This is a genomic window from Steroidobacter denitrificans (genome assembly GCF_001579945.1).
Classification (GTDB): Bacteria; Pseudomonadota; Gammaproteobacteria; order Steroidobacterales; family Steroidobacteraceae; genus Steroidobacter; species Steroidobacter denitrificans.
Map to the genome: position 1 here is coordinate 1,116,029 of NZ_CP011971.1, position 461,373 is coordinate 1,577,401.

Annotated in this window: 426 protein-coding genes, 13 tRNA genes, 2 other RNA genes, 10 pseudogenes and 2 riboswitches (2 of these 453 only partly in view); of the genes and pseudogenes, 329 read left to right on the top strand and 122 right to left on the bottom strand. The window is 62.2% G+C overall.

Annotated elements, in window-relative coordinates; all coding sequences use genetic code 11:
• The 17 genes from ACG33_RS04845 to ACG33_RS04925 form a co-directional block, all read left to right on the top strand.
• Positions 1-36 carry the final stretch of a UDP-glucose dehydrogenase family protein gene (locus ACG33_RS04845; RefSeq protein WP_066919188.1) on the top strand. Its footprint begins 1,299 nt before the window's first position, so only the last 36 of its 1,335 coding nucleotides appear in the window; its start codon lies off the left edge, out of view; its stop codon occupies positions 34-36.
• Complete coding sequence (locus tag ACG33_RS04850) at positions 30-1,559, top strand: mannose-1-phosphate guanylyltransferase/mannose-6-phosphate isomerase (protein WP_066919190.1); 1,530 nt, start codon at positions 30-32, stop codon at positions 1,557-1,559. The genes ACG33_RS04845 and ACG33_RS04850 overlap by 7 nt, the downstream gene beginning before the upstream one ends.
• Before the next feature lie 69 nt (positions 1,560-1,628).
• Positions 1,629-3,002 carry a phosphohexomutase domain-containing protein gene (locus ACG33_RS04855; RefSeq protein ID WP_066919192.1) on the top strand — a complete coding sequence of 458 codons (1,374 nt, stop codon included), beginning with the start codon at positions 1,629-1,631 and terminating at the stop codon, positions 3,000-3,002.
• Positions 3,003-3,244: 242 nt separating this feature from the next.
• Positions 3,245-4,213 carry a DUF4351 domain-containing protein gene (locus ACG33_RS04860; protein WP_157071673.1) on the top strand — a complete coding sequence of 323 codons (969 nt, stop codon included), beginning with the start codon at positions 3,245-3,247 and terminating at the stop codon, positions 4,211-4,213.
• Positions 4,214-4,403: 190 nt separating this feature from the next.
• Positions 4,404-4,478 (top strand) — tRNA-Val (locus tag ACG33_RS04865).
• Between the two features lie 212 nt (positions 4,479-4,690).
• Entirely contained in the window at positions 4,691-6,091 is a 1,401-nt protein-coding gene (gene gltX, locus ACG33_RS04870) for a glutamate--tRNA ligase (RefSeq protein WP_066919195.1), read from the top strand.
• 302 nt (positions 6,092-6,393) lie between these two features.
• Positions 6,394-6,469: transfer RNA gene (locus ACG33_RS04875), tRNA-Lys, on the top strand.
• A gap of 267 nt (positions 6,470-6,736) precedes the next feature.
• Positions 6,737-7,009 carry a toxin-antitoxin system TumE family protein gene (locus ACG33_RS15645; protein ID WP_210399180.1) on the top strand — a complete coding sequence of 91 codons (273 nt, stop codon included), beginning with the start codon at positions 6,737-6,739 and terminating at the stop codon, positions 7,007-7,009.
• Positions 7,006-7,374 carry an HVO_A0114 family putative DNA-binding protein gene (locus tag ACG33_RS04885; RefSeq protein ID WP_066919199.1) on the top strand — a complete coding sequence of 123 codons (369 nt, stop codon included), beginning with the start codon at positions 7,006-7,008 and terminating at the stop codon, positions 7,372-7,374. The genes ACG33_RS15645 and ACG33_RS04885 overlap by 4 nt, the downstream gene beginning before the upstream one ends.
• Positions 7,375-7,686: 312 nt before the next feature.
• A tRNA-Leu gene (locus tag ACG33_RS04890) sits at positions 7,687-7,772 on the top strand.
• Between the two features lie 459 nt (positions 7,773-8,231).
• Positions 8,232-9,530 (top strand): trigger factor, encoded by a 1,299-nt coding sequence (gene tig, locus ACG33_RS04895; RefSeq protein ID WP_066919201.1) that lies wholly within the window; start codon positions 8,232-8,234, stop codon positions 9,528-9,530.
• 230 nt (positions 9,531-9,760) lie between these two features.
• Positions 9,761-10,384: an ATP-dependent Clp endopeptidase proteolytic subunit ClpP gene (gene clpP, locus ACG33_RS04900; RefSeq protein WP_066919203.1), complete on the top strand. Its 624-nt coding sequence runs from the start codon at positions 9,761-9,763 to the stop codon at positions 10,382-10,384.
• 225 nt (positions 10,385-10,609) lie between these two features.
• Positions 10,610-11,926: an ATP-dependent Clp protease ATP-binding subunit ClpX gene (gene clpX, locus ACG33_RS04905; protein WP_066919205.1), complete on the top strand. Its 1,317-nt coding sequence runs from the start codon at positions 10,610-10,612 to the stop codon at positions 11,924-11,926.
• Positions 11,927-12,207: 281 nt separating this feature from the next.
• On the top strand, positions 12,208-14,676 hold the full coding sequence (lon, locus tag ACG33_RS04910; protein WP_157071841.1) for an endopeptidase La: 2,469 nt from the start codon (positions 12,208-12,210) through the stop codon (positions 14,674-14,676).
• 86 nt (positions 14,677-14,762) lie between these two features.
• Entirely contained in the window at positions 14,763-15,035 is a 273-nt protein-coding gene (locus ACG33_RS04915; protein WP_066919207.1) for an HU family DNA-binding protein, read from the top strand.
• Between the two features lie 109 nt (positions 15,036-15,144).
• A tRNA-Val gene (locus ACG33_RS04920) sits at positions 15,145-15,219 on the top strand.
• A gap of 49 nt (positions 15,220-15,268) precedes the next feature.
• Positions 15,269-15,345, top strand: a tRNA-Asp gene (locus ACG33_RS04925).
• Between the two features lie 136 nt (positions 15,346-15,481).
• On the opposite strand, the gene ACG33_RS04930 is transcribed toward ACG33_RS04925, so the two are convergent.
• From ACG33_RS04930 to ACG33_RS16885, 3 genes are all read right to left on the bottom strand, one after another.
• Entirely contained in the window at positions 15,482-15,931 is a 450-nt protein-coding gene (locus ACG33_RS04930) for a DUF6036 family nucleotidyltransferase (protein WP_157071674.1), read from the bottom strand.
• A 91-nt stretch (positions 15,932-16,022) separates the two neighbouring features.
• Positions 16,023-16,727 (bottom strand): helix-turn-helix domain-containing protein, encoded by a 705-nt coding sequence (locus ACG33_RS04935; protein WP_210399181.1) that lies wholly within the window; start codon positions 16,725-16,727, stop codon positions 16,023-16,025.
• A 52-nt stretch (positions 16,728-16,779) separates the two neighbouring features.
• Positions 16,780-16,902, bottom strand: coding sequence for a hypothetical protein (locus ACG33_RS16885; protein WP_257721744.1), 123 nt, complete (start codon positions 16,900-16,902; stop codon positions 16,780-16,782).
• Positions 16,903-16,995: 93 nt separating this feature from the next.
• Here ACG33_RS16885 and ACG33_RS16450 point away from each other — a divergent pair.
• The 6 genes and pseudogenes from ACG33_RS16450 to ACG33_RS04965 all read left to right on the top strand — a co-directional run.
• A pseudogene (locus ACG33_RS16450) lies at positions 16,996-17,151 on the top strand (helix-turn-helix domain-containing protein); the annotation flags it as partial.
• A 445-nt stretch (positions 17,152-17,596) separates the two neighbouring features.
• A complete protein-coding gene (locus tag ACG33_RS04945) occupies positions 17,597-18,259 on the top strand; it encodes a helix-turn-helix domain-containing protein (RefSeq protein WP_066919215.1) in 663 nt (220 codons plus the stop codon).
• A 92-nt stretch (positions 18,260-18,351) separates the two neighbouring features.
• Positions 18,352-18,858 (top strand): RES family NAD+ phosphorylase, encoded by a 507-nt coding sequence (locus ACG33_RS04950; RefSeq protein WP_168160022.1) that lies wholly within the window; start codon positions 18,352-18,354, stop codon positions 18,856-18,858.
• 277 nt (positions 18,859-19,135) lie between these two features.
• Positions 19,136-20,842 (top strand): IS1634 family transposase, encoded by a 1,707-nt coding sequence (locus ACG33_RS04955; protein ID WP_066918020.1) that lies wholly within the window; start codon positions 19,136-19,138, stop codon positions 20,840-20,842.
• Positions 20,843-21,038: 196 nt separating this feature from the next.
• A complete protein-coding gene (locus ACG33_RS04960; RefSeq protein ID WP_066919218.1) occupies positions 21,039-21,356 on the top strand; it encodes a type II toxin-antitoxin system TacA family antitoxin in 318 nt (105 codons plus the stop codon).
• 12 nt (positions 21,357-21,368) lie between these two features.
• A complete protein-coding gene (locus ACG33_RS04965; protein ID WP_066919220.1) occupies positions 21,369-21,878 on the top strand; it encodes a GNAT family N-acetyltransferase in 510 nt (169 codons plus the stop codon).
• Between the two features lie 70 nt (positions 21,879-21,948).
• Here the strand turns inward: ACG33_RS04965 and ACG33_RS04970 are convergent.
• The 8 genes and pseudogenes from ACG33_RS04970 to ACG33_RS05005 form a co-directional block, all read right to left on the bottom strand.
• Positions 21,949-22,245, bottom strand: a pseudogene (locus tag ACG33_RS04970) (DDE-type integrase/transposase/recombinase); the annotation flags it as partial.
• 293 nt (positions 22,246-22,538) lie between these two features.
• Positions 22,539-23,459, bottom strand: a complete 921-nt coding sequence (locus ACG33_RS04975) for a polysaccharide deacetylase family protein (RefSeq protein ID WP_066919222.1) — start codon at positions 23,457-23,459, stop codon at positions 22,539-22,541.
• Between the two features lies 1 nt (position 23,460).
• A complete protein-coding gene (locus tag ACG33_RS04980) occupies positions 23,461-24,393 on the bottom strand; it encodes a formyltransferase (RefSeq protein WP_210399182.1) in 933 nt (310 codons plus the stop codon).
• Positions 24,390-25,358, bottom strand: coding sequence for a glycosyltransferase (locus ACG33_RS04985; RefSeq protein WP_066919224.1), 969 nt, complete (start codon positions 25,356-25,358; stop codon positions 24,390-24,392). Before ACG33_RS04985 ends, ACG33_RS04980 begins: the two co-directional genes overlap by 4 nt.
• Positions 25,348-26,484: a DegT/DnrJ/EryC1/StrS family aminotransferase gene (locus ACG33_RS04990; RefSeq protein ID WP_066919226.1), complete on the bottom strand. Its 1,137-nt coding sequence runs from the start codon at positions 26,482-26,484 to the stop codon at positions 25,348-25,350. The genes ACG33_RS04985 and ACG33_RS04990 overlap by 11 nt, the downstream gene beginning before the upstream one ends.
• Positions 26,485-26,513: 29 nt before the next feature.
• Entirely contained in the window at positions 26,514-26,885 is a 372-nt protein-coding gene (locus ACG33_RS04995) for an EamA family transporter (protein ID WP_066919228.1), read from the bottom strand.
• Positions 26,882-28,525, bottom strand: a complete 1,644-nt coding sequence (locus ACG33_RS05000; protein WP_168160023.1) for a glycosyltransferase family 39 protein — start codon at positions 28,523-28,525, stop codon at positions 26,882-26,884. The genes ACG33_RS04995 and ACG33_RS05000 overlap by 4 nt, the downstream gene beginning before the upstream one ends.
• Positions 28,522-29,586 (bottom strand): bifunctional UDP-4-keto-pentose/UDP-xylose synthase, encoded by a 1,065-nt coding sequence (locus ACG33_RS05005; protein ID WP_083537167.1) that lies wholly within the window; start codon positions 29,584-29,586, stop codon positions 28,522-28,524. Before ACG33_RS05005 ends, ACG33_RS05000 begins: the two co-directional genes overlap by 4 nt.
• A gap of 391 nt (positions 29,587-29,977) precedes the next feature.
• On the opposite strand from ACG33_RS05005, the gene ACG33_RS05010 reads away from it, so the two are divergent.
• From ACG33_RS05010 to ACG33_RS05040, 7 genes and pseudogenes are all read left to right on the top strand, one after another.
• Positions 29,978-31,738, top strand: a complete 1,761-nt coding sequence (locus ACG33_RS05010) for an ArnT family glycosyltransferase (RefSeq protein ID WP_066919234.1) — start codon at positions 29,978-29,980, stop codon at positions 31,736-31,738.
• The gene (locus tag ACG33_RS05015; protein WP_066919236.1) at positions 31,735-32,457 is read left to right on the top strand and encodes a glycosyltransferase family 2 protein; all 723 of its coding nucleotides are present in this window, start codon (positions 31,735-31,737) and stop codon (positions 32,455-32,457) included. Before ACG33_RS05010 ends, ACG33_RS05015 begins: the two co-directional genes overlap by 4 nt.
• 5 nt (positions 32,458-32,462) lie before the next feature.
• Positions 32,463-32,777, top strand: coding sequence for a lipid-A-disaccharide synthase N-terminal domain-containing protein (locus tag ACG33_RS05020; protein WP_066919238.1), 315 nt, complete (start codon positions 32,463-32,465; stop codon positions 32,775-32,777).
• 548 nt (positions 32,778-33,325) lie between these two features.
• Positions 33,326-33,949, top strand: a complete 624-nt coding sequence (locus tag ACG33_RS05025; protein WP_066919240.1) for an RNA polymerase sigma factor — start codon at positions 33,326-33,328, stop codon at positions 33,947-33,949.
• A gap of 95 nt (positions 33,950-34,044) precedes the next feature.
• Positions 34,045-34,980 (top strand): FecR family protein, encoded by a 936-nt coding sequence (locus ACG33_RS05030; RefSeq protein ID WP_168160024.1) that lies wholly within the window; start codon positions 34,045-34,047, stop codon positions 34,978-34,980.
• Between the two features lie 450 nt (positions 34,981-35,430).
• Positions 35,431-37,740 (top strand): TonB-dependent receptor plug domain-containing protein, encoded by a 2,310-nt coding sequence (locus ACG33_RS05035; protein WP_083536466.1) that lies wholly within the window; start codon positions 35,431-35,433, stop codon positions 37,738-37,740.
• Positions 37,741-37,982: 242 nt separating this feature from the next.
• Positions 37,983-39,179, top strand: a pseudogene (locus ACG33_RS05040) (MFS transporter); the annotation flags it as partial.
• Positions 39,180-39,553: 374 nt separating this feature from the next.
• On the opposite strand, the gene ACG33_RS05045 reads toward ACG33_RS05040, so the two are convergent.
• A protein-coding gene (locus ACG33_RS05045) for an IS3 family transposase (protein WP_157071676.1) occupies positions 39,554-40,725 on the bottom strand; the annotation gives its coding sequence in 2 pieces (ribosomal slippage) (positions 39,554-40,443 and positions 40,443-40,725; 1,173 coding nt in all).
• Between the two features lie 65 nt (positions 40,726-40,790).
• On the opposite strand from ACG33_RS05045, the pseudogene ACG33_RS05055 reads away from it, so the two are divergent.
• From ACG33_RS05055 to ACG33_RS05075, 5 genes and pseudogenes are all read left to right on the top strand, one after another.
• A pseudogene (locus ACG33_RS05055) lies at positions 40,791-40,952 on the top strand (helix-turn-helix domain-containing protein); the annotation flags it as partial.
• A 730-nt stretch (positions 40,953-41,682) separates the two neighbouring features.
• On the top strand, positions 41,683-42,492 hold the full coding sequence (locus tag ACG33_RS05060) for a phosphatase PAP2 family protein (protein ID WP_083536469.1): 810 nt from the start codon (positions 41,683-41,685) through the stop codon (positions 42,490-42,492).
• A gap of 123 nt (positions 42,493-42,615) precedes the next feature.
• Positions 42,616-43,782 (top strand): pyridoxal-phosphate-dependent aminotransferase family protein, encoded by a 1,167-nt coding sequence (locus ACG33_RS05065; protein ID WP_066919251.1) that lies wholly within the window; start codon positions 42,616-42,618, stop codon positions 43,780-43,782.
• Positions 43,783-43,816: 34 nt separating this feature from the next.
• Positions 43,817-44,971 (top strand): AI-2E family transporter, encoded by a 1,155-nt coding sequence (locus ACG33_RS05070; protein WP_083536470.1) that lies wholly within the window; start codon positions 43,817-43,819, stop codon positions 44,969-44,971.
• Positions 44,972-45,058: 87 nt separating this feature from the next.
• Positions 45,059-45,394 (top strand): SMR family transporter, encoded by a 336-nt coding sequence (locus ACG33_RS05075; RefSeq protein WP_066919253.1) that lies wholly within the window; start codon positions 45,059-45,061, stop codon positions 45,392-45,394.
• Positions 45,395-45,709: 315 nt separating this feature from the next.
• Here the strand turns inward: ACG33_RS05075 and ACG33_RS05080 are convergent, their stop codons facing one another.
• Positions 45,710-46,606, bottom strand: coding sequence for a transporter associated domain-containing protein (locus ACG33_RS05080; protein WP_066919255.1), 897 nt, complete (start codon positions 46,604-46,606; stop codon positions 45,710-45,712).
• A gap of 46 nt (positions 46,607-46,652) precedes the next feature.
• Positions 46,653-47,462 carry a cytochrome C assembly family protein gene (locus tag ACG33_RS05085; protein WP_066919257.1) on the bottom strand — a complete coding sequence of 270 codons (810 nt, stop codon included), beginning with the start codon at positions 47,460-47,462 and terminating at the stop codon, positions 46,653-46,655.
• 403 nt (positions 47,463-47,865) lie between these two features.
• On the opposite strand from ACG33_RS05085, the gene ffh reads away from it, so the two are divergent.
• The 7 genes from ffh (at position 47,866) to sppA (ending at position 54,632) form a co-directional block, all read left to right on the top strand.
• A complete protein-coding gene (ffh, locus tag ACG33_RS05090; RefSeq protein WP_066919259.1) occupies positions 47,866-49,221 on the top strand; it encodes a signal recognition particle protein in 1,356 nt (451 codons plus the stop codon).
• A 127-nt stretch (positions 49,222-49,348) separates the two neighbouring features.
• Positions 49,349-49,606: a 30S ribosomal protein S16 gene (gene rpsP, locus ACG33_RS05095; protein WP_066919261.1), complete on the top strand. Its 258-nt coding sequence runs from the start codon at positions 49,349-49,351 to the stop codon at positions 49,604-49,606.
• A 46-nt stretch (positions 49,607-49,652) separates the two neighbouring features.
• Positions 49,653-50,303, top strand: coding sequence for a ribosome maturation factor RimM (rimM, locus tag ACG33_RS05100; RefSeq protein WP_066919263.1), 651 nt, complete (start codon positions 49,653-49,655; stop codon positions 50,301-50,303).
• 83 nt (positions 50,304-50,386) lie between these two features.
• Positions 50,387-51,148, top strand: a complete 762-nt coding sequence (trmD, locus tag ACG33_RS05105) for a tRNA (guanosine(37)-N1)-methyltransferase TrmD (protein WP_066919265.1) — start codon at positions 50,387-50,389, stop codon at positions 51,146-51,148.
• 16 nt (positions 51,149-51,164) lie between these two features.
• Positions 51,165-51,509, top strand: a complete 345-nt coding sequence (rplS, locus tag ACG33_RS05110) for a 50S ribosomal protein L19 (protein ID WP_066922832.1) — start codon at positions 51,165-51,167, stop codon at positions 51,507-51,509.
• A 58-nt stretch (positions 51,510-51,567) separates the two neighbouring features.
• Positions 51,568-52,716 (top strand): PQQ-dependent sugar dehydrogenase, encoded by a 1,149-nt coding sequence (locus tag ACG33_RS05115; protein WP_083536472.1) that lies wholly within the window; start codon positions 51,568-51,570, stop codon positions 52,714-52,716.
• A 77-nt stretch (positions 52,717-52,793) separates the two neighbouring features.
• On the top strand, positions 52,794-54,632 hold the full coding sequence (gene sppA, locus ACG33_RS05120; protein WP_066919267.1) for a signal peptide peptidase SppA: 1,839 nt from the start codon (positions 52,794-52,796) through the stop codon (positions 54,630-54,632).
• 204 nt (positions 54,633-54,836) lie between these two features.
• On the opposite strand, the gene glpD is transcribed toward sppA, so the two are convergent.
• A complete protein-coding gene (gene glpD / locus ACG33_RS05125) occupies positions 54,837-56,495 on the bottom strand; it encodes a glycerol-3-phosphate dehydrogenase (protein ID WP_066919269.1) in 1,659 nt (552 codons plus the stop codon).
• A gap of 106 nt (positions 56,496-56,601) precedes the next feature.
• Between glpD and ACG33_RS05130 the strand changes: the two genes are divergently transcribed.
• Positions 56,602-57,003 (top strand): RNA-binding S4 domain-containing protein, encoded by a 402-nt coding sequence (locus ACG33_RS05130; RefSeq protein ID WP_066922836.1) that lies wholly within the window; start codon positions 56,602-56,604, stop codon positions 57,001-57,003.
• Between the two features lie 131 nt (positions 57,004-57,134).
• Here the strand turns inward: ACG33_RS05130 and recQ are convergent, their stop codons facing one another.
• Both recQ and ACG33_RS05140 read right to left on the bottom strand, forming a co-directional pair.
• Positions 57,135-58,994, bottom strand: coding sequence for a DNA helicase RecQ (gene recQ / locus ACG33_RS05135; RefSeq protein WP_066919272.1), 1,860 nt, complete (start codon positions 58,992-58,994; stop codon positions 57,135-57,137).
• A gap of 262 nt (positions 58,995-59,256) precedes the next feature.
• The gene (locus tag ACG33_RS05140; protein WP_066919274.1) at positions 59,257-59,535 is read right to left on the bottom strand and encodes a PilZ domain-containing protein; all 279 of its coding nucleotides are present in this window, start codon (positions 59,533-59,535) and stop codon (positions 59,257-59,259) included.
• Positions 59,536-59,782: 247 nt separating this feature from the next.
• Here ACG33_RS05140 and murI point away from each other — a divergent pair, with 247 nt between their 5' ends.
• The gene (gene murI, locus ACG33_RS05145; RefSeq protein WP_083537171.1) at positions 59,783-60,721 is read left to right on the top strand and encodes a glutamate racemase; all 939 of its coding nucleotides are present in this window, start codon (positions 59,783-59,785) and stop codon (positions 60,719-60,721) included.
• Positions 60,722-60,840: 119 nt separating this feature from the next.
• Here murI and ACG33_RS05150 read toward each other — a convergent pair whose 3' ends face one another.
• On the bottom strand, positions 60,841-62,379 hold the full coding sequence (locus tag ACG33_RS05150; protein WP_066919277.1) for a sensor domain-containing diguanylate cyclase: 1,539 nt from the start codon (positions 62,377-62,379) through the stop codon (positions 60,841-60,843).
• A 263-nt stretch (positions 62,380-62,642) separates the two neighbouring features.
• Here ACG33_RS05150 and ACG33_RS05155 point away from each other — a divergent pair.
• The 46 genes and pseudogenes from ACG33_RS05155 (at position 62,643) to ACG33_RS05375 (ending at position 98,617) form a co-directional block, all read left to right on the top strand.
• Positions 62,643-62,728, top strand: a tRNA-Tyr gene (locus ACG33_RS05155).
• Between the two features lie 5 nt (positions 62,729-62,733).
• Positions 62,734-62,807 (top strand) — tRNA-Gly (locus tag ACG33_RS05160).
• 96 nt (positions 62,808-62,903) lie between these two features.
• A tRNA-Thr gene (locus tag ACG33_RS05165) sits at positions 62,904-62,979 on the top strand.
• 30 nt (positions 62,980-63,009) lie between these two features.
• Entirely contained in the window at positions 63,010-64,200 is a 1,191-nt protein-coding gene (tuf, locus tag ACG33_RS05170; RefSeq protein WP_066919279.1) for an elongation factor Tu, read from the top strand.
• 210 nt (positions 64,201-64,410) lie between these two features.
• A tRNA-Trp gene (locus ACG33_RS05175) sits at positions 64,411-64,486 on the top strand.
• Between the two features lie 60 nt (positions 64,487-64,546).
• Positions 64,547-64,924 carry a preprotein translocase subunit SecE gene (gene secE / locus ACG33_RS05180; RefSeq protein ID WP_066919281.1) on the top strand — a complete coding sequence of 126 codons (378 nt, stop codon included), beginning with the start codon at positions 64,547-64,549 and terminating at the stop codon, positions 64,922-64,924.
• A gap of 2 nt (positions 64,925-64,926) precedes the next feature.
• Positions 64,927-65,460 (top strand): transcription termination/antitermination protein NusG, encoded by a 534-nt coding sequence (nusG, locus tag ACG33_RS05185; RefSeq protein WP_066919284.1) that lies wholly within the window; start codon positions 64,927-64,929, stop codon positions 65,458-65,460.
• Between the two features lie 147 nt (positions 65,461-65,607).
• Positions 65,608-66,039 (top strand): 50S ribosomal protein L11, encoded by a 432-nt coding sequence (gene rplK, locus ACG33_RS05190; RefSeq protein WP_066919286.1) that lies wholly within the window; start codon positions 65,608-65,610, stop codon positions 66,037-66,039.
• Position 66,040: 1 nt separating this feature from the next.
• Positions 66,041-66,736 (top strand): 50S ribosomal protein L1, encoded by a 696-nt coding sequence (rplA, locus tag ACG33_RS05195; RefSeq protein WP_066919288.1) that lies wholly within the window; start codon positions 66,041-66,043, stop codon positions 66,734-66,736.
• 319 nt (positions 66,737-67,055) lie between these two features.
• Positions 67,056-67,586: a 50S ribosomal protein L10 gene (rplJ, locus tag ACG33_RS05200; RefSeq protein ID WP_066919290.1), complete on the top strand. Its 531-nt coding sequence runs from the start codon at positions 67,056-67,058 to the stop codon at positions 67,584-67,586.
• 95 nt (positions 67,587-67,681) lie between these two features.
• On the top strand, positions 67,682-68,062 hold the full coding sequence (gene rplL, locus ACG33_RS05205) for a 50S ribosomal protein L7/L12 (protein WP_066919292.1): 381 nt from the start codon (positions 67,682-67,684) through the stop codon (positions 68,060-68,062).
• A gap of 216 nt (positions 68,063-68,278) precedes the next feature.
• Positions 68,279-72,451 (top strand): DNA-directed RNA polymerase subunit beta, encoded by a 4,173-nt coding sequence (gene rpoB, locus ACG33_RS05210; protein WP_066919294.1) that lies wholly within the window; start codon positions 68,279-68,281, stop codon positions 72,449-72,451.
• A gap of 102 nt (positions 72,452-72,553) precedes the next feature.
• Positions 72,554-76,762 (top strand): DNA-directed RNA polymerase subunit beta', encoded by a 4,209-nt coding sequence (rpoC, locus tag ACG33_RS05215; RefSeq protein WP_066919296.1) that lies wholly within the window; start codon positions 72,554-72,556, stop codon positions 76,760-76,762.
• 200 nt (positions 76,763-76,962) lie between these two features.
• Positions 76,963-77,337 (top strand): 30S ribosomal protein S12, encoded by a 375-nt coding sequence (gene rpsL / locus ACG33_RS05220; RefSeq protein WP_066919298.1) that lies wholly within the window; start codon positions 76,963-76,965, stop codon positions 77,335-77,337.
• A gap of 42 nt (positions 77,338-77,379) precedes the next feature.
• Positions 77,380-77,859, top strand: a complete 480-nt coding sequence (gene rpsG / locus ACG33_RS05225) for a 30S ribosomal protein S7 (protein ID WP_066919300.1) — start codon at positions 77,380-77,382, stop codon at positions 77,857-77,859.
• Positions 77,860-77,966: 107 nt separating this feature from the next.
• A complete protein-coding gene (gene fusA, locus ACG33_RS05230) occupies positions 77,967-80,057 on the top strand; it encodes an elongation factor G (protein WP_066919302.1) in 2,091 nt (696 codons plus the stop codon).
• A 116-nt stretch (positions 80,058-80,173) separates the two neighbouring features.
• Complete coding sequence (tuf, locus tag ACG33_RS05235) at positions 80,174-81,364, top strand: elongation factor Tu (protein ID WP_066919279.1); 1,191 nt, start codon at positions 80,174-80,176, stop codon at positions 81,362-81,364.
• A 163-nt stretch (positions 81,365-81,527) separates the two neighbouring features.
• Positions 81,528-81,842 (top strand): 30S ribosomal protein S10, encoded by a 315-nt coding sequence (gene rpsJ, locus ACG33_RS05240; RefSeq protein ID WP_066919304.1) that lies wholly within the window; start codon positions 81,528-81,530, stop codon positions 81,840-81,842.
• 487 nt (positions 81,843-82,329) lie between these two features.
• Positions 82,330-83,034: a 50S ribosomal protein L3 gene (gene rplC / locus ACG33_RS05245; RefSeq protein WP_066919306.1), complete on the top strand. Its 705-nt coding sequence runs from the start codon at positions 82,330-82,332 to the stop codon at positions 83,032-83,034.
• Positions 83,035-83,056: 22 nt separating this feature from the next.
• Positions 83,057-83,674: a 50S ribosomal protein L4 gene (gene rplD / locus ACG33_RS05250; RefSeq protein WP_066919307.1), complete on the top strand. Its 618-nt coding sequence runs from the start codon at positions 83,057-83,059 to the stop codon at positions 83,672-83,674.
• A complete protein-coding gene (gene rplW, locus ACG33_RS05255; protein WP_066919309.1) occupies positions 83,671-83,970 on the top strand; it encodes a 50S ribosomal protein L23 in 300 nt (99 codons plus the stop codon). The genes rplD and rplW overlap by 4 nt, the downstream gene beginning before the upstream one ends.
• Positions 83,971-84,001: 31 nt before the next feature.
• Positions 84,002-84,826: a 50S ribosomal protein L2 gene (rplB, locus tag ACG33_RS05260; protein WP_066919311.1), complete on the top strand. Its 825-nt coding sequence runs from the start codon at positions 84,002-84,004 to the stop codon at positions 84,824-84,826.
• Between the two features lie 16 nt (positions 84,827-84,842).
• Complete coding sequence (rpsS, locus tag ACG33_RS05265; RefSeq protein WP_066919313.1) at positions 84,843-85,112, top strand: 30S ribosomal protein S19; 270 nt, start codon at positions 84,843-84,845, stop codon at positions 85,110-85,112.
• A 2-nt stretch (positions 85,113-85,114) separates the two neighbouring features.
• Positions 85,115-85,456, top strand: a complete 342-nt coding sequence (rplV, locus tag ACG33_RS05270; protein WP_066919315.1) for a 50S ribosomal protein L22 — start codon at positions 85,115-85,117, stop codon at positions 85,454-85,456.
• 24 nt (positions 85,457-85,480) lie between these two features.
• Positions 85,481-86,176: a 30S ribosomal protein S3 gene (gene rpsC / locus ACG33_RS05275; protein ID WP_066919317.1), complete on the top strand. Its 696-nt coding sequence runs from the start codon at positions 85,481-85,483 to the stop codon at positions 86,174-86,176.
• A gap of 25 nt (positions 86,177-86,201) precedes the next feature.
• Entirely contained in the window at positions 86,202-86,615 is a 414-nt protein-coding gene (gene rplP / locus ACG33_RS05280) for a 50S ribosomal protein L16 (RefSeq protein WP_066919319.1), read from the top strand.
• The gene (rpmC, locus tag ACG33_RS05285) at positions 86,615-86,824 is read left to right on the top strand and encodes a 50S ribosomal protein L29 (protein WP_066922838.1); all 210 of its coding nucleotides are present in this window, start codon (positions 86,615-86,617) and stop codon (positions 86,822-86,824) included. Before rplP ends, rpmC begins: the two co-directional genes overlap by 1 nt.
• A 2-nt stretch (positions 86,825-86,826) precedes the next feature.
• On the top strand, positions 86,827-87,156 hold the full coding sequence (gene rpsQ, locus ACG33_RS05290) for a 30S ribosomal protein S17 (RefSeq protein WP_066919321.1): 330 nt from the start codon (positions 86,827-86,829) through the stop codon (positions 87,154-87,156).
• A complete protein-coding gene (rplN, locus tag ACG33_RS05295; RefSeq protein WP_066919323.1) occupies positions 87,153-87,521 on the top strand; it encodes a 50S ribosomal protein L14 in 369 nt (122 codons plus the stop codon). The genes rpsQ and rplN overlap by 4 nt, the downstream gene beginning before the upstream one ends.
• A gap of 7 nt (positions 87,522-87,528) precedes the next feature.
• Positions 87,529-87,843, top strand: a complete 315-nt coding sequence (gene rplX, locus ACG33_RS05300) for a 50S ribosomal protein L24 (protein WP_066919325.1) — start codon at positions 87,529-87,531, stop codon at positions 87,841-87,843.
• A gap of 62 nt (positions 87,844-87,905) precedes the next feature.
• Positions 87,906-88,451: a 50S ribosomal protein L5 gene (gene rplE, locus ACG33_RS05305; protein WP_066922840.1), complete on the top strand. Its 546-nt coding sequence runs from the start codon at positions 87,906-87,908 to the stop codon at positions 88,449-88,451.
• 32 nt (positions 88,452-88,483) lie between these two features.
• Positions 88,484-88,789, top strand: coding sequence for a 30S ribosomal protein S14 (gene rpsN, locus ACG33_RS05310; protein WP_066919327.1), 306 nt, complete (start codon positions 88,484-88,486; stop codon positions 88,787-88,789).
• Between the two features lie 35 nt (positions 88,790-88,824).
• The gene (gene rpsH / locus ACG33_RS05315; protein WP_066919329.1) at positions 88,825-89,220 is read left to right on the top strand and encodes a 30S ribosomal protein S8; all 396 of its coding nucleotides are present in this window, start codon (positions 88,825-88,827) and stop codon (positions 89,218-89,220) included.
• 33 nt (positions 89,221-89,253) lie between these two features.
• A complete protein-coding gene (gene rplF, locus ACG33_RS05320; RefSeq protein ID WP_066919331.1) occupies positions 89,254-89,790 on the top strand; it encodes a 50S ribosomal protein L6 in 537 nt (178 codons plus the stop codon).
• A gap of 186 nt (positions 89,791-89,976) precedes the next feature.
• Complete coding sequence (gene rplR, locus ACG33_RS05325; protein WP_066919333.1) at positions 89,977-90,327, top strand: 50S ribosomal protein L18; 351 nt, start codon at positions 89,977-89,979, stop codon at positions 90,325-90,327.
• A 73-nt stretch (positions 90,328-90,400) separates the two neighbouring features.
• Positions 90,401-90,907 carry a 30S ribosomal protein S5 gene (gene rpsE, locus ACG33_RS05330; RefSeq protein WP_066919336.1) on the top strand — a complete coding sequence of 169 codons (507 nt, stop codon included), beginning with the start codon at positions 90,401-90,403 and terminating at the stop codon, positions 90,905-90,907.
• Between the two features lie 13 nt (positions 90,908-90,920).
• Positions 90,921-91,109, top strand: a complete 189-nt coding sequence (rpmD, locus tag ACG33_RS05335) for a 50S ribosomal protein L30 (protein WP_157071842.1) — start codon at positions 90,921-90,923, stop codon at positions 91,107-91,109.
• Between the two features lie 25 nt (positions 91,110-91,134).
• Positions 91,135-91,569: a 50S ribosomal protein L15 gene (gene rplO / locus ACG33_RS05340; protein WP_066919340.1), complete on the top strand. Its 435-nt coding sequence runs from the start codon at positions 91,135-91,137 to the stop codon at positions 91,567-91,569.
• A 124-nt stretch (positions 91,570-91,693) separates the two neighbouring features.
• A complete protein-coding gene (gene secY / locus ACG33_RS05345; RefSeq protein WP_066922842.1) occupies positions 91,694-92,998 on the top strand; it encodes a preprotein translocase subunit SecY in 1,305 nt (434 codons plus the stop codon).
• A gap of 156 nt (positions 92,999-93,154) precedes the next feature.
• Entirely contained in the window at positions 93,155-93,268 is a 114-nt protein-coding gene (gene rpmJ, locus ACG33_RS15650; protein ID WP_083536477.1) for a 50S ribosomal protein L36, read from the top strand.
• Between the two features lie 75 nt (positions 93,269-93,343).
• Positions 93,344-93,721 carry a 30S ribosomal protein S13 gene (gene rpsM / locus ACG33_RS05350; RefSeq protein WP_066919342.1) on the top strand — a complete coding sequence of 126 codons (378 nt, stop codon included), beginning with the start codon at positions 93,344-93,346 and terminating at the stop codon, positions 93,719-93,721.
• Between the two features lie 86 nt (positions 93,722-93,807).
• Positions 93,808-94,209, top strand: a complete 402-nt coding sequence (gene rpsK / locus ACG33_RS05355; protein ID WP_066919344.1) for a 30S ribosomal protein S11 — start codon at positions 93,808-93,810, stop codon at positions 94,207-94,209.
• Positions 94,210-94,230: 21 nt separating this feature from the next.
• Entirely contained in the window at positions 94,231-94,854 is a 624-nt protein-coding gene (gene rpsD / locus ACG33_RS05360; protein WP_066919346.1) for a 30S ribosomal protein S4, read from the top strand.
• Positions 94,855-94,929: 75 nt separating this feature from the next.
• Positions 94,930-95,934 carry a DNA-directed RNA polymerase subunit alpha gene (locus tag ACG33_RS05365; protein WP_066919348.1) on the top strand — a complete coding sequence of 335 codons (1,005 nt, stop codon included), beginning with the start codon at positions 94,930-94,932 and terminating at the stop codon, positions 95,932-95,934.
• A gap of 18 nt (positions 95,935-95,952) precedes the next feature.
• A pseudogene (rplQ, locus tag ACG33_RS16650) lies at positions 95,953-96,336 on the top strand (50S ribosomal protein L17); the annotation flags it as partial.
• A 364-nt stretch (positions 96,337-96,700) separates the two neighbouring features.
• Positions 96,701-98,617, top strand: coding sequence for a L,D-transpeptidase family protein (locus ACG33_RS05375; protein ID WP_066919350.1), 1,917 nt, complete (start codon positions 96,701-96,703; stop codon positions 98,615-98,617).
• 239 nt (positions 98,618-98,856) lie between these two features.
• Here ACG33_RS05375 and ACG33_RS05380 read toward each other — a convergent pair whose 3' ends face one another.
• From ACG33_RS05380 to imuA, 4 genes are all read right to left on the bottom strand, one after another.
• Entirely contained in the window at positions 98,857-101,406 is a 2,550-nt protein-coding gene (locus ACG33_RS05380) for a TonB-dependent receptor (protein WP_083536479.1), read from the bottom strand.
• 316 nt (positions 101,407-101,722) lie between these two features.
• The gene (locus ACG33_RS05385; RefSeq protein ID WP_066919352.1) at positions 101,723-104,794 is read right to left on the bottom strand and encodes an error-prone DNA polymerase; all 3,072 of its coding nucleotides are present in this window, start codon (positions 104,792-104,794) and stop codon (positions 101,723-101,725) included.
• A gap of 60 nt (positions 104,795-104,854) precedes the next feature.
• Entirely contained in the window at positions 104,855-106,447 is a 1,593-nt protein-coding gene (locus ACG33_RS05390) for a Y-family DNA polymerase (protein ID WP_066919353.1), read from the bottom strand.
• On the bottom strand, positions 106,444-107,079 hold the full coding sequence (gene imuA, locus ACG33_RS05395) for a translesion DNA synthesis-associated protein ImuA (protein WP_066919355.1): 636 nt from the start codon (positions 107,077-107,079) through the stop codon (positions 106,444-106,446). The genes ACG33_RS05390 and imuA overlap by 4 nt, the downstream gene beginning before the upstream one ends.
• A gap of 281 nt (positions 107,080-107,360) precedes the next feature.
• On the opposite strand from imuA, the gene mscL reads away from it, so the two are divergent.
• On the top strand, positions 107,361-107,762 hold the full coding sequence (gene mscL, locus ACG33_RS05400; protein ID WP_066919357.1) for a large-conductance mechanosensitive channel protein MscL: 402 nt from the start codon (positions 107,361-107,363) through the stop codon (positions 107,760-107,762).
• Positions 107,763-107,970: 208 nt separating this feature from the next.
• Here the strand turns inward: mscL and pepQ are convergent, their stop codons facing one another.
• A complete protein-coding gene (gene pepQ / locus ACG33_RS05405; RefSeq protein WP_066922847.1) occupies positions 107,971-109,296 on the bottom strand; it encodes a Xaa-Pro dipeptidase in 1,326 nt (441 codons plus the stop codon).
• Positions 109,297-109,585: 289 nt separating this feature from the next.
• Here pepQ and ACG33_RS05410 point away from each other — a divergent pair, with 289 nt between their 5' ends.
• Both ACG33_RS05410 and ACG33_RS05415 read left to right on the top strand, forming a co-directional pair.
• Entirely contained in the window at positions 109,586-109,858 is a 273-nt protein-coding gene (locus ACG33_RS05410; RefSeq protein WP_066919360.1) for a hypothetical protein, read from the top strand.
• Positions 109,859-110,069: 211 nt separating this feature from the next.
• Positions 110,070-110,594 carry a GNAT family N-acetyltransferase gene (locus ACG33_RS05415; RefSeq protein WP_157071678.1) on the top strand — a complete coding sequence of 175 codons (525 nt, stop codon included), beginning with the start codon at positions 110,070-110,072 and terminating at the stop codon, positions 110,592-110,594.
• 20 nt (positions 110,595-110,614) lie between these two features.
• On the opposite strand, the gene uvrA is transcribed toward ACG33_RS05415, so the two are convergent.
• On the bottom strand, positions 110,615-113,479 hold the full coding sequence (gene uvrA / locus ACG33_RS05420; protein WP_066922848.1) for an excinuclease ABC subunit UvrA: 2,865 nt from the start codon (positions 113,477-113,479) through the stop codon (positions 110,615-110,617).
• Between the two features lie 226 nt (positions 113,480-113,705).
• On the opposite strand from uvrA, the gene ssb reads away from it, so the two are divergent.
• From ssb to ACG33_RS05455, 7 genes are all read left to right on the top strand, one after another.
• Entirely contained in the window at positions 113,706-114,161 is a 456-nt protein-coding gene (ssb, locus tag ACG33_RS05425) for a single-stranded DNA-binding protein (RefSeq protein WP_066919364.1), read from the top strand.
• A gap of 119 nt (positions 114,162-114,280) precedes the next feature.
• Positions 114,281-115,654: a tRNA (N6-isopentenyl adenosine(37)-C2)-methylthiotransferase MiaB gene (miaB, locus tag ACG33_RS05430; RefSeq protein ID WP_083536480.1), complete on the top strand. Its 1,374-nt coding sequence runs from the start codon at positions 114,281-114,283 to the stop codon at positions 115,652-115,654.
• A complete protein-coding gene (locus ACG33_RS05435) occupies positions 115,651-116,679 on the top strand; it encodes a PhoH family protein (protein ID WP_066919368.1) in 1,029 nt (342 codons plus the stop codon). The genes miaB and ACG33_RS05435 overlap by 4 nt, the downstream gene beginning before the upstream one ends.
• Positions 116,676-117,143 (top strand): rRNA maturation RNase YbeY, encoded by a 468-nt coding sequence (ybeY, locus tag ACG33_RS05440; protein WP_066919370.1) that lies wholly within the window; start codon positions 116,676-116,678, stop codon positions 117,141-117,143. The genes ACG33_RS05435 and ybeY overlap by 4 nt, the downstream gene beginning before the upstream one ends.
• Positions 117,136-117,990: an HlyC/CorC family transporter gene (locus ACG33_RS05445; protein ID WP_066919372.1), complete on the top strand. Its 855-nt coding sequence runs from the start codon at positions 117,136-117,138 to the stop codon at positions 117,988-117,990. The genes ybeY and ACG33_RS05445 overlap by 8 nt, the downstream gene beginning before the upstream one ends.
• A gap of 15 nt (positions 117,991-118,005) precedes the next feature.
• Positions 118,006-119,619, top strand: coding sequence for an apolipoprotein N-acyltransferase (lnt, locus tag ACG33_RS05450; RefSeq protein ID WP_066919375.1), 1,614 nt, complete (start codon positions 118,006-118,008; stop codon positions 119,617-119,619).
• 13 nt (positions 119,620-119,632) lie between these two features.
• Positions 119,633-120,418, top strand: a complete 786-nt coding sequence (locus ACG33_RS05455) for an undecaprenyl-diphosphate phosphatase (protein WP_066919377.1) — start codon at positions 119,633-119,635, stop codon at positions 120,416-120,418.
• Between the two features lie 74 nt (positions 120,419-120,492).
• Here the strand turns inward: ACG33_RS05455 and cofD are convergent, their stop codons facing one another.
• Together cofD and cofE are read right to left on the bottom strand one after the other, a co-directional pair.
• A complete protein-coding gene (cofD, locus tag ACG33_RS05460) occupies positions 120,493-121,479 on the bottom strand; it encodes a 2-phospho-L-lactate transferase (protein ID WP_066919379.1) in 987 nt (328 codons plus the stop codon).
• Positions 121,476-122,255: a coenzyme F420-0:L-glutamate ligase gene (gene cofE / locus ACG33_RS05465; RefSeq protein ID WP_066919381.1), complete on the bottom strand. Its 780-nt coding sequence runs from the start codon at positions 122,253-122,255 to the stop codon at positions 121,476-121,478. The genes cofD and cofE overlap by 4 nt, the downstream gene beginning before the upstream one ends.
• 171 nt (positions 122,256-122,426) lie before the next feature.
• On the opposite strand from cofE, the gene ACG33_RS05470 reads away from it, so the two are divergent.
• Positions 122,427-124,799: a Tex family protein gene (locus ACG33_RS05470; protein ID WP_066919383.1), complete on the top strand. Its 2,373-nt coding sequence runs from the start codon at positions 122,427-122,429 to the stop codon at positions 124,797-124,799.
• Between the two features lie 92 nt (positions 124,800-124,891).
• On the opposite strand, the gene sugE is transcribed toward ACG33_RS05470, so the two are convergent.
• Positions 124,892-125,206, bottom strand: a complete 315-nt coding sequence (sugE, locus tag ACG33_RS05475; RefSeq protein ID WP_066922851.1) for a quaternary ammonium compound efflux SMR transporter SugE — start codon at positions 125,204-125,206, stop codon at positions 124,892-124,894.
• Between the two features lie 211 nt (positions 125,207-125,417).
• Positions 125,418-127,154, bottom strand: a complete 1,737-nt coding sequence (locus ACG33_RS05480; protein ID WP_066919385.1) for a DUF6600 domain-containing protein — start codon at positions 127,152-127,154, stop codon at positions 125,418-125,420.
• A gap of 215 nt (positions 127,155-127,369) precedes the next feature.
• Between ACG33_RS05480 and ACG33_RS05485 the strand changes: the two genes are divergently transcribed.
• Entirely contained in the window at positions 127,370-128,422 is a 1,053-nt protein-coding gene (locus tag ACG33_RS05485) for a cyclic nucleotide-binding domain-containing protein (RefSeq protein WP_168160026.1), read from the top strand.
• A 24-nt stretch (positions 128,423-128,446) separates the two neighbouring features.
• Positions 128,447-128,755 carry a hypothetical protein gene (locus ACG33_RS05490; RefSeq protein ID WP_157071679.1) on the top strand — a complete coding sequence of 103 codons (309 nt, stop codon included), beginning with the start codon at positions 128,447-128,449 and terminating at the stop codon, positions 128,753-128,755.
• A 21-nt stretch (positions 128,756-128,776) separates the two neighbouring features.
• Here the strand turns inward: ACG33_RS05490 and gnd are convergent, their stop codons facing one another.
• Positions 128,777-129,772 (bottom strand): phosphogluconate dehydrogenase (NAD(+)-dependent, decarboxylating), encoded by a 996-nt coding sequence (gene gnd / locus ACG33_RS05495; RefSeq protein WP_066919391.1) that lies wholly within the window; start codon positions 129,770-129,772, stop codon positions 128,777-128,779.
• 108 nt (positions 129,773-129,880) lie between these two features.
• Here gnd and tal point away from each other — a divergent pair, with 108 nt between their 5' ends.
• On the top strand, positions 129,881-131,035 hold the full coding sequence (tal, locus tag ACG33_RS05500; protein ID WP_066922852.1) for a transaldolase: 1,155 nt from the start codon (positions 129,881-129,883) through the stop codon (positions 131,033-131,035).
• A gap of 143 nt (positions 131,036-131,178) precedes the next feature.
• Here the strand turns inward: tal and ACG33_RS05505 are convergent, their stop codons facing one another.
• A complete protein-coding gene (locus tag ACG33_RS05505) occupies positions 131,179-133,680 on the bottom strand; it encodes a TonB-dependent receptor domain-containing protein (RefSeq protein WP_083537173.1) in 2,502 nt (833 codons plus the stop codon).
• A 433-nt stretch (positions 133,681-134,113) separates the two neighbouring features.
• On the opposite strand from ACG33_RS05505, the gene ACG33_RS05510 reads away from it, so the two are divergent.
• The 4 genes from ACG33_RS05510 (at position 134,114) to ACG33_RS05525 (ending at position 136,759) form a co-directional block, all read left to right on the top strand.
• Positions 134,114-134,656 (top strand): asparaginase domain-containing protein, encoded by a 543-nt coding sequence (locus ACG33_RS05510; RefSeq protein ID WP_066919393.1) that lies wholly within the window; start codon positions 134,114-134,116, stop codon positions 134,654-134,656.
• Positions 134,653-135,798 (top strand): molybdopterin-synthase adenylyltransferase MoeB, encoded by a 1,146-nt coding sequence (gene moeB / locus ACG33_RS05515; protein WP_210399184.1) that lies wholly within the window; start codon positions 134,653-134,655, stop codon positions 135,796-135,798. Before ACG33_RS05510 ends, moeB begins: the two co-directional genes overlap by 4 nt.
• A gap of 83 nt (positions 135,799-135,881) precedes the next feature.
• Positions 135,882-136,355 carry a GIY-YIG nuclease family protein gene (locus ACG33_RS05520; RefSeq protein WP_083536482.1) on the top strand — a complete coding sequence of 158 codons (474 nt, stop codon included), beginning with the start codon at positions 135,882-135,884 and terminating at the stop codon, positions 136,353-136,355.
• Between the two features lie 53 nt (positions 136,356-136,408).
• Entirely contained in the window at positions 136,409-136,759 is a 351-nt protein-coding gene (locus ACG33_RS05525; RefSeq protein WP_066919397.1) for a DUF4870 family protein, read from the top strand.
• A 104-nt stretch (positions 136,760-136,863) separates the two neighbouring features.
• Here ACG33_RS05525 and ACG33_RS17025 read toward each other — a convergent pair.
• The 4 genes and pseudogenes from ACG33_RS17025 to ACG33_RS05545 form a co-directional block, all read right to left on the bottom strand.
• Positions 136,864-138,252: pseudogene (locus ACG33_RS17025) on the bottom strand (sulfite reductase subunit alpha).
• 41 nt (positions 138,253-138,293) lie between these two features.
• A complete protein-coding gene (locus ACG33_RS05535) occupies positions 138,294-139,142 on the bottom strand; it encodes a DUF4198 domain-containing protein (protein ID WP_066922856.1) in 849 nt (282 codons plus the stop codon).
• A 68-nt stretch (positions 139,143-139,210) separates the two neighbouring features.
• Positions 139,211-139,684, bottom strand: a complete 474-nt coding sequence (locus ACG33_RS05540) for a DUF2271 domain-containing protein (RefSeq protein ID WP_066922858.1) — start codon at positions 139,682-139,684, stop codon at positions 139,211-139,213.
• Positions 139,685-139,785: 101 nt separating this feature from the next.
• Positions 139,786-140,451 carry a PepSY-associated TM helix domain-containing protein gene (locus ACG33_RS05545; protein WP_066919400.1) on the bottom strand — a complete coding sequence of 222 codons (666 nt, stop codon included), beginning with the start codon at positions 140,449-140,451 and terminating at the stop codon, positions 139,786-139,788.
• A gap of 210 nt (positions 140,452-140,661) precedes the next feature.
• Here ACG33_RS05545 and ACG33_RS15660 point away from each other — a divergent pair, with 210 nt between their 5' ends.
• Positions 140,662-141,024, top strand: coding sequence for a hypothetical protein (locus ACG33_RS15660; protein WP_083536484.1), 363 nt, complete (start codon positions 140,662-140,664; stop codon positions 141,022-141,024).
• On the opposite strand, the gene ACG33_RS05555 is transcribed toward ACG33_RS15660, so the two are convergent.
• The 3 genes from ACG33_RS05555 to flgA all read right to left on the bottom strand — a co-directional run bounded on the left by ACG33_RS05555 (position 140,961) and on the right by flgA (position 142,624).
• Entirely contained in the window at positions 140,961-141,446 is a 486-nt protein-coding gene (locus tag ACG33_RS05555) for a flagella synthesis protein FlgN (protein WP_066919404.1), read from the bottom strand. The two genes, ACG33_RS15660 and ACG33_RS05555, sit on opposite strands and share 64 nt — an antisense overlap.
• A gap of 3 nt (positions 141,447-141,449) precedes the next feature.
• Complete coding sequence (gene flgM / locus ACG33_RS05560) at positions 141,450-141,764, bottom strand: flagellar biosynthesis anti-sigma factor FlgM (RefSeq protein WP_066919406.1); 315 nt, start codon at positions 141,762-141,764, stop codon at positions 141,450-141,452.
• A gap of 158 nt (positions 141,765-141,922) precedes the next feature.
• Positions 141,923-142,624 carry a flagellar basal body P-ring formation chaperone FlgA gene (gene flgA, locus ACG33_RS16325; protein WP_168160027.1) on the bottom strand — a complete coding sequence of 234 codons (702 nt, stop codon included), beginning with the start codon at positions 142,622-142,624 and terminating at the stop codon, positions 141,923-141,925.
• 628 nt (positions 142,625-143,252) lie between these two features.
• On the opposite strand from flgA, the gene flgB reads away from it, so the two are divergent.
• From flgB to ACG33_RS05655, 18 genes are all read left to right on the top strand, one after another.
• Positions 143,253-143,666, top strand: coding sequence for a flagellar basal body rod protein FlgB (gene flgB, locus ACG33_RS05575; protein ID WP_066919412.1), 414 nt, complete (start codon positions 143,253-143,255; stop codon positions 143,664-143,666).
• A 137-nt stretch (positions 143,667-143,803) separates the two neighbouring features.
• Complete coding sequence (gene flgC / locus ACG33_RS05580) at positions 143,804-144,217, top strand: flagellar basal body rod protein FlgC (RefSeq protein WP_066919414.1); 414 nt, start codon at positions 143,804-143,806, stop codon at positions 144,215-144,217.
• Positions 144,218-144,350: 133 nt separating this feature from the next.
• A complete protein-coding gene (locus tag ACG33_RS05585; protein ID WP_066919416.1) occupies positions 144,351-145,028 on the top strand; it encodes a flagellar hook assembly protein FlgD in 678 nt (225 codons plus the stop codon).
• A 49-nt stretch (positions 145,029-145,077) separates the two neighbouring features.
• Positions 145,078-146,301 carry a flagellar hook protein FlgE gene (flgE, locus tag ACG33_RS05590; RefSeq protein ID WP_066919418.1) on the top strand — a complete coding sequence of 408 codons (1,224 nt, stop codon included), beginning with the start codon at positions 145,078-145,080 and terminating at the stop codon, positions 146,299-146,301.
• 98 nt (positions 146,302-146,399) lie between these two features.
• The gene (gene flgF / locus ACG33_RS05595; RefSeq protein WP_066919419.1) at positions 146,400-147,137 is read left to right on the top strand and encodes a flagellar basal-body rod protein FlgF; all 738 of its coding nucleotides are present in this window, start codon (positions 146,400-146,402) and stop codon (positions 147,135-147,137) included.
• An 82-nt stretch (positions 147,138-147,219) separates the two neighbouring features.
• The gene (gene flgG / locus ACG33_RS05600) at positions 147,220-148,005 is read left to right on the top strand and encodes a flagellar basal-body rod protein FlgG (RefSeq protein ID WP_066919420.1); all 786 of its coding nucleotides are present in this window, start codon (positions 147,220-147,222) and stop codon (positions 148,003-148,005) included.
• 177 nt (positions 148,006-148,182) lie between these two features.
• Complete coding sequence (gene flgH, locus ACG33_RS05605) at positions 148,183-148,815, top strand: flagellar basal body L-ring protein FlgH (RefSeq protein WP_066922860.1); 633 nt, start codon at positions 148,183-148,185, stop codon at positions 148,813-148,815.
• 134 nt (positions 148,816-148,949) lie between these two features.
• On the top strand, positions 148,950-150,026 hold the full coding sequence (locus ACG33_RS05610; protein ID WP_066919422.1) for a flagellar basal body P-ring protein FlgI: 1,077 nt from the start codon (positions 148,950-148,952) through the stop codon (positions 150,024-150,026).
• A 157-nt stretch (positions 150,027-150,183) separates the two neighbouring features.
• Positions 150,184-150,447: a hypothetical protein gene (locus tag ACG33_RS05615; RefSeq protein WP_157071681.1), complete on the top strand. Its 264-nt coding sequence runs from the start codon at positions 150,184-150,186 to the stop codon at positions 150,445-150,447.
• A gap of 6 nt (positions 150,448-150,453) precedes the next feature.
• Positions 150,454-151,437 carry a flagellar assembly peptidoglycan hydrolase FlgJ gene (gene flgJ, locus ACG33_RS05620; RefSeq protein ID WP_083536487.1) on the top strand — a complete coding sequence of 328 codons (984 nt, stop codon included), beginning with the start codon at positions 150,454-150,456 and terminating at the stop codon, positions 151,435-151,437.
• 51 nt (positions 151,438-151,488) lie between these two features.
• Positions 151,489-153,381 carry a flagellar hook-associated protein FlgK gene (flgK, locus tag ACG33_RS05625; RefSeq protein WP_066919428.1) on the top strand — a complete coding sequence of 631 codons (1,893 nt, stop codon included), beginning with the start codon at positions 151,489-151,491 and terminating at the stop codon, positions 153,379-153,381.
• A 44-nt stretch (positions 153,382-153,425) separates the two neighbouring features.
• Positions 153,426-154,634: a flagellar hook-associated protein FlgL gene (gene flgL, locus ACG33_RS05630; RefSeq protein ID WP_066919430.1), complete on the top strand. Its 1,209-nt coding sequence runs from the start codon at positions 153,426-153,428 to the stop codon at positions 154,632-154,634.
• 49 nt (positions 154,635-154,683) lie between these two features.
• Positions 154,684-154,830, top strand: coding sequence for a hypothetical protein (locus tag ACG33_RS16330; protein WP_168160028.1), 147 nt, complete (start codon positions 154,684-154,686; stop codon positions 154,828-154,830).
• Between the two features lie 174 nt (positions 154,831-155,004).
• Positions 155,005-157,431, top strand: a complete 2,427-nt coding sequence (locus tag ACG33_RS16930; protein ID WP_083536488.1) for a flagellin N-terminal helical domain-containing protein — start codon at positions 155,005-155,007, stop codon at positions 157,429-157,431.
• Positions 157,432-157,611: 180 nt separating this feature from the next.
• Complete coding sequence (gene fliD / locus ACG33_RS05640) at positions 157,612-159,003, top strand: flagellar filament capping protein FliD (RefSeq protein WP_066919434.1); 1,392 nt, start codon at positions 157,612-157,614, stop codon at positions 159,001-159,003.
• A gap of 133 nt (positions 159,004-159,136) precedes the next feature.
• The gene (gene fliS, locus ACG33_RS05645; protein ID WP_066919435.1) at positions 159,137-159,541 is read left to right on the top strand and encodes a flagellar export chaperone FliS; all 405 of its coding nucleotides are present in this window, start codon (positions 159,137-159,139) and stop codon (positions 159,539-159,541) included.
• Between the two features lie 10 nt (positions 159,542-159,551).
• Positions 159,552-159,797: a hypothetical protein gene (locus ACG33_RS05650; RefSeq protein WP_066919437.1), complete on the top strand. Its 246-nt coding sequence runs from the start codon at positions 159,552-159,554 to the stop codon at positions 159,795-159,797.
• A complete protein-coding gene (locus tag ACG33_RS05655) occupies positions 159,782-160,345 on the top strand; it encodes a PilZ domain-containing protein (protein WP_066919439.1) in 564 nt (187 codons plus the stop codon). The genes ACG33_RS05650 and ACG33_RS05655 overlap by 16 nt, the downstream gene beginning before the upstream one ends.
• 122 nt (positions 160,346-160,467) lie before the next feature.
• Here the strand turns inward: ACG33_RS05655 and ACG33_RS05660 are convergent, their stop codons facing one another.
• Together ACG33_RS05660 and ACG33_RS05665 are read right to left on the bottom strand one after the other, a co-directional pair.
• Entirely contained in the window at positions 160,468-161,760 is a 1,293-nt protein-coding gene (locus tag ACG33_RS05660) for a HipA domain-containing protein (RefSeq protein ID WP_066919441.1), read from the bottom strand.
• A complete protein-coding gene (locus tag ACG33_RS05665; protein ID WP_066919443.1) occupies positions 161,757-162,038 on the bottom strand; it encodes a helix-turn-helix domain-containing protein in 282 nt (93 codons plus the stop codon). The genes ACG33_RS05660 and ACG33_RS05665 overlap by 4 nt, the downstream gene beginning before the upstream one ends.
• Positions 162,039-162,681: 643 nt before the next feature.
• Between ACG33_RS05665 and ACG33_RS16670 the strand changes: the two genes are divergently transcribed.
• The 28 genes and pseudogenes from ACG33_RS16670 to ACG33_RS05805 all read left to right on the top strand — a co-directional run bounded on the left by ACG33_RS16670 (position 162,682) and on the right by ACG33_RS05805 (position 188,669).
• Positions 162,682-164,310, top strand: a complete 1,629-nt coding sequence (locus ACG33_RS16670; protein ID WP_066919445.1) for a sigma-54 interaction domain-containing protein — start codon at positions 162,682-162,684, stop codon at positions 164,308-164,310.
• Positions 164,311-164,524: 214 nt separating this feature from the next.
• Positions 164,525-165,724: a sigma-54 interaction domain-containing protein gene (locus tag ACG33_RS16935; protein ID WP_066919447.1), complete on the top strand. Its 1,200-nt coding sequence runs from the start codon at positions 164,525-164,527 to the stop codon at positions 165,722-165,724.
• A 6-nt stretch (positions 165,725-165,730) separates the two neighbouring features.
• A complete protein-coding gene (gene fliE / locus ACG33_RS05680) occupies positions 165,731-166,090 on the top strand; it encodes a flagellar hook-basal body complex protein FliE (RefSeq protein WP_083536489.1) in 360 nt (119 codons plus the stop codon).
• A gap of 186 nt (positions 166,091-166,276) precedes the next feature.
• Positions 166,277-167,923, top strand: a complete 1,647-nt coding sequence (fliF, locus tag ACG33_RS05685; RefSeq protein ID WP_066919451.1) for a flagellar basal-body MS-ring/collar protein FliF — start codon at positions 166,277-166,279, stop codon at positions 167,921-167,923.
• Between the two features lies 1 nt (position 167,924).
• Positions 167,925-168,938: a flagellar motor switch protein FliG gene (fliG, locus tag ACG33_RS05690; protein WP_066919453.1), complete on the top strand. Its 1,014-nt coding sequence runs from the start codon at positions 167,925-167,927 to the stop codon at positions 168,936-168,938.
• Entirely contained in the window at positions 168,935-169,672 is a 738-nt protein-coding gene (locus tag ACG33_RS05695; RefSeq protein WP_066919455.1) for a FliH/SctL family protein, read from the top strand. Before fliG ends, ACG33_RS05695 begins: the two co-directional genes overlap by 4 nt.
• Positions 169,669-171,084: a flagellar protein export ATPase FliI gene (gene fliI / locus ACG33_RS05700; protein WP_083536490.1), complete on the top strand. Its 1,416-nt coding sequence runs from the start codon at positions 169,669-169,671 to the stop codon at positions 171,082-171,084. Before ACG33_RS05695 ends, fliI begins: the two co-directional genes overlap by 4 nt.
• A 37-nt stretch (positions 171,085-171,121) precedes the next feature.
• On the top strand, positions 171,122-171,559 hold the full coding sequence (fliJ, locus tag ACG33_RS05705) for a flagellar export protein FliJ (protein ID WP_066919457.1): 438 nt from the start codon (positions 171,122-171,124) through the stop codon (positions 171,557-171,559).
• On the top strand, positions 171,556-172,548 hold the full coding sequence (locus ACG33_RS16470; protein ID WP_066919459.1) for a flagellar hook-length control protein FliK: 993 nt from the start codon (positions 171,556-171,558) through the stop codon (positions 172,546-172,548). The genes fliJ and ACG33_RS16470 overlap by 4 nt, the downstream gene beginning before the upstream one ends.
• Before the next feature lie 256 nt (positions 172,549-172,804).
• A complete protein-coding gene (locus ACG33_RS05715; protein ID WP_066919461.1) occupies positions 172,805-173,302 on the top strand; it encodes a flagellar basal body-associated FliL family protein in 498 nt (165 codons plus the stop codon).
• 5 nt (positions 173,303-173,307) lie between these two features.
• Positions 173,308-174,315 (top strand): flagellar motor switch protein FliM, encoded by a 1,008-nt coding sequence (fliM, locus tag ACG33_RS05720; protein ID WP_066919463.1) that lies wholly within the window; start codon positions 173,308-173,310, stop codon positions 174,313-174,315.
• 201 nt (positions 174,316-174,516) lie between these two features.
• Positions 174,517-174,777 (top strand): annotated as a pseudogene (gene fliN, locus ACG33_RS05725) (flagellar motor switch protein FliN); the annotation flags it as partial.
• Positions 174,778-174,785: 8 nt separating this feature from the next.
• Positions 174,786-175,346 (top strand): flagellar biosynthetic protein FliO, encoded by a 561-nt coding sequence (gene fliO, locus ACG33_RS05730; RefSeq protein WP_066919467.1) that lies wholly within the window; start codon positions 174,786-174,788, stop codon positions 175,344-175,346.
• 170 nt (positions 175,347-175,516) lie between these two features.
• Positions 175,517-176,245 (top strand): flagellar type III secretion system pore protein FliP, encoded by a 729-nt coding sequence (gene fliP / locus ACG33_RS05735; RefSeq protein WP_066919469.1) that lies wholly within the window; start codon positions 175,517-175,519, stop codon positions 176,243-176,245.
• A gap of 10 nt (positions 176,246-176,255) precedes the next feature.
• A complete protein-coding gene (fliQ, locus tag ACG33_RS05740) occupies positions 176,256-176,525 on the top strand; it encodes a flagellar biosynthesis protein FliQ (protein ID WP_066919471.1) in 270 nt (89 codons plus the stop codon).
• Positions 176,525-177,301, top strand: a complete 777-nt coding sequence (gene fliR / locus ACG33_RS05745) for a flagellar biosynthetic protein FliR (RefSeq protein WP_066919473.1) — start codon at positions 176,525-176,527, stop codon at positions 177,299-177,301. The genes fliQ and fliR overlap by 1 nt, the downstream gene beginning before the upstream one ends.
• Positions 177,302-177,305: 4 nt before the next feature.
• The gene (gene flhB, locus ACG33_RS05750; protein ID WP_066919475.1) at positions 177,306-178,418 is read left to right on the top strand and encodes a flagellar biosynthesis protein FlhB; all 1,113 of its coding nucleotides are present in this window, start codon (positions 177,306-177,308) and stop codon (positions 178,416-178,418) included.
• Between the two features lie 341 nt (positions 178,419-178,759).
• Complete coding sequence (gene flhA, locus ACG33_RS05755) at positions 178,760-180,841, top strand: flagellar biosynthesis protein FlhA (protein ID WP_066922864.1); 2,082 nt, start codon at positions 178,760-178,762, stop codon at positions 180,839-180,841.
• Between the two features lie 10 nt (positions 180,842-180,851).
• On the top strand, positions 180,852-182,150 hold the full coding sequence (gene flhF, locus ACG33_RS05760; RefSeq protein WP_157071682.1) for a flagellar biosynthesis protein FlhF: 1,299 nt from the start codon (positions 180,852-180,854) through the stop codon (positions 182,148-182,150).
• Positions 182,151-182,183: 33 nt separating this feature from the next.
• Entirely contained in the window at positions 182,184-183,056 is an 873-nt protein-coding gene (locus ACG33_RS05765) for a MinD/ParA family ATP-binding protein (protein WP_066919479.1), read from the top strand.
• Positions 183,053-183,802, top strand: coding sequence for an RNA polymerase sigma factor FliA (locus tag ACG33_RS05770; protein ID WP_066919481.1), 750 nt, complete (start codon positions 183,053-183,055; stop codon positions 183,800-183,802). The genes ACG33_RS05765 and ACG33_RS05770 overlap by 4 nt, the downstream gene beginning before the upstream one ends.
• Positions 183,803-183,908: 106 nt before the next feature.
• Positions 183,909-184,283, top strand: a complete 375-nt coding sequence (gene cheY / locus ACG33_RS05775; protein ID WP_066919484.1) for a chemotaxis response regulator CheY — start codon at positions 183,909-183,911, stop codon at positions 184,281-184,283.
• Between the two features lie 136 nt (positions 184,284-184,419).
• On the top strand, positions 184,420-185,175 hold the full coding sequence (locus tag ACG33_RS05780) for a protein phosphatase CheZ (RefSeq protein WP_066919486.1): 756 nt from the start codon (positions 184,420-184,422) through the stop codon (positions 185,173-185,175).
• Between the two features lie 6 nt (positions 185,176-185,181).
• Positions 185,182-185,922, top strand: a complete 741-nt coding sequence (locus tag ACG33_RS05785) for a flagellar motor protein (RefSeq protein ID WP_066919488.1) — start codon at positions 185,182-185,184, stop codon at positions 185,920-185,922.
• Positions 185,923-185,935: 13 nt separating this feature from the next.
• Positions 185,936-187,000, top strand: a complete 1,065-nt coding sequence (gene motD, locus ACG33_RS05790; RefSeq protein ID WP_066919490.1) for a flagellar motor protein MotD — start codon at positions 185,936-185,938, stop codon at positions 186,998-187,000.
• 70 nt (positions 187,001-187,070) lie between these two features.
• Positions 187,071-187,196 carry a hypothetical protein gene (locus tag ACG33_RS16475; RefSeq protein ID WP_210399188.1) on the top strand — a complete coding sequence of 42 codons (126 nt, stop codon included), beginning with the start codon at positions 187,071-187,073 and terminating at the stop codon, positions 187,194-187,196.
• Between the two features lie 209 nt (positions 187,197-187,405).
• Entirely contained in the window at positions 187,406-187,996 is a 591-nt protein-coding gene (locus ACG33_RS05800) for a hypothetical protein (protein ID WP_066919493.1), read from the top strand.
• Positions 187,997-188,147: 151 nt separating this feature from the next.
• On the top strand, positions 188,148-188,669 hold the full coding sequence (locus tag ACG33_RS05805; protein ID WP_066919495.1) for a DUF2802 domain-containing protein: 522 nt from the start codon (positions 188,148-188,150) through the stop codon (positions 188,667-188,669).
• Positions 188,670-188,711: 42 nt separating this feature from the next.
• On the opposite strand, the gene ACG33_RS05810 is transcribed toward ACG33_RS05805, so the two are convergent.
• Both ACG33_RS05810 and fliK read right to left on the bottom strand, forming a co-directional pair.
• Entirely contained in the window at positions 188,712-188,984 is a 273-nt protein-coding gene (locus ACG33_RS05810; protein WP_066919497.1) for an EscU/YscU/HrcU family type III secretion system export apparatus switch protein, read from the bottom strand.
• A complete protein-coding gene (gene fliK, locus ACG33_RS05815) occupies positions 188,981-190,222 on the bottom strand; it encodes a flagellar hook-length control protein FliK (RefSeq protein ID WP_066919499.1) in 1,242 nt (413 codons plus the stop codon). Before fliK ends, ACG33_RS05810 begins: the two co-directional genes overlap by 4 nt.
• Before the next feature lie 159 nt (positions 190,223-190,381).
• Between fliK and ACG33_RS05820 the strand changes: the two genes are divergently transcribed.
• The 12 genes from ACG33_RS05820 (at position 190,382) to ACG33_RS05875 (ending at position 203,102) form a co-directional block, all read left to right on the top strand.
• Positions 190,382-190,807 (top strand): STAS domain-containing protein, encoded by a 426-nt coding sequence (locus ACG33_RS05820; RefSeq protein ID WP_066919501.1) that lies wholly within the window; start codon positions 190,382-190,384, stop codon positions 190,805-190,807.
• A 10-nt stretch (positions 190,808-190,817) separates the two neighbouring features.
• Positions 190,818-191,180 (top strand): response regulator, encoded by a 363-nt coding sequence (locus ACG33_RS05825; protein ID WP_066919503.1) that lies wholly within the window; start codon positions 190,818-190,820, stop codon positions 191,178-191,180.
• 2 nt (positions 191,181-191,182) lie between these two features.
• Positions 191,183-193,381, top strand: a complete 2,199-nt coding sequence (locus ACG33_RS05830) for a chemotaxis protein CheA (protein ID WP_066919505.1) — start codon at positions 191,183-191,185, stop codon at positions 193,379-193,381.
• A 57-nt stretch (positions 193,382-193,438) separates the two neighbouring features.
• Positions 193,439-195,163, top strand: coding sequence for a methyl-accepting chemotaxis protein (locus ACG33_RS16940; protein WP_066919507.1), 1,725 nt, complete (start codon positions 193,439-193,441; stop codon positions 195,161-195,163).
• Positions 195,164-195,184: 21 nt separating this feature from the next.
• Entirely contained in the window at positions 195,185-195,679 is a 495-nt protein-coding gene (locus ACG33_RS05840) for a chemotaxis protein CheW (protein WP_066919509.1), read from the top strand.
• 7 nt (positions 195,680-195,686) lie between these two features.
• Entirely contained in the window at positions 195,687-196,592 is a 906-nt protein-coding gene (locus tag ACG33_RS05845; RefSeq protein WP_210399189.1) for a CheR family methyltransferase, read from the top strand.
• Complete coding sequence (locus ACG33_RS05850; protein WP_066919511.1) at positions 196,585-197,211, top strand: chemotaxis protein CheD; 627 nt, start codon at positions 196,585-196,587, stop codon at positions 197,209-197,211. The genes ACG33_RS05845 and ACG33_RS05850 overlap by 8 nt, the downstream gene beginning before the upstream one ends.
• Positions 197,212-197,223: 12 nt before the next feature.
• Entirely contained in the window at positions 197,224-198,333 is a 1,110-nt protein-coding gene (locus ACG33_RS05855) for a protein-glutamate methylesterase/protein-glutamine glutaminase (protein ID WP_066919513.1), read from the top strand.
• Positions 198,334-198,398: 65 nt separating this feature from the next.
• Entirely contained in the window at positions 198,399-199,289 is an 891-nt protein-coding gene (locus tag ACG33_RS05860) for an HDOD domain-containing protein (RefSeq protein WP_066919515.1), read from the top strand.
• Positions 199,290-199,431: 142 nt separating this feature from the next.
• Positions 199,432-202,038: a leucine--tRNA ligase gene (gene leuS, locus ACG33_RS05865; RefSeq protein WP_066919517.1), complete on the top strand. Its 2,607-nt coding sequence runs from the start codon at positions 199,432-199,434 to the stop codon at positions 202,036-202,038.
• A gap of 124 nt (positions 202,039-202,162) precedes the next feature.
• Positions 202,163-202,711 carry an LPS-assembly lipoprotein LptE gene (locus ACG33_RS05870; RefSeq protein ID WP_168160029.1) on the top strand — a complete coding sequence of 183 codons (549 nt, stop codon included), beginning with the start codon at positions 202,163-202,165 and terminating at the stop codon, positions 202,709-202,711.
• Between the two features lie 103 nt (positions 202,712-202,814).
• Entirely contained in the window at positions 202,815-203,102 is a 288-nt protein-coding gene (locus tag ACG33_RS05875) for a DMT family transporter (RefSeq protein WP_168160030.1), read from the top strand.
• A gap of 222 nt (positions 203,103-203,324) precedes the next feature.
• Here ACG33_RS05875 and ACG33_RS05880 read toward each other — a convergent pair whose 3' ends face one another.
• Positions 203,325-205,031, bottom strand: coding sequence for an IS1634 family transposase (locus tag ACG33_RS05880; RefSeq protein ID WP_066918020.1), 1,707 nt, complete (start codon positions 205,029-205,031; stop codon positions 203,325-203,327).
• 159 nt (positions 205,032-205,190) lie between these two features.
• Between ACG33_RS05880 and ACG33_RS05885 the strand changes: the two genes are divergently transcribed.
• Positions 205,191-205,886 (top strand): DMT family transporter, encoded by a 696-nt coding sequence (locus ACG33_RS05885; RefSeq protein WP_066919523.1) that lies wholly within the window; start codon positions 205,191-205,193, stop codon positions 205,884-205,886.
• Between the two features lie 23 nt (positions 205,887-205,909).
• Here ACG33_RS05885 and ACG33_RS05890 read toward each other — a convergent pair whose 3' ends face one another.
• The gene (locus ACG33_RS05890; RefSeq protein ID WP_066922867.1) at positions 205,910-206,803 is read right to left on the bottom strand and encodes a LysR substrate-binding domain-containing protein; all 894 of its coding nucleotides are present in this window, start codon (positions 206,801-206,803) and stop codon (positions 205,910-205,912) included.
• 208 nt (positions 206,804-207,011) lie between these two features.
• On the opposite strand from ACG33_RS05890, the gene holA reads away from it, so the two are divergent.
• Together holA and nadD are read left to right on the top strand one after the other, a co-directional pair.
• On the top strand, positions 207,012-208,040 hold the full coding sequence (holA, locus tag ACG33_RS05895; protein ID WP_066919525.1) for a DNA polymerase III subunit delta: 1,029 nt from the start codon (positions 207,012-207,014) through the stop codon (positions 208,038-208,040).
• 28 nt (positions 208,041-208,068) lie between these two features.
• On the top strand, positions 208,069-208,710 hold the full coding sequence (gene nadD / locus ACG33_RS05900) for a nicotinate-nucleotide adenylyltransferase (protein ID WP_066919527.1): 642 nt from the start codon (positions 208,069-208,071) through the stop codon (positions 208,708-208,710).
• Between the two features lie 69 nt (positions 208,711-208,779).
• On the opposite strand, the gene ACG33_RS16695 is transcribed toward nadD, so the two are convergent.
• The gene (locus ACG33_RS16695) at positions 208,780-209,376 is read right to left on the bottom strand and encodes a hypothetical protein (RefSeq protein ID WP_237392735.1); all 597 of its coding nucleotides are present in this window, start codon (positions 209,374-209,376) and stop codon (positions 208,780-208,782) included.
• On the opposite strand from ACG33_RS16695, the gene rsfS reads away from it, so the two are divergent.
• The 8 genes from rsfS to ACG33_RS05945 all read left to right on the top strand — a co-directional run bounded on the left by rsfS (position 209,315) and on the right by ACG33_RS05945 (position 219,502).
• Positions 209,315-209,623, top strand: coding sequence for a ribosome silencing factor (gene rsfS / locus ACG33_RS16700; RefSeq protein ID WP_066919531.1), 309 nt, complete (start codon positions 209,315-209,317; stop codon positions 209,621-209,623). The genes ACG33_RS16695 and rsfS overlap by 62 nt on opposite strands.
• A gap of 124 nt (positions 209,624-209,747) precedes the next feature.
• Positions 209,748-210,215: a 23S rRNA (pseudouridine(1915)-N(3))-methyltransferase RlmH gene (rlmH, locus tag ACG33_RS05915; protein ID WP_066919533.1), complete on the top strand. Its 468-nt coding sequence runs from the start codon at positions 209,748-209,750 to the stop codon at positions 210,213-210,215.
• Positions 210,216-210,428: 213 nt separating this feature from the next.
• Positions 210,429-211,127 carry a Maf family protein gene (locus ACG33_RS05920; RefSeq protein ID WP_083536495.1) on the top strand — a complete coding sequence of 233 codons (699 nt, stop codon included), beginning with the start codon at positions 210,429-210,431 and terminating at the stop codon, positions 211,125-211,127.
• Positions 211,124-212,608 carry a ribonuclease G gene (gene rng / locus ACG33_RS05925; RefSeq protein WP_066919535.1) on the top strand — a complete coding sequence of 495 codons (1,485 nt, stop codon included), beginning with the start codon at positions 211,124-211,126 and terminating at the stop codon, positions 212,606-212,608. The genes ACG33_RS05920 and rng overlap by 4 nt, the downstream gene beginning before the upstream one ends.
• A 12-nt stretch (positions 212,609-212,620) precedes the next feature.
• Positions 212,621-216,724 (top strand): YhdP family protein, encoded by a 4,104-nt coding sequence (locus tag ACG33_RS05930; protein ID WP_066919537.1) that lies wholly within the window; start codon positions 212,621-212,623, stop codon positions 216,722-216,724.
• Positions 216,725-216,727: 3 nt separating this feature from the next.
• Positions 216,728-217,567: a carbon-nitrogen hydrolase family protein gene (locus ACG33_RS05935; RefSeq protein WP_066919539.1), complete on the top strand. Its 840-nt coding sequence runs from the start codon at positions 216,728-216,730 to the stop codon at positions 217,565-217,567.
• A 132-nt stretch (positions 217,568-217,699) separates the two neighbouring features.
• Positions 217,700-219,229: a metalloprotease TldD gene (tldD, locus tag ACG33_RS05940; RefSeq protein ID WP_083536496.1), complete on the top strand. Its 1,530-nt coding sequence runs from the start codon at positions 217,700-217,702 to the stop codon at positions 219,227-219,229.
• 51 nt (positions 219,230-219,280) lie between these two features.
• Positions 219,281-219,502: a hypothetical protein gene (locus ACG33_RS05945; protein ID WP_066919541.1), complete on the top strand. Its 222-nt coding sequence runs from the start codon at positions 219,281-219,283 to the stop codon at positions 219,500-219,502.
• A gap of 110 nt (positions 219,503-219,612) precedes the next feature.
• Here ACG33_RS05945 and ACG33_RS05950 read toward each other — a convergent pair whose 3' ends face one another.
• From ACG33_RS05950 to yjgA, 4 genes are all read right to left on the bottom strand, one after another.
• The gene (locus ACG33_RS05950; RefSeq protein WP_066919543.1) at positions 219,613-220,965 is read right to left on the bottom strand and encodes an AAA family ATPase; all 1,353 of its coding nucleotides are present in this window, start codon (positions 220,963-220,965) and stop codon (positions 219,613-219,615) included.
• A 126-nt stretch (positions 220,966-221,091) separates the two neighbouring features.
• Positions 221,092-222,174: a 5-(carboxyamino)imidazole ribonucleotide synthase gene (locus tag ACG33_RS05955; protein WP_066919545.1), complete on the bottom strand. Its 1,083-nt coding sequence runs from the start codon at positions 222,172-222,174 to the stop codon at positions 221,092-221,094.
• Positions 222,171-222,686: a 5-(carboxyamino)imidazole ribonucleotide mutase gene (gene purE, locus ACG33_RS05960; RefSeq protein ID WP_066919547.1), complete on the bottom strand. Its 516-nt coding sequence runs from the start codon at positions 222,684-222,686 to the stop codon at positions 222,171-222,173. The genes ACG33_RS05955 and purE overlap by 4 nt, the downstream gene beginning before the upstream one ends.
• Complete coding sequence (gene yjgA, locus ACG33_RS05965) at positions 222,683-223,195, bottom strand: ribosome biogenesis factor YjgA (protein ID WP_066919549.1); 513 nt, start codon at positions 223,193-223,195, stop codon at positions 222,683-222,685. The genes purE and yjgA overlap by 4 nt, the downstream gene beginning before the upstream one ends.
• A gap of 269 nt (positions 223,196-223,464) precedes the next feature.
• Between yjgA and pmbA the strand changes: the two genes are divergently transcribed.
• A complete protein-coding gene (pmbA, locus tag ACG33_RS05970; RefSeq protein ID WP_066919551.1) occupies positions 223,465-224,832 on the top strand; it encodes a metalloprotease PmbA in 1,368 nt (455 codons plus the stop codon).
• A 39-nt stretch (positions 224,833-224,871) separates the two neighbouring features.
• Here the strand turns inward: pmbA and ACG33_RS05975 are convergent, their stop codons facing one another.
• The 3 genes from ACG33_RS05975 to ACG33_RS05985 form a co-directional block, all read right to left on the bottom strand.
• Complete coding sequence (locus tag ACG33_RS05975; protein ID WP_066919553.1) at positions 224,872-226,188, bottom strand: YihY/virulence factor BrkB family protein; 1,317 nt, start codon at positions 226,186-226,188, stop codon at positions 224,872-224,874.
• A 150-nt stretch (positions 226,189-226,338) separates the two neighbouring features.
• A complete protein-coding gene (locus ACG33_RS05980; protein WP_066919555.1) occupies positions 226,339-227,292 on the bottom strand; it encodes a sensor histidine kinase in 954 nt (317 codons plus the stop codon).
• Positions 227,293-227,507: 215 nt separating this feature from the next.
• The gene (locus tag ACG33_RS05985) at positions 227,508-228,434 is read right to left on the bottom strand and encodes a phosphoribosylaminoimidazolesuccinocarboxamide synthase (RefSeq protein WP_066919557.1); all 927 of its coding nucleotides are present in this window, start codon (positions 228,432-228,434) and stop codon (positions 227,508-227,510) included.
• 192 nt (positions 228,435-228,626) lie between these two features.
• On the opposite strand from ACG33_RS05985, the gene djlA reads away from it, so the two are divergent.
• The gene (gene djlA, locus ACG33_RS05990; RefSeq protein ID WP_210399191.1) at positions 228,627-229,412 is read left to right on the top strand and encodes a co-chaperone DjlA; all 786 of its coding nucleotides are present in this window, start codon (positions 228,627-228,629) and stop codon (positions 229,410-229,412) included.
• A gap of 64 nt (positions 229,413-229,476) precedes the next feature.
• On the top strand, positions 229,477-230,166 hold the full coding sequence (gene rpe, locus ACG33_RS05995; protein ID WP_066919561.1) for a ribulose-phosphate 3-epimerase: 690 nt from the start codon (positions 229,477-229,479) through the stop codon (positions 230,164-230,166).
• Between the two features lie 30 nt (positions 230,167-230,196).
• Here rpe and crp read toward each other — a convergent pair whose 3' ends face one another.
• Together crp and coq7 are read right to left on the bottom strand one after the other, a co-directional pair.
• Positions 230,197-230,904 (bottom strand): cAMP-activated global transcriptional regulator CRP, encoded by a 708-nt coding sequence (crp, locus tag ACG33_RS06000; RefSeq protein ID WP_407696482.1) that lies wholly within the window; start codon positions 230,902-230,904, stop codon positions 230,197-230,199.
• Positions 230,905-231,068: 164 nt separating this feature from the next.
• Positions 231,069-231,740: a 2-polyprenyl-3-methyl-6-methoxy-1,4-benzoquinone monooxygenase gene (coq7, locus tag ACG33_RS06005; RefSeq protein WP_083536498.1), complete on the bottom strand. Its 672-nt coding sequence runs from the start codon at positions 231,738-231,740 to the stop codon at positions 231,069-231,071.
• A gap of 375 nt (positions 231,741-232,115) precedes the next feature.
• On the opposite strand from coq7, the gene rplM reads away from it, so the two are divergent.
• From rplM to ACG33_RS06030, 5 genes are all read left to right on the top strand, one after another.
• Positions 232,116-232,544 (top strand): 50S ribosomal protein L13, encoded by a 429-nt coding sequence (rplM, locus tag ACG33_RS06010; protein WP_066919563.1) that lies wholly within the window; start codon positions 232,116-232,118, stop codon positions 232,542-232,544.
• 65 nt (positions 232,545-232,609) lie between these two features.
• Complete coding sequence (gene rpsI, locus ACG33_RS06015) at positions 232,610-233,002, top strand: 30S ribosomal protein S9 (protein ID WP_066919565.1); 393 nt, start codon at positions 232,610-232,612, stop codon at positions 233,000-233,002.
• A gap of 32 nt (positions 233,003-233,034) precedes the next feature.
• Positions 233,035-233,108 (top strand) — tRNA-Gln (locus tag ACG33_RS06020).
• A gap of 458 nt (positions 233,109-233,566) precedes the next feature.
• Entirely contained in the window at positions 233,567-234,925 is a 1,359-nt protein-coding gene (locus tag ACG33_RS06025; RefSeq protein ID WP_083536499.1) for a DNA cytosine methyltransferase, read from the top strand.
• A gap of 10 nt (positions 234,926-234,935) precedes the next feature.
• The gene (locus tag ACG33_RS06030) at positions 234,936-236,027 is read left to right on the top strand and encodes a PmeII family type II restriction endonuclease (RefSeq protein WP_066919567.1); all 1,092 of its coding nucleotides are present in this window, start codon (positions 234,936-234,938) and stop codon (positions 236,025-236,027) included.
• Positions 236,028-236,491: 464 nt separating this feature from the next.
• On the opposite strand, the gene ACG33_RS17030 is transcribed toward ACG33_RS06030, so the two are convergent.
• On the bottom strand, positions 236,492-236,731 hold the full coding sequence (locus tag ACG33_RS17030; RefSeq protein ID WP_066919569.1) for a helix-turn-helix domain-containing protein: 240 nt from the start codon (positions 236,729-236,731) through the stop codon (positions 236,492-236,494).
• Between the two features lie 116 nt (positions 236,732-236,847).
• Here ACG33_RS17030 and ACG33_RS06040 point away from each other — a divergent pair, with 116 nt between their 5' ends.
• Positions 236,848-237,483 carry a hypothetical protein gene (locus ACG33_RS06040; RefSeq protein WP_157071685.1) on the top strand — a complete coding sequence of 212 codons (636 nt, stop codon included), beginning with the start codon at positions 236,848-236,850 and terminating at the stop codon, positions 237,481-237,483.
• A gap of 69 nt (positions 237,484-237,552) precedes the next feature.
• Here ACG33_RS06040 and ACG33_RS06045 read toward each other — a convergent pair whose 3' ends face one another.
• The 11 genes from ACG33_RS06045 to ACG33_RS06100 form a co-directional block, all read right to left on the bottom strand.
• Positions 237,553-237,897 (bottom strand): hypothetical protein, encoded by a 345-nt coding sequence (locus ACG33_RS06045; protein ID WP_157071686.1) that lies wholly within the window; start codon positions 237,895-237,897, stop codon positions 237,553-237,555.
• Positions 237,894-238,364 (bottom strand): DUF5681 domain-containing protein, encoded by a 471-nt coding sequence (locus tag ACG33_RS06050; RefSeq protein WP_157071687.1) that lies wholly within the window; start codon positions 238,362-238,364, stop codon positions 237,894-237,896. Before ACG33_RS06050 ends, ACG33_RS06045 begins: the two co-directional genes overlap by 4 nt.
• Positions 238,365-239,024: 660 nt before the next feature.
• Positions 239,025-241,394 carry a phage NrS-1 polymerase family protein gene (locus ACG33_RS06055; protein ID WP_157071688.1) on the bottom strand — a complete coding sequence of 790 codons (2,370 nt, stop codon included), beginning with the start codon at positions 241,392-241,394 and terminating at the stop codon, positions 239,025-239,027.
• A gap of 121 nt (positions 241,395-241,515) precedes the next feature.
• Positions 241,516-241,812, bottom strand: a complete 297-nt coding sequence (locus ACG33_RS06060) for a hypothetical protein (RefSeq protein ID WP_066919579.1) — start codon at positions 241,810-241,812, stop codon at positions 241,516-241,518.
• A 325-nt stretch (positions 241,813-242,137) separates the two neighbouring features.
• Entirely contained in the window at positions 242,138-243,505 is a 1,368-nt protein-coding gene (locus ACG33_RS06065) for a tyrosine-type recombinase/integrase (RefSeq protein ID WP_066919580.1), read from the bottom strand.
• 381 nt (positions 243,506-243,886) lie between these two features.
• Entirely contained in the window at positions 243,887-244,546 is a 660-nt protein-coding gene (gene rpiA / locus ACG33_RS06070; RefSeq protein ID WP_066919582.1) for a ribose-5-phosphate isomerase RpiA, read from the bottom strand.
• Positions 244,547-244,858: 312 nt separating this feature from the next.
• On the bottom strand, positions 244,859-245,320 hold the full coding sequence (locus ACG33_RS06080; RefSeq protein ID WP_066922874.1) for an EVE domain-containing protein: 462 nt from the start codon (positions 245,318-245,320) through the stop codon (positions 244,859-244,861).
• Positions 245,321-245,330: 10 nt separating this feature from the next.
• Positions 245,331-245,963: a 5-formyltetrahydrofolate cyclo-ligase gene (locus tag ACG33_RS06085; protein ID WP_066919586.1), complete on the bottom strand. Its 633-nt coding sequence runs from the start codon at positions 245,961-245,963 to the stop codon at positions 245,331-245,333.
• Positions 245,964-245,973: 10 nt separating this feature from the next.
• A non-coding RNA gene (gene ssrS, locus ACG33_RS06090) (6S RNA) lies at positions 245,974-246,160 on the bottom strand.
• 237 nt (positions 246,161-246,397) lie between these two features.
• The gene (locus tag ACG33_RS06095) at positions 246,398-246,721 is read right to left on the bottom strand and encodes a cell division protein ZapA (protein WP_066919588.1); all 324 of its coding nucleotides are present in this window, start codon (positions 246,719-246,721) and stop codon (positions 246,398-246,400) included.
• Positions 246,718-246,951 (bottom strand): TIGR02449 family protein, encoded by a 234-nt coding sequence (locus ACG33_RS06100; protein ID WP_066922876.1) that lies wholly within the window; start codon positions 246,949-246,951, stop codon positions 246,718-246,720. Before ACG33_RS06100 ends, ACG33_RS06095 begins: the two co-directional genes overlap by 4 nt.
• A gap of 280 nt (positions 246,952-247,231) precedes the next feature.
• Between ACG33_RS06100 and ACG33_RS06105 the strand changes: the two genes are divergently transcribed.
• The 6 genes from ACG33_RS06105 (at position 247,232) to ACG33_RS06130 (ending at position 254,462) form a co-directional block, all read left to right on the top strand.
• Positions 247,232-247,855, top strand: a complete 624-nt coding sequence (locus ACG33_RS06105) for a UPF0149 family protein (protein WP_066919590.1) — start codon at positions 247,232-247,234, stop codon at positions 247,853-247,855.
• A 126-nt stretch (positions 247,856-247,981) separates the two neighbouring features.
• Complete coding sequence (pepP, locus tag ACG33_RS06110; protein WP_066919591.1) at positions 247,982-249,286, top strand: Xaa-Pro aminopeptidase; 1,305 nt, start codon at positions 247,982-247,984, stop codon at positions 249,284-249,286.
• Entirely contained in the window at positions 249,283-250,599 is a 1,317-nt protein-coding gene (gene ubiH / locus ACG33_RS06115; RefSeq protein WP_066919594.1) for a 2-octaprenyl-6-methoxyphenyl hydroxylase, read from the top strand. The genes pepP and ubiH overlap by 4 nt, the downstream gene beginning before the upstream one ends.
• Complete coding sequence (locus ACG33_RS06120; RefSeq protein ID WP_066919595.1) at positions 250,596-251,861, top strand: UbiH/UbiF/VisC/COQ6 family ubiquinone biosynthesis hydroxylase; 1,266 nt, start codon at positions 250,596-250,598, stop codon at positions 251,859-251,861. The genes ubiH and ACG33_RS06120 overlap by 4 nt, the downstream gene beginning before the upstream one ends.
• An 82-nt stretch (positions 251,862-251,943) precedes the next feature.
• On the top strand, positions 251,944-253,470 hold the full coding sequence (locus tag ACG33_RS06125; protein ID WP_066919597.1) for a UUP1 family membrane protein: 1,527 nt from the start codon (positions 251,944-251,946) through the stop codon (positions 253,468-253,470).
• Positions 253,471-253,472: 2 nt separating this feature from the next.
• Entirely contained in the window at positions 253,473-254,462 is a 990-nt protein-coding gene (locus tag ACG33_RS06130) for an alpha-L-glutamate ligase-like protein (RefSeq protein WP_066922883.1), read from the top strand.
• Between the two features lie 190 nt (positions 254,463-254,652).
• Here the strand turns inward: ACG33_RS06130 and ACG33_RS06135 are convergent, their stop codons facing one another.
• Positions 254,653-254,994, bottom strand: coding sequence for a 4a-hydroxytetrahydrobiopterin dehydratase (locus tag ACG33_RS06135; RefSeq protein ID WP_066922886.1), 342 nt, complete (start codon positions 254,992-254,994; stop codon positions 254,653-254,655).
• Positions 254,995-255,053: 59 nt separating this feature from the next.
• A complete protein-coding gene (ispG, locus tag ACG33_RS06140) occupies positions 255,054-256,283 on the bottom strand; it encodes a flavodoxin-dependent (E)-4-hydroxy-3-methylbut-2-enyl-diphosphate synthase (protein WP_066919599.1) in 1,230 nt (409 codons plus the stop codon).
• Positions 256,284-256,466: 183 nt separating this feature from the next.
• Positions 256,467-256,603, top strand: a riboswitch (glycine riboswitch).
• 24 nt (positions 256,604-256,627) lie between these two features.
• A riboswitch (glycine riboswitch) is annotated at positions 256,628-256,766 on the top strand.
• 67 nt (positions 256,767-256,833) lie between these two features.
• Between ispG and gcvT the strand changes: the two genes are divergently transcribed.
• The 11 genes from gcvT to ACG33_RS06195 all read left to right on the top strand — a co-directional run bounded on the left by gcvT (position 256,834) and on the right by ACG33_RS06195 (position 269,475).
• Positions 256,834-257,916 (top strand): glycine cleavage system aminomethyltransferase GcvT, encoded by a 1,083-nt coding sequence (gene gcvT, locus ACG33_RS06145; RefSeq protein ID WP_066919601.1) that lies wholly within the window; start codon positions 256,834-256,836, stop codon positions 257,914-257,916.
• 311 nt (positions 257,917-258,227) lie between these two features.
• The gene (gene gcvH, locus ACG33_RS06150; protein WP_066919602.1) at positions 258,228-258,623 is read left to right on the top strand and encodes a glycine cleavage system protein GcvH; all 396 of its coding nucleotides are present in this window, start codon (positions 258,228-258,230) and stop codon (positions 258,621-258,623) included.
• Between the two features lies 1 nt (position 258,624).
• On the top strand, positions 258,625-259,983 hold the full coding sequence (gene gcvPA / locus ACG33_RS06155; RefSeq protein WP_066919604.1) for an aminomethyl-transferring glycine dehydrogenase subunit GcvPA: 1,359 nt from the start codon (positions 258,625-258,627) through the stop codon (positions 259,981-259,983).
• Positions 259,984-259,988: 5 nt separating this feature from the next.
• Entirely contained in the window at positions 259,989-261,473 is a 1,485-nt protein-coding gene (gene gcvPB / locus ACG33_RS06160) for an aminomethyl-transferring glycine dehydrogenase subunit GcvPB (RefSeq protein WP_066922888.1), read from the top strand.
• Positions 261,474-261,481: 8 nt separating this feature from the next.
• A complete protein-coding gene (locus ACG33_RS06165) occupies positions 261,482-261,898 on the top strand; it encodes a diacylglycerol kinase (protein ID WP_237392695.1) in 417 nt (138 codons plus the stop codon).
• 77 nt (positions 261,899-261,975) lie between these two features.
• Positions 261,976-264,933, top strand: a complete 2,958-nt coding sequence (locus ACG33_RS06170) for a trypsin-like peptidase domain-containing protein (protein ID WP_066919606.1) — start codon at positions 261,976-261,978, stop codon at positions 264,931-264,933.
• Between the two features lie 154 nt (positions 264,934-265,087).
• Positions 265,088-266,131, top strand: coding sequence for an L-threonylcarbamoyladenylate synthase (locus tag ACG33_RS06175; RefSeq protein WP_066919608.1), 1,044 nt, complete (start codon positions 265,088-265,090; stop codon positions 266,129-266,131).
• A gap of 523 nt (positions 266,132-266,654) precedes the next feature.
• Positions 266,655-267,836 carry a type III PLP-dependent enzyme gene (locus tag ACG33_RS06180; protein ID WP_066922892.1) on the top strand — a complete coding sequence of 394 codons (1,182 nt, stop codon included), beginning with the start codon at positions 266,655-266,657 and terminating at the stop codon, positions 267,834-267,836.
• Positions 267,837-267,948: 112 nt separating this feature from the next.
• The gene (locus ACG33_RS06185) at positions 267,949-268,299 is read left to right on the top strand and encodes a DMT family protein (protein ID WP_066919610.1); all 351 of its coding nucleotides are present in this window, start codon (positions 267,949-267,951) and stop codon (positions 268,297-268,299) included.
• Positions 268,300-268,327: 28 nt separating this feature from the next.
• Positions 268,328-268,759 (top strand): HIT family protein, encoded by a 432-nt coding sequence (locus ACG33_RS06190; protein ID WP_066919612.1) that lies wholly within the window; start codon positions 268,328-268,330, stop codon positions 268,757-268,759.
• Positions 268,760-269,067: 308 nt separating this feature from the next.
• Positions 269,068-269,475 (top strand): TfoX/Sxy family protein, encoded by a 408-nt coding sequence (locus ACG33_RS06195; protein WP_083536500.1) that lies wholly within the window; start codon positions 269,068-269,070, stop codon positions 269,473-269,475.
• Between the two features lie 66 nt (positions 269,476-269,541).
• Here the strand turns inward: ACG33_RS06195 and ACG33_RS06200 are convergent, their stop codons facing one another.
• On the bottom strand, positions 269,542-271,614 hold the full coding sequence (locus ACG33_RS06200) for a thioredoxin domain-containing protein (protein WP_066919616.1): 2,073 nt from the start codon (positions 271,612-271,614) through the stop codon (positions 269,542-269,544).
• Positions 271,615-271,653: 39 nt separating this feature from the next.
• Between ACG33_RS06200 and ACG33_RS06205 the strand changes: the two genes are divergently transcribed.
• From ACG33_RS06205 to ACG33_RS06240, 8 genes and pseudogenes are all read left to right on the top strand, one after another.
• Positions 271,654-272,862 carry a class I SAM-dependent rRNA methyltransferase gene (locus ACG33_RS06205; protein WP_066919618.1) on the top strand — a complete coding sequence of 403 codons (1,209 nt, stop codon included), beginning with the start codon at positions 271,654-271,656 and terminating at the stop codon, positions 272,860-272,862.
• Positions 272,863-272,864: 2 nt separating this feature from the next.
• Positions 272,865-273,734, top strand: a complete 870-nt coding sequence (gene lgt, locus ACG33_RS06210) for a prolipoprotein diacylglyceryl transferase (protein WP_066919620.1) — start codon at positions 272,865-272,867, stop codon at positions 273,732-273,734.
• A 12-nt stretch (positions 273,735-273,746) separates the two neighbouring features.
• On the top strand, positions 273,747-274,541 hold the full coding sequence (locus ACG33_RS06215) for a thymidylate synthase (RefSeq protein ID WP_066919622.1): 795 nt from the start codon (positions 273,747-273,749) through the stop codon (positions 274,539-274,541).
• A gap of 278 nt (positions 274,542-274,819) precedes the next feature.
• Complete coding sequence (locus ACG33_RS15675; RefSeq protein ID WP_210399195.1) at positions 274,820-275,389, top strand: SET domain-containing protein; 570 nt, start codon at positions 274,820-274,822, stop codon at positions 275,387-275,389.
• A 6-nt stretch (positions 275,390-275,395) separates the two neighbouring features.
• Complete coding sequence (locus tag ACG33_RS06225) at positions 275,396-275,899, top strand: dihydrofolate reductase (protein WP_066919624.1); 504 nt, start codon at positions 275,396-275,398, stop codon at positions 275,897-275,899.
• On the top strand, positions 275,896-276,264 hold the full coding sequence (locus ACG33_RS06230) for a YkgJ family cysteine cluster protein (RefSeq protein WP_066919626.1): 369 nt from the start codon (positions 275,896-275,898) through the stop codon (positions 276,262-276,264). Before ACG33_RS06225 ends, ACG33_RS06230 begins: the two co-directional genes overlap by 4 nt.
• Before the next feature lie 71 nt (positions 276,265-276,335).
• Positions 276,336-277,010 (top strand): annotated as a pseudogene (gene rluF, locus ACG33_RS06235) (23S rRNA pseudouridine(2604) synthase RluF); the annotation flags it as partial.
• 288 nt (positions 277,011-277,298) lie between these two features.
• Complete coding sequence (locus ACG33_RS06240) at positions 277,299-278,195, top strand: hypothetical protein (protein ID WP_210399196.1); 897 nt, start codon at positions 277,299-277,301, stop codon at positions 278,193-278,195.
• A gap of 134 nt (positions 278,196-278,329) precedes the next feature.
• Here ACG33_RS06240 and ACG33_RS06245 read toward each other — a convergent pair whose 3' ends face one another.
• The 7 genes from ACG33_RS06245 to ACG33_RS06275 all read right to left on the bottom strand — a co-directional run bounded on the left by ACG33_RS06245 (position 278,330) and on the right by ACG33_RS06275 (position 285,842).
• Complete coding sequence (locus ACG33_RS06245) at positions 278,330-279,172, bottom strand: symmetrical bis(5'-nucleosyl)-tetraphosphatase (protein ID WP_066919630.1); 843 nt, start codon at positions 279,170-279,172, stop codon at positions 278,330-278,332.
• Between the two features lie 21 nt (positions 279,173-279,193).
• A complete protein-coding gene (gene apaG / locus ACG33_RS06250) occupies positions 279,194-279,568 on the bottom strand; it encodes a Co2+/Mg2+ efflux protein ApaG (RefSeq protein ID WP_083537185.1) in 375 nt (124 codons plus the stop codon).
• 85 nt (positions 279,569-279,653) lie between these two features.
• Complete coding sequence (locus tag ACG33_RS06255) at positions 279,654-280,088, bottom strand: universal stress protein (protein ID WP_066919635.1); 435 nt, start codon at positions 280,086-280,088, stop codon at positions 279,654-279,656.
• Between the two features lie 102 nt (positions 280,089-280,190).
• Entirely contained in the window at positions 280,191-281,042 is an 852-nt protein-coding gene (rsmA, locus tag ACG33_RS06260) for a 16S rRNA (adenine(1518)-N(6)/adenine(1519)-N(6))-dimethyltransferase RsmA (protein ID WP_066922896.1), read from the bottom strand.
• A gap of 57 nt (positions 281,043-281,099) precedes the next feature.
• Positions 281,100-282,128, bottom strand: coding sequence for a 4-hydroxythreonine-4-phosphate dehydrogenase PdxA (gene pdxA, locus ACG33_RS06265; protein ID WP_066919637.1), 1,029 nt, complete (start codon positions 282,126-282,128; stop codon positions 281,100-281,102).
• Positions 282,128-283,543, bottom strand: coding sequence for a peptidylprolyl isomerase (locus ACG33_RS06270; protein WP_210399198.1), 1,416 nt, complete (start codon positions 283,541-283,543; stop codon positions 282,128-282,130). The genes pdxA and ACG33_RS06270 overlap by 1 nt, the downstream gene beginning before the upstream one ends.
• 16 nt (positions 283,544-283,559) lie before the next feature.
• Positions 283,560-285,842, bottom strand: coding sequence for an LPS-assembly protein LptD (locus tag ACG33_RS06275; protein WP_210399199.1), 2,283 nt, complete (start codon positions 285,840-285,842; stop codon positions 283,560-283,562).
• Between the two features lie 149 nt (positions 285,843-285,991).
• On the opposite strand from ACG33_RS06275, the gene ACG33_RS06280 reads away from it, so the two are divergent.
• From ACG33_RS06280 to ACG33_RS06310, 7 genes are all read left to right on the top strand, one after another.
• The gene (locus ACG33_RS06280) at positions 285,992-287,107 is read left to right on the top strand and encodes an aminoglycoside phosphotransferase family protein (RefSeq protein WP_210399200.1); all 1,116 of its coding nucleotides are present in this window, start codon (positions 285,992-285,994) and stop codon (positions 287,105-287,107) included.
• Positions 287,108-287,138: 31 nt separating this feature from the next.
• Positions 287,139-287,828, top strand: a complete 690-nt coding sequence (gene murU / locus ACG33_RS06285; RefSeq protein WP_066919642.1) for an N-acetylmuramate alpha-1-phosphate uridylyltransferase MurU — start codon at positions 287,139-287,141, stop codon at positions 287,826-287,828.
• Between the two features lie 727 nt (positions 287,829-288,555).
• Complete coding sequence (locus ACG33_RS06290; RefSeq protein ID WP_066919644.1) at positions 288,556-289,194, top strand: energy transducer TonB; 639 nt, start codon at positions 288,556-288,558, stop codon at positions 289,192-289,194.
• Between the two features lie 75 nt (positions 289,195-289,269).
• Complete coding sequence (locus ACG33_RS06295) at positions 289,270-290,019, top strand: MotA/TolQ/ExbB proton channel family protein (RefSeq protein WP_066919647.1); 750 nt, start codon at positions 289,270-289,272, stop codon at positions 290,017-290,019.
• 38 nt (positions 290,020-290,057) lie between these two features.
• Positions 290,058-290,498, top strand: a complete 441-nt coding sequence (locus tag ACG33_RS06300; protein WP_066919649.1) for an ExbD/TolR family protein — start codon at positions 290,058-290,060, stop codon at positions 290,496-290,498.
• A 20-nt stretch (positions 290,499-290,518) separates the two neighbouring features.
• Positions 290,519-290,947 carry an ExbD/TolR family protein gene (locus ACG33_RS06305; protein ID WP_066919651.1) on the top strand — a complete coding sequence of 143 codons (429 nt, stop codon included), beginning with the start codon at positions 290,519-290,521 and terminating at the stop codon, positions 290,945-290,947.
• A 226-nt stretch (positions 290,948-291,173) separates the two neighbouring features.
• Positions 291,174-292,445: a tetratricopeptide repeat protein gene (locus ACG33_RS06310; protein WP_066919653.1), complete on the top strand. Its 1,272-nt coding sequence runs from the start codon at positions 291,174-291,176 to the stop codon at positions 292,443-292,445.
• An 81-nt stretch (positions 292,446-292,526) separates the two neighbouring features.
• On the opposite strand, the gene ACG33_RS06315 is transcribed toward ACG33_RS06310, so the two are convergent.
• Genes ACG33_RS06315 through ACG33_RS06325 form a run of 3 tightly spaced genes read right to left on the bottom strand, consistent with a single transcriptional unit; the run spans position 292,527 to position 294,138 of the window.
• The gene (locus tag ACG33_RS06315) at positions 292,527-293,126 is read right to left on the bottom strand and encodes a nucleotidyltransferase family protein (protein ID WP_066919655.1); all 600 of its coding nucleotides are present in this window, start codon (positions 293,124-293,126) and stop codon (positions 292,527-292,529) included.
• A complete protein-coding gene (locus tag ACG33_RS06320; protein WP_066919657.1) occupies positions 293,123-293,818 on the bottom strand; it encodes an XdhC family protein in 696 nt (231 codons plus the stop codon). Before ACG33_RS06320 ends, ACG33_RS06315 begins: the two co-directional genes overlap by 4 nt.
• Complete coding sequence (locus tag ACG33_RS06325) at positions 293,815-294,138, bottom strand: XdhC family protein (RefSeq protein WP_066919659.1); 324 nt, start codon at positions 294,136-294,138, stop codon at positions 293,815-293,817. Before ACG33_RS06325 ends, ACG33_RS06320 begins: the two co-directional genes overlap by 4 nt.
• Before the next feature lie 354 nt (positions 294,139-294,492).
• On the opposite strand from ACG33_RS06325, the gene lipA reads away from it, so the two are divergent.
• Positions 294,493-295,524: a lipoyl synthase gene (gene lipA, locus ACG33_RS06330; RefSeq protein ID WP_066919661.1), complete on the top strand. Its 1,032-nt coding sequence runs from the start codon at positions 294,493-294,495 to the stop codon at positions 295,522-295,524.
• A gap of 74 nt (positions 295,525-295,598) precedes the next feature.
• Positions 295,599-296,189 (top strand): lipoyl(octanoyl) transferase LipB, encoded by a 591-nt coding sequence (lipB, locus tag ACG33_RS06335; protein ID WP_407696492.1) that lies wholly within the window; start codon positions 295,599-295,601, stop codon positions 296,187-296,189.
• Here lipB and ACG33_RS06340 read toward each other — a convergent pair.
• The 9 genes from ACG33_RS06340 to ACG33_RS06380 form a co-directional block, all read right to left on the bottom strand.
• The gene (locus tag ACG33_RS06340; protein ID WP_066922900.1) at positions 296,173-296,433 is read right to left on the bottom strand and encodes a YbeD family protein; all 261 of its coding nucleotides are present in this window, start codon (positions 296,431-296,433) and stop codon (positions 296,173-296,175) included. The two genes, lipB and ACG33_RS06340, sit on opposite strands and share 17 nt — an antisense overlap.
• A 73-nt stretch (positions 296,434-296,506) precedes the next feature.
• Positions 296,507-297,769: a D-alanyl-D-alanine carboxypeptidase family protein gene (locus ACG33_RS06345; protein WP_083536507.1), complete on the bottom strand. Its 1,263-nt coding sequence runs from the start codon at positions 297,767-297,769 to the stop codon at positions 296,507-296,509.
• 177 nt (positions 297,770-297,946) lie between these two features.
• A complete protein-coding gene (locus ACG33_RS16945; protein WP_066919665.1) occupies positions 297,947-298,783 on the bottom strand; it encodes a septal ring lytic transglycosylase RlpA family protein in 837 nt (278 codons plus the stop codon).
• Positions 298,780-299,790: a lytic murein transglycosylase B gene (mltB, locus tag ACG33_RS06355; RefSeq protein WP_210399201.1), complete on the bottom strand. Its 1,011-nt coding sequence runs from the start codon at positions 299,788-299,790 to the stop codon at positions 298,780-298,782. The genes ACG33_RS16945 and mltB overlap by 4 nt, the downstream gene beginning before the upstream one ends.
• Before the next feature lie 37 nt (positions 299,791-299,827).
• A complete protein-coding gene (rodA, locus tag ACG33_RS06360; RefSeq protein WP_066919667.1) occupies positions 299,828-300,967 on the bottom strand; it encodes a rod shape-determining protein RodA in 1,140 nt (379 codons plus the stop codon).
• Entirely contained in the window at positions 300,964-302,928 is a 1,965-nt protein-coding gene (gene mrdA / locus ACG33_RS06365) for a penicillin-binding protein 2 (protein WP_066919669.1), read from the bottom strand. The genes rodA and mrdA overlap by 4 nt, the downstream gene beginning before the upstream one ends.
• Positions 302,929-302,934: 6 nt before the next feature.
• A complete protein-coding gene (mreD, locus tag ACG33_RS06370) occupies positions 302,935-303,420 on the bottom strand; it encodes a rod shape-determining protein MreD (RefSeq protein ID WP_066919670.1) in 486 nt (161 codons plus the stop codon).
• The gene (mreC, locus tag ACG33_RS06375) at positions 303,417-304,262 is read right to left on the bottom strand and encodes a rod shape-determining protein MreC (RefSeq protein WP_237392696.1); all 846 of its coding nucleotides are present in this window, start codon (positions 304,260-304,262) and stop codon (positions 303,417-303,419) included. Before mreC ends, mreD begins: the two co-directional genes overlap by 4 nt.
• Positions 304,263-304,466: 204 nt before the next feature.
• Positions 304,467-305,510: a rod shape-determining protein gene (locus ACG33_RS06380; RefSeq protein ID WP_066919675.1), complete on the bottom strand. Its 1,044-nt coding sequence runs from the start codon at positions 305,508-305,510 to the stop codon at positions 304,467-304,469.
• 180 nt (positions 305,511-305,690) lie between these two features.
• On the opposite strand from ACG33_RS06380, the gene gatC reads away from it, so the two are divergent.
• From gatC to metH, 7 genes are all read left to right on the top strand, one after another.
• Positions 305,691-305,981, top strand: coding sequence for an Asp-tRNA(Asn)/Glu-tRNA(Gln) amidotransferase subunit GatC (gene gatC / locus ACG33_RS06385; protein WP_066919677.1), 291 nt, complete (start codon positions 305,691-305,693; stop codon positions 305,979-305,981).
• A 127-nt stretch (positions 305,982-306,108) separates the two neighbouring features.
• Positions 306,109-307,563 (top strand): Asp-tRNA(Asn)/Glu-tRNA(Gln) amidotransferase subunit GatA, encoded by a 1,455-nt coding sequence (gene gatA, locus ACG33_RS06390; RefSeq protein WP_066922914.1) that lies wholly within the window; start codon positions 306,109-306,111, stop codon positions 307,561-307,563.
• Complete coding sequence (gene gatB / locus ACG33_RS06395; protein WP_066919679.1) at positions 307,563-309,014, top strand: Asp-tRNA(Asn)/Glu-tRNA(Gln) amidotransferase subunit GatB; 1,452 nt, start codon at positions 307,563-307,565, stop codon at positions 309,012-309,014. The genes gatA and gatB overlap by 1 nt, the downstream gene beginning before the upstream one ends.
• Positions 309,015-309,027: 13 nt before the next feature.
• Positions 309,028-310,086 carry an Hsp33 family molecular chaperone HslO gene (gene hslO, locus ACG33_RS06400; protein WP_066919681.1) on the top strand — a complete coding sequence of 353 codons (1,059 nt, stop codon included), beginning with the start codon at positions 309,028-309,030 and terminating at the stop codon, positions 310,084-310,086.
• A gap of 253 nt (positions 310,087-310,339) precedes the next feature.
• The gene (locus tag ACG33_RS06405; protein ID WP_066919683.1) at positions 310,340-311,269 is read left to right on the top strand and encodes an ArsR/SmtB family transcription factor; all 930 of its coding nucleotides are present in this window, start codon (positions 310,340-310,342) and stop codon (positions 311,267-311,269) included.
• A gap of 55 nt (positions 311,270-311,324) precedes the next feature.
• On the top strand, positions 311,325-312,245 hold the full coding sequence (gene metF, locus ACG33_RS06410) for a methylenetetrahydrofolate reductase (RefSeq protein ID WP_066919685.1): 921 nt from the start codon (positions 311,325-311,327) through the stop codon (positions 312,243-312,245).
• A 78-nt stretch (positions 312,246-312,323) separates the two neighbouring features.
• Positions 312,324-316,058, top strand: coding sequence for a methionine synthase (metH, locus tag ACG33_RS06415; protein ID WP_066919687.1), 3,735 nt, complete (start codon positions 312,324-312,326; stop codon positions 316,056-316,058).
• 124 nt (positions 316,059-316,182) lie between these two features.
• On the opposite strand, the gene zapE is transcribed toward metH, so the two are convergent.
• The 4 genes from zapE to ACG33_RS06435 all read right to left on the bottom strand — a co-directional run bounded on the left by zapE (position 316,183) and on the right by ACG33_RS06435 (position 321,080).
• Positions 316,183-317,277: a cell division protein ZapE gene (zapE, locus tag ACG33_RS06420; RefSeq protein WP_066919689.1), complete on the bottom strand. Its 1,095-nt coding sequence runs from the start codon at positions 317,275-317,277 to the stop codon at positions 316,183-316,185.
• A 72-nt stretch (positions 317,278-317,349) separates the two neighbouring features.
• The gene (locus ACG33_RS06425) at positions 317,350-318,960 is read right to left on the bottom strand and encodes an electron transfer flavoprotein-ubiquinone oxidoreductase (RefSeq protein ID WP_066919691.1); all 1,611 of its coding nucleotides are present in this window, start codon (positions 318,958-318,960) and stop codon (positions 317,350-317,352) included.
• An 87-nt stretch (positions 318,961-319,047) separates the two neighbouring features.
• A complete protein-coding gene (locus ACG33_RS06430) occupies positions 319,048-319,815 on the bottom strand; it encodes an SDR family NAD(P)-dependent oxidoreductase (RefSeq protein ID WP_066919693.1) in 768 nt (255 codons plus the stop codon).
• A gap of 77 nt (positions 319,816-319,892) precedes the next feature.
• A complete protein-coding gene (locus ACG33_RS06435) occupies positions 319,893-321,080 on the bottom strand; it encodes a thiolase family protein (RefSeq protein WP_066919695.1) in 1,188 nt (395 codons plus the stop codon).
• Positions 321,081-321,546: 466 nt separating this feature from the next.
• On the opposite strand from ACG33_RS06435, the gene xerD reads away from it, so the two are divergent.
• Together xerD and ACG33_RS06445 are read left to right on the top strand one after the other, a co-directional pair.
• The gene (gene xerD / locus ACG33_RS06440) at positions 321,547-322,494 is read left to right on the top strand and encodes a site-specific tyrosine recombinase XerD (protein ID WP_083536509.1); all 948 of its coding nucleotides are present in this window, start codon (positions 321,547-321,549) and stop codon (positions 322,492-322,494) included.
• Positions 322,495-322,699: 205 nt separating this feature from the next.
• Positions 322,700-323,443 (top strand): disulfide isomerase DsbC N-terminal domain-containing protein, encoded by a 744-nt coding sequence (locus tag ACG33_RS06445; RefSeq protein ID WP_066919697.1) that lies wholly within the window; start codon positions 322,700-322,702, stop codon positions 323,441-323,443.
• 3 nt (positions 323,444-323,446) lie between these two features.
• Here the strand turns inward: ACG33_RS06445 and fdxA are convergent, their stop codons facing one another.
• From fdxA to ACG33_RS16890, 3 genes are all read right to left on the bottom strand, one after another.
• Positions 323,447-323,770: a ferredoxin FdxA gene (gene fdxA / locus ACG33_RS06450; RefSeq protein WP_066919699.1), complete on the bottom strand. Its 324-nt coding sequence runs from the start codon at positions 323,768-323,770 to the stop codon at positions 323,447-323,449.
• A gap of 60 nt (positions 323,771-323,830) precedes the next feature.
• Positions 323,831-324,391 (bottom strand): NUDIX hydrolase, encoded by a 561-nt coding sequence (locus tag ACG33_RS06455; protein WP_066922919.1) that lies wholly within the window; start codon positions 324,389-324,391, stop codon positions 323,831-323,833.
• A 216-nt stretch (positions 324,392-324,607) separates the two neighbouring features.
• Positions 324,608-324,742: a hypothetical protein gene (locus ACG33_RS16890; RefSeq protein WP_257721747.1), complete on the bottom strand. Its 135-nt coding sequence runs from the start codon at positions 324,740-324,742 to the stop codon at positions 324,608-324,610.
• Between the two features lie 13 nt (positions 324,743-324,755).
• On the opposite strand from ACG33_RS16890, the gene ACG33_RS06460 reads away from it, so the two are divergent.
• Positions 324,756-325,826 (top strand): ornithine cyclodeaminase, encoded by a 1,071-nt coding sequence (locus tag ACG33_RS06460; RefSeq protein WP_066922921.1) that lies wholly within the window; start codon positions 324,756-324,758, stop codon positions 325,824-325,826.
• Between the two features lie 123 nt (positions 325,827-325,949).
• Here ACG33_RS06460 and ACG33_RS06465 read toward each other — a convergent pair whose 3' ends face one another.
• The gene (locus tag ACG33_RS06465) at positions 325,950-326,870 is read right to left on the bottom strand and encodes a LysR family transcriptional regulator (RefSeq protein WP_066919701.1); all 921 of its coding nucleotides are present in this window, start codon (positions 326,868-326,870) and stop codon (positions 325,950-325,952) included.
• Between the two features lie 112 nt (positions 326,871-326,982).
• On the opposite strand from ACG33_RS06465, the gene ACG33_RS06470 reads away from it, so the two are divergent.
• The 12 genes from ACG33_RS06470 (at position 326,983) to ACG33_RS06525 (ending at position 339,842) form a co-directional block, all read left to right on the top strand.
• A complete protein-coding gene (locus ACG33_RS06470) occupies positions 326,983-329,109 on the top strand; it encodes a TonB-dependent receptor (RefSeq protein ID WP_066919703.1) in 2,127 nt (708 codons plus the stop codon).
• A gap of 41 nt (positions 329,110-329,150) precedes the next feature.
• Positions 329,151-330,713, top strand: a complete 1,563-nt coding sequence (locus ACG33_RS06475; RefSeq protein ID WP_066919705.1) for a class I adenylate-forming enzyme family protein — start codon at positions 329,151-329,153, stop codon at positions 330,711-330,713.
• Positions 330,714-330,732: 19 nt separating this feature from the next.
• Positions 330,733-331,914 (top strand): lipid-transfer protein, encoded by a 1,182-nt coding sequence (locus ACG33_RS06480; RefSeq protein ID WP_066919707.1) that lies wholly within the window; start codon positions 330,733-330,735, stop codon positions 331,912-331,914.
• A 50-nt stretch (positions 331,915-331,964) separates the two neighbouring features.
• Positions 331,965-332,387, top strand: a complete 423-nt coding sequence (locus ACG33_RS06485) for an FAS1-like dehydratase domain-containing protein (protein ID WP_168160031.1) — start codon at positions 331,965-331,967, stop codon at positions 332,385-332,387.
• Complete coding sequence (locus ACG33_RS06490) at positions 332,384-332,818, top strand: MaoC/PaaZ C-terminal domain-containing protein (RefSeq protein WP_066919710.1); 435 nt, start codon at positions 332,384-332,386, stop codon at positions 332,816-332,818. Before ACG33_RS06485 ends, ACG33_RS06490 begins: the two co-directional genes overlap by 4 nt.
• Positions 332,815-333,642: an SDR family NAD(P)-dependent oxidoreductase gene (locus ACG33_RS06495; RefSeq protein ID WP_066919712.1), complete on the top strand. Its 828-nt coding sequence runs from the start codon at positions 332,815-332,817 to the stop codon at positions 333,640-333,642. Before ACG33_RS06490 ends, ACG33_RS06495 begins: the two co-directional genes overlap by 4 nt.
• 20 nt (positions 333,643-333,662) lie before the next feature.
• Positions 333,663-334,805 (top strand): acyl-CoA dehydrogenase family protein, encoded by a 1,143-nt coding sequence (locus tag ACG33_RS06500; protein ID WP_066919714.1) that lies wholly within the window; start codon positions 333,663-333,665, stop codon positions 334,803-334,805.
• 58 nt (positions 334,806-334,863) lie between these two features.
• Positions 334,864-336,039, top strand: coding sequence for a CaiB/BaiF CoA transferase family protein (locus tag ACG33_RS06505; RefSeq protein WP_066919716.1), 1,176 nt, complete (start codon positions 334,864-334,866; stop codon positions 336,037-336,039).
• Between the two features lie 240 nt (positions 336,040-336,279).
• Positions 336,280-336,366, top strand: a tRNA-Leu gene (locus ACG33_RS06510).
• 85 nt (positions 336,367-336,451) lie between these two features.
• Positions 336,452-337,558, top strand: a complete 1,107-nt coding sequence (queA, locus tag ACG33_RS06515) for a tRNA preQ1(34) S-adenosylmethionine ribosyltransferase-isomerase QueA (protein ID WP_066919718.1) — start codon at positions 336,452-336,454, stop codon at positions 337,556-337,558.
• 2 nt (positions 337,559-337,560) lie between these two features.
• Positions 337,561-338,679 (top strand): tRNA guanosine(34) transglycosylase Tgt, encoded by a 1,119-nt coding sequence (gene tgt, locus ACG33_RS06520; RefSeq protein ID WP_066922924.1) that lies wholly within the window; start codon positions 337,561-337,563, stop codon positions 338,677-338,679.
• Positions 338,676-339,842: an AI-2E family transporter gene (locus ACG33_RS06525; protein ID WP_210399204.1), complete on the top strand. Its 1,167-nt coding sequence runs from the start codon at positions 338,676-338,678 to the stop codon at positions 339,840-339,842. The genes tgt and ACG33_RS06525 overlap by 4 nt, the downstream gene beginning before the upstream one ends.
• Before the next feature lie 187 nt (positions 339,843-340,029).
• Here the strand turns inward: ACG33_RS06525 and ACG33_RS06530 are convergent, their stop codons facing one another.
• Positions 340,030-341,334, bottom strand: coding sequence for a hemolysin family protein (locus ACG33_RS06530; protein WP_066919720.1), 1,305 nt, complete (start codon positions 341,332-341,334; stop codon positions 340,030-340,032).
• A 189-nt stretch (positions 341,335-341,523) separates the two neighbouring features.
• Between ACG33_RS06530 and yajC the strand changes: the two genes are divergently transcribed.
• The 4 genes from yajC (at position 341,524) to ACG33_RS06550 (ending at position 345,813) form a co-directional block, all read left to right on the top strand.
• Positions 341,524-341,856 (top strand): preprotein translocase subunit YajC, encoded by a 333-nt coding sequence (yajC, locus tag ACG33_RS06535; RefSeq protein WP_066919722.1) that lies wholly within the window; start codon positions 341,524-341,526, stop codon positions 341,854-341,856.
• A gap of 16 nt (positions 341,857-341,872) precedes the next feature.
• Positions 341,873-343,729, top strand: coding sequence for a protein translocase subunit SecD (gene secD, locus ACG33_RS06540; RefSeq protein ID WP_066919724.1), 1,857 nt, complete (start codon positions 341,873-341,875; stop codon positions 343,727-343,729).
• A 38-nt stretch (positions 343,730-343,767) separates the two neighbouring features.
• Positions 343,768-344,703, top strand: a complete 936-nt coding sequence (gene secF / locus ACG33_RS06545) for a protein translocase subunit SecF (RefSeq protein ID WP_066919726.1) — start codon at positions 343,768-343,770, stop codon at positions 344,701-344,703.
• Positions 344,704-344,835: 132 nt separating this feature from the next.
• Positions 344,836-345,813, top strand: coding sequence for a TerC family protein (locus ACG33_RS06550; protein WP_210399205.1), 978 nt, complete (start codon positions 344,836-344,838; stop codon positions 345,811-345,813).
• Between the two features lie 161 nt (positions 345,814-345,974).
• Here the strand turns inward: ACG33_RS06550 and ACG33_RS06555 are convergent, their stop codons facing one another.
• Both ACG33_RS06555 and ACG33_RS06560 read right to left on the bottom strand, forming a co-directional pair.
• Complete coding sequence (locus ACG33_RS06555; protein ID WP_157071690.1) at positions 345,975-347,462, bottom strand: amino acid permease; 1,488 nt, start codon at positions 347,460-347,462, stop codon at positions 345,975-345,977.
• A 103-nt stretch (positions 347,463-347,565) separates the two neighbouring features.
• Entirely contained in the window at positions 347,566-348,387 is an 822-nt protein-coding gene (locus ACG33_RS06560; RefSeq protein WP_066919731.1) for an inositol monophosphatase family protein, read from the bottom strand.
• A 153-nt stretch (positions 348,388-348,540) separates the two neighbouring features.
• Here ACG33_RS06560 and ACG33_RS06565 point away from each other — a divergent pair, with 153 nt between their 5' ends.
• The 16 genes from ACG33_RS06565 (at position 348,541) to bioD (ending at position 364,380) form a co-directional block, all read left to right on the top strand.
• Positions 348,541-349,311, top strand: coding sequence for an RNA methyltransferase (locus ACG33_RS06565; protein ID WP_066919732.1), 771 nt, complete (start codon positions 348,541-348,543; stop codon positions 349,309-349,311).
• On the top strand, positions 349,308-350,477 hold the full coding sequence (locus tag ACG33_RS06570) for an IscS subfamily cysteine desulfurase (protein ID WP_066919734.1): 1,170 nt from the start codon (positions 349,308-349,310) through the stop codon (positions 350,475-350,477). The genes ACG33_RS06565 and ACG33_RS06570 overlap by 4 nt, the downstream gene beginning before the upstream one ends.
• Positions 350,474-350,944, top strand: a complete 471-nt coding sequence (locus ACG33_RS06575) for an iron-sulfur cluster assembly scaffold protein (protein WP_066919737.1) — start codon at positions 350,474-350,476, stop codon at positions 350,942-350,944. The genes ACG33_RS06570 and ACG33_RS06575 overlap by 4 nt, the downstream gene beginning before the upstream one ends.
• A 251-nt stretch (positions 350,945-351,195) precedes the next feature.
• The gene (gene iscA / locus ACG33_RS06580; protein WP_066919739.1) at positions 351,196-351,525 is read left to right on the top strand and encodes an iron-sulfur cluster assembly protein IscA; all 330 of its coding nucleotides are present in this window, start codon (positions 351,196-351,198) and stop codon (positions 351,523-351,525) included.
• A 255-nt stretch (positions 351,526-351,780) separates the two neighbouring features.
• Entirely contained in the window at positions 351,781-352,212 is a 432-nt protein-coding gene (ndk, locus tag ACG33_RS06585) for a nucleoside-diphosphate kinase (protein ID WP_066922930.1), read from the top strand.
• Positions 352,213-352,293: 81 nt separating this feature from the next.
• Positions 352,294-353,403: a 23S rRNA (adenine(2503)-C(2))-methyltransferase RlmN gene (gene rlmN, locus ACG33_RS06590; protein ID WP_066922932.1), complete on the top strand. Its 1,110-nt coding sequence runs from the start codon at positions 352,294-352,296 to the stop codon at positions 353,401-353,403.
• Positions 353,400-354,257 carry a type IV pilus biogenesis/stability protein PilW gene (gene pilW / locus ACG33_RS06595; RefSeq protein WP_066919741.1) on the top strand — a complete coding sequence of 286 codons (858 nt, stop codon included), beginning with the start codon at positions 353,400-353,402 and terminating at the stop codon, positions 354,255-354,257. The genes rlmN and pilW overlap by 4 nt, the downstream gene beginning before the upstream one ends.
• Positions 354,254-355,288 (top strand): helix-turn-helix domain-containing protein, encoded by a 1,035-nt coding sequence (locus ACG33_RS06600; RefSeq protein WP_083536513.1) that lies wholly within the window; start codon positions 354,254-354,256, stop codon positions 355,286-355,288. Before pilW ends, ACG33_RS06600 begins: the two co-directional genes overlap by 4 nt.
• 34 nt (positions 355,289-355,322) lie before the next feature.
• Positions 355,323-356,597, top strand: coding sequence for a histidine--tRNA ligase (gene hisS / locus ACG33_RS06605; RefSeq protein ID WP_066919746.1), 1,275 nt, complete (start codon positions 355,323-355,325; stop codon positions 356,595-356,597).
• Between the two features lie 3 nt (positions 356,598-356,600).
• On the top strand, positions 356,601-357,281 hold the full coding sequence (locus tag ACG33_RS06610; RefSeq protein ID WP_066919748.1) for a YfgM family protein: 681 nt from the start codon (positions 356,601-356,603) through the stop codon (positions 357,279-357,281).
• Entirely contained in the window at positions 357,278-358,483 is a 1,206-nt protein-coding gene (gene bamB, locus ACG33_RS06615) for an outer membrane protein assembly factor BamB (RefSeq protein ID WP_083536514.1), read from the top strand. The genes ACG33_RS06610 and bamB overlap by 4 nt, the downstream gene beginning before the upstream one ends.
• A 194-nt stretch (positions 358,484-358,677) precedes the next feature.
• Positions 358,678-360,063: a ribosome biogenesis GTPase Der gene (der, locus tag ACG33_RS06620; RefSeq protein ID WP_066922934.1), complete on the top strand. Its 1,386-nt coding sequence runs from the start codon at positions 358,678-358,680 to the stop codon at positions 360,061-360,063.
• Between the two features lie 8 nt (positions 360,064-360,071).
• Positions 360,072-361,169, top strand: coding sequence for a homoserine O-acetyltransferase MetX (gene metX / locus ACG33_RS06625; RefSeq protein WP_066919752.1), 1,098 nt, complete (start codon positions 360,072-360,074; stop codon positions 361,167-361,169).
• A gap of 72 nt (positions 361,170-361,241) precedes the next feature.
• Positions 361,242-362,594 carry an adenosylmethionine--8-amino-7-oxononanoate transaminase gene (gene bioA / locus ACG33_RS06630; RefSeq protein ID WP_066919755.1) on the top strand — a complete coding sequence of 451 codons (1,353 nt, stop codon included), beginning with the start codon at positions 361,242-361,244 and terminating at the stop codon, positions 362,592-362,594.
• 14 nt (positions 362,595-362,608) lie between these two features.
• The gene (locus ACG33_RS06635; RefSeq protein WP_168160033.1) at positions 362,609-363,730 is read left to right on the top strand and encodes an aminotransferase class I/II-fold pyridoxal phosphate-dependent enzyme; all 1,122 of its coding nucleotides are present in this window, start codon (positions 362,609-362,611) and stop codon (positions 363,728-363,730) included.
• Positions 363,727-364,380, top strand: a complete 654-nt coding sequence (bioD, locus tag ACG33_RS06640; RefSeq protein WP_066919759.1) for an ATP-dependent dethiobiotin synthetase BioD — start codon at positions 363,727-363,729, stop codon at positions 364,378-364,380. Before ACG33_RS06635 ends, bioD begins: the two co-directional genes overlap by 4 nt.
• Before the next feature lie 48 nt (positions 364,381-364,428).
• Here the strand turns inward: bioD and ACG33_RS06645 are convergent, their stop codons facing one another.
• Together ACG33_RS06645 and xseA are read right to left on the bottom strand one after the other, a co-directional pair.
• On the bottom strand, positions 364,429-365,313 hold the full coding sequence (locus tag ACG33_RS06645) for a M23 family metallopeptidase (protein WP_066919761.1): 885 nt from the start codon (positions 365,311-365,313) through the stop codon (positions 364,429-364,431).
• Between the two features lie 74 nt (positions 365,314-365,387).
• A complete protein-coding gene (gene xseA, locus ACG33_RS06650; protein ID WP_083536515.1) occupies positions 365,388-366,983 on the bottom strand; it encodes an exodeoxyribonuclease VII large subunit in 1,596 nt (531 codons plus the stop codon).
• A gap of 254 nt (positions 366,984-367,237) precedes the next feature.
• On the opposite strand from xseA, the gene guaB reads away from it, so the two are divergent.
• Positions 367,238-368,704 carry an IMP dehydrogenase gene (gene guaB / locus ACG33_RS06655; protein ID WP_066922936.1) on the top strand — a complete coding sequence of 489 codons (1,467 nt, stop codon included), beginning with the start codon at positions 367,238-367,240 and terminating at the stop codon, positions 368,702-368,704.
• On the opposite strand, the gene ACG33_RS06660 is transcribed toward guaB, so the two are convergent.
• The gene (locus ACG33_RS06660) at positions 368,697-368,924 is read right to left on the bottom strand and encodes a hypothetical protein (RefSeq protein ID WP_066919763.1); all 228 of its coding nucleotides are present in this window, start codon (positions 368,922-368,924) and stop codon (positions 368,697-368,699) included. The two genes, guaB and ACG33_RS06660, sit on opposite strands and share 8 nt — an antisense overlap.
• 110 nt (positions 368,925-369,034) lie before the next feature.
• On the opposite strand from ACG33_RS06660, the gene guaA reads away from it, so the two are divergent.
• The 3 genes from guaA to ACG33_RS06675 all read left to right on the top strand — a co-directional run bounded on the left by guaA (position 369,035) and on the right by ACG33_RS06675 (position 371,633).
• A complete protein-coding gene (gene guaA, locus ACG33_RS06665) occupies positions 369,035-370,639 on the top strand; it encodes a glutamine-hydrolyzing GMP synthase (protein WP_066922939.1) in 1,605 nt (534 codons plus the stop codon).
• Positions 370,640-371,037: 398 nt separating this feature from the next.
• A complete protein-coding gene (locus tag ACG33_RS06670) occupies positions 371,038-371,316 on the top strand; it encodes a type II toxin-antitoxin system RelE/ParE family toxin (protein WP_066919765.1) in 279 nt (92 codons plus the stop codon).
• Positions 371,317-371,327: 11 nt separating this feature from the next.
• Entirely contained in the window at positions 371,328-371,633 is a 306-nt protein-coding gene (locus ACG33_RS06675; RefSeq protein ID WP_066919767.1) for a HigA family addiction module antitoxin, read from the top strand.
• Between the two features lie 695 nt (positions 371,634-372,328).
• Here ACG33_RS06675 and ACG33_RS06685 read toward each other — a convergent pair.
• Positions 372,329-372,649, bottom strand: a complete 321-nt coding sequence (locus ACG33_RS06685; RefSeq protein WP_066919771.1) for a type II toxin-antitoxin system RelE/ParE family toxin — start codon at positions 372,647-372,649, stop codon at positions 372,329-372,331.
• A gap of 4 nt (positions 372,650-372,653) precedes the next feature.
• A complete protein-coding gene (locus ACG33_RS06690) occupies positions 372,654-372,914 on the bottom strand; it encodes a ribbon-helix-helix domain-containing protein (protein ID WP_066919773.1) in 261 nt (86 codons plus the stop codon).
• Positions 372,915-373,158: 244 nt separating this feature from the next.
• Here ACG33_RS06690 and ACG33_RS06695 point away from each other — a divergent pair, with 244 nt between their 5' ends.
• From ACG33_RS06695 to ACG33_RS06705, 3 genes are all read left to right on the top strand, one after another.
• Positions 373,159-373,410, top strand: a complete 252-nt coding sequence (locus ACG33_RS06695; protein WP_066919775.1) for a helix-turn-helix domain-containing protein — start codon at positions 373,159-373,161, stop codon at positions 373,408-373,410.
• Position 373,411: 1 nt separating this feature from the next.
• Positions 373,412-374,752, top strand: coding sequence for a type II toxin-antitoxin system HipA family toxin (locus ACG33_RS06700; protein ID WP_066919777.1), 1,341 nt, complete (start codon positions 373,412-373,414; stop codon positions 374,750-374,752).
• Positions 374,753-374,871: 119 nt separating this feature from the next.
• A complete protein-coding gene (locus ACG33_RS06705) occupies positions 374,872-375,171 on the top strand; it encodes a hypothetical protein (RefSeq protein ID WP_066919780.1) in 300 nt (99 codons plus the stop codon).
• 139 nt (positions 375,172-375,310) lie between these two features.
• On the opposite strand, the gene ACG33_RS06710 is transcribed toward ACG33_RS06705, so the two are convergent.
• Positions 375,311-376,600, bottom strand: a complete 1,290-nt coding sequence (locus tag ACG33_RS06710; protein WP_066919782.1) for an NAD(P)/FAD-dependent oxidoreductase — start codon at positions 376,598-376,600, stop codon at positions 375,311-375,313.
• A 125-nt stretch (positions 376,601-376,725) separates the two neighbouring features.
• Positions 376,726-377,118, bottom strand: coding sequence for a DUF302 domain-containing protein (locus ACG33_RS06715; protein WP_083536516.1), 393 nt, complete (start codon positions 377,116-377,118; stop codon positions 376,726-376,728).
• Positions 377,119-377,695: 577 nt separating this feature from the next.
• Between ACG33_RS06715 and ACG33_RS06720 the strand changes: the two genes are divergently transcribed.
• The 7 genes from ACG33_RS06720 to ACG33_RS06750 all read left to right on the top strand — a co-directional run bounded on the left by ACG33_RS06720 (position 377,696) and on the right by ACG33_RS06750 (position 385,491).
• Positions 377,696-378,769: a DUF3617 domain-containing protein gene (locus ACG33_RS06720; protein ID WP_168160034.1), complete on the top strand. Its 1,074-nt coding sequence runs from the start codon at positions 377,696-377,698 to the stop codon at positions 378,767-378,769.
• A gap of 161 nt (positions 378,770-378,930) precedes the next feature.
• The gene (locus tag ACG33_RS06725; protein ID WP_168160035.1) at positions 378,931-379,644 is read left to right on the top strand and encodes a D-alanyl-D-alanine carboxypeptidase family protein; all 714 of its coding nucleotides are present in this window, start codon (positions 378,931-378,933) and stop codon (positions 379,642-379,644) included.
• The gene (locus ACG33_RS06730) at positions 379,641-381,128 is read left to right on the top strand and encodes a tetratricopeptide repeat protein (protein ID WP_066919790.1); all 1,488 of its coding nucleotides are present in this window, start codon (positions 379,641-379,643) and stop codon (positions 381,126-381,128) included. Before ACG33_RS06725 ends, ACG33_RS06730 begins: the two co-directional genes overlap by 4 nt.
• A gap of 110 nt (positions 381,129-381,238) precedes the next feature.
• Positions 381,239-382,960 carry a Na+/H+ antiporter gene (locus tag ACG33_RS06735; RefSeq protein WP_066919792.1) on the top strand — a complete coding sequence of 574 codons (1,722 nt, stop codon included), beginning with the start codon at positions 381,239-381,241 and terminating at the stop codon, positions 382,958-382,960.
• A gap of 24 nt (positions 382,961-382,984) precedes the next feature.
• Positions 382,985-383,746, top strand: coding sequence for an SDR family oxidoreductase (locus tag ACG33_RS06740; protein ID WP_066919794.1), 762 nt, complete (start codon positions 382,985-382,987; stop codon positions 383,744-383,746).
• A gap of 256 nt (positions 383,747-384,002) precedes the next feature.
• Positions 384,003-384,728 (top strand): aquaporin Z, encoded by a 726-nt coding sequence (gene aqpZ, locus ACG33_RS06745; protein ID WP_066919796.1) that lies wholly within the window; start codon positions 384,003-384,005, stop codon positions 384,726-384,728.
• A 193-nt stretch (positions 384,729-384,921) separates the two neighbouring features.
• Complete coding sequence (locus ACG33_RS06750) at positions 384,922-385,491, top strand: DUF488 domain-containing protein (RefSeq protein WP_407696493.1); 570 nt, start codon at positions 384,922-384,924, stop codon at positions 385,489-385,491.
• A gap of 559 nt (positions 385,492-386,050) precedes the next feature.
• Here the strand turns inward: ACG33_RS06750 and ssrA are convergent.
• Both ssrA and smpB read right to left on the bottom strand, forming a co-directional pair.
• Positions 386,051-386,404: a transfer-messenger RNA gene (gene ssrA, locus ACG33_RS06755) on the bottom strand.
• 89 nt (positions 386,405-386,493) lie between these two features.
• On the bottom strand, positions 386,494-386,973 hold the full coding sequence (smpB, locus tag ACG33_RS06760; protein ID WP_066919802.1) for an SsrA-binding protein SmpB: 480 nt from the start codon (positions 386,971-386,973) through the stop codon (positions 386,494-386,496).
• Positions 386,974-387,031: 58 nt separating this feature from the next.
• On the opposite strand from smpB, the gene ACG33_RS06765 reads away from it, so the two are divergent.
• Positions 387,032-387,469 (top strand): type II toxin-antitoxin system RatA family toxin, encoded by a 438-nt coding sequence (locus ACG33_RS06765; protein ID WP_066919804.1) that lies wholly within the window; start codon positions 387,032-387,034, stop codon positions 387,467-387,469.
• Between the two features lie 3 nt (positions 387,470-387,472).
• Positions 387,473-387,817, top strand: a complete 345-nt coding sequence (locus ACG33_RS06770) for an RnfH family protein (RefSeq protein ID WP_066919806.1) — start codon at positions 387,473-387,475, stop codon at positions 387,815-387,817.
• 46 nt (positions 387,818-387,863) lie between these two features.
• On the opposite strand, the gene ACG33_RS06775 is transcribed toward ACG33_RS06770, so the two are convergent.
• Positions 387,864-388,355, bottom strand: coding sequence for an outer membrane protein assembly factor BamE (locus ACG33_RS06775; protein ID WP_066919808.1), 492 nt, complete (start codon positions 388,353-388,355; stop codon positions 387,864-387,866).
• Between the two features lie 111 nt (positions 388,356-388,466).
• On the opposite strand from ACG33_RS06775, the gene fur reads away from it, so the two are divergent.
• A complete protein-coding gene (fur, locus tag ACG33_RS06780) occupies positions 388,467-388,904 on the top strand; it encodes a ferric iron uptake transcriptional regulator (protein ID WP_066922945.1) in 438 nt (145 codons plus the stop codon).
• Positions 388,905-389,006: 102 nt separating this feature from the next.
• Here the strand turns inward: fur and recN are convergent, their stop codons facing one another.
• Positions 389,007-390,719, bottom strand: coding sequence for a DNA repair protein RecN (gene recN / locus ACG33_RS06785; protein ID WP_066919810.1), 1,713 nt, complete (start codon positions 390,717-390,719; stop codon positions 389,007-389,009).
• A 45-nt stretch (positions 390,720-390,764) separates the two neighbouring features.
• The gene (locus ACG33_RS06790; RefSeq protein WP_066919812.1) at positions 390,765-391,706 is read right to left on the bottom strand and encodes an NAD(+)/NADH kinase; all 942 of its coding nucleotides are present in this window, start codon (positions 391,704-391,706) and stop codon (positions 390,765-390,767) included.
• A gap of 130 nt (positions 391,707-391,836) precedes the next feature.
• On the opposite strand from ACG33_RS06790, the gene hrcA reads away from it, so the two are divergent.
• The 8 genes and pseudogenes from hrcA to greA all read left to right on the top strand — a co-directional run bounded on the left by hrcA (position 391,837) and on the right by greA (position 403,439).
• The gene (hrcA, locus tag ACG33_RS06795) at positions 391,837-392,898 is read left to right on the top strand and encodes a heat-inducible transcriptional repressor HrcA (protein WP_066922947.1); all 1,062 of its coding nucleotides are present in this window, start codon (positions 391,837-391,839) and stop codon (positions 392,896-392,898) included.
• Between the two features lie 110 nt (positions 392,899-393,008).
• A complete protein-coding gene (grpE, locus tag ACG33_RS06800) occupies positions 393,009-393,548 on the top strand; it encodes a nucleotide exchange factor GrpE (protein ID WP_066919814.1) in 540 nt (179 codons plus the stop codon).
• A gap of 485 nt (positions 393,549-394,033) precedes the next feature.
• Positions 394,034-395,968, top strand: a complete 1,935-nt coding sequence (gene dnaK, locus ACG33_RS06805; RefSeq protein ID WP_066919816.1) for a molecular chaperone DnaK — start codon at positions 394,034-394,036, stop codon at positions 395,966-395,968.
• 389 nt (positions 395,969-396,357) lie between these two features.
• The gene (gene dnaJ, locus ACG33_RS06810; RefSeq protein ID WP_066919818.1) at positions 396,358-397,485 is read left to right on the top strand and encodes a molecular chaperone DnaJ; all 1,128 of its coding nucleotides are present in this window, start codon (positions 396,358-396,360) and stop codon (positions 397,483-397,485) included.
• A gap of 59 nt (positions 397,486-397,544) precedes the next feature.
• A complete protein-coding gene (dapB, locus tag ACG33_RS06815; RefSeq protein ID WP_237392700.1) occupies positions 397,545-398,390 on the top strand; it encodes a 4-hydroxy-tetrahydrodipicolinate reductase in 846 nt (281 codons plus the stop codon).
• Between the two features lie 136 nt (positions 398,391-398,526).
• Positions 398,527-399,648: pseudogene (carA, locus tag ACG33_RS06820) on the top strand (glutamine-hydrolyzing carbamoyl-phosphate synthase small subunit); the annotation flags it as partial.
• 93 nt (positions 399,649-399,741) lie between these two features.
• Complete coding sequence (gene carB / locus ACG33_RS06825; protein WP_066919820.1) at positions 399,742-402,966, top strand: carbamoyl-phosphate synthase large subunit; 3,225 nt, start codon at positions 399,742-399,744, stop codon at positions 402,964-402,966.
• The gene (gene greA, locus ACG33_RS06830; protein ID WP_066919822.1) at positions 402,963-403,439 is read left to right on the top strand and encodes a transcription elongation factor GreA; all 477 of its coding nucleotides are present in this window, start codon (positions 402,963-402,965) and stop codon (positions 403,437-403,439) included. Before carB ends, greA begins: the two co-directional genes overlap by 4 nt.
• 106 nt (positions 403,440-403,545) lie before the next feature.
• Here the strand turns inward: greA and ACG33_RS06835 are convergent, their stop codons facing one another.
• Complete coding sequence (locus tag ACG33_RS06835) at positions 403,546-403,878, bottom strand: YhbY family RNA-binding protein (RefSeq protein WP_066919824.1); 333 nt, start codon at positions 403,876-403,878, stop codon at positions 403,546-403,548.
• A 41-nt stretch (positions 403,879-403,919) separates the two neighbouring features.
• Here ACG33_RS06835 and rlmE point away from each other — a divergent pair, with 41 nt between their 5' ends.
• The 29 genes from rlmE (at position 403,920) to pnp (ending at position 435,258) form a co-directional block, all read left to right on the top strand.
• On the top strand, positions 403,920-404,558 hold the full coding sequence (rlmE, locus tag ACG33_RS06840; RefSeq protein ID WP_066919827.1) for a 23S rRNA (uridine(2552)-2'-O)-methyltransferase RlmE: 639 nt from the start codon (positions 403,920-403,922) through the stop codon (positions 404,556-404,558).
• Positions 404,559-404,891: 333 nt separating this feature from the next.
• A complete protein-coding gene (gene ftsH, locus ACG33_RS06845) occupies positions 404,892-406,814 on the top strand; it encodes an ATP-dependent zinc metalloprotease FtsH (protein ID WP_066919829.1) in 1,923 nt (640 codons plus the stop codon).
• A 205-nt stretch (positions 406,815-407,019) separates the two neighbouring features.
• Positions 407,020-407,898 (top strand): dihydropteroate synthase, encoded by an 879-nt coding sequence (gene folP, locus ACG33_RS06850; RefSeq protein ID WP_066922954.1) that lies wholly within the window; start codon positions 407,020-407,022, stop codon positions 407,896-407,898.
• A gap of 1 nt (position 407,899) precedes the next feature.
• Positions 407,900-409,240, top strand: coding sequence for a phosphoglucosamine mutase (glmM, locus tag ACG33_RS06855; RefSeq protein WP_066919831.1), 1,341 nt, complete (start codon positions 407,900-407,902; stop codon positions 409,238-409,240).
• Between the two features lie 179 nt (positions 409,241-409,419).
• Positions 409,420-410,178: a triose-phosphate isomerase gene (gene tpiA, locus ACG33_RS06860; RefSeq protein ID WP_066922957.1), complete on the top strand. Its 759-nt coding sequence runs from the start codon at positions 409,420-409,422 to the stop codon at positions 410,176-410,178.
• 50 nt (positions 410,179-410,228) lie between these two features.
• Positions 410,229-410,630, top strand: coding sequence for a preprotein translocase subunit SecG (gene secG, locus ACG33_RS06865; protein ID WP_066919833.1), 402 nt, complete (start codon positions 410,229-410,231; stop codon positions 410,628-410,630).
• A 121-nt stretch (positions 410,631-410,751) separates the two neighbouring features.
• Positions 410,752-410,836, top strand: a tRNA-Leu gene (locus tag ACG33_RS06870).
• Between the two features lie 248 nt (positions 410,837-411,084).
• Complete coding sequence (locus tag ACG33_RS06875) at positions 411,085-411,441, top strand: NADH-quinone oxidoreductase subunit A (RefSeq protein WP_066922960.1); 357 nt, start codon at positions 411,085-411,087, stop codon at positions 411,439-411,441.
• The gene (locus tag ACG33_RS06880) at positions 411,432-411,935 is read left to right on the top strand and encodes a NuoB/complex I 20 kDa subunit family protein (protein ID WP_066919835.1); all 504 of its coding nucleotides are present in this window, start codon (positions 411,432-411,434) and stop codon (positions 411,933-411,935) included. The genes ACG33_RS06875 and ACG33_RS06880 overlap by 10 nt, the downstream gene beginning before the upstream one ends.
• 10 nt (positions 411,936-411,945) lie before the next feature.
• A complete protein-coding gene (locus ACG33_RS06885) occupies positions 411,946-412,665 on the top strand; it encodes an NADH-quinone oxidoreductase subunit C (protein ID WP_066919837.1) in 720 nt (239 codons plus the stop codon).
• The gene (locus tag ACG33_RS16715; RefSeq protein ID WP_066919839.1) at positions 412,658-413,911 is read left to right on the top strand and encodes an NADH-quinone oxidoreductase subunit D; all 1,254 of its coding nucleotides are present in this window, start codon (positions 412,658-412,660) and stop codon (positions 413,909-413,911) included. The genes ACG33_RS06885 and ACG33_RS16715 overlap by 8 nt, the downstream gene beginning before the upstream one ends.
• Positions 413,912-413,940: 29 nt before the next feature.
• Positions 413,941-414,480 (top strand): NADH-quinone oxidoreductase subunit NuoE, encoded by a 540-nt coding sequence (nuoE, locus tag ACG33_RS06895; RefSeq protein WP_066922963.1) that lies wholly within the window; start codon positions 413,941-413,943, stop codon positions 414,478-414,480.
• A gap of 92 nt (positions 414,481-414,572) precedes the next feature.
• Positions 414,573-415,880 carry an NADH-quinone oxidoreductase subunit NuoF gene (nuoF, locus tag ACG33_RS06900; RefSeq protein ID WP_083536518.1) on the top strand — a complete coding sequence of 436 codons (1,308 nt, stop codon included), beginning with the start codon at positions 414,573-414,575 and terminating at the stop codon, positions 415,878-415,880.
• 81 nt (positions 415,881-415,961) lie between these two features.
• The gene (gene nuoG, locus ACG33_RS06905; protein WP_066919841.1) at positions 415,962-418,205 is read left to right on the top strand and encodes an NADH-quinone oxidoreductase subunit NuoG; all 2,244 of its coding nucleotides are present in this window, start codon (positions 415,962-415,964) and stop codon (positions 418,203-418,205) included.
• 5 nt (positions 418,206-418,210) lie between these two features.
• Positions 418,211-419,263: an NADH-quinone oxidoreductase subunit NuoH gene (gene nuoH / locus ACG33_RS06910; protein ID WP_066919843.1), complete on the top strand. Its 1,053-nt coding sequence runs from the start codon at positions 418,211-418,213 to the stop codon at positions 419,261-419,263.
• 93 nt (positions 419,264-419,356) lie between these two features.
• Complete coding sequence (gene nuoI / locus ACG33_RS06915) at positions 419,357-419,791, top strand: NADH-quinone oxidoreductase subunit NuoI (RefSeq protein WP_066922971.1); 435 nt, start codon at positions 419,357-419,359, stop codon at positions 419,789-419,791.
• Between the two features lie 7 nt (positions 419,792-419,798).
• Positions 419,799-420,443 carry an NADH-quinone oxidoreductase subunit J gene (locus ACG33_RS06920; RefSeq protein ID WP_066922968.1) on the top strand — a complete coding sequence of 215 codons (645 nt, stop codon included), beginning with the start codon at positions 419,799-419,801 and terminating at the stop codon, positions 420,441-420,443.
• Positions 420,440-420,745 carry an NADH-quinone oxidoreductase subunit NuoK gene (gene nuoK / locus ACG33_RS06925; protein ID WP_066919845.1) on the top strand — a complete coding sequence of 102 codons (306 nt, stop codon included), beginning with the start codon at positions 420,440-420,442 and terminating at the stop codon, positions 420,743-420,745. The genes ACG33_RS06920 and nuoK overlap by 4 nt, the downstream gene beginning before the upstream one ends.
• A gap of 80 nt (positions 420,746-420,825) precedes the next feature.
• Positions 420,826-422,841: an NADH-quinone oxidoreductase subunit L gene (gene nuoL, locus ACG33_RS06930; RefSeq protein ID WP_066919847.1), complete on the top strand. Its 2,016-nt coding sequence runs from the start codon at positions 420,826-420,828 to the stop codon at positions 422,839-422,841.
• A gap of 26 nt (positions 422,842-422,867) precedes the next feature.
• Positions 422,868-424,397, top strand: coding sequence for an NADH-quinone oxidoreductase subunit M (locus tag ACG33_RS06935; RefSeq protein WP_066919850.1), 1,530 nt, complete (start codon positions 422,868-422,870; stop codon positions 424,395-424,397).
• Positions 424,398-424,439: 42 nt separating this feature from the next.
• Positions 424,440-425,909: an NADH-quinone oxidoreductase subunit NuoN gene (nuoN, locus tag ACG33_RS06940; protein ID WP_083536520.1), complete on the top strand. Its 1,470-nt coding sequence runs from the start codon at positions 424,440-424,442 to the stop codon at positions 425,907-425,909.
• A 65-nt stretch (positions 425,910-425,974) separates the two neighbouring features.
• Positions 425,975-426,051 (top strand) — tRNA-Met (locus ACG33_RS06945).
• A gap of 189 nt (positions 426,052-426,240) precedes the next feature.
• A complete protein-coding gene (locus ACG33_RS06950; RefSeq protein ID WP_066919852.1) occupies positions 426,241-426,702 on the top strand; it encodes a ribosome maturation factor RimP in 462 nt (153 codons plus the stop codon).
• Positions 426,703-426,726: 24 nt separating this feature from the next.
• On the top strand, positions 426,727-428,229 hold the full coding sequence (gene nusA / locus ACG33_RS06955; RefSeq protein WP_066919854.1) for a transcription termination factor NusA: 1,503 nt from the start codon (positions 426,727-426,729) through the stop codon (positions 428,227-428,229).
• Positions 428,230-428,250: 21 nt separating this feature from the next.
• A complete protein-coding gene (gene infB, locus ACG33_RS06960; protein WP_066919856.1) occupies positions 428,251-430,932 on the top strand; it encodes a translation initiation factor IF-2 in 2,682 nt (893 codons plus the stop codon).
• Between the two features lie 84 nt (positions 430,933-431,016).
• On the top strand, positions 431,017-431,475 hold the full coding sequence (gene rbfA, locus ACG33_RS06965; protein WP_083536521.1) for a 30S ribosome-binding factor RbfA: 459 nt from the start codon (positions 431,017-431,019) through the stop codon (positions 431,473-431,475).
• A 65-nt stretch (positions 431,476-431,540) separates the two neighbouring features.
• Positions 431,541-432,548, top strand: a complete 1,008-nt coding sequence (gene truB, locus ACG33_RS06970) for a tRNA pseudouridine(55) synthase TruB (protein WP_083536522.1) — start codon at positions 431,541-431,543, stop codon at positions 432,546-432,548.
• A gap of 142 nt (positions 432,549-432,690) precedes the next feature.
• Complete coding sequence (rpsO, locus tag ACG33_RS06975) at positions 432,691-432,960, top strand: 30S ribosomal protein S15 (RefSeq protein WP_066919858.1); 270 nt, start codon at positions 432,691-432,693, stop codon at positions 432,958-432,960.
• A 210-nt stretch (positions 432,961-433,170) separates the two neighbouring features.
• Complete coding sequence (gene pnp, locus ACG33_RS06980; protein WP_083537195.1) at positions 433,171-435,258, top strand: polyribonucleotide nucleotidyltransferase; 2,088 nt, start codon at positions 433,171-433,173, stop codon at positions 435,256-435,258.
• 117 nt (positions 435,259-435,375) lie between these two features.
• Here the strand turns inward: pnp and phaR are convergent, their stop codons facing one another.
• The 4 genes from phaR to dksA all read right to left on the bottom strand — a co-directional run bounded on the left by phaR (position 435,376) and on the right by dksA (position 437,479).
• A complete protein-coding gene (gene phaR, locus ACG33_RS06985; protein WP_066919860.1) occupies positions 435,376-435,873 on the bottom strand; it encodes a polyhydroxyalkanoate synthesis repressor PhaR in 498 nt (165 codons plus the stop codon).
• Between the two features lie 95 nt (positions 435,874-435,968).
• Complete coding sequence (locus ACG33_RS16480) at positions 435,969-436,217, bottom strand: hypothetical protein (RefSeq protein WP_210399210.1); 249 nt, start codon at positions 436,215-436,217, stop codon at positions 435,969-435,971.
• Positions 436,218-436,250: 33 nt separating this feature from the next.
• A complete protein-coding gene (gene gluQRS / locus ACG33_RS06990; RefSeq protein ID WP_210399211.1) occupies positions 436,251-436,892 on the bottom strand; it encodes a tRNA glutamyl-Q(34) synthetase GluQRS in 642 nt (213 codons plus the stop codon).
• A 50-nt stretch (positions 436,893-436,942) separates the two neighbouring features.
• Positions 436,943-437,479, bottom strand: a complete 537-nt coding sequence (gene dksA, locus ACG33_RS06995; RefSeq protein WP_322109322.1) for an RNA polymerase-binding protein DksA — start codon at positions 437,477-437,479, stop codon at positions 436,943-436,945.
• A gap of 584 nt (positions 437,480-438,063) precedes the next feature.
• Between dksA and smc the strand changes: the two genes are divergently transcribed.
• The 3 genes from smc (at position 438,064) to ligA (ending at position 444,637) form a co-directional block, all read left to right on the top strand.
• On the top strand, positions 438,064-441,567 hold the full coding sequence (gene smc / locus ACG33_RS07005) for a chromosome segregation protein SMC (protein ID WP_066919864.1): 3,504 nt from the start codon (positions 438,064-438,066) through the stop codon (positions 441,565-441,567).
• 4 nt (positions 441,568-441,571) lie between these two features.
• Positions 441,572-442,537, top strand: a complete 966-nt coding sequence (locus ACG33_RS07010) for a cell division protein ZipA (RefSeq protein ID WP_066919866.1) — start codon at positions 441,572-441,574, stop codon at positions 442,535-442,537.
• Positions 442,538-442,609: 72 nt separating this feature from the next.
• On the top strand, positions 442,610-444,637 hold the full coding sequence (gene ligA, locus ACG33_RS07015; protein WP_157071852.1) for an NAD-dependent DNA ligase LigA: 2,028 nt from the start codon (positions 442,610-442,612) through the stop codon (positions 444,635-444,637).
• A 166-nt stretch (positions 444,638-444,803) separates the two neighbouring features.
• Here ligA and ACG33_RS07020 read toward each other — a convergent pair whose 3' ends face one another.
• The 3 genes from ACG33_RS07020 to ACG33_RS07030 form a co-directional block, all read right to left on the bottom strand.
• Complete coding sequence (locus ACG33_RS07020; protein ID WP_066919870.1) at positions 444,804-445,619, bottom strand: peptidylprolyl isomerase; 816 nt, start codon at positions 445,617-445,619, stop codon at positions 444,804-444,806.
• Positions 445,620-445,685: 66 nt separating this feature from the next.
• Entirely contained in the window at positions 445,686-445,991 is a 306-nt protein-coding gene (locus tag ACG33_RS07025; RefSeq protein ID WP_066919872.1) for a BolA family protein, read from the bottom strand.
• Positions 445,988-446,638, bottom strand: a complete 651-nt coding sequence (locus tag ACG33_RS07030) for a septation protein A (RefSeq protein WP_083536525.1) — start codon at positions 446,636-446,638, stop codon at positions 445,988-445,990. The genes ACG33_RS07025 and ACG33_RS07030 overlap by 4 nt, the downstream gene beginning before the upstream one ends.
• A 38-nt stretch (positions 446,639-446,676) precedes the next feature.
• Here ACG33_RS07030 and ACG33_RS07035 point away from each other — a divergent pair, with 38 nt between their 5' ends.
• The 5 genes and pseudogenes from ACG33_RS07035 to ACG33_RS07055 all read left to right on the top strand — a co-directional run bounded on the left by ACG33_RS07035 (position 446,677) and on the right by ACG33_RS07055 (position 451,756).
• Positions 446,677-447,300, top strand: coding sequence for an L-threonylcarbamoyladenylate synthase (locus ACG33_RS07035; protein WP_066919874.1), 624 nt, complete (start codon positions 446,677-446,679; stop codon positions 447,298-447,300).
• Positions 447,301-447,571: 271 nt separating this feature from the next.
• A complete protein-coding gene (locus ACG33_RS07040; protein WP_083536526.1) occupies positions 447,572-448,789 on the top strand; it encodes a tryptophan--tRNA ligase in 1,218 nt (405 codons plus the stop codon).
• A 91-nt stretch (positions 448,790-448,880) separates the two neighbouring features.
• A pseudogene (locus ACG33_RS07045) lies at positions 448,881-449,678 on the top strand (segregation and condensation protein A); the annotation flags it as partial.
• Positions 449,679-449,914: 236 nt separating this feature from the next.
• Entirely contained in the window at positions 449,915-450,655 is a 741-nt protein-coding gene (gene scpB / locus ACG33_RS07050; RefSeq protein ID WP_083536529.1) for an SMC-Scp complex subunit ScpB, read from the top strand.
• Positions 450,656-450,658: 3 nt separating this feature from the next.
• The gene (locus tag ACG33_RS07055; protein WP_066919876.1) at positions 450,659-451,756 is read left to right on the top strand and encodes a S4 domain-containing protein; all 1,098 of its coding nucleotides are present in this window, start codon (positions 450,659-450,661) and stop codon (positions 451,754-451,756) included.
• Here ACG33_RS07055 and ACG33_RS07060 read toward each other — a convergent pair.
• The 4 genes from ACG33_RS07060 to ubiG form a co-directional block, all read right to left on the bottom strand.
• A complete protein-coding gene (locus ACG33_RS07060) occupies positions 451,728-452,477 on the bottom strand; it encodes a YciK family oxidoreductase (RefSeq protein ID WP_066919877.1) in 750 nt (249 codons plus the stop codon). The two genes, ACG33_RS07055 and ACG33_RS07060, sit on opposite strands and share 29 nt — an antisense overlap.
• A 104-nt stretch (positions 452,478-452,581) precedes the next feature.
• On the bottom strand, positions 452,582-453,436 hold the full coding sequence (locus ACG33_RS07065) for a phytoene/squalene synthase family protein (RefSeq protein WP_066919879.1): 855 nt from the start codon (positions 453,434-453,436) through the stop codon (positions 452,582-452,584).
• A gap of 10 nt (positions 453,437-453,446) precedes the next feature.
• Positions 453,447-454,787 carry a DNA recombination protein RmuC gene (locus ACG33_RS07070; RefSeq protein ID WP_066919881.1) on the bottom strand — a complete coding sequence of 447 codons (1,341 nt, stop codon included), beginning with the start codon at positions 454,785-454,787 and terminating at the stop codon, positions 453,447-453,449.
• A complete protein-coding gene (gene ubiG, locus ACG33_RS07075; protein WP_066919884.1) occupies positions 454,784-455,527 on the bottom strand; it encodes a bifunctional 2-polyprenyl-6-hydroxyphenol methylase/3-demethylubiquinol 3-O-methyltransferase UbiG in 744 nt (247 codons plus the stop codon). Before ubiG ends, ACG33_RS07070 begins: the two co-directional genes overlap by 4 nt.
• Before the next feature lie 250 nt (positions 455,528-455,777).
• Here ubiG and gyrA point away from each other — a divergent pair, with 250 nt between their 5' ends.
• The 4 genes from gyrA to pheA all read left to right on the top strand — a co-directional run.
• Complete coding sequence (gene gyrA, locus ACG33_RS07080) at positions 455,778-458,378, top strand: DNA gyrase subunit A (RefSeq protein ID WP_066919886.1); 2,601 nt, start codon at positions 455,778-455,780, stop codon at positions 458,376-458,378.
• Between the two features lie 89 nt (positions 458,379-458,467).
• A complete protein-coding gene (gene serC, locus ACG33_RS07085) occupies positions 458,468-459,550 on the top strand; it encodes a 3-phosphoserine/phosphohydroxythreonine transaminase (protein WP_066919888.1) in 1,083 nt (360 codons plus the stop codon).
• Positions 459,547-460,806, top strand: coding sequence for a phosphoglycerate dehydrogenase (locus ACG33_RS07090; RefSeq protein WP_083536532.1), 1,260 nt, complete (start codon positions 459,547-459,549; stop codon positions 460,804-460,806). Before serC ends, ACG33_RS07090 begins: the two co-directional genes overlap by 4 nt.
• Positions 460,803-461,373 carry the 5' portion of a prephenate dehydratase gene (gene pheA / locus ACG33_RS07095; protein WP_083536533.1) on the top strand. Its footprint extends 674 nt past the window's final position, so only the first 571 of its 1,245 coding nucleotides appear in the window; its start codon is at positions 460,803-460,805; its stop codon lies beyond the right edge, outside the window. The genes ACG33_RS07090 and pheA overlap by 4 nt, the downstream gene beginning before the upstream one ends.

Genomic DNA, 461,373 nt, shown 5'->3' on the forward strand with positions numbered 1-461,373 from the left:
TATTACGCCATCGGCCGAGGCGACAATCCATGCTGATACCCGTCATCCTCTCGGGGGGCTCGGGCACGCGCCTGTGGCCGCTGTCACGCGAGCTTTATCCCAAGCAGCTGTTGCCGCTGGTGGGCAAGGGCACCATGCTGCAGGAGACGCTGGCGCGTGTCTCGGGCGTGGAGGATGTGACCGCGCCCATCGTGGTCTGTAATGAAAGCCACCGCTTTCTGGTCGCCGAGCAATTGCTGCAGGCCGGCGTGCAGCCGCAGGCCATCCTGCTGGAGCCGGTCGGACGCAACACGGCACCGGCGGTGGCGGTGGCGGCGATGGCGGCGCTGGCACAGCTGCCGGAAGACACCCAGCGCGGCAACGATCCGCTGTTGTTGATCCTGCCTGCCGATCATGTGATCCGCGACGTGGCCGCGTTCCAGGCGGCGCTGGCCGTCGGCCGTGCGCAGGCGCAGCAGGGCCGGCTGGTCACCTTCGGCGTGGTACCCACGCAGCCGGAGACCGGCTACGGTTATATTCGCCGCGGTGGCGGTGAGGGAGCAGGTTCCGATGAGCGGCCGGGTTCCGGCGGGGGGCCGGCGTTTGCTGAGGACCTGGCTGCCGGTAAGGGCCTGGTTTCCAGCCAGGGGTCGGCATTCGATATTGCCGAGTTTGTCGAAAAGCCGGATCTGGCGACCGCGCGGGGCTATCTGGCATCGGGCGAGTATTACTGGAACAGCGGCATGTTCATGTTCCGGGCCTCCAAGGTGCTCGAGGAGCTGCGGGCACTGGCGCCGCAGATCTACCAGGCCTGTACGCAGGCCTACACGGGCGCCTGTCAGGACCTGGATTTCACGCGGCTGCCTGCCCGGGAATTCGGCGCCTGTCCCAGCGATTCCTTCGACTATGCCGTGATGGAGAAAACCGCCCACGGCGTGGTCGTGCCGCTGGATGCCGGCTGGAGCGATGTGGGCTCCTGGTCGGCCTTGCACGCGGCGATCCCGGCCGATGCGGAGGGCAATGTGCGCCTGGGTGATGTACTCACGGCCGACACCTCGGGCTGTTACCTGCACTCCACCAGCCGGCTGGTGGCCACCGTGGGCCTGCAGGATCATGTCGTGGTGGAAACCAAGGATGCCGTGCTGGTGGCGCCCAAGGCGCGGGTGCAGGATGTGAAGGAATTGGTGAATCAGCTGAAAAAGCAGGATCGCCATGAAACATCCCTGCACCGTGAAGTGTTCCGCCCCTGGGGCAGCTACGACAGCATCGATCACGGTGATCGCTTCCAGGTCAAGCGCCTGGTGGTGAAGCCGGGCGCGACCTTGTCGCTGCAGCTGCATCATCATCGTGCGGAGCACTGGATCGTGGTGGCGGGCACGGCGCGCATCACACGCGGGGAGGAGACCTTCCTGCTCGAGGAAAATCAGTCGACCTATATCCCTTTGGGAACGAGACACCGTATCGAAAACCCGGGCCGGATTCCATTGCACATCATCGAAGTGCAGTCCGGCACCTATCTGGGGGAAGATGACATCGTGCGCTTCGAGGATCGCTACGGGCGCGAGGGTCAGAGCGGCTGAGCAGCGCCGGGCTGACTCGAGGCGGCGGCTGCCGCGTCGGGCCCGCGCATCGATCGAGGACGAAGGTTCATGAGCAGCATCATCGGCTTCAAGGCTTACGATTATCGTGCCCGCATTCCGGGGGAACTCAACGAAGAGGTCGCCTATCGCATCGGTAGAGCCTATGCCGAGTTCCTGCGGCCCGACGCCGGTCGGCTGCGGATCGTCGTGGGGCGCGACATCCGGCTGTCGAGCGAGACCTTGTGCGCGGCGCTGACGCGGGGACTGCTGGACTCCGGGGTCGATGTCCATGACATCGGGCTGTGCGGTACCGAAGTGGTGTATTTCGCGACCTTCAGCGAGCGGATGGACGGCGGCATCATGGTGACGGCCAGTCACAATCCGCCCGACTACAACGGCATGAAGTTCGTGCGCGAGCAGTCGCGACCGATCAGCGGCGATACGGGTTTGAAGGATATTCAGCGTATTGCCGAGGCGCAGGCTTATACTTCGCCGGATCGCCGGGGCGAGCGCTTCGAACTGGATATTCAGCAAAAGTATATCGAGCATCTGTTGTCCTACCTGGATCACGCCAAGCTCAAGAAGCTCAAGATCGTCGTCAATGCCGGCAACGGTGGCGCCGGACTGGTGGTGGATCAGCTGCAATCCCACCTGCCCTTCGAGTTCATCAAACTCAACCATACCCCCGACGGCCATTTCCCCAACGGTGTACCCAATCCCATGCTGGAGGACAATCGGCGCTCGACCATCGAGGCGATTCGCGCGCATGGCGCGGACTGCGGGGTGGCCTGGGACGGGGACTATGATCGCTGCTTCCTGTTCGATGAGACCGGCGCGTTCATCGAGGGGTATTACATCGTCGGCCTGCTGGCCTCGGTGTTTCTGCAGCGCGAACCCGGCGCGCGCATCGTGCACGATCCTCGTCTGACCTGGGCGACCTTGGATATGGTCGATTCCCTGGGTGGCCAGGCGGTGATGTCCAAGTCCGGTCATGCCTTCATGAAGGATGTGATGCGCCAGGCCGATGCCGCCTATGGCGGCGAAATGAGTGCGCATCATTATTTCCGGCGCTTCGGCTACTGCGACAGCGGCCAGATTCCCTGGCTGCTGGTGACGCAGTTGATGTGCGAGTCAGGCCAGCCGCTCAGTGCCCTGGTCGGCGAGCGGATCCGCAAGTTTCCCGCCAGCGGCGAGATCAATCGCCGGGTGGCGGACGCACCGGCCACGATCCGCAGGGTGCAGGCGCACTATGAAAAGGGTGCCCGTTCGGTGGATTTCACCGACGGTTTATCGGTCGAGTTCGATGCCTGGCGATTCAACCTGCGCTCCTCCAACACCGAGCCGCTCATTCGCCTCAACGTGGAAAGCCGCGGTGATGAGGCATTGATGCGTTCGCGTACCACGGAGCTGCTGGCCATGATCGGCGGGGAGGCGGCGGGCTGAGGAAAGCCGGCGTCCCGCCCAAAGCCGTTGTGGGGTTGAGGTTCGCTCATGATCCAGCGCCAGCCATGCATCCCGGGTAAATGTATGGCTGGAGCTGGATCATGAGCGGACTTGTCCAATCGCTTGATGGTCGGAACGCTTGATGGGCAGAATGTCGCGGGACGCATTTTTACGCTGCATTTCTGCACAAATTCGCAGTTAATCGCTCTGGTCTTCGGCAGTAAAACGCCTAGGCTTTGGCGATGCCCTCGCAACTGCATGAGGCCTTGCTGTTGTTGTTTCGCAATCGTCCCGAGCTGGCGCCGGAACTGTTGCGCGGGGCCATGCGTATGGATCTGCCGCGCTACACCCGGGCGCGCATCGATTGTGCGGAGCTGAATGAGGTCCAGCCCACCGAGTATCGGGCTGATCTGGTGGTGCTGCTGCTGGATGAAAAGCCGGTGCTGGGCATCGTGGTGGAGGCGCAGCTGTCCGCCGATCCGCGCAAGCGCTTCGTGTGGCCGGTCTATGTCACCAGCTTGCGAGCGCGATTGAAATGTCCGGTGTGCCTGCTGGTGGTGACGGCCAATGAATCGGTGGCACGCTGGGCGGCGCAGCCGGTGGACCTGGGAGGTGGCAACGGCTTCGTGCCCCTGGTGCTGCGGCCCTCTGGTGTACCGCAGATCACCGAAGAAGTTCAGGCGCGAGCGGATCCAGAGCTGGCCGTGTTGTCGGCGATGGCTCATGGCCGGGGCCAGGATACGGCCAAATCCGTGCAGATCGCGCTGGCGGCGCAACTGGCCAGCGAGGGACTCGACGCGGATCGGTCCAGGTTGTATTTTGATCTTGTTCTGGCCTCACTGAGCGAGGCCGTCCGACGGGAGCTGCAAGCCATGGATCCAGCCAAGTACGAATACCAGAGCGAGTTCGCCCGGCGCTACTTCGCCCAGGGCATTGCCCAAGGCATCGAGCAGGGGATCGAACAAGGTATCGAACAAGGGATCGAACAAGGGATCGAACAGGGCATTGAAAAAGGTATCCAGCGGGGCATGGCCTTGGGCGTCACCGAAGGCCGTGCGGCCCTGGTGTTACGACAGCTCACCGTTCGCTTCGGCGCGCTCGATGAGGGCATTCAGACGCGCGTGCGCCAAGCCTCCATCGAGGAGCTCGACGCGATCGGCGAGCGTCTCCTTTCGGCAGGCAGTGCGCTTGAGGCAGTGCTGTTCGATTAGAGTTTGATCAGTAAGACCGTGCCAGCCGCGGCGAGATCCTCCCGAGAGTCGCGAGCCGGCGATCTCGGCTGGCGGCGCCTCGAAGCGGGAAAATACCGAGTGACGATGCCCGATTGACCGTGGGTGCGGCCATCCTTACACTACGCGGCCCTTGAGGCCGTCACGGCTCCAGGAACAGCATTCGATGCTTGGGCGGTTAGCTCAGCGGTAGAGCACTGCCTTCACACGGCAGGGGTCACTGGTTCGATCCCAGTACCGCCCACCATTAAAATCAGTAAGTTATGGTCTATCCAGGAATCGGCTTTCCACGCAAAGCGCGGTTCTCACGCGATCGACTTCGAACTTCCTGCGCGCAGCCTCCTGCATCGTGCGCATCAGTTCTCGGCGGGCATCTTCGCGGTGATAGCATTCGCGGCTGCGCTGGTGATTCTGCCGGCCCATGAATAATCTACATCGTTTCGTCCCATTATTTTCCCCATGACCATCCGTACCCGCTTCGCGCCCAGTCCCACCGGCATGCTGCATATTGGCGGCGTGCGTACTGCGCTGTTCTCCTGGCTGTATGCACGACGCGCACACGGCGTGTTCATCCTGCGCGTGGAAGACACCGACCGGGAGCGCTCGACCGAAGAGGCTACGCAGGTCATTCTGGACGGCATGCGTTGGCTGGGCCTGGATGCCGATGAAGGTCCCTTCTATCAATCCCGTCGCATGGATCGGTACCGGGAGGTCATCACACAGTTCCTGCAGGCCGGTCATGCCTATCGCTGCTATTGCACGAAGGAAGAACTGGAAGCGATGCGTGCCGAACAACTCGCTGCAAAGCAGAAGCCGCGCTATGACGGTACTTGCCGGCATCGCAACGAACCGCGTGCCGGTGTCGATCCAGTCATCCGCTTTCGCAATCCAAGCGAGGGCGCGGTCATCGTCGAGGATGCGATCCATGGTCGCGTGGCATTCGCAAATTCAGAACTCGATGATTTGATCATCGCTCGTTCGGATGGTTCGCCGACCTATAATTTCTGCGTGGTCGTGGACGATATGGATATGCGGGTAACTCATGTCATTCGCGGCGATGATCATCTGAACAACACGCCGCGGCAGATCAACATGCTCAAGGCCTTGGGTGCGCCGCCGCCGATGTATGCGCACGTGCCCATGATTCTGGGCGCCGACGGTGCCAAGCTGTCCAAGCGTCACGGTGCGGTCAGCGTGTTGCAATACCGGGAGGAGGGTTACCTGCCGGAGGCGCTGCTGAATTATCTGGTCCGTCTGGGATGGTCGCATGGCGATCAGGAAATTTTCTCCATGCAGGAAATGATCGATTTGTTCGATATCGAGGATGTGAACAAATCGGCTTCGGCCTTCAACCCCGACAAGCTGCTGTGGTTGAACCAGCAACATATCATGCGTTCGACGCCGGAGCACCTTGCCGTCCACCTCAAGCCCCAACTGGCCGCGCTGGGCGTAACCGTCTCGGACGATGCCAAGCTCGCGGCCGTGGCCGGGGCTCAGCAAGAGCGTGCCAAGACGCTCAAGGAGATGGCGCAGAACAGCGTCTTCTTTTTCCGGGAGCCGCAGGGTTATGATGAGAAGGCAGCGAAAAAGAACCTCACGCCCGACAGCGGAGCTACGCTGGAGGCTCTGCATGCAAAACTGTCTGGGATCACTGAATGGACCGCCGCCGCCGCGCATGAGGCGGTCAATGAGGTGGCGTCGCAGCTCGGCGTCGGGATGGGGAAAGTAGCGCAGCCGCTGCGGGTTGCCGTCTCCGGTACGTCCGTCTCGCCGCCGATCGACGTGACCCTGGAGGTGCTGGGGCGTGAAGCAGTGCTTTCCAGGATCGAGCGGGCATTGGAATACGTGCGCGCACTGTAAGTTACTGGTGCCCGCGGTCGCGGCCTCATGGCGGATCGATGCTGCGGATCAGGTGCCGATCGCGACACTGTGGCCCGTGCTTTAGCGGTGTGGCCAGTGCGGAAACCGCCGGCCGTTACGCGATTCCGGAACGGTCGGACAGAGTGTTTTACATTGCCACCGTCGATCTGCTACGCTGCGCGCCCTCACGGACGGCAGGCCCTTGAGTGTCGCTACGTAAGTGGCCGAAATCAATGAGCTTTTTGGTTGGAGGAGAGAATTCCGCCAACCATTGCAGGGCAGGCAAGGGAAGTGCCACGGATGGGCTGTTAGCTCAATTGGTAGAGCAGCTGACTCTTAATCAGTTGGTTATAGGTTCGAGTCCTATACGGCCCACCAACTTTCTAGAATAAAAATAACAACTTAAGAGCCATCGTCTTGATGGTTGAAAATCGACAGAGATCACGGAGCTACGTTGGTGCTACGGCCTCACTGGGTCGTTTGCGCAATCCCCGGTTTTTACCCGCACACGATGAGCAGCTTCCCGTGACGTCGGTTTGGATCCAGCCCGTACTTTCACATGGAGACACTGCCGCTCTGTTGGCATCGTTGACAACAGCGTGAGACGTTGGCACAATAGCCAACACGAAGCCCAGGGCCGAACTATTGCAGCGAGAGCGTTTCGAGTTCGATGACGGCGCTGTCGTGGAAATGGTCGTGTGGCTTGTTCCCAGCTCCGTTCCGGGAAGCGCTCATCACTTCAAGTACCGTCTGTACTACGGTGTGAGCGGAAAGCGCGTCATCGGATATGACAATGAGCGCCCGAAAGGCGATCACAGACACGAGGACGGACGGGAAGAAGCCTATGAGTTCCGGGGGCTGGAACAATTGGTGGCGGATTTTTTGGCGGATGTGGAGCGAAAGAGGGCGGGATCATGAAGAAGCTCACTATCAGTATTCAGAGAGATTCTGCGGCCGCCCTGCGCGAGATGGGGAAACGCTTCATTGATGCTGCCAAGACCCGGCACAGCAAAGGCGATGCGCTGATGTTCGAAAGTCCTGCGGCAATGTTTCGCGTGCTCTCGCCCAAGCGATGGGATCTGATTGAAAAGTTGCAGTCTGTCGGACCCTGCAGCGTACGTGGTCTTGCCAGGACTCTGGATCGAGACGTGAAGCGTGTGCATACCGATCTAGTGGAATTGATCGATCGCGGCCTCGTGGAGCGAACGCAGGACGGAAAGGTTCGCGTTCCCTACGATGTTATCCATGCGGACTTTGACCTTCGGGCGCATCGAGCGGCGTAGTTCTCATCTCCGCCGATAGTCATCCAGCCGCACGACGTTAATATCTGGCCCGCAAAAACCAGCAAGCCACCCGGCGCAATGTGATCGAGGTTTTTCGGGAGAGCCTGCCTGAGCGCGATGAACTGTACCGGTCGCTTGCGAAATGAAGGCGTACGTCACGACGGCTGACGCGCTCTTTTTTACCAATTCCTGATCGAGCAATATGGTGGTGCTCCCGGCCTGCGCGATGCGGATGCGCTCGAATTTCCAGCCGCTCAGGTATACTCCGCCGCCCCGCGCGATCGCCCGTTGCTCGCGGGCGATCCTTGAGCTGCGAAAGTGGCGGAACTGGTAGACGCGCTGGATTTAGGTTCCAGTGGGTAACCCCCGTGAGGGTTCGAGTCCCTCCTTTCGCACCATTTTTTCTTATAAAACATATCGTTATAGTTGAAGGGCGTGACGTGCGAACTGGATTTCCTCCCGTGCCGTGATCGTCGCGTGACAGTAGGTCGTTCCGGCATGGGAAGCATCGGTCACGACGGCCCCCATGGGCTCAGCGCACCGGAGGGCGCGTCCGAGGGGCGGACCCCGCGGCGCGGCTAGCCCCGTCCTGCGTCTCCGCCCGTCCCGCAGAGTACAAATAACAGGCTTCGCGCTGCGGCGGCGCGTGCCAGCCTGCTTTGCATGTGGCACAATCGCGCCCCTTTTGCCGGTACGGATGCATCAAGCCATTGATCGGCAGGGCGGGTGCACGTCCGCAATCCCTTTTCCGCAGTCTGCCGAAGAGGCGGTTGAGATGCACGCAGCTCATTGAATGACAAGAGCTTTAAGCATCGAAGACAGATCAGACGAGTTTAATTACTGAGGTTGGTGAGCCCATGCAGGTTTCGGTAGAGTCGATCGGCACCCTCGAGCGCCGGATGGAAGTGCAGGTTCCCGCTGCGCGCATCGAACAGGCGGTGGACGAGCGGTTGCAAAGAATGAGCCGCACCGTGCGCTTGAAGGGCTTTCGCCCGGGCAAGGTGCCCGTGAAGGTCGTGCGTCAGCAGTTCGGTCAGCAGGTGCGCCAGGAAGTTCTGGGCGACGTCATGCAGTCCAGCTTTGCCGAAGCGGTCGTCCAAGAGAAGCTGATACCCGCGGCGGGTCCCCGTATCGAGCCGATCGACCTGGCTGGCGGGGGCGGGGACCTGAAGTATCGCGCCGTGTTCGAGATCGTGCCGACCATCGAACTTGCACCCGCCGAGCAGTTGCAGGTGGAGCGCCTCACGGCCGAGGTAACCGATGCGGATGTCGATGCCATGATCCAGAATCTGCGCGAGCAGCGTCCCAACTATGTGTCGGTCGAGCGTGAGGCGCGCGACACCGATCGGGTCACGGTTGATTTCGAAGGTTCGATCGACGGCGTTGCGTTCGAGGGCGGCAAAGGTGAGAACGTTCCGGTCGTGCTGGGTGCCGGCCGTATGATTGCCGACTTCGAGGCCGGCTTGCAGGGTGTGCGCAGCGGAGAGGTCAAGACGATCGAAGTCACTTTTCCGGAAAACTATCAGGCCGCGGATCTGGCCGGCAAGAAGGCGCAATTTGCCTTGACGGTGAAGAGCGTCGAGGAGCGCCAGTTACCCGAACTCGACGATGAATTCTGCAAAAGTTACGGCATTGCCGCGGGTGGTATCGAGCGTCTGCGCGAGGAAGTCACGGACAATATGAAGCGCGAATTGACGAATGCGCTCGCCGCCCGTCTGAAACAACAGGTCATGGACGGACTGCTGGCCGCCAATCCGCTGGAACTGCCGAAATCCATGGTCGAAATTCAGGTGCGCGATCTGCAACTCGATGCAGGCCGGCGCATGGGCGCCCAGGATGCTTCGCAGCTCCCGCCCGCCGACGGCTTTCAGGAGCCGGCGCGCCGGCGCGTGGCGCTGACCTTGCTGCTGGGTGAGATTATCCGCAAGGCTGAACTGCAGGTGGACCAGGCCAAGGTGCAGGAGCGCTTGCAGGAGCTGACTCGGCAGTACCCGGACAGCGACCAGGCCATGCAGCAGTTCCGCGGTAATCCTCAGGTGCTGCGTCAGCTGGAGGCGATGGTGCTGGAAGGCCAGGTCGTGGACTGGGTGCTCGAGCGTGCCCAGGTCTCGGACAAGGCATCGAGCTTCAAGGAGTTGATGAGCTTCGGCACCTAAGGCTCTATGCTGGCGGCCTGACGACCGGTGCGATCCGGCAAGGACGCCGCTGGAGCACCGGTCCTGAAGACGGGTGGAGCGGCGGTGGCCCTTGTGAAGTGGCCCCGGCGACCCGATAGAGCGGTGCAGGCGAGCCGATCGAGCCTGACATCGGGGCCGCGATGCGGACGATGTGCCGCTCGGCAAAATCCCGCGTGGCAGGTTCCTTGTGTGACAAGCCCTTTGATTATATGAGCCGTGCAATCATGAATCTCGTCCCCATGGTCGTTGAGCAGACCGCTCGCGGCGAACGTGCTTATGACATCTATTCGCGCCTGCTGAAGGAGCGGGTGATTTTTATCGTGGGGCCGATCGAGGACCACATGGCCAATCTAGTGGTCGCGCAATTGTTGTTCCTGGAATCCGAAAATCCCGAGAAGGATATTGCACTGTACATCAATTCCCCGGGCGGCTCGGTCAGCGCAGGACTATCGATCTACGACACCATGCAGTTCATCAAGCCGGATGTCAGCACCATGTGCATCGGCCAGGCGGCCAGCATGGGAGCTGTGCTGCTGGCGGGCGGGACGAAAGGCAAGCGTCTGTCATTGCCGCATTCGCGCATGATGATTCATCAGCCGCTGGCCGGATTTCAGGGCCAGGCCTCAGACATCGATATTCATGCGCGCGAAGTGCTGCTGACACGCGACCGGTTGAACCGGATCCTTTCCAAGCACACCGGCCAGTCGATCGAAAAGATCCAGCAGGATACCGATCGCGACAACTTCATGGGTGGAGAAGCCGCGATGGCCTACGGGCTGATCGACCGCGTCATCGAGCGCCGCGGCGAATCACTGGTGACCCTGGGCAGTTGATAAGGATTCATCAGAGATAAGTGGTTCTGATTGATAGGCTTTTTTAATTTCGGTGCGGCAGGCTCCATTCTTGGGCGATGCGTCTTTGCAGCCTGGTGGCGCTGCATGCTATATAGCCCTGACGACGGCTGGTCGTGCGCCCTATCTACACGCAGGGTCTATGCCGGACCCCGCACCAGGATGGGGCACCGAATGCCGGTGCGCGCCGATTCTTGAGGGTGATTCATGTCCGAAGATTCCCGCGGTAAACACGACGACGGCAAGCTGTTGTACTGCTCCTTCTGCGGCAAGAGCCAGCACGAAGTACGCAAGCTGATTGCCGGTCCGTCGGTGTTCGTCTGCGACGAATGTGTCGAGCTGTGCAACGATATCATTCGCGAAGAACTCGAGGAGCGTGCCGAGCGGACACGCGACAAGCTGCCGCGTCCGCACGAAATCAAAAAAGTCCTCGACGAATATGTCATCGGGCAGCCTCGCGCCAAGAAGGTTCTGTCGGTGGCGGTATACAATCATTACAAGCGCCTGCAGACCAAGACCGGGGAGGCGCGCGCGAAGGATGAAGTCGAGCTTGCCAAGAGCAATATCCTGCTGATCGGTCCCACCGGCTGCGGCAAGACACTGCTGGCCGAGACTCTTGCACGCCTGCTCAATGTGCCCTTCACGATCGCAGACGCCACGACGCTCACCGAAGCCGGCTATGTCGGCGAGGATGTCGAGAACATCATTCAGAAGCTGCTGCAGAAATGCGATTACGATGTGGAGAAGGCTCAGACGGGTATCGTCTACATCGATGAAATCGACAAGATTTCGCGCAAATCCGATAACCCGTCGATTACCCGTGATGTTTCCGGTGAAGGTGTTCAGCAGGCGTTGCTGAAGCTGATCGAGGGTACGATCGCCTCGGTGCCGCCACAGGGCGGACGCAAACATCCGCAGCAGGAGTTTCTGCAGGTCGATACGTCCAACATCCTGTTCATCTGCGGCGGCGCGTTCGCGGGCCTGGAGAAGATCATTCTCAACCGGACCCAAAAGACCGGCATCGGCTTTACCGCCGAAGTGCGTGAGCACGGCGAACGGGCTCACGGCAGCGATGTGTTCCACGAGGTGGAGCCGGAAGATTTGATCAAGTTCGGCCTGATCCCGGAATTCGTCGGACGTCTGCCGGTCGTCGCCACGCTGGATGAACTGGATGAGTCCGCCCTGGTCTCGATTCTTCTCGAACCCAAGAATGCGCTCAGCAAGCAGTATCGCAAGCTGTTCGACATGGAAGGCGTGGAACTGGAATTTCGCCCGGAGGCGCTCAAAGCGGTCGCCAAGAAGGCAATGCAGCGCCGCACGGGTGCGCGTGGGTTGCGCACGATCCTGGAGAACGTGCTGCTGGACACCATGTACGATTTACCTGCGCTGCGTGACGTACAGAAGATCGTGGTGGATGAATCGGTCATTCTGGGCGAGAGCAAGCCGTATATCGTATACGCCTCACCCGAAGAAGCACGACGCACTGCGGTGGAAGAACATCGCCCGACCGGCAGCGATCATTGAGACATACCGCCGCGTGCATCCCGGCAGCCCGCGGTTGGGTTGCCGGCTGCATCCCGGGCGGACCTCCGGGAGTTCGCTTGGCGATGGCGGATGTATTCCCAAGTAGCATGTTTACGCTGGCAGGGTCGCGCTGCTTGCGGTATTTTGACGGCGATGCCGGCCTCGCCGAGTCCCGCCCCACGATCTTTTTGTTTGTTGATGGAATTCCTGCCGATTGACCCCAGGTATTGCGCGTGAGCACTGACATACCCGAATCCAAGTCCGATCCAGAACGCGCCGCTGTGGAACGTGCCGGGTTGGGCGCCTTGCCGGTACTACCTCTGCGCGACGTCGTCGTGTATCCGCATATGGTGATTCCGCTGTTCGTCGGGCGCGAGAAATCTATTCTCGCACTCGATCAGGCGATGCGCGCCGACAAGCAGATTCTGTTGGTCGCGCAAAAACAGGCGGATGTCGATGACCCGGGCGCCCAGGATCTCTATCGGCTCGGTACGGTTGCCTCGATCCTGCAATTGCTGAAACTCCCCGACGGCACGGTGAAGGTACTGGTGGAAGGCACCGAGCGCGTCCGCATCGAGAAGCTGCACACCGATGTCTATTTTTCCGCCGAGACATCGCCGTTCAAGGATATCGAACAGTACGACGAACGCGAAATGGATGTGCTGGCTCGCTCCGTGACCTCGCAGTTCGAGCAGTATGTGAAGCTCAATCGCAAGGTGCCGCCGGAAGTGCTGACGGCGCTTGCCGGCATCGAACAGCCTGGGCGGCTGGCGGACAATGTCGCCGCCCACATGTCGCTGAAGCTGGATGCGAAGCAGAAGGTCCTGGAGATCCAGGATGTGCGCAAGCGTCTGGAACATATCCTCGCCCTGATCGAAGGGGAGATGGATGTGCTGCAGATCGAAAAGCGCATTCGCGGACGCGTCAAGCAGCAGATGGAGAAGAGTCAGCGCGAGTATTATCTGAACGAACAGATGAAGGCGATCCAGAAGGAACTGGGCGAAATCGAGGATGCGCCCAACGAGTTGGCGGAACTCGAACAGCGCATCCACAAGGCAGGCATGCCCAAGGAGGCGCGCGATAAGGCCTTGTCCGAAATCAACAAGCTCAAGCTGATGTCACCGATGTCCGCCGAAGCGACGGTGGTACGCAACTACGTCGACTGGCTGGTGAAGTGTCCCTGGAAAAAGAAAAGCAAGGTCCACACCGATATCACCGTGGCGGAGAAGGTGCTGGATGAGGATCACTACGGGCTGGAGAAGGTCAAGGAACGCATCATCGAGTATCTTGCCGTACAGCAGCGGGTGAAGACGCTCAAAGGACCGATCCTGTGCCTGGTCGGACCGCCGGGGGTGGGCAAGACCTCTCTGGGCCAGTCTATCGCGCGTTCCACGAATCGTAAGTTCGTGCGCATGTCTTTGGGAGGTGTGCGCGACGAGGCGGAGATTCGCGGGCATCGCCGTACCTATATCGGCTCCATGCCGGGCAAGATCATCCAGAATATGGTCAAGACCGGTGTGCACAATCCGTTGTTCCTGCTCGATGAAGTCGACAAGATGGCCATGGACTTTCGGGGGGATCCGTCCTCGGCGCTGCTGGAGGTGCTCGACCCGGAACAGAACTCCACATTCAACGACCATTACCTGGAGGTCGATTTCGATCTTTCCGAGGTGATGTTCGTCTGTACTGCCAACAGCCTGAATATCCCCGCGCCCTTGTTGGATCGCATGGAAGTGATTCGGTTGCCCGGCTATACCGAGGATGAAAAGAGCGCCATCGCCCAGCGCTATCTGCTGCCCAAGCAGATCAAGCAGAACGGGCTGCGCGAGGGAGAGTTGAAGATATCCGAGCAGTCGCTGCTGGATATCATCCGGTACTACACGCGCGAGGCGGGTGTTCGCAATCTCGAGCGCGAAATATCCAAGATCTGCCGCAAGGCCGTGAAACAACTGCTGGCCGACTCCAAAGCAGATGTGGCCAAAGACGATTCGGCCAAGGCCGGTTCCGTCAAGTCCGAGGCGAAAACCGTGACGGTGACGCCCAAGAATCTGAACAAGTACCTGGGGGTGCGCCGTTTTCGCTATGGCCGCGCCGAGGAACAGGATCACATCGGGCAAGTGACAGGACTGGCCTGGACTGAAGTAGGCGGCGAACTGCTCACGATCGAGTCGGCGGTTGTTGCCGGCAAGGGCAAGCTGACTCATACCGGCCAGCTTGGCGAGGTGATGCAGGAGTCGATTCAGGCCGCCATGACGGTGGTGCGCAGCCGGGCCGGCCTATTGGGGCTGGACGCGGATTTCTATCAGAAAACCGATGTGCATATCCATGTTCCCGAGGGCGCGACGCCCAAGGACGGACCGAGTGCCGGTATCGGTATGTGTACGGCATTGGTGTCCGCGCTGACGCGCGTGCCGGTGCGCTCGGATGTGGCGATGACGGGCGAAATTACGCTGCGCGGCCAGGTGCTGCCGATCGGTGGATTGAAGGAAAAATTGCTGGCGGCGCATCGCGGCGGTATCCGCACGGTACTGATCCCGGATGAGAACGCCAAGGATCTCGTCGAGATTCCCCAGAACATCAAGGATAGTCTGGAGATCAAGCCGGTCAAATGGATCGACGAAGTGCTGCAGATGGCATTGACACATATGCCGGCCCCCTTGCAGCAGAACGTCCCGGCGGCACAGGCGAACGATAAGCCGCGTGCGCGGCGTGCGGCCAAGCGCACCAACAAGCAAGTGCGCGCGCATTGATAGGGTTGCCCTTTCCTCGGGCACTGTAATAACGCGCCGCTGTGACCGCAGCGGTGCATTTAATTTCATGACGAAGGAAGCCGGAAATGAATAAAGCCGAATTGATCGATGCTGTCAGCGAGAAGGCGGGGCTGCAGAAGGTCGAGGCGAGCCGCGCAGTGGATGCCGTGTTCGACACGATTGCCGCTGCGCTCAAAGCAGGGGATTCAGTGGCGCTGCTGGGATTTGGAACGTTCAACGTCAAGGCTCGTGCCGCCCGTTCCGGACGTAATCCGCGCACCGGAGACATCATCGAAATTCCCGCCAGCAATGTTCCGGGTTTCAAGGCTGGTAAGGTGCTGAAGGATGCTGTAAATTAGCGCGCCTTCGGTCGGGGGGAATCACCGAGAGGCGGCGGCGGCCGGGGTTGTTGCCTCGGATGCTGAACCGAAGGTGAACAGCATGCAGCGTGAGGTGAATATGACAACAGGGTGCTTAGCTCAGCGGTAGAGCGTCGCCCTTACAAGGCGAATGTCGTGGGTTCGATCCCCTCAGCACCCACCACGCCTTACGGCCATTGCTTCGGCAAGCCGTATCGACAAGTTACAAGCGCGGAGCGGTAGTTCAGCTGGTTAGAATACCGGCCTGTCACGCCGGGGGTCGCGGGTTCGAGTCCCGTCCGCTCCGCCATTCTTGGGCAAGATCCGCTGAACGTTTTGCCTGTACTTTCGCCAATTTAGCCGACCCCATTCCCGGGGCTCGGCTTCCCGGCCACCGTCTGGTGGCAAATTCTGAGGGCACAGGGAATGCGCCGGGCGCGTTGCGTCTACGCGGTTGGCCACGCCATCTCCAGCCACAGCTCCAGTGTCTTGTCGTGCCACGAGATTCTGCTGAGCAGGTATGGCCGCAGCTCTTTGTAATATCGGTCCTTCAAAACCTGACGATCGATATATCCGGCGCGGGCGAGACGAAGAAAGTCTTCACGGTCGCGCTCTGCGTTGCGCTCCAACTTGGAAAGCGCAAGGTCGGTGGCATCCAGCGCAAGTAATTGCAGCCGCTTCCACGCAGCTGCAGGGAACATGCGAGTCAATCGCTTCTCGTAGTCGGCGGGCGGCGTTGCGACTCCGGCATGCTGCATGTAGAGACGGTACTTGCGATACAGTTTCGACCCCAGACCAGCAAGCGCTTCGACATCATCCTCGGGCGACTGAGCGACGATGGTGAGGAAATCGATATCGGAGGTTTCGCGACCGATCCCATACTGCTGCGTGACCACAAAGCCTCCCAGGCAACGGAGCTCGACCGGGCCTTTGAGAAGCCCGTCCAGGTCTCGCAGGAGCGACCGCCACGGTTCGATCGGCTCTGCCTCAGGGCGCATAGGACAGTTGGTCTGCAGTCAAGCCGGTCAGCAGGTTCCAGTACCGCGCAAGCGCGGAGCGGTGCGTCTTGAGCCAGCGGCGCTCGGCGGTTGGCATCGACTCGCGACAGAGCGTATCTTCCCGTGCAAGGCGGGCGCGATCCAACTGCCGCTCAACGGCGGAGAGCTGTCTGAATGCAGACTCGAACTCCGGCCGATCAGTTGCGAGAGCCTTCGAGACCGCAATCAGAAACCCCAAGCGATTCTGCACATCCAGCAGTTTTGCGTGGCGAACGAGCCAGGACCAGTCCAGGTCCGGATACTTCAGCAGCACCCAGGGGAGTGCTTCCGTCAGTCGGGTTTCAAGATCCTTCTGTAGAAGCGCTTCGAGGACGACGGCCGCCGGATTCGTGCTACGAGGTCGCAGGTGTGCAAATCCTGGGTAGCCAAGACCGGAAAGTTGGCGCGCTAGCTGGGTGGCGTCTGCAACGTTTCCTTCGGTCAGCGGCTCGGGCAACGGGAGTGCGGTAGCAGGAACGCGATACAAGCGAACCGCAGCACGGGCCAGCTCCGGTGTCACAGGGCGCTGACCTTTCTCCAGTTGGGACAGGTAGGGCTGAGACACGCCGAGGGCTTCGGCAGCCTGCTTCTGCGTGAGCCTGGCGCTCAATCGACCCGCCTTGAACTGCTCGTTCCTCATGACTGTCGTCGACAATATTGCAGTTTCTGTAATATTGCAACCGTATCGTTGGGTGCTGCACTCCAGCTCAGGCGGCCGGCAGTCCTTCGACATCCTCGCAAGCGGTGAGGATCAGTGCGGCCGTCTGCTCGCAGAATTTGGCGAAACTCGCGGCGAATTGACTACCGCCCTCGGCGGCGAGACTTCCCATGGCCAACTGTTAGCACCGATGTAAAACTGACCCACCCCACCGAAGTAAAAGTGACCCGCCTGGGTAAGGATGGCGGCTTTTTGAGCCGCCGAGATGTTGACCCAGGAGCAAGTAGTGGAGATTCAGGTTCTCGGACGGCAGGGGCGATCGATTCGACAGATCGCCCGACAGACAGGCCTATCGCGCAACACCGTGCGGCGGTACCGCGCGCGCACCAAGGGGAAGGTCGAGCGCTTCAATGGCTACCTCAAGGGCAGCTTCATCGTGCCGCTGGCCGCCACCCTGCGGGCCGGCGGACTGATGCTCGATGTGGCTACCGCCAACCGCGAGGTACTGCGCTGGCTATCAGGTCGCGTCCACGCTGGAATTTGGCGGGCAGCATGGCTTGGCGGACGACGTTCGGCGGTTCGTTGCAGGTATGGCATCGCCACGTACCGATCGAGACCTCATTGCCGCTGAACTGGTTCGAAGTGTTCGTACTGACCCCGAGCGGGGTAGGGGTCGGTCGCGGTAGGCCGTAAGTTCGGGCGTACCGGACATCATCGGGATCTAGCGGGTGCGCCTAAGTAATGCAGGGGAGGGTAACGCAGCGCTCTCTGGCGAGCAGGTTGACAATATTGACAAAGTTTACAAAGTTGACAAAATTTACGAGGTTGTCTAACCTATGCAAGCCGCTCTAATGGGATTTACGCCAATGCCGAGTGCATCCGGGACTATTGCCACTCCCTCCAGCCAGAAGGCGATCGGCCTTGCGCTGAAAGGCACCATCGACAAGCTTCTGAAACTGCTGCCCAGCGGTCTGGATCGGCAGTTGCAGTCACTGGTCGGATTGCCGGAACAGACGCTGCTCGATGGTGCGTTCCGCCTCGCTCCCAGCCTGCGGATTGATGCCGCGGAGGCAGAGCGGTTGCAGAAGTTGCGGGTGCTGCTGGAGGGTATCGAAGCTGCGCTGGTGAAGTCGCAGAACCAGAGCGCACTGGACAGCGCCCGGCAGCGGGGCAGAACGATCAAGCATGAGCTGGTGGCCAAGGGCGAGTTGGTGTCCGCTGCGGCCTTGGCGGATGCGTTGGGCATCAGCCGACAGGCCGTTCACAAGGCCGCCAAGGCGAGCCGGCTGTTCTCGCTGGAAGCTGGTGGCCGGGAGCACTACTTCCCGGCCTTCCAGGCGGATCCGGATGTGCGCGCCGGCGGTCTGGAGGATGTGCTGGCAATCCTGCGCAGCGAAAGCGACTGGAGCAAGTGGGTGTTTTTCACGACGCCGAGCGGCTCCCTGGGTGGGATAACGCCCGTGCAGGGTCTGAGTCAGGGACGGAAAGAGGCGGTGCTGGCTGCTGCACGCGCCTACATCGAGCGGTAGGTCGCGCCGCCGTTATGCTGGGGCCGCCACCGGAGAATTTCTCCAGCCTCAAGCTGGATACCGTTTCGATCAAGCCGGAAGATTGTGTCCGCGTGACCCGAAGTCCGGCTACCGAGCCGTACTTCGGCAAGACGGGTGGCAATCGCTTCGATGATCCGTTGCGCGCATTTGGTGTGTGCTATGCCGGCGATCACCTGACGGTCGCCTTTGCCGAAACGATCCTGCACGACGCGCTACCGGCCTCGGGAGGGTTCACGGTCGCCGAATCGAAGCTGGCGGATCGTCATGTGACCAATTTTCACGGCAGTCCGCTGGTGCTGGTGGACCTGACCGGCGCGTCGCTCAAGCGCTTGGGTGGCACGAACGAGATTTCATCTGAACATCCCTACGCCACGACGCAGCAGTGGGCACGGGCCGTGTATGAGCATCCGCAGAAGGTGGACGGGATCTACTACGTCTCCCGGCACATGAATACGCGGTTTGCCTATGCATTGTTCGATGGGTCAATGACCAAGATCAGCGCGGGTGTGCCTGCAACCTTGATGGCGCATCGTGACTACGCGGATGTGCTGAAGGTGTTCAACGTCCAGGTGCTCTGATCCGGTGGTCGGCGCGGCGCTTGCTCCCGGATGACAACTGGTGTGAAGCCGTCTTTGCGCCCATTGCAGTGCCTGCTGGATGCGCTGGAGCAACCGCAGTCCTGCGTGGTGCTGGGCGCTGGCGCGTCCTAATCCGAAGTTCTTTCTGAATTCCCCCGTTGGGTAATTAGTTAGCCGTTGCGGATCAGTGGCTTGCGAGTCTTGTGTGGTCTTTCTGCGCAAAATATGTACCCATGTAAATAGTTGCAACGGGGCCAATTTAGCGTAGAATACGCGCATGCATATCGATGTTGTACCCAACCGTAAGTCCCGCCCCGCCTACCTGCTGCGCGAGACGTTCCGCGAGGGAAACACGGTCAGGAAGCGCACGATCGCGAACTTGTCCAGCCTCACCGATGAGCAGATCCATGCCTTGCGCGCGATTCTCAAGGGTGAGCCCCTGTACCCACTCCAGACGCTGTTCAACGTCGTGGGATCGCAGGCACACGGCCACGTCGAGGCGGTGCGCCTGGCCATGACCAAGCTGCGCCTGAGTTCACTGCTGGGCACGAAGCCCTCACGCGAACGCGATCTGGTGCTGGCCATGCTGGCCGCCCGGGTGCTCTGCCCGCGCACCAAGCTCGCCACCACCCGCTGGTGGCACACCACCACCCTCGCGCAGGACTTCGGCGTGGCGGATGCGAGCGAGACGGAACTCTACGCCGCCATGGACTGGCTGCTCGAGCGCCAGGGCGCGATCCAGAAAAAGCTGGCCCAGCGGCATCTGGGTCCCGACAGCGTAGTGCTCTACGACCTGTCGTCGAGCTATTTCGAGGGAACCACCTGCCCGCTGGCGAAACTCGGCTACAGCCGCGACGGTAAGCGGGGGATGCTGCAGGTCAACTACGGCTTGCTCACCGACCGCCGGGGCTGTCCGGTCGCTGTATCGGTCTACGAGGGCAACACCTCAGACCCGCAAACGCTGATGCCGGAAATCGCGCGGCTGAAGCAGGAGTTTGGGGTCGAGCAGCTGGTGATGGTGGGTGATCGCGGCATGATCTCCCAGAAAGCCATCCATACGTTGACGAATGAACAAGGCGTACGCTGGATCACCGCGCTCAAGAGCACCTCCATCCGCACGCTGGTGAACCAGGGACATGTGCAGTTGGATCTGTTCGACGAGCGCAATCTGTTCGAGCTTGAGCACCCCGATTATCCCGGTGAACGCCTGGTTGCCTGCCGTAACCCGGCGCTCGCGCAACTGCGCGCACACAAGCGCGAAGAGCTGTTGTGCGCCACCGAAAAGCAGCTCGAGAAGATCCGCGCGTCCGTGGCCAAGGGGCGCTTGCGAGGCCAAGATAACATCGGTGTGCGGGTTGGCCGCATAGTCAATCAATACAAGATGGCCAAGCACTTCGCACTCGATATCCGCGAGGATCTCTTCGGCTTCGAGCGCAAGACCGACGGTATCGAAACCGAAGCCCGCCTCGATGGGCTCTATGTCATCCGCACCAGCGTCCCGGCCCAGATCATGGACGCGGCCGAATGCGTGCGCCAATACAAATCGTTGGCTCAAGTAGAGCGCGCGTTCCGAACGCTGAAGAGCGTGGATCTGCGCATCCGGCCGATCCATCATCGGCTCGCCGAGCGAGTACGCGCACATATCCTGCTGTGCGTACTGGCCTACTACATCGAATGGCACATGCGCGAAGCCTGGCGCGAGCTGCTGTTTGCGGACGAAGACCAGGCCGCCAAAGCCACGCGCGATCCGGTGGCGCCGGCGAAGCGCTCTGAGGCCGCGAAACGCAAAGCCCTGACGGGTCGGCTTCCCGACGCAACGCCCGCCCACAGCTTCTCAACGCTCCTGGCGGAGTTGTCCACGATCGTGCGAAATACCTGCCGCGCCGCGCTGCCCGGCGAGTCGACATCCACGTTCGCCGCGGTGACCACCGCGAACTCGAAACAACAGCGCGCACTGGAGTTGTTGCAGAAGATCACCGTGTAGCCAGGCGCGAGCACCCCAGGCTCAGGTTAAGTATCTGAGCCTGCGAATAAATTTACTCTTTCTTCACAAGAACTTCAGCCTAATCGATCGTCTGCCCATCGCTTAGCTCCGTCAGTTGCATCGCAGCATACCGAATTTCGTATTGCAAAAAGCACTACATCGGACTACAGTGAGCTCCAATCCTAGGAGATCACAGATGACAACCCGTTCGGCAACTAGGAAGTCGGCAACTAGGAAGAAGGAGCACCCGCTGTCTATGCGGCTGCCCGACGCGGACATCGCAATGATCGACCGTGCAGCTGGCCTGCGAGGCCGGTCGCGCACGGATTTCGTCCGGGAAGCCGCCGTACGAGCGGCCGAGGAGGTTCTCATGGAAAGCAGCCTGATCCGGATGAGTTCTACCGGGTTCAGTGCGTTCCTGGAGGCGCTCGCTGCACCTGCGGCCCCGGTCCCTGAAATGATGGAGATCCTGAAGCGTCCTGCGCCGTGGGAGACTGGTGGTTTGCGGAAGTGAAGGGGCGGTGTCTTGGCACTGTCCCTTCTTGAGCCGCTGACTGCCGCACATGATGTTTCGCAGTTCTCCTGCGGCAAGCCCGCCCTCGATCACTGGCTGAAGACGCGCGCGCTGTCGAACCAGGAGAAGGGGTTCACGGCGGTGATTGTTGTCCATGAGGACAGCCGCGTCGTCGGTTACTACGGCCTGGCGCCTACGGCCGTTGTACCTGCGGTTCTGTCCCGTTCGATTCGTACAGGGCAGCCGCCGGACCCGATTCCCTGTCTGTTGCTCGGGCAGTTGGCAACAGACTTGGCTTGGAAAGGGAAGGGGGTTGGCACCGGTCTGCTGAAGCACGCGCTGGAGCGCTGCGTTACGGCAGCTCGCCTGATTGGCGGCCGGGCGCTGGTCGTCAACGCGGTGGACCCGGATGCAGCTGATTTCTGGCGCCGGTGCGGCTTTTTGCCTTCCAAAGATGATCCTTTGGTGCTGTTCCGCTCGATGGCGGACATTGCAGCGTCGATCGAAGGGGCTGTGATGTAGGCAGTGCGTACTCGTAGGTTAGTGGAGCCACCGAAAAGCAATCGATTCAAAACGTGCTGATCCATACGCTGGCGAGACCTCGCGTTCGGTAGATGCGTTTTCTGATGCGCTCCTTCTTCAAGCTGCTGAAGAACGACTCCGCCACTGCGTTGTCCCAGCAGTTGCCGCGACGGCTCATGCTCGGATTCAGGTTGTTCGATCGACAGAAGCGAAGCCAGTCGTCACTGCCACCCTGGGATCCTTGGTCGGAGTGTACCAACACCTGTTGCAGGGGTCGCCGCCGCCACACTGCCATCAGCAACGCATCAAGCACTAACTCGCGGGCCAACGTCGGCTTCATCGACCACCCCACGATGTTGCGTGCGTAGGAACGTAGAGCAAGGATGGTTCGGACTTGCTAAGCGGCTCACCTATGAGGGACACGGGGAACTGGCAAGTGAGTTGCTGCGATTCGTCAACGCGATGCCATCGCTACGAACGGATCGGGAATGGATTGCCGAACAGCTTCGACGAAATCTACAGGTGACTCGAAATGTGGAGATTCAGCCTGTTCGATAAGAAGATGGATGTGGCCTAATAGAAGTTGCTGAGAGCATTGTCAGTGATCGACGTTTGGGCGCTCAAACTACTACTACTACTACGCAATGGACCTGGGCAAGTTCAAGAACTTGATCCTGTTCGTTTCTGGTGTCGTGACGGTCTCGCGATGGCGACCACACCGGCTCGTCCGGGCACCGTGCCTTGCCTCAGTTCGCAGCGCGCCAACTCGGTCTTTTCCAGGCTGTCGCCAAGCATGCCGAGTGTTACGAAACGATATTCCTGCTGTCGCCAGCCTTGTAGAAGGCGCTCGAACTCTCCCAAGTAGGCGCCGCCCTCGATTTCTGCGTGCAGCGTGTAGACGTGTCCGTACAGTGGCGATGTTCGTGTGAGTCTCAACAACGTATCGATTGGTGACGGCTCCGGCAGATCATCCCGGCCGATCAATTCATCCAGCGTAGGCAGTGTCGTCGGCAACTGCACAATTCCGCCAGGCGGTATGAATGGCATGTCGCCGCGAGTATCGGAAGCAAGTTTGAAGCCCAGCTCGCGCTGCAATGATGGAACATAACGATTCATTTGCCAACCTGCTGAACCGTGCAGCGTGGGGGGATATCCAAAGATATCGGCAAAGACGTCACGTGCGGCGATCAGCTCGGCGCGCGTCCAGTCGAGGGATGCTCCAGCTACGCCGTCCTGCCACTTGACGTGATCATAAGCGTGAACACCCACTTCGAAGCCCTTCCGCATCACCGCCCGCATCTGTGCAGCGCACTGATTACCGATGTGGGGACCAGGCAGGAACGTGCCATAAAGCAAGGTTCGCAATCCGTAGTGGGATACCACAGAAGTTCTGCGTAGCTTGCCGACGAAACCTCGTCTGAGAATTCGGCGTACGGCGCGTCCCGTATGGTCGGGTCCCAGGCTGAACAGAAAGCTTGCCTGCACCTGTAGCCGTTCAAGCAATGCCATCAGGCGCGGTACACCCTCACACGTGCCTCGCAGGGTGTCCACATCGACTTTAAGCGCGATGGTACTAAGCATGCTAGCAGGGCAGATCGATGGACGCGAGCGCGAGCGCGGCAGTCAGTCTCGCGAGGTCGAGTGCGCCGTCGGCAGACCGGGCGCCCAGAATCTGCAGCAGGCCGCCGTCCGTACAGTGCGCCACACAACGGCCCGCGGCATCGACCACCAGTTGGGGAGAAACGCGCCCCTGTATGTGCATTCCTTCCAGTAGTCGCGTGCGCGTGATGGTCCAGCGCTGTCCGTTTATTTCGGTGAAGGCACCGGGATAGGGTGGCGCCACGGCTCGCACCAGATTGTGGATTTCCTGGGCCGGGCGCCGCCAATCGATACGACCGTCTTCCGGCCGACGGCGGCCGAAATACTCTCCCGGCATCACCGGCTGCGGCCTGGCAAGGATGGATCCGGCGATTAGTTCCGGCAGACAGCGCGCCAGCACGATTTCCGCCGCGACGGTAATCTTCCTGTGCACGTCGTAGCCGGTATCGTCCTTGAGAATGGGCACCGCCAGCTGATCCACGATGTCACCGGCGTCGGCGCGTGAGGTCATGTAATGCAGCGTAGCGCCCGTCTGGGTCGCACCCCGCAGCACAGCCCAATTGATCGGCGCTCTGCCACGAAAGCGAGGCAGAAGCGACCCATGCATGTTCAGTGCGCCGCGCCGTGCCTGACGCAGTAACGACATGGGAAGCAGATGCCGATAGTAGAAGGAGAAAATGAAATCAGGCTGCAACGACTCGATTTCTTTCTGCAGTGCCTGACTGGATGCATCGTCCGGTCTGATACAGTGCAGCTCTTCTTCGGCAGCGAGCTCCGCCACGCTATCGAACCAGCGATTCTCCGCCGGATCGTCGGCGTGCGTGACTACAAGCGTCACGTGCACACCCGCTGACAGGAGGGTTTTCAGACACCTGACTCCGACATCCCCATAGGCGAAGACGGCAGAGGTGCTCACGCACTGATTTCTTTCTGGCATGACGGTACAAACTGCGAATCGCCCAATATATGGGCAACGACATAGCGAGGGCGGTTTTGCGTCTGCTCGAAGATCCGGCCGACGTATTCCCCGACGATACCGATGCCGAACAGCACACAGCCCAGCAGAAAGAACGCGATACCGAACAGTGTGAAAACGCCCTCGACTTCCGGACCGAGCACCAGCCGGCGGATGGCCAGATAGATGACGAAGAAAATGGAACCGATCGCGATGGCGATTCCGGACACCGAAAATAGCTGCAGCGGAACCAGCGAATATCCGGTCATCAAATCGAAGTTCAAACGTATCAGGCGTAGCAACGAATACTTGGATTTGCCCGCGGCGCGCGGCTCATGACTCACCTTGATCTCTACCGGCCGCCGCGCAAACACATACGCCAGAGCGGGGACGAATGGCGTTACATCGCGGCAGCGGTTGATGCTGTCGACGACGTGGCGATCGAAGCCGCGCAACATGCACCCCTGATCCGTAATGCGGATACGTGTCGTGTGTTCCCGTATGCGATTTAATAGCCGCGAGGCGGTGCGTCGCCACCAGTCATCCTGGCGAATCCCCCGGATGGTGCCGACATAATCGGCGCCGTCTTCCAATGCCTGCAGCACGGCGCCGATTTCCTCTGGTGGATTTTGCAGATCCGCATCGAGCGTCACGACCGATCGTCCGCGGACCTGTTTGAAGGCGGCCATGATCGCCAGATGTTGACCGACATTGTGCGCGAGGAGGATCGCCCGGACGGCGCGCGACCGCGCTTCGACGAGCAATTGCAGCTGCTCGACCGTGCGGTCCGAACTGCCATCGTCGACGAATACCACCTCATAGCTGCGTCCCAGAGCATCCAGCGCGGGGAAAAGCCGCCTGACCAGCAGCGGTAGCGACTGCTCTTCGTTGAACAGTGGGATGACCACCGACAGATCAGGCTGCATGCGCAATCTCTGCCAGCACGGCATGCACCGTATCGATCACTCGGTCGACATCCTGCAAAGCCATGGCAGGAAACAATGGCAACGTGATGGTTTCCCGGCCGACGCGTTCGGCATTCGGGAACTGACCCTCGCGCCAGCCCAAGCCGCGATAGGCGCTGAGCAGGTGGATAGCCGGGTAATGGATGCCGACCCCGATGCCGTGCTGTTTCATTCGGGCGATGAAATCCGCCCGCGATAACCCCAGGCGATCGACCGGCAGGAGCGGCGCGAACATGTGCCAGCTGTGATCCTCGTCCCCGCGCGCTGGCAGTCGCAACGGACAATTCGATGCCCAGCGGGCGTAGTAGTGCGCCGCGAGTTCGCGCCGCCGGGCATTGAACGTCTCCAACCGTACCAGCTGTCCCAGCCCGATCTGGGCGGCGATATCCGAAAGATTCGCCTTCATACCGGCAAAAGAAACGTCGAATTCACCCGGTGCGCGGTGCATGACGCCATTGAAACGGTAGGTCTCGATGAATTCCACCTCCTGCGGCGTGCTGGCTACGATGGCCCCGCCTTCGCCGGTGGTCATGTTCTTGTTGGGATGGAAGCTGAAACACACGAGGTCGCCGTGGCTGCCGATGCGCCGGCCCTTCCAGGCCGAGCCGATCGCATGCGCGGCATCCTCGATGATGCGCAGCCCGTGCTGCCGTCCCAGACGGTAGAGCCGGTCCTGGTCGATCGGCAGGCCGGAAAAATGCACTGGAAGGATTGCGCGGGTTCGTGGCGTGATGGCGGCTTCCACGGCGTCCAGATCCAGATTGCGGCTGTCCAGGTCGACGTCGACGAAGACTGGTCGCGCGCCTCGTCGTAGGATGACGTTCGAGGTAGCACACCAGCTCATAGGCGTGGTGATGACCTCATCGCCTGGTCCGATGTCCGCAACGGCTAAGGCGATTTCCAGCGCGGCAGTACCGGACGTGACCGCCCGTACGGATCGACCGCCAAGATACGCAGAGAGGGCGGCTTCGAATTCAAGAACTTTTGACCCGCTGGCGAGCCAACCGGAGCGCAGCACTTCGGCCACGGCATCCATGGTTGTTGCATCGATGCTCGGGCGGGTGAAGGGTAGGAAGTCCTGAGGCATGGTCGCTGCTGCTCTCCTGGATGATTCTGTTAAGTTCTGACGACGATCCATACGCCCAACACAATGACCAGAATGCCGGCGAAACGCTGTAGTGGCACCATCTCTCCCAACAGGGGCCACGCCAATGCAGCGGTGAGCACATACCCCAGCGACAGGATGGGATAGGCCTGGCTCACGGGTACCCGGGACAGGCCAATGACCCAGACCAGAACGGACAGCCCGTAGGCGCACAGCGCCAGCCAGAAGCAGGGTGCCTGCGTGAGGCTCGTCGTAGCTACCGACCAGGAAGCGCCGGTTGTGCCAATGGGACCGGTGACCCGTGTCGCCGTCTTCAACGACATCTGCGCTCCGGTGTTCAGTACGACGCCTGAAAACAGCCAGACGAAGTCCGTGAGTTTCATTGACGTGCCACCGCAATGCTGCGGCCATCGCTGCCCAGAACGCGGGCGGGCATGCCTGCAGCTTTGAACTCGTCGAACAGGCGAGGATGGATGAAGGCGATGGCGTCGTGTGAATCGCGCCACTGTTGCAGGAAGTCCTGGATGCCTGGTCTTGGCAGATCGCCGATCTGTTGCAGGCCGAACTCCAGCTCGCCGGTATAGCCATAAAGTTGCAGGGTACGTTGCAGATAGAAGGGTAGCGTATGGCGGAATTGCCCGACCGAATAGAGTTGGGTCTGCGCACTGAGGTGTTCTGCGACGAGGTCCGCCAGTGATCGCCCTGATCGCTGCGGGGGTAGTTGCGCATAGGCTGCGATGAGACAGGGATATACAGCCGCCGCTGTCAGCGCCGCCAGCTTCCAGCCTGTTGGCTCATCGGCAGCGGGTTTCCGGTATCGAGACGCAAGCCATCCGGCCAGCGCGATCACCATCGCGAGCGTGACCCATAGCGCCAGCGCCCGCGGCAGCTCGGGCTGCCGGTACCAGCAGGACGTCGCCAGACCGATTCCCATTACCGCCACGATGACCAATAGCGTCAATTGCGCGCGTGTCGTCGTGAGCCGATCTGCGGCGACCGGTCGTGCCAGGAGCACCGCTAAAACCGGCATCATCGGCAGGATATAAGGCGCGAGTTTGGATCGCGAAGCGGAGAAAAAGACCAGCACCACCGTACACCACAGAACGAGGAACAAGTTTGCATCGAATGCGTCGGTCGGCTGCTTACGCCGCTGCCATGCACCGATCCAGCGCGGCACGCTCAGTGCTACAGGAAGCAATGCGATGCACACCAGCGCCGGGAAGAACCACAGAGGCTGCGTCCGCTGATGGACGGTAGTGAGGAATCGCGCGAAATGTTCATGGAGAAAGAAAAAGCTCGCGAATTCCGGATTGCGGTACTGGACCAGCGCGAACCACGGCAGGCAGATGAGCGCGAAGAGAGCGAAGCCTGTGCCCAGGTGCAGTCGCTTGAGCGGCGACAGGTCGCGCTTGAATAGCATGTACAGTCCGAGTGTCGCTCCCGGCAGTACCAGAGCCGCGATGCCCTTGCTGAGCACGGCGAGCGCGAGCATAGCCCAGCACAGCAGCATCCAGTGATGGCGCCGGCGTCGGCCTTCTGGCAGGTGTTCAGTGTGCCGCTGCGCCAGCAGGTAGGCAAATACCGCGCCGACCAGGAAAAACGAGAACCCCTGATCCAGCAGATTGATCTGTCCGATCAGACCGAAGAAAGGACTCACGGCCAGTATTCCCGTACCCGACCAGGCGACGGCGGTGGATTCCCCGCTGGATCGCAAGAACCCGTACACCAAGGGCAGGCATAGAAAACTCGTCAGCATCGCCCATAGCCGGGAGGAGATCTCGTTAACGCCGAAAAGTCGGTATGACGCCGCCGTCATCCAATACTGCAGCGGCGGTTTCTCAAAATACTTCACACCATTCAGGTGCGGTGTCACCCAATCACCGCTGTCGAGCATCTCTCGCGGGATTTCCGCGTATCGGCCCTCATCGGGATCCATGAGCGATCTCGACGGCAGAGCGGCCAGCCACAGCAGGCTCAGTACTCCCCACACGCTCCACTGTCGGAGCTGTAGCAGGTCCATCATGCGATATTCTTCAGCTCGACGGCCGAACATCGGTATCGAGACTCGCTGCGCACGTAGTATTCGATGGTCTTTCGTATCGCCGCTTGTAGATCGGCCGTCGGTGCCCAGCCCAATCTTTCAACGGTCTTTCTGATTGAAGGCACACGGGTTTGAATGTCCTGGTAGTACTGTCCGTAGTAGTCTGCAGAGGGCACTGACGTGATGGAGGTTGTCCTGGCGCGCTCACTCCACTGGGGAAACTCCTGCGCCGTCTCGACCATCAGGTGCGCGAGGTCCTTCACGGACATGCAGTTGGCTGGATTGCCGATATTGAAAATCTCCCGAGAGGCCACGCCATTCTTGTTGTCGATAATCCGCAGAAGACACTCCACCGCGTCATCGATGTAGGTGAAGGAACGTTTCTGCTCGCCGCCGTCCACGAGACGTATCGGATGGCGATGCATAATGTTCGACAGGAACTGGGTAAAGACGCGTGAACTACCCTCCTTGGCTTCATAGATATCGTCAAGATTAGGGCCGATGAAATTGAAGGGGCGAAACAGGGTGTAGTCGAACTGATCCCGTACGCCATAGGCGTAGATCACTCGATCCAGAAGTTGCTTCGAGGCTGCATAGATCCAGCGCTGTTTGTTCACTGGGCCGTAGACCAAGGCACTGCTCTCCTCATCCAGTTCCGCATCCGGCGACATACCGTAGATCTCGGAGGTCGAGGGGAAAATCAAGCGCTTGCGATAATTCACGCAGTCACGAATGACTTCGAGATTGGCCTCGAAGTCCAGCTCGAACACTCTTAACGGATCCTTTACGTACTGTGCGGGATTGGCGATCGCTACCAGAGGCAGGATCGCATCCGCTTTCTTGATGTGATATTTGACCCATTCCCGGTTGATCGTAATGTCGCCCTCGATGAATTTGAAACGGGGGTTGGAAGTCAATTCTCCGAGCTTATGGTCGGAAAGATCGATCCCGAAAACCTCCCAGTCCCGCTCGCGAAGGATCGCTGCGGTAAGAGCACTGCCGATGAAACCATTTGCACCGAGGATCAAAACACGATAGGACACTACATCTTCCTTCAACGACGTTAATGTCGAACGACACAATGCCCCGGTAAAACCAGATGCGTGGGTTAGACGCGCGCATAACGAAGAATCAATCGTGATATCAGGATTTGTCCGTCATTCGGCAAGAATGTCCGGCGGCGCGACATGCTAGAGCGCCTTCAAAGTGTCAGTAATCGGTCGTGACTCGATCGTCGATTCCACAGTGAGTGACCGCTATTGAGGCCGCGCCGCAGGCCCAATCTTTAAAGTATCCGGCGATAGCTTCCTCTTGAGAACTCCCGGCGTCATCGACGATCGCCTGTATCGGCCGGCTGGAATCCTCCGTGCCAGGTTGCGATTGGTTTTGCCAGGATGGCACGTCTAACTGTATTTAGGCATTTAGGGACCGCCGTTGAAGACAGTCTCCTGGATCGACGCGCTTTACCGTGCAGGTAGCAATACCGAACGTGACGTGCAACTGGACTATCTATGGCTGGCTGGTTTCATCCTGCTTCTGGTAGCCACCGGCATCGGCCTGAGGGATCCCTGGCCCGCAGACGAACCGCGTTTCGCGCTCGTTGCCCGGGACATGGTAGCCTCCGGCGAGTGGCTGCTGCCGCGGATCGGTGGCGAGCTATACGCCGACAAACCCCCGCTGTTTTTCTGGTTGATAGCGCTGGGGATGGAAGCTACCGGTTCACTACGCATTGCCTTTCTGCTGCCTTCGCTGCTGTCTGCGCTCGGTTGTGTACTGCTCATCTATGACCTGGGTCGCCGGTTGTGGAATCGCGAGACCGGACTGGCCGCCGGCATGGCCCTGCTTTTCACCGTACAGTTCGTCTGGCAGGCGCGGCAGGCGCAGATCGATGCGACGCTGTGTTTTTTCACGACGTTGAGTCTTTATGGCCTGCTGCGCCATCTTCTGCAAGGTCCCGCCTGGCATTGGTATGGGATCGGCTGGGCCGCTGCGGGGCTGGGAGTGATCACCAAGGGCGTCGGCTTTCTGCCGCTTCTGGTCTTGATTCCCTATGCCATGCTGCGCTCGCCCGCATGGATGCCGCGTTTTCGAGGGCCGCCCTCGGTACGCTGGCTGATCGGACCGCCAGCGTTGTTGCTGGCGGCTGGCGTTTGGCTCGTACCCATGCTGCTCACCGCCTACACCGATCCTGCCGTCGCAGCCTATCGCGACGAAATCCTGTTCCAGCAGACATTGACCCGCTACGCGAACGCCTGGCATCACCACAAGCCGTTCTGGTACTTCCTCGTCGATGTCATCCCGGCGCTGTGGCTGCCGCTTACGGTGTTCCTGCCCTGGCTGGCACCTCGATGGCGCAATGCGTGGCGTGAGTGCGATCTAAGAGTGGCTCTGCCGCTGTGCTGGATCTCGATGGTCGTGCTCTTTTTCAGCTTCAGTTCCGGCAAGCGCGGTGTCTATGTACTGCCGGCGGTGCCCGCCATGGCATTGGTGTGTGCGCCCTATCTTGTGCAGTTGCTTACCAAAAAAATTGTCCAACGAATATTGTGGGCGATTGCCGCGGCAGGCGCGATCAGTATGATTTTCGGTTTCGCAGTTGCAGCTTTCTTGATTCCTCATGGCAAGCGTATGGACGTCCTGTCGACGTATGGAATCGACCCAGTCGGACCTCTAATACTCATCGCACTGTTGACGGCGTTGCTGTGCGCATGGGCCGGTCCCCGCAGAGGAGCACTAGCCTTTTGCGGGATGTTAATCGTGATATTGTTGACCGTCAGTTTCTGGATCAATCCATCCATGAACGCTGCTCGTTCCGGTGTGGATTTCGTTAATAGAATTGAGCAACTAGCACATGAGAACGCCGAACTCGGCTTCGTCGCCTTCAAGGAACAATATCTTCTCAACATACGCCGTCCGATCGTGCACTTCGGCCATGCTCGATGGCGTGAAGCCGATCAAGAAATGGCGGATGCGGCGCGTTGGCTTAACGGCGATAAAATGCGCCAACTCGTTGTGAGCGAGGAAGTACGCCTGCGTTGTTTCGAGGATGCACAGGCGATTTCATTGGGTGTGGCCAATCGTACGCATTGGTACCTGGTGAGCGGGACTGCTGACCCGCAATGCGCTGCGCGCGGGCAACCGAACGTGGCTCGATACTATATTCCGCCGGTCCAAGCATCTTATACCGCCATCCTATGAACGTCGCTTTATCTGTCGTCATTCCTGTTTTCAATGAAGCGGAGAATATTCGTCCGCTTCTCGCCGAGATCGTTGCCGCACTCGAAACGGTTTGGCATTTCGAAATTGTGTGTGTAGATGATCATTCTCAGGATGGCACTCTGGAGGTATTGCGCGCCGCACAGGCCGAACTTGGTTTGTTGCGCATCCTGCATCATGCAGCTCGGGCGGGACAGAGTGCAGCCATACGCAACGGGGTTAAGGCGGCACACGGCGCATGGATTGCAACACTTGACGGAGACGGCCAGAACGATCCTGTAGATATCCCCAAATTACTGAAAATCCGCGATGCCGCCGATCCAGCGATCAAACTGTTTGCGGGCTGGCGCATCGACCGGCAGGACGGTACCAGCAAGCGCTGGGGATCGCGCTGGGCCAACCGCATTCGCACCGGCATCCTGCACGACGATACTCCGGATACCGGCTGCGGGATCAAACTGTTCGAACGAGACGCCTTTCTAGATCTGCCGTATTTTGATCATATGCATCGCTATTTGCCTGCTTTGATGCAGCGAGCGGGCTGGAAAACCATCAGTGTTCCCGTCAGCCATCGGCGCCGCATTGCGGGCGAGTCCAAATACAACAACATCACGCGCGCCGTAGCCGGCATCAGCGATCTGCGCGGTGTGGCCTGGCTCATCCGGCGCAGCAATCCGGTAGACGTAAGGGAAATTCCGTAACCCCCATGGGCACGATGAATCAAGAAATCATCTGGTTCAGCTGGACCGGCATATATGTCACGCCATGGAAACTCATTGGTCTGACGGGCGCCTCGATGTTTGGAGGGCGTTGGTTGGTGCAGTTTCTTGCTTCCCGACGGGCACGTAGGCCGGTGATTCCACGGGCGTTTTGGTATATGAGCCTGGCTGGTAGTCTGATGACGCTGAGCTATTTTTGCCTTTCTGATAAGCAGGATGCGGTAGGCATCTTGCAGAACCTGTTTCCCGCGTTCACGGCTGCTTACAACTTATATCTGGATATTCGTAGTCGCAGCGGTTAACGGTCCGGCAATTGATTCCGGCTGCCACGAGGTCTAATCGGGTATGGCGAGGCAATAGTGGTCCAGCGTCGCATCATGCATGCAATCGACTTCGCACCGATATAAATCAATCCCAATAAAAGCTGAGAATGGCCTTTTCCTCATGCAACGACAGATCCGAAGTTGAGTTTCCATCCGAAATGTATGCAGATGCGCATTATGGGATCGATGTCGATACCTCCTGATGTACTCTGACTGGATTTGGTCATGCGAGTATAGATCTTGCTCAGTATCTACAGGAATCATTCTCTGTCTTAGATCATCAGTGATGATTGCTCTAGGACGGTTAGCTAGCGTTCTGCATATGAATGTTGTCGTCTATGTTAATGCCAGCGATTGATTCTCAGGCATAGATACGTCTAACAGTGGCGACATTGATGAGCTCGTACACCTCTTTTGCTGATAGCAAGTATCAGTATTGGAGGTAGTAAAAGGCCAATATACCAGAAAAATTCTGGAAAATCCGACACTTAGGATGTACACGAGATGCCGTAGGCGTATCGTTCACCATGACTCTGAACATCACTGACCGGGAACTGGTGTCCGCCATGCTGGCAGGCCATGAGGCGGCCTTCCAGAGTTTTTTTGATACCTATTTTCCGCGCATCTATCGTTTCGCCGTGCCAAGGCTCGGCGGAGATGCGGAAGCCGGCAAGGAGGTTGTGCAGAGTACTTTGGTCAACGCCATGCGCAATCTGGCCGGCTATCGCGGCGAAGCGGCCCTGTTTAGCTGGCTATGCCAGATTTGCCGACGGCAGATCGTGGATTACGTTCGCGTCAACAGGCGGCATGCACAGATCCTTGTGGCCTTCGATGACAGCCCGGAGTTGCGAGCGGCACTTGAATCCATCGAGGCGCCGGACGAGGATGGCCCGGCGCAACATTACGACCGGCAGCAGACACGCAAGATCGTGCAGTCGGTATTGGATCGGCTGCCCTTACGGTATGGTGACATTCTCGAATGGAAATATATCGAGGGCCATAGCGTTGAGGAAATCGGTACTCGGCTTGGGGTGACCCACACGGCCGCGCAATCGCTCCTGGCGCGAGCCAGGGTGGCTTTTCGCGAAGCCGTGGAAACGGTGTTCGGTCGAACTGCTGATGAAGTCCTGGCGGATATGCAGGGTAGATGACCATGAAGCATCGAGAGCCGCATCTTCGGGGGGAGGATGAGAGTATCGAAGACCTGCTGCATCAGGTTGGAGCGCGCGAGGAGCCGTCCGAGGCGGTGGCGCGCGAGGTCTACACAGCTGTACATGCCACCTGGCAGTTGGTCGTTGCCGAGCGCACTCGCCGCCACCGCGTGACATGGAGTGTTGCAGCCAGCGTGGCCGCCGTGGTAGCGATCGCCGGTACCCTCATGTTGAAGATATCGTCGACTCTGCCGCCGTCGGAGCCGGTGGCCGTGGCGTCGATCGTGCGGATTGAAGGATCTCTGGAAGTATCGCGCACGCCTGGTGTAAACAAGACAATTGATACCACCGGATCCGTTATCACGGTTGGAGACACAATAATCACCACTGCAAATGCTCGCGCTGCCCTGGATTTCGGGACCGGTTTGTCGGTGCGGCTCGACCACGATACGGATGTCGAGATGGCGGCCGAAGATCGATTGCGACTGCATGCGGGTGCCCTGTATATCGATGCGAATCCGACTCACAGCAATCCGTTGATCGTGGAGACTTCGACGGCGTCCATCCGGCACGTCGGGACTCAATATCTGGCGCGTATACAGGACGGTGGCATCGACGTCAGCGTGCGGGAGGGCCGTGTGCTCATTGCCGACAATGGAACGATTCACACGGGCCTGCCGGGTGAGAAAGTCTCAGTCAGCGCCAACGGGGAGATCGCCCGTACAGCCCTGCCGCTGCAGCATCTGGATTGGCAATGGACCAGCGAGATTGCTCCGCCCTTCGATATTGACGGAAAGATGCTGGCGTCATTCCTTGAGTGGGCGGCTCGGGAAACCGGTCGCAGGCTGGTCTACGCTTCCGCGGCAGCGCGCGCGGCAGCGGCACAGGTGGAATTGCGTGGTTCGATCGCCAATCTTGATATCGATACAGCCCTGGAGGTCGTTCTGTCGAGCACGCAGTTACGCCGTTATCCAACATCGAATGAAGTCATCGGCATCACCTTTAACGCTACTACTGCTGCACCGGACTAACATCTTTAGAGGCCACTTTGTAGTGGTAGGATGCGTGATTGTTTCTCTCTGCATTGTTGATTATTAATATTTATTACCCTGAAGATTTATCGATCGATAGTGTTTTTATTTAAGAAATACCTGTTCATGATCTGATGGGTATCATAGTAAACAGAATAATACTTTCCCTCCCGACTATGCCGGCTATGGCTGTATATAGCAGATATTCTATTTTTACTTTTTCCGCTTATAAATTTATAAAATATCAGTCAGGACGGATCTCAGTTGTCGTATGTTGGGAATTTGTCAGCCTGATAGGTCGAGTTCCTGACGATTCCATCGCCATGTGCTACGCATTGCACGCTGAGAAATGTATCGAACTCATTTTTTTTCGGCTGGCCTTACTGACGGTCGATGTATTCGCGTTCATGACAACTGCTAGGCATCCACGTCATCAGGAAAGCACAAACAATGGGAGAGTCTTTACGCCAGATACTCTGGCTACTGACAGGATTTCTGGCATGTCAGGCGGCGTTGGCCGATTTTCAGGGCCGCCGTGTCGGTGAAGTTCTGGATGAACTGAGAGTTCAGGGGCTGACTTTCATTTATAGTACGCAGAGCGTACCAGCAGGGCTGCGCGTGGAAAGCGAGCCTGTTGCCAGGCAGGGCGTTGAGCTTGCCGAGGAGATTCTCGCCCAACACGGTCGGCGACTCTCCCAGGCGGCACCACGCGTGTATGCCGTCGTTTTCGGCCCATCAACAATCGGTATGAGTGTTGCAGGACGAATGCCGTCAACTTCTCCGCGGCTCGAGGAGATCGTCGTGCAATCGAGCCGCTATACACTCGTTACCGAAACGACTTCCAGTCATGTCTTGCTGACTCAGGAACAGATCAAGAATACTCCCCGGCTTGCCGATGAGACTTTGCGGGCTACACAGCGTCTGCCTGGAACTGCAGCCGATGGTTTTTCCAGCTTGGGTTATGTACGCGGAGGCGATATTAACGAGACAGCCATCGTGCTCGATGGCTTGCGGCTTTATGAACCGTTTCATCTGAAGGATTTTCTAAGTCCTGTCAGTCTGCTGGATTCACGGCTGATCGAAGGCATCGAGTTTTATTCCGGCGGATTTCCCGCACCCTATGGCGATCGCATGAGCGCCGTCATCGACGCAACGACGGTGCGCCCGGGCCAGCCGCGCTACTACGAACTCGGGCTCAGCCTATTTCACTTGAGCGCAATGGCCGCTCACGAATTCGCCGACGGGCGCGGTCACGTACTGCTGTCCGGCAGACGTGGCAATGCTGGGGATCTTGCTCAGTTCAGCGAGAAAGATTTCGGCCGGCCGCATTACTCGGATGGTTTCGGGCGGGTCGACTATCAGTTCAACGACCGTACGCGGGGTACGGCACAAATGCTGGTGTCGAGCGATTCAATCACCGCGTTCAAGGGTAGTGGCGCTCAGCGAGCCGTTGCGGAATATCGCAATGTATATGCCTGGGGTACGCTGCAGCACGAGTGGTCCGACAGCACTGCGACTCGGCTCATCGTCTCGTACACCGATCTCTCCAACGAGCGCTACGGTACCGTCGATGAGCCTGGCCACCGCTTTGGCGAGGTAATTGACGACCGCCTGTTTCATGTGATCGGCGTGAAGCTCGATACCAGCATCAGTATGTCGGCACTAAAGCATCGATGGGGTGTGGAGGTGCAGCGGCTGTGGGGTCGGTACGACTACGCGCTGGATCTTGATGTCGAGCCGGACTTCCCCTTTCCTGGATCACCCGGCTTTCAACAATTCCGGGCTCTAGCGCCTCAGCCCAAGGGCTATGAAACGTCCGCGTATTGGGACGCGCGATTCGACCTTGACAAGCGTTGGACCGTACAGGCCGGAATACGCGTCGATCGACAGACTTACGACGACTGGGAGCACTGGGAAGGTAGTGACGAGAACTGGAGTCCGCGGCTCGCAGTGCTGTATCGGCTCGATTCGCATACCCAGTTGCGCGCCAGTTGGGGCCGCTTCTTTCAACCACAGGGTATCAACGAGCTTCAAGTCGAGGACGGCATCGATCGTTTCTATCCGGCTCAGCGAGCCGACCATATGATCGTCAGTTTGGACCGCGAGCTTGAGTGGGGTGCCGACCTGCGTATCGAACTATACCGTAAGCGATATACACGACTTCATCCGCGTTTCGAGAATCTGTTCGATCCGCTGGTGCTATTTCCCGAGGCGGAGTTTGACCGGGTGAGCGTCGCTTCCGGAGCTGCACGAGCGGAAGGTATCGAACTGTTCTTGAATTTCCACCAACAGGATTCATGGAGCGGCTGGCTGGGCTACACATGGGCGCGTGTGGAAGACCACGTGGAGGGAATGAATGTGCCGCGAAGCTGGGATCAGAGACACACCGTGAATCTGGGGTTGGTGTGGTCGAAAGGTCCTTGGTCGGCGACGCTAGCGTACCTCTATCACACCGGTTGGCCTGCTACACAGTTTTCACTCAGCGATGGGGTAGACGGTCCCAGCCTGGTCACCGACAAGCGTAATCGTGACCGCCTGCAGTTCTATTCGACGCTGGATTTCCGATTGACTCGCACGTTTGGGCTGCCGCGAGGGGCCTTGGACGTATTCGTCGAGGCGACCAATGCGCTGTCGAGGAAGAATCCCTGCTGTATTCAGTACACGATTGCCGAGGCGGCGGACGGTTCGCTCGAATACTCGAGAAAGGTCGACTCCTGGCTGCCGCTGGTTCCTTCTCTGGGCGTGCTATGGAGATATTGATTAGATGCCATGCGTCGGGGTCGCGGCATAAATTCTACAATGTCCGCAATCCTCGGCATCATTCGCGGAGCAATATGCGTTTCTGCTTTAAAGGTTCAGTCGGCGCTATTGGTGCACGCTATGAAGCCGTGCCTGTATCGTTAATTTGGTGCCCCAGCGCGCTCCGGATGACGGAGCTGGATGGGTATCTGCCATGACTGAGATGTGTGGCACCGTGGTCCGCTATGGGGTGCAGAGATGATATGACGAATGTCGTTGAGTCCTATCCTTCGGCGCGTACCGGGCTGCGCGCCATTCCAGGCGGCATCTGGGCGCTGGGCTTCGTATCAATGCTGATGGACGTCTCGTCCGAGATGATCCATGCATTGCTGCCGATTTACATGGTCACGGTTCTCAGTACCTCGGTGCTGGCCGTAGGCCTGATCGAAGGCATCGCCGAAGCCACTGCCTCGATCGTGAAAGTGTTCGCCGGTTCGCTCAGCGATCCCCTGGGAAAGCGCAAGCTCCTGACCGTACTCGGCTACGGCCTGGCGGCCGTCACCAAGCCGGTGTTTCCGCTCGCAGGTACCGTGGAGTGGCTGATCGGTGCCAGATTCGTGGATCGCATCGGTAAGGGTATCCGTAGCGCACCGAGGGACGCGCTAATTGCCGACATCACGCCGCCCGAACTTCGCGGAGCCGCGTATGGTCTTCGCCAGGCGCTGGACACCGTCGGCGCTTTCATGGGGCCCTTGCTGGCCATTGGCCTCATGTGGTTCACGGCCAATCACTTCCAGAGCGTATTCTGGATCGCCGTCGTGCCGGCCTTTCTCGCTGTGGCGGTGCTCGTAGTCTTCGTCCGCGAGCCTGAGCGGTCGGCCGCCGCACGATCTCGCAACACGCTGAACCGGGCTGCGATGGTGCGGCTGGGCCGGATGTACTGGCTGGTCGTCGGCGTGGGTATGGTGTTCATGTTGGCGCGCTTCAGCGAAGCCTTCCTGATCCTGCGGGCAGGGGAGGCCGGGCTGTCGGCGATGTGGGCACCGGTAGTGATGGTGGTGATGAGCATGGCGTTCTCGCTATCAGCGTACCCTGCCGGAGCACTGTCGGACCGGGTCAGCCGCGTAACGGTGCTTGCTGTCGGCATCGGACTCTTGATCGCCGCTGACCTAGCGCTAGCCTTCGTTCTGGGGCTCACCGGGCTGGGGCTGGGGGTCTTGCTGTGGGGGCTGCATATGGGGTTCACCCAGGGGCTTTTCGGTGCACTGATAGCAGACAGCGCACCGGCCGAACTGCGAGGCACGGCCTTCGGCCTGTTCCATCTGCTCACCGGGCTAGTTTTGTTGCTTGCCAGTGTGATTGCCGGTGCGCTGTGGGATGCCTGGGGCTATCGAGGCACCTTCGTTGCTGGAGCGGTCGTCGCTATGTTGGCGCTACTGGCCTTAGTCGCTTTGCAGCGATACCTCACGCGTCGGCGTGTGTTTGACACCGGTACATCCTTGAGCCGGAACGAGCGGTCACGTTCAAACGGAATCAGCGGTCAAATTGGCCCGGAATACGCATTTTGGAACCGGATTTGCAATTCGGGCCATTTGCGCGTATTTCATGGCCAAGTGGCGCAAATTGAGGGGCTGGCAATGGGAACCGCACGCAACTCAAGGGCGGCAGGCGAGGAGTCGGGTAAGCCCTACGGTCCCGAGACCCTGATCAGCCAGATTGCCCACATGCTGGGGCTGGTCCCGGTCCTCTCGGACCTGGAACTGGCGCGCCGGGTTGAACGGGGACTTCCGGTGTCCTCGATCGACTGATCTTGCCTCGATTCGACGTACACCACCTATGCAGCCCTGAGACTGGATTCAGCAGCAGCCGGCGTCTGATAGCCGATCGATGAATGCATTCGTTGCAGATTGTAGAAGCCTTCTATCCAGTTGACGAGGTCGAGTCGAGCTTGGGCTCGCGTTTCGTAACGCAGTTGATAGACGCGCTCAACTTTCAACGTCTTGAAGAAACTTTCAATTGGGGAGTTGTCCCAGCAGTTCGCACGCCGACTCATCGACTGAACCATTCGGAAGTCCTTGATCATGTTGCGATATCGGTCGCTTGCGTACGGGCTGCCGCGATCGGTATGCATGATCAGATCCCCCGCCGGTTTGCGACGCCAATACGCCGAGCGCAGAGCGCTGCACACCAGGTCGGCATTGATGCGATCGCTCATTGAGCAGCCCACGATGCGCCGGCTGCTCAGATCCATCACCGCAGCCAAGTACAGCCAGCCCTCGCCGGTCGCAACGAACGTGATGTCGGCCACCCACGCCTGGTTGACCGACCAGCCATCGAATCGACGCTCCAGAACGTTGGCCGCGATCGGCTTGCGATGATTCGAGTCGGTCGTTACACGGTAGGCACGCTTGTAGACCGGCCGTAGACCCTGGCGGTGCAGGCTCTTGCGCACCCGTTCGTGGCCAACCGTGAGCCCCTGGCTGCGCAGGCCTTCTACGATCCGCGGACGCCCGTAGCTGCGTCCGCTAGCCGCATGCATCGCCGCCACTCGTGCGTCGAGCGCCGCATTGGCCAGTGTACGTTCGCTCGGCGGGCGGCCACGCCATTGGCAGTAGCCCGAGCGCGAGACGGCGAGCAGCCGGCACAATCGGCTCACACTGTACTGGTCGCGATGTGCTTCGATCCAGGCGTACCTCACCGCGATTCCCTTGCGAAATACGCCGCCGCTTTTTTTACGATCTCAAGATCTAACTTGGCGTTCGCCAGTTCGCGACGCAACCGGGTGTTCTCAATCTCCAACTCCGACACGGGCCGCTTTACCGGCGCTGCCCCAGGCTCGCCAAGCGTCCCCGCCTTGCTGCGGCGAACCCAGTTCGTTACCGTGGACTGCGGAATCCCTAAGCGCTTGGCTGCAGGATTACCTCCGATCGACGCCGCAAGTCGCACCGCTTCGATCTTGAACTCATCCGTATACTGCCGGTTCGGCGTGTACTCTTTCTTGCCCATTTCGTTCTCCCGTTCATCAGAAAATACCAATAATCTGATGTACGTGAAACCGAGGCAGCGTCAACATGAATCTGTCCCGCGGACTGTTCGCTGGCTACTTGCGAACCAATGTACGCACGCTTGAGAACTGGGAGCAGGGACGCGCCAAGCCGAATGCTCAAGCGGCTCTGCTCATTCGCTTGGTACAGCGCTATCCCGATACTGTACGCCGTCTGGCTGAAATCTAGAGTTGCGTCGGCTTGTTTTCTTCCAGCCGTCGAATTGATCGACTGCAATGGCTTCCGAGCTTTCTTTTGAATACGTCCTTCTTGATGTGCGCTCGTCAGCCGATCATGCTTCGGCGTTAGCTGACGTTGTAAAGTTATCGAGCCCCGAATACGCGGCGCATTTGCAACTGAACTTGTGGCAGATCTCGCCCAACAAGCCGCTGCAGGCGATGCGCGAAACGCGCACGACTGAGCGCGGCGTTAGACGGAGAGGTAGTCCAAGGACATGACTCGACAGCCTCGTACGTTCTACAGATATCGCTCCTTTGACACCAATACAGTGGAATCGCTCTGCAGCGACACTTTGTATTTCGCGCGCCCGGCCCCCCGTGTCAGACTAGTTGTCGCCTCTAATTTGGAATGAAGCGATGAACTTGACGCAGTACAGCCCGGCTTTCAAGGAAGAAGCGGTGCGCAAGATGTTGAGGCGAGGCAAGCGCACGATTGCGGAGATGGCCGCAGAGCTCAACGTTCCGTAGGCCCGTCTGACCCTCCCGACACTCTTTCGCTTGGGCATGGCTGTCTCCCACGACCGTGGAATCCACAATTTTCATGTATCCACTAAAGCCTGGGAACTCCACACAGCCTTTGGTTGAGGCCTGACGCCGGTATTGCTATGGTTCGGCGCTTTTGGCCATTGTGCTTGCGGTTCTGTCCCGCAACGCATTGCCCATGCAGGATATAGAATCAGATGCCATCGCTTGCCGATCTTTCCAAGGCCTCGACCACCTTTCCCATTACATGGCGATTCACGGGCTTGCTGCTGTGGAATGCCATCGCCATCGCGCTGCTGCTGAGTTGGCTGTGGGCGCCGACCCGCATGCTGTGGGATCTGTTCGATGATGTGCTTTTCGTCGATCTCAATTTTCGCCTTGCCGATACCAGCGGCTGGGCATGGTTCTGGGCGATCATGAATCTCAGACCGATGGATATCGTCAGCGGGCTGGCGATGTTGGCATTCGTGATGCGGGCCGATTTTATTTTTCCCGCAGCGAAAGTGCGCCCGGCGCTGCTGACGTTCATTGCGCTTATGTTGCTTGCCGTGGTGCTGCGCATCTCGTTCGACCTCGGTGTCGTGAGACCGCTGGAGATGTCTCGACCCAGTCCATCGCTGAGCGTCGAAGGTGCAATACGTCTATCGGAACTCTTTCCCGATTGGACGCTACCGACCAAGGATTCCTCCTCGAAAAGCTTTCCGGGAGACCACGCGGCCCTCACCCTCGCATGGGCTCTGTTACTGAGTCTCTACGCCAGAGGCTGGCGGCTGGTGGCCGTGTGGGGCGTAAGTACCATATTGCTGCTGCCTCGCCTTATCGCCGGCGCGCATTGGGGATCGGATGATTTCGTGGGTGGGCTCTTTATCGCCTGTCTCAGCATCGGCTGGGGCTGCTACACACCCTACGCGGCCTGGATGCAGCAACGTCTGGAACGGCTGACGACTCCATTTCGCGAACGCCTGTCTCGGCTACCCGGCATCAGGCGTCTCACGGTACTGCAATAGACGACCCACCTCCGTTGCCTGCGGTGGCGACGGCTCTCATGGGCATGGACTGTCGCGGGCAGTACAATGTCGGCGGTGCCGGCGCGAATTCGGCGCCGAATAGATCCTTGCACGGAGAAAACGATGCCCGGTCTGCTGCCCGACGTCGATCCCGACGGCCTGCTCGAGTTCTCGGTCGTCTATACCGATCGTTCGCTCAATCATATGTCGAAGCGATTCGTCGCGGCGATGCAGGACATTCTGAAGACCCTCAAGGATGTCTATGGTGCAAGTACCGCAGTGATCGTGCCCGGCAGCGGGACGTTCGGCATGGAGGCCGTCGCCCGTCAGTTCGCGAATGCCCGGAAGGTCCTGATCGTGCGTAACGGCTGGTTCAGCTATCGCTGGAGCCAGATTTTCGATGCGGGTGCATTGGGCGGCGCTGCGATCGTCTGCCAGGCACGCAAGCAGGGCGATGGTCCGCAGTCCCCGTGGACGCCGTGTCCGGCCGAGGAAGTTGCCGCGGCGATCCGCAGTGAGCGTCCCAAGGTCGTATTCGCCCCCCATGTGGAGACTGCCAGCGGCATCCTGTTGAGCGATGAATACCTGCGCACGATCGGTGCTGCGGCGCGCGAAGTCGGCGCTCTGTTCGTGCTGGATTGCATTGCTTCCGGGGCGCTCTGGGTCGATATGCGGGCGACCGGCGTCGATGTGCTGATCTCGGCGCCGCAGAAAGGCTGGAGCAGTACGCCATGCTGCGCGATGGTCATGCTTGGCGAGCGGGCACGCGCGGCGATCGAGGACACTCGCAGCTCGAGCTTCGCCTGCGATCTCAAGAAATGGATGCAGATTTCGGCGGGCTATGAGCAAGGTCAGCATGCCTACCACGCAACCATGCCCACCGATGCACTGATGCAACTGCGCGATGTCATGCTGGAAACCCGTGTATACGGCTTCGAGAAAGTGCGCGCGGAACAGCTCGAACTAGGCGTTAAGGTGCGCGCTCTGCTTGAATCCCGCGGCTTTCCGAGCGTCGCTGCGGAAGGTTGGCAGGCACCAGGAGTGGTGGTCGGTTACACCACCGATCCGGACATCCAAAGCGGTAGAAAATTTATCGAGGCGGGCCTGCAGACCGCTGCCGGGGTACCGCTGCAATGCGGGGAAGGCACGGATTTCCGGACGTTCCGTATCGGTTTGTTCGGCTTGGATAAGTGGCACGATGTGGATGGTACGGTGGGCCGGCTGGCGGCGGCGCTGGATACAATGGGCATTCCGGCAATCGATGCCGGGGACACGCGCGCCTGCCTATAAGATCGCAACCGCTCGGTCAGGAGGGGCAAGCTTGATGCCGGCCACCGTTCAGGGAATCAGCTTCGCCGCTCTGGTCGTTCTCGTGACAGCGGCTTTCGCCTGGCTGCTGCTGCCCTTCTACGGCGCAGTGTTGTGGGCGGTCATTCTGGCGATCCTGTTCAATCCTCTGCAACGCGGGTTGGTCCGCCGGCTGGGTGGCCGACGCACCGCTGCGGCGGCTGTCAGCGTGCTGGCCAGCGTCTGCGTCGTGGTCATCCCGGCATCGCTGATTCTCGCCTCGCTCGCCCGGGAAGCGGCTGGTTTTTATCATCGCATCAGCACGCGGGAATTCGATCCTGCGGCGATCGTGGCGCAGATTCATGCCGCCTTGCCTGCTTTCCTCCTGGAAGCACTCTCGGCCATCGGACTGGGAGATTTTGCCGCTATCCAGTCCCGCCTCACGTCGTTTCTTGCCCAGGCCGCCGAGTTCATCGCCACCAGAGCGGTGAGCATCGGACAAAGTACAGCACAGCTTCTCATCAGCCTTGGCGTCATGTTGTATGTGCTCTTTTTCCTGTTCCGCGACGGCGCTGGATTGGCGATCACGATCCGCAAGGCCAGCCCGCTCAGCGAGCGTCATACGGAACATCTCATGAGAAAGTTCGCCGAGGTCGTGAAAGCGGCGGTCAAGGGCAATGTCATCATCGCGGTGATGCAGGGCGCGATCGGCGGCGTGACATTCTGGCTGCTCAGTATCCAGGCCGCGCTCCTGTGGGGCGTGGTGATGGCGGTACTATCGCTCCTGCCGGCGGTCGGCGCCTTTCTAGTCTGGGCACCCGTTGCTTTCTATCTGCTGCTGTCGGGCGACTATCTGCGCGGCGTGACTTTGCTGGCGGTCGGGATACTCGTCATCAGCATGATCGACAATCTGCTGCGGCCGTCCTTGGTAGGTAAGGGCATTCGCTTGCCGGACTATGTGGTTCTCGTCTCTACGCTCGGCGGCCTGTCGCTGTTCGGCATGAACGGATTCGTCATCGGTCCGCTGATCGCGGCGCTGTTCGTCGCCGTCTGGTCCTTGTTCACGGACGAGCGGTTGCATGATCGCGACAGCGACACGCTGCAGGTTGAAGAGTCTGCGCAGCCGCGTCCCGCTCATGGTGTTCCGCAGCGATGCATAAAAAGGAAAATGCATCGCGAGATAGGGCCATGAGCGGGGTTGTCTGCATATGACGCTGCCGCCGGTGATGTATCGCAAACGCTTCGGTCAAGCAGCGGTTCGGATATCAGGGATCATGCAATGCAGCAGTGGATTTTTCTTTCGGCAGCCATCCTCAGCGAACTCATCGCGACATTGAACCTGAAGGCCTCCGCGGGCTTCTCCCGCTTATGGCCGTCGCTCATCGTCATTGCCGGGTATGCGACCGCCTTTTATTTCTTGTCGCTTACCTTGAAGACCATACCGGTTGGCGTGGCCTATGCCATCTGGTCCGGCGCCGGAGTCGCTCTGATCGCTTTGGCAGCCTGGATCTTTTTTGGGCAGGCCCTGGATGTTCCGGCAGTCATCGGACTGTCGCTCATCGTTGCCGGCGTCATCGTTCTCAACGTATTTTCCAAGGTGACTTCTCATTCATGAACTGTCCGGTGCCCTCGTTAAACCCCGCGTTGAGCGCGAGGATTCGAGGAAATCGCGAATTTCTCATGCATGAATCACCGCCTCCCGTGCCAGCGGACACAGACGCCAGGGACATAGGTATCAGAGGCTAGGTTCCAGAGGTATAGACGCCGGCGTATCCCGCTCATGAATCCTCTACAGCATTGCATCAAAAAAATGCATTGCTGTAGAGGATTCATGAGCGGGATTGTCCGTATATGACGCTGTGCGGTATCCAAGGATTTCGCGTCTGCAGCGAGCCTATACCCGAAATTGCGTTCGAGCCTATACCCGAACCTATGCCATGGCGTCTTCTATTTTCCGCGTCTCGCCGGTTTGTCCGCACGGGCGGATGCGTGCGATCTTGACGCTGTTGTCGGAGGTCTGCAGGATCTCTACGGACAGATCTCCCAGTATCAGGCTTGTGCCGGGTTCGGGAATCGTTTCCAGATATTCCAGGATCAGTCCGTTCAAGGTGCGCGGACCGTTCGTCGGCAGACTCCAGCCCAGCGTGCGATTGAGGACGCGCGTATGCACGGCTGCGTTGACCACATAACTGCCATCGCTGTCGCGGTGGACGTCCTGGTGCAGAGTCGTCGGTGCGCTGGTGAATTCCCCGACGATCTCCTCGAAGATGTCTTCCAGAGTGACCAGGCCCTGGATGTCGCCGTATTCGTCCACGACCAGGGCGATGCGTCGCCGATCGCGTTGAAAATTCAGCAATTGTACGTTCAGGGCGGTGGCCTCGGGAACGAAATAGGCTTCTCGCTCGCGCGCCAGGGTCGCGAGGGCTTCGCGGCCGAAATCTCCACGCACCAGGGCATGTGCGACTTTTTTCATGTGCAGTATGCCGAGCACCTGGTCGATGTCGCCGTTGCATACCGGTAGACGCGTATGCGGCGTCGTACGCAATTGATCGAGTATCGTATCCCAGTCGTCGCTGATGTCGATCCACGCGATTTCGCTGCGGGGAATCATGATGTCGTTGACGCTGATGCTCTCCAGATCCTGCAGGCGGCCGGCCAGCCCTTCACGGTGCTTCTGCGCCAACGCAGGATCGTGAAAGCGCCGCTGTGGTCCGGCCGTGCGCGCCTGCCGCGTTCCCAGCGAGTAGCCGGCATACGCAGCGGCCCCCGTGACGATGACCATGAGTGCCGCGGCGAGCGGAAACTCAACTGAAATGAACGTGTTCAATAACCCGCACTCAATCCACGTGATCCCATGCGCTCGATCCGGCGGCCTAGGTCCAATGGCGGCCCAGGATGGATTCCAGTACGATTTTAGAGCCGAAATAGGCCAATCCCAGCAGCGCGAATCCCCCCAAGGTCCAACTCGTCGCGACACGTCCGCGCCAGCCGAAACGCCAGCGTCCGAACAGCACTACGGCAAAGATGATCCACGCCACGCAGGACAGCACTGTTTTATGGAACAGATGCTGCGCAAACAAGTCGCTGACGAAAATGAAGCCGCTGAACAACGCCAGAGTAAGCACCGCAAAGCCTGCTCCGAGCGCCTGAAACGTGCCGCCCTCGAGCGCCTCCAGGGAGGGTACCGCCCGCAGCCATCCCAGCGGGCGGCGATGGCGCAGGCGCCGGTCCAGCAGAGCCAGGGTGACCGCCAGCACAGCGGCGATCATGATGAGTGCGTAAGCCACTGTGGACAGCGCGATATGCGCGGCGATTTCCCAGTTTTGGCGTGTCAGCGCATAACCGCCCGAACCTTCGGTGGTGGCCATCGCGACGACGCCGGTCACGGCCATGAGTACCGCGCCGATACTGGCGAAGCGCGGCCTCAGCCAGGAGAGCACCAGGGCAATGAGACCCATGGGCCAGCCGATCAGTGAGGCGGTTTCGGTCGTGGTGAACGATATCGCCGGTTTGGCGAACAGCCCCTGGCGCAGCAATACGGCATGTAGAATCAGCGCCGTTGCGCCCAGTGCCAGTCCGGCGACACGCCGCCCGCCCGCCCGCGGTGCATCGGGATGAAAGGCACTCGACACCAGCCACGCTGCGCAAGCCAGGTAGCAGGCGAGAACGACGATGGACAGCACGGACAAATCAGTGCTCGCTCGCGGGACTAAAGACCAAAGGCTACCTGATTTATGCTACAGCGGTTAGCCGGTGGTTGAAATATCGCGAACCAGGACCAGGTCCGGGACGGAGGCCAGTGCCGGCGCCGGGACCCGGCGGCGCCTGCGTTGGGACGAGTCAGGACCAGAACGAGGCGGTCCTTGCCCGGGACGAGACCGGAGCATGAGCGTCCGGCAGATCGTACACTAGGGGGTCGGAGCCGGCGTTCGCGGTATCGATAGTCTGCAGTCAGCGGCTAAGGCCAGGGAGCAAGACTGGCCAGCCGCCGGATCGGTACCGGTGTTTTATTCGCTTTGCGGAGACCTCGCGGCAGAGGGCCTCCCGACTGGTTTCCGCGGTCACGGGAAACCTTTGGAGATCGCCATGTTCGACAAACTCAGCGAGCGCCTGCAAGGCGTGATGGAAAGCCTGCGCGGGCGCGGGCGCCTGACGGATGAAAATATCAGCGATACCTTGCGCCAGGTGCGCATGGCGTTGCTGGAGGCGGATGTCGCCCTGCCGGTGGTGAAGACATTCGTCGAGTCGATCCGGACCAAGGTGGTCGGCCAGGAGATCGACAAGAGCCTGACGCCGGGGCAGACCCTGATTCGCATCATCAACGACGAGTTGATTGCCCTGATGGGGGCAGGGGTGCGGCCCTTGAATCTTCGGGCGCAGCCGCCGGTCGTCATTCTGCTGGCGGGTCTGCAGGGTGCGGGCAAGACCACCTCCGCAGCGAAACTGGCGAAATGGCTCAAGGACCACGAGCGCAAGCGGGTGCTGCTGGCCAGTACCGATGTCTACCGGCCTGCTGCGATCCTGCAACTGGAGCGGCTGGCGACGCAGTTGGGGATCGGCTTTTATCCCTCGGACCCGTCCAAGCCGGCACTGACCCTGGCGCGCGAGGCGCTGCAGGAAGCACGCCGCTCGCTGTACGAGGTCCTGATCGTGGATACCGCGGGCCGGTTGCACGTCGATGCGGAAATGATGGCCGAAATTCGCGCGATCAGTGCTGAAGTCATGCCCACCGAGACCTTGTTCGTCGTGGACAGCATGGCCGGCCAGGATGCGGTCAACGCGGCGCGCGCCTTCGGCGAGGCGCTGAGCCTGACGGGCGTGGTGTTGACCAAGACCGATGGCGATGCCCGCGGCGGGGCTGCCTTGTCGGTGCGCCAGATCACCGGCCAGCCGATTCTGTTCATGGGTACGGGCGAAAAGACCGATGCCCTGGAGCCGTTCCACGCTGAACGGGTCGTCTCGCGCATGCTGGGCATGGGCGACGTGCTGTCGCTGGTGGAGAGCGTGAGCCGCAATGTGGATCGCGAACAGGCGGAAAAACTGGCGCGCAAGCTCAAAAAAGGCAAGGGATTCGACCTGGAGGATCTGCACGAGCAATTGTTGCAGGTACAGAAAATGGGCGGCCTGAGCGCCCTGATGGACAAGCTGCCGGCGCAATTTGCCGGCAAGGCCGCCGCGGCGCCGCAGGCGAACGACAAGGAAGTCCGGCGCCAGGTTGCCGTCATTCGCTCCATGACCCCGGGCGAGCGCCGCTATCCGAAAACCATCGATGCATCGCGCAAGCGCCGTATCGCAGCCGGCTCGGGGGTGCCGGTATCGGAGGTCAACCGGTTGCTCAAGAGCCACATGCAGATGCAAAAAATGATGAAAATGATGGGCAAGGGCGGTGGACTGGGCAAAATGATGCGGGCCTTCGGCGGCGGCCGCTTTCCCATGGGTTGAGTCTGCCGCGGGTCATCGACCGAGCCTGTAGCGGGACGGCTCGTTTTTGAGTAATATTCGCGCCCTTTTCCGGGAGATGGCTTCCCGGGCTATCCGGCTACCCGGCATTTTCGAGGCTTCCAGTTCTATGGTTACGATTCGACTTACCCGTCGCGGCGCGAAGAAGGCTCCGTTCTATCACGTCGTGGTCACGGACAGCCGCAAGCGCCAGGGCGGCGCCACACTGGAGCAGGTGGGTTTTTTCAATCCTCTGCCGGCCGGCAAGGAGCGCCGCCTGGAACTGAAGTTGGACCGCATCGATTATTGGCTGGGTCTGGGTGCCAAGCCCTCCGAGCGTGTGGCGGAACTGGTCAGGAAGCATCGTCGCGAAGCGATCGCGGCCTGAGCGCGGCGCGCGACGGCGGGCGCCGGCTGTCCGCGCAGAGGTTGGAGTGACTCCGGCCGGCAAGGCTTGTTCCAGCGAGATCCTTTACGGCAAGGACGGGCCGGGCAGGGATGATTCAGGCAAGGATGATTCAGGCAAGGACGGGCCGGGTCATGAGAACTTGGATCGGGACTCGGAGCGGATCGTCGTTCCGGATCCGGAGCGGATCGTGGTGCTGGGCAGCATCGGCGCGCCTTTCGGCGTGCAGGGCTGGGTGAAGGTTCGTTCCTATACCGAGCCGCTGGAGAATATCCTGAATTACGGCGTGTGGCAGCTGGGGCGCGCCGGGCAATGGCAGTCGTGCCGGCTCGAGGACGGCCGGATCACGGGCAAGGGGGTGCTTGCCAAGCTGGCCCGGGTCGATACCCCCGAGGCGGCGAGGCTGCATACCGGGGCGGACATCGGCGTGGCTCGCAGCGAACTGCCGCCGCCGCCGCCGGGCGAGCATTACTGGAGCGATCTGGAGGGGCTGGAGGCGCTGGGCAGTGACGGCTCCCGGCTGGGGCGGGTGGATCATTTCCGCGCCACGCCGGCGGGTCATGTGGTCGTGATCAAGGGCGCGCGGGAGCATTGGATCCCGTTCACGAAGGATCGGATCCTGAAAGTCGAACTGGATGCGGGGCGCATCGTGTTCGACTGGGCTGCCGACTGGTCGTGATGGCGGGACGGTGCCGGGCGCGGTGGAAAGCTCCGGAGCCGGCTCGACCGGGTATGAGAACTGAATCGGGCGCGAGGGCTGACATGCGCATCGAAGTGGTGACGCTGTTCCCCGAGTTCGTCGCCGAGGCAGTCCGGGTCGGCGTACTGGGACGCGCGATCGAACGCGGCAGGGTGATGGTCCATGCCGCGACGCCGCGCGAGTTCGCGATGGATCCGCACCGCACGGTCGATGATCGGTCCTACGGGGGCGGCCCGGGCATGGTGCTGAAGGTCGAGCCGGCACGCAGTGCGATTCGTGCCGCCAAGGCCAGGCTCCCGCAGGGCAGCCGTAGCGTGTATCTCGGCGCCGATGGAACGCCGCTGTCGCAGGCGAAAGCGCTGGAATTGGCGCGGCGGCCGGGACTGCTGCTGCTGGCGGGCCGGTACGAAGGGGTCGATGAGCGTCTCCTGGAGATGGAGATCGACGAGAGTATCTCGATCGGCGACTACGTGCTGTCGGGCGGCGAGTTGCCGGCGCTGGTGCTGATCGATGCGATCGTACGCTTGCTGCCCGGTGTGCTGGGTGACGAGGCATCGGCTGAACAGGACTCCTTCATGGACGGCCTGTTGGACTGGCCGCATTACACGCGCCCGGAGGTGATCGATGGCCGTAAGGTGCCGGAGATATTGATGAGCGGCAATCATGCCGCGATCCGGCGCTGGCGCACCAAGCAGGCGCTGGGGCGCACCTGGTTGCGGCGGCGGGATTTGATCGACAAGCAGATGCTGACTGCCGAGCAGCGGCAATTGCTGGATGAATTCATGACGGAGCAGCGCGCGAGCGGGCGATCGTCGCAAGTCTGAACGGATGGGTGGAACCATGAGCAATATCATTGCCAAGCTCGAAAGCGAAGCACAAAACAGCAAGATTCCCGATTTCTCGCCGGGCGACACGGTTGTCGTGCAGGTGAAGGTCAAGGAAGGCGAGCGCGAGCGTGTCCAGGCCTATGAGGGCATCGTCATCGCACGCCGCAACCGCGGCCTGAATTCCTCGTTCACGGTTCGCAAGATTTCGCACGGCGAGGGCGTGGAGCGCGTGTTCCAATCCTACAGCCCGGCGATCGGCTCGATCACTGTCAAGCGCCGCGGCAATGTGCGTCGGGCAAAACTGTATTACCTGCGCGATCGTACGGGCAAGGCAGCCCGCATCGAAGAAAAGATCTGATCGCGTCCGCAAACCCGCGCATGCCGCAGGAACGCCTTCGGCATGCACTCGTGAGCACATGATGGCCGCGTTGCCGCGAAAGTTCGCTGCCGCCGTCTTGATGGCGCTGACCCTGACAGTGGTCCTGCCCCTGGCACCGGCGTTGACGACACGGAGCGCGCAGGCGAGCCCGGCCACCGACGAGGTGTTGAAGCATGTGCGCCTGCCGCCGGGCTTCGAGATCGAGGTGCTTGTGGACAATATCCCGGGCGCACGCTCCATGGCCCTGGGGGATCGCGGCACCTTGTTCGTCGGCACGCGCGGCGACAAGGTCTATGCGGTCAGCGGCGCGGACTCGCCGTCTGCACCCACGGTGCATGTCATCGCCCGGCGCTTGATCATGCCGAACGGCGTCGCGTTCCGTGACGGGGCGCTGTACGTGGCCGAGATCAGCCGTATCCTGCGCTTCGATGGCATCGAAAACGCGCTGACCGAGCCGCCGGCGCCCAAGATCGTGCGTGACGACTTCCCCAAAGACCGGCATCACGGCTGGAAATACCTTGCCTTCGGACCGGACGGCAAGCTTTATGTGCCGATCGGCGCACCCTGCAACGTCTGCAATGAGCCCCGCTACGCGACCATCATGCGCATGAATCCGGACGGCACTCGACTAGAGGTCTTTGCCCGAGGCGTTCGCAACACCGTCGGCTTCACCTGGCATCCGAAAACGCAGGAATTCTGGTTCACGGACAACGGCCGCGATTATCTGGGAGAGGATGTTCCGCCTTGCGAACTGAATGTCGCGCCTCGCTCGGGACTGGATTTCGGCTTTCCCTATTGCCACGGCAAGGACATTCCCGATCCGCAGTTCGCCTCATTGGGTGACTGCCGCAAGATGACTCCGCCGGTACTGGCCCTGGATGCGCATGTTGCGCCGCTGGGCGTGAAATTCTATACCGCGACGGCCTTCCCGCCGGAATATCATGGCCAGCTGTTGATCGCCGAACATGGTTCCTGGAATCGCAAGCGCAAGAGCGGCTATCGCATCGTGCTGGTCAGGCTGGAAGGCCGCGAGGCGCTGAGCTATGAACCTTTCGCCAGCGGCTTCCATGAAGGCAACAAGGTGTTCGGCCGGCCCGTCGATCTGCTGGTGCTCCAGGACGGTTCGATACTGGTTTCCGATGATGCCGCGGGAGCGATCTACCGGATTCGCTATACACTGCACTGATGTCCAGGATCCGCGGCGCTCACTCCGCTCACCCCATGATTAGACACCCATGATCAGACAGCCATGAACAGGTACTCATGAAAAGGATTGCGGGCTTCCTTGGTGTCGTTTGGCGGGCCCTGGACGGTCTGCGCAAGTTCATGCATCTGGTCGTGCTGCTGGTGCTGTTCGTCGCTGTGGCCGCACTGTTGGCGCCCGGCATCCCGATCGTTCCTTCCAAAGCGGCACTGGTGCTGGCGCCCCAGGGCGCATTGGTGGAACAGTTGGCCGGTGATCCCTTCGAGCGGGCGCTGGCGGAATTTTATGGACAGCGGCGGGCGGAGACCTTGGTGCGTGACCTGACGGACGCCATTGGCGCGGCGAAGGATGACCGGCGCATCGAGTTGCTGGTGCTGGAACTGGAGAACATGACCGGCGGCGGCATCACCAAGCTGCAGGAGGTCGCGGCGGCACTGGCGGATTTCCGTGCCAGCGGTAAAAAAATCATCGCCTATGCCGACGGATACGATCAGTCGCAGTATTACCTCGCTGCGCAGGCCGACGAGGTGTATCTGGATCCGCAGGGCCTGGTGCTCATCGAAGGCTACGGCTATTACCGCAGGTTCCTGAAGGGCGTCATCGATAAACTGGCGATCGACGTCAACGTGTTCCGCGCCGGGAAGTTCAAGTCCTTCACCGACCAGTTCAGCCGCAGCGATATGTCGGCCCAGGAGCAGGAGGAAAGTCTCGCCTGGCTGAAAGTCTTGTGGACGCAATACCAGCAAGGGGTGACCCAGGCGCGTTCCCTGGAGCCCGGTGCGATTGCCGTCTATGCGAACGAGTTTGCGCAGATTGCCAAGACACATGGCGGCGACCTTGCCGCCGCGGCCCTGGAGCAGGGCCTGGTCACAGAATTGAAGAGCCGCCGTGAAGTCGAAGAACAACTCAAGACCCTCGTCGGCGAGGATGAACGCGAGCATGGCTATCGCAGCATCATGCATTGGGATTACCTGGCTGCGCGGCGGCCGGTGCGGCGGCTGCACTCGGAGGGCGATCGGATCGGTGTCATAGTCGCCTCGGGCGAGATTCTCGACGGCGACCAGCCGCCGGGCAGCGTGGGTTCCGATTCGACGAGCCGCCTGCTGCGCGACGCCTTGAACGATGACGCGATCAAGGCGGTGGTACTGAGGATCGACAGCCCGGGCGGCAGCATGTTCGCTTCCGAAGTCATCCGGCGCGAGATCGACGCGCTGCGCCGGGCCGGCAAGCCGGTGATCGCCTCGATGAGCAGTACGGCGGCCTCGGGCGGGTATTACATCGCCATGGATGCCGATGAGATCTGGGCCAGTCCGACAACATTGACGGGCTCGATCGGCGTATTCGCCGTATTCCCGACCCTGGAGCGCAGCCTGGACAAGCTGGGAATAACGATCGACGGCGTGGGCACTACGCCTCTGGCGGGGGCGCTGCGGCTGGATCGCAGCCTGGAGCCGGCGGCGCGCGATGTGCTGCAAGCCTCGGTCGAACATGCCTACAGCGTATTTGTCGGACAGGCGGCGGCGGCTCGTGCGAAATCGTTCGAGGAGATCGATCGGGTCGCCCAGGGTCGCGTGTGGGCCGGTAGCGATGCATTGCGCAACGGACTGGTCGACCGGTTGGGTTCCTATCGCGATGCGTTGGATGCCGCCGCCGAGCGCGCCGGGCTGGGCAAGGATTATCGCGTCGAGTACATCGAGCCCCCCATGGGTTGGCGCGAAGCGCTGGCCTTGCGTACTCAGGTGCTGGCGGCGCGCATCGTGCGTGCGCTGGTGCCGATACCGCAGTTGCTGGGTGACGCCCGCCGCTGGCTGGCGCCGCTGGACGCCGAACTGCGCCGTATCGTGCGCTTCGGCGACTCCGGACAACTGTATTACTACTGTCCCTGCAGTGTGGAGTGAGGCACGGCGCGCAAGCTGTTTGGACCTGCGGCACACCGCTCGAAGCCAGCGCCCTCCGTGCCTTCGGATTTTGAGGCACGGCGCGCAAGCTGTTTGGACCTGCGGCACACCGCTCGAAGCCTGCACCCTCCGTGCCTTCGGATTTGAGGCACGGAGGGTGCAGGCTTCGAGCGGTGCCGCAACCATCGTCTACGGAAGCCGGCTTCAAGGCTTCGCTGATGACTCTGTCGCTGCGTGGCTCGCCGCTGCCGGTCCATGCGCTGCCGCCATGACCTCGGCGAGACGCTCCACCTGGCGGGGCGATAGATACAGCCCCAGCTTGGATCTGCGCCACAAAACATCGTCCGTGGTGCGTGCCCACTCGTGGGCGATCAGATAATCGACCTCGGCGCGCGTCAGCCCGGCGCCGAAGGATTCTCCCAACTCGGCTGGAGAGCGGGCCCGGCCCAGAAATATTTCCGCGCGGGTGCCGTAGGCATGCGCCAGCCGGTGCGCTACGCCGGTGGGCAGAAACGGCCAGCGCTGCTGGAATGCCGACAGGAAGGCAGCGAAATCCCCGTCCGGCAAATCCCCGCCGGGCAGGGCGGCGGTGGCGGTCCAGGCGGGTCCGATGTCGCCGCTCCGGCATGTGCTGGCATCGATCGGTCCGCCGTCGCGGCGGCCGGCGGATACCGCTGCAGGGGCGTTGTGCCGGGCGTGCCCAGCCCGAGCCGCCGGGTCCAGCCGGGGTATCAACCGCGCCAGCGCCGCTTCGGCCAGCCGCCGATAAGTGGTGATCTTGCCGCCGTAGACCAGCAGCACCGGGGGATGCGAGTCTGCCTCGGTGAGTTCCAGGCGATAGTCACGGGTGACCTTGGAGACATTCGCGGCTTCGTCATCCGATAGCGGACGCACGCCGGCGTAACTCCAGCGCACATCCTTGGGTGCCGCGGCATGCCGGAAATAACGGTTCACCGTCGTGCATAAATACTCGATTTCCTCGGTACCGATGCGCACATCCGCCGGGTCTCCCTGGAAGGGTACGTCGGTCGTGCCGACCAGGGTGAACTCGTGCTCATAGGGAATGGCGAACACGATGCGGCCATCGGGATTCTGCAGCATGAAGGCGTGATCGCCGGCGAACAGGCGAGGCAGGAGGATATGGCTGCCCTTGACAAGGCGGGCCGTGACTTGGTCGCGGGCGATCGGCAGGCACTGCTCGACCCGGTCCACCCAGGGTCCTGCGGCATTGACGATGGCACGTGCGCGCAGTTGCAGCTGTGCGCCGTGAGCGGTTTCGCAAAGAACCTGCCAGCAGCGTCGGCCGGCATCGCCGGTTTGCACCGTGGCGGACATGAAACGGGTGCGGGTATGGATGGCGGCGCCGCGTTCGGCGGCATCCAGGGCATTGAGTACGACCAGGCGGCTGTCATCCACCCGGCAGTCGGCATAGGCAAAGCCGTGTTCCAGCCCGGCACGCAAGGGCGCATACCGGTCGGCGCCGATGCGCACGGCGCGCGAGGCCGGCAATCGCTTGCGCCCGCCCAGGTGATCGTACAGAAACAGCCCCAGGCGAATCTGCCAGCGTGGCCGCAAGCCCGGCACATGCGGCAGGATGAATTGCATCGGACGAATCAGGTGCGGGGCGATGGCCAGCAGACATTCGCGTTCGATCAAGGCTTCCCGTACCAGCCGGAACTCGAAAAACTCCAGGTAGCGCAGACCGCCGTGGATCAGCTTGGTGCTGGCCGAGGAGGTGGCCGCGGCCAGGTCCGCCTGCTCCACCAGCGCGACCTTGAGCCCTCGGCCTGCCGCGTCGCGAGCGATGCCCACACCGTTGATACCGCCGCCGATGATCAGCAGATCGACGCACTCGTCCGCCACGCCAGGTCCTCGATAAACTGTCGCCGGACATATTACCCGCTGCATCCCTTACCTGGAGCATCGCTGAATGTTCGCGGCTCGACAGGCTGGCCCGCATGCTGGTGAAATGGCTGCCGGCATGAGCGAACAGCAACGTGGCGCAGGCCTGCGCATCGACAAGTGGCTATGGTGCGCGCGTTTTTTTAAGAGCCGGGCGCAAGCGACCCAGGCCGTGATCGGGGGGCGGGTGCATGTCGACGCCGAGCGGGTCAAGCCTTCACGCATGGTCTATGTAGGCGATCGATTGGAGATCACCCGCGAGGCGCTACGCTTCGAGGTCGTGGTGACCGCCATTCCCGTGCGCCGCGGTCCGGCTGCCGAGGCGCAGGGCTGCTATGCGGAAACACCCGCCAGCATCGCGGCGCGTGAACGCCACCAGGCGCAGTCCCGCATGGCCGCACACGCAGCGCCTTCCGGACGGCCCGACAAGCATGCACGCCGGGTGTTGCGCGATCTGCGCCGTGGTTGAGGCATCCGGCAGCCTCCGCCGAAGAAACCCGGAAAAACCTGTCACGACCTGTCTGCCGCGGTCTGCGCCGCAACGGTCTGCTGCGAGCTGTTTTTCCCGAGCCGTTTTCCGCGGCTGCCTGGCCGCGCAGCCTATCGGGGCGTGGCTTGATCCGCGCCGATGTGGTGCTGGATTTGCGCCAGAAAGGATTCGCCGTAGCGTGTCAGCTTCGCCTGCCCGATGCCCGGGATGGCCGATAGCTGCGCGAGTGTCGTGGGCAGGCGTCGAGCCATTTCCCGCAAGGTTGCGTCGTGAAAAATGACGTAGGGCGGCACGCCGTGCAGATCGGCGGTACGTTTGCGCAACGCACGGAGTTTCTCGAACAAAGCCTCATCGGCCGCCGCCGCGCCTGCCGTCGAGGTTGCAGACGCGCGTACCGGGTGCGCGGCACGGGCGATTCGGACCTGGCGCCGGCCGCGCAGGATTTCCCGGCTCGCATCGTTCAGCGACAACACCGAATACCCGTCCTGGGACTGATTCACCAGGCCTTGGTGCAGCAGGGCGCGCACGATGCCACGCCAGGCTTCGGCGCTGAGCTTCCTGCCGATACCGTGGACGCTGAGGTCGGCATGGCCGTTGTCGAGCAGCCGCTGGGAACGTCCGCCGCGCAGGATCTCGATCAGATAGGAGGCGCCGTAACGCTCGCCGCGCTGTACAAGGCGGGCGATGCAGGACAGGAACTGTTGCGCCTCGATCGTGCGGTCCTCCAACTCGCGCGGTTCGCGGCAGTTGTCGCATTGCGCACAGGGCCCCGCGAATGTTTCGCCGAAGTAGCGCAGCTGCACTGCGCGGCGGCACTCGGTGGATTCCACGTAATCCAGTACCTGGCGCAATTGCTGGCGAGCCATGCGCTGCTCGTCTTCCAGCGCACCGCCCGTGGCCGGATCGACTTTTTGCTGGATCAGGAATTCGGCGGTGCGTATGTCGCCGGCACCGAAATACAGTATGCATTCGGCGGGATCGCCATCGCGCCCGGCGCGGCCGGATTCCTGGTAATAGCTTTCCAGGGTGCGCGGCAGATCGTAATGCACGACCCAGCGCACATCAGGCTTGTTGATGCCCATGCCGAAGGCGATCGTCGCGATCATGAGCTGCGCGTCATCGCGGATGAAGGCTTCCTGATGCAGGCGGCGCTGGTCCGGATCCAGCCCGGCATGGTAGGGCAGGGCGCGAATGCCGTCCGCCTGGAGCATCGCGGCCAACTCATCCACCCGGCGGCGGGACAGGCAATACACGATACCGGCATCCTGCGGTGCCCGGCGCGCACGCGCGAGCAGCTCCGCATAGGTGCGCTTGTTCTTGAGCCGCACTGCATAGAACAGATTCGGGCGGTTGAAGCTTGCCGTATGAACGGCTGGTTGGCGCAGCGCCAGTTGCCGGACGATGTCTGCGCGTACCCGGGGCGTGGCAGTGGCGGTGAAGGCCAGCATGGGTACGTCGGCGCAGCGCTGACGCAGCATCGCCAGCTGGCGGTACTCGGGGCGGAAGTCGTGGCCCCACTCCGATACGCAGTGCGCTTCGTCGATGACGATCGCGGAGACGCCGGGTGCCTGCAGCAGGCGCGGCAGCGCACCGGATAGAAAGTCCGGATGCAGCAGGCGTTCGGGAGCCAGGTACAGTAGTTTGAACTCGCCGTTGAACGAGCGGCGCATGCGTGCGCCGATTTCGCCGGGCTCCAGGCTCGAATTGACGAAGGTGGCGGCGATGCCGTCGTCCTGTAGCAGCCGCACCTGGTCCTGCATCAGGGCGATCAATGGCGAGACGACCAGGCAGATGCCGGGCAGCAGAACGGCAGGAAGCTGGAAGCAGAGCGACTTGCCGCCGCCGGTGGGCATGATCGCCAGCAGATCGCGTCCCTGCAGGACATCGCGAACGATGGCTTCCTGGCCCGGGCGGAACGACTCGAAACCGAAGCGGCTTTTCAGGGCGGCAAAAAGATCCGGACTCGACATCCGTGCTGAGCCGCTGGCTTGCTGGATCACTGGAAGATCGACTGAAAGATCGGCGGGGCAATCAACTGGAAAACCATCTGGGAGATCATCGGCGGCGGGGGGGTGATCGGCGGCCGCGACTCTAGCAAATTCATCCGCCCCCGGCAGATCCCGTACCGATCGGTTCTGGAATCATCGGGCGGATTTTACCATGCCGCGATGCGGCCTGCCGGCGCGGTCGCGCGGCTGCCGGCACCGATCATGGCATCGATCACGGTGCCGATCAGCGTGTGCCCGTGAGGCTTTCCATCATCAGGCCGGTGCCGCCCTTGGATACGTGCGCGACAATGGCGGTGCGCCGATGGATCTTGGTGACGACGCCGAGGTTGATGGCGAACGCAAGGTGCACGGTCGCGCCTTTCTTGAGGCCCAGATTCAGGGTCTCGATGAATACGCCGCTCGCACTCAGATTGCGTGCGCGGCATAACTTGCCGGGGCGGCCCGGCACGGTCACGAAGACGGCGGTGCGCGCACGATGGCGCGTATGAAGACGTCGTTCCACGCTCAGTTCCCCGGGGCGCCGATACCGCTGCTCTGAATGCCGAGGCAAGGGCCTTCGATCACCATGACAGGGGCATTCGGGTATTGCGTCATGAGTGCATTATGCCGCGTACGAATGCCGCTGCGAAGCCTGTAATACGGGCGTTATGTTGCAACCGGCATGTTTTCGTGCTGCGGCACGCGACTTTGCCGGCTGTGCTGCGGGGCGCGACTTTGCCGGCAAGGTTCTCCTCGGCATAGGATACGCCATGCCAAACGCGCCACTGCAACCATCGCCCGATACGCCTCGCATCCATGCCCGCCTTCCGCTGGGAGTCTTCGATTCCGGCGTCGGCGGTTTGACCGTACTGCGCGCATTGCGCCGCGAGTTGCCGCAGGAATCATTTCTTTATCTGGGTGATACGGCGCGCCTGCCGTATGGCACCAAGAGTCCGGCGTCGGTGCTGCGCTATTCGATCCAGGCGGCGCAGTTCCTGATTCGCAGCGGCATCAAATGTCTGGTCGTCGCCTGCAACACCGCTTCTTCCTTCGCGGTGGATGAATTGCGCCGGCGCTTTGCCCCGGTGATCGTCGTCGGTGTCCTCGAACCCGGCGCGGCGGCCGGTTGTGCTGCCACCCGCAGCGGGCGTATCGCGGTACTGGCGACGGAGGCCACCGTCAGCGGCGGCGCCTACCAGGCGGCGATCGCGCGGCTGGCGCCGCAGGTCCGCGTCACCGCCCAGGCCTGCTCGCTGTTCGTGGCGCTGGCGGAGGAGGGATGGACCCGGGGAGAGATCGCGACGGCGATCGCCCGGCGTTATCTGGATGCGGTGCTCGCCCGGGATCCGCTGATCGATACGTTGCTGCTGGGATGTACCCATTTCCCGGTACTCGTCGAGACACTGCGGGAGGTGGTCGGTCCCTCGGTCTGTATCGTCGATTCGGCGCAAACGACTGCCGCCGTGGTGCGCGCACGGCTGAGCGAGCGCGGGCTGCTGGCGCCCGGCGGCGACAATGAGCTGCGATTGCTGGCGACCGATGGTGCGGAGCGTTTCGCACGAATCGGCAGCCGGTTCCTGGCCGAGCCGTTCGCTGCGCGGCAGGTCGAACTGGTGGATCTGGCGCCGGCCGGCGGGATCGGTTCGACGGGTGAGACCGATGCGGTCACCGGATGCATGGGTATAGCGGCATTGAATGAGCGCGGCTGAATCAGCGCTCGTAGTGAGCAGGGTTGAATGACCGGGTGCATGACCGGCTTCCCTGGCCGGCATTCTGGCCGGTGTTTTTTTTTGGGGGGGGCGAGGTGCCGGCTGGAGTGCGGCGGCGTTCAGCCGCGGGCGGCGGCCGGACTGTGCTGCGTGCTCGACAGCTCCTCGAAACACTCGACGCGGTTTCGACCGCAAAGCTTGGCTGCGTACAGCGCGTGATCGGCGGCTTCCAGCAGGGCAAGCGCGCTGGGAAATCGCTGCCGCAGGCTGTAGGTCGCAACGCCGATGGAGGCGGTGATCTGCAGTTCCCGGTTGTCCGGATCATGCGCCGAGCCTGCCAGCGCGGCGAGCATGCGCTGGGCGACCTGGCGGGCGATCTCCCGGTCCGCGCCCGGCAACACGACCATGAATTCCTCACCGCTGTAGCGTGCGACCAGGTCGGAGCCGCGCACGCAGGATAGCAGCGCCTGGGCGCAACTGCGCAGCACCTTGTCGCCGGTCTGGGTGCCGTAGCGTTCGTTGACGCTCTTGAAACGGTCCAAATCGATGTGCGCGATGCTCAGATCGCGTCCGAATACCACGGCCTGGGTGAATTCGCGATCCAGCATACGGTCCAGCCAGGGGCGGTTCAGGACGCCGGTCAAGGGGTCGCGGCGGCTGGAGTCCTCAGCTTCTTCGGTACGCGTCAACAGCACGCTGGTGGTCGCTTGCAGCGCACTCACCTCCTGCAACGCATGCAGATTGCGCACCGCGAGCAGTTCGCGCGCCTCCGCCAGCAGGTTGTCGGCATCATCCTGCTGCAGAATGCTGGTTTCATACAGCGATTCCGTTTCCGGGATCAGGCTCAGGATACGCGTCACGACCTCGTTGAACTGCTCATGGCTCATGCCCAGCAGATGATGCGCACGCCGTGCCAGTGCGGGGACCATGCGGCTGTGATCCTCCTGCAGGACCGCCTCGGCCAGATCGCTCCCCAGGGCGATGCAACGGGCGCAGCGGCCTTCCTCGGTGTTGGCGCTCAGTGTCTTGGGAGCGTGGCTGGCCTCGACCGCCTTGCACAGCCGCTCGGGCAGATTCCAGGCGCGCAACAACAGGGCGGAATAGCCGGCGTGGTCCTTGCCGATACGTTCGGTCTCATAGGCGATCCATTCGGCGTGACCGGAGGGTTGAGGCAGTTTGGCATAGAAATCCCGTTCCACCCGGTCCAGCGCCAGCACGGCGATGTCCTGCAGCAGCGCGGCCAGAAAAATATCCTCGGGACTGCCGGTTTTGGCGGATTCGCTGAATGCCCGGGCGGCGGTTGCCGCCAGCAGCGCCCGGCGCCAGAAGCGAGGATAGTCGATGCCCCGCGGATGCAGCGCGCGCATCGAGGAGACCAGGGAAAAACTGAGCGCCAGGGTGAGGGCGGCGTTCAACCCGATGATGACCAGTGCCTGGCGCAGATTCTGGCTGGGACGGCGCTGGGCGTAGAATGCGGAATTCGCGATCCGCAGGATCTTGGCCGTCATGGCCGGATCGCGGCTGACTGCCTGGGCCACCTTGGCCATTTCGATCTCTGGATCGCGCGCCAGCGCAATGATTTCCATGGCGACCTTCGAGGGGCTCGGGAAATCCACTTGCGCCTTGAGGCGATTTTGTAGGTCCTGTTGGGGCAACATGCGATTCTTATAGAAACGTCGGCGGGCGCCATGCAGAATAGCGCCTCTCGCAGGTTTTATCGGCACCATGCCGGTGGACTTGAATCGAACATTGCCGCACCGCAGCGGTGATGTCGAGTCTCCGGAATCCCGGATCCGGTGCCAGGCACCGGATCCGGGATTCGCGCTGGAGGCTCGGAGCCCGGGGACAGGGATTGGAAGTCAATTTTACGGTTGACAGCCGAAAGTCCGCCAAAGAGAATAACCGGCTCTTGCGTGTCTGCGGAGGGGTACCCAAGCGGCCAACGGGGGCAGACTGTAAATCTGCTGGCTCATGCCTTCGTAGGTTCGAATCCTACCCCCTCCACCACCTCTGCGGGTGTAGTTCAATGGTAGAACCTCAGCCTTCCAAGCTGATGGTGTGGGTTCGATTCCCATCACCCGCTCCATTGCCGCCGTAGTTGCCGCGACCGTGAGCGAGCGATGTCGAGAGTTTGAGATCCGAAAGATTTAGCGATCATCGAGTGCCGGTATTTTGCAGGAGTGCCCACGTAGCTCAGTCGGTAGAGCACGTCCTTGGTAAGGACGAGGTCACCGGTTCGATTCCGGTCGTGGGCTCCATAACAAGCTTTCTGATAGAGGACCGCCGTTGTGGCCAAAGAGAAGTTTGAACGTACGAAGCCGCATATCAACGTAGGCACGATAGGTCATGTAGACCATGGCAAGACGACGCTGACGGCGGCGTTGACGAAGGTGATGGCGGAGAAGCACGGCGGGGAGTTCAAGGCGTACGATCAGATAGACAAGGCGCCTGAGGAGAAGGCGCGAGGGATCACGATCGCGACCTCGCATGTGGAGTACAGCTCTGATGAGCGTCACTATGCGCATGTGGACTGTCCTGGGCATGCGGATTACGTGAAGAACATGATCACGGGCGCGGCGCAGATGGACGGGGCGATATTGGTGTGTTCGGCGGCGGACGGACCGATGCCGCAGACTCGCGAGCATATTCTGCTGGCCCGTCAGGTTGGCGTTCCGTACATTCTGGTTTACCTGAACAAGGCGGACATGGTGGATGATGCGGAGTTGCTGGAGCTGGTGGAGATGGAGGTTCGCGAGCTGTTGTCGAAGTATGATTTTCCGGGCGATGACACGCCGATCGTGACGGGTTCGGCGCTCAAGGCGCTGGAGGGCGATCAGAGCGAGATCGGGGTACCCTCGGTGCTGCGTTTGGTGGCGGAGATGGACAAGTACATACCGGTGCCGGAGCGGGCGATTGACGGTGCGTTTTTGATGCCGGTGGAGGATGTGTTCTCGATTTCCGGGCGCGGCACGGTGGTGACGGGTCGAATCGAGCGTGGCATCGTGAAGGTGAACGACGAGGTTGAGATCGTCGGGATCAAGGAGACGACCAAGACGACGTGCACGGGCGTGGAGATGTTCCGCAAGTTGCTGGAGCAGGGTCAGGCGGGCGACAACGTGGGTGTGTTGCTGCGCGGCACGAAGCGCGAGGACGTTGAGCGTGGTCAGGTGCTGTGCAAGCCTGGGAGCATCAAGCCGCACACGAATTTCGAGGCGGAGGTTTACGTTTTGACCAAGGAGGAGGGTGGTCGTCACACGCCGTTCTTCAAGGGGTATCGTCCGCAGTTTTACTTTCGCACCACGGATGTGACGGGGGCGGTGGAGCTGCCGGCTGGGGTGGAGATGGTGATGCCTGGTGACAACATCAAGATGGTGGTTGAGCTGATCAATCCGATTGCGATGGAGGAAGGGCTTCGCTTTGCGATTCGCGAGGGCGGTCGCACGGTGGGGGCGGGGGTCGTGGCGAAGATCCTGAAGTAGGCGGGTATCTGGCGTATGGGCGGTGATGGGCGCTGGGAATCAGGCGCTCGCTGGGTAGCCGCCCGGCGCGAGGAATCCGAGTTTCTCCGGTCCAGCAGGGCCGGATGGGCCTCGGCTCGGAGCCGCTCAGCGGATGGACCCCGGATAGGCCGTAGTGGCCTTCCGGAACTTTATTGTGTAATAATGCACGGCTTCTTGTAACGATATCCTAGGCCAGTAGCTCAATTGGCAGAGCGGCGGTCTCCAAAACCGCAGGTTGGGGGTTCGATTCCCTCCTGGCCTGCCATGGATTCACGGGCGGTATTTGCTGATCGGATGGACTTCCGGCCGCGCGCATAAGTGATACATGACCGAACAGGCACAACATGGCGCCACGGCGCTGGACACCGTGAAGCTTGCCGCCGGCGCGGCGATCGCGGCGGCCGGCATCGCGGCGTTTTATCTGCTCTCCGCGCAGCCGATCTGGCTGCGCTGGATTCTTGTGCTCGCCGCTCTGGCGGCCGGTACCCTGACGGGATTGCAGTCCCATCAGGGTAAGGAATTTTCGATTTTTGTACAAAGCTCGCGTGTCGAGCTGCGCAAGATCGTCTGGCCCAATCGCCAGGAGACGGCGCAGGTCACGCTCGTCGTGCTGGTGATGATCGCGACGCTGGGTCTGTTCTTCTGGGGGCTGGATTCGCTGCTCGGGTTCCTGACTCGCTGGCTGCTCGGGCGCGGAGGTTGACGATGGCTTTGCGATGGTACGTGGTGCATGCCTATTCGAACTTCGAGCACCGGGTTGCCGAGGCGCTGAAGGACCGCATCAAGCTGCAGGGATTACAGGACAAGTTCGGTGAAATCCTGGTTCCGACGGAAGAAGTCGTCGAGATGCGCGATGGTCAGAAACGCAAGAGCGATCGCAAGTTTTTCCCCGGCTATGTGCTGGTGCAGATGGAGATGGACGAGGATAGCTGGCACTTGGTGAAGGAAGTGCCGAAGGTTCTGGGTTTCATCGGCGGCACCCCGGAGAAGCCGGCACCGATCACGGACAAGGAGGCCATGAGCATCCTGCGCCGTGTCGAGGAAGGTGTCGACAAGCCCAAGCCCAAGGTGCTGTTCGAGCCCGGTGAGGTCGTACGGGTGACGGATGGTCCGTTCAACGACTTCAACGGGGTCGTCGAGTCGGTGAATTATGAAAAAAACCGCCTGCAGGTGGCGGTGCAGATCCTGGGGCGATCCACGCCCGTGGAGTTGGATTTCGGTCAAGTAGAGAAGGCTTGACGGGTACCGGCCTGCGCCGGGACCGGCCGGCACGATCGTCGATACGATCGTTTGCCGGCGGCCCCGATCGGCCGGCAGCGCTTTTTCGCTTCTCGAACTGATGGGGAGCCGCCGTGAGGCGGCGTTTGCACCCGGAGAATCATTCATATGGCCAAGAAAGTTTCCGGCTACATCAAGCTGCAGATCCCTGCAGGCCAGGCGAATCCGAGTCCGCCCGTCGGTCCGGCGCTGGGTCAGCAGGGCGTCAACATCATGGAATTCTGCAAGGCGTTCAACGCGCAGACCCAGAGCCTGGAGAAGGGGCTGCCGACACCGGTGGTGATTACGGTCTACAGCGACCGCAGCTTCACGTTCATCCTGAAGACGCCGCCGGCGGCGGTGTTGATCCGCAAGGCCATCGGCATTCCCAAAGGCAGCAGTGCGCCCAATACCAGCAAGGTGGGGCGCATCAACCTCCAGCAGTTGCAGGAGATCGCCAAGCTCAAGCAGCCCGATCTGACGGCTGCGGGCCTGGATGCGGCGGTGCGTACCATCGCCGGCAGCGCGCGCAGCATGGGTGTCGACGTGGAGGGCGTGTGACATGGCGTTCACAGCAAAGCGTATGAAGGCCTGGAGCGAGAAAATCCAGCCAGGCAGGCAATATCCGATCGACGAAGCGATCGGCATCGTCAAGGAATTCGCCAAGGCGAAGTTCCGCGAATCCGTGGACGTGTCCGTCAATCTCGGCATCGATGCCACCAAGTCCGATCAGCAGGTGCGCGGTTCCACCGTCATGCCCAACGGTATCGGCAAGGCTGTTCGTGTGGCGGTTTTCACCTCCGGCAAGAATCAGGATGCGGCGCGCGAAGCCGGTGCCGACATCGTCGGACTGGAGGATCTGGCCGAGACGGTGAAGGCCGGTGAAATGAATTTCGATGTCGTGATCGCGAGCCCGGATGCCATGCGTGTCGTCGGCCAACTCGGCCAGATACTGGGTCCCCGCGGGCTGATGCCCAATCCCAAGGTGGGGACCGTGACGCCGAACGTCGCCGATGCGGTCAAGAACGCCAAAGCCGGTCAGGTGCGCTATCGCTCGGATAAGGGCGGGGTCATCCATTGCACGATCGGCAAGGCCGATTTCGAGGCGAACCTGCTCAAGGAGAATCTGCGTGCATTGCTGCAGGATCTGCAAAAGGCCAAGCCGGCAAGCGCGAAGGGTGTCTACCTGAGGAGAATCAGCCTGTCCTCGACCATGGGGCCCGGCGTTCCGGTGGAGCAGGCGAGCCTGTCCCTGTAGAACCGCGTGGCAAGACCGCATCGACGAGCGTACTCGTCGAATGTTTTTTGATTGATGCAGGGCGGATCGACGAATCCTGCCGGCAACAGGCCGGCGGATTCCGAAGTCCGCCATCATCGAAGACCGCAGGCGGACGCAAGTCCTTAATGCATGCCTGCGCAGATGGTGTTACCCGAATCGGAATCCCCGGCGTCGACGGCGCGAAGGGGTTCGGCTGAAGGGCGCCGTCACAGGCCGGCGACGTCGATGCGCCGCCGGCCGGGACGAACGTGCTGGATGTGCGTTCGAGTGTTCAATGCTCTTCACGCCAGGAGGAATCATGGCGCTCAGACTCGATGACAAGAAGGCGTTGGTCGCCGAGGTCAACGCGGTTGCGGCAACGGCGCATTCCGTGATCGCCGCGGAGTACCGCGGCTTGACGGTGACGCAGATGACGGATCTGCGTGCCAAGGCGCGCTCTTCGGGGGTCTACCTGCGAGTCGTGAAGAATTCGCTGGCCCGCAGGGCGATCGCCGGCACTCCATTCGAGTGCGTCGGCGACAGCCTGAAAGGTCCGCTGGTTCTCGCGTTCTCCAGGGAAGATCCCGGCTCGGCCGCCCGCCTTGTCAGGGACTTTTCCAAGAGCAACGACAAGCTCGTACCGATCGCGGTATCGATCGGCGGGGTGTCGTTGCCCGGGAAGGATCTGGACAAGGTTGCCAGCCTGCCTACCTTGGATGCGGCTCGTGCCACTTTGCTGGGGACGCTGCAGGCGCCCGCCGGCCAGCTGGTACGTCTGGTTGCCGAACCGCACACCAGGCTGGTTCGCGCGCTCGCCGCCGTCAAGGACAAGTTGGAAGCTTCCGCATGACGCCCGGCCGCCGCACGGCGGCCGGCGGCCTGCCAAGCTGATGACCATGCTGAATACGATTTTTGGGTAATGCACAGTTTCGGGAGTTCAATGTAATGGCTGTTACGAAAGAAGAACTGATCGACGCCCTGTCCAACCTCAAGGTGCTGGATGTGGTCGACCTCATCAAGGCCCTCGAGGAGAAGTGGGGCGTGAGCGCGGCGGCACCAGTCGCCGTGGCGGCGGTGGGCGCGGCTGCGGCTGCGGCACCGGCTGCCGAGGAACAGACCGAGTTCAACGTCACCATGACCAGCTTCGGCGCCAACAAGGTCGGCGTCATCAAGGTCATCCGCGAGATCACGGGCCTGGGTCTGAAGGAAGCGAAGGATCTGGTCGAAGGCGTGCCGTCGTCCGTCAAGGAAGGCGTGCCGAAGGCCGATGCCGAGGCCATCAAGAAGAAACTGGAAGAAGCGGGCGCCGTCGCGGAAATCAAGTAAGGGGATCGTGCGGGACGATACTTCACGGGTGCCGTCCCGCACGCCTGGCTTGCGCAGATCGATTGAATTGACGGGAACCGGCCGCGGAGCAGCGGCTCCGCCGGCCGTGTTCCCTATTGGTTTTCATGGAGCCGGCCGGCACCGCAGCGGCCGGCTGTACGCAGTTCGAGTTCGATGCCGGATATTGCATCCGGCATCGCATAGAGGGTGATCCAGATGGCCTATTCGTTCACCGAGAAAAAGCGCATCCGCAAGGGTTTCGGCAAGCAGGGCAGTATCCTCGACGTGCCCTATCTGCTGGCGATCCAACTGGATTCGTACCGCAAATTCCTGCAAGCGGAGGTGCCGGAGGCGCGCCGCAGCGAAGCCGGACTGCACGCTGCATTCAAAAGCGTGTTTCCGATCGTCAGCTATTCCGGCAATGCGCTGCTCGAGTATGTGAGCTATCGGCTGGGAATTCCGGTGTTCGACGTCAAGGAATGCCAGATGCGCGGTCTGACGTACGCCGCGCCGCTGCGCGTCAAGGTGCGCCTGATCGTTTACGACAAGGAAACGTCGACTCCGACCAAGAAGACGGTCAAGGATATCCGCGAGCAGGAAGTCTATCTGGGTGAAATGCCGCTCATGACCGATAACGGCACGTTCGTCGTGAACGGTACCGAGCGGGTCATCGTCTCCCAGCTGCATCGCAGCCCCGGTGTATTTTTCGATCACGACCGCGGCAAGACCCACAGTTCGGGCAAGCTGCTGTTTTCAGCGCGCATCATTCCGTATCGCGGTTCCTGGCTGGACTTCGAGTTCGACCCGAAGGACTGCGTGTATGCGCGTATCGATCGGCGCCGCAAGCTGCCGGTCACGATCATCCTGCGGGCGCTCGGCTACACCGAGGAGCAGATGCTCGACATCTTTTTCGAAAAGAACACCTACTACCTGACCAAGGACAGGATCGAGTTCGAGCTCATTCCCGCGCGTCTGCGCGGCGAGACCGCGACGTTTCCGATCCGCATCGGCGAGGAGGTCATCGTCGAGGAAGGCCGCCGCGTCACCGCCCGTCATGTGCGCGCCCTGGAGCAAAAGGGCGTGTCGCGCCTGGAAGTGCCGAAGGAATACCTGATCGGCAAGGTACTCGCGCACGACGTGTTCGACACCGGTACAGGCGAGATCCTGGCGAAGGCCAACGAGATTCTGACGCTGGCCATCGTCGATAAGCTGATCGAGGCGGACATCGAACAAGTGCACGCGCTGTACGTGAACGATCTGGATCGCGGTCCGTATATCTCCGACACCCTGCGCATCGATCCGACCCGCACCCGCCTGGAGGCGCTGGTCGAGATCTATCGCATGATGCGTCCCGGCGAACCGCCCACCAAGGATGCGGCCGAGAATCTGTTTCAGAACCTGTTCTTCAATCCGGAACGCTATGATCTGTCGGCCGTGGGCCGCATGAAGTTCAATCGCCGCGTGCATCGCGAAGCGATCACCGGCAGCGGCGTTCTGTATGACCATGCGCACTTTTCCAAGCGTACCGACGATTTCTCGAAAGGACTCGTGGAGCAGTACGGAGAGACATCCGACATCATCGATGTCATCAAGGAACTGTGCGACATCCGCAACGGCAATGGTCTGGTCGACGACATCGATCATCTCGGCAACCGCCGCGTCCGTTCCGTGGGTGAAATGGCGGAGAATGCCTTCCGCATCGGTCTGGTGCGTGTCGAGCGGGCCGTCAAGGAACGCCTGACCCTGGCGGAGTCCGAGGGCCTGATGCCTCAGGAAATGATCAACGCCAAGCCGGTCGCGGCGGCGGTGAAGGAGTTTTTCGGCTCCTCGCAGCTGTCGCAGTTCATGGATCAGAACAATCCGCTCTCGGAAGTCACCCATAAACGCCGCGTTTCCGCGCTCGGCCCAGGCGGGCTGACGCGCGAGCGGGCGGGCTTCGAGGTTCGTGACGTGCATCCGACGCACTATGGCCGCGTGTGCCCGATCGAAACGCCGGAAGGCCCGAACATCGGCCTGATCAATTCCCTGTCGGTCTACGCGCGCACCAACGACTACGGCTTTCTGGAGACGCCGTATCGCAAGGTCGTGGACGGCAAGGTGACCGACGAAATTGACTATCTGTCGGCAATCGAGGAAAGCCAGTACGTCATCGCCCAGGCGAACGCAGTACTGAACGAGGCGTCCGAATTCGCCGATGACCTGGTGTCCTGCCGGCACTTGAACGAGTTCATGCTGTCGAGTCCCGACAGGATCCAGTACATGGATGTATCGCCCAAGCAGATCGTCTCGGTGGCGGCTTCGCTGATCCCGTTCCTGGAGCACGACGACGCCAATCGCGCCTTGATGGGCTCGAACATGCAGCGCCAGGCAGTGCCGACCTTGCGCGCCGAGACGCCGCTGGTGGGTACCGGCATGGAGCGCGCGGTCGCCATCGATTCGGGCGTGACGGTCGTGGCGCGGCGCGGCGGCGTCGTCGACTCCGTCGATGCCTCGCGTATCGTGGTGCGCGTGCACGATGCCGAGACCTCGGCCGACGAGGCCGGCGTGGACATCTATTCGCTGACCAAGTACACCCGTTCCAACCAGAACACCTGCATCAACCAGCGCCCGCTGGTGAAGGCGGGCGATGTGATCGCGCGCGGCGATGTGCTCGCGGACGGCCCCTCGACGAATCTCGGCGAGCTGGCCCTGGGGCAGAATCTGCTGGTGGCCTTCATGCCCTGGAACGGCTACAACTTCGAGGACTCGATTCTGATTTCCGAGCGTGTCGTTCACGACGACCGCTTCACGACGATCCATATCGAGGAACTCACCTGCGTCGCCCGCGACACCAAGTTGGGGCCGGAGGAGATCACCGCCGATATCCCCAACGTAGGCGATGTCGCGCTGGCGAAGCTCGATGAAGCCGGCATTGCCTTCATCGGTGCGGAAGTGAAGGCCGGCGATATCCTGGTCGGCAAGGTCACGCCCAAGGGTGAAACCCAGCTGACGCCGGAGGAGAAGCTGCTGCGGGCGATTTTCGGCGAAAAGGCCTCCGACGTGAAAGACACCTCCCTGCGCGTTCCGCCGGGCATGGACGGCACCGTCATCGACGTGCGGGTGTTCACCCGCGACGGCGTCGAGAAGGACTCGCGCGCCCTGTCGATCGAGAAGTTCGAGCTGGAGAAGGTTCGCAAGGATCTGGAGGATCAGCGGCGCATCCTGGAAGACGATCTGTTCCAGCGTGTGCGCGCCGTATTGCTGGGCAAGGCGGCCGAGGCGGGTCCGAAGAAATTCAAGCCGGGCTCGCTGGTGGATGAAGCCTACTTGTCGGAGCTGCCGCGTGAGCAGTGGCTGGAAATCCGGCTGCGGGACGAGGATGACAATGCGGCGGTCGAGCGTACCGCGGAGCGCCTGAAGCTGCAGCGCAAGGAGTTCGAGAAGCGTTACGAGGAAAAGCGCGCCAAGATCACGGCCGGCGACGATCTGGCTCCGGGCGTGCTCAAGATGGTGAAGGTATACCTGGCCGTGAAGCGCCGCGTGCAGCCCGGCGACAAGATGGCCGGCCGTCACGGCAACAAGGGTGTGGTGTCGACCATCATTCCGGTCGAGGACATGCCCTACACGGAGGACGGCACGCCGGTCGACATCGTGCTCAATCCGCTGGGTGTGCCGTCCCGCATGAATATCGGCCAGATTCTCGAGACGCACCTTGGCTGGGCGGCAAAGGGCATCGGCCTGAAGATCGGCCGCATGCTCGATGCCATGTCCGATGGGCCGGGACACGGCGTGGGCAGGCTCCGGGAGTTCCTTGACGAGGTCTATAACAAGACCGGCGGTCAGAAGGAAAACCTGGAGGCTCTCGACGATGCGGAAATCCTCTCGCTGGCCGACAATCTGCGCCACGGCGTGCCGATGGCGACGCCGGTGTTCGACGGCGCTTCCGAGCAGGAAATCAAGCATATGCTGGCGCTCGCCGACCTGCCTTCCAGCGGCCAGACGACGCTGTTCGACGGCCGTACGGGCGAGCGTTTCGAGCGATCGGTAACGGTCGGTTACATGTACATGCTGAAGCTGAACCACCTGGTCGATGACAAGATGCATGCACGTTCCACCGGTCCGTACTCCCTGGTGACCCAGCAGCCGCTGGGCGGCAAGGCGCAGTTCGGCGGCCAGCGCTTCGGCGAAATGGAGGTATGGGCGCTGGAGGCCTACGGTGCCTCGTACACGCTGCAGGAAATGTTGACCGTCAAGTCCGACGACGTGACCGGCCGCACGCAGATGTACAAGGCGATCGTCGACGGCAATCACGAAATGAAGGCCGGTATGCCCGAATCCTTCAACGTGCTGGTCAAGGAAATCCGCTCGCTGGGCATCAACATGGAACTGGAGCAGGAGAGCGAGAAGTGATGCCGTGACGGACCGCGCCCGGGCGCTTTGCGTGCGCCCGGCGAGATCCTGATGGGACGCACGTCATTGACTGAATTGCTACACCTTACCTAGGTGACACAGATGAAAGACTTACTGAAGTTGTTCAAGCAGCATACGCCGGTCGAGAATTTCGACTCGATCCGAATCGGGCTGGCATCGCCGGAAATGATCCGTTCCTGGTCGTTCGGCGAAGTCAAGAAACCCGAGACGATCAATTACCGCACGTTCAAGCCGGAACGCGATGGCCTGTTCTGCGCGAAGATCTTCGGACCGGTGAAGGACTACGAGTGCCTTTGCGGCAAGTACAAGCGCTTGAAGCATCGCGGCGTGGTCTGCGAGAAGTGCGGCGTCGAAGTGACGCAATCCAAGGTCCGCCGCGAGCGCATGGGGCATATCGAGCTTGCCAGCCCCACCGCGCACATCTGGTTCCTCAAATCCCTGCCCTCGCGCATCGGTCTGATGTTGGACATGACCCTGCGCGAGATCGAACGCGTTCTGTATTTCGAAGCATTCGTGGTCATCGAACCCGGCATGACCCAGCTGCAGCGTGGTCAGCTGCTGACCGATGAGATGTATCTCGAGGCGATCGAGGAGCACGGCGACGAGTTTGACGCGCGCATGGGCGCGGAGGCCGTGTTCGAGCTGCTGAAGTCGCTGGATCTGCCGGCGGAGGTGCTCAAGGTTCGCGAGGAGATCCTGGGAACGAATTCGGAGACCAAGATCAAGCGCTTGACCAAGCGGCTGAAGTTGCTGGAGTCGTTCATCCATTCCGGCAACAAGCCTGAGTGGATGGTGCTGACGGTGCTGCCGGTGCTGCCGCCCGATCTGCGTCCGCTGGTGCCCCTGGACGGCGGCCGCTTCGCAACCTCCGATCTGAACGACCTGTATCGCCGCGTCATCAACCGCAACAATCGCCTGCGGCGCCTGCTGGAGCTCAACGCGCCCGACATCATCGTGCGCAACGAAAAGCGCATGCTGCAGGAAGCGGTGGATGCGCTGCTCGACAACGGCCGCCGCGGCCGGGCGATCACCGGCACGAACAAGCGTCCGCTGAAGTCGCTGGCCGACATGATCAAGGGCAAGCAGGGGCGGTTTCGCCAGAACCTGCTGGGCAAGCGCGTGGACTATTCCGGCCGCTCGGTCATCGTGGTCGGTCCGACCCTGCGCCTGCATCAATGCGGCCTGCCCAAGAAGATGGCGCTGGAGCTGTTCAAGCCGTTCATTTTCTCCAAGCTGCAGCTGCGCGGCGAAGCCTCCACCATCAAGGCGGCCAAGCGCATGGTGGAACGCGAGGGCCCGGAGGTCTGGGACATCCTGGAAGAAGTCATTCGCGAACATCCGGTCATGCTCAATCGAGCGCCGACGCTGCACCGCCTCGGCATCCAGGCGTTCGAGCCCGTGCTGATCGAAGGCAAGGCCATCCAACTGCATCCGCTGGTGTGCACGGCGTTCAACGCCGACTTCGACGGTGACCAGATGGCGGTCCATGTGCCGCTGTCGCTGGAGGCGCAGTTGGAGGCCCGTGCGCTGATGATGTCGTCCAACAACATCCTCTCACCCGCCAACGGCGATCCGATCATCGTGCCCTCCCAGGACGTCGTGCTGGGCTTGTACTACATGACCCGCGAGCGCGTGAATGCCCGTGGCGAGGGGATGTTGTTCGCTGATGTGCAGGAGGTCCACCGGGCCTACGAGACCCGCACGGCCGAACTGCAGGCGAAGGTGAAGGTGCGCGTGCAGGAATACGTACTGCAGGCGGACGGCAGTCACGAGCAGCGCTGCCGTGTGGTGGATACGACGGTGGGCCGCGCGCTGCTGTCGGAAATTCTGCCCAAGGGCCTGTCCTTCGACGCGGTCAACCGCGACATGACCAAGAAGGCGATCTCCGCCGCCATCAACCTGTGTTACCGCAGCGTCGGTCTGAAGGAGACCGTCGTCTTCGCCGATCAGCTCATGTACACGGGATTTGCTTATGCCACGCGCGCCGGCGTGTCGATCGGTGTGGACGACATGGTCGTTCCGCAGCAGAAAGGCAAGATCCTGAGCGGCGCGGAACGCGAAGTGAAGGAGATCCAGGAGCAGTACGCTTCCGGCCTGGTCACCAACGGCGAACGCTACAACAAGGTTGTCGATATCTGGTCACGAACCAATGATCAGGTGGCCAAGGCGATGATGGACAAGCTCGGCGTGGAGGAATCGCTCGACGCCAAAGGGCAGACCGTCGTCCAGAAGTCCTTCAACTCGATCTATATGATGGCCGATTCAGGCGCCCGAGGTTCGGCGGCGCAGATTCGCCAGCTTGCCGGCATGCGCGGCCTGATGGCCAAACCGGACGGATCCATCATCGAAACGCCGATCACGGCCAACTTCCGTGAAGGCCTGAACGCGATGCAGTACTTCATCTCCACCCACGGCGCGCGCAAGGGTCTGGCCGATACCGCCCTGAAGACCGCGAACTCCGGCTATTTGACGCGTCGCCTGGTCGATGTGGCGCAGGATCTGGTGGCGACCGAGCTGGATTGCGGTACGACCAACGGGCTGATGATGACTCCCATCGTCGAGGGCGGCGATGTCGTCGAGGGGCTCGGGGAGCGCGTGCTGGGTCGGGTCGCTGCCGAGGACGTCTACCGGCCGAGCGGTGATGCGGTTGTCATCGAAGCCGGCACCCTGATCGATGAAAAACTCGTGAAGGTGCTCGAGCACGAAGGCGTGGACCAGGTGAAGGTGCGTTCGCCGATCAGCTGTGAGACGCGCTACGGCGTCTGCGCCCAGTGTTACGGACGCGATCTGGCCCGCGGTCATCGCATCAACCTCGGCGAGGCGGTCGGCGTGATCGCCGCCCAGTCGATCGGCGAGCCGGGTACGCAGCTGACCATGCGCACCTTCCATATCGGCGGTGCCGCCTCGCGCGCGGCCGCGGCCAACTCGGTCGAAGCGAAGGGCAAGGGCGCCGCGCGTCTGCACAATATCAAGACGGTGCATCATGAAAAGGGGCACTGGGTAGCCATCTCCCGCTCGGGCGAACTCGGCATCATCGACGAGTTCGGCCGCGAGCGTGAGCGCTACAAGATTCCGTACGGCGCAACCATTATGGTGGCCGACGGCGATCCGATCGAGTCCGGACAGATTCTCGCCACCTGGGATCCGCACACTCACCCGGTCGTCACCGAAGTGGCGGGCTTCATCAAGTTCCAGGACTTCGTCGACGGCGTGACGGCCCAGAGCCAGGTGGACGAAGTGACCGGCCTGAGCAGCACGGTCGTGACCGATCCCAAGCAGCGCAGTTCCAGCGGCAAGGACTTGCGTCCGGTCGTGAAGCTGGTGAATGCCAAGGGCAAGGAAGTGACCTTCGCGAATACCGACATCCCGGCGGTCTATGCGCTGCCCAGCGGGGCCATCGTCAACCTCGAGGATGGCGCCAAGGTGTCGGTGGGCGACGTCATTGCCCGTATCCCGCAGGAATCTTCCAAGACCCGTGACATCACCGGCGGTCTGCCTCGCGTCGCGGATCTGTTCGAAGCGCGCAAGCCGAAGGACTCGGCCATTCTGGCCGAGTACACCGGCACGGTGAGCTTCGGTAAGGAAACCAAGGGTAAGCGGCGCCTGATCATCACGGATGAACAAGGCGAGAAACACGAGGAGCTGATTCCGAAATGGCGCCGCTTGAACGTGTTCGAAGGTGAAATGATCGAGCGCGGTGAAGTGATTGCCGACGGCGAACCCAATCCGCACGACATCCTGCGTCTGCAGGGGGTCTCCTCGCTGGCGAACTACCTGGTTCGGGAGATCCAGGATGTCTATCGCCTGCAGGGCGTGAAAATCAACGACAAGCACATCGAGGTGATCATTCGCCAGATGCTTCGCAAGGTCGAGATCGCACATGCCGGCGATACGAATCTGCTGCGCGGCGAGCAGTTGGACCGTGCCCGCGTCACCGATATCAACGAGCGCGCCCTGGAGGAAGGCAAGATCGAGGCGCGCATCGAGCCGGTGCTGCTGGGTATCACCAAGGCGTCGCTGGCGACCGAGTCGTTCATTTCCGCCGCCTCCTTCCAGGAGACCACCCGCGTGCTGACCGAAGCGGCGGTGCGCGGCCTGAAGGACGATCTGCGCGGTTTGAAGGAGAACGTCATTGTCGGCCGGCTTATCCCGGCGGGTACGGGCTCGTTCTATCATCAGCGGCGCAGGCGTGAGGCCGCCGGTTCCGCCGCCGGCTTCATGGATGTCGGCGCCACGGCTACCGATACCGAGGAACCGGTAGCGGACGAGGCGGGGGCCACGGCGGAGTGATGCGGCAAAGGCGTCGGCATACTACGGTTGACACCTTGGAGACCGGTTTCTACAATCGCGGCCCTTTGATCGGCCGGCGCCAAGTCATCCGCTCGTCCGTCAGGCATTTTTTTACTGGGCCGCCCCCTGAAACAAGGGGTGCGGCCTCGTGTTTCTTCACGGAAACATCGGTTTTTCTTCCGAAATTCTTCTGAGCAACTATGGCCAGTATCACTCAGCTCGTTCGCAAGCCGCGGCGCACGCCCCAGTACAAGACCAAGGTTCCGGCGCTGGCGTCCTGCCCCCAGAAGCGCGGGGTATGCACACGTGTGTATACCACCACGCCGAAAAAGCCGAATTCGGCGCTGCGCAAGGTGGCCAAGGTGCGCTTGACCAACGGTTTCGAGGTGATCAGCTACATCGGCGGCGAAGGCCATAATCTGCAGGAACACTCCGTCGTCATGATCCGTGGCGGCCGTGTCAAGGATCTGCCCGGTGTGCGCTACCACACCGTGCGCGGCACCCTGGACTGCGCCGGCGTGACCGATCGGCGCCAGGGACGTTCCAAGTACGGCGCCAAGCGCCCGAAGAAATGACCGCTCGCGTCCGTCATCCACTTTCATATTGCGGTAATCCCAATGTCCCGTAGAGCCTCTGCCCCGACCCGTACGATTCTTCCCGACCCGCGCTTCAACAGCCTGCTGCTGGCGAAGTTCGTCAATATGGTCATGGAGCGCGGCAAGAAATCGGTCGCCGAGAGGATTGTCTACGGTGCCGTGGACCGCATCACCGAGAAAACCGGGAAAGCAGACGAGGAATCCATCGAATTGCTGACGGCGGCGCTGGACAACGTCAAGCCGACCGTCGAAGTGAAGAGCCGCCGTGTCGGCGGCGCCACTTATCAAGTTCCCGTCGAAGTGCGAGCCACCCGCCGGCAGACCCTGGCGATGCGCTGGGTCATCGAGGCGGCCCAGGCGCGCAGTGAAAAGTCGATGGCGCAGCGCCTTGCCGGCGAGTTGCTCGATGCCTCGGAGAATCGCGGTGCGGCAGTGCGCAAGCGTGAGGATACGCATCGCATGGCCGAGGCCAACAAGGCCTTTGCACACTATCGCTGGTAATGACCATCCCGCTGGTAATGACCATCCGCGGGCGGAGCCGCGCAACCTGCGGGACGTTGGTGTCCGAGCCGCGATCCGCTGCCTGAGCGTCCATAGAGAAGACTATAGTGCCACGTACTACTCCCATCGACCGATATCGGAATATCGGCATTTCCGCGCACATCGACGCGGGTAAGACCACGACGACCGAGCGCATCCTGTTTTATACCGGTGTGTCGCACAAGATCGGTGAAACGCACGACGGCGCAGCGACCATGGACTTCATGGAGCAGGAGCAGGAACGCGGTATCACCATCATGTCGGCGGCGACCACGTGCTTCTGGAAAGGCATGGATGGCCGATTCCCGGAGCATCGCATCAATATCATCGATACGCCGGGCCACGTCGACTTCACGATCGAAGTCGAGCGCAGCTTGCGGGTGCTGGACAGCGCCGTCGCGGTATTTTGCGCGGTTGCCGGCGTGCAGCCGCAGTCCGAGACGGTCTGGCGCCAGATGAACAAATACCAGGTGCCGCGTATCGCGTTCGTCAACAAGATGGACCGTGCGGGCGCCAATTTTTTGCGCTGCGTCGAGCAGATCAAGACGCGTCTGCGCGGTGTGCCCGTGCCGATCCAGCTGCCGATCGGCGCCGAGGATACCTTCGAGGGCGTCGTGGACCTGATCCAGATGAAGGAAATCTGGTGGGATCCCGCCGTGCAGGGTATCCGTTTCGAATATCGTGATATTCCCGCGGACATGATGGATCAGTGCCAGGAGTGGCGCGCGAAGCTGGTCGAGGCGGCTGCCGAGGCCAACGAGGAACTGCTCAACAAGTATCTCGAAGGCGAGGAATTGAGCATCGAGGAGATCAAGCAAGGCCTGCGCGAACGCTCGATCCGCAACGAGATCGTCCTGTGCGTATGCGGCTCGGCATTCAAGAACAAGGGCGTACAGGCCATGCTGGATGCCGTGGTCGAATACATGCCTTCGCCGATCGAGATGCCGCCGGTCAAGGGCCTGCTCTCCGACGGTACCGAGGGCACCCGCAAGGCCGGTGACGAGGAAAAGTTTGCGGCCCTGGCGTTCAAGATCCTCAATGATCCATTCGTGGGCAGCTTGACGTTCTTCCGTGTTTATTCCGGAGTGCTGAACTCCGGCGATACGGTGATGAATGCCGGCAAGGACAAGAAAGAGCGTATCGGCCGGCTGTTGCAGATCCACGCCAGCGATCGCAGCGAAATCAAGGAAGTGCGTGCCGGCGATATCGCCGCCGCCGTCGGCCTGAAGGACGTGATCACGGGCGACACGCTATGCGATCCGGAGCATGTGATCCAGCTGGAAAAGATGGACTTTCCCGAGCCGGTCATTTCGGTCGCGGTCGAGCCGAAGACGAAGGCCGACCAGGAGAAGATGGGCATCGCGCTGCAGCGCCTGACGAAGGAGGATCCATCCTTCCGCATGTCCACCGATCAGGAATCCGGCCAGACGATCATCGCCGGCATGGGTGAATTGCACCTGGAAATCATCGTCGATCGCTTGAAGCGTGAGTTCAAGGTCGAGGCGAACGTCGGCAAGCCGATGGTGGCCTATCGCGAGACGATCCGCAGCAAGGTGGAGCAGGAAGGCAAGTTCGTGCGCCAGTCGGGCGGTCGGGGTCAGTACGGCCATGTCTGGATCACGCTCGAGCCCGCCGAGGAAGGCAAGGGTTACGAGTTCGTCAATGCCATCGTCGGCGGCACGGTGCCGCGTGAATACATTCCCGCAGTGGACAAGGGCATCAAGGAAGCGACCGAGAACGGCGTACTGGCCGGCTATCCGGTCGTGGACGTAAAGATCACCCTGTTCGATGGCTCCTACCACGATGTCGACTCCAATGAAATGGCGTTCAAGATCGCCGGCTCCATGGCCTTCAAGGAAGCCATGGCCAAGGCCAAGCCGGTGATCCTCGAACCCATCATGAAGGTGGAAGTCGTGACGCCGGAAGATTATTACGGCGATATCGTCGGCGACCTCAATCGTCGCCGCGGCCAGATCATCGGTATGGAAGATTCGATTTCCGGCAAGGTGGTGACCGCCGAGGTGCCGCTGGCGGAAATGTTCCAGTACTCCACGTCCATGCGCTCCATGAGCCAGGGCCGTGCGACTTACACCATGGAATTCGCCAAGTACCTGGAAGTGCCGGCGAACGTCGCCGCCGCGATCACCAAGAAGACTTGATTCCCGTAATTCGAGACAATCGCCGATACCCTGCATGACCGGCCGCGGGTCGCGAACGACCCGGCAGCCGACGCTGAAACCGCAAACAGAAGCTCAATATTCAGAGGACCGCCGTTGTGGCCAAAGAGAAGTTTGAACGTACGAAGCCGCATATCAACGTAGGCACGATAGGTCATGTAGACCATGGCAAGACGACGCTGACGGCGGCGTTGACGAAGGTGATGGCGGAGAAGCACGGCGGGGAGTTCAAGGCGTACGATCAGATAGACAAGGCGCCTGAGGAGAAGGCGCGAGGGATCACGATCGCGACCTCGCATGTGGAGTACAGCTCTGATGAGCGTCACTATGCGCATGTGGACTGTCCTGGGCATGCGGATTACGTGAAGAACATGATCACGGGCGCGGCGCAGATGGACGGGGCGATATTGGTGTGTTCGGCGGCGGACGGACCGATGCCGCAGACTCGCGAGCATATTCTGCTGGCCCGTCAGGTTGGCGTTCCGTACATTCTGGTTTACCTGAACAAGGCGGACATGGTGGATGATGCGGAGTTGCTGGAGCTGGTGGAGATGGAGGTTCGCGAGCTGTTGTCGAAGTATGATTTTCCGGGCGATGACACGCCGATCGTGACGGGTTCGGCGCTCAAGGCGCTGGAGGGCGATCAGAGCGAGATCGGGGTACCCTCGGTGCTGCGTTTGGTGGCGGAGATGGACAAGTACATACCGGTGCCGGAGCGGGCGATTGACGGTGCGTTTTTGATGCCGGTGGAGGATGTGTTCTCGATTTCCGGGCGCGGCACGGTGGTGACGGGTCGAATCGAGCGTGGCATCGTGAAGGTGAACGACGAGGTTGAGATCGTCGGGATCAAGGAGACGACCAAGACGACGTGCACGGGCGTGGAGATGTTCCGCAAGTTGCTGGAGCAGGGTCAGGCGGGCGACAACGTGGGTGTGTTGCTGCGCGGCACGAAGCGCGAGGACGTTGAGCGTGGTCAGGTGCTGTGCAAGCCTGGGAGCATCAAGCCGCACACGAATTTCGAGGCGGAGGTTTACGTTTTGACCAAGGAGGAGGGTGGTCGTCACACGCCGTTCTTCAAGGGGTATCGTCCGCAGTTTTACTTTCGCACCACGGATGTGACGGGGGCGGTGGAGCTGCCGGCTGGGGTGGAGATGGTGATGCCTGGTGACAACATCAAGATGGTGGTTGAGCTGATCAATCCGATTGCGATGGAGGAAGGGCTTCGCTTTGCGATTCGCGAGGGCGGTCGCACGGTGGGGGCGGGGGTCGTGGCGAAGATCCTGAAGTAGGCGGGTATCTGGCGTATGGGCGGTGATGGGCGCTGGGAATCAGGCGCTCGCTGGGTAGCCGCCCGGCGCGAGGAATCCGAGTTTCTCCGGTCCAGCAGGGCCGGATGGGCCTCTTCCGGCCCTGAATGATGAATGACCGGCTCTGTGCCCGCGAGACAAGTTTATGGCAACCAATCAGAATATCCGCATCCGCCTGAAGGCCTTCGACCATCGGCTGATCGACAATTCCGCACGTGAAATCGTCGAGACGGCGAAGCGTACGGGGGCGACCGTGCGGGGTCCCGTGCCGCTGCCCACGAAGATGGAGCGCTTCACCTTGCTGGTTTCTCCGCATGGCGACAAGGATGCCCGTGACCAGTACGAGATCCGTACTCACAAGCGTTTGATGGATATCCTGAATCCCACCGATAAGACGGTGGATGCGCTCATGAAGCTGGAGTTGCCGGCGGGCGTGGACGTACAGATCAAGCTGAATTGATTCGAGCTGAAGGATGCGCTGAATTTCCTATCGGACTGGAGGCTTCGCTTTGCGGAGCCGCACGGTACGGAAGCGAAAAATTTCTTTAGACCACCCCTTGCAAACCTGGCTGGTCTGCTTATAATTCTCGGCTCTTTGCGCCGAGGCCTGGCCCAGACGGGTACCGCTCGAGCGGCACGACCGACGATCCCGTCGGTCGGCCTCTCATTCGGAATCCCCCTTCGACAGCGACGATCCACCGGCCGACAGCGGCCGCTTTCGGTCTTGAGCGGTTGCCGATGCACTCGGGGCATTCGGTACGGCAGGATGTACTTGGCGTAAGTGATTGTTTACTAGGGTGCGGCTGCCAATCGCAGCGGCTGCGCCACAGGCGAGTGCGGCATCTACGATTTATCGGGGCGCCAGCCGTAGCCTGCAAATACAAGATATTGCGGAGCATGACGACCGGTCGGCCGGGCATGCCCGCACAGTTGCAAGAGGACATACGATGAGCGCTACCAGGACCATCGGTCTGGTCGGTCGTAAAGCGGGAATGACGCGTGTCTTCACCGAGGCGGGTGAATCCGTACCGGTGACCGTCATCGAAGCGCTTCCGAACCGCGTCACCCAGGTTCGGACCAAGGAAACGGACGGCTATCGTGCGCTGCAGGTGGCGTTCGGCGATCGCAAGGCCTCGCGGTTGAATAAGCCGCTGACCGGCCACTATGCCAAGGTCAAGGTTGCCCCCGGACAGTCGCTGGTCGAGTTTCGTCTCTCGGACGAACAAGGCACGGATGTGGCGGAAGGTGCCGAACTGAAGGTCGACCTGTTTCAGGAAGGCCAGATCGTCGATGTCACGGGCACCACGATCGGCAAGGGCTTCGCCGGTGTCATGAAGCGCCATAATTTCGGTGGCTTGCCCGCCTCGCACGGCGTTTCGGTCTCGCATCGTTCGCCGGGCTCCATCGGTCAGCGTCAGACCCCTGGCCGCGTGTTTCCAGGCAAGCGCATGGCGGGTCATATGGGCAATGTCCGGCGCACGATAGAGAACCTGCAGGTGGTCCGCGTGGATGCCGAGCGCAATTTTCTGCTGATCCGCGGTGCGGTTCCCGGTGCGCCGGGCGGCCAGGTGATCGTACGCCCGTCGGTCAAGGCCGCTGGCCGTGCCGCGAGAAAAAAACTCGCGCCTGCCAAGACGTCCGCCAAAAAGTAAGCCGCAACGACAGTAGAGCGTCATGAAACTCAAGCTGGTTACTAAAGGTGCGCCGTCGCAGGAAGTCCAGGTATCGGACGCGACATTTGCGCGCGAGTACAACGAAGCCCTGGTGCATCAAGTCGTAGTGGCCTACATGGCCGCCGGCCGCGCGGGTACCAAAGCCCAGAAAACCAAGGCCGAAGTGCGGGGCGGCGGCATCAAGCCGTGGCGCCAGAAGGGCACGGGTCAGGCGCGCGCCGGTTCCCGCCGCAGCCCGATATGGGTCGGCGGCGGACGGGCGTTCGCGGCGCGTCCCAGGAATTTTGCGCAGAAAGTCAATCGCAAGATGTATCGCGCAGCGATTCAGGCGATGTTGTCCGAGCTGGCGCGCCAGGAGCGGCTGCTGGTGGTGAACGACCTGGAAATCGAGGCGCCCAAGACGCGGCTGTTGCTGCAGCGCCTGCAGGAACTCCAGCTTGGCAGTAACGTGCTGGTGCTGGTGGAAGCCTATGACGAGAAGCTGGAGCTCGCGGCACGTAATCTGCCGTATATCGATGTGCTTCCCGTCGGTGCGCTCGATCCGCTCAGCCTGGCCCGTCATGATCAAATTCTGGCGACCGTTGCGGCGGTGCGCCTGCTCGAAGAGAGGCTCGCATGAGTCAGGAAAGATTGATGAATGTGCTGCTTGCGCCGCATATTTCCGAAAAGAGCGCGCGTATTTCCGAGAGCGACAATCAGCTGGTGTTTCGCGTGCGCCGCGATGCCAGCGCGCCGGACGTCAAGGCCGCTGTCGAATTGATGTTCGAAGTGAAGGTTGCCAAGGTCAATGTGGTCAACGTCGCCGGCAAGGTCAAGCGCTTCGGACAGCGCCTGGGCCGGCGTCAGGACTATAAAAAGGCATATGTAAGCCTGGCACCGGGACAGAGCATCGATCTGAGCGGCGCGGAAGCCTAGCGCGGCAGGAAGGAGCTCGAGGAATACAGCCATGGCATTGATCAAGTCCAAACCGACATCACCCGGCCGGCGCTTCCAGGTCAAGATCTCCCGTTCGCACCTGCACAAGGGTGAGCCGGAGGCTTCACTGGTCGTGCACAAGCACGGTACCGGAGCGCGCAATCATTCCGGCCGTCAGACGGTTCGCCATCAAGGCGGCGGTCATAAACAGAAGTATCGCCTGATCGATTTTCGGCGCGATAAGGACGGCATTCCGGGTAAGACCGAACGGATCGAATACGATCCGAACCGCACCGCACATCTCGCGCTGGTGTTGTACAAGGACGGCGAGCGCCGCTACATCATTGCGCCCAAGGGGCTGAATCCGGGCGATCCGGTGCTTTCAGGCCAGGAAGCACCGATCAAGCCGGGCAACAGCATGCAACTGCGCCATATCCCCATCGGCACCACCATCCATTGCGTGGAGATGAAGCCGGGCAAGGGTGCGCAGATCGCCCGCAGCGCCGGCAGCTCGGCGCAGCTCGCCGCGCGCGAGGGAGCCTATGCGACCTTGCGTCTGCGTTCGGGGGAGATGCGCAAGATCCACGTCGACTGCCGCGCCACGATCGGCGAAGTCAGCAACGAGGAACACAGCCTGCGCAGCTACGGCAAGGCCGGTGCAATCCGCTGGCGCGGCGTTCGCCCGACCGTGCGCGGCGTCGTCATGAATCCGGTCGACCACCCGCACGGCGGCGGTGAGGGCAAGTCCGGTCAGGGCAACCCGCATCCGGTCAGCCCCTGGGGCTGGAACACCAAGGGCAAGAAGACACGTCGAAACAAGCGCACGGCGAACATGATCGTCCGCCGTCGCAAGTAAGTCCTAGGAGCAGACAGTGCCTCGTTCGATCAAGAAGGGTCCGTTTATCGACCTGCACCTCGCCAAGAAGGTGCGCGTCGCTGCCGAGAAGAACGACCGTCGCCCGATCAAGACCTGGTCGCGTCGCTCGATGATCCTGCCGGACATGGTGGGACTCACGATCGCGGTCCATAACGGCCGCCAGCACGTTCCGGTACTGGTGTCCGAAAACATGGTTGGACACAAGCTGGGTGAATTCGCGCCGACGCGGACGTTCAAGTCCCACTCCGGCGACAAGCGGGGTTGATCATGCAGGTCGCAGCGAAACTCAAGAACGCGCGCATTTCTCCGCAGAAATGCCGGCTGGTCGCCGACATGGTTCGCGGTCAGCCTGTCGGCCTGGCGCTCAATACCCTGCGCTTCACGCCCAAGAAGGGCGCGCGGCTGGTGCGCAAGGTTCTGGAATCCGCGATCGCCAATGCCGAGAACAATCTCAGCGCGGACGTCGATGAACTCAAGGTGCAGACGATCACGGTCGACGAGGCACCGGTACTGAAGCGATTCCGGGCGCGCGCGAAGGGGCGTGGCAGCCGTATCTGGAAGCGCAACAGCCACATCATTGTGACGGTCGGCGACGGCAAGAGCGAGTAAGCCCGAGGCTAGCGAGAGAACGTTATGGGTCAAAAAGTTAATCCGGTCGGCATTCGCCTCGGCATCACCCGTGACTGGGATTCCAAGTGGTATGCATCCACCAGGAATTTCCCGGCCTATGTCTATACCGACTTCCAGGTGCGGGAATTTCTGAAAAAGAAGCTCAGCGACGCTTCGGTCAGCCGCATCCAGATCGAACGCGCGGCACGCAAGGTGAATATCACCATCTATACGGCGCGTCCCGGAATCGTCATCGGCAAGAAGGGCGAGGACATCGAGAAGCTGCGGGGCCTGGTGTCGAAGATGATGAAGATGCCCACGACCGATGTGCGCATCAACATTTCGGAAATTCGCAAGCCCGAACTCGACGCCACGCTGGTCGCCGAAGGTATTGCCCAGCAGCTCGAACGTCGCGTGATGTTCCGCCGTGCGATGAAGCGTGCGGTGACCAACACGATGCGCATCGGTGCCCTGGGTATCAAGGTACGAGTGTCCGGCCGTCTAAACGGCGCGGAAATCGCCCGGACGGAGTGGTATCGGGAAGGACGCATCCCGCTGCATACGTTCCGCGCCGATATCGACTACGGCCTGGCCGAAGCCAGCACCACCTACGGAATCATCGGCGTGAAGGTGTGGATCTTCAAGGGCGAAGTATTCAATCAGCACGAACAGGCGGAATCGGCCGACGGCCCGGTAGCGCCTGCGGAAGCGACGGCCTGAGGCCGGACTTCCGGAGACTACGAACATGATGCAACCCAAGCGCACTAAATTTCGCAAGCAGTTCAAGGGCCGCAACGCGGGCCTGGCGCAGAGCGGCAATACCGTCGCCTTCGGCGAGTACGGGTTGAAGGCGACCAGCCGCGCCCGCATGACGGCGCGGGAGCTGGAGGCGGCGCGGCGTGCCATGACGCGGTATGTGAAGCGCGGCGGACAAGTGTGGATCCGCGTGTTTCCCGATGTGCCGATTACCTCCAAGCCGCTCGAGGTCAGGATGGGCAGCGGCAAGGGCAACGTCGAGTATTACGTTGCCAAGATCAAGCCCGGCAAGGTGTTGTTCGAAATGGAAGGTGTCACCGAGAGCATCGCTCGGGAAGCCTTTCGTCTTGCGGCATCCAAGCTATCGGTGGACACCCAGTTCGTGGCGCGGCAGGTGCGATGATGAGCGCGAAAGAATTGCGACAAAAGTCGACAGGCGAGTTGCAGAAGGAGCTTCTGGACCTGCGCCGCGAGCAGTTCAATCTGCGCATGGCGCTGGCGAGCGGTCAGAATGCCAAGCCGGATCAGTTCGGCAAGGTTCGGCGCAGCATCGCCCGCGTCAAGACCATCATGGCTGAGCAGCGTCGCACCGCTGCCGAAAAAGGTGAGTGAGCATGAGCAAGCCAGAGAATACGGCTGAGGCCGCCGCCGAGCGGGGCGCAGACAAACGCATTCGCAAGACGCTGACCGGCAAGGTGGTCAGCAACAGGATGAACAAGACTATCCTGGTGTCCGTCGAGCGATTCGTGCCGCATCCGGTCTACGGCAAGTATCTGCGTCGCAGCACCAATTTCATGGCGCACGACGAGAACGGCGACAGCCGCGAGGGAGACGTCGTGGCCATCGAGGAGTGCCGCCCGCTGTCACGCCACAAATCGTGGCGCCTGGTGAAGATCGTTACGCGTGCGAATCAGGTTGGTAATCCAGTAGAGGCCACGCCATGATCCAGATGCGCACGTTGTTGAATGCCGCTGACAACAGCGGCGCCCGCAGCCTGATGTGCATCAAGGTGCTGGGCGGATCGAAGCGCCGGTATGCGACCGTCGGTGACGTCATCAAGGTCAGCATCCGCGAAGCCATCCCGCGCGGGAAGGTCAAGAAGGGCGAGGTCTACGATGCTGTCGTGGTGCGGACGAAATTCGGCGTTCGCCGTCCGGACGGATCGCTGATCCGCTTCGACGGCAATGCCGCCGTACTGCTGACGGCGAAACTCGAGCCCGTCGGCACCCGTATTTTCGGACCGGTGACCCGCGAGCTGCGCACCGCGCAGTTCATGAAAATCATTTCACTCGCGCCCGAAGTGTTGTGAGACTGGTATGAATAAGATTCGTAAAGGCGACGAAGTCGTCGTGATTACCGGCCGTGACAAGGGCCGCCGCGGGCATGTGGTCAAGGTGCTTCCCGGCCAGGTAGTCGTCGAGAACATCAACATGGTGAAGCGGCACACCAAGCCCAACCCGCAGTTCCAGGTCCAGGGCGGCATCATCGAGAAGGAAGCCGCTATCGATCTGTCGAATGTGATGTTGTGGAACGCAGCGGAGAAGAAGGGTGATCGTGTCGGATTCCGCACGCTTGCCGACGGCCGCAAGGTGCGCTTTTTCAAGTCCAACAAGGAAGTTGTGGACATCTGAGCACGGCAGAGCGACCGCCGATTGATGACCCTGAGCTAGATGCTCTCACCGGGTGAATGAAGATGGCTAAGGCAAGACTCGAACAGTTGTATCACGACAAGGTGGCCCCGGAGCTCAAGCAGTCTCTGGGGCTGGCCAACACCATGCAGGTGCCGAAGATCGCCAAGATCACGGTCAATATGGGTGTGGGCGAGGCGGTCGCGGACAAGAAGATCATGGACAATGCCGTGGCGGATCTGACCAGGATCACCGGGCAAAAGCCGCTGGTGACGCGCGCGCGCAAGTCGATCGCGACCTTCAAGGTGCGTGACGGCTTGCCGATCGGCGCGAAGGTCACCCTGCGCGGCAGGCGCATGTATGAGTTTCTGGATCGGCTGGTGAGCATTGCCATGCCGCGCATCCGGGATTTCCGCGGCGTGAGCGCGCGGTCTTTCGACGGGCAGGGCAACTATAACTTCGGCGTGAAGGAACAGATCATTTTCCCCGAGATCGCTTACGACCAGATCGACGCCATCCGGGGCATGGACATCACCATCACGACGACAGCGCGCAACGACGATGAGGGGCGTGCGCTGCTGGAAGCATTCAATTTTCCGTTCCGCAAGTAATTGCGGAACCCGTAAGGCGACAGGGCGAGGTTATGGCCAAGACATCGATGGTCAATCGCGAAGAAAAGCGCGCAAAACTGGTAAAGCGCTATGCGGCTAAGCGTGCGCGGCTCAAGGAAATCATCCGTAAGCCGACCTCGACGCCGGCAGAGCGAGAGGCTGCGGTGGCGCAGCTGCAGGCTCTGCCGCGTGATTCGAGCAAGAGCCGTTTGCGCAATCGTTGCGCGATCACCGGCCGGCCGCGCGGCGTATACCGCAAGTTCGGTCTAGGTCGAACCAAGCTGCGCGAAGCGACCATGCGCGGTGAAATCCCGGGCCTCGGCAAGGCCAGCTGGTAGCAGCTGGTACCACTGGAGCACCACTGGAGCACCCTATGAGCATGACGGATCCGATCGCCGATTTTCTGACCCGCATTCGCAACGCGCAGTCCTCGGGCAAAAGCCAGGTCAACGCACCGGCTTCCAAGGTGAAGCTGGCAATTGCGAAAGTATTGAAGGACGAAGGCTATATTGAAGACTTCTCATCGGTGGAAAGCGACGGCAAACCCGCGCTGGCCGTACAGTTGAAGTATTACCAGGGACGTCCGGTCATCGATCGGCTGGAGCGTATCAGCCGGCCCGGGCTGCGCGTCTACAAGGGTAAGGATGAGCTGCCTTCGGTATTGGGCGGTCTGGGTGTCGCCATCGTCTCCACCTCCAAGGGAGTGATGACGGACCGGGAAGCGCGCGCTTCGGGCCACGGCGGCGAAGTGCTCTGCATCGTTTCCTGATGCGGTCGGCGGCAACAGACGGAAAGTACAGATATGTCTCGAGTATCCAAACAGCCGGTATCCCTGCCCAAGGGCGTCACCGCGATCATCACCGCCGACAACGTCACCGTCCAGGGCGGCAAGGGCACCATGAGCCTTGGGATCGACGCGCGGCGGGTGAAGGTCGTCCAGGATGAAGGCGAGCTGAGGGTGGAGAAGCTCGATGGTAGCCGGGAGGCCAATATGGTCGCCGGTACGGTCCGCTCCCACCTGGCCAATATCGTGCACGGCGTCAGCACCGGTTACGAGCGCAAGCTCGAACTGGTGGGTGTGGGCTATCGCGCCCAGGCTCAGGGCAAGAACCTGAATCTGACCCTGGGATTCTCTCATCCGGTCGTCTATGAGGCGCCGGAGGGGATCACGGTCGAAACCCCCAGCCAGACGGAAATTCTGGTAAAGGGCTCGGATATCCAGCGAGTGGGCCAAGCAGCCGCCGATATCCGCCGTTTCCGTCCGCCGGAGCCGTACAAGGGCAAGGGGGTACGTTACTCAGGCGAGAAGATCGAGCTCAAGGAAGCGAAAAAGAAGTAGCCGGCAGATCCGCCGCGCAGAATCGAGAGTCTCTGCATGCGTGTTGCCGCGCTGCCGGGACGGAAGTTGCGATGCCGGGCCCGGATGAGGCCGGCGACGCTGAGACAGACGCAGAGAATAGAGTGACCGCGGTGCGGCGCACCTGTATCGACAGGCGCACGTTGCCGCACTTCCAGAGTAGCAGTGATGAACAAGAATGCCCAACGTCTGCGCCGCGCCACGCGCGCGCGCGCAAAGATTCGCGAGCTGAAGGCTCTGCGGCTGTCGGTGCATCGTACGCCGCAGCATATCTACGCCCAGATCTTCGATACGGATTCGAAGGTGCTGGCGGCCGCCTCGACCTTGCAGAAGGACGTGCGCGAGGGGCTGAAGGGCACGGGTAATGCAGCCGCGGCCGCAGCGGTGGGCAAGGCGATTGCCGAACGGGCGAAGGCCGCGGGCATCACGCAGGTTGCGTTCGACCGCTCGGGATTCAAGTTCCACGGCCGCATCAAGGCCCTGGCCGATGCGGCACGTGAAAACGGATTGGAGTTCTGAAGTAATTCCGCATCGCCCGCCGTCACGATCGATCGGCGGGATGAAGCAAGATGAATGTTGCTGAGGAAGCACAATGGCCAGAGTTGAAAGATCCGCCGGGAGCGACGAGTACATCGAGAAGCTCGTCGCCGTCAATCGCGTAGCCAAGGTCGTGAAGGGCGGACGTCAGTTCGGTTTTACGGCCCTGACCGTGGTGGGCGACGGACGCGGCAAGGTGGGGATCGGTTACGGCAAGGCTCGTGAAGTGCCCGTGGCGATCCAGAAGGCGATGCAGGCAGCCAGGAAAAATCTGGCCACCGTGTCCTTGAAGAAGGATACCTTGCATTATGCGGTACAGGGCCGGCATGGCACCTCCCGCGTCTACATGCAGCCGGCGGCCGACGGCACCGGTTTGATCGCCGGCGGCGGCATGCGCGCGGTGTTCGAATGCGCCGGTGTACGCAACGTTCTGGCGAAGAGCTATGGCTCGCGAAATCCCATCAACGTGGTGCGTGCGACCATGAACGCGCTGACCGGCGTACAGTCGCCGGAGGATATCGCGGCGAAGCGCGGCAAGCGTATCGAAGAGATTGTGAGCTGAGATCATGACCAGCGTGAATCCCAAGTCGATCAAGGTGACGCTTGTGAAAAGCGTCAATGGCCAGATCCAGCGGCATCGCGCCACCGTGCGCGGGCTGGGGCTGCGGCGTATTCGGGATACGGTCACCGTGGCGGATACGCCGGAAATTCGCGGCATGATCCGTTCGTCGATCCACTTGCTGAAGGTTGAGGAACAGAAGTGACGTTTCACTTCCAGGACGATCCAAGATGCGACTGAACAATATTTCCCCGGCGCCCGGCAGCAAGAAGCCCCGGTTGCGTGTGGGCCGCGGTGCTTCCGCCGGCCAGGGTAAGACCTGCGGCCGCGGCGTCAAGGGCCAGCGCGCCCGCAAGGGCGGCTATCACAAGGTCGGTTTCGAGGGCGGCCAGATGCCGCTGCAGCGCCGGCTGCCCAAGAGTGGTTTTCGTTCCAAGATCTCCCCGACCGTGGCGGAAGTCCGTCTATCCGAGTTGGCGAAGCTCGGTGATATCGTGGATCTGGCCGCACTCAAGGCGGCGAACATCGTACCGGCCCTGGCCGAACGTGCCCGCATCGTTGCCTCCGGTGCGATTGCCACGGCGGTGACCGTCAAGGGTGTGCATGTGACCAAGGGCGCACGTGCCGCGATCGAAGCGGCCGGCGGCAAGGTCGAGGCCGTCTGAGGCGCGGTTCAGGGGCCTGATTTGCACCAGAAACCCGATTCGAAGCGCTCCAGACAAGCATCACCAGGACTGTAAACCCGTGGCTACCAAATCCGCCACCGCATCGCTGTCCGCATTCGGCGAAATGACCCGTTTCGCAGAACTGCGGCAGCGGTTGTTTTTCCTGCTGGGCGCACTGATCGTATATCGCGTCGGTACGTTCATACCGGCACCCGGAATCGATCCGGTGGCGCTGGCCCGCTTTTTCCAGGAGCAGCAGGGCACGATTTTGGACATGTTCAACATGTTCTCGGGCGGTGCGCTGGAGCGGTTGTCGATTTTTGCATTGGGTGTAATGCCCTATATCTCGGCTTCGATCATTATCCAGATGATGGCCGTGGTGATGCCTTCGCTGGTCGCCATCAAGAAGGAGGGCGAGGCGGGACGGCGCAAGCTGACCCAGTACACGCGCTACGGTACGGTTCTGCTGGCGGCGATACAGGGGGCTTCCGCGGCGGTCGCGTTCCAGAATCAGGGAGTGGTCATCGCTCCCGGGCCACAGTTCGTTTTTGTCGCCACGGTGACCTTGGTGGCAGGCTCGGTATTCCTGATGTGGTTGGGTGAGCAGATGACCGAACGCGGCCTGGGCAACGGCATCTCGATGCTCATCCTGGCCGGTATCGTGGCGGGACTGCCCGCGGCGATCGGCGGTTCGCTGGAATTGGTGCGCACCGGGGAAATGAATGCGGCAATGGCCTTGATTCTGTTCGGCATGGTGATCGGGGTTACGGCCTTCGTTGTATTCGTGGAGCGCGGCCAGCGGCGTATCCAGGTGAACTACGCCAAGCGCCAGCAAGGCCGCAAGATGTTTGCGGGACAGAGCACCCACCTGCCGTTCAAGCTGAACATGTCGGGCGTGATCCCGCCGATCTTCGCCTCCAGCATCTTGCTGTTTCCGGGGACGATCGCCAGCTGGTCGGGGGCCTCCGGTGGCGCGATGAGCTGGCTGCAGAACGTCGCAGCTGCGATGACGCCGGGGCAGCCGGCCCACATGATACTGTATGGTGGATTGATCATTTTTTTCTGTTTCTTTTATACGGCGCTGGTCTTCAATTCGCGCGAGACGGCGGACAATCTCAAGAAATCCGGTGCTTTCATTCCGGGTATCCGGCCCGGGCAGCAGACCGGCGAGTACATCGACAAGGTGCTGACGCGGCTGACAGTCTGGGGAGCGATCTACGTCGCTGCCGTGTGTCTTTTACCGGAGTTCCTGATGACCCGGTTCAGCGTGCCATTCTACTTCGGGGGTACGTCGCTGATGATCATGGTGGTGGTGATCATGGATTTTCAGGCTCAAGTCGCGGCCCATCTGATGTCGCACCAGTATGAGGGCCTGATGAAGAAGGCGAACCTGCGCGGCTACGGTCGTTCGGGACCTGGTGCATCGTAGATAAGGATGGCCTGAGCGGATCAGGCCGAGGGGCAGAACGCCCCGATCGAGATTCGAGATCGTTGCCGGCCGGCTGGCCAGGGTACCGATCGGTATGAACAGGGCGCTTTTGCGGCGATTGACGCAAGGGACGCGGGATACGAGTGGAGAACGGTTATGAAGGTTCGTGCTTCCGTCAAGAAGATCTGCAAGAACTGCAAGATCGTGCGTCGCCGCCGGGTGGTGTACGTGATCTGCTCCGACGCTCGCCACAAGCAACGTCAGGGCTGATTACGTTAAGGCATTGAGCTACTAAGTCTTTCAGGTTATAGTTCCGCGTTTTTCAGCGCGGGGGAGAGCAAGTCCATGGCCCGCATCGCCGGCGTCAACATACCGATGAACAAGCATGTGTGGGTGGGACTCACTCACATCTACGGGGTCGGCAATACCCAGGCCAAGGCTGCCTGCAAGGCGGCAGGTGTCAGTTTCGATACCCTGGTGAAGGATCTGACCGACGCGGAAGTAACCGCCCTGCGCTCTCAGATCGGAAAGCTTACGGTGGAGGGTGACCTGCGCCGGGAAGTGTCCATGAACGTCAAGCGGCTGATGGATCTGGGCTGCTACCGCGGTATCCGCCACCGCCGCGGGCTGCCGTTGCGCGGCCAGCGTACCCGGACCAATGCCCGCACCCGCAAGGGACCGCGCAAGGCCGCGGTAAAAATGAAGAGTCCGGCCGGCAAGTAAGAGTCGGTCCGCCGATAGCGAACCGGTGATACCGGCTCCGAAAACGCCGGTGTACACCGGTACAGACGAGAATTTGATGAGGCATTATGGCTGAGCAGAAGCAACAGGGCGGGAAGGGCGGCCGCAAGAAGGTCAAGAAGAATGTGACCGATGCGATTGCTCATATCCACGCGTCGTTCAACAACACCATCATCACGATCACCGATCGCCAGGGTAACGCCCTGTCCTGGGCCACCTCGGGCGGCTGCGGATTCCGCGGCTCGCGCAAGAGCACGCCGTTCGCCGCGCAGGTCGCAGCCGAGAAGGCAGGTGTGGCCGCCCAGGAGCATGGCGTGAAAATGGTCGAGGTGCGCGTCAAGGGTCCGGGACCGGGGCGCGAATCAGCGGTACGCGCCTTGAACGGCTGCGGCCTGAAGATCACCAATATTTCCGACGTCACGCCGATCCCGCATAACGGCTGCCGTCCGCCCAAGAAGCGTCGCGTATAAGGCACGCCCGAGGATTTCTGCATGGCTCGATATCTAGGTCCAAAGTGCAAGCTGTCGCGCCGGGTCGGCACAGACTTGTTTCTCAAGAGCGGTGTGAAGTCGCTGGACTCCAAGTGCAAACTCGAAGTGCCGCCGGGCGGTATCAAGGGCGAACGCCGCAGCCGCGTCTCGGAGTATGGGCTGCAGTTGCGTGAGAAACAGAAGCTGCGGCGCATGTACGGTGTGCTGGAGCGCCAGTTCCATAATTATTATGTGCGCGCGACGGCACGCTCGGGTTCGACCGGTTCGAATCTGCTGCAGATGCTGGAAGGCCGGCTGGATAACGTGGTGTACCGGATGGGTTTTGCCGCAACGCGCAACGAGGCTCGCCAACTGGTCACCCATAAGGCGATTCACGTGAACGGCGAACTCGTGAACATCCCTTCGTACCAGTGCAAAGGCGGCGATGTAGTGTCCGTGCGCGAGAAGGCACAGAAACAGCTGCGCATCCAGACTGCGCTGCAGATCAAGGGACAGGTGGGATTCCCTGCCTGGGTCGAGGTCGATGAGAAGAAGTTCAGCGGTGTTTTCAAGCAGCTGCCTGACCGCGAAGAGATTCTGCCTGAGATCAACGAGAATCTCGTGGTCGAGTTGTATTCGAAGTAATCGGTTCTATTTTGCGTGAGTTCTGCCGCCCACGAGGCGTGCAGCCCGAACGGCACACAAGCAGGTGAATGGTCTATGCAGGCATCCGTTGGCGAATTCCTGAAGCCGCGCGTCGTTAAAGTTACTCCTACGACATCCCGGCAAGCGAAGGTCGTAATCGAGCCTTTCGAGCGTGGTTTCGGCCACACCCTGGGCAATGCGCTGCGCCGCGTGCTGTTGTCATCGATGCCCGGTTGCGCCATTACCGAGGCGGAGATCGACGGTGTCCTGCACGAATACACCAGTATCGAGGGTGTACAGGAAGACGTGGTCGATATCCTGCTGAATTTGAAGCAGGTCGCGATCCGCTTGAATACGCGTGAGGAAACCGAGCTGCGGCTTCACAAGAAGGGTCCGGGTCCGGTAACCGCCGGCGATATCCAGCTCGATCATGATGTGGAAGTGCTGAATGCCGACCTGGTGATTGCCAATCTGACCAAGGCCGGCGAGTTGAACATGACCTTGAAGGTCGAGCGCGGCCGCGGTTATCGCCCTGCCATCCAGCGAGCGACATTCGAAGAAGCCAGCGGTCCGATCGGGCGCCTGCAGCTGGATGCCTCGTTCAGCCCGATCCGGCGCGTAACCTACATCGTCGAGAGCGCTCGCGTCGAGCAGCGCACCAATCTGGATAAGCTGATTCTGGATATCGAAACCAACGGTACGATCGATGCTGAGGAGGCGATTCGCCGCGCCGGATCGATCCTGAAGGACCAGCTATCGGTATTCGTGGATCTGCAGGGGCAGGATGAGGGCGCCTCCAAGACCGCGGAGCAGCAATTCGACCCGATCCTGCTGCGTCCGGTCGATGAGCTCGAGCTCACGGTGCGTAGCGCCAACTGCCTCAAGGCGGAAAACATTCATTACATCGGCGATCTCGTGCAGCGCACCGAGGTGGAGTTGCTGCGCACGCCGAATCTGGGCAAGAAATCACTTACCGAGATCAAGGAAGTCCTGGAAAGCCACGGACTGTCGCTCGGCATGCGCCTGGATAACTGGCCGCCCGTCAGTCTCAAGCGCGACGACGAGCGGGAAATCATCTGACAAAGCGATTGAACAACCATGCGTCATCAACTTTCCGGCAGACAGCTCAGCCGTAACGCACCGCATCGCGCCGCGATGTTTCGCAATATGGCTGCTTCCCTGTTACGCCACGAAACGATTCGCACCACGGTGCCAAAGGCGAAGGAATTGCGCCGGGTCGTGGAACCGCTCATTACGCTCGGCAAGCAGGACAACGACGCCAATCGGCGCCGGGCCTTTGCTCAACTCCGCGATGTGGAAGCCGTCATCAAGCTGTTCGAGGATCTGGGACCGCGCTTCATGGCCCGTCCCGGCGGGTATACCCGTATCCTGCGCATGAATCCCCGTGCCGGCGATGCCGCACCCATGGCGCTCATGCAGCTGCTGGATCAGCCGGCCCTGCCGGAAGAAGATGCCGCCGAAGCGGCTGACGCCGCCGCGCAGGGCAAGGCGCCTTCGAAGCGCACTTCTCCGAAAAAGCGGGTGGTGAGGACCGAGGAAGAAAAGGCAGCGAGGAAGGCAAGGAGCCAGGCCAAGGCGGAAGCCAAGGAAAAAAAGAAGGCCGAGTCGGCGGGCCAGAAAAGAGTGGTCGCGGCACCGAAAAAGAAGGCAGCCGCCAAGAAGGCCGCGCTCAAAAAGTCGATCGCGAAACGAAAGGCGGCGAAGGCTGGCGGTAGATAGGCCGTCATCGTATTCCCGCGCCGATCCTTGTGATCGGACGGGACATGGCAAAGCCACGCTTTCACTCGGGCCGGTACCGCTGTGCCGGCCCGTTGTATTTTCCCTGATGGCGATGCGTGGCGGTATTACCTGGGTCTTGCTCACGCTGCTCTGCGCGGTCTGTATGCCCGATCGAGCGGCTTTCGGACAACCGGTATTGCCGGCCGCGACGGCGCAACTCGCGGCCCCAGGGATCCCGGGCCATGCAGCCTTACCCGGCTCATCCCGACCCGGCAGACAGGAAAGCGGACCGCCGTTTCGAGTCGAGGCGGTAGCGGATGCGCTGCGTCTTATCGTGCGCTCTTTGGCGAACGCCGGTACGCTGGAGTTGAGCGGCCTCGACGAGACCAGGGGCTCTCAGGCACGCATCGCCTGGGCGGCTTGGATCCGCGATTTTTATGCGCAACGCGCCTTCCAGCCCGCCTGGACGAATCCGCATACTTCGTTCGAATTGCTGCGCTCCATCCAGGAAAGCGAATTGGATGGGCTGGACCCCGGCGACTATCATCTGGCGCCGCTCCAGCATCTGCAGGCCGCGCTGAGTTCCTCCGGCGCAGCCGATCCTGCCAGGATCGACCTGTTGCGGGCACAATATGATGTGCTGCAGACGGATGCCCTGCTGCGCCTGGGATACCATTTGTCGTTCGGCAAGGTGGATCCGGAGTCCTTCGATGCCCAATGGAACTATGGGCGCATGCTGCCGAGGCCGGATACCGCGAGGCGGATCGAAGCTGCATTGGCGGCGGACGATATTCATGCCCGCATCGAGGCGTTGAAACCCACCCATCGGTTGTATGCGGCCTTGAAGGCCGAATTGCGTCGGTATCGGCTGCTGGCCGCGGCCGATGTCTCCGGCATGTCGTCCGCGGCGCTGCTGTCCGCGGGCAAGACACTCAGGCCCGGGGATGTCGATCCGCGTGTCTTGCAGCTGCGCGAGCGACTGCGAATCCACGGTGATCTGGATGCTGGTCTGAATGCGGATGCACGCCCGGATGAGACGTTCCGAGCCCGGGAACGGCAGGATGAAACGGCGGATGAAGCCTCGGATGATGCCCTGGCCGGGGCGGCGTACGACGCACGGCTCGAAGCAGCAGTGCGTCGTTTTCAGGCGCGCATGGGGTTGGTCGTCGATGCCGCCGTCGGCACGCGCACCCGCGAGGAACTCAACGTGTCGGTCGCGGAGCGGATCTTGCAGTTACGCATCAACCTGGACCGTGGACGCATCCTGTTGCAGGAGCTTCCGTCGCAGTTCGTCGTTGTCAATATCGCCGGCTACATGATCTACATGGTTCGCGATGATGAAGTCATCTGGCGTTCGCGAGTGCAGGTCGGTCGGACCTACCGTCGTACACCGATCTTTCGCTCCGCCATCAGCTATCTGGTGTGGAATCCATCCTGGACGGTTCCACCGGGAATCATCCGGAGCGACATTCTCCCCGGCGCGCGCCGTGATCCACGCTCGATCACACGACGCGGCTTGACGGTACTGGATCGCGAGGGAAAGGTCATCGATCCTGAAACGATCGACTGGTCGAGCTTTCGCAGCGGACATATTCCGTACACGCTGCGCCAGGAACCCGGGCCCGATAACGCCATGGGCCGCGTGAAATTCATGTTTCCCAATAACTACGACGTCTATTTGCACGATACGCCTTCGAAGTCCTTGTTCGAGGCATCGGATCGAACCTTCAGTTCGGGCTGTGTGCGGGTGGAACGGCCGCTGGAGCTGGCACTGTTGCTGTTGAACGATCCCGAGTGGAATGCTGAGGCGATCGCGCATACGCTTGAATCCAGGCGTCTGCTTAATGTGACGCTGCGGGACAAGATGCCGGTGCTGCTGACGTATTGGACCGCCTGGGCGGGCGCGCAGGGTGAGATCAATTTCCGGCGCGACGTGTACGGCCAGGATGCGCAATGGGCAGCGGGTCTGGATGCTCCATTCAATATTCGGCGCCGCCCGCTGGTCGAGACTTCACGGCCGTAGGGTTCCGCTCGATGTCCTTGCCGGCATGAATCCCGAAGGCATGCCGGCAAGGACATCGAGCGGGACGACGACCCAGCGAACGGGTTTGAACCGGATTCCTGATGTCCGGAATCGATTGAACCGGAGTCGATTGAAACTGTGAGGGTCGAGCGAGGCCGCTCATCCGCGCCGGGCTACGGCCCGTTCCAAGGCATGGTGATCCGCCCCCGCCGCGTGTGATGCAGCGGGGGCGGGAACCGTCAAAACTTGAATCGCATCGTCAAACCGTAGGTTCTCGGCGCGCCCAGGAAGGCGTTGACGGTGCTCGTGGGTATCTGCGCCAGCCCGGCCGGCGGATTCGCCGAGGAGCCCTGCAAAGTACCGTCGAAGGCGACCTGGTAATACTCCTCGTCGGTCAGGTTCTGCGCCCAGGCCTCCACCATCCAGCGCTCGTCCTGTGCGCCAAAGCCGAGGCGGGCATTCACGATGGTCATGGCATCCTGCTTCTTGCGCGGGTCGAGGTTCGAGCCGGTGTTGTACTCCGAGGTGTACTTGCCGCCGAGGTTCGCGCGCCACACCAGGTTCCCGTTGACGGGTTGCTGGAATGTCGCTGACAGGCTGCCCGACCATTTCGGGGCGAATGACAGCCGGTCGTTGGCACGTTCCGGGCGGAATGTGGCGAGCGCACTACCGAAATCCTTGATTTCGGTTTCGGCGTAGGTGATGCCGGCCTGCACCGAGAGTTGCTCCACCGGCGAGCGCCAGATCAAATCCAGATCCACGCCCTGGGAGACCACCTGGGGCAGGGAGGTGACCACGAATTGGATGCCGGTGAAGGTGTTGAGCTGGAAGTCCGTGTAGTCCTGGTAAAACAGGGCACCGTTCAGGAGCACGGCGCCGTTCGCCCATTCGGTTTTCAGGCCTACTTCGTAGGAATCCACCGTTTCCTTTGCGAAGCTGGTATCCAGATCGACAGCGATGCCGTCGGGCTGACCGGGATTCAGGGCAGGATTGCCGGTGCGCTCCCGATCCAGATTGTAGCCGCCGGCCTTGTAGCCACGAGCATAGGACAGATAGCCCATCACCTGGTCGTTGAAGCGATAGGCGAGTTTGGCAGTGCCGCTCCATTCGCCCTCGTCGATCGAGCTCTGCGAGGTCGCCAGGTCGTTGAACAGCGGATCGGCATAGGGCGCGCAGCCGATCCCATAGATGGTTTGCAGCGCCTGTGCCTGCTCGGGGGCTGAAATCGGCAGGCTGCCGATCTGGGCGGTAATGCCGGCCAACTGATCGCGCAGTATCTGGCAGCCAACGCCGCCCAGGGCGCCCAGGCTGTTGGCATAGTGGGAATCCAGATCCTTGGCTTCGTTGGTGTAGCGCAGGCCCAGGGTCAGTTCGAGCGCCTCCGTCAGGCGGATGCTGTTGTTGGTGAACAGGGCCCAGGACTTGGATTCCTGCTCATAGGTGTCGAGTTGTCCGTGGCCCGCCGCCCAGGCGATGCCAGGCAGGCTGTTGATGAGCGCAATCCCTGGGGCACCGAGCAGGCCGCCGAAATAGGCGCGGAAATCATTGCCCATGAGCAACGGGTTGTGTGAGTCCAGGTCCTCGTTCGCGTAGAACGCACCGACCAGCCAGCTGACTCGGTCGGTTTCGCCGGCGAGGCGCAACTCCTGGCTGAGTTGCTTGAATTTGTTGGCGTAGCTGCCGTCGGCATTGCGATACAGGATGTCGACCGTGGTGAAATCGGAATCCTGACCGTTGACGGATTCCCAATCGCGCCATGCGGACACGGAGGTCAGTGTGGCACCGCCCAGTGCATCCAGGTTCCAGTTGAGTTCCAGGGAAACGCCCTTGTCTTCGATCGACTGCTCGCTGCTGCGGTTGGCCTCCACGCGGCGTGCGAAAGGATCGACGCCCAGGAAGGAGCCCGGCCGCAGCGCCTGCAGCACGCCTAGCACGGCGGGGCTGGGGCTCAGCGCCACGTGAGGCGCTGCGCAGCAATTCTCATCGCGCTCGGTATAGTCCACCACCAGGCGGGCATCGAAGGATTCGCCGGGCTGCGCCAGCAGCTGACCGCGCAGAGTGTAGAAATCCCTGTCGGCATCCCTGGTTTCCACTCGTGGCCCGGGACCGCGATCGACATCGTAGAAGCCGTCGCGTTCGCGTGCCGCCGCATACAGGCGGCCGGCCAGGACATTGCCGGCCAATGGCCCGTTGAGCGAGAACGAACCTTCCCTTGCACCGTAGTTGCCCACGGTCAATTCGACATCGGCGCCGAAATCGAAGGTGGGTTTCTTGGAGACCACGTTGATGACGCCCGCAGAAGTGTTCTTTCCGAACAGGGTTCCCTGCGGACCCTTCAGTACTTCGATGCGCTCCAATTCCCCCAGGTCGCCGAAACTGACGCCGTTGCGGGGGCGATAGACGCCGTCGATGACGACACCGACGGAAGATTCCAGCCCGGGGTTGTCTCCGACGGTGCCGATACCACGGATACGCGCGGTCGTGACGGTTTCACTGGTCGTGGAGGTCACGATCAGGCCAGGTGTCAGCAAGGTGAGGTCCTTGATATCCCGCACCCCGGAGTCTTGCAACAACTGCCCGGAGATCGCGGTCACCACGATCGGCACGTCCTGCAGGCTTTGTTCGCGTTTCTGTGCCGTTACGATGATGGTTTCGATCGTGCGTACTTCGTTGTCACCGCCCATGTCCTGGGCGGCGGCGGGCCACACTGACAATGCCAGTGCGCCAAGGACCGCCTGGCGCAGCAGCGAGCTTCGTGCAATATGGTAATCGTTTCCGAGCGTGATCATGAGCACCCCTTGCTTATTCGTTCATTCGATTCGGACCATCCGGTATGGACCATTCCAGCTCCGACTCATGCTAGTCAGTATTGAAAAGTTCCCTCCATACCTTCCCCATACAGGTTCTGTTGTTTCTGGTCCCTTCAACCCGGGTATCCCGGCGAAGCGTACTGAGTTCCGGATCGTGACGGAAGCACAATGGTAAAAAGGCAACAGTGGAGGCCATGCGTACTTATGCGTAGCCGGCGCTTCCTGCCGAGCGCTCAGTACCGGCCCTGTGATGAGCGCTCCAGGTTTGTCCCAAACGACATTACTCTTACCCCATTCAGCGAAAATCCCGCGATTTGATCCGTAGCCGTCCCAGCCAGCGACTGCGGTCATGAAGCGACCCGGCAATCAAGTGCATCACGCCGCCGTCGCGCTGCAGTTCGCCATGGACCTCCAGCAGCTGCGCCGAGAGGAATGCAGTACGATATTTCCGTGCGATGCTCGGCCAAACGATCACATTGACTTCTCCTGTCTCGTCTTCGAGCGTCATGAAGGTCGTGTCGTTGGCCGTTGCGGGGCTTTGTCTGACGGTGACGATACCGGCATGGCGTACGGGATGGCCGCCAGGAGTCGTTGTCAGCTGCTCTGCGGACAGGACGCCTCGCTCCAGCAACCGATCCCGAAGCAGCGCGACGGGATGCCGGCGCAGCGTCAGACCGAGACTGCGATAATCTGCGGCAATGTTCTGACCCTCCGTCGGGATGGGCAGCAGAGGCGTAGCTTCCGGGATCGGCGCGTTCTCGATCAGCGGCAGTCCGACATCCACACCGGCCAGCGCCCACGAGGCATGATGACGCGAGCCTGCAAGTGTCACCAGCGCGTCGGCAGCGGCGAGAGATTCCAGATCGGCCCGATTCAGCTGCGCACGCAGTACCAGATCCTGGAGATCGCGAAAAACCCGTATCTGCCGGGTGCGCACCAGGCGTTCGGCGCCGCGCCGGGAGAGACCTTCCACCAGGCGTAGCCCGAGCCGCAGTTCCGCCGCGTCGGGATCGGAGCCCTCCAGCGTACAATCCCAGTCGCTGAGCATCACGTCCACGGGATGTACGCATACGCCGTGGCTGCGTGCATCGCGTACCAGACGGGCTGGCGAATAGAAGCCCATCGGCTGACTGTTGAGCAGTGCCGCGGTGTATTCCGCCGGCGCATGACGCTTCAGCCAACTGGTTGCATAGGCAATGAGTGCAAAACTGACGGCATGCGATTCCGGGAAGCCGTAGTCGCCGAAACCCTGTATCTGACGATACAATCGCTCGGCGAATTCCCGCGGATAACCGCGTTCGCGCAAACCCTCGAGCAGCTTGCGGCGAAAGCCGCCGAGATCGCCGCTGCGTTTCCAGGCGGCCATTGCCCGGCGCAGCTGGTCGGCCTCGCCGGGAGTGAAGCCGGCGGCGAGCACCGCGAGACGCATGACTTGTTCCTGGAAAATCGGCACGCCCAGTGTGCGTTCGAGCACGCCGCGAATCGTCTCGTTGAGATAGTCGACGGGTTCGAGGCCTGCACGGCGGCGCAGGTATGGATGCACCATGTCACCCTGGATGGGACCGGGGCGTACGATTGCCACTTCGATGACCAGGTCATAAAAGCAGCGGGGTTTCAGACGCGGCAGCATGCTTATTTGGGCGCGCGATTCGATCTGGAAGACGCCGATCGTGTCGGCTTGCCGGATCATTTCGTAGGTCGCCGGATCTTCGGCGGGAATGGCTGAGAAGGTGAGCCGTGTGCCACGCCGCGCGTTGTATGCAGTGAGCGTCTTGCGAATCGCGGTCAGGATTCCCAGGCCCAGCACATCCACCTTCAACAGCCCCAGGGACTCCAGGTCGTCCTTGTCCCATTGGATGACCGTACGGTTCGCCATGCCGGCGTTCTCGATCGGAACCAGCGAATCGAGCCGCTCGGCGGCAATCACGAAGCCGCCGACGTGCTGAGAGAGGTGTCGTGGAAATCCGCACAACTCCTGCGCGAACAGCAGCAACCGCCGCACCAGCGGGCTGTCCGCATCGAAGCCGGCCGCGCGCAGCTGTTGGCGCACGTCTTCCCGGGCGCTGCGGCGCGAGAGCGTCATGATGAGCCGCTCGATCTGTGTTGTGTCGAATCCCAGTGCCTTGCCGACATCGCGCAGCGCCTGGCGTCGTCGATAGGTAACGACCGTGGCGGCGAGGCCCGCTCGATGGCGGCCGTATTTCTCGTACATGTACTGGATGATTTCCTCGCGCCGCTCATGCTCGAAGTCGACATCGATGTCGGGCGGCTCGAGGCGTTCCCTGGAGATGAAACGTTCGAACAGCATCTCCTGGCGCGAGGGATCGACAGCCGTTATTCCGAGACAAAAGCACACCGTGGAGTTGGCGGCTGAACCGCGGCCCTGGCAAAGGATATTGCGTTCGCGAGCCTCACGCACCAGATCGTATACGGTCAGGAAGAACGGCTCATAGCGAAGCCCTGCAATCACCGCCAGTTCATGCTCCACCAGACCGCGGACCTTGCCGGGAACCTGCCTCGGCCAGCGCTCGCGCAGGCCTTGCTCGGTCAGTTCACGCAGCCAGGTGGTGGGAGTATGCCCCTCGGGCACGATCTCGCGCGGGTACTCGTAACGCAGTTCATCCAGGGAGAACGTGCATTCCTCTGCAATGCGTATGCTCTCGGCCAGCAGATCCGGTGGATAGAGCTTCTGCAGTCTCGAGATGGATCTCAGATGTCGCTCGGCGCTGGCTTCCAGTGCATAGCCGCATTCCTGCACCGGCTTGATCAAGCGGATGGCGGTCAGGACATCGTGCAGCGGCTTGCGCTCGGGAACATGCATCAATACGCCGCCGCAGGCGACGCAGGGCATCGCGAATCTTCTCGATAGCTGTCGCAGTGTGTGTCGGCGCACGGTATCGCGGCCGGTGCAGAGCCGCTCGACGCCGATCCATACATGGGTCTCGAAAGTTTGGCGCAGCCAGGCGCCCTGCAGGCGGGCGGCTTCCGGATCCTCGGCAGGCAGCCAGATCAGGCTGCACTCGGGCAGGGCGCCGACGAGCATGGATTCATCGAGCCGGTAGCTGCCTTTGCCGGCTGCGCGCCGCGCGCAGGTGATGAGCCTCGACAATGCGCCGTAGCCGTGCCGGGTGCGCGCCAGGGCAATGAGGGTGAGGCCCGAGACACAGCGCAGCTCGCTGCCGATGATCAAATGCAGCCCCTGCTTCCTGGCCTCGTCATGAGCGCGAACGACGCCGGCGAGCGAGCATTCGTCGGTGAGCGCCATGGCGCGATAACCGAGCGCTGTTGCGCGTGCGACGAGTTCCCGAGGATGCGAGGCGCCGCTCAGGAAGGAGAAATTCGAGCGTGCATGCAGTTCGGCATACATGAAGGAGGCGCCATGAAGAAGACGACTATAGAGAAGACAACTATGAGAAGACGGTCCTGATCAGGCGAACAGGCCCTGTAGAAACCAGCGACCCTGTTGCCGGCGATCACAATAGACCCAGCCCACGGCGCCGGAGGCGGAGTGCAGCACGAAGTAGTCGCGGTCCGTGAATGCCTCATCCCACCAGCCTGTCTGAATCCGCTCGGGATCATCGCCCAATCCCTGTGGACGTGCTCCGGCTACGCGCATCGATCTGGGTTGTGCAAGCAGCCAGAGCGGGCGCGGAGGAAGCGCAGGAATCACTGCGCACGAGGGAGGCGGGTCCGGTTGCGCGGCGGCGTGCTGCTGGGTCCTTGCGGGACGCCGCTCGGCATACACCTCGATCGTCCGGATGCGCTCGGTGCCCAGGCGCGCACGTAATTGTTCGAGCAGGCGGCTGCGGGCGGTATCCGGATCCTGGTCGTGAGACGGCGTCGGCTCGAAACACAAAGCGGCGGTCAACGCGACGGCTCTGGAACATCGCGGCGCATGGATCCGCATTTCACGGATCGGTGCCGGCAGCTGCAGCCTCTTCAAGCGTTCGTGCAGTAATCGAATCAGGTGTGCGGTATCGTCGCAAGGTGCCGCCAGTTTCAGAGGAATGAGGGTTGCCGGCAGATCACGATGCAGCAGCGAGACCGTGAGTTCGTCGATCGCGGCGTCGTGTCGTCTGAGAAAGCGCCGCAGCCGGCCAAGACGGTGCGCCAGGACCGATTCGGCGAGCGTCGTCGTTTCGATGTCGAAATCGAGCAGAATACGATCGCGATACCGAGCGGGCGGCAGATGAGCGGGACGCAGATCGGGCTCGCGTTCCAGCGCCTGATCGAGCTGGCGCAGATAGTCACGGCCGATGCGTCGCGCCAGTCCCTGGCGCGGCAGGCGCATGAGTTCTCCTACGGTACTCACCCCGAAACGCAGCAACCGCTGCTGGATATCCTGCGGCCATTCAAGAACGTGCAGCGGCAGCTCGGCGAGCGCCTCGGCGCGATGATCGAGTGCCACGACACGGCGGATCGAACTGCGCGCAAACCATTGAGCGCTGCGCGGGGTGGTACTGATGGCGAGGTTGGCGGCGATGCCGGCGGCCTCGAGATCCCGGATGAGCGCCTCCATCAAGGTCTCGATACCGCCGAAAAGCTTGAGGCTGCCACGAACCTCCAGCAGCAGCTCGCTCGGCGGCTCGATGACGATCATAGGCGTGAAGCGTCGGCAGAGCAGAGCCAGGGACTCGAGCAATCGTACCTCCGCGGATCGCGAGCGCGCCAGGCAATCGAGTTGTGCATACAACGTAATGGCGGTATTCAGGCGCTGGCCGGGCCGCACGCCGCGAGCATGGGCGAGGTCATTGCAGCACAGCACGCTGCGGTAGCGGTCGTCGTCGAGGATGGCCAGTGGACGCTGCTGCGCAGTCGATGCTTCGGCCGTCATGCAGCGCATGACGGCAGCCAGAGGCAGGTTCGTCATCCGTACGGCGAGCCAGGCTTGCCGGCGGCGCGGGCCGGTACCGGATCGCGAAGGCCCGGCCGTGAGGATGCGGCGCAGCGGTGCGCGGCCTGCCTCGAGCGGCTCGATATGCGGCAGCGGCAGCGTGAGCGATGCCGGTGCCGCTTTCATGGCGTACTCCCCTGTTCGATGCGGCTTCGCAGATCCAGGCGCAGTTTCGCCGGCGCTCGTCCCTGGATCTTGAGAAGGTGTACGGCAAGACAGGGAGGCTGCGCTGTCAGCAGCAACCGCGCCGCGGCGGGCGAGGGTGCGTCGGCTGCGCTGCCTGGACGAAACAGCACCGCAGTGGTACGGCCGGTGCCGGCAGCAAGCTTCAGACGACGCAGGATCGCGATGCCGGGATGCGACAGCCAGCCGATCACGATGCTGCAGGCTCCCGAGCGCAGGCTCGCTTCGAATGTCCAAGCGGCATCATGCTCGTGCAGATCGCTGGCGATCCATTGCCCTGCGGGATCGAGGCCGTGCTGGATGAGCGCCAGGGCATGCAGCTCATAAGGTGGATTGATCCATACGGCCGCCGCCCCTGGTCGGGCGGCGATGAGTGATTTGACGAGCGGCAGTATCAGCGTCAATTCTCCGATGCCGTAATGATCGGTCAGCAGCTCGAGGAGCGCGGGTGATGGCCAGCCGCCGCCCAGAACCGCATCGAGCTGCGCATCACCGGAGGGAATCGACGGCCCGAAAGCATGCGTGAGTGACTCGGCGGGCCATACGCCCGGCAGAGCGTGCAGGTCGATGGCCATGGCGCTACCGGCCGCTACCCGCCACGAACATGCACCTCCTCCGGCAGGGCGTGTGCCTGTCAGGGCGGCGGCGGAAATTACCGGGTGAGTTGTTCATGAGGAATACTGTATATTCATACATGAGCAAATTCCAGCCGGGATGGCCTGCATGGAAGCGGGAATTTTTCTGGCTGTCCGGGTACGCTGGAGATTGCGGTCCCGGGGCATCCTTATGTTATATGGTGAGTTCAGCCGCGAGGCCGTCTTCAATAACTCCAATAGGTCCGAATCGGGAGATCGTCATGAGTATCTTGAAAGAATTCCGGGAATTTGCCGTCAAGGGCAATGTGGTCGACATGGCTGTCGGCATCATCATCGGCGCGGCATTCGGCAAGATCGTCAGTTCTTTGGTGGCCGACGTAGTGACGCCGCCGTTGGGTTATCTCATCGGCGGCGTGGATTTCACCGATCTAGCCGCCACCTTGCCCGCGCTGCACGAAGGCGCCGAAGCCGTCACGATCAACTACGGAACATTTCTTCAGACCGTGTTCGATTTTGTGATCGTTGCTTTCGCGATTTTCCTGTTGATCAAGCTCATCAACAAGGTTCGTCGCGTCGAGGAAGCCAAGCCTGCCGAACCCGCGCCGCCGCCTCGTCAGGAAGTCCTGCTGGAGGAAATCCGCGACCTGCTGAAACAAAAATAGGCCACCGTCGGCGGCCGGCGGAATCAATCCGATCCGGCTGCGAATGCGAGGAATACGACCATCAATGCCGGCTCGTATCGCTGCCTGGTAGCCATCCCGCATGTAAGCATTTCACTGGCGGATGCTTGATCGCTATTTGGCCGATACTCGGCCGGTATTTCACCGGCCGTGATTTCATGGCTCGGCAGGAGCGCGAACAGCCTTGCTCTCAATGAGCGGCCGGCGTGGCCTCGAAGGCCTGTCGCGTCAGATTTTCGGGCTCGCCCGTGGTGCAGGCGATGTTGTCCTCTATTCGGATACCTCCGAAAGACCGGAACTGCTCGACCCGCGGCCAGTTGATATCCCGTCCTCGAGCGCCGGCACGCGCTTCTTTCAGCAGCAGTTCGATGAAATACAGTCCCGGCTCGATCGTGACGACGAAACCGGGTTCCAGGATGCGGGTGAGGCGCAGGTATGGATGAGCGTCGGGCGGCGGTTTCCGCCGGCCCTCGGCGCTGATCTGCAAGCCGGCGACATCATGCACCTGCAGTCCAAGCAGGTGCCCTGCGCCATGCGGTATGAACACCGATGACAGGCCGCTTTCGACCGCCTGGGTCGCAGATACGCTGATCAGATCGGCCTCGCGCAGCAGGCCGGCGATGCGCAGATGCATGTCCAGATGGATATCGGTGTAGTCTGCGCCGGCACGTACCTGGGCACATAGTGCCCGCTGCAGCACATGCATCGAGTCGATCAACTGCGCGAAATCATCCTGCTGCCCGGAATAGGTGCGCGTGACGTCCGCTGCATACCCATGGACTTGTGCGCCCGCATCCAGCAGGAACGAATGCAGGCTCGCGGGCCTCTGCCGCTCCTGATTCTGATAGTGCAGGATCGATGCATTGCCGTTGAGCGCGACGATATTCGGATATGGCAGCTCGGAGTCGGTGTGTGCCGTCGCTTGCAGATAGCTTATATGGATGTCGTACTCGGAGCCGCCCGCGCGAAACCTCGCTTCAGCGGCACGATGTCCGCACGCCGCCCGTAAGGAGGCCCGCCGCAGGCATTCCAGTTCATAGGCGGTCTTGATTGCCCTGGGATAATGCAGACGATCCAGGAGATCATCGGGGTTGACGGCCGTAAACCCCCATGCGGCGAATTCCATGCGCCACTCGCCGATGAAGGCACAGTGCCTGATGCCCGCGAAATGATCCTTCGCCTGCGTGCGCGTACGTATCACCTCGAAGTCGAAGTGCCCGGTCCAGTGTCCCTGCGGCATGGCGGGCGGCTGGTGCCAATAGTCCAGCGGCTGCAGGAAGATCAGGCGCAGAGGCCGTGCCGGCCGATAAATGATCCAGCAGTCCTCGGCATCCGCCAGCGGTGCCCAAAGCTTGAAATGAGGGTTCGGCTGGAACGGGTAGGGTTGATCGTCCAGGAATCTCATGTGGGGGCCGCCCGCGTAGATGGCCAGCGCCTCGAAGCCGCAGGCCGCCAGCGCAGCGTCGGTGCGCCGGCGCTGTATGCGGATATGATCGTCGAAAAGAGAGGAGAGCATATCGGTACCCTCGTATCGGCTCGAATGATAGAATGAAAAAGGCGAGCAGGCGGCGTGCGGATGCTCAATTGTCAATGTTTCGTCAACATGATCGAATGAATGGAAGGCCGGAAAATACAGGGATTCCTGTCCTGTCTTCGAAGAGCGACGCATGCCGGATGCATCAGTGATTTTTGTTTCCATGCTTAAAAAAACACACTAGAATCCTGCGCCGCATATTGAGAGAGACCGTTCTCTTGCGTTGTTGTTCTGATCCACGCGTCAATCCTCATCGAGGTTATACATACCCATGAATATGAAAATGATCCTTGCCGCTCTCGCCCTGTCCCTGACGCTCGCGGCCTGCGCGAAACAGGAAGCGCCGGTCGAAACAGCTCAGGAAGCCGCCGCCGCCGGTATGGACGCTGCCGATGACGCCGCGGCCGCCGCCGCCGATGCCGGTGAGGCTGCCGGCGAAGCCGTCGAAGCTGCCGGCGATGCCGCTGCCGAAGCCGCCGGTGATGCCGCCACCGCCGCCGGTGAAGCTGCCGATGACGTTGCCGAGGCCGTCAATCCTCAGTAATAGACCGGTTATCGACGAGGGTCGAGCCATAAGCGGTTGGACCACCGGTACCGGGCGGCTATGACGCCCGGTACCGGCCGCTCCGGTCCGCGTTCACCGATCCGTTCCCTGATTCACCTTTCCCGTCCTGTGTTGTCGTTCCTGAATCGGACGATCCTGTATCGTCTTGGTTGAACCGGTCCATCCGGAGGCGGCCGCAGCCGAACCTCACGTGTCAGTCAGTATTCGCGACGCTCGTCATTCCGCGCAGGATCGCCGCTGGATACAGTCGCGGTATCCCGAATATCTGGAGGATCTTTCGCGCTCGAGCCTGAATACCGGCATGTTTCCGGCCATCGATGCTCATGGTGAGCGTCAGGACGAATCGATGGCGCGCTGGTTCGCCGACGACAGTTCACATCCCCTGGTCATCCTGAAGGACGGCAGGCGCGTCGGTTTTGCGCTCATCGGCCGGCCGCTGCGTCATCAGCGCGATCAGGTCGATTTTCGTATGGCGGAGTTTTTTGTGGTCTTGGAAGCCCGCCGCCTGGGAATCGGGCGCGAGGCCGCATCGCTCATTTTCAATCGTTTCGCCGGCACCTGGGAGATTGTGGAATTCATATACAACAAGCCGGCGCTCGAGTTCTGGCGCTCGATACTCGATGAATACACCGGCGGGCGTTACCACGAGTCCTCCACGTACAGCGAGGTGCGCCAGCGGTTCGAGTCGGCCGGGCTGCGTGATCCGCGTTCCTGAATTCGTGTTGCGGCAGGCCTTCACCGCTCCAGCAGCGCAAGCAGATAGCGTCCCGTATGTGATTCGGCAACGGCCGCGACATCCTCGGGCGTGCCCGCCGCGATGATCGTGCCGCCGCCATCGCCGCCCTCCGGGCCTAAATCGATGATCCAGTCGGCTGTTTTGATCACGTCAAGATTGTGTTCGATGACGATGACCGTATTGCCTTCGTCACGCAGCCGATGCAGCACGCCGAGCAGCTGCTCGATGTCGAAGAAGTGCAGGCCGGTCGTGGGCTCATCCAGGATGTACAGGGTGCGGCCGGTGGCGCGTTTGGACAGCTCCCTGGCCAACTTGACGCGTTGCGCCTCGCCCCCCGACAGGGTCGTGGCGTTTTGTCCCAGGCGGATGTACGACAGGCCCACATCAGCCAGCGCCTGCAATTTCGAGCCGACGGCAGGCACATGGCGAAAAAAGACCAGCGCATCCTCGACCGTCATTTCCAATACTTCGTGGATATTCCGGCCCTTGTAGCGGATCTCCAGAGTCTCGCGGTTGTAGCGCTGTCCCCTGCACATATCGCAGGGGACATATACATCCGGCAGGAAGTGCATCTCCACCTTGATGACGCCATCCCCCTGGCAGGTCTCGCAGCGGCCGCCCCTGATGTTGAAGCTGAAGCGCCCAGGCTCGTAGCCGCGCATACGCGCTTCGGGAACCGCCGAAAAAATCTCGCGGATCGGCGTGAACAGTCCCGTGTAGGTCGCAGGATTGGAACGTGGCGTGCGGCCGATCGGGCTTTGATCGATATCGATCACCCGGTCGATGTGCTCGAGTCCCTCGATGCCGTCGCTGGGCGCGGGTTCGGTGGCGGCGTCGTTGAGCCGGCGCGCCACGAGACGATAGAGCGTCTCGTTGATCAAGGTCGATTTGCCCGAGCCGGATACGCCAGTGACGCAGGTCATGAGACCCAGCGGGAGATCGACCGTGACGTGGCGCAGATTGTTGCCGCGTGCGTTGCGGATGCGCAGCATGCGTTCATGCTGCCGCGGCGTGCGCAGCGCCGGCACGGCTATCCGGCGCCGGCCCGACAGATACTGGCCGGTGATGGAGTCAGGATGTGCCGCCACTTCCTCCGGTGTGCCCTGGGCGATGATCCTGCCGCCGTGCGTGCCGGCGCCCGGACCCAGGTCGACCACGTGATCGGCATGACGAATCGCCTCCTCGTCGTGTTCCACGACAATGACGGTGTTGCCTAGATCGCGCAGCCGGTCCAGGGTGCGAAGCAGACGATCGTTGTCGCGCTGATGCAGGCCGATCGAGGGTTCGTCGAGGATGTACATGACGCCCACCAATCCCGAGCCGATCTGGCTCGCCAGGCGGATGCGCTGCGCCTCGCCGCCCGACAAGGTGTCGGCGCTGCGATCGAGCGTCAGATAGTCCAGGCCGACATCGCTCAGAAAACGCAGCCGCTCGCCGATTTCCTTGAGGATCTTCGCGGCGATTTCCGCGCGCCACCCCGCCAGGGCAAGTGTTGTGCCGAATGCCAGCGCATCCTTGACCGACAGGCGGGTCAGGTCCGGCAGGGCTCGTCCGCCGATGAAAACATTGCGGGCGGCGCGATTCAGCCGCGTACCGCCGCAGTCCGGACAGGGCTGGTTGCTCAGGTATTTCGCCAGTTCCTCGCGCACCGCGTCTGAGTCGGTTTCGCGATAGCGGCGCTCCAGATTGGGGATCACGCCTTCCCAGCGATGCCTCCGCCGCCTCGTACCGCCCTTCGTGTCGACGTAGAGAAAATCGATCAATTCCTCATCCCCGCCATACAGCACGATATGCCGGATTTTTTCCGGCAGCGCCTGCCAGGGCGTTTCCAAGTCGAATGCATAGTGCCGGGCCAGGGAGCTTATCAGGGAGAAGTAATAGCCGTTGCGCCGGTCCCAGCCGCGTATCGCTCCGTCTCCCAGACTCAGGTGCGCATGATGCACGACGCGCGCGGGATCGAAGAACGGCTGTATGCCCAGGCCGGAGCAGGCGGAACAGGCACCGGCCGGATTGTTGAAGGAGAACAGCCGGGGCTCGAGCTCGGCGAGGCTGTAGCCGCAGGTCGTACAGGCGAACTTGTTCGAGAACACGATTTCCTCGCGTTCCTCGCCTGCGGCCGCGACCCCGTCCGGCCGGACCGCGGGAGTGCTTCCCATGAAGGCGATGCGTGCGACGCCATCGGCCAGCTGCAGTGCGGTCTCGAAGGATTCGGCCAGGCGCTGCGCGATATCGGGCCGCACCTTGAAACGATCCACGACTGCTTCGATCGTATGTTTTTTTCTCGGAGCGAGCGTCGGCGGATCCTCCAAGTCGACGACCGTTCCGTCGATGCGCGCACGCACGAAACCCTGGCCGCGCAATTGCTCCAGCACCTGGATATGCTCGCCTTTACGGGCCTCGACCAACGGCGCCAGCAGCAGCAGGGCGGTGCCTTCCGGCAGACGCAGGACCTGGTCGACCATCTGGCTCACGGTCTGCGCGACCAGATCCTGGCCGTGATCGGGACAGCGCGGGATGCCTACGCGCGCGAACAGCAAGCGCAGGTAGTCGTAAATCTCGGTCACCGTGCCGACCGTCGAGCGAGGATTGTGCGAGGTCGACCTTTGTTCGATGGCGATGGCGGGCGACAGGCCGTCGATGGAGTCCACGTCGGGTTTTTGCATTATCGACAAAAACTGGCGGGCGTAGGCGGACAGCGATTCGACGTAGCGCCGCTGACCTTCCGCATAGATCGTATCGAACGCCAGCGAGGATTTTCCCGAGCCGGACAGGCCGGTGAACACGATCAGCCGCTCGCGCGGCAGCGCCAGGTCGATATTGCGCAGATTGTGCATGCGTGCGCCGCGAATGAGAATGGAGGACATCGATGGAAACAGGGAGCGTGAAATGGAGATGAGGTCCGGGAGCAGCGCCGGCTTTGTCCGCATCGGCCAGATCCGGCCATTCTGGCGCAGCGCCGGCCGCCAAGTCGACCCTATCGGGACATGAGCGGCGAAGGGTCCGGCAAACGGAGCGTATCGCAATCCTGTCCGGCTACCCGTGGCCGGCGGGGCCGACTACAATCGTGCCTTGTCTGGATGAGGATGGAACATGGCACGCGGCATCAATAAGGTCATACTGGTCGGTAATCTGGGTGCAGATCCGGATACTCGTTACATGCCCAGCGGCAAGGCCGTGTGCAATATCCGGATCGCGACCAGCGAAACCTGGAAGGACCGCCAGTCCGGTGACCAGCAGGAACGCACCGAATGGCATAGCGTCGTCATGTACGACAAACTCGGCGAGATTGCCGCGGAATACCTGCGCAAGGGCTCGCAGGTCTACATCGAAGGCAAGCTGCGCACGCGCAAGTGGCAGGACAAGGAAGGCAAGGATCGCTACAGCACCGAGATCATCGCCGACCAGATGCAGATGCTGGGCGGCCGTGGCGGCGGCGGCGGCGGCGAATACCGCCCGCGGCCCGCGGCCGCGGAAGGCCAGTCGTCTCCCGAAAGCCGCCAGGCGCCGCCGGATGATGGCGGTTTCGATGATGATATTCCGTTCTGACGGTCACGCCACCCTGAATATAATCAATATTTTCATTAACTTGATGCTGTAGGAGGCGCCATATCCTGACGCCGTTCCTGATCTCGCGGTATCCTTGGACTTCATTTGCCGAGCCCGCCATGCCTCTCGTATATATCCGCACTTTCGGCTGCCAGATGAACGAATACGATTCCGCCAGGATGGTGGACGTGCTGCGTGAGTCGGCGGGCTATGAATTGACCGACGATCCCGCCCGGGCCGATCTATTGCTGCTCAATACCTGCTCGGTGCGCGAGAAGGCGCAGGAGAAGGTGTTTTCGCAGCTTGGCAGCTGGCGGCAGTTCAAGAAATCCAAGCCGCAACTTCTTATCGGCGTGGGCGGCTGTGTCGCCAGCCAGGAGGGCGAGGGCATTACACGGCGCGCGCCTTATGTGGACCTGGTGTTCGGTCCGCAGACTTTGCATCGATTGCCGGACATGATTCGGGAGATCAAGTCGCAGGGGCGATCGGTCGTCGATATCAGCTTTCCGGAGATCGAGAAATTCGATGCGTTGCCGCCGCCGCGTGCCGAAGGCGCCACGGCATTCGTTTCCATCATGGAGGGCTGCAGCAAGTATTGCAGTTTCTGTGTCGTGCCTTATACGCGCGGCGACGAGGTGAGCCGTCCGTTCGAGCAAGTCATGGAGGAAGTGCGCCAGTTGGCGCAACAGGGCGTGCGCGAAGTCAATCTGCTTGGGCAGAACGTCAATGCGTATCGCGGCGAGATGGAGGATGGTACGTCCTGCGATCTCGGCACCTTGATCTACTGTGTTGCCGAGGTGCCCGGGATCGAACGCATCCGCTTCACGACCTCTCACCCGGTGGAATTCAATGATTCGCTGATCGAGGCGTACCGCGACGTTCCCCAGCTTGCCAATTACCTGCATTTACCGGTGCAGGCCGGCTCGGATCGTATCCTGGCGGCCATGAAGCGAGGCTACACCGCGCTCGAATACAAGCAGAAGATCCGCAAGCTGCGCGCCGTGCGACCCGACATCAGTATTTCCTCTGACTTCATCGTGGGATTTCCGGGAGAGACCGCCCGCGATTTCGAGGCGACCATGAATCTGATCGCCGAAGTGGGATTCGACCAGTCATTCAGCTTCATCTACAGCCGCCGTCCCGGCACGCCTGCCGCTTCCCTGCCGGATGAGATTTCTCATGATGAGAAGCAGCGCCGGCTGGCGATGCTGCAGGCGCGCATCAACCAGCAGGCCATGAGCATCAGCCAGGCCATGGTGGGCACGATACAACGTGTACTGGTGGAACGGCCGTCGAAAAAGGATGCGCGCCAACTCGCCGGCCGCACCGAGAACATGCGCTGGGTGAATTTCGATGGGCCGGCGACGCTCATCGACCGGTTCGTCGATGTATTGATCACGCAAGCCTTGCCGAACTCGCTGCGCGGCCGCTTGGCCGAATCGGCCCGGCCTGAGGCGAGTGAGACGGCACCGGCGAGCCTGTCTGCGGTATGAGCGTTCCCCTTGCCACGCGCGACCTGGCGTTCGAACCGGTCGACAATGCGCGGCTCGCGAACTTCGTCGGTCCGATGGATGAAAATCTACGCCATGTGGAACAGCGCCTCGATGTGCAGATCAGCCGCCGCGGCGGCTGGGTCGAGATTTCCGGTGCGCCGGAAGCGACCGCGGCCGCCGAGCATGTCCTGCGGCATTTGTTCGAACTGTCGGCCACTGAAGCGCTGACGCCCGATCGGGTCCATCTGGCGGTACAGGAGGCCGGCATGGAGCCGGAACCGGATGCCGCGACGCGGGGGAAATCCCGGCCCGCGGATGATGCTTCCATCCATACGCAACGCGGCGGCATTCGCGGGCGCGGCCCGAATCAACGCCAATACCTGCACAATATCCGCAACTGCGATCTGACCTTCGGTATCGGCCCGGCCGGTACCGGCAAGACCTACCTGGCCGTGGCCTGTGCGGTGGAGGCGCTGCAGACCGACCGGGTGCGGCGCATCGTGCTGGTGCGTCCCGCCGTCGAAGCCGGCGAACGTCTCGGATTCCTGCCTGGAGACATCGGCCAGAAGGTCGATCCCTATCTGCGGCCCATGTATGACGCGCTCTACGACATGATGGGTTTCGATCGCGTCGCCCGCGCCATCGAAAGACAGATCATCGAAATTGCGCCGCTGGCGTTCATGCGCGGACGTTCGCTCAACGATGCGTTCATTATCCTGGATGAGGCTCAGAACACCTCGATCGAGCAGATGAAGATGTTCCTGACGCGCATGGGCTTCGGCTCCAAGGCGGTGGTGACCGGCGATATCACGCAGACCGATCTGCCCAGGCAGCAGCTGTCGGGCCTGCGCCATGTGATGAACGTCCTGCCGGGCGTGGAGGGCGTGGCGTTCACTTATTTCAATTCCCGCGATGTGGTGCGTCATCCGCTGGTACAGCGGATCGTCCAGGCCTATGAACGCAAGCAGGCCGATGCACGCCAGATCGAACCTGGAGGCGGTGAGCCTGGAGGCGGTGAGATTTGACGCTGCATGTGACCGTGCAATTGGCGGCTGCTCGTCGCGGCGTGCCGCATGCACGCAGCCTGCGCCGCTGGGCGCAGGCTGCTTTTACCCAATACGCCTCGTCCCGTGCCGGGACCGCCTGCACCCTGACGATACGCGTGGTCGGCTCTGCCGAAAGCCGTCGTCTCAATCGCACCTGGCGCGGCAAGGACCGCGCGACGAACGTGTTGTCGTTTCCCGCCGGATCCGCGCCTGCGCCGCTGCCGCTGCCGGAATTAGGCGACATCGCGATTTGTGCGCCGGTGGTGGCACGCGAGGCACGCCAACAGCGCAAGACACCGCGGGCCCACTGGGCGCACATGGTCGTGCATGGCGTGCTCCATCTGTTGGGCTACGATCATGTGAAGGATCGTGACGCCGCGGCGATGGAAGCGTGCGAAGCAAAGATTCTGAAGCAGTTCGGATACTTGAACCCCTATGCCTGAAGAGCACAGTACGAGCGGAGGCTGGCTGCGGCGGATCACCCATACGTTCAGTGGTGAGCCGCGCGATCTCGAGGAACTGAACGATGTGATCCAACATGCCAGGGATCGCGGCATCATCAACCTGGATGCCTGCCGGATGCTCGAAGGCGTACTGGAGGTGGCGGAGCTGCAGGTGCGCGACATCATGGTGCCGCGCTCGCAGATGATCACCGTCAATCGCGAGGATCCGCCCGCCGACATCCTCCCCGTGGTCACCGATTCCGGACATTCGCGTTTTCCGGTCGTCGGTGAGGATCGCGATCAGATCGTCGGTATCCTGCTGGCGAAGGATCTGCTGCGTTATTTCGCCGAGGGCGGCCGCGAGGATTTCGATATCAAGGAGTGCCTGCGTCCGGCGGTTTTTATTCCGGAGAGCAAGCGTTTGAATGTGCTGCTCAAGGAATTTCGCGACAGCCATCATCATATGGCGATCGTCGTGGACGAGTATGGCGGGGTTTCCGGGCTGGTGACGATCGAGGATGTCCTGGAGCAGATCGTCGGCGATATCGACGACGAGTACGATACCGATGACGACGATCTGGATATTCGCAAGGAAGGCGAGCGGCAGTTTTCGGTCAAGGCGCAGACGCGCATCGACGAGTTCAACGACTATTTCGGCACGAATTTCAGCGACGAGGAATTCGATACCATCGGCGGGGTCGCCATCAGCCATCTGGGACGCTTGCCGCGCCGCGGCGAGTCGTTCGTGCTCGATGGCCTCGAGTTCAAGGTTCTGCGCGCCGACCGGCGTCGCCTGGACACGCTGCGCGTCATCACCGTGCAGGATATCGTGCCCCGGGACGATTGAGCGGATACGCGCCGGATGCATGCTTTTTTCCGGACCCGAACGGCGTTGTGGCTGGCGCTGCCCGTGGGTGCCCTGCTATCGCTGGCATTCGCTCCATTCGACCTGTGGCCGCTTGCCTGGCTGTGCCCGGCCTATCTGTTCCTGATGTGGCACAACGCCTGCCCGCGGCGGGCGGCGCAGGCAGGTTTCATATTCACGGCCGGCACCTATCTGGCCGGCACTTACTGGCTTTATCACAGCATCCACGAGATCGGGCACGCACCCTTCTTGCTGACCTTGCTGGTGATGTGCGCCTTGGTGACGATCATGGCGGCGTATAGCGCATGCATCGGCTATGCCCTGACACGCTGGTTCGGTGTCGGCGCTGCACCAGATGACTCCGGCGCCGCCGTACGCAGCGATGCCCGTGACCCGCCGATCTTCGCGGCGGCGGCCTCTCCCCGGCAGGGATGGCTGCCGGGACTGCATTTCATGTTGTTGCTGCCGGCCGCCTGGACTGTATTGGAGTGGTTTCGCGGTTGGTTTCTCAGCGGCTTTCCCTGGCTGGCGCTGGGATACACCCACATCGATACCGCGCTGGCGGGCTTCGCGCCCGTGGGCGGGGTCTATTCCATGAGCTTCCTGATCGCCCTATGCGCCGGCGCGCTGGCGGCAGCGTGGCGCGGCGGTACGGGTATCCGTCTAGTGGCCTTGGGTACGATCGCGTCGGTCTGGCTGGCGGGCTTGGCGTTGACGAAACAAACCTGGACGCAGCCGCTGGGCGGCACGGTGTCCGTAGCGATCGTACAGGGTGCCGTGCCCCAGGAAATGAAATGGAGTCCCGAGATGCGCGATGCGACCATCGATCTGTATCGGGATTTGACCCGCCCCAGTTTGGGCGCCGACATCATCGTCTGGCCGGAAGCCGCCTTGCCGGCTCTCGCCCATGACCTGATCGATGTCCTGAGCGAGCAGTGGACGCAGGCAAGCGACAAGGGTTCCGCCCTGGTGCTGGGTCAGCTTCGCTACGATAGCGACAGCCGCTCCTACTACAATGCGGTGCTGGCGCTGGATGAGGAGCCGCAATGGTATGCCAAGCGCCGCCTGGTGCCGTTCAGTGAATTCTTTCCGGTCCCGGAATGGGTGCGTGGCTGGCTGCGCGGCATGGATCTGCCTTACAGCGGATTCCAGGCCGGCGGCCGCGATCAGCGGGCGCTCGATGCCGGCGGGCAGAAACTGGCGGCATCGATTTGTTACGAGGATTCCTACGGCTCGGACCAGTTGTCGATGCTCGAGGAGGCGACGCTGCTGGTCAATGTGACGAATGATGCCTGGTTCGGCGACTCCACGGCGGCGTATCAGCATCTACAGATCAGCCGCACCCGCGCACTCGAAGCCGGCCGGATGCTGCTGCGCGCGGCGAATGACGGCATTTCGGCGATCATCGCCGCGGACGGCCGGATCGTTGCCAGCCTGCCGCGATTCGTTCCAGGCGTGCTCAGCGGCAATGTCCAGCCGCGTACCGGTCTGACGCCGTATGCGCGCGGCGGCAATTGGCCGATCGTCTCGCTTTGTATGGCGATATTGTTGACTGGGTTGTATCGCGGCCGCCGGCAGTCGCTAAAATCGGCGGGACTCACTTCAGAATAACCATGGACAACGAGTGGAAAATTTTCTTCAGGTCGTCCTTCTCGGGATCATAGAAGGAATCACCGAGTTCCTGCCGATTTCCAGCACCGGCCATCTGCTGATTGCGCAGCAGTGGCTGGGGCGACGCTCCGACCTGTTTACGATCGCGATCCAGGCGGGCGCCATACTGGCCGTGGTGGTGATCTACTGGCAGCGCCTGTGCGCCATGGTGACCCACTTCAACCAGCCTGAACAGCGCGACTACCTGTACAAGCTGACCGTGGCCTTTCTGATCACCGTCGCCGGCGGACTCATCGCCAAACAGATGGGATTGTCACTGCCCCAAACCGTGGCGCCAGTGGCCTGGGCATTGATCCTGGGCGGATTCGTGATCTTCATGGTGGAGGCGTATGCCCGCCGTCAGCCCGATCGCAGTCTGCTGACCTGGAATGTGGCGTTCTGGGTGGGGCTGGCGCAGATCCTGGCTGCGGTCTTTCCGGGTACCTCGCGTTCGGCCGCCACCATATTCGCGGCCATGCTGGCGGGCATGACATCGCGGCCTGCGGCCGCTGAATTCGCCTTCCTGGTCGGCATCCCGACCATGTTCGCCGCCACGGCCTATGAAACCTATGCTCTGTATGAGGACGGCGACATGGCGCGCGAGCATTGGGGCGATCTGTTGATCGGTTTCGTCGTATCGGCGATCGTGGCCTTCATCGCCGTGAAGTGGCTGCTGCATTACATCCAGTCGCATCGCTTCACGCCATTTGCGTGGTACCGTCTTGCCTTGGGCGCGCTGTTGATCTTCACGGCCGTATAGCTGCTCGTCACGGCCGTATCGGCGGAAGTCTGGATCGGGCACCCACGCTGCGCGGTGCGCAGAACGCCGCGGATCTATTGTCCTGCCGCACTCAGCGTTTGCACGAATGCCAGCACTTCACCGGCGAGGCGCAGCTGATCCGCGGCGTTGCGCATCAGCGTATCGGTGACCAGCACCGGGATGCGGCGCTCGCCGCCATCAAAAGCGGCATGCTCGGCATCGGCGCGATCGATGATCAGCGCGTCGAGCAATCCTTCGTAACACTGCAACAGGCCGGCCGGCGTCGCGGGCAAGCCGATTTCCTGCAGCATCTTGGCCGCCGGTCCTTTGACCGCCTGGCCGCCGATGAAGGGTGATACGGCGAGCACCGGCGCGGGATGTTGCCGCAGGCGCTCCTCGATGCCGGGAAGGGCAAGAATCGGCCGGATGCTCAGCAGCGGATTCGAGGGACAGATGATGATCGCCTCGAGTGCGGGATCCTCCAGCGCGGCCAGAAAGGCCGGGCCTGGCCGGGCCGAGGCGCTGCCCGCGAAGTCGAGGCCGAGGAAACGCGGCTGACAGCGCCTGCGCACGAAATAGTCCTGGAATGCGAGCCGGCCTGCGTCGGTATCGACCATGGTGCGGACCGGATCGTCGCTCATGGGCACGATACGATGGCGAATGCCGAGTCGGTGCGCGAAATCGCTGGTGATGTCGGACAGGGACTCGCTGCGCAGACGCAGGCTGCGCAGCAGGTGTGTCGCCATGTCCTGGTCGCCCAGTGCGAACCAGTCCTCGCCGCCCAGACGCTTGAGGGCGGCCATGGCGGCCCAACTTTCGCCGCGGATGCCCCAGCCCTGTGCCGGATCGTTGATCCCGGCCAGGGTGTAGGTCATCGTATCCAGGTCGGGTGAAATGTGCAGTCCCAGATGCTCGAAGTCGTCGGCCGTATTGACGACGATCGTCAGGCGCGAAGGTTCGAGCTGGGCCGCGAGACCGTATGCAAGGCGCGCACCGCCGACTCCGCCGGCCAGCGCCAGCACCGTGCCTGTCGTCGGTGCCGGAGAGCGGCCGGCGCTCATGGAAACAGATCCAGATGCTGCGACCGTATTAGTTCCGCCGCCGAGCCGTCGCGCCGTGCCAGCTGCAGGCCCCGAAGCAGTACCACCGGCCGGCCTTCATCCGCCTGCCCCATGAGCAGTGATGCCGCCGCGGCTACTTCGTCCGCGAATCCGAGCTCGGAGGTTTCCAGGCGGCGGCCGAACAAATCCTTGCGGCCACGCAGATCGAGACACCCGGGCAGTCCCGCGGCGCCGATCGCGATGCCGACGGTGCCGTTGCGCCAGGCCCTGCCGAGGCTGTCGATGATCACGACGGCCGGTGCGACGCCGATGCGTTCCTGTATCGCCGTGCGCAAGCGGCGGCAGGAAAGATCCGGGTCTTCGGGCAGCAGCAGGGCGGCGCCGTCACCCTGATGCCGGATGTTCGACTGGTCGATGCCGGCGTTTGCCAGTACCAGGCCCAGCCGATGCCGGACAACGATCACGCCGGGGCGAACGCGCATGACCTCCTGGGATTCGGACAGGATCAGTTCCACCAGCCGCGGATCTTTGTCGCATTGCTGTGCCAGTTCGCGCGCGCGCGCCGAGGGCTGCACGTCGGACAGCAGGATGGTGCGGCCTTCGGCCTTGGAGACGATTTTTTGCGCCAGCACGATCACGTCGTCGCTTCGCGGGGCGATGCCCTCGGCCTGCAGCGAGTCGTGGATCAGGCTGGCAAGATCATCGCCCGCGGCTATGGCCGGCAGGCCGCCGAGGGCCAACAGGGATAATTCGATCGATTGGACTTGCTGATGCATCGACTCACTCCGCCCCGGCGGACGCTTCCGGATCCCTACTTACCATAGGCCGCGCCCGGTGACGAGCGGGCGGATGCGCTGCTCGCTGCATCCAGCCCTGATACAGCCTTGTCGCGCGCGCGCAGCTTGTTCATAGTTCGCGTCCTTTTTCGCGACCCCCGGATATTTCTCATGGCCGCTTCGATCGAGTTCCGTATTGCCGCCGAGCTGTCCGTCAACCCCCGGCAGGTCGTCGCGGCGGTTGGCTTGCTCGATGACGGCGCGACGGTGCCGTTCATTGCTCGCTACCGCAAGGAAGCCACCGGCGGCCTGGATGACACCCAATTGCGCACGCTGGAAGAACGGCTGGGCTATCTGCGTGAACTGGAAGAGCGCCGCGCGGCCATCCTGGCGAGCATCCAGGAGCAAAACAAGCTGACGCCGGAACTGCGGGCCAGCATCGAGGCGGCGCAGACCAAGCAGCGCCTGGAGGATCTGTACCTGCCCTACAAGCCCAAGCGCCGGACCAAGGCGCAGATCGCCAGGGAGGCGGGGCTGGACGAACTAGCGGCTGCGCTCCTGGCCGATCATCGTCTGGATCCGCAGACGGAGGCGCAGCGATACCTGAAGCCGGCGTTCAAGACGGAGCAGGGCGATGACAATCCCGGCGTACCGGATGTGAAGTCCGCCCTGGACGGCGCCCGGGCCATCCTGGTCGAGCAATTCGCCGAGGATGCGGAGTTGCTCGCCGGGCTGCGGACACATCTGCAGGATCATGGTGTGCTGGTTTCCGCGGTGATCGAAGGCAAGGAGGATGCGGCGGCGAAATTTCGTGATTACTTCGCATACAGCGAACCGCTGAAGAACGTGCCGTCGCATCGGGCGCTGGCGCTGTTTCGCGGCCGCAAGGAAGAGTTGCTGCGGGTGTCGCTGAAGCTTCCACAGGACCCGGAAGCCTCGGTCATGCCGGCACCGCAGTCCGTGAACGATGCGATGAACGGCTGTGAGCTGAAAATCGCCGCCCGCCACTCGATCGGCGAGCGTGGCCAGGCCGCGGACGCCTGGCTGCTGCAGACGGTGCGTTGGGCCTGGCAGGTCAAGCTGTCCTGGCAGCTGGAAGCGGAGCTGCTGACACAGTTGCGCGAGCGTGCGGAAGAGGAGGCGATCCGTGTGTTCGCGCGCAACTTGCATGATCTGTTGCTGGCGGCGCCTGCCGGGCCGCGCGCCACCATGGGTCTGGATCCGGGCCTGCGCACCGGCGTGAAAGTGGCGGTCGTGGACCGCACCGGCAAATTGCTGGACACGGCGACGGTCTATCCGCATGTGCCGCGCAACGAATGGGACCGTACCATCGCCGCGCTGGCGCTGCTGGCGCGGAAACATGGTGTCGATCTGATCAGCATCGGCAACGGTACGGCCTCGCGCGAGACCGACAAGCTCGTTGCCGAACTGATTCGCAAGCATCCGGAACTGAAGCTGACCAAGATCGTGGTCTCCGAGGCGGGCGCGTCGGTGTACTCGGCCTCGGCGCTGGCATCGAAGGAATTTCCGCAACTCGATGTAAGCCTGCGCGGGGCGGTGTCGATCGCGCGGCGCTTGCAGGATCCGCTGGCGGAATTGGTGAAAATCGAACCCAAGGCGATCGGCGTCGGCCAGTATCAGCACGATGTCAGTCAGACGAAACTGGCGCGCAGCCTGGATGCCGTGGTCGAGGATTGCGTCAATGCCGTAGGCGTGGATGTGAACACCGCCTCTGCAGCCTTGCTCGCCCGTATTTCGGGCCTGTCCGCAACTTTGGCGGAGAACATCGTGAAGTATCGCGATGAGCATGGTGCATTTCCGTCACGCGCCGCGCTGAAGAAAGTGCCGCGCCTGGGCGAGAAAACATTCGAGCAGGCGGCCGGATTTCTGCGCATCATGAATGCCGCGGATCCGCTCGATGCCTCGGCGGTTCACCCGGAGGCCTATCCGGTCGTGCAGCGCATCCTGGCGGATCTGAAACGTCCGGCACGGGAAATACTCGGTGACGGACCCACGCTCAGGAAGCTGGATCCGGCCAAGTACACCGATGAGCGCTTCGGTCTGCCGACGGTGCGCGACATCCTGCGCGAGCTGGAAAAGCCGGGGCGCGATCCGCGACCGGAATTCAGGACCGCCGAGTTCAAGGAAGGCGTGGAGGAACTCAAGGATTTGCAGGCCGGCATGATTCTCGAGGGTACCGTCACCAACGTGACGAACTTCGGCGCGTTCGTCGATATCGGGGTACATCAGGACGGGCTGGTCCATATCTCGATGATGTCGAATACCTTCGTGAAGGATCCTCACGAGGTGGTCAGGGCGGGCGAGGTGGTGAAAGTGAAGGTGCTGGAGGTGGATGAGAAGCGCCGCCGCATCGCGTTGAGCATGCGCTTGGATGAAGCCGCACCGCGGCCGCGGGCGGGCGCCGGAGCCGATGGCCGGCGCGAGCTCGATTCGCGTCCGGCGAAGCCTTTCAAGCGCCCGCCTGAGCCGCAGGGCGGCGGCGCGATGGCCGATGCGCTGGCTCGGGCCTTGAAGCGCTCCTGATCCAGGGACGCTGTCCTCTAAGCCGACATCCGGCAGCGGCTACGGGAGTGGGGCAGCCCGCCCGGCCAGGCGGCAGCGGCTACGGGCGGTCTTCAGCCGGCGAACTTCAGGCCGATCACGCCCAGCACGATCAACCCGATGCAGATCAGGCGCAGCACCGAGGTGGATTCATGGAACAACACGATACCCAGCAGCGCGGTGCCCACGGCGCCGATGCCCACCCAGACGGCGTAGGCGCTGCCCACGGGCAGCTGCCTGAGCGCCCAACCCAGCAATGTGACGCTGATGGCCATGGCCAGCACCGTGATGGCGCTGGGCAGAAATCGAGAGAAACCCTCGGAATACTTCAGGCCGATCGCCCAGACGATTTCGAACAGGCCGGCCAGCAGCAGCACGGTCCAGGACAGGGGGGATGACATAGGAGACTTTCGCGGGGCCGTCCCCGGTACAAGGCACAAACGGCCGAGGTCGTCCTCGTCCGGGATCCTCCGACGAGGATCAGGCAGTACGGCGGATGTACCTCGACAGTATAGCCGCTCCTGCCTGGCCGAATGGGCAACAACAGGCCGATGTCGAAGCGCCCAACAGTATACGCCCCTGCCTGAACCGAATACCCGCCTAGGAGCGGGGACGGCGCGGGCCGCGATCCTGATCCAGGTGCCGGGACGGTGGCGAATGCAGCTGCGGGCGGGACGATGAGGACGGTGGTGGTGGCGAGCGAGGCGGCGATGAACGGGCCGATGCCGCGTGAGACGGCGGCGACGCATGAGACGGCGGCGTATGGGACGGTAGCGCATGGGGCGGCGGCGATATCGGCTGTTGCCGTGCGGCGGCCTGAATTGTTGAGAGAGTTGCACGACGGGGTACGGCGATCGTCGCGGGTGTGCGGGCGCCCGACGTGCCGAAATGTCGGATCGCCGGCGCGCCGCCGCTTGCGGATCCGATCCTCGTGTGTTCCTGAGGCAGGCGCGGAGGTTGCGCACGCTTCGTCGCATTGCCATTGCGCGGCGCAATCCGCGACGCGCCGGCCGGGTGAGCGGAAAATCCTGTGCGTGGGGCGGCGGTCAGCGCTCCCGGCGTATGCCCGTACCGGTAGGGGTGCGGCGGTTGACGCCGCGTATAAAGATCGCCCCTGCGGCTGCGATCGATGAAGGTATTCGCGTGATTCACGCGACGCAGATGGCGCGGCGTATGACGATACCAGGGACGATAGATCTCATGGGGGGCGAGGGGAAACCAGCCCACACCGCCGCCCACACCGCCCCTCAGGCCGATCACCACGCTCAGCGAGTTTCCACCGCTCCAGCCGACCAGTGCCGGAGCATATACCGGCCGCAGATACCGCGGTCCCGGCACCCAGCACCAGCGGTTGCGTATTTGCGCCCAGCGGCCGTAGTGGAAGGGGGCGAATCCCCAACGCGCTTCGTCCATCCAGGTCCAGCCCCACGGTGCGATCCAGGCCCACTGGCCATAGCGATAGGGCGCCCAGTCCGAGGCGATATGCAAGGGACGCCACACCGCTCCGTATCCCGGTTCGTCGAGCCACTCGCCATGCTCGTCCAGATCCTCGTAGCCGATGACTTCGCTGGAGACATGGCGGGCGGAGCGTGACTGCTCGCCGCGCTGGTCGCGCTCATTGGCCCAGGTCTCGAAGGCGTCGCGGGGCGCCAGCGTCGCGAGGCTGCCGGGAGGGCCGTCCGGCCCGCTGAACGCACCCATCTGTCCGCTGCCGAGCGTGTACGAGCGCCGACCATCGTCGACCTGCGCTTCGCCGCTGCGTGTCTTGACGATCGTACGATCGTCCGCGGCGATCACCAGGTGATATTCCCCCGGACGGCGCAGCACGACGCCTGCATGGGGCGTTTCCACCTGGATCGTTTCGCGCTCCGCCAGGCGCCGTACCCGGATCGTTGCCGCGCCCTCGGTCAGGCTCATCTGCATGACATCGTAGTCCAACAGGATGAAGCCGAAGCCGGTGTCGTGATCGAGATAGATGTCGGAGGATCCGGTCTGTAATTGCGCGCGTCCGTCGCTGCCCACCCACAGCGTGTCGCCGCTGGTGAGCGGGCGGTTGAGCACGGCTTCCATCCAGCCGTCCGCCGAGGGCTCGGGCAAGACCGGGGGCTCGGACAAGACCGGAGGCGGGGCCGCCGGCCCGGCAGACATCCCGGCGGATGGGTCGCCGGACATCATGGACACCTCACCTTCGATGTAGCCCAGCCGCGCGACGCGGCCGGGGGGATCGATGGCGATGGTTTGCGCCAGTTCCTGAGACAGCGCGTAAGAACCCGCTGCCATGAACAGCAGAATGCCCAGCCAGGATCGCAGGCGCCAAGTCATCACGGCCGTATTCATGATGGTCACAGCATTACAACGGTGGCGAATATGATCCCTTGCCGAGGGTGAATCCACTGTGAACGAAACCTCCCTCCTCGGCGGCTTTCCCGGCGGCCTCCCCGATGGCTTGTGAGCTGGATCGTGTTTTGCCTCGAGGGGCTGCCTATACTGCCGCGTACCCATCGAAAGTGTGCCGCGCCATGGTGTTGTCAGGGACTTCTAAGGATCTTGCCTTGCTCAGGCGCTTCACGCCATTGAACGGCATGCGGCCCGAGGCCCTCGTCGCGCTGGCTCGCCGTACCCGCCGCCTGCAGGCGCCCAAGGGGCGGCTGCTGTTTTCCGAAGGCGAAGAGCACAAGCGAACCTATTACCTTCTCAGCGGCACCGTCGAACTGCTCGCCGAGGGCGAGGTCGTCACGCTGGTGGGCAGCGGTACGCCCAAGTCGAAGGTGCCGCTCGCACATGCCTTGCCACGGCCTTATTCGGCGGTCGTCGTCTCCGATCGTATCGAATACCTGCTGATCGACAGTGAATTCCTGGACGTGGTCGTGACCTGGGATCAGACGGGCAGCTACAAGGTCACGGAACTGCAGGGCATAGAGGAAGATGCCGCCGGCGCGGATGACTGGATGACGGCATTGCTGCGGACCCGGGCCTTCCACAAGGTGCCGCCTGCCAACATCCAGGCCGTGTTCATGCGCCTGGAGCGTGTGGAACATCGTGCCGGCGATATCGTGATCAAACAGGGTGAGGAAGGCGAGTATTTTTATGTGGTGGCCAACGGCAGATGCGCCGTCACGCGCGAGACGCCGCTTACTCGCAGCGGTGTCCGGCTGGCCGAACTCACCATGGGGGATACCTTCGGTGAGGAGGCGTTGATCTCGGACGCGCCGCGCAATGCCACGGTGTCGATGCTGACGGATGGCAGTCTCATGCGGCTGTCCAAGAAGGATTTTCGCCAATTGCTGCATGAACCGTTACTGAACTGGATCGATTATGCGCAGGCTCGGCAGGTGACAAGCTCCGGCGGACAATGGATCGATGTGCGTCTGCCCGCGGAATTCGAGCATTACCATGCGGACGATGCGCTCAACATTCCCGCGCATTCCTTGCGACTCAAGATGAAATCCCTGGATCGCAACCGGCGGTATGTGGTGTGCTGCGACACCGGGCGGCGCAGTTCTGCATGTGCCTATCTATTGTCGGAACGCGGATTCGATGTCAGCGTGCTGCGCGATGGCCTGGGTACCACCGAGATTGCATTGAAGGCGCTCGCGCCGCAATAGCAGGTCTTCTACGAGGGTTGTGCCGTGCCTGAGCGATCGTCGAAATGGTTCTCGCTGGCGGCCGGTGACGGTGTATTGTCGATGCCGGTGTGCGCCCAGATCGAGACTCGCTTTGCATCCCTGCACCAGGCGGCGGGCCGTCCCGCCGACATGGCGGTGTTCAAGCGCCATGATTTCGAGACGTCGATGCATTGCGAGGTGACGGTGTATTTTTCGCCGGCTGCCGAGCCGCTGGCACGCGCCTTCGGTGCCAAGCCCTGCGCGAAGCCGCCGCGCACCGGACTGGAGCGGCTCGCGGGTGGGGCGGGCTGCTGGCAGGTGTTGTTCACCTGAGTTCGTTCGGCCGGTCCTGTTTCAGTCTCCGGGCCGGATATCGTGCGCGGCGGGATCCACGGGCTTTTCTCCGTGGCCGCCGAAACCCTTGCGCATGGCCGACAACAGTTTGTTGGCGTAGACGTTCTGGCCCTGGGAGCCGAAACGTTCGAACAGTGCCGAGGCAAGCACGGGCATCGGCACGCCCAGATCGATCGCGGCCCGCATCGTCCAGCGGCCTTCGCCGGAGTCCGCCACGTGGCCTGAATACCCAGCCAGCGTCGGATTCTCGTGCAATGCCTGCGCAGTCAGATCCAGCAGCCAGGATCGAACCACGCTGCCGTGGCGCCAAAGTTCGGCAATCGCTGCCACGTCCAGGGTAAACGGATAGTTCTCGGGCTGCGCCAGCGGGGCCGTCTCGGCATCCGCGGGCCGCGCCGCCAGGCCGCGGTCGGCCTGTGCCAGCAGATTGAACCCCTCGGCATAGGCAGCCATCAGCCCGTATTCGATGCCGTTGTGGACCATCTTGACGAAATGTCCGGCGCCCGCGGGACCGCAATGCAGCCAGCCTCCTGCCGGCGCCAGCGCCGTGAAGACCGGCGTCAGAGACTGTACCGCCTGCGGATCACCGCCGATCATCAGGCAATAACCATCGTCCAGGCCATGGATGCCGCCGCTGGTTCCCGCGTCGATGAAATGCAGCTTTTGCCGCCGTAGTTCGCGTGCCTGGGCAATGGCGTCACGATAGTCGGAATTTCCGCCATCGATGATGATGTCGCCGGGTTCGAGCAGCGCCCGCAGCGCCGTCACCGTCTTGCCAACCAGGGCAGCCGGCAGCATGATCCATACGGCGCGCGGAGGATTCAGCTGCGCCACCAGATCCTCCAGCAGGGTAGCGCCGCGGGCGCCTTCGCCGGCCAGCTCGGCAATGGCTTCGGCGCGGATGTCATGAACGACGCAGTCGTGCCCGGCGCGCAGCAGGCGGCGCACCATGTTAGCCCCCATGCGGCCCAATCCGATCATGCCTATTTGTTTCATGAAGCAACTATCCTTGCGAGCGGTACCTTGCAGAACAGGGGGCGGCGTGCCGCGGGCGATGCGCCCGGTGCGCGCCCGTCGTACATCATCGATCTTGCGGAGAATGCCATGAATCCATTGCTCGCATTGAATCAACAGGGCCAAAGCTACTGGATGGACGATTTAAGGCGGGAAATGTTCCAGGACGGCTCGCTGCAGCGGCGCGTGAGCCAGGAGGGGCTGAGCGGCATCACTTCCAACCCTGCCATATTCAAGCTCGCCATCGCCGGTAACGATGTCTATGACGAGCAGCTGCGCAGCGGGGCTCTTGCCGGCCGCTCGAGCGAGGAAATCTACCTGCTGCTGGTATCCACGGATGTGCGCGATGCCTGCGATCTGCTGCGTCCGGTCCATGATGCCACCGAGGGCGCCGATGGCTATGTAAGCCTGGAGGTCTCTCCCCACCTGGCGCACGACAGCGAGGCCTCGATCGCGGAAGCCAAGCGCCTGTGGGCGGTCGTGGACCGGCCGAATCTGATGATCAAGATTCCGGGAACGACCGCCTGCCTGCCCGCCATCGAGCAGTTGCTGTACGAAGGCATCAACGTGAACATCACCTTGCTGTTTTCGGTGGCACGCTATCAGGCGGTCGTACAGGCCTGGTTGCGGGCATTGGAGCGCCGCGCGAGGGAAGGCCGGCCGCTGCACAAGGCAGCCTCGGTGGCCAGTTTTTTTCTCAGCCGCATCGATGTGCTGGTCGATGAACTGCTGGATCAACGTATCGGACCGCAAGGACATTCGCCGTTCACGCCGCATCCTTCCACCTTGCAGGGCAAGATCGCCATCGCCAATGCCAAGCTCGCCTACGCAAGCCTGGCCAGGCTGTTGAAGAGTGAACGTTGGCAGGCGCTGGCTGGCGCCGGTGCCCGGCCGCAGCGGCTGCTCTGGGCCAGCACCAGTACCAAGAATCCGCAGTATGACGAGCTGATGTATGTCGAGCCGTTGATCGGGCCTCACACGGTAAATACCATGCCGCTGAGCACGAGCGCCGCCTTTGCCGATCATGGCAAGGTGGCGCGCACCGTGAACAAGCAGGTTCGTGCCGCCTCGCAGGTGTTGCGCAACTTGCGCCCGCTCGGCATCCATCTGGATCAGGTCACGGGGCAGCTGGAGAACGAGGGTATCCGCAAGTTCATCGATTCCTACGATGCACTGTTGCAGGCGATCGGGCAAAAGCGCGAACTGTTCACGGCGCAGGAGGCCGCCTTGCCGACGCCGCCCTGATCCTCGGTCAAGTCCTCGGGCGGGTTCCCGGGCCAGCCGCCCTTTCGTCGGCGGGAAGGGCGGCGCCGGATCGATCAGACCCCGGCCGGCCGGGAACCCGGAACGGCCGGAATCGCCCGGCCGATCAGAAGCGCCCGGACCGGTCAGAAGCGCATATTGGCGGAGACCCACAGGCTGCGGCGCTTGTCCTTGACCTGGTAATCGTCGAGACAGTCGTACGCATCCTGGGTTTCGGCCAGCTCGCAGCTCATCGAAATGAAGTTCTTGTCGAGCAGATTGTTGATGCGGCTGTTGATGGTCAGCCAGGGCGTCGCCTGCCAGGAGGCACCCAGGTGATAGATCGTATAGTCGGAGAAATAGCGTTCCTGTCCGGTAAGCGCATTGAAATCCCGATAGCGCTCATAACGGCCTTCCGCGTTGAGCATGACATGGATCGTCTCCGTGGCCTGCCAGGTCAAGGAGATGTTGGCCATGTGCTTGGCGGGATTGCCGGAGATCGGCCGGCCGCTTTGCGCTCCGCTCTTTTGCTCCGATTCCGTCAGTGTGTAATTGCCGCGTAGACCGAACCCGGCCGGCAGCTGGACATGTCCGGCCAGCTCCAGGCCACGGGTTTCCGCCTTGTCGATATTGATGCTCTGGCCGAAGGTGCGATAGCCGAGTTCCGCCCAGCCCGGACCGATGTCCACGCAATAGCCGGCACCCGCCGGTGCCACTTCGCAATTCGGGAAGATACCGCCGCTGGCGATCTTGTCAGCGAATTTGTTGAGGAACACGGTGGCGTTGAAACCGTAGGCGGTCTGATCGAAGTAGACCGCCAGCTCGTAATTCGTGCTGGTCTCCGGCTCCAGGTCGGGGGTGCCGACCAGGGGCAGAACGCCCTGGCCGCCGAAGCCGGTGATGCCCGGGAACAGTTGATCGGGACGCGGCGCCTTGTAGCCGGTGCTGATGCCGCCCTTGAACGTCCAGCTTGCCGCGGGCTGCCACACCAGATAGCCGCGCGGACTGACCTGCTCGCCGAATATATTGTGATGATCGTAGCGTATCCCCGCGGTGGCGGTCAGCGTCTCGGTCAGGCTCCAGTTGTCCTCGGCGAACAGGGCCCATTGCTTGTGCTTCTGGATCGCTCCCTCGCGGAATCCGGCGCCGTCCATGCCGAATACGCCGTCCTCCATGTCCGTGTCGTTGTATTGGCCGCCGATCGTGAACTGATGCGCGCCGAACAGCATCTCCAGCCGGGTATCGAGGATCAGGCTGTCGAGTTCCAGCGTGCGCAGACGGCGCGGCAGAAAGGCGTTCAGGCGTTCGATCTCCTCGGGCGTCATGTTGGCCTCGATGCCGGACTGACCGGTGCCGTTGTTGCAATTGGCGTCCTGGCCGCGACGCGCGCAGACATCGTTCCACAGCGTCTGCAGCTCGGCGCGTTCGGCCACGGTCAGCGGCAGCGAACGGCCTAAATTGTTGCTGGTCCCGCGCATGATGCTGGTGTGCGAGGTGCCGATGTTCCAGCGGCCGATATGCGTCAGCGCGAGCTGATCGCGCTCATAGCGCTGGTACGCGCTGTAGCCGACCCGCGGTTGGACCACGCGGCGTTCGATGGTGGCCGGATTGCCGGATCCTTCCGGCAGACTGGGGTCGTAGGCAGGATTGTTCACGACGGCCAGGCCGCTGCGCCACAGACTTTCGATGCCGTCGAGCGTGCCGGTCTGTCCCTCGCTGTTGTCGTATTTCTGGCGCGATATGTCGTAGTCCAGCAGCAGGTCATGATTTTCGTTGGGCGTGAACGACAGGCGCAGTCCCGCGTTCCAGTTGGTGTTGGCGACCTGCTTGCCGCCGCCGCCGAAACCGATCGTCCGTTCGAATACGCTGCCGGGGGCGTTGGGCGGGGAGGGCAGGGGCAGAGGATCCCAGTCGGGCAGGGACTCCTCGCGGTCGTAGTAGCTGCCGCGGATGGCGAGACCGAGCTTGTCGGCGATCAGCGGTCCATTGACATACAGGTCGATGGTCTCATCGTTGCCGAATTCCTTTTCCTGCTGGAATGTGCCGCCATAGGTCAGAGAGGAATTCCACTCGGTGCCGACCTTGCGCGTGATGATGTTGACGACGCCGCCCATGGCGTCGGAACCATACAGCGTCGACATCGGCCCGCGCACAACCTCGATACGTTCCACCGCGTCCAGGGGCGGCAGATAACTGAACTGGCCGCCGCCGAAGGCGTTGGGATAAATGGAGCCGACATTGCTTTGGCGGCGTCCATCGATCAGTACCAGCGTGTACTCGGAGGGCATGCCGCGCATGCTGATGGTCGCCTGGCCGTTCTTGTCGGGAGCCTCCATGCCGACGTCGATACCTTCCACGTCGCGCAGGGCGTCGACCAGATTGGCATAGGGCCGCTTCGCCAGGTCCTCATGATGCACCAGGCTGATGCTGGCGGGAGCTTCGGGAATTTTTTGCTCGAATCCGGAGGCGGTGACCACCACGCGGGCCAGCACCGCGTCGTCCACGGGCGGCGTGGTCTGCGACAGGGTCGTGGAACTGCCCAGGCCCAGGATCAAAGCCAGCGCCGAACCCAGCCCCGAAACCGGGGCCGGATATGCACGAGCATGGGTATGGCGCTTGCGCGAGCCTGCGAACGGCAGCGGATTCATCGAATATCTCCCTATGAATTTTTGTGTGAGCTTTTGTGTGAACTTCGTGAATACGAGCCGAAAAATACCGGTCGTGAATTCCCCGGCCGACGGCTGCTGCATGAAGCGGCCGGCATTCTAATGATAGTTATTAGTATTTGCTAGTGATTCTCATTAACGATTCTATCCGCTCAGGTCCCGGTCCAACTTCTCGTCCCAATCCATGATCCACAGATTTCTCTGGTGTCTATAAGACGTTGATAAACAGGCTGAATCTTCTTTTTTGCCTGGCATCGCCGGACAACTGGTGTCCGCCGGCAAGACCGAGGCGGTCATGTCCTACCTCCGGCCTCCGGTCTCCGGTACTAACCCAGGGAGCCTTCATGGTCATCCACGCCACTTGAGCTCCAAATACCCCGCCCACAAAGGCAGGCGGCGCTGGTATTCTGGCGGAATGCGGGAGGATTCCGGATTCATCGCCGTGGTGACCACGGGCGGTACCATCGACAAAATCTATTTCGATGCCCTGAGCAGCTACCAGGTCGGCGAATCTTTCGTCGAGAAGCTTCTGGAGGCGGCAAACGTCGCCTGCCCGTATCGCGTGATCGAGTTGATGCGCAAGGACAGCCTGGAACTGGAGGACCAGGATCGTGTGCGGCTGCGTGCCGCCATCGAGGCTCTGCAGACACGCCGTATCGTGGTGACGCACGGTACCGATACCATGACGCTGTCGGCAGCTGCGTTGGCGCCGCTGTCCGACAGGACGATCGTACTGACCGGCGCGCTGTCTCCGGCTCGTTTCACGCAAAGCGATGCCGCCTTCAATCTAGGCATGGCGTTCGCCGCCGCGCAGATGTTGCCCGCGGGCGTCTATATCGCCATGAACGGGCAGGTATTTGCCGGTGACCGGGTCCGCAAGGACCGAGCCTTGGGTCGTTTCGTAGCGCTGGACCCGGCCCCCCGGCTCGACGTCGGCGCTGGAGGAGCCGAGCCGTGACTGAGCGATCGAGTGCCATGCTGACAGCCGAGGAACTGGCTCGTTATCGCCGGCATCTGCTTCTGCCTGAAGTCGGCGTGGCGGGACAGGAGGCGCTGAAGGCGGCGCGTGTATTGTTGATCGGCGCCGGCGGCCTGGGTTCGCCCTCGGCCCTGTATCTGGCGGCCTCCGGCGTGGGTACGCTGGGACTTATCGATTGCGATCAGGTCGAGGCATCCAATCTGCAGCGCCAGGTGCTCTATGACCATGCCAGCGTGGGACGCAGCAAGGTTCAGGCGGCGGGCGAGCGCCTGCGGGCCATGAATCCGCAGCTGTCGGTCATCCATCATGATGTGGAGATGCGTGCCGCCAACGTGTGCGAGATATTCCGCGGCTACGATCTGGTTCTCGACGGAACCGACCGTTTTTCCGCGCGCTATCTGGCGAACGATGCCTGCGTGATCCTGCGCAAGCCGCTGGTGTCGGCGGCGATCCATCGTTTCGAAGGACTGGCAATGACCTATGTGCCGGGACAGGGGCCCTGCTATCGTTGCCTGTTCCCCGATCCGCCCGCGGAAGGTCTGGTCCCCAATTGTGCCGAGGCGGGCGTCCTGGGGGTGTTGCCGGGGGTGATGGGGACGATCCAGGCTACGGAAGCGATCAAGCTGATTCTCGGCTTGGGTGAACCGTTGCTCGGCAGGCTGTTGACCTATGACGCACTGCGTCTGCGCTTCGAAGAATTCCGCTTTGCACGCCGGGCAGACTGCGCGGTCTGCGGCGATCATCCCAGCATTCTCGTGCCGCAGGATCTGGACGGCGCCTGTGATGTCGAGCTGCCGGCCGGTGTGGATCGGCTGTCCGCGGCGCAATTGCAGGCGCTGCTCGGAGACAGTGCCGCCGCGATCATCGATGTGCGCGAACCCCATGAATTCCAGATCGCGCACCTGGCCGGAGCGCTCAATATTCCGCTGGCCGAACTCGGCCGGCTGGGCGAGTTCGGCGCGCAGCGCCGCTGCGTGTTCGTGTGCCGCAGCGGCGTACGCAGCCTGCGGGCATCGGCGCTGGCCCTGGAGTTGGGGATCCGTGATGTTGCGCATCTGGAGGGCGGCTTGCTCGCCTGGGCGCGGGATATCGATGCATCCTTCGATGTTGCCCTGCCTTAGAACTTCCAGCGAAATGAACCTTCACGGCGTTGCCGCGGCGGAAAGATCATCGTGAGCGTCATTGCGTTAGAGCCTTTTGGGGCATGACCGGCCAGGGCGTTGGATCGGGCGGATCGAGCGGCCCGGGCATCGGCTCGGGCGTTGGCTTGGAGCTGGGTTCCGATGCCGCGTCTGATCTCGCGTCCGATGCCGTGCCCGAGGACCACGGCCGCCCGCAAGAGGCTGCGGGCGCCGCGGCTGCGGCGTGCCGGTGGTGGTTGTATCTGCTGGTCTGCCGGGATGGGCGCAGCTATGCCGGGATCGCACGTGACGTGCAGGCACGCTTCGCGGCGCATGTTCGCGGCAAAGGCGCGAAGTTCACGCGTGCGAATCCGCCCCTGCGGGTGCTTGGCGCACGGCCCTATGCCACGAAATCCCAGGCGCTGCGCGCGGAGTATGCACTGAAGCAGCTCGACCCTGCCGCCAAGCGGCGCTGGGCGGCGCGCTGGCAATGGCGCGATACTCCTTCACGGCTGCGGGATGACGCATCGGCGCATCCCGCGTCTCGCCCTGCTTGAGATCGAGGCCCGGTACGGCCGACAATCGGCCGCAACGACAACGGGAGCTTCGCATGAACCAGATCGTCCCGGCACGCCCGCCCAGCGTCGGCATCGCCAAGATCATCTATGTACTGTACCTGCTGGGCTTCTTTGCCGGTATCACGGCCGTCATCGGCCTGGTGATGGCCTACATCTACAAGGACGATGCGCCCGAGTGGCTGCGAACGCACTACGAGCTGCAGATCCGTACCTTCTGGATCATGCTGTTGTACGGTCTCATCGCCGGCATCCTGTGCATCATTCTGATCGGCTTTCTGTTGCTGTTCCTGGTTGCGCTGTGGTGGATCATCCGCTGCGTGAAGGGCCTGAAGTATCTGGATCAGAATACCGCCTATCCGGATCATCGCGGCTGGCTGTTCTAGATCTTCTCTGGCTTCTTCACCGCCGCCGGCAGAAGCCCACTGCCTGTGCGATTGTCAACCGCCGTCAGCAGGCGCTGCCTGCAAGCACCCCTGCAGGCGCTCCTTCAGTAGACATCGTGCCGGTAGCGTCCGGCTTCGCGCAGATCCGCCAGGGCGGCCGCGCCCAGAATCTCGATGAGCGCGGCATCGACGCCGGGTGCCATGCCCTCCCGGCTGCCGCAGACATAGATCGCGGCGCCTTGCACGACCCAGCGGCGCAGCAGGGAAGCGCGTTCCAGCAGCCGGTGCTGCACATGGCGCCGCTCGGGCGAGTCGCGGGAAAACACCCGATCCAGCGGCTCGATGCAGCCCTCCTCGTGCCAGCGTTGCAGATCTTCGCGATAGAAGTCGTCGCGCTCCGCCCGGCGTTCGCCGAACAACAGCCAGTTGCGCCGATGACCTGCCAGAACGCGCGCCTTGAGCAGCGCTCGCAGACCTGCGATGCCCGTGCCGTTGCCGATCAGGATCAGCGGTCGATCGTCGGCGGGAACGTGGAAGCTGGAATTGACTCGGATACGCAATGCGATCGCATCGCCCGGCCGGGTGCGTCTGATCAGCCAGTCGCTGCCCAGGCCCGGGGTGCCTTGCGCATCGAATACCTGGCGAACCAGCAAGTGCAATGCGCCGTCCTGCGGCAGCGAGGCGATCGAATATTCCCGCTGCGGCTGCGCGGGCGCAGCGTGCCAGGTGGAATTGTGCGGATCGATCACCGCGATATCGCCCGCATCCCAGTGTATCGGCATACCGGCGGGCGGACTCAGGGCCAGATGAAAGCAGGCACCGCCGGTGCTGCCTGGGTTGAGCTGCCGCCGCTCGAGCAGCCGCCAGGCATCGAACCGCGGTGCCTTCCAGACGGCATTGCGGGGATCGCGAGCCAGGCGCTGCAGCTGCTGTTGCCATCGCCGCAGAGCATTCTCGTCACCATTGTCGACTTCGATGGGCGTTGATAGAGCAACTGCACCCTGGTCCGCCAGCCAGCGATGCAGCTGTTGGCCGAAGGCGCAATAGTTACGATAGTCGCGATCGCCCAGCGCCAGCACCGCGAACGGCTAGGCCGGCAACGGCATCCTACGGCCGAGCAGCTTGCGCACGAACGGCGCCGCGGAATCCGGGGCATCTCCTTCGCCGGTGGTGCTGACCACGAACAGGGCATGCTGCGCCTGTCGAAGCATGTCGGGGCTCAATTCGCCCAGCGCCACGGTGCGCGTCGGCGTGCCCGCATCATTCAGAAAACGGGCGCTGCGCCTGGCGAGTTCCTCCGCGAAGCCGGTCTGGCTCGCGTAGGCCAGCAGCATCCGCCCGGGCGTACCGGCGCCGCCGTGCGGGGCGCGGTGCCTGGCGCGAGTGCGATTTCGACCCCACAGAAACCAGACGCAGCAGGCGAGGTAGGCGATAACCACGAACACTGCGGCGGGCAGCCGCGCGCCGCCTATCTCGGCGATGAACGATTCCATGCGAATCCGGCACCCTCGATCCGAGGAGTGCGCCGCTGCACTTACTGCGGCAGCACCTCGAAGGTGGCCACGTAGCCGAGGCGGCGCCGTTGCGCCTGCGCAATCGAGGTCTTGTCGTCCTGCAGGCTGGTTTCCAGCCAGTACATGCCGGGCCGCGGCCAGGTGATCGACAGTTCGCCCTTGGCGTTGGTGCGCAGCGTCATTTCCTCCTGCTGATCCCGGTAGCGGGTGCCGTCCGGAACGACGCTCACTTCCAGATCCGCGGCTGCGCGGCCATCGATCAGGAAGCTGAAAATGGCGGTTTCACCCGCATAAAGATCATTGGGATGGGTGATCGGCACCAGTTCCAGACCAAGTCCGGTCGTGGTGAAAACCTGTTTGGTGGGCGCGCCCGCCGTCACGAAGGTTTCCAGGCGCGAGTGCGCTTCGGAGACTTGCAGATTGGCGGCATTCGCAGGTATTTCCGCGGCGAAACGCTCGGCGGTACCGCGCCAGCGTTTTTGCACGCCGTCCACTTCATAGCCGGCGAACAAGCCGCGGTTGACCATGGCCAGCTTGTAAGTGCCGTTTTGCGGCAGATGCAGGTCGAATACGCTGCGATACTTGCCGGTGCTCGGGTTCTCGGGTGTCAGCCTCGAACCATCGGGCGCCGTCACGATCAGGGAATCCAGTCTCAGCGGCACATGGTTGAAATAGAACAAATCGTTCGAGACCGCGGCATCCACGGTGATCCATTGGCCGGGCGTCGTGACGGTCGCCGAGGGCAGCATCCAGGCCTTGTGCGCCTGAGCCGTGAGGCTCAGGCTCAAGGCGAGGCTCGCACCCAGGACCTGGATCAGACGACAGGCGGGGCGGGGAGGAAATGAAAATCTGCGGGCGGCGATGCGCATGTTCATTGACCGGATTCTCGCTGGAGGTGGATTTCGGTTCGTGGACGGCCGAACGACCGGGGTGGTTTTCAAGGCGCGTATGGCGCCACTTGCAGACTGACGGAGCCGAGTTCACTGCTGCCCTGAGCCCGTATCTGCTGGAGATCCGTGGCGGGCAGGGTGAAGGGCAGCCGTAATAGTTCGCGCCCGCCGACTTCACGCGCCGCCTCGACCGCCAGGTGGTAGCTGCCGGGCGGCAGGTCCGCGACGTTGAATTTCAGCAAATGCTCGCCGGCCGGCCGGGTCGCCCCCGTGACGCCGTCGATCGGCATGGATTGCGTCCGCCCGCCCCGGCGCCACCACTGGCGCAGATCCTTGAGCCATTGCGTGCCGTCTTCCTTCTTTGGATCGGTCTGGTACCACACCGCCAGATGACGGGCGATGCCTTGATCCTCGCCTTCGATCCAGATGGCCACATAGGGGCGATGATATTCGGCGACCTGCAGGCGCGGGATCTGCAGCTGGAGGGTCAGCTCGACGGGGTTCCCGGCCCGTGCCGGCATGGTTACAAGCAACGATACGGCCAGCGCCGCCAATATATGCCGGACGATTCGGGCTGCTGGAGCTGGAAAGGAAAGGCGGGACAGCATGTGTACATCGAACCTCAGTGGATGAACAGCAGGGCGATCAGCAACGGCACCACCAGCCCCAGCCCGACCAGCGGCCAGGTACCGGGCCGATGGCCGGCATGCATCTTCAGGAGTATCAGGCCGGTGGCGGCGAACACCAGCGTGGCCAGGGCGAACACATCGATGAACAAGCTCCATTGGCCGCCGGTATTGCGGCCCTTGTGCAAATCGTTCCAATAGGCGATCCAGCCGCGATCGGTGAGTTCATGGGTGACTTCGCCGCTGTCGAGGTCGAGCGTCAACCAGGCATCGCCGCCCGGTCGTGGCAGGGATACATAGATTTCCTGCGCCGACCATTCCACCTGTCGATGCGCCAGTCGTACCTCTAGACGATCACCCAGCCAGCGTGCCAGATCCTGGGGCAGCGGCGGCGCCGGATCCTGGGAGTCGGCGGCCGCGCTGCGCGCTGCGGCCAGCAGTTCCAGCGGTAATTCCAGGGTCGTGGTGGTCACGCGCGGCGTGGAGGTAATCCAAGCGGCGTGATTGAGCGTAAAGCCGGTAATCGCAAACAACAGCAATCCCGCCAGGCACAGCGCTGCGCTGATCCAGTGCCAGCGATGCAAATGCTTGAGCCAGAACGTGCGCTGGCGATATGAAAGTTTGCTGCTTGCCGAGTACCCGGCGTCCTCCGATTCGGCCATGGGAAAGAATACACACTGGATAATCACTGGGGGCAGGGTCGCCGCTCTCTATAGTAATAAGAATTATTCTCATCAGTAAAGTGATTTATGCCTGGGCTTATGCGGCATGCGCAACCGGTGCATCGGAAGTAGGCACATGAATTTTTCTTGAAATGCAATTAATAATCATTATCATTAGAGCCCGTGATGGAATATCATGGGTAGCACCGGATGATGATACGCGGCGGACGTTTGACGCGAATGATCTGCGGATCCGGGATCGAGCAGGAGGAGGGTGTCGAGCTGGCGCAGCTGCAGGAGGTCGAGCGACGAATCCGCGCAGCACTGGCTGACGTGCACGCCCTGCAGAAGGGCAGGAGGGAGCAGGCGCATCGTGCCGGTCCCGGCGAGGCGAACGGTAGGGATGCTATTGCCGCCGAGGGACAAACGTTTTCCGCGCCACTTTCCGCGCCCTGCGAGCTTGCTGCTTACGAGTATGTCGTCCAGGCGCTGCTGGAGCGGGCAATTCGTCAGACGCTGACCCGGACACGCGGATCGCGAACCGGCATCGCGAACATACCCTGTTTCCCGTAAACCTTCGGTTGTCCGGCACGCCCGGTCAGGACATCCAGCAGTCCTTCGACATTTTTCAGCCGGGCGGTGACCAGCGCGCCGTTGCGGTCGTTCAGATTACGGCAGCGAGAGGCGCGCTCGGCGCATTCGGCCCAGCGATGCTGCAGGGCCCGCGTCGGATCACACCAGCGCAGCAATTGCTCCAGGCCGGGCAGGCCTGCGGGAAGGTTCATCATCCGGCACAAGGAACGTCGTTCGTCTTCAATGCGAGCCAACTTGACCACGCAGTCCTGGCGCGCCTCGCCGGCTCGGTCCAGAGCCTCGACTTCGTTGGCCAGCAGCAATTCATGTTCGCGATCCAGCAGGGTTTCGAGCTGGGTCAGCGAGGCAGCTTCCTCGGCGAGCAGTCTTTCGAGATGTTCGCGACAGAGAGTCGGCTCCATGGATCAATGCTCCGCGATTTTCAGTTCCTGCTCCAGGCGCAGCAGCTTATCCGCAATGCGCTGCGGTGCGATTTCATAGCGGCCCGCCTCGATGGCATCGCGAATCTCGGCGACCCGTGTCTCGTTGACGATGGGCGCTGCTTGCACTGCCTGCTCGAGCGTCGCGAGCCGGCGGGCCTGATCCGTGATATGCACCGGGTTGGCCGGGGTTTCGCCGGGGACGGATCGTGTGCCGCTATCGCTTGCGCGCGAAGTCGTTTTTTCGACCCCTAGTTGCACAGGCCCAGGCCGGTTTTCGTAGCCACCGATCTTGCTCACATCCCGATCTCCAAGGTTCTGTGAGGGAGTTAACGGCGAGCCTTGCGGGAACTTTAGGGCCGGCGCCAGAAATCCGTTCATTGCTCAGGGATACCCTGATTGTCAATGCCGACAAGCCTTGCGCGGACGGCGCCGGCGTGTTCCGCCTCTCTACGGCATCACAAATCCACGCGCACGATACCGTCGCTTTGTACAACGCCTTCCACGATCTTTCGCGAGCTCAGGTTCTGCACCCGCACGCGATCCGAGGCGCCGCCTTCGCTCAGCGCCTGACCTCGGGCGCGGATCTCGACGGAGCCGCCGGCGGCGATCAGGGTCACCTGTTGACCGCGGCGCACCAGGATGTCGGGCGTCAGCAGCTCCGCGGTCAATACGGTGCCGGCAGGCGCCGCCCGTTTGAGCCGCTGGCCTTGCAGCGCAGTGAGTTCATGGACGAATGTCATCGCCGATCCCGCCAGGCGCCGTGTCTGTGGTTCCACATCCTGGGGGCCGATCGCCGCCTGACGCGGCAGCGCGTGACGCAGCACCAGCACGGTCATCTCGGCTTCGACGCCGACGGAGACATACAAGGTCCAGGCCGCCGGCCGGGCGCAGCGCACGCCGACCGTGGTGCGCGCACCCAGCTGCGCATTCGCTGCGAAGGTTTCCAGCGGTACCGCACAGGCTTGCAGCTGCAGGCGCGGGTCCAGCCGCGCCGCCTCGACATGATGCCGGGCGGCATCGGCGGGCAGGCGAGTGCGTACGAAATCCGCCGCCGCCTGGCGTATTTCATCGAGCGACTGCACCGCGCCGCCGGGGCTTGCCATGGCCGTCCCCTCCACGGGGCTCATGATGAAAGAACCCATGAGCATGAGGAGCATGACCGCGATCCCCACGCGCTTCGTCCTGGCCCGGCTCGCCGGCGAATGTATGGCGGCGCTCATCCTGGAGCAGCCGTTTGCCGCCCGGCAGGCCAGACACTGCGCCGAGTGTATTCGCCGTTGTTCATCCGCATTCATTTTCGATGATCCTTCGCTCGGTAAGGCGTCGATGGGAGGCATGTCGTTCGATTCGCCAGGTCGATTGCAGCAGGCCGGTTGCATCGGGTCAGCTGCGCCTGTCGTTGAATTGACACCGTCGATATCCAAGCAAGGGGAATGCCAGCGCATGCTTCTGAGTGTCCACGCCGGCGCGAATGTGGCGCTCGAGTGCAAGAACTGTGACCGGGTGCCGAGGTGGCCTGTCTGCCCGATCCGTCCGCGGGTTGACGGGACCCAAGGATATCGAGGCACGGCTCGCATCTGGACCGGCAGGCCGGTTTGCCTGCCGGCTTATGGGTCGAGGCTTGCCGGGCGGCAAGAATCGGCCGTGCACACGTGATTTGGGTCTCAGGATTCATGTTTGGTTGCCGCGCCGAAGGCCTGAAGCCACGTGTTCTGGGCGTTTCGGCAAGACTGGCATGAGGCTTGCTAATGGTTTCCGGCAGACGGTTTTCTGACGGAGGCAGCCATGCCATTGAGTCTGGACGAGCATCTCGGCGTGCATGCCGCGGCGTTGAAGCTGCGTGCACGGCGTACCGAGTTGTTGGCGGCGAATCTCGCCAATGCGGACACGCCTGGCTACCGGGCCCGGGATATCGATTTCAAGAGCGCACTGGCGGCGGCCAACGGTGCCGCGTCCGGCGTTCATCTCGCCACGACCCAGCGCGGACATCTCGGCGCCACCGGTGTCACCGGGGTTAACGGCACGGGTTCGCCGCAACTGAAATACCGAGTGCCGCTGGCGCCGTCACTGGACGGCAATACGGTGGATGCGCAGCTCGAGCAGGCTGCATTCGCGCGCAACACCGTGAATTACCAGGCGACCCTGTCGTTCCTGGGCGCCAAGTTTCGCGGTTTGATGACGGCCATTACCGGCCAGTAAGACCCGCTCCGGCAGGCCCACCCCCGTAGACGAACCCCGATAACCAGACCAGTGACACGAACCCGGGCAACACGAAGCAGCAACACGAAGCAGTGACACGAACCGGCAAGACCTGCCGCTCATACGGAAAACACGACATGTCCTCGTTCAATATTTTCGATATCGCCGGCAGCGGCATGAGCGCGCAGTCGGTGCGCCTGAACACCACCGCCAGCAATCTTGCCAATGCCGACAGCGTCGGCGGCGATCCGGCGCGGGTCTACAAGGCCAAGCATCCCCTGTTCGAGGCCATCCGCTCCGGGCTGGGTTCGAATGCCGCCAGCACAGGCGTTGCGGTGCGCGGCATCGTCGAGAGTCAGGCGGCGCCCGCGGCCCGTTACGAGCCCGGCAATCCGCTGGCGGACGCCGATGGCTATGTCTACGCGCCCGCCGTCAACACGGTGGAAGAAATGGTGGACATGATCTCCGCATCGCGTTCCTACCAGAACAATGTGGAAGTCATGAACACGGCGAAGGACATGATGCTCGCCACACTCAGGCTTGGCCAGTAAGTGCGGCAGCCGTCTCGAGTCGGCGCCGACCCTGCGCGCCCACCCGATAGACCAAGCCGATACACGCAGCCCATAGACGAAATCGATAGACAGCCCCGATACATCCCCTGGACGGACAGCCGGAGAACACGCCATGTCGAGCACCGATCCCATCGCGGCCTATGCCGCCCAGACCCAGGCGGCGCTGGCCGCGGCTCAGACGAAGAAATCCGCCAACAATCTCGGCATCGATGAATTTCTGACCTTGATGACCACGCAACTCAAGAATCAGGATCCCCTGAAGCCTCTGGAGGGCACCGAGTTCGTGGCGCAACTGGCGCAGTTCGGCACGGTCTCGGGCATCCAGCAGATGCAGGGATCGATGGAGACGCTGGCCGAATCGCTGCGTGCCACCCAGGCGCTCAGCGGCACCAGCCTGGTGGGGCACGACATCCTGGCGAGCGCCGGCAGCGTCAATTTCATTGAAGGCACGAGCGTCAGCGGCGAGTTCGACGTGCCTGCGGCCACCTCGGCGCTGCAGGTGCGCATCACCGACGCCAGCGGCGCGGTGGTGCGGGACATCACCCTGGCACCCACGCCGGGCTTCACCTCCTTCAGCTGGGATGGCCTGCGCAGCGACGGCGCCCAGGCCCAGTCCGGCGAGTATTCGATCCAGGCGATCGCCAGTGTCGGCGGCGCCAGCGAGTCGCTCGATCTGCTGCTGGCGGCGCGCGTCTCCAGCGTAACGCTCGACAATGGCGGCACGGGCCTGACGCTCAACACCGCAGGTCTGGGCAGCGTGTCCCTCGCGGACGTTCGCCGGATCATGTAAGCCCCGATATCGATTCCAAGTATCTACAAGTCACCCGCAGGAGAAATCCATGTCCTTTGGCATCGCACTCAGCGGACTCAATGCCGCCCAGACCGATCTCAACGTCACGGCCAACAATATGGCCAATTCCTCGACCAGCGGCTTCAAGCAGTCGCGTTCGGAGTTCGCCGAACTGTTCGCCGTCTCCCCGGTGGGCGTGAGCAGCACGCAGTTCGGCAACGGGGTGAAGGTGGCATCCGTCGCGCAGCAGTTCACCCAGGGAAATCTGAACACCACCAACAACAGCCTGGATCTGGCCATCAGCGGACAGGGATTCTTTATCCTCAGTGATGCGGGCGCATCCGTATATACGCGCTCCGGCGCCTTCCAGGTCAACAATGATGGTTATGTGGTCAACAGCCAGCAGCAGCGTCTGCAAGTCTATCCTGCGGGTATTTCCGATACGTTCAATACCAGCACGCTGTCCGACCTGCGGCTGGTGACTCGCGACAGCCCGCCGTCGGCGACGCAACGCGCCCAGACCGTGTTCAACCTGCCGTCCGCCTCGGAATCGCCCATAACCTCGCCGTTCGATCCCGCCGATGAATCCAGTTACAACCACGCCCGGTCCCTGACGATCTATGACTCGCTGGGCTCGGCGCACACGGCGAGCATGCATTTCGTCAAGACCGCGACCAACGAATGGGATCTGCATATATCGGTGGACGGCAACCCGCTGGGCACCCAGCATCTGGTCTATTCCTCCACCGGCCGGCTGCTCAGCCCCGCCAACGGGATTGCCGCCATGCCGGTTTATGACGCCGCCGCCGGCCTGTCGACCGGCGCCGCCGATCTGGAACTGAGCTTCGATCTGTCATTGACCAGCCAGTACGGCGAGACCTTCAGCATGACCGGCATCACTCAGGACGGCTTTACCACGGGCCGGCTCATCGGTATCGACATCGATGCCAACGGTGTCGTCAAGGCGCGCTTCACCAACGGACGCTCCAGCTCGCTGGGTCAGGTGGCGCTGGCGACATTCTCCAATCCGCAGGGATTGCAGCAGCTGGACAACACGAATTGGGGCGACACGAATGCCTCCGGTCAGCCGCTCAACGGGCAGGCCGGCGATTCCGGTTTCGGTCTCATTCAATCCGGCGCACTGGAGGCATCCAATGTCGATATCACCGCGCAACTCGTCAACATGATTACTGCACAGCGTAATTTCCAGGCGAACGCGCAGATGATCCAGACCGCCGACCAGGTGACCCAGACGATCATCAACATTCGCTGAGGCGTCGTGAGCAACGCACGCACAGCGACGTAAACCCCGAGCCCGCCCGCGCCGGCATAAGCCATGCACACACCGGGTAGGTCATAGAGGCAACGCCTATGGATCGCTTTCTTTACATCTCGATGAGCGGCGCCAAGGAAACCCTGCGCGCGCAGGCGGCGAACTCGCACAATCTGGCGAACGCCAGCACCACCGGATTTCGCGCCGATCTCAGCGCCTTCCAGGCCCAAGTGGTAGCCGGTACCGGGTATGCGTCGCGCGCCTATGCGACCAACGCCACCACCGGCTGGGATGCGACGTCGGGCGCCCTGCAATCCACCGGCCGGGAACTGGACGTCGGCGTGCAGGGGGAAGGCTGGATCGCGGTGCAGGGCGCCGACGGCCGGGAAGCCTATACCCGCGCCGGCAATCTGCGGGTCGATCCGAATGGCCTGCTGATGGAGGCCTCGGGCCGGCCGGTGCTGGGCGATGGCGGCGTGATCAGCGTTCCGCCGCACGCCTCCATCATGATCGGCGGCGACGGCACGGTGTCCATCGTGCCGATCGGGCAGGGGCCGGAGACCACCGCGACGGTGGGACGCATCAAGCTCGTCAATCCGCCGGCGCAGGCGCTGTTTCGCGGCGAGGATGGCTTGTTTCGCATGGACGGCGCGGATGCGCCCGCCGATGCCGAGGTACGGCTGGCTTCCGGCGTCCTGGAGTCCAGCAATGTCAATGCCGCCGACGCCATGGTGAGCATGATCGAACTGGCGCGCCGCTTCGATCTGCAAGTCAAGGCCATGCGCACCGCCGAGGAGAATGCGACCAGTTCGGCGCAGTTGCTCAAGAGCGGCTGATGCCGGAGCGATGATCCGCAACCAGCCGACCGATGCGATCACCCGATCACCCCGTTGACCGACACGAATACCGAGGTTTCCCATGAATCCTGCCTTGTGGGCTGCAAAGACCGGACTGGATGCGCAACAGACGCGCATGACGGTGACATCGAACAATCTCGCCAATGTAAACACCACGGCCTACAAGAAAAGCCGTGCCGTGTTCGAGGACCTGATGTACCAGAACGTGCGCCAGGTCGGCGCCGCGACGAGCCAGGACACGCAGGCCCCCACGGGCTTGTCGCTGGGCACCGGGGTGCGCGTGGTCGCCACCGAGAAAACCTATACCCAGGGCAGCCTGACTCAGACAGGCAACGCGCTGGATGTGGCGATCAGCGGGCGGGGTTTTTTCGAGGTCCTGCTGCCGGACGGCACGATGGCCTATACCCGCAACGGCGATTTCCAGGTCAATGCACAGGGCGAGATGGTCACGGCGGGCGGCTACCAGCTGCAGCCCGGCATCACGATTCCCGATGCCGCGCAAAGCGTGACGATCGGCAAGGATGGCGTCGTCAGCGTGCAGCTGGCGGGCCAATCCTCGCCCACCCAGGTCGGAACCCTGCAGCTGGTGGATTTCATCAATCCGGCGGGCCTGCAGCCGCGCGGCGAGAACTTGCTGCTGGAATCGGCGGCGAGCGGCTCGCCGCAGACCGGCACGCCGGGCCTGAACGGCCTGGGCATGCTGGAGCAGGGTTCGCTGGAGAGTTCGAATGTCAACGTGGTGGAAGAGCTGGTCAACATGATCGAGACCCAGCGTGCCTACGAAATGAATTCCAAGGCGATCTCCACCACCGACCGGATGCTCGAGTACGTCACCAACCAGCTGTAAGGCGAGAGTTTTCACCTCGAGCATCGACCAACATCCTGCGATCACGGAACAGGCATCATGCAGCGCCAGCTTCATCTCCACATCATGCGCCAAGAGCCGGGGCACACGCCGTGTCGCGATCTGCCCTGGCGCGGCGCCGCCCGCACCGCCCGGGCCGCAGGACTCCTCGCGACAGCGATGCTGCTGGGAGCCTGCGTCACCCCGCCGGCGGAACCCGACTACGCCGCGAGCTGGCCGGAGCCGGCGCCGACGGCGGCGCAGGCGAACGGAGCGATCTACCAGGCGGGGCATGATATCGCCTTGTTCGAGAACGCGGTGGCGCGGCGCGTGGGCGACACGTTGACGATTCGGCTGAACGAACGGACCAACGCCTCCAAGAGCTCCAGCACCTCGACGCGCAAGTCCACCTCGATCGATATGCCGGGACCGACGATTGCGGGCCGTCCGGTGACCGCGCATGGCACACCCGTTCTGCAGGCGCAGGTGGGCAGCGAAAGCGGCTTCGACGGCGAGGGCGACAGCCGGCAGAGCAATCGCCTGGAAGGCGATATCACCGTGACCGTGGCCCAGCGCCTGGCCAACGGCAACCTGCTGGTACGCGGCCAGAAGTGGATCACCATCAACCAGGGCCGGGAGTATGTGCGCGTCCAGGGCATCGTGCGGCCCATCGACATCGATCCGGACAACTCCATCTCCTCGCTGAAGATCGCCGACGCCATGATTTCCTATGGCGGCAAGGGGGCGCTCGCCGACGCCAATTCTCCGGGCCTGCTGGCTCGCTTTTTCAATCTGCCGTGGATGCCGTTTTGAACGCCATGAACAAGCTTTCAGGAAACGAGTTTCCGGGGAACGACTCTCCGGCACCGCCCGCCGCATGCCGGCCCATTCCATACCGACTCAGGCGCCCCGGCCCACGGGCACGAATCCTTGCCGCTCTCCTGGCGATGCTGCCCGGGCTGCTCATTGCGCCGGTGCAGGCCGAACGGGTCAAGGATCTCGCCACGGTCGCCGGTGTGCGCGGCAATCAGCTGATCGGCTACGGCCTGGTGGTGGGCCTGGACGGCACGGGCGATCAGACCAGCCAGGCGCCGTTCACGATCCAGAGCATTCGCAACATGCTGGCGAAGTTCGGCGTGACGATTCCCGAGAATGTCAATCCGCAACTCAAGAACGTCGCCGCCGTGACGGTGCGGGCCGACTTGCCGGCGTTCGCAAAGCCTGGGCAGACGATCGACATCACGGTGGATTCCATCGGCAATGCCACCAGCCTGCGCGGCGGCAGTCTGTTGATGACACCGCTGCGCGGCATCGACGGCGAGGTCTACGCGATCGGCCAGGGCAGCCTGGTGGTGAGCGGCTTCGGCGTCTCGGGCCGGGACGGTTCGCGGATCGCGCTGAACGTGCCGAGTTCGGGGCGCGTGCCGAACGGTGCGAGCGTGGAGCGTGCGGTGCCGAGCAATTTCGCCAGCGAGCCCTATGTGGTGCTGAATCTGAACACTCCGGACTTCACCACCGCCGCGCGGCTCACCGACGGCATCAACCAGCTGCTGGGTGCGGATACGGCGCGCGCCATGGATGCGGTCTCCGTGCGCGTGCAGGCGCCGACGGATCCCAGCCAGCGCATCGCCTATCTGTCGACCCTGGAGGCGATCGAGATCATGCCGGGCGATGCGCCCGCGCGGGTCATCGTCAATTCACGCAGCGGCACGGTGGTGATCGGTTCGGCGGTGAGAGTGATGCCGGCGGCCGTCGCCCATGGCTCCTTGTCGGTGACGATCAGTGAGCGCGCCGATGTCAGCCAGCCTAAGGCGTTCTCGCGCGGTCACACCGTCGTGACCGCGCGCTCGGAGATCCACATCGATCAGCCCGAGGCGCGCATGTTCGTTTTCAATGCCGGTGTGAACCTGGATGAGATCGTGCGTGCCGTCAACCAGGTGGGGGCGGCACCCGGCGATCTGGTGGCGATCCTGGAGGCATTGAAGCAGGCGGGAGCCCTGCGCGCGGAACTCATCGTCATCTGATTCAGGTACACCGCGGAATGCCGTCGCGCCGCCATCGGCCGGCAGGACGGCATCGGCAAACGGATCCGGAACCCATGAAGAACGATTCGACCACGAGAACGACCACGATCATGACGGCGATCACCGCCGCCACGACAGCGATGGGGGAACGAGGAACATGAGCATGAGGAACACTGCATCGAATGGACTGCGGCTGAGTCAGGCCGGCTCGGGCGAGGCCGCCGACAAGCGGGCCAGGTTGATCCAGGCGCTGATCGTCAGCCGCCGCCTGCGCGTCCGCGCGCGCCTGGCGAGTCGCGGGGCGACGCAGCGCGATGCGCCGGTGTGCGACCTGGTGCGCAATACGGTACCCGTCGATGCACTGCTGGATGCGGCCGCCTCCGGCACGGCCCCTGCGGATACGTCCCGGCCAGGGCGCTGAACGGCCATGAGCGCCCCTCCGGTGGAATTCTATGCCGATTTCCAAGGCCTGGCGGCGCTGCGCACTCGTGCCAGAGCGCAGGATCCCGAGACCTTGAAGGCGGCGGCGCAGCAGTTCGAGAGCCTGTTCACCCAGATGCTGCTGAAGAGCATGCGCGAGGCCGGCAAGGGTTTCGGGGATTCCTTGTTCGGCAGCGAACAGGGCGATTTCTACCAAAGCATGTTCGATGAACAGATTGCGCTGCAATTGTCCCAGGGCGGTGGCCTGGGCCTGGCGGATATGCTCATCCGACAGCTGTCAGCCGGGGCGCCACAGGGCGGTGGGTCGATCGGCGGGGCGCCGCTCGAGCATCTCGGCGCCGACGCGGCGATGAGGGGCGCAGTTCGTGCCGAGGCGGCCGGTCTGCAGCGCGCCGATGCCGCCACGGCCGCGGAGCGAGGCTCGAACAGCACCGGCCCTGGAGAATGGAGCGGCGGCAAGGAAGATTTCATTCGCTCCCTGTGGCCGCATGCACGCCAGGCGGCACGCGAACTGGGGGTCGATCCGCATGCGCTGCTGGCGCAGGCGGCGCTGGAAACGGGCTGGGGACGTTCCGTCCCCTGCAGCAGCGGCGGGGAGTGCAGCTTCAACCTGTTCGGCATCAAGGCCGGCAGTCAGTGGCGCGGCGCGCAGGTGGCGGTGCCGACCCTGGAGTACGAGGACGGTGTGGCGGTGCGCAAGATCGAACGCTTTCGCGCCTATGCCTCCCCGGCGGAAAGCTTCCGCGACTATGCGCGGCTGATCCGCGGCAATCCCCGTTATCGAGAGGCCTTGAACGCCGGCGGCGATGTCGCCGCGTTCGCGAATGCGCTGCAGCGGGGCGGTTATGCCACGGACCCCGAGTATGAGCGCAAGATCGTCGCCGTGGCCGCGGATGTGCGAACCTCGGTGAGCGCGCTCAAGAGCGGCGGCGATGCGCCGATAAACGTTTACGGGCAGGTGCGCACCTGATGAACGCGTTGCGGCCTTTCAAGCACGATTCATCCCGCGCGGAGCGATGCCATGGCTGACTTGTTGAACACGAGCATTTCCGGGCTGCTGGCGTTCCAGCGGGCGCTGGATACCACCAGTCACAACATCGCCAACGCGAACACGGTCGGCTACAGCCGCCAGCTGCCGGATTTCGTGACCCGTCAGGCGCAGCAGACGGGCAGCGGCTGGGTCGGCAACGGCGTGGATGTGAATACCATCCAGCGCGCCTATGACGATTTTCTGGCCAGCCAGGCACGCACCGCGTCCAGCCAGTATCATCAGTCGAACACCTATGCCACCCAGGCCGAGCGCATCAACAACCTGCTCGGCAGCTCCAGCACCGGCCTGTCGGCGACACTCCAGGAGTTCGTGAACGCGCTGCACAGCGTGGCGGATTCCCCGACCTCCATTCCGGCGCGCCAGACGCTGCTCAGCCAGGCCCAGACCCTGGTGGATCGCCTGCAAAGCTACGACGATAGTCTGCGCAGCTTCGAGGCGCAGGTGAATGCCTCGGTGGAGCGCGAGGCGAACACGATTTCGACTCTGGCACGCAATCTCGCCGCCTTGAACCAGCAAATCAGCAGCGCCCATTCCCAGAGCGGCCAGCCGCCGAACGACTTGCTGGATCAGCGCGACCGCTTGATCGACGAGCTGGCCACCCATGTGAACGTCAACGTGGTCATGCAGGAGGATTACTCCGCCAACCTGTTCATCGGCAATGGCCAGCCGCTGGTCGTGGGCCAGACCTATGCAAGCGTGGCGGCCACCCCCGATCCTTTCGATCCCACGCGGCGCAACATCTCGGTGCTGTCCGCCCAGGGCAGCGTCGATATCACCGATAGCATTTCTGGCGGCACCCTGGGCGGCATGCTGGAATTTCGCAGCCGGATGCTCGATCCGGCACGCAACGACCTGGGTGTGATCAGCGTTGCACTGGCGCAGGTCATGAATCAGCAGCATGCGACCGGTGTGGATCTGAATGGGGTATCGGGCGGAGACTTTTTTGGCGTCGGCGGTGCACAGGTTCTATCCAACGATGGCAACGCCGGCACCGGCGCCGCCACTGTGACCCTTGGCGATGCCGGCGCGCTCACCGGCAGCGATTATTTGCTGGTATCGACCGCCGGCGGCTGGAGTCTGCGCCGCACCGACACCGGCGCGAGCGTGTCCATGACCGGCAGCGGCACGGCGGACGATCCTTTCCTGGCCGAGGGCCTGGCCATCGTGGTGAGCGGTACGCCTGCCGTGGGGGATCAACTGCTGATCAAACCCGTTGCCGGGGCCATCGCGGGTTTGCAGGTGCTGGTCAAGGATCCTGCCGGGATCGCCGCCGCCGCGCCCATTACCAGTGCGGCCGCGGCCGGCAACGCCGGCAACGCTGTGATCTCGGCGGGCGAGGTGCTGGATGCGAGCCATCCGCAGCTGCGCGATACGGTGATATTGGAGTTCACCAGCGCCACCACCTACACGCTCGGCAGCGATCCCACCGTCTACACCTATATCAGTGGAGAGGCTATCGAGGTCAACGGCTGGCGCGTGAGCATCAGCGGTACGCCGGCGGCCGGCGACCGCTTCACGGTGTCCGACAATGCCTCCGGCAGCGGCGACAACCGCAATGCCCTGAAGCTCGCGGATCTATTGTCCCAGCCGGTGATGAACGGCGGCAGGACGTCCTTGATCGCGGGTGTGGGCGCCTTCGTCGGCGACATCGGCGTCAAGACCAATCAGGCCCAGGTGACCCGGGATGCGCAAAAAGTCGTGGCGGATGAGGCCGCGGCCAGCCTGCAGTCAGTGTCCGGCGTCAACCTGGACGAGGAAGCCGCCAATCTGATCCGCTACCAGCAGGCCTATCTGGCCATGTCGCAAATGATTCGCGTCGCCGACACGCTGTTCCAGTCGGTCCTGCAGGCGGTCCGCGGCTGAGTGCCGGACCGAATGCAATTAAGGAACCCGACCTGGAGATCGCCATGCGTCTATCGAGTCTGAGCTTCTACACCAATTCGCTGGCGGCCATGCAGTTGCAGTCCTCCTCGCTGCTGAAACTGCAGAATCAGGTGGCGCTGGGCCAGCGGGTCAACACTCCCGCCGATGATCCCATCGCCGCCGGCCATATCCTGGAACTCGAACGGGCCCAGAGCGAATCGGCGCAATTCGCGAAAAACAGCACCTTGCTGCGCAACCGGCTCAATCTCGAAGAACAGTCCCTGGCGGAGGTGGGAACCGTCTTGACGCGAGTGCGCGAATTGACTCTGCAGGCGTCCAACATCGGCACCTTGAGCGACAGCGATCGCCGCTCGATCGCCACCGAGCTGGCCGGTCGGCTGGCGGAATTGCAGGATATCGCCAACCGCCGTGACGGTGGCGGCGAGTATTTGTTCGCGGGTTTCTCCACCCTGACGCGTCCGTTTGCGGGCGGCGATCAGGCACCGGTCAGCTACGTAGGCGACCAGGGCAGCCGGCTGTTGCAGATCAGTTCCACCCAGCGCATCGCCGATAGCCATTCCGGCTTCGATGTGTTCATGAACATTCCGCAGGGCAACGGCGTCTTTCATACGGCGGCCGGCGCCGGCAATACCGGCAGCGGCATGATCGATACCGGTGCGCTCATCGATCGCGCCGGCTGGCTGCCCGACGACTACACGATCACCTTCACGAGCGCCAGTGACTGGGAGATCACCGATGGCGCCTCGCCGGCGAATATCCTCGCCGGCGGCACGTTCACCGCCGGGGAACCCATCGAGTTCAACGGCGTGCGCGTCACACTCAGCGGCGAACCCGCGGCGGGAGACGAATTCTTGGTGAACCGCGCGCGTTCCGAGGACATCTTTGCCACGATCTCGCAGGTCATCGATGTCCTGCGGACGCCGGCGGATTCTCCGGCGGCGAATGCAGAGCTGACGATGGCCCTGCAGGGCGCGCTGCAGCAGCTGGACCAGGCCGGCGATCACGTTCTGCGGGTGCGTGCGGAAGTCGGCGCGCGCCTGTCGACGATCGATTCGATGGATGCCTCGCGCGCCGCAACGGATGTCGATCTGGCAAGCGCGCTGTCGGACCTGCGCGACCTGGACTATGCGCAGGCGCTGACCCGGATGAACCAGCTGCTGGTGGGCCTGGAGGCGGCGCAGCTGTCCTACTCGAAGATCTCGCAGCTGTCGTTGTTCAATTATCTGCGATAACGGACGGACAAGGCCATGCGAGGCTCGAAAAAAAGTGGTTGGAACTCATATGGATCGTATGGATCCCGCTCAAGACCTTCGCCGGCCATGCGTCAAAGCCGAATGCATGACCGGCGAAGGTCTTGAGCGGGATCCGATGACCGGTGATGAGCGCGAGCCGGATTCGCTCGAGGTGCGCGCGGCCGTGCGCAGATGAAGTTCCGTGATGTATCTCGCAGTTTGCAAGGATCGGCAAGCCGCCCCTCAAGTTCGTCCTTGGCGCTCCGATACATGCCCTAAGCAGCAATTCGGCGCACATCACGCCGCCAGTGCTGAGATCAAGAGCCGCGGACGGGCGTCCTCGGCCAGGTAAGTAACCAGGAGTTAGTACATGGCACTTGTCATCAACACGAATGTGATGTCGCTGAACGCTCAACGCAATCTCACGACATCGGCCAATCAGCTCGCGACCTCGCTGCAGCGCCTGTCCTCGGGTCTGCGCATCAACAGCGCCAAGGACGACGCGGCGGGTCTGGCCGTCTCCGAGCGCATGACGACTCAGATCAACGGTCTCAACCAGGCCGCCCGCAATGCCAACGACGGCATCTCGCTGGCGCAGACCACCGAAAGCGCGCTTCAGGAAGTGACCAACAACCTGCAGCGCATCCGCGAACTGGCGGTGCAGTCGGCCAACGCCACCAACAGCGACAGCGACCGTGTAGCGCTGAACCAGGAAGTGCAGCAGCGCATTGCTGAAATCACCCGTATTTGCAGCCAGACCTCGTTCAACGGCCGCAAGGTGCTGGACGGCTCGTTCGGCAATGCGGTGTTTCAGGTCGGCGCGAACGCCGGCGAGACCATCAGCGTCGGCCTGAGCACGGACATGCGGGCTGCCGAGGTAGGCAATATCGCCACGACCACCTCGGCGGACATCAGCGGGTTGTTTACCTCCGGCGTGACGGTGACTGCCGGCAGCCTCACCGTCGGCGGTCAGGACATCGCCGCGGCGACCTATACCTCCGCGGGCCAACTGGCCACGGCGATCAACGCGCTTGGCATCGCAGGCTTGAGCGTGACGGCCAATGGCAACGAACTTTCCTTCAGCAACAGCAGCGGTTCCGCCATCGCCATCGGCGGCACCAGCAATCCGCTGGGCATCTCGACAGTCGCGGCCGCGGTGACCGGCGGTGCGGCGACGGCAGGTTCGTACACCACGGCGGCCATTTCCAGCTTCGACTTCTCGGGCGCGATGCAGCCGATGCAAGGCGGCACCAACGTCCAGGGTGGCATCCAGATCGCCAACTATGGCGCAGCGTTTGCCGCAGGTACGTCGGCTACATTCACGTTCGGGCAAGCCGACTATAGCGGCGACGATTATGCGATGTTCCGGATAGGTGTAAATGATGGGGTCGACCCGGGCAAAGTAATCCGCGTTGAAGATGATCTGAGCGCCGCGGACGACGATACTATTGCGGCGGCAATTCAGGATGCCATCGTCAATGTCAATAAAGGCAATCTGGCTGGCTATACGGTCGCCCATGACGGCGATGGTAATTTCACCATCACCGGCCCGACTGCTAATGCGGTAGATATCTGGCAGCTGGACGCCGTCGCCCAGACGGCTATGACCCTGGGTGCGGTGGGCGCCGACGGTAACGCCGGCACGGCCCAAGTTGATGCCATCAGCTTCCAAGTGGATGGCACGCTGGTCACGCTGAATGGCGGCACCTATAACGACCTGGGCGAGATCGCTGCTGACATTGAAAGCCAGTTGGCGGGCTATACCGTTGCAGCTAACGGTGCCGATATCACCATCACCAACACGAACAGCGTGGATGCGGTAGTGGTCTCCGCTGCGGATGCAGCGGCCTTATTGGCGGGCGTGGTCAACAGTGCCGGCACCGCCGGCACGCCAGCTGCCCCCAGCGTCAACGCCGCCTTCACCGTCGATGGCCACGCAGTGAATTTGACCACCAATCTCACTGACATCGATGGTCTTGTGGGAGAAGTGCAGGGCCAACTGAACACTGCCGCTGCCGGCACGTATACAGTATCGAACCAAGGCAACCAGCTGGTTATCACCATGGTCGCCACGGGCGTGGGCAGCACGGCGCCTACCATGGGTGGCGATGCGGCGTTTTCCGTCGGTGGTACTTCCCAGGCCGGCGCCGATGCTGGCGCCTCCACGCCAACCGTTGCCGCCAGCATTGGTCTGACGGCGGCGTTCGGCGCCTCCGCCATGACGCTCGCCAGCGGTGCGTTTACACTGCAGCTGACTTCCGCAAGCTCGGCTGTGGATCTGCAGGGTACCTACAGCAGCGGTCAGGCGCTGGCGGATGAGATCAACACTCGCGTCAACGGTGCGTTCGCGTCGTTCGATACGGTGAGCAACACCCTGTCGGTGTCTTCCGGCGATGATTTCACGCTGGGTGGCACGCAGTACGGTGCGGGCGCGGGCAACTTCGGTTTCGCGGCGGCCAACGTGACGGCGGCGACTGATACGGGCTCGCTGGCCACGGCCAGCGTCAGCAACGTGGGGGACGCCAACGCCGCCATCCTGCGCGCCGACGCCGCATTGACCGCGGTCAGCGATCTGCGCAGCACCCTGGGCGCCGTCCAGAACCGCTTCCAGTCGGTCATCAACAGCCTGCAGGCGGTATCCGAGAATCTGACTGCTTCGCGCAGCCGTATTCTGGATACGGACTTCGCGGCCGAAACGGCGGCACTGACCCGCGCCCAGATCCTGCAGCAGGCGGGTACGGCGATGGTGGCGCAGGCCAACACGGCACCGCAGAACGTGCTGAGCCTGCTGCGCTGATCGACATGACTGATCGACATGACTGATCGGTGAGGCGGTGATGATCCGGTGTCTCACCGTAGACAGCCCGGCGGGCGGGGAGCGGCGTAAGCCGCTCCTCGCTCGTCGTATTTGTATTCCGCCACATTTCAATCCTCGCTTGGATTCCTGCTTGGATCTTTGGGATTTCTACGGAGCACGATGATGGCGACAGATGCGGTGGGCGGCTCCCAGATCGACGTACAAAGCCTGGTCTCGCAGCTGGTTACCGCGGAGCGGGCCCGGCCCGAGGCGCTGCTCGCGAGCGAGGCCGGCCGTGTCACCACCCAGATATCCGGGCTCGGTCAATTGATGGGAGCGTTAACCACGTTTCGCTCGGCACTGTCCTCGCTGAACACGCTCGAGGTGTTCAGTACCCGCTCGGCGGTGAGCAGCCAGGACTCACTGCTGGGCGCCAGTGCAAGCGGCAAGGCCGTGCCGGGAACTTATGACATCGAGATCCTGCAGCTGGCGCAGGCGCAGCAGATCTCCTCGGGCGTCTTTGCCGAGGGCGCCGCCGGCCTCGTCGGCACGGGAACCTTGACCTTGTCGCTGGGCGAGCGCAGCTTCGAAGTCGAGATCACCGCGGCAGGCTCGAGCCTCGGCGATATCCGCGATGCGATCAATTCCGCCGCGGGCAATGTCGGCGTGCGGGCCACGCTGGTGCAGGGCGGCGACGGCAGCCGGCTCGTGCTGTCCTCGGCGGCCACCGGCGCGGCGAATACCATCACGGTGACGCAGTCCGGCGGCGACGGCGGCCTGGCGCCGCTCGAGTACAGCGACTCCTCGCCCGGCGGTTATGCCCTCGTCAAGGCGGCGCAGGACGCGATCGTGAATATCGCCAATGCACAGACCACCAGTGCCGACAACACGATCGCGAATGCGATCGACGGCGTGACCCTGACACTGAAACAGCCGACCAGCGAGGAAGGCGGACCGGTGACGCTTACGATCGACTACGATCAAACCGCCGTCACCGCCCGTATCAAGAGCTTCGTCAACGCCTATAATGCGCTGGTCTCCCAGGTAACAACGCTGCGCAGCTACGATACGGCCACTGCGACTGCCGGTCCCATGCTGGGCGATTCGCTGCTCAACAGCATCGAGGCCGAGCTGCGCCGCTCGCTCTCCGCGGTGGTGCCGGGCCAGGCGCCGGAATTCGCCACACTGGCAGCCGTGGGTATCACCACTCAGGCGAACGGCACTCTGGGCGTGGATGAGGCCAAGCTGCAGAAGGCGCTGAGCGGCAACTTCGAGGCGGTCGGCAAGCTGTTCGGCTCGCAGGACGGCATCGGCGCGCGCCTGTTCGCGCAGGTCGACACCCGGCTCAAGAGCGACGGAGCACTCGAGACCCGCGGCAAGAACCTGGTCGACCAGCAGCGGGCGATCACTCGGCGCAAGGAGGATTTGGATGCGCGCATGCTGGTGATCCAGCAGGCGTATCTGCGGCAGTTCACGCGGCTGGATATCTTGCTGTCCCAGCTGCAGGTGACCTCCAGCTACCTGTCGCAGCAGATCGAATCGCTGGGTAATCTGAACAAAGCCTCTTCCTGATGAGGCGCAGCCAGTCGGGGCGCGGCTGGCAGGTATTGCCGCCGGGCTGATCATGTCGGGCCGGCGCGCCGCTCAAGTCTGCGGCCGTGCCGCCGTTACCCTGCTTGGATGAGAAATGGTTGTGGAGCATGCTATGTCGGGTTATTCGCGGGTTTCCAGCGTTGCGGCCTACCAGAGCGCCGCCGCGCATGGCGGCGTCGCCGCGGCGGACCCGCATGGCCTGATCGTCATGCTCATGGACGGAGCGCTGGAGCGTATCCGCGCGGCGCGCGGCTGCATCGATCGCGGCGACACCGCCGAGAAGGCGCGCCTGCTGCATCGTTGCGTGTCCATCATCGCGGAATTGCGCGGCAGCCTGGACATGAATGCCGGCGGACAGATATCCGGGAATCTCAGCGAACTATACGATTACATGAATCGGCGCCTGCTGGTGGCGAGCAGTGAGAATCTGAGCGAGCCGCTGGAGGAGGTCAGCGCCTTGTTGAACGAGATCCGTGCGGCCTGGGTGGCGATTCCCGCCGGGATCCGCCATCGCTGAGGGCCCAGCCATGAGTTCCATCGCCGATCCCGTCCTGGCCGCCACCTGCAAGCTGGTTCACCAGGCCCTGCATGGCCAGTGGCAGGAGGTTCCCCGTACGCTCCAGGAGCGGCGTGTGCTGCTCCAGGATGCGACGGCACAGGCGCTGCCCCAGGATCGCGCCTGGCTCGATGCCTTGAAACAAGCCATGGCGGAGTCGGATGCCGCCGTCGCGCAGATGTCCCCCGGCGTGAAGACCTCATGTACGAAGGATTAGATACCGTCGTTCTGTATGAGGAACTGGCGTACGAGGATGTCCTGCCCGTGGCATGGATGCCCCTGAGGCAGGAGTTCGATCCGGTTACCCTGGGCAGCCATGCGGATCGCAATCTGCGGGTGCTGCAGGCGCTCTCGGCGCTGGATGAACATGGCACGATCGAAAAGCCGGACGACAACAGCCCCAATGCCGCCGATCTGCTGCGCCTGGAACTGAAGCTGAATCTGCTGCTCGATATGGTGGGCGCGCTGCTGGTCAACAGCCAGTCCAGGCCGCAGGCCTCGCCGATCCGTTTCAATGCGCTGGGCGCCATATGGCATGCCGCCGCGCCCTTGCCGCAACCCGGCCAGCACGGGATCCTGGAGATCCATGTCCGCGACTGCATCGCCGAGCCGCTGCGTCTGCCGGGGCGCATCACGGCCGTCGCCGCCGACGGCCGCGTCAAGGTGCGGTTCATTCCTCCCGGCGAGCACATCGCCGACCTGATGGAGAAGCTGGCCTTCCGCAAGCATCGCCGGCAGGTGGCCGGCGCCCGGCAAAGGACCTGAGCCGGCAGCGGACACCGCGCCGGATGCATGCCAGCCACGGTATGCCCGGGGCAGCTTGACCTGGATCCGCGAACGCGAGAGTCGCCGCATGCTGTCTGAGCACCTGGTCCGATTCGTCTGTTTCACGAAGCCAGTTTTGAGAGCCTCGGCACCATCTCCCGGATCACGATATACCGAATCGTGCGGGCAACCCTGAGCTGACCGGCGCGCGTTTCTGCAGGCACCTCTCGTCGCTCGAATTCCTGGATGAGTTCATCTGCAGCCCGTTCCATTCTTGGTGCGAAGTGCTGGAGCAGACGCTTGATCGCTGTGCGATTCAGGCCCAGCGCTTCAGCGAAGGCGGTATAGTTCCCCACGCTCACCTGCGCGAATGTGGCTGCATCGCCAACTCGCGTGCTTAGCGGCGTATGCGGCCATTGCGGCGTGCTTCCAGGCGCAGTGCGATAGGATTCGGTTGATACAAGATCATAGAACGGGGCCAGGCTGATCCCGCTCGTGTCCATGTGGAATGACAGGTTTTTCAGGTGCGCATCTCCATTTCCCGCTAGCAGATTGAACAACACCCATGCTGCGAGGTCCTGACGCGCACGGGCGCGGTTTGTGCAATGTTCGATGAGGTTCGTGAAGGTCTCCACGGTCGCTTGTTGGTACTTGAACGTCCGATCCAGGCCCAGGAGCTGACACGCATCGACGATGTGCAGTCGGCGCGTATCTCCGTCGACGCGCTCGCGATCAAAGCGCTCGATCAGATACACCGGTTCGGGCACGTATCGCATATCCACATGCGGCACTCGTAAGCCGACTCGCCGGGCCAAACGCATCGTGAAGTATTCGTTTGCAACGGAGTTCGGCCAGTTCTCGCGATCGACGTGGTCGGGCTTCAACAGATGCGTCGAGGGTGTCTCACCCTGCGGAAAAAAGAGCCTGCCATCTACGATGCTGACGGCCATCTTGTGCTGGGCGCCGGCGAGACTCATGTGCTTCGGGGCACCCGCGGCGAGGCTTTGCTGCGGAAGTTTCCGGATACGCTTGCTTAGTTCGGCATCGGTGAGTTCGACGTATCCGCCGGGGCCAGGCGACTCACCAGGCGCGCGCAAGGTGATCGCCCCGGCGGACTCTCTGCCGTAGTATGCAAGCAGGCCGAACGCATCGGCTGCCGGGATTTTCGCGTCAGCCGCCAACAGATCACGTGCCGCTTCTTCAGGTAGCAGGTTGTCGAAGAACCATTGTACTGGCCGTGATGTGGCGCCATCGATGATGGTGCGCTGCGCCCGCGGAAGATGAGGTGAGAGATCGAATCCCTTTGCGATCCATTCCGGGTCGTAATCGAATGCCCAGAGATCATTGTGCTCGCGCAGCCGACCGACGGGCTGATCGTTGATCGTGGCCACGAGCTGGCGTTCGGCAGCGTTCATCGAGGCCGCTCGGATGATGTCGGGTAACGCAGATAGCGGTTGAACCGCACACGATCCATGTCGTTCGGCAACTCGAGGCGTACTGTCACCCCGAGTTCGCGCAACACCTCGAGTACCTTGCCGAACTGCGCCGTCGGTTTGCCTTCTTCGAGGTCGCCCACGAAGGTGTGCGAAATCCGGCCGAGTTCGTCTTGGCGAAGCGACTGTGCCTTGCGTACGGCACGGAGGATCGCGCCGAGCTGCTTCGGATCGCGGATGGTAATGGTGTCGGGGGTCATATAGGGTTCATATAGGGGTCATATAGGGGTCATATAGGGGTTTAATAATAGTCGATCGGCTATTTTATAATGTAGGTTAGGCTTATGACAATAAAAATAGCCGATCCACTATTTAAAATTCAAATGTGCCGTCCATCTAGTAAAATCTAGTCGATCGGCTAGATTTTTTTTGATCAGGTAGGACGTCGAGGGACCCGAGTTCAGTAGCGCGGAGCGAGGCCGCCCGCCAGCTTCGATTCAGGGTGCGCCGGCGCGCGACTTCGACTCACCCCTGGTCTTTAATTCGATGCGATCGAAGCAGCTGGGAACTGCTAGTGAGCCGCTGAGACCCGGGTATCTCTCCACCCCTTCAGTCGCGACTTATGGGTTCGCTAGTTGCAACTTGTGCGTTCCCACACAAGGCGTTTGCACCTTGTGGCAGCGCGTCACATTTTTTTTGTGACCACGGCACATGTAACTGCTTCACGTTATACGGCGCCGTTGGCCGGCTTTCGTTCCCCGGAGTGCCAAATTTCTGGCACTGGGTCACGTGCCGGGGACATTCAGGGATTTCCTGAAGGGTTTTACTTGTGCCGGCGTGCCACACGCACAGAATCCCTCTACGACATAACACCGGCCGGCAGCCGGAGACGGGACAGGGATTATGAGCGAAGCAACAAGAACGACGACACTGGCGGTGCAGCGAGCCGTGATCTACGACTGCGATGCCGGGCGGGCGGCGCAGGTCGCCGCCGTATTGCGATCGCTGCGCGTGGAGCCTTTGCCGATCGATCACAGTGCCTTGATGCGCGCCGTCATTCAGGCGCCGGGCGCGCCGGTGGCGCTGCTGGTCGGCGATGTGGACGAATGCGACTGGATGGAACTGGGCATTGCCTTGCGCGAACAGCTGAGCGACGTGCCGGTCCTCGCCTATGGCTCCGATGCCTCGGCGCGCCAGCTGGCGGCGGCACTGGGTGCTCGCGTGCGGCGCCAGACGCTGCCTTTTCAGCAGGCCGAACTGGCCGCCGCGCTGCGGGTGTCCGCCCAGGCGGCCCGCGAAGAGACTTGCAACGTGGAGATGCCGAGCGGCTCCTCGAGCGCCATCAGGGAAGTGACGCACCTGATTCGCCAGGTCGCCGTGCATGATTCCAGCGTGCTGATCCTGGGCGAATCCGGCACGGGCAAGGAAGTCGCCGCCCGGGCGATTCATCAGGCCAGTCCACGGCGCCAGCGGCCGTTCGTCGCCGTCAACTGCGGCGCGATTCCCGCGGAGCTGCTGGAAAGCGAGCTGTTCGGCCACGAGAAGGGCGCCTTCACCGGCGCGGTGGCGGCGCGCAAGGGCCGTTTCGAGATCGCCGAGGGCGGCACCTTGTTCCTGGACGAAATCGGCGACATGAGTCTGCCGATGCAAGTGAAGCTGCTGCGCGTGCTGCAGGAGCGGGTGTTCGAGCGTGTCGGCAACCATACTCCCATACGCTGCAATGTGCGCATCATCGCCGCGACCCATCGCAACCTGGAGGAGGCCATCGCACGCGGCAACTTCCGCGAGGATCTGTTCTATCGCTTGAACGTGTTCCCCATCGAAATGCCGGCGCTGCGAGAGCGCAGCGAAGATTTGCCCTTGCTGGTCGGCGAGTTTGCCCGGCGCAATCAGGCCGCGGGGCGGGGCAGGATCGAATTGTCCCGCTCCGTCCTGACGATGATGGCGCATTATTCCTGGCCGGGAAATGTGCGTGAACTGGGCAACCTGATCGAGCGCCTGTCCATCCTGTGCCCCAATCGTGTGGTGGGCATCGCCGATCTGCCGCCGAAGTATCGTCCCGAAGAATTGCTGGTGGCGCTGGGACTGGATTGCGCCGATTCCGGCCTGGATGAGATCTGTGCCCAGGCCCGCCAGGTCGATCAGGCCCGCCAGGTCGATCAGGCCCGCCAGGTCGATCAGGCCCGCCAGGTCGATCAGGCCCGCCAGATCGATCGCGCCTGCGCCACGTCGGGCGTTGTACCCGAGCGGCTTGCGCCGCTGGAGGGAGAGGAGGAAATGGACGAACGGGAAGTCCTGAGTCTGCTGACACAGGTTCCCGCGGGCCACGCGGTCGTCGAGCTGCCGCCCGAAGGTCTCGATCTGCGCGACCACCTGTATACCATCGAGCGCGATCTCATCCAGCAGGCCTTGAGCCGCACCGGCGGCACGGTGGCGCATGCCGCGCGGCTGCTGAAGCTGCGCCGCACCACGCTGGTGGAAAAACTGCGCAAGTTTCAAATGCTCAACGAGGCGGTGGTGTCGGAAGCTTGACGCGCCAGGCGCGCGGGCGGCCACCGCTTGCCGCCCGGCAGCCTGGATTGGATCCGCATCACGTTCATGTGCCGTTTTCCGACCGCCGATCCGTGACGAGCCGCACAGGATCGGCATGCCCAGGATCGGCCTCTGCCGTCGGCGGGGCGGATGGAACGGAACTTGCTCCACTTCGGCCATAAGCAGTTTTCAGTGATGTATTTCCAGTGACGCAATGATGGCCCATAACGCGAATCATCTGACGATCGTTGCCGATGCAGACGCTGCCGCTGCGGGCGCGCCGCCTGCCGACGCCGACACCGACATGATCGCGTTCGCCGAGGTTTCGCGCCGCCTGGCGGATCTGGCGCGCAGGGTGGCCGCGAGCGACTGCACCGTGCTGGTGGCCGGTGAATCGGGCACGGGCAAGGAAGTCCTGGCACGCTTCATTCACCGTAATTCCTCGCGGGCCTCACGATCGTTCGTGGGCGTGAACTGCGCCGCCATCCCCGAGAACATGCTGGAGGCGATCCTGTTCGGCTATGAGCGTGGCGCGTTCACGGGCGCGCATGCCGGACACCCGGGCAAGTTCGAGCAGGCACAAGGCGGCACCTTGCTGCTGGATGAGGTGACCGAAATGCCGCTGGGCCTGCAGGCCAAGCTGCTGCGGGTGTTGCAGGAGCGGGAAGTGGAACGCCTCGGCGCCAGGATGCCGGTGGCGCTCGATGTGCGCGTGCTGGCGACCACGAATCGCAATCTGCATGCCGAAGTGGCGGCGGGGCGCTTTCGCGAGGATCTGTACTATCGTCTCAATGTGTTTCCCCTGACGACTGCGCCGCTGCGCGAGCGCCGCGACGATGTGCTGCCGCTGGCGATGAAGCTGCTGACCGCGCGCTGCCGGCCAGGCAAGCGGATTCCGGCGCTGAGTGCCGATGCCGCCCACAAGCTGTTGACTTATTCATGGCCCGGCAATGTGCGCGAGTTGGATAATGTGATGCAGCGGGCGTTGATCCTCGCCGAAGGTACACTGATCGAGGCCGAACATGTGCATCTGGAAGCACCTCCGGGCGGCGCTGGACAGTGGCCGCGATCTTCGCTTGTGAATGCCTCCGTTGTGCCCGCCGAAAATCCGGCCGTGGACATTGCTGCGACAGCACCCCGGGACAGGCTCCCGGAGAGAGCCGTGAACGCCACCCCCGGCACGCCCATGGACTTGTCGAGTTCGCTCTCCGGCGCCGAGCGTGAACTGATTCTGGATGCGCTGCGTATCGACAATGGCAATCGGCAGGCCGCCGCGAAGCGCCTCGGAATCAGCCCGCGCACTCTGCGCTACAAGCTGGCCAGATTACGTGAATCGGGCGTCGAAATCCGCAGCGCCGCCCAAGTTTCCAACATCCGCAGCGGTCTGGGTGCCGCCGCAACGCTGCCGAGGTAGCCGGCAATGTCATCGATGCAAATAGATGCCGTGCTTGCGCAGATTCGCGCCATGCAATCACAGATCCGCTCGCCGCTGCCCAACGAGACGGCTCATGCCGCCGCTGTGGCGGGCATGCCGGCCGCCGGCGCCGCGCCGGCGCCGGGCAGCTTCGCGAGCCTGATACGCGACGGACTGGGACAGGTCAACCAGACGCAGCAGCGCGCCGCGACGCTGGCGACCCAGTTCGAACAGGGCGTGCCCGGCGTCGAGCTGCCGCAGGTCATGCTGGAAATGCAGAAGGCCAGCGTTTCCTTTCGCGCGGTGACCGAAGTGCGCAATCGCTTCGTCAGCGCCTACCAGGAAATCATGAATATGCCGCTATGACCGCCCCACGGCCGAAAGGCCGCTCGCCGGTGGCCCGATCCTGGAGCAGTATTTACAGTGATGAAATCCGATGACTTCGTTCCTGATCCAAGATGACTCGATCTGACACAAGATGATCCGACATGACCCGCAACCTGGTGCGCACGAAGCCATGAACGCCTTGCAGACCTTTTCCCGGAGCCGGATATGAGTGCCGAGGCAGCCGCGCTGCGGCGCCCTTTCCTGATTCCGCCGAATCTCAAGCCGCTGCTGCTGCTGCTGGGCATTGCCGCCGCCGCGGCGGCGGGCGTCGGTGTCGTATTATGGTCCCAGGAACCCAACTACAGCCTGCTGTTCGGCAAGCTCAGTCCCCAGGACGCGGCGCAGATCGCGCAGGCCCTGGAAAGCAACGGCGTGCCCTACAAGCTGGATTCCGTCACCGGAGCGATCACCGTGCCCTCGCAGCAGGTGCACGATGCCCGCTTGAAGCTCGCCGGACAGGGTTTGCCGGAGAACGACGGCGGCTTCGCCGTGCTGTCCAAGAATTCCGGTCTGGGCGTCAGCCAGTTCATGGAAGGCGCCCGCTATCAGCATGCACTGGAAATGGAATTGGCGCGCACCATCGCCAACCTGCAGGCGATCGAAGCGGCGCGGGTGCATCTGGCGATGCCGCGCCAGTCGGCCTTCATCCGCGACCGGCGCTCGCCGAGCGCCTCCGTATTCCTGCAAATGAAGCCCGGCAGGCGCCTGGAACCCCAGCAGGTGACGGCGATCGTGAATCTGGTCGCCTCCAGTATTCCGGAACTCGATGCACGGCAGGTCACGGTCGTCGATCAGCAGGGCCGGCTGTTGTCCTCGCCGGGCGGCGATGACGAACTGGCGGCGCGTGACAAGCAGTTGGAGCTGGCGCGATCGCTGGAGGAGCGCTACACCCAGCGTGTCGAGCAATTGCTGGCGCCGCTGGTCGGCCCCGGGCGCGTGCGCGCTCAAGTCGTGGCCGATGTGGAATTGTCCACGACCGAGGAAGCACGCGAGCAATATCGGCCGGACAGTCAGATCGTGCGCAGCGAACAATCGGCCGAGGAGACCAGCCGCAACGGCACCGGCCCGCAAGGCGTGCCCGGCGCGCTCACCAATCAGCCGCCCGTCGCGGGTACGGCGCTGGCGCCGGGTGTGAGCGACATCGCGGTGTCCGGCGCCGCCGGCCAGGGGCAGGCGGAGACCGCGGTACCCGTGCCGCCCGATAATGTGTCCCGGCAATCCACCCGCAATTACGAAATCGATCGCACGGTCGCCTATACCCGCCAGCCCGCGGGTCGGCTGAAGCGTCTGAGCGTCGCGGTGCTGGTGGACAACCAGCGCACGGTGGCCGCGGATGGCAGCATCAACGAGACGGCCTTGTCCAGTGAGCAGTTGAACAACATGACGCGCCTGGTGAAGGACGCCGTAGGTTTCGACGAAGCCCGCGGCGACAGCGTGAATATCGTCAACGCCGCGTTCCGGGGCGAACCTGAAATGCAGCCGATCGAGATCGAGCCGGTGCCGCTGTGGGAACGTCCCTTGATTCGCGATATTGCGAAGCTCCTGGCAGGTCTGCTCGTGCTGCTCGTGCTGGTGCTCGCCGTCCTGCGCCCGCTGGTGCGCGGCTTGCTGGATCCGCCGCGTGCTCCCCAGGCGTCTGCGCCGCTGCCCGCGCCCACCGACGCAGGCGCGCCGGCGCAAGGAGCGCAAGGCGAATTGGTCGACAGGTCGATCGGTTACGAGGAACGGATCGAGCAGGCGAGGGCGCTGGTCAACCAGGATCCCGCCCGCGTTGCACAGGTCGTCAAGACATGGGTCGGAAAAGATGAATAGGATGGACGAGCAGGAAGCGCTCAAGCGAAACGGCACCGAGCGGGCGGCGATATTGTTGCTGACTCTGGGCGAGGCGGACGCCACCCAGGTGATGAAGCACATGGGCGCCAAGGACGTGCAGCGCATCGGCGCGGCCATGACGCAATTGCAGAATATTTCGCGCCGGGAGGTGACGCATATCCTGGAACAGTTCACCACCACGATCGAGGGGCAGACCTCGCTGGGTGTCGGCGTCGATGATTATTTACGCAAGGTGCTGATCGGCGCGCTGGGCGAGGACAAGGCCGGCGGCGTCATCGACCGTATCCTGTTCGGCCGCTCGAGCAAGGGATTGGAGGCCTTGAAATGGATGGATGCCCGCGCCGTCGCCGAACTGGTGCGCCAGGAACATCCGCAGATCATCGCGATCGTGCTGGCTTACCTGGATTCCGATCAGTCCGCCGAAATCCTGGCGCAATTCCCCCAGTGGCTGCGCACCGACGTCATTATGCGCATCGCCACGCTCGACGGCATCCAGCCCACCGCGCTGCATGAACTGGACGAGGTGATCGAGAAGCAGTTCGCCGGCAATACCGGCGCCCTGAAGAGCTCCATCATCGGCGGCGTGAAGACCGCGGCGAATATCCTGAATTTCATGGATTCCAGCCAGGAGGGCGAACTGGTCGAACAGATCAAGAAGGTCGATGAGCCGTTGGGTGCGAAGATTCAGGACCTGATGTTCGTGTTCGATGATCTGGCGAGCATCGATGATCGCGGCATGCAGGAAATTCTACGCGCCATCCCGAGCGAACGTTTGCTGCTGGCAATCAAGGGTGCCGATGAGGAAGTGAAACAGAAAATCTTCAATAACATGTCGCAGCGCGCCGCCGAGATGCTCAAGGATGATCTGGAGACGCGCGGACCCGTGCGCCTGTCCGAGGTGGAGGGTGCGCAGAAGGAGATCCTGGCCCTGGCGCGCAAGTTGGCGGAAGCCGGCACCATTCAGCTCGGCGGTAAAGGCGAGGCATTCGTATGAGTGCCGTATCGTTGTGGGATCTACCGTCGATCAGGGCCGATGGGCCGGGCCACCGGATCGGCAGGACGGTCGGTGAACTCGAGGAGATCGAGCGGCGCGCCTTCGATGAAGCCTATGCCAAGGGCCACGAGGCGGGGCATGCGGCAGGACTGGCGGCGGGCACGGCGGCCGCGCAGCTACGGATGCAGCCGCGGCTCGCGGAGATCGAGCGCCAGGTCGAATCCCTGCAAGGAATGTTGGCCTCCTTGTCGCGTCCGTTCCAGGAATTCGACCTGGAGGTGCAGGAGCAGCTCGTGCAGCTGGCGCTGAGCATCGCGCGACACCTGGTGCGCCGCGAGTTGCGCATCGAGCCCGCCCAGGTCATTGCGATCATTCGCGAAACGGTCGGTTTGCTGCCGGCCGCCGCTCGCGATGTGAGGGTGCACCTGCATCCCCAGGATGCGGCGCTGGTTCGCGAAAAGCTGGCGAGTCCCGGAGTCGAGCCCGCCTGGACATTGCTCGAGGATCCGGTGATGTCGCGCGGCGGATGCCGGGTGACCACCCAGACCGCACAGATCGATGCCCGCCTCGAGACCCGCATCCAGGCGGTGGCCGGCGCCTTGCTGGGCGGCGAGGAGCGCGAGGATGCCGCGCGGCCCATACGCGGCGCATCGCTCCATGCGGCGGCCGATGTGTCGCCCGGTGCGCCGCCCGGTGCGCCGGAGGATCCTTCTCGCCCGGCGGAGTCTTCATGAACGTCCCCGGTGCTCATGAACGCGGTCTCCATGAAGCCAGCCAGGCGCATTCGGCCGGCCCCGCGCAGTGGACGCGCCACCTGACGCGCTGCGCCGCTCTGTTGGAGCGTCTGCCGCCGCCGCCGGTCGAAGGGGTGCTGACCCGCATGGTGGGCCTGACCCTGGAGGCGGCCGGTTGCCAGGCCGCCGTCGGGGATCGCTGCGATGTGCTGGCCGGTGCGGGGGAGCGCATCGAGGCGGAAGTCGTGGGTTTCTCGGGAGACCGGCTGTATTTGATGCCCACCGGCGACATCCATGGATTGAAGCCCAATGCGCGCGTGATTCCTCGCCTGGGAGCGGAAATGGCGGCCGTGGGACCGCAGCTGCTTGGCCGCATCGTCGATGGCGCGGGTACGCCGCTCGATGGGCTGGGTCCGCTGAGCTGTCCGGCGCGCGTCCGCCTTACCGGCGTGCCGATCAATCCGCTCTCGCGCCAGCCGATCGAGGAACCCCTGGATGTGGGCATCCGCTCCATCAATGCGCTGCTGACCGTGGGACGCGGGCAGCGTATCGGCTTGTTCGCCGGCAGCGGCGTCGGCAAGAGCGTGTTGCTGGGCATGATGGCCCGTTACACCAGCGCCGATGTGATCGTGGTCGGACTGATCGGCGAGCGCGGCCGCGAGGTCAAGGAATTCGTGGAGCGCATCCTGGGACCGAAAGGACTCGAGCGAGCGGTCGTCGTGGCGACGCCGGCCGACAATCCCCCGTTGATGCGCCTGCACGGCGCCTGGCGGGCCACGGCGATCGCGGAGTATTTTCGCGATCAAGGCAAGAACGTGCTGTTGATCATGGATTCCTTGACGCGTTTTGCCCAGGCGCAGCGCGAGATCGGCCTGGCCATCGGCGAAGCACCGGCGACCAAGGGTTATCCTCCATCGGTGTTCGCACGCCTGCCGCAGCTCGTCGAGCGGGCCGGCAACGGCGCCAGCGGCCATGGCTCGATCACCGCCTTCTATACGGTGTTGACCGAGGGCGACGATCAGCAGGATCCGATCGCGGACTCCGCGCGTGCGATCCTGGATGGGCATGTCGTCCTGTCGCGCCGCATCGCCGAGTCCGGCCAGTATCCGGCCATCGACATCGAAGCATCGATCAGCCGGGTCATGCACGACATCGTGCCCTCGCGGCACACCGCCATGGCGCGGCGCTTCAAACAGGCGCTGTCCCTGTTCCAGCAGAACCGCGACCTGATCGCGATCGGCGCCTACAACGCCGGCAGCGATCCGCGCATCGATGCCGCCATCGCGTTATGGCCGCAGATGCAGCAGTTCCTGCGCCAGGATGTGGAAGACAGCGTGGACTTCGAGCGCAGCATTCAGGAACTGGCGGCACTCGTGGCAGAGACGGGCGAAACGAGCGGAGAGACGCAATGACCGGGCAGGGTCGAGGCGCGCCGCGGAGAGGGAGCGAATGACTCGCGCGAAACGCCTGCAACCGGTCCGCAACCTGGTCGATGACGCACAGCAGCGCCTAGCGCAGAGTCTGTCCGCCTGCGAGCAGCGCCTGCGTGAAAGCGAGTCCAGGCTGGAGGAACTGCGGCGCTACCGCAGTGAATACGAAACTCATTTTTCACGGTGTGCCGGCAGCGGCATGGGCGTGACCGGTCTGCGTGACTACCAGGCGTTTCTGGCACGCCTCGGGCAGGCGATCGGGCAGCAGCAGGAGCTGGTCGGCCGTGCGGCGGCGCAGCGGGACGCCGAACGTACTCGTTGGCAGGAAGCAGCCAGGCGGGCAAAGGCCTTGGGGCATGTGCTCGAGCGCTGGCAGAGCGAGGAACGCCAGGCGCTGGACCGCCGCGAGCAGCGCGACAGCGATGAAAGAGCGCAACGAAAGGTGAATCGTTCATGAGTGCAGACATTCCTGCCCTGCAGCCGGCCGCGCCCGCCAGGCCGAGCGGTTCCGCCGGTGCGGATGGCGCATCCTCGGGCTGCGGGCTATTCCAGCAAATGCTCGGCCAGATCGATGCCGGCGATGCTCCCGCCGGGGCGGCGCCTGAGCTGCCGGCCGAATTATCGAACGCCGAGGTGAAGCCCGGCGATCGGCAGCGCGCGGAGACGCTCGACGAATTGGCGGACATGCTCGCCATGCTGCCGCCGCCGAATTTCCCGGACGGGGTGCCGGGCGAGGATTCCGGGAAAAATCCCGGCATCGACTCCCGCATCGACCCCCGTATCGATTCCCGCATCGGCTCCGATATCCGCTCCGGCTCCGGCATAGGCTCCACCATCGGTTCCGGTATCAGCATGGGTACGGGCATGGTGAGCGGTATGCTCGCGGAGGCAAGGCAGTTGCTCGCCGTGCTGGAATCGGAGCCGGCCGACGCGCCGGCCGATGCCGTGGAATCCTTCGCGTCGGCCGGCGTCAGCGGCGAGGCCGCACCGGCACGCATCGCTCCGGGGAGCGATGCCCTGCCGGCGCGCACGGTGCACCAGAGCGTCGGCACCGCCGCCTGGGCCGACGAGATCGCCGCCCGCATGAACATGATGACGGAACAGGGCAGGCATACGGCATCCTTGCGCCTGTCACCCGAACACCTCGGTCCGCTGGAGATCCGTATCGCCATACACGATGATCAGGCATCGGTGTGGTTCGGCGCGTCTCATCCCGATACGCGCGCTGCGCTGGAAGCGGCCATGCCGCGCCTGCGTGAAATGTTTGCTGCACAAGGCCTGTCGCTGGCCGATACGGGTGTCTTCCATGAAGCGCCGCGGCAACCGCAGGTGCCGGCATCGACGGGGCGCGGGCAGCCGCTCGCCGGCATCGCTGCCGAGGATCCCGGCCGAAGCGTCGCGCTGCGCGTCCAGGTGCCGCTGGGTCTGCTCGATACCTACGCCTAGCCGTCTGCGTCCAATCTACGCCTGGCCGGAAGCCGTTCCGCCCGAGCTGCTGGGGCGTATCCATTCCCGATGAAGCCCGCCGGCCGTGCTGCAACACTCCCGCGCCAAGTTTTTGTCGCCTGCCGCCTCCGTGTCTTGAATCACAGTCTTTGTTTATTGATTTATTATTTATAATCAATTGTTTACGTAATATCGAGAAACCCTGGCACGAGGCTTGCTTTATTGCAGCCAGAGTTGTTTGTCGAGGTTTCATGTAATGCCCGATGTTCCTCCCGCAGCCGAGGCCGAGGTTCCCGCTACGCGCAGATTCCGCTGGCCGCTGATGGCGCTGATCGTGGTACTGCTGCTCGGTGCCGCTGGTGCCGGCGCGTATTTCCTGATGTCGCCTGCCGCGAACGCGCCGGGCCGTACCACCCGGGTCGTACCGAAGGCACCCGCCATCTATATCAAGTTCGATCCGCCCTTGGTGGTCAATTTCGAGGCCAGGGGCATGACGCGCTATCTACAGGTCGGCATCGAAGTCATGACGCGCGATCCCGTGACCGCCGACATGATCCGGCTCCATGACCCCCGGATGCGCAACGACCTGCTGATGCTGCTGAGCGGACAGGAATACGAGACGCTCAGCACGCGTACCGGCAAGGATCGGCTGCGCCGGGAGGCGCTGGAGGCGGTCACCGAGGTGATCGCCTCGGAGGGAGGGCATCCCGCCAAGGTCGAGCAGTTGTTTTTCACCAGCTTCGTCATGCAGTAAAGCTCATGTCCGCCAACGACGTACTCAGCCAGGATGAAATCGACGCGCTGTTGCATGGCGTGGACAGCGGCGCGGTCGCCACGGAGCGCGAGCCTGCGCCGGGCGAGGCGCGCTCCTACGATTTTACCAACCAGGTACGCATCGTGCGCGGGCGCATGCCGACGCTCGAGATGATCAATGAGCGATTCGCCCGTCTGTTCCGCATCAGCCTGTTCAATATGCTCCGGCGTACTCCCGAAGTCGCCGTGGCGCCCATCAAGATGCAGAAATTCAGCGAGTATGTGCACTCCCTGCATGTACCGACCAGCCTCAACATGATCAGGATCCAGCCGCTGCGCGGCACCGGCCTGGTGGTGCTCGACCCGAAGTTCGTGTTCGCTGCGGTGGATAATTTCTTCGGCGGCAGCGGCCGTTTTGCCAAGATCGAAGGCCGGGAGTTCACGGCGACGGAGAGCCGCGTCATCCATATGCTGCTGCGTCACGTCTTCGCCGACATGAAGGAAGCCTGGTCGCATATCGCGTGCCTGGATATTGAATATCTGAATTCGGAGATCAATCCGCATTTCGCCAACATCGCCAGCCCGACTGAAATCGTCGTCATCACGAGTTTCCATGTCGAGCTCGACGGCGGCGGCGGAGATATTCATATCACGATGCCGTACGCCATGATCGAACCGCTGCGCGAACAACTCGATGCGGGCGTGGCGAGCGATCGCATCGAACATGATGAACGCTGGGCGCATGCGCTCAAGGAGGAGATCGAGGACGCGGAGGTGGAGCTGACGACGATCTTAGGCCGCGGCAGCGTCACCATGCAGCGGCTCATGGACATGAAGATCGGCGACATCCTGCCCTGTGATTTTACCGGACGCGCAACGGTGATGGTCGAGGACGTGCCGGTATTCCGGGGGCCCTTCGGGGTTTCGCACGGCCAGCAGGCGGTGCAGATCACCGAGCGGGTGCTGCGCTCCAAGCCGAAAATTTTCGAACCCTTGCCGGCCGAACGGCCGTGAACCCGAACGAGCCCATCCAGACGCTGAACTGAGCATGCCGCCCACGCTTCGCTTCAATACCGTTTCGCATTACCGCTTCGCATCAGCACCGAATTGCAGCACACCGACAGAGCATCGAGACCCGTCATGAGCACACCCGAAACGCAGGCCCGCGCCGCCGAATTCAGCGACCTCGAGGACAGCGGACTCAGCGAGTCCCGCGAGGTCAACCTCGAAGTCATCCTGGATGTCCCGGTCACCTTGTCGATGGAAGTGGGGCGCACGCGCATCCCGATTCGCAATCTGCTGCAGCTCAACCAAGGATCGGTGGTGGAACTGGATCGCGCCGCCGGCGAGCCCTTGGACGTTTTCGTCAACGGCACCCTGGTGGCCCACGGCGAGGTGGTGGTCGTGAATGAGAAGTTCGGCATACGTCTGACGGACGTGATTTCGCCTGCCGAACGCATCAGAAAGCTGAAGTAGGCGCCGCCATGTCCATTGAGCGCCGCAAGGCGGCGTGGCCGCTTGCCGGACGATACTTGCGGATTCTTCGGTTCTTGGCGTATCGCCCTGCGATGGTGCTGGCGGCGTGCGCCGGCGGTGGTATGGCGCACATAGCCGCTGCCGCCGAACAGCGCTTCGCCGTCCCGCAGGCACCGGTGCCGGCGGCCGTCGACGGAGCCGCCAACCTGGTGCAGGTGACGGCGTCGCTGGCGCTGGTGCTGGCCGCGGTATTCGCGGCCGCATGGCTGCTGCGACGGCTGCGCGGCTTCGGCCGGCCGGGCGCAGAGGCGATCGAGATCGTGGCCGACGCCGCGGTCGGCACCAAGGAGCGCGCCGTGCTGGTGCAGGTAGGCAAGCAGCAAATGCTGCTGGGGGTGGCGCCGGGGCGCGTGAACCTGCTGCATGTGCTCGAGGAGCCCGTGCCGATAAAACCGAAACGCCACAGCACCAGGGTGTCCGGAGACATTGGCGATACCGAGAGCGCGACAGCGGAGCGCGCGATACGCTCGGAGTTCAAGGCCATCCTGAAGCGGAGTCTCGGTCGATGAGGACGCCCGTGAGCCAGCCCCTGAGCCAGCCGGCGAGCCAGCTTGTGAGACCGTTCGTGAGAGGGCCCTTGAGAGGGCCATTGAGAGGGATTGCGCGGCGGATCGCAGGGCCGGCGCCGCGGCCGCCCGGCGGGATTCGCGCGGCGCGCGGCGGACGTTTGCGTTACCTCATGCCGGCGGCCGCGATGGCGGCAATGCTGCTGCCGCAAATAGTGGTCGCTGCCGGGATCCCGGTAGTGACCGTCTCGGGCGCGCCGGATGGAGGGCAGCAATATTCGCTCACCCTGCAGATTTTGATCCTGATGACGGCGGTGACCTTGCTGCCGAGCATCGTGCTCATGATGACGGCCTTCACACGCATCATCATCGTCCTGGCGATTTTGCGCCAGGCGCTGGGCGCCGGTCAGGCGCCCCCGAATCAGGTGCTCATCGGCCTGGCGTTGTTCCTGACCTTGTTCGTGATGGGCCCGGTGGCGGACCGCATCAATACCGGTGCGCTGCAGCCCTACATGGCCGGCACGATGGATGCGGCGGCGGCGCTGGAGCAGGGCGCGCAGCCCCTGAAGCAGTTCATGCTGGATCAGACGCGCGAAAGCGATATCGCGACATTCGTGAGAATCTCCCGCGGACAGGGCTTCGAGAAACCCGAGGACGTGCCGATGCGCATCCTGGTGCCGGCATTCGCCACCAGCGAGCTCAAGACTGCATTCCAGATCGGCTTCATGGTTTTCATTCCCTTCGTGATCATCGATCTGGTGGTGGCCAGCGTACTGATGTCGATGGGCATGATGATGCTGTCTCCCGTGCTGATCTCGATGCCCTTCAAGATCATGCTGTTCGTGCTGGTGGACGGCTGGAGCCTGATCATGGGCACCCTTGCCGGAAGCTTCTATACATGAGGCCTGCGACATGACTCCCGAACTCGTCATGACCATCGGCCAGCGCGCCTTGGAGATCACGGTCCTGCTGGCGGCGCCGCTGCTGCTTACCGCGCTTGGCATCGGCCTGCTGGTCGGCGTGTTCCAGGCGGCGACGCAGATCAACGAGATGACCTTGTCGTTCATTCCCAAGTTGATCGGCATGGCCGTGATGATGCTGGTCGCCGGCCCGTGGATGCTGAAATTGATCGTGGGCTATACGCGCGAGCTGTTCGAGAGCATTCCGGGGTTGATCGGCTGATGCTGCAGCTTGCCAGCGGACAGCTGGAGGAGTGGCTGTCGCAGTATCTCTGGCCGTTCATTCGCATCGGTGCCTGCTTCATGACGGCGCCGGTTTTCGGCGCGCGTTTCGTGTCGCCGCGCGTGCGACTGCTGCTGGCCGGCGCAGTGACCCTGATCGTGGCGCCGCTCGTGCCGCCTCCCCTGGCGGTACCGTTCTCCATCGCAGGCTTCATGATCACGATCCAGCAGGTTCTCATCGGTGTGGCCATGGGTTTCGCCCTGCAGCTGATCTTCGATGCCCTGACCTTGGGAGGACAGCTGTTGTCGAACACCATGGGCCTGGGTTTCGCGTTCAACGTCGATCCACTGCGGGGTACCAATACGCCGGTCGTCGGACAGCTGTACATGCTGTTGGCGACCTTGGTATTTCTGGCCTTGAACGGACATCTGGCCTTGATCGAAATCCTGGCCCAGGGGTTCACGACCTTGCCGGTCGGCACGGACGGATTCGGCGGCTCCTCGGCCTGGCTTCTCGCCGCCTGGGGCAGCCAGCTGTTCGCCGGGGCGCTGGCGGTCGCTCTACCGGGAATGGCGGCGCTGCTGGTCACGAATCTCGCTTTCGGCGTCATGAGCCGGGCCGCGCCGACCTTGAACCTGTTCGCCGTCGGCTTTCCGGTGACCTTGATCTCCGGCCTGCTGATCATCTACGTGGGCTTGCCCTCGGTGCTGACGGGGTTTGCCGGATCGCTCGAAGGCGTATTCGCGCTGTTGCGCAGTCTGTCAGGCGCGGAGTGAGCGCATGGCCGAGGACAGCGCACAGGAACGTACCGAACAAGCAACACCCAAGCGCCGGGAGGATGCCCGGCGCAAAGGGCAGGTGCCTCGTTCCCGCGACCTGAATTCAGCGGCCGTGACCCTGGCCGTCGGCGCGGCGATGTACCTGCTGGGATCGCAGATCGCCGGCCGCCTTTCAGGCCTGATGCAGCGAGGGTTTTCGCTATCGCGCGAGCAGGCCACCGACCTGTCCTATCTTTTGCCTGCATTGGGAAATGCGGCGGGCGAGGGCCTGCGCGCCTGCGCGCCGGTGCTGGCGGTGGCCCTGCTGGCGGCATTGCTCGCCCCCATGGTGTTGGGCGGTTGGAATTTCAGCCGCCAGGCGCTGGCGCCGCAATTCAAGCGCCTGAATCCGCTGGAAGGCATTAAGCGCATGTTCTCGGTGCGCGCGCTGGTGGAACTCGCCAAGGCCCTGGCGAAGTTCGGCATAGTGGCGCTGGTGGCGGCGCTGGTGCTTTGGAACGAGGCGCCGACCTTGATGGCGCTGGGCCGCGAGCCTCTCACTCAGGCGATCGGCCATGCCTTGACGCTGGCGGGACAGGCGTTGCTGGCGACCACCGGCGGACTGTTGATCATCGCAGGGTTCGATGTGCCCTATCAGCTGTGGCAGCACGCCAAGCAGTTGCGCATGAGCCGCCAGGAAATCCGTGAGGAACATAAGGAAAGCGAGGGTTCCCCGGAAATCAAGAGCCGCATCCGCCAGCTGCAGCAGCAGATCGCCAGCCAGCGCATGATGCAGGAGATTCCCACCGCGGATGTGGTGGTGACCAACCCGACCCATTTCGCCGTGGCGCTGCGTTACGATGAAAAGCGCATGCGCGCGCCGGTCGTCGTCGCCAAGGGCGCCGACCTGATCGCCGCCCGGATCCGTGAACTGGCGGCCGAGCACGGCGTGCCGTTGTTCGAAGCGCCGCCGCTGGCTCGGGCGCTGCATCGCAGCGTCGATATCGGTGCGGAGGTGCCGTCATCTTTGTATGTAGCGGTCGCACAGGTGCTGAGCTACGTGTTCCAGCTGCGCGTGGCCCGGCGCGCCGGCATGCCGCCGCCGCCGCGTCCGGTGGTGAAGGTCGAGGAATAGGGCCGGCCCCGCCCCAGATCTTGCCGGCAGCGTATCGAGGGGCGGCTCCCACCCATGACCTTCCGCCCGCGATGCATCAAGAGAATGCACCGCGGGCGGAAGGTCATGGGTGGGAGCCCAGACCCCGGAATGGTGTCCATCATCGGCCGGAACGCGCAATCGGGAGTGGGGCTGCGGGTAGGGACGGAGTGGGGGTGGGAACGGCCTGAAACGGCATTCCTTCACACTTTGAAGACTTGGCGCCCGCCGGCATCGCCGCTGGCTCGGGAGTTGCACCGTTCCGGGCCGTGTCAATGCGCCGACGCTCGGTGCTGGAAATCTACAGTCTGCAACCCGTATCCATGGCCGCCGCTGCATCATCGTTGAATCTGCGTTCGCTCCTCAGCTCCGGCATCGGTGTGCCGATCGGCGTGATGGCGGCACTGGCCATGGTCATCCTGCCGCTGCCGCCGCTGGCGCTGGATGTGCTGTTCACGTTCAACATCGCGCTATCGATCATTGTGGTGATGGCGGTGTTCTATGTGGCGCGGCCGCTGGACTTCGGCATGTTTCCGACCGTGCTGCTGCTGGCGACCTTGCTGCGCCTGGCGTTGAACGTTGCCTCGACGCGGGTCGTGCTGCTGGAAGGACACACGGGGGGGCATGCGGCCGGCAGGGTCATCGAATCTTTCGGAGAGTTCGTGATCGGCGGCAACTATGCGGTGGGCGTGATCGTGTTCGCGATCCTGACGATCATCAACTTCATCGTGGTGACCAAGGGCGCGGGGCGCATATCGGAAGTCACGGCCCGTTTTACCTTGGACGCCATGCCCGGCAAGCAGATGGCCATCGATGCGGACATGAATGCGGGCTTGATCACCCAGGACGAGGCGCGGCTGCGCCGCAGCGAAGTGCGCGCCGAGGCGGATTTCTACGGCTCGATGGATGGCGCCAGCAAATTCGTGCGCGGCGATGCGGTCGCCGGCATCCTGATCCTGGTCATCAACATGCTGGGGGGCATCGGTATCGGCACGATCGGGCATGACCTGTCGTTCGGCGATGCCGCGCGCACCTATACATTGTTGTCGATCGGTGACGGCCTGGTGGCGCAGATCCCGGCGCTGCTGCTGTCGACCGCGGTAGCCATCATCGTGACTCGTATGTCACGTTCTCAAGACTTGGGCGGAGAATTGATCCAACAGTTGATGGGTCAACCACGTGCATTGGGGATTGCCGCAGGACTGCTGGGGGTCATGGGTTTGATCCCGGGCATGCCGAATCTGCCGTTTCTGGCCATGGCGGCCCTGTGCGGCGCCGGCGCCTGGATGTTGTACAAGCGTTCGCAGGCCGAGCCGGTCCAGGAGCAAGCGGCGCCAGCGCCGGCGCCGCCGCCGTCCGAGTCGCGCGAATTGACCTGGGACGATGTGCAGCCGGTGGACATCATCGGTCTGGAAGTAGGCTACCGCCTGGTACCGCTGGTCGACAAGGCGCAGGGCGGCGATCTGCTGGCGCGTATTCGCGGCGTGCGCCGCAAGCTGACTCAGGATCTGGGCTTCCTGATCCAGCCTGTACACATTCGCGACAACCTGGATCTGTCGCCGAATGTCTATCGAATAAACCTCGCCGGTGTGCCGGTCGGCGAAGGAATGATCTACCCGGAGCGCGAGCTGGCCATCAATCCCGGCAAGGTGTTCGGCACGCTGGCGGGTATCGAGACGCATGACCCGGCTTTCGGTATGGCAGCCGTCTGGATCGAGCCCGGTCTGCGGGATCAGGCCCAGACCTTGGGCTACACGGTCGTGGATGCCGGGACGGTCATCGCGACCCATCTCAGTCATGTGATCCAGACGCATGCGCACGAACTGCTGGGTCATGAGGAAGTGCAGCAACTGCTCAATACGCTGGCCAAGGGCGCGCCGAAGCTGGTGGAGGATCTCACACCGCGGCTGCTGCCGCTGGGTACGGTCGTATCCACGTTGCAAGGCCTGCTGGCCGAGCGTGTGCCCATACGCAACATGCGCACCATCGTCGAGACGCTGGCCGAGCATGCCGCGCGCACCCAGGATCCGCAGCAACTCCAGGCACAGGTGCGTGTGGCGCTGGGACGCCAGATCGTCCAGGACATTGCCGGCATGACAACGGAACTGCCGGTGATCACGCTCGAGCCGGAGCTGGAGCAATTGCTGAGCAACTCGCTGAACGGCGGCAATGCCGCCACGCCGGGACTCGAACCCGGATTGGCCGAGCGCATGCAGCGCAGCCTTGCAGAGGCCGCACAGCGCCAGGAGCTGACCGGGGAGCCGGCCGTGCTTCTGGTGCCGCCGCAGCTGCGCCAGACCCTGGCGAGATTCATCCGTTCCATCGTCCCCGGCATGCATGTACTGGCGTGGAACGAGATTCCGGACAACCGCAAGGTAAGACTGGTCAGTGCCGTGGGCCGATGAGAGAACCCGCATGAAGATCAAACAATATCGAGCTGCCGATATGCGCCAGGCGCTGCGTCTGGTGAAGGAGGCGCAGGGCCCGGATGCCGTGATTCTGTCCAGCCGCAGGATCGCCGGGGGCGTGGAGATCGTGGCGGCCGTCGACTATGACTGCGAGGCGCCGCAGGCCCCTGTTCAAGCAGCGAGTCAGGCTTGGGAGGCGCGGAGCGATGCCCGCGCCGAGGTTCGGGCAGGCGCCTGTGCGAATCCTCGCGAGGCGGACGTCCAGGCGTTGCATCGCGGTGCGCCGGCCGCCGCGGATGTCATGGATGAATTCAGGGACGATTCCAGGGACGATTTCAGGGACGATTTCAGGGCCGAGATCGCCGCCGGCGAAGGCGCCGGTGTCGATGTCAACGAGGAACTGCGCAACCTGCGGCGCATGCTGGAGACGCAGCTGGCCACCCTGGCCTGGAACGATTTGTCGCGCCGCGCGCCCATCCAGACCGAATTGCTGAAGCAGCTCAGCGTGCTGGGTATCGCCCACGATCTGGCCGGCGAGCTGGTCAGTCAACTGCCGTCCAGGCTGGAGCTGGCCGAGGCCTATCGTCTGGCGCTGGCGCTCATGGCCCGGCGCATCGAGGTCGTCCCGGAGCGCTGGGTGGAATCCGGCGGCATCGTTGCCATGGTAGGCGCGACCGGTGTGGGCAAGACGACCTTGCTGGCCAAGCTCGCGGCGCGATGGGTCATGCGGCATGGACCGCGCGAACTGGCGCTGGTGACGACCGACTCGGTGCGCATCGGCGCCCAGGAGCAGCTGCATACCTTGGGGCGCCTGCTGGGCGTACCCGCCTACGCCATCGACGGCCCGGCCGAACTGCCTGAACTACTGGATCATCTCGGCAGCAAGCGTCTGGTGTTGATCGATACGGCGGGGCTGAGTCAGCGCGATCCGCGCCTGGGGAATGAACTCGACCTGCTGGCGCGCGCCGGCGATCGCCTGGAAACCGCCCTGGTGATCAGTGCCGCTGCACAGGCGGGTGCAATCGAGGAAGCGGTTGCGCAATTTGCCGCCGCGCGGCCTGTCAGCTGCACGCTCACCAAGCTCGACGAGGCGGCCAGCCTGGGCGGCGCCTTGTCGATGCTGATGCGTTCCGGCCTGCCGCTGGCCTATCTCAGCGACGGTCAACGCGTGCCGGAGGACCTGCATCCGGCACGCGCCCATCGATTGATCGCGCGCGCCGTGGAATTGTCGCGCAGCGCCGGTGCAAGCGCGGATGAAGACTTGTTGAGCCGGCGCTTCGGGGCGGTGGCGCATGCGCTGGCATGAATTTTCCCAAGGAATCTAGACAAGGTGGAATGGATGAAAAGTATGCAGACATCAGGACTGCGTCGCGCCGCCAGCTCCGGGCCGGTGCAGGTCATTGCCGTGACCGGCGGCAAGGGGGGCGTCGGCAAGACCAGCGTGGCGGTGAACCTGGCGACCACGCTGGCGTCACTGGGGCGCCGCGCCATGCTGCTCGACGGTGATCTGGGACTGGCGAACGTCGATGTGTTTCTGGGCCTGTCGCCGCGCTACACCATGGCCCATGTGCTCAACGGCGAACGTACGCTGGAGGAAATCATCCTGGAGGCACCTCATGGCTTGCAGATCGTGCCGGGTGCTTCAGGCGTGGCCGATCTCGCCAACCTTTCCGCCGTCGGCCACCTGGGGGTGGTGCAGGCCTTCAGCGCCTTGAGCACGCGGGTCGATACCTTGATCGTGGATACCTCCGCGGGCATTTCCCACAGCGTCATGCAATTTTCGCAGGCTGCCCAGCATGTGCTGCTGGTGGTCTGCGACGAGCCGGCCTCGATGACCGATGCCTACGCGCTCGCCAAGGTGCTCAGCCGCAATCATGGCGTGAGCAAATTCCATGTGCTGGCCAACATGGCGCGCTCGCCGGGGGAGGGGGTGGCGCTGTTCGACAAGCTGCAGCGGGTGACCAGTCGCTTCCTGGATATCACCTTGGAATACATCGGGGAGATCCCGGACGACCCCTATCTGCGGCGCTCGATCCGTGAACAACGTCCGGTTGTCGTCGCCTTCCCGGCCTGTCCGGCAGCGCGCGCATTCAAGAAATTGGCGCTCAAGGCCGATAAATGGCCTGTACCGGATTGTCCTCGTGGAAACCTGGAATTTTTCGTGGAACGGCTGGTGCAGCGCCCGGCGCCTCGGCTCGAGGTCGTGCGATGAGCGGGCTGCGCGCCTATCAGGCGCATCCCGCGCAAGGTGCCAATTCCGAGGCATTGGTGCTGCGCCATGCGGAACTGGTGAAGCGTATCGCCTACCACCTTGCGGGCCGATTGCCGGCTTCGGTGGAAGTCTCGGATCTGATCCAGGCGGGCATGATCGGCCTGCTGGAGGCGTCGGCCAACTATGCCTCGGATCGCGGCGCGAGTTTCGAGACATATGCCGGCATACGCATACGCGGGGCGATGCTCGATGCGCTGCGCAAGCTCGACTGGGCGCCGCGTTCGGTGCATCGCAAGGCCCGGGCCGCCGCCGCGGCGATACAGGAGTTCGAGGCGGAATTCGGCCGCGAGGCGCGCGATATCGAGGTGGCCGGGCGCATGGGTGTACCGGTAGAGGAGTATCACCGAATTGCGCGCGATGCGGCCAGCTGCCGCGTCGCGAGTCTGGACGAGGTCAGCGGCGATGAGGACTCGCTGCTGGGCAGGGTGGAGGATGAGCGTGCGGATCCCTTCCGGGATGCGAGCGAGCAAGGATTTCGCCAGGCGCTGGCCGAGGCAGTCGGTCAGTTGCCGGAACGAGAGCGGCTGGTGATGTCGATGTACTACGACGATGAACTGAATCTCAAGGAAATCGGCTTGGTGCTGAACGTAACGGAGTCGCGCGTCTGCCAGTTGCATGGCCAGGCGCTGCTGCGCCTGAAGGCACGTCTCGCGGATTGGCGGGATCGGGATCCGGCGCGTCCGTGACGGATGCTTCCGGCCGTGCGAAAGGTTCGGCCGGACGCTTTAGCGGACTTTGGACAGCATGCGGGGACAGCGTGCACGGTAGTGGAGAGCATTCGTGAGCAAAGATATGAAGTTTCTGGTGGTCGACGATTTCTCGACCATGCGCCGCATCATCAAGAATCTGCTGAACGACCTTGGCTATGCGAACGTTGCGGAAGCCGACGACGGACAGACGGCGCTGCCGATGCTGAAGTCCGGCCAGTTCGACTTCCTGGTCACCGATTGGAACATGCCGGGCATGCCTGGCCTGGACCTGCTCAAGGCGGTTCGCGCCGATCCGCAACTCGCCAAGCTTCCGGTGCTGATGCTGACGGCCGAGGCCAAGCGGGAGCAGATCATCGAAGCGGCGCAGGCGGGCGTGAACGGCTATGTCATCAAGCCGTTCACGGCAGTCACGCTCAAGGAGAAGATCGACAAGATCCTTGAACAGCGTGCGGCATGAATCATTCGGCGCAACGGCAACTACGGCGCCAGACGGTGCGGCTGCGAGTGCGATCCGCGGCAGCATCGCCTGCACAGGCCTCCGCGACTGCGGAAACTGCAACGGATGCGGCTGACAAGGCGCAGCGGGGAGCTACATGAATCCAACCACCAACCCGGCTATCGCCGCTCTGCGCGAGGAATACGGCGCCGGCGTCGCCGCGCTCACCGGTGCCCTGGAGGCGGGCGATGAGCTGCAGTTCCTGATGGAGCTGGATGCGCTCGTGCAGCGCCGTGAACGTATGCTGTTCGATGAACTGCGCAAGCTGACCGGCGGCCTGCAGTCGGCCCTGGACACCTTTCGTGTCGACTCGCGGCTGATGGATCTGGCGCAGAAGGAGGTTCCGGATGCACATCATCGTCTGGATCATGTCCTCAAGTTGACGGAGGAGGCGGCTCATCGAACCATGGATCTGGTCGAACGCTCCGGACCGCTGGCCGAACGCACCGTGCGCGAGGCAACACAGATCGTCGAATCATGGAAACGCTTTCGTGCGCGCAACATCGCCGTGGATGAATTTCGCAGCCTGACCCTGCGCATGGATGAATTCCTGGAGACAACCCGAACCGATATCGAACTGGTGCGCAGCAACTTGTCCGAAGTATTGCTGGCGCAGGGATATCAGGATCTCACCGGACAGATCATCCGTGGCGTCATGAAGCTGGTGCGCGAACTGGAAGTGGCCTTGGGGAATCTGGTGCAGCTGTCCGGTACCCACACGACCCAACCCGCAGCGGTGCTGTCCGATGAGACACGCCGCGGCTTCGGACCGGCGATCCCGGGTATCGACCGCGGTCCGGCGGTCAGTGGGCAGCAGGACGTGGATGCGCTGTTGTCGGGATTGGGGATGTAGTCATCCATGGATGTCCTGAGTCTCATCGGCCTATTGCTCGCCGCCACCGCAATCCTGGGCGGCGCGATACTCAAGGGAGCCGGTGTCAAGGCACTGCTGTCGTCGGCAGCGTTCATGATCGTGATCGTCGGTACGGTGGCGGCGATTTGCGTGCAGACGCCGTTGCCTGTCATGAAGCGCGCCCTGCGGCTGCTGCCCTGGTTGTTTCGGCCGCCGACCATCGGGCGTCATGTACTGGTGCAAAAAATGGTGGAGTGGAGCAATACCGCGCGCAAGCAAGGCTTGCTTGGCTTGGAGCCGATGATCGAGCAGGAGCACGACGAGTTCGTACGCAAGGGTTTGCAGCTCGTGGTGGACGGCAGCGAACCGGACGTGATCCGCAACGTTCTCGAGGTCGATCTCAACGTGCGCGAGCAGGCCGATACGCGAGCGGCAAAGGTATTCGAGGGCATGGGCATATATTCGCCGACCCTGGGCATCATCGGCGCGGTGATGGGTCTGATGGCGGTGATGCAGAATCTGGCCGATCCATCCAAGCTCGGTCACGGGATCGCGGCGGCATTCATCGCGACCATCTACGGTATCGGCATGGCGAACCTGTTTTTTCTGCCGGCGGCCAACAAGCTCAAGGTTGCGATCCAGGCTCAGAGCGAAGCGCGCGAGATGGTCATCGAAGGGATGATTTCGATCGCTCAGGGCGAAAATCCTCGCAGCATCGAATCGAAGCTGCAGGGCTATCTGCACTAACCCGGATGCAGCATTGGCCCGCCGCCATAAACACGAGGAACATGTCAACCATGAGGCATGGGCGATCCCTTACGGGGATCTGATCACCCTGCTGCTGGCGTTCTTCGTCGTCATGTATGCCATGTCCTCGGTGAACGAGGGCAAGTATCGCATCCTTTCCGATTCCCTGGTCGCCGCCTTTCGCGGCTCCCCGCGTACCTTCGCACCGGTACAGGCCGGTGAAAAGCAGGTGGGATCGGGCGCGGATATCCGCATGAGCATCGTACAGCAGGCAATGCTGGAGGGACAGCCGCGCCAGATGCTGGAACCGATGCCGAGGCTGGCGGGAGAGGCGGAACGCCAGGACGCCGGCAATGTAGCCGATAAGAGTTATGCGGCCGAGGCGCTGCACAGCAAAGCAGCCATGCAGGAGCTGGAAACGGTGGCGCAGGAAGTCGAACGCGCCATGGCGGATATGATCCGGGAGAAACTCATCATCGTGCGCCGGCATGGCCTGTGGGTGGAAGTGGAGATCAATACCGACGTGCTGTTTCCGAGCGGCGTCGCGACCTTGTCAGATCATGCGAAAGAAGTATTGCAGCAGCTGGCCGCCGTGCTGAATCCCTATCCCAATCCGATACGGGTGGAGGGTCATACGGATGATCGGCCGATCAGGACGCAGGCGTTTCCTTCGAATTGGGAGCTTTCGGCCGCGCGCGCCGCCGGTGTCGTACATTTGTTCATGCGCCAGGGCATCGATCCGGCTCGTCTCGCCGTGATCGGGCTCGGCGAACACCGCCCGGCGCAATCCAACGATACCGCCGAAGGGCGCAACGCCAATCGGCGGGTGCTGCTGGTCATCCTGAGCGGTGGCAGTCTGCCGGAAGGACAATATGCGCAGCAGCGAGGGCAGCAGCGAGGGAACGATGAAGACCCGACCGATGCGGCGCGGGAACCTGCCGATGCTTCCAATACAGCCGATGCTTCCAATACAGCATCTCCCGCGCCGGAGGAGATGATCTCCGCTCCGCAAGAGGCGGCAGGCGATATGTCGGAGAATGCGGCGTCGGGGCTGCCGCGCGCCAGCGGATCACGGTGAGGCGAAGCCGCAGCCAAAGCCTGCGGAAAATCCGTACGCTCAGTACCATACCATAGAGAAAGACGATACTTTGTCCAAGCTCGCGAAGCAGTATTATGGCGATGCCGGACCGTATCCGCAGATCTTGACGGCCAACCGCAATATCCTGAGCGATCCGAACAAGATCTTTCCGGAACAGAAGCCGCTGATTCCTTGAGGCGAGATCGTCCGGCCGGTGCAGGATGTTCGGTCTGGAATGTCCTGACGCGCGGTGATTCCGGTGTCCATGGAGGATGTGGGGTTACGGCCGGTCTGGTTCGTCATCCGACGTCGTACCGGGCGTTGGATTCCGGAGCGGGCGGCTTTGCCGGCTCGAATCGAGTAGTGAAGCCATTACGAATCAAGAATCAATGTAAGGAGCCTTCGATGAAAAAGTCACTGTTCTGGTCCGTATTGGCGCTGGCGCTGATCGTCACCGGCTGCGCCGGCCAGAAGGAACCTGCCACGCAGGCGGTCGCGCAAATCGAAACGTCCCTGAGTTCGCTGCGCGCCGATGCCGAGCAATACGCATCCGAGGAACTTCAGCAGGCGGACCATGCGCTGGCTTCGCTCAAGGAGTCGCTGGCCAACAAGGATTACAAGGCCGTGGTTGCGGCAGCAACGTCCGTTTCCGCTCAGGTTTCCGCCTTGCAACAAACGATCGATACCAGGCGCGACGAAATGGAAGCCGCCATCAGCGCAGCGAAAGAGCAATGGACCGCCCTGAGCGCCGATGTGCCTAATATGCTGTCCGCCATCCAAACCCGTATCGGCACGCTGAGCAAGATGCGCACTCTGCCCAGAAATGTGAGCAGCGCGAATTTCCAGAACGCGAAGGACGGCCTGGAATTCATCAAGAACTCGTGGGCGGAGGCGACGGCGGACTTCGATGCCGGCAATGCCCTGGATGCCGTCAGCAAGGCACAGGCCGCCAAGGACAAGGGTACCGAGGTCCTGTCGCTGCCGGGTATGAGTTGATCTGAATTATCCCGGAATAGGTGCCAGGCACCTATTCCGGGATTAGCGGGGTTTGGCACGCATCCTGCTAGTGGTCTCTTGGGCCGGATTGCTCGCGTCGGGATTCTGACGCCGGCATCCACGGTGCATGACCGACCTCAGGGGAGCTGCGATGTTCGAAATTCTGCCGAATCCGTCGCTGGAAACGATGGCGCTGGCCGCCCGCGCCATCCTGCTGGCGGGTGCTTTCTGGGTGTTCGCCCTGGCGTTTGCGCGCTGGCGACGGGCCGACGAGCGCCAGACACGCGCGTTGCAAGATCGATTCGAACAGGCGTTTTCCGAATTACGCAGCCTGCACGAGACGGTCAGCGTCATGAATGCGCGCATCGAGGCCTTGGGCGAGCGCACCGAGTCGCAGGTCCGGCTGGCGCCAGCCACGATCACCTCGGCGCAGCGCGGCTATGATCTTGCGGCACGGTTGGTCCGCAACGGCGCCACGGCCGAGGAACTCGTCGCCAGCTGCGGAATCACCCGGCATGAGGCGGAACTGCTGGCGCGCCTGCATGCCGCCAAGACGCGGGAATCCCTCGCGTCCGATGCGGAAATGGGGCACATGAATGCGAAGATGTCCGGTCCAGCCAGCGCCGCTGCGGCCAGCCGCAAGCGCGGTTCCTTGTTGAGCGTGGTCAGCTAGTGACGACAGGCCTAACCAATCCTACCCATCGGTCGGCGAGAGTCAGCCGACGTCGCGTTTCCCGGTGACATTCCAGGCGAACGCCAATACCTGGGCGACGGCGACATAGAGTTCGCGCGGAATCTCGTTGCCCAATTCGACACGCGACAATGCGCAGGCCAGTGCGCTGTCCTGTTGCAAGGGCACGTCATGCTCGCGTGCCGTGTCGATGATACGTTGCGCCAGCGCGCCGCCGCCCTTGGCCACCACGCGCGGCGCGCCGCAGCGGTTGTAGTGCAATGCGACGGCAAGCGGTGGGCGGGGACGCTCATTCATGCCTTCACATCCAGTAACCGCACGGTACGTGTGCGAGGATCGCCGGCGGGCAGGCCGTGCAGACACATGATCCTGTCGATATCCAGTCCGGCCTCTCGCAGTGCAGCTTCGAGTTCGCCCGCACGTGCGGACAACGCTTCCACGACGGCCGGCGATTCGGCTCGCAGCTGCACGCCGATACGCCGGCCGTCAAGCGTCACCTTGGCATGCAATCCACCCGCCGTGCCCAGATCCAGCGCGGCCTCGACACTCCAGCTCTGCGCGGCGCATTCATCCGGTGAATCCTCGTTCGGTCTGCCGGATCGCTCGCCCAATGTGCCGGGGCCTTCGTGAGCCGGACACGCCGGTGCGCCGTCGTGCTCGATGCGCAGGCGCAGCACATAGGCTCGTTCCTCGTGCCGCACGGGAAGTTCGATCAGGATGGGCTGTGTCGGCGTACCCGCGGCGTAGTTGGCGATCTGGGTCGTCATCAGGCGCGCCAGAGCGCCCTCGGCATGCCGCGCCAGTTCGTTGAGCTGCGGCGCAGGCGTATCGAGCAAGGCAAGACTGGCAGGAGCGGCAGGCAAGGGAGTCAGGGGGCCTCCCGAGGCCGGCAGCGGGAAATGCGTCCCAGTGCCGGGACCGGCAGCCGATGCACGCGCGCCTTGCAACTGCAGTGTACGCACCAGCGACAGCAGCAGTGCCTTCAGGTCCGAGCGCAGCGCCGCGTTTGCGCCGGCGGCCAGGTGCGCCTCCAGGAATACGCCTGAGCGGACCAGGGCGTCGCGCAGCGCTGCGGGATCGCCGAGCTTGGCCGTCTCCGGCAGCGCCTGCCACAAGCCGGTTGCCGCCAGCGTCACTTCCCGCGGCAGGCCTTGAGTGCCGCCCTTGCCCTGTGCGAGCCATGCCAGGTTCGCCAGCAGCAGCGCCGGGCTTTCCTGGCGCGGTACATATTTGCGCAATGCATCCGTCATGAAGTCGGCTTCGCTCGAGGCGGAAGATGAGAGCGTCTCCAGTGCAAGCACCGGGCTATTGCGCAGTACACGCAGCTGCAGGGTTTCGCCGTGACGAGGGCCGGTCATATCGCCGGAGGCGATGCGTGCCGGATGACGCTGTGCACCGATGTCCAGCCACAGCTGCTGCTGGGTGGAATCGCGCACGGCAACGGCCTGGACGATGGCGCCGACGCGCCATTCCGACAGCAGGCTGGGACTGGAGCCGGCTCCCATCCCGCGAAAATTCAACAGCTCGACACGCATGATCGAAAGTTGCAGGCGCCATAGCGTGAACTACTTCACTCTATTAACGGCAGATGTCCCTGGAGCTTGAGGATGCTAAAGACACCCGGCGAGGTGCCGATACGATAAAGCGAACTTGATCAATCGCGTCAGTCAGCTTGCCGTTGCCAACCACTCATCATGAAGACGACGAAAAGAAAGAACCGTTCCACTGCGCCGGCTCGCGTCAAGGACGCGGCACACGCGCCGGGGACGGCCGCGTCGGGCGCGCATGTCGTGCTGGCCGGCCATTGCTGCGTAAAAGACGCGGCCGCCTTGAAACAATCCTTGTGCGACTTCGTCGCCGAACCCGCTCTCGTCATGCTCGATGCACATGCCGTGGAACGGATCGATACGGCCGCCATACAGCTGTTGTGCGCCTTTGCACGCGAACGTGCCGGGCAGGGCTACCCGATCGCTTGGTCAGGCGACACGGCGATCGTGCGCGAGGCGGCCGCCGTACTCGGCGTCGAGCCCTTGCTATCGTTACCGCCGATGGACGCTGCGATGACGGTTTCGGCATCCAAGGAATCGGCTCAACAGCCAGCCATGAACAGTCAGCCATGAGAGCTTCGCTATGACGCACATCCTTGCCGTTGATGATTCGCCGTCGATGCGCGACATGGTGCGCATCGCGCTGACTGATGCGGGTTTCGATCTGACTCAGGCGGCCAGCGGTCAGGAGGCGCTCGAACTGGCGCGGCAGACATCGTTCGATCTGGTGCTGTCCGACGTCAATATGCCTGAGATGAACGGCATCGAGCTGATCCGGGCGCTGCGCGCCGAATCATCCTACCGGCATACACCCATCCTGATGCTCACGACCGAGAGTTCGGTGGAGCGCAAGCGAGAGGGCAAGGAGGCAGGCGCCACCGGATGGATCGTCAAGCCCTTCGACCCGGCGCAACTGGTTGCGACGATGCACCGCGTGCTGAGGTAGTCATGGCGATCGATCTTGCGCAATTTCACGATGCGTTCTTCGATGAAAGTTTCGAAGCACTCGACCAGATGGAGTCGGCGCTGCTCAAGCTCAACCCGGGTGCGCCGGATCCCGAGCTGATCAACACGATCTTTCGCGTCGCGCATTCGATCAAGGGCGGCAGCGCGACGTTCGGTTTTTCCGAAGTCGCCTCGTTTACCCATACCTGCGAAACGCTTCTGGACGAGCTTCGCGGCAATCGCATGCAGGTAACGCGCCCGATCACGGACCTGCTGTTGAAATCGGTCGACGTCATGCGTGAGATGCTTCGCGCGGTACAGCACAAGGAACCGATCGACGCACAGCGGGTCGCGGACTTGCAGTTCGACCTCGAATTGACGATCGCCCAGAAGGATAACGCGCCCGCGGCAAGCCCGACCCCGACCCCAACCCCGGCCGCGGCCGCCTCACAACCGGAGTCGCTGTCGGCGCCGGTCGCTCAGGCTCTGCCGGAATCCTTGATGGCGCGGCGCTGGCGCATCCAGTTCAAGCCCTATCCGCAGCTGTTCGCGCACGGCAACGATCCCCTGCGCATGCTGCGTGAGTTGGCGGAAATCGGCGATCTGACGGTGACGGCCCGAAGCGAAGACCTGCCGCCGCTGACCGAACTCGAGCCTGAGTCCTGCTATCTGTCGTGGGATCTCACGCTCGACACCGAGGTGACGCGGGAAGTCATCGCCCAGGTGTTTGATTGGGCCGAGGGCGACTGTGAATTGCATATCGAACAGGATTCGGCGTCCAGTGATGGCCTGAGCGCCGGCGATTCCGGCATCGACGCGGTCCGGCCGCTCGCGTCCCCGGCGGCATCCGCCGAACCCACGAGCGCTCCGGCTGGAAACTCGCCGTCGGCCGGCGCCCCAACGGGCGCAGCGGCCTCCGGGAATGTCGTCAGCCTGGTCGGCGAGGCCCGCCCGGCGGTCGAGCCCGCACGTGGGACGAGTACGCCCGCGGAAGGCACCGAAGGCGCCAAAAGCGGACTCGGCGATGCAAGTTCCATTCGTGTGAGCACGGACAAGATCGACGAGCTCATGAATATCGTCGGGGAACTCGTCATTACCCAATCCATGCTCACTCAATTAGGCGCGACGATTCCCGGCCATGTGGCCGAGCAGCTGCGCTCGGGACTGGCGCAACTCGAAAGAAACGTCCGTGAGTTGCAGGAAAGCGTCATGCGTGTTCGGATGCTGCCGATCAGTTTCGTGTTCAGCCGCTTCCCGCGCATGGTCCGTGACGTCAGCCAGCGCCTGGGCAAGCAAGTCGCCCTGAAAATGACCGGTGATCAGACTGAACTCGACAAGACGATACTGGAGAAGATCGGCGATCCGCTCGTGCACCTGGTGCGCAACAGCGTCGATCATGGTATCGAACAGCCCGAGGTGCGGCTGGCGGCGGGCAAGCCGGCCCATGGCACGGTTTATCTGGAGGCTTACCACAAGGGCGGCAACATCACGGTCGAGGTCAGCGACGACGGCGGCGGCCTGGACAAGGAAAAGATTCTCGCGAAGGCGCGTGCACGCGGTATCGTCGGAGCGAATGAGGTGCTCAGCGACGAGGCCATTCACGATCTGATTTTCGGCGCCGGATTCTCCACGGCCGAGCAGACGACCGACATCTCCGGGCGCGGCGTCGGCATGGACGTGGTGCGCAGAAACATCAAGGAATTGGGTGGGACGATCGAGGTTCGCTCCACGCCCGGCGCCGGCTCGCGCTTCATCATCACGCTGCCCCTTACGCTGGCGATCGTCGACGGCCAGTCGGTGGCGGTGGGCACGGAGACCTACATCGTGCCCTTGATCACGATCATCGAGTCGCTGCAGCTCAAGCCCGGCATGGTCAATCGCGTGGCGGGCCAGGGCGAAGTGTTCTGGTTTCGCGATGCCTACGTGCCGGTCATGCGCCTGCACGAGGTGTTCGGCGTCCAGCCCCGCACCACCCAACTTCATGAAGGCTTGATCATGGTCGTGGAAGGCGAAGGGCGCAAGGTAGGTTTGTTTGTCGACGATCTGCTCGGACAGCAGCAGGTAGTCATCAAATCGCTGGAAAGCAATTTCCGTCGTGTGGATGGGGTGTCCGGCGCGACCATCCTGGGAGATGGCGCGGTGGCGCTGATCCTGGATGTTTCCGGCCTGGTACGTGTGGCCATGCAGCGCGTGGCCGCTTGAGTTTCAGTTTGACTCGTCTTCGAAAATATATATTCGAACCAACGTTGAGGAATCGGCATGAGTATTTTCAATATCAGCGTCAAGGCGAAACTTTTTTCGACGCTGGCCATGACCGGCGTGGTCATGATCGTGGTCGGCATGCTGGGGCTTTCGGGCACCTATCGCAGTAATGCCGATCTCGACGGCATTTTCTCCAACCGCTTCATGCCCACCGGCTGGGTAGGCACGATCGAAGCATACGAACGGGAAGTGCTGGAGATGGCGGAGGATGTGATCATCCGCCAGGATGCGCCTGCGGTCAGGGCGGCGAGCGGCCTGCTGCGTGAGCGCGAGGCGGCCGTGAAGGAGTTGTTGCAAAAATTACGCGCCACCGATCTGACCGACAAGGAACGCGACATCGTCGATCAGTTCAGCCGCCAGGGGGGCGATGTCATCACATTCGTCCAGGAGGCGCTGGCGGCTGCCGAGTCTGGCGTATTCCAGAAGGCCGAAACCACCCTGATCGAAAAGGCGCGCCCGACCTATGTGCAGTTGAGCGCCACCGGCGATCAACTGCTGAAGACCCAGATCGAGGTCGCGCAGGGCATGCGGGCGACGGCGGAATCGAGCTTCAAGCGCATGAGCGCGATCATCATCGCGGCAATCATCCTGAGTATCACGCTGGGTGCCTTTGTGGGCTTCCTGCTGGTTCGCTCCATCAGCCAGGCACTCGCTGCCGCGGTGCATATCGCCGACCGCATCGCCGGTGGCGATCTCGGGAATGAAGTCAGCGCGGCCGGCAATGACGAATTGGGGCGCCTGCTGGATTCCCTCAAGCGCATGGACGGCAAGCTGGTCGAGATCGTCGGCGGTGTGCGCAGCAGCGCCGACGCGGTCGGCGCCGCGGCGCGCCAGCTCTCGCACGGCAACGACGACCTGTCACAGCGTACCCAGGAGCAGGCGGCGGCCCTGGAGGAAACCGCTTCCAGCATGGAGGAAATGACCGCTACAGTGAAACAGAACGCCGACAATGCCCGCCAGGCCAACCAGCTGGCGGTGGGTGCGCGCGAACAGGCGGAAAAGGGCGGCGCCGTCGTTCATCGCGCCATCGGCGCAATGGGCGAGATCAACGAGTCCAGCCGCAAGATTGCCGATATCATCGGTGTCATCGACGAAATCGCCTTCCAGACGAATCTGCTGGCGTTGAACGCCGCGGTCGAGGCGGCTCGCGCCGGCGAGCAAGGACGCGGCTTCGCGGTCGTCGCCACGGAAGTGCGTAATCTGGCGCAGCGCAGTGCAAGCGCCGCCAAGGAGATCAAGGAGCTGATCAACGATTCGGTCGACAAGGTCAAGGTCGGCTCGGAACTCGTGGATGAATCCGGCAAGACCCTGGCGGAAATCATGGAAAGCGTCAAGAAGGTGACCGATATCGTCGCCGAGATCGCCGCGGCCAGCGAGGAGCAGTCCGCGGGCATCGAGCAGGTCAACAATGCCGTCAGTCAGATGGACAATGTCACTCAGCAGAACGCCGCGCTGGTCGAGGAGGCGTCCGCCGCCAGCAAGGCCATGGAGCAGCAATCCAACACTCTGGTGGCGCAGATCGGCTATTTCCGCAGTGGCGCAGCGACGGCGGCTCAGTCGTCCGTGGAGAGCGCGCTTCCGCACAGCGCCGCTGCCGCGTTTACGCCGAGGCGGCCTGCCGTCAACGTCGGTGCGCGCGCCCGTGCGGCGCACGACGCTGTGTCCCGCCCGGCACCGCTGGCCCGCGCCAGCGGCGATGACAGCAGCTGGAGCGAATTCTAGGAATTCAGTGGAGTCCATTTCATGAGTCAACACACGGGCCCCCAGTCGACCGTCTCGAACCAGATGCTCACCTTCACGCTGGGAGAGGAGACCTACGGAGTCGACATCCTGCGCGTTCAGGAGATTCGCGGCTGGTCGCCGGTGACGCGCATTCCTCAGGCGCCCGCGCACGTACTGGGCGTGCTGAATCTGCGCGGCTCGATCGTTCCGATCGTGGATCTGCGCATGCGCTTCAATTTGGAACATGCCGAATACACGCCGCTGACCGTCATTATCGTATTGTCGGTGGAGTCGGCGGTGGGCCGTCGGGATTTCGGCCTGGTCGTCGATGGAGTGTCCGATGTGGTGGATGTGGCCGGCGACGATATCAAGCCCGCCCCCGAGTTCGGTGAACAGGTGAGCACCGAATTCATCGAAGGCATTGCGGCGATTTCCGGGCGCATGGTCATGTTGCTGGATATCGATCGCCTCATCGGCGGGGAAGTCGCCGAGGCTGTAGCCCTGTCAGCGGCCTGACGTTGTCGTGACATCGATTGTGGACCGCTGCGCCACCACGCTGGATGACGCCGTCGATCCTCATCCGATCGTGCACGGTCCCGTGCTTGGCGACGCCGAGTTCGAGTTCATCCGGCATGTCATCGGCGAGAACGCGGGCATCGTGCTGGGCCCGAACAAGCGGCAGCTGGTGCAGGGCCGGCTCGGGCGGCGGCTGCGCGAGCTGGGGCTGTCATCCTATGCAGCCTATTGCGACCATGTGCGGGAATCCGGCCCCGAAGAGCTGGTCAGGCTGATCAACGCCCTGACCACGAATGTCACGGCGTTCTTCCGGGAGAATCATCATTTCGAGGCGCTTGCCTCCTACATGCTTCCCGAAGCCATGCAGCGCAATGCTGCGAGCCGGCGGATCCGCCTGTGGTCGGCCGGCTGCTCGACCGGAGAGGAGCCGTATTGCCTGGCCATGACTGCCATCGAGGCGATAGGTTCTTCGGCCCGCTGGGATCTGAAGATCCTGGCGACGGATATCGACAGCAACGTAGTGGCCTCGGCTCAAGGTGGGATTTACCCGGTGGAGCGCCTGGAGGCGGTTCCGCAGGGACGCCTGAGCCGGTTTTTTCACAAGGGCCGTAACGAGCAGACGGGCCGCGCGATGCTCAAGCGGGAGGTGCGTGACAGGGTGACCTTTCGTACGCTCAACCTGCTGCACAACTGGCCTATGCGCGGGCCTTTCGACGTGATCTTTTGCCGCAATGTCATGATCTATTTCGATCAGCCGACGCGTGAGCGGCTGGTGCGCCGATTCGCAGAATTGCTGGTGCCGGGCGGCTATCTGTGCATCGGGCATTCCGAATCCATCCATCACGGCACGGCGCCGCTTCGTCTGGTCGGCAAGACAATCTATCGTAGAAATACAGGCGATTCCCATGATTGAAGCCAGATCATCGCATCCGTCCCCCGGCTTCGAATCCATCCGCCGCTATCGCAACGCGGCTGGACAGCAGATCGTCAAGCTGCTGCCGGGCGATTACTACGTCACCCGTCAGGACGAAATCCTCGATACCGTGCTGGGTTCGTGCGTGTCCGCCTGCATTCGCAATCCGCGCCTGGGAATCGGCGGAATGAATCATTTCATGCTGCCGCGCCCCAGCGGTTCCGGCAACGATACCTGGGATAATGTCGCCGGCCGCGCGACCCGCTACGGCAGCGCCTCGATGGAGCAGTTGATCAACCGTATCCTGAGCGTCGGTGGCAGGCGTGCCGACCTGGAAGTGAAAATCTTCGGCGGCGGGCGAGTGTTGTCCAGCCTCACGGATGTCGGCACCCACAACGTCGCCTTCGTCAGGGATTATCTATGCCAGGAGGGCCTGCGAGTGACGTCCGAGGATGTCGGCTCAACCTCGCCTCGCCATGTGCAGTACTTTCCGCTCAGCGGCCGTGCGCGGGTACGTCATCTGAATTCACGCCATGGCGTAGGCGTCGCTTCCAAGGAGCAGCGCTATCTGCATGGCCTGGAGAAAGCGCCGGTGGCCGGCGAGATCGATCTGTTCTAGGAATGTCCAGCCATGACCATCAAAGTGCTCATCGTCGATGATTCTGCGCTGGTACGGAAGATTCTCAGCGAGATTTTCGGCAAGGATCGGGAGATTCAGGTCGTCGGTACCGCGGTCGACCCGTATGCCGCGCGCGAGCGCATCAAGCAGCTGAATCCCGATGTGATCACCCTGGACGTGGAAATGCCGCGCATGGACGGTATCACCTTCCTGGAGAATCTGATGCGCCTGCGGCCCATGCCGGTGGTGATGGTGTCTTCCCTGACCCAGCGGGGCGCGGAGGTGACCTTGCGGGCGCTGGAACTGGGCGCCGTCGACTTCGTCGCCAAGCCGCGCATAGATATCGCCGGCAGCCTGGCGGACTATGCCGACGAACTCATCGAAAAAGTGAAAGCGGCAGCGCGCGCGCGCGTCCGCGCTCCCGCCGCGGCCCCGCCGGCGGCGGGTCTCCAGCAACCGGGAATCGGCGTCGAAGCAGGCCTCGGAGCATCCGCGGCGGCGTGTTCCGTGCTGCGCACCACCGATCGCATCGTGGCCGTGGGTGCGTCCACCGGCGGTACGGAGGCGATCCGCGAGCTGCTCGCTGCGCTGCCGGCGGATGCCGCTGCAATGGTGATTTCTCAGCATATCCCCGCGGCATTCAGCAGGCCTTTTGCTGAGCGCATGAACCGCTGTTCGGCCATGTCGGTGTGCGAAGCGCAGAATGGCCAATACATTCTGCCCGGTCACGTCTATATTGCCCCTGGCGATCGGCATTTGCTGGTGGAACGCGATGGCGCGCGCTATCGCTGCTTCCTCAGCGGGGCGGAACCTGTGAACCGGCATCGACCCAGCGTCGATGTATTGTTTCGTTCGCTCGCCCGGAATGTCGGCCCGAACGCCACCGGCGTGATACTGACCGGCATGGGCGATGACGGTGCGCGAGGCTTGAAGGAGATGCTGGAGGCCGGGGCTTGCACGATCGCCCAGGACGAAGCCAGCAGCGTCGTATGGGGCATGCCCGGTGCAGCTGTTCGCCTGGGTGCCGCCCAGCAGGTGTTGCCGCTGCAGCAGATCGCCGCGGAGCTGCTCAGAAAGCATACGACTCATCAGGCGATGCAACTGGCCCGTACAGCTACTTGAAGGATGCGGCCGGCGGATCTGCCATGGAGGCATTCGACCTTGGAAATCAGACTGGATCACGACTCATGAGCACGACCTATCCGATCGAAACCGAAGTCCCGACCGTGCCGGCCGGCAGTTCGGCCGCCTTTGCCTTCGTCACTGAACTTGCGCAGGAGGTCTCCAGCGGCAGGGTGGAGTTGCCGTCGTTCCCGGAGGTGGCCGTGCGTGTACGCAAGGTGCTCGCCGACGAACACGTAAGCAATGAGCAACTCGCTCGTGTCGTAAGTTCGGATGCCGGGCTTGCAGCGCGTGTTTTCACCTTGGCGAATTCCGCCGCCTTGAATAGAAGCGGCCGCGCGATCTCGGAGCTCAAGACCGCGATCAATCGCATCGGCCACAACAACGTGCGTACTGCCGCGGTGTCCTTTGCGATCTTGCAACTGCGCCGCGCAAACGAATTGCAGCATATCGCCAAGGAGCTTGAATCGCTGTGGCAGGAGGCTACCTTGGTGGCCGCGCTGGCCCACGCGATCGCCTCACGCACCGATATGAATGTCGATGAATCGATGCTGGCAGGCCTGTTGCACAACGTCGGCAAGCTCTACATCCTGGCCCGGACCCATCGCCATCCCGGGCTGGCGGGAGATGCCGAGCTGCTTGCGCAGGTCATGCGCGATTGGCATGCGAATGTCGGCAAGGCGATCGTGGAGAACTGGGGATTTCCCGAGCATATCGCCGAGGCGGTCGGCGAGCACGAAAGCGTGGAGCGCTCGGTCCTGCAGCCGGATGTCACGGATGTGCTCAGCGTCGCGGTGATGATGTCGGCATTCATCGATCAGGAAGCCGACCTGGAGCTGAACATGCAAGGCGTCAGCGCCTTCTGGCGCCTGGGCCTGGATAACGACAAGTGCGTACACATCATGCGCGACGGTGCCGAGGAAATCAGCGCCCTGCGGGCCGCGCTGGGCGACTAGCGCGGCAGGGCGGCGTCGGGACGGCATCGAGCCGCTCCGGGACTGTTCCGGGCCGCTCCGGCCAAATTAGAGATGTCCCCTGGTTCCGGGGGGCGGCTGCCGCTATCCTTGTCCGCTTCCCATTGAGCCGCGATCGACCTCCATGCAAGAACGCTACGACCCTGCCGCCGTCGAGGCGCAGGCCCAGGCCTTTTGGGCTTCCCGGCGCGCCTTCAGCGTCGGCGAGGATACTACCCGGCCCAAGTTTTATTCATTGTGCATGTTCCCCTATCCCAGCGGGCGTCTGCACATGGGGCATGTACGCAACTATACGATCGGCGACGTGATCACCCGCTTCATGCGGATGCAGGGCTGCAATGTTCTGCAGCCCATGGGTTGGGATGCCTTCGGTTTGCCTGCCGAGAATGCCGCCATCGCCAACGGGGTGCCGCCGGCGCAGTGGACCTACGACAACATTGCCTACATGAAGCGTCAACTGCAGTCGCTGGGGTTCGCGCTGGACTGGGAACGCGAACTGGCCACCTGCCAACCGGCCTATTATCGCTGGAACCAGTGGATGTTTCTGCGCATGCTGGAAAAAGGCATCGCCTACAAGAAGACCGGAATCGTCAACTGGGATCCGGTCGATCAGACCGTATTGGCCAACGAACAGGTCATCGACGGCCGCGGCTGGCGCACGGGAGCGCCGGTCGAGAAGCGCGAAATTCCGATGTATTACCTGCGCATCACCCAGTATGCGCAGGATCTGCTGGAGGCGCTCGATGAGCTGCCGGGCTGGCCGGAGCGCGTGCGGGCCATGCAGGCGAATTGGATCGGGCGCAGCGAGGGGGTGCGCATCGGGTTTCCCTATGAATTGAACGGCGAGCGCAAGCGGCTGAACGTCTTTACAACGCGTGCCGATACCATCATGGGCGTAACGTTCTGTGCCGTCGCGGCCGAACATCCGCTGGCCAGCCACGCGGCACAAAACGACCCTGCCGTTGCGGCCTTCGTCGCGGAGTGCAAGCGCGGCACTGCCATGGAAGCCGACCTTGCGCTCACGGAAAAGAAAGGCGTTGCGACCGGATTGTATGTGACGCATCCGCTGTCCGGTGAAACGATCCCGGTGTGGGTCGGCAACTATGTGCTGATGACATACGGCGAAGGCGCGGTCATGGGCGTGCCGGGACATGATGAGCGTGATTTCGAGTTCGCCCACACGCATGGCCTGCCCATCAAGCCGGTCATTCGTCATGCGAAGGGAGATGAAGTGCCCTACCCGTGGCAGCCGGAATACGGCGCCTACGGCACATGCATCAATTCCGGGCGTTTCGACGGCATGAACCACGAGCAGGCGGTCGAGGCGGTTGCCGCGGAGCTGAAGGCCCGCGACCTGGGTGACCGGCAGGTGCAGTGGCGCTTGCGCGACTGGGGTATTTCCCGGCAGCGCTACTGGGGCTGTCCGATTCCCTTGATCCACTGCCCCTCATGCGGGGACGTACCGGTGCCGGATGAGGATTTACCGGTAGTGCTGCCGGAGGGGCTGACGCCCGATGGCAGCGGCAATCCCCTGGCGAAAACGCCGTCGTTCCATGAATGCCGTTGCCCGAAGTGCCAGGGACCTGCCCGCCGGGAAACGGACACCATGGATACATTCGTGGATTCCTCCTGGTACTTCGCCCGTTTCGCCTGTCCCGACAGCGACGCCGCCATGCTTGACGAGCGCGCCGATTACTGGATGCCGGTCGACCAGTACATCGGCGGTATCGAGCATGCCATTCTGCATCTGCTGTATTCGCGATTCTGGACGCGCGTCATGCGCGACCTGGGCCTGCTGAACGTCAAGGAACCCTTCGAGAAACTGCTCACCCAGGGCATGGTGCTCAACGACATCTATTCGCGCCAGGGCAAGGATGGGCGGATCCAGTATTTCAACCCGGCCGACGTCAAGATCGAGTTCGACGCGAAGGGGGCGAGAGTCGGTGCGCATTCGACGGCGGATGGCCTGCCGGTCAAGTGGGAAGGCATGCGGACCATGTCGAAGTCCAAGAACAACGGCGTGGATCCGACCGCATTGGTGGAGCGCTACGGCGCCGACAGCGTACGGCTGTTCATGATGTTCAAGTCTCCACCGGAGGATACGCTGGAATGGTCCGACGACGGCGTCGAGGGTGCGGCGCGGTTCATGCGCCGGCTATGGAGAATGGTGTACGAGCATCTTGCCGCCGCACCGCAGCCCAGCGCCGCGCTGGATCCGGATTCGCTCGATGAAACCCAGCGGGAGGTGCGTTGCGCCGCGCATGCAACCCTGGCGAAGGTGACCGACGACATGGGGCGCCGCCGTGTGTTCAACACCGCCATTGCCGCCGTGATGGAATTCATGAACATCCTGGCGAAGTTCGATGATGCCAGCCCACAGGGGTGCGCGGTCAGGCGTGAGGCACTCGAACTGCTGGTGCAGATGCTTTCGCCCATCATCCCGCATGTCTGTCATGGGCTGTGGCAGGCGCTGGGGCATGAGGACGGCCTGATCGATCGCGCCTGGCCCATGCCCGACCCCCGGGCATTGCTCAAGGACAGCATCGAGATCGTGGTGCAGGTCAACGGCAAGTTGCGTGGACGGGTCATCGTACCGGTCGACGCGGACGAGGCGCTGGTCCGCGCGGCGGCGCTGGCGGATCCGGGTGTGAGCAAATGGGTCGAAGGCAAGACGGTGCGCAAGGTCATCGTCGTCAAGGGCAAACTGGCCAATGTGGTCGTCCAGGGCTGATCCTGGCATGCCTCGCCGCCGGCCGTGCGCCAGGATGGTCGAGCCAAGACATGGATCGAGAAAATCCGGAGCGAACGTATCGACCGGATTCGTACGGGATATGCGGCATGACGAAAAGGTAAAGATGATGTTGTCTGGCTGGTTGCGCGGCGGTTCTGGCGTGCTTCACGAGGGTATCCGGCGCTTTGTCATCGTATTGCTGGGCTGTTGGCTGATCGTTCCGAGCGGCTGCGGTTGGCAGCTGCAGGGAACCGCCCGATTGCCGGAGCGGATGGCGATCACCTATGTGGACACCGAAGATCGCTATACCGATTTCAGCCGCGCTCTGCGTGATGCTCTGCGCGCTTCCGGGGCGCGTCTGACCGAGGAGCGTCGCGATGCCACGGCGGTCATTCGTATCCTAAACGACGACAGCGACCAGCGAGTGTTGTCGGTTTCCGCGCGCAACACGCCGGAGGAATATGAGGTCTATTATGCGATCGAGTATTCGGTGGTTGCTCAAGGCGCGGAGGGCAGCGAGGAACTGATCGAAGCACAGAAGCTCGAATTGACGCGCGATTACAGCTACAGCACGGCGACGATGCTGGCGAATCAGCGGGAACAGAGCATTCTGCGCGAGGCGTTGGCCAGGGATCTGGCTGCACTGGTGGTCAGGAGGCTGGCTGCGCTTTGAATCCCGCGGGAGGTGCGGAACCTGTTCGCGCGCCGGCCCGGCGTCCAGGCATTCGGCCGCTGTCCGGCGGCATTTCGCCGGTTCGACATTCATGACCCGCTGCATGCTCGAGCACCGCCGAGCCGTTATCCTGCTGCTGATCACGATGCTGATCTGGGGCAGTACCTTTGCCGTCACCAAGGAAGTCGGCGAGCGCCTGCCGCCGCTTACCCTTGCGTTCCTGCGCGTCACCATCGCCTTTCTGAGCTTGCTGCCCCTGGCATGGACGCGCCGGCGCAAGCTGGCCGCGGAATCGGTTACGGCCGTCCGCATGCCCTGGGGCACGATCGCCGCGATGGCCTTGGCCGGCGTGGCGCTGTACTACGGATTGTTTAATCTGAAGTTCTTGTGAAGAAAGAGTAAATTTATTCGCAGGCTCAGATACTTAACCTGAAGTTCTTGTGAAGAAAGAGTAAATTTATTCGCAGGCTCAGATACTTAACCTGAAGTTCTTGTGAAGAAAGAGTAAATTTATTCGCAGGCTCAGATACTTAACCTGAAGTTCTTGTGAAGAAAGAGTAAATTTATTCGCAGGCTCAGATACTTAACCTGAGCCTGGGGTGCTCGCGCCTGGCTACACGGTGATCTTCTGCAACAACTCCAGTGCGCGCTGTTGTTTCGAGTTCGCGGTGGTCACCGCGGCGAACGTGGATGTCGACTCGCCGGGCAGCGCGGCGCGGCAGGTATTTCGCACGATCGTGGACAACTCCGCCAGGAGCGTTGAGAAGCTGTGGGCGGGCGTTGCGTCGGGAAGCCGACCCGTCAGGGCTTTGCGTTTCGCGGCCTCAGAGCGCTTCGCCGGCGCCACCGGATCGCGCGTGGCTTTGGCGGCCTGGTCTTCGTCCGCAAACAGCAGCTCGCGCCAGGCTTCGCGCATGTGCCATTCGATGTAGTAGGCCAGTACGCACAGCAGGATATGTGCGCGTACTCGCTCGGCGAGCCGATGATGGATCGGCCGGATGCGCAGATCCACGCTCTTCAGCGTTCGGAACGCGCGCTCTACTTGAGCCAACGATTTGTATTGGCGCACGCATTCGGCCGCGTCCATGATCTGGGCCGGGACGCTGGTGCGGATGACATAGAGCCCATCGAGGCGGGCTTCGGTTTCGATACCGTCGGTCTTGCGCTCGAAGCCGAAGAGATCCTCGCGGATATCGAGTGCGAAGTGCTTGGCCATCTTGTATTGATTGACTATGCGGCCAACCCGCACACCGATGTTATCTTGGCCTCGCAAGCGCCCCTTGGCCACGGACGCGCGGATCTTCTCGAGCTGCTTTTCGGTGGCGCACAACAGCTCTTCGCGCTTGTGTGCGCGCAGTTGCGCGAGCGCCGGGTTACGGCAGGCAACCAGGCGTTCACCGGGATAATCGGGGTGCTCAAGCTCGAACAGATTGCGCTCGTCGAACAGATCCAACTGCACATGTCCCTGGTTCACCAGCGTGCGGATGGAGGTGCTCTTGAGCGCGGTGATCCAGCGTACGCCTTGTTCATTCGTCAACGTATGGATGGCTTTCTGGGAGATCATGCCGCGATCACCCACCATCACCAGCTGCTCGACCCCAAACTCCTGCTTCAGCCGCGCGATTTCCGGCATCAGCGTTTGCGGGTCTGAGGTGTTGCCCTCGTAGACCGATACAGCGACCGGACAGCCCCGGCGGTCGGTGAGCAAGCCGTAGTTGACCTGCAGCATCCCCCGCTTACCGTCGCGGCTGTAGCCGAGTTTCGCCAGCGGGCAGGTGGTTCCCTCGAAATAGCTCGACGACAGGTCGTAGAGCACTACGCTGTCGGGACCCAGATGCCGCTGGGCCAGCTTTTTCTGGATCGCGCCCTGGCGCTCGAGCAGCCAGTCCATGGCGGCGTAGAGTTCCGTCTCGCTCGCATCCGCCACGCCGAAGTCCTGCGCGAGGGTGGTGGTGTGCCACCAGCGGGTGGTGGCGAGCTTGGTGCGCGGGCAGAGCACCCGGGCGGCCAGCATGGCCAGCACCAGATCGCGTTCGCGTGAGGGCTTCGTGCCCAGCAGTGAACTCAGGCGCAGCTTGGTCATGGCCAGGCGCACCGCCTCGACGTGGCCGTGTGCCTGCGATCCCACGACGTTGAACAGCGTCTGGAGTGGGTACAGGGGCTCACCCTTGAGAATCGCGCGCAAGGCATGGATCTGCTCATCGGTGAGGCTGGACAAGTTCGCGATCGTGCGCTTCCTGACCGTGTTTCCCTCGCGGAACGTCTCGCGCAGCAGGTAGGCGGGGCGGGACTTACGGTTGGGTACAACATCGATATGCATGCGCGTATTCTACGCTAAATTGGCCCCGTTGCAACTATTTACATGGGTACATATTTTGCGCAGAAAGACCACACAAGACTCGCAAGCCACTGATCCGCAACGGCTAACTAATTACCCAACGGGGGAATTCAGAAAGAACTTCGGTTTAATGCGGCGCTGATGCATATCTCCTCCTCCCAGGGAGCGCTGGTGCAAAGCTGCATCCCGGCGGTCACGGCGTTGGTGGCCATGCTTTGGCTGGGCGAGCGCGCGGGTGTGCTGCGCTGGTGCGGCATCGCGCTGTCCGGCCTGGGTGTGATCGTGGTGCTTACAGGCACGCCGGCGGCTCTGCCCGCGGCCGGCCTTGCGCCGCCGGGTGAGGACGGATCCGCCATGCTGGGCAATCTGCTCATGTTCGCCACCGTGGTGTGCTGGGGTCTGTATACCTCTTTGGTGAAGCGTGTCGCGCAGTTCGATTCCGTGGTGGTGACGACGGGGCTGTTCGGTGCCGGAGGGCTCATGCTGGCGCCGTTCGCCATCCTGGAAACCGCGGCACTTGGAGTACCCGCCTTGGGACTTTACAGCCTGGGCTGGCTCGATTGGCTGAGCGTACTGTATCTGGGGGCGATCGCCTCGGGCCTTGCCTTCGTGTTCTACAACATGGCGCTGGTCCGTATGGCTGCCGGCCAGGCGGGCGTGTACACGAATCTGATCCCGATCGTGGGTGTGGCCACCGGCGTAGTCGTTTTGCAGGAACCCTTGTCGCTGCGTGCCGTTGCCGGCGGGATATTGGTGCTGCTCGGGATCGCCCTGACCAGTCTGCGCGGGGCTCGCGACGGCGGCCGGCCGCTGCCGCGCACCGCGCGCGACATCTGAAGCGCTCAGCCGGAGTGCGCCTGTCAGGGGGCGGCCGGTGTAGTCAAATGGCGGACGAACTCCTGCGCGTGCAGCGGCAGATCTTCCAGACGGCGCACACAGATCATCAGCTTGCGCAGCGCCCAATCGTCAGTCAGGTCGATACGATGCAGCGCCATGGTGCGCATATTGCGTGATGCCGTACTTTCCGGCACGACGCCGATGCCGACGTTGCACTCCACCAGGCGGCAGACCGTGTCGAAACTTCGCAGGCGCACTCGCAGCTTGAGGCGGCGTCCGGCGCGCTCGGCCTTGTCGGATAAAAAACGCTGCAGCGAACTGGTACGGTCCAGGCCCACGAAATCATGATCCAGCACCTCCGGGAAGGCGATGCTTCGAATCGATGCCAGCGCATGCGAGGCGGCGGTGACCAGCACGAAGCGGTCGACCCGGAATGGATGCACCTCCAGGCCGGTGACATCCTCGGTACCCGCGACGATGCCTATATCGGCCTTGCCGTCGGCGACGGCCGCAACGATTTCGTCGCTCAAGCGTTCTTCCAGGTCGATATTCACGTGCGGACGTGAACTGAGGTATCGACTGAGCGGCTCGGCCAGGAACTCCGTCAATGCATTGGTATTGGACAACAGCCGGATATGGCCTTTGAGCCCCTCGGCATATTCAGCGAGTTCGCCGCGCATGCGTTCGGCCTGCTGCAGTATCTGGCGTGCATGAGGGAGTAGCGCCTGGCCGGCGGGGGTGGGATGGACGCCCTGGCGCTCGCGATTCAACAGGGGTGTACCCAATTCGATTTCCATATTGCGAATGCGGGTGCTGGCCGCGGCCACCGCCAGATGCATACGCTCGGCACCCGCCGTGATACTGCCGGCTTCCACGACATGTACGAACAGGGTGAGATCGGTGAGGTCGAAGCGCATCGCATGCATCTTAACCTGGAATGACTTCCACATCGCCGCGTTGCTGGCGCTGGTCGTCGGCCTTGGGCCATAATCGGCGGGCAGTTCGATCATGGCAATCTGTGCACCTATTACGAGTATTCTTGATTTTCCCCTTGTATTTCTCCCCGATCGCGGCGCTGCGGCGCTGTAATTTCCTCTTCATGGCCATGAAGCGGCAGCGCCGTTCGTGAAAATCTCCGGCGACAAGCTGGCAGGCGAACTGGCCCGCAAGCTGGCGGGTATCTACCTGGTATCGGGGGACGAGCCGCTGCTGGTCGATGAAGCGGCCGACGCCATACGTGCCCGCGCGCGTGCCGAGGGATATGCCGAAAGGGACTTGCATGTGATCGAACGCGGCTTCGACTGGCAGGCCTTGCTGGCCGATAGCCGCGCGCTGTCGCTGTTCGCGCAACGCAAAATCATCGAAATCCGCATGGCGAATCCTGCACCCGGGGAACCGGGTGCGGCGGCCATCGTGGATCTGGCCGGGCAGGCTGCGGCCGGCACCGACAATCTCGTGCTCATCATCACCGGCAAGATGGACGGCCGCACGCAAAATGCCCGGTGGGTGAGCGCCGTCGACAAGCAGGGTGTATTGGTACAGATCTGGCCGTTGGAGCGGACCCGCCTGCCGGCGTGGATACGCGATCGTCTGGTACGTCATGGGCTGAAGGCCGACGCCGACGCGGCGGCCCTGATGGCCGAGCGCGTCGAAGGCAACTTGCTGGCGGCACATCAGGAAGTGGAAAAACTGGCGTTGTTGCTGCCACCCGGCCCGGTGAGCGCACAGACCGTGCTGGAGGCGGTGGCCGACAATGCGCGCTTCGACGTGCTGCAATTGGGCGACTCGGCGATGCGAGGTCAGGCGGCCCGTGCTTTGCGCATCCTCGAGGGCTTGCGTGGCGAAGGTTTCGAACCCACCCTGGTGCTCTGGGCGCTCAACAAGGATCTGCAATGGCTGGTGCGAGCGCAGTACCTGATGCGTCATGGCCAGAGTGCGGAGGCGGCGATGAATGCCGTGTTCGTCTGGCGTCCGCGCCAGGCGGCGATGAAGCACGCCTTGGGGCGGCTCAGACCGGCGACGATACGCCTCCTTCTGCAAGAGGCGGAACGGGCCGACCGGGCGATCAAGGGCGTGCTGCGTACCGATCCCTGGGTGGAATTCGAGCGGCTGGTGGCCAGGCTCGCAGGCGTGGACCTTGCCGCCGCGGCTTGACGGACTTCGTGGCGATACCCTATCTACCATGACCACGATCGGGATTTTTGGCGGTACGTTCGATCCGATTCACTTCGGCCATCTGCGCACCGCGCTCGAACTGCTGCAAGCGCTGCGTTTGAACGAAATCCGCTTCCTGCCGGCAGGCAATCCGCCGCACCGGGAAACCACGGTAGCCAGTGCGGCGGAACGTCTGGCCATGGTGCGCGCGGCGATCCGGGATCAATCCGGTTTCAAGGTCGATGATCGCGAGATCCGTCGTGAAGGCTTGTCGTATTCCGTGGATACCATGCGTTCTTTGCGAACGGACTTCCCCGAGAGTTCGTTATGCCTGATCGTGGGTATGGATGCATTCCTGGGACTGACGAAGTGGTACCGGTGGCGTGAATTGCTGGAGTTGACGCATCTCGTCGTCGCCCATCGCCCCGGTTGGCGGGCGCCGGCCATGGGGCTGCTGGGGGAATTGCTGGTCGACCGCGGTACGAGCCGGATCGATGATCTGCACGAAGCGCACGCCGGCCGGATTCTCATCCATGCCGTGACGCAGCTGGAGATTTCTTCGACCGAGGTCCGCAAGTTGATCGGCGCGGGCCGCGATCCGCGCTATCTGATGCCCGAGGAGGTGCGGGGGATCATCGAGGAATCCGGATGCTATCGAACAAAAAAGTAAACCCCAAGATCAGCCCCAGAACGAGCCCCAGGACAAGCCCCAGGACAAGCGCCAGGATGAGCCCTACGATCAGCCCCATGATGAGCAAGGTGACCATGACCGCGAAAAGAGCACGAGCACGATGAGCAAGGTGACCATGACTGCGAAAAGCGCCAAGACCGTCCGGCGTGCTGCCGATGATGCCCAGGCGCCTGCGACCCGGCCGGCCGCCAGGAAATCCTCTCTCGGAAAAACAGCATCGGGAGCGGTCGTTCGCGGCAAGGCGGCATCAGGGAAAACATCAGGGAAAAATACCCGGGAAAAGCACGTGTCGGGTAAAGCGGCGCCAAAGAAACAGCTTTCCGGAAAACCTATCGGCGAGGCTGCTGCGCCTGCCGCTCGCCGCAACTCCGCTGCGCGGACCTCCACCGCCGCAGCCAGGTCCACCACAACCAGGTCCACCGCAATCAAGTCCACCGCAACCAGGTCCACCGCAGCCAAGTCTGCCGCAGCCAAATCCGCTGCATCCAGGCCCGCCGCGACCAGTTCCGCCGTTGCCCGGAGTCGGGCCAAGCAGAGGGGCACGCCCGATGTGGTATCGATCGTCGAGAACGCTCTGGACGAGATGAAGGCAGTGAACGTGAAGCGTCTGAACGTGCAAGGACTCACCGACATCACCGATACCATGATCATCGCCAGCGGCAATTCGGATCGGCATGTGCGCTCGATCGCCGATCGGGTGGTGGAGCGCGCGAAAAGCGCGGGATTCCGTCCCATGGGAGTCGAGGGAGAGCGCGACGGCGAATGGGTACTGGTGGATCTGCAGGACGTGATCGTGCACGTCATGCTGCCGCGGGTGCGCGAGTTCTATCGCCTCGAGAGTCTTTGGGATGTGAGCGCGGCACGCCGCGAGGCGGCCGGGCAAAGCGCCTGAGGGGCGGCGCCGGAACGTTTGCGATGGGGGCCGGCGGCAGCGGTTGCAAGCGGCGCGATGCGCATGCCATGAACGGGCACGGGCAGCGGCCTATCGCGGCGGCGGCGATCGGAGTGGATTCCAGATGCGCCTGATTCTGCTCGCCGCGGGTACCCGGTTGCCGCGCTGGGTCGACGAAGGCGTTCAGGAATATGCGCGGCGCTTCGGCCGCGATCATCCTCTGGAACTCCATGAGATCGCCCTGGGCCGCCGTACCGGCGGAGATCCCCGGCAGGCGGTCGCAAAAGAGGGTGCGCGCATGTTGGCCGTCATGCCTCCGGGGGCCTATGTCGTCGCCTTGCAGGTGGACGGCCGCGCCCTGTCGAGCGAGCAGTTGGCGCAATTTCTAGACTCGCGCATGCACGATACCCGCGACATCGTTTTCTGTATCGGCGGCCCGGACGGTCTGGCGCCGGAAGTGGATGCCCGCGCCCGCATGAAGTGGTCACTTTCGGCGCTGACCTTGCCGCATGCCCTGGCCAGGGTGATCGCCGCGGAGGCGCTATACCGCGCCGTCAGCATCATCAAGGGACACCCCTACCACCGGGCCTGAACCCTGCACCTGAACCCTGCGCCTGAACGATCCGTCCTGCCGGCTGCCGGAAGGGGCGTTGTACCCCTGTCGAACAGCCAGTCCGGCCACCGGCCCCTCACGCATCCAGCCTCGGGCTAGATTCACCAGTCCGGCCGCAAGCCGATTGACGATTCGTTAATCCGGCCCGCGAAAGAATGTCCGTCGCCCCATTTGGCCTGTATCCTTCGCCAGATGTCGAATATCTCCAAGCCCTTGATCTATCTGGCCTCCGCCTCGCCCCGGCGCAGCGCGCTGCTGCATCAGATCGGCGTCGCGCACCATGTATGGCCGCTCGCTGTCGATGAGCAGGTGCATGCCGCCGAGCAGCCGGCATGCTATGTGCAACGGCTGGCCGGCACCAAGGCCCGCACCTTGTGGGCGCAACTCGCGGAGGCGGCGCGCCTGCCGGTGCTGGCGGCCGATACCGCCGTGGCGATCGATAAAAACATCCTGGGCAAGCCTCGGGACGAAGCCGATGGCCTGCGCATGCTGGCGTTATTGTCGGGACGCACGCATGAGGTCTACACGGCCGTGGCGCTGTGCCGCGAGGATGCCTGTGATCTGGCGCTCAGCGTCAGCGAAGTAACCTTTCGATCTTTGTCGCAGAAGGAAATGTCGGCCTACTGGCACAGCGGCGAGCCGGCGGACAAGGCGGGCGCCTATGCGATTCAGGGCAGAGCGGCCCTGTATATCGAACATATCGCCGGCAGCTATTCGGGCATCATGGGGCTGCCGCTATTCGAGACGGGACGGCTGCTGGCGGCAGCGGGACTGCATTTCACGGGCCAGCAGGATTGCATGGACCCGCAGGCGCCGGGGCCATACCGGCATGCCGAACCGCCGGGGCAGACCGGGAACTCGCGGATCGCAACGGCCGAGGTTCGCGGATGACGGCCGATATCCTGGTGAATGTCAGTCCGCGCGAGGTGCGCGCCGCGCTGGTGGAGAACGGGGTGCTGCAGGAAATTTTCCTGGAGCGCGCAAATCGCCGGGGCCTGATCAGCAATATCTATAAGGGGCGCGTCTCGCGAGTACTGCCCGGCATGCAGGCGGCATTCGTGGACATCGGCCTGGAGCGCACGGCGTTCCTGCACGCTTCCGACATCGTCCATCCCGCGATCGGCGAGAACGGCCATCCGGATATGCCGGTGGATGAAGGCCGCAGCGCCGATATCCAGTCCCTGGTCAGCGAAGGCGGGGAGATTCTGGTGCAGGTGCTCAAGGATCCGCTGGGAACCAAGGGTGCGCGGCTGACCACGTTCATTACCATTCCTTCGCGCTACCTGGTCTACATGCCCAAGGGCCGCGGCATCGGTATTTCGGCGCGCATCGAAGATGAAGCCGAACGCCATCGCCTGCGTGAGACCGCCAAGCTGTTCCTGCGCAGCGACGAACCCGGCGGCTATATCGTGCGTACCGCAGCCGAAGGCGCGACGCCCGAAGCATTGCGGGCCGACATGCTGTTTCTGCAGAAACTCTGGGCCATGCTGAGCGAAAAGGCCGCCCAGACCCGGCCGGGAAACCTGGTACACGAGGATTTGCCGCTGGCGATACGCGTGATGCGCGATGTCGTTTCCAGCGGCGTGGCCCGGGTGAGCGTCGATCATCCGCAAACCGGCCGGCGCATGCTGGAGTTCGCGCGTACATTCATGCCGGACATGCTCGATCGTATCGAGATCTACGCCGGGGAGCGCCCGATCTTCGATCTATATGGCGTCGAGGAGGAGATCCAGAAGTCGCTGGAGCGCAAGGTACCTCTGAAGTCCGGCGGCTACCTGATCCTCGATCAGACCGAATCCATGACGACGATCGACGTGAATACCGGCGCCTATGTCGGCCACCGGACCTTGGAGGAGACGATATTCCGCACCAATCTCGAAGCGGCCGTCGCGATCGCCCGCCAGCTGCGCCTGCGCAACCTCGGCGGCATCATCATCGTCGACTTCATCGACATGGAGGAGGAGGAACACCGCAAGCAGGTACTGCAGGCGCTGGAGAAGGCATTGTCCTCGGACCAGGCGAGAAACCAGATTTCGTTCGTCTCGCCGCTGGGTCTGGTGGAAATGACCCGCAAGCGCACCCGCGAAAGCCTGGAACACATGCTGTGCACCGCTTGTCCAACCTGCGAGGGGCGTGGATTCGTCAAGACCGTCGAGACCGTCTGTTATGAGATTTTCCGGGAGATATTGCGGCAGTCTCGCCAGTTCCAGTTCCAGGAGCTGATGGTGCTGGCGCATCAGGATGTGATCGAGCGGCTGCTGGACGAGGAGTCCGCGGCCTTGGCCGAGCTGGAGGTGCATACGGGTAAGCCGATCCGCCTGCAGACGGAAGCCTTGTATCAGCAGGATCAGTACGACGTGGTGCTGATGTGAGAGCGTGACCAGGTGGCATCGCGTGCCGGCAAACGACTGAAGCGGCTGCTGGGCTGCCTGGCGGCGGTACTGGTCCTGGCGGGTCTGCTGCTCGGCGCATTCGGTTTTGTCGTCGGGCGCGTGCCGGAGTATCGCGGGCAGCTGCAGGACTGGCTGAACGAGCGCAGCGGTCTGGTCATCGAATTTCGGACAATCAGCGCTCGACTGCGCCTGTACGGTCCCGAACTGGTGTTCAACGATGCGGTGGTGCGGACCCCCGATCACACCCGTGTCCTGGCAGCGGCGAGCCGCGGCAGCGTCGGCTTCGATGTATGGAATGCATTGCGCACGGGACGGCTGGCCGCCGGACGTTTCACCCTGGAGGGTCCGCGGATCGGTCTGGTGCGGACCCACAGCGGCCGGATCGAACTGCTCGGGCAAAGTGCGCTGCCGGAGCGCGGCGGATCGGGCGCCTTCGCCCTCGACCAACTGCCGACCGGCCGCTTCCAGGTGCGGCATGCGGTTGTGAGCTTTCAAGATGAAATCACCGGTCGCGGTCCCTGGTCGCTGTCCGGGGTGAATTTCATACTGACGCGCGACTCCGGCTCGATGCAGCTACAGGGCGCCGCTTCTTTGCCGCATTCCCTGGGTGATGGACTGACGTTCAGTGCGCACATCGCAGGGGCGCTGGAAGACTACGGCGCACTGGCAGCGACTTTTGCCCTGGAAGGCAGGAACATCGATCTGGCGGGTTGGGCAGAGCTCATGCCTGATGCCTGGCCTACCCTGGAAGCCGGTCATGGTTCAGTGAAGTTGAGCGGGCAGACGCGCGGGGCGGCCTTGACACAGCTGTCGGCCGAGGTGGCGTTCGTTTCTGTTTCGGCCTCGATGCCGCAATGGACGATCCCTCTGCCGAGCGCCGAGCCGATGCATCAGCCGGTTCGCCTCTCGATGCCGCAGCCCTCCGGTCTGGCAGCCTCGGACCTGGGTCCCGCGGATGCCCGTCCGATGGATCCCGGACGGCCCGAACCGCCAACCGGCGTGACGGATCCGCAGCCGGCGGATGCGGATGCAGGCGATTCCATCCCGCCTTTGCTGAGTTATACACAACTCGGCTTCACGCTGGAGCTGCAACGCGAGGCCGACGCCTGGAGCTTGTCGTTGCGCGACATCGACCTGTCGACTGCCGCTTCACCCTGGCGCGCACGGCATATCCAGACGCGCTGGTCGCAGGGCCCGGAAGGTGAATTCAGCTTTGCAGGCCGGGCCGACCATCTGATTCTGCAGAATCTCTGGCCCCTGTTGGCAGTGCTGCCCGAACGGGCGTCCCTGGCCTGGCTGCGCGCGCTGAACATGCGCGGGGATGTGCAGGATCTGGAAGTGGCCTACAGCAAGGCACAGGCGCAGGCGCCGCCGCATTACACCCTGAGCGCCCGCCTGCAGGGAGTAGGGTTCGCACCGCTCGGGCGAGCGCCGGGATTGGCGGGTTTGAGCGGCGAGCTGCAGGCCACCGAGCAGGGCGGTCAGGCAACGCTGGCGGCGCAAGACCTGCGGTTCGATCTGCCGCGGCTATTCCGCGAACCGCTCGAGGTGCAGTCGTTGACAGGGGCGCTGCTTTGGCGGCGCAACGATGCGGGTTGGATCCTTACGGGCGAGGAGTTGCATGCACAAAGTCCCGATGGCCGCGCCCAGGGGCGGATCGAACTGGCGCTGCCCGAAAACGGCGCTTCACCGCTGCTGCATATGGATCTGCAGCTGCAGGATCTGCAGGTCAGTGCCACTTCCCGCTACGTGCCGGCGGGCAAACTCACGGCGGGTACCATGGAATGGTTCGATCATGCCTTCGTAGCCGGCAGGCTGAGCAGCGGACAGGTGACCTTCCAGGGACCGGTTCGTTCGTTTCCGTTCCGTGACGGCGCCGGCAGCTTCCTGGCGCGAGGGCATGTCGAGAATGCCATCTTCAACTATCAGCCGGGGTGGACGCCGGCGCGCGATATCAGCGCCGAGGTGGAGTTTCGCAATGAATCCCTCGAAGTGCGAGCCAGCAGTGCGAATATCGATGAATTGCAGCTGAGCGAGACGCGGGCGCATGTCGCCGACCTGCAGGAACTGCACATCGTGATCCAGACGGCGGTGCAAGGCCGGTTGCAGCAGGGATTACGTTTTTTGCAGCGCAGCCCGGTCGCCGCGAATCTGGGTGCCGATTTTGCACGGCTGTCGGGGAAGGGACCGATCCGCAGTAGCGTATATCTCGATCTGCCGGTGAAGTCGTTCCAGAATCGGATCCTCGAAGTGACCACCCGCCTGACGGATGCACAGGTCTCGATGCAAGGCGTGGCGGCGCCCGCCAGCGCGGTGACGGGATTCTTGACGCTGCGCAACAGCCAACTTGCCGCCGCCGATCTGCGCGGTCGCTGGCTGGGCGGTGATTTCGAGGTGCAGGCGCATGTCGGGGAAGGGCAGGATCCGGACACCTCCGTGCTCACCGGCCGCGGCCACGCCGCCGCCGCACATTTGCGGACCTTGCTGGAACTGCCGGCGGCCGTCGGGATCGAGGGTGCGGCCGATTGGCAGGCGACGGCCACGTTCCGACCGGCATCCGCGGCCGCGCCGCGCAGTTGGAGCGTGAATGTCCAATCCGATCTTGCGGGACTGGCCATCGCGTTGCCCGAACCGCTGGGCAAGCGTGCGGAGCAGCATCGCCCTTTGCAATTCGGCGTCCAACTGGTGGCGGATGATGCCGTACTGGCGCGGGGCGCGCTGGGGGAGGTGCGCTCGCTGATCCGTTTGACGCGCGCCAAGGCGAATCGAGGAACGCAGGATGGCTGGCGGCTCGATCGCGGCGGCGTGCGCGCCGACGGCATCCCCCCGGCATTGCCCGCCCATCGGGGCCTGCGCCTGGAGGGATCACTGCGGCGTTTGGTGCTGGACGAGTGGCTGGCGCTGTCGAGCGGCGCCGGCTCCGCACCGTTGACGGATTTCCTGCAAGCCGCCAACCTGCGTATCGACGAGTTTGGTCTGTTCGGTTATGCATGGCATGACGTGCGCGGTCTGCTGCAGGCAACCTCTGCGGGCTGGCGCGTCGATGTCACCGGGCCGGATGGTGCCGGACAGGTGCTCATTCCCGCCCGCTTCTCGGGTACCCAGCCGCTGCGCGCGAATCTGGAACGGCTGGTGCTGCGTAAGGCCGAGGCCGAGGCCGAGGCCGAGGATGCCGGCGCCGCGGATCGCAACGGCGATCCGCAGGCGCTGCCGAACCTGCAGTTGCATGTTTCCGATCTGCGCTGGGGCGATCGTACGATCGGCGCCCTGGATCTGAAGGCGAGCCGGGTACCGCAGGGTATCCGCTTCGATTCGATCAGTGTACGCAGCGAAGCCGCGCGTGCGGAGGGCCATGGAGCATGGCTGAGCACCGGTGAGGGGCAGCACTCGTCCTTGACGATGACGATCACCAGCACGGATGTGGAGGCGACCCTGAGCGCGTTGGGCTATGACCCGTTCATCGAGGCGCGCCACGGGCGAGTGGGCGCCAGCGTATCCTGGCCAGGAGGTTTCGGCGGCAATATTCTGGCGCGCGCCTCGGGTACGATCTCGGTCAATGCCGAGGCGGGGCAGTTGATGAATCTGCAACCGGGCGCAGGACGGGTGCTGGGCCTGTTCAGCATTGCCGCGCTGCCACGCCGCCTGGCGCTGGATTTCAGCGATCTCACCGACAAGGGTCTGGCGTTCGATAATGTACATGGCGATTTCCAGTTGCAGGACGGCAATGCCTACACCAGCAATCTGCTGTTGAGCGGACCCGCCGTGGAAATCGGCATCGCCGGCCGCACGGGCCTGGGGACGCGCGACTATGACCAGACCGCGGTCGTGACCGGGAATCTGGGCGCGTCGCTGCCGATGGCCGGCGTACTGGCGGGCGGGCCGGCGATCGGCGCGGCGCTGCTGCTGTTCTCGCAAGTGTTCAAGGAACCCTTGAAAGGCATCACTCGCGGCTACTATCGCATCACGGGGCCATGGGAGGAGCCGGTGGTCGAGCGGGTGGATGCCGCCGCGGCGGGCAAGGCGGATATCGTCGGCAAGGAGGGCCGGCCGTCGCTACATAGGCCGGGCGTCGAAACAGACTCGAGGAGCCGTTGAATCATGCCGCTGGCCGCTGTCATCCAGATGACCTCTGCACCCGAGGTGGCGGTGAATCTCGCCGTCGCCCGCAGGCTGCTCGAGCAGGCACGGGCACAGGGCGCAGTCATAGCCGCCTTGCCGGAAAATTTCGCGATCCTGGGCAGACGGGAAACCGATAAGCTCGCCGTGGCGGAAGTTCCCGGAGAGGGGCCGATCCAGACGTTCCTGGAATGCTGCGCGCGCGAACTCGGCCTGTGGATTCTCGCCGGCACTGTGCCGCTGCGGCTGCGGGAAGGCAGCGCGGATAAAGTGGCCGCGGCCTCGCTGTTGTTCGATGAGCGCGGCCGCTGTGTCACGCGTTACGACAAGATCCATTTGTTCGACGTGGAGATTCCCGAGCGTGAGGAGCGCTATCGGGAGTCGGCCACCATCATGCCGGGCAGCGAACTGGTGGTGGTTCCGACGCCCATCGGTCGCCTGGGTTTGGCGGTATGCTACGACGTGCGATTTCCCGAACTCTTCAGGGCGCTGCAGGCGCAAGGCGCCGAGGTGTTCAGCCTGCCGGCCGCCTTCACCGCCTCGACCGGCAGGGCGCATTGGAATCTGCTGGTGCGTGCCCGGGCGGTGGAAAACCTGTGCTATCTGCTGGCGCCGGCACAAAGCGGCCGGCACTTGAACGGTCGCGAGACCTGGGGGGAATCCATGATCGTGGATCCCTGGGGTCAGGTGCTGGCCCAGGTCCGGGAGGCCGGTCCGGGACTTGCAGTTGCCGAAATCGACCGCACTCTACAATGTGATCTGCGCAGGCGCTTCCCCGCATTGGCGCATCGGCGGCTGGCGCTCGAGGCGCCGCCGGCCTGACGTGCTCCGAAGAAGCCGCCTTGCCGACCGCATCCGGGCGGCCGCCGAGGCCGTATCCCGGCCGCCCGGACAGTGCGCTGTCCGCTGTTCGCCTTATGTCCGTCATCGTGATTTTCCGTATCGAGAGCCTGCATGCCCAGCCAACCCTCCGTGACCGACAACGCCTTGCACCTGGACACCGTCGCGACAGCCCTGGAGCCTGCGCCGTCGTTCATCCATCCCGAGCCGCTGGAACTGGCGCGCCGATCGATTCTGGTGCCCTCGGGGCTGGATGAAGAACGGATCGCCGGGGTGCTGGGCAGCGTAATGGGCTACAGCGTCGATTATGCCGATTTGTATTTTCAGCTCAGCCGCGAGGAGTCGTGGTCCTTGGAAGACGGCATCGTCAAGGAAGGTTCCTACAGCATCGAGCAGGGCGTGGGCGTGCGGGCGCTGGCGGGGGAGAAGACCGGCTTCGCCTATTCCGACGAGATCGTCATGCCGGCGTTGACCGAGGCATCGATGGCCGCGCGAGCCATTGCGCGCAGCGGCGCCAACACCTCCGTGCAGGCATGGCGATCCAGTACCGGGCATCGGCTGTATGGCGCGATCGATCCGCTCGAGGGCTTGAACGATACGGACAAGGTGCGTCTGCTGGAAAAAATCGATATCGAGGCCCGGCGTCAGGATCCGCGAGTGACGCAGGTCATGGCCAGCCTGTCGGGCGCGCATGAAGTCGTGCTGGTGATGGCGAGCGACGGCACGATGGCCGCCGATGTCCGGCCGCTGGTGCGCATGAATGTCGCCGTGATCGTCGAACACAAGGGCCGCCGCGAGCAGGGCTATTGCGGCAGCGGCGGACGGTACGAAGTTACGCGGTTTTTACGCGATGATCGCTGGAAGGAACTGGTTCACGAGGCGGTGCGCAGCGCACTGGTGAACCTGGAGGCCGTGCCGGCGCCGGCCGGCACGATGACGGTGGTGCTGGGGCCGGGTTGGCCGGGAGTGCTGCTGCACGAGGCGGTCGGCCACGGACTGGAGGGCGATTTCAATCGCAAGGGAACCTCGGCCTTCACCGGGCGCATCGGCGAAAGGGTGGCTTCGGAACAGTGCACCGTGGTCGACGACGGTACCCTGACGGGACGTCGCGGCTCGCTCAATGTCGATGACGAGGGCACCCCGACGCAATGCACCACCTTGATCGAAAACGGCATACTGCGTGGATATCTGCAGGACAAGCTCAACGCTCGTCTGATGGGGGTTGCGCCGACCGGCAACGGCCGGCGTGAATCCTTTGCGCATATGACCCTGCCGCGCATGACCAACACCTACATGCTTGCGGGCCGCTACGATCCCCAGGAAATCATCGGCTCGGTGCAAAAGGGATTGTATTGCAGAAATTTCGGCGGCGGCCAGGTCGACATCACCTCCGGAAAGTTCGTGTTCTCGGCCAGCGAGGCCTATGTGATCGAAAACGGCAGGCTTGGCGCGCCGGTGCGGGGAGCGACGCTCATCGGCAATGGTCCCGATGTGCTCAGACGCGTATCCATGGTGGGCCGGGATCTGAAGCTGGATGAAGGCGTGGGCACCTGCGGCAAGGAGGGCCAGGATGTGCCCGTGGGCGTGGGCCAGCCGACCCTGCGGGTGGACGGCTTGACGGTCGGCGGCACGGGCGCGGGTTGATTTTGCTAGGATGGCCGTCGAACCATCCATTCGCGTCATCCGGCTGAAACCATGTGGATCGCCCGTCCCATCTACGAGCTGTTGCCCTACATTTACATGCTGGCCGGTCTGGCCCTGTTGGGTGCGGCCTGGCTGCTTCCGGCAGGCCGGCTGCCGAGCGTGTTCATGGTGGCAGGCACGCTCGGCGTGACCGCCGGACTGGTGCTATGGCTGCGGCGGCGCGATTACCGTACACGCCAGGCGCAATATGACGCCCGGTCGCTGGATGACTGAGCCGAATGGTCGAGCGCTGCGGGACACCTTTCGCCGGATGAGCGGGCAGCGTCTCTGGAGTAGCCGCATTGCACGCGGAGCGGCTGCCGGGAAGCGCACGCTCAACGCAGCTATTCCTGCGCCGCGGATAGATCCGCCGGATCCTCGGCAGCATGAGACTCATCGCAGCGATGTGCCGGGTTCTCCGGCAATCCCGCATCGTCCGCATCGCCGCTGCCCGGCCGCAGCAGCGGCACGGCGTCGTCCTCCCCATCGCCCAGCGGGATGCGCGTGCGTGCCATGCGATCGTCGAAGTACATGATTTCGTGCTGGCCGATCTGCACGACGTCACCGTCGTTCAGCATGCGCCGGCGGACGCGTTTGGCGCGCACGTAGATGCCGTTGGTGCTGTTCAGATCCTCCAGCACCGAAGTATGCATGGAAGTAATGATCTGGGCGTGGTGGCGGCTGATGTATTTACTGTCTATCTGCAGGTCGTTGTCGGGCGTGCGGCCGATGATGAAACGTCCCGGTGTGAGCTCACGTTCGGCGATCGTCTGGCCGTTGACGCCGACCAGGATGCGACCGAGCACCACGCGTCTTTCGGCCGGCATCCCGATACCGGTTCCGATGGCCGTGCCGCTGAATGCGGGCATTCGGACGGAACGATCCGCGTATTCAACCCATTGTAGTTCCTCGATCGCCGCCTGCACGTCCTCCATGCCCACAGCGTCGCGATCCTGTGCATAAGCAGCCATCATCGAGGTGTCGGCCAGCGTGTTGATCAGCCGGGGAATGCCGCCGGTGTAGCGATAAATGAGCCCGAAGGTATCGGGATCGAAGATCTGCCGGCCCTGCGAGCCTGCGACCTCGAGACGATGCTGAATGTAGGCGCTGGTGTCCGACATCGACAAAGGCGTCAGATGGAAACGCAGCCGGATGCGCTGTGCGAGTTGGATCAGAGTGGGTGAATTCAGCTTGTCATTGAGTTCGGGTTGTCCGGCTAGAATGATGCGCAGCACCTTCTCCTTGGTGGTTTCCACGCCGGAGAGCAGCCGGATTTCCTCCAGCACCTTGTTGGAGAGGTTTTGAGCCTCGTCCACGATCAGCAGCACCCGCCGTCCGTTGGCGTATTGTTCGACCAGGAATTCATTCAGTGTGGCGAGCAATTCGGCCTTCCTCATCCGGAAAGGCTGGAAGCCGAACTGCACCAGCACGCTTTGCAGGAATTCGATCGCCGACACCTGTGTCTGGTTGATTTGCGCGACGACGACATCCTTCTCCAATTCCTTCAGGAAGGTCTCGATCAAGGTCGTCTTGCCCGAGCCGATCTCGCCGGTGATGACGACGAAGCCGTCTGTAAACCAGATCGTCGACTCCATGTACGCCTTGGCACGTGCATGGTGCTTGGACAAATACAGGAATGTCGGGTCGGGAGTCAGCCGGAACGGCAACTCGTGTAGCTTGAAAAGTTCGAGGTACATGAGATGGCGGCGAACCTGTTGATCGGCGTAGCAGGTGTGGGATGGCGGCCGCAGTATGCCTGGATCGCAGCCAGTGTACGGTGAACCACGGCAGCTTTCAAAACAGGTGTTCGAGCGATGACAGCCTCAAGCTCTCAGCTTCAGCAGAGTCCGCAGGATACGGTCGCGCGCCTCCCGCGAAGGCAATGTCACGGTGCAGTGCCCCAACTTGCGATTGGGCCGTGGTTCCTTGCCGTAGCTGTGAAAGTGTACACCCGATAGGCGCAGAATGTTTCCGGCGGCCGGCAGGGTGCCGATGAAGTTGACCATGGCGCTATGGCCGACCGCCGCAGTATCACCCAGGGGCAGACCGAGCACCGCCCGGAGATGATTCTCGAACTGGCTGGTGCGGGCGCCCTCGATCGTCCAGTGCCCCGAATTATGGACTCGCGGCGCCATTTCATTGGCGATCAACTGCCCGCGCCGCACGAAAAACTCGACCGTCAGCACGCCTGCATAGTCGAAATGCCGCATCAGACGCTTGAGGTAGGTTTCTGCCTGTTTTTGCAGTGGTGCGTTGCGATAGGGTGCAGTGGTGTAGCGCAGAATGCCTGCTTCATGGGTATTGGCGCACAGGGGATAGAAGCGTGTTTCGCCCCGAGTGCTGCGCACGCCGATCAGGGAGACCTCTCGACTGAAAGCGATGAATTTCTCATAAATGAGCGGCGCCTTGCCCAACAGGCTCCAGGCCGGCTCGATATCGTCCAGGCGGCGCAGCGGATACTGGCCGCGCCCGTCGTAGCCCAGACGGCGCGTCTTGAGGATGCCCGGCAAGCCGATCCGGCGTGCCGCACGGCGTAGATCCTCGAGACCATCGACGGCGGCGAACTCGGGCGTCGGAATCTTCAGCCGGCGAAACAGGGTTTTCTCATCCAGGCGGTCCTGGGAGGCGCCAAGCGCCTCTGCCGGCGGCCACACAGGAGTACATTTTCCCAGGAGATCCATGGCCGCCATCGGCACATTCTCGAACTCGAATGTGACCACGGCGGCATCACGTGCCAGCCGTGCGAGACATTCGCGATCATCGAACCCGCCGCTGATGAGCGGACCGACCTGTCCTCCGGGAGAATCCTGATTCGGGTCCAGGAATTCGCACTGCAGTCCCAACGGGTAACCCGCCAGAGCCAGCATGCGACCCAGCTGACCGGCGCCCATGATGCCGACCTTCATGGAGTTGGGACGGCGCTCGTGACAGGATTTCCGGGTTCCGGCTGGGCCAGCACCCGGGCTGTCTGTTCGGTACGGAAATCCTCGAGTACCTTGAGTATGGCCGGAGAATGGTTGGACAGGATGCTGGCCGCCAGCAGCGCTGCATTGGTCGCGCCTGCCTGACCGATGGCCAGAGTACCCACCGGGATCCCGGCCGGCATCTGTACGATGGACAGCAGTGAATCGATACCGCTGAGCATTTTCGACTGCACGGGTACGCCCAGCACCGGCAGGCTGGTCTTGGCGGCAGCCATGCCGGGCAGATGCGCCGCGCCGCCCGCTCCGGCAATGATGACCTCCAGACCGCGCGCCCGTGCGCTGCCGGCATATTCGAACAACAGATCCGGCGTACGATGCGCCGATATCACTCGCATTTCGAAGGGGATGCCCAGACGCTGCAGCATGTCAGCGGCGGGTTTCAGGGTTTCCCAATCCGACTGGGATCCCATGATGATGCCGACCAGAGGTTTCATCGGGAAATTGTACCAAGCAGTTCATCGAGGGTTCGAAATAGTTCTCGTCCCGCATGCTTCGGGCCTCCTGCGGCCGCTTCCCGGCGGGCGCGCTGGATCAGCGTATTCAGGGCGGCGAGTTGCGGTTCGAGTAGTCCGGGGGCGATGCGATCCAGCGCCGTCGGTCCTTCCTGGAGCAGTTGCTCACGGTATTGTTCGATGCGCCGGAAGCGCAGCGCCGCATGCCGTTCCCGCTCCCGTTTCGCCTGCAGCGCCTGGCGTATGGGCTCGGCGTCGATCTTGCGCATCAGCTTGCCGATATATTGTTTCTGGCGATACAGACCGCCGTGCTTGGTGATGCGGCGTGCCAGCGCCACCGCTTCGCGCAGCGGCTCGGGCAGCGGCAATGCATCCAGCTCGCTTTGCGGCAGCTCGATCAGGGCTTCACCCAGATTCTGCAACGCCTCGCTGTGGCGCTTGCGCTCGCCCTTGCTGGGGCGCTCATCGGCTTCTGATTCTGCTTCGTTCATGAAGCTAGAGTGCGGTAGCCGCGCATCCCGTGCAAGCTGGCCTGCCGTCCGGCGTTGGCCGCCGTCTGGAGTAGTGGATACCCCGGAGTGGATTCATCTCGCCGCGCGGAGGACGCTGCCTCGACGCCGGGAGTGGATGCCTCGGAGTGGACGCTCCTGGCTCGAGCCGGATTGGATTTCAACGTTTGCCGGCAACTCGATGAACGGACTTCTTGCGGGCCGGGCGGACGGGAACGCCGTCATTGTCGCGGCGCTGGTAGAATTCCGCCATGACTCACTCAATCTCTACACCCGTCGCCGCCGATTCATCGGCTCCGCTTGCACGCCAGGAACTCCAGGATATCGTGGCGATGGCCATCGAGGAGGCCCGCAGCCTGGGCGCCTCGCAGGCGGAGGTCGCTGTCAGTGTGAATGCGGGACTGTCCGTGACCGCGCGCTTCGGGGCGGTCGAAACCCTGGAGTATCAACGCGATCGCGGCATGAGCGTGACGGTTTACCGCGGCATGCGCCGCGGCTCCGCCAGCACCGGCGATCTGAAGCGGCAGGCTGTGCGCGATGCCGTCGCGAAAGCGTTCAGTATTGCGGGATTTACCGCCGAGGACGACTGCGCGGGTCTACCCGATCCGGACTCCCTGGCCAAGGATATTCCCGATCTCGACCTATGCCATCCCTGGGCGATCAGCCCGGATGCGGCCCGGGAGATGGCCGTGGCTTGTGAGGCAGCCGCGCTGGCCGCCGACCAGCGTATCGGCAACTCCGAGGGCGCCACCTTGGCCAGTCATCAGGGGCTGCGTGTGTTCGGCAATTCGCTCGGATTTATCGGCGATTATGCCAGCACCCTGCATAGCCTGAGCTGCATGGTCGTGGCGCAGGAGCATGGCGAGATGCAGCGCGATTACTGGTACAGCTCCGTGCGCGATTGGCGTGCGCTGGAAGATGGAGAAAGCATCGGCCGGCACGCCGCACAGCGTGCCTTGCGGCGCCTGGGCGCCCGCAAGCTCGCGACACAGACTGCGCCGGTGCTCTTTGTTCCGGAAATGGCGCGCGGGCTGTTCGGACATTTCCTGGGGGCGGTACGCGGCAGCAGCCAATACCGCCGTTCCTCCTTTCTGCTGGACAGCGCGGGCCAGCAGATCTTTCCCTCCTGGATGCATATCAGCGAACGTCCGCATCTGCCCGGCGCACTGGGCAGCGCGCCGTTCGATGCGGAGGGTGTGGCTACCCGCGATCGCGAATTGATCGACGCAGGCGTCCTGACGGGTTACATCCTGAGCACCTATTCCGCACGCAAACTCGGCTTGAAAACCACCGGCAATGCCGGCGGCGTTCATAATCTGCTCGTTCGCGGCGGCCAGGACGGCTTCGAAGTCCTGCTGCGTCGGATGGGGCGTGGCCTGGTCGTCACGGAGTTGATGGGGCAGGGTGTCAACGGCGTGACCGGTGATTATTCGCGTGGCGCCGCAGGCTTCTGGGTGGAGAATGGTGAACTCGCCTATCCGGTTCATGAAATAACGATAGCGGGCAATCTCAAGGAGATGTATCGCGGCATCGTTGCGGTGGGCGGCGATGTGGACGAGCGCGGCGGCATCCGCACCGGCTCCGTACTACTGGAGCGGATGACGATCGCCGGGGAATAACCGCCTGAGGATCCGTCGCCGAAGATCGGCAAGGCAGCTCTATTGCTGCTGTTTCTGCCGCGTGAGCTCTTTCACCGTGCGTCCCTCCAGGCTGTCGTGCATGGCCGCTTCGGCCTTGTTCGCGATTTCGACGGCGGGAGCGATATCGCGTACGCGGCCCAGGCGCGGTCCGGCGTCATCATGGCGCACCGCCTTGAGTACATCGACCAGTTCGATGAAGTCCGGGTCGCGCGCCGGTACCCAGGTATCGTCCTCCGCCAGCAGCAACAGACCGGCATGCTCCAGCGCAGTGACGATCGGACCCAGCGCCGCGCCCGGCAGGTCCAGGTGTTCGGCCAGCTCGTTGATACTCCAGCGCTGTTGCGCCTTCCGGTAGTCGCCCACGACCAGGTACATGATGGATAGCGCTACTCGCTCGCGCAGGCTCGAGCTCAAGCGGATTTCCCCGCGTCCGGGACGAAGATACTGCGGATTCTGTACATAGAACGCGAGCTGCGCGCCGACGAGAAGAATCAACCAGGATACATAGATCCAGATCAAAGCGACGATCACGATGGCGAAGCCCGCGTAGATCACCATGGTGCGTGTGCTTTCGGTGATGAACGAGGCGAACACGACCCCACCCGCGGCCCAGGCCACACCCGCGAAGATGCCGCCGATCAGAGCCGCGGGCAGACGTACCTTCGTGTTGGGCACGAAGGCGTACATGAATGTGAACACTCCGGTGACCAGCAGGTAGGGCAGCAGCCTGCCGAGATTGACGGCGATCGTGCCGAACGGTTCATGCAGCGAAATGGCTTGCAACGCCGTGGTATTGGCCAGCGTGGCTATCAGGCCCAGTGCCGCGACGATGACTGCCGGCCCGATGACCATGACGCTCAGATATTCGCTGAAGCGCCTGCCGAAGCTGCGCGGCTGTTCGACGCGCCAGACGAAATTGAAACTTTCCTCGACCTTCTGGATCATCGAGATCACGGTGTACAGCAGAAATACCAGGCCGATCGAGCCCAGCACGCCGCCGCGTACATTGTCCACGAAGCCGATCACCTGGGTCGTCAGCTCGGCGGCGCGGTCTCCGAGCGGCTCCAGGAATCTGTACAGCACCGGCTCCAGCTCGCGGTGATAGCCCAACCCTTTCAAGACCGAGAATGACAGCGCGATCAGCGGCACGATCGATAGCAGCGTGGTGTACACCAGGCTCATGGCGCGCAGCGTGAGATCGCCGCGCAGGATGTCGCGCACCAGTGCATAGGGATAACGCAGGATCCGCATCAGCATCCCCAGCGGCGTGCCGATCAAGGATTCCGGCGGCTCGAACAGCCAGCGTTCCAGACGTGACAGGAGCAATGCGATCATGTGTGCCGAGACTGACACGCGGGCGGTCACAGGGCAAGCCGCCGCCGCATCGGAATGTGCTCCGGGGTGAGGGGCCCAGATTGAGTACTCAGGGCGAATACCCCGGGAGTGTGCCCCGGGGTGTGTATCCAGGGTGTGCGCCAGGAAGCGCTAGGGCTCCAGCGTGAAATAGAATGTGGCGCCCCGCCCGGGCTGGGCTTCGGCCCAGATGCGCCCGCCATGCAGGCTGAGGATGCGCTGTACCGTGGCCAGGCCGATGCCATTACCGGGGAATTCCGCTTCGGCGTGCAAGCGCTGAAATGGCGAAAACAGCATTTCAGCGTAGTTCATGTCGAATCCGACACCGTTGTCACGCACGAAATAGACGGCTCCCGCGGATGTCCGTTGCACGCCGACCTCGATCTCCGGATGGCTTTCGCGGCCCGTGTACTTCCAGGCATTGTTCAACAAGTTGTCGATTGCGATGCGCAGCAGCCGCAGATCGCCATGAACGTGCATGTCGCCGGCGATGCGCACTTGCACCGGGCGATCCGGGTAGCGTTCCTGCATCGAGGCGGCCACGTCGGCGGCGAGGCCGGTGAGGTCGACCGGTCTGCGTTCGAGCGCGCTGCGGCTGATGCGCGAGAGGTTCAGCAAGTCATCGATGAGACAGGACATGCGCTGGCCGGCATCGTGGATGCGCCGCAGATAGTGCAGCGTCTGTTCGTCCAGCCCGTCTGCCGCGCTGTCCAGCAGTATCTGGCTGAAGCCGAACATGCCGCGCAGAGGAGCGCGCAGATCGTGCGATACGGCGTAGGCGAAGGACTCCGCCTCGCGGTTGGCCAGTTCCAGCCGGCGAGCGTGCTGTTCGAGATCGGAGTTCATGCGTTGCACTTCCTCCTGGGACTGCATCAGTGCGGCCATGCTGGCGGCGTCACGACGTTGCTGACGCCGCAACAGCAGATACAGCAAAGCGGTCGATATCAGCACATATATCCACCCCTTCAAGGTCTGCCATTGCAGCCGGTCGGCGACCGGGATATCGAGCCGGGTCAGCAATCTGTCAGTGATGAAGACCCAGGTAGCGCCAAAGATGAAATAGATGAGCGTAATCGTTCGGGACATGCGGTCACCTCGATTTCAATGGCCAACGTGTCGTATCGCCGGCGCCGGGTGAACTGAACATCATACCGATGCAACGCCGGGCCGGCGGAGCGTCAGGATCGAGGATATGTCCGGAATTCGGTATCCCGGGATTCCACGCCCCGGGATTCCGGATGATATAACGCCGAAGGAACGCTGCTGCGGCGCTGCGCCGCGGGAATCGCCGCTGGGGATGATCAGCTGGACTTTGCGGCAGGTATCGCGGCGCTCATCAGGCGGCGCAGCGCCTCTTGATACTTCCGCGCGGTTTTTTCGATGATGTCGGCGGGCAGACGCGGTCCCGGAGCACGCTTGTCCCAATCCAAGGTTTCCAGGTAGTCGCGTACGAACTGTTTATCGAAGCTCGGCGGGCTGCTGCCGGGCCGATAGGTATCCACCGGCCAGAATCGTGAAGAATCCGGCGTCAACACCTCGTCGATCAGCGTCAGCCGTCCGCCCTCGTCCAGACCGAACTCGAATTTGGTGTCGGCAATGATGATGCCGCGGGCGAGGGCGTGCTCGGCCGCAAAGCCATACAAGGCCAGGGCGGTTGCTCGGACCTGTTCGGCCAGTTGGCCGCCGATGAGTTCGATAAGGCGTTCATAACTGATGTTTTCGTCGTGATCGCCCATCGCGGCCTTGGTCGCCGGCGTGAAAATGGGCGTATCCAGCCGGTCAGCCTGACGCAGCCCGGCGGGCAGGGTGATACCGCAGACCGCCCCGGTCTCCTGGTAGTCTCGCCATCCTGAACCGATCAGGTAACCGCGCACCACGGCCTCGATCGGCAGCGCGCGCAGGCGCTTGACGATCATGCTGCGATCGGCCAGCGCAGCACGTTCATTCGTATCCGGCACGGCCTGGGCCAGAGGCATTTCGGCCAGATGGTTCGGAACGATATGGCGGGTCTTGTCGAACCAGAAATACGAAATACGGGTCAGCATGCTGCCTTTACCCGGGATGGGATCGGGCATGATGACGTCGAAGGCGCTCAGGCGGTCCGTCGTGACGATGAGCATGTGCCGATCGTCGATGCCGTAGATATCGCGAACTTTTCCCTGATGAATCCGAGTCAGCCCGGAGACGTTCGACTCGAGCATGGGCGGGGAGGGCTGGGAAGCGGACATGTTGCGCTCGGGCTCCGGGTGGAGAAAGAAGGATTTCGGCAATGCAGGGCCCGGCGCGCAACCCGCGGCGCACGGCCGGCGGTGCCTCACCTGCAGCCCTGCATATCGATCACGCTGATACTATAGCGGCGGCGGAATTGTCGCAGTGGGCGAAGAGGGCTTCAAGATCGAATGGTTTGGCAAGGTAAAGCATTGGGAGCATTGATCGGCGTTGCCGCCGGGGGACCGTTGGGCGCCTTGTTCGGCGCGTTCATCGGCCACCTGGTCGACACCCAGGCCGAAACCGGCTGGCGCGGCGCGCGGGCGGCCGATGAGGCGGATCATGCTCACGCTCCTCAGATTCAGGAGACGTTCTTCACCGCAACGTTCCAGGTGATGGGACATGTGGCCAAGGCCGACGGTCGCGTATCGGAGGACGAAATCCGTGCGGCGCGGGCCGTCATGAACGATTTTCGCCTCGGCGAGCGTGAAGTTCAGCGGGCGATCGACCTGTTCACGCAAGGCAAGGCGCGTGATTTTCCGCTGGCTGCGGTATTGCAGCGGTTGCGCGCGGCGTGCCGGTATCGCCCGGACTTGCGCCGCATGTTCGTGCAGATCCAGTTGCAGGCGGCGGTACTGGGCGGCAGCCTCAATACGGCGAATCGCCAGGTGCTCACCCGTGTCTGCGCAGCGCTGGGTGTTTCGGCGTATGAAATGGTGCAGATGGAGGCGTTGCTGCGCATGCAACACTCCACGCGTCGTTCGGATGCCCGACCCGGCGTGGCTCGCATCGCGGCCGCCTACGAAGTGCTGGGTGTGAAGGACAGTGCATCCGATGCGGAAGTCACCAAGGCGTACCGGCGCCTGATGAGCCGAAATCATCCGGACAAGCTGGTCGCCAAAGGTCTGCCGGAGTCCATGATGAAACTTGCCGAGGAAAAGACGCGGCAGATTCTCGCCGCCTATGAATTGCTACGCGAAACGAGAGGCATGTCATGATCGGGAATGCAGCGTCCCGGACCGGCGGTCCGGAACTCAGGTCGAATCGCGTGCGGGAATCGTCATGATGGAGCCCTGGATTGCGCCTTCCATCTTGTCGGCCGATTTCGCCCGCTTAGGAGAAGACGTCCGCGCAGTGCTTGATGCGGGGGCCGATATGATCCATTTCGATGTCATGGACAATCACTACGTGCCGAATCTGACGATCGGTCCGCTGGTCTGTGAAGCCCTGCGCAAGCATGGGTTCGATGCGCCGATCGACGTGCATCTGATGGTCAAGCCGGTCGATCGGATCATTCCCGACTTCGCGCGCGCGGGCGCCACCTGGATCAGCTTTCATCCCGAGGCGAGCGAACATGTGGACCGGACCATCGAGCTGATCCGGGAGCATGGCTGCCGGCCGGGGCTGGTATTCAATCCCGCCACGCCGCTGAACTGGCTGGATCATGTGATCGACAAGATCGACATGATCCTGTTGATGTCCGTGAATCCAGGATTCGGCGGACAGCGCTTCATTCCCTCGGCCTTGCCCAAGCTGAAGGCGGCACGACAGCGCATCCAGGCCAGTGGGCGGGAGATACGGTTGGAAATCGACGGCGGCGTAAAAACGGAAAATATCGGTGCGATTGCTCAGGCCGGCGCTGATACGTTCGTTGCAGGATCGGCGATTTTCGGTGCTGCGGACTATCGTGCCACGATTGCGGCCATGCGTGCGCAAATCGCCGCCGTGCGGGCGGCTGGCGAGGTTGCTTGAGCCACGTTCGATAGCATCGCGACCGTTCGATCAGTCTTCCTCGTCGAGGTCGTCTCCGGTGCCGCGAGCCTGGAACGCGCGGCCGGTCGCCGTGGCGAGCGCAGGCCTGGATTTCATCTTGGGACGGGCGCCGAACACGACGATCGTCTTGCCCGTGGCGCGCAGCAGACCTTGATCCTCGAGTACCTTGAGGACTCGTCCGGCCATCTCGCGCGAACAGCCGACCAGCCGCGACAGTTCCTGGCGGCTGACTTTGATCTGCATACCTTCCGGATGGGTCATGGCGTCCGGTTCTCCGCACAGATCCATGATGGCATGAGCCACACGGCCGGTAACATCGACGAAGGCCAGATCGCCTAGCTTGCGATTCGTGCGATCCAGGCGGGTGGCCAGCTGGGTGGCCAGTTCGAACACCAGGCCCGGGCTTTCCGCGGCCAGTTGGCGAAAGCGCGGGTAAGTCATTTCCGCCAGTTCACACTGCTGGCGTGTACGCACCCAGGCGCTGCGGGTGGGCTGCTCGTAGAACAGTCCCATTTCACCGAAGAATTGTCCCTTGTTGAGGTAGGCAAGCACCATCTCGTTGCCTTCCTCGTCTTCGATCATGACTTCGACCGAGCCGCTCACGATGTAATAGAGCACATCGGGGAGATCGCCGGCATGAATAACGACGGTCTTGGAGGGTACCGTGCGAACACGGCAATAGCTGAGAAATCGATTGATCGCCGGAATGTCGCTCAATGGTCTCGTTCCCTCATCCATATCTAGACCCCTTTCCCCTTCATTAAGTGACTATTGTGCATCTTGCGGGTCAGGTGACGACGCTGCAGGGTGACGCCGTTCACGTTTTAATACAGGATACGCCATAATCGCAAGTATTCAATGTCTTGCAGCACTTTCTTCAGCTACAACCAGTATGCCGTGCGGGTCATGATGCGGGCGGAATATTTCATCATTGCTCGCACAACTCCGGGCAGTGGCGCGGCACCGGTACGCAATGCGGTATCACCATGGTGCTCCTCGTCGATGCTCATCCGGGTGATGATGGCACGTGTACGCGCATCGTTCGGAGGCAGGCGGTGCAAGTGGCCTTCCAGGTGTTCCACGACCTGGCGCTCGGTTTCGGCGACGAAGCCGAGGCTGATACGGTCACCGGCGAGTCCCGCGAATGCGCCGATCATGAATGAGCCTGCGTACCACAACGGGTCGAGCAGGCTGGTACGGCCGTCCAATTCATCGATCCGCTGTGCGCACCAGGCTAGATGATCCGTTTCTTCCCGGGCGGCCTGCATCAGCGATGCCTGGGTCGCCGCTTGACCGGCAACGAGTGCCTGTCCCTGGTACAGCGCCTGGGCGGCGATCTCGCCCGAATGATTCACGCGCATGAGCGCGGCCGCGTGGCGCCGATCGGCCGGCCGCTCCATGGTTTCCGGGATACCCTTGGCCGGGTAGGGACGGGCGGAGACGTTCTTGCCGAATACGGTGCGCAGCGACTGGTCCAGCGAGGCGATCAGGCGATCGATCAGGTCATCATGCCGTCCGGTCGGGATCGTGGCAGGTACAGGCGAAGTGGTCATAATTCTGGATTATAGGTGTACGGCCGGGCCATGGCATATGCCGGATGACAATGCTGGAACCGGGTGGTGGCTGGGAGCCAGCGGGCCGGCTGAGAGGCCTGCTGAGAGGTCTAGGGGAATTCGATAAAATATAGAGACAAAGAGAAGTCACGGAGGACAAAGGGTAGGGCGATAGGCGAGGCCCGTCTCAGCTGGAATGGAAGGTTTCTGACCTGCCCTCGTGGCGCCTCCCGCAGGATCTGCGGCAAGCAGCCGGGACCGGCAGGCACAATAGGCGCAAGGGGATTGGCGCAAGGGAGTTTGCAAAGGTCCGATCGCTCCTTTAGACTTGCCCGCCTTTTAGCCCCCTGGCGAAAGATTTTCCCGGAGAATTCAATGAGAACCGTCTTTGCCAATGCGGCAACGGTGCGTCGCGATTGGTTTGTGGTCGACGCGACGGACAAGACCCTGGGCCGCCTGGCTTCGCAGGTCGCTACGCGTCTGCGCGGCAAGCACAAGGCCGCCTATACGCCGAATGTCGATACCGGTGATCATATAGTGATCATCAATGCGGGTAAGATCCGCGTGACCGGCCGGAAGATGACGGATAAGTTCTATCATCATCATACGGGCTATTTGGGCAATCTGAAGTCCACCAGCCTGGAGAAGCTTTTGGACAAGCATCCGGAGCGCGCGATCGAGTTCGCCGTCAAGGGAATGCTGCCCAAGAATTCCCTGGGCCGGAAGATGTTCAAGAAGCTGCACGTGTTCGCCAGCGGCGAGCATCCGCATGCAGCGCAACAGCCCAAGCCGCTCGAAATTTGATTCGACCGGACCGCAGCGAACTGCAATAGAGTGAACCGGAACAGATAGACTAGGCTGGAACCTATATGGCGATTTCCACGAACTACGGCACCGGCCGACGCAAAACCTCCACCGCCCGTGTGTTTTTGCACAAGGGCAATGGCGACATTCGTATCAACGATCGCACGCTGGATGAATTTTTCGGCCGTAAGACCGCGCGCATGATCGTACGCCAGCCTCTGGAGGCCGTCGGCATGGCCCAGAGTTTCAACGTCGATGTGACGGTCAAGGGCGGTGGGATTACCGGCCAGGCAGGCGCTATCCGTCATGGCTTGACCCGAGCCCTCATCGAGTACGACGAGACGCTGCGCAAGCCGCTGCGTGACGCAGGCTATGTGACCCGCGATGCACGCGAGGTCGAGCGCAAGAAGGTCGGTTTCCGCAAAGCCCGCCGCGGCACCCAGTTCTCGAAGCGCTGAGCCGTTTCGAGGCTGTCGAACGGCTTCGGTATTGGGGGATCGTCTAGCGGTAGGACTACGGACTCTGACTCCGTCAACCTAGGTTCGAATCCTAGTCCCCCAGCCAACAAAAACAGCCACTTAGCGCCCGCTAGGTGGCTTTTTTGTTAGGGCGGCCCGCCCTGAGTCCGCATTGAGTCAGCACTGAGCTGGCAAAATGGGCTTTCGCCGTAGGCTCTGGCAACGAACCAGGGGCGATTTCATGGTGCGGCTCGCCGGTCGAGCAGAGCGGGTGTCCATGGCAGGACGAGGGGCGTCGTCGGCTCTGGGTCTGAGTGCAGATGCGCAGCGTGGAAAAGTGGCAAAAGTCGATTGGACCGGTTTTGAAAACCGGCGTGGGCGTGAGTCCACCGTGGGTTCGAGCCCACCCCATCTGCCAGAACTATTTTGATTGTATTCGGCAAAATTTGTTGACCGAACCCAACAATGCCGACAAGCCTCGGATTTGAAGGCTGTTCCTGTCGATTATGGAAGCGAGCAGCTACACTTCTGCGATTCGACGTGACGCAGATACGAGACGATCAAATGACAGGTGATAGCACCAACGGCACCCAGCGAACATACAAAGTGATCTCCCTGTTCTCTGGGGCGATGGGGCTCGACATCGGGCTACAAAGGACGGGGCGTTTCGAAGTCCTCGCCTGCGTGGAGAAGGAGAAATCCTTCTGCGACACCATCAGGGCGAACCAGCGTGCCGGACGGCTGCACTCCCAGCTACGGGTCTATGAGGGAGACATCAGCAAGTTCGATCCTCTGAAAATCCTGGACGATTGCGGATTGGCACCGGGAGACGTGGATCTGGTTGTCGGGGGGCCGCCATGCCAAGCATTCAGTACTGCGGGTCGCCGGGGAACGGTGCAGGATCCTCGCGGAACGCTGCTCTGGGAGTACCTCCGATTTATCGAAGCAATCCGGCCCCGCTTCTTCATTATGGAGAACGTTCGTGGTCTCCTGTCGGCCGCCCTTCGCCATCGTCGTATTGCCGACCGTAACGCTAGACCGCTGGAGCCGGATGAGATGCCGGGATCGGTCGTCAGACTATTCGCTGAGGACTTGCAGAAGGCGACGGGCGGCCCCTATCACATGGACTGCTTTGAGGTGAATGCCGTCAATTACGGTGCACCCCAACTTCGAGAGCGAGCAATATTCATCGGCAACCGCTACAACACCACCGTTGACTTCCCTGATCCCACCCATGGGCCGCAGCGGCCAGACAACGTAAGAACGCTGTTTGATGAGCCTCGGCCCCTATCTCCCTGGCGCACGCTGGGCGACGCGATAGGAGACATAGATGACCCAGGGGATGTGATCATGGATTTCAGCCCCCGCAAAAAGAGCTTTCTAAGCATGGTGCCGCCAGGCTCCAACTGGCGCAGCCTGCCGGAGGAACAGCAGCGGGAATCCATGGGCCGGGCGTGGTTCGCGAAAGGCGGGCGTTCGGGATGGTGGCGCCGGCTGAGCTACGACCTTCCATGCCCTACGCTGGTCACGATGCCCAATCACGCCAGCACCGCTCTGTGCCATCCATCCGAGGTTCGTGCGCTTTCGTTGAAGGAATACGCTGCCGTTCAAGAGTTCCCCTCGGACTGGGAATTCTGTGGCACGACGCAGCAACAATACGCACAAGTCGGCAATGCGGTTCCGGTGAGGCTCGGAGAAGTGACGGGGCAGGTAGTGGCGGAACAGATGGACCGCCTCGCCGCGTCGGGCTGGCAGCCGGCGGCGGAACCTCCAGAGCATTATCGCATCGTATACGTCCAGTCGCACGTCAGGACGCGCCAGTGGTTCAAGAGGGGAGAAACCTTCGTCTGGTCAGATGGGGAAGAGAACTCGCGCGCGACCTACGACGCGCCTCAGACACTTCGCCGCGTAAGCGCCATTTAGGAGGACACCAATGGCTTCGAAACCGCGGGCGAACCCCTTTTTCCATGCCCTCAAATCTCGGCGTCACGTCTTCAGTCCCGAAGAAATCGTTGCACTATTCAACCAAGTGGATGAAGCCCGCGTCGACACGCTGGCCGCCGCGCTGACAGGGTACATCAGCACCAATCTCCCGATCGCCTTCGAGCGCAGAAATGGCCTCGCCGACTATAGGACGAATCCTTATGTTCTGATGACATCTGCCAGCGTGATGAACCTTGCTGACCCGGCTCGCTTCGGCGATTTCCTGTTCAACAGCAAGCTCTATATGGCGCTGGAGACTTCCTTCGGAAAACAGATCGAAGCGGCTTTCGTCAGTCAATATCCGATCGCCGCAACTCATCGTTGGACGGATGCCCCGGAAAAATTGGCCGAATTCGCGAAACTCACCGGACTGGACCGCCAAGCTCGCGCGCAGCAGCGTCTAAGCTCAGTATGGCGGGAGATCGATCGTTCCTGTGTAGTCGGAAACCGACGCTTTCTGACATCGATCAAGAGCGGCCCGAACACCATCAACGACACGCAGGTAGCGGGGATGACCCATGCCATCCTAACCAACTACAAGGCTTGGATGGACGACACCCGCAGCACCTACCCCAATGTCAGCGAACTCGACATCGTGCTGGGACTGACTTACGGCACGGATCGGACGACGAACAACAAAGAGAACCAGATTCTGGTAAAGCTCCTTGAGCAAGGTTTCGAGGAAGAGGACGCGGTCAACAAGCCCGGAATCCTGATCGATCAGAGCACCAGATCGGTACGGGTGTACCGCTGCATCGGTCGCGAGTTCTGGGCGTTTGTCGGCCAACCTGACGCTCCGGAGACAACGCAGTTTGTATTCCTTGAGATTTTGCTGGCGTTGGCGAAAGCTCTCGGCAGTGGCATCGCGGCCGCAGACATCGAGACGCGCATCAACACCAAGCTGCAGCACCTTGCCGTTGCGCTTGCGAAGCTACAGTTTCCGAGAAACAGTCTTCCGGAATGGGTGCGGGACGACTTCAGCGACGATCAGCTTTTCTGGTTCGCTACTGCGATGACCGCATTCTATGACGAAGGAATCTAACCTGAATCCTTGTGGTCGATACCCACGATGGACCGAGGACGTGGCCTTACGCTCCTCCAGGTGAGACATTGCGTGAAACCTGAAAACTGGCGTCTGAACGCACCGCCGGTCAGATGCTCCTGCGGCCCTTAGGACCGTCGGAAGACGCGGTTTCGGTTCCGGCAAGCATCCGGTGTCTCAAAGTGATTGACACGTTCCGCACCGGCATGTGCGCCGCTACAGGCTGCGCAACGGTGCCGCCAGTACCTAAGGCGGCAGTGTGGTGATCGTCGCCCCTGTCGCCCGCTACGTTCGCGCTGCCGGACAAACGACAGTGGGTGTCGTTGTCACACGTTGAAGGCAGCGTCAGGCAGGTAGGAGCTGCCTCGTCCCGCTGCCGCGGAGGTTGGATCTACGAGGGACTCGCCGCTATGCCACGGCTCCCGTTGGGCTAGAGCAAATCGTAACGGCAGTATCTTCTCCGGTTAACCTCGGTCCAATATCTTCCTGAGAAGGTCTGGCGCGCTGGCCCCCAGCGCGTCCGCATATTCGCAAAACTCCAGAACATTTAGCTGGCGCTCGCCGGATTCGATCTTTCCGACGAACGAATGGGCACGCCGCAGGACCGCCGCTAACTCCCTCTGTGTCATCCCAGCATCGTGACGAGCAGCCGCCAGGGCGGTTATCAGTGCCCGGTGCCGGGCCGTCCTTAGCTGCTTGGTCATCCAATCCCGTCCCCAATTCAGGAGCGGGTCACATTACTGACCATTATCTATGCTCCCATTTAGGGGGCGGGTTACTATTGGACGGCTCGTCGGGAGCGCAACAAGAGATTGCGGATATGAGAGCTATTGTATTGGCTGGGCTTGTAATGGTCGGAACCGGCCAGGCTCAACAAACCTCATCGGACACGATATTTGGACTGGAATTAAACGCGCCGATCACCCTGTCCGAATGCGAAAAAACGAAGATACTCGGAGACTACGTCTACAGGTCCATTGTTCATGATGGGATGTGCTACGAGCGCTCTTACAAGTTCAAAAAGACAAAACGCATGTACCGTGAGGGGCCTCTCGTTGACGAGCAGATAGTGGTGAAGTTCGCACACAAGAACAGACCGCCAATCGGCAACGGTTATTCATTCACGGCAATATTGAAGGGCGGAAATCTGATTTCGGTTTTCACCCGAACAGACGGCATTGGTTCCCAAACTCAAGATCTTGCTCTGTTAGATCAAAAATTCGGGACACCGACCCGGCTGGAACGACTGTCCCTACAGAATGGGGCGGGCGCGAAATTTGAGGGCCTGATAGCAGAGTGGGAGTTGCCTTCCGGGACTTACGTTAGGCTGGCAAGTCCGGACCTAACGTTGGCAAGCCGCCCGAATGTTGGCTCTCTTTCCGTCATGACCGCAGACGCTCGGGCGGAACAGATAGGGAAAGAGAAGGCGGCCGATGCCGAACGGACAAAGCTATAACCCCACCCCAAAAACGACACCGGTGCGGCAGCTAGCCCTCCACCCGTGGTGGTCGCCGGCTTTCCAGCATCAGTGCACAGCCGCGAAAGGAGGCGTCCTAATGCCGCGTAGCAAGATGTCGGCTTGCTTGCGACCAAACGAGGCACGCAGACTGTCGCGGCTATTCTGCAGGTCTTCCGAAGGCGATATCAGCCCAACAGGGAACGGCACAGTGTCATTATGCACCAGACGCCAGACCATTTCGGGCAACTGCTCATGCGCACCAATCCAGCGATAGACCAACTCCACTGCGGCCATCGCTCGCTCTTCTAAGGTGTAGTAACGTGCGTTCTTCGCAGACGCTATGCCTTCCAGCACGGGCTCGCAGTAGCTCATCAGATGGTGGTGGCGGGTAACAATTTCGATAGCGTTCATGGGGTGTCCGGGGTGAGGGCGGAGGTGTCGGCGGGTAAGGAAGCATTCACAAAATCGCTGCGGGCAAAACGATTCAGCGCCTCGACAATTTCAGCTGCGTTATCGCTGGTTCTGTCTAGCAGGGCAATCTCGGCAGACTGCCGCAGCATGTGCGTGATGGCCTTGCCTTCGTCTATGTTCAGTTCGCCGTTTGCTATCGCTATCCATACCTGATCCAGTTGCTTGGACAGGGGTAGCGAGCGATCTAGGTCGAATACAACGGGAGCGGCGATCGGCCGCAGTGTCGGTACGGCACGGTTCAGAACAAGGGCTGCGGCTTGCACGTCCCCCTCAATGGCAAGCTCAATTATCTTGGCTTGCACGGCGGGTGCGGCTTCGGTCAAGGCGCGCTGTAGAGCAGTGCGCCGATCTGGAATGCCTCTTGGTCTACCCGCAGGATTGCCTGACTGACCTTTGACGAATGGCATGGCTGTTGCTCTTAGCAGTAGGAGATCAATGCTGCCATTTACACAAATCGTTTTGCGTCATAGCAAGGACCACAATGCATTGCGATCACCCCGTCTCCGGCACAGCTTCACTGGACGCGGTATCCGTCCACTGACGCCGGCCTCCGTGTAGTGGTGCGGCTCCGCCGAGCACTGCTGCCGTCGCCGAAGTCTGACTGTCAGGCTGCGGGATGTCGGGCGTCGGTACCCAGCTTCCTGTGTTCCCGTGGAGCAGCCAGACCGTACCATCGTTGCAGACGGCAGCGACCATGTCAGGGTCACCAATGTGGCTGGCCAAGGCACAAGAAATTTGGACAATCTTCCGATTCATAATTTGGGTTCCTTATGGGCGTTTTGCCCGTGTTGACGCAGACTCCAGACCCACTCGACCTGCGTCGGTGTCGAGCGAATAAAAACAATCGTTTCCTTTCCTAGGTATCCGGCGTGCGTGTTCGTGCCGCCTCGTGATGAGCCGTTTGCCCTGATTGCCCTTGCGTCCCCATGGGCCATATCCCTATAGCTGCGCTTTCCTATTGTCGTCTGGCCCAAACCAAACATGGGGAAACAAGGGCTAAGAGGGGCAACGGCAGTTTCACTTGGAACAGCCTGCGGTAGGTGAGACAAGGATAAACAGTTCGACATTTACGATGGCCTGTTCAGTTCGGCGATCAGTTGTTCGTCACTGGCATTCCGCCACACCTGTGCATCGCGTAGGCACCAGACCGTTCGGTATTTCTTTTCGGCTGGGTAGTAGAGCTTCATCTTCGCGCGCACGATGCCGCTCTTTCGTGCGATCTTCTCGAGGGACTTGAAGTGTCTCCCGGTCACGCTCGCCGCCACTGGCGTCTCGTAGTCGGGTAGCGTCCCAAAGACGTAGTGATACAGGTGGTCCGTAATAATGATCGGGTGCGGGTGGATACCCTTCAATTCCTGTGCCCGCTGCTCCTCCGGCGACGTGCTGGCCTCGATCACGGTCTGCTTGGCGTCATTCATAACGGAGCGCCTACCGTGGTTGAACTTGGAGAGGTCGCGCCGCAGAAGGTATTCGCGTACCGAGGAAATGAACTGGTCGCGCTCCTCGTACTTCCAGTCAATTAGCCGGTAGATGCCGGTGTAGTAGTCATCCGGCTTAGGCACGGATGGGTTTTTGATCGTGTTGATGCGCCGGTCGGCGGTCTGCAATGGCAGCGCCGTTTCGTAGTTGCTGAACATGAGAAATCGGCAGCAATTGCGCTCGGTTCTTTCGGCCTGGCATTTCGGATTCAGGGCGCGCACGCTCTCCGTCAGCAGTCGCTTCAAGTCCTCGCTGTGCTGCCAGCGTTCGCCCGCAGCGCCGCCCTCGTTTATCTCGTCCGTCACCGCAAGTAGCTTCCGCGACAGCCTTCCGTTGAAGCCTCGGCGGAGGGAGGCGGCAAGGTCGAAGCTCAACGCTACATAGCCTTTCAGCACCATGCCGAGCACGTCTGCCAGCCAATTGCGACCGATGCCTTGCGAGGACGTTACAAAGAGCCAGTGGTGATGAGGCAGTTCGCCGGGCCGCTGGATCATGTGTGCTAGCCAGTCGAGGAACCATTCGTACATATCCGCGTCCGGCATATTGTTCTCCACTGGGATCAAATAGCGGACGTGATCGAGAAAGGGCTTAACTCGCTGTTGCCAGTCGGCGGGCGGATCGTTGTGAATCGGTTTCCATAGGTTCAGGCAGTAGTGGCCTTCGTCGTTGCGCGCTCTCCAATCGTCTGTGCTCGGATCGAACGTGATGCCGTAGAGGTTCTTGCGGTCTGCGCACTTCATCCATGCGCTGAAGATGGGAACCTCCTTCTCCTTTCCCTTCGCGTCTGTAACCGTATAGGTGTTGTGGGCCAGCAGCGCCGCCATTACGTTCGATGGCACGCAGATGGTGGGCATGTCCAAGAACGCTACATAGGTCTTGTCCATGCTGATTGCTACTAGCGAATTGAGCATGGTTTGCAAATCCATTTCGGGCGCTTCAATATTACTGTCCTCAATGGGTTCGCCTTCCCGAAGGAATGTGAACTGGACTTCCTTCTTGTAGGCTTCGCGAGCGCGCACCTTGTCGATGGTCAGGTTCAGGTAGCGGTCGTCTTTGGTCGCCTTCGCGCGCTGGCCGAGCGCGGATTGACGGAACAGCCGCCGTACCTGTCCATTGTTCTTGGTCCAGAAGCAGAGGATCGCAACGAGCGCGAAATCGGCTTCGCTTTGGGAGCCGTAGAGGAGGGTGCCGCCGGGGGTGAGGTCCGAGTATGCTCCATTCCAAAGCGCATTGAATTTTTCGGCATTGGCTGCGGTGCGAGCTTTAATCAATATCTCGGTGTCGCCCTCCTTCTCCGGCTCATCCTGTAACGGCGCGAGCGGAGCCGTGTGCCTATTACCGAGACGTTCAACAACGAGATTCAGCCATTCCTGGTGTTGCTGGATCGGATAGTCGAGGATGACGTCGCCGGTACAGATCATGAATCGTTCCTGCGAATACACCTCTACGAAATGCTTGCTGTCCTTGATGCCCTTTCCGACCTTGCCCAGGACCCAAACATGCAGACCCTTTCCGCTGCGGCTCTTCTCGGTGTAGGTTCCAAGGTTCTGGACGAGGGACCAGAAGCCTTCCATGTGATGCTGCTGCGTCCATTTGTCTTGCGGAATGGGCTTTCCTTCCTTGTCGCGCGAATCGGCATCCTTCACATCGAAATCAATGCAGGTGAACGGGTCATCTTTATGCAGGACGTATCCGATTCCGTATCCGAAGTGAGTCGCCCACTGGCAGGCAGAGTCGAACGACATCCATGTGAGTGGGTTGGTGCTGCTCGCGTCGTACAGCATGCCAGCGGCATTTACAGCGAGCGGGCGCTTGTCGAGGCCGGCTAGTACCCATTGGGCACGCTCGCGCAGTGGGGTAGGTATGCGCGCCCAGAGTGCGCCGTGTGCGGCATTCGCAGGGCTCGTTTGCGATTCTTGGCCTTCGTTGGGTACAGTACCCATGCTTGTATTGGACATTTTTATCTCCGTTTGCGAAACGCCCGGCTCTAACCGGGCGTTTTCGTGAATGAAACCAGACTCATCACTGACTCGCAGCCGACCGGCGCACTAGTGCCGGAACAAAAACATCGGCTTACGGTTAAAGGCGCACGGAGCGTGCGTCCGTTGCGTGCGAATCAGCGGGAGGAGGAGGCGAGGGCGGGGTGGTGGTGATGAACGACTTGGGATCGTTCATCCACTCGCGTACCTGTGGCACGAAGAACATGATGCGGGTGCTACCGGCGCGCCTGTGAATGGGCGGGAGGTTTCCGCCAGTATCCCGAAGGTTGTAAACCGTCTGAGGCTTCATTCGCTGCATGGCGGCGAATTGCTTCACGCCAATCCAGTTGTCAGGATTGACTACTTCAGCGGCGGGGAACTGATCAAGGGTACGCATGGCACAATCCTCCAGGCGACAGATTTCACCTCGGTCGCGGAGGGTGTCCACCAGCGGCGGCATGCGGCTGGCTGTTAAGCGTTTTAGTTACTTTACGCGAGAGTTATTTTGGTTCACAAGCCATGGTCAACACGACCGCGCCTGTGGGCCGGAACGGAAGCCAGTTCAGCGATCTGCTGCTGCTCGGCCTTGGTCGTCTTGGAATTGCTCATATCAACACCTCACTTGAGAATACCGGGAGGTGTTACCTCAGACCCGGCTGTGAGGGTGACCAGCGCAGAATGCGCCGTCAGAATGTTCATCGTCGGCGGAATAGGTCCGCGTGTCAAGCAGTCTTGGACGGAAACAGGGACACAACCTTCGGCTCATCTGCAACGGCGGCCTCTCGGGAAATCCAGTCGGCCACTTTCTGCACGGCTGCCACCAGGAAGGCCCGATTGTTGGCGTAGTGGGCACCGTGGACGTTGCCCTTCGACGAGTGGTTGAGCATCATTTCCCGCGTGTACGGGTCCACGCCCGCTTCCGTGGCGATGTCCTCATGCGTCCGGCGCAGTGCGTGGAAGTGAACGTGGTCGCCAGCAATCGCGGACAGCTCGGCAAATTGCTTCGCCGCGTTCTGGACAACGGGAACCTTCTTGCCGATGCTGGCGAAAACATAGTCCGACGCACCGCGCCGTTCTTGGCGTGCTTTGAGCAGGTCGTGGAGGACCGTGCTCATCGGTAGCACGAAATCGCGGTTGGTTCTGCGTCCGGTCTTGATGTTCTCTTTGCGGAACGTCACCTTGCGATTCTCAAAGTCACAGTCGCGCCATTCGATCTTGGACGCCTCGCCGCGCCGCGTGCCGGTGAGCAGCATGAAGCGGATCAGGTCAGCCGTTGTGCGCTGCTTCTCCACCGTGGCCGCCGTACCCATTGCCAGAAGAGCGTTCCAGCACGCGCCGATCCTGGGCAGGGGAATTCGCGTGTCACGTTCCTGGCCCTGGTGCTTCAAGCCTTTGGACAACTCCCACATGCGGGCGACTGGATTGGAGGCTAGGATAGTCGGGTTGCCTTCTTCGTCTTCATGCGCTCGGCGTGCATGGTTAAGCACGGCTCGCAGGTAGTCCATTTGCAGGGTGGCCTCACCGGGGGAGCCCCGATCCACGATCGAGCGATACTTCTTCAAAATTTTATCGCGGGTAAGATCCTTGGCGGGCTGGTCCATCCACTCCGGCCAGTTGCGGTTGAACCCACTGCGGTAGCTTTTCTTCGTGGATTCCGCATTGCCGCTGACGGTGAGGTAGGCTTCCATGCACTCGCGCAGCGTGGTGGCCGACGCCAGCGCTTTGGCCTCGGCAGCTTTTTCGACCCGCAGTCGTTCGGCCAATTGCTCGACAGGGTTTACCCCCTGCCGCATGAGTCTGATCAGATCGCGGGCCTTCTGGCGGGCATCCCAATCGGGACTCTCGTGGTTCAGCCTCCAGCCGTCACTCATGCGGCCGATAGTCTGCACAATCTCTTTCCCATTCTTGACACGGTACCGGAGGACGAACGTGCGGACGCCTGTGGCGGAGGATAGGCGCATACCCAATCCCTTCACAGCGCCATCGCCCTTGTCCCAAAGGATGTCCTGTTCTTTCACCAGCCCGGCGTTCTTGCCTGTGGCGTATTTGCCACACTTGAACTTCTCGCATTGCGCATTTGTGATCGCCATAAAATCTCCTGAGTTTTGCCTGACACCGCAATAAGTCCGCAGTTGCAGACGCGGTTAGGTTAGGAAATGCTGGCGAAAAGTAACAGCGAAATTACGTGTAAGTGTTTGATCCGAGAAGAAAAAGTAGAGCGTATTAGAAAATAGTAGCTGCTGGTAATATGACCGCGCGGACGCTCTGACTCCGTCAACCTAGGTTCGAATCCTAGTCCCCCAGCCAACTACCCATCCCGCGCCGTGTCAGGCGCGGGGGTAAGCGTCCGAAAAGTCCTAAAACAAAACTCGAAACAAAGCCCTGAAATTCAGGGCTTTTTGTTTTCACGGCCTGTCCCGGGCGCTCGGTATGTCTCAACCCGGTCCTTCCTCGCGAAGGAACCAGCCGCTTCAGGCGGTCATGCTGACCACTCCTGTTTCGCCGCCCACGATCAGCACGTCGGCCGGCCGGGAGGCGAACAAGCCGACGGTGACCACACCCACGATCTGATTGATCGCCTGCTCCAGCGATATCGGATCGAGGATGCTCAAGCCGTGAACATCCAGGATCTGGTTACCGTTATCGGTGAGGGTCGATTCTCTGTAGACGGGATGACCACCCAACCTGCGTAGCGCGCGGGCGACATGAGCGCGTGCCATGGGAATCACTTCGACCGGTAGCGGGAACCGTCCCAGCACCTCGACCAGCTTGGAGTCGTCCACGATACACACGAAGCGATGCGATGCGGCCGCAATGATCTTCTCCCGGGTCAGCGCCGCGCCACCTCCCTTGATCAGACGTAGTTGGCGATCGGACTCGTCAGCGCCGTCCACGTAGATGTCCAATTCGCCGGTCGAATTCAAGTCCAGCACCTCGATGCCATGCGTCTTCAGGCGCGCAGTGGTGGCTTCCGAACTCGATACCGCTCCCCGAATGCGCAGCTTTTGCGCAGCCAAGGCTTCGATGAAATGGTTGACGGTCGAACCGGTGCCGATGCCGATGATTTGGTCCTCCCGCACGTGGGCGAGAGCAGCCTGTGCGGCTTGCTGTTTTTTCCGGTCGGCGGTCATCGAAATTCTCCACAACCAGGCGCAGTGCAAAGCGTCGGTTTTTCCAGGCTCGAAAACGACTGTGCCCGCTTTCGCGGGCACAGTCTTCATCAAGATCAACCAGAAGATTCTTACTTCTTCTTGGCGGCCTTCTTCTTGGTCGCCTTCTTCTTGGTGGTCTTCTTTGCTTTAGTTGCCATGATTATCAATCTCCATATCGAGTTAGTCCGCGCGCAGTATATACATAAAATGAAAATAGCAAGCAAGAGTTGTATGGAAATTTCTACAGCAACTTCGAGCAGGTCCTCGAATCGATTTTAAAAAGCAGATCGTTCACAGCAGCGAGTTGATGAAATTCCATTCGGCCCTCGAAACCGGCGTGATGGATAGCCGGTTACCGCGCTTGAGGATCACCATGTTCTTCAGTTTGTCCTGGCCGTACCGACGTAGTTCCTCGAGTGCGATGACCCGATCGAATTTGGTGACGAGTTTCACATCCACCATGAACCAGCGTGGGTTGGCTGGACTGCTTTTCTCATCGAAGTGAGGGTCTTCGGAGTCGAAGGCCGTGTGGTCGGGGTAGGCCTCGCGTGTGATGCTGACGATGCCGGCGATACCCGGGACGTCGCAACTGGAATGATAGAAAAATGCCAGGTCACCCAGGCGCATCTCCCGCATGTAATTTCGGGCTTGGAAATTACGCACACCGTCCCACGCCGTAGTGTGATTGCGTGCGCGAGCCAGGTCATCGATGCCGAATGTTGCCGGTTCGGTCTTCATCAGCCAGTGGTTCATGATCGCCCCTTCAGCATGGATCGCCATGCTTCGATACGGCGCGCCGCGGCGTGTGCAGACCGAGTGGGGTAACAACGCCATCCATCGGTACATCCCAAGGAGCGCTTTTCAGATGCGTCACGCGTTGGAATTCATATGCCAATCCGATCAGCCTGGGACGCCGCCACTGGCGCTGCCGGCACAGGTGATGCAGATGGCGGTCATAAAAACCCGCGCCGCTGCCTAATCGCCCGCCGTAATCATCGAAAGCGATCAGCGGCAGCAGCACCAGATCCAGCAGGCGCACGGCGATGTCAGGAGCATGAGCGGGATCGGGTTCGCGAATGCCGTATCGGTTGGTTCGCAGCCGGGTGTCCTGGTCGAAGCGCAGAAAGCGCATGCGGCTGCGGCGGTAATGGGTGATGCATGGCAGATAGAGAGTGCAGCCGCGCTGACGCGCCCGGTGGATGATCACCCCGGGGTCGGCTTCCGCATCATGGGGGAGATAGAGCGCGATTCGCTTGCCCGGACGCAACAGCGGTGCCAGGTGTCGAGCGAAATGCCGCGCCGCGGCAGTCCGCTGCGCCCGGGACAATTGCCGGCGGCGCGCTCGCATTTTCTGCCGCAGCTGCAGGCGTGGGTCTTGCAGGTCGGAAGGGTTCACGTGAAGGGAGGCGCCACCCGCATGTGCCGTCATGAGCCATTGCTCTCGACACGGAGCAATAAGGTGGGACACAGCCACGACAGCTAAGGCTTCCCGCCCAAAACGGACTTGCACACCGCCATCGCTAGGCCGAGCCCCTGGGTATTTACGTTAGGGTCGAGAGGTAACCCGACACATGTCGAACACCGCAGGCGGCGCCATATCGAATCAGACATCCCTGGGTTCCCGGTCGTTCCCCGCATCCTTGGGTGGACAGGTCGGCTTGCGTCAGCCGCAGCCGTTATCGCGGCTTGTCTGCCGGTGGACCAAGCCATCATCGCAGTCATCATCGCACTTGTTGCGTCCGGCGTCGACCACACAGGGCTTGGTGCGACACATGCATCGGCCGGAGAGCCCGATCGCCGAGGATGCTCGTCGCCAAGGACGGGCCTGATTTACAGCGCCTGATGATCCTGCTCGAGAGCACCTTGATCGAGTGCGGTTTCGACCCGTTCGCGCATCTGGCGAATGCGCCGAGCGGCTTCCAGCGGAGCCTCCTCACGAGCACGCATCTTCAGCAGCTCGTTCGATAGATTCAGGGCGGCCATGACGGCAACCCGGTCCAGTCCGACGATGTTTCCGGTATCGCGGATCTCACGCATGCGGGCATTGAGATACTCGGCCGAGTCCAGCAGCGCTGAACGTTCCTCGGGCAGGCAGGCGACCTGGTACTCCTTTTCGAGGATCCGAATGCTGACTCGCGACAGACGTTCCGTCATGCGCTGTGCTCCATCGCCTTCAAGCGTCCGATCATCGCCTCGACCCGGCCGCGAACCTGCTCATTCTTTTGCAACAGGGCCGCACGCTCGGCCATCATCGAATCCTGCCGCTGGCGCAGAGCGCGATTTTCTTCTTGCAGGCGAGCAGACAGCGCCACGAACTCATCGAGCCGCCGTTCCAGCTGCCTTAGCTCCTGTTCGAGATCTGCCGGTGGGTTGGCTGCGCTCATGCATTCGATTATGCGGTCGAGGTCCAGCAGGGTCAAACAGTGCCCGAAACCGGGACCGGGGCCGGTGTCATTCCGCTCGATCTACGGACTTGCCACGTTTGCCATGGCGCGGCCCATCCCGGGGGGATGTCCCGCTCCCGCTCCCGCTCCTGGTCCTTGCCGGCCGTGCCGTCGGATCCATGGCCGGCAAGGACCAGGAGCGGGACATCCAAACCATGAGCAGAGCTCCATTTCATCGCCGGCAGGTACCGAAACCGGCCAGGTGCTAAAATAGCCGCAAATGTTATCCGTTACTTTTCCCGAGATCGTTCGCGCCCTGGAGGAGCTGAGCTGCTCGTTGGCGCCGTCCGAAGGGCATGGCTATCTATGCGGCGTGCTGTGTACCCGCGCGCACTATCCGCTGGAATGCTGGCTGGAGGAGATGATTCCGGAACACGAAGAACGGGTTCAGGCCGATCGGCAGGCGCTGGACCTGCTGTTCACCGATACCCGGCAGACGTTGCATAGCGGTTCGATGAGTTTCGACCTGCTGCTGCCGGACGATGATGCGCCGCTGCATACGCGTGTCGCGGCTCTGTCGCAGTGGTGCCAGGGATTCCTGTATGGATTCGGGACCGGCCAGCCGGTCGGACTGGAGGCGGTGTCCGCGGATGTGAGCGAGCTGTTGCGCGATCTCACTCAGATCGGCCGCGCGATCCTCGAGCTGGAGGAGGGCAATGAGGAAGAAGAATCGGCGTACGCCGAGATCGTGGAATACGTCCGGGTGGGTGTGCAGCTGATTTATGACGAGATCGATGTCGTGAGGGAAACGCCGGCCATGGCTCGGAACGAAGCCCGAAACGACGATGATATCCGGGAGCACGGCGAGCGCGACGCCGGACTGGACCCGTCCCAGATCCATTGACCGGATCCCTTGGCCACTCCTGGCAAGCTGCCGGTTTCAGCCGTTTCGCCTGAGCTTTCGTAATGGTGTTTCGGCGCGATATTCTGCTCTCTCGACGATGTGCTGCGATGATGCACCGAAGGACCCATGCATAAAGACGAGTTTGCCCGCCGCCGCCGGCAGTTGATGAAGATGATGGGCAAGGGCGGGATTGCGATCCTGCCCGCGGTGCCCGAGAAGACGCGTAACTCCGACGTGATCTATCGCTATCGGCCCGATAGCGATTTTTTCTATCTCACCGGGTTTTCCGAACCGGAGGCCGTCGCGGTGCTCGTTCCAGGACGTGCCCAGGCCGAGTATGTGTTGTTCGTGCGCGATCGCGATCCCTTGCGGGAGACCTGGGACGGCCGTCGTGCCGGTCCCGATGGCGCGACGCGCGACTACGGCGCCGATGACGCATTTCCGATCGGCGATATCGACGACATACTGCCCGGGCTCATGGAAAACCGCTCGCGTGTCTATTACACGATGGGCCTGCACCAGGAATTCGACCATCGCGTCGTCGGCTGGGTGAATACGCTCAAGGCTCAATCTCGCACCGGCGCGCCGCCGCCGCAGGAATTCGTCGCCCTGGATCACCTGTTACACGACATGCGCTTGTTCAAGTCCCGGGCGGAACTGCAGGCGATGCGCCAGTCGGCCAGTATCGCCGTCGCTGCACACCTTCGGGCCATGCGGTTTGTCCGTCCCGGCTGCAAGGAATATGAAGTGATGGCGGAAATGCTGCATGAATTCCAGCGCAACAATGCCGATATCGCCTACCATCCGATCGTCGGCGGCGGCGCCAACGCATGCATCCTTCACTACCACGAAAATACCGATATCCTGAAAGACGGTGATCTGCTGTTGATCGACGCCGGCTGTGAGTTCGATCTCTATGCCTCGGACATTACCCGGACATTTCCGGTAAATGGGCGCTTCAAGCCGGAGCAGCGCGCCGTCTACGAGGTCGTACTGGAGGCGCAGCAGGCGGCGATCGCCCAGACCCGCCCCGGCAATCACTGGAACGAGCCGCACGATGCCGCGGTGCGGACCATCACTCAGGGGCTGGTGAAGCTTGGCATCCTCAAGGGCAGGGTGCCGGCGCTGATCAAGCAAGGAGCCTATCGCAAGTTCTTTATGCATCGTACCGGGCACTGGCTGGGAATGGATGTGCACGATGTGGGTGACTACAAGGTTGCCGAGCAGTGGCGGGTGCTGGAACCGGGCATGGCTTTGACCGTCGAGCCGGGTATCTACATCCCCGCCGGGATGCGTGGCGTCGCCAAGCGTTGGTGGAATATCGGTGTGCGTATCGAGGATGATGTCGTCGTCACCCGCGAGGGCAACGAAGTGTTGACCGCCGCGCTGGCGAAGGATCCGGATGATATCGAGCGACTGATGAACGCATGAATAAGCCAGATACAGTGGATATCGACACTGATATCGCCATCGCCGGAGGCGGCCTGGTGGGCGCCAGTTTGGCGCTGGCCTTGACCCGGCTGTCACTGAAAGTCGTATTGGTCGAAGCCAGTCCCGCGGGGAGCGCCGGTCAGCCGAGTTTCGATGAACGTACCACCGCCCTGTCGAACGGCAGTCGCAGAATTTTCGAGTCCTTGGGCGTGTGGCCGCTCATCGAGCGTGAGGCGGCGGCCATTCGTCATATCCACGTTTCCGATCAGGGCCGCTTCGGCTTTACGCGCATCGATGCAGCCGAGCAGGGTGTGGATGCTCTGGGCTACGTGGTGGTCAACCGGATCATGGGCGCGGCAATGTGGCGCCGCCTCGAAGAAGAAGGCGTGAGAGTGATCGCGCCGGCGCGTGTGACCGGCATGTATCTACGGGATGGGCGGCAACACATCGAGTTCAGCACTTCCGAGGGGAGCGCTTCCGGCGGGGGAGTGATCCGGGCCGGACTGGCGGTGGCCGCCGATGGCGCACAGTCCACCTTGCGCCAATGTGCCGGTGTGGGCTCGAGCCGCCGGGACTATCAACAGGTTGCCTTGATCGCCAATGTTTTTGCACAGCGATTCCATGATCATGTCGCCTATGAGCGCTTTACTCCTGCCGGTCCGCTGGCGCTGTTGCCGATGCCGGACGGACGGATGGGGCTGGTCTGGGTAGTCGATCCGGCACAGGCCGAGGCTATGGCTCGTCTGCCCGAACCGGCCTTCCTGGCGCAGTTGCAGGAGACGTTCGGCTTTCGCCTCGGACGCTTCGTGCGCGTAGGAGTCCGGCACCTGTATCCCTTGTCGCTGACTCGTTCCGATGAGCATGTGGCGCCGCGGCTGGCGATCGTCGGCAACGCCGCCCAGTCGCTGCATCCGATCGCCGGCCAGGGTTTCAACCTGGGCCTGCGCGATGCGGCCAGCCTGGCGGAGGTGCTTGCCGATGGGCGCGCACAATATGCAGAGCCGCGGTCCGCGCCCCATCCGGAGTCGTTGCTGCCCGATCCGGAGTCGTTGCTGTCCGGTTTCGATCCGGGCGATCGAGTGATGCTCGAACGCTATCGTGAATGGCGCCGCGCGGATCGCGCCAACATCATAAGGTTCACCGATGGCCTGGTGCGCCTGTCCACGCAGCCCTTCGGGCCGGTCAAGTTGCTGCGTAACGCAGGTATGCTGGCGTTGGATCTCATGCCGGCTGCCAAGAGCATGTTGTCCCGGCTGTCGCTGGGTGCAGCCGGCCGCGTCCCGAAGCTGGCCCGAGGTGCACCGTTGCGATGAAGCGTCCCGACTTTCATATCGTCGTGATCGGCGGCGGCATGGTGGGCGCATGCGTCGCCGCCTTGTCGGCGGCGAATCCGCAACTGACCGGCCTGCGCATTGCAATGCTGGAAGCGCAGCCTCCCACAATGCCGCCGCCGCAAGACGGGAACGCCGAGATCGATCTGCGCGTATCCGCGTTCTCGAGAGCCGCGGAGCGCATTCTGGGCTCGGTGGGTGCCTGGCCGCTGTTGCCGGCGCAGCATATATGCGCCTATGACGACATGGTCGTTTGGGATGCGCCGCGCCAGCCGGATGATCCGGGTGTCATCCGTTTCAGTGCCGGCGCCGTTGGCGAGCCTAATCTGGGTCATATCATCGAGAATCGGCGTGTACAGTGGGCGTTATACGAGTGCGCGCCATTTCGCGAGCAAGTGACCCTGTTGCGCGCGGAGCTGACGGGACTGGAGTTCGACAACGAGCGGGCGGTGCTGAGCCTGGGAGACGGACGCCGGATCAGCGCGATGCTGGTGATCGGCAGCGATGGAGCCGCATCCCGCAGCCGGGCGTTGGCCGGCATCGAGACCCGCGGTCGGGAGTATGATCAACAGGCCTTCGTCACGCATGTGCGTACCGAGCGTGCGCATGGATATACAGCCTGGCAGCGGTTTCTGCCCGAGGGGCCTATCGCCTTCCTGCCGCTCGCCGATGGACGTAGTTCCATTGTCTGGACGACCCGGCCTGAACAGGCGCGCGAACTGGTGGGTTGTCCTGTCGAGGAGGTATCGCGCCAGATCGGCGCCGCCATCGGTCATGTCCTGGGCGACGTTGAACTTGCCGGACCTCGGGGTGTGTTCCCGCTGCGGTTGCAACATGCGCGCGAATATTGCCGGGAGCGTTTTGTGCTGGTCGGCGACGCCGCGCACGCAATGCATCCGCTGGCGGGCCAGGGCGTCAATCTGGGCTTCATGGATTGTGCCGCGCTGGTGCAGATCCTGGCTGATGCATTGTCGCGCGGGGCACGTGCCGAGGCGATCGCCGAACTTCGTGTGCTGCGCCGCTACGAGCGTTGGCGCAAGAGTGAGAACACCCTGGCGTTAGGGCTCATCGATACCTTGAATCGAGTGTTCAGTAACTCGCACCCGTTGTTGTCCACCGCCCGCCGTGCCGGACTTGCCGCGGTCGAGCACAGCGGCCTGACCAAGAGATTCTTCATGGGGCGGGCGCTGGGCATGCGCGGGGAGATTCCACGTATCGCCTCGCGTTCGGCAGGATGGTCGTGAGCCAACCCGCCGTCCTGCCGGAGTCTTCGCGGCATACCGGCCGCGAAGATGCGTCTGCATCGTGCCTTCCCGCGTCGTTCCCATGAACAATCGTCACATCCATGTGCTCTCGGCGATCCTGGTGGCAGTCAGTCTGGCGCTGTTCACGTACAAGGCGCATGTTCTGGGTCTGCCGTTGCAACCGAAGCAGGAAACGCAGGTCTGGAATATCGAGGCGGCGATCAAATTCGAGCCCGGCCCTGCTGCCGTCAAGGCGACATTGCGCATTCCCGGACTGACGCCGGGGTATGCGATTCTGGATGAGAGTTTCGTGTCCCGCGGCTTCGGACTCACGACCCGCAGCGCCCCGGCGGGGCGCGAAGCTCAGTGGACCTTGCGCGAAGCCAAGGGATCCCAGGTCCTGTACTATCGTGCGCTCGTATACCGTGATGCCTCGCGCATCGCGGAAGATACGACGCCGGCATTTCCTGAGCAGCCGCTCATGGATGACGCTTCGCGGGCGGCCATGGAGGCGTTGATCGCCGAAGTGCGCCGCCAGTCGGCGGATGTGGCGAGCTTCACGACCGGACTGTTGCGCCATATCAACATGGCGGAGCGCGATCCGTACGTCGGCGTGTTCCTGCGCCGAACCAGCACTCCCGTGGAGCGCGCGCATCTGGCGACGGTGATACTGGCAGGCGCGCAGATTCCGGCCCGCCTCGCCCATGGCGTACTTCTGCGCAGCGAGACCGGACAGGTCCGGGTCGAGTCGCTGCTGGAGGTGCACGACGGCGTACAGTGGCTGTATTTCAATCCGCAGTCGCTGGAGCAGGGGCTACCCAGGGATTTTCTGATCTGGTGGCGCGGCGACGATCCTATCGCGGATATCGACGGCGGTACGCTGCTGGATGTGACCTTGGCAGCTCAGCAGAATCTACTGGATTCCATGCTGATCGCCGAACGGCGGGCCGAGCGATTGGGCTCGCATTCCATCGATTTTTCTCTCTTCTCCTTGCCCATTGCGACCCAGGCGGTATACGGCGTACTGCTCATGGTGCCGATCGGCGCGCTGGTGATCATGCTGCTGCGCAATTTCATCGGCATCAAGACCTTCGGCACCTTCATGCCGGTGCTGGTCGCGCTGGCATTCCGTGAGACCCGCCTGTTGTGGGGCATCGTGCTGTTCGCGGTCATCGTCTCTCTGGGACTGTTGATCCGCTTTTACCTGGAGAGGCTCAGACTGCTGCTGGTGCCGCGCCTGACCTGCGTACTGACGGTGGTCGTGTTGCTGATGGCGGGTATCAGCGTGCTGAGTCAGAAACTGGATATTCAACCTGGACTGTCGATCGCACTGTTCCCGATGGTGATCATTTCGATGACGATCGAGCGCATGTCGATCGTCTGGGAGGAGCGCGGCGCCTCGGAGGCGATTCAGGAGGGTATCGGCAGCCTGATCGTCGCCGCGATCTCTTATGTAGTCATGGAGATCGCCTGGCTCAAGCACTTGATGTTCGTGTTTCCGGAACTTTTGTTGTTGGTCGTTGCGGCGACCTTGTTCGCCGGACGTTACACGGGATATCGGCTGCTCGAATTGCGGCGTTTCAGGGCCTTGCTGCCCCAGGGCGGCTGATGATGCTGGGGCGTTACCGCAGGCTTGCACGTGCAGGAGTGCTCGGCCTGAACAAGCGCAATGGCGACTATATCCTGCGTTTCAATCCGCGCCGCCTGTATCCGCTGGTCGACGACAAGCTGAAGACCAAGCACCTGGCCTTGAAGGCGGGCATCGCCGTACCCGAACTCTACGGCGTCATGGAAACCCAGCACGAGATCCGTCGGCTGCCCGAGATAGTACGCGATCACGCGGCATTCGCACTCAAGCCGGCACATGGCAGCGCGGGCGACGGTATCGTGGTGATCGCGGGGCGCAGCGGCTCCCGTTACCGCACCGTGGGGGGCACGCTGCTGGATGAGGACGCTCTCTCCCATCACCTCTCGAATGCGATCAACGGCCAGTTCAGCCTCGGCGGCGTGCCCGATGTCGTCATCGTGGAATACATGGTTCGCTTTTCCCCTTTGTTCGAACGTATCAGCTTCCAGGGCGTGCCCGATATAAGGGTCATCGTGTTTCGCGGCTTCCCGATCATGGCGATGGTGCGCCTGCCCACACGGGATTCACATGGCAAGGCGAATCTGCATCAAGGCGCGGTCGGCGCCGGAATCGATATCGCTACCGGCGTATCGCTCGACGGCGTGGTCGGTACGGAGGTCGTGACGCACCATCCCGATACCACGCACGTGATTTCCGGACTGCAGGTTCCGGATTGGGACGTGATCCTGGATATCGCGGCAAGATGCTATGAGCTGACGGGGCTGGGCTACATCGGCGTCGACATCGTGCTGGATCGAGATCTAGGCCCGCTGGTGCTGGAACTGAACGCGCGCCCCGGTCTGGCAATCCAGATCGCCAATCGACAGGGTTTGTTGCGGCGCCTGCAGCTATGCGAGGCGAGAGCCGATTTCAGCGCGGCGCCTCAGGCACGTGTCGCCTTCGCAAAACAATGGTTTCAGCACCCGGTCGGGCCCATGATCGAAGCGGATGAAGTCGCCGCTGCGGTGGCCTAGAAACCCCGTTCCGACCACTATTCAGGGCCAACGGCTATTGGCGGTGTGCCGGTCCCGCCCAGGGTTTCCATTGCCATGCATTTGTCTTGATGCATGGCAATGGAAACCCTGGGCGGGACCGGCGAGTTTCCTGATGATTTTCGCAGACGGCCGAGGCGGTGGGTCTTGGAGGGCTATGCGGTGCTGAGGTTCAGGTGCGCGGCAGGGCGTCGATTTTGGCGGCGCAGATGAAGTCGTTTTCAGATAGCCCCTGGATCGCGTGCGTGGTGAGCACCACGCGGCAATAGTCATAGCCGATTTCCAGGTCCGGATGATGATCCTCGGTGTTGGCGACATGCGCGATCGCATTCACGAAACTCATGGTGCGATAGAAGTCACGGAACTTCCATTCAGCTCGCAGGCCCGAGGCATCCTGGATAAGATTCCATTTGCTGTCCAGTTGCTGCATCAAGGATGTAGCCTGTTCAGGAGTCAGCGGCGGTATACCGCCTTCGCAGGGAACGCAGTGTTTTCCGCCTAATTCGCAGGTCAGATTGCTTGCAGCGCCGCTGCCGTTCCGGTCCGGATCGTCCATGCCGGTCTGATGCTTGCTCATGCCGATTCTCTCCTCGAATAGGTCGTTGCGATATAATCTTCGATCAGCGCCTGGAACTCTTCGGCGATGCGCTCGCCCTTGAGTGTCGGTCCTTTCGTGCCGTTGATATAGACCGGCGCGACCGGGCGCTCGCCGGTGCCGGGCAGGCTGATGCCGATGTTTGCATGCTTGCTCTCGCCGGGTCCGTTGACCACACAGCCCATGACCGCAACGGTCATTTCTTCCACGCCCACATACCGTTCGCGCCACAGAGGCATCTGCTGGCGGATGTGGCCCTGGATCTTCTGTGCCAGTTCCTGAAAATAGGTGGACGTGGTGCGTCCGCAGCCCGGACAGGCGATGACCATGGGCATGAATGAACGCAACCCCATGGTCTGCAGCATCTCCTGGGCGACGATCACTTCCTGGGTGCGATCGCCGTTGGGTTCCGGCGTCAACGATACCCGGATCGTGTCACCGATGCCATCTTGCAGCAGCACCGCCATGCCGGCGGTCGAGGCGACGATGCCCTTGGAGCCCATGCCGGCTTCCGTCAGTCCCAGATGCAATGCGAACCGGCAGCGTGCGGCGAGATTGCGATAGACCGCAATCAGATCCTGTACGCCGCTGACCTTGCAGGAAATTACGATACGTTCGGCGGGCAATCCCAATTCCTGGGCGCGAGCCGCCGAGTCGAGGGCGGAGACGATCAGAGCCTCACGCGTCACTTGCATGGCGTCCAGCGGCTGCGGCCGGCGTGAATTCTCATCCATCAGCCGAGTCAACAAATCCTGATCGAGACTGCCCCAGTTTACGCCGATGCGTACCGGTTTTTGGTTGCGGCAGGCGATCTCGATCATTTCCGCAAATTGGGAGTCGCGCTTGCTGCCGCGCCCCACATTGCCGGGATTGATCCGGTATTTTTCCAGCCCCTCGGCGCAGGCAGGGTGCGCACGCAGCAGTTTGTGACCGTTGAAGTGAAAGTCGCCTATCAGCGGCACAGTGATTCCGGTACGCGCCAGGCGATCGCGTATGTGGGGTACGGCGGCGGCGGCCTCGGCCGTGTTGACGGTCACCCGCACCAGCTCCGAACCGGCACGAGCGAGATCTGCAACCTGACGCACCGTGGCGTCGACGTCCGCCGTGTCGGTGTTGGTCATCGATTGCACCGCAATCGGAGCGTCTCCTCCTAGCGTGACGGAGCCGACGCGGACGGGAATGCTGGGACGGCGGGTGGAAATCGACATGGCGGGGGACGATCCGGAAGCCTCGAGAAGGGAAAGACAGGCATTGTACCGCGCCTGCCCGACTCGGGTGCAGGGAGCGCAAAAGAGCATCCGCGCCCGATGGATCCCGGATATGGGAGGTGCCCGTGAAACGATGGACCATTGTGTTTCCTATCCGCTCGGCTACCATAGCCGAACCCATCGTCAGACACGGCCGGAGAGAGTGTCGCCGACGGGGCCGGATCGAGCGCTGCGGCGCGCTGTCCGGCCTTTGTCTGGTTCGACACCGCCGAAGGCGCAACCGCCCGGAAACGCTCAGGCAAAAGAACGGCATGTCGTTGGGGCGATTCGTCATGAATCGCCGCTCGAAGGGCTCTGGAGAGTAGTCGTGACGGTAACGCCAGGCGTTTCGTCGCGCTCACCGAAGGGGAGAGGCGAGGACCGGCCGGCATATGCCGTACGGTTCACGCCGGATCTCTCAGGTCGAAGGACAGAGGGCGGCGGATCGCGCGGGCGGTCCGTGTGTCACCTTTGTCATGGGCGGTCCGCCGCCCGGCCGGAGCATTATGTGATGGGATTGAAGACTCCCCTGTACGATATCCATGTCGCCGCTGGTGCCCGTCTTGTGGATTTCGGCGGCTGGGACATGCCGGTCCACTACGGTTCCCAGATCGAGGAGCATCATGCCGTCAGGCGCGATGCCGGCATGTTCGATGTATCCCATATGCTGACGGTGGATGTCGCCGGCAAGGGCGCGTGCGATTATTTGCGCAGGCTGCTGGCCAATGAGGTTTCCAGGCTGACGGAACCCGGCAGGGCATTGTACAGCTGCATGCTGAACGAAGCCGGCGGCGTGGTCGACGATCTGATCGTCTATTTCCTGGGCGACTCCAGGTATCGTGTGGTCGTCAATGCCGGCAACCGGGAGAAGGATCTTGCCTGGATGGCACAACATTCGCCGGGATTCGAAGTCGACATCCGGCCGCGCACGGATCTGGCGATGATTGCGATACAGGGGCCGCAGGCCAGAAGCCGTGCTGCCGCTCTGATCGGGGATCATGCCGCCGCGGCGCTTGCCCTCAAGCCCTTCTCGGGCTGCGAACAGCCGCCCTATTTCATTTCCCGCACCGGCTACACCGGCGAGGACGGCTGGGAGATCATGCTGCCCGCCGCGCAGGCAGCCACATTATGGACGGCATTGCGCCAGGCCGCGATCCGGCCCTGCGGCCTCGGCGCGCGCGATACATTGCGTCTGGAGGCGGGCATGAACCTCTATGGCAACGATATGGATGAGCAGGTCTCGCCGCTGGAATCCGGGCTGGCGTGGACGGTGGCCTTCGACCCCGCCGATCGGGAATTCATCGGACGCGCAGCGCTCCAGGCGCAACGGGATGCCGGCGTGGCGCGCAAACTCGTGGGCCTGGTGCTGCAGGAACGGGGCGTGCTGCGCAGCCATCAGAAAGTCTTGGTTCCAGGCGTCGGCGAGGGCGAGATCACCAGCGGGACATTCTCTCCCACCCTGGAGCGTTCCATCGGTCTGGCACGCGTGCCCGCTGCGACCGGTGCATCGGTCTCGGTGGAAATTCGCGGCAAGCAGCTGCCGGCGCAGGTCGTCAAGATTCCCTTCGTGCGCCACGGCAAGGCGCTGATCTGATCGCCCTGGCATGAACGACTTCAAGCCATGCCTTTCGGTCCCGCAAAATGCCTCTCGGGACGCCGGGGCAGCGTTCTTCAACATCTCCGCTCTCGAGGCTTCTCACGGCAAACAATCACAGGGGTCCGCAGGTCCCGCCCATGGTTTCCCCTGCCGTGCATCAAGAGAAATGCACGGCAGGGGAAACCATGGGCGGGGCCTGAAGCTGCCAAGGCTCGTGAATCCTCCAGGTCGGTTTCTGAGCCGGTTTCTCCGGATTGGTTTTCCGATCTTCCTGACATCCCAATAGTTTCAAACCAGCAGGTCAGTCCATGTCCAACATTCCTTCCGATCTGAAATTCAACGAATCCCACGAGTGGGCCCGCCTCGAAAGCGACGGCAGCATCACGATCGGCATCTCCGATCATGCACAGAACGCCCTGGGCGATCTGGTATTCGTGGAAATCCCCGAGGCAGGGCGGACATTGAGCAAGGGCGAGGTCGCCGCCGTGGTCGAGTCGGTGAAGGCGGCCTCGGATGTGTACAGCCCGCTGTCGGGTGAAGTGATCGAAGCGAACGAGTCGCTGGGCACATCGCCGGAACAGGTCAATACCGATCCCTACGGACAAGGCTGGCTGTTCAAGTTGAAGCCCTCCAACCTGGGTGAATTGTCCAGTCTGCTGGACGCGGCTGCGTACGCGAAGATCGTCGAGGCGGCGAGTCACTGATATGCCGTTCATCCCGCATACACCGTCCGATGTCAGCGAGATGTTGGCGGCGATCGGCGCGCCGGATATCGACGCGCTGTTCGACGAGATTCCCGCCGCTCTGCGTACCCCGCCCCCGGAAAACCTTCCGCAAGGTCTGACCGAGATGCAAATCACGCGTCTGATGCATGCGCGTGCGCAGCTCGATGGACAGCCGCTCAACTTCCTGGGTGCCGGAGCCTACGAACACCATATTCCTGCAGCGGTGTGGGCGATCGTTTCGCGCGGTGAATTCTACAGCGCCTACACGCCCTACCAGGCGGAGGCGAGCCAGGGCACCCTCCAGGTCCTGTATGAATTCCAGACCATGATGGCGAATCTCACCGGGATGCAGGTATCCAATGCATCCTTGTACGATGGTGCATCGGCGCTTGCGGAAGCCTGCCTGATGGCGGTGCGCGCCCACCGCCAATCCCGCTCGGCGCGCATCCTGGTGCCGGCCACAGTGCATCCGGACTATCGCCATGTGGCACGGGCGATCACCACGGGACAGTCCTTGAAGTTCGATGTTCTGCCGTATGGGGAAGAGGCGGGCACGCTGGACTTATCGTCCCTGGAGCGCTACAGCGGCCAGGACATCACCGCGGTCGTTGTACAGCATCCGAATTTTTTCGGGCTGCTGGAGGATGTCGATGCGATCACCGATTGGGCCCATGCCCAGGGGGCGATGTTGATCGCCGTCGTCAATCCCGTGTCGCTCGCGATCTTCAAGCCGCCGGGGGAGTGGGGCGAAAAAGGCGCGGATATCGTCGTGGGTGAAGGTCAGCCGCTGGGCGCGCCCCTGGCTTCGGGCGGACCTTACTTCGGTTTCATGACGACCCGTATGGAATATGTGCGCCAGATGCCCGGGCGTCTCATCGGGCGCACGCTCGACCTGGACGGCAAGCCCGGCTTTTCGTTGACTTTGCAGGCGCGCGAACAGCATATCCGGCGCAGCAAGGCGACCTCGAACATTTGTACGAATCAGGGGCTGCTGGTGACAGCGGCGGCGATACATCTGTCGCTGCTGGGGGCCACGGGCCTGGAGAGTGTGGCGGCAGCCTGCCAGGCGAATACCTCGGCATTGGTCGAGGCGTTGACCGGTATCGATGGCGTCAGGCTTCGCTTCGCCGGCCCGCGCTTCCATGAAGCCGTTCTGCAACTCGATCGCCAGGTCGATGGTGTGCTGCAGGAACTGGCCCGGCGCAATATCGCCGGCGGCTTGGATTTATCCAGGCATTTTCCCGGATTGGGCAACGCACTGCTGGTGTGCGCCACCGAAACACGCACGCCCGAGGATATCCGGACCTATGCGCACGTCCTCGCCGAGATCCTGACATGAGCGCCATGCATGAACCGCTGATTTTCACCTACTCCCGCCCGGGCCGCGGCGCGCCTGCGCAGTATCCACCCCCCGTACCCCCCGAGGTGCCGGAGAAGTTTCGGCGCCGGCGGCGCGTGGTGCTGCCGGAAGTCTCGGAACTGCAGGCCGTGCGGCATTTCACCCGGCTGTCGCAGTTGAACTTCTCGATCGACACCCACTTCTATCCGCTGGGTTCGTGCACCATGAAGTACAACCCGCGCGCCTGCAACGAACTGGCGATGCTACCGCAAATGCTGGGCCGCCATCCGCTGGCACCTGAGTCGCTCAGCCAGGGTTTTCTCGCCTGCATGCATGAACTGCAGGAAATGCTCAAGGAAGTGACCGGCATGCAGGGCGTGTCGCTTACGCCCATGGCGGGCGCGCAGGGCGAGTTTGCCGGGGTGGCGATGATCCGGGCCTACCATCAGGCGCGCGGCGATACGGCACGCGAGGAGATCATCGTGCCCGATGCGGCGCATGGAACGAATCCGGCGACCGCGACCATGTGCGGTTGCAAGGTGATCGAGGTACGCACCCTTGAGAACGGCGATATCGATATCGAGGCGCTGAAACAGGTGGTGGGACCGAAGACGGCGGGCATCATGCTGACGAATCCCTCAACCGTGGGCGTGTTCGAACGCCGCATCCAGGAGGTCGCGAGCCTGGTACATGGAGCAGGCGGTCTGCTGTATTACGACGGCGCCAATCTGAATGCCATCCTCGGCAAGGTGCGCCCGGGCGACATGGGTTTCGACGTGATTCACATGAATCTGCACAAGACTTTTTCGACGCCGCACGGCGGCGGCGGACCGGGCTCGGGGGCGGTGGGCGTCGGACGGCGCCTGTTGCCGTTCATGCCGGTTCCATTCGTGGAACGCGAGGAAGTATCCGCCGGGCATGCGCAACTGCGCTATCGGTATCGGTGGATGGATGAGCGCGACCTACCTCAGACGATCGGCAGGCTGTCCGCCTTCATGGGCAATGCCGGCGTGCTGCTGCGGGCCTATGTATACATGCGCATGCTGGGCCGTGCGGGTCTGGAGCGGGTGGCCGAGTATGCGACGCTCAACGCCAACTATTTGCTGGCGCGCCTGCAGCAGGCAGGCTTCGAGCCGGCCTATCCGCAACGCCGCGCCAGCCATGAATTCATCATCACCATGAAGCGCCAGGCGAGGGAACTGGGCGTGAATGCCATGGACTTCGCCAAGCGGCTGCTGGATTACGGCTTCCATGCGCCGACGACCTATTTTCCATTGCTGGTGCCGGAGTGCCTCCTGATCGAACCGACGGAGACGGAGTCGAAACAGGAACTGGATGCCTTCGTGGATGCCTTGATCGCGATTCAGCGGGAAGCGCAGCAGGATGCCGCGAAGGTGAAGGGCGCGCCGTATACTTTGCCGGTGCGGCGTCTGGATGACGTCCGCGCCGCAAAGCAGTTGGATCTGGCGTATCGGGAGGATCCCGGCTGAGATCGTTCATGATCGCGTCCTTGGAGGGCGATCCCGGACGGTCGACTCAAGAGGTAAAGATGCAGGATCGTCCCAAGCGCTCGGGCATGTATCGCCTACGGCTCGCGTTCATCAATTCCTGGCAGGGGTTCAAGGGCGCCTTTCGCTTCGAGGCGGCGTTCCGGCAGGAGGTGGCGCTTGCACTGGTGCTGATTCCTCTGGGCGCCTGGCTGGGTTCGACGCCGGTCGAAAAAGCCTTGCTGATCGCCGCGGTGTTGCTGGTGCTGATCGTGGAACTGCTCAACACGGGCATCGAGACGGTGGTGGACCGCATCGGCCTGGAGCGCCATGAACTTTCGGGACTGGCGAAGGACGTGGGTTCCATGGCGGTACTGCTATCTTTCGCCGTACTGATGGTGATCTGGGGCTTTTTGTTGCTGGGCTGACATGCCGTACAAGGGTGGCGGAGGAACCGTTGTGCATTTTCCGGCTCCTATCGTTGGATCGTTTGCAGCTTCCTTGCATGTATAGAACCCTCATCGTCTTCGCTCACGCCGTCATCGTGGCCGCCACGCTGGCGGCAGTGCCGTCCCGCGCCGCCGCGCCCGACATTTCGGCGCCGCCGCAGGATGCCGTGCCAGCCGCGCCGGTGCCGGTACCCGAGGATTCACGCTGGACGCGTACCCTGGAGCGGGTCGCCACGGGCGTCGTGACCATACAGGTCGATCTGGCGCGTGCCTTCGACACCGAATGGAACATTTCCAGCCAGGCGACGGGATTCGTCGTGGATGCCCGCCGCGGGTTGATTCTCACCAATCGCCATGTCGTCACGCCCGGTCCGGTAACGGCGCAGGCGGTGTTCCTGAACCGCGAGGAAGTGACGCTTTATCCGGTCTATCGCGATCCGATCCATGATTTCGGCTTCTATCGCTATGATCCTGCCAAGCTGCGGTTCATCAAACCGGCGGAGCTGAAACTGTATCCGCAAGGTGCGCAGGTCGGCCGGGAAATCCGCGTCATCGGCAACGATGCCGGTGAGCAGCTGTCGATACTTGCCGGTACCCTGGCCCGGCTCGACCGGCAGGCGCCGAACTATGGAGTGGGCAAGTACAACGACTTCAACACGTTCTACTACCAGGCCGCCTCCAGCACCTCCGGCGGTTCCTCCGGATCGCCGGTCATCGACATCGAAGGCCGGGTGCTGGCGCTCAATGCCGGCGGCAGCAGCGCGGCGGCTTCCAGCTTCTATCTACCGCTGGATCGTGTACAGCGCGCGCTGCAGCTGATTCAGGAAGGTAAGCCCGTCGCCCGCGGGACTTTGCAGACGATATTCCGGTACACCCCTTTCGACGAGGTGCGTCGCCTGGGGCTGCAAACGGCCACGGAAAGCGCGATGCGCCGCAGCTTTCCGGACAAGACAGGCATGCTGGTGGTCGCGGAAGTGCAACCTGGAGCGGCAGCCGAGCAGATGCTGGAGCCGGGCGACGTCCTGATTCGTGTCAACAGCAGGCTGAGCGCCGACTTCGATGCCTTGGCCAGGGCGCTGGACGGCGCGATCGGACAGCGCATCAGACTGTCGATCGAACGCGGCGGACAGGCCTTCGAGCGTGATATCGTCGTTCAGGATCTGCATGCAATCACGCCCGATCGCTTTCTGGAATTCGGCGATGCCGTCGTGCACGACCTGTCCTGGCAGCAGGCGCGGCACATCAACAAGCCGATCCGCGGCATTTATGTTGCCAATCCCGGCTATGTGCTGGCGGCGGCGGGAATCACCCGCGGGGCCATCCTGACCTCCATCAATGGACGGGACATCGGCGGTCTCGATGAACTCGAACCGCTATTGCAGAGACTCCAGGACGGCGAGCGTGCCGCGGTGCGCTTTTTCACCCTGGAGGAGCCCAATACCACCCAGGTGCGCGTGATCCGCATGGATCGGCGCTGGTTTCCCGCGCGTTCCTGCCGGCGTGACGACGCGCGCGGCACCTGGCCCTGCGTGAGTTGGGCGCCGGATGGGCAGGCGCAGCTGCCGCAGACCGCCACGACGAGTTTCGCGAAAACAGCCGATGCGATCGTGGATCGCGTCGCACCCTCGCTGGTGCTGGTGAATTTCGACATGCCATATTCGGTATCGGGCATCAGCGAGCGGAATTACCATGGTACGGGCCTGATCGTCGATGCGCAGCGCGGCCTGGTCGTGATCGACCGCAACACGGTGCCTATCCCGCTGGGAGATGTGCGCGTGACCTTCGCGGGATCGATCGAAATTCCCGGACGTGTGAAGTACATACATCCGCTGCACAACCTGGCCGTGATTTCCTACGATCCCCGCCTGATCGGCGCTACCCCGGTGCGCGCGGCGCGCCTGCGCCCCGAGGAATTGAGCCCGGGCGAACCGGTCTGGGTGGTGGGCATGCGTCAGGACGGAAAGGTGCTGTCACGCTCGACCCAGGTCGCGTCGATCGATCCCGTGTTGTATCCGTTGACCAGGACGCTGCGATTTCGCGAAACCAACCTGGAGACCGTCAGCCTGGTCAATGCACCCGGCGATTATGACGGCGTATTGGTGAACAAGAACGGCGAGGTGCTCGCGGGTTGGGCGAGTTTCGCCTACGAAGCCGGCCGCGACCTTCGGCAGGAGAATCGCGGTATTCCGGCGGAGCTGCTGGCGCAGACCTTGTCGCTGGCGCGCGAAGGCAGCCCGTTGTACTCGCTGGAGGCTGAACTGCGGCCCGTGCCGCTGGCCAGTGCCCGCAAGCTTGGCTTGTCGGATCGGTGGGTGCGGCGTCTGGAACGGCACAGTCCCGGGCGGCGGCAGGTGCTGAGCATCGAACGACTGGTCGGCGGTTCGCCCGCCAGCGGTCTGCTGTTGCCGGGCGATCTGATCCTGGAGGTCGAAGGTGCGCTGGTCAACCGCTTCAGCGAGCTCGAGCAGGTCGTCCAGGAACGTGGCCGGAACCCGGCGGTGCATGTTGCCGGCCATCCGGATCCGCTGGAAACGCCGCCGGATAAGACTCAGGTTGAGGATGGGCGGGCGCCGATCGTGCGTGTGACCGTGCTGCGCAACGGAGCGCAGCAGACGTTCCAGGTCCCTACGGTCGCCCTGGCGGGAGGCGATCTGGACCGCATCCTGGTATGGGCGGGGGCCGTTTTGCAGAAGCCCCACCGTGCGCTGGCTGCGCAGCGCGGCATCGCCCCCGAAGGGGTATTCGTTTCGTACTTTTCCTTCGGTTCGCCTGCGGCGCGCTACAAGCTGTGGGCCGGCCGCCGTATCGTGGAAGTCGATGGGCAGTTCGTGGCCGACCTGGACGCATTCATCGCCGCGTTGCAAGGCAAGGACGATCGGGCGTCGCTGCGGCTCAAGACCGTCGCCTGGAACGGTGCCGTCGATGTCATCACACTGCAGCTGGACAAGCGTTACTGGCCTACTTACGAGTTGCAGGCAACCCCGCAGGGTTGGATGCGCGTGCCGTTGGATTGAGACGGCCGCGCGGCCCGTTTACAGGGGGCCATCGTCTTTTGGTGGCGGCGGATGGCGGATATCCGCCGTCGCACCGACGAATTTCATGGAATTGTGATCGTACCGAGGGTGTTACAGCGATTCGCCCGGGCCGGCTTGTTATGATGCATGTCCTATGGCCATCGCACGAGTATCGCAAAAGGATATCCAGCATGCCGTCGAAGTCTTGCGCGCCGGTGAGCTTGTGGCGTTTCCGACGGAAACCGTCTATGGATTAGGCGCCAATGCGAATAATCCGGAAGCGGTGCGCAAGATTTTCCGCGTCAAAGGACGGCCTGCCACGCATCCGGTCATCGTCCATGTGGATCATCCGCGCTATCTGCAGCGTTGGGTGCGCGACATGTCGCCGGAAGCCAAGAAGCTGGCGGATGCGTTCTGGCCGGGGCCGCTGACATTGGTGGCGAAGCGCGCACCGGCAGTCAGTGACGTCATCACCGGCGGGCAGGATACGGTTGCGATCCGTGTACCGAATCATCCGGTAGCGCAGCAGCTGCTCAACGCCTTCGGCGGGGGGATCGCCGCGCCGTCTGCGAATCGCTACGGTCACGTGAGCCCGACCCGCGCCGAACATGTGCGTGAGGAATTCGGCGACGACATCGGGGTTGTGCTGGATGGCGGGGATTGCAAGGTAGGGCTGGAATCCACGATCGTCACCTGTGTGGGCGATGTGCCGCGCGTATTGCGGCCAGGCAGCATCAGCATATCGCAGCTGCGCGAGATCGTGCCGACGGTCGAGATGGGACCGGGGGCCGGCGTACCGCGCGTTCCAGGCTCGACTCTGCGGCACTACTCGCCACAGACTCCCGTCAATGTCGTACCCAGCCGCCGGCTCGAACAGGTCATGAACGAGTTCACCAGTCGCCATGAGAAAGTGGCCGTGCTGGCGCTGCGCCCCCCCGCCACGGCCAATCGCTATATGACCTGGATCAATGCCGGCATGCGTAGCGATTTGTATGCGCGATCGCTCTATGCCCATCTGCGCACCTTGGACAAGGCCGGCGCGAAAATCATTCTGGTCGAGGAAGTACCGGAAGGTGAGAAATGGGATGCCGTGCGCGACCGGCTGAGGCGTGCCGCGACGGCCGAGAACATCGTGACCTACGATCAGGATATCGCGGCGTGGGTGGCTGATTTCGGCGAGGATGGCGCACCCACCTGACCCCGCGCAACCCGACGCCGGCATCGGCAGAGACTGGGATCAAGACAAGCTTTATCGTGTTTCCAAAGGATCGTGGAGGCGCTCCCGCCCATGGCTTCCATCAACCGTGCATCAAGAGAAATGCACGGTTGATGGAAGCCATGGGCGGGGAGCGCAACCCTGCGATGGCTTGACCAGGCGGCGGCGGGGAGGGCTCGGAGCGACTTTGAACCAGCCACCGGCCGATGGCTGGTTTTTTTGAATAAATCGGTCAGCGACGCTTGCATCGCGAAACATTTTTGTTACATTTGCGCCCGCCTGTGTAAGAGAGCACCCAGAGAAAACGCGAAAGCTGCAGGTGCCGCTCGACCAGAACTCGTGAGAGCGGTCGGATGCCGGGGAAATCCTCCGACGGCCGGACGATGGCTCTTGTTGGTTGGTTAAGTGAGTCCGCAGCTTTTTTCAGAGGTGTCTACAGGTGTTGCCACGCGCAGCCAAGCATGCCCATGCTTTTTCCTTTGCTCATCCCTTCGACTCCACGGCGCTGACGGCAATCGAAATTCGCAGTCTCGCGGCACGTTTCGGCTCACCCTTGTTGGTGGTCGACTGTGCTCAGGTGCGTCACCAGTACCGGGTATTGAAAGAGGCGCTGCCCGGCGTCGATCTGCACTATGCGCTGAAGCCGCTGCCGCACGCGGCCGTGGTGTCGTGTCTGTATGACGAAGGGGCATTCTTCGATCTGGCGACGACCGGCGAGGTCGAACTGGTCAAGGCCCAGGGTATTCCGGCCGAGCGCTGCATCCACACGCATCCGATCAAGCGTGACAGCGACATTCGCGATGCTCTGCGCTACGGCGTCACGACCTTCGTCGCGGACAATGAGGATGAGATCCGCAAATTCGTGCGTTACCGCAAGCGCGCCGAATTGCTGCTGCGCGTATCGTTCCGCAGTCCTGATGCAGTCGTGGATCTGTCGCGCAAGTTCGGCTGCGAGCCGGGAGCGGTGCTGGGTCTGATCGAAAAGGCCCGGCGCCTGGGTATTCGCGTACGCGGTCTGTCTTTTCATGTCGGATCGCAGGCGACTGATCCGGGCAAGTACATCGAGGCTATCGATGCCTGCCGTAATTTGATCGCCGAGGCATTGCTGGCCGGTCTGCCGGCGCTGGATATCCTGGATATCGGCGGTGGCTTCCCGGTCGCCTACGGGGAGACGGTCATGTCCATCGAGGATTTCTGCCGTCCGATCCGTGCGGCGCTGGCCACGCTGCCCAGGCATGTACGCCTGATCGCGGAGCCAGGGCGCTTCATCGCCGCGCCCGCAGGTGTCGCCGTCTCGTCCGTGATGGGCAAGGCGAAGCGTGCAGGGCGCTGGTGGTATTACCTCGACGATGGTCTGTATGGATCCTATAGCGGCCAGTTGTTCGATCACGCCAAGTATCCCGTCTCGGTGCTGAAGGATGGGGAACTGCATGAGAGCGTGCTGGCGGGGCCGACCTGTGATTCCATCGATGTGATCGACGACGACATCCTGCTGCCGCAGCTGGAGGTGGGCGACCTGGTCATCGGACGCATGATGGGTGCATACACCTGGGCGAGTGCGACGGATTTCAATTTCTTCAAGCGCGCCAAAGTCGTCGTCATGAACGAACAGCCGGCTGATACGCGGCGTGTCGTGCAACTGCATCGCAGGTCGGCGGGTGGCGGTTCGAGCAAACCGGCGGCCTGAGTAGAGCCCTCATCGGCCACGCCGCGATCGTGCGCTGTATCCTGGCCCACGGCCCACCGACTTGCAGCCTTGAACCCGTCGAGCCCTCGAAGTCCAGTCGCCCGCTCGGAATATGGTCATCAGTCCAGTCGTTCGTTGTCTCGTTCTGTTGAGTTTGTCCAACGTCTTCATGACGTTCGCCTGGTATGCCCACTTGAAGGAATTGAACCGGCAACCCTGGATCGTTGCTGCGCTGCTTAGCTGGGGTATCGCCTTTCTGGAATATCTCTTCCAGGTGCCGGCCAATCGTACCGGTTATACCGTCATGAGCCTGCCGCAGCTGAAGATCCTGCAGGAGGTGATTGCGCTGACAGTGTTCGTGCCATTCGTCCTGCTGTACATGAAGCAGCCTCTCAAGCTCGACTATCTGTGGGCTTCATTGTGCATACTGGGCGCCGTGTATTTCATTTTTCGCTCGGGCTAGGCTCGCCTGTCCGGCTGGGAGAGCGTGCATGCCGACCAACATTCATCGCCTGGTAGAGGCCTGCCGGGCCGGTACCGAACCTGCCTGCATTGCCCGAACCGGCTGCGGCTGGGCCGTCATGGGACAGCGCCAGGTGTTGCGAGGTTATTGTCTGTTGCTGCCCGACCCGGTCGTACCTCACCTCAATGTGCTCTCGCCGGCACAGCGCAGCGCATTCATGACGGACCTGGGTACCCTGGGTGAAGCGGTGCGTGAAGCCACCGGCGCACTGCGAATCAACTATGCCATTTTCGGCAATCTCGATCCGGCATTGCATGCACATGTGCATCCGCGATTCGCGGACGAACCTGAAGCCATGCGTACCGGCCACCCCTGGCTTTACGATTGGACACAGGCCCCGGAATTCAATCCTGCCGAGCATGGCGCGCTGCGGGATCGGATCCGGCGGCACCTGCTTTGAGCCTGTACGACCTTCGGAGTCGGGCGGGGTGCTCGGCGCGCTTTGCGCATATGCCGGCTGGAATGGGTCTGACGCCAGAGCGGTCCGCCGAGCGAATCGGTGCGGCGCAATCCGAGGATGCGGGAACGATCATACTTCTCACGAGCCGGTGACAGCCGTCGCGGGCGTGTTTACAGTGCCGGTCCGGCATGTAAACTTCGGAATCGTGCAGCCGGCGAGCTGCTGCGGTATTGCGATTTGAGGGGCGCACCCTACCAATCATTACGATGGTGCGGTCTGCAACCACACTGGAAGGGTAGTCGCTCGATATGCGGGTGAAATCGAGCCTGGTCATTTACGTCTCGGAGCAGCTGGGGTTCCTGGGACGCATCTCAAACCGAGCGATCTTCGGCGGCGTCGGTATTTTCTGCGAGGAGCGCCTGCTGGGCATCGTGTTCGAGGAAGTGCTGTATCTGCACACCGACAAAATCAACATCGCTGATTACGAATCACGCGGCATGCCGCAGTTCAAGCCCTATCCGAATGCCTTCGATCTGACCACCGATCATCACCGGGTTCCGGTGGAGGTCGTCCAGGATCCTGAACAACTCAAATCCTGGGGGCAGCGCTCCCTGACCGCCTCCATCGAGTCGGCGCGAGCCAAGCAACTGGCCGGTATCGAGCGCGTACGCCACCTGAAGCGCAAGAGAAAAAAAAAGACGCCGCATCGCGGTTGAGCGGCTTTTCTCCGGCGCTCTTTCCCTGTCCCGAATTTGCGTGGTCCGAGCTTGTCGCCGCGGAATCTAGCGAGTCAGCGCCACCAGGCTGGCCAGTGATCGCACCGGCGCCGAGCACGTGGTCCCGCGGCAGATATAGGCCACCGTTTCGTTCATCGGCCGTTTCTGCGCCAGCGATGGCGGCAGTGCCGCGGCATCGTCGGGGATGGCGAATACCAGCCTGCGCGGTGCGTACATCCGGGTGAACTCGTCGCGCCATCGTGCGGCTTCTGCGGCGCTGCCGCGAATGATCACCATGTCCGGAGGCTGAAGATGTTCCGACAAAGCGATCAGCATCGCGCAGTGTCCCTGCGGATAATGCTGCAGCGGCGTCCATGCCGCACGGAGCGTACGGACCGCTGCATCCAGGTAGCGCGTCTCGCCCAGCAGCGAACCCAGCCGGGTGAACACCTGCGCCGCGATGGCGTTGCCGGCAGGCAAAGCGTCATCGGCGAAAGACTTGGAGCGATGGATCAGCGCTTCGTGGTCGTCGGCGGTAAAAAAGAAACCGCCTGCCGCGGTGTCCTGAAAGTGCGTCAGCAGAATCTCGGCGAGTTCGATCGCAAATCGTAGATCCTCGCTGCGCCATCGGGTCTGCAGCAATTCGAGCAGGGCATCGATCAGGAACACGTGGTCGTCGAGATAGGCGGGGAAGCGGGCGCGACCATCCTTATGCGCTGCGAACAGACGGCCCTCATGCCACATATGTTCGTGAATAAAATCGATCGCCTGTGTCGCGGAATGCGTCAATTCGGGACGTTCCAGTACGCGGGCGGTGACGGCCATGCCGGCGACAGCCAGCCCGTTCCGGGCGGCCAGGATCTTCTCATCGCGGGCCGGACGGACGCGCTGGCCGCGAGCGTCGAGCAGGATTCGGCGGGCCCGTTCGAGCCGCGCCGCGACTTCCTCTGCCGGGAGCTCCAGTTCCTGCGCGATATCTTCCTCGCCGCGCCAGGCGTGCAGGTGCCATGCGTCTTCGAAGTTGGCGTCGCGATCCAGGCCGAAACGCCGCGCGAAGACCGCGTTGACATCCTCGGGCAGCAGCGCACGTACTTGCAGTGCATCCCAGACATAGTAGCGACCCTCGTGTCCTTCGGAATCTGCATCCAGCGCCGACCAATAGCCGCCTTGCGAAGACTGCATCTCGCGCATGATCCAGTCCGCGGTCTGTGAAGCGACCTCCCGGAAGGCAGGCTCGCCGCTGGCGAGCGCGGCATTGGCATAGATCCGCAATAGCTGACCGTTGTCGTACAGCATCTTTTCGAAATGCGGAATCATCCAATATCGATCGACGCTGTAGCGGGCAAAACCGCCGCCGAGCTGGTCGTAGATGCCGCCTTCGGCCATGCGCCTGAGCGTCAGGCTGGCCATGTATAGCGAATGCAGATCCGGCGTTTCACTGCCTGCGCTGGCGCGCCATGTACGCAGCAGGAAATCGATGTTCATCGGGTGTGGAAACTTTGGTGCGGCACCGAAGCCGCCGAACTCCGCGTCGAAGCCGGCGGCGAGCTGTTCGCGTGCCAGCGTCAGAGGTTCTTCGCTCAGCGTCTGTTCCCGGTCGGCGGGTGCGGGCTGTAAGTCCTCGAGCGCCACTTGCAGCGCCCGTCCCTGCTGCGCAATGTCGGCGCTACGGCTGTGGTAGAACTCGCTGACTCGTTGCAGCAGATCGTCGAATGCCGGCAAGCCGAAACGCGCCTCTTTGGGAAAATAGGTCCCGCCGAAAAAGGGTTGTCGCGTATCGGGAGACAGGAACATCGTGAGCGGCCAGCCGCCGCCGCGCTGGATCAGCATCTGGTGAGCCAGCTGGTAGATCCGGTCGATATCGGGGCGTTCTTCGCGGTCGACCTTGATGTTCACGAATAACTCGTTCATGAGCGCGGCAACGGCCGGATCCTCGAAGGACTCGTGCGCCATGACGTGGCACCAGTGACAGGCCGAGTAGCCGATGGAGAGCAGGACCGGCTTGTTTTCACGGCACGCCCGCTGGAATGCCGCTTCCCCCCAGGGATACCAGTCCACGGGGTTGCCGGCGTGCTGCAGCAGGTAGGGGCTGGTCTCGTCGGCGAGACGATTGTGAGGTGTGATGATGGAAGACTGCATGATATCGACGATGCTCGGATAGAATGTACGACTATAAACATGAATACTCGAGCCGACACTGCACTTTTACCTGAATTGCGCCTGAAGCGCGGCGAGGATCGCCGCCTTTCGGCAGGCCACTTGTGGGTATTTTCGAATGAAGTCGACACGGCGCGCACGCCGCTGCAGGACATCGAGCCCGGAACGATCTGCCGGATCCTGTCCGACCGGGACAAGTTCCTGGGCTACGCCTATGTCAATCCGCACACGCTGATCTGCGCGCGTATTCTCAGCCGCAATCCGGCCCACCTGCCGGGCAAATCCTTGCTGGTTCACCGCCTGCAGGTGGCGCAGTCGCTGCGTCGCTCGCTGTACGAGCGGCCATTCTACCGGCTGGTCTTCGGCGAATCCGATGCGCTGCCGGGGCTGGTGCTGGATCGATTCGGGGATATCGTGGTCGGCCAGGCCGCCACCGCGGGCATGGAGGCGCTGCGTCCGCAGATCGAGGCCGCCGTGCGCCAGGTGATCGATCCGGCGGCCATGCTATGGAAGAATGATATGGGCGTACGCGAGCTGGAAGGACTGCCTGCCTACGTGGAAACCGCCTTCGGCGAGGTGCCGCAGCATATCGAGGTTCCCGAAGGCGGGGTCGATTTCCATGTGTCGCTGCAGGGCGGGCAGAAGACCGGCTGGTTTTTCGACCAGGCGATGAATCGCCTGGCTCTGCGTAAGTATGTCGGCGGCGCGCGTGTCCTGGATGTGTTCAGTTATCTGGGTGCCTGGGGACTGGGGGCGGCGCGCGCCGGCGCCACGGAGGTGACCTGCGTGGATTCCTCGGCGGCGGCGCTGGAGGCGCTGCAGGAGACCGCAATCGCGAACGCCATCAAGCCGACAGTGATCCGCGGCGATGCATTCCAGGTTCTCGAGAATCTGCATGCCGAACGGCGCCGTTTCGATGTGGTGGTGATCGATCCGCCCGCCTTCATCAAGCGCCGCAAGGATATCCCGAAGGGGACGGCGGCCTACAAGCGGCTGAATCAATTGGCGCTGCAATTGCTGGAACGCGATGGCATCCTGGTGTCCTGTTCCTGTTCCTGGCATTTGGAGCCCGACCATCTGATGGGCGCCGTACAGCGCGCTTCGCGCCATTTGAACCGGTTTACCCAGATCATCGAGGTCCGGGGCCAGGCGCCGGATCATCCACTTCATCCGGCGATCGCGGAAAGTCGCTATCTGAAAGCGTATTTTTGCCGCAGCGTGCAGGATTGACCATGATTCCCTATCCGTCGATCGATCCGATCATCTTCTCCATCGGCCCGCTGGCGGTTCGCTGGTATGGATTGATGTATGTCATCGGATTCGTGCTTGCGTGGTGGCTGGGGCGGCGCAGAGCGGCAGCTTCCCAGTCGACCTGGAGGCCGATCGATGTCGATGATTTGATCTTTTTCGCTGCGATCGGCGTCATTCTGGGCGGGCGTATCGGCTGGCTGCTGTTCTATGGCGGCGAGCAGGTTCTGGCCGATCCCGTCACCATCGTGCAGATATGGAAAGGGGGCATGTCGTTTCACGGGGGGTTGATCGGAGTGCTCCTGGCCGTCGTGATCTTTGCCCGCCGCCGTGGCCGGCGGATGGCTGATGTGGCCGACTTCCTGGCGCCGCTGCCGGGGCTGGGTATCCTGGCGGGGCGTATCGGCAATTTCATCAATGGTGAACTGTGGGGCAAGCCCACCCAGATGCCCTGGGGCTTCATCGTCGATCCGCAGAGGCTGCACCCGGTCCCGGCCGACGAAGCCTTGCGGTTGTGCAGCCGCTTCGGCATCGATCCCTGCATCCTGCGGGTGCATGCATCGCAGCTCTACGAAGGCTTGCTGGAAGGGCTGGTGTTATTCCTGATCTTGTGGGTGTATACCTCCAGACCCAGGCCCCGGCTTGCGCCGTCCGGGCTGTTTCTGCTTTGCTACGGCGTGTTCCGGTTCGCCATCGAGTTCGTGCGCGTTCCGGACGAAAATCGTGGCTATTTGCTGTTCGACTGGCTCACCATGGGGCAAATTCTGTCTCTGCCGATGATTCTGGCGGGTGCTGCCATGATGACCGTTGCCTATCGGCGCAACGAACGCAGCGGCAACCTGCTTGCGGTGTGAGCGAAGGTAGTCATGCAGCAATATCTTGAATTATTGCGTCATGTTCGTGCTCGAGGGGTGCGCAAGGCCGATCGCACCGGTACCGGTACCTTGTCGGTATTCGGGTATCAGATGCGTTTCGATCTTGCCGCCGGCTTCCCGTTGATCACGACCAAGAAGCTGCATGTCAAATCGATCCTGTACGAGTTGTTGTGGTTTCTGCGCGGCGATACCAATATCGCTTATTTACGCGATCACGGCGTGTCGATCTGGGATGAGTGGGCGGACGAGCAGGGCGAACTGGGGCCGATCTACGGCCGGCAATGGCGTTCATGGGCGGCGCCGAACGGGCGGACGATCGATCAGATCAGCCGGTCGATCGATCTGATCCGCCGTAATCCGGATTCGCGCCGTATCATCGTCAGCGCCTGGAATGTCGGCGAATTGGAATCGATGACATTGACGCCCTGCCATGCCCTGTTCCAGTTCTGGGTGGCCGAAGGAAAATTATCCTGCCAGCTCTATCAGCGCAGCGCCGATCTGTTTCTGGGCGTGCCCTTCAATGTCGCCTCGTATGCCTTGTTGACTCATCTGTTCGCGCAGCAGTGCGACCTTGCCCCGGGTGAATTCATCTGGACGGGCGGCGATTGCCACCTTTATCTCAATCATCTCGAACAGGCCGACGAGCAACTGGGACGCACGCCTCATGCGCCGCCCCGGCTGGCCATCCGCCGCAAGCCGCCCTCGATTTTCGAGTACGAATACGAGGACTTCGAGTTTCTCGATTACCAGGCGCATCCGGCCATCAAGGCGCCCATTGCCGTTTAGAGCATCCCTGCCGCTCACCCTTTTTTCCGGGTCATCCTTCCCTGACATCGCATCGGTAAATCTTTATGCCCAGCAAAGTACGCCGCAAGTCCTCGGGTTCCTCTGCATCTCGTACAGCCTCCCGGAAGAAGCCATCCACATCCGGCACGCCGGCTCGTAACGCGGGTTCATCCGCGACGGCGCGCTCAGGCCGGCAGAAGGTGTCTGCAACGCGCAGCAAGGCGGGAAAACAGAAGAGCACCCGCGGCTCCGCGAGCGCGAAAACCGGATCGGCTGTCTTGAAGTCGGCATCCGGACGAGTGACGAAATCCGGATCGCGCTCCGGGTCGAAGCCGGCAGCGCAATCCGCTTCGAGATCCCGGACACGCGGGCCGCAGCATGCGTTTTCTCCGCTCCTCGAGGCGCGTAATTCACCGATCCACGGACGCGGCGTATATGCCGTTGCGCCCATTCGCAAGGGTACGCGCCTGTTGGAATATCTGGGCGAGCGGATTTCGCATGCGGAAGCGGATCGCCGTTATGAGAACAAGCCCGAGGACGATGGCCACACGTTCCTGTTCATCGCCAGCACGCGTACCGTCATCGATGCCGGCAGGCAGGGCAATGACGCGCGTTTCATCAATCACAGCTGCGACCCCAACTGCGAAACGGTGATCGAGAATTCCCGAGTATTCATCGATGCCATCCGCGACATCCGCCCCGGCGAGGAATTGGGCTATGACTATCAACTGACCTGGGAAAGCACCGACGAGCCAGCGGAACTCGCCCTGTACGCATGCCGCTGCGGCGCAAGGAGTTGCCGCGGCACGATGCTGGATCCGGAGCCGCTCGACGCCAAGGCGTCCTGACGCTGTATGCCGCCCAAGCCCTTGTTGTCCATCATCGTCGCGGCCGCCGAGAATGACGTCATCGGTCAGGGTAACCGGTTGCCGTGGCGGTTGCCGGATGACCTCAGGCGCTTCAAGTCCCTGAGCATGGGAAAGCCGATCATCATGGGACGCCGGACCTTCGAATCGATCGGACGCGCTTTACCCGGGCGCACCAATATCGTGGTGTCCGGACAGCCGGGTCTCGAACTCGACGGATGTATCGTCGTGCCGTCTGTGGATGCGGCGATCGCCGCCGTGGGTTCGGCGCCGCAGGCGGTCATCGCCGGCGGCGCGCAGATCTATCGCCAAGTGCTGCCGCGCGTGGGGATGATCCACCTGACACGGGTGCATGTGCGCGTCGCCGGCGATGTGTATTTTCCCGCGCTGGTCCCGGATGAATGGCTTGAAGTTCAGCGTGAGCGGCACGCCGCGGACGAGGCTCATGCGCATGCCTTCAGTTTCATCACGCTCGAGAGAATCCCACGGTGAAACCTCGTTTCGACTGTCTGAAATGTCCCGGCTATTGCTGCAGCCATGCACGCATCGCGGTCAGCGAGCATGACATCGCACGCCTGGCGCGCCACTTCGGTCTGCCGCTGGAGGCGGCTAGACGAAAGTTCACCTATCGTTACCAGACAAAGGAAGCGGACGAGCAGATCCTGCGCCATCAGAAAGATCATATCTACAAGTCGGTCTGCCGCCTTTTCGATACCCAGGAGCGCCGTTGCACGGTCTATCCGGCGCGCCCGAACGTCTGTCGACGCTATCCCTACGGCAAGGTTTGCGGGTACTACGACTTTCTTAAATTCGAACGTGAGCACCAGGATGATGAGGATTTCATTCCTTCCGCCTGAATCGACTTTCCGCCTGGCCGCCGCCCGCGGCGGAACGAAGCGACAGGTCGTACACGTGTCGCCTGTCCGATATGCGTCTGAATAAATATATCAGCGGGTTCGGTATCTGCTCGCGCCGCGAAGCGGACGCACGAATCGAAGCTGGCCGGGTGACGATTAACGGGCAGATCGCGGCCTTGGGCGCGCAGGTGGCGGACGGCGACGCGGTATATCTCGACGGGGAGCGGATCGGCGGCGCTGCAAAAAAGCGCATCTATATCGCGCTCAACAAGCCGGTAGGCATCACCTGTACCACGCAGCGCGAAGTCGAGGGTAACATTATCGATTTCGTGGATCATCACGAGCGGATCTTTCCCATCGGCCGGCTCGACAAGGATTCGGAAGGACTGATCCTGCTGACGAACGATGGTGATATCGTCAACGAGATCCTGCGGGCGGAGAACGTGCATGAGAAGGAGTATCTGGTCAGCGTCGATCGGCCGGTGACCCGGATCTTTCTGGACGGCATGGCCAGCGGTGTGCGCATCCTGGGTACGGTCACGAAGCCCTGCAAGATCGTCCAACTTGCACCTGCGACATTCCGGATCATTTTGACTCAAGGCCTGAATCGGCAGATCCGGCGCATGTGCTCCTTTTTCGGCTACAAGGTCGTGCGCCTGCAACGGGTGCGCATCATCAACGTAAGCCTGGCGGGCCTGAAGCCCGGCCAGTGGCGCAGGTTGAGCGATGCGGAGGTGCGCGGCCTGCGCTCGGGCAGGAGACGAGAACGGCTCGAACTGCCAGGCCGGCGACTTCCCGCAAGAGATGAGCTGTCCGCAGGGGGTGAGCAGCCCAAATCATCCGCGTTCTGCGTGCGAGATCCACCGCCTCGCCGCTGATGTAGCGCCATTGTGCAGAGTACCGCGACGCAAGACGCCGGCTGCAGCCAACACCGGATATCGGTAATGCCCGCAGGGCGGCATGGCGACTTGCAATCCCTGCGTTACGCCTGAGAATGCAGACAGCTCATCTGCAGCACATGGGATCTTCAGACGGTGGATATGGAGCAGGTCATGCATCGGCTCGGCATCCGAGGTTTGCCGCCGGTTTCTGCGCCGACGCAGCAGGCCGGGATGCCATTGATTCATACGCTGCCGCGCTTACTCAAGAAATGTGGTACTGCGCTGCGCTGCGCAGGCGTCATGCTCCTGGCCGGTCATGCTGGGGTGTGTACCGGATCGCTTGCACAGGATGATGCTGCGCAGGTGGTGCCGGTCGAGCAGGGCGCGGTGATCGAGGGGGCAGTCTCGGCCGCGCAGGGCACGGCGACCGCCGAGGGGGTACTTTCAGCTGCGCAGGGTACGGCGACCGAGAAGCCGGCGTTCGCCGCGGTGCAAGCCATCTGGAAGGAACAGGAAATCGATTTCAATTTCCAGAGCTTCACGACGTTTTATTCCTGTAGCTCGCTGGAAGACCGGATCGAATATATTTTTCGCGGGTTGGGCGCGCAGGTAACGGCGCGCGTTCGCGACATCGCCTGTCCTTTCTCAGTGGCACGAATGCCGCGCGTACACATTCACCTGCGCTCGCCGGTCGAGGCAACGCCTGCTGCGCTCGCCGAGTATGAGAAAGGTCACAGCAAGCGCGTACTGGTGGCACGCGTGCGCGGCGAACAGGCCGAGGAATCCGCGGAGATGGCACGGTTTCCGGCCGTCTGGAAGACCGTTACGCTGTCTCGCGGCCCGCTCGGCCTGGACTCCGGCGATTGCGAATTGGTTCGCGAGCTGCGCCGCAAGGTATTTTCAAAACTGGCCGTGCGGATCGTCCAGGACGACACGCGGTGTTCGTCGAATCTGTCGGTACCGAGGAGGCTGCGCTTGCAGATGGAGGCGCTGATGGAACAGCCGTCGCCGGATGTGCAGGACGTGGAAGATCAGCGGCCGGAGTCGTGACCGACGGCCGGGCCGAACGCCGCCAATGACAGCGACGGCCTGTGGTTCGAGACGTCTTGTGCCGCCGGGCCGCCGCCGGCTGCGGGGCAGAGGTGTTCTTGGCGATCGCCGGGGATCTCAATCATTGCTGATGGTCAATCATCGCTGATGGATAGACCCGAGGACACACAGGGAACGAACGTTGGCACGGCAGGGCGATCCAAGCGCACCGCGCACAGCCGCTGCCCCCAGACGCAGCCGGTGTCGATGCTCAGGACGCCGTCACCCTCGTGATAACCCAGTGCGGACCAATGCCCGCACACGATGCGCAGCTCGCGTGAGCGACGGCCAGGAGTCCGAAACCACGGCATGATACCCGGCGGAGCTGCATCCGGCGGTCCCTTGAATTTCAGCTCCAGACTGCCATCGGTCCGGCAATAGCGCAGCCGGGTAAAGCAGTTCGTGATGAAACGCAGCCGGTTCATGCCCTGCAGACCAGGCGACCATCGATCAGGCTGGTTGCCGTACATCGCGGCGAGCAGGGCAGGTCCTTGATCGGCATCGCGCAAGGCTGTCTCGACTTCATCGGCGCAGGCCCGAGCGGTGGCGAGATCCCATTGCGGCGGCAAACCCGCATGGATCATGGTGCAGCCCAGCCCGGCGTCATGATGCAGCAGCGGCTGTCGGCGCAGCCAATCCAGCAGCTCCGCGCGGTCCGGTGCGGTGAGCACCGGTATCAGCGAGTCTTCGGCTTTGACCGGCCTCGTCGGCGATGAGGCCAATGCCAGCAGATGCAGATCGTGATTACCCAAAACGGTGGTGGCGGCCTTACCCAGGGCGCGCACCTTGCGCAACACCTCCAGTGAACGCGGGCCCCGATTGACCAAGTCGCCCACCAGCCATAGCCGGTCTTGCGAGGGATCGAAGCGCAGCCGATCGAGTATCTGCTCGAATTCCTGAAAGCAGCCCTGGATGTCGCCGATCGCGTAGGTGGCCATGCGAGGCGCCGACGCCGCGTACTAGTGAAGCAGGCCGGGCATCGCCAGCGTGAAGGCTGCGATGGGCGCATCGAAGTGAGCGCCATCATCGCCGAGCATCCGGTAGCTGCCCTGCATCGCTCCCACCGGGGTCTCAAGTACGGCGCCGCTGGAATAGCGGAATCCATGGCCCGGCATAAGATAGGGCTGCTCGCCGAGGACTCCCTCTCCGCGCACTTCTTTCACCCTGCCGTTCGCATCGGTGATCAGCCAATGGCGGGTCAGCAGGCGGGCTGCCACCCTGCCTTCGTTGCGGATCGTGATCGTATAGGCGAAAGCGTAATGATCCTCGTCCGGCTTGGATTGTTCGTCGAGGTAGCAGGTGCTGACGTCGATACGAATCCTGTGGGCGGGCATGGGTTCGGCGGATTCCTGCCCGGTACGATTGCCGCGGGCTTTGGTACGAAAGGGAATGGTCATGATCGATATCAGGCGCCGCGGTTCATTGCAGGCGGACGGCGAGCAGATCGCAAGGGGCGGCGTGCAGAATGGTGTCCTCGGTGAAATTGAGCAGGATGGCGAGACCATGGCGCTCACGGCTTCCCAGGACGATCAGATCCGCCCCGATGCGCTGTGCCGCGCGCACGATTTCAGTCTTGATGATACCGGTTTCGACCCATTGCGGGCAGTCATGTAGTGCAAGTACGCCGGCCAGTTCCGCCAGCCGCTGTCGTGCCCTCCCCACCAGTTCGTCTTCGATCTGCACCGTGGGCAGCAGAGCTTCGCCCATGGGCTCGACCGGGACATATTCCACAACATGCAGCAGAGTGATTTCGGCGCCATGACAGGCGGCAATGTCCCGGGCGCGCTCGCCGACGATTCGGCTGTCGGGAGACAGGTCGACGGCCAGCAGAATCTTCTTGTAGCCCGAGTTCATGTGCGGTCCTCGAAATCTCCACGCTTCCGCTCGAAGCCTTCGAAAAAGCGGTAGACGCCGTTCATCGCGTCCCGGGCGGCTCAGATGCCGCAAGCAAATATATCACTTCGGCGGCACATGACCGTCTGCGGACGGCGGGGCAGCGGATTTTCGTGCGAGCTGAGCCGCGAGCGCGGCGAAGTCCGCTGCCGAAAGGGTTTCGGCGCGTACCGCGGGATCGATTCCCGCAGCCAGGATTTCATCCGAGGAAAGCAGCGCTCGCAAAGCGTTGCGCAATGTCTTGCGCCGCTGCGAGAATGCGGCCGCGACGACCGTCGAGAATTGACGGGGGTGCCGAATGTCCAGGGGTGCCGCCGGCGGCTTCAGGCGTACGAAGGTAGAGCGTACGCGCGGCGGCGGACGAAATGCTCCCGGGCCGATGTCGAACAGCGGCTCGACCGCTACCCAGGGCGCGAGCATGACGCTCAGGCGCCCATAGTGCTCCGAGCCCGCGGGCGCCGCCATGCGATCCACGACTTCCTTCTGCAGCATGAAATGCATGTCTTTGATGCACTGGCGTTGCTCGATGAGTCGAAACAGCAGCGGCGTGGAGATATTGTAAGGCAGGTTGCCGACGACCCGCAGCGCGGCCTCGCCGCTCTTGCCTGCATCCGCCCCGCCGCCTTGCGGCGGCCGCAACTGCGACAAGTCGAATTCGAGGGCATCCGCTTCATGAAGATGGAAGCCTGGATGCCAGGCCGTGCGTTCGCGCAGATGCCGGATCGCATCACGGTCGATCTCGATGGCATGCAGTTCGGCTAGCCGTTTCAGCAGGGGCAGGGTGATCGCACCCAGTCCCGGGCCGATCTCCACCATGAAGTCGTCAGTCCGCGGATCGATCGCCTCCAGGATACGGGACACCACCGCACTGTCATGCAGGAAATGCTGGCCGAAACGTTTTCGAGCACGATGCATGCGCTGTCCGCCGGGGGTCATCGATCGAGTAACGTCAGCGGGGCGTTCGAACCGGCGTCATCGCGCCGGAAGTGTCCGATCGGGCGCAGTTCGCTGGCGCCGCCTCGCTTTGGCAGCCATTTCGATCGCCATTTCGATCGCGGCATACAGGCTGCCGGGATCGGCCTTGCCTGTTCCCGCCAGATCCAAAGCGGTACCGTGGTCGACGGAGGTACGGATGAACGGTAGACCCAGGGTTACGTTGACCGCAGCGCCGAAGTCCGCGTACTTGATGACCGGTAACCCTTGATCATGGTACATGGCCAGTACCGCATCCGCCTGGGCCAGCATGTGCGGCGTGAACGCCGTATCGGCCGGCGCCGGACCGATGAGACGCATGCCGGACTTGCACAGGCGCCGTAGTACCGGCTCGATGACTTCGATTTCTTCGCGGCCCAGATGCCCTGATTCACCGGCATGGGGGTTCAGTCCGCACACCAGGATGCGCGGTGCAGGCAGAGCGAAGCGATCGCGCAGATCGTGATCCAGAATGATCAGCACGCGCTCCAGCAGCTCGGCGGTAATCGCACCGCTGACCGTGCTCAAGGGCAGATGCGTGGTGGCGAGGGCGACGCGTAGCTTCTTCGTGGCGAGCATCATGACCGGATGCGCGCCGCCGGCACGCTCAGCCAGATATTCCGTATGACCCGAGAATGCGATGCCGGCATCGTTGATGACGCTTTTTTGAACCGGCGCGGTTACGATCGCATCGAATTCCCTTCGGCTGCAGCCGTCGATGGCGGCATCCAGCAGCTGTAACACGTAATGTGCGTTCGATGCATCGAGCCGGCCTGGGTAGGCGGCGTTTGCCAGTGGACTGTGGAGCAGGCGCATCGTGCCGGGTACGTGCTCCTGACGCGCCGCCCCCGGCGTGTAGGGGGCGAAGCGGATGTCGGCGTGGACCTGTCGCGCCCGTTGCTCGATCAGCGCCTGGTCGCAGGCGACGATCAGGTCGCAGGACCATTGCCGTGCCGCGGCCGCCAGGCACAACTCCGGTCCGATGCCTGCAGGCTCGCCCGAAGTGAGGATGAGCCGCGGCAGCGGCATTACATCCTGTATTCCACGAACGCCTCGTCGCGCAGGCGCCGCAGCCACAATTCGGTCTCTTCCTCCGCCTTGGATTCGCGCAGTTCGGCGAACGCCCGGTTGCGGCGCACATCATCGGTGATGTCGTGCATGCGTCGCCCCAGCAGCTGGATGATGTGCCAGCCGAACGCCGTCTTGAACGGTTCGCTGATCTGATTCTCGCTGAGCCGATCGAGTTGCTGCTCGAACTCGGGTACGAATGTGCCCGGTCCGGCCCAGTCCAAATCGCCGCCGTCGGCGGCAGAGCCCGGATCCTGCGATGTTACCGAGGCGATGGCTGCGAAGTCCTCGCCGCCCTCGACGATGCGCTTGCGGATGTCGGCGAGCTTTTGCTGCACGGTCTGGTCGTCCTCGAGTTCATTAGTGCGCAGCAGGATGTGGCGGGCGTGAACTTGCGCCACGACCGACTGTTGTACGCCGCCGCGCATTTCATTGAGCCGGAAGATATGAAAGCCGCTGGGTGTGCGTACGGGTGTTGAAATATCGCCCGTTTTCATCGATGCAATCTGATCGGACACGATGGACGGCAGCTGCGAGCCGCGCCGCCAGCCCAGTGAGCCGCCTTCGATGTTTGTGCTGCTGTCGGAGTATGCGACTGCGAGTTGTGCGAAATCCTCGCCGCCGGCGGCACGATCGTGAATTTCCTGAGCACGTTTCTGGCGCGCCTCGATCTGTTCGGGAGAGGCGGCAGCCGGTACGGAAATCAGAATGTGCGAGACGTTGTATTCGGCATTGCGGTCCGGCGCATTGCGCTGGCGCGCCATGAACTGCTCCAATTCGCGAGGCGAGACGTTGATGCGCGCGATCACGTCGCGTTGGCGCAGCAGCTGCAAGGTCATCTGCCGGCGGATTTCGTCGCGAAAATCCCGATAATCCATACCTTGCTGCGCCAGCGCCTGGGGCAGGTCGGCAAAGTTGATATCATTGCGCCGGGCGACATCGTCGAGCGCACCGTTGAGCATCTCGTCGGAGACCTGGATGCCCAGCCGGTCGGCACGCTGCACCTGGATCTCCTCCATCACCAGGCGCTCGAGGATCTGCCGGCGCAGTACATTGCGCGGCGGCAGATCGGTATTCTGTTGCTGCAGGCGTGCGATGACATCCTCGGTTTGCTTGTCTAGTTCGCTGTTCAGCACCACGCCGTCGTTGACCACGGCCGCTATGCGATCCAGCAGTGTGCCGTTGGCGGACAGTTCGCGTGTCTGGGCATGCGCCATGCCGGCCAGGCTCGCCAGGACAAGGCAGATCGCCAGGAAGAGGCTGTCCGGCCGGACGGCTCGCAACCGGCGCCGGGGCGCGGAGTCGCGGCGCCCGGGCAGGGCGGATCCGGCGGCGCCGGTCGAGGTCGGCACGGCAAAGATCATGGGTTCTGGCATGGGTACCCTGCCCGTATCATGGCTGTTCGGCATCGAACGAGTATCCTCGAATCGATCGTTCCAGGAAAGCGTCTGCGCCCACTCCGACATTGGACAGGCCGTTAAGTTCAAGCTGTAACAGGATGCTGGTGTCCCGGTTGCCGGTGCGGTCGCTGACGTAGCGTCGTGCCACGAAGCGCAGACGCCAGCAGCAAGAGCGGTATTCCAGGCCGGCGAACTGATCCAGGATCATTTCGTCTTCCAGCGAATAGACGATGCGGGCATACGCATTCCAGTCCTTGGCGATCGGCCAGCCGAAAGAACCGTCGACCTGCTCGATGTGGTTGCGCCGGAAGCGATAGCCGAGATTTGCGACGCGATCGCGTGCTGGCTGATACTGCACGCGCAGATCGCCCTTCTCGGCACGAATCTCGCCCGGGTCCCACTGGACGCCCATGTTGATGCTCCAGTTCTGGTAGGCTCTGAGATCGAGTTGCGCGACGATGTCGGAGGATTCCGGACTGTCGAGTACTTCTCCAGGCAGCATGACCCGAGGCCGGCTGAAGTAGTACGCCTGACCGATCGTCGCCGACAAGAATTGCTGTCCCGTCGCCGCATCCAGCAAACGCGAGGTAAACCCCACGCTGAGCTGGTTCGCATCGCTCAGTCGATCAGCGCTGACATAACGGTTCGTGCGAAACAGCTGCACCAGGTTGAGATCAGCGATATCGGTGTCGAAGACCGGCAGCGCATCCTGATTGCGATAGGGCACGTACAAATACATGAACCGCGGCTCGATCGTATGTAGACGCTGTTGCCGCGAGCCGGAGAGGCGTTCGAAGACCAGGCCGCCATCGAGGCTGAACAGGGGGGTAGAGCGGTACGGCGAGTCGTCGCGAGGAGTCTCGACGTCGTCGATGCGATAGGCGGTGTAGCGCCAGCTGGCGGCGGGTTCCAGGTAGACGCCCGCGCCGCGCAGCGGCATGCGCAGCCCCGGTGCCATATCGATGCGCCAGCCGGAATCCACAGCCGCGACATTGTGCCGGAAGTTCGCCAGTTCCATGTCGAGGTCCAAGGTCAAACCGAACGCCTGGTCAGGGTAGGAACCGTGCAGGGTGAGTTGCGGCAGCAGCGTATGCGGCCGATCCAGCGGATCGATGCCGGCACTATCGACGGTCTGGAAATTCTGGGCGTACAGGCTTGCCAGCCAGCGATCGCTCATCCAGGTCAGTTTCGCCGAACGGTCGAGATAACTGATACTGGTGCCTTCGGGTCCCAGCCCGAAATCCTCGAACCATTGACTGTCGCTGACATTGGCGGCGTTGATGTCCAGGCGCAGTCGTCCGGTGAAGTCGGAACGATCGGAGAATATCAGCTGGCTGCGTTGTACGCCGGTGCGCTGGTCGTGCGGCAGGATGTTGGCTTGCAAAGATCCTTGTCCCAAGGCGTTCAGGAAGCGGAATTCGCTATCCAGGCGGGCACCGCGCCTGGAGTACCAGGTCGGGGTGAACGTGGCGTCGTAGTTCGGCGCGATGTTCCAGTACCATGGCACGGAGAGTGAATAACCGTTGCGCGAGGATGTACCGAAGGAGGGAAACAAAAAGCCGGATTTGCGTTCGTCTCCGACCGGAAAGGAAATGAACGGCGTATAGAAGATCGGCAGCCCCTTGAAGTCGAGGCGTACGCCGCGTCCCACCCCGACACCGGCGTTCTGGTCGATGTCGATATCCGCGGCGCGCAGAACCCAGTCTTCGTTGCCGATCGGACAGGTCGTGTAGCGTACATCGTCGAGCTGCAGCTCGCCGCCGGTACTGGCGCGAATACGCGCCGCCGAGCCACGTGCGCTTTGTCCGCGCAGTTCGAACTGCGCGGAATCGAATATCGCGGCGCCCTGGGAATCCAGTCGGGCACCCGTACCGCTCACTCGCAGCGCCGGATCGGAATACTCCATGCCCTGATCCACGCGAAAACTTTGTGTACGACTGTCGTAGACGGCATTGCGGGTTTCGAGCCGGCGTCCGCCCTGGCGGATGACCACATCGCCCTTCAGGAGCATTTCGCCGTCGCGCGTCGCCTCCAGGCTGTCGGCTTCGAAATCGACGGATCGCTCCGCTTCCTTCTCGGAGCCGGCCTCCGGTGTATGCCGGTCCGTGGAGGCGGGTGCCTGTCCGCGCAAGAGGCGGATATCGTGCAGGACATTGCGGTCCGGACAGTCGCCGGCCGCAATGCCGCCGGCCAGCGTGAGCAGCGCAGCCAGTATCGCCCGGACGATCGGTACGCGTCCCGGGGCTGTCCTGGCGCAGGAGGGACGCTGCGACACCGGCATATGAGTCGATGCTCGTGCCCCGGGGTTCGCCGTTGTCGCTATTGTTGTGGAAGCAGATAGGATCATCGGCTGCGATTATAATGAGCATCGCCCCTCATGCCCGCCTGTTTTCAGGCGTTCAATCGAAATCCCGGAGTCCACGCTTGTCATCCTCATCATGCCTGTCGGGGTCTGTACCGGATTTGCGGCTCGAGCAGCTGGAACGCTGGTTGGAGCAGGTGTTCGGAACCCGGGATTTCCGGATCGAGCCGGCGTCGGCCGATGCCAGTTTTCGTCGCTATTTTCGCGTGACGCGCCCGGAATGCTCCTGGATCGCCATGGATGCGCCACCGGACAAGGAAAACATGGAGCTCTATGTCCGCATCGCATCCATGCTGGGTGAGGCGGGCGTGAATGTCCCGCATATCCTGGAGTACGATTTGGCGCAGGGTTTTCTGCTCAATTCCGATCTGGGGTCACTGACCTATCTGGCGGCGCTGCAGACGGGTGCGGATGCGCAGATGCTGTACGGCGACGCCATCGAGACCCTGTTGCGCATCCAGCAGCATGCGCACGTGCACGCGCGAACGCTGCCGAGCTACGATGAGGCCATGCTGCGCAGGGAAATGATGCTGTTTCCCGACTGGTTCTGCGGCCGTCATCTGGGCATCGCACCGGAGCATCCGCAACTGGCGGCGCTGGCGCCGGTATTCGATGTGTTATGTGCGTCGGCGTTGGCGCAGCCGCGGGTGTTCGTGCATCGCGACTATCACTCGCGCAACTTGATGGTGTGCGGTGGCCGGACCGGCGCCAACCCTGGTGTCCTGGACTTTCAGGATGCCGTGTGCGGGCCATTCACCTACGATCTGGTATCGCTGCTGCGGGATTGTTACATCGCCTGGCCCGAGCGGCAGGTGCATGACTGGCTGTTGCGATTCCGCGCAGACGCCTTGCGGTTGGGCGTATCTGGGATACAGGCCGAAGAGTTTCGCCGTTGGTTCGATCTGATGGGAGTGCAGCGGCATCTCAAGGCGATCGGTATTTTTGCCCGGCTGTGGCATCGCGACGGCAAACCCGGTTATCTGCAGGATATTCCGCGCACGCTGGGCTATGTGCACGCAGTCGCTCGCGCATACCGGGAACTGCTGCCGCTGGAAATATTCATCGACACGCAACTGCTTCCTGCGATGCACCGGCTCGCTTCCGTGGAACGGTCCGAGCCGGGAGTTCCCTCGCATCGGGCGATGTGCGATGCCGGACCCATGCGAGAGCTGCCATGAAGGTATCTGCGGCGCTTGGGAGGATGGCTGGATGCGTGCGATGATCCTGGCCGCGGGCCGCGGAGAGCGTATGCGACCCCTGACGGACGTCTGTCCCAAGCCGATGCTGGCGGTCGGGGGGCGCCCGCTCATCGAATATCACCTGGAGAATCTTGCCGCCGCAGGCGTCGACGAGGTAGTCATCAACCTGGCCTGGAAAGGGGCGATGATCCGCGAGGCGCTTGGCGACGGCGTGCGTTTCGGCCTGCGCATCCAGTACAGCGATGAAGGCGATGAGGCGCTGGATACGGGAGGGGGAATCTATAAAGCCCTGGAAATGCTGGGTCCCGATCCCTTCCTGGTACTTAGCGGGGATATCTGGACGGATTACCCTCTGGCCCGTTGCCTGACATTGCCGGCGAGTGAAGACCTTGGACATTGGGTCCTGGTGGCCAACCCGATGTTCCACGCGCACGGGGATTTTTGTCTGCGGAACGGCCGGCTGCATGACGGCGGCGGTCCGCGCTACACCTATGCCAATATCGGCGTGTTTCGGCCGGCTTTTTTCGCCGCGTGTGATGGTGGACGATTCGCACTTGCGCCCCTGATGTTCGAGTGGCTGCGCCGCGGCCGCATCAGCGGCGAGCTTTACCAGGGAGCCTGGTACAACATCGGCACACCGGAGCAACTGGCACAGCTCGATGCGCAACTCGTTCGCGGCGATACGGCTCCGGCTGGTTGACTGAAGGTCGGGGCCGATCGGTTTTATATTGAATTCAACAAGCTGCGATGGAAAGTGAAGGCTCCATATATATGAAGGCGCCTATGAGCCCTCTAACATGAGCCCTCTAATTCGAGACTGGCAATCAAGAAGAGTAATGTCGTGCAGATGTTCATGCGCAACCATTACATGCCTGCGCGGTCGTACCGTTCATGGAACTTCTCGCGCCGCTCTTTGCAGCATGGCCGGCAGGGCTTTGGATGGGTGCGCTCGAGGGGAACGAACGGCGCGGTACCGCCACAGCACATGTTTATGCCGCCGCAGCACATGTTTATCACGATTTTTTCCTGGGTTTTTTCCCCGGTTTTTCGATGCTGAATGATGGGAAGGTACCGCGGCTGCAACCGCCGGTAGCCGTCTTTGACGGCTGTAAGCCGGGGCGAGTACGGCTCGGGGATGTATCATCTGCATCCACCAAAGGGACGAGATTCTGTCTCGCGGCGCTTGCCTTCCGGTTAGAAACTTTATACCTTGCGCGGCGTTTCTACGGTCTGCATAACTGTAACGTCAATCCGGAATTGCCGGCGTACCCTTCCCTGGCGTTACCCTTCCGGCCGGGGAAACGGGGGTTGTATGCCGCGCTGCGCGCATACGCTATCGAACGACCAGCAAACGACCAATACCTGGTTGCGCCTTGGTTCAGCAGGGTTGACGGTGATCCTGCGCCTACATACTTGAGCAGCACAGCATGGCATACGCACCATCGGCAGACGGATCCTTCTTTACAAGACGCGGCCTGGTTTTCCTGAGTATCGTTCTCTTGCACGTGGGCTTGTTCTGGGGGTTGAACTCCGGTTTGTCCAGGAGCCTCGTGACGGCCGTCCTGGGGCCGATCGAGACCCGTATCATCGAAGCTCCGCCGGAGGCGGACGACAAGCCGCCGCCGCCGCCACCGAAAATCGAGACGCCGCCGCCATTCGTACCCCCGCCCGATATTGCCATCGACATTCCGGCGGAGGCGCCGCCGGCCACAGCGATCACCCAGACCACGACGCAGCGTCCGGTCGCGCAGCCGCCGCCGGCTCCGCCCAAGCCCGTGGCGCGCACTGCACCGCGTTCCGATCCGCGTCGTCCGCTGTCGCAACCCGAATATCCGCCGGCCTCGCGCCGTGCCGGTGAGACGGGTACGGTCATTCTCGATGTCTATGTGCTCGAAAATGGTCGTGTCGGCGAAGCACGCGTGAAGCAGTCAAGTGGCTATACGCGCCTGGACGAAGCCGCAGTAAGAGAAGTAAAGCGCTCTTGGCGTTTGAGGCCCGGCACCGAGAACGGCAAGCCGGTACCGATGTGGGGGCAGTTCGCCGTCACATTCAAGCTCACGGACTGAGTCTGTTAAAGACGTTCGAACTCTAATCCACCCCGACCTCAAGTCATATATTTCTATAGTAGAGGACATCGTTCCATGGCTCCGAACACCGAAAGCGTCGAGAATCCGTTTGGTCTTGCGCAGCTCTGGGCGCAGGGCGACACCGTCGCCAAGTCAACCATGATCATTCTGCTTCTCATGTCATTGTCTTCCTGGTATGTGATCTTGACGAAGGCATGGGATCAGCGGCGTCTGCGCAACTCCTACAAGCAGGTGGACAAGCTTTTCTGGTCTGCCGGCAATCTGCGTGACGGCGTCTCCAAGCTGACCGGCAAGGACAACGCGTTTCGCATGATCGCCGAAGATGGCGTCAAGGCCGCCCAGCACCACGAAGGCCGCTTGACCGATCAGATTCCGCTGCATGAGTGGGTCATCGTATCGCTGCATCGCTCGGTGGAAAGCGTCAATTCGCGTCTGACGAAAGGCATGTCGCTGCTGGCGACAGTCGGTTCCACGGCGCCCTTCGTCGGCCTGTTCGGTACGGTGTGGGGTATCTATCACGCATTGATCGCGATCGCTCTGGCCGGCCAGGCCAGCCTCGACAAGATATCCGGCCCAATCGGCGAGGCGTTGATCATGACGGCCATCGGTCTGTTCGTGGCCGTGCCGGCGGTTTGGGGCTACAACTGGCTGATGGATCGCAATAAGGACATCATCGCCAAACTACGCTACTTCTCGGCCGACCTGCATTCCTTCCTGGTGAGCGGTGCTCGCGTCGATCAGAGCGCCGGGGCGGCCACGGGAGCGGCTGCGCGTTCTGCCACGGCCACAGCAGCACGCAAGTAGATGGAACAGCCGGACGGGCTCGCTGGAGTACCATTGCAATGAGTTCAAGTTCGTTTTTGAATACGGCCCTGGAAGACGAGGTCGAAGAGCGGGCCATGTCCGAGATCAACACGACGCCTCTCGTGGACGTCATGTTGGTGCTGCTGATCGTGTTCATGATCACCGTTCCGGTGATCACCCAGACGGTGCCTGTGAATTTGCCCAAGGTGGAAAATATCCCCACCGAGACAAAGCCGGAAAACATCACCATCGCGGTGAACAGCCAAGGTCAGATATTCTGGAATCTGACCTTGGTGAACGACGAGCAGCTTCTGGAGCATTTTGACCGTATCGCCCGTCTGCAGCCGCAGCCCGAAGTCCATGTGCGAGCCGATCAGCACACGCGCTACGAGTATGTCGGCCGTGTGATCGTCAACGCTCAGCGCAAGGGCATCATGAAGGTCGGGTTCATCACCGAGCCCGAAGGGCGCGCGCAGTAGTCAGCCGAGGTATCAATCCCATGAGTATGAGTGTAGGCGGGGGCGGCCCAGACGAGCCCATGATAGAAATCAACACGACACCGTTGATCGACGTCATGTTGGTGCTGTTGATCATGTTCATCATCACGCTGCCGGTGATGACGCATGCGGTGAAGTTGGACATGCCGCGCGCGAACAGTGCGCCGCCACCCGAGACTGAGCGCGTCGAACCGATTAGTGTGGAGATCGACTGGGACGGCACCATCATCTGGGACGGCAGCACGGTTGCCTCCTTGCACGTGCTCGAAGGGTATTTCCGCAATGCCGCCGCCGAAGTGCCGCAGCGCGAGTTGCATATTCGGCCCGACCGGCGAGCGAACTACGACACCGTTGCCAAGGTGCTGGCAATCGCACAGCGCAACGGCATGCAGCGCATCGGTTTCGTCGGCAACGAACAGTTCATGGAGTGAACCATTCGTTCAGTCCTTTCATTCAGCTCTTTCGTTCAGCTGTGCGTCAGGAAACTTTCGTAAAGTTGGTCCTGAAAGTTGGCCCTGTGGATGGATTTCCCGGGTCCCGTGTTATGCCGCGAAGGCGGTGTGACGCCTGAATCGTGCGTCGGCATGGAAATGATCATCCATGCCGGCAGTTTCTGGAAGAGCGCCTGCCTGGGGCGCAGTGAATCGGGAAAGCGTTATGATTCAAGTAAGAACCATTGCCATTGCGCTCAAACTTGCCCGGGGGCTGGCCGTCGGCATCGTTCCGGCGGCGCTTGTATTGGCACCGGCCATCGTTCAGGCAGCGGAGCAGGGCAGTCGGAAAATCACCACCAGAGCGGTTGCGGAGTCCCTGAAGAAGGCGCAGGACGCCATGGGCAAGAAGCAATGGGATACGGCGCTGGCCGAGATCAAGAAGGCCCAGGCGGTACCCAAGAAAACGCCGTTCGAGACCTATCAGATCGATGAGTTCCTCGGCTATGTGCTCATCCAGCAGAAAAAGTACGGGGAAGCCGCGCCCGTGTTCGAGCGGGTGCTGAACTCCGGCATGCTGCCCGCCGAACAGGTGGATGATCGCACCAAGACCGTGGCGCAGCTGTATTTTCAGGTGAAGGATTACGGCAAGGCGGCACAATGGTCCAAGCGCTGGCTCAGCAAGAATCCGGGCGATCAGGAGATGGCCGTGCTGCTTGCGCAATCCTACTATCTGCTGAAGGATTATCAGAATGCCGCGGCGACCATGTCGGGTGTCGTGACCCGTGCGGAACGTGCCGGACGCACGCCGCAGGAGAACTGGCTGCAGATCGTGATGAGCTCCAGGTTCAACCTGGACGACAGAGACGGTATCGGCGAAGCGCTCAAGAAACTGGTTCGCTACCATCCGAAGGACGAGTATTGGGCGAATTTGCTGGACATCTACCGCCGCAAGGCCGAGGGTGATCGCGTGACCTTGGGCTACTACCGGCTCATGAACGAGGTAGGCGCGCTCAAGGACAAGGGGGATTATGTCGAGATGGCGCAACTCGCCATCGACGCCGGCGTGCCGGGCGAAGCCCAGCAGGTGGTGGAGAAGGGTATCGAGTTAGGCACACTCAAAGGCGCCGACAAGACCGAACAGGGCCGCTATGACCGCCTGCTGGGCAGCGCCAAGAAGCTGGCGATCGAGGATCAGGCCTCGCTCGCGCAGCTGTCCAAGGAGGCCGCAAAGGCGGACAAGGGACAGCCCTCGGTCGCGCTGGGACAGGCCTATTTGAGTTATGGCAAGTATCAGGACGCGGTTCAAGCCTTGACCAGCGGTCTTGCCAAAGGCGGCTTACTGGATACGGACGAGGCACAGATCAGCCTGGGAATAGCCTATATGAAGCTGGGTCAGAGAGATTTGGCGCGTAAGGCGTTTCAAACGGTGAAGGACGCTTCGAAATGGGAGCAGCTGGCCGAACTCTGGGCGCTGCGCACCTACGCCTCGGCCTGAGCCCAAGAACCGAAATCCGAGAACCGAAATCCAAGGACTGAAACCCCGGGATGACCTGAATTCCGGGGTTGAGCCCCAGGGTTATTTTTTCGCCAGTTGCCGCAGTGCCTCGGGAGTGTCGACGTCGACAAGGATGACCGGCGAATCGAACGCTACGCTGCGTACCTCCTGCGCGTAGCGTTCGAGCAGGCCGCGCGCGCCTGTATCACCGGAAAGCGCCGCCATGTCACCGAAATAGCGGCGCGGCCAGAGGATGGGATTCCCGCGCCGTCCCTCGTACTCCGGTACCAGTACGAATGGCTGCGCCGGATCGAACGCATCGATCATGCGGTCGATGGTCGAGCCATCGATGCCGGGCATATCGGCAAGCAGCACGATCACCGCCTCGGCGTCACTGCCCAAGGCATGCAGGCCTCGGCGCAGCGAGCTGGCCATGCCGCTGCTGTAATCCGGGTTATAGATGAACGATACGGGCCAGCCTTGCAGCTCAGCCTCGATGCGTTCGGATTCGTGGCCGGTGACCACTATCACCTGGCAGGCGCGCGAGCTGCAGGCCGCGCCGACGGCGCGCTGTATCAGCGTGATGCCATCGATGCGGCACAGTAATTTGTTGCATTCGCCCATGCGTGAGGAGTATCCCGCCGCCAGCACCAGTGCGGCGACCCGCGGGGACCGGATCATCGAGCGGCACCCTTGTAGCGTACACGGATGATCTCGGCCAGGATGGCGACCGCGATTTCCGCCGGCAAGCGCCCGCCTAGATCCAGACCGACCGGCGCATGAATGCGGCCGAGTTGGTCTTCCAGTCCGCGCTCGCGCAGCCGTACGAGACGTTTCTCGTGGGTACGCCTGCTGCCCAGCGCACCGATGTAGAAGGCTGGACTGGCCAATGCAGCAGCCAGCGCCGGATCATCGAGCTTGGGGTCGTGGCTGAGGGTGACGACGGCGGTCTGTGCATCGGGAGCCAGCTGCGCTATCGCCTGGTCGGGCCATCCGGCGTTCATGACGATATCGGGGAAACGCCGGGTGCTGGCGAAGGCGCTGCGCGGATCGATGATCGTAACCTCATAGCCGGCCATCATCGCCATCGGCGCCAGCATCTGGCTGATATGCACTGCACCGACGATCATCAGTCGGACGGCAGGAGCATAGATGCGGGCGAAGATATCACCCTCGGCGTCCAGTAGCCCGCTCCGCCCGCCGGCCAGGCGTTTCCGCAACGTTTCGAGTTGTGCTGCGTCGAGTTCTAGATCGCCGCTTGCATCGTCGGCATCGATCAGAACCTGGGCGCCGTCGCTCAGGCGTGTGACCAGGGCGACGGGACGCTTGGCGGCGCGTACTGCCCTCAGGCGGGCAAGAAGACCAGATTTCATGTGATTTTCTCGATATAGATCTGCACCCGGCCGCCGCAGGAAAGACCTACTTCCCAGGCGCGTTCGTCGCTGACGCCGAATTCGAGCAGACGCGACCGACCCTCGGCGATGGTCGCCAGCGCCTCGGTGATGACTTCACCCTCGATGCATCCACCGGATACGGATCCGGCGAAGTCGCCTTCGCTGTTGACCACGAGGTGGCTGCCGATCGGTCGCGGCGAGGAGCCCCAGGTACGCACCACTGTCGCCAACGCCACACCGCGTCCCGCGTCGTGCCAGAGGGCGGCCTGATTCAGAATATCGTCGAGTTCGGATGCCATGTTGCCTCTATTTCCTGCGGGCGCCTGAGCATGTCGGCCATCGGCGGTCCATGATATGCGCCAGGGTGATTTCAGAGTGACTTTGGGGTGATTCCAGAGTGGTTTCAGGGTAATTCCAGCGTAATTCCAGCATGTTCCCAGAGTATTCCTTAGCCGCGAGGCGAGTGACGGCAGACAGGCGCGGCGGGCCGGCTATCTATCAGACCGCCCGGCATGCATCAAGGATGAGATCGCTTTGCGCGGCGATGCGGCGCCACGAAATCTTCCTGAGGGTTTGCACCTGGACGATGACAGCAGGACAATGACGGATTCCTGTCAGGCCGGGATTGGGTGATCTGCGAGGATCTTATAGGCGTGAACGAATTCAAAGGCATACCGATCGAACGGCCAGCCGACAGGCCGCGCAGCGGCGATAAATACCGCACGGAGCAGGGTTTCAGCGCGATCAAGGACGGCATCAAGGCGACCGCCCGGGCCAATCCGCTGTCCCTCGGCCGCAAGCCGGAGTGGCTGCGCGCACCGATGCCTGCGGGCAAGGTATTCCAGGCGGTGCACGATACCGTCAAGGAGCATCGTCTCGCGACAGTTTGTGAGGAGGCGAAATGTCCGAACATCGGCGAGTGCTGGAACGCCGGTACGGCGACCTTGATGCTCATGGGCTCGGTCTGTACGCGTGCCTGCCGGTTCTGTTCCGTGGATACCGGTAATCCTCACGGCTGGCTGGACGCGCTGGAGCCGCTGAACAGCGCGCGTACCGTGCAACTGATGAAGCTCAAGTATGTCGTGCTGACCTCGGTGGATCGTGACGATCTCGCTGATGGCGGCGCCGCGCATTTCGCACAATGCGTGCGTGAGATCAAACGCCTGAATCCGCATACCGCCGTCGAGGCGCTCACGCCGGACTTCCAGGGGGTGCTGGCCGATGTGGAAACCGTGGTGGCCAGCGGCCTGGATGTATTTGCACAGAATGTCGAGACGGTGCGGCGCCTCACGCATCCAGTGCGCGATCCCCGGGCGGGCTACGAGCAGTCCCTGGCAGTACTGGCACATGCCAAGCGTTTTCGTCCCGAGGTGCTCACCAAGACCAGCTTGATGCTGGGTCTGGGCGAGACGGATGAGGAGATCGCCGAGACCATGGACGATATGCGTGTCGCCGGCATCGATATCCTTACCCTCGGACAGTATTTACGACCGACGCCCAACCACCTGGCGATCGAGCGTTGGGTGACTCCGGAAGAGTTCGAACGTTACCGTGAATGGGCGTTGGACAAGGGTTTCCTGGAATGTGTATCGGGGCCGCTGGTGCGTTCCAGCTACCGTGCCGAGCGCGCGCTGGAGCGCAATAATGCGGGATTGGGCCGGATCGGGTTGGGCCGAACCGGGTGAAGCCGCCGGTTCAGGCGCATCCGCCCATCCTGCGTTGGCTGGGCCGCATCGACTACGAATCCGCCTGGCGCGGCATGCAGTCGTTCACCGACATGCGCGGCGAGCACACGCGTGACGAAGTGTGGTTTCTGGAGCACCCCCCGGTCTATACGTTGGGCATGAATGCGGCGCGAGAACATGTGCTGGCACCCGGCGATATTCCGCTGGTCCAGATCGATCGGGGCGGACAAGTGACTTATCACGGTCCCGGACAATTGGTCGTCTATCCCTTGCTGAACGTTCGCCGCTTGAGACTCGGCGTGCGTGAACTGGTCATGGGATTGGAAAACGCGGTCATCGCCGCTTTATTCAGCTGGGGTATCGAGGCCGTGGGCCGCCGCGAGGCGCCGGGGATCTATGTCGACGGCCGCAAGATTGCGAGTATCGGCCTGCGGATACGCCGCGGCTGCAGCTATCACGGTCTCGCATTCAATATTTCCATGGACCTTGAACCCTTCAAGGGGATCAACCCCTGCGGTCATCGGGGATTGGAGGTCATCGATCTGCGCTTGCTCGGCATCGAGGCAACGTTGCCGCAGGTCATCGAGCGCCTGGCGCCGCAACTATCGGCGGCACTGGGGTGGCCACCCGTACTCGAATGGGGCAGCCCTAAAGCACGATCATGATCCGCTCGCAGGACGTCAGCTCCATGTACAAGCCATCGAGCTGCGCTCGGCTTTGGGCGCTGAACGTACAGGTCACGCTTAGATAGTTCCCATCCTTGCTGGGTCGTTCCTCGATGCATGCAGGATCCACCGGGCCGGCGTGTTTCTGGACGATACCCAGCACCAGACTGCGAAAATCGTCGCAGTGCCGGCCCATGACCTTGAGAGGAAAGTCACAGGGAAATTGCATCAAAGTGTCGGACATGCCTTTATCCACCGATCCGGCCATGGCAGCCGCTTCGCCACGGGCTGCCGATTTTGCTCCCGGCGGGCTGCCGCTAGTGCATCCACAGCTTCATGCCGTCGATCAAGCGCCCGAAGAGGCCTGCCTGCGGAACATCGGCCGTCGGATGCAGAGCATAGGCACCGAGCTGTTGATCGCCGAGCATGACACGTAGCTGCCCCACGGCTGCGCCGTGTTCCAGCGGCGCGATCAAGGGCTCACGGACATCGACGAAAACCTTGAGTAGATGCTCCTGACCGCGTCCGAAGGTCGCATAGACGTCACGCTGAACACCCAGGACGGCTTCGTTTACCCTGCCTTTCCAGGTACGCAGCGAGATGACCGGCGCATTCGCCGCATACAGTCTACGGGTCTGATAAAAGCCGAAACCATAGTTCAGGAGTGCCGCACTGGCATCTTCACGCGCCCGCATGCTGGGTGCGCCCATGACCACCGATACCAGACGCATGGTGTCGCGTTTGGCCGAGGTGACCAGGCAATAGCCGGCGGATTCCGTATGGCCGGTCTTGAGGCCATCGACGCTGGGATCGCGCTCGAGCAGGCCGTTACGATTGGGCTGGGAGATTCTGTTCCAAGTGAAAGCGCGCTGCGAGTACCAATGATAATACTCCGGATAGTCGCGGATCAGCGCCGCCGCGAGCAGGCCGATGTCGCGGCTGGTCGTATAATGCTCCGGGGAGGGCATGCCGGGACTGTTCTGGAAGTGAGTGCTGGTCATGCCCAGTTGCCGGGCGTACTGGTTCATCAAATCCACGAAGACCGGATCGCTGCCGGCGACATGCTCAGCCAGCGCGACGGTTGCATCGTTTCCGGACTGCACGATCATGCCTTGGATCAGATCCTCGACGCTGACCAGTGAACCGGCCTCCACGAACATGCGCGAGCCTTCCTGTGCGCGGGCGTAGGTGCTGATGCGCACCGGATCATCGAGCTTGATGCGCCCGTCCTTCAAAGCGTGGAAAACGGCATAGGCACTCATGAGCTTGGTGAGGCTGGCGGGTTCCAGACGCTCATTCTCATTGGTCGCCGCCAGTACCTGGCCGCTGACGAAATCCATCAGGATATAGCCGCGAGCATTGATTTGCGGTGCTGCCGGAATGGGTGGCGGCTTGACTGCGGAACTCGTACCCCCCAAGCCGCCGCTCAAGTCACTCCTCGAATCAGCCGGAGAATCACCCAGGGGAACCGCCAGTTCGGTGGCATTCGCCTGCGGCGGCGTGGAATCCGAGCAGGCGGTGAGCGCCAGCGCGAAGAAGGGGGCGAGTAGCCAGGCGGCGAGCTGAATACGTGGTTGCATGACAGACGATGACCGAAAAATTCCATCGAGGGTGCGGCGATACGCTGCGGGGTTGCAGCCTCGTTCCTGGTGCCTGGCCGCCATGAATTCAAATGCATGACGGCCAGGCACCAGGAACGAGGCTATATTTCACCGATTACAGACAAGAATCATAAGCAGGGCCATGATGTCATCTAGCTAGTCGGCGGCCAGGCGTGCATCGGCGACGCCAAGCGACTTGAGTTGTCCGAGGATCCGATCGAACTCGAGAACGCTGGGTATCGGACCGACACGGACCCGGTACCAGGTTTGTCCGCCGAGGCGATCCTGGCGCACGAAGCTGTCAGGCAATCCTTGCAAGCGCAGTTGTTCCACCAGGCGTGCGGCGTTCTCCTGGGAACTGAAGGCGCCGGCCTGCACGAACAGCGCGCCGGCCGCCGCGGAGGCAGGCGATGCGGTAGAGTCCGGCGGCGCACCTGGAGCCGCCCCGGCCGCCGTGGCCGTTTCGATCTCGGGTGAGGCGGACAATGCGCGTACTTCCACGAAAGTCGTTCCTTCCTTCACCATGTCCAGCTTGAGCGCCGCGGTATAGGACAGATCGATGATGCGTTCATCCTTGAAAGGACCACGATCGTTCACTCGCACCACGACGCTGCGTCCGTTGCGCAGGTTTGTAACGCGCACATAGGAAGGCAGCGGCAAGGTCTTGTGAGCGGCCGTCATGGCGTACATGTCGTAGCGCTCGCCGTTGGAGGTCGTGGCCTGGTGAAATCCCGGACCGTACCAGGAGGCCACACCGCGTTCGGCGTATCCCGCCTCGCTGGCGAGCACGAAATAGCGCTTGCCGAATACATCATAGAAGGGCGGATTGCCGCGCGTCGAGCGTGGTTCGGCCCGCGGCACGGCCTCAGGTATGGCGGCCACATCGCGCGGCGCGGTCGGCGGAGTCACCGGCGTACCGGCGCAGCCGGCCATCATGATGAGCACCATCAGCGGCCATCCACGCCGCAGCAGGCCAGGATCGGCCAGCCTCATCGTCTCTCATCCTTCATGAGGTGTGGAACCGCCGCCTGAGGATTCGCCGCATGATGAACGGCCGCACCCAAATCGTTCACTGCCATGGCATACAGGGCGCTGCGGTTGTAGCGGGTGATCGTATGAAAGTTGTTGAAGCCGACGCGATACTGCGGCCGCGATTTGCCCTCTCCGACGATCAGCATCGCGGGTGCTTCCGGGGGCAGATCCGTCTGGAACAGCACGCCCTTGGCGCGCAGCGAGCGCACGGTTTCATTCAGTTCGATCTTGCTGAGATCGAATCGGTCTAGATTCTCATCGGCCAGCGTCGCCGGGACGACCACCTGCTCTCCATCGCGCCAGCCATGCATGTGCAGATAGTTCGCCACCGAATCGATGACGTCGTCCCAATTGGCCCATAAATCGCGCCGTCCATCGCCATCCGCATCCACTGCGTAGCGGCGATAGCTGGAGGAGATGAACTGCGGCGCTCCCATGGCGCCGGCATAGGATCCCAATGCCGTGAGCGGATCGACGGATTCCTCGCGTGCCAGGATCAGGAATTCACGCAGTTCGCTGCGGAAAAAAGGGCTGCGCGGCGGATAATCGAACGCCAAAGTCGCCAATGCGTCCAACACCCGATAGCGGCCGGTAATACGGCCGTAGGCCGTTTCCACCCCCAGAATACCGAGGATCGCCGTGACCATGTTCTCGTCGCGGATGCGGGCGAGCCGGTCACGATGCTCGGCAAGAAAATCCATACCTTGCTGGATGCGTGTCGGGGTCAGGAACCGTTCGCGGTATTCGTACCAGGGAACGACTCGTTCGGCCGGCCGGCTGATGGCATCCAGGATGGGCTGCTTGATATCTGCTTCGCGCAACAGCGCCTCCACCTCGGGCCGCTCGAAGCCATGATCCCGGACCATCTCGTCGATGAAACCACGGACCTCCTCGCGCGCCAGATCCAGCGCATGGGCAGGCAGGGCGAGGGCGGTGGACAGCAGCAGGGCGAGGAGAGGTTTCAGCAAGGGTAGAGCCGGCGATAGTGGAGAAATTTAGGACTTGTCAGCGGCCGACAAGTTTCCGTTTTGCGCATAGCGACATGAGAATACCGAAACCGGCCATGAGGGTCACCATCGCAGTACCACCGTAGCTGATGAACGGCAGGGGTACGCCGACGACAGGCAGCAGTCCTGTCACCATGCCGGTATTCACGAACACGTAGACGCAGAAAGTGAGCGCCAGGCTTCCGGAGGCCAGACGTGAAAAGGTGTCGTGGGCAGTCGTGGCGAGATACAGGGCGCGGCCGATGACGAACATGAGCAGAATGATCACGGTAATCAAGCCGATGAGGCCCCATTCCTCGCCGATCACCGCGAAGATGAAGTCGGTCGAGCGCTCCGGCAAAAATTCGAGTTGGACCTGGCTGCCGTTCATATACCCCTTGCCGAACACTCCCCCGGAACCGATCGCGATCTGGGATTGAATGATATGGTAGCCCGCACCCAGCGGATCGCTCTGGGGATCCAGGAACGTCAGGACGCGCTGTTTCTGGTAGTCATGCAGCAGGAACCCCCAGGCAACGAATGCCACCGGAATCAGCAAACCGATCAATCCGGCGATGTAGCGCAGTTGCAATCCGGCCAGCAGCACCACCATGCCCCCGCCGGCCACTACCAGCAAAGCAGTGCCGAGGTCGGGCTGTTCGGCGATCAGCAAGGTCGGCACGCCGATCGCGGCGATCAACACCATGAGCGTCGGCACGCTCGGCGGCAGAGGCCGCTCATTGAGGAACCAGGCGCACGCCAGCGGCACGGCCAGTTTCATCATTTCCGAGGGTTGGAATCGGAGGATGCCCAGATCCAGCCAGCGTTGAGCGCCCATTGCCACATCGCCGGTGAACATGACCGTCAGCAGCAGCAGCAGGCCGGCGACATAGGCCCATGGAGACACACTTCGGATCAGGCGTGGCGGAATCTGAGCCAGCAGGGTCATGGCGATGAGGCCCAGTCCGAAACGCAGCAGTTGCGCTTCCAGGACGTCGAAGCTGCGTCCCGAGGCGCTGAACAAGACGATGGTTCCCACCGCGCCGACCAGGCACAAGGCGACAAACAGCGGGCCGTCCAGGTGCAAGGCGAACAATAGACGCGCGCCGCCGCTCAAGGTGCGCTGGGTGCGTGAGGTATCGAGCGTGTCGTAGTTCATTCCGTCGTGGACCGTGCTGCCGCGGCAGGCCGCGGGGCCGGCGCCGGTTTACGTTTGGCGTCCTGTTCCGCAAGCTGTTCGGGTGTGAGCAGGTAAACATCGAGGATACGCCGGGCGATCGGCGCGGCGTAGGCGGAGCCGCCGCCCGGTGCATTCTCGATGATCACGGCCACGGCGAGCTTCGGCGCTTCCACTGGCGCGAATGCGACGAACAGCGCGTGATCGCGCAGATGTTCGGCGAGTTCGTCCGCCTTGCGCATACGTTCGTGTGCCGCCACCGTAAAGACCTGCGCCGTGCCGCTCTTGCCTGCGATCCGATAAGCGGTGCCGGCGGCAGCGGCGCGCGCCGTGCCATGCGGAGCATTGGCGACATCGTACATGCCGCCGATCGCGACGTCCCAGGCGTCGGGATTGCTGTTCGTGACCGGGGGCAGGGCGATGGGAAGGATTTCGCGGATCTGGTCGGATTCCACATCGCGGATCGCGCGCACCATGCGCGGCTGGAAGCGCCGGCCGCGAGCAGCGATCGTCGCCGTGAAATGGGCAAGCTGCAAAGGTGTCACGGACATGTAGCCCTGGCCGATGCCGACGCTGATGGTCTCGCCGGGATACCAGGTCTGTGCTTCCTTACGCGTGAACGCCTGTCGTTTCCATTGTGTGGATGGCAGGATGCCGCCGCGTTCGCCGGCGATATCGATACCGGTCGGTTTGCCTAGCCCGAACTGCGCCAGATAATCGTGGATGCGATCGATACCCATCAGATTGGCCAGATCGTAGAAATAGACGTCGCAGGAAGTGGCGATCGCCTTGCGCATGTCGACCGAGCCATGTCCGCCCGGCTTCCAGTCTCGCCAGGGGCGGCTGACGCCGGGCATGCGATACTGCCCGCGGCAAAACAGCGACTGGGTCGGAGTGATCACGCCGTACTCCAGGCCCGCAAGGGCCATCAGCGGCTTGATGGTCGATCCGGGCGGGTATACCCCGCGAAGGGCGCGATCGTACATGGGTCGATTGAGGTCTTCGGTGAGCGCCAGGTATTCACGGCGGCTCAGACCCCGCGCGAACAGGTTCGGGTCGAAGGCGGGTGTGCTGACGAAGGCGATCACATCACCATTGGACGGATCGATCGCAACGGCCGAGGCGCGTTGGCCTCGCAGGGCCTCCTCGGCGGCTTGTTGCACATGCTGGTCGATCGTCAGGAACAGGTCGTTGCCGGCGATCGCCTCGCGTCGTTCGAGATGGGCCGTCTCGGTGCCGATGCGCTCGACGCTGCGTCCCTGGGCGTTGACCAGCAACTGTTGATAGCCGGCACGGCCATGCAGCTCCTTTTCATAGGCTCGCTCGACACCGCTTTTGCCGGTGAGCGTCGTGCCCGCGTAAGCGCTCATGTCGAGGCTCTTCTTGTCCTCCTCGCTGATTGCGCCGACATAGCCGATTGCGTGAACGCTGCTGACGCCCAGCGGATAGTGGCGGGTGAGCCGCGGGCGGATCTCGACTCCGGGGTACTGGTGCTGACGCGCAGCGAAGCGCGCCAGCTCCTCGTCGCTGAGTTGCAGCTTCACGGGGACGGCGTCGAAGGCGCGGCGGCTGCGGATGTCTTTTTTGAGGCTGGGAATATCAGCATTGTCGAGCAGACCCAGTGCGGCCAGCCCGGCCAGAGTCGCATCGATGTCTATGACCTGTTCGCGCGTGAGCTCGAGCTGATAGGACGGCGCATTGGTCGCCAGAGGCAATCCGTTGCGATCCAGGATCAGTCCTCGATTGGGCGGAATCGGCTCGATCTTGATACGATTGCCTTGAGACAGATCGGCGAAATAGTCGTACCGTACAACCTGCAGCCAGACCAGGCGGGCGATCACGCAGCCTAATGCGAGCAGCATGAGCACGGCGGCGCCGAGCGCGCGGCGCTCGAACAGGCGCAGTTCCGTCTGTTGATCCTTGATGCGGACGGGACGTGGCATACCGGGTTACCGGACGCGCCGATTCCAGGTGTCCAGGAGCGCGACCAGCGCCGGCCACAGCAGCGCACCACTGAGCACCGGCAGCCAGCGTTTCCAAGTGACCACCGGCTGGCCGATGACACCGTCGATCCAGAAGACCAGGAACTGATACAAGGCCAGCAGCAAAAGTACCGTCAAAGTCTGTTGCCAGATCGGGAACAGGCGCATCCGCAACTGGAACTTGTGGGCCAGGAAGCCCACAAGCAGGAAGGCGAGCGCATGCTGGCCCAAGGTCATGCCTTTGAGCAGATCGATCGCCAGCCCGCAGGTCCACGCAAACGTCAGGCCTGCGATCCGCGGACTGCTCAGCGACCAGTAGATTACCAGCAGCAGCAGCAGATCCGGCCGCGCCGCATCGAAGATGCCAGGCAGCGGTACGATCGCCAGGATCAACGCCGCGATCACAGTGGCGGCGATACGCAGACGTCCGCCGCGGCTGTCCTGTCTGCTCATCGGCGATGTTCCGCCGCCGCCACGCCATCATGCGCCGGCCCGGCCGGCGATGCGGCATCTGGGTTCCGAGATTCGGCGATCTCCCCTGCGGACGCCGGTTCTTCGCCCCAGAGCAGCAGGACCTCGCGATCGCGGTCCAATTGCGCCAGCGGGCGAGCTTCGACGATGGCGAACGTCGCGCTCGGAATTCTGTCGATTTGGCTGATCACGGCGACGGGATAACCCGCCGGAAAGATGCCGTCGAGTCCCGAGGAGACGAGCAGATCGCCGACACGCACGTCGGATTGCACGGTCAGGTAGGGAAGTATCAGCTTGCTGACATCCCCGGTGCCCACGGCGATCGAGCGGATACCGTTACGATTGACCTGCACGGGAATGGCATGCTGATTATCGCTGATCAGGATGATCGTGGCGCTGTACTGGTCCACTGCGGCCACCTGACCGACAATGCCGAAGGCGTCTACAACCGGCTGGCTGCGAAAGACACCGTCCCCCGCACCCTTGTCGATACGTACACGATGCCGGAACGGATCCACGTCGACATGCATGATGCTGGCGAGCTGGGTGCGCTCGGCAAGACCGGCGGATGCTTGCCGGATGGCGCGTAGACGCCGATTTTCCTCGTTCAATGCATCGAACTGGAGCAGCCGGATACGCGCCTGGCGCAATTCCTCGGTCAGCTGCTCGTTGTGCCGGCGTAGCTGGGCGCGATCGGTGAAGCTGCCGTTCAACCAGTTCCACAGATCATACGGCGCCTGTACCACGACATATACGGGATGCAGCGCCGCGCCCATCCAGAGACGCGCAGTCTCCAGGTATCCGCCGCGGTGGTCCAACACCATGGCCGTGACCGATAGGACGGCAAGGATGAAAAAGCTTGCGCCGAGGGGCGGCCCGCGGCCGATGATCGGTCGGCTATCGGAATTCAACGTCACCATGGATGAGAGATGACGCTCATAGGCCGCTCAAGCATAGGCCGCTCGTTGCACGTGGCAGTATTGCGCGGCTTGGGAGCAGTGCGGTTCACTCCCGGTGCGCGGTGCGAGTCATTCGAGATTGAACAGGGCGGGGCCGTGTTCGTCGATCAGTTCGAGCATGCGTCCGCCGCCGCGGGCGACGCAGGTCAAGGGATCTTCCGATACCACCACCGGTAGACCGGTTTCTTCCATCAGCAGCTTGTCGATGTCGCGCAGCAGAGCGCCGCCGCCCGTCAGTACGATACCGCGTTCGGCGACATCCGCGCCCAACTCCGGAGGGGTTTGTTCCAGGGCGACCTTGACGGCACCGACGATGCCCGCCAGGGGTTCCTGCAGCGCCTCCAGGATTTCGTTGGAATTCAAGGTGAAACTACGTGGTACGCCCTCGGACAGATTGCGGCCCTTGACCGAAATTTCATTCACCTGCTGACCCGGATAGGCCGAGCCGATCTCGATCTTGATCTTTTCGGAGGTTGCCTCGCCGATCAGGATGCCGTAATTGCGGCGCACGTAATTGATGATGGCATCGTCGAAACGATCGCCGCCGACGCGTACCGATGAGGCGTAGACGATCCCATTCAGGGAAATGACTGCAACTTCCGATGTGCCGCCGCCGATGTCCAGGACCATGGAGCCGCGAGCTTCGTTGACCGGCAGGCCGGCTCCGACTGCTGCAGCCATGGGTTCCTCGATCAGGCGCACCCAGCGTGCCCCGGCGCCTTCGGCCGACTCCTGGATCGCGCGGCGCTCGACCTGCGTCGAGCCGTAGGGCACACAGATCAGCACGCGCGGGCTGGGACGCATCAGGCGATTGCCGTGCACCTTCTCGATGAAGTACTGGAGCATCTTTTCGGTGACGGTGAAGTCGGCGATGACGCCGTCCTTCATGGGGCGGATCGCGGTGATGTGCCCCGGCGTGCGCCCCAGCATGTTTTTCGCTTCCTGACCGACCGCCTCGACTTTCTTGCCGGCCCGGCCCGGTTCTTCGCGAATCGCCACGACCGAAGGTTCGTTCAATACGATGCCTTTGTCGCGCACGTAGATCAGTGTGTTTGCCGTGCCCAGATCGATTGACAGGTCGTTCGAAAAGTACCCGCGCAGGTTCTTGAACATAGGTTGTTGCGGAATCGACCGGAGGGCAAAAAAGTTGCGGTACTCTAGCAACGGGTCGCACTTTGCACAAGCTGAAGGTGTATGATTGCAGTCGGTTTTTTAAGCTTTTCGCAAGCTTCGGTTCCAACTTGGAAGGGCTCTGTTGGTGTTTCACGGGGCCCGGCGCAAAAGGTATATTGCATGAGTCTGACACCCCGGGATGTCGAGAATATCGCGCATCTGGCCCGCCTTGCGATCTTGCCGGATCAGGTGCCGGCCTATGCCGACGGCCTGTCGAAGATCCTGAATTTCATCGATCAGCTCAATACCGCCGATACCGGTGCCGTGGAGCCGATGGCGCATCCGCTGGCCGATCAGGTGCAGCGTCTGCGGGCGGATGAACCGGTCGATCTGGATCAGCGTGAAAAGTACCAGCGCAATGCGCCGCGAGTGGAGGCGGGGCTATACCTGGTTCCCAAGGTGATCGAGTGAGCGCGAGTGAGCGACTCCTTCCGTTTGAGAGACCTGGCGGGCGGTTCTGCAAAGGTGATCCATCCATGAGGCGATATTCATCAGTCCCGGCGAGGGCTGCGGCGGCAAGAGCATTGGCATGACCGAACTGCATCATTTATCGCTGGCCGAACTCGGTGAGGGTTTGCGTGCGCGGCGTTTCTCCAGCATCGAGCTGGCCCGGCATTTCCTGGATCGCATCGAACGTCTGAATCCGACACTCAATGCATTCATCACGGTGACGGCCGAGACGGCGCTGGCCGCCGCCGAGCAGGCCGATCGTCGACTGGCCGCGGGAGAGGAGGGGGCGCTCATAGGCGTACCGCTGGCGCACAAGGACATCTTTTGCACCGATGGCATTCTGACCACCTGCGCCTCGCGCATGCTGTCCAACTTTGTCGCACCCTATGACGCGACAGTGGTGGCGCGTTTGTCGCGAGCCGGCGCCGTGATGTTGGGTAAGGCCAATATGGATGAGTTTGCGATGGGCTCCTCGAACGAGACCAGTTGGTACGGTCCGGTCCGTAATCCCTGGGATCTGGACAAGGTGCCGGGCGGTTCCTCGGGCGGTTCGGCTGCGGCGGTCGCCGCACGCCTCGTCCCCGCCTCCACGGGCACCGATACGGGCGGCTCGATACGTCAGCCTGCCGCGCTGACCTCGCTCACCGGCCTGAAGCCATCTTATGGACGGGTATCCCGCTACGGCATGATCGCATTCGCCTCGAGTCTGGATCAGGCCGGCACCCTGACCCGGAGCGCGCACGATGCCGCCTTGCTGTTGGCGCAGATGGCCGGCTTCGATCCGCTGGACTCGACCAGCGTCGATACCCCCGTGCCGGACTACGTCGGGCTGCTCGCACAGCCTTTGACGGGGCTGAAGATCGGTGTGCTCAAGGAATTCTTCGAGCGGGGACTGGATGAGGAAATCGAGCGGCGGGTGCGCGAAGCGCTCGAGGTCTACCGCCGGCTCGGCGCGCAGCTCGTGGAAGTGAGCCTGCCGAATCTGCCCCTGTCGGTGCCGGCCTATTATGTCGTGGCGCCGGCGGAATGTTCCTCCAATCTGTCGCGCTTCGACGGCGTGCGATTCGGACATCGTTGCGACAGTCCCGTCGATCTCCTGGATCTCTACAAGCGCTCGCGCGCCGAGGGTTTTGGCGAGGAAGTCAAGCGGCGCATCATGACGGGGACCTATGTGCTCTCCGCCGGCTATTACGATGCCTATTACCTGCGCGCACAAAAAGTGCGGCGTCTGATCGCGGATGACTTCGCGCGCGCCTTCAGCCAGGTCGACGTCCTGATGGGACCGACGACCCCGTCGCCGGCCTTCGCCATCGGCACCAAGTCGGACGATCCGGTGACGATGTATCTCAATGACATCTATACCAGCGGCGTGAACCTGGCGGGCTTGCCGGCCATGTCGGTTCCCTGCGGGTTTCAGGACGGGCTGCCGGTGGGGCTGCAGATCGTGGGACCGCATTTTGCCGAAGCCAGGCTGCTCAATGTCGCGCATGTCTATCAGCGCGAGACGCAGTGGCACGAGAGAATCCCGAAGGGTTACGAGTAATGAACTGGGAAACCGTCATCGGTCTCGAGATCCACGCGCAGCTCGCGACCCGAAGCAAGATCTTTTCGAGTGCGCCGACCGCGTATGGGGCCGCGCCCAACACCCAGGCGAACCTGGTCGATCTCGGCTACCCAGGCGTCCTGCCGGTGTTGAATCGATCAGCCGTGCAAATGGCCGTGAAGTTCGGTCTGGCGGTGGGCGCCGACATCGCCGCGCGCTCGGTGTTCGCCCGCAAGAATTATTTCTATCCCGATCTGCCCAAGGGCTACCAGATCAGTCAATATGAAAAGCCGATCGTCGAACGGGGTTCGCTGCAGATCGTCCTGGAGGACGGCGAGCGCAAGACGATCGGTATCACGCGAGCGCACCTGGAAGAGGATGCAGGCAAATCGCTGCATGAGGATTTCCATGGACTGACGGGCATCGATTTGAACCGTGCCGGTACCCCGCTGCTGGAGATCGTGTCGGAACCCGATATGCGATCCGCCAGGGAGGCCGTCGCCTACATGAAAAAGATCCATACCCTGGTGCGCTACCTGGAAATCTGCGACGGCAACATGCAGGAAGGCTCTTTTCGCTGTGATGCCAACGTTTCGGTACGCCCGCTCGGACAGAGCAAGTTCGGTACGCGCTGCGAGATCAAGAATCTGAACTCCTTCCGCTACATCGAGAAGGCGATCAATCATGAGGTGGCGCGTCAGATCGAGATCATCGAGGGCGGCGGTACGATCCGCCAGGAAACGCGCCTTTATGATCCCGACAAGGACGAGACGCGCGCGCTGCGCTCCAAGGAGGAAGCCAACGACTACCGCTATTTCCCCGACCCGGATCTGTTGCCGGTGGTTCTCGATCCATCGTTCATCGAGCAGGTGCGCATCAGCCTGCCCGAACTGCCGGATCAGAAGGCTGCGCGCTACCTGGAGCAGTTCGGTTTGTCGGCCTATGATGCGGGCATTCTGACCGCGAGCCGGGAGATGGGTGATTATTACGAAGCCGTGCTGGCCGCCCTCGGCGCGGAGCATGGCGGAGGGCATGAAAAGCTTGCGGCGAACTGGATCATGGGAGAGCTGTCCGCGGCCTTGAACAAGGATGGTCTGGAGATTGCCCGCTCGCGTGTCGACGCGCGGCGGCTGGCGGGTCTGCTGGAGCGCATTGTCGATGGAACGATTTCCGGCAAGATCGCCAAGGAGGTGTTCGAAGCGATGTGGGCCGATGGCCTGGATGCGGATGCCGTCATCGAAGCGAAGGGATTGCGCCAGATCACCGATACGGCGGCGATCGAAACCGTGATCGAGTCGGTGATGGCGGCGAATCCAAAACAGCTGGCCGAGTATCGCTCGGGCAAGGATAAGCTGTTCGGTTTCTTCGTCGGGCAGGTCATGAAGGCGACCGGCGGCAAGGCCAATCCGGCTCAGTTGAACGAGTTGCTGAAGAAAAAACTCGCCGGTTGACGGCGTATTCGCCATGCGTGATCGCGACTGCCTGCACCGCTTCCTGTTCGAACATTATCCGATTCGCGGTCATATCGTTCACCTGGATGCATCCTGGCGCGCGCTGCTGGAGCACCGCGAGTATCCGGCCGCCGTTCGCGATGCCTTGGGCGAGGCGGTTGCGGCCTCGGTGCTGCTGGCGGCGACCTTGAAATTCGATGGCACCCTGAGTCTTCAATTACAGGGGCGTGGGCCGATGCATTTGCTGCTCGCACAGTGTTCCGGCCGATTGGGTGTGCGTGCGCTGGCGCGTCACGCTCATGACTTGAGTGATGCTGCGGGTGAGGATTCGGTTGGTGAGGGTGAGGCTGCATCAGCTTCCGAGATGCCAGTCGGAGCTGCAGCGCGGATCCTGGACAACGCGTTTTCCGGAACGGGCCCTGAGCCCTGGGCGAAGCGCCGCAATCTGGCCGTCCTGGCAGGTGACGGAACATTGACCGTGACCCTGGAAACCGATGATGCCGGGCAGGGCGTGCAGCGTTATCAAGGCGTGGTTCCCTTGACCGGCCGGTGTCTTGCGGACTGTTTGCAGGGATATTTCGAAAATTCCGAGCAATTGCCCACCCGCCTGTGGCTGCATGCGACGCAGGCCGGCGCCGCCGGCCTGTTGCTGCAGCGCGTGGGGCAGGATGCCGCAACGGCGCCTTTCGGGGCGATTCGCCGATCGGCCGACCTGGATCCGCTGGAGATCGAGGACGCTTGGCGTCGGGCCCAGCTGCTGGGCGACACCCTCAAGCCGGAGGAATTACATGATCTGAGCAGCCGGGAACTTCTGCGCCGCCTGTTCGCCGAGGACGATCTGCGGCTCTTCGAGCCCTCCCCGGTATTTTTTCGTTGCCGCTGCTCGCATGATCGCGTTGCCGGCATGTTGCGGGCCCTGGGTGCCGAGGAGGTTCGTTCCGTGCTGGCGGAGCAGGGCCAAGTCGAGGTTTGCTGTGATTTTTGCAATCGAGCCTATCGGTTCGATGCCGTGGACGTCGAGCGATTGTTTGCCGCGGGGCCGTCGCCGGCCGGCGGTGAAACCCTGCACTGACCACGACCGCCGGGATTCCCCGGCGTCCGTCACCGTCTACCGCTGTCCATCACTGCGCCCGTTCGCATCCGTCGCTGTCGGGAGACCCGTCTTTTCCTGAATCGAATGGAGATCCACTGCCAGCGTGAAAATTTCCCTGGCGCGAGGCTGTGGAATAAGATACATTGAATCACAGTATAAAGATATCTTTATATCTATAATTCATTTGTTTAGCCTTTAAATATATCTGATTTATTTTCGATAATTTCTCGAGATGCCCGCGAGCTTCCTTTCCGTCGTTTCTTCCCTGCGTGCCGTCGGCGAACCGACGCGCCTGCGTCTGCTGGCGCTGCTGGCGCGAGCCGAACTGACGGTAGGGGAGATTTGTGCAGTGCTTGGACAAAGCCAGCCTCGAGTCTCGCGTCATCTCAAGCTGCTGTGTGATGCCGGCATGCTGGATCGATTCCGCGAGATGCACTGGGTCTATTACCGGGTGCCGGCGGGCGGTGCCGCCCGGAAAACCGCGTTACAGATTCTGGCCTTGCTTTGTCAGGACGACGAGGTTCTGCGGCGTGACCGCAAGCGGATGGAACGAATGATCGCGGCGCGCGGCCGGCAGGCCGCGGGCCAGGTCCCCGAAGCCGATCAGGAAGCCTTTTGCGAAACCCTCGATCGGATCGTGCTGAATGAATTGGCGCAAGAGCCTGTCGGCATGCTGTTGGATATCGGTACGGGCTCCGGTCATTTGCTCGGCCTGGTCGGCGCCCGGGCGACCCGCGCGGTGGGCGTCGATATTTCGAGCGAGGCCTTGCGCTTGGCGCGCGCCAGGGTACACGGTGCCGGTCTGAGCCATTGCGAGCTGCAACGCGGCGATATGTATGACCTGCCGTTCAGCGCGCCGATCTTCGATACCGCTACAGCGGATCGCGTGCTGGCCGGTGCTGAGCGTCCGGTAGCCGTATTGCGCGAACTGGCGCGCACACTCAAGGATGGCGGCCGTGCCATCATCATCGAAGATTTCGACGCGTTGGGCGCCGGAGCGAGCGACGGCCGCGAACGCGGCACGAATCCTATCGCCATTCTGCGCACCTGGTGTACCGCCGCGGGCTTCGATTGTGCCCGCATCCATCCGGTCGACACTGAGTCCGGGCATTTACTCGTTGCGCTGGCACACAGGGCGGCGCGCACGGACGCGGCGGCATGACGACAGGCGCCGGCGGCAAATAATCAGTGCCGCAGCGGACAAGGGGGAAGTTTTGATGTCAGTCGAATATGTCAAGGAGCGGATCGCACGGGCCGCCGATGGTCTGTATGGACGGCCTGCGGTGTCGTTCGAATTCTTCCCGCCCAACAACGAGCAGATGGAACACACATTGTGGCAGTCGTTGCAGCGCCTGATTCCGCTGCAGCCGCGTTTCGTCTCGGTGACCTACGGTGCGGACGGCTCGACCCGCGAGCGTACGCATGACATCGTCACTCGCATCCAGCAGACGACTTCGCTGACGGCGGCACCCCACTTGACCTGTGTTGGCGCCTCGCGCGAAGAAGTTCTCGATATCGCGCACAATTACTGGGAGCACGGTATTCGTCATATCGTGGCCTTGCGCGGCGATCCGCCGCAGGGAGCAAGCGTCTATACGCCGCACCCCGGCGGTTTTCCCTACGCGCTTGATCTGGTGAAGGGACTGAAGTCCGTAGCCGATTTCGAGATCTCGGTGGCAGCCTATCCGGAAACGCATCCGGAAGCGTCCAGCCCGGCGTTCGATCTGGACTACTTGAAGGCGAAGATCGACGCGGGTGCGCAGCGGGCGATCACGCAGTTCTTTTTCGATCCCGAGCTGTTCCTGCGTTTCAGGGATCGATGCGCCGCCGCGGGCATCAGCGCCGCCATCGTACCGGGTATTCTGCCGATCACGCGTTTCCCGCAGATGCAGCGTATGGCGCAGCGTTGCGGCGCCAGCGTGCCTGATTGGCTCGTGCATCGATTCGACGGGCTCGACGAGGATGCCGATACACGACGGTTGATCGCCGCGGCGTTCGCCATCGAGCAGGTCCAGGCGCTGCAGCGCCACGGCGTAGAAGAATTCCATTTCTATACGCTGAATCGCAGCGAACTGACTTATGCGATCTGTCATGCCCTGGACGTGCGTCCTGTCGCGATGCAGGCCGTCAGCGCCTGAATCCCGAGCAGCCGTCCGCATTCCCCGCCTGTATCCCAAGCAGCCGATCAAGTCCCGCACAGCAAGCAGAGCAAACCCATGTCCAACGTTACTTCCCGCGCCGAACGCATTGCCGAATTTCATCGCTTGTTGGGCGAGCGCATCCTGGTATTCGACGGCGGGATGGGCACGATGATCCAGAGCTACGGCCTGACGGAGCAGGATTACCGCGGCGAGCGCTTCAAGTCCTGGCCCTGCGACCTCAAGGGAAACAGCGACATCCTGGTCTTGACCCGGCCGGATGTCATCGGACAAATACATACGGCGTATCTGGATGCGGGCGCCGACATCATCGAGACCGATACGTTCACCGCGAATCATCCCTCGCAAGCGGACTACCATGCCGAGGAATTCGTGCGTGACATCAATCTTGCCGCCGCAAAAGTCGCGCGCCAGGCAGTCGATGATCACAGGGCGCGCACCGGACGCCTGAGTTTCGTCGCGGGCGTGCTGGGTCCTACGAACCGCACGGCCTCGCTGTCGCCCAATGTAAACGATCCGGCCTTCCGCAATATCGACTTCGACCAGTTGGCGCAGACTTATCTGGTCGGCGCGCAGGCGTTGCTGGAAGGCGGCGTCGACCTGTTTGTCATCGAGACCATATTCGATACCTTGAACGCCAAGGCGGCGATCTTCGCGGTGCGCCAGGCGCAGCAGGAAGCTGGAGAGGATCTGCCGATCATTATTTCCGGCACGATCACCGATGCCTCGGGACGCACGCTGTCGGGGCAGACGGTAGAGGCTTTCTGGAATTCGGTACGGCACGCGCAGCCAGTGGCGGTGGGATTCAACTGCGCGCTGGGCGCGAAACAGCTGCGGCCTTACATCGAGGAGCTTGCGCGTATCGCCGATGTGTACATCAGTGCCTATCCGAATGCCGGGCTGCCCAACGCTTTCGGCGAGTATGACGAGGAGGCCTGTGAGACGGCCGCGCTGGTTCGGGAATTTGCGACCAGCGGCTTCGTCAATCTGGTAGGAGGCTGCTGCGGCACCACGCCGGAGCATATTCGGCACATACGCGAGGCCATGGAGGGCATCGCTCCGCGCAAGCCGCCGAACCTCGAACCGCGCTGCCGCTTGTCCGGCCTGGAGCCGATGAACATCGGCCCGGATAGCCTGTTCGTCAATATCGGCGAGCGCACCAACGTGACGGGATCGGCAAAATTCCGCCGCCTGATCGAGGCCGACGATTACACGGCGGCGCTGGATATCGCCCGCCAACAGGTCGCCAGCGGTGCGCAGGTGATCGACATCAACATGGACGAGGGCATGCTGGATTCGGAAGCGGCGATGATCCGCTACCTCAACCTGATCGCCTCCGAGCCCGATATTTCTCGTGTACCGATCATGATCGACTCATCGAAGTGGTCGGTCATCGAGGCAGGACTGAAGCGCATCCAGGGTAAGGGGGTGGTCAACTCCATCAGCCTCAAGGAAGGCGAGGCGCAGTTCCTGGAACAGGCACACAAGGTGCGCGCCTATGGCGCCGCGGTCGTCGTCATGGCGTTCGACGAACAGGGACAGGCTGATACGGTTGCACGCAAAGTGGAGATCTGCAAGCGTTCCTACGAGCTGCTGACCCGGCAGGTCGGGATGCCGCCGGAGGACATCATCTTCGATCCGAATATTTTTGCGATTGCCACCGGTATCGAAGAACACAACAACTATGCGCGTGATTTCATCGAGGCCATCACTGCGATCCGCAATGCCTGTCCGCATGCGCATGTCAGCGGCGGCGTCAGCAACGTGTCTTTCTCCTTCCGGGGCAATGATCGAGTGCGAGAGGCCATGCATTCGGTGTTTCTGTACCATGCCATCAAGGCCGGCATGACCATGGGCATCGTCAATGCCGGCCAGCTGGCGATCTATGAGGATATCGATCCGGAACTTCGCGAGCGTGTCGAGGATGTGGTACTGAATCGCCGCGAGGATGGCACCGAGCGTCTGCTGGAGATTGCGGAGCGCTACAAGGGTGAAGCCGGCATCAGGAAGGCCGAGGATCTTGCCTGGCGTAATTTGCCGGTAGCCAAGCGGCTGGAACATGCGCTGGTCAAGGGGATCGACGAATTCGTCGTAGCCGATACCGAGGAGGCGCGCCTGGAATTCCCGCATCCGCTGCAGGTGATCGAAGGTCCGCTGATGGATGGCATGAATGTGGTCGGAGACCTGTTCGGCGACGGCAAGATGTTCTTGCCGCAGGTCGTCAAGTCGGCGCGCGTCATGAAGAAGGCGGTCGCCCATCTCATTCCCTTCATTGAACAATTGAAGGCGGCCGAAGGCGACACGGAGGCGCGTGCCAACGGCAAGATCGTCATGGCGACCGTCAAAGGCGACGTGCACGACATTGGCAAGAATATCGTCGGCGTCGTACTGCAGTGCAATAATTTCGATGTGATCGATTTAGGTGTGATGGTGCCGTGTGAACGAATCCTGGAGACGGCACAGCGTGAAGGCGCGGATATGATCGGCCTGTCCGGGCTCATCACGCCGTCGCTGGAGGAGATGGTGCACGTCGCCCGGGAAATGCAGCGCCAGGGATTGAATCTGCCACTGTTGATCGGCGGCGCAACCACATCCCCTGCGCATACCTCCGTGAAGATCGATCCGCATTACCAGGGGCCGGTCGTCTACGTGAAGGATGCCTCGCGATCCGTCGGCATCTGTCAGCAACTGATGAATACCGATAACCGCGCGGAGTTCGTGGATCGAACCAAGGACGATCATGCGCACCGCCGTGAATTGCACAAGAACAGGCGGACCAAGGCGCCGCAGGTCACACTCCAGCAGGCACGCGCCAACAAGCTTGACGGCGGTTGGAACGACTATGTGCCGCCCGTGCCGCGATTTCTGGGGCTGCGCGTATTCGAAGATTATTCGCTCGAGGAGCTCACGCGTTACATCGACTGGATGCCGTTCTTCAATGCCTGGGAGTTCCGCGGCACGTTTCCGGATATCCTGACGGATCCGGTCGTGGGCGAGCAGGCGAGCAGTCTATATGCGGATGCCAGGCACATGCTGAAGCAGATCGTACAGGAGCGCTGGCTGAGCGCGCGCGGCGTCATCGGATTGTTCCCCGCCAACAGCGTCGATGACGACGATGTCGAAGTCTACGCGGATGATTCACGCCAGCGGACCATTGCACGTCTGCACTTTCTACGTCAGCAGAAAAGCAAGCCCGCCGGACAGTTCCATGATTCGCTGGCGGACCTCGTGGCACCCAGGACATCGGGTCTGCACGATTATATCGGCGCCTTTGCAGTGACTGCCGGTATCGGTATCGAAGAGCATCTGGAGCGTTTCCGCCTGGCGCATGACGACTATTCAAGCATTATCCTCAAGGCGCTGGCGGATCGGCTGGCGGAAGCATTCGCCGAGCGCATGCATGAGCGTGTACGGCGCGAATTCTGGGGCTACGTTCCCGAGGAGCGGCTGACGAACGATGAACTGATCAGGGAGGCTTACCGCGGCATTCGTCCGGCGCCGGGCTACCCAGCCTGTCCGGACCATACCGAAAAGGCCACCTTGTGGAAGTTGATCGATCCCGCGGGGAATGCCGCTATCGAACTTACCGATTCCTTTGCGATGTATCCGACCGCGGCCGTGAGCGGCTGGTATTTCTCCCATCCCGCCTCGCGTTATTACGCAATCGGCAAGATCGCCCTGGATCAGGTCAAGGACTACGCCGCACGCAAAAAAATATCGCTGGAGGAAGCGCGGCGCTGGTTGGCATCCAACCTCAGCTACGATCCGGATGCGCAGAGCGAGGCAGCCTAGCTTGCCTCCAGGCAGCCTATTTCCGGGCAGCCTGCCTCCGGGCAGCGCAGCCCGGGAATGCCGTCGACTTCCGTACCCCCGTGTCCTCGTGCCCTGGGCGAGGACCCTGCGGCAGCGCAGCCCCTTAGGGCCGATGCGGCCGGGCTAGATATTCCTGTGACTGCATTTCGATCAGCCGGCTGGTAGTACGCTCGAACTCGAAACTCAGGCGCGCGCCGCCATATAGTTCTTGCGCAGGCCGTAGGGAAGAAACGATCAGCTTCACTGCCCGATCATAGAATTCATCCACCAGGGCGATGAAACGGCGGGCCGGATTGTCCGAGTCTTCGCCCAAGGCAGGTATGTCGCTCACAAATACCGTACGGTAGCACCGTGCGATCTCGATATAGTCCGCCTGGCTGCGCGGGCCGTCGCACAGTTCCCTGAAGCCGAACCAGACCACGTCGGCGGCGTGGCGGCGCGCATGCAGGCGGCGATGATTCAGGACCAGGGTCGCATCGGCCCGTCCGGGCTCTCCTGCGATGGCCGTGAACAAGGCCTGCAAGGCGGCGTCCGTATCCTTGCACGAGGCATCGAACCAGGTGGTGGCCAGTTCCAGCAGACGCAGGCGATGATCGGTGCCGCCGTCCAGGTGTACGATCCGGGTGTGTTTTTTCAACAATTGGATCGCCGGCAAAAAGCGCGCACGTTGCAGGCCGTCCTTGTACAGATCCTCCGGCGGCACGTTCGAGGTGGCGACCAGGGTGACGCCGCGTGCGAATAGTTCGTGCAGCAGCGTGCCTAGCAGCATTGCATCGCCGATATCCGCCACGAACAGCTCATCGAAGCACAGCACACGTGCCCGGCGCGCGATCTTTTGAGCCACCAGCGCCAGCGGGTCGGCATGCTGCGCATGCTTCCTCAACTCATCGTGCACGAATTGCATGAAGCGATGGAAGTGGCTGCGTTGTTTGTCGCGGAAGGGTAGAGATTGGAAAAACAGATCCATGAGCCAGGTCTTGCCGCGCCCGACACTGCCCCAGATATACAAGCCGGATTGTTCTACAGGCTGCCGGCGCGACAGCAGTTCCCGCAGCCGGCTGCGGGATGTCGGCATCATTAGCCGGCGTCGCAGATCATCCAGCAGCATCACGACCTGCTGCTGTGCCGCATCGGGCTCATAGCCAAGACGGACGCACTCGCTCTGATAGAGCGTCTCGAACGACGATGCGGCGATCATTACCGTGGGATGGACGAGCGCCGGCCTCGGCGGTGCAGAACGCGACCGCGCCTTACAGGATCCTGCCCCATCTCACAGATTCTGGTAGTTCGGTCCTGAACCGCCTTCCGGGGTGGTCCAGATGATGTTTTCGTACGGATCCTTGATATCGCAGGATTTGCAATGCACGCAGTTGGCCGAGTTGATCTGCAGCCTGCGTCCGCCCTGGCCGTCATCGACCATTTCATAGACGCCTGCCGGGCAGAAGCGCTCGCAGGGATTGCCGTATTCAGTGACGCAGCGGCCTACGCAGATGGAGGTATCGGGTACCTTGAGGTGGATGGGCTGCGATTCATCGTGGACGTTGCCGGCAAAGAACACCGAGGCCAGGCGATCGCGCGGCGGCAGCGAACGCTCCACCCAGGCGCGGTCCGGAGAGGCATAGTCACCGAGCTTCTCCAGCGCCGACCAGTCGGCCGAATTGCGCAATGTCCAAGGCGTCCTGCCCTTCAGCAGCGCCTCGATGCCGGCATTGAACATGCCGAAATACAGGCCGCGCTTGAATGCCGGCTTGAAATTGCGCACCGCGCGAAGCTCGCGATGGCCCTCCGAGGCGCGCCAGCGTGCGTCGTAGCCGGTGCTGCTGCCATGCTCCGATAAATGGTCCGCGGCGCACACGCCTGAACGGATCGCTTGATGAATACCCTTGATCTTGAACACGTTCAGCGTGCCGGCACCATCGCCGATCAACATCGCGCCGGGCATTTCCAGCTTCGGCAGCGACTGATAACCGCCGGCGGCGATCGTGCGCGCACCCGCCGCCAGGATTTCCCCGCCTTCCAGCAACGGCTTGATACGCGGATGATGCTTGAATTGCTGAAACACCTCGAACGGCTTGAGCCGCGGATCCTTGTAATTCAGACCGACGACATAGCCCACGTACACGCGGTCGTTGTCGAGGTGATACACGAAGCTGCCGCCATAAGTATGCTTATCCAGCGGCCAACCGAAAGCATGTTCGATACGGCCGGGCTGTACGCGGCCTGCGGGCAGCTGCCATAACTCCTTGAAGCCCAGGCCGAACGTCGGCGGATCGACGCCGTCGCGCAGGTTGAACTTGGCGATCAGCTGCTTCGTGATCGAGCCGCGCGAGCCTTCCGCAAGTACCGTGGTTCCTGCGTGGATTTCCACGCCCGGCGTATAATTCGGCCCCGGCGAGCCGTCCCTTTCAAGCCCCATGTCGCCGATACGCACGCCTTTCACCCGGCCGTCGTCGAAGAGCGCTTCTGCCGCGGCAAACCCGGGGAATACGTCCACGCCGGCCTGCTCCGCCTGCTCTGCGAGCCAGGGTGTCAATTGACCCAGGGAGATGATGAAATTGCCGTGATTGTTCATAGGCGAAAGATTGACGGCGAAATTCGGCATCTTGTAGGAGCCGGTACTGGTCATCAGTCTTACGTCATCCTGCGCTGCCGGTACTTTCATGCCGGTGTATTGCGAACTCCACTTCGGCAGCAGCTGCTCCAATGCCGCAGATTCCAGAACCGCCCCTGAAAGGGAGTGCGCGCCCACCGCAGAGCCCTTCTCCAGCACGCAGATGCTTAGCTCGGGCTTGAGCTGCTTCAGCCGGATCGCGCAGGCCAGGCCGGCCGGGCCGGCGCCGACGATGACGACGTCATATTCCATCACTTCGCGTTCAGTCATGAGTTGATTTCCGCAGACTCTTCAGAAATAAGCCAAGTGCGAGGCATTGTGTGCAAGCATTCGTTACCGCTGCTTACTTTCCGCTGCTTACCTTGGAGCCATGCGGATCGCGCCGTCGAGGCGAATGCACTCGCCGTTCAGCATGGTATTCATACAAATATGCCCGACCAGGGCGGCATATTCATCGGGACGGCCTAGACGCGGTGGGAAGGGCACTTGCTTAGCCAGTGAATCCTGCGCCTCCTGCGGCAGCGATGCCATCATGGGCGTGCGAAAGATACCCGGTGCGATGCTCATCACTCGTATCCCGCTGGATGCAAGATCGCGCGCCATAGGCAAAGTCATGCCGGCGACGCCGCTCTTGGAGGCGGAGTAGGCCACTTGGCCGATCTGGCCGTCAAATGCGGCGACTGAGGCGGTCATCACGATCAAGCCGCGTTCGCCTTCCTCGTTCGGCGTGTTTTTTTGCATGAAAGCGGCAGCGGCCTTGGACACCAGCAAGGTGCCCACCAGATTGATTTCGACCACTTTGCGAAAGAAATCTCCCGGTATCGGGCCTTCCTTGTTTATAAGGCGGCGCGGCCAGGCGACACCGGCGCAATTCACCGCCAGGTTCAATCCTCCCATCTCGGCATGAGCCTTGGCGATGCAGGCGTCGATCGTGGTCTCGTTGGTGACGTCGCCGCTCTGAAAAAACGCATTTGCGCCCAAGGACTGCGCGGCTGCCTGGCCCGCAGCTTCGTTTACGTCGATCAGCGTCACCTTCGCTCCGGCAGCCACCAGGTGCTGCGCGACGGCGTGACCCAGGCCCGAGGCGCCACCGGTGATGACGGCGCGCGCTTCTTCCAGCTTCATGTTTGTAGTCTCCTTCGAAGATTCGATTGGATGGCAGGCGAATAGTGTAGCGCCTTTGCGCCGTGTCGGATCCGGTCTCAGACTCGCTCGATCGCCAACGCTGCAGCTTCGCCGCCGCCGATGCATAGCGAGGCGATGCCGCGCTTTTGGCCGCGACGCTTCAATTCATGGATGAGCGTGGTGAGGATGCGAGCGCCGGTCGCGCCGATCGGATGACCCAGTGCGCAGGCGCCGCCATTCACATTCACACGGGCATGATCCAGGCCTAAATCGTGGATTGCCGCCATCGTGACGCAGGCAAAAGCCTCGTTGATCTCATAGAGGTCAACCTCCGCCGCTCGCCAGCCGGCTTTGTCGAGGACGCTCTGGATAGCCCCGACGGGGGCGGTGGTAAACCATTCGGGCGCCTGCGCGTAGCTGGCATGGCCGACGATGCGCGCCAGGGGGCGCAGATCATGCTCGCGCACGGCAGCGGCGCCGGCTATCACCACGGCGGCTGCACCGTCGGAAATCGAAGAAGAACTCGCGGCGGTGACCGTGCCGTCCTTGTTGAAGGCGGGCTTGAGTTGCGGGATTCGCTCGATATCGCAGTTGAAGGGGGTTTCATCCTTGGCGACGGTGCGCTCCCCCTTGCGATCCTTGATGATCACCGGAGCGATCTCGGGCTCGAACCGGCCGGCTTCGATCGCCGCCAGCGCGCGGCGTACCGATTCGGCCGCGAAGCTGTCCTGTTGCTCGCGGGTGAAGCTGTATTTTTTTGCGGTGGCATCCGCGAAAAATCCCATCGGTTTACCGTCGAAAGCACTCTGCAGCCCGTCAAAGAACATATGGTCCAGGATTTCCCCGTGGCCCATACGTAGGCCGCCGCGCGCCTTGGGCAGCAAATAAGGCGCGTTGGTCATGGATTCCAGACCGCCTGCCAGGACGATCCTGGCCGAGCCGGCAGCAATCTGGTCGGCAGCCAGCATCGTGGCTTTCAGTGCCGAGCCGCACATCTTATTGATGGTCGTCGCCGGCACCTTCTGCGGCACGCCGGCAGCCAGTGCCGCCTGGCGCGCCGGAGCCTGGCCCACGCCGGCCATCAGCACGCAGCCCATGATGGCTTCATCGATCCGTCCGGCGTCCAGACCGCTGTCTTGGATCGCGGCGCGTGCCGCGGCGGCGCCCAGATACGGCGCCGATACGCTGCTCAGTACACCTTGAAATGAGCCGATAGGCGTGCGGCGGGCGGCGACGATGTAGATGTCTTCAGTCATGGCAGGCATTTCCGGATCGAATTGAGAAGATATTTTTACTCAAGGGTAGGGTTTTTACTTAAGAGTAGGTGTCGCGGTCAAGACTCATAAAAATGAATCTCGAGATCCCGCCGGCATCATGCATGTCGTGCCGGCCTGATCCGGGGCATGTCCAGCGAGTCGGGGATGAGCCTCACGAAGGAGTATCATAAGGAAAATCGGCTAAGAAATCGGCTGATCCTGCGTCGTTGCCCGAAGATCGGCGGCAGCGCGACTACAATGCTGCCGGTACCCAGGCCGGCTCGTCCAGTGTTGCGAGAATACGCGCGCATGCCGTCGCGGCCGGTGATTTTCCGTGAACTACTTCTCTTTATGTAAACCCGGCCGGGGTTCTGTGATAACTGTCACGCCCACCGAACGATAGCCTTACGCATACTGCCGGCACCGCATAGTGGCGCCGGTTCATGCAATCGGTCCCGCGTCAAGCCTGAGGGCGATGAGTACCGTTACCAAAGAGACAGTCGACTCGAGGCGTATCGCAGATACGCCGCAGGCACCTTCCGCAGCGATGATCGACCGCTTCCTCGATGCCGTGTGGATGGAACGCGGCCTGTCACCCAACACCTTGTCCGCCTATCGCGCGGATCTGATGGCATTGGATCGCTGGTTGCAGGTGCGCGGCAGTTCCAGCGTCCAGGCCGCTCGTGCGGATCTCCTCGCGTTCATTGCCTACCGGGTGGAGGCGGGGGCTCGCCCCCGGTCCACCGCCCGGCAGCTGTCCAGTTTTCGGCGCTACTACCGTCATCTAATCCGCGAGGGAGTCATCAAGGAGGACCCGACCGTCCAAATCGCGATGCCCAAGATCGGCCGCTCGTTACCGAAATCTTTGACGGAAGAAGAGGTCGATGCGTTGCTGGCAGCGCCGCAAATCGAGGATCCGTTGGGATATCGCGACCGCTCCATGCTGGAAGTGCTGTATGCGACGGGATTGCGCGTTTCGGAACTGGTCAGCTTGAAGGGAAGCCAGGTGAATATGAATCAGGGGGTATTGCGCATCGTCGGCAAGGGTGATCGCGAGCGCCTGATTCCGCTGGGAGAAGAGGCCGTCGACTGGCTGCAGCGCTTTACCCGCGGCCCGCGCCTGGAAATATTGCTGGAGCGCCAGACCGATTATCTGTTTCCGACGCGCCGCGGCGACCGCATGACGCGGCAGGCATTCTGGCACATCATCAAACGCTACGCGCAGAAGGCGGGCGTCCACAAGGCACTCTCGCCGCATACCCTGCGGCATGCCTTCGCGACCCACTTATTGAATCATGGCGCGGATCTGCGCGTGGTCCAGATGCTGCTCGGACATAGCGACCTGTCGACCACGCAGATCTATACGCATGTCGCCCGTGAGCGCATGAAGGAACTGCACGCGCAGCATCATCCGCGCGGCTGACGGGCTGCGACGCAGGCGCGCCGGCATCCTCGGCACCGCACGGCCGACGGCCGCGCCCGGCGCCTGCTGTCCGGTATATCGCTCCTGCCGGTCGAGCCGCAGGGATTCTGCTAGAATGCCGCATGGTTTTCCCCGCCGTTACGAGCCGCAAAAGCGGTGCCCGCCGCGTCATGGCCGAGGGCATCTCATCAGGTCGAAAGATTGCATGAACAGACTGTACTGCTGCCTGCTCACCATGATGTTTGCGCTCCCGGCAATCGCCACCGAGACGCCCGCCGACGATGTTCGTGCCGCGATCGCCAAGAAGTTTCCCGGTGTCGACGCCGAGGACGTACGGCCTGCGCCGGTCGAGGGACTGTATGAGGTGGCTCTGAATTCGGACATTGCCTACGTCAGCGCGGATGGACGCTATGTCATCGCGGGGGATCTGTACGAGATCGACACCCGCACGAATCTTACCGAGGCCAGCCGCATGCAGCTGCGCATCGGCGCATTGTCCGGCCTGGACGAGCGCGACATGATCATCTTCAAGCCGGCGGTGGTGAAGCACACGATCACCGTCTTCACCGATGTCGATTGCGGTTATTGCCGCAAGCTGCATGGAGAGATGAGCCAGATCAACAAGCTCGGCATCCAGGTCCGCTACCTGGCTTATCCGCGTGGCGGCCCCGATACGCAGGACTGGCGCAAGATGGAAGCCGTGTGGTGCGCCAAGGATCGCCGCACCGCTATCACCGATGCCAAGCAGGGCAAGGAAGTGAAAGCACCGGCCTGCGGTGCGACGCCGGTGGCTAAGCAGTATCAACTGGGCAGGCAATTGGGCGTGCGCGGTACGCCGGCGATCTTCACCAGCAGCGGAGACTATATCGGCGGTTACCTGCCGCCGGCACAGCTGCTGGGGCAGCTGGAGAGCCTCGAGCGGCAAGATGCTCGCGCAGCGCGACAGTAAGCTCTAGCGAATCAACAGCTTCAGCTTGTCCGGCTTGCCGTCCCATTCCGCAGCATCCTCCGGCGACGGCTTCTTTTCGGTCAGGACCGGCCACTGCTTGGCCAGTTCCGCATTGATCTGCTTGAAGTGCTCCTGGTCGGGCGGCACTTCCTCTTCGGAGAAAATCGCGCCAACCGGGCATTCCGGCTCGCACAAGGTGCAGTCGATACATTCATCGGGGTCGATCACCAGGAAATTCGGACCTTCGTGAAAGCAATCGACCGGGCACACCTCGACGCAGTCGGTGTGCTTGCAGTTGATACAGTTTTCAGTGACGACAAAAGTCATCGATGGCTCCGGGCAGGCAACAAAACGCGCGATCGAACGCGGCACTCAGGTATTGTGCCATCAGCGTTCGGTGGTCACCAGTTTCCCATGCTGCCAGTCGATGTCTTGGCCATGCATGCGTTCGACGCCCAGGCGACGATCCTCGAGGTAGCGTTGCAGCGCGAAGCGAACACTCAGGAAAGCGATATCCTGCCACGGAATTTCCGCCTCGTCGTAAAGACGGGTCTCCAGGCTTTCGACGCCCACACCATAGCCGGGCTCCGCCAGGGTGGCGCGGTAGGTGATGTGCACCTGGTGGGCATGCAGCACATTGACGATGGACAGCAGTGAGCCGATTTTCACCTTCGCCAGAGCCTCCTCCATGGCTTCGCGGGCGGCACCCTGCGCCACCGACTCGCCGTTTTCCATGAAGCCTGCCGGGTGCGTCCAATAACCCAGCCGCGGTTCGATGGCCCGCTTGCACAACAACAGTTTTCCTTCGGTTTCGATCACGCAGCCGGCGATGATGCGTGGATTCTGGTAATGGATCGTACCGCAGGCCGTGCATACGTAGCGAAGCAGATGATCCCCTGGGGGGATTTTCCGGGTGAGGGGCTGCCCGCAGTTCGGGCAGAAGGACATCGCAGGATTGGTGGGCACGCGGCGAGGCCAATGAGGGCAGAGGAGGGCATTCTGCCAAAGCATTGCGGGCAGGGCCAAGCGCGTCGACGGGCGCACCGGTAGGGCCGGGGTACCGCTGCCGCGCATCCGCATGTCATCGTGGCCGCCAGGCGGATTCGTCCGATATCGGAATCCGCTGCCGGACTCGCCGGGCGGAGTCATTGACGAAACGGGAAACTATACTGACATTTCGTCACCGCCGATGATGAAACCGTTCAGTCTGTCTGCTTCTGGCTGACGTGCCGTATTCTTAGAATATTCGGGAATGATAAAGAGCCGGATTTCGCCGGCAAGGATTCGTTCGGGAGCCATGCAGGAGCACTCAATGATCGATTATATCGGCATCCACGACGTTCAGTGCCTGATCGAGGAGATCGGACCTGGTATGTTCATCGAGCGCCTCGCCGCCGAGATCGAAGCGGATTATGCGCGCTGGGACGAGTTCGAGAAATCGGTGCGGCTGGCCAGCCATTCCAGGCGGGGCGTTATCGAGCTGATGCCGATCAGCGACGGACGTCTGTATTCGTTCAAGTACGTCAACGGCCATCCTGGAAACACGCAGGAAGGCCTGCTCACCGTCATGGCCTTCGGTGTACTGGCCGAAGTCGACACCGGTTATCCGATCCTGCTGTCGGAACTCACGATCACGACGGCGCTGCGCACCGCCGCCATGTCTGCACTTGCAGCCCGTTGGCTCGCGCGTCCCGACAGCCGCAGCATGGCCTTGATCGGCAACGGCGCACAGAGCGAGTTCCAAGCGATCGCCTTCCACCGCATGCTCGGCATTCGCGAACTGCGTTTGTTCGATGTCGATCCGCTGGCGAGCGCGAAGCTCGAGCAAAACCTGCGCGCCATGCCGGATCTGTCCGATCTGGCGCTGATCCGTGCGCCCAGCATTGCGGAGGCTGTCCGCGGCGCCGACATCATCACCACGGTGACGGCCGACAAGCGCAACGCGACCATCCTGACCCCGCTGATGATGGCGCCCGGAGTCCATGTGAACGCCGTGGGCGGCGATTGCCCGGGCAAGACCGAACTGCATCGCGATATCCTGGCTCGTCCGAATGTGCGGGTCGTGGTCGAGTATGAGCCGCAGTCGCGTATCGAAGGAGAGATTCAGCAAATGCCGCCGGATTTCGTGGTGACCGAGTTTGCCGAGATCGTTCGACGCGGCACCCCAGGGCGCAGTTCGAGCGCCGAGATCACCGTTTTCGACTCGGTGGGATTCGCGCTCGAGGACCATTCGGCATTGCGATTTCTACACGGTCTTGTCGGCGAACAGCCGGGCCGCTGCCGCCGGATCGACCTGGTGCCGATGCTCGTGGATCCGAAGGATCTGTATGGCGGTACGCTGGGCGGCGGCGCGGTGAAATCCCGCCCGCGCCGTGCGGCTTGATCGATCAGCGGCTCGATACGGGCGCATTCGTCGGCTCGCAACTACACGGCACCAGCGGCATATCCGGCGGCCGAGACAATGGCCGGCCTCCCGCCAGGCGGGTTTTCCAGTCGTTACCCGTCGTTATGTTTGTGCCGCAATCGCCGTGATCTCTTTGCGGATTTCCTTCAGCAGCGCCTCGGCGGCGGGCGTCGTATTGTGACGGGCGGCGCTGGCGATCACCAAGGGAAAGTCGAAGCCGAGTTCTGCGAGCGGCACGCGTGAAAAGATGCCGGCGGCCAGGTCTGCTTCGATCGCGCGCGGCAAAGCGGCGCCCAGCGCGTCGCTGCTGCGAACGACCTGGCGAATGATGCCGAAGTCGGTGGTCAGCAGGTAGGCTGGCAAACCGCGCGGCTCATCGCCCCGGGCTTCCAGGTGCACCATCGATTCCAGACGCTGACGCAGCCAGCGCGACGCCTTCGGCACCACGATGGGGTATTGAAACACGTCATGCGGACTGACGTGTCCGGCGCGCATGATGCAGTGGTCCGAGCGGCCGAAAACGATGAACGGCGGCTGGGTATAACTTTCGATGACGATCCTGCTGTCCATCGCCTCGTATGGAAAGCCGATATACATGTCGAGTTCCCGGGCGATGAGCTTGTCCTGCAGGGTTTCCCAGCCACCCAGTTCCAGTGTGAAATTGAGTTTGGGATAGTCCGCGAGCAGCCGAATAAGCGCCGGCGTGACGATTGGTTCCGCGAAGTACGGATCGCAGCCGATGATGAGCCGGCCCGCGGCGAGTTTCTGCATCAGCCTGATACGCCGTTGCATGTTGCGCACTTTCGAGATCGTTGCGTTCGCCGTCTCGACGACCAGTTCACCGTAAGCGGTGGGCGTCACGTCGCCATAGCGTCGCTCGAACAGCAGGACACCGTAGAACTCCTCGATTTTCTGGATGCTTTGGGTGAGCGCAGCCTGCGTGATGCCGATCGCATCTGCCGCGCGGCTGAAGTGCCGGTGTTCCGCCAGCGCTGCAATATGTCGAAATTGACGAATATCCAAAATAAGCCAAGCTTATCGTATCAGGCAAAAGAATCAATTGGACTAACGGCTCTGCGGCACGTTCAATGGCACTACAAAACAGACCATTCATCAGTATGCCGCGGGGGAAATCATGTGCAGACTTGCAGGAGCCATTGCGATTCTCTCACTCTCGACGACAGCCGCCGCCCAGACGTCCGCGGTGATCCTCGAGGAGGTCACCGTGACCGGCCGCAAGATGGGCAAGCTGGAGGCCGTCCAGGATGTGCCGCTGGCGGTTACGGCCTTCGGAGCTGCCCAGCTTGATGCGGCCTTTGTCCGCAATGTCGAGGATCTTTCCTTCTCCGCTCCGAACGTCAGCCTCGACAGTGTCGGCGTGACGCCCGGGGTACAGAATTTCGCCATTCGCGGCCTGGGCCTGAACAGCTCGATTCCATCCATCGATCCGACCGTGGGACTGTTCGTGGACGAGGTCTATCTAGGCGTAACCTTTGGTACGGTGCTGGACATGTTCGATCTCGACGGAGTCGAGATCCTGCGCGGCCCACAGGGTCTTCTGTTCGGTAGAAACGTGACCGGCGGCGCTGTGCTGGTACGGACGAAGCGGCCCAGTGGCGATTTCGGTGCCCGCCTCAAGATGGCGGTCGAAAGCGGCCCGGAGTATGTGGTCGCCGGTAGCATCGAGGGTCCGCTTGCGCCGGTGCTGGCGGCGAAGCTTACCGCCTACTATAAAAACGATACGGGTTACTTCGATAATCGAACGACCGGCGGCAACGATTATGGCGAAGAGGAAACATTCTTCGTGCGGCCCTCCTTTCTGCTGACGCCCAGCGACGATACCGAGATCGTGCTGCGATTGGAGCATGGTGAGACCCGCGGCGACGGTGGAGTGGTCCAGAACATGGCGTTCTATCGAAACTTCGATACCGGTGTCGGCTCGGAAGGGACCGTCGATATCAACTGGGATCAGATATTCATCGAATTCAACCGGAATGTCGCGTTCGGCAACGGCAAGATCACCAACATCTTCGGGTGGCGTGATTTGGACCACTACGGCTACACCGATGTCGATGGTACGCCCCAGGTCCTGTTTCATGGCGGCACCAGGACGTTACAGGAGCAGTTCAGTAACGAACTGCGCTATTCGGGTGAAGTAGCGCGTGGCGTGAATCTCACCGCCGGCCTTTACTACTTCACCCAGGACATTCTCTACCGGGAGGAGCGTACTCTTGCCACCCCGCTCGGCGTGCTGATTTCCACCCTGGGAGGCGACCAGGATCACTGGAGCTGGGCGGCGTTCAGTGCAGTCGATGTGGAACTCACGGATACGCTGAAGCTGAATCTCGGTCTGCGCTATACCAAGGAGCGCAAGAAGGCGCAGATTGCGACCTTCAACGCAGTGAGCTCGCCGTGCGACTTCGCAACCAACCGCTGCAACTTCGATTTCAGCGATGCTCATATCTGGGACAACTGGATTCCGAAAATCGGGTTCGAGTGGAAAGCCGCTCGGGATGTTCTGCTGTATTCCTTCTGGACCCAGGGGATTCGCAGTGGAGGATACAACTTCCGCAATGTGAATCCGCTGGTTGCGGCAGGCCCGACCAGTGAAGAGAAGCAGAACTCGTTCGAGATCGGCATCAAGTCGGATTGGGCGGATGGTCAAGTGCGGTTCAATGCCGCCGCTTTTTACAACGAGATCACCGATCTGCAGCGCGAGATCGCCGTCGTCGATTTGACCGCTGGTGTTGCGCAGGTGATTCGCAACTCGGCGGATGCCAGGCTGCAGGGGGTAGAGGTCGAAGCCGTGTTTGTGCCGCTCGACAGGTTGATATTGAGCGTATCGGCAGGTTACACGGACGCCGAGTACACCAAGATACATATGGACTTGAACGGAGACCAGGTCATCGACGCAGCAGACAAGGCGCTGGACCTGCCGCGTGTGTCGCCCTGGACGTACAGTGCCGGCATGTCGTTCGATACACCGCTCTCGACGTTGGGTGAGGCGACGTGGCGCCTGCAGTATTCGCATCGTGACAAAGCGGCTTTTGCCGACAATAACTCCACGTTTCTGTCGAAGGTCGATCTGCTCGATGCCAGTGTGACCTACCGGCATCCAAATCAACGCTTCACGCTGTCCCTGTATGGCCGCAACCTTACCGATGAGGACTACGAGGGCGCCGTTACCCAGCTGCCGTTCGGTACCGTGCGTTATTTGAGCAAGGGCCGGCGCTATGGCGTGGAGATGAACCTGGAGTTCTGATGCGCAGGTGCCGAGACAACGGGTAAATCAGGAGACGGGCGATGACCGGTAGCGCGATCGAACCGATGCTCTGCGAATATTTCGAGTTGCATGGCAAGTGGCGTGCAGAGCGCAATGCGGTCCTTTATGAGGATGCGCAACTGACGTGGGGCGAACTCGTCACCCGCATGAAGCGGGTCGCGAACGGACTGAACGCGATGGGTATCGGAGCGGGCCATCGGGTTGCGGTGCTGATCGATAATCGCCTCGAATCCGTGGAAGTCCTGCTTGGCGTAATTCGCAGCGGCGCGGCCGTCGCACCCATCAACCTCACCATCAGCAATGACGCCATCTGCGCACAGTTGCTCGATTGTGGACCGTCCGCAATCATCGCCAGCCCCGCCGAAGCACTGCGTATCGACACCCTCGGCGGGCTGGCGCCGCTTGCGGACTGCCAGCGGCTGATCGTCGGTCAGCGGGCGCCGGGATGGGTCGGCTACCAGGCTTGGCGCGACACCCAGGCATGCACCATGCCACGATCGCTGCCGGGACCTGAAGATCTCTGTACGATCATTTACAGTTCCGGCACAACGGGCATCCCCAAGGGGATCGCCCACAATCATCGCGGCCGTCTCGTATTCGCTCAGCATGGCGCGCTGGCAATGAGAACGCACGACGATGCCGTCACCATCTGCAGCCTGGGCTTTTATTCCAATGCCACCTGGCTGTCGCTGCTCAGCGCGTTTGTCGTCGGCGGGACTGTCGTCGTCGAATCGGCGTTCAAGCCGGAGAAATTCCTGCGGACCATCGAGCGGCGAGCCGTAACGCATCTGTTCATGGTGCCGCTGCAGTATCGAATGCTGCTCGAACACCCCGGGCGGGATACTTTCGACGTCTCATCGCTGCAGGTGCTCGGAGCTGCCGGTGCTGTCATGGCTGCAGAGCTGAAGACGCATATTTCTGCATGGATCGATTGCGCCTTCGTCGAGGCGTATGGGCTCACCGAAGGATTCGCTACGATTCTTTCGGATCAGGATGGGCGGCGGAAGCCTACCTCGGTCGGCCGACCCATGCCCGGATCGGATATGAAGATTCTTCGTGCGGATGACACCGAAGCCGCGGTCCATGAACCCGGAGAGATCATCGGGCTGTCGGCGCTGACGATGACCGACTACTTCAACCGGCCGGCGGAAACCAAGGCCTCGTTCTGGACCGATGAGCAAGGCCGCTGCTGGCTGAGAACCGGCGATGTCGGTTACCTGGACGAGGAAGGATTCCTGTACCTGCTGGACCGCAAAAAGGACATGATCGTATCAGGTGGCCAGAACATTTTTCCGGTCGACATCGAGTTGGTCGGGACAACACACCCTGATGTTGCGCAGATCGCCGTCATCGGCGTGGCGCACGAGAAATGGGGCGAGACGCCGCTGGCTGTCGTGGTGCCCAAGAACGGCGTAGCGCCGGATGCCGCCGAGCTGCTGGCGTGGATCAATGCACGCGTCGGCAAGCGTCAGCGCGTCAGCGCTATCGTCTTTCGTAAAACATTGCCGGTCAATGCACTCGGCAAGGTGCTGAAGCGGGAGCTGCGCGAACAGTTCGCTGCAGCCACTGCCAGTCCAGCCTGAAAATTACCCTGGAGTGTCCATGATGCGAAAAGTGTATGTTGCCGGTGTCGGCATGATCCCGTTCAAGAAGCCTGGGGCGAGTGACCCTTATCACATGATGGGGTTGCAGGCGGCGCGCCTTGCGATCGAGGATGCGGGGATCGAATACCCGGACGTCTCCCAGGCATACGCCGGTTACGTGCACGGACATTCCACCTGCGGGCAGCACGCTCTCTACGGTCTGGGCATGACCGGCATTCCCATCCTCAACGTCAACAACAATTGCGCGAGCGGCTCGACGGCACTGTTCCTTGCGCGCCAGGCTGTCGCGAGCGGCGCCGCAGAGTGTGTGCTGGCGCTTGGCTTCGAGGAGATGAAACCGGGTGCGCTAGGCGTCGGCGAGCACGGACCGACACCGCTCGATAGGTTCAACGAACTGACGCTGGACCTGGTCGGCATGCCGGAGATGCCGATGGCGCTACGCTATTTCGCCGGCGCCGGCCTGACATATATGCAGAAATACGGCACACCGCTCAATACTTTCGCGAAGATTCGTGCGAAGGCATCGCGCCATGCGGTGCACAATCCGTTCGCGGTATTTCGCCGGGAAGTCTCGGAACAGGAGGTCATGCAGGACAAGGTCATCTGGCCGGGCGTGATGACGCGCCTCATGGCGTGCCCGCCCACCTGCGGCGCCGCTGCGACGATTCTCGTATCCGAGGAGTTTGCCAAGACAAGAGGGCTGCGCAAGGATGTGGTCATCGCCGCGCAGGAGATGGTGACGGATTTTCCCTCGACGTTCGTTGAGCGCAATATGATCAAGGTGGTCGGATACGACATGGCGCGTGTCGCTGCGACCAAAGTGTATGAATCGGCTGGCGTCGGCCCACAGGATATCGACGTGGTCGAACTGCATGACTGCTTCGCGCAAAACGAATTGCTTTGCTACGAATCCCTTGGCCTCTGCCCCGAAGGCGGTGCCGAGAAGTTTGTCGATGATGGCGCCAATACCTATGGCGGAGAAGTCGTGACGAATCCCTCCGGCGGCCTGCTGTCCAAGGGGCATCCGCTGGGCGCCACCGGTCTTGCCCAGTGCTATGAACTGACCCATCAATTACGCGGCACGGCGGACCGGCGCCAGGTAGACGGTGCACGCAACGCACTGCAGCACAATCTTGGCATGGGCGGCGCCTGTGTCGTCACGCTCTATCAGAAGGGCTGAACCGCATGGTCGATATTGCACAGATCGGCTATCGGCATCCGCCTCATTCGGTGGATGTCGAGCGGGGCAGGCTGCTGTTCTTTGCCAGAACCATTGGTGAGACCCATCCGATATTCATCGACGATGAAGCCGCAGCTGCCGCGGGTCTGCCAGGTCTGGCCGCACCTCCGACCTATGCGTTTTCTCTGGAACTCGATCAGCCGAAGCCGTTTGCTGTGCTTGAGGCGCTCGGAGTGCGGCTTGATCGCGTCCTGCATGGAACACAGCGTTTCATTTATCACGTGCCCATCTGCGCGGGTGACCGCATCACGCTGCAATCGGTGGTGGAAGACATCTACGAAAAGAAGGATGGTGCCATGGCCTTTATCGTGATGCGCACCACGGCGACGAATCAGCGCGGAGAGATCGCCGTCGAAATGACCAAGACCGTGGTAGTGCGCCAGCCTGGAAGCGGTTTGCGGAGGCGGCAATGAACGACACGGTTCATTTGCGCCGCTATGCGCCCGGTGACCGCATCCCATTGCTGCAGATTGCCCCGATCAGTAGGGCGACACTGGCGCTGTTTGCCGGAGCCTCCAACGATCACAATCCGATACACATCGATCTCGACGTTGCACGGGCAGCCGGCATGGACGATGTCTTTGTTCAGGGCATGCTGCCGATGGCGTACCTCGGCAGAGTGCTGACGAATGCATTCGGGCCGCGGTCGCTGCGCGAGTTTGGCGTCCGTTTCGTGGCCGTCACGCATGTCCGGGACCGTCTCGAATGCACTGCCGAGGTGCTATCCGCCGCCGATCATGTCGCGGGTCAGCGTCTCGATCTACAGCTTACCGTCATCAACCCGCGCGGCGAAACGGTGCTCCTTGGAGACGCCGTTGTAGAACTCGAACAGGAGAATATATGACCAGACTGGCCGGAAAAGTTGCACTCGTGACGGGAGGCGGCCGCGGCATTGGCCGCGCCGCTGCGCTCAAACTGGCGCGCGAGGGCGCCCGTGTCGTACTGAACGATCTCGATGAGGCGCCCGTAGCTGAAACCGTCAAGATGATTCGCGAGATAGGCGGTGAGATCACCACTGTCATCGGTAGCGTCACCGCCCCCGATTTCGGGGAACGTTTCGTCGCTGCCGCGCTCGAGGCGTTCGGCGACCTGCACATCATTGTCAACAACGCCGGCTATACCTGGGACAACGTCATCCAGAAAACCACCGACGAGCAGTTTCAGACCATGCTCGACGTGCATCTCGTCGCGCCGTTTCGCATCCTTCGAGCCGCGGCGGATCATATCCGCGCAGCAGTCAAGCGCGAAGAGGAGCGGCAGGAGCATGTCTATCGCAAGGTGGTGAACGTATCGTCATTGGCCGGGTTGTATGGCAATGCGGGCCAGGCCGGCTATTCGGTCGGCAAGGCGGGTATCGTCGGCTTGACACGCACGTTATGCAAGGAGTGGGGTCGCTATCGCGTCAATGTCAATTGCGTGGCATTCGGCGTGATAGAGACGCGGTTGACTCAGCCGCTGACCAGCGGCGAGGCGCATATCATCGTGGAGGGCCGCGATATTGCCGTAGGAATGCAGCCGCGGTTGCTGCAGACCGTCTCGACGATGGTGCCGTTGGGGCGCGGCGGGACACCCAAGGAAGCTGCGGACACCATTTACCTGATGTGCTCACCCGAATCAGATTACGTCAGCGGTCAGGTATTGGTGTGCGGCGGCGGACTGCTGTTGTGACATGATGTCGATGTGAAGCGATGAAAAATTTTCCCCGTGACTTGTTCGAGCCGGAACATGAGCTGATCCGGCAGACCGCCCGGCGGTTCTGCGAGCGCGAAATAGCTCCGCAGCATGAGATGTGGGAGAAAGCCGGCGTTGTACCTAAGGCGGCATGGCTGAAGGCGGGTGAACTCGGCCTGCTGTGCATGGGCATGCCACAGGAGTATGGAGGTGCGGCGTTGGATTTCCGCGCTTCCGTGGTATTGCTGGAGGAACTGTGGCGCATCGGTGCCTCCGGGCCGGGCTTTGCATTGCACTCCGACATCGTCGCTCCGTATCTGCTGCACCACGGTAGCGAGACGACCAGGCGGAGGTGGTTGCCGCTGATGTCGCGCGGAGAGGTGGTCACCGCCATCGCCATGACCGAGCCTGGAACCGGCAGCGATCTGCGCGCGGTGTCCACCAGCGCCGTACGCGACGGCGATGAGTATGTCATCGACGGGACGAAGACGTTCATTACCAACGGACTGAGCGCCGAGCTGGTTCTGGTGGTGGCCCGCACGGTTGATGCGGCAGGCCAGTCGGGTCTGAGCCTCATTCTCGTAGAAGCGGATCGGCCAGGATTCAAGCGCGGTCGTAAACTGGAGAAAATCGGCATGAAGGCGCAGGATACAGCCGAACTTTTCTTCGAGAAAGTCCGTGTGCCGGTGGATAATCTGCTCGGCCAGGAGCACCGCGGCCTGCATCATCTCATGAGCGAGCTGCCGCAGGAACGCCTGATCATTGCTGTACAAGCGGTCTCAGCGGCGCGTGCGACACTGGAAAGCACCATCGAATTCACGCGCAATCGCCAGATCTTCGGCAAGACCACCTTCGATTTCCAGAACACCCGCTTTGTGCTGGCTCGTGCGCTGGCCGAACTCGATGTTGCCCAGGTTTTCGTCGATCGGTGTATCGCGCTGCACGTCGCCGGTCGCCTCGATGCGACGATGGCGGCGACCGCCAAATTGACGGCCACGCAGATGCAGAACAGATTGGTCGACGAGTGTTTGCAACTTCACGGCGGCTATGGCTACATGTGGGAGTACCCGGTGGCACGCGCTTGGGCTGATGCACGAGCACAGCGGATCTATGGGGGTGCCAACGAGGTCATGTTGGAACTGATTGCCCGGACGCTGTGACGGCAGCCACCGCGCATGCAAGTGTTCCCGGCGGGGCATGAACCGAAGCGAGACTGAAATGACTGGAACGACTTCGGCAGGTCCGCTCAAAGGCGTCAAGGTGCTGGAAATCGGCGGTATCGGCCCCGGACCCTTTTGCGGGATGGTGCTGGCGGATTTAGGCGCGGAAGTCTTGCGTGTCGAGCGCTCCTCGGCAGCAGCCGGCGTGCCGGCTCCCAAGGATCCGTTGCTGCGAGGTCGCCGCTCGATCGCCCTGGATCTCAGGAAACCCGAGGGTGTCGGCCTGTTGCTCAGGCTGGTGGAGCGGATGGACATCCTGATCGAAGGGTTTCGTCCGGGTGTTGCGGAACGGCTCGGGGTGGGGCCGCAGGCATGCCTGGATCGCAATCCGCGCCTCATCTATGGGCGCATGACGGGATGGGGCCAGGAGGGTCCCCTGGCGCATGCAGCCGGACACGACATCAACTATATCGCGCTGTCCGGCGCGCTGGGTTTGATCGGACCGCCGGGCGGCAAGCCCGTACCGCCGCTCAATCTCGTCGGCGATTTCGGCGGCGGCGGTATGCTGCTGACCGTCGGCGTGTTGGCCGCGCTCCTCGAGACCCGGCAGTCCGGCACCGGCCAGATCGTCGATGCCGCGATGGTGGACGGTGCCGTGGCGCTGCTCGCCATGTTCTTCGGCTTTCGCGCCGAAGGATACTTCCGTGATGCGACCGGCGAGAACTTCCTTGCCGGGGCGGCGCCGTATTACGACACATACCAGACCAAGGACGGCAGGTATGTCGCCATCGGCTCGCTGGAGCCTCAGTTCTATGCATTGCTGCTCGAAAAACTGGGCCTCGAGCGCGACCGTTACGGTTCGGTCGGCATGCCCGCGTTCGATCCGGCCACGGTCAAGGAACGCTGGCCCGAATTGCGCGCGGCGATCGCTGCGGCGTTTCGCGGCAAAACGCGCGATGAGTGGTGCCGCATCATGGAGGGCACCGATGTGTGCTTCGCTCCGGTACTCGGCCTCGAAGAGGCCGCGAGGCATCCGCACAACGCGGCGCGCCGCTCTTTCACCGAAGTCGACGGCGTACTGCAGAATGCGCCGGCGCCGCGATTCAGCCGGACGCCGCTGGCGGCTCCCAGGTCGCCCCGCAGACCAGGCGAAGATTCCGACAGCGTATTGCTGGAGACCGGACTATCCAAGGAAGAGATCGGACAACTACGCGCCGCAGGCGTGCTCACCTGAGGCGGGGTCGCTTCCCTCCGGCTGCGGCTTCATGAGCGCACCGGGGCGAGTGCCTGTCCCAGTGCCTGTCCAAGGCGAACTGTGGCCGGTTCGCGGCTTATCCGCTCCGCCGAGAGGACGCATTTCCGGGGGAAGAGGGGCTGTCGGCCGGGCGGGAAGGCCGGCGCGGCGGCCTGTCCGCATGTTTCAGCTTTGCGCCTGCCGATGTCCCCTCTATACTTGCGCCCCCGCACTCCCAAGGCCGGTGTGGCGGAACTGGTAGACGCGCCGGACTCAAAATCCGGTTCTGGCAACAGAGTGTGGGTTCGATTCCCTCCACCGGCACCATGAGAGCAGCCGATAACCGCTGATACGGGGATCCCAGGGGATTGCCCCTGCAGCCGGCTTCGGTTCCTGCTATTTTGCGCGCCCCATGCGACGCGGCGACTTCGACTATTTCCTGCCGGACGAACTGATAGCGCAACGCCCGCCCGTCCGGCGCGGCACGAGTCGGCTATTGCACCTGCCGCCCGAAGGCGGTGTGGTCGATTTAAGCTTTCAGGATTTTCCCGCACTGCTACGCCCGGATGACGTATTGATCCTCAACGACACGCGCGTCGTTCCCGCGCGGCTGCGGGGGACCAAGCCCACCGGCGGCCAGGTGGAAATCCTGCTGGAACGGGTACTGGACGGCAGTCGAATCCTGGCGCAGGTGCATGCCAGCAATCCGCTACGCATCGGTGTGCCCCTGGCGCTGCCGGGCGGTGTCCAAGCGCATTACCTGGGCAGGCAGGGAGAATTGTTCGAGATGGAGCTGACACTCGCGGCAAATGAATCACCGCTGGCCTATTTCGAACGTCATGGCACCCTGCCTTTGCCGCCGTATATCGAGCGGACGGCCGATGCCCAGGATGCGGCGCGTTACCAGACGGTGTTCGCGCGAACCCCCGGCGCCGTGGCCGCCCCTACGGCCGGGCTGCATTTCGATACGGCCATGCTCGAGCGATGCAGGGAGCGGGGCGCATCCATCGCCTATGTGACCTTGCACGTCGGCGCCGGTACATTCCAGCCCGTACGGGTCGAGGCTCTTGCCGAGCATCGCATGCACGCCGAGCGGGTTTCAGTGAATGCCGAGACCTGCGAGGCAATCGCCCGGGCGAGATCGCGCGGCGGCCGGGTACTGGCCGTGGGCACGACCGTGGTGCGCAGCCTGGAAGCTGCCGCGTCGGCATCGAGCCAGACCGCGCCATCCGCGCCAGGGGAGCCTGCGCGCCTTGCGCCCTTCCACGGCGACACTCGCCTGTTTATTACTCCTGGATTCCGCTTCCAGGTGGTGGATGCGCTGCTGACGAATTTTCATTTGCCGCAGTCGACCCTGCTGATGCTGGTATGCGCCTTCGGGGGCCACGCTGCGGTCATGCAGGCCTATCGCCATGCCGTGCAGCGGCGCTACCGTTTTTTCAGCTATGGTGATGCGATGTTCCTGGAGCGCATGACGAATCAGACTGCATCCGGCCTTTCCTTTGCCGATCCGACATGAGCCTGAAGTATGAATTGATCAAGAGCGACGGCCGGGCGCGGCGCGGCCGGATCATCTTCCCGCGCGGCATCGTGGAGACGCCGGCATTCATGCCGGTGGGCACCTACGGCACGGTGAAGGCGATGACGCCGGAGGAGCTGACAGGAATCGGCGCGCAGATCATCCTGGGCAATACGTTTCACTTGATGCTGCGGCCCGGCATGGAGGTTGTGCGGGCTCACGGTGGCCTGCATGGATTCATGCACTGGCAAGGACCGATCTTGACCGATTCGGGCGGCTTCCAGGTATTCAGCCTGGCCACTCTGCGCAAGATCACCGAGGACGGCGTAAGTTTTCGCTCGCCGGTGAACGGTGATACGGTCATGTTGACTCCCGAGCGTTCCATGCAAGTCCAGCGCGACTTGAATGCGGATGTCGTCATGATCTTCGATGACTGCACGCCCTATCCGGCAACGCCGGAGCAGGCGCGGCGTTCGATGGAGCTGTCGCTGCGCTGGGCGGCACGCAGCCGTGCGGAATTCGATCGCCTGGCGAACCCGCACTCGTTGTTCGGCATCGTTCAAGGCGGCATGTATCCGCAGTTGCGCGAGGCGTCGCTCGAGGGCTTGCTGCGCATCGGCTTCGATGGCTATGCGATCGGCGGCCTGGCGGTGGGTGAGCCCCGACTGGAACGCGAGCATATCCTGGAGACGCTGGAACCGCGGCTGCCGGTGGATCGGCCTCGTTATCTGATGGGCGTGGGTACGCCGGAGGACCTGGTGGAATGCGTGCGCCGCGGCGTGGACATGTTCGATTGCGTGATGCCCACGCGGCATGCACGCAACGGACATCTGTTCACCTCTACCGGCGTGATCAAGATCCGTAATGCGCGGTATCAGTCCGATACCCGGCCGCTGGATGAAAGTTGCGACTGCTACACTTGCAGCCACTACAGCCGCGCCTATCTGCGTCACCTGGACAAGTGCGGCGAAATCCTGGCCGCGCGCCTTGGCACGATCCATAATCTGTATCACTACCTGAGTCTGATGCGAGCGATGCGCGAGGCGATCGAGGCGCAGCGATTCGAGGCCTTTGTCGCTGACTTTCGTGCGCGGGCTGAGCCCTTGAATATTCCTCCATGAAAACGCCTCCCGCGAGTCCATCATCGATGCGCCGTCGTTCCACCGATGCCGGCGGCGAGCATCGGTGCATCGAACCGGCGGTCCGGTCGTATTCCATGCTCGCCGATCTGCCGACCGCATCCTGGTTCCGACGCTTATTGGTCGCCGGCTTCATTCTGGGTATCGCATTACTCACCTTCAGCGTCCTGCGCCCGTTTCTGGTGCCGCTGATCTGGGGCGGCATTCTGGCCTATGTCAGCTGGCCCCTGAATCAGCGATTCCTGCGGATGTTGCAGGGAAGGGTAGGGCTGGCCTCGCTGTGCACGACCCTGATCGTGTCCGTGGTGTTGATCGTGCCCATGATCTGGCTCATGTGGCAGCTGCGCAGCGAAGGCGCGGCGGCCTACATGCAGGTGCGATCCTTCCTGGCTTCCGATCCATCGCTGCCGGCGGCCTTGCGTGAGCTGCCTTGGATCGGAGTCCGGGCGCAACGAATGCTCGAGGCGCTGGCGGCCGATCCGAATGCGATCAATGCTCAATTGATGGCCATCATGGAACGGTCTTCCATGGAGATCACCCGGCTGATCGGCGGTGTCGGACGCAATGTCTCGAAAATGTTCTTTGCGGTGCTCTCGCTATACTTCCTGTTGCGCGACGGGCCACGCCTGATGCGTGAAGTGCGCGCCGTTCTGGAAGGTATCCTGGGGGGGCGCGTGCATGACTACCTGGATGCGGTCGGGTCGACGACCCAGGCAGTTGTCTATGCACTGATCCTGGGGGCGATCGCGCAGGGTGTGGTGGCGGGCATCGGCTATGTGCTGTTCGGTGTGAACGCGCCGGTACTGATGGGGGCGCTCACCGCGCTGATCGCCTTGATTCCCTTCGGTGCGCCGGTGGTGTGGGCCAGTCTATCGGTCTGGATGATGGTCACCGATCATGTGTGGGCCGGCATCGGACTGCTGTTCTGGGGCTTGCTGCTGGTGAGCTGGGTGGACAATATCGTGCGTCCGTTGGTGATCTCCAATGCCACGCGCATGCCGTTCCTGTTGGTCGTTTTCGGCGTGCTGGGCGGCGTGCTGGCCTTCGGCCTGGTGGGCCTGTTCATCGGCCCGGTGCTGTTGGCCGTCTCGCTGGCGTTGTGGCGTGAATGGTTGGAGCAGCACCAGCAGCCGCCGGAAGTGTGAGCCATGGCGAGGTGGAATCGGCCGCTCATGGATCTGCTCGGCCGAGTGGTGAAGTGCAATCCCGCTCAAGGCCTTTGCCTGCCGTGAATCCGAAGGCACGGCAGGCAAGGATCATGAGCGGGATCACAGCCTCGAGACGGTATTGAGCCGGATAACGTGGTGCAGGAGCGGGCGTTTCAGGTTCGCTTCAGTGGCGGTTCGGTCGACGTTCTTCCGCTGCGCTCGACAGCAGGATTTTGTCGATGCGTACGCCGTCCATATCGACGATCTCGATCTTGAGGTCCCGCCAGGTCAAAGTGTCGCCGGCCTTGGGAATGCGTCCAAGGCGAGCCAATACGAAGCCCGCCACCGTGTGATAGTCGCGGCCGACCATATCGCGCCGATTGAGCCGGCGCTGCAATTCCTCGATCGAAAGATGGCCGTCGATGATCCAGGACTGGTCGTTGCGCTGGACTGCATCGGGCCGGTCCCGGCTGCCAAGTTCCGGCAGTTCGCCGGCAATCGCCTTGAGGATGTCGATCGGGGTGGTAATGCCGTCGATGTCCCCATACTCGTCGGTGACCACGGCCAGATGGGTGCTCGATTTCTGGAACTGGTCCAATAGCTGCAGCACCGAGATCGAATCGGGGATATGCAGCGGCGGTTCGAGATCGTGGAGAGGATCGAGCCGGCCGCGATGCAGTGCCTCGCTTAGGTCGGCCAGGGTAACCACGCCCAGCAGCGCATCCAGCTTGTCGCGTGCCACCAGGAAGCGGGCATGGCCGCTGTCCTTCGCTTGTTGCCACAAGTCCGGCAACGGCTCCTCGATATCCAGCCAGATGATATCCTGGCGCGGAATCATGATCGAACCGACCTTGCGTTCGGCCAGCGCCAGTACCCCTTCGAGCAGCCGGCGTTCGGATGCGAGAAAGACGCCGGCGCGGGTGCCCTCGGCCACCAGGGCCCGTACGTCATCCTCGGTGACCGCAGCCTGGGGTGCCGCCGATAGCGGCAGGATTCTCAGCACCGCGTTCACCGATATCGTCAGCAACCATACCAGCGGAGCCATTATGGTGGCGAACAGGCGCATGATGGGAGCGACCCGGATGGCCAGAATGTCGGCATGCAGCAAAGCCACCCGCTTGGGGACCAGTTCGCCCAGGATCAATGTGGCGAACGTGACCAGCAATACGACCACACCGAAGGCCAGCTCTCGAGCGTAGGCGACCGGCACGCCCCAGCCGGCCAGGACGAGTCCGAAGGCTTCGGCCAGGGCGGCGCCGCTGTAGACGCCGGTAAGGATACCGATGAGTGTGATACCGATCTGGATCGCGGACAGGAAGGTCGTGGGGTCTTCCATCAGGGCCAGGGCGGAACGCGCACCGGCCTTCCCCTGGTCGGCCGCCATCTGGACCCGGCTGCGCTTGGCGGAAACCAGGGCCATTTCCGACAGGGCAAAGAAGCCGTTCAGCAGTATCAGCAAGGCAATGATGAAGACTTCGCTGGGGGGCATGGAGCTAGACTCGTCGGTAGTCCTCGGGACAGGCGATAGTGTACATAGTGACGGAAATCCGCCTGTGTATAATGCGCCGCTCTTCATCGGTCCCAGGCTGTCGCCCAGGCCGGTTCAGGGACGGCCTGGACCGATGCCGGCGGCGGCGGGACCGCAGTACCCATCTCAGGTTAATCGGGAGCATTTACGATGGACTGGCTGATTTCCACGGCGGCGGCACAGGCGCAGACCCCGGCCGGACAACCCGGCATGCTCATGCAGTTCCTGCCGCTGATCCTGATCTTTGTCGTCTTCTATTTTCTGCTCATTCGGCCGCAGACCAAGCGAGCCAAGGAGCATCGCGCCATGGTTGCAGCACTGGAAGTAGGTGCGGAGGTGGTCACCAACGGGGGCATTCTCGGCAAGGTGACGCAGCTTGGCGAGCAATATTTGAGCGTCGAGGTTGCCGATGGCGTTACCTTGAAGATACAGCGTCACACCGTCTCGCAGGTGCTTCCCAAGGGCACGCTGAAGAGCATTTGAATCGAATATACCCCGCATGTACCAGATCTCACCCTGGCGATACTGGCTGGTCGGTATCGTTGTCTCTCTCGGTCTTTTACTGGCGCTACCCAATCTGTTCGGGGACGAACTCGCCATTCAACTGGCACGCGATGACCGGGCCGCCATGGATGCATCGGGGCAGGCGCGCATCGAAGGCATCCTGGCAGCACAGCAGGTCGCCCCCTCGGCCGCTTACCTGGAAGATGGCAGGCTGATTCTGCGATTCGCGCACGTGGATGACCAGTTGAAGGCGCGTGACGCGATCAATGACGGTACGGCGGGCGACTATGTCGTCGCGCTGACCAGCGTGCCGCGTACGCCGGCGGCGCTGCGCAAGATCGGATTGAAACCGATGAGCCTGGGTCTGGACCTGCGCGGCGGCGTGCATTTCATGTACGAGGTGGACGTCGAAGGCGCCATCGACAATGCCATACAGCGCATGGCACAAGACATCCGCAAGCAGCTGCGTGATGCGCGCATCGCATTCACGGCGGCGAACGTGGAGGGACGGGAAGTCAAGGTGACGCTGCGTCCCGGCGCCGACCTGCAGGCTGCGCGCAAGCTCATCCAGGCAAACGATCCCGGGATCTCCTTGCGCAACGACACACAGGGCGGCCTGGATGTCCTGTTCGTCGGCTTTACGCCGGACCGGGTGAAGGCGCGGCAGGACTTCGCGATCGAGCAAAACATCACCACCTTGCGCAATCGCGTCGATGAACTGGGCGTATCCGAGCCGATCGTGGCGCGCCAGGGCGTCGATCGTATCGTGGTGCAATTGCCGGGCGTGCAGGATCCGAACCAGGCGGTACGGGTGTTGGGATCCTCGGCAACGGTCGAGTTCCGGCTGGTGGATGAAGCGAACAATCCCTACGAGGCGCAGTCCAGCAAGCGTATTCCGATCGGCTCGAAGCTTTACCTGGAAACGGATGGACGACCGATCCTGCTCAAGCGCGACGTGATCGCAACGGGAGACCAGCTCACCAACGCGACTTCCGGTTTCTCGGAAGGCACTCCCGAAGTCAACGTCACTCTGGATGCCCGCGGCGGGCAGGAGATGCTCAATGCGACGCGTGACAATGTCGGCCGCCGCATGGCAGTGGTCTATATCGAAACCAAGAATCTCGCGGAAGGCGAGATCTGCAAGGGAATACGTGCAGGAGATACCTGCACCGAGGAGCGCGTGATCAGTGCGGCGACGATCCAGAGTGTCTTATCCTCGCGTTTTCGCATCACCGGACTGCAATCCGCCGAAGCGCATGAACTGGCGCTGCTGTTGCGTTCCGGCGCGCTTGCGGCGCCGCAAACGATCGTGGAACAACGCTCTATCGGCCCCAGCCTGGGCCAGGACAACATCGACCGCGGCATGATGGCGATGGCGATCGGCGGCTTGCTGACGTTCCTGTTTTTATCCATCTATTACAGCGCCTTTGGGATAGTCGCGTGCCTGGTGCTGACCGTGAACGTCATGCTGCTGGTGGCGGTGATGTCGTTGCTGCAAGCGTCGCTGACATTGCCCGGCATCGCCGGTATCGTCTTGACGATCGGTATGGCCGCCGATGCAAACGTGCTGATTTACGAGCGTATTCGTGAAGAATTGCGCAGCGGTAATTCCCCCCAGGCGGCAATCCATGCGGGTTTCGACAAGGCGTTCTCGGCAATCGCGGATTCCAATATCACCACCCTGATAGCCGGTGTCGCGCTGTTCGCGTTCGGCACCGGCCCGATCAAGGGTTTTGCCGTAACGCTGGTGCTGGGGATCTTCACGTCCCTGTTCAGTGCCATTTTGTGCTCGCGCGTGCTGATCGATCTGATATGGGGCCGCCGCAGGCGGCTTGCGGCTCTCCCGGTATAGGCCGCCTACGGCAGCCACTGTAGAACACGAGCAGGCAGATGGAATTTTTCAAGCGTACCCCGTCGATCGACTTCATGCGCATGCGCTACGTCACCTACGGGATTTCCGTGATAATCATGGTGGGCTCGATCGCATTGATTGCGATACGCGGACTGAACTTTGGCGTCGACTTCACCGGCGGTGTGATCATCGAGGTCAACTATCCGGCGGCGGCCGACATCGACGGCGCCCGCAATGCCTTGGAGCAGGCCGGCTTCGAGGAGGCACAGGTACAATCCTTCGGTAGTTCACGTGATCTGGCGGTACGGGTGCCGCCGCCGCGGAGCGGCGACATCAATGAGCTCAGCGTACAAGTCGGCGAGGCGCTGCGGGCGGCGGATCCGGGTGTGGAAGTGCGCCGCACCGAAGTGGTCGGCCCGCAGGTCGGGCGCGATCTGACCGAACAAGGCGGACTGGCCCTGTTGTTCACATTCATCGGCATCCTGATCTATGTGGCATTTCGCTTCGAGAAAAAGATGGCCAGCAGCACCGTACTGGCGGCGATCCATGATCCGGTGGCGATCCTGGGTTTCTTTGCCTTGACCCAGTTGCCTTTCGACCTGTCGGTGCTGGCGGCAGTGCTCGCGGTCATCGGCTATTCCATCAACGATACCGTCGTGGTGTTCGATCGAGTACGCGAACTGTTTTTGCTGATGCGTAAGGCCTCCCCGTATGAGGTACTCAACGCCGCCCTCAATCAGACCTTGTCACGTACCGTGATGACCAGCTTCTCGGTGCTGTTCGTGGTCGTATCGCTATATGCTTTCGGCGGTGAAACGCTCAAGTCCTTTTCCATCGCAATCATCATCGGCGTGTTCGTAGGCACCTATTCCTCTGTCTTCGTCTCGGCTTCTTTGGTGCTGGATATGAAAATGAAGGCTCAGGACCTGATGCCGATCAAGAAGAATGATCCCGAGTTGGATGCGCTGCCCTGAGGCAGGTCTGAGCAGGATGGGGCTTTTACACCGGCGCGAGGTAATCGTCCTGGCGCGCTTCGCCCTCGCATCAGCCCCGGGCTTTCATCTTCCGACCGATCGGTCCAGCCTCCCATTTCGTATCCATCAAGCATGAACCTGCTCATCTGGCTCGCTTTCTTCGCGCTGTTCATCGGGCTGCTGGCGCTCGATCTGGGCGTATTCCACCGCAAGTCGCAGGTCATGAGCGTGCGCCAGGCGCTGGGCTGGACCCTGATCTGGATCACGGTGGCCATGTCCTTCTCCGGGCTGGTCTATGGTGTCTACGAACATCATTGGCTGGGATGGCATGCGACCTCGGATTCGGTGAGCGGCTCTCAGGCCGCGATCGAATACGTGACCGGCTATCTGCTCGAATGGTCGCTGTCGGTCGACAACATTTTCGTCATCGCAGTGATTTTCAGCTACATGAAGATTCCGGCGCAGTACCAGTACCGGGTATTATTCTGGGGCATCATCGGCGCGATCGTTCTGCGCGGTGCCATGATCGCAGCGGGCTCGGTGCTGATCCATGCTTTCGATTGGATGTTCTATGTGTTCGGCGCGATCCTGCTGCTGTCGGCGGCGCGCATGCTCAAGCACGAGGAAGAGTTCGATCCCGGCCAGAGCGTCCTGCTGCGCCTGGCACGGCGGGTCTATCCGGTGAGCGACAGGCTGGATGGCGAGCGGTTCTTCACTCGCGTCGACGGCGTACGCGCCGCGACACCGCTGTTCATGACCCTGGTGCTGGTGGACTTCGCCGACGTCGTGTTCGCCGTCGATTCGATTCCGGCGATCTTCGCGGTGACCCAGGATCCGTTCATCGTGTTCACATCGAACGCCTTCGCCATCCTGGGCCTGCGAGCGCTGTATTTCGCGATTGCCGGACTGATGAGCATGTTCAGGTACATCAAGTTCAGCCTGATCGCAATTCTGGCCTTCGTCGGCATCAAGATGATGCTGCATCATCATCTCTTGATCCCGCATGTGATGTCTCTGGGCATCATCGTCGCCTGCCTGGTCGCGGGCGTGGCGGCTTCCCTGTGGGCCGCGCGGCACGATCGCAGGGTAGAGACCGGCGGGCATGGTTAGCCGGCTTTGAAAAAGCCGACTCAGCGGCGCCGTGCCTTTGCGGTCCGGCTCAGGCAGGCTGCCGTACGATGCGGCCAGGTGTGCCCGACACGGAATCAGCAGCGTCAGGAAGGGGCCGGGACAACGCCGGGATTGACGGGATTGACGGGATTGACGGGATTTTACGCGCTGATTTTGTTACGCAACGCGCTGTGGCGATAGCCGTAGCCGAAATAGATTACAAAGCCGACCAGAATCCAGGTGGTCATCCAATGCCAGTTGTCCTTGAACGCCCGGGAGAACAGCCACAGGCAAATGATTGCACCGAGCGGGCAAATAATCCCGGCGAAAGGCACGCGGAAGGCGCGCGGCAGATCCGGCCGGGTTTTGCGTAGAACCAGAACGCCGATGCAAACCGTTGCGAACGCGAGCAAGGTGCCCATGGATACCAGGTCGCCCAGCACGCCGATCGGCAGCAACCCAGCGAGCGTGCCGGCGACGAGTCCCACGAAGATCGTACCCTTGTGCGGTGTCTGGTAGCGCGGATGCACCTGGCCGAACATGCGGCCGATCAGGCCGTCCCTGGACATGGTGTAGAAGATGCGCGTCTGACCGATCATCATGACCAGGATCACCGAACTCAGACCTGCGATCGCACCGATTTCCACCACCGTCTTGAGCCATAGCAGATTGGGGTAGGCTTCCAGGGCCGTGGATACCGGTTTGGCCGTGCCCAGCAGTTCGTACGGCAGCATGCCCGTCAGTACCGCGGCGACGACGATGTACAGGACGGTACATGCGACCAGGGAGCCGAGAATGCCGATCGGCATGTCGCGTTGCGGATTCTTCGCCTCCTGCGCGGCAGTCGACACCGCATCGAAGCCGATGTATGCAAAAAACACTACCGATGCACCGCGTACGATGCCGTCCCAGCCGAATCTTCCCGGGCCTTCGGCGGCGGGGATGTAGGGCACCCAATTCGAGGTGTCGACATATTGCAGACTGAAGGCGACGAACAACAGGATCACGGTGACCTTGATCGTCACGATGATGCCGTTGACGAACGCCGATTGCGACATGCCCCGCACGCACAGGGCGCATATGCCGAGGATGATGATGACCGCTGGCAGGTTGATGATCGCTCCGGTGGCGATCAGCTGCCCATCGATGACACTGAACGGCGCCGAGGCGAACGCTTCGGGCAGCCCCAGGGATCCGCCGGCCACCTCGCCGATCGAATGCAGCAGGCTGTTGAAGTAGCCCGACCAGCCGACCGCGACCGTGGAGACGGCGAACAAGTATTCCAGCACCAGGTTCCAGCCGATGAACCATGCGATGAATTCGCCCAGAGTGGCATAGGAGTACGAATAGGCGCTGCCTGAGACCGGCAGCAGCGCGGCGAATTCGGCATAGCACAAGCCGGCCAGCGCACAGGCCACGCCTGCCAGGATGAAGCTGATGGTGATCGCCGGCCCGGCATGGACCGCAGCGGCCTGACCGGTGAGGACGAAGATACCGGCGCCGATGACGGCACCGACGCCGAGCAGGATCAGTTGTCTGGCCGTCAGCACCCGCTTGAGCGTCGTTTCGCCGTGCAACGAGCCTTCGACGGGTTCGCCGGCATCGACGTGGGGGGCGGCACTGACGGGTTTCTTTATAAAGAGATTCACGCGTGACAATCCTCCCGAGCGTGAAGACGGCCGAGCAAGCCTGCGATTGAGATCATGGCAGGCCTGCGGCCGAAAAATGAGCGCCAGGTATGCAGTGCATCCGCTAGGTCCGATCGCGTAACGATGCCGGCAGATAAGCACTCAGCAACTCCAGCAACGGCGCGTATACCTTGGGCGTACCGGCCACGATGTGCTCCTGCTGCCGGTATTCCGCCCCTGTCAGACTGCCGATCAGGCCGCCTGCCTCGGTAATCAGCAAGGCCCCGGCGGCCGTATCCCAGGGAGACAGGCCGAACTCCCAGAACGCATCGAGACGGCCGGCCGCGACATAGGCCAGATCCAAGGCGGCGGCCCCGGGCCGGCGGATACCGGCGGTGGCGCACGTAACCGCTTTGAACATTTCCATGTAAGCATCGAGCCATTGCAGATTGGCGCGGTAGGGGAAGCCGGTGCCGATCAACGCGTGTTCCAGGCCGGCGTGAGCGCTGACCCGTATGCGCCGGCCGTCCAATTGCGCGCCTTCGCCGCGTGAGGCCGTGAACAGTTCCTGGCGTAACGGATCGTAGACGACGCCGTGCTCCATGCGTTCGCGGCGCTGGATGCCGATCGATACCGCGAACTGCGGAAATCCATGCAAATAGTTCGTCGTACCGTCGAGAGGATCGATGATCCAGGTGAATTCGCTCTCATGTACTCCGGGCCGACCGTCGGAGTGGCCGCTTTCCTCCGCCAGGATTGCATGATCCGGGTAGCTGCGGCGTACGATCTCGATGATCGCTGCCTCGGCTTGGGTGTCGATCTCGGAAACGAAATCGTTTTGACCCTTGGTGCGTACTTCCAGGCGGTGTACCCGATTCATGCCGCGGACGATGACTTCTCCGGCGCGCCGCGCGGCGCGGATGGCGATATTGAGCAAGGGTTGCATGATCGAACGAACCTCGAGGAATGATCTTCAGCGGCCGATAACCGGTCATCCTCGGTGTCGAAGGATGATCGAAGTACAGCTGAAGACCGGTCGGCGATGCCGGAAGACGCTAGAATAACAGCCCGCAAGCTGCAACAGGCCGCTGTCTTCCTCATGTCCATCCGTATCGTACTGGTCGAGACCAGGCATCCGGGCAATATCGGCGCGGCCGCGCGCGCGATGAAGAACATGGGTTTGCAGGAACTGCACCTGGTGCGTCCGCGGAGCTTTCCCGATCCGGAGGCGTCGGCGCGTGCCTCCGGTGCGGATGATCTTCTGGAAACGGCGCAGGTGCATGAGCATCTCGAAGATGCGATTGCCGCATGCGGCCTGGTCGTGGGCTCCAGTGCCCGCCAGCGCTATCTGTCCTTGAATCTGCTGGAACCGCGCGAGTGCGCCGCGCGCATCGTACAGGCCAGCCGCAGCGGCAAGGTTGCGATTGTGTTCGGGACGGAGCGCACGGGATTGACGAATGCGGAGTTGGCCCACTGCAACCTGTTGGCCACGATTCCGACCGATTCGCGATACAGCTCGCTCAACCTGGCCATGGCGGTGCAGGTATTCGCCTACGAGCTATGGCTGGCGATGCGTCCCGGTGCGCCGCTGCCGGCGCCGCTGGAAGTGCCGCTGGCGACCGGTGTTGAAATGACACGGCTATATAAGCATATCGAGCAGGTGCTGGAGCAGGTCGAATTTCGCGACCGCACCGGCGGCGGCTATCTGATGGCGCGTATCCGCCGCCTGTTCAATCGGGCACAGGTCGATCAGAATGAAATGAATATTCTGCGCGGTATCCTGACGGCGGTGCAGTCCAAGCGGCGCCCGGCCGGAAACACCGTTGAAAGCCTGCCGTCGCAAGATGACGGCATGGAGAAATCCTCATGAACACGTCTGGGCCGATTTACCTGGACTATGCCGCCACCACGCCGGTGGATGCCCGCGTGGCGGAGGCCATGATCGAATGTCTGCGGCCTCACGGCGCGCACGGCAATCCTTCTTCACTCAACCATGCGTACGGCCGGCGTGCGCGGGCGCTGGTCGAGAAGGCGCGGGCGCAGGTCGCGGCGGCGATCAACGCACGGCCTGAAGGCATCGTATGGACCTCGGGTGCAACCGAGTCGAATAACCTGGCGCTGCTGGGCGTAGCTCGCTTCCATGATCAGGGAGGGCGCCATATCGTATCGTCGCGCACCGAGCACAAGGCGGTGATCGACCCTTTGAAGCAGCTGGAACGCGAGGGTTTTGCAGTGACCTGGCTCAAGCCGGGCCCGGACGGCATCATTCAGCCCGAACAGGTGGCTGAGGCGCTGCGTGCGGACACCCGGCTGGTGTCACTGATGCACGTGAACAACGAGATCGGCGTGATTCAGGATATCGCGGCGATCGGTGCGCTATGCCGCGAGCGCGGCATCGTCTTGCATGTCGACGCGGCTCAAAGCGCCGGCAAGCTGAAGCTGGACGTCGAGGCCATGCAGGCGGATCTGTTATCGCTGACTGCGCACAAGGTCTATGGTCCGAAAGGCATCGGCGCCTTGTATGTACGCAGGAAGCCGCCATTGGGATTGCAGCCGCTGATGCATGGCGGCGGACAGGAGATGGGCCTGCGTTCCGGAACCTTGGCGACACATCAGATCGTCGGCATGGGATTGGCTTTCGAGCTTGCCGAAAGCGAACGCAAGACCGATGTCGACCGCATCGCGGCGCTGTGCGAGCGCCTGTGGCAAGGAATCGAAGCGGTCGGCGGCATCGAGCTCAATGGCCATCCGCAACGACGTGTGGCCAACCTGTTGAATGTCTGCTTCCATGGGGTGGAAGGTGAGAGTCTGCAGTTCGCACTGCGCGAGTTGGCGGTATCGGCCGGTTCGGCCTGCGCGACGGCTTCCGAGAGCGCCTCCTACGTACTGCGCGCGCTGGGCCGCAGTGACCAGTTGGCGCAAAGCTCGCTGCGCTTCAGCCTGGGACGGTTCACTACCGAGCGCGAGATCGATGCGGCGATTACCGCCGTGAAACGCGAAGTCGCGCGGCTGCGCGCGCTGGCACCGCCGTCATGAACACCGGCACCGGGCAGGACGATGGCGCCTACAATGCCGCGGTTCTCGATCATTTCCTGCATCCGCGCCATGCCGGGTCGCTGGCACCCGGTCCGGACGTGATCGGCGCGGCAGCCGGCAGTCTTACCGAAGGGGCAAAATTCGCATTCAACGCCACGCTCGTCCACGACCGCCTGGGCAAACTGCGATTCCAGGCCTATGGTTGTCCCCATTGCCTGGCGGCTGCCTCGTGGCTGTGCGAGCATCTGCAGGCGGCCCGTATCGAGCAACTGGATGCCTGGCACTGGCGCGATGCAGCCGCGGCGCTGGACATACCGGCAGCCAAATATGGCCGCCTGTTGATACTGGAGGATGCGATACGCGCCCTGGCGGCCGTCTGGCGTGCCAGGCAAGCCTCGATACATGCGCACGGACAGGAAAACTCCCGTCCGGAAAGACCCCAGCCGGAAAGGCCCCGGGCAGGATGAGGGGTTCTCGCCGGATTTCGTTCCTGATGGATTCGGCATGGCTGATGGAGTGGCTGCCGGCTTGACTCTGGTAAAGAAGGGCGCATTGTTAGATGCGATGCCGCTGGATGCCGGTGCCGCGGGTCGATGAATCCATCGAAACCGCCGGCAATACGTGATCGTGGCCGTTTGATCACGGCCGTCGATATGTTGGTAACCGGCGTTCTATTAACGGTTACTGATACGAGCATGCGAGGAGTGATTTACAGGATATGTCCATTTCGCTGACTGCTGCCGCTGCAAATCGGGTCCAGTCGTTCCTGGCGCGTCGCGGCCAAGGAGTGGGTCTGCGGCTGTCGATCAAAAAGACCGGCTGTTCGGGATTCGCCTATGTGGTGAACTATGCCGACGAGATCGGTGCTGACGATATCGTTTTCGAAGACCAGGGTGTGAAGGTGATCGTGGATCGCGACAGCCTGAGTTTCATCGACGGCACGGAAGTGGATTTCGTGAAACAGGGCTTGAACGAGGCGTTTCGCTTTCGTAATCCGAATTCCAAGGGCGAGTGCGGCTGCGGCGAAAGCTTCACCGTCGGCACCTGAGGCTTGCCTGATGCATGGGGGGAGCGCTGCCGGGCTGCCGCTAACCCCTCGCCGCCGTTCGCTTTTCTGACGGCTTTCCGGTCGTCGGTTTGTTGCTGCCGGGAGACCCGCCGGGTAGACTGCGCGCGCAACGCTTGCCCGCCATCTTCGGATGCCTCCGCATCCTTCGGGGCGAAGCTGTGGTCTTACTTTAATTTTAACTATCAACACACTGATTTCATTAGCTGTTCTCACTCTTCGAGGATGACGACGTATATGCCGCTCGAACGCACTCTTTCCATCGTGAAGCCCGATGGCGTACAGAAGAATCTGATCGGCGAGGTTTACCGCCGCTTCGAACAGGCTGGACTCAGGATCATCGCCGCCCGCATGCTGCATTTGACCCAGCGACAGGCGGAGGGTTTCTATGCCGTGCATCGCGAGCGGCCGTTTTTCAAGGATCTGGTGGCCTACATGAGTTCCGGTCCGGTCATCGTACAGGTGCTGGAGGGTGAGAACGCCGTGGCCAGGAATCGAGAGCTGATGGGCGCGACGGATCCGAAAAAGGCCGATAAAGGTACGATTCGCGCAGATCTGGCGGCCAGCATCGAGGAAAACGTGGTGCACGGCTCGGACAGCGTAGAGAATGCGGCCAACGAAATCGCCTTCTTTTTCGCCGCGGCCGATCTGTGCCCCAGGACACGTTGACGGGGCTGTAGGCGTCGCATCGTCGTAACGAAGGACCCTGATCCGGACCCGGCATGCACCCTTGAGATGAATGTTGCGGCAATGAATGCGTCGGCCGGCAAAACGAATCTGCTCGGGCTCACACGCTCCGAGCTCGAAGCGTTCATCACCGGGATGGGCGAGAAACCCTTTCGGGCGCGGCAGCTGCTGAGATGGCTGTACAAGCGCAATGTCAGCGATTTCGATCAAATGACGGATCTGGCGAAAGGCTTTCGCGAACGCCTGCGGGAAATCGCCCGGATCCGCACGCCCGAAGTCCGGCGCCTGCAGGTATCTGCGGATGGCACGCGTAAATGGTTGCTGGCCATGGACGGAACGCAGGGCATCGAAATGGTCTTCATTCCCGAGCCCGGCCGCGGCACCCTGTGTATTTCCAGCCAGGTCGGCTGCGCCATGGATTGCTCTTTCTGCTCCACGGCGCAGCAGGGATTCAATCGCAACTTAAGCGTGGCGGAAATCGTGGGCCAGGTATGGCTGGCGAACCGTGAACTGGGTTATCAGCCGGGTGGCGACCGGGTGATCACGAATGTGGTGTTCATGGGTATGGGCGAGCCGCTGGCCAATTATCGCAACGTGGTGCCGGCAGCCGAAATCCTCATGGATGATTTAGGCTTCGATATTTCGCGGCGCCGGGTCACCGTCAGCACCTCGGGTCTGGTGCCGCAGATGCTCAAGCTGGCACGCGAGACAAACTGCGCGCTGGCCGTGTCGCTGCATGCGCCGAACGACGCGCTGCGCGACCAGTTGGTGCCGATCAATCGCCGGCATCCCATCGCGGAATTGCTGGAGGCTTGCTGGACGTACGTGGACCGGCAGAATGCCCGCAGTATCACCTTCGAATATGTGATGCTCGAGGGTATCAACGATCAGCCGGAACATGCGTTCGAATTGGTACAGCTGTTGAAGGGGCGTCCGGCAAAAATGAACCTGATTCCGTTCAACCCGTTTCCGGGGACCAGCTACCGGCGTTCCAGCGCGGCGACGATCGAGCGTTTCCGCGACATCCTCAATACCCATGGGGTGATCGCGACGACACGTCGCACGCGCGGCGACGACATCGATGCGGCCTGCGGTCAATTGGTCGGTCGTGTGCACAATCGCGCCACGGTGCGCCTGGGGTCGAAGTTGGCCTGCCTGGCGGTGCAGCCATGAAAAATCTTCGGAAAAAAGGCTCCTTGAAAAAGATAGGCTTCGGTGGCGAAAATCCCGGAGGATCCGCGGCCGCCGTTTCGATGGACCGCTGCCTGAGGGGTGCGGCACTGAGCTTGAGCCTGAGTCTGGCGTTGCTTTCAGGTTGCGTAAACAACAACCCGCAGATCAGCAAGCCGCAGCCCGAGCGTGCCGCCGAGATCAATCTGCATCTCGCCATCGACCATCTGCGCAAGGGCAACCTGCAGCAGGCCAAGGAAAAGATCGATCGATCGCTCCAGCAGAACCCGCGTGATGGCCAGGCCCACAGCGTCGCGGCGTTGTTGTACGGACGCCTGGGCGATACCGACAAGACGGATATGCATTATCAGCGCGCCATCTCGCTGCTGCCGCAGGATCCGCAGATCAAGAACAATTACTCGGCGTATTTGTGTCAACGCGATCACTATGCTCGCGGCGAGAAACTGGCCTTGGAGGCTGCGGAGAATCCACTGTACAAGACGCCGGAGTTCGGTTTCCTGAATGCCGGCAATTGTGCCCGCAATGCAGGTAACATGGTCCGCGCCGAGCAGCATTACCGGCGCGCTCTGCAGATCAGGCCAAGATTCGGCGAGGCACTGATGCAGATGGCGGAACTGGAATATCAGCAGCAGCAGTACTTGTCGGCGCGGGCATTTCTGGAGCGCTACCTGGCGGTATCGAAGACCAATCCCGCCAGCTTGTGGCTGGGGGTGCGCATCGAACGGGGCCTGGGCAATGAGTCTCAGGCTCGGCAATACGCGCAACGCCTCAAGGACGAATATCCGACGGCGGTGCAGACGAGCGAACTGCTGGAGTCCGAGCGGAATCCCGGATGAATACGCCCCCGGGGGAGGAAGCTGCATCCGGTCCCGGGATGAACGGCCAGCCTGTTTCCGGCGTGCACGGCGATTCCGCCTGCAATTCGGATCCGCCTCATGACGGCGAGGACGGCGGGTTGCTGGGTGCGGTGCTGCGAGCGCGCCGCGAAGCGCTCGGCCTGACGATCCGGCAGGCGGCCGAGGCACTATATCTGGATCCGACCATGGTTGCGGCGCTCGAGACGGACCGATTCGCTGCGCTGGGTGCGCCGGTATACGCAAGAGGGCACTTGCGCAAGTATGCAATCGTGCTGGGCCTGTCGCCGGAATGGGCGATCGAACGCTATGAGGCACTGGCCGAGGTTCCCGCGCTGCCGCCGGTGCCGGTACCGGCCGCCGGCCTGCAACGGCGCGAGCGTCCTGCATCGAAACTGCCGCAGTGGATCACCTCCATGCTGTTGGCGGCAGGTGTGGCCGGGGGAGTGTATGGTTTGTATCAGGAGCGGTCTGCGGATGGGCGGAACGTCTCCGTAAAGGACTCGAGCAAGAGACCGGGCGAGGTCACCGGAGCGGTTCCGGAAGGAGGCCTCTCCATGGCGGGCCCGTCCATGACCGAGGAGATCTCCGCGCCGGCGGCGGCTCGTCCGCTCGAGCAGATTTCGCAGCAAGCGCTTGCGGCCGGGACGGCGGAGGAAACTTCGCCCGGCGAGGACTCCGGTATCGCCGCGACCCGCCCGCAGGGCGTATCGGCTCCCGGGAGCACGGCAGCGTCCGAGATGCGTTTGCAGTTGGCGTTCACGGGTCCTTCGTGGACCGAGGTCTATGACGCCGCCGGCAAGCAGTTGGTGTTCGGCATGGGAACCGCGGAAACAGTATACGACACCACCGGCGTACCGCCGCTGCAGGTGATTCTGGGCTATGCCTCGACGGTGAGTGTGCGAGTGAATGGTCAGGCGATCATCATCCCGCGCCGGGCGGGCAGAAATACCGCCCGGTTCATCATTGCGCCCGACGGTTCAGCGATGGAAGTCGAGTCGATTGAAGAATGAGGTTCGAAGTGGCGCCCAAGGTATTCGAAAAGCAATGACCCGGCAGCAGATCCAGCCGCCCCGCGGCATGAACGATGTACTGCCGGTACATACGCCCGCGTGGCAACAGCTCGAGGGTATGGCGCGAGCGCTGTTCTCGGCTTACGGGTATCAGGAAATCCGAGTGCCGATCGTCGAGTACACGGCCTTGTTCAAACGCTCCATCGGTGAGTACACCGATATCGTACAGAAGGAAATGTTCACGTTCGAGGATCCGGGCGGGGACTCGCTGACGCTGCGTCCGGAGGCGACCGCGGGGATCGTGCGCGCCATGATCTCGAACGGACTGCTGCACAACCAGCGCCATCGGGTATGGTGTGCCGGGCCGATGTTTCGCCACGAAAAACCCCAGCGTGGCCGTTTTCGTCAGTTTCATCAAATCGATGTCGAGGCATTCGGCTATGCCGGTCCCGATATCGATGCCGAACAGATCATGCTGAGCGCGCGGCTGCTGCGGCGTACGGGTGTGCGGCGTCTGACCTTGAACCTGAATTCGCTGGGCACGGCGGAATCGCGCCGTGGATACCGGGATAAGCTGGTGGCCTACTTCGGCGCCCACAAGTCGCGGCTGGATGCGGATAGTCTGCGGCGCCTGGAGGGCAATCCCCTGCGTATCCTGGATAGCAAGAATCCCGACCTGCAGGATCTCATCGCGGCGGCGCCGCTGCTCACGGAATCGCTGGACGAGGCATCGCGGCAGCACTTCGATGGAGTTTGCCGGCACCTGGACGCCGTGGGTATCGACTATGTCGTCAATCCTCGGCTGGTGCGTGGGCTGGATTATTATTCCCATACGGTGTTCGAATGGCTGACGACGGAACTCGGTTCACAGGGTGCCGTCTGCTCCGGCGGCCGATATGATGGGCTGGTGACTCAATTAGGCGGTGAACCGACGCCGGCGGTCGGCTGGGCGATGGGACAGGAGCGCATCGTGGAACTGTTGCGTGTGCAGCATGGTGATCCGTCCGCCGCGGCGCCCGACGCCTACTTGGTGATCGCGGGTGCTGCCGCCGAGGCGCAGGGCCTGATGCTGGCGGAACGGCTGCGCGATGCCTGTCCGAAGCTGCGCCTGGAAGTCAATTGCGGCGGCGGCAGCTTCAAGTCGCAGCTCAAGCGTGCCGACAAAAGCGGCGCGCGCTGGGCGATCATTCTCGGCGATATGGAAACCGACCGGCGCGTCGCGGGTCTGAAGTCCTTGCGCGTCGAGGCGCCGCAGGTAGAGATCGGCTGGGACGAACTGCCGCAGGAATTGACCAAGAGACTGGATTGATTTATGGCCGACGATTATTTGTCTGATCGCGAGCAGGAAGAGGCGCTGCGTGAATGGTGGCGCGAGAACTGGCGCTGGATCATCGGCGGCGTCGGCCTGGGTCTGGTCATGCTGCTTGGATGGCGTTCCTGGGAGCTGCAACGCGAATCGCGCGCCCATGACGCATCCCGCGACTATGCGCAGTTCCAGGCGGCGCTGGAGCGGCGCGACGTGGAGCAGGCCGAGCGGCTGCTGCTCGATCTGGTGTCGGATCACGGCGCCAGTGCATATGTGCAGCAAGGCCGCCTGAAGCTGGCGAAGGCCGAGGTCGAAGCCGGTAATTTCGACCAGGCCCTGACGCTGCTCACCGCCGCGGCGGAGGCCTCCAAGGATAAGGAACTTGCGAGCATCGCTCGTCTGCGTGCCGCGCGGTTGCTGATCCAGCAGGGCAAGTACGATGCGGCGCTGGCGCTGTTGAAAGCCGATCAGGCCGGGGCCTTTGTCGCGCAGATGCGCGAGATTCGCGGTGACGCCATGATGGCCAAGGGCGATCCGGTCGCCGCGCGCGCCGAGTATGCCGCCGCGCTGTCCGCGGCCGGCATGGATGCGGGAGGAGGACAGATCGATTTGGCTCTGCTGCAGCTGAAATTGCAGGATGCCGGCGGTGGTGCCGGTACCGGCGGCGGATCGCCGGGACAGCCATGATGGAGCGCGTCATGCACGGCTTCAACAACTCGATTCTGCGTCCCGCCGCGGCAGCCTTGATCCTGGTCTTGTCCATGGCCGTCCTGGCCGGATGCAGCAAGGACAAGCGAGTGGATCCGCCGGCGGAGCTGGTGGACTTCAAGCCCAGTCTGAAAGTGCAGCGTCTGTGGGCCGCCAGCCTGGGCGGAAATTCCGAACGGCTGCGCCTGGCATTGCGTCCGGTACTCGCTGAAGGCGTATTGTACGCCGCCGCGCACAATGGCGAGGTGATGGCCGTCAATGCCCAAAACGGCCGCCGGAATTGGTTGGCGAAGACCAAGCGTCCGTTATCGGCGGGACCGGCGGTCGGCGGCAGCCTGCTGGTGGTGGCGTCCAGCGATGGCGATGTCATCGCGCTCGAGGCCGACAGCGGCCGGGAACGCTGGCGCCGAGCGGTCGGTAGCGAGGTGCTGGCCAGCCCGCTGATCCTGGAGGACAGCGTGGTGATCCGCACGGTGGATGGCCACTTGGAATCGATGTCCAGCACGGACGGCACGCAGCGCTGGTCGATCAATGAGCAGGTGCCGCGTCTGACGCTGCGCGGGACTGCGCCGCCGGTGTTCGCGGGCGGGCGTATCATTGCCGGCTTCGACAGCGGCAAGGTGCTGGCGGTCGATCCGCGCAGCGGCGAGGTGTTATGGGATACGGTGGTGAATGCGCCGCGCGGACGTACCGAGCTGGAGCGGCTGGCCGATATCGATGCGCCCGTGCGGGTTTCGGGCGACGATGTTTTCGTGGCCGGCTTCCAAGGTCGCGTGGCCATGCTGGCGCTGGACTCCGGGCAGATCTGGTGGGCGCGCGACGCTTCCAGCTACCGCGGCTTTGCACTCGATGAGCGCTACCTGTATCTGACCAATGCCGATGGCGTGGTCGTGGCCATGCGCCGCAGTGACGGCGCAGTGCAATGGGAACAGGACGCCATGAAGCGCCGCGGGCTGACCGCACCCGCCATCGATGGCGATGCGCTGGTGGTCGGTGACTTCGAGGGCTATCTGCATTGGCTGGACAGGTCCAACGGTAAGATCCTCGCGCGTCAAAAGACCGATGGCAAGCGCATCACGAACGCCGCAGCGGTGGCCGATGGGGGCGTGTTCGTGCAGACGGATTCGGGTAAGGTGCTGGCCTTTCGCAGCGTGGCTCCGGTGCCGGACGCAGACTCCTGATCCACAGCGGTCTGAACTTCCGGTTTCGGCCCTCGTTCAGACCATGCCACATGATCGGCCACATGATCGGCCATACGCCGGTCGCACGGCCGGTCACTGGCCGGTCAGGCACGAGCGCTGCCGTAGCCTGGCTCGAAGACGCGCATCGCCGGCTCTCGAGCCGGAGTTCATTCCTTCCAGTCGGATCGTTCATCATGTTGCCCGTCATCGCACTCGTCGGTCGCCCCAATGTCGGCAAGTCGACGCTGTTCAACCTGTTGACCGGCACGCGTGACGCCCTGGTGGCGGATCAGCCCGGGCTGACGCGCGATCGCCAGTACGGTTACGGCAAGCTAGGCGCCATTCCCTACCTGGTGGTCGATACCGGTGGACTGGTCGATGATGCGCAGGGCGTGGAACAACTGATGGCGCGCCAGACCCTGCGCGCGATCGAGGATGCCGACCGGGTCTTGTTCCTGGTCGACGCGCGAGCGGGCAGTACGCCTTCCGATCACCATATCGCACGCAACTTGCGGCGGCTGGGTAAGCAGGTCATCGTCGTAGCGAACAAGGCCGAAGGTCTCGATGCTACGAGTGCTGCCGCGGAGTTCTACCCGCTGGGATTGGGTGATCCGCAACCGATTTCCGCGGTCCGCGGCGATGGGGTACGCGCGCTGATGGAGCGTGCGCTGGAGGACGTGCAGGCCACGATGCCGGCGGATGCTGCGGGACCGGACGATATCCGCGTCGCAGTGATCGGACGGCCGAATGTCGGCAAATCCACCTTGATCAATCGGCTGCTGGGCGAGGATCGCCTGATCGCATTCGATCAGCCCGGTACGACCCGGGATGCAGTCCACGTGCCGTTCGAGCGTGACGGACATCGCTATCTGCTGATCGATACCGCCGGCGTGCGCCGGCGCGCGCGCGTGGAAGAGGCGGTGGAGAAGTTCAGCATCGTCAAGGCGCTGCAGGCGGTGGATACCGCGAACGTGGTCATCGGGGTGATCGATGCGCACGACACGGTGGCGGAGCAGGATGCGAGCTTGTTCGGGCTGGTGGCCGAACGCGGCCGGGCGCTGGTGATTGCAGTCAACAAGTGGGACGGCATCCCCGCCGACAAACGCGATGAGATTCGCGCGGGGTTGGACCTGCGCCTGCCGTTCCTGGATTTCGCTCCCATTCATTTCATTTCAGCTCTGCATGGCACCGGCGTCGGGGAGTTGATGCGGGCCGTTCATCGTGCCTACGAGGCATCGATGCGCGAGATGCCGACACCGGAATTAACGCGTGTACTGGAGAGCGCGGTCCAGCAGCATCAACCGCCGCTGGTGCGCGGTCGGCGCATCAAATTGCGCTACGCTCATCAGGGTGGGCGCAATCCGCCGATCATCGTCGTTCATGGCAACCAGGTACAGCATGTGCCGGATGCGTATCGGCGCTATTTGAGCAATGTGTTCCGCAGGAACTTCAACCTGGAAGGCACGCCGGTGCGGGTGGAGTTCCGCTCCGATGAAAATCCGTTCAAGGGCAAGCGTAACCCGCTCACGCCCCGGCAGGCGCGCTCGCGCCGGCGGCTGTTGCGGCGGGTGAAGCGGTAGGAAACGAGATGAATGCGGCGAGAAAAATTCTAAAACTGGATCGGCCGTTCGAGATGCATCGCGGCGGGACCTTGCAGGGTGTCGAGATCGCCTACGAAACCTGGGGCGACCCGGCGCACCGCGGCGACAACGCGATCCTGATTTTCACCGGTTTGACGCCCTCCGCGCATGCCGCCTCCTCGGAGTCGGATCCATCACCGGGCTGGTGGGAGGACATGATCGGACCGGGTCGGCCGATCGATACACGCCGTTTTTTCGTGATCTGTGTGAACTCGCTGGGTAGTCCTTTTGGATCGACCTCGCCGGTGTCCATCAATCCGGCCACGGGCCGAGCTTACCGGTTAACCTTCCCGGTGTTGACCGTGGAGGATATTGCGCACGCAGGACACGAGGTCGTCGTCTCGCTGGGCATCGAGAAGCTGCTGGCGGTTGTGGGCCCCTCGCTGGGCGGTATGACGGTACTGGCCTATTGCGCCTTGTTTCCGGGGGCGGCGCGCAGCGTCGTGTCGATCTCCGCGGCCGCGCGTTCCTTGCCGTTTGCGATCGCACTGCGTTCGCTGCAGCGTGAAATCATCCGGCGCGATTCGGCCTGGCGTGAAGGCGACTATGCCGCGGATGCGATTCCGGTGGAGGGCATGCGCCTGGCGCGCAAGCTGGGCATGATCACCTATCGATCGGCAAAGGAATGGGGGCTGCGCTTCGGACGCGAGCGCGCGGATCTGCAGCGCCGGCCGGGAGATCCCTTCGGCATCGATTTCGAGGTGGAGTCCTATCTGGAGAATCATGCGGAAAAGTTCACCGGCCAATATGATCCGAACTGTTATTTGTATATTTCGCGCGCCATGGATCTGTTCGACCTCGCCGATCACGGCGGCTCGGTGAACGAGGCGCTCAGGCGCTTCACGGTAGAGCGTGCACTGGTGATCGGTGTGGAGACCGATCTGTTGTTTCCGATCGAACAGCAGCAGGAGCTGGCGGAGGGGCTGGCTGCCGGAGGTCGGGAGGTGACGTTCGTGCGGCTGCCCTCGTTGCAGGGGCATGATTCATTCCTGGTCGATATGGACCGGTTCCGGCCGGTGATCGCAGAGTTCTTGGGTTCCATGTGAGGCACGGCCGCTCCGGCGCGGAACCTTCATGTTACGCACGGGGTGCAGTCGAGAGTGAAGAGATCAGATCGGATGCAGAACGAGATTCGAATCGGCAGCGATGCCGGCGCCGCTGCCTGGATCGAGCGCGACATGGCGGTCGTATGGCACGGCTTCACCCAGATGGAGTGCTATGGGCGCAACGCGCCGCTGATCGTCGAACGGGCCGAGGGGCGCGAGCTGATCGATGTGGATGGCCGGCGCTACCTGGATGCGATTTCCTCGCTGTGGGTGACGACCCTGGGCCATCGGGTACCGGAACTGGATGCCGCATTACGCGACCAGATCGATCGAGTGGCGCATTCCACCTTGCTGGGTAACGGTAACCGGGTGGTGATCGAACTGGCCGAGGCGCTGGCGCAGGTCGTGCCGATGGACCAGCCGCATTTCCTGTTTGCTGCCGACGGCGCCTCGGCAGTGGAACAATCGTTGAAGATCGCCTTCCAGTACTGGCGCAACATCGGGCACGGGCAGGGACGCGATACCTATCTGGCCTTCGGGGAGGCCTATCATGGCGATACCGTAGGTGGCTTGTCCGTGGGTGGCGGCGGCTTCGGCACCGAGGTTTTCCAGCCATTGCGTTTTCCGGTACTGCGAGCGCCGTCGTTCGCGCGGAAGGATGCGCTGCGCGAGGCGGCGCGGATGGTGGAGACGCATGCACAGCGTCTGGCGGCCGTGATCGTCGAGCCGATGGTACAGGGTGCGGCGGGCATGCTGATCGCCCCGGCAGGGGATTTTCTGCAGTTGCAGCAGGCCTGCGAACGCACCGGCGTGTTGCTGATCTGCGATGAGGTGGCAACGGGCTTCGGGCGTACCGGCAGCTTGTTCGCCGCGGAACAATGCGGCCTGCGTCCGGATCTGATGTGCCTGGGCAAGGGGATCACCGGCGGTTATCTGCCGATGTCGGCCAGTGTGGCCAATCGGCGGGTGTACGAGGCGTTCCTGGGACCGGATCTGAGCGAACGCACTTTCTATCATGGTCATTCCTATGGGGGTAATGCCCTGGCTGCGGCGGTGGCCCTGCGGCATTTGTCGTTGCTCAAGCAATGGAATGTACTCGACAATGTGCGGGCGCGTTCGGCGCAGCTGGAGGCCAGCCTGCGCGCCAGCGAGCGATTGCGCGCTGCCGCCCGGGACATTCGTGTCGCCGGGCTGATGTGCGCGATCGAGCTGGCCGGTGACGACGCACAGCGGCGCCTGGCGCGGCGAACCTGTGCGGCAATGGTGCGCCGGGGCGTGCTGGCGCGCTCGTTGGGCAGCAATGTGATTCTGGTGCCGCCGCTGACGGTCACTGCCGCTGAGATCGAGCGCATCGTGGCTACCTTGGCGGCGGCGCTGGGCGATGTATTGGATGAAGTCGCGGTGCTCGACGAGGCCGGCGCATGAAGGAGGGGGCGGGGATGGACTCGCCCAGGCGGTTTTCACACTGGGCCCAGGGAGAGCTCGAGGAGATTCGAGCCGCCGATCGCTGGCGGGCCACCGTGGCATTCGACGGTGAGAGCGTCGCGGGCCGGGTCGGCGCGCGCGATATGATCAGCTTCGCCTCCAACGATTATCTGGGGCTGTCATCGCACACCAGGGTGCGTGCGGCGGCGATCGAGGCGGTCGAACGGCTGGGAGGCGGTTCGAGCGCTTCGCGCCTGATCACCGGGACCCGCTCCCTGCATCATGAACTGGAAGCGGCGCTGGCGCAGTGGAAGGGCACACCGCGAGCATTGCTTTTTTCCACCGGCTACGCGGCGAACCTGGGGGTGCTGCAAGTGTTCGGTGCGGCGGATGTCACGATCTTCAGCGATGAGCTGAATCATGCATCCATCATCGATGGCTGCCGCCTGTCGCGCGCACGCGCGCGGGTGTTCCGGCACAACGATATGGCGCATCTGCGCCAGTTGCTGGAGACGACGCCGGGACGCAGGATCGTCGTCACCGAGGCGGTGTTCTCGATGGATGGGGATGCTGCTCCGCTACAGGCGCTGGGCGAATTGTGCGCCTTGCATGGCGCCTTGCTGATCGTGGACGAGGCGCACAGCGTGCTGGGCCCCGAGTGGCCGCTGAACTGCACGGATCTGGAATATCTACGCCTGGGCACCTTGTCCAAGACCCTGGGTTCCTTGGGCGGCTGGGTGGCGGGTTCCGCCGACATGATCGACCTGCTGGTGAACCGGGCGCGTACCTTCATTTTCACGACCGCGCCGACGCCAGCCAACACGGCCGCCGCGCTGGCGGCATTATCGGTGTATCGCAGCGAAGAAGGCGCCGCGCTGCGCGCGCGCCTGCGCAGCCTGATCGACTTGCTGCGTCCGGGCCACCCATCCGCAATCCTGCCGTACATCCTGGGCGAGAATGCCCGGGCGATCGATGCAGCCCGGCAGCTGTTCGGTCTTGGTGTGTATGTCCCGGCGATTCGTCCGCCGACGGTGCCGGTAGGTACGGCGCGTCTGCGGGTGGCCTTGTCGGCGGCTCACACCCAGGAGATGGTATTGCGCTTGCGTGATGCGCTGACCCAGCTGGGAGCCGGATGATGCGACCCCGCTGGCTGCTGGTCGTGGCCGGTACGGGCACGGAGGTCGGCAAGACCTGGGCGGCCTGCCGAGTGCTGGAGCAGGCGCGCTGGCGAGGTCGGTGCGTGGCGGTGCGCAAGCCGGCGCAGTCCTACCGGGAGGGCGAGGGACTGACGGATGCGCAACAGCTGGGCGCGGCCTCGGGCGAGGCGCCGCAGCGGGTATGCCCGCCGCATCGCGGGTATCCGCTGGCGATGGCGCCGCCCATGGCGGCGGATGCCCTGGGTCGTTCGCCGCTGTGGCTCGATGAGCTGATGTCGGAGCTGGTGTGGCCGGCAGGCGTCGACCTGGGAGTGGTGGAAACCGCCGGAGGGCTGTATTCGCCGATCACGCACGATGCGGACAATGTGCGTCTGATCGAACGCCTGGCACCCGATGCAGTGCTGTTGGTCGCCGATGCCGGCCTGGGGACGTTGAACGCCGTTCGCTCGTCCTTGCCGGCCTTGGAGGGGCAACACGTCGAGGTCTTCCTGAACCGTTTCGATGCGGCTCAGGAACTGCATCGTCGCAACCGGGACTGGCTGCTGCGCGAGGGCATCCGCGTGACGACGGATGTCGAGATCTTGGCAGAGATGGCGGCACCCGGCCTGATTCCATCCAGTCCGGGCTGATCGATGCGGATTCGATCCGAATTTCCGCTCTGGATTTTGGGGCCGGGCTTATGAACCGGCGTCCATCAGGAACAATGCCGGATCCACCATGGCTCGATTCAAGGCCACGCCCCAGTGCAGATGCGGACCGGTGACACGGCCCGTGGCGCCGACCGTGCCGATCACCTGACCGCGCTCCACCCGGTCGCCAAGCCCAACGTGCATCGTATCCAGATGGCAGTACATCGTGACCAGGCCATGGCCATGATCGATGTACAGCGTATTGCCGTTGAAAAAGAAATTGCCGGATTCCACCACCCTGCCGGGCGCGGGCGAATGGATCGGCGTGCCCCGGGGGGCGGCGATATCCATGCCTGAATGCGGATTGCGGGGCTGGCCGTTGAAGACCCGGCGCGAGCCGTAGGAGTCCGAACGCTGCCCCTTCACCGGCGCATCCAGACGCAGCGCCGGCGCGCCGTCGATGCTGAACAGGGACAATGCAGCATCCGAGCGTTCGGTCTCCTTGCGGATGCGCACGAGATCCTCCGGGTTGGGGTTTACCTGGCGCTGGTTCTGCAGCGTCAGGTGCTGGGTGCGGTATTGCTTGTCGCCGACCCGGAAGGCTACGCTCGCCGGACCCTGCGCGGTACGCAGTTCAAGCCTGTGTTCGCCGGGTTTGGCGCTGAGCGGAATGCCCACGACGGCAAGCCAGCGATCGCCCTGCGCGATGATGGCGGTGCGGCGGCCATCGAAGCTTGCCACCGGCGCGACGATGCTCGTTCCGGCACGATGCCCTGCTGCGGCGATCCGCGCTGGAAGCGGCACCAGCGCGATCCCGCCAGGCACGCGGCTTTCACGGGGCAGCCAGGGCGCGGCCTCTTGAGCGCAGACGGCGTGCGTCCAGGCGAACAGAAGGCTCGCCAGCAACAGGCACGCGGCCATGAGCGACGTCATTGAGGATCCCGGGGCGGCGGCTCGGAAGCCCATTCTGGCGGATCTTTCGGCGAGGCTGCCATCATTGCAATGATTCATGTCTTGGCGTTCCTGTCGCCGGATCGATCTCGACTGCCGGAGGGAGATGGGATTTCGGGCGACGCTTCAAGCGGCGCGGACGGCGCAGGTTCCTCGATGTGTTCCACCCGCGCCCGGACGGTACCCCGGGCGAGGCGGGCATGGAGCAGCGCGCCGCGGGCGAGGTCGCGTGCGTCCGTGACCACCCTGCCGGCATCATTTGTCACGATGGCATAGCCGCGCCGCAGGGTGGCCAGGGGACTGACGGCATCGAGCGTGCGTGCGGCGATTTCGAAACCTGCGTTGCAGCTTTCCAGGCGCTGGCGCAAGGCCGATGACATGGCGGCACAGGCTGCGTCCACGCGTCCGCGTGCCGCGGCCAGACGCATGGCGGGGGAATGCTGGCGCAGAACGGCGCCGAGATGCAGCATGCCGGCGCGCCGTTCATTGATGTGCGTACGCATGCTGCGCAGCAGGCGCTGTTCGATCTCGTCCAGCCGTTGCGCACGCTGACGTAATTCCACGCCGGGATGCAGCTGTGCCAGTCGCCGCTGCAGCCAGGCGAGCCGGTCATGCCGCTGCGACAACGCGCGCCGGACGGCGGCGCGTGCACGCTGCGTCAGGGCGATGATGTTGCGCACCCATTCTTCGCTGTCGGGGACGACGAGTTCGGCAGCCCCCGAGGGCGTCGGCGCGCGCAGGTCGGCGACGAAGTCGGCGATGGTGAAATCCACCTCGTGGCCGATACCGCTGATCATCGGAATCGGACTGGCGGCGATTGCGCGGGCGACGATTTCCTCGTTGAATGCCCACAAATCCTCGAGCGAGCCGCCGCCTCGCGCCAATATCAGGACGTCACACTCGGCGCGGCGTCCGGCGAGATGGATCATGGCCGCGATCCGGCCGGCCGCCGCCGCTCCCTGCACCTGCACGGGATAGATCAACACCGGAATCGAACGAAAACGACGCCGCAGGATGTTGAGCACATCCCTTACAGCGGCACCGGTGGAAGAAGTGATGATGCCGATGCGCCGGGGAAGTCTGGGCAGCGGGCGCTTACGCGCAGTGTCGAACAGGCCTTCCGCAGCCAGCTTGGTCTTGAGCGCCTCGAAACGCTGCCGCAGCACGCCTTCGCCGGCTTCTTCGATGTGCTCGGCAATGAACTGGTAGTCCCCGCGGGGTTCGTACAGGCTGATGCGTCCGCGCGCGAGCACGTGCATGCCGTCCCGAGGCGTGAAGCGGGCGGCGAGATTGCGCTGGCGAAACATCGCGCAGCGCAGCTGCGCCGACTCGTCTTTGAGTGAAAAATACCAGTGTCCGGAGGAAGGTCGAGAAAGATTGGAGATTTCACCTTCCAGCCATAGCGAGGGCAGTCCATGTTCCAGCAGGATGCGTGCCTCCCGGTTCAGCCGGCCCGGGGTGTAGATATCGCGGGTATCAGCGGGGCTCGATCCGAATGCCAGGCCGGGAGCCGTGGCGGCGCCGCTGCCGGAGTCTGTCCCCGGCGCCACTCCAGGTGCGGCCGAGTCGGGTACGCCTGGAGCGCCGGCGTCCGGCTCCGATGGCGTCGCCGGGGCGGGAGCGGAGAAATCGAATTCGAGATCGTGACCCATGGGCGAAGGCTACCGGTTCGGAGCCAGGAGCGACAGGGCGGCGAATGACGGCGAGGATCGCCGGGGATTCTTCTGGGGATGCGTACTGTTTCCCGGGACATTCCCGGCGGCGATGCGCGACCGGGATCGTACGCTCGGAAGGTGCCGAGCCGGCATGGAATAATCCTCGGCAGACATAATCCTCGGCAGACATGGCGAGCGACTTAGACGAGGCGTACAATGCCGTGCTTTCATCGATACTCGCGAGCTTCAGCATGCGTATTCTCGAGGAAGCACTCACCTTCGACGACGTGCTTCTGGTGCCGGCGTACTCCGATTTCCTGCCGCGCGAAGCCGATCTTGGTTCCCAGCTGACACCCACAATCCGCCTCAATCTGCCCATTCTGTCCGCCGCCATGGATACGGTGACCGAAGCCCGCCTGGCCATCACCATGGCGCAGGAAGGCGGCATGGGCATCATCCACAAGAATATGACTATTGTGGGTCAGGCACGTGAAGTCGGACGGGTCAAGAAGTACGAAAGCGGTGTCATTCATGATCCGATCACGACCTCACCGGACAAGACGATCCGCGAAGTGCTGGAGCTGACGCGTTCCAAGAACATTTCCGGTGTGCCGGTGGTGGTGGGCTCGAAGGCCGTGGGGATCGTTACGCACCGCGACCTGCGATTCGAGACCAAGCTGGATTCGCCGGTGTCTTCCGTCATGACTCCTCAGGAACGATTGATCACCGTGCGCGAGAATGCGCCCAAGGACGAGGTGCTGCTGCTGCTGCATCGGCATCGCATCGAGAAGGTGCTGGTGGTCGACCAGGAGTTCAATCTCAAGGGCATGATCACCGTCAAGGATTTCCAGAAGGCCACCGAGTTTCCGCGCGCCTCGAAGGATGAGCGCGGTGCTTTGCGGGTCGGGGCGGCCGTGGGCACCGGGGCCGATACGATGGAACGGGTCGCCGCGCTGCGCGAGGCGCGGGTGGATGTGATCGTGGTGGATACCGCGCACGGTCATTCCTCAGGCGTGCTGCGGATGATTCGCGAGATCAAGCGCACCTGGAAGGACCAGCAAGTCATCGGCGGCAATATCGTGACAGCCGATGCCGCCAGTGCCCTGGTCGAGGCGGGTGTGGACGCCGTCAAGGTCGGTATCGGTCCGGGGTCGATCTGCACGACACGGGTCGTGGCAGGCGTGGGCGTGCCGCAGATCACTGCCGTGGCGAATGTAGCCGCTGCCTTGAAGAACACCGGCATTCCCTTGATCGCAGACGGCGGCATCCGTTATTCCGGTGATATCGCCAAGGCGCTGGTGGCAGGCGCGCACTGCGTGATGATGGGCGGTATGTTCGCGGGTACCGAAGAGTCCCCAGGCGAAGTGGAGCTGTACCAGGGTGCTTCCTATAAGTCCTACCGGGGCATGGGTTCTCTGGGCGCCATGTCCCAGTCGCATGGCTCGAAGGATCGCTACTTCCAGGATGCCACGGAGGAATTGGAGAAGCTGGTCCCGGAAGGCGTGGAAGGGCGCGTGTTGTACAAGGGGTCCCTGGTGGCCATCCTGCATCAGCTGGCCGGCGGATTGCGTGCAGCCATGGGCTACACCGGCTCGCGCACGATCGAGGAATTGCGTGCGCGTCCGTCGTTCGTACGCATCACCGGTGCCGGTATGCGCGAAAGCCATGTGCATGATGTGAAGATCACCAAGGAAGCGCCGAACTATCGCATCAGCTGACGTTCATGGGCGGATGCGATCCGCTCGCCGGTGCGGTTTTATTCGTGTCGACCCAGGCGGTTCGTTGCGCCTGTTTGCAGCGGTGTTCGTGCCATGCCTGGCGTAATCCGAGGCATCGATCGGGTCGACCGGCCGCCGTGACGCCGAACCGCTGAGCCGCTGAACAGCCGAACAGCCGAATAGCCAAACCGTTGTCGTTGTCGTTGTCGTTGTCGTTCAACCAAGAGGCTTCCTGTGAACGCCCCGCCCGTACCCATAAGCAACAACTCGCATCCATCCGATGCTCCGGCCGATTCCCTGGCTGATTCCAAGGCCAAAGACGCCAAGGATATGGCCGTCGACATCCATGCACATCGTATTCTGATCCTGGACTTCGGCGCGCAATACACACAGCTGATCGCACGGCGGGTGCGTGAAAGCGGGGTCTATTGCGAAATCCATCCCTGGGACATGAGCGACGAGGAGGTACGAGCCTTCGGCGCGCGCGGGGTGATTCTTTCGGGTGGACCGGAATCGGTCACGCAGATCCACTCGCCGGCGGCCCCGAATGCGATATTCGAGCTGGGGGTGCCGGTGCTGGGCATCTGCTACGGCATGCAGACCATGGCGCAGCAGCTGGGCGGCCGGGTCACGGCCGCTGTGCATCGGGAGTTCGGTTATGCGCAGGTGACGATGGTGGCACCGTGCCGCCTGTTCGATGGGCTGCGCGATCACTCGGACGCTCAGGGGCGAGCGGTGCTGGATGTGTGGATGAGCCATGGTGATCGTGTCGATGAGCTGCCGCCGGGCTTTGTGGCTACGGGTTCCACGAACAGTGTGCCGCTGGCCGCCATGGCGGATGAGTCGCGTCGCTACTATGGTGTGCAATTCCATCCGGAAGTGACTCATACCTTGCAGGGCATGCAGTTGCTGGAGCGTTTCGTGCGAGAGATCTGCGGTTGCGAGGCACGCTGGGACGCGGACAACATCATCGCCGATTCGATCTCACGAGTGCGTGAACAGGTGGGCTCCGATCATGTGCTGCTGGGCCTGTCCGGAGGCGTGGACTCCTCGGTGGTGGCGGCGCTGCTGCACCAGGCCATCGGCCGGCAGCTGACCTGCGTATTCGTCGATCACGGCCTGCTGCGCCAGGGAGAGGGCGATCAGGTGATGGAGACCTTCGCCAGGCACATGGGTGTGAGGGTGATCAGGGTCAATGCCGAGGAACGCTTCCTGGAGGCCCTCAAGGGCGAGGAGGCTCCCGAGCGCAAGCGCAAGATCATCGGCCGCCTGTTCGTGGAGGTGTTCGAGGAGGAGTCAGCGAAGCTGCAGGGCATTCACTGGCTGGCACAGGGCACGATCTATCCGGACGTGATCGAATCCGCCGGTGCCGGCATCAAGATGCCCGACGGCACTGTCCGTGCCGGCAAGGCACAGATGATCAAGAGTCACCACAATGTCGGCGGTCTGCCGGAAAACATGAAGCTGAAGCTCCTGGAACCGTTGCGCGAACTGTTCAAGGACGAGGTGCGTCGCATCGGCGTGGAGCTGGGACTGCCGCGCGAGATGGTGTACCGCCATCCGTTCCCCGGCCCGGGCTTGGGAGTGCGCATTCTGGGCGAGGTCACGAAGCGATACGCCGATCTGCTGCGCAAGGCCGACGCCATCTATATCGAGGAACTGCGCAGGCACGATTTGTACGATCGCAGCAGCCAGGCGTTCGCCGTGTTTCTACCGGTGCGTTCGGTCGCCGTCATGGGGGATGGCCGACGCTATGAGTACGTCATCGCCCTGCGTTCGGTCGAGACGATCGACTTCATGACGGCGCGCTGGTCGCGCCTGCCATATGAATTCCTGGAACGGGTCGCCAGCCGCATCATCAACGAGGTCGATGGCATTTCGCGAGTGACATACGACATTTCCAGCAAGCCGCCGGCAACGATCGAGTGGGAGTGAGGGGGTCGAGACAGCCCGCCGGGGCTGTCTCCAGCCTCGTCGTCGGGCGGCGCGCAAGCCGCGATAGGAAAGGGGCGCCGCGGGCGAAGCGCCTTACGATGTGTTCGGCAGCACTTGATCGTCTCCTTGAGTTCGGTTGGGGAAAGGTCCCGTGGCGCGCGTCGGGGCCTTGGTTGTAGGTACGTATTTCCGCGAGAAAGCGTCGGACTACGGCGCGACCGGCACGGCTGCGGGCCTTCGATAACGGTTCGAACGACAACCAAGCTCGATCAGTACCCCAGGCCCAGGACGCTCGGGCCGGCGCTGCCGATTTCAGGGTGCCGGACCGCCGTGCGGTGGTCTGGTTCCGGGCCATAGGTTCCGCTTGACGGAATCTCTAACGCGGATCATCATATTGCATGATTCGCTCATTCGCGTGCGCCGATACCGAGGCCTTGTTTCACAGCCGCTCGGTATCCCGCTTCCGCAACATCGAGCGCGTCGCGAGGCGTAAGTTGCTCCAGATCCACGCCGCCACCGAGCTTGCCAGCCTGCGAATCCCGCCGGGCAACCGGCTGGAGGCGCTGAGGGCCGACCGCAAGGGTCAGCACAGCATTCGCATCAACGACCAGTGGCGGATCTGTTTCGTCTGGAAGTCGGATGGAGCGCACAACGTCGAGATCGTGGACTACCACTAGGAGTTCGAAACATGCCCAAGTTGCTCGAGGAGATTCATCCCGGCGAGATCCTGCTGGAGGATTTCATGAAGCCCATGGGCGTCAGCGCTCGCCAGCTCGCGGCGGACATCGACGTCTCGCCGAGCCGGATCAGCGAGCTCGTGAACGGGCAGCGGCCCATCACGGCGGACACCGCGCTTCGGCTCGGGATCTTTTTCGGCATGGAGCCCAGGTTCTGGCTGAACCTGCAATCCGAGTACGACATGCGGGTCGCAGATCGGGAACTGCGCGCGAAGCTCGCGCCGAGGATCCGCGTCCTTCACCCGGTCGCCTCGTGACCGTCCGCGCTCGATACCGCGCCCGATCGAGAGGTGAGAGACGTCCTGCCCTCGCAACTGGGCGTCGCTGATCTTCACTGAACAGCAAATATCGCCATCTCGCCGAATGTCAGATGCCACGGTCACCATGGGCGCAGGCGGCGAGCGCGGCTTCGCCACGCCAACAGCAGCGATGTTGTCCTGGCAGCCCCGTGTTACCCGTGAAGGGCGTGTCGTGACGGTAAAAGAATCGCCTGAAAAGCTAGTGGCGACAACAGTTTATGCCGTTTGATGCCACCCCCTTCTCGATCCCGACTCAAGTGCCCCGACGGGCTGCGTCTTGCTGCGCGATCGCGTGCGGCGAAGCGATAGACCGCGATGGATTTCGAAAGCTGGCCACGGCGGACGCGCCGACTGTTCTCGATAGATATCGATCGATGGTGGAAGCTGCGCTCGGAGATCTCACTCGAAGTGGCGGTATATCTGACGGTAAAGCCAGCGCGGTGCGACGCGTTGGCCAAGCGAATCAACGGCTTGCAAGAGCTGTTGACGATCGAGTGGAATGACGAACTTTTCGCATTCGGATCCCATTTCCGGTTCTCGCACTCATTCAAGGGATCGGTTCGATTCGATGTGTCGGCGGCGTAGGTGGGCGGTTCGACAGTGGATGTCGGCGTCCCAGGCGCCGAACATCTAGGGTCACGATCAACGTAGCTTCACACGCCGAAATCTTCCCGGAAGCGATCAATCTGATGCATCCGCTCGTGCAGGATCGTTACGATGCCGATATCGCCGTTTGAGAGGCGGCGCCAGTAGACGAAGTGCTTTTCGTGCCGAAAGAAGTAGCCCTCGATGCCGAACTCGGCTGGGATGGGCTTGGATTTCGTCTTGCGGGTTTCGATGCCGTCGAATGCCTCGAACAAGCCGGTGATGTACTGGTTGGCCTGCCGAGTACTCCAGCGGTCCCTCGTGTAGCGGTAGATCTCATCCAGTCGGTACGAGGCCGACTCCTGGACTCGGACGTGAACGTTAGTCACGCCGTCAGGTCTGGTTGCGCGCGATGACCTCCGCCGCGGTCAATCGCTGATACGAGGATTCCGGGGCCGCATAGGCATGGGTCAGTTCGGCCTTCAGCCGCTCGAACGCTTCCTTCTCTTGGCGTTCCTTGTCGCGGCGAATCAGATCCCGCATGTATTCGCTGACGTTCTCGTAGGCGCCATGCTCACCGACGTTCGCAGCGACGAAGTCGCTGAGAGCGCCGCTGAGGCGAACCGTCATGGTCGTCGTGGTGGTTCGGGACATGACTCAATTCCTATTATCGTCTCGTATTCAATATAATTAAAGTTGAATACATAGGCAAGACCCGGCAGTTCCGCCGCCGTCTAGCGCTTCGCGGAGGATGCAGTGGCTCGCTGTGGAGCTACTTAAGCCAACTTGATATTCATGGGCTCTCATCTTTTTATAGTTGAATTACAGATATTTTACTAATATCTGTAATTCGGTTATATTGCGTTTATCTGATTTGCGGGTACTCACTGTGCGAGCGATGTCACATCCTCTGGTCACCGCCGGCCAACTTGGGTCGATGCTGCAGGCCGCGCGTAAGGCCCAAGGGCTGACCCAGTCGGCCCTGGCTAGCCGTATCGGCTTAAGCCAGTCGCGTGTCTCTCATCTCGAACTCAATGCCCACGAGCTGAGCGTGGAGCAACTCCTTGCATGGTGTGCAGCGCTGGGCTTGGAGTTGGCCGTGGGGACGCGGGCCAAGGCCGCAGTGTCGACGGCGACCACGGATTGGTGACATGGGGCGTCGATCGCACAGCCGCAGCCTGTCCATTTGGACCAACGGTCTTCGCGTGGGCCGATGGACGATTCCCGCTCGCGGCGAGGTGGAACTGCAGTACGATTCGGGCTGGATGGGGGCTGATATCGGCCGACCGCTGTCGTTATCGCTGCCGTTCAATCTGCAGAACCTGCCGGTCAAGGGTGAGAAGGTCGCCAATTACTTCGACAACCTGTTGCCGGACAGCGATGCGATCCGACGCCGCGTAGCCGAGCGATTCAGGACGGGCTCGACCGAGCCGTTCGACTTGCTGAAGGCCATCGGGCGCGATTGCGTCGGCGCAGTCCAGATCCTGGACGAGGATGAGGTGCCCAGCGACTTCGATCAAATCGAGGGCGTGCCTCTGTCCGAGGAAGACATCGAGCGGCATCTTATCGAAACCGTTTCGCCGCAGGCCTTCGCTGCGGGCCGAGATCCGGATGCGGACTTCCGCATCTCGCTGGCCGGTGCGCAGGAGAAGACGGCTTTCCTGTGGTGGGGCGGGCAATGGCTGGCGCCGCGTGGCGCCACACCGACGAGCCACATCTTCAAGCTTCCGCTCGGCTTGATGGGTGGGCGGCGGGCGGACTTCAGCACGTCCGTCGATAACGAATGGCTGTGCTTGCGGGTGCTGAAAGCCTACGGATTGCCCGTGGCCGATGCCAGCATCGCGACCTTCGGCCGGCAACGTGTGCTGGTGGTGGAGCGTTTCGACCGGCGCGCAGCACCCAATGGGCAATGGCTCATGCGTCTGCCACAGGAAGACTTTTGCCAGGTCGAGGGCTGCTCGCCATTGCGCAAGTATGAGAACGAGGGCGGTCCAGGGCTCAAGGCTCTGTTCGGCACGCTGCGGCAATCGGTAAACGCCGAGGCCGACATGAGGACGTTGATGGCGGCGCAGGTGCTGTTCTGGTTGCTGCGGGCGCCCGATGGCCATGCCAAGAATTTCAGCATCCAGCTTCTGGCACGCGGTCGTTTCCAGTTGACGCCGCTGTACGATGTGATGTCGGTGTACCCGGTGTTGGGCGATGGTCCCAACCAGTGGTCGCCGTATGGGATCAAGTTGGCGATGGCCTTGCTCGGCAAGAACCGGCACTACGAGATGCAAGATGTCCAGCGCAGGCACTTCAACAGCACGGCGCAGAAGGTTGGCTACGCATCGACCGCTGAGCCGATCATCGAAGAACTTCTGGCTCGTACTCCCGCGGCCATTGCCGAAGTGCAAGCCGAATTGCCACAGGGCTTCTCATCGCGTGTCTGCGATGCCATCCTGGGCGGGCTTGAGCAGGCGGCCAGAACACTTGGTGGGATGGCGCCGTAAGCAGGCGAAGAGCAGGGCGTTCCGGGGCAAGTTCGAGCACGAAGATGCAATCTGATCGACGATAAGGTCGAAGGTTCTTTCTGGAGACCTGCCTCGACCAGATCCGCTACAGGCGAGAGTTGCTCGATCCATCAGAACTCCAGCGTCGCAAGGAACTTTACGTGCGCGATGAGGAGAGTGCGGAGCGACCACCGAAGCGAAGCTTCACCGTGCCGCGCGAAGCGTTGCTTGCAGGAGAGCTGGAGCGCCGGCGCGTTCCGAAGTCGATCGACACGAGTGAGCGTACGGCGCGTCGCGTGATTTCCGCTCTGCTCGAAAAACGCCTGCTCACGTCGGGTTCGCACAAGGTGCCTTTGCGGCTGGGTTTCCCGATCGACGTCGTCGAGCACTGGTTTCCGAAGCTGTATCCGGCGACGTGATGGGCAAGGCCGGCGACTGGGAATTCACGAAGCGCTTCCGCCGCGGCGTTTTCGGATGGCGCGCGAGTCGGCTGGTCAGCGAACGCATTGCCGAGGCGCTGGCGGAAATCCTACTTCTCAGCCCTGCTGAAAATGGGGATTACTCCTCCTGCTTGTGCACCTCGCGTAGCGATACAATCCCGAGTGCCTTGAGTACATACTTCTCGTAGATGGGTGTTACCGAACCGGTCCGCACCTTATGCAAGAAGTATTTCTCGAAAGCGATCTTTGCCAGATGCACCCATTTGCCTTCTTTCGCCCACGTCACATTGCGAGGTGGAATCTGCGGCAAGGCGACGAACGCCGCGCCAGTGTCGCCGAAATCGGCCAGGCAGATCGCATTCCATGTTGCGCGCGCTTGCGCCGGCTTGTTAGCGAGTTCCGCGGCGATATTTTCACAGATTGCGCTCACCATCGACTCGATCATGTAACCTGTTTTGGGCGCACCGACTGGCACCGGGGTCGATTCGACAGGAGGGATGGCGACGCAGACGCCGGCGGCAAAAATATTTCGATATGCCTTGGCGCGCTGATACTCATCGATCAATACGAGTCCGCGCGGGTTACACAGATCTGGTACCGCCGCGACAGGATCTATGCCCTTGAAGGCCGGGATCACCATCGAGAACTTGATCGGCAACTCGTGTTCCTTGCGGACTTGACCGTCCTCATTCACCTCGGTCGCTTTCAGTTGGTTTGCCGAGGCTGCGAGGATTTTGGCGTTTGTTATCCATTTGATATCCCGTTTTCGCAGCTCAGACTCCATCAGGCCCTTGCTATCGCCCACGCCGCCGAGGCCCATATGACCGATATAGGGTTCGCTTGTGACGAAGGTCATCGGCACTCGGTCACGCACTTTACGCTTGCGTAGATCGGTGTCGAGAATCATTGCGAACTCATACGCGGGTCCGAAGCAACTGGCACCGGGTGTGGCGCCGATCACGACCGGTCCTGGGTCTGTCACGAAGTGTTGGTATGCCGTCCATGCGGCCATCGCATGAGCCTGTGTACAGACGGAGTGCGTGTGTCCGTCAGGACCGAGTCCCGGCACTTCCTCAAAGGCGAGCTTAGGGCCGGTAGCGATCACCAGATAATCGTAGCTGACCACCTGCCCGTTGTTGAGACTGAGCGTGTTCGTCGACGCATCGATCGATTGCACGAGCTGCGGTATCCATGCGATGCCTTTTTTATCCATGGGCGATCGCAAGTCCACGCGCACATTGTCGGGCTTTCGCCAACCCACGGCGATCCAGGGGTTCGACGGGGTGAACTCGAAGTACGGTGAACTGCCGATCAATGTGACGCGATGTTTCTTGCTGAGCTTCTTGCGCAGTTCAAGCGCCGCCGGAACTCCACCGATACCAGCACCCATGACGATTACATGTGCCATCGTTGCCTCCAGCAGCTCAAAGTTGCGTCAACTTCACAGGCGTTCCGAGATTTCGGATACTGCCGAACATATGTGGATCCACGGCGCGCATTGCGCGAACGCCGAGCTGAATTGGATGCCACCTATTACAGCGCCTCTAAGATTCGCTCCAGCCTGGCTCGTACTTCGCGTGCAACAGGTTCGACATCGGCCCGTTGGACAAGAGCGAGCACCGCAATGGGATCCATGAATTCAACATGAACCTGTTGCTTCTCATCCTGGCGCACGAGGACATTGCACGGTAGCAGCAGCCCGATCGAGGGTTCCAAGGCGATTGCCCGATCGGCCAGGGTCGGATTACACGCCCCGAGAATTCGATATGGGGATATATCTTTGCCCAGCTTCTTCTTGAAAGTCGCTGCGACATCGATATCCGTCAAAACACCGAATCCCTCGTTCCGCAAGAGCTGTGTGACGCGCTCAATGGCCTGATCGAACGGGAGTCCGACAACCTTTCCAAATCCATAGGTAATATTCACGACGCAGGTCCGGCGGATCCGGAAATTCCGGACCGGAACAACATATGCGTCCCGCCGGGAAATTCATCGAACGACCATGGCACGGGTAGCCGCGACTCACCGCTGAAGGGCAGGGCCGTGGTTGGAGGGCAGTCTAACAAAGTGATCTCCGCATTGTAGATCGAGTGAGTGCCGTAGCGGCGTGGCAACGTCCTACACATCCTGCTCTCCGCAACTCAAATCCAGAGGGTGCATCCCGTGAACTCTCGCAGCAATAGGTACTTCGCCGGGTAAGAGCCTCGGTATGGGAGGCTGCGGTATGCGCTAGAGCCGCTGTGTTCGCTTACCTCGAGACGTTTTATAATCCAATCCGCTTACACTCCAGCATCGGTTATCGGCCGCCCAATGGGTTTGGGGCGATACTCAGGAAGGTTGCATAGCCAGCCTCGGTTGAGGTCCGGAATTTGGAAGGAATACCTCTGCGAATGATTCGGTACGAATGATTCGGTGGGATCGAGTATTCTCCGCTCCATCCGCGACGTCAGTATATGCCGAGCGAAATCGCAGCGTCGAAAAATTACGTCATAACGAGGCAATCATGCATAAGGTCAAGATCCCCTTCCTGGCTGCCGTCATGGTCACGGCTGCCTTGCTGACGAGTACGCTGGCGGCCGCGCAACAGCCCGACGGCTACATCGCCGGCGAGAAATGGCGCATGAAGATGTCGATGTCCATGGAGGGCTTCTCCATGCCTGCCATGACCAGCGAGGTCTGCACCCCGCTCGACAAGGGTGCAGATGAGCCGTCGGTCCCGGTGGATGGCAACTGCCAAGTGTCGAACTATAAGCGCTCAGGCAACACCGAGAGTTTTCGCATGGTGTGCGGGGGACCCAATCCCATGGAAGGTACCATGGAGATCACTCGCGACGGGCCAGATCAGTATCGTGGCAAGATGATCGCAAAGAGCAAGGATGGCGAAATGACGATGCACTACGAGGGCACAAGATTACCTGGTTCGTGTGATGCCGCCGAAGTCACTCGCGCCGCGAACAAGGCAATCGCACAGCAGGAAGCGCAGATCGCCAAGGCGCAGGCCGAAATCTGCAAGAATGCCAGACAGAGCGTTGTCTTTGGCGCCGGCGCGTTCAGCGGTACGAATCCGCAATGCACCAATGCCGCGGACAAGCAGGCTTTCTGCACCGCGGCGCGCAGCTACGACGGCTTTGGCCAGCTGCTTTACACGGATCAGGAATACGCCAGACTCGGGTCGGAGCAGCGTCTCGCCACCAGCGCCGCCGCCGCTTGCGGCTTCGATGCCGTCGCTCACAGAAGTCAGCTTTGCAGCGGAGCGCAGGGTGCCGGTCAATGGGGTTTTCTTGCGCGCAACTGCTCCGAGCTGGCCGATGTGCTCGCAAGCCGTGAGTGCGCCGGACGCGCGTTCACCGGCGCCGATTCAGTCGCTCCGGAGTTCCGCGATTTCTGCAGCGCCTATGCACTGGGTAGCAATGCACCACCGCCGGGCATCGATACGGCCGGCGGTGTCGGTCCGGCCGGTCAGCCCGCCGGCTCTGTTGATCCCCAGGACGGCGAAGGTTCGCAATCCGTCAGCGAAAAAGCCAAGGAAAGCGTCAAGGAATCCTTGAACAAGCTGCGCGGTATCCTCAGGCGCTGACCTGTTGCACGGCCATCGTGCAGCACGCCGACACCAGGCCTCGTGCCGCCGGAAATTTCATCCTGTTTATGGTGGCGGCTGGCTTACTGGTGCTCGGTAGCAGGGTAGCAGCGGCCGAGCCACTCGACCCATGGCCTCGCGTCGCCTCCGCCTACCTCGTCGTGGCTGATGGCGAACTGCTGTGGGCACGCAACGCGGATGCTATCCGCCCGCCGGCCTCTCTCGCCAAGCTGATGACCGCGCTGGTGCTGCTCGCGCACGACTGGGATCCGGATGCCACGATCATCACCAGCCGCACCGCCGCTGGCATCGAGGGTTCGCGCCTGGGTTTACGTGCGGGCGAGCGATTGCGCGCCGGTGATGCCTTTACGGCCTTACTGGTGCGTTCGGCCAACGATGCCTGCGTGGCGCTGGCAGAGCATATGGCTGGGTCGCTGGCGGCCTTTGCCGCCCTGATGAATGCCAGAGCAGCCGCGATGGGATTGCAGGAGTCGCACTTCGTGCATCCCTGCGGCCTGGATGCACCCGGGCAGGGCAGTTCGGCTCGTGACTTGCTGCAGGTCGCCGCAGAGGCCATGCAATTGTCTGAAGTGGCGCGCGCGGTAGCGCTCACGGATGCCGTTGTCACGACCCTCGACGGGCGACGCCTGTTCATGCATACGGGCAACCATCTGCTGGGCCGCACTCGCGGTGTAGAAGGCATCAAGAGCGGCTACACCGGCAAGGCCGGCAAATGCCTCATCGCGCTGGCGCACCGCGACGGACATGCGGTGTGGCTGGTGATGCTGAATGCGCCCGAGCGCTGGTTCACAGCCCAGGGCATGATCGATGCAGCCTTTGCAAGAGTTGCCGATCGCGAGGGCAGGGGGGAATGAACCTTGCGGGGCTGAACGCCGCGCGATATTGGCTTTCGCTTGCGCTGGCAGCCGCAACCCTCTCTCTCTACCTGCCCAGCCTGGCTGCAGATTTTCAGTTTGATGATTATCTCGTCATCGTCCGCGACACGCGCGTACAGTCGTTCACTGCGTGGCTTGTCTCGATGCCCGGCATGCGCCCCCTGCTCAAGCTCAGCTATGCGCTGGGGCATGAGTTTGGTCACGGCCCGCGGGGGTTTCGCCTGGTGAACATCCTCGTACATGGCGCGAACGCCTGCCTGGTGTTGCGCCTGTTCGAACGGGCTTCACTACGGCACGGTCTCGCTCCGGCTGCCGCTCTGGGTGTGGCTGCGGCGACGGCGTTGTTGTTTGCCTTCCATCCGGTACAGACCGAAGCTGTCACCTATATTTCAGGGCGCTCCAGCAGCCTCTCGGCGCTTGCCTGCCTGGCCGCGTTGTCGGCATGGCTACGAGCCGTGGAAAACCCGTCCTCTGGGCAGGGCATGCGCTGGTGGGCGGCATTGTTTTTCGTATTTGCACTGGCGGTGAAGGAGTCCTCGCTGGTTCTGCCGGTGATACTGCTGTGCTGGTGGCTCGCGCAGCCCAACCCTCCGGCCGCGCGTGTGGCGTGGCGGGCGTCGACACCCATGCTCGCACTGTGCCTTGCCGGCACTGCCGTGCTGTTTGCTCTGCCGGCCTTTCGGCAGCTCGTGCTGGATGCTCTGTCACGCCGCTCGCTGTGGCAGAACCTGTTGCTACAGGCAGAAGCCATTCCTTATCTCGCCGGGCAACTGCTGGCGCTCGGCAGCATGAACCCCGATCCGGATCTACCCATGCCTTCCGGATTGACACCGAGCATCGCATTGCGGCTTGCCCTGCTGCTGCTGCTCGTGGGCGGCGCCGTCGCGTTTCGCAGGCGATATCCAGCGTTTGCGTTTGCCACGCTGTGGTTCTTTGCTTGGTTGTTGCCTACACACTCGCTGTTGCCACGCGAGGATCCGGTGAATGATCGCCAGCTTTATCTTGCAATGGCGGGGCCGGTGTGGTTTGTAATATTCTCGAGCTGGTACATCATCGACCGGTGGCGTACACGAGTATCTGCATGTTGCTCCATATCCTCCACCGTGGCGGCAATGCTTGTGCTTGCCATCGTCGCTGCAGTGCTTGCTGCTGCCACATACACTCATAATCGCGCATACGCCACGGAAACGAGCTTCTGGGAGGACGTGGCCGCTAAATCCCCGCACAAGCCGCGTGTGCTGAACAACCTCGGTTATGCTTACGCATTGGCGTGCCGCGACGGCGAAGCCGCGACGATGTTCGAACGTGTCATTGCGCTGGATCCGGGAAACACCCTGGCACAGGTCAACCTTGATCTGCTGCGCAAGGGCCTGTTGCGAGGCCGTCAGGCCGTGCCGTGCCCGCCTTCGGGTGTCGGGCCGCCGCCAGAGTCAGGATCCGACGCTAGGCATCAGCGCGGATAACCGTCAACTTCCGCTCAAGAGGCTTATGAAGATGTTTACGATAAAGCGCGCAAAGATGTGACGCCTGAGGGCGTTTTGCATACCTGTAACATCTGTCAGACTCACCGGTCATGCATACGGTAGAGATCGTCCTGCTGGTGCTCCTGCTCGGAGCCGTGACCGGGATCGCGGCGCGCTACCTGCGCGCCATTCCGCTGCCGTTGATTCAGATCGGGCTCGGTGCGCTGCTGTCTTGGCCGCAGGACGGCCTGCACATCGCCTTCGATCCAGAGTTGTTTCTGGCGCTGTTCATCCCGCCGTTGCTGTTTGCCGACGGCTGGCGCATCCCCAAACGCGATTTTTTCGCCCTGCAGGCGCCGATCCTGCGCCTGGCGCTGGGGCTGGTACTGTTCACGGTGCTCGGTCTGGGTACGCTGATCCACTGGATCATTCCTGGGATCCCGTTGGGCGTGGCCTTCGCGCTGGCTGCCGTGGTGTCGCCCACCGACGCGGTGGCGGTATCGGCGATCACGCGCAATTTGGGCATGCCGGCGCGCACCATGCACATGCTGCAGGGCGAATCACTGCTGAACGACGCCTCCGGCCTGGTGGCATTGAAGTTCGCGGTGGCCGTGACCCTGACCGGCACCTTCTCCTGGACCGCAGCGGCACAGGAATTCTTGTGGCTGGCGCTCGGCGGTCTGGGGGTGGGCGTGTTGCTGGGCAAAGGTTTCGCCGTGGCGCGCGAGACGGTCACGCGCCGTGTCGGCGACGTCGCTGCCACGCAGATGGTGCTATTGATGGTGCTATTGCCGTTTGCGGCCTACCTGCTGTCCGAGTATATCGGCGTTTCAGGTATCCTGGCCGCAGTGGCTGCTGGTTTCACGACCAGTTACGCCGATCTGCGCCGCAGCAGCTTCATCACCGAACGCATCCAGTCCGAAGGCGTATGGACGGTGATGGAAACAGCTTTCAATGGCGCGGCGTTTCTGCTGCTGGGTCTGCAGCTGCCCTCGATCCTCGGACGCACGCTGGAGGCGGCCGGTGGACAATGGTGGCTGCCGATCGGCCAGGCGCTGGCGATCAGCGGCGGTCTGCTGGGATTGCGTTGGATCTGGCTTTCGCTTGGCGTGCGCAGCAGCCTGTGGCGGGTGCACGAACGCGGACACATGCCTGAGCGGCCCTCGCCATTGCTGACTCTGGCCGCGACGCTGGCTGGCATCCGCGGCGCCGTCACGCTGGCTGGCGCGCTGTCGGTGCCGTTGCTGATGTCCGATGGCACACTTTTCCCGGCGCGCGACCAACTGATCTATCTGGCCACCGGCACGATTCTGTGCACGCTGGTCATCGGTAGCATCGGTCTGCCGCTGGCACTGCGCCGCCTGCCGCCGGCCGGCGAGCCGCTATCGGCACGCGAGGATCGTGAGGCCAGACTTGCAGCCTGCCGGGCGGTGATCGAATTTCTGGCCCGACCCCCGCCGGATGCCCCAGCTGGCGATCCTGCCTGGCGCGTGCAGCATCAGGAGGCGGCAGGGCTATTGACGCAGGATTATCGCAAACGCATCGACATGCTCGATGCTCCGAAAGTGGCGCAGACGCCGGAGGCACAGGCTGAATCGGCTGCGGTGGCATACCAGCGCCGCCAGCGCTACCTGCTCGAGATGGAGTTGCGCCTGGATTCACTGCGTATCGAGCGTGAGACGCTGTATGCTGAACGTCAGGCCCACCGTATCAACGATGACACGCTGCGGGCGCTGGTCGCTGAGCTCGACCTGTCCGAGGTATCGCTGCGCAAGCGCCTGGTAGTCGCGCGCCGCGCGCTCGGTCTGCCGGTGGATGAGCCCGGTCACTGAGTGAGGATAAAGGCAGTTGATGCTATGGATCTTTCCAACAAGACGGTCGTCGTGACCGGCGCCGGCCGCGGCATCGGCCGGGCTATTTCGCTAGAACTCGCCCGGCATGGCGCAAATATCGCGCTGTTCGATCTGAATACGGCTGATGTCGAGGCAACGCACGCACAATGCGAGCGTGAGTCCGTGCGGGTGCGCGATTATTGCGTGAACGTTGCAATGGAGGATGAGGTGAGCGGTGCGATGGCGAAAGTCGTCGCTGATTTCGGCCGGCTGGATGGCCTGGTGAATAATGCGGGCATCGTCAAAGACAGCCTGCTGGTAAAAGTAAAGGATGGCGTGGTGACGAGTCGCATGTCGCTTGATCAATGGAATGCCGTTATCAGCGTGAACCTAGGTGGCGCATTCCTGTGTGCGCGTGAAGCGGCGGTACATATGATCGAGGGAGGCAATGGAGGTGTAATCGTCAATATTTCCAGCATCTCGCGTACCGGCAATGCGGGCCAGACGAACTATAGTGCGGCCAAGGCCGGTATCGAATCGATGGGTGTAGTGTGGGCGAAGGAGCTGGCGCGCTATGGAATTCGCGTCGGCTCGATTGCACCCGGTTTCACGCGCACGGAGATCCTTGCATCTATGCGTCCTGAAGTGCTGGAGAAGCTCACGGCACCCGTACCGTTGCGGCGCCTCGGACAGCCGGAAGAAATTGCCCATGCTGTACGGTTTATTTTCGAGAATGATTTTTTCACCGGCCGCTGTCTGGACATCGATGGCGGTCTGCGCCTCTGAGGGAATAGTCGCAGTTTTTGTAACTTGCCGGTCTTGACAGAACACGAGAAATTCGGTGGTACGCAGGAGGGGCAGGCAGCGAGCTGGCAGTCTTGCGCCGATGCCCGACATGGATGGCAATGGCCGGTTGCACCTGGCGGCAACTTTGCATTAGGCTCGTTTGCGGGATTCCACTGCAGCGTTGCTAGAGCGCCTGTTGAATCCTCACCGCAGAGTTTTCAGGATCCACTCGAACAATACGAATAGGAGGTCCACGATGTTTGCGAAACTCGCCGCCGAGTTCATCGGTACGTTCTGGCTCGTGCTTGGAGGGTGCGGCAGCGCCGTGCTCGCAGCCGCTTTCCCGGAAGTCGGCATCGGATTGCTGGGCGTTTCCCTGGCATTCGGACTGACGGTCTTGACCGGAGTCTATGCGTTGGGGCCCATTTCCGGCGGACATTTCAATCCCGCCGTATCGGTGGGTCTGTGGGCGGGAGGGCGCTTCCCCGGCTCCCAGCTGATTCTCTATATCCTTGCACAGGTCGCAGGAGGCGTCGTCGGCGCAGCTGCGCTGTATCTGATCGCAAGCGGAAAGGCGGACTTCACTCTCACGGCTGGATTCGCATCGAACGGATACGGCGAACACTCGCCGGGCGGCTATTCGCTCACAGCTGCGTTGGTCAGCGAAGTCATCATGACGTTCATGTTCCTGGTCGTCATTCTAGGTGCTACGCATCGCCGGGCGCCGGTTGGCTTCGCCGGTCTGGCGATCGGATTTGCCTTGACACTCATTCATCTGATCAGCATTCCAGTGACCAATACCTCGGTGAATCCGGCACGCAGCACCGGTCCCGCGTTGTTCGTCGGCGATTGGGCAATCAGCCAGTTGTGGCTGTTCTGGCTCGCGCCGTTCATCGGGGCCATGTTGGCGGGCGTGGTCTACAAGTCGCTGCTTGAAGGCGATCGTGAAGAGCCGCCGATCACCGGTCGTATGACCTCGTAGCATCGATGGCACAGCATGACCAGTGCCGCAGCGCTGGTCATGCTGGCGTTGATGAACCGGCGGCAGCGGAAGGTGTCGATCGCCGCTTGTCGTGGAGAACCACGGAGTGTGCTGGTGGACTCTGCGATCAATCTCTATTGCCATCAGGCCGGGAGAGCATCACCCTCATGACTTGGGAGTTTTTCTCGTGGGAGTGACCCGGGCTACATCCAAGGCAGCGTGCTGGCCCGATGGTGCGATTTTCACCGTCGGACACTCGACCCTGCCGATCGAGCGATTCGTCGCCTTGCTGAAGGTGTATGGCATTGAGTGGCTGGTGGATATTCGTACAGTGCCTCGTTCGCGCCACAATCCGCAATTCAACGCCGATCGCTTGGCTGCCAGCCTGGCTGTGGAGCATGTGGAATATATGCCGATGCCGGCGCTCGGGGGCTTGCGGCATACGCGCAAGGACTCGCCGAACGCCGGCTGGCGCAACAAAAGTTTCCGCGGCTATGCCGATTACATGCAGAGCGAAGCGTTTCACGATGCTCTCGAGTCGCTCATTCGATTGGGGGCTCGTAAGCGCATTGCAATCATGTGCGCTGAAGCAGTGCCATGGCGCTGCCACCGTTCACTGGTTGCCGACGCGCTGAACGTGCGCGGCCTACCTGTGATCGAGATCCTGGCGGAGAACAATTATCGGCTGCACAAGTTGACACCGTTCGCGCGAATCGAGGGAACGTCGATCACCTATCCGCCCGACCAGGCGGCCTTGCTCTGAGGCATCGCTGATCAAGAATCTTTTACACAACAAGAGTCGTGGAGGGCTGTTCGGCGACAGCTTCGGCAGGTGCTGTCAGCCGCAGCCGCGGCAAGCTCTCTGGATCATGGGCCTGTAGGAAACAGATCAATTTTTCACATATTTCGCAGCGCAGATCCCGGATTTTAACGACGACATAAGTAAGCGTAATTTTTTCGATTCGCCGCCTACGATAGGAATGAACAGATCGTCTATATGTCCTTCAGTACATTCGGCAAGCGCAAACAACCTCGTCTGCTCTTCGGGGCCAGCTCAATGCGTAATCGGGAATCGACCCGCGTCCGTCCCGCGCCGGCTAAAAGCACAGCCATTTGCGCCCATTCAGGAGTGGCGCAGACTGGCGTGCGGTGAATGGCTCCTTTCCCGCCGCACTGGATGCGTCGAATAAATCGACGTCTGGCGTGTGCTGCACGGCCAGCAGGACATCCCGGCGTGGATGCAGGAACCCCTGACAACACGCGGGAACCGGCGCGATCAGGCAAGAAAAAACCCCAACCGAGAACGGTTGGGGTTTCGTTATTGGTGGAGGCGGCGGGAATCGAACCCGCGTCCGCAAGCACTACGCTACAGGATCTACATGCTTAGCCGTGTCATTGTATCTCGCCGTGCGCTACCCGACAGGCAGGGAAGGCGCCAAGCCAGCTTCAGCACGTTTTAGCGAACCGGCCTGGAGCACACCGGAATCGCGAGCTTGTGAGCGCGTCCCCCGAATCTGGATGCACAAGCACATGCCAGGCGGAGGTTAGGCGGGATTAAGCCGCCAGAGCGTAGTTGTCGTCGTTGGCAACTATAAGTTTGTAAGCAGTTTAACGAGTAACCTACAACTCGGCATGCACCTGGAGTTTCGCCACCCACGTCGAAGCCGGTCGCCCCCGGTGTAGCTCCCAGTGTAGGGGCGAAAGTGTAAATAGCAAGTGGCGATGCCAATCCCATCTGCCGGGACGGCCGCATATCCGCCGGTTGTCAGCGCGCCGAATGTTTCATCAGCCGCGACTTTTCCCGCTTCCAGTCGCGGTCCTTTTCGGTATCGCGCTTGTCGTGTTCCTTCTTGCCCTTGGCCAGACCGATACGCAGTTTCGCCTTGCCGTTCTTCCAATACAATTCCAGAGGCACCAGGGTATAGCCGCGCCGTTCCACGGCACCGACCAGCTGATCCAACTCGGCGCGATTCAGCAGCAGCTTGCGGGTGCGGACCGGGTCGGGGACGATGTGGGTGGAGGCGGTGGGCAGCGCCGAGATATGCGCCCCGAACAGGTAGGCTTCGGCGTCCCTGATGAACACATAGGCTTCCTTCAGCTGCGCCCGCCCCGCCCGCAGGCTCTTGACTTCCCAGCCCTGCAGGGCGAGCCCGGCCTCGTATGTGTCCTCGATGAAATAGTCGTAGCGCGCCTTGCGGTTTTCGGCGATTGTAGGTGTATCTGCGCGGGACTTTTTCTTGCTCATAGAGGGCGCGGATTGTACAAGAGGGATCGGTGGTAAGGATGGATTACGCGGCATACGAATGCGGGAAGTAACAAAAAGTGCGCTGGTGCCCTATACGCCGGCGCAGATGTATGCATTAGTCGCTGACATCGAGCGCTATCCCCAGTTCGTCCCCTGGCTGGACGGCGCGCGCGAACTCGAGCGTACTCAGGACTTCGTGGTGGGGTGTTTGGAGATGCGCCGTGCCGGCCTGCGTGAGCGTTTCACGACGCGCAATACGCTCACGCCGCCGCATGAAATCTCGCTTGCACTGGTGGAAGGACCGTTTCGGACCTTGGAAGGACGCTGGCGGTTCGACGCGATCGGTGATCGCGGTACCCGGGTCAGCTTATGGATACGATTCGAGTTTTCCAATGCCATGCTATCCCTGCTGCTGTCACGTTCCTTCGAAAAGAATTGCGGGGAGCTGGTCGATGCATTCGTGGCACGCGCGCGCGCCGTGTATGGGAGGAATTGAGACATGGGCACCGAGCCTGTACCAGACCAGAGGATCCCAGTGCAAGTGGTCTATGCGCTGCCCGGCTACCAGGCGATCGTGGCGCTGGATGTGCCGGAGGGGGCAACGGCGTCCGAGGCCGTGACACTTTCTGGATTGCTGGATCGATTTCCGGAAATCGGTGCCGCACCGGAGGCCTGTGCCGTCTACGGTCGCCTCGTGCCTCCCAGCCATGTTCTGGCCGCTCAGGACCGTGTGGAGATCCTGCGTCCGCTATTGATCGATCCCAAGGAGAATCGCCGTCAAGTTGCCGCCAGGAACCAGGCCGCCACCCGACGTCAAACGGTTACTACCTGCCGGTCGCAGTAACATGCGGCGGCGTGCGGCCGATGGTGATGCCTGGGTCGGCACCCCGTCAGGTGCTCCGGGCGAGCTCCGCCGGGCTGTCGCTCCGGGCGTTGCGATCGCTCGGGTCTGCTGCTTCATTCTGGGTATTGCTGGTGCGGCTGCCCTTGGCGGGATACTCGATGCTCGCTACCTTGTCGGCGGCATCGAAGCGTACGATGAAATGTCTGTACTCGGGCTTCTTGAGGCGTCCCTGTTTCAAGTAGTACACGTAGTCCCAGCGCTCCTCGTGGAAGGGATCGGCTACCATGGGCGTGCCCAGGAGCGCACGTACCTGGACGCGGGTCATGCCCACGGCAACTCTGTCGATGTCTTCTTGGTCGAGGAAATTGCCCTGCTGGATGTCGATGCGATACACGCAGCCTGATAGAGCCAGTATCAGCAGAATGACCAGCGCAGCCAGTGCGCCGGCCGATGGAAAGACCGATGCGTAAAAGAAACGCCCGCCACGATGCTGGTAGTGCGGATGCCCGCTAGCGGGCTGTAATGTCGTATGTGTCATGATACGGTCCGACTGGTGTGGAGCGGCCCCGGCAGGTTGCAGAGCGATGGGCGGGGATGATACTCAAAAGCCGTTGGAGCCGCAGCGGTGTCGACAGGACGGGTGAAGCACGTGGAAAGCAGCGATCTGCGCAAGGCCGGACTCAAGGTCACACTGCCGCGCGTCAAGATTCTCGAGATTCTAGGCAGCGCGACGCCGCGGCACATGAGCGCGGAGGACATCTACAAGCGCCTGCTGGAATCTAACGAGGATATTGGCCTGGCCACCGTGTATCGGGTGCTCACTCAGTTCGAATCGGTCGAACTGGTGACCCGGCATCATTTCGAAGGTGCGACTGCCGTTTTCGAGCTGAATCTGGGGGAGCATCACGACCATATCGTGTGTCTCGACTGTGGCAAAGTCGAAGAGTTCATGGACGCTGGAATCGAAGATCGCCAGCAGGCGATTGCGGAACGCCTGCAATTCGAGATCAAGGATCATTCCCTGATCCTGTATGGGCATTGCAAGCGGGAGAACTGTCCCAACCGACCGGCCAAGTCCGAGCGGTGAACCTGATCCTCAAATCGACCTGACTTGACCGACCCGACTTGACCGGTCGGCGGATCTGATCCTCAAACCGCCGGTACGCATCTGATCCTCAAGCCGGATTTATTAGAGTCTTGTCTTCTTGGCATTGCCGGTTTTTGCCTTTTTGGGACTGCCGGGGCGCAGCATCTCTGCCGCATGCGCGCGAGCCTTCTCGGTGATGTCGATGCCGCCAAGCATGCGGGCGATTTCCTCGACACGCTCCTCGGCATCCAGAAGTCGCAGCGCCGTGCGAGTGCTCTTGCCGTCGATCAGTTTGGTGACTCTGACATGGGCGTGTCCCTGGCTGGCCACCTGCGGCAGGTGAGTGACGCACAACACTTGGGCTCGCTCGCCGAGGGCGCGCAACTGCCGACCCACGATCTCGGCGACGCCGCCGCCGATACCCGCATCTACCTCATCGAAAACCAGGCAGGGCAGGGCATCGTTCTGGACGGCAGCGACCTGGATCGCCAGGCTGATGCGTGAAAGTTCGCCGCCGGAGGCAACCTTGGCGAGCGATTTCGGCGGTTGCCCGGGATTTGCGCTGACCAGGAATTCGATATCGTCGGCGCCGTGAAGACCCTGTGCTTCGGTGGGCAGGGGGCGTACATCGATACGCAGCTCGCCGCCGGGCATACCCAGGGTCTGCATCAGAACGGTAATCTGCCGCGACAGGCGTCGTGCGGCGGCGACCCGTGCGGCGCTGAGCCGCTCACAGGCCTCCTGGAATGCTCGCTGGGCGGTTTCGAGGCGCTGATCGAGCCGTTCCAGCGAGATTTCCAGCGCCTCCAATTGCCGGTGCTCCTCTTCCAGGCGAAGGCGCAGCAGCGGTAATTCGCCAGGCTCGACACGGTGTTTGCGGGCAATGGATTCCAATGCCGCCAGGCGTTGCTCGAGCCATTCCAGACGCTGTGGATCGGCGTCGAGATTGGATTCATAGTGCGCGACGGTATCGATACCCTCGCGCAAACAAATCAGACTTTCTTCCATCAATCCCGGCATGGGCTCGCAGCGCCCATCGAGCTGCGCAAGCCCGCGTGCCAGATGTAGAGCTCGGGCCAGCGCCTGCTCGGCATTGAAATCTTCTGCCTCGCGCAGGAGCAGCATGATTTCGCGGGCGCCGGAGGCCAGACGGCCATGCTGCGACAATCGTCGGCGCTCCTCCGACAGTGCTTCGATCTCCCCGGGTTTGGGCTCCATCACCTCCAGTTCATGGAGGTGATGACGCAGCAGCTCCAGGCGCGTTTCGCGGCCCTGCGCCGTTGCGGCGCATCGTTCCCGCTCCTCCAGTAGAGCGCTGCGCGCGCGCCAGCATTGTGCGACCAGATTCTGCAGTTGCCGATGATCGGCGCTTTGATCCAGCAGCTCACGCTGGGCCGCCCGGCGTACCAACGATTGGAATTCCATCTGTCCATGGACGTCGAGCAGCACCTCGGCGAGCTGGCGCAGCGTCTGCAACGGCATGGTCTGTCCATTGATATAGGCGCGCGAGCGCCCGTCGGCAGACACTACGCGCCGCAATACACATTCGCCATCGTGATCGATCGCTTGTTCAGCCAGCCAGGCGCTGGCGGCTTCATTGCCGTGGATGGTGAATGTAGCGGACACTTCGGCGCGCGAGGCTCCGTGACGTATCACTTCGGTGCCGGCGCGCATGCCGGAGGCCAGCAGCAGGGCATCCACGAGAATGGATTTGCCGGCCCCCGTTTCGCCGGTGAGTACCGTCAGGCCCGGACCCAATCCGAGTTCGACGGCGTCGATGATCGCGAAATCGCGGATCTGGATATGAACGAGCATGGTGGCGGCCGATGTCTGGCGAAGGAGCCCTGATGAGGGCGGACGTCAATCGGAGAATTGTTCGGCGGCGCGATCGCCGCGGCCCCAGCGCAGTTTCGAGCGCAGGATACGGTAATAATCATGATCGGCGGGATGCAGCAGTATGACATGCTCGGGTGCCGGCTGGATTACCAGCCGGCCGCCGGGGGCCAGCTCCCCCAGCGAGCAGCCGTCGCAGAGCACCTGAGCCTGGGTGTCGGCCCGCGGTAGCAGCCGCAGCTCCACCGTTGATGTGCCGCGCACGACGATGGGCCGGTCGGACAGCGTGTGTGGACAAATCGGTGCGAGCACCATGGCATCGAGTTCCGGATACAGGATCGGTCCGCCGCAGGACAGGGCGTAGGCTGTCGAGCCGGTTGCCGTGGCGACGACGATGCCGTCGCCGCCATGTGTATTGACATAACGCCCATCGATCCAGGTTTCGAAGTCGAGCATCCGGCCGGTCTGCCATTTCTGCAGCACGACATCATTCAGTGCATGGCCGCTGCGGCTGGGCAGATTCGGATCCGCAGGAAGGGGCGCGATGGCTCCCGGGGGCAGCAGCGTCGCCTGAAGCATGGCGCGGCGATCCCGTACATGCCGCCCCGCCAGGACTTCGTCGAGCCGCTCGCGCATTTCCGCGATACCGATGTCGGCAAGAAAGCCCAGCCGTCCACGATTGACGCCCACCACCGGCGTCGTACGGGGCGAGGCGAGACGTGCGGCATGCAGCATCGTGCCGTCGCCGCCGATAGCCACCAGCAGATCCGCCAAATAGGCCAACTGGTTTTCCGGATGGCGCTCGACGGCGAGTTCGCCGAAATCGACGCAGCAGCCGGCGTCCACCATGACACGGCATCCTCGGCTGTGCAGGTGCGTAGCCAGGATCTGCATGGACTCCACCACGCGGGTATCGCGATCGTTGCCGATGAGGGCCAGTGTCTGGAAAATGTCGGTGGCGCTGGGCATGAGGCATTATTTAGCACGGTCAGGATGACTGCGCATGTTCAAGGCTCGGCTTGACAGGTTTAGGGGGCATGTTAGCTTGCCGAAAAATACCGTATTCGTATTATGTTCGTAGCATAACAGACGGATGACGATGTCCTCGCAGACCACGACAGACGAGCTGCTCAGCGATCGCGCCCAGCAATTGCTGAAGATGCTGGTCGAACACTACATACGCGACGGCCAGCCAGTCGGATCGCGCACGCTGTCGCGCGACTTAGGTATGAATCTGAGCGCCGCCACGATCCGCAATGTCATGGCGGACCTGGAGGCACTGGGCTTCGTCGCATCCCCGCATACCTCCGCCGGACGCGTGCCCACCGATAAGGGCTATCGATTCTTTGTCGATACGCTGCTGAAATTCCAGCCGCTCGAAGATGAAAAGATCGCCGCCATCCAGACACGCCTGGACGAACACACCGATGACCCCAAGGCGCTGGTGGCCGCCGCATCGCAGCTTCTCTCGAACGTAACGCGTCTGGCCGGGGTCGTCACCCTGCCCAGGCAAAGCCATGCATCCTTGAGCCAGATCGAATTCGTTCCCCTGTCCGATAACCGGGTGCTGGCGATTCTGATCGTCAACGGACGAGAGGTTCAGAACCGCATCCTGCATCTGGATCGCTACTATAGTCCCGACGAGCTGCGCCATGCGTCCAACTATTTGAATCAGGAATTCGGTGGCAAGGAACTCCGCGAGGTACGCGAGCATCTGCTCAATCAGCTCAAGGAAACGCGCGAGCATTTGAATCGAACCATGCTGGATGCGATCCACCTGGCTCAGCATGTCGTCAATACGCCGGTCAACGGCCGCATGGAATATGTGATGGCCGGAGAGACGAACCTGATGGGGTTCGCCGAACTGTCCAACGTGGAGAAGCTGCGTCGGCTATTCGAAGCCTTCACGCAGCAGCGTGACATCCTGCATCTGCTGGATCAGAGCTTGAAGGCCGAAGGGGTGCAGATCTTCATCGGCCAGGAATCGGGCTACACGATACTGGACGAGTGCAGTATCGTCACGGCCCCGTACACGCTGGACAGGGAGGTCGTCGGGGTCCTTGGGGTGATCGGCCCTACCCGCATGGCCTATGAGCGGGTGATTCCGATCGTCGATATCACGGCGAAGCTGCTGGGATCGGCCTTGAATTCGCGCGCCTGACCCGCAATTCCCCCGAATTCCTCCCTGGCCGCGATTCTTGGACGCCTGGCGCCGAAGCGGTCGTGGAATATTTTTGTCGTCGAATGTCGAGATTGGGAGAGCCAGAAACAATGACCGATCCATATGAGCCGGAGCGCACCCTGGGTACCGGACCGACACAGACATCAGGACTTGCCGATGAGGCCCCCGAGGTCGCCGAACTGCAGACTGCGCTGGCTGCCGCGGAAGGCCGGGCTCAGGAAAGCAAGGATCTGTATCTTCGCGCGCTGGCCGAAGTCGAGAATGTACGCAAGCGGGCGGCCCGTGACGTGGAACAGGCGCACAAGTTCGCGCTGGAGCGCTTCGTCAATGAACTGATCGGCGTGAAGGACAGCCTGGAGGCCGGTGTGGTCAGCGCCGGCACGGCGGACGCCTTGCGAGAGGGTTCAGCGGCAACTCTGAAGCTGCTGGTGAAAGCCTTCGAGCAAGCCGGCGTCGTCGAGATCGAACCGGCGGGCGAGCCGTTCAATCCCGAGCTCCATGAGGCCATGGCGACCCAGCCGTCTGCGGAACATGCCACCGATACCGTGCTGCAGATCATTCAGAAAGGGTATCAGCTCAACGGCCGGCTATTGCGTCCGGCCCGTGTAATCGTTGCTAAAAATAATTAATAAATAAATAGGTTATAGTGTTTATAGAAAGTAATTTATCAGATTTGACCGCGGTCTGGGTCTTGGCTGCTCTACGAAGGGTGCTCCTGGTCTCGGATTCGATCGCCCTCCCGGCAGGCATCTATCCCCCGGGCCGAGACAGACGGCTGCCGTTCGGGCGGATCCAGGCTTGTGGATCCCGAGTTCGTAGGTCCCGGGTTCGTAGCGGTCGGCGGGTACGGCGGTTGCACGATGGCGAGGCGCCCAGACAGACGCCGACATGCCTCATTTTCGATCCCGTCGCATGTATTCCCCATCCTATCGTTCGTGACGATCTTGAAAGCGCCTGGGGACAACCGCATTTAACACGCCATCAATAGGCCAGGTTGCCGGCAGAGGGTGAAGCTTCGCCGGAAAACCATTGCCGGTTTGTATTTCAACCCACGTGTTTTCAAAGTTTTCGAACTGGAACTGAAAGCCAAGTAAAGATTCAGGAGCTATCGGTCATGAGTAAAGTCATTGGTATCGACCTCGGCACGACGAACTCGTGCGTCGCGATCATGGACGGCGGCAAGCCGCGGGTCATCGAGAACAGCGAAGGTGATCGCACCACGCCTTCGATCGTCGCGTTCACCAAAGACGATGAGGTACTGACCGGCCAGTCGGCCAAACGTCAGGCCGTGACCAATCCCCAGAATACCTTGTTCGCGATCAAGCGGCTCATCGGCCGTCGCTTTCAGGACGAGGTCGTGCAAAAGGACATCGAAATGGTGCCCTACAAGCTGGTGAAGGCCGACAACGGCGATGCCTGGATCGAAGCCAACGGCAAGAAAATGGCTCCGCCGGAGGTCTCCGCGCGGGTGCTCATGAAAATGAAGAAAACGGCTGAGGATTTTCTGGGCGAACCGGTCACCGAGGCGGTCGTGACGGTGCCGGCCTATTTCAATGACTCGCAGCGTCAGGCTACCAAGGATGCCGGGCGCATCGCCGGCCTGAACGTCAAGCGCATCATCAACGAGCCGACGGCGGCGGCCCTGGCCTATGGCATGGACAAGCTCGGCGGCGATCGCAAGATCGCCGTGTACGATTTAGGCGGCGGCACGTTCGACGTATCGATCATCGAGGTGGCGGATGTGGACGGCGAGCGCCAGTTCGAGGTGCTCGCCACGAATGGTGACACCTTCCTGGGCGGCGAGGACTTCGACAAGCGGATCATCGACTATCTCGGCGAGGAGTTCCTCAAGGAAAGCGGCGTCGACGTACGCCGCGATCCGCTGGCCATGCAGCGCCTGAAGGAGGCGGCCGAGAAGGCCAAGATCGAGTTGTCCTCCAGCCAGCAGACCGAAATCAACCTGCCGTATATCACCGCCGATGCCTCCGGTCCGAAACACCTGAACATCAAGCTGACCCGAGCCAAGCTCGAGTCGCTGGTGGAGGACCTGGTTCAGCGTACGATCGGACCCTGCCGCACCGCGCTGAAGGACGCGGGCGCATCGATCAAGGATGTTTCCGAGGTGATCCTGGTCGGCGGCCAAACGCGCATGCCGCTGGTTCAAAAGGCTGTCAAGGATTTCTTCGGCCAGGATCCGCGCAAGGATGTCAATCCGGATGAGGCCGTGGCCGTCGGGGCTGCGATTCAGGGCGGTGTGTTGTCCGGCGAGGTCAAGGACGTACTGCTGCTCGACGTGACACCCTTGTCGCTGGGCATCGAGACGCTCGGCGGGGTGATGACCAAACTGATCGAAAAGAACACGACCATCCCGACCAAGGCGAATCAGACCTTCTCGACGGCCGATGACAATCAGGGCGCCGTGACCATCCACGTGCTGCAGGGCGAGCGCCAGCGTGCCGGCGACAACAAGTCGCTGGGCCAGTTCAACCTGGAGGGAATTCCGCCGGCACCGCGCGGCCTGCCGCAGATCGAGGTGACATTCGATATCGACGCGAACGGTATCCTGAACGTGTCGGCGAAGGACAAGGCCACCGGCAAGGAACAGAAGATCGTCATCAAGGCCTCCAGCGGCTTGTCGGAGGATGAAATCAAGCGCATGGTCTCGGATGCCGAGTCGCACGCCGAGGAAGATCGTAAGTTCCGGGAACTGGTCGAGTCGCGCAACAAGGCCGATGCCTTGGTGCACACCACTGAGAAGACTCTCAAGGACCTGGGTGAGAAAGTGTCGGCGTCCGATCGCGCCAATGTGGAATCGGCACTGACCGATCTCAAGCGAGCACTGGATGGCGACGACAAGGATGTGATCGATACCAAGGCCAATGCCCTGGCGCAGGCCTCGGCGACGATCGCGCAACAGGCCTACGCTCAGGCAGAAGCGGCAGCCGGCGAGGCAGATGCGAGCGGGGCGGGCGGGGCGGGCGGCGGCCCGGCCAAGGACGATGTGCTCGATGCCGAGTTCGAGGAGGTCAAGGACAAGAAGGAAGGTTGATCCTTCCGCGGCGGCCGCATGCCAGGCGGTCGCCGCCCCAGCTTTTCCAGATCGGGTCGCAGGGTCGGGTCGCAGGATCGGCTCTCGGGAGCCGGTCTCCCGAGCCAGGTTTCAGGGCCGATCTCCCGAACCCGGACTCAGGGCTGGATTTCTCCTCCCGAGCCAAGTCTCAAGGGCGGATCTTTCGGGTTGGCGGTAGAGACTGCCTGATCCCCTGCAGACCGGATTGTCGGGGAAGCTGGCTGCCCTCTGGCGAGGCGCCCCCAGAAAGGCGCCCCCAGAAAGGCGCCTCCAGGAGGCGCAGGTCAGCTGCCGGAGGATGCCGGTGTCGAGAGGATGAGATTGCGCCGCCGGCGAGCCGGATGAAATGTTCGACAAGACGGATAACGATGTCCAAACGTGATTATTACAAGGTGCTCGACCTGGCCCGCACGGCGAGCGAGGCGGAGATCAAGAAGGCCTATCGCCGCCTGGCGATGAAGTTTCATCCTGACCGTAATCCGAACGACCATGAGGCCGAGGAAAGATTCAAGGAGGCCAAGGAGGCCTATGAAGCGCTGTCCGATCCCCAGCAGCGGACGATCTACGATCAGTATGGCCACGAGGGTCTGGCAGCGCGCGGCGGCGCGGGCGGATTCGGCGGCGCCGACGCCTTCAGCGATATTTTCGGCGACGTGTTCGGTGATATTTTCGGCGGCGCCCGCCGCGGCGGACGTCAGGCCTTCCGAGGCGCGGATCTGCGCTACGAACTGGAGCTCGATCTGGAACAGGCGGTCTTCGGTCATTCCGCCTCGATCGAGTTCGCTGCGCTTGGAGAATGCGAGTCCTGCAATGGCAGCGGTGCGGCGGAAGGCTCCCAGACTACGACCTGCGAGACCTGTCATGGCGCCGGACAGGTGCGTATGCAACAAGGTTTCTTTGCTGTTCAGCAGACCTGTCCGCGCTGCAAGGGGCGTGGTCAGGTCATTACTCAGCCCTGCGATACCTGCCTGGGACAGGGGCGCGTGCGTCGCCAGAGGACGCTGTCGGTCAAGGTCCCGCAAGGCGTGGACACCGGTGACCGCATCCGCCTGACGGGAGAGGGCGAGGCCGGCCGCAACGGCGGGCCGCCAGGTGATTTATATGTAGAGATCCGCGTGCGCGAACACGCGATCTTCGAACGCGACGGCAGTCACTTGTCCTGTGAAGTGCCGGTGAGCTTTGCCACGGCGGCGCTCGGCGGCAAGATCGAGGTGCCGACTCTGGGCGGCCATGTCGAGCTCAAGGTGCCGAGTGAGACGCAGTCCGGGCGGGTTTTTCGTCTGCGTGAAAAGGGCATCAAACCGGTACGCGGCGGCGCAACCGGCGATCTGTTTTGCCGCGTCGTGGTGGAGACGCCGGTGAACCTCACCGATGAGCAACGAGATCTGTTGCGCCGCTTCGAGGCATCGGTGCATAGCAGCAACCACAACCACAGCCCGCGTGAGCGTTCCTGGATGGACGGCGTCAAGCGATTCTTCGAGACTATCCGGAATTGATCCAGGCCGGAATTCATGTGGCCGATACCATCTCATACGTCATTCCATGAGCCAAATCCATGAACGCCTCCATGAATGACCCCGGGCACCGGATTCACGATCCGGTGCCTATGGCGGTGTTGGGCGTCAGCGGGCGTATGGGCCGGGCGCTGCTGCTGGCCATGGACGAAGCCGGTGGGATCCGCCTGAGCGGCGCCAGTGCTTCGTCCGACAGCCGCTGGGTGGGCATGGATGCCGGTGCGGCGGCCCAGGGCGCAGCGCGCGGCGTCGCAGTCCTGGCCGATCCGGCGTCGGCGATCCAGGGCGCGGCCGTGGCGATCGATTTCACCTTGCCGCAGGCGACCGGCGCCAATCTCGACGCCTGCGTGGCCGCTCGGTGCCCGCTGGTGATCGGCACGACCGGCCATGCTTCGGAGATTCGCGACCGGATCGTGCGGGCGGCCGATCACATTCCTCTGGTGATGGCGCCCAATATGAGTGTCGGCGTCAATCTGTTGCTGGAGTTGGTGGAGCAGGCGGCGCGTCAGCTGGACGAACGCTACGACATCGAGATTTTCGAGGCCCATCATCGCGACAAGAAGGATGCGCCTTCGGGCACGGCGCTGGGTCTGGCCGCCGCCGCCGCCGCCGGCCGCGGCGTGGAACTCGAGCAGGTCGCCGAGTACGGCCGGCATGGTCTCACTGGCGCACGCCGGCCGGGGAATATCGGTTTTTCGGTCTTTCGCGGCGGCGATATCGTCGGCGAACATACGGTGAGTTTTGCCGGCATCGGCGAGCGGATCGAGTTGACCCATCGCGCCAGCGACCGGCTGGCCTTCGCGCGCGGCGCGGTACGGGCCGCGCGCTGGCTGATCGGCCGGCCGTCGGGCCTGTATTCGATGCGCGATGTCCTCGGTTTTCGATAGACCGTAGAGCCCGACTCGCGTAGACTCCTGACCCTCAGCACGCGGTGAAATTTCTTCGCGCGGGATCGGCCCTGAAGGCTCATCCCGCTTTCCGTATGCGTGTCTGAAACGATCGACGACGGAGTTCCATGTGACCATACCTGCTGCATTGACCGCGGTGCTGGCGCTCGAAGACGGTACCGTCTTTCATGGCCGCTCGATCGGGGCCAGAGGCAATACGACAGGCGAGGTGGTGTTCAACACCGCCATGACGGGGTATCAGGAAATCCTTACCGACCCGTCATATACCAAGCAGATCGTCACGTTGACCTATCCTCATATCGGCAACACCGGTACCAATCCGGAAGATCTGGAAGCCGCGATGGTGTTCGCCGCCGGTCTGGTCATTCGCGATCTGCCGGCCATGTACTCCAGCTGGCGCGCCTCGGAGTCGCTGGAAAGCTTCCTGGAGCGCGGCAAACTGGTGGCGATCGCAGATATCGATACCCGCAAGCTCACGCGTATCCTGCGCGAAAAGGGCGCGCTCGCCGGTTGCATCATGACGGGCGAGAAAGCCGATCCGGACGCGGCGATCCACGCTGCACGGAGATTTCCGGGCCTCAAGGGCATGGACCTGGCCAAGGCGGTCTCGACCCGGCGGATCTATCAATGGAACGAAGGTACGAACTGGGGTGCCGAAATCGGCCCCAAACCGCGTCCCGGACAGCGGCTGCATGTCGTCGCCTATGACTTCGGCATCAAGCGCAACATCCTGCGCAGCCTTGCGGATAAGGGCTGCCGTATGACGGTCGTGCCGGCCCAGACACCGGCGCAGACAGTGCTGGATCTGGCGCCCGACGGCATCTTCCTGTCCAACGGCCCGGGCGATCCGGCGCCCTGTTCCTATGCCATCGAGGCGATCCAGCAGTTTCTGCGCACCGATATTCCCATCTACGGCATTTGCCTGGGACATCAGCTGCTGGCTCTGGCCAGCGGCGCGACAGCGATCAAGATGAAGTTCGGCCATCATGGCGCCAATCACCCCGTCCTGGATATCAGTTCTGGCAAGGTGCTGATTTCGAGCCAAAATCACGGCTTTGCGATCGATGAAGCCAGCCTCGGGCCGAACCTGCGCACTACCCACCGCTCATTGTTCGACGGTTCTCTGCAGGGCATCGAGCGGACCGACCGGCCGGCGTTCGGCTTCCAGGGCCATCCCGAGGCCAGCCCGGGGCCGCACGATGTGCGGCTGGGGTTCGGACGTTTCATCAAGTTGATGCACGAACGTATCGACAGGCTTTCCCAGGGCCGCGGGCGCGGTAACGCCGACAACGGCGCTCACGACAGCCGGCGCGCCGCCGAAGGTTGACTCATGCCCAAGCGCACAGATCTGCAAAGCATTCTGGTCATCGGTGCCGGACCGATCGTCATCGGCCAGGCCTGCGAGTTCGATTATTCAGGAGCCCAGGCCTGCAAGGCGCTCAAGGAGGAGGGTTACCGCGTCATCCTGGTGAACTCCAACCCCGCCACGATCATGACCGATCCGGAGACGGCGGATGCCGTCTATATCGAGCCGGTGGATTGGCGCACTGTCGAGCGCATCATCGAAAAGGAGCGCCCCGACGCCTTGCTGCCGACGATGGGCGGGCAGACGGCTCTCAATTGCGCGCTGGACCTGGTACGCGAGGGCGTACTGGACAGGCATGGTGTGGAGCTGATCGCAGCGTCTCGCGATGCGATCGATATGGCGGAGGATCGCGAACGCTTTCGCAACGCGATGCGTGAAATCGGCCTGGAGTCGCCTCGTTCGCGCATCGCACACAGCATGGAGGAGGCGCTGGCGGTACAAGTGGAGATCGGTTTTCCGACGGTCATCCGTCCGTCCTTTACCCTGGGTGGATCAGGCGGCGGTATTGCCTACAACCGCGAGGAGTTCGTCACCATCGTGGAGCGGGGATTGGAGGCTTCGCCGACCTGCGAGGTGCTCCTGGAGGAATCCGTCATCGGCTGGAAAGAGTACGAGATGGAGGTCGTACGCGATCACAAGGACAATTGCATCATCATTTGCTCGATCGAGAATGTGGATGCGATGGGCGTGCATACCGGGGACTCGATCACGGTCGCTCCGGCACAGACGCTCACGGACAAGGAATACCAGCGTCTGCGCGACGCATCGATTGCGGTGCTGCGCAAGATCGGCGTGGAGTGCGGTGGATCGAACGTCCAATTCGCGCTCAATCCCCAGGACGGCCGCCTGCTGATCATCGAGATGAATCCGCGGGTATCGCGCTCCTCGGCGCTGGCCTCCAAGGCCACCGGATTCCCGATTGCCAAGATCGCCGCGAAGCTGGCGGTCGGCTATACCTTGGACGAGTTGAGGAACGATATCACCGGCGGCGCGACACCGGCATCCTTCGAGCCCACGATCGACTACGTCGTGACCAAGATCCCGCGCTTCACTTTCGAGAAGTTCCCCGGGTCCAACGACCGGCTGACCACCCAGATGAAATCGGTCGGCGAAGCCATGGCGATGGGCCGTACCTTCCAGGAATCTCTGCAAAAGGCCCTGCGCAGCATGGAGGTCGGCATCGATGGACTGGATCCCATTTTGAGCCTGCCGCTGGGGGAAGATGAGCTGCATCTGCTGTACGAAGAACTGCGCATGCCCGGTCCGAATCGCCTGCGCTACGTCGGTGATGCCTTCCGCGCCGGCCTGCCGCTGGAGGAGATACATCAGCTGACCCACATCGACCCTTGGTTTCTGGCCCAGATCCGCGACCTGGTGCGCGAGGAGTCGCTGGTGCAAGAACAAGGCCTTGCCGGATTCGATCGTGTGCGCGTGCGCGCGCTCAAACGCAAAGGGTTTTCCGATCGAAGGCTGGCGGTCCTGCTGGGCATCGATGAAGCCGGCGTGCGCCGGCGGCGCACGACTATGGGCATCCGGCCCGTTTACAAGCGCGTGGATACCTGCGCCGCCGAATTCGCCACATCGACCGCCTACATGTACTCCTGCTACGACGAGGAGTGCGAGGCGGAGCCCACGAATCGCAGGAAAATCATGATTCTGGGCGGCGGTCCGAATCGCATCGGTCAGGGCATCGAGTTCGACTACTGCTGTGTGCATGCGGCGCTGGCGCTGCGCGAGACGGGGTTCGAGACCATCATGGTCAACTGTAACCCCGAGACGGTGTCGACCGATTACGATATTTCCGACCGACTGTACTTCGAGCCGCTGACGTTTGAGGACGTCATGGAAATCATCGATAAGGAAAAGCCCGAAGGGGTGATCGTGCAGTACGGCGGACAGACGCCCTTGAAACTGTGCCGGGAGCTGGAGGCAGCCGGTGCGCCGATCATCGGTACGACGCCGGATTCGATCGATGTAGCCGAGGACCGCGAGCGTTTCCAGCAGCTGGTGCAGACATTGAATCTGAAGCAGCCGCCTAATTGCACGGCGCGCACCGAGGACCAGGCGATCGCGATGGCGCGCACCGTCGGTTTTCCGTTGGTCGTACGGCCTTCCTATGTGCTGGGCGGCCGTGCCATGGAAGTGGTCTTCAACGAAGATGATCTGCGTCTCTACATGACGGATGCCGTCAAGGTGTCCAACGACAGTCCGGTCTTGCTGGATCGTTTCCTGGATCTGGCGGTGGAAGTGGATGTCGATGCCATCTGTGACGGTGAGGATGTCTATATCGGCGGCATCATGGAGCACATCGAACAGGCGGGGGTGCATTCGGGCGATTCCGGCTGTTCATTGCCGCCGAACAGCCTGAGCGCGCAAACCCAGGAAGAATTGCGCGAACAGACACGCAAACTGGCGCGGGGCCTGAACGTCATCGGGTTGATGAATATCCAGTTCGCCATCCAGAACGGCGTCATCTATATTCTGGAAGTTAATCCACGAGCCTCGCGCACGGTGCCTTTCGTATCCAAGGCGACCGGCGTGCCACTGGCGAAGGTGGCCGCGCGCGTCATGGCCGGTGCGAAACTGAAGGATCTGGGCGTGACGGGCAAGCGGTTGCCGAAATATTTCGCGGTGAAGGAAGCCGTGTTCCCGTTCTCGAAATTCCCGGAAGCCGATCCGATCCTCGGGCCGGAGATGAAATCCACCGGCGAAGTGATGGGTACGGGCCGCTCGTTCGGCGAGGCATATGCCAAGGCGCAACTCGCCTCCGGTGTCTCGTTGCCGACCCGCGGGGTATGTCTTATCAGCGTACGCGAACGCGACAAGCCAGCAGCGGTGATCTTGGCTCGCCGCCTGGTGGCGTGGGGCTTTGAGATCGTCGCAACGGCCGGTACGGCGCAGGCCATCTCGGCGGCCGGGATCGAATGCCGGACCGCGAACAAGGTGCGCGAAGGCCGTCCGCATATCGTCGACATGATCAAGAACGACGAGATTGCGCTGATCGTGAACACGACCGAGGGGAAGCAGGCGATCTTTGAATCACGCTCGATTCGGCGCGAGGCGGTGCATCGAGGCATTACCTATTACACGACCATGGCCGCAGGTCTGGCGACCTGCGATGCGCTTGCACATATGAACGATGTAGACGTCAATCGTCTGCAGGATTTGCATCGGGAGGTGGCCTCGTGAAGAGGATGCCGTTGACATTGGCGGGCGCGGAGCGCTTGCGCATGGAACTCAAGCGGCTCAAGAGCGAGGATCGCCCGCGCGTCATCCAGGCCATCGCCGAGGCCCGCAGCCACGGTGACCTCAGTGAAAACGCCGAATATCATGCTGCGCGCGAACAGCAAAGTTTCATCGAGGGACGCATCAAGGATCTCGAGGCGCATTTGTCCAATTCCGAGATCATCGACGTCTCGCGCCTGTCGACCGGCGGCAAGGTTGTATTCGGCGCGACGCTCGATCTGGAGGATCAGGACAGCGGCGTGTCGGTCGTCTACCAGATCGTCGGTGAAGCCGAAGCGGACATCGGCCGTGGACTGATTTCGGTGACCTCGCCGATCGCGCGGGCGCTGGTCGGCAAGTCCGAAGGCGATGTCGTCGATGTGGCCGCGCCGAGTGGCATTCGTTCGTATGAAATCGTGGCGGTCAGGTACGTTTGATCGGGGGCCGGGACGAGGAGCCTGGTGGCGGGGCAGCCCGGCCGTTCAGCAGGGCTGTCCTTCTGGAGCAGATGTTCGGGACCGAACTTTGCCGAGATAAGGATCGTTACTCGGCCGGCAGGATGATGCGCGGCTTGTCCCGGTGCGGCCGATAGAAGACCCCGACATTGCCGATGCGCTGCACCAAGGTACTGCCGGTGCGCTCGGCAAGGCTGGCGAACATCGCGTTGCGCTCATCGCGGCTGCCGACGCGGGCGCGTACCTTGACCAGTTCATGCGCCTTCAGCGCCACCTCCATTTCCGCGACGGCGGCGGCCGACAGCCCCGAGTCGCCGGTCGACCTGGCGCCCAGAAGTACCACGGGATCGCGTCCATGCGCGAGACTGCGCAGATATTTTTTCTGTTTTTCGGATGGTTTTTGCTTTTCGGCTAACTGCATGGTGGGATCGTCCGGATGTCCTGGGTGATGACGCTGCCTACATGACGAAACGTACCAAATCGAGCCGCCGCTGGCTGCAGGAACATGAAAGCGACGAGTATGTGAAGCGTGCCCGCGAGGAGGGCTATCGTTCCCGGGCGGTCTTCAAGCTCGAGGAAATTCAGCATACCGATCGCCTGATCCGTCCCGGCATGACGATCGTGGATCTGGGGGCGGCCCCGGGAGGATGGAGCCAGTACGCCGCGCGGCTATTGCAGGGGCGGGGCCGGGTCGTGGCGCTGGACATCCTGCCCATGGATGCGATCGCCGGCGTGGAATTCATCCAAGGGGACTTCGGCGAGGAGGAGGTCTTGGAGCGGCTCGGCGCCGTGGTGGGTACCGATCATCCGCAACTTGTAATGTCCGATATGGCCCCCAACATGACCGGCATTACCGAGGTGGATCACGACCGTTCCATGCATCTGGTTGAACTGGCGCTGGAATTTGCGACAGACCGTCTTGCGCCAGGCGGCGATTTCCTGGTGAAGGTGTTCCAGGGGCGCCATTTCCAGTCGTTCATGCAGCAACTGCGCTGCCTGTTCACCACAGTGAAGGTCCGCAAGCCGGCGGCGTCCCGGCAACGCAGTCCGGAACTTTACTTGCTGGCGCGCCGCTTGAAGTCAGATGCGCGACGGTCCTGACTCGCGGGACTGCTGCGTCGCCACATCGAGGTTGCGCCGCTGCGAATTTGCCCCCGGGAAGCGGTTATGGCGCCACCGGACCTGGTTGGTATAGTGTCGGAAAGGTTATGTGAGTATCCGATCACGTCCCGCGGCGAAGGTGTTCCGCGGCAAGTCGAGGATCCTGGAAAATTTTCGGAAAGGCTCCGGGAGACTGTTCGGAAGATACGGGACGGCACGGACGCCGGGGTGCGGCAGGGCCGGTACGAAACGGCACTTCGAGGTTGAAGCGCGCGGTTGCCGGCCATGGGAGTGCCAGGCGGCAGGTGGGACAGGTTTTTTGAGGATGGAATTTTGAACGATCTTGCTAAAAATATCGTCCTGTGGATCGTCATCGCCGTGGTCGTGGCCACGGTGGTCAGCAATTTCAGTGCCCGCACGGGCATGGTTCAGGAGCTTTCCTATTCCACGTTCCTGCAGCAGGTGAAGAACGGCGGCATCGCCGAGGTGACGGTCGTCAAGAACAGCGATCTGATCAAGGGCGTGCGTTCCAACGGTGAGCCGTTCACGGTCTACAACCCCGAAACCGACAATTCGGCCCTGATCGGTACCTTGCAAGACTCGGGTATCAAGTTCAGCGGCGCGCCGCCGGAGCGCCAATCCTTCCTGCTGCAATTGTTTATCTCGTCCTTCCCCATCCTGCTGCTGATCGGCGTGTGGGTGTATTTCATGCGCCAGATGCAAGGCGGCGCAGGCGGCCGCGGCGCCATGTCCTTCGGCAAGAGCCGGGCGCGACTGTTGGGTGAAGACCAGGTCCAGGTGACCTTTGCCGATGTGGCGGGTGTCGATGAGGCCAAGGAGGAGGTCGTCGAGATCGTCGAGTTTTTGAAGGATCCCGGCAAGTTTCAGCGCCTCGGCGGCAAAATTCCTCGCGGCGTGTTGATGGTGGGATCGCCAGGCACCGGCAAGACCTTGCTGGCACGTGCGATTGCCGGTGAAGCCAAGGTGCCGTTCTTCACGATTTCCGGATCCGATTTCGTCGAAATGTTCGTCGGCGTCGGCGCCTCGCGCGTACGTGACATGTTCGAGCAGGCCAAGAAGCACGCACCCTGCATCATTTTTATCGACGAGATCGATGCCGTCGGCCGGCACCGCGGCGCCGGCCTGGGCGGCGGCCACGACGAACGCGAACAAACCTTGAATCAGCTGCTGGTCGAAATGGACGGCTTCGAGGGTACCGAGGGTGTGATCGTGATCGCAGCGACCAACCGTCCGGACGTGCTGGATCCTGCGCTGCTGCGTCCGGGCCGTTTCGACCGCCAGGTCGTCGTGCCGCTGCCCGACGTGCGCGGCCGCGAACAGATCCTGAAAGTGCACATGCGCAAGCTGCCGCTGGCCGAGGACGTGCGGCCGCAGATCATCGCTCGCGGCACGCCGGGATTTTCCGGCGCGGATCTCGCCAACCTTGTGAACGAGGCGGCCTTGTTCGCGGCGCGCGCGAACCGCCGCACCGTGACGATGGATGAGTTCGAGCGCGCCAAGGACAAGATCATGATGGGCGCCGAGCGCCGTTCCATGGTCATGGATGATCAGGAAAAGAAGTTGACCGCCTATCACGAGGCAGGCCATGCGATCGTCGGCCTGTCGGTGCCGGAGCACGACCCGGTGTACAAGGTCACCATCATTCCGCGCGGCCGTGCGCTGGGTGTGACCATGTTCCTGCCGGAAGCGGATCGCTACAGCACCAGCAAGCGGCGCCTGGAAAGCCGTATCACCACCTTGTTCGGCGGCCGCATCGCCGAAGAGATGATCTTCGGGCCGGAGTCCGTGACCACCGGTGCATCGAACGATATCGAACGCGCCACGGAGATTGCTCGCAACATGGTCACGAAATGGGGACTGTCGGACAAGCTCGGTCCGCTGACCTACACCGAGGATCAGGGCGAGGTGTTCCTGGGGCGCTCCGTCACCCAGCACAAGCAGGTTTCCGATGTCACCGCGCACGCCATCGACGAGGAGATCCGTCGCCTGATCGACGTGAATTATCGGCGGGCCAAGGATATTCTCGAAACCAATCTCGACAAGTTGCACAAGATGTCCGAGGCGTTGATCAAGTATGAAACGATCGACGAAACTCAGATCAAGGACATCATGCAGGGGCGTGATCCCAAGCCGCCGCCCGATTGGGATGATTCGGCGGCGCCCCCGATGGGCGGCAAGAACCGGGATCGCGAAACTCCGGAGGCGCCTATCGGTAAGCCGGCCAGCCAGCATTGACCGGTAAGGACGCCGGTGCGCGCTACCGATCGGCCCGCACATGGCCGCATGCATTCCGGCACGGACATGCATCGGTGACCGGGCGGCGCAGCACCGTGCCCGACGAGCCGGCATAGCGGCCGATCCTGCGACGCCTGTCGTCGTCTGCACGTCTGTCCGGGCATATCGTCCGTTTTCCGATCTATTCTTTTTGCATATTGCGCCCATGCAGCTTCGTTGCGGTACTCGGATTCTGGATCTGTCGCGCCCGGTGGTCATGGGCATTGTCAATGTGACCGTCGATTCCTTTTCGGACGGCGGCCGTCATCTCGATCCACAGTGCGCGCTGGCACATGCCTTGCGTATGGCCGAGGCCGGGGCGGGGCTGATCGATATCGGTGCGGAATCGACTCGACCAGGTGCCGGCGCAGTTGATGCCGGCGAACAGATCCGCCGAGCGGTACCGGTCGTTCGGGCGCTGGCAAGTCGTAGCCGGGTGCCGATTTCGATCGATACCAGCCAGGCCGAGGTGATGACAGCCGCGGTCGAGGCCGGCGCCGTGATGATCAACGACGTACGTGCGCTGCGTGAACCGGGTGCGCTGGAGGCCGCGGCGTGTACGTCTGCGGCCGTATGCTTGATGCATATGCAGGGTGAACCGCGCACGATGCAGCGTACACCGCGTTACACGAATGTCGTGGCAGAGGTGGGAGCGTTCCTGGACGAGCGGGTACGCGCCTGCCTGGCGGCAGGCATTTCTCGGGATCGCCTGGTGCTGGATCCCGGCATCGGCTTCGGCAAGCGTCTGGAACACAATCTGGCGTTGCTGGCCGCGCTGCCGGAATTGTGCCGGCAAGGTCTGCCGGTGCTGATCGGCGTATCACGCAAGTCGATGTTCGGTGAGTTACTGGGACGAGCGGTGGAGCAGCGTCTTGCCGGAAGTTTGGCGGGTGCGGTTGCCGGCGTGCTTGCCGGCGCAAGCATCGTGCGTGCACACGATGTGGCCGAGAGCTGCGACGCTCTGCGGGTGATCGAGGCGCTGCGCCAGGCAGGATACGCGCCCGAGCGCAGGAATTCTGAATCTTGGATCAAGGGGCAAACCTAAGATGGCTCGACGCTATTTTGGAACGGATGGGGTGCGTGGCCGCGTCGGCGACCATCCGCTGACGGTCGAATTTGCATTGAAGCTGGCAAGCGCCGCAGCGCGGGCCCTGGCGCCCAAAGGCGGCAGCGTGCTGGTCGGCAAGGATACACGGCTGTCCGGCTACATGTTCGAAGCGGCGCTGGAGGCGGGTTTCGTCGCCTCGGGTGTGGATGTGAAGCTGATCGGCCCGCTGCCGACGCCGGGCATCGCTTACATGACACGGCGCTTCGGCTGCGATTTCGGGGTGGTGATCAGTGCTTCCCACAATCTGTACGACGATAACGGCATCAAGTTTTTCGATGCCAGCGGCGGCAAGTTGTCCGACGAGATCGAGTTGCTTATCGAGCAGCATCTCGATGAACCGCCCTTGACGCGCTGTTCCGCGAAATTAGGCCGGGCAATGCGCGTGGATAAATCCCGCGTGCAGTACCAGGACTTCTGCATGACCACGGTGCCTGGTCTGGACCTGAGCGGCTTCAAGATCGTGATCGACTGCGCGCACGGCGCAGGATACAAGGTCGGTCCGCGCATTCTGGCGGATCTGGGTGCTGAAATCGTGCCGATCGGCTGTTCTCCCAACGGCCGCAACATCAATCTCAATTGCGGTTCGACCTCGCCGGGACTGTTGCAGCTGACCGTCCCGGGGGTACAGGCGCACGTCGGCATCGCATTGGATGGGGACGGTGACCGGCTGGTGATGATCGATCATCTCGGACGCATCGTGGATGGCGATCAGCTGCTCTATGTCATTGCCAGCGCGGCCCGTGAGCAGGGTACCCTGAGAGGTCCGGTCGTGGGGACGGTGATGAGCAATTTGGGGCTGGAGCATGCGCTGGGGAAGGAGGGCATCGACTTTCGGCGGGCCAAAGTCGGCGATCGCTATGTTCTGGAACTGCTGCGGCAAACCGGGGGCAGGCTGGGCGGGGAGACCTCCGGTCATTTATTGTGCCTGGATCACACCACCACCGGAGATGCGCTGATCGCCGCCCTACAAGTGCTGGCCATCATGCAGCGCACCGGCCGCAGCCTCGCCGATCTGGCCGCGCCGATGTCCAGGTATCCGCAGGTGCTGGAGAACGTACGCGTGACTTCCCGGATCGACCCGGATGCATCGGTGGCGATCCAGGACACCGTTGCCCGGGCGCAGCGCTTGCTGGGTGATACGGGGCGCATCGTGCTGCGTGCTTCAGGTACCGAACCGGTGATCCGGGTCATGGTCGAAGGCCGCGATGAACGGCAGGTTCGTGACCTTGCCAAGGATCTGGCGGCTTCGGTGGCGAAAGCCGCCACCACCGCCGCCTGACTCATCGATGGCGCGGCCGGCCGACGGCCGCGCGGCAACGGACCAAGTTTGATTTCGCCAGGCTTCACCGCTAAGCTTCCGCGCCCTTCGTGGCTGGACGGCCGGGCGCCATAAGCGGTCTCTCCGTTCGCGGCAGGGCAACACATGTCCGCAGGATCAACGATCGTCGAGGTATGCCGATGCGGCGGCCATTCATTGCCGGAAATTGGAAAATGCACGGGTCGCGTACGGAGAACGCGGAGCTGATCGAGGGCCTGCTGCTGGGCATGCCCGCGGAAGCATCCGTCGAGGTCGCCGTGTGTCCGCCGTTCGTGTACCTGTGGGAAGCGGCACGACTGCTGAAATCCTCGAGTATCGCCCTGGGCGCGCAGTCCACCTGCGCTGAAGCGGTCGGTGCGTTCACGGGTGAGGTGTCGGCGGCCATGCTGAAGGATGTCGGCTGCCAGTATGTCATCGTGGGACATTCGGAACGGCGCGCGCTGTACAAGGAAGACGATGCGCTGGTGGCCCGTAAGTTCCTCGCGGCCCGGGCTCAGGACCTGACGCCTATACTATGTGTGGGCGAGACGCTGGAAGAGCGCGAGCAGGGCCTGACGGATCAGGTCGTTTCCCGTCAGCTGAATGCAGTGCTGGACGTGGCGGGGGTTGCAGCCATGGGCACGGCGGTCATCGCCTATGAGCCCGTATGGGCGATCGGCACCGGCAAGAACGCTACGCCGCAGCAGGCTCAGGAAGTGCATGCGCACATCAGAGCCGAAGTCGGCGCGCGAGATGCTAATATCGCGGCCGGCGTGCGGATCCTGTATGGCGGCAGCGTAAAGGCGGCGAATGCGCGCGAAATTTTTTCGATGCCGGACGTCGATGGCGGCTTGATCGGCGGAGCCTCTCTGGCTGCCGATGAGTTTCTGAAAATATGTGCAGCTGCGCCGGCCGCTTGAGTGTGCGTGCTGACGCATACGTCCGGGCGGTATTATCGCCGGAATAAACTATGAGCTGGATACACACGGCAACGATCATATTTCATGTGCTGCTCGCAGCGGGCATCGTTGGCCTGGTGCTGCTGCAGCGAGGCAAGGGCGCCGATGCGGGGGCAGGTTTCGGCGCAGGCGCTTCGGGCACGGTGTTCGGTGCGCGCGGATCAGCCTCCTTTCTGACCCGCATGACGGCGACACTTGCGGCATTGTTCATCGCGACCAGCCTGTTTTTGGCCTATCTCGGCGGACAGACCCCCGAGGCGCCCAGAAGCGTGATCGATCGCGTGCAGTCGTCCCTGGAGTCGCCGCCGATCGATCGAGTGCCGAATGCTTCGCAGCTGCCGGATGCGTCACCCGATACGTCTGAAGATCTGCCGGCCTTGCCGGTGTCGGGCGACGGCACCGCGAAGAACTGAGCGAGGTGCGAGCGACGGCCTTGGCCGTCGAAGCTCAGGGTCTCGAATGATATTCGTCGCGCCGGCTGCCTGCCGACGGCTGGCGAGCGGGGTTCGAGACGAGTGCGCATATGTATAGAGTGCGGATGTGGTGGAACTGGTAGACACGCTACCTTGAGGTGGTAGTGGAGCAATCCGTGGAGGTTCGAGTCCTCTCATCCGCACCAGTTTTTCAGGCGCTTCGGTAGTCTGCCTTTCGATCTTGGCTGGACCTCGTGCCGAGGGTACAGCCAAGCCGGTTGCGACCCGCTTAAGCGGCAACCGCCTTGAAAGCAAGGCACTCGGAGAATTGCGTAGGGAATTGCGTAAAAGCCATATTCTCGGCACTGAATCTGCTTCGGAAGGCTTACCGCACGTCGCCCTCCTGATACAATGCGCGCCCGCCACCTGACCCTGGCGTGGTGAAGTCGCAATGATGCTGCAGAACTATGTACCCATTCTCATCTTCCTGGGCGTAGCCACCGGCCTGGGCGTGGTGCTCGTCGCACTGGGTTTCCTGTTCGGTCCGCATCGCCCGGATGCCGAGAAACTATCCGCTTACGAATGCGGATTCGAGGCGTTCTCCGAATCGCGCATGAAGTTCGACGTACGTTATTACCTCGTGGCGATCCTGTTCATCGTATTCGACCTGGAAATCGCCTTCCTGTTTCCCTGGGCCGTATCGCTTGATGCCACCGGCATGCTGGGATTGGCCGCAATGGGCGTGTTCCTGCTGATCTTGATCGTCGGCTTCGTGTATGAATGGAAGAAGGGGGCGTTGGAATGGGATTGACGGCACCTACGGCGGAGACGTCCGACGCGGCGGTCGCGCAGCGTGGGTTCATGACGACTACGCTGGATGCCATCGTCAATTGGGCACGCACCGGCTCCATGTGGCCGATGACCTTCGGATTGGCCTGCTGTGCAGTCGAAATGATGCATGCCGGCGCGGCACGCTACGACCTCGATCGCTTCGGCATCGTGTTTCGGCCCAGTCCGCGCCAGTCCGACGTCATGATCGTAGCCGGTACGCTGGTGAACAAGATGGCGCCGGCCTTGCGCAAGGTATACGACCAGATGCCTGAGCCGCGTTGGGTCGTCTCGATGGGCTCGTGCGCCAATGGCGGCGGCTACTATCACTATTCCTATGCGGTCGTACGCGGCTGTGACCGTATCGTTCCCGTGGATGTCTATGTGCCGGGCTGTCCCCCGACCGCCGAGGCGCTGCTCTACGGCCTGCTGCAACTGCAGAACAAGATTCGCCGCACCAGTACGATCGCCCGTTAAGGCTTCGCCGATGACTGAACGCACCGAGACACTGGCCTCGAGAGTGGGGGCGCATTTCGCCCAGCGGCTCACCGCGCTGCCGGCGCTGCCTGGCGAACTTGCCTATGAAGTGAATGCGGCGGAACTGCAGGACATCTGCCGGGAACTGCGTGATCATCCCGACTTTGCGTTCGAGCAGCTGATCGATCTGGCGGGCGTGGATTATCTGGAGTATGGCCGCGACGAATGGAATACAACGGCAGCGACCGCCACCGGATTCAGCCGCGGTGTGAATCGCATCGGCAAGAAAGACCCCGAGCCGATCACCAGACGTTTCGCGGTCACTTATCAACTGTTGTCGGTGAGCAGGAATGTGCGCCTGCGTCTGCGCTGTTTTGCGAGCGAGGGCGAACCGCCGCTCATCGATTCGGTCGTCGGCATCTGGGCATCCGCCAACTGGTATGAACGAGAAGCCTTCGATTTGTTCGGCATCCTGTTCAAGGGACATCCCGATCTGCGGCGTATCCTGACGGACTATGGCTTCATCGGCCATCCATTCCGCAAGGATTTCCCGCTGATCGGCAATGTCGAGGTCAAGTACGACGTTGCCAAGGGACGCGTCGTTTATCAACCGGTGACCATCGAGCCGCGTACGCTCGTGCCGCGCGTGATCCGCGAGGACAATCGCTACGACGCCGAGCTCAATGACGTGCCTGCCGGATTTCAGAAAGAGGCCGAGTATCGTGGCTGAGATTCGGAATTTCACCTTGAACTTCGGTCCGCAGCATCCGGCGGCGCACGGCGTGCTGCGCCTGGTGCTGGAGATGGAAGGCGAGGTCATCCAGAAGGCTGATCCGCATGTGGGGCTGCTGCACCGGGGCACCGAAAAACTGGCCGAATCCAAGCCGTTCAATCAGTCGATCGGCTACATGGACCGGCTGGACTATGTGTCCATGATGTGCAACGAGCATGCCTACGTACTGGCGATCGAGAAACTGCTTGGCCTCGAGCCGCCGCTGCGGGCGCAATACATCCGCGTGATGTTCGACGAGATTACCCGCCTTCTGAATCATCTCATGTGGCTGGGCGCGCACGGGATCGATATCGGCGCGATGACGGTATTCCTGTACTGCTTTCGTGAGCGTGAAGACTTGATGGACTGCTATGAGGCGGTGTCGGGAACGCGCATGCATGCCACGTACTATCGGCCGGGCGGCGTGTATCGCGACCTGCCGGACACGATGCCCAAGTACCAGGCCTCCAAGTGGCGTTCGCAAAAAGACGCTGATGCCTTGAACGAACGCCGCAGTGGCGGTTTGCTGGATTTCATCCAGGATTTCACCGCGCGCTTCCCCGCGGCCATCGAGGAGTACGAAGATCTCCTGACCGACAATCGCATCTGGAAACAGCGCACTGTCAATGTGGGGGTGGTTCCCCCGGAGCGTGCGCTGCAGTTGGGCTTCTCCGGGCCGATGCTGCGTGGCTCGGGTATCGAGTGGGATCTGCGCAAGAAGCAGCCTTACGAAGTTTATGACCGGATGGATTTCGATATCCCGGTCGGCACGAACGGCGATTGCTACGATCGCTATCTGGTTCGCATCGAGGAAATGCGCCAGTCGAACCGGATCATTCGCCAATGTATCGATTGGCTGCGAGCCAATCCCGGACCGGTCATGCCGATCGATCACAAGGTCTCTCCGCCCAGCCGCGTCCAGATGAAGAACGACATAGAGTCCCTGATTCATCACTTCAAGCTATTCACCGAAGGCTATTGTGTGCCGGCCGGCGAGACCTATGCCGCAGTGGAGGCTCCCAAGGGCGAGTTCGGGGTCTATCTGATATCGGACGGCGCCAATAAGCCGTACCGCCTCAAATGCCGCGCACCGGGCTTTGCGCATCTGGCCTCGATGGAAGAGATGGTCAAGGGCCACATGCTCGCGGACGTCGTGGCGGTGATCGGCACCCAGGACATCGTTTTCGGGGAAATCGACCGGTGAGTGAACTTACGAGTAATGACACGGCCGATATCGGCGGCTCGAACGGCGAAAGCGGTGCCGCATCGCATCGCGCCGAACTGCCCGAGCATATTCGTCAAGAAATCGATCGCTGGCTGAAGAAATTTCCGGCGGATCGTAAGCGTTCCGCAGTCATAGCGGCCTTGCACGCCGTGCAGCACGAGAAAGGCTATCTGACGCAGGAACAGATGGATCAGGTCGCCGACTATCTGGAATTACCACCGGTCCAGGTCTACGAGGTGGCGACGTTCTATTCCATGTTCGAGACCAAACCGGTCGGTCGTCATCACATCTCCGTATGTACGAACATTTCCTGCATGCTGCGCGGCGGAGACGAGATTCTGGCGCATGTCGAAAAACGCCTGGGTATCAAGGAAGGGGAGAGCACCGCGGACGGACGGTTCTTCCTCAAGAAGGAAGAGGAGTGCCTGGCGGCCTGCAACAACGCGCCCATGATGATGGTGGATCACGTGTATCACGAGAATCTCACCCCTGAGAAGGTCGACGCCATCCTGGACCACATGGCGAAGTCCGCGGGACACGACACCTGAGGTGATCAAGACGATGCGCGGGAGTCGCCGAATTCGGCGATCCGAGGTTCCGGGTGGAAAGCCGGCCGGAAACGAGTAGCCAGAAACGAGCAATGAGCGAGAAATACCCCCAAAACCTGGTTTGCTTCGAGCCGCTCGGCAAAGAGCGTTCATGGGAGCTTGCCACCTATCGCAGCATCGGCGGCTACGAAGCGTGGGAGCGCATTTTGCGCGAACGCACGCCGCGCGAGGAGATCATCGAGGCACTCAAGGCCTCGGGTCTGCGCGGTCGCGGCGGCGCCGGCTTTCCGACGGGCGTGAAGTGGAGTTTCATGCCGCGCAATTCGCCTGGGCAAAAGTATGCGGTCTGCAATTCGGATGAAAGCGAGCCAGGCACCTGTCATGACCGCGATATTCTGCGCTACAACCCGCATGCCCTGATCGAGGGGATGGCTATCGGTGGTTATGTAATGGGAGCCACCATCGGTTACAACTATATGCGCGGCGAGTTCATGGCCGAACCCGTGCCGCGCTTCGACGCCGCGTTGCGTGAAGCCTATGACGCAGGCCTGCTCGGCAAAAATGTGCTGGGTTCGGGTATCGATTTCGATCTGTATTCTTTCGTCGGGGCGGGCGCATATATCTGCGGTGAGGAGACGGCACTGCTGGAATCCTTGGAAGGCAAGCAGGGCCGTCCGCGTTTCAAGCCGCCGTTTCCGGCCAACTACGGTCTCTACGGCAGGCCGACCACCATCAACAATACTCAAACCTACGCCTCGGTACCCACCATCCTGCGCAAGGGCGCGAATTGGTTCTCCAATCTCGGCGTGGCCAACTCCGGCGGCACTTTGATCTTCTCAGTGTCCGGCCATGTCAACAAGCCGGCGAATCTCGAGCTGCCGCTGGGAATTCCGTTCAAGGATCTGCTGGAGCTGTGCGGCGGCATGCTTGGCGGGCGCAAGCTCAAGGCTGTCATTCCCGGCGGATCCTCAGTACCGGTCGTGCCGGGCGAAATGATGATGGACGTGACCATGGACTATGACGGCTTGCGCAAGGTCGGTTCGGCCCTGGGTACCGGCGCAATGATCGTCATGGACGAGACCACCTGCATGGTACGAGTGCTCGAACGCATTTCACGTTTTTATTACATGGAGTCCTGCGGGCAATGTACGCCGTGCCGGGAAGGAACCGGGTGGATGAACCGGGTGCTCAAGCGAATCGTCGCAGGCAAAGGGCGGCAAGAGGATATGGATATGCTGGTGGAAGTGGCCAACAAGATCGAAGGTCACACGATCTGCGCATTCGGCGATGCCGCAGCATGGCCGGTGCAGAGTTTTATCAAGCACTATCGGCATGAATTCGAATACATGGTCGAGCATGGCCACAGCATGGTCGAGCGCGATCGGCAGAGCGTTGCCTGAGATGCCCAAACTGCAACTGGACTTGCCTATCTCGCCCGCCAAGCCGCGGCGCCGAAAGGCGGGTTGGAAAGAGACTGATGCATGAGTGACGATCTGGTCAATATCGAAGTCAACGGCGTGCCCATGAAGGCTCGCAAGGGACAGATGATCATCCAGGTCACGGATGTGCAGGATGTCTACATCCCGCGTTTCTGTTACCACGAGAAGCTCGCCATTGCGGCAAACTGCCGTATGTGTCTCGTCGAGGTCGAGAAGGCACCCAAGCCGCTGCCTGCCTGCGCTACCCCGGTGGCGGAGGGCATGAAGGTATTCACCAAGTCGCCGAAGGCCATCGCCGCGCAGCGCGCCGCGATGGAGTTCCTGCTGATCAATCATCCGCTGGACTGCCCGGTCTGCGATCAGGGCGGAGAGTGCGAATTACAGGATCTGGCGCTGGGGTTCGGACGCAGTATCTCGCGCTATACCGAGCGCAAACGGGTCGTGAAGGACAAGAACATCGGCCCGCTGATCTCCACCGACATGACGCGCTGCATTCATTGCACACGCTGCGTGCGTTTCACCCAGGATATCCAGGGTTACCAGGAACTCGGCACGATCGGCCGCGCCGAGATGACCGAGATCGGCACATATGTCCAGAAAAGCGTCGATCATGAACTGTCGGCCAACATCATCGATTTATGTCCGGTCGGTGCGCTGAACAACAAGCCGTTTCGCTATCGCGCGCGTGCCTGGGAAATGACCCAGCATCCGCTGGTATCCCCGCACGACGCAGTCGGCACCAATATCTATGCGCATGTGCTGCGCGGACGTGTGATGCGCGTGGTGCCGCGGGTGAACGAGGAAATCAACGAAACCTGGATCGCGGACCGAGACCGCTTCAGCTACCAGGGCATCTACAGCGAGGATCGGCTGCTCAAGCCGCTGCTGCGCGAAAACGGCGTATGGCAGGAAGTCGATTGGGAGAGCGCGCTGGAAAAGGCCGCCCAACGTCTGGGCCAGATCGTGAAGCGTGACGGCGCCGCGCAGCTCGGCGCGCTCGGCGCCCCCGGTTCGACCATGGAAGAACTGTATCTGTTGACGCGCATCGCGCGCGGTCTGGGCAGCGGCAATCTGGATCATCGCCTGCGGCGCAGCGATTTTCGCGATCAGGCGAGCGATCCGCTGTACCCGGGCCTGGGCTGCTCGATCGCTGAACTGCAGGAAGCCGGCTCGATACTGATCGTGGGATCGAATCTGCGCAAGGAAGTGCCGCTGATCGCTCATCGGGTACGCAAGGCGGCACTGGCCGGCGGCCACGTCGCATTCATCAATCCGCGCCGCTACGAATACATGTTCCCCGTGGCGGGCTACCTCGAGGCGGATGCCGAGCCCGACAGCCGGTCCACCGGCTCGAGCAAGGCTCCGGGGCTGCTGGCTCATCTGCTGGGCGTTGCCGCCGCGGCGGCCAGCGGCAAGACACCGCCGACATTGCTTGCCGGTCAAATCGAGAACCTGCAGCCTTCGCCGGAACAGCAAGCGATCGCCCGGCAATTATGCGAGGGTGAACGCCGTTTGATCCTGCTGGGCGCCATTGCCCAGCGCGACCCCGTATTCGCAGATCTGCGTCGCATCGCCGCTGCACTGGCGGAACTGACCGGTGCCACCCTGGGCTACTTGCCGGAGGGCGGTAACGCCGTGGGTGCGAGCCTGGCCGGCATGCTGCCGCATCGGGGTGTGGCAGGGCGGGCTCCTGATCCCGCGGGACTCGATATCGCCGGCATGTTTGCCGCGCACCTGAAGGCCTATATCGTATTCGGCGCGATCGAGCCGGTACACGATATCGCCTCGAGCGCAGCGCTGGAAGCGCTCAAGGCGGCCGAGTGTGTCGTGGCCTTGTCGCCTTACGCCAGCGCGAAGGAGTACGCGGATATCATTCTGCCGATCGGCACATTTGCCGAGACATCGGGTACCTACGTGAATCTGGAAGGCCGCTGGCAGAGCGTGCCCGGTGCGGCCTCACCGGTCGGCGAATCGCGGCCGGGCTGGAAGGTTCTGCGGGTGCTCGCGAATCTGCTGGACTTGCCGGGGTTCGACTACACCAGCTCGGAGCAGATCATCCAGGAACTGCGTGAACAGGTCGACCAGGCACCGGAGTTCATGCCGACCGCGGCAGCGCCGGACGCCGGCAAGACAGAATCCGGCCCCAAAGCATCCGCTGTTGACGCATCCGGATTGGATGTCGCCATTTACCAGATCGACGCCATCGTGCGGCGATCAAGCGCCCTGCAGGCCACGCGCGATGCTCGTGAAGCCGAGAGCGGGTTAGAGCGAGGGACTGAGGCGTGAATCTGGTGCCTGAATTTGCCGCAAGCCTGCTGGCCTTCCTGCCGGAGTGGATCCAGGCAATCGTCTGGTATGGCCTCGTCGCCGTGGTGCTGTCTATCAGCGTCATTTTGACGATGGCGTTCCTGACTCTGGCCGAACGCCGCGTGATCGGCTCGATGCAGGCGCGCATCGGACCGAACCGGGTAGGTCCGGGTGGACTGCTGCAACCGTTCGCGGACGTGCTGAAGCTGATGGTGAAGGAGATCATCATTCCATCACGCTCCAGCAAATTCCTGTTTCTCATCGCTCCGCTGCTGGCCTTGACTCCGGCACTGGCGACTTGGGCGGTCATGCCGCTGTGGCCGGGTTTCACGATGGCGAACATCGATGCGGCCTTGCTGTACATCCTGGCATTGACGTCCGCCGGGGTATATGGAGTCGTTCTCGCCGGCTGGGCGACGAATTCCAAGTATGCGTTTCTGGGAGCGATGCGAGCGGCGGCGCAGATGATCGCCTATGAGATAGCCATGGGTTTTGCGCTGGTCGGCGTGGTGATGGCCGCCGGTTCGCTGAATCTCGGGACCATCATCGAGGCCCAGCGCGGCGGCGTGTTCAGTTACTTCGTGTGGTGGCTGCTGCCGCTGTTCGTGGTCTATTTCATTTCAGGTGTCGCCGAGACGAACCGCGCACCGTTCGACGTGGTGGAAGGCGAGTCGGAGATCGTCGCCGGGCACCATGTCGAGTATTCGGGCATGGCGTTCGCTGTGTTCTTCGTCGCCGAATACGTGAATATGATTCTGATCGCGGCGTTGACCTCGGTGTTCTTTTTCGGCGGCTGGCTCTCGCCGTTCGAGGGCTATCCGGTGCCGGCCTGGCTGGCAGCGCCCGGCTTTTTCTGGTTCTTCGCGAAAATATCCTTCTTCCTGTTCTGCTTCCTGTGGTTTCGCGCGACGTTTCCACGCTACCGCTACGATCAGATCATGCGGCTGGGCTGGAAGGTTTTCATCCCGGTCACGCTCGTGTGGATCGCCGTCGAGGCCGTCTTCTTGATCTACAAGATCGGGCCATGGTCGTCCTGACGGTTTTTCCGCTACGGACGCGTTGAGAGTGCAGTCGTGAAAACACCAGCCAGCATCTTCAAGACATTCTTCCTGACCGAATTGTTCGTCGGGATGTGGGTGACATTGCGCCAGTTCATATTCCGGCCGAACGTGACCATTCTGTATCCCGAGGAAAAGACGCCGCAATCGCCGCGTTTTCGCGGGCTGCATGCACAGCGCCGCTATCCGAACGGACAGGAGCGCTGCATCGCCTGCAAGCTGTGCGAGGCGGTCTGTCCGGCGCTGGCCATCACGATCGAGTCGGATGTCTCGGCCGACGGCACGCGCCGCACGACCCGCTACGATATCGACTTGTTCAAGTGCATCTACTGCGGTTTCTGCGAGGAAGCATGTCCTGTCGATGCTATCGTCGAGACGCGGATCCATGAGTATCACATGGAGAACCGCGGTGAGAACATCATGACCAAGGACAAGCTGCTCGCCATCGGCGAGCGTTACGAAGCCATGATCGCGGCCGACAAGGCCGCAGATGCACGTTATCGTTGAAGGCACCATGTCGATCACCGAAATACTCTTTTACGCCTTTTCCGCGGTGCTGGTCGTCGCGGCGCTGGGCGTCATCACCGCGCGCAATCCCGTGCACGCCGTCATGTTCCTGGTCTTCGCATTTTTCAACAGCGCGGTCTTATGGCTGTTGATGGAGGCGGAGTTCCTGGCGATCGTGCTGGTGCTCGTCTATGTCGGGGCCGTCATGGTGCTGTTCCTGTTCGTGATCATGATGCTGGATATCGACGTCGCCGCCGTACGCTCCGGCTTCATGCGTCATGCGCCGCTGGGCATCCTGATTGCCGCGATCGTCATCGCGCAGATCGGCAGCGTCGTCTGGGTGAAGACACTCGGCCGTGAGCCGTCGCCGCCTGCCCCAAGCCTGGCCGTGGAGGGCTACAGCAATACGGCGGCGCTGGGTGAATTGCTGTACACGAAGTACTTGTACCCGTTCGAACTGGCCGCCGTGATCCTGCTGGTCGCGATCGTCGCCGCCATCGCGCTGACGATGCGCCGGCGTAAGAATCTGAAAGTTCAGGATATCGGTGCACAGGTCGCCGTACGGGCGCGCGACCGCATACGCATCGTGAAAATGCCTGCCGAGCCGCGTTTACCCAAGGCGCGGCCGGCATCGACGGAGCCCTGGTCATGATTCCACTGGAACACGTATTGATGCTGGCCGGTCTGCTGTTCGCGATGAGCGCGGCGGGCATTATCCTGAATCGCAAGAACGTGATTTTGCTGTTGATGTGCATCGAACTGATGCTGCTGGCCGTGAATTTCAATTTCGTGGCCTTTGCGCATCATCTCGGTGATCTGCATGGACAGGTCTTCGTGTTTTTCATCCTGACCGTGGCGGCCGCAGAAGCGGCGATCGGATTGGCCATCCTGGTAGTGCTGTTCCGCGAGCGCAAGAGTATCGATATCGAGCAACTCGACACCATGAAGGGCTGACGGGAAGGCGTGACGGCCCCGGTGACGACACTGGATGAACGACGACGCTGGATGAACAACGATAAGTTGGATACGCATTGATGATTTCCCAATCCACATTGCTGACGATCGTATTGGCGCCGCTGATCGCCGCTCTCGTCTCAGGCCTGGGCATGCGCCTCGTCGGCCGGATCGGTGCGCATTGCGTGACGATCGCCGGTGTCACGGTGTCTTTCCTGCTCTCGGCCTGGGTACTCAAGCTGCTGTTCATCGATGGGGCAGAGCCGGTGAACATGAGCATCTATACCTGGCTGGTCAGCGACGGTGTGCGTATGGAGGTCGGCTTCCTGGTCGATCGCCTGACGGCCCTGATGATGGTCGTGGTGACATTCGTCTCGTTGTGCGTGCATGTCTATACGATCGGCTACATGCACGAGGATCCCGGTTACCAACGATTCTTCGCCTATATCTCGCTGTTCACATTCTCGATGCTGATGCTGGTGATGGCGAACAACTTCATGCAGCTGTTCTTCGGCTGGGAAGCGGTGGGCGTCGTCTCCTATCTGCTGATCGGTTTCTGGTACACGCGGCCCAGCGCCATTTTCGCGAACCTGAAGGCCTTCCTGGTCAATCGAGTGGGTGATTTCGGTTTCGTACTGGGCATTGCCGGCGTGGCGTACTATTCCGGATCGCTGGACTATGCGACCGTGTTCGGCCAGCGCGAAGCGATCGCTGCCAATGTCATCCAGATCATTCCAGGCATGGAATGGCAGGCCGTCACCGTCGTATGTATTTGCCTGTTCATCGGCGCCATGGGCAAGTCCGCGCAGATGCCGTTGCATGTGTGGCTGCCGGACTCGATGGAAGGTCCAACGCCGATCTCCGCCTTGATTCATGCGGCGACGATGGTGACCGCGGGTATTTTCATGGTGGCGCGCATGTCGCCGCTGTTCGAGATGTCGGAAACCGCGCTATCGACCGTGCTGGTGATCGGCGCGACCACTGCGTTCTTCATGGGGTTGCTGGGCCTGGTGAACAACGACATCAAGCGTGTCATCGCCTATTCGACGCTGTCTCAATTGGGTTACATGACCGTGGCGCTGGGTGTGTCGGCCTATGCGGGCGCGATCTTTCACCTCATGACCCATGCCTTCTTCAAGGCGCTGCTGTTCCTGGCTGCCGGTTCGGTGATCGTGGCCATGCATCACGAGCAGGATATGCGCAAGATGGGAGGGCTGAGAAAATACCTGCCGGTCACCTACTGGACGGCGCTGATCGGCTCGCTGGCCTTGATCGGCTTCCCAGGTACCTCGGGCTTCTTTTCGAAGGATGCCCTTATCGAGGCGGTGCACGCCTCCAGCATTCCCGGGGCGGCCTATGCCTATGGATGCGTGCTGCTGGGCGTGTTCGTGACGGCATTCTATTCCTTCCGTCTGATATTCATGACCTTCCATGGAGCCGAGCGCTTTGCCGAGGTCCATCATGAGCCGCACGCTCATGATTCGCATGGCGGCGACCACGGTGGCAATCATGGCCATGACGGACCGCCGCGGGAGGCGTTCTGGTCGATCAAGCTGCCGCTGATCGCGCTGGCGATACCGTCGCTGCTGATCGGCGGTCTGACGATCGGCCCACTGTTATTCGGTGATTTTTTCGGTTCGGCGATATTCGTGCTGCCGCGGCATGATGTGCTGGGGCATCTGGCGCAGTCCTGGCATGGCGTGGCGGCTTTCGTGCTGCATGCGATGCGGGCGCCGACGACATATCTGGCCTTCGCCGGCGTGGCGGCCGCCTGGTACCTGTACATCAAGCGCCCGGACCTGCCGGCGAGAATCGCCGCAGTGGCACCGTGGCTGTATCGGCTGCTGATGCAGAAATTCTATTTCGATGAAATCTACCAGGCCGTGTTCGCGCGCGGCGGCCGCGGCCTGGGGACTGCTTTGTGGCGGGCTGGCGACGAGGCGTTGATCGACGGCCTCGCCGTCAATGGCTCCGCGCGTGCCGTCGGCTGGTTGTCGGTGGTCATGCGGCACATGCAGTCCGGTTATCTGTATCACTACGCGTTCGCGATGATCGCTGGATTGTCGGCACTGCTCGCGTGGTACGTGCTGCGCTAATCAACGTCTAACTATGCAGTTCGCCCATGCAACTTGAATGGCCCATTCTTAGCGTACTCATTTGGCTGCCCATCCTCGGCGGCCTCCTCATGCTGGCTCTCGGCGATCGCGGCATCGCGTTGGGTCGATGGGTAGGATTGCTGACCACCCTGGCGACCTTCGCGATCTCGACCTTGCTGTACACGAACTTCGATGCGTCCACGGCGCAAATGCAGTTCGTCGAGGAGCGCTCCTGGATTCCGGTGTTCAATATCTGGTATGCCCTGGGAATCGACGGCATATCGCTGCCGTTGATCCTGTTGACCACCTTCGTGACGCCTTTGTGCGTGATTGCCGGCTGGTCGATCATCGAAAAAAAGCCGGGGCAATATTTCGCATCCTTCCTGCTCATGGAAGGTTTGATGATCGGCGTGTTTGCCGCACTGGATGCAATGTTGTTCTATGTGCTGTGGGAAGCGATGCTGATCCCGATGTTCATCATCATCGGTATCTGGGGCGGACCGCGGCGCGTATACGCAACCCTGAAGTTTTTTCTATATACCTTTCTCGGCTCGGTGCTGATGCTGGTGTCGCTGATCTACATGTACCTGCAAAGCTGCGACCTGGGGCAGTGCAGCTATTCGATCGCCGATTTCCAGCGTATGCCGCTGGGCCTGAACGAGCAGATTCTGATCTTCCTGTCCTTTTTCGCGGCCTTTGCGGTCAAGGTGCCGATGTGGCCGGTGCATACCTGGCTACCGGACGCGCACGTGGAGGCGCCCACGGGCGGCTCGGTGATTCTGGCAGCCATCCTGCTCAAGATGGGCGGGTACGGCTTCCTGCGCTTCGCGCTGCCCATCACTCCGGATGCGAGTGCGACGCTGGACTGGCTGATCATTTCTCTATCCTTGATAGCGATCGTCTACATCGGCTTCGTGGCCATCGTGCAGCAGGACATGAAGAAGTTGATCGCCTATTCCTCGGTGGCGCACATGGGTTTCGTCACCCTGGGCGCATTCCTGACGTTCGAACTGCTGCGCGTCAACGGTGACGTGCGCGGGGCGGCGATGGGGCTCGACGGCGCCATGGTTCAAATGGTTTCCCATGGCTTGATTTCGGGTGCGATGTTCTTTTGCATGGGCGTGCTTTACGACCGCATGCACACCCGTGAAATCAGCGCCTATGGCGGTGTGGTCAATACCATGCCGGTGTTCGCCACGTTTGCCGTATTGTTTTCCTTCGCGAATTCGGGCCTGCCGGGCACCTCGGGCTTCGTGGCCGAGTTCCTGGTGATCATCGCCAGCTTCCGTGCGGATTTCTGGTATGCCTTCTTCGCGGCGGTGACCTTGATCCTGGGCGCGGCTTATTCACTATGGCTGGTGAAACGCGTGATTTTCGGACCGGTGAAGAATGAGAACGTGGCGGCGATGCAGGACGTCAATGCGCGCGAGTTCATCGTATTGGGTGTGCTGGCCGTGGCGGTTCTGTTGCTGGGCGTCTGGCCGGCACCGTTGCTGGATGTCATGCGCCCCACCATCGAGAACCTGGTGCAGCAGATCACGATCTCGAAGTTGTAAGAGCGCTGCGATCTAAATCATGAATTCGAGCGAGTGCCGGTAATGGATGCTTTAGCAAATATCGGAGCGGGGACGCTGGGGGCCGGATTGGGGCTGCAGGCCGCGGCGGCGGAAATTTTCCTCCTGGCGGCGATTTGCGTCATTCTGCTCATCGACGTGTTCCTGAGCGAACGTACCCGCTGGGTAACTTATGTCCTGTCATTGCTGAGCCTGGCGGGTGCGGCCTGGGTGACTCTGAATTTCGGTGTCGAGGGCAGGGTGAGCGCCCTGGACGGCACTTTCCTAGCCGATCCCATGGGCGATGTACTGAAACTGTTCGCCTATGGCACAGTGGCGGTCTGTTTCGTGTATTCGCGCGAGTACCTGCAACTGCGTGACCTGTTCCGGGGTGAATACTTCGTCCTGGGCTTGGTGGCGCTGCTGGGCGTGATGGTCATGATCTCGGCCGGCAGTCTGCTGACGGTGTATCTAGGCATGGAGCTGATGTCACTGTCCTTGTATGCGATGGTCGCCTTCGACCGCGAGTCCGGCGTCTCGGCGGAATCCGCCATGAAGTATTTCGTGCTGGGCACGATCGCTTCGGGCACCATGCTGTACGGTTTCTCGATGCTGTACGGCTTGACGGGCACCTTGCAATTGGATGAACTGGCGCTGGCCGTGCGCGAGGTCGGAGCCGCCAATCTCGGGCTGATTTTCGCTCTCGCCTTCATTATCGTCGGTATCGGTTTCAAGTTCGGCGCGGTGCCGTTTCACTCCTGGCTGCCCGACGTTTACCACGGTGCTCCGACGCCGGTGACCTTGTTCGTCAGTGCGGCGCCGAAGATCGGTTCATTCGTGCTGGCGATACGCCTGCTGGCCGAGGGGCTCGATGCGCTCGTGGCCAGTTGGCAGAACATGCTCATCGCGCTTTGCGTGCTATCGCTGCTGGTCGGCAATGTCGTTGCGATCGCACAGACGAATCTCAAGCGCATGCTGGCGTACTCCACGATCTCACACGTGGGCTTCATCCTGCTGGGTATTCTCGCCGGCACGAACGACGGCTACCAGGCAGCCATGTACTACACCTTGACCTATGTGATCATGTCCGTGGGCTCCTTCGGCATGATTCTGGTACTGTCGCGCCAGGGCTTCGAGGCCGATCGCCTGGAGGATTTCAAGGGGCTGAATCGTCACAGTCCCTGGTTTGCGGCGATCATGTTGCTGCTGATGTTCAGTCTGGCCGGAGTGCCGCCGTTCATCGGTTTCTGGGCCAAGCTCGCCGTGATCGGCGCGGTGCTCGATGTCGGCCTGGTCTGGCTGGCGGTGCTGGCCGTGCTGATGTCGGTGGTGGGTGCGTTCTACTACCTGCGGGTGGTGAAACTCATGTATTTCGACGAGCCGCCCGCCGAGCGGTTCGAGATCACGGCGGGCGGAACGCTGCGTACCGTGCTGAGCGCCAACGGGCTGGCGGTGCTGGTGCTGGGCATCTTCCCGGCGCTGCTCCTGGACTTGTGCGCACGGGTGCTGCCTTGATGGCATAAGTTTACGATTGTTCTTGCTATTGACCGGTATAGATCCTTATAATTTGCGCCCTCTGTTGCGGGGTGGAGCAGTCTGGCAGCTCGTCGGGCTCATAACCCGAAGGTCGTAGGTTCAAATCCTACCCCCGCTACCACGCTTTCGGCGTGCCAAGGGCCCCGCTGCAGGGCCTTTTTTGATTGAGCGTCGCATAGGCGCCAGGCGTCGCAAGCGCATGGACAGCCGTTGAGAATGGGCCTTGGGCCCATTTTTTGTTTCTGCGGCCGGAAAAACGGGTCTACGGGGGCCTTTCCACGAGGGGTTCGAGCCGTATCGGAGGTGTCAGGTGCTAAGAGATCAGCTGAGCGAGTTGCTTGGTCCGATCGTCGCCGGCCTCGGCTATGAATTGTGGGAATTGGAGTATGTATCGCGCGGCGGCGGCTTGCTGAGATTGTATATCGACACTCCCGCAGGCGTTACGGTGGAGGATTGCGAGCGGGTGAGCAGGGCGGTCAGCGAGACCCTGGATGCGGCGGATCCCATCCCGGGCGAGTACACGCTGGAAGTCTCCTCGCCGGGCCTGGATCGCGTGCTGCGCAGACCGGCGCACTTCGAACGCTTCACAGGTGAGCGGGTGAAGCTCGAAATGATGCAGCCGTTGGACGGTCGCAAGAGGTTCGTAGGGCGTCTGCTGCGAGTTGCGGAGCAGTGCGTCACGCTCGAGCTGGACGATGGGGCCTGCGGCGCGGAGACCGTCACTTTGCCGATCGATGACATACACAAGGCGCGGCTCGTCCCGCCGCTGTGACTGGATGTCTATGGAGTTCGCACGATGAACAAAGAGATATTGATGGTGGTCGATGCAGTCTCGAACGAGAAGGGCGTCGACAAGGAGATCATATTCGAGGCGCTCGAAGCCGCGCTGGCGTCTGCGACGCGCAAGCGCCACGGCGAGGGCACCGACGTGCGTGTCTCCATCAATCGCAAGACCGGCGACTACGATACTTGGCGGCGATGGAAGGTTTTCGCGGATGATTCCACCGAGTTGGAATTTCCGGACAGCGAGTTGCGCCTGGAGGACGCGCTCGATATTTCCGCCGATGCGGAAGTCGGCGGTTACGTCGAGGTGCCCATGGAGTCCGTGGCCTTCGGGCGTATTGCCGCACAGACCGCCAAGCAGGTCATCGTCCAGAAAGTGCGCGAGGCTGAGCGTGCTCAAGTTGTAGAGGAGTATCAGAGCCGGATAGGCACGCTGGTATCCGGCATCGTCAAGCGTGTCGACCGCAATGGTGTGTTCGTCGATTTAGGCAGCAACGCCGAAGGATTCGTCGCACGCGACCAAATGATCCCGCGCGAGCCGGTGCGCGCGCAGGACCGTATCAAGGCCTTCCTGCAGGACGTACGCTCCGAGCCGCGTGGTCCTCAACTGTTCCTGACGCGTACGGCACCCGAGTTCCTGATCGAGCTGTTCAAGCTGGAAGTGCCCGAAGTAGGCCAGGGTTTGATCCAGATTCTCGGCGCCGCTCGTGATCCCGGGGTACGTGCCAAAATCGCAGTGAAGAGCAATGACAGCCGGATCGATCCCGTGGGCGCCTGCGTGGGAATGCGCGGCTCGCGAGTGCAGGCCGTCTCCAACGAGGTGGCCGGCGAACGCGTGGATATCATTCCGTTCGACGAAAACGTTGCGCAGTTCGTGATCAACGCCATGGCCCCGGCAGAGGTGGTTTCCATCGTGGTCGACGAGGATGCGCATTCCATGGATCTCGCCGTGACCGAGGAAAAGCTATCGCAGGCGATCGGACGCGGCGGACAGAACATTCGTCTCGCCAGTGAACTGACGGGCTGGGAATTGAATGTGATGACCCAGCAGGCCGCGGAGGCCAAGAGCGAGGGCGAGTCGCAGAAGTTGGTCGATCTGTTCAAGTCCGAACTGGATGTGGATGAGGATGTGGCGCAAATTCTGGTGCAGGAGGGCTTCTCGACGATCGAGGAAATTGCCTATGTTCCTGCTTCCGAACTCAATAGCATCGAGGAGTTCGATGAGGACATCGTCACAGAGCTGCGCAATCGTGCTCGTGACGTGCTGCTGACGCAGGCAATCGCGAGCGAGGAGGAAATCGATGCCGCCGAGCCGGCTGAGGACTTGCTCGAGCTCGAAGGCATGGACACGGAGCTGGCGCTGGAGCTTGCCAGCCGGGGAATCGTGACGCGGGAGGATCTCGCGGAACAGGCGATCGACGATCTCCTGGAGATCGATGGAATCGACGCCGCGCGTGCGGGCGCGCTCATCATGGCAGCGCGCAAGCACTGGTTCGAAGCCGCTGGACAGGCTTAAGTCGGGTAGCAGGAGGGGTTCATGGCGGATGTCACGGTTAGCCAGTTTGCGGAGGTACTGAAAGTACCCGTCGAGCGTCTGTTGACGCAGCTCGACGAGGCAGGCATCCGCGTGTCAGGCGCGGACGATACGATCAGCGATGACGCCAAGATGGAACTGCTGACGTTCCTGCGCCGCGCGCACGGCCGTACGCGTGATTCGGCTGCGCCTCGCAAGATTACGCTGCGGCGTAAATCGCAAGGGGAGATCAAGGTCGCCTCTGCACAGGGCCGTGCGCGCCTGGTCAATGTCGAAGTACGCAGCAAGAAGACCTATCTGAATCGCAGCGTGCTCGAGGAGCGGGCGCGTGTATACAAGGAGGAGCAGGAACCCCTCGCGCAGGAACAGCCCCTCGCGGCACTCGAGGACTCCGTGCAGGCCGCGCCGCCGGTTCAGGAGGCGCCTGCGCTCAGCCCCGAACAGATTTCCACGGTATCAGCGCCGCCGCCGGCTCCGTTCGAAGAAGACGTCCCGGTGCAGCCCGAGACGCCGCTTGAGGAGGTCGTGGCCGTACCGACGCCCGAGATGCGCGAGCAGCAGGAGCGGCTGGAAGCCGAGGCCCGCGAAGCTATGCTGCGTGCGCAGGCGATGGCGGAGGAAGAAGCGCGGCGCCAGGCCGGTGAACTGGCCCTGCAAATGGCCGAACAGGAGGCGCGCCGTGAAGCCGACGCCGCCATCGAACGCGCCGAAAGCGAACGCCGCCTCCAACAGCAGCAGGCCGATGCCGCCGCCAGGGCTGCACGTGCGCCCGCGCAGCGCGACACGCCGCAACGCCGTGCAGAGTTGCATGTTTCCAGCGACGCCAGCGCGCGTTTCAAGAGAAAGAAGCAGCATCAGGCGACCCGCTCGCGGCGTCCGGCGCAGATCAGTGTCACGACCCAGCACGGCTTCGAGCGTCCCGCTTCGCCCGTCAAGCGCGACGTGCAGATCGGCGAAACCATCACCGTGGCGGAACTTGCCCAGCGCATGGCCGTGAAGGCGAATGAAGTCATCAAGACCATGATGAACATGGGAGTCATGGCAACGATCAATCAGCCGATCGACCAGGATACGGCAGTGCTCGTCGTGGAGGAGTTCGGCCATACGGCGATCGTCGTGAAGGAAAGTGCGATCGAGGATGAACTGCTGGCGCTGGATGCCGGCCATGAACTGATCGCGCGGCCGCCGGTGGTAACCGTGATGGGTCACGTCGATCATGGCAAGACATCGCTGCTGGATCATATCCGCCGCACCAAGGTCGCCGCCGGTGAGGCCGGCGGCATCACCCAGCACGTGGGCGCCTATCACGTGGAAACACCCAAGGGCGTGGTCACTTTTCTGGATACGCCGGGTCACGCGGCCTTTACCTCCATGCGCGCGCGCGGCGCCCAGGTCACGGACATCGTCGTTCTGGTGGTGGCTTCCGACGACGGCGTCATGCCGCAGACGGTCGAGGCGATCAAGCATGCGCGCGCGGCCGAGGTGCCGATCGTCGTTGCCATAACCAAGATGGACAAACCCGAGGCGGATCCGGAGCGCATCAGGAATGAATTGTCCCAGCACAACGTGCTGCCCGAGGAATGGGGCGGAGACACCTTGTTCGTGCATGTCTCGGCGCGCACCGGGGAAGGCATAGATCAGCTGCTCGATACCATTCTGCTGCAGGCGGATATGCTGGAGTTGAAGGCGACACGCGAAGGTCTGGCAGCGGGCGTGGTCGTCGAGTCCAGCATGGAAAAGGGCCGTGGCGCGGTGGCGACGGTGCTGATCAAACGCGGCACCCTCAAACCCGGCGATCCGATCATTGCCGGTCAGGAGTTCGGGCGGGTTCGGGCCATGTTCGACGAGAATGGACAGGCGATCAGCGAAGCAGGTCCGTCACTGCCGGTCGTCGTGCTCGGCCTTTCGGGCGCGCCCAAGGCCGGTGATGATTTGCTGGCCGTGGAAAGCGAGCGCAAGGCACGCGAGGTCGCTCTCTACCGGCAAGGCAAGTATCGCGACACCAAGCTGGCCAAACAGGGGCCGGCGAAACTCGAGGATATGCTGTCCCAGATGGGCGACGGCAAGGCTGCAACAGTACAGATCGTCATCAAGGCGGATGTCCAGGGCAGCGCCGAAGCCTTGCACGATGCGTTGACGGATCTCGGCACGGACGAGGTGGCGGTCAAGGTCGTGGGCAGCGGTGTGGGCGGTATCACCGAGTCCGACGTGACCCTGGCGCAGGCGTCCGGCGCACGGATCATCGGTTTCAATGTGCGTGCCGACAGTACGGCTCGCAACATGATCAAGGAATCGGGCATCGATGTTCGCTACTACAGCATCATTTATGAAGCGATCGACGATGTGAAGCAGGTGCTCTCCGGCATGTTGGCCCCGGAAATCAAGGAGCAGATCGTCGGCTTGGCCGAAGTGCGCGAGGTTTTCCACTCCAGCAAGCTGGGAACCGTTGCAGGCTGTATCGTCGTGGACGGCTATGTGCGGCGCAACAACCCGATCCGTGTGCTGCGCAACAATGTCGTGATTTTCGAAGGCGGCCTGGAATCGCTACGCCGCTTCAAGGACGATGTCAACGAGGTTCGCGCAGGCACCGAATGCGGTATCGGCGTGAAGAATTACAACGACGTGCGTATCGGCGACCAGATCGAATGCTATTCGCGTATCGAGATCGCCCGTACGATGGACTGAGCTCAAGCCCGTACGATGGAGCGAGGCCGGGTACCCTTTGCGGTCCGGCCTCGATCCGATGATTCCGCAGCGCTGATTCGAATTATGTCCAGCAAGTCCTATCCACGCAGTCGCCGTGTCGCACAGCAGGCTCAGCAGGTGCTGAGCGAATTGATACGCCGCGAACTGCGCGATCCGCGCCTGGGCATGCTGACCTTGACCGAGGTCCGCATGTCCAAGGATCTGGGGTATGCGACAGTCTATTATTCGGTGCTGGGAGCCGACCCCGCCACGGCGCAGGAGATTCTGACCTCCGCCGCGGGCATGCTACGAGGCCCGTTGGGCCGGGTACTGGGCATTCGCCACAGTCCGGAGTTGCGTTTTGTGCACGACGAACTGATCGAAACCGGCGCCCGGCTTACGGCGTTGATTCGACAGGCGGTGGATGACGATCAGGCGCGGCACGTCGAATCTTCGGCCGAGGAAATTCCGCCGGCCGAACATCCTGAGCCTACCCCTGAGCGTCGTGCTGCCGAGGACGGTCTAGAGCCCGACGGCGTCTGACATGACGGCATGCTGCGCTGAGCGCGTGCACGCCCCTTGATCGCTACGCAGACGTCTATAATCACGTGTCCAAATCACACCGTTTTCATCGTGAAGTCGACGGCATCCTGCTGTTCGACAAGCCGCTGGGTTTGTCCTCCAATGCCGCGCTACAACAGGTCAGGACGTTGTTCGGCGCCCGGAAAGCCGGCCATGCCGGCAGTCTCGATCCTTTGGCCAGCGGGCTGTTGCCGGTGTGCTTCGGGCAAGCGACCAAGGTGTGCGGACGGCTGTTGAATGCCGGCAAGACCTATCGGGTACGGGTGGCGCTGGGTGCGCGTACGGAATCAGGCGACGCAGAAACGCCGATCGTGGAGCACGCCGCCATTCCGGAGCTGACGATCGAGACCGTGGATGCCGCCCTGGCGCGTTTCATGGGCGAGCAGCAGCAGATCCCGCCCATGCATTCAGCACTCAAGCACGCCGGCGAGCGCCTGTATGAACTTGCCCGCCGCGGAGAGTCGGTGGAACGCCCGGCGCGCACGATCGTCATTCATCGCATCCAGCGTATCGGGCTGACGCCGGATACGCTCGAGTTCGACGTATATTGTTCCAAGGGAACCTACATTCGTACTCTGGCGGCGGATGTCGCCCGCGCGCTGGGCACCCTGGGCTATGTCGAAAGCCTGCGCCGTCTGTCGCTGGATCCTTTCGACGGGCTGCATATGTATAGCCTGTCGGAACTGGAGGCGCTGTCTCCATCGGAACGCGACGCCGTCCTGCTGGGCGCCGACAGCGCATTCCAGGATCTGCCCCGGATCGAGTTGGATCGCGCCGGCGAACATCAGCTGCTGCAGGGGCAGAGCCTCCTGGTTCCAGGCGCTCCCGTCGCCGACGACATGCGCGCTTATGGACCGGGAAAACGTTTTTTGGGGTTGGTTTCGGGTGCCGCGGGCGGACGGATCAGACCGGGGCGATTGTTCGTGGACCCGAAGATGCCGCCGTCGCCGGCTCGCGGCCGTAGCGATCGGCGAGGTCCGGATTCGCGAAGGCGCAGCGCAGATTCACGGGACAGATCGTTTCAGGGACCGTAGATCCCGATTTTACATGATCTTACGGTTGAGATTCTGGGCCGCACGAGTAAAATGCGCGCCTCTTCAAAACAGCTATGCAACTTGAGAAAACCGGCTTCAGGGGCGGATGTCCGTCCGGTCGGCACAGAGGAATAGGGCAGATATGTCATTGTCGACCGAGCAAAAGGGCGGAATTGTCGCGGAATACCGGCGCAGCAGTGCCGATACGGGTTCCCCGGAGGTGCAGATCGCATTATTGTCGGCGCGTATCACCGGTCTGGGTGAGCATTTCAGCGCCCATAAAGGAGATCATGCCTCACGCCGCGGCCTGCTGAAAATGGTGAATCAGCGCCGCAAGCTGCTCGACTATCTCAAGGCCAACGCACCCGAGCGTTACCAGGACGTGGTCGCACGTCTCGGCCTGCGCCGCTGAACGCCGTGCCGGCGTCCATCCAGCCGGCCTTTCGCGCAGCCGCATTGATCCTCGTATTGCCCCGCCCGGCCGTTCGTCCTGCCATGGTGACGATCTCCCCAGGAGCTCCTCACCAGGCTTGCCTCGTACAAATACCGCCCGCCGGGCGTTCATGTCATCCCCAACGCAAGCATTGATCCCGGCCTCGGCCGGGCATAGGTGAAAAAGATCGTGAGCGTAATCAAGAAGACCTTTGCATACGGCCAGCACCAGGTCACCCTGGAAACCGGCGAAATGGCCCGGCAGGCCGACGGTGCCGTCTACGTCACCATGGGCGACACGGTCGTGCTGGTCACCGCCGTGGCGCGCAAGGAGGCCGATCCCAAGAAGGATTTCTTTCCGCTGACCGTCAATTACGTCGAGAAGACCTATGCCGCGGGCCGTATTCCCGGCGGTTTCTTCAAGCGCGAAGGCCGTCCCTCGGAGAAGGAGACATTGACCTCACGCTTGATCGATCGGCCGATTCGCCCGCTGTTTCCGGAAGGATTTCTGAACGAGGTCCAAATCGTCGCTACCGTGATCTCCGTGAATCCGGAAATCGATCCGGACATCCCGGCGATGCTGGGAGCCTCCGCGGCCCTGGCGCTGTCCGGCGCACCCTTTCAGGGACCGATTGCCGCCGCGAAGGTCGGCTATAGCGATGGTCAGTACGTGCTCAACCCGACATCGACTCAACTCAAGACCTCCAAGCTCGATCTGGTCGTCGCCGGCACCGCCGAGGCCGTGCTGATGGTGGAATCGCAAGCCGACTGCCTGTCCGAGGAAGTGATGCTGGGCGCCGTCATGTTCGGCCATGAGCAGATGCAAGCTGCGATCAGGGCGATCGGCGAATTGAAGACCGAAGCCGGCAAACCGGCCTGGAATTGGCAGGCTGCGCCCGCGAATGAAGCTTTACAGGCCGCCCTGGCTGCGAACGCCGAGACGCCGCTGGCGGAAGCCTACAAGATCACTGAAAAGGCCGCCCGCCGCGATCGCATCCGGGAAATCCGCGAGACGGCCGTATCGGCGCTGAGCGCCGGCGAGACCCCGGCATACACGCCGGGGCAGGTCGCGACGGAATTCGAGGATCTGGAATACCGGATCGTGCGCGGCCGGATCCTGGCCGGCGAGCCGCGTATCGACGGCCGCGATATGAAGACCGTACGTCCTTTGTCGATACGGACCGGCGTCCTGCCCCGTACGCATGGCTCGGCATTGTTCACGCGCGGCGAGACCCAGGCGCTGGTGGTGACGACCCTGGGCACCGGGCGCGATGCGCAGATCATCGATGCACTGGCCGGAGAGCGTAAGGAGCCGTTCATGCTCCATTACAATTTCCCACCCTTCAGTGTCGGCGAGACGGGAATGATGGGCTCGCCGAAGCGCCGCGAAATCGGTCACGGCAATCTGGCCCGCCGCGGTATCAGCGCGGTCATGCCCGACATGACGACCTTCCCCTATGTGATTCGGGTCGTGTCCGAAGTCCTGGAATCCAACGGCTCCAGTTCCATGGCCAGCGTGTGCGGCACCAGCCTGGCGCTGATGGATGCCGGCGTACCGCTCAAGGCCTCGGTGGCCGGGGTGGCGATGGGCCTGGTGAAGGAGGGCGAGCGCTTCCAGGTATTGACCGACATTCTGGGTGACGAGGATCATCTGGGCGATATGGATTTCAAGGTGGCCGGTACACGCACGGGCGTGACGGCGCTGCAGATGGATATCAAGATCAACGGCATCACCCGCGAAATCATGCAAGTCGCGCTGGAGCAGGCACGGGCCGGCCGCCTGCACATCCTGGAGCAGATGGACCAGGTGCTGCCCGCCGCCCGTGCAACCATGTCCGAATGGGCGCCCTCGATCATCACCATGAAGATCGACCCTGAAAAGATTCGTGAAGTCATCGGCAAGGGCGGAGCCGTCATCCGCGCCATCACCGAGGAGACCGGCACGTCGATCGACATCGAGAACGACGGTACGGTGAAGATCGCCTCGGTCGACGGCGTATCGGGCCGCGAAGCTCAGCGGCGTATCGAACTGATCACGGCCGAGGTCGAGGTCGGCCGGGTTTATGAGGGGCGCGTCGCGCGCCTGATGGATTTCGGCGCATTCGTCACCATTCTGCCGGGCAAGGATGGACTGGTGCATATTTCGCAGATTTCCGAGGAGCGTGTCGAGCGCGTCAGCGACAAACTCAAGGAAGGCGATGTAGTACGTGTCAAGGTGCTGGAAGTCGACCGCCAGGGTCGTGTGCGTTTGAGCATGCGCAGCATAGAGGCAGGCTGAAGAGCGCGTACACCGTCGACTCTACCGGCCCTTCGGGAAAACGAAGGGTCCGGCTCAGCCGTTTATCGCCCGCCGGTCAGTCGGTCCAGTAGTACCGGCTGACCGCGAATGCAGGGGTCAGTTGTGGCCCGCTGCAGGCTCCTCGGCCCGGTCTTCCGGCGGGTCCGCGGCTGTTCGGCTCATGGTCCTGAGCGGATCGTCCTGCAGCCTGCGCCAGCGCTCGAGATGCATTTGCGCCAGGCCGCCGATCATGTCGCCGCCATCTCCCTCTGAAGGTTCGTGCAGATCCTGGCTCGACAGCAGCTTCAGACTTTGTTCCAGATAACTGCCTACCAGGCCGGGCATCGAGCCGCCATGGGAACGGACGATTTGCGCCAGGAAGTCCCGGCTCATCAGCGGCTGGCCGGTATGCTCCTGTGCAGTGATCACCTGCAGCAGGATGGAGCGGGTAATATCGCTTCGACTCTTCTTGTCGATGACGACGAAATCGATCTCGTCCATCACCAGCCGGCGAATGTCGACCAAGGTGATATACCGGCTCTCGACGGTATCGTAAAGGCGGCGGTTCGGATATTTCTTGATGACTCTCGGCTCGCTCGCCGGGGGCTCGCTCATCGGGATCCCCCGTGACAGCCTGGGGCTCAGGATCGATCGTGATTCGAGTGTAGTCATGCTCTCATCCTCGCGTTTTGCCCAACGCACCTCCCCTCCTAGGCTGAATCGTGGGGTGGATCGCGCACCATGGCTTGCTGCAGGCCGCGCAGGGGCTGCATTCGCCAGTGTTGAATCGCCCATTCCCATAATGCATCGACTCCGCCCATGCGAAGTTCGGGCGGGGGGTCCTGCCGAAGAAACTGCAGCGCCCGCCACACCTGCCAGGTGGGAGTGCGCGTGTCGATGGCTGCGGCGCCCGCCGACTTGGACAGTTTGACGCCATTTGCATCCGTTGCCAGCGGCACATGTGCGTACTCCGGTGTCGGTAGACCCAGGGCTCATTGCAGTATCATCTGTCGAGGAGTGCTGTCCCAGAGGTCGATGCCGCGCACGACATGTGTGATTCCCTGAGCGGCATCGTCGACCGTGACGGCCAGCTGATAGGCGTACAGCCGATCCCGGCGCCGGATCACGAAGTCGCCGACTTTACCGGCGACGTCGAAAATCCTGATTCCCTGGATCTGGTCTTCGACGGGTATGGGTATCGGCTCGACGCGCAGGCGTATCGCCATGGGTTCGACCGGAAAACGCTGGCGGGGGCCATGGCGACAAAAGCCGGGATAACGCAAGGTGCCGCCGGGTTTGGATGCGCCCTGTGCGCTGAGCAGCTCACTGCGGCTGCAGGAGCAGGGATAGACCAAGCCGAGATCCAGCAATCGTGTCAGCGCCGCCTGATAGGCCTCGACCCGAGTGCTTTGATATAGGATGGATCCATTCCATTCAAAGCCGAGCGCCTCCAGGGTGGTCACGATCTGTTCGGCGCTGCCGGGTACGGTCCGGGGCGGATCCAGATCCTCGATACGCAGCAGCCAGTCACCGCCGGCCTGACGGGCACTGAGATAGCTGGCGGTGGCTGCCACCAGGGAACCGAAATGCAGATGCCCGCTCGGAGAGGGAGCGAAGCGGCCGCGATAGGGCACGGACGTCCGGTTTCCCGCCTCCGGTTCAGGACATCGATATGCGGCCGGACTCAGCGGTAGCGATCGTCCCGGTCGCCGTATTGCTTTTCCCGACGCTCGCGGCGTTCCTGCGCCTCTACGGACAAGGTGGCGACCGGACGGGCTTCCAGCCGCTTGATACCGATTTCCTCGCCGGTCTCGTTGCAATAGCCGTAACTGCCGTCGTCGATGCGCTTGATGGCTTCCTCGATCTTACGGATCAGTTTGCGTTCGCGGTCACGGGTCCGCAGTTCCAGGCTGAACTCGGATTCCTGGGTCGCCCGATCGTTCGGGTCGGGAAAATTCGCCGCCTCATCCTTCATATGCAAGACGGTACGGTCCACCTCCTGCATCAGGTCGCGCTTCCAGGTATCCAGGATCTGGCGAAAGTGATCGAGCTGCTCCTTGCTCATGTACTGTTCATCGCGCTGAGGGATGTACGGTTTGACGTTGCGGGGACCGGACAGCAGATTCAGGCCGGATAACTCCTGCTCGAGATCGTCGGTATCGGCGGCCGAATCATCGTTATGGGAGCTGAGGTGATGGGGGCCGATGGAGTGTGGGATCACGGGGCTTGGTGGCGCTATCGTTTTGGGGACGGTTGAAGCCGGCTGGGCAGGCCGCTTGGCGGAAGCGGCTTTTGCGGGTCGAGCCGGCGCTGGACTGCTTTTGGCAGCAGGCTTGCTTGCGGAGCGATTGTGCGGGACCGTCCTGGCACGGGCCGGTGTCCCGGATTTCCGGGCAGCCGCCTTTTTCGCGGGTGCGGCCTTCTTGACGGCGCTCTTCTTGGCCTTCGCCTTTACAGATGGTTTCTTCGCTGCCACCTAGGAGCCTCCTCGACGCTTCCGCCCGGCGGTTCCGGACGGTCGATTGCAGAAGAGGGCGGGATTATACAGACGCCGCATGAGGCGTACAGGGTTGGGGATGCGGGCTTGACAGGGACTGAAATAGTAGTTCCAGTCCTTGCCTGCGGGCCTCTGTCGATAGCGTCCCCGGGAGTCGCGGGACTCCAGGTGTGGTCCACACGGCTGCCGCTTTCACATACACTACGCTCCGCCGTTCCCTGGCCGGTGCGAGCGATCGCCGGGATATCACCTGAGAGCCGCCCAGGGTCGATCGCACTGCGGTCATAAGTCTAGTTCAACGAGGCGCGATGCGACTCAGCAAGATCAAACTGGCTGGATTCAAGTCATTCGTGGATCCTACCGCCGTCAACTTTCCGAGCAATCTGATCGGGGTCGTCGGACCGAACGGTTGCGGCAAGTCCAATATCATCGATGCCGTCCGCTGGGTGATGGGCGAGATTTCGGCAAAACATCTGCGCGGCGATTCCATGGCCGATGTCGTATTCAACGGCTCTAGTTCGCGCAAGCCCGTGGGCACCGCTTCGGTCGAGCTGGTATTCGACAATTCGGATGGCAGCTTGGGCGGCCAGTATGCGGGGTTCGCGGAAGTCTCGCTGAAGCGGGTCGTATCCCGTGATGGCGCGTCGGCCTATTTCCTGAACGGGGCACGGTGCCGCCGCAAGGATATTACGCAGCTTTTCCTGGGCACGGGCCTGGGCGCGCGCAGCTATGCCATCATCGAGCAGGGCATGATTTCGCGCGTCATCGAAGCACGTCCGGAGGAATTGCGCGGTTTCATCGAGGAGGCTGCGGGTATTTCCAAATACAAGGAACGCCGCCGTGAGACCGAGAACCGCATCTCTCATACCCGGGAGAATCTGGATCGCCTGAATGATGTGCGCGAGGAAGTGGAAAAGCAGCTGCGCCATCTGCAGCGCCAGGCGGCCACGGCACGGCGCTATCAAAGCCTCAAACAGGACGAGCGCAAGCTCACCGCCGAACTGCTGGCGCTGCGCCTGCGCTCGCTGGAGCAGGACGCGCACGGCAAGGAAGGCCTGTTGAGCGAACGTGATACGGCGATGCAGGGCTTGATCGCCGAACTGCGTTCCATCGAGGCGACGATCGAGACTGCGCGTGAAGAGTTCACCGAAGCATCCGAGGCGCTCAACACCGTGCAGGGCCGCTATTACCAGATCGGTGCGGAAATTTCCCGTGGCGAGCAGGCGATTGCACATGCCCGTGAACTGCGCCAGCGCCAGAAGCGGGATTTCGAGCAGGCCGATCAGGGCGCCCAGGAAACACGCCTGCACCTGACGCGCGATCAGGCACGAGTCGATGAACTGCGCACAGAACTCCAGGAACTGGAGCCGAATCTGGAGGCGGCACGCAGGTGCGAACAGGCTTCCGCCGCGGCACTGTCCCAGGCCGAAGGGGCGATGCAGGACTGGCAGGAACGCTGGGAGGCGTTCAATCGCGATGCACGCGCCGCCAGCGAAACGACGCAGGTGGAACGCGCCCGTATCGAACAACTGGAACACCAGCTGGCGCGGCTGGCCGCTCAGCGGGAGCGCCTGGCCGGGGAACGCGCCGGGCTGAGCACCGTCGAGCTGGAGCAGCGCATTGCCGCGCTGACGGCGGAACAGGAGCAAGCCGCGGCTCGCGCCGAGACGACAGCCGCGCAACTCGACGAGGTGGTGCAGGCGCTGCAGCGTGAGCGTGAGCGTGAGCGCGAGCTGGTCGCCACGGACGACCGCAGCCGGCGGACGCTGCAGGAAAGTCAGGGGCGCCTGCTGTCGCTGGAAGCCTTGCAGCGCGCCGCCCTGGGCCTGGCGCAGAACAAGGTCGGCGAATGGCTCTCTGCACATGCCTTGGACGAGCGTCCCAGGCTCGCCCAGCAACTGGTCGTGGAGCCGGGCTGGGAACGTGCCGTCGAGACCGTATTGGGATCGTATCTGGAGGCGGTGTCGGTCGATGCGATCGATGGGATTGCCGGCCAGATCGACACCTTGCAGGCCGGCGCTGTATCGTTCTTTCGCGATGGCGCCGGCGAGCGTCATGCCGAGGATGCGGACCGGTTGCTGGGCCGCGTGCAGGGCCCGCCTGCGCTGGCCGCATTCCTGACGGGCATCATCGCCGTGGATACCCTGGCACAGGCACTGGAGAAGCGCCGCGACCTGCGGGCCGGCGAGTCCGTCATCACGCGTGATGGCCTGTGGATCGGGCGGGAGTGGCTGCGTGTCAGCCGCGATCAGGATGTGCATGCCGGCGTCATCGAGCGAGAGCAGGAAATGCGTAAGCTGCGTCAGGACGTGGAACTGGCGGCTCGCCGGCGCGAGGCAGTCCAGGACGAACTGGCGCAAGCCCGATCGGCGCTGACGGAGCACGAGCGCCAGCGTGATTTCCTGCAGAGCGAGGCCAATCAGCTGCATCGCGCGCAAAGCGAACGCGGTGCAAAACTCGCGAATGCGCTAGCCCAGACCGAGCAGATGACTCAACGAATCATCCGCATCGAGGCGGAAACACAGGAACTGGAACGCGACCACCAGGAACGCACCGAGGCTCTTGCCGAAGCGCGTGGCGGTTTGCAGGAGGGCATGGATGCCATGGTGGAATTCGAAGCGATTCGTGGCCGGCTCGAGCCGGAACGCGAAGTGTTGCGCCAAAATCTCGGTGAAAAGCGCCGGCAGGCGCAGGCCGACCGCGACGGCGCCCAGGAGGTGGCCATCAAGGTCGAGTCGAAGCGTTCGGCGCTGACCTCGATTTCCGGCGGCTTCGAGCGTCTGCAGCAGCAGCTCGAGAGAATGCTGCTGCGTCGCGAGGAACTGACCAGACAGCTTGCCGAAGGCGAGGCGCCGCTGGAGGAACTGGCGGCTCGCTTGGAACATGCGCTGCAGCAGCGCATGCAGGTGGAACAGGAGTTGAGCGCTGCGCGCCACGCGCTGGAGGAAGCCGAGAGCCGTATGCGCAGCCTGGATCAGCGCCGCCTGGACAGCGAGGCTGCCGTCGAGGATGCCCGTGCCGGCCTCGAGGATGTGCGCTTGGCTGCGCAAGCGCTCAAGGTGCGCCGCGAGTCGTTGCTGGAGCAGTTCGAGGCGACTTCCTTCGACCTGGAAAGCGTGTATCAGGAAATGGAACCGGAAGCCGGAATCGACGCGTGGGAAAAGAGTCTGGCGGAGGTTGGCGGCAAGATCGAACGGCTGGGCCAAGTCAACTTGGCGGCGATCTCCGAATTCGAGGAGCAGTCCGAGCGCAAGGAATATCTCGATCGCCAGTTCAAGGATCTGACGGATGCGCTGGAAACGCTGGACACGGCGATTCGCAAGATCGATCGCGAGACGCGTTCCCGCTTCCAGGATACCTTCGACAAGGTCAATGCCGGACTGAAGGATCGTTTTCCGCGCCTGTTCGGCGGCGGACATGCCTACCTGGAGCTGGCCGGCGAGGATGTCCTCAATGCCGGCGTGTCCATCATGGCGCGCCCCCCGGGCAAGCGAAACAGCACGATCAACCAATTGTCGGGAGGCGAGAAGGCGCTCACCGCCGTTGCTCTGGTCTTTTCCATCTTCGAATTGAATCCCGCGCCGTTCTGCCTGCTGGATGAGGTCGATGCGCCGCTGGACGATAATAATGTCGGACGATTTTGCGCCACAGTGAAGGAAATGTCGGAGCGGGTGCAGTTCATTTTTATCACGCACAATAAGACGACCATGGAACTGGCCTCCCAGTTGATCGGCGTTACCATGAACGAACCCGGCGTATCCCGCCTGGTCGCGGTGGATGTGGACGAAGCGGTACGCATGGCGGCCATGTAGACCTATGAGCGAATTGCGCTGGATATTGATCGGCTTTGGTATCGTCCTGCTGGCCGGCATCTATCTGTGGGGGCGCCGCCGCACCGCCGCGGAGTTCGATATGCCGGCACGGGCGGAGCCCGGCCTGCACCCGACGGGTGCGCATACCGCAGAACCTGCTGCCCCAACCGCCGCCGCTCCGGACAACGCGCCACCCCCTCCCGGCGCGATGTCTGCTCCGCCGGCCGCCGCAGCCGCCGGCAACTACGCCGCGACAGTGGATCCGTACATGGCGACGATCGCACGCCCGGCGCTGCGACGTGAACCGACCTTCAGCGAGCCCGCGCCGGCCGAGGATCCGCCATCCTCTGCTGACGATCCATCGGCTGCGGATCAGGCGGCAAGGAACATCGCTCATGATGCGCCGGCCGGTAGCGGCGCCTCTCCGGAGGACTCTCCAGGCGCTTCTTGGACGCCCGGCTCGGGCGCTTCTCCGAGCGCTGCTGCGCAAACGCCGACGAGTGGTTCTTTCGCCGAGACGCAAACGCCGCGGCGTATCGAACGGCGCAAGATCCTGTCTCTGCGCCTGTCGGCGGCGCCGCAGCGGCTGGACGGAGCGAAACTACTGGAAACGTTGCAGCAGGAAGGCCTGGAGCACGGCAAGTACAAGGTCTTTCATCTGCTGCATGATGGGGCGAGTATTTTCAGCGTCGCAAGCATGGTCGAACCAGGTATCTTCGAACCGGAACTCATGGCTGAAACCGAGTTTCCGGGTATCACATTGTTTGCGCAACTGCCCGGGCCGGTTCCTGGGATGCATGCGCTGAACGAGCTGGTGGCCTGTGCCAGGCGCTTGCAGCAATGTCTCGGCGGCACCTTGCAGGACGATCGCGGCGTGCCGCTGACGGTACATCGTATCGAGCGGCTGCGCCAGGAGATACGCGAGTTCGAACGGCCTGCCGCGGCGGGTGGACGTCATCCCTCGAGCTGACGCCTGTCCGCCTGCTCAGGACGCCACCGGCAGGATTCCGGCATGCCTTTTTCAAAATCCCCCAGTGCGCGGATGCTTGCGCGTGCCGACGAATTGCGGCGCCGGATCGAGTATCACAATTATCGCTACTACGTACTTGATGATCCGGAAATCTCGGATGCGCAGTACGACCGGCTGATGCAGTCGCTGCGCGCCTTGGAGGCCGAGGATCCGCAGCTGATTACGCCTGATTCGCCCACCCAGCGGGTAGGTGCTCATCCTGTCGGTCAACTGGCGGAGGTGACGCATCAGGTGCCGATGCTGTCGCTGGACAACGCCTTCACGGAGGAGGATGTGATTGCATTCGACCGGCGGCTCCGCGAGCGGCTGGAAACCAGCGAGGAGATCGAATATGCAGCGGAACCCAAGCTCGACGGTCTAGCGGTAAGTTTTCTTTACGAGTCCGGTCGCCTGGTGCAAGCCGCCACACGCGGCGATGGTATGCGCGGCGAGGATGTCACCCATAGCGTGCGCACGATCAAGGCCGTGCCGATCGCGCTGCGCGCCGGCGCGCCGCTACGCTTGGAGGTGCGTGGCGAGGTATTCATGCCGGTGCAGGGTTTCAAGGACATGAATGCACGGGCGCTGGCGCAGGGCGAGAAGATCTTTGTCAATCCGCGCAATGCCGCGGCAGGCAGCATCCGCCAGCTCGATCCGCAGTTGGCCGCCGCCCGTCCGCTGGATGTATTCTTTTATGGTATCGGGCAAAGCGAAGGCTGGACGCCGCCGGCGCGCCACTACGAACTCCTGCAGCGACTGCGGGAGTTCGGATTGAAGATTTCGCCGCTGGTGAAGCAAGTGCGCGGTGTACAGGGCGTATTGGCCTACTACCGCGAAATGGCGGCGCTTCGCAGCAGCCTGGCCTACGAAATCGATGGCGTGGTCTACAAGGTCGATTGCTATGCGCAGCAGCGGGAGCTGGGTTTCGTGGCGCGAGCGCCACGCTGGGCGATCGCGCACAAGTTTCCGGCCCACGAGGAAAACACCGTGGTGCGTGCCGTGGAATTCCAGGTGGGGCGCACCGGTGCGCTGACACCGGTGGCGCGCCTGGCGCCGGTGTTTGTCGGCGGCGTTACAGTCAGCAACGCGACCTTGCACAACATGGACGAGGTGCGGCGCAAGGATGTACGTATCGGCGATACGGTAGTGGTCCGCCGGGCCGGAGACGTGATTCCGGAAGTGGTGAAGGTCATCCTCGAACGCCGTCCATCCACGGCGCAGGAAGTGGCATTGCCGACAATTTGTCCGGTGTGCGGTTCGGACGTGGAACGCGCCGAGGGCGAAGTGATCGCGCGCTGCTCAGGCGGCTTGTACTGTGCCGCCCAGCGCAAGGAAGCCCTGCGGCATTTCGCCGCGCGGCGCGCCTTGGATATCGATGGCTTGGGCAGCAAGATCATCGATCAGCTGATCGACACACCGCTGATCGATGGCGCTCCGGTGCGCAGTCCGGCGGACTTGTTCAGGCTCACGGCGCCGCAACTTGCCTCTTTGGAGCGTATGGGAGAGAAATCGGCGGCGAACTTGATCGCGGCGTTGGAGCGCAGCAAGTCGACGACACTGGCGCGCTTCCTGTATGCACTCGGTATCCGTGACGTAGGGGAGGCGACGGCGGCCGCCTTGGCGGAGCATTTCGGATCATTGGAGGCTTTGCAGCGGGCCAGCGTGGAGGATATCCAGGAAGTGCCCGATGTCGGTCCGGTGGTCGCGAGCCATGTTCATACCTTCTTGCAGCAGATGCATAACCGCGCGGTCATCGAGGCCCTGCGTGAACAGGGAGTCCACTGGCCCGTACAGACGCCGCGCCGCCCCTCCGCGGGGGAGGGAGCCCTGACAGGCCGCAGCTTCGTACTCACCGGTACCTTGACGAGCATGAGCCGCGATCAGGCAAGCGCGCGGATCGTGGCCTTGGGTGGCAAGGTGTCGAGCAGCGTGTCGAAAAAGACAAGCTATGTGGTGGCAGGTGCAGAGCCGGGTTCGAAGCTGCAGAAAGCGCGGGAGTTGGGGGTGGAGGTGCTGGACGAGGCGGCGTTCCTGGCGTTGCTGGGCCGAGTGATCGGTTGATGGCGTGTATTCCCGCTCAAGGGTCTTACCCACCGTGCCTTCGGGATTCACGATGGGTAAGACCCTTGAGCGGGAGTATCTACCCAGGAGCGGTGTTCAATGAGCTGCAGCGACAGGCTGCGAGTGGATCCCGCCGCGACCTGCGAGGCGGGATCTTGGGGAGACGCTAGATCGACTTTTCGATCTTGGCTGCCTTGCGCAGATCTTCCAGGTAAGTCTGGAGCTTCTTGCGTTGGAGCAGCATCTTGACCCGGTCCTTGACTTCATCGAAGGCGGGCGGCGTCGCGACTCGCGAGTCTTCCAGCTTGATGATGTGCCAACCGAACTGGCTTTTGACAGGCTGCTTGGTGAGCTGGCCGGGCTGCAGCGCGGCAACGGCGTCGGCGAAGGGTTTCACCATGGTCTCGAGCGTGAACCAGCCGAGATCGCCGCCGCTCTGGCCGGAAGAATCCTTGGATTTCTCCGCAGCGAGTTTTTCGAAGTCTGCGCCGCCCTCGAGTTGCCGGGTGATGGCTTCGGCGTCCGACTGTTCATCGACCAGGATGTGGCGGGCATGGTACTCGTGCGGCATCGCCGCGACTTGCGCATCATACTCGGGCTTCAGTTCTTCGTCGGCGACCGGATGCTCATCGATGTATTTCTGCAGGCTGGCATCGACGATCACGTTCATGCGCGCCAATGCGATCTGGTTGGCGACCTTGGAATCCTTGGTAATACCGGCCTTCTCGGCCGCTTCGGCCGCAAGCTTCATGCTGATGTACTGGTCGAGCAACTGCGAGTGCTGATCTTCCTGCACATCGCGGCCGGACTGGCGCCCGACGTTGTCGAGATAAAGATCAAACTCGGCCTTGCTGATGATCTCGCCATTCACGGTGGCGACGCGATCGCCGTTTTCGGCGGCATCGCTCGCGCCGTTCTTGCCGCAGGCAATGAGCAGCATGAGCGGTGCGGCCAGTACAAGGAGGGAAATACGGTGCTTCATGAAATCCTCTGAGTGGGCTGATGATCGGATTTTGTCGAATTGCTGGATTGGGCAAGGACGGCAACGTCACCGCCGCACTCCGTCGCCTGCCTCCTCGGACGTGTGGGCAGTAATGTTCAGGGCATGGATATCGGTTTGCATGAGCGCATCCAGTGCTCGATAGACCAGTTGATGGCGCTGCAGAATGCGCAGTCCCTGAAAGTCATCGGACACGATGTGCAATCGAAAATGTCCACGACCGTCCCGCGCTCCCGCGTGCCCGGCGTGCAGATGGCTGTCATCGATTAGATCGATCCGGTCGGTGTGCAGGGCATCGCGTAATGTGTCGCGGATACGTGTCATCCGATCCGTGTTTTCACAAGCAACGTTCATGATTGGGATTCGCCGGTATGCGCCGCGCCGGGCGATTCAGGATCCTCGATGCCCGTCCCGGCTGCGGCCGGACGGGACGACGGGCCGTCCTGTAGGGCGCGGGGCTCAACCGGCATCCTGGCAGCCAGCCACATGCCCTGCAACAATGCGAATACCAGGGTCAGTCCCAGCACACCATAAAGCTTGAAGGCCACCCAGATATCGGTGCTGAACCGATAGGCCACATACAAGTTACTGACGCCCAACAGGAGAAAGAAACCGATCCACATCCAGCTCAATTTAAGCCACTGTTCGCGCTCGAGCTGACCGTGCTCGAACTGCAGGCTGGCGCCGAGCATGCGCTGGATCACCGGCTGCGTGCCCACGTAATGACTGAGCAGAAATCCTCCGGCGAACAGCCAGTTGACCACCGTAACCTTCCATTTGATGAACATCTCGTCCTGGATCCATAGCGTCAATCCGCCGAATACCAGGACCAGGGCGCCCGAGATCAGGGCCATGGAACTGAGCTTGCGATGGCGTATCCACTGGATGGCGCTCTGTACGATCACCGCCGCGATGATGACTACGGTCGCTGCATAGATGCCTGCCAGCTTGTAGGCGACAAAGAAGGCAATGACCGGAAAGAAGTCGAACAGGAGTTGCATGACGTGAGCCGGCGGAAAGGGGCGCTATCATACTGAAAATGAGCAGCATCTATATCGAGATCCATCCCGGAAACCCCCAACCCCGCCTGATTCGTCAGGCCGTGGAGTTGATCAAGGACGGCGGTATCGTCGTTTACCCGACCGACTCCAGCTATGCCCTGGGGTGTCATATCGGGGACAAGGGGGCCATGGAACGCATCGCGCGCATCCGTCAGACCGATAAACACCACCATTTCACCTTGGTGTGCCGGGATCTGTCGGAGATCGCCCGCTACGCGCGTGTCAACAATCAGCAGTATCGTACTCTCAAGGCATTCACGCCCGGTCCCTATACTTTCATTCTGCAGGCGACACGGGAGGTGCCCAAGCGGCTGCAGAATCCGCGCCGCCGTACGATCGGTATCCGTGTTCCGAGTCATCACGTCCCGCAGGCGCTGCTGGCGCAGCTCGGGGAGCCGCTCATGAGTTCGACCCTGATCATGCCGGGGGATGAATTGCCGCTCAACGACCCGCACGAGATCCAGGAACGGCTCTATCACCAGGTCGATGCAGTCATCGACAGCGGTAATTGCGGCCTGGAGCCGACCAGCGTGATCGACCTGGCGGGACCGGTGCCGGTCATCGCCAGAGTAGGCAAGGGGGATGTCAGCGTCTTTCGTTGAAATTACGCGGCCGGTGTTTCCCGAAACCGGTGCCTGGCACCTGGTTCGGGAATCCAGTCAGGGGCGAAGAGCTTGGTATAATGCTACGGTCACGGTCGATATTTCATTTTATAGGTTTAAAAAGACCTGTAACTTACTGAATATATTTATATAAATATTGATGGATGACTTCCTGCAGGGTATCGGCGAGCCCGTCGGGGAGCGGGCATCGTGTCATCTCTCGCACCCCTTATTTTGATCTGATATTCGTTTTGTCATTCAGGAACAGGCATTGAGCGCCAATATTTCCGGCAATAAACGCATTTTGTCCGGCATGCGTCCCACGGGCCAGCTGCACCTGGGCAATTATTTCGGGGCGCTCAAGAACTGGATCCAACTGCAGTACCAGTACGAGTGTTACTTCTTTGTCGCGGATATCCATGCCCTGACGACCGGCTACGATGACACGACGGACTTGGAATCCAATGTATGGAGCATGGTGATCGACTGGTTGGCGGCAGGATTGAACCCGGCAGCGTCGACCATGTTCATCCAGTCGCGTGTTCCGGAACACTCCGAATTGCACTTGTTATTGTCCATGGTGACTCCGCTGGGTTGGCTGGAACGGGTGCCGACCTACAAAGACCAGCAGGAGCAGCTCAAACACAAGGATCTCGCCACTTACGGTTTTCTGGGCTATCCGCTGCTGCAGTCCGCCGACATCCTGTTGTACAAGGCAGCCCGTGTGCCGGTGGGCGAGGACCAGGTCGCACATGTCGAGATCACGCGCGAGGTGGCGCGACGCTTCAATCATGTATTCGGGCACGAGCGCGATTTCGAGGCGAAGGTCGAGAAGGCGATCAAGAGTCTCGGCAGCCGCAACGGCACGCGTTACAAAGAACTACGCCGGCTGTATCAGGAGCAGGGCGATGAAGCGGCGATCGAGCAGGCTCGGACCTTGCTGGACGGCAATGTCCGCTTGACGGTCGCGGACCGTGAACGACTGATCGGCTATCTGGAGGGGACCGGCCGCAGTATCCTGGTGGAACCGGAGGTGTTGTTGACCGCGACCCCGAAGGTGCCGGGTCTGGACGGGCGCAAGATGTCCAAGTCCTACGGCAATACGATCGGGCTGCGCGAGGATCCGGATGTGGTCGCGAAGAAGCTGAAGACCATGCAGACCGATCCGGCGCGAGTACGGCGCACGGATCCAGGGAATCCGGACAAGTGCCCCGTATGGGATCTGCACAAGCTGTATTCGGACGCCCAGACCCAGGCATGGGTGCAGGCAGGCTGCCGTTCGGCAAGTATCGGTTGCCTGGACTGCAAGCAGCGTCTCGCCGAACCCATGCTCGCCGAGATCGGTGCAATGCGTGAGCGCGGCCGGGAGTTCGAGGAGAATCGCGATCTGGTCAGAGGCATCATCGCCGAGGGCTGCGAGAAGGCGCGCGAGGTGGCCCGCCAGACGCTCGAGGACGTTCATCAAGCCATGGGCATGAACTATCGCTAGCATCATGAAACCCGAACTGAAGCTGGTCGAGAATACGGGCTCGCAGCTGGAGGCCGAGTTGCCTGCTCCTGCGCCGCCGCAGCAGACGGAGATGCCGTTTGCGGTGGTGGAAGGCGAGCCGATGACGCAGTTGCCGCGCGATCTCTATATTCCGCCGGATGCCCTGCAGGTGTTCCTGGAGGCCTTCGAGGGTCCGTTGGACCTGTTGCTGTACCTGATCCGCCGCCAGAACCTGGATATCCTGGACATTCCGATCGCGGAGATCACCCGCCAATACATGTCCTACATCGAAGTGATGACGGATCTGCAGCTGGAGCTGGCCGGCGAGTATCTGCTCATGGCTGCGATGCTGGCCGAAATCAAATCGCGCATGCTGCTGCCTCGTCCGGTTACCCAGGATGGACAGGAAGAGGAGGATCCGCGCGCCGAACTGGTACGCCGTCTCCAGGAGTATGAGCGATTCAAGAAGGCCGCCGAGGATATCGACCGGTTGAATCGCCAGGAGCGCGATACCTTGCCGGCACTGATCGAGATGCCGGAACGCAAGGTCATCAGGATCCAGCCGCGGGTATCGCTCCGGGAAATGTTACTGGCGCTGCAAGAGGTGATGGCTCGCGCCGAGATGTTCGCGCATCACCAGGTTAACCGGGAACGGCTTTCGGTGCGCCAGCGCATGTCGGACATTCTGGATACGCTGCGTGAAACGGCATTCCTCGAGTTCACCCAGCTGTTCCGGGTGGAAGAAGGGCGCATGGGTGTGACGGTGAGTTTCATCGCCATCCTGGAACTCATGAAGGAAGGGTTGATCGAGATCGTGCAGGCCGAGGCCTACGCGCCGATCCATGTGCGTGTCGGACATTCGGCGCGTCGCCTTGCGCTCGTCGATAATGGCCCGGCGGCAGCCGACGCCGAGAATGAGGCTGCGCTGGCGCAGCCGGAACTGCCTGGAGAGGACGAGGTCGAGGATGAGGAGGAGGTCGTGACCTTGAGCGAGGCGGCAAGCATGGAAACGGCTGCTGAGACGAGCGGAATCGAAGAGGATGGGCCGGATACCCTTGCGGACGCGCGTCCCGATCACGATGCGGCAGCGGGTGCGGCCGACCGTCCGGAAACGGAATCATTGAAATGAATCAAGACGATCTCAAGCACCTCATCGAGGCGACGCTGCTGGCGGCCGGCCGGCCGGTTACGCAGACACGGCTGTTGGAACTCTTCGAGGAGCGCGAGCGGCCGACCCAGGAGCAACTGGATGCGGCGTTCCAGGCCCTTTCGAGTGATTATGAATCTCGCGGCATCGAGGTGCTGGAAGTGGCGAGCGGTTGGCGGATCCAGGTCCGCCCGCGCTACGTCGACATCGTTTCGCGGCTGTGGCAGGAGCGGCCGTCGCGTTACTCGCGTGCCTTGCTCGAGACGCTTGCACTCATTGCCTACCGCCAGCCGATCACGCGCAGTGAAATCGAGGAAATCCGCGGTGTATCGATCAGCTCGACGATCATGCGCACCTTGCAGGAGCGCGGCTGGATACGCACCGTCGGTCACCGTGAAGTTCCCGGCCGTCCGGAACTGTTGGGCACCACGCGGGAATTTCTCGATTATTTCGGCTTGAAGAGCCTCGAGCAGTTGCCGACACTCGCCGAACTCAAGGACGTGGAGACGATCGGAGTGCAGCTGGAACTGCCCGCGGATGCGCAGGAGGGGGCTGTGGATGGGCCGGCCGAAGACGGAGAAGAAATCGGAGCGGAAATCGGCCAGACGGGAACGAGCGACGACCTGGCCTCTCCCGAGCGCAGCAGCCCCACACTGGTCGCAGACGGCGATGCAGCCGATGGCAGCCGAATGATCGGCGATCCGCCGCGGAGTTCTTAGCTCTTGTCCGAGCGTTTGCACAAGGTGCTTGCCCAGCATGGTCTGGGTTCGCGCCGCGAAATCGAAAAATGGATGCTCGAGGGACGCATTCTGCTCAACGGTAAAGCTGCCCTTCCCGGGGAGCATTATCGGAGCGGCGATCGCGTCATGCTCGACGGCCGGGATGTGACGGCGCATCTGCAGACGTCCAAAGGCCCGCAGGTGCTAATCTATCATAAACCTCAGGGTCAGCATATTTCCGTACGCGGACCCGATGAAACTCCCCATGAAAGCGAATCGTCGCAGGATCACGCCGCGATCGCCGGCGCACGTGCCAGTGTGCTGGAATCCCTGCCGGCGATACGCGGCGGGCGATGGCTGGTCATCAATGCGATGCAGACCGGTGACAGCGGCTTGCTGCTCCTGACTCGCGATGGCCGCCTGGCCGATGCGCTGCGGCGGCGCGCCGCGACGACACCGACGACATACGTGGCTCGCGTGCTGGTGCCGGCACCGGATTTCGATCTTGCCACGCTGCCGCGGACGGTGAACTACGACGGGGAAATGCTCGAATTCGAAACCATCGAGGCGGCCGGAGGAGAGGGCACGAACCGCTGGTTCAGAATCGAATCGCCTCACGCTCATCGTCGTGCCGCCGTGCGAGCGCTGTTCGAAAGCCGGGGATTGGCGGTCAGTCGGGTGATTCAGCTGCGTTTCGCCGGCCTCGAACTGCCCAGGGATCTGCCGCGAGGCAGGCATCGGGCAGTTTCGGAGCAGGAGGTGGCGGCGCTGTATGCACACGCCGGCCTGGCGATGCCGCAAGAACAAAAGACGACCGCGAATTTCGCCGCCACGCATTCCCGGCGTCGGCCGCCGCCGGATCGCCGCAAGCCCAAGCGTCCGGGTTCCCGGAGCATGCGCAAACACGCGCAACAGGCCGGCGCTGCAGTACCGGAAAGCGGCGCGCCGGAAGCAGGCACCGGGCGCCGGCCAGCATCCCGGCCGCATACCCAGGCCCGGCCACGCGCCCAGGAACGATCACCCGCGCGCGCCGGAATGCCCCCTTCGGCCCGCGGGCGGCGGCGCGGCAAAGCTACTGGCACTCGAAAGTCTCGCCGGTGATGCCCCGGCTGTCCGGACCGAGCAAAAACAAGTAAGGCGCCACGATCGTATCCGCTTCGGGTAGCGTGGCGCGATCCTCGGCGGGATAGGCCTGCAGGCGCATGTTGGTGCGTACCTTGCCGGGATTGAGGCTGTTCACGCGTACGGCCGGATGGGCTTCCAGTTCCTGCGCCAGCATGCGCATCAAACCGTCGCTGGCCCACTTCGATGGCAGGTAGGCGCCCCAGAATGCGCGTGGCCGGGGCACGACTCCGCTGGAGGTGAAGATGATCGACGGATCCTTCGCTTGCTTGAGCAGCGGCAGGCAGCAACGCGTCAGGATGAACGGCGCATTCACGTTCACATGCATGGTACGCATCCATTTCGCGACATCGGCATGTTCGATCGGCGCGCGTTCCCCGAGCATGCCGGCATTGTGCAACAGGGCATCCAGCCGGCCGAATTCCTGCTCGAGCGCGGCCACCATCCTGTCGTAATCATCGGGACCGGCCTTCTCGAAATCCATCGGCAGGATGGACGGACGCGGCGCGCCGCCCCCCACGATGTCGTCATAGACCGCTTCGAGCTTGCGTATGTTGCGGCCGTGCAGAATGATGCGCGCGCCATGCCTGGCGGCAGCCAACGCCACGGCTTTGCCGATGCCGCCGCTGGCCCCGGTGATCAGGACAACGCGGTCGTGCAACACATCGGCGCGGGGTTGGTAGTTGCGTGGATCGATCATGGGAAGGGCAAATCACGGTAGAAATCGGTACGGGATCGGCCGGCGGTCGCGGCCGACCGCAACCGGCATCGAACATGCAGAACATTCATGCCGGCGCCGAGCTGTCATCTGCGCCGCGCGGCACGCCAGGCCAACCACGGTTTTTCGATCGGACCCAGTTCGATACGCTGCGAGACGACATCGTAGCCGCGCGCGGCGATACGGTCGAGTAACCGCTCATGCAGGGCGGCAAGCACGCGCACGGCGCGCAGCGCATCGGCGCGTTCCGCCGGCAGTTCGGCAGCGGCCGTGGATGCCCCCTGCAACGCCTCGCGCGCATCGGCGGCGAATGTCTCCAGCACGATTCGTACGGCGGGATCCAGGTCGCGCGAGCGCAGCCGTTCGTAGTGGACGTCATGGCGCTCGAGCAGGTCCAGGGGTAAATAGACGCGCCCGTCCCAGGCGTCCTGGCGTACATCGCGCAGCATCTCGGTCATGCGGATACCGATGCCTGCCTGCTGCGCAAAGCTGCGCGAGGCTTCGTCGAGAGATGCCGGGGCGCAGAGTTGAGCGGCGATGATCTCGCAGATCCCGCCGCTGCTGCGTGCACAGTAGGCGTGCAGCTCCTCTGCGGTGGCATAGGTCAGATGGGCTAGATCCATATCTGCTGCAGCCAGCAACTCGCGCAACCCGGAGGATCCGGCGCCCGAGGCTGCCGTTTGCGCAAGAATGCGTGTCGCGGGATGCTGCGGGTCACCCTGCGCCAGGCGATCCATTTCCTCCTGCCACCATTGCAGCCGCGCATGCCCGACGTCGTGACTGGAACTGCGGGCGGCATCGCGGATCTCGGTGTCGAGTACATACAGCGCGGTCAGGACGGGACGCTTGCCGGGCGGGGTATACAGCAAGGAGAAATATCGCAGCGAGCCGGGCGGAGCCGCGCGGTTCACATACGAGGTGTCCAGCGGCACCACGCTCATCCGATCATCCTCATTTTTCCGTATCCACGCCGGCACTCGGGCCGGCATCCATATTCGCCCGCAGGAGGACTTCATCCTCCGGACGCCTGCGCGGCTCCCGGGCCAGCCGGTCGATCGGATCGAGCGAGTCGATCTCGCGATTCGGCAGGATTCCAAGCTCGGAGAACTTGCGCGCTCCGGGCAGCACCTGGTGTTCGAGCGAACCGACGGCGGCATTGTAGGCATCCACTCCGGCGCCGAGACTGCGCCCCAGCCGGGTGAGATGGCTGGTGAACACCGCCAGACGCTTGTACAAGTCCTGCCCCAGGCTGCGGATCGTCTCCGCATTCTGCGCCAGGGACAGTTGCCGCCAGCCGTAGGCGACGGCTTTCAGCAGGGCGACGAAACTCGTCGGCGTAGCGATGATCACATCCTGACGGATCGCATCTTCCAGCAAGGTCGGGGATTCGGCCAGCGCAGCCGACAGGAATTGATCGCCGGGAATGAACAGGATGACGAAATCGGGGCTATTGTCGAACTGGCTCCAGTAGCTTTTAGCAGCCAGCTGGCGCACCCGCTCGGCGACTGCCTGGGCATGGCGCCACAGCGCAAGACTGCGCCGTTCGTCGCTGTCGGCATCCATCGCCTCCAAGTAGGCATCCAGCGGCGTCTTGACGTCCACGACCAAGTCCCGGCCATCGGGCATATGCACGATCATGTCGGGCCGCAGACCGCCTTCCGCGGTCCGGACATGGACTTGTGCGGAAAAATCGCAATGTTCGATCATACCGGCCAGTTCGGCCAGGCGGCGCAGGGTCATTTCACCCCATTGACCGCGCACTTCGGGGCGACGCAATGCATTGATCAGGCTGCGGGTCTCGCGCTGCAGAGCCTGCTGTCCGAAAGCCACGGACTCCAAAGCGCCCTTCAAGGTTCCATAGGTTTCCGCGCGTTCTTTTTCGATGCGCTGGATCTGCTGCTCGGTCTTGCCGAGCAGTTCGCGGATGGGTGCGAGCAGGGTTTCGATCGCCTTTTCCCGCTCGCCCAGCGCATTCAACGCGGATTGCTGGTGCTGCCCGAGGTGTTCGCGTGCCAGGCGCAGGAACGATTCGCTGTTGGCGCGCAGCGAGGCGCCGGCCAGCGCATCGAACGTGGAGCGCAACTGCTCCATGGTGCGTTCCTGCGACATCTGGCGATCATGTTCGAACTGCGCCTGCGTCTTTACCCGGGCTTCGAGGATGGCAAGTTGGCGGTGCAGGGATTCGGTCCTGCGGCGATGACGCCACGAGGTGATCACGACGGTGATCAGGCCGCCGCCGAGCGTGCCGAGCAGCGCCGCGCCCGCCAGTGCGGCCCATGGGCTGAGCGTCACATCGTGTCCTTCTCGCGCCGTAGATGCATCATGTAGTTGACGTCGACGTTCGCCGTGAGCCTGGCGTGATTGCGCAGCGGATCGTAGGCGACTCCCGTGACATCCTGTACCTGCAGCGCCGCCGCCCGTGCCCAACCCGCGAGTTCCGAAGGCTTGATGAACCGCTCATAGGTATGTGTGCCGCGCTCGAGAAGATTCAGGACATATTCCGCTGCCACGATTGCCAGCAGATAGGACTTCAGGTTGCGATTCAGGGTCGCAACGAAGATGTGCCCCCCGGGGGCCACCAGCGTATGCAGGACGTGTAGCAACCTGGCCGGTTCCGGTACGTGCTCGAGCATTTCCATGCAGGTCACGATATCGTAATAGCCGGCGCGATGAGCGGCGTGGGTTTCGGCCGATTCGCGCAAATATTGCACCGGCACTCCGGTCTCCAGAGCGTGCAGCTCGGCCACCTCGATCGTCAGAGGGGCCAGATCGATACCGGTGACGGCAGCGCCGCGGGTGGCCATGGCCTCGCTCAGCAGTCCGCCGCCGCAACCCACGTCCAGCACGCGCTTACCTGCCAGCCCCGCGCCGGCGTCGACGTACTCCAGCCGTACCGGGTTGAGCACGTGCAGAGGGCGAAATTCGCCTTGCGGATCCCACCAGCGCTGCGCTCTCGCATCAAACCGGGCGATTTCGGCCGGATCATGATTGGCGTCGATACCAGCGAAGGACTCGGGGGAGGTCTTTGTCATTGAACGTCATGCACGATGGGATTTGGCCAAGGCACAAAGTATATGCCGATGGACGACGGAACCGTTCGGCCCGGCCGCTGTTGTGTTAAGATCACACCCTTCAATATAGCGCTTCCGGGATGATCTGGCTGACTCGCAGGCTCGCTTGCGGGATCCGCCTGCGGGATTTTCGGCGCGCCAGCTGACGATAGCGCTGAATGCCCTGCCGGACAGCTGCCCGTACTGGATCCGGAGCAGGTTAGAACACTGCATGGCTGAAATCGCGCGCGAAATCCTGCACGTCAATCTTGAAGACGAGATGCGCAGGTCGTATCTCGACTATGCGATGAGCGTCATCATCGGGCGGGCGCTGCCCGATGTACGTGACGGCTTGAAGCCGGTGCATCGGCGCATCCTGTTCGCGATGCACGAGAGCAACAATGTTCATTCGCGTCCCTACGTCAAGTGCGCGCGCGTCGTAGGCGACGTACTGGGCAAATATCACCCGCACGGCGATTCTTCGGCCTACGATGCGCTGGTGCGTATGGCGCAGAATTTCTCGATGCGCTACATGCTGGTCGACGGCCAGGGCAACTTCGGCTCGGTAGACGGAGATCCGCCGGCGGCCTACCGCTATACCGAATGCCGCATGACGGCGATTTCCGCCGAGCTGCTGGCCGATATCGACAAGGAAACGGTCGATTTCGTCGACAACTACGACGGCAAGGAGCAGGAGCCGGTCGTATTGCCTACGCGCGTACCGAATCTGCTGGTCAACGGCTCCTCCGGTATCGCCGTGGGCATGGCGACCAACATCCCGCCGCACAATCTCAACGAGGTCATCAGCGCCTGTATCGCCCTGATCGACGATCCCGAGCTGACGATCACCGGCTTGATGCAATATATTCCAGGGCCGGATTTTCCGACCGGAGGCATCATCAACGGCTCCCAGCAGATCGTTGCCGCCTACCATACCGGGCGGGGCCGGCTGCATCTGCGCGCGCGCACCGAGATCGAGGAAGATGCCCGGGGCCGTCAGGCGATCGTCGTCACGGAACTGCCCTACCAGGTCAACAAGGCACGCTTGCTGGAGCGTATCGCCGAGCTGGTGCGCGAAAAGACCCTCGACGGCATCGCTCCCGATGGTCTGCGCGACGAGTCGGACAAGGACGGCATGCGCGTGGTCATCGAGCTCAAGCGTGGCGAGGTGGCCGATGTCATCCTGAACAATCTGTTCAAGCACACGCCCATGGAGACGGTGTTCGGCATCAATATGGTCGCCCTGCAGGACGGCCAGCCGAAACTGCTCAATCTGAAGGAAGTGCTGGACGCATTCCTGCGCCATCGCCGCGAGGTCGTGACTCGCCGCACGGTATTCGATCTGCGCAAGGCCCGCGACCGTGTCCATATCCTGGAAGGTCAGGCCGTAGCATTGGCCAATATCGATGAGGTCATTGCCTTGATCAAGGCCTCTGCGATGCCGGCGGAGGCGAAGATCGCACTGATGCAGCGCATCTGGCCGGCAGGTGCAGTGCCGGCGCTGCTGCAGCGCGCCGGACAGGTCGTGACCCGCCCGGAAGGGCTGTCCACGATGTTCGGCATGACGCTGGAAGGCTACCGGCTTTCGGATGTGCAGGCACAAGCGATCCTGGATCTGCGTCTGCATCGCCTGACCGGACTGGAGCAGGACAAGATCGTCGGCGAGTATCAGGAGCTGCTCGTGCTCATCCGGGATCTCGAAGATATCCTGGCGCGTCCCGAACGGCTGCTGGAGGTCATCCGCGCCGAACTCGAGGAGATCCGGACCAAGTATGGCGATGCCCGGCGCACGCAAATCCTGCAGAACCACTCCGACCTGACGATCGAGGATCTTATCGAGCAGCAGGATATGGTGGTCACGCTATCGCACGGTGGTTATGCGAAAGCCCAGCCGGCGACCGACTATCAGGCGCAACGCCGCGGCGGCCGCGGCAAGGCGGCGACGGCGGTGAAAGACGAGGATTTCGTCGACAAGCTGTTCGTGGCCAATACCCACGATACGCTGCTGTGTTTCTCGAGTGCCGGCAAGCTGTACTGGCTCAAGGTCTATCAGCTGCCGCAGGCGAGCCGCGGTTCGCGCGGCCGGCCGATCGTCAACCTGCTGCCGTTGCAGGAGGGCGAGCGCATCAACGCGGTATTGCCGATCCATGAATTCGAGGAAAATAAGTTCGTCTTCATGGCGACAGCCCGTGGAACGGTGAAAAAGACGCCTCTGGAAGCGTTTTCGCGGCCGCGCCAGGCCGGTATCATCGCCATCGAACTGGATGGTGATGATCGCCTGGTCGGCGTGGACATGACCGACGGCAGCCGGCAGATCGTCCTGTGTTCCAGCGGCGGCAAGGCGCTGCGCTTCAGTGAAGCTGACGTGCGCCCCATGGGACGGACCGCAGCCGGTGTGCGCGGCATTCGTCTGCCGGAAAGCGAGGAAGTGATCTCACTGATCATCGTCGATGCGCAGGGCATGGTATTGACGGCGTCCGAGAAGGGCTACGGCAAGCGTACGGCCATCGAGGATTTTCCGGTGCATGGCCGCGGCGGGCAGGGCGTCATCGCCCTGCAGGTCAGCGAGCGCAACGGCCGAGTGGTCGGCGCACTGCTGGTCAGGCCCGAGGACGAGATCATGCTCATCAGCTCCAGCGGAACGCTGGTGCGTACGCCCGTCGAGGAAATATCGATCCAGGGGCGCAACACCCAGGGGGTGCGCCTGATTCGTCTCGATGACGGTGACCGGCTGGTCGGATTGGAGCGCATCCTCGCCGAGGGCGGCGAGGATGTGGCCGAAGGCGAAGCCGGTGCGAAGATGATGGGCGACGAGGAAAACATGTCCGAATAGTTTCATCGGCAAGCCCGCGGTATATTTTCGGCTACCGCTCGTTCAGCCGCTCATGACGATTTTTTAGTCACCCACGACCAAGTATTGCAATCATGCGTGTATTCAATTTCAGTGCGGGCCCTGCGGTCCTTCCTCTCGAAGTGCTCGAACAGGCCCGTGACGAGATGCTCGACTGGCACGGCACCGGCATGTCGGTAATGGAAATGAGCCACCGCGGCAAGGCGTTCGTATCGATCGCCGCACAGGCCGAGGCGGACCTGCGCGAACTGCTGCAGGTGCCGGCCAACTACAAGGTGCTGTTCCTGCAGGGCGGCGCGACGGCGCAATTCGCGGCCATCCCGATGAATCTCGCCGGTCCCGACAGTGTCGTCGATTATGTGCATACGGGCGCCTGGTCGAAGAAGGCGATCGGCGAAGCCAAACGCTATGCGAATGTCAACGTGGCGGCGAACGCCGGTGAGCCCTATGCGTCGATTCCGGCGCAGGAGAGCTGGCAGCGCAGCCCGAATGCGGCCTATCTGCATTACACGCCGAACGAAACGATCGGCGGAGTGGAATTCCATTTCATTCCCGACACCAATGCCGAGGTGCCGCTGGTCGCGGATCTGTCCTCGACGATCCTGTCGCGCCCGCTGGACGTCTCGAAATTCGGTCTGATCTATGCCGGGGCGCAAAAGAACATCGGTCCGGCAGGGCTGGCCCTGGTGATCGTGCGCGAGGATCTGCTCGGACGCGCCCGAGCCGGCACGCCGACGATCCTGGACTTCGCGGCGATGGCGAAGGACGGCTCCATGCTCAATACCCCGCCGACCTATGCCTGGTATGTGGCGGGCCTGGTGTTCCAATGGTTGCGGCGGCAGGGTGGGCTGGAGGCCATGGGAAAGCGCAACCAGGCCAAGGCGGCCAAGCTTTATGAGGCGATCGACGACTCATCGTTCTATGCCAACCCGGTGGCCAAGGGAGCTCGCTCCTGGATGAACGTACCGTTCACGCTCGCCCGGCCCGAACTCGACAAGACCTTCATTGCAGAGGCGAGGGAAGCTGGACTGGTGACGCTCGAAGGCCATCGGTCCGTCGGCGGCATGCGTGCCAGTCTTTATAATGCGATGCCGATGGAGGGTGTCGATGCCCTGGTTGGTTTCATGCGGGAGTTCGAAAGGAGGCATGCATGAACACCTTCCGAGTACTGACGCTGAACAACATTTCCGTGCGCGGGCTGGAGCGCCTGCCGCGTGAGCGTTATGAGGTGGCCTCGGAGTTCACGAATCCTGACGCCATCATCGTACGTTCGGCGGACATGCATCGCATGGAACTGCCCGGTAGCCTCAAGGCGGTCGGTCGCGCCGGAGCGGGTACGAACAATATTCCGGTTGGCGCCCTGTCGAAGCGCGGTATTCCGGTGTTCAATGCACCCGGAGCCAATGCGAACGCCGTCAAGGAACTGGTCATCGCCGGGCTGTTCCTGGCGGCGCGCAACATCTGCCAGGCCTGGGAATATGTACGAGGCCTATCGCTGAGCGATAAACAACTCGATGAGGCGGTCGAGGCGGGAAAAAAGAAATTCGTCGGTTATGAATTGCCCGGACGCACCCTGGGCGTGGTCGGTCTGGGTGCGATCGGCGTGGAAGTCGCCAATGCGGCGCATGCGCTGGGCATGCGGGTGCTGGGCTTCGATCCGCAAATCACCGTGCAGCGTGCCTGGCAATTATCCTCGGGCGTCGAACAAGCGCTGTCACTGGATGACCTGTTCTCGCGCGCCGACATGGTGACGGTGCATGTACCCTTGCTGGAGGATACCCGCAATCTGATCAACGCCGCGCGCCTGCGTTTGTTCAAGAAGGATGGCGTGATTCTGAACTTCTCCCGAAGCGGTATCGTGGACGAGGCGGCCGTGCTGGATGCTCTGAACGCCGGAGCGCTGCGCGCCTATATTTGCGACTTTCCCAGCGCGCGGTCCAAGGACCACCCCAAGGTCGTGGCGCTGCCTCACCTGGGCGCATCCACGGGCGAGGCCGAGGAGAATTGCGCAATCATCGTCGCCGACACGCTGCGGGATTTTCTCGAGAACGGCAATGTACGCCATTCCGTGAATTTTCCGGAGGCGGTCATGCCGAGGGCCTCGGGAGGCTCCCGTCTGGCGATAGCCAACGAGAATGTGCCGAACATGGTCGGTCAGATTTCCACGGCGCTGGCCACGGCGAATCTGAATATCGCCGATCTGCTCAACAAGTTCCGCGGTGAACTGGCCTATACCCTGATCGACGTCGACGGAGGCATTCCCGACAGCGTCATCGGCGCCTTGCAGGGCATCGAGGGCGTGCTCACCATCCGCACCCTGCAGGGCACAACGGCCGGCAGGATCCGGGGGCCTGATACAGGCAGGGTGCGCACCATGACGCGGGATATGATGATGCGAAACAGCGCATGACAGGCGATGCCGGGCGTAAATCCTCCAGGCGCAGAGCGGCTTCCAGCGCCGCGGATTCCCCGCGGGTCGGATCCAGGCCGGCCAAGAGTGCTGCAAGACATGCGCCGCCGCATGCAAGGAGGGGGCGTCCGGAAAGCCCGGCGCCGGCCGGCAGCGCGGACGGCCTGGATTGCATCCGTGAACGGATCGACGATATCGACTGCCAAATCCACGAACTGTTGAACGAACGCGCCCGCTGCGCCCAACAGGTGGGCCGTTCCAAGCGCTCCGCAGGGTTGAGCGCCGTGGACTTCTACAGGCCCGAGCGCGAAGCGCAGGTACTGCGCCGTGTGATCGAGCGCAACAAGGGGCCGTTGCGCAATGAGGAGGTCGTGCGTCTGTTTCGGGAGATCATGTCGGCCTGCCTGGCGCAGCAGGAACCCTTGAAGATCGCCTTCCTGGGGCCCGAAGGAACCTTTTCACAGCAGGCGGTATTGAAGCATTTCGGACATTCGGTGCGAGCGCTGCCATTGCCGGCGATCAATGAAGTATTTCAGGAAGTGCAGTCCGGGCATGCGGATTTCGGCG

Excerpts from the sequence above, each read along its gene's own strand:
- ACG33_RS04850 (WP_066919190.1), top strand. The coding sequence starts at position 30 with ATGCTGATACCCGTCATCCTCTCGGGGGGCTCGGGCACGCGCCTGTGG.
- ACG33_RS04855 (WP_066919192.1), top strand. The coding sequence starts at position 1,629 with ATGAGCAGCATCATCGGCTTCAAGGCTTACGATTATCGTGCCCGCATT.
- ACG33_RS04860 (WP_157071673.1), top strand. The coding sequence starts at position 3,245 with ATGCCCTCGCAACTGCATGAGGCCTTGCTGTTGTTGTTTCGCAATCGT.
- gltX (WP_066919195.1), top strand. The coding sequence starts at position 4,691 with ATGACCATCCGTACCCGCTTCGCGCCCAGTCCCACCGGCATGCTGCAT.
- ACG33_RS04885 (WP_066919199.1), top strand. The coding sequence starts at position 7,006 with ATGAAGAAGCTCACTATCAGTATTCAGAGAGATTCTGCGGCCGCCCTG.
- tig (WP_066919201.1), top strand. The coding sequence starts at position 8,232 with ATGCAGGTTTCGGTAGAGTCGATCGGCACCCTCGAGCGCCGGATGGAA.
- clpP (WP_066919203.1), top strand. The coding sequence starts at position 9,761 with ATGAGCCGTGCAATCATGAATCTCGTCCCCATGGTCGTTGAGCAGACC.
- clpX (WP_066919205.1), top strand. The coding sequence starts at position 10,610 with ATGTCCGAAGATTCCCGCGGTAAACACGACGACGGCAAGCTGTTGTAC.
- ACG33_RS04915 (WP_066919207.1), top strand. The coding sequence starts at position 14,763 with ATGAATAAAGCCGAATTGATCGATGCTGTCAGCGAGAAGGCGGGGCTG.
- ACG33_RS16885 (WP_257721744.1), bottom strand. The coding sequence starts at position 16,902 with ATGGGAAGTCTCGCCGCCGAGGGCGGTAGTCAATTCGCCGCGAGTTTC.
- ACG33_RS04945 (WP_066919215.1), top strand. The coding sequence starts at position 17,597 with ATGCCGAGTGCATCCGGGACTATTGCCACTCCCTCCAGCCAGAAGGCG.
- ACG33_RS04955 (WP_066918020.1), top strand. The coding sequence starts at position 19,136 with ATGCATATCGATGTTGTACCCAACCGTAAGTCCCGCCCCGCCTACCTG.
- ACG33_RS04960 (WP_066919218.1), top strand. The coding sequence starts at position 21,039 with ATGACAACCCGTTCGGCAACTAGGAAGTCGGCAACTAGGAAGAAGGAG.
- ACG33_RS04975 (WP_066919222.1), bottom strand. The coding sequence starts at position 23,459 with ATGCTTAGTACCATCGCGCTTAAAGTCGATGTGGACACCCTGCGAGGC.
- ACG33_RS04985 (WP_066919224.1), bottom strand. The coding sequence starts at position 25,358 with ATGCAGCCTGATCTGTCGGTGGTCATCCCACTGTTCAACGAAGAGCAG.
- ACG33_RS04990 (WP_066919226.1), bottom strand. The coding sequence starts at position 26,484 with ATGCCTCAGGACTTCCTACCCTTCACCCGCCCGAGCATCGATGCAACA.
- ACG33_RS04995 (WP_066919228.1), bottom strand. The coding sequence starts at position 26,885 with ATGAAACTCACGGACTTCGTCTGGCTGTTTTCAGGCGTCGTACTGAAC.
- ACG33_RS05000 (WP_168160023.1), bottom strand. The coding sequence starts at position 28,525 with ATGATGGACCTGCTACAGCTCCGACAGTGGAGCGTGTGGGGAGTACTG.
- ACG33_RS05015 (WP_066919236.1), top strand. The coding sequence starts at position 31,735 with ATGAACGTCGCTTTATCTGTCGTCATTCCTGTTTTCAATGAAGCGGAG.
- ACG33_RS05020 (WP_066919238.1), top strand. The coding sequence starts at position 32,463 with ATGGGCACGATGAATCAAGAAATCATCTGGTTCAGCTGGACCGGCATA.
- ACG33_RS05025 (WP_066919240.1), top strand. The coding sequence starts at position 33,326 with ATGACTCTGAACATCACTGACCGGGAACTGGTGTCCGCCATGCTGGCA.
- ACG33_RS05035 (WP_083536466.1), top strand. The coding sequence starts at position 35,431 with ATGGGAGAGTCTTTACGCCAGATACTCTGGCTACTGACAGGATTTCTG.
- ACG33_RS05060 (WP_083536469.1), top strand. The coding sequence starts at position 41,683 with ATGCCATCGCTTGCCGATCTTTCCAAGGCCTCGACCACCTTTCCCATT.
- ACG33_RS05065 (WP_066919251.1), top strand. The coding sequence starts at position 42,616 with ATGCCCGGTCTGCTGCCCGACGTCGATCCCGACGGCCTGCTCGAGTTC.
- ACG33_RS05070 (WP_083536470.1), top strand. The coding sequence starts at position 43,817 with ATGCCGGCCACCGTTCAGGGAATCAGCTTCGCCGCTCTGGTCGTTCTC.
- ACG33_RS05075 (WP_066919253.1), top strand. The coding sequence starts at position 45,059 with ATGCAGCAGTGGATTTTTCTTTCGGCAGCCATCCTCAGCGAACTCATC.
- ffh (WP_066919259.1), top strand. The coding sequence starts at position 47,866 with ATGTTCGACAAACTCAGCGAGCGCCTGCAAGGCGTGATGGAAAGCCTG.
- rpsP (WP_066919261.1), top strand. The coding sequence starts at position 49,349 with ATGGTTACGATTCGACTTACCCGTCGCGGCGCGAAGAAGGCTCCGTTC.
- trmD (WP_066919265.1), top strand. The coding sequence starts at position 50,387 with ATGCGCATCGAAGTGGTGACGCTGTTCCCCGAGTTCGTCGCCGAGGCA.
- rplS (WP_066922832.1), top strand. The coding sequence starts at position 51,165 with ATGAGCAATATCATTGCCAAGCTCGAAAGCGAAGCACAAAACAGCAAG.
- ACG33_RS05115 (WP_083536472.1), top strand. The coding sequence starts at position 51,568 with ATGATGGCCGCGTTGCCGCGAAAGTTCGCTGCCGCCGTCTTGATGGCG.
- sppA (WP_066919267.1), top strand. The coding sequence starts at position 52,794 with ATGAAAAGGATTGCGGGCTTCCTTGGTGTCGTTTGGCGGGCCCTGGAC.
- ACG33_RS05130 (WP_066922836.1), top strand. The coding sequence starts at position 56,602 with ATGGCTGCCGGCATGAGCGAACAGCAACGTGGCGCAGGCCTGCGCATC.
- recQ (WP_066919272.1), bottom strand. The coding sequence starts at position 58,994 with ATGTCGAGTCCGGATCTTTTTGCCGCCCTGAAAAGCCGCTTCGGTTTC.
- murI (WP_083537171.1), top strand. The coding sequence starts at position 59,783 with ATGCCAAACGCGCCACTGCAACCATCGCCCGATACGCCTCGCATCCAT.
- ACG33_RS05150 (WP_066919277.1), bottom strand. The coding sequence starts at position 62,379 with ATGTTGCCCCAACAGGACCTACAAAATCGCCTCAAGGCGCAAGTGGAT.
- secE (WP_066919281.1), top strand. The coding sequence starts at position 64,547 with ATGACCGAACAGGCACAACATGGCGCCACGGCGCTGGACACCGTGAAG.
- nusG (WP_066919284.1), top strand. The coding sequence starts at position 64,927 with ATGGCTTTGCGATGGTACGTGGTGCATGCCTATTCGAACTTCGAGCAC.
- rplK (WP_066919286.1), top strand. The coding sequence starts at position 65,608 with ATGGCCAAGAAAGTTTCCGGCTACATCAAGCTGCAGATCCCTGCAGGC.
- rplA (WP_066919288.1), top strand. The coding sequence starts at position 66,041 with ATGGCGTTCACAGCAAAGCGTATGAAGGCCTGGAGCGAGAAAATCCAG.
- rplJ (WP_066919290.1), top strand. The coding sequence starts at position 67,056 with ATGGCGCTCAGACTCGATGACAAGAAGGCGTTGGTCGCCGAGGTCAAC.
- rplL (WP_066919292.1), top strand. The coding sequence starts at position 67,682 with ATGGCTGTTACGAAAGAAGAACTGATCGACGCCCTGTCCAACCTCAAG.
- rpoB (WP_066919294.1), top strand. The coding sequence starts at position 68,279 with ATGGCCTATTCGTTCACCGAGAAAAAGCGCATCCGCAAGGGTTTCGGC.
- rpoC (WP_066919296.1), top strand. The coding sequence starts at position 72,554 with ATGAAAGACTTACTGAAGTTGTTCAAGCAGCATACGCCGGTCGAGAAT.
- rpsL (WP_066919298.1), top strand. The coding sequence starts at position 76,963 with ATGGCCAGTATCACTCAGCTCGTTCGCAAGCCGCGGCGCACGCCCCAG.
- rpsG (WP_066919300.1), top strand. The coding sequence starts at position 77,380 with ATGTCCCGTAGAGCCTCTGCCCCGACCCGTACGATTCTTCCCGACCCG.
- rpsJ (WP_066919304.1), top strand. The coding sequence starts at position 81,528 with ATGGCAACCAATCAGAATATCCGCATCCGCCTGAAGGCCTTCGACCAT.
- rplC (WP_066919306.1), top strand. The coding sequence starts at position 82,330 with ATGAGCGCTACCAGGACCATCGGTCTGGTCGGTCGTAAAGCGGGAATG.
- rplD (WP_066919307.1), top strand. The coding sequence starts at position 83,057 with ATGAAACTCAAGCTGGTTACTAAAGGTGCGCCGTCGCAGGAAGTCCAG.
- rplW (WP_066919309.1), top strand. The coding sequence starts at position 83,671 with ATGAGTCAGGAAAGATTGATGAATGTGCTGCTTGCGCCGCATATTTCC.
- rplB (WP_066919311.1), top strand. The coding sequence starts at position 84,002 with ATGGCATTGATCAAGTCCAAACCGACATCACCCGGCCGGCGCTTCCAG.
- rplV (WP_066919315.1), top strand. The coding sequence starts at position 85,115 with ATGCAGGTCGCAGCGAAACTCAAGAACGCGCGCATTTCTCCGCAGAAA.
- rpsC (WP_066919317.1), top strand. The coding sequence starts at position 85,481 with ATGGGTCAAAAAGTTAATCCGGTCGGCATTCGCCTCGGCATCACCCGT.
- rplP (WP_066919319.1), top strand. The coding sequence starts at position 86,202 with ATGATGCAACCCAAGCGCACTAAATTTCGCAAGCAGTTCAAGGGCCGC.
- rpmC (WP_066922838.1), top strand. The coding sequence starts at position 86,615 with ATGAGCGCGAAAGAATTGCGACAAAAGTCGACAGGCGAGTTGCAGAAG.
- rpsQ (WP_066919321.1), top strand. The coding sequence starts at position 86,827 with ATGAGCAAGCCAGAGAATACGGCTGAGGCCGCCGCCGAGCGGGGCGCA.
- rplN (WP_066919323.1), top strand. The coding sequence starts at position 87,153 with ATGATCCAGATGCGCACGTTGTTGAATGCCGCTGACAACAGCGGCGCC.
- rplX (WP_066919325.1), top strand. The coding sequence starts at position 87,529 with ATGAATAAGATTCGTAAAGGCGACGAAGTCGTCGTGATTACCGGCCGT.
- rplE (WP_066922840.1), top strand. The coding sequence starts at position 87,906 with ATGGCTAAGGCAAGACTCGAACAGTTGTATCACGACAAGGTGGCCCCG.
- rpsN (WP_066919327.1), top strand. The coding sequence starts at position 88,484 with ATGGCCAAGACATCGATGGTCAATCGCGAAGAAAAGCGCGCAAAACTG.
- rpsH (WP_066919329.1), top strand. The coding sequence starts at position 88,825 with ATGAGCATGACGGATCCGATCGCCGATTTTCTGACCCGCATTCGCAAC.
- rplF (WP_066919331.1), top strand. The coding sequence starts at position 89,254 with ATGTCTCGAGTATCCAAACAGCCGGTATCCCTGCCCAAGGGCGTCACC.
- rplR (WP_066919333.1), top strand. The coding sequence starts at position 89,977 with ATGAACAAGAATGCCCAACGTCTGCGCCGCGCCACGCGCGCGCGCGCA.
- rpsE (WP_066919336.1), top strand. The coding sequence starts at position 90,401 with ATGGCCAGAGTTGAAAGATCCGCCGGGAGCGACGAGTACATCGAGAAG.
- rplO (WP_066919340.1), top strand. The coding sequence starts at position 91,135 with ATGCGACTGAACAATATTTCCCCGGCGCCCGGCAGCAAGAAGCCCCGG.
- secY (WP_066922842.1), top strand. The coding sequence starts at position 91,694 with ATGACCCGTTTCGCAGAACTGCGGCAGCGGTTGTTTTTCCTGCTGGGC.
- rpmJ (WP_083536477.1), top strand. The coding sequence starts at position 93,155 with ATGAAGGTTCGTGCTTCCGTCAAGAAGATCTGCAAGAACTGCAAGATC.
- rpsM (WP_066919342.1), top strand. The coding sequence starts at position 93,344 with ATGGCCCGCATCGCCGGCGTCAACATACCGATGAACAAGCATGTGTGG.
- rpsK (WP_066919344.1), top strand. The coding sequence starts at position 93,808 with ATGGCTGAGCAGAAGCAACAGGGCGGGAAGGGCGGCCGCAAGAAGGTC.
- rpsD (WP_066919346.1), top strand. The coding sequence starts at position 94,231 with ATGGCTCGATATCTAGGTCCAAAGTGCAAGCTGTCGCGCCGGGTCGGC.
- ACG33_RS05365 (WP_066919348.1), top strand. The coding sequence starts at position 94,930 with ATGCAGGCATCCGTTGGCGAATTCCTGAAGCCGCGCGTCGTTAAAGTT.
- ACG33_RS05375 (WP_066919350.1), top strand. The coding sequence starts at position 96,701 with ATGGCGATGCGTGGCGGTATTACCTGGGTCTTGCTCACGCTGCTCTGC.
- ACG33_RS05380 (WP_083536479.1), bottom strand. The coding sequence starts at position 101,406 with ATGATCACGCTCGGAAACGATTACCATATTGCACGAAGCTCGCTGCTG.
- ACG33_RS05385 (WP_066919352.1), bottom strand. The coding sequence starts at position 104,794 with ATGTATGCCGAACTGCATGCACGCTCGAATTTCTCCTTCCTGAGCGGC.
- ACG33_RS05390 (WP_066919353.1), bottom strand. The coding sequence starts at position 106,447 with ATGAAAGCGGCACCGGCATCGCTCACGCTGCCGCTGCCGCATATCGAG.
- imuA (WP_066919355.1), bottom strand. The coding sequence starts at position 107,079 with ATGGCCATCGACCTGCACGCTCTGCCGGGCGTATGGCCCGCCGAGTCA.
- mscL (WP_066919357.1), top strand. The coding sequence starts at position 107,361 with ATGAGTATCTTGAAAGAATTCCGGGAATTTGCCGTCAAGGGCAATGTG.
- pepQ (WP_066922847.1), bottom strand. The coding sequence starts at position 109,296 with ATGCTCTCCTCTCTTTTCGACGATCATATCCGCATACAGCGCCGGCGC.
- ACG33_RS05410 (WP_066919360.1), top strand. The coding sequence starts at position 109,586 with ATGAATATGAAAATGATCCTTGCCGCTCTCGCCCTGTCCCTGACGCTC.
- uvrA (WP_066922848.1), bottom strand. The coding sequence starts at position 113,479 with ATGTCCTCCATTCTCATTCGCGGCGCACGCATGCACAATCTGCGCAAT.
- ssb (WP_066919364.1), top strand. The coding sequence starts at position 113,706 with ATGGCACGCGGCATCAATAAGGTCATACTGGTCGGTAATCTGGGTGCA.
- miaB (WP_083536480.1), top strand. The coding sequence starts at position 114,281 with ATGCCTCTCGTATATATCCGCACTTTCGGCTGCCAGATGAACGAATAC.
- ACG33_RS05435 (WP_066919368.1), top strand. The coding sequence starts at position 115,651 with ATGAGCGTTCCCCTTGCCACGCGCGACCTGGCGTTCGAACCGGTCGAC.
- ACG33_RS05445 (WP_066919372.1), top strand. The coding sequence starts at position 117,136 with ATGCCTGAAGAGCACAGTACGAGCGGAGGCTGGCTGCGGCGGATCACC.
- lnt (WP_066919375.1), top strand. The coding sequence starts at position 118,006 with ATGCATGCTTTTTTCCGGACCCGAACGGCGTTGTGGCTGGCGCTGCCC.
- cofD (WP_066919379.1), bottom strand. The coding sequence starts at position 121,479 with ATGAGCGCCGGCCGCTCTCCGGCACCGACGACAGGCACGGTGCTGGCG.
- cofE (WP_066919381.1), bottom strand. The coding sequence starts at position 122,255 with ATGCATCAGCAAGTCCAATCGATCGAATTATCCCTGTTGGCCCTCGGC.
- ACG33_RS05470 (WP_066919383.1), top strand. The coding sequence starts at position 122,427 with ATGGCCGCTTCGATCGAGTTCCGTATTGCCGCCGAGCTGTCCGTCAAC.
- ACG33_RS05480 (WP_066919385.1), bottom strand. The coding sequence starts at position 127,154 with ATGAATACGGCCGTGATGACTTGGCGCCTGCGATCCTGGCTGGGCATT.
- gnd (WP_066919391.1), bottom strand. The coding sequence starts at position 129,772 with ATGAAACAAATAGGCATGATCGGATTGGGCCGCATGGGGGCTAACATG.
- tal (WP_066922852.1), top strand. The coding sequence starts at position 129,881 with ATGAATCCATTGCTCGCATTGAATCAACAGGGCCAAAGCTACTGGATG.
- ACG33_RS05505 (WP_083537173.1), bottom strand. The coding sequence starts at position 133,680 with ATGAATCCGCTGCCGTTCGCAGGCTCGCGCAAGCGCCATACCCATGCT.
- ACG33_RS05510 (WP_066919393.1), top strand. The coding sequence starts at position 134,114 with ATGCGGGAGGATTCCGGATTCATCGCCGTGGTGACCACGGGCGGTACC.
- ACG33_RS05520 (WP_083536482.1), top strand. The coding sequence starts at position 135,882 with ATGACCGGCCAGGGCGTTGGATCGGGCGGATCGAGCGGCCCGGGCATC.
- ACG33_RS05525 (WP_066919397.1), top strand. The coding sequence starts at position 136,409 with ATGAACCAGATCGTCCCGGCACGCCCGCCCAGCGTCGGCATCGCCAAG.
- ACG33_RS05535 (WP_066922856.1), bottom strand. The coding sequence starts at position 139,142 with ATGCGCATCGCCGCCCGCAGATTTTCATTTCCTCCCCGCCCCGCCTGT.
- ACG33_RS05540 (WP_066922858.1), bottom strand. The coding sequence starts at position 139,684 with ATGCCGGCACGGGCCGGGAACCCCGTCGAGCTGACCCTCCAGCTGCAG.
- ACG33_RS05545 (WP_066919400.1), bottom strand. The coding sequence starts at position 140,451 with ATGGCCGAATCGGAGGACGCCGGGTACTCGGCAAGCAGCAAACTTTCA.
- ACG33_RS15660 (WP_083536484.1), top strand. The coding sequence starts at position 140,662 with ATGATGATACGCGGCGGACGTTTGACGCGAATGATCTGCGGATCCGGG.
- ACG33_RS05555 (WP_066919404.1), bottom strand. The coding sequence starts at position 141,446 with ATGGAGCCGACTCTCTGTCGCGAACATCTCGAAAGACTGCTCGCCGAG.
- flgA (WP_168160027.1), bottom strand. The coding sequence starts at position 142,624 with ATGCTCCTCATGCTCATGGGTTCTTTCATCATGAGCCCCGTGGAGGGG.
- flgB (WP_066919412.1), top strand. The coding sequence starts at position 143,253 with ATGCCATTGAGTCTGGACGAGCATCTCGGCGTGCATGCCGCGGCGTTG.
- flgC (WP_066919414.1), top strand. The coding sequence starts at position 143,804 with ATGTCCTCGTTCAATATTTTCGATATCGCCGGCAGCGGCATGAGCGCG.
- ACG33_RS05585 (WP_066919416.1), top strand. The coding sequence starts at position 144,351 with ATGTCGAGCACCGATCCCATCGCGGCCTATGCCGCCCAGACCCAGGCG.
- flgE (WP_066919418.1), top strand. The coding sequence starts at position 145,078 with ATGTCCTTTGGCATCGCACTCAGCGGACTCAATGCCGCCCAGACCGAT.
- flgF (WP_066919419.1), top strand. The coding sequence starts at position 146,400 with ATGGATCGCTTTCTTTACATCTCGATGAGCGGCGCCAAGGAAACCCTG.
- flgG (WP_066919420.1), top strand. The coding sequence starts at position 147,220 with ATGAATCCTGCCTTGTGGGCTGCAAAGACCGGACTGGATGCGCAACAG.
- flgH (WP_066922860.1), top strand. The coding sequence starts at position 148,183 with ATGCTGCTGGGAGCCTGCGTCACCCCGCCGGCGGAACCCGACTACGCC.
- ACG33_RS05610 (WP_066919422.1), top strand. The coding sequence starts at position 148,950 with ATGCTGCCCGGGCTGCTCATTGCGCCGGTGCAGGCCGAACGGGTCAAG.
- ACG33_RS05615 (WP_157071681.1), top strand. The coding sequence starts at position 150,184 with ATGAGCATGAGGAACACTGCATCGAATGGACTGCGGCTGAGTCAGGCC.
- flgJ (WP_083536487.1), top strand. The coding sequence starts at position 150,454 with ATGAGCGCCCCTCCGGTGGAATTCTATGCCGATTTCCAAGGCCTGGCG.
- flgK (WP_066919428.1), top strand. The coding sequence starts at position 151,489 with ATGGCTGACTTGTTGAACACGAGCATTTCCGGGCTGCTGGCGTTCCAG.
- flgL (WP_066919430.1), top strand. The coding sequence starts at position 153,426 with ATGCGTCTATCGAGTCTGAGCTTCTACACCAATTCGCTGGCGGCCATG.
- ACG33_RS16330 (WP_168160028.1), top strand. The coding sequence starts at position 154,684 with ATGGATCGTATGGATCCCGCTCAAGACCTTCGCCGGCCATGCGTCAAA.
- ACG33_RS16930 (WP_083536488.1), top strand. The coding sequence starts at position 155,005 with ATGGCACTTGTCATCAACACGAATGTGATGTCGCTGAACGCTCAACGC.
- fliD (WP_066919434.1), top strand. The coding sequence starts at position 157,612 with ATGATGGCGACAGATGCGGTGGGCGGCTCCCAGATCGACGTACAAAGC.
- fliS (WP_066919435.1), top strand. The coding sequence starts at position 159,137 with ATGTCGGGTTATTCGCGGGTTTCCAGCGTTGCGGCCTACCAGAGCGCC.
- ACG33_RS05650 (WP_066919437.1), top strand. The coding sequence starts at position 159,552 with ATGAGTTCCATCGCCGATCCCGTCCTGGCCGCCACCTGCAAGCTGGTT.
- ACG33_RS05655 (WP_066919439.1), top strand. The coding sequence starts at position 159,782 with ATGTACGAAGGATTAGATACCGTCGTTCTGTATGAGGAACTGGCGTAC.
- ACG33_RS05660 (WP_066919441.1), bottom strand. The coding sequence starts at position 161,760 with ATGAACGCTGCCGAACGCCAGCTCGTGGCCACGATCAACGATCAGCCC.
- ACG33_RS05665 (WP_066919443.1), bottom strand. The coding sequence starts at position 162,038 with ATGACCCCCGACACCATTACCATCCGCGATCCGAAGCAGCTCGGCGCG.
- ACG33_RS16670 (WP_066919445.1), top strand. The coding sequence starts at position 162,682 with ATGAGCGAAGCAACAAGAACGACGACACTGGCGGTGCAGCGAGCCGTG.
- ACG33_RS16935 (WP_066919447.1), top strand. The coding sequence starts at position 164,525 with ATGATGGCCCATAACGCGAATCATCTGACGATCGTTGCCGATGCAGAC.
- fliE (WP_083536489.1), top strand. The coding sequence starts at position 165,731 with ATGTCATCGATGCAAATAGATGCCGTGCTTGCGCAGATTCGCGCCATG.
- fliF (WP_066919451.1), top strand. The coding sequence starts at position 166,277 with ATGAGTGCCGAGGCAGCCGCGCTGCGGCGCCCTTTCCTGATTCCGCCG.
- fliG (WP_066919453.1), top strand. The coding sequence starts at position 167,925 with ATGGACGAGCAGGAAGCGCTCAAGCGAAACGGCACCGAGCGGGCGGCG.
- ACG33_RS05695 (WP_066919455.1), top strand. The coding sequence starts at position 168,935 with ATGAGTGCCGTATCGTTGTGGGATCTACCGTCGATCAGGGCCGATGGG.
- fliI (WP_083536490.1), top strand. The coding sequence starts at position 169,669 with ATGAACGTCCCCGGTGCTCATGAACGCGGTCTCCATGAAGCCAGCCAG.
- fliJ (WP_066919457.1), top strand. The coding sequence starts at position 171,122 with ATGACTCGCGCGAAACGCCTGCAACCGGTCCGCAACCTGGTCGATGAC.
- ACG33_RS16470 (WP_066919459.1), top strand. The coding sequence starts at position 171,556 with ATGAGTGCAGACATTCCTGCCCTGCAGCCGGCCGCGCCCGCCAGGCCG.
- ACG33_RS05715 (WP_066919461.1), top strand. The coding sequence starts at position 172,805 with ATGCCCGATGTTCCTCCCGCAGCCGAGGCCGAGGTTCCCGCTACGCGC.
- fliM (WP_066919463.1), top strand. The coding sequence starts at position 173,308 with ATGTCCGCCAACGACGTACTCAGCCAGGATGAAATCGACGCGCTGTTG.
- fliO (WP_066919467.1), top strand. The coding sequence starts at position 174,786 with ATGTCCATTGAGCGCCGCAAGGCGGCGTGGCCGCTTGCCGGACGATAC.
- fliP (WP_066919469.1), top strand. The coding sequence starts at position 175,517 with ATGCCGGCGGCCGCGATGGCGGCAATGCTGCTGCCGCAAATAGTGGTC.
- fliQ (WP_066919471.1), top strand. The coding sequence starts at position 176,256 with ATGACTCCCGAACTCGTCATGACCATCGGCCAGCGCGCCTTGGAGATC.
- fliR (WP_066919473.1), top strand. The coding sequence starts at position 176,525 with ATGCTGCAGCTTGCCAGCGGACAGCTGGAGGAGTGGCTGTCGCAGTAT.
- flhB (WP_066919475.1), top strand. The coding sequence starts at position 177,306 with ATGGCCGAGGACAGCGCACAGGAACGTACCGAACAAGCAACACCCAAG.
- flhA (WP_066922864.1), top strand. The coding sequence starts at position 178,760 with ATGGCCGCCGCTGCATCATCGTTGAATCTGCGTTCGCTCCTCAGCTCC.
- flhF (WP_157071682.1), top strand. The coding sequence starts at position 180,852 with ATGAAGATCAAACAATATCGAGCTGCCGATATGCGCCAGGCGCTGCGT.
- ACG33_RS05765 (WP_066919479.1), top strand. The coding sequence starts at position 182,184 with ATGAAAAGTATGCAGACATCAGGACTGCGTCGCGCCGCCAGCTCCGGG.
- ACG33_RS05770 (WP_066919481.1), top strand. The coding sequence starts at position 183,053 with ATGAGCGGGCTGCGCGCCTATCAGGCGCATCCCGCGCAAGGTGCCAAT.
- cheY (WP_066919484.1), top strand. The coding sequence starts at position 183,909 with ATGAAGTTTCTGGTGGTCGACGATTTCTCGACCATGCGCCGCATCATC.
- ACG33_RS05780 (WP_066919486.1), top strand. The coding sequence starts at position 184,420 with ATGAATCCAACCACCAACCCGGCTATCGCCGCTCTGCGCGAGGAATAC.
- ACG33_RS05785 (WP_066919488.1), top strand. The coding sequence starts at position 185,182 with ATGGATGTCCTGAGTCTCATCGGCCTATTGCTCGCCGCCACCGCAATC.
- ACG33_RS05800 (WP_066919493.1), top strand. The coding sequence starts at position 187,406 with ATGAAAAAGTCACTGTTCTGGTCCGTATTGGCGCTGGCGCTGATCGTC.
- ACG33_RS05805 (WP_066919495.1), top strand. The coding sequence starts at position 188,148 with ATGTTCGAAATTCTGCCGAATCCGTCGCTGGAAACGATGGCGCTGGCC.
- ACG33_RS05810 (WP_066919497.1), bottom strand. The coding sequence starts at position 188,984 with ATGAATGAGCGTCCCCGCCCACCGCTTGCCGTCGCATTGCACTACAAC.
- fliK (WP_066919499.1), bottom strand. The coding sequence starts at position 190,222 with ATGCGTGTCGAGCTGTTGAATTTTCGCGGGATGGGAGCCGGCTCCAGT.
- ACG33_RS05820 (WP_066919501.1), top strand. The coding sequence starts at position 190,382 with ATGAAGACGACGAAAAGAAAGAACCGTTCCACTGCGCCGGCTCGCGTC.
- ACG33_RS05825 (WP_066919503.1), top strand. The coding sequence starts at position 190,818 with ATGACGCACATCCTTGCCGTTGATGATTCGCCGTCGATGCGCGACATG.
- ACG33_RS05830 (WP_066919505.1), top strand. The coding sequence starts at position 191,183 with ATGGCGATCGATCTTGCGCAATTTCACGATGCGTTCTTCGATGAAAGT.
- ACG33_RS16940 (WP_066919507.1), top strand. The coding sequence starts at position 193,439 with ATGAGTATTTTCAATATCAGCGTCAAGGCGAAACTTTTTTCGACGCTG.
- ACG33_RS05840 (WP_066919509.1), top strand. The coding sequence starts at position 195,185 with ATGAGTCAACACACGGGCCCCCAGTCGACCGTCTCGAACCAGATGCTC.
- ACG33_RS05850 (WP_066919511.1), top strand. The coding sequence starts at position 196,585 with ATGATTGAAGCCAGATCATCGCATCCGTCCCCCGGCTTCGAATCCATC.
- ACG33_RS05855 (WP_066919513.1), top strand. The coding sequence starts at position 197,224 with ATGACCATCAAAGTGCTCATCGTCGATGATTCTGCGCTGGTACGGAAG.
- ACG33_RS05860 (WP_066919515.1), top strand. The coding sequence starts at position 198,399 with ATGAGCACGACCTATCCGATCGAAACCGAAGTCCCGACCGTGCCGGCC.
- leuS (WP_066919517.1), top strand. The coding sequence starts at position 199,432 with ATGCAAGAACGCTACGACCCTGCCGCCGTCGAGGCGCAGGCCCAGGCC.
- ACG33_RS05870 (WP_168160029.1), top strand. The coding sequence starts at position 202,163 with ATGATGTTGTCTGGCTGGTTGCGCGGCGGTTCTGGCGTGCTTCACGAG.
- ACG33_RS05875 (WP_168160030.1), top strand. The coding sequence starts at position 202,815 with ATGCTCGAGCACCGCCGAGCCGTTATCCTGCTGCTGATCACGATGCTG.
- ACG33_RS05880 (WP_066918020.1), bottom strand. The coding sequence starts at position 205,031 with ATGCATATCGATGTTGTACCCAACCGTAAGTCCCGCCCCGCCTACCTG.
- ACG33_RS05885 (WP_066919523.1), top strand. The coding sequence starts at position 205,191 with ATGCATATCTCCTCCTCCCAGGGAGCGCTGGTGCAAAGCTGCATCCCG.
- ACG33_RS05890 (WP_066922867.1), bottom strand. The coding sequence starts at position 206,803 with ATGCGCTTCGACCTCACCGATCTCACCCTGTTCGTACATGTCGTGGAA.
- nadD (WP_066919527.1), top strand. The coding sequence starts at position 208,069 with ATGACCACGATCGGGATTTTTGGCGGTACGTTCGATCCGATTCACTTC.
- rsfS (WP_066919531.1), top strand. The coding sequence starts at position 209,315 with ATGAAGGCAGTGAACGTGAAGCGTCTGAACGTGCAAGGACTCACCGAC.
- ACG33_RS16695 (WP_237392735.1), bottom strand. The coding sequence starts at position 209,376 with ATGGTATCGGTGATGTCGGTGAGTCCTTGCACGTTCAGACGCTTCACG.
- rlmH (WP_066919533.1), top strand. The coding sequence starts at position 209,748 with ATGCGCCTGATTCTGCTCGCCGCGGGTACCCGGTTGCCGCGCTGGGTC.
- ACG33_RS05920 (WP_083536495.1), top strand. The coding sequence starts at position 210,429 with ATGTCGAATATCTCCAAGCCCTTGATCTATCTGGCCTCCGCCTCGCCC.
- rng (WP_066919535.1), top strand. The coding sequence starts at position 211,124 with ATGACGGCCGATATCCTGGTGAATGTCAGTCCGCGCGAGGTGCGCGCC.
- ACG33_RS05935 (WP_066919539.1), top strand. The coding sequence starts at position 216,728 with ATGCCGCTGGCCGCTGTCATCCAGATGACCTCTGCACCCGAGGTGGCG.
- tldD (WP_083536496.1), top strand. The coding sequence starts at position 217,700 with ATGCCCAGCCAACCCTCCGTGACCGACAACGCCTTGCACCTGGACACC.
- ACG33_RS05945 (WP_066919541.1), top strand. The coding sequence starts at position 219,281 with ATGTGGATCGCCCGTCCCATCTACGAGCTGTTGCCCTACATTTACATG.
- ACG33_RS05950 (WP_066919543.1), bottom strand. The coding sequence starts at position 220,965 with ATGTACCTCGAACTTTTCAAGCTACACGAGTTGCCGTTCCGGCTGACT.
- ACG33_RS05955 (WP_066919545.1), bottom strand. The coding sequence starts at position 222,174 with ATGAAGGTCGGCATCATGGGCGCCGGTCAGCTGGGTCGCATGCTGGCT.
- purE (WP_066919547.1), bottom strand. The coding sequence starts at position 222,686 with ATGAAACCTCTGGTCGGCATCATCATGGGATCCCAGTCGGATTGGGAA.
- yjgA (WP_066919549.1), bottom strand. The coding sequence starts at position 223,195 with ATGAACGAAGCAGAATCAGAAGCCGATGAGCGCCCCAGCAAGGGCGAG.
- pmbA (WP_066919551.1), top strand. The coding sequence starts at position 223,465 with ATGACTCACTCAATCTCTACACCCGTCGCCGCCGATTCATCGGCTCCG.
- ACG33_RS05975 (WP_066919553.1), bottom strand. The coding sequence starts at position 226,188 with ATGATCGCATTGCTCCTGTCACGTCTGGAACGCTGGCTGTTCGAGCCG.
- ACG33_RS05980 (WP_066919555.1), bottom strand. The coding sequence starts at position 227,292 with ATGTCCCGAACGATTACGCTCATCTATTTCATCTTTGGCGCTACCTGG.
- ACG33_RS05985 (WP_066919557.1), bottom strand. The coding sequence starts at position 228,434 with ATGTCCGCTTCCCAGCCCTCCCCGCCCATGCTCGAGTCGAACGTCTCC.
- rpe (WP_066919561.1), top strand. The coding sequence starts at position 229,477 with ATGATGGAGCCCTGGATTGCGCCTTCCATCTTGTCGGCCGATTTCGCC.
- coq7 (WP_083536498.1), bottom strand. The coding sequence starts at position 231,740 with ATGACCACTTCGCCTGTACCTGCCACGATCCCGACCGGACGGCATGAT.
- rplM (WP_066919563.1), top strand. The coding sequence starts at position 232,116 with ATGAGAACCGTCTTTGCCAATGCGGCAACGGTGCGTCGCGATTGGTTT.
- rpsI (WP_066919565.1), top strand. The coding sequence starts at position 232,610 with ATGGCGATTTCCACGAACTACGGCACCGGCCGACGCAAAACCTCCACC.
- ACG33_RS06025 (WP_083536499.1), top strand. The coding sequence starts at position 233,567 with ATGACAGGTGATAGCACCAACGGCACCCAGCGAACATACAAAGTGATC.
- ACG33_RS06030 (WP_066919567.1), top strand. The coding sequence starts at position 234,936 with ATGGCTTCGAAACCGCGGGCGAACCCCTTTTTCCATGCCCTCAAATCT.
- ACG33_RS17030 (WP_066919569.1), bottom strand. The coding sequence starts at position 236,731 with ATGACCAAGCAGCTAAGGACGGCCCGGCACCGGGCACTGATAACCGCC.
- ACG33_RS06040 (WP_157071685.1), top strand. The coding sequence starts at position 236,848 with ATGAGAGCTATTGTATTGGCTGGGCTTGTAATGGTCGGAACCGGCCAG.
- ACG33_RS06045 (WP_157071686.1), bottom strand. The coding sequence starts at position 237,897 with ATGAACGCTATCGAAATTGTTACCCGCCACCACCATCTGATGAGCTAC.
- ACG33_RS06050 (WP_157071687.1), bottom strand. The coding sequence starts at position 238,364 with ATGCCATTCGTCAAAGGTCAGTCAGGCAATCCTGCGGGTAGACCAAGA.
- ACG33_RS06055 (WP_157071688.1), bottom strand. The coding sequence starts at position 241,394 with ATGTCCAATACAAGCATGGGTACTGTACCCAACGAAGGCCAAGAATCG.
- ACG33_RS06060 (WP_066919579.1), bottom strand. The coding sequence starts at position 241,812 with ATGCGTACCCTTGATCAGTTCCCCGCCGCTGAAGTAGTCAATCCTGAC.
- ACG33_RS06065 (WP_066919580.1), bottom strand. The coding sequence starts at position 243,505 with ATGGCGATCACAAATGCGCAATGCGAGAAGTTCAAGTGTGGCAAATAC.
- rpiA (WP_066919582.1), bottom strand. The coding sequence starts at position 244,546 with ATGACCGCCGACCGGAAAAAACAGCAAGCCGCACAGGCTGCTCTCGCC.
- ACG33_RS06080 (WP_066922874.1), bottom strand. The coding sequence starts at position 245,320 with ATGAACCACTGGCTGATGAAGACCGAACCGGCAACATTCGGCATCGAT.
- ACG33_RS06095 (WP_066919588.1), bottom strand. The coding sequence starts at position 246,721 with ATGACGGAACGTCTGTCGCGAGTCAGCATTCGGATCCTCGAAAAGGAG.
- ACG33_RS06100 (WP_066922876.1), bottom strand. The coding sequence starts at position 246,951 with ATGAGCGCAGCCAACCCACCGGCAGATCTCGAACAGGAGCTAAGGCAG.
- ACG33_RS06105 (WP_066919590.1), top strand. The coding sequence starts at position 247,232 with ATGTTATCCGTTACTTTTCCCGAGATCGTTCGCGCCCTGGAGGAGCTG.
- pepP (WP_066919591.1), top strand. The coding sequence starts at position 247,982 with ATGCATAAAGACGAGTTTGCCCGCCGCCGCCGGCAGTTGATGAAGATG.
- ubiH (WP_066919594.1), top strand. The coding sequence starts at position 249,283 with ATGAATAAGCCAGATACAGTGGATATCGACACTGATATCGCCATCGCC.
- ACG33_RS06120 (WP_066919595.1), top strand. The coding sequence starts at position 250,596 with ATGAAGCGTCCCGACTTTCATATCGTCGTGATCGGCGGCGGCATGGTG.
- ACG33_RS06125 (WP_066919597.1), top strand. The coding sequence starts at position 251,944 with ATGAACAATCGTCACATCCATGTGCTCTCGGCGATCCTGGTGGCAGTC.
- ACG33_RS06130 (WP_066922883.1), top strand. The coding sequence starts at position 253,473 with ATGCTGGGGCGTTACCGCAGGCTTGCACGTGCAGGAGTGCTCGGCCTG.
- ispG (WP_066919599.1), bottom strand. The coding sequence starts at position 256,283 with ATGTCGATTTCCACCCGCCGTCCCAGCATTCCCGTCCGCGTCGGCTCC.
- gcvT (WP_066919601.1), top strand. The coding sequence starts at position 256,834 with ATGGGATTGAAGACTCCCCTGTACGATATCCATGTCGCCGCTGGTGCC.
- gcvH (WP_066919602.1), top strand. The coding sequence starts at position 258,228 with ATGTCCAACATTCCTTCCGATCTGAAATTCAACGAATCCCACGAGTGG.
- gcvPA (WP_066919604.1), top strand. The coding sequence starts at position 258,625 with ATGCCGTTCATCCCGCATACACCGTCCGATGTCAGCGAGATGTTGGCG.
- gcvPB (WP_066922888.1), top strand. The coding sequence starts at position 259,989 with ATGCATGAACCGCTGATTTTCACCTACTCCCGCCCGGGCCGCGGCGCG.
- ACG33_RS06165 (WP_237392695.1), top strand. The coding sequence starts at position 261,482 with ATGATCGCGTCCTTGGAGGGCGATCCCGGACGGTCGACTCAAGAGGTA.
- ACG33_RS06170 (WP_066919606.1), top strand. The coding sequence starts at position 261,976 with ATGTATAGAACCCTCATCGTCTTCGCTCACGCCGTCATCGTGGCCGCC.
- ACG33_RS06175 (WP_066919608.1), top strand. The coding sequence starts at position 265,088 with ATGGCCATCGCACGAGTATCGCAAAAGGATATCCAGCATGCCGTCGAA.
- ACG33_RS06185 (WP_066919610.1), top strand. The coding sequence starts at position 267,949 with ATGGTCATCAGTCCAGTCGTTCGTTGTCTCGTTCTGTTGAGTTTGTCC.
- ACG33_RS06190 (WP_066919612.1), top strand. The coding sequence starts at position 268,328 with ATGCCGACCAACATTCATCGCCTGGTAGAGGCCTGCCGGGCCGGTACC.
- ACG33_RS06195 (WP_083536500.1), top strand. The coding sequence starts at position 269,068 with ATGCGGGTGAAATCGAGCCTGGTCATTTACGTCTCGGAGCAGCTGGGG.
- ACG33_RS06200 (WP_066919616.1), bottom strand. The coding sequence starts at position 271,614 with ATGCAGTCTTCCATCATCACACCTCACAATCGTCTCGCCGACGAGACC.
- ACG33_RS06205 (WP_066919618.1), top strand. The coding sequence starts at position 271,654 with ATGAATACTCGAGCCGACACTGCACTTTTACCTGAATTGCGCCTGAAG.
- lgt (WP_066919620.1), top strand. The coding sequence starts at position 272,865 with ATGATTCCCTATCCGTCGATCGATCCGATCATCTTCTCCATCGGCCCG.
- ACG33_RS06215 (WP_066919622.1), top strand. The coding sequence starts at position 273,747 with ATGCAGCAATATCTTGAATTATTGCGTCATGTTCGTGCTCGAGGGGTG.
- ACG33_RS06225 (WP_066919624.1), top strand. The coding sequence starts at position 275,396 with ATGCCGCCCAAGCCCTTGTTGTCCATCATCGTCGCGGCCGCCGAGAAT.
- ACG33_RS06245 (WP_066919630.1), bottom strand. The coding sequence starts at position 279,172 with ATGGCCACCTACGCGATCGGCGACATCCAGGGCTGCTTTCAGGAATTC.
- apaG (WP_083537185.1), bottom strand. The coding sequence starts at position 279,568 with ATGCCCGCCCACAGGATTCGTATCGACGTCAGCACCTGCTACCTCGAC.
- ACG33_RS06255 (WP_066919635.1), bottom strand. The coding sequence starts at position 280,088 with ATGAACTCGGGCTACAAGAAGATTCTGCTGGCCGTCGACCTGTCTCCC.
- rsmA (WP_066922896.1), bottom strand. The coding sequence starts at position 281,042 with ATGCATCGTGCTCGAAAACGTTTCGGCCAGCATTTCCTGCATGACAGT.
- pdxA (WP_066919637.1), bottom strand. The coding sequence starts at position 282,128 with ATGCCGCTGCCGCGGCTCATCCTCACTTCGGGCGAGCCTGCAGGCATC.
- ACG33_RS06270 (WP_210399198.1), bottom strand. The coding sequence starts at position 283,543 with ATGCCAGAACCCATGATCTTTGCCGTGCCGACCTCGACCGGCGCCGCC.
- murU (WP_066919642.1), top strand. The coding sequence starts at position 287,139 with ATGCGTGCGATGATCCTGGCCGCGGGCCGCGGAGAGCGTATGCGACCC.
- ACG33_RS06290 (WP_066919644.1), top strand. The coding sequence starts at position 288,556 with ATGGCATACGCACCATCGGCAGACGGATCCTTCTTTACAAGACGCGGC.
- ACG33_RS06295 (WP_066919647.1), top strand. The coding sequence starts at position 289,270 with ATGGCTCCGAACACCGAAAGCGTCGAGAATCCGTTTGGTCTTGCGCAG.
- ACG33_RS06300 (WP_066919649.1), top strand. The coding sequence starts at position 290,058 with ATGAGTTCAAGTTCGTTTTTGAATACGGCCCTGGAAGACGAGGTCGAA.
- ACG33_RS06305 (WP_066919651.1), top strand. The coding sequence starts at position 290,519 with ATGAGTATGAGTGTAGGCGGGGGCGGCCCAGACGAGCCCATGATAGAA.
- ACG33_RS06310 (WP_066919653.1), top strand. The coding sequence starts at position 291,174 with ATGATTCAAGTAAGAACCATTGCCATTGCGCTCAAACTTGCCCGGGGG.
- ACG33_RS06315 (WP_066919655.1), bottom strand. The coding sequence starts at position 293,126 with ATGATCCGGTCCCCGCGGGTCGCCGCACTGGTGCTGGCGGCGGGATAC.
- ACG33_RS06320 (WP_066919657.1), bottom strand. The coding sequence starts at position 293,818 with ATGAAATCTGGTCTTCTTGCCCGCCTGAGGGCAGTACGCGCCGCCAAG.
- ACG33_RS06325 (WP_066919659.1), bottom strand. The coding sequence starts at position 294,138 with ATGGCATCCGAACTCGACGATATTCTGAATCAGGCCGCCCTCTGGCAC.
- lipB (WP_407696492.1), top strand. The coding sequence starts at position 295,599 with ATGCAGTCGTTCACCGACATGCGCGGCGAGCACACGCGTGACGAAGTG.
- ACG33_RS06340 (WP_066922900.1), bottom strand. The coding sequence starts at position 296,433 with ATGTCCGACACTTTGATGCAATTTCCCTGTGACTTTCCTCTCAAGGTC.
- ACG33_RS06345 (WP_083536507.1), bottom strand. The coding sequence starts at position 297,769 with ATGCAACCACGTATTCAGCTCGCCGCCTGGCTACTCGCCCCCTTCTTC.
- ACG33_RS16945 (WP_066919665.1), bottom strand. The coding sequence starts at position 298,783 with ATGAGGCTGGCCGATCCTGGCCTGCTGCGGCGTGGATGGCCGCTGATG.
- rodA (WP_066919667.1), bottom strand. The coding sequence starts at position 300,967 with ATGAACTACGACACGCTCGATACCTCACGCACCCAGCGCACCTTGAGC.
- mrdA (WP_066919669.1), bottom strand. The coding sequence starts at position 302,928 with ATGCCACGTCCCGTCCGCATCAAGGATCAACAGACGGAACTGCGCCTG.
- mreD (WP_066919670.1), bottom strand. The coding sequence starts at position 303,420 with ATGAGCAGACAGGACAGCCGCGGCGGACGTCTGCGTATCGCCGCCACT.
- mreC (WP_237392696.1), bottom strand. The coding sequence starts at position 304,262 with ATGGTGTTGGACCACCGCGGCGGATACCTGGAGACTGCGCGTCTCTGG.
- ACG33_RS06380 (WP_066919675.1), bottom strand. The coding sequence starts at position 305,510 with ATGTTCAAGAACCTGCGCGGGTACTTTTCGAACGACCTGTCAATCGAT.
- gatC (WP_066919677.1), top strand. The coding sequence starts at position 305,691 with ATGAGTCTGACACCCCGGGATGTCGAGAATATCGCGCATCTGGCCCGC.
- gatB (WP_066919679.1), top strand. The coding sequence starts at position 307,563 with ATGAACTGGGAAACCGTCATCGGTCTCGAGATCCACGCGCAGCTCGCG.
- hslO (WP_066919681.1), top strand. The coding sequence starts at position 309,028 with ATGCGTGATCGCGACTGCCTGCACCGCTTCCTGTTCGAACATTATCCG.
- ACG33_RS06405 (WP_066919683.1), top strand. The coding sequence starts at position 310,340 with ATGCCCGCGAGCTTCCTTTCCGTCGTTTCTTCCCTGCGTGCCGTCGGC.
- metF (WP_066919685.1), top strand. The coding sequence starts at position 311,325 with ATGTCAGTCGAATATGTCAAGGAGCGGATCGCACGGGCCGCCGATGGT.
- metH (WP_066919687.1), top strand. The coding sequence starts at position 312,324 with ATGTCCAACGTTACTTCCCGCGCCGAACGCATTGCCGAATTTCATCGC.
- zapE (WP_066919689.1), bottom strand. The coding sequence starts at position 317,277 with ATGATCGCCGCATCGTCGTTCGAGACGCTCTATCAGAGCGAGTGCGTC.
- ACG33_RS06425 (WP_066919691.1), bottom strand. The coding sequence starts at position 318,960 with ATGACTGAACGCGAAGTGATGGAATATGACGTCGTCATCGTCGGCGCC.
- ACG33_RS06430 (WP_066919693.1), bottom strand. The coding sequence starts at position 319,815 with ATGAAGCTGGAAGAAGCGCGCGCCGTCATCACCGGTGGCGCCTCGGGC.
- ACG33_RS06435 (WP_066919695.1), bottom strand. The coding sequence starts at position 321,080 with ATGCCTGCCATGACTGAAGACATCTACATCGTCGCCGCCCGCCGCACG.
- xerD (WP_083536509.1), top strand. The coding sequence starts at position 321,547 with ATGAGTACCGTTACCAAAGAGACAGTCGACTCGAGGCGTATCGCAGAT.
- ACG33_RS06445 (WP_066919697.1), top strand. The coding sequence starts at position 322,700 with ATGAACAGACTGTACTGCTGCCTGCTCACCATGATGTTTGCGCTCCCG.
- fdxA (WP_066919699.1), bottom strand. The coding sequence starts at position 323,770 with ATGACTTTTGTCGTCACTGAAAACTGTATCAACTGCAAGCACACCGAC.
- ACG33_RS06455 (WP_066922919.1), bottom strand. The coding sequence starts at position 324,391 with ATGTCCTTCTGCCCGAACTGCGGGCAGCCCCTCACCCGGAAAATCCCC.
- ACG33_RS16890 (WP_257721747.1), bottom strand. The coding sequence starts at position 324,742 with ATGGCTCCCGAACGAATCCTTGCCGGCGAAATCCGGCTCTTTATCATT.
- ACG33_RS06460 (WP_066922921.1), top strand. The coding sequence starts at position 324,756 with ATGATCGATTATATCGGCATCCACGACGTTCAGTGCCTGATCGAGGAG.
- ACG33_RS06470 (WP_066919703.1), top strand. The coding sequence starts at position 326,983 with ATGTGCAGACTTGCAGGAGCCATTGCGATTCTCTCACTCTCGACGACA.
- ACG33_RS06475 (WP_066919705.1), top strand. The coding sequence starts at position 329,151 with ATGACCGGTAGCGCGATCGAACCGATGCTCTGCGAATATTTCGAGTTG.
- ACG33_RS06480 (WP_066919707.1), top strand. The coding sequence starts at position 330,733 with ATGATGCGAAAAGTGTATGTTGCCGGTGTCGGCATGATCCCGTTCAAG.
- ACG33_RS06490 (WP_066919710.1), top strand. The coding sequence starts at position 332,384 with ATGAACGACACGGTTCATTTGCGCCGCTATGCGCCCGGTGACCGCATC.
- ACG33_RS06495 (WP_066919712.1), top strand. The coding sequence starts at position 332,815 with ATGACCAGACTGGCCGGAAAAGTTGCACTCGTGACGGGAGGCGGCCGC.
- ACG33_RS06500 (WP_066919714.1), top strand. The coding sequence starts at position 333,663 with ATGAAAAATTTTCCCCGTGACTTGTTCGAGCCGGAACATGAGCTGATC.
- ACG33_RS06505 (WP_066919716.1), top strand. The coding sequence starts at position 334,864 with ATGACTGGAACGACTTCGGCAGGTCCGCTCAAAGGCGTCAAGGTGCTG.
- queA (WP_066919718.1), top strand. The coding sequence starts at position 336,452 with ATGCGACGCGGCGACTTCGACTATTTCCTGCCGGACGAACTGATAGCG.
- ACG33_RS06525 (WP_210399204.1), top strand. The coding sequence starts at position 338,676 with ATGAAAACGCCTCCCGCGAGTCCATCATCGATGCGCCGTCGTTCCACC.
- ACG33_RS06530 (WP_066919720.1), bottom strand. The coding sequence starts at position 341,334 with ATGCCCCCCAGCGAAGTCTTCATCATTGCCTTGCTGATACTGCTGAAC.
- yajC (WP_066919722.1), top strand. The coding sequence starts at position 341,524 with ATGGACTGGCTGATTTCCACGGCGGCGGCACAGGCGCAGACCCCGGCC.
- secD (WP_066919724.1), top strand. The coding sequence starts at position 341,873 with ATGTACCAGATCTCACCCTGGCGATACTGGCTGGTCGGTATCGTTGTC.
- secF (WP_066919726.1), top strand. The coding sequence starts at position 343,768 with ATGGAATTTTTCAAGCGTACCCCGTCGATCGACTTCATGCGCATGCGC.
- ACG33_RS06550 (WP_210399205.1), top strand. The coding sequence starts at position 344,836 with ATGAACCTGCTCATCTGGCTCGCTTTCTTCGCGCTGTTCATCGGGCTG.
- ACG33_RS06560 (WP_066919731.1), bottom strand. The coding sequence starts at position 348,387 with ATGCAACCCTTGCTCAATATCGCCATCCGCGCCGCGCGGCGCGCCGGA.
- ACG33_RS06565 (WP_066919732.1), top strand. The coding sequence starts at position 348,541 with ATGTCCATCCGTATCGTACTGGTCGAGACCAGGCATCCGGGCAATATC.
- ACG33_RS06570 (WP_066919734.1), top strand. The coding sequence starts at position 349,308 with ATGAACACGTCTGGGCCGATTTACCTGGACTATGCCGCCACCACGCCG.
- ACG33_RS06575 (WP_066919737.1), top strand. The coding sequence starts at position 350,474 with ATGAACACCGGCACCGGGCAGGACGATGGCGCCTACAATGCCGCGGTT.
- iscA (WP_066919739.1), top strand. The coding sequence starts at position 351,196 with ATGTCCATTTCGCTGACTGCTGCCGCTGCAAATCGGGTCCAGTCGTTC.
- ndk (WP_066922930.1), top strand. The coding sequence starts at position 351,781 with ATGCCGCTCGAACGCACTCTTTCCATCGTGAAGCCCGATGGCGTACAG.
- rlmN (WP_066922932.1), top strand. The coding sequence starts at position 352,294 with ATGAATGCGTCGGCCGGCAAAACGAATCTGCTCGGGCTCACACGCTCC.
- pilW (WP_066919741.1), top strand. The coding sequence starts at position 353,400 with ATGAAAAATCTTCGGAAAAAAGGCTCCTTGAAAAAGATAGGCTTCGGT.
- ACG33_RS06600 (WP_083536513.1), top strand. The coding sequence starts at position 354,254 with ATGAATACGCCCCCGGGGGAGGAAGCTGCATCCGGTCCCGGGATGAAC.
- hisS (WP_066919746.1), top strand. The coding sequence starts at position 355,323 with ATGACCCGGCAGCAGATCCAGCCGCCCCGCGGCATGAACGATGTACTG.
- ACG33_RS06610 (WP_066919748.1), top strand. The coding sequence starts at position 356,601 with ATGGCCGACGATTATTTGTCTGATCGCGAGCAGGAAGAGGCGCTGCGT.
- bamB (WP_083536514.1), top strand. The coding sequence starts at position 357,278 with ATGATGGAGCGCGTCATGCACGGCTTCAACAACTCGATTCTGCGTCCC.
- der (WP_066922934.1), top strand. The coding sequence starts at position 358,678 with ATGTTGCCCGTCATCGCACTCGTCGGTCGCCCCAATGTCGGCAAGTCG.
- metX (WP_066919752.1), top strand. The coding sequence starts at position 360,072 with ATGAATGCGGCGAGAAAAATTCTAAAACTGGATCGGCCGTTCGAGATG.
- bioA (WP_066919755.1), top strand. The coding sequence starts at position 361,242 with ATGCAGAACGAGATTCGAATCGGCAGCGATGCCGGCGCCGCTGCCTGG.
- ACG33_RS06635 (WP_168160033.1), top strand. The coding sequence starts at position 362,609 with ATGGACTCGCCCAGGCGGTTTTCACACTGGGCCCAGGGAGAGCTCGAG.
- bioD (WP_066919759.1), top strand. The coding sequence starts at position 363,727 with ATGATGCGACCCCGCTGGCTGCTGGTCGTGGCCGGTACGGGCACGGAG.
- ACG33_RS06645 (WP_066919761.1), bottom strand. The coding sequence starts at position 365,313 with ATGACGTCGCTCATGGCCGCGTGCCTGTTGCTGGCGAGCCTTCTGTTC.
- xseA (WP_083536515.1), bottom strand. The coding sequence starts at position 366,983 with ATGGGTCACGATCTCGAATTCGATTTCTCCGCTCCCGCCCCGGCGACG.
- guaB (WP_066922936.1), top strand. The coding sequence starts at position 367,238 with ATGCGTATTCTCGAGGAAGCACTCACCTTCGACGACGTGCTTCTGGTG.
- guaA (WP_066922939.1), top strand. The coding sequence starts at position 369,035 with ATGGCCGTCGACATCCATGCACATCGTATTCTGATCCTGGACTTCGGC.
- ACG33_RS06670 (WP_066919765.1), top strand. The coding sequence starts at position 371,038 with ATGATTCGCTCATTCGCGTGCGCCGATACCGAGGCCTTGTTTCACAGC.
- ACG33_RS06675 (WP_066919767.1), top strand. The coding sequence starts at position 371,328 with ATGCCCAAGTTGCTCGAGGAGATTCATCCCGGCGAGATCCTGCTGGAG.
- ACG33_RS06690 (WP_066919773.1), bottom strand. The coding sequence starts at position 372,914 with ATGTCCCGAACCACCACGACGACCATGACGGTTCGCCTCAGCGGCGCT.
- ACG33_RS06695 (WP_066919775.1), top strand. The coding sequence starts at position 373,159 with ATGTCACATCCTCTGGTCACCGCCGGCCAACTTGGGTCGATGCTGCAG.
- ACG33_RS06700 (WP_066919777.1), top strand. The coding sequence starts at position 373,412 with ATGGGGCGTCGATCGCACAGCCGCAGCCTGTCCATTTGGACCAACGGT.
- ACG33_RS06710 (WP_066919782.1), bottom strand. The coding sequence starts at position 376,600 with ATGGCACATGTAATCGTCATGGGTGCTGGTATCGGTGGAGTTCCGGCG.
- ACG33_RS06720 (WP_168160034.1), top strand. The coding sequence starts at position 377,696 with ATGCATAAGGTCAAGATCCCCTTCCTGGCTGCCGTCATGGTCACGGCT.
- ACG33_RS06730 (WP_066919790.1), top strand. The coding sequence starts at position 379,641 with ATGAACCTTGCGGGGCTGAACGCCGCGCGATATTGGCTTTCGCTTGCG.
- ACG33_RS06735 (WP_066919792.1), top strand. The coding sequence starts at position 381,239 with ATGCATACGGTAGAGATCGTCCTGCTGGTGCTCCTGCTCGGAGCCGTG.
- ACG33_RS06740 (WP_066919794.1), top strand. The coding sequence starts at position 382,985 with ATGGATCTTTCCAACAAGACGGTCGTCGTGACCGGCGCCGGCCGCGGC.
- aqpZ (WP_066919796.1), top strand. The coding sequence starts at position 384,003 with ATGTTTGCGAAACTCGCCGCCGAGTTCATCGGTACGTTCTGGCTCGTG.
- smpB (WP_066919802.1), bottom strand. The coding sequence starts at position 386,973 with ATGAGCAAGAAAAAGTCCCGCGCAGATACACCTACAATCGCCGAAAAC.
- ACG33_RS06765 (WP_066919804.1), top strand. The coding sequence starts at position 387,032 with ATGCGGGAAGTAACAAAAAGTGCGCTGGTGCCCTATACGCCGGCGCAG.
- ACG33_RS06770 (WP_066919806.1), top strand. The coding sequence starts at position 387,473 with ATGGGCACCGAGCCTGTACCAGACCAGAGGATCCCAGTGCAAGTGGTC.
- ACG33_RS06775 (WP_066919808.1), bottom strand. The coding sequence starts at position 388,355 with ATGACACATACGACATTACAGCCCGCTAGCGGGCATCCGCACTACCAG.
- recN (WP_066919810.1), bottom strand. The coding sequence starts at position 390,719 with ATGCTCGTTCATATCCAGATCCGCGATTTCGCGATCATCGACGCCGTC.
- ACG33_RS06790 (WP_066919812.1), bottom strand. The coding sequence starts at position 391,706 with ATGCCCAGCGCCACCGACATTTTCCAGACACTGGCCCTCATCGGCAAC.
- hrcA (WP_066922947.1), top strand. The coding sequence starts at position 391,837 with ATGTCCTCGCAGACCACGACAGACGAGCTGCTCAGCGATCGCGCCCAG.
- grpE (WP_066919814.1), top strand. The coding sequence starts at position 393,009 with ATGACCGATCCATATGAGCCGGAGCGCACCCTGGGTACCGGACCGACA.
- dnaK (WP_066919816.1), top strand. The coding sequence starts at position 394,034 with ATGAGTAAAGTCATTGGTATCGACCTCGGCACGACGAACTCGTGCGTC.
- dnaJ (WP_066919818.1), top strand. The coding sequence starts at position 396,358 with ATGTCCAAACGTGATTATTACAAGGTGCTCGACCTGGCCCGCACGGCG.
- dapB (WP_237392700.1), top strand. The coding sequence starts at position 397,545 with ATGAACGCCTCCATGAATGACCCCGGGCACCGGATTCACGATCCGGTG.
- carB (WP_066919820.1), top strand. The coding sequence starts at position 399,742 with ATGCCCAAGCGCACAGATCTGCAAAGCATTCTGGTCATCGGTGCCGGA.
- ACG33_RS06835 (WP_066919824.1), bottom strand. The coding sequence starts at position 403,878 with ATGCAGTTAGCCGAAAAGCAAAAACCATCCGAAAAACAGAAAAAATAT.
- rlmE (WP_066919827.1), top strand. The coding sequence starts at position 403,920 with ATGACGAAACGTACCAAATCGAGCCGCCGCTGGCTGCAGGAACATGAA.
- folP (WP_066922954.1), top strand. The coding sequence starts at position 407,020 with ATGCAGCTTCGTTGCGGTACTCGGATTCTGGATCTGTCGCGCCCGGTG.
- glmM (WP_066919831.1), top strand. The coding sequence starts at position 407,900 with ATGGCTCGACGCTATTTTGGAACGGATGGGGTGCGTGGCCGCGTCGGC.
- tpiA (WP_066922957.1), top strand. The coding sequence starts at position 409,420 with ATGCGGCGGCCATTCATTGCCGGAAATTGGAAAATGCACGGGTCGCGT.
- secG (WP_066919833.1), top strand. The coding sequence starts at position 410,229 with ATGAGCTGGATACACACGGCAACGATCATATTTCATGTGCTGCTCGCA.
- ACG33_RS06875 (WP_066922960.1), top strand. The coding sequence starts at position 411,085 with ATGCTGCAGAACTATGTACCCATTCTCATCTTCCTGGGCGTAGCCACC.
- ACG33_RS06880 (WP_066919835.1), top strand. The coding sequence starts at position 411,432 with ATGGGATTGACGGCACCTACGGCGGAGACGTCCGACGCGGCGGTCGCG.
- ACG33_RS06885 (WP_066919837.1), top strand. The coding sequence starts at position 411,946 with ATGACTGAACGCACCGAGACACTGGCCTCGAGAGTGGGGGCGCATTTC.
- nuoF (WP_083536518.1), top strand. The coding sequence starts at position 414,573 with ATGAGCGAGAAATACCCCCAAAACCTGGTTTGCTTCGAGCCGCTCGGC.
- nuoG (WP_066919841.1), top strand. The coding sequence starts at position 415,962 with ATGAGTGACGATCTGGTCAATATCGAAGTCAACGGCGTGCCCATGAAG.
- nuoI (WP_066922971.1), top strand. The coding sequence starts at position 419,357 with ATGTGGGTGACATTGCGCCAGTTCATATTCCGGCCGAACGTGACCATT.
- ACG33_RS06920 (WP_066922968.1), top strand. The coding sequence starts at position 419,799 with ATGTCGATCACCGAAATACTCTTTTACGCCTTTTCCGCGGTGCTGGTC.
- nuoK (WP_066919845.1), top strand. The coding sequence starts at position 420,440 with ATGATTCCACTGGAACACGTATTGATGCTGGCCGGTCTGCTGTTCGCG.
- nuoL (WP_066919847.1), top strand. The coding sequence starts at position 420,826 with ATGATTTCCCAATCCACATTGCTGACGATCGTATTGGCGCCGCTGATC.
- ACG33_RS06935 (WP_066919850.1), top strand. The coding sequence starts at position 422,868 with ATGCAACTTGAATGGCCCATTCTTAGCGTACTCATTTGGCTGCCCATC.
- nuoN (WP_083536520.1), top strand. The coding sequence starts at position 424,440 with ATGGATGCTTTAGCAAATATCGGAGCGGGGACGCTGGGGGCCGGATTG.
- nusA (WP_066919854.1), top strand. The coding sequence starts at position 426,727 with ATGAACAAAGAGATATTGATGGTGGTCGATGCAGTCTCGAACGAGAAG.
- infB (WP_066919856.1), top strand. The coding sequence starts at position 428,251 with ATGGCGGATGTCACGGTTAGCCAGTTTGCGGAGGTACTGAAAGTACCC.
- rbfA (WP_083536521.1), top strand. The coding sequence starts at position 431,017 with ATGTCCAGCAAGTCCTATCCACGCAGTCGCCGTGTCGCACAGCAGGCT.
- rpsO (WP_066919858.1), top strand. The coding sequence starts at position 432,691 with ATGTCATTGTCGACCGAGCAAAAGGGCGGAATTGTCGCGGAATACCGG.
- phaR (WP_066919860.1), bottom strand. The coding sequence starts at position 435,873 with ATGAGCGAGCCCCCGGCGAGCGAGCCGAGAGTCATCAAGAAATATCCG.
- smc (WP_066919864.1), top strand. The coding sequence starts at position 438,064 with ATGCGACTCAGCAAGATCAAACTGGCTGGATTCAAGTCATTCGTGGAT.
- ACG33_RS07010 (WP_066919866.1), top strand. The coding sequence starts at position 441,572 with ATGAGCGAATTGCGCTGGATATTGATCGGCTTTGGTATCGTCCTGCTG.
- ligA (WP_157071852.1), top strand. The coding sequence starts at position 442,610 with ATGCTTGCGCGTGCCGACGAATTGCGGCGCCGGATCGAGTATCACAAT.
- ACG33_RS07020 (WP_066919870.1), bottom strand. The coding sequence starts at position 445,619 with ATGAAGCACCGTATTTCCCTCCTTGTACTGGCCGCACCGCTCATGCTG.
- ACG33_RS07025 (WP_066919872.1), bottom strand. The coding sequence starts at position 445,991 with ATGAACGTTGCTTGTGAAAACACGGATCGGATGACACGTATCCGCGAC.
- ACG33_RS07030 (WP_083536525.1), bottom strand. The coding sequence starts at position 446,638 with ATGCAACTCCTGTTCGACTTCTTTCCGGTCATTGCCTTCTTTGTCGCC.
- ACG33_RS07035 (WP_066919874.1), top strand. The coding sequence starts at position 446,677 with ATGAGCAGCATCTATATCGAGATCCATCCCGGAAACCCCCAACCCCGC.
- scpB (WP_083536529.1), top strand. The coding sequence starts at position 449,915 with ATGAATCAAGACGATCTCAAGCACCTCATCGAGGCGACGCTGCTGGCG.
- ACG33_RS07060 (WP_066919877.1), bottom strand. The coding sequence starts at position 452,477 with ATGATCGATCCACGCAACTACCAACCCCGCGCCGATGTGTTGCACGAC.
- ACG33_RS07065 (WP_066919879.1), bottom strand. The coding sequence starts at position 453,436 with ATGAGCGTGGTGCCGCTGGACACCTCGTATGTGAACCGCGCGGCTCCG.
- ubiG (WP_066919884.1), bottom strand. The coding sequence starts at position 455,527 with ATGACAAAGACCTCCCCCGAGTCCTTCGCTGGTATCGACGCCAATCAT.
- gyrA (WP_066919886.1), top strand. The coding sequence starts at position 455,778 with ATGGCTGAAATCGCGCGCGAAATCCTGCACGTCAATCTTGAAGACGAG.
- ACG33_RS07090 (WP_083536532.1), top strand. The coding sequence starts at position 459,547 with ATGAACACCTTCCGAGTACTGACGCTGAACAACATTTCCGTGCGCGGG.